We start from the raw sequence: 461,373 nt of genomic DNA on the forward strand, positions 1-461,373 counted from the left end.
ACGCTAAAATGGGCAAAATCTTTTTGAACTTTAGTTGGATAATTTTCTTTTTCTATACCCCAATGGAAATATACTGTTACTAAGTCGGTCTCTTTTTTAAGTTCTTTTATATCATTTTTAATGCCTTCTAAATATTTATCATTGTAGTTAGAATCCCAGCCATTATAGGCAAGTAACCCAACTTTAATACCCTTTGATTCAATTATAGCCTTTTCTCCCATTCCTGCATATTTTATACCGTTACTATCTAGTACATTTTTAGTATCTTCTAACCCTTTTTCAAAATAATCTAAGGAATGGTTATTTGCAATACCTACAGCTTCTATATTCCCTTCTTTTAAAATATTTACATAAGTAGGATCTCCTTTAAATGCAAATTGTTTTTCGGTGTTACCAGATGTAGAAGTTGTCAATGGACCCTCTAAATTAACTATACTAATATCGTCGTTTTCAAATATTGATTTAACATTTTTAAAGAAATAAGAGTAGTCTTTATTTTGATTTATAAATTCTCTGTCAAATGTATATCCACCAGTGGAGCCCATATCATTACCCATTGTAACATCACCTACAAAACTCAAAGTAATGCTTGTTTGCTTCTTTTCCTGAACAACATCTTTTTCAATATTATCTTTTGAATTTTTGTTACAACCAACGAGTATCAATGAAAATATTGTAGCTAATAATAATAGTTTAATTCTTTTTTTAAACATCTCAAAATTCTCCTTATTTTTGTATGTATACAAAGTCATGATTATTATATACAAAAATATAAATTGTGTCGAATAAATAATTTTTTACTTGACATTGTAAAAAAATTATAAGTAAAATTAAAATAATTAGTGGATAACTGCCATAGTAGGATTATAACTAAAATTAGGATTACCATTTTTGATATTTTTATAGAGCTTCTTGAGAATGTTTGATTATAAAAAATAGAGTATTAGTAGATAGGAAAAATACTATTATACAAGATAATTTTAAAATAAAAAATAGTCCTTTAACTAATACTAATTTGAAGTTATAGGACTATTTTTTATATTAGTCAATAAGGTATATCCAATGAACGACACAAATACCTTCTGTGGCTTTTTGAAATTTGTGTGTCTCATGTGCTTTTATAAAAAACACATCTCCAGCAAAGAGTTGATATGTTTCATCTGAAACAGTAACAAATATAGAACCTTCAATTACAATTCCAACCTCATCGTAATGATGACCCCACGATAATTCTTCAGTATAATTATCTTCATTCATCGTCATACTTACAATTTTAACTTTTTGAGCAAGATTGAACAGTTGATGATAATTGAGGCCGGAATTTGTTTCATAAATTTTTGGACACTCATCTTTTCGTATAAGTCTAGTAGTTTTATCTGTTTTAATTTCTAACATCTCAGCCATTGAAATCTCTAACGCATTACAAATTCTTTGCAGATTTATTAAAGTAGGGCTGCTTAAATTATTCTCAAGTTTACTTAAATAAGAAATCGATAAATCTGTTTCTTCTGATAGCGTTTGCAGCGTAAGTTGTTTTTTCTTTCGAAGATTTTTCAAAATTGATCCAAAATCCAAGTCCTCATTCACCCTTTCAAAATAACATGTTTTTATAAAAATAGTCTATCATGAGTAAAAGATATTGTCTACAATTCTATTTTTGAAGGATTCAAGGCTATGGATTATATTTCCATTTATAAAAATAATTTTATAATTAGAAAAAAATCGTTGACTCGGAAATTTTCGTATGATAATATTTAAATGCGAAATGAAAACGTTGTTAAGAAATATCTGAAGCATGAAAAGGAGGAGCACGATAGAGTTAAGTAAGCAGAGTATATGCGGAAAGCTTCTATGTACTATTGCTATTGTAGAGGCAATCGACAGTAAATAAGTAGTTAATATCTAAACTATTAACATCAAAATAGCAATTATATTAATTTTATGGAGGACATCTTAATGTTAAAAATCTTAATGGGTACAGGTTTATTATTAGTGGTCTTATCACTTTTTACATTATTTAGTTATAAAGCACCTAAAGGAATGAAGGCTATGGGTGCATTGGCAAACGCTGCCTGTGCTAGTTTCTTAGTTGAAGCTTTTCATGCTTCGGTATTTGGTAACTTGATGAATATAAAGTTCTTAGGTGAGGTTGGAGCGGCAAACGGTTCATTAGGGGGAGTTGCAGCAGGGATATTGGTTCCTCTTGCACTAGGAGTATCTCCGGTATATGCAGTATTAACTGGTTTAGCTTGTTCTGGGTTTGGAATATTACCAGGTTTTATAGCTGGTTATTTAACATCATTTGTTGTTAAATTTTTAGAAAAGAAAGTTCCAGCTGGTCTTGATCTAATAGTAATAATACTAGTTGGTGCTCCTTTAGCAAGATTTATAGCTCAGTTTATGGATCCAGTAGTATCTGGCACTTTACTTCAAATAGGTCAAATATTAATAGAGGCAGCTACAACTTCACCCGTTATAATGGGGCTTATACTTGGTGGTGTTATAACTGTTGTAGCAACAGCTCCACTTAGTTCAATGGCATTGACTTCTATTATTGGATTAACTGGAACACCTATGGCAATCGGTGCTTTAGCTGTTTTTGGTTCATCATTCATGAACTATGTATTTTTCTCTAAGATGAAATTTGGATCTAAGAAAGATACTATATCTGTTGCTATAGAACCTTTAACACAATCAGATATAATTTCAGCTAATCCAATTCCAGTTTATATAACAAACTTTATTGGTGGGGCTATGTCTGGAGTAATTATAGCAATGATGGGCCTTACTGTCGATACACCTGGTATGGCAACTCCAATAGCAGGATTTGCTATAGCCTTAGCACAAAACGGTAAAAGTGCATTAATAGCCAGCGCAGGATGTATAGTAGTTAGTGTATTAGCTGCATATATAGGATATAGTATATTTAAAAATAAAAAGATAGTAACAGCTGATGAAATACGTGGAAATACAACAGAAGAATATTTAAATGAAGGTTTAGAACTTCAATTATAAAATATAATAATAGTAATATAGTAGCGTTATTAACTACTCGCTTAAAAGACCGTCAACTTATTAATAGTTGACGGCCTTTTTTATGTAATCTAATGTTAGATTTAAGAAAAGCTATGGGTTAACATATTTATTTATATCTCACAATAAATATAATAAGATATTTCTGTGATGAAATAGTGGTTATGAATAAAAAGTAGAAGTTGGTAAATCTGAAGATTTATATAATAATCCTAAAGATGTATATACAATACCTAGAAATAATCCTAGAGTATAGTATAGGGAATATGTTATATTTATATTGATGAATAAATTACAACAAAGAATTTAAAAAAGGAGATTAATATGGTTAGAACACGTAAATAAGCCTTCTGAAATTAACTATTTTATAGAAAATTATTATTAAATATTTAAAAAGATTTTAGGAGGCAAAAATGAAATTTAATTTAATTGATATTGAAAACTGGAAAAGAAAAGAACATTATAATCACATTTTAAACGCTTCTAATTGTACATTTAGTATTACATGCAATTTAGATATAACAGACATTTTAAAGTACACAAAATTTAATAATATAAAACTTTATCCAACAATTATTTATTCAATAACAGAAGCAGTTAACAAGTTTAGTGAATTTAGAACTTGTTTCGATAACGAAGGTAGGTTAGGTTACTGGGATGTAATAAACCCAAGCTTTACAATTTTTAATAAAGAAAATGAGACGTTTTCTAATATATGGATTAAATACGAGGATGATTTTAGTAAGTTTTATAACAATTATAAGACAGAAGTAGAGTTATATACAAATTCTAAAAAATTAAATCCTCAAACAAATATCCCAGATAATATTTTTCCTATTTCAAGTATACCATGGGTTAGTTTTACAGGGTTTAATCTAAATATTATATCAGATGGTACATATTTGTTACCAATATTTACACTAAGTAAGTATTTTGAACAAGATAATAGAGTATTATTACCTATATCAATACAAGTTCATCATGCTATTTGTGATGGATTTCATGTTAGTAGGTTTATAAATGAGTTACAAAATATTATTAAAAATAATCATTTATACATATTTAAACTTAATTAATTAGTAATGAGAAATGTTAAATATGTTTTAGAGATATGATAAAGTTAGACCTTCAACTTCAATATAGTTGAAGGTCTAACGTTTTTTATACTCTAATAAATACTAGTCTAATCAATTTCTACATATAGTATCATTTTTGTTAATTGAAGAAGACTCTTTATATAATGCCATTAATAATATCATAATTATGATACAAATAGTACCTAACCATTGAAATCTACCGAAAGATTCTTTGAGCCAAAAAACTGTGGTCAAAACAGCGGCTAAAGGTTCCAAAGTTCCTAGACAACTAGTTTCTTTAGGCGTTAGGTACTGCAAACTTTCAATATAAAACCAGAATGCAATCATAGTTCCAAATATAATAACAAATAATAAATATAGACTTGATTCAAAAGTAAAGTTGCTAGTATTAATTACCCAAGGTGGATTTATAAAGCTAAATAAAAAACCACCAATAATCATAGCCCACCCAACTACTACAAGAGAATCATATTTTTCTAATAATGAAACCGCATATAAAGTGTAAAAAGCTAATGAAATACCTGCTAGAACTCCCCAAAATATTGCTGGTTTTGGGACTGAAAGTTTAGAAATAGAACCATTAGTAAGTAATAAAAAACAACCTATTATAGCAAGTGTGACAGTCATAACATCTTTTCGTGTTAAAGCTGATTTCTTAAGTAATAATGAATAAAAAATTATAAAAACTGGTGCTAAATATTGTAATAATGTAGCAACTGCAGCGTTACCATGTTTGATAGATGCCATGTATGTATATTGTACAGCTAGCATTCCTAAAAGACCAAATACTACTAATTTGATTGACATATTTTTATTTTTCCAAATATCTAGTATTTGTCGCCTATCTCTAGTAAAAAATTGCACTGTTAAAAGTAGAATCCCAGATATAAGTAATCGTACAGTCACAAGCCATCCAACTTCAATAAAGTATTGCTGGAATAGTTTTTGTGAAACAGTTCCTCCTACACCCCAAAATATTGCTCCTATTATTACATAAAATAAACCTCTTGTCTTTTTGATGTATCCATATTGATTACTCCTTTTAAATATAATAATATTATTATAATAGCTTATAAAAACATTTAAATATACTAAATTTGAACTAATAAATATAAATCTAGATCAGGACAATTAAGTAGATCAGAATGTTGCAGATATTTTAAAAGGTTTTTAAGTATATCTCCATTAAACTATGTTATAAATTACAGGATTGAAAAGAGTCTATTCTTTCTCCAACAATCAGATACTAATATAACTGAAGTCGCTTATATGGTTGGATTTAACAGTACAAGTTACTATAAATAAATTTCGTAAATCAATGGGTATGACTCCGTTAGAGTATAAAAAACAGAAAGCGGAGAATCACTTCTTTTAATAAGATAACGAAAATTGAGTGTATCAAAATCTTCCTATACTTAATAGACAAACTATATTAATTAAAAGACCTTTAGGCGAATCGCATAAAGGTCTTTGATAAACTTAAGTTTAATTTAATTTTATATATTCATTTCAATTTTATTCAAAATAAAGTTCAACATCTTGAAGTATATTGTAAAATTCCTTATAATATGATTCCCAATACTTATCAGGTGGAACTGTTATCCAATAATAATCTTCATATGGCAACCTGTAAAGAGTGATAGATTTTTCTCCATTTGATACGGCGTTATTTATAGTTTCTATCCTAGTATTTTCTGCAATACCTACATCTATAAATATACTTGAATAAAAAATACATATCATAGTTAAAATTCCCATCATAGTAAAACTAAACGATTGCAGTTTAATATCTGAGTTATTAAGTAAATACACAAGTAATTGTAGAGTAGATATAATGAAAAATATGTACGATGCAAATATACAACGAGCCCCTATTGGATTTGCAATAATTAAAGGCATTGCAACTGCAAAACCGGATCCATAGATCATAAATATTTTCATTTTAAGACCTTTATAATCAATATACATAAGTATAACTGTTATTACGCATACAAAGAATAGTAATGAATACAGTGAATTGAAATATGAAGTCTTATCAGCATTAGTAAATATATTCCACGCTGGGTATACCTTATGGCAAATACTATATGCTATGTAAGTAGATAAAATAAATACTTGAAATTTCCCAATTATAGACTTTACTATACTTTTTTTGTTAGAATCTATACTTTTTTGAATTATAATTATACATATTATAGCAAGTACACTGTTTAACAACCAGTTATTTAAAAATAAGTAATTAGATATCTGCTTGACGTATAAATCAACGATACTTATTACAGAGTAGGAAATTTGTTTATACCCATCAGTATTATTAGCTGCATTAGTATAAGAACTATTTGAAAACATTATAAAGGCACCTACTATTGTAGAGATTAAATATACTATATGAAGACTTGAAAATTTCTTATATTTAATAAATGTATAAAAAACTACAAACGCTGCTAAAAAGACAGTATATACTGTTGTATGTTCACTGAAAAGTTGTGTTGATATACCTAACGGCACCATTAAAATAGTTGCCCATAATGGATATTTTATAGTATGAAGTGTATTAACTTTGTTGTCGAAAACATCGTTTATAATAATCAAGTAAAATATTATTAGTATAACTGGCGGTATAAAATTAATAAACGCTGCGATCCAAGAGTATGTTTCCCTAAATATTTCTCTTGGCATAGCTAAACACAAAATAGAAGCCAATAAAAATAATGCGGTTTTATCTTTAGGTTTAGCTTCGTGGACTACAAGCTTATAGATTGATAATATAATCAATATCATACCTAAAGTAAGAGCAATATTTTTTGCTAAGACATTTCTTGTTATAAGTATTTCTAATAAATTTCCAAGATATCTTCCATTGTAATTCTTAAAACCATCAAGCATTAAAGACCATTTCACTTGACTACCCCATTGCCAATCGTCATGACTATATGGAACTTGAATAGCAAAGAACAAGAAAAATAAAATCAATACTATTGAAAAATAGAATCTCGGATTTTTTAATAACTTACTTTTCATTTTGTTTCCTCCTGATTAAAATGAATAAAGTTAAATTTAATCTTTATTTTCTTTAAAAATTATTAGCTTACTAAATACATAATTTAATATAACTACTATAATCTGAGTAAAAATCTTTGCATACATACTACCGACTATAAAGATATCTACAAGTATAAACAATGTTATCATTTCTATAGCTCCTGATAATAGTCTACAGTTCACAAATGTTAGCATCTCTTTTAATATAGATTTTATCCCTTTAGTCTTGCTTTCAAATACCCATATACGATTAGTTACGTATGCAAAACCTACAGCAAATATCCAAGATATCACATTGCTAATAAGATAGTGTATTTTAAATATCTCGCTAGAAAAATAAAAACTAACAAAACTTACTATGGTTGTTAGAACTCCGAAAAATAAATATAATAGAACTTCTTTATATTTATAAAATAGATGTAATAATTTATTCATATATAATTCCTTTTTATTGAAAAATTTTATTTACCTACTTGGTATATGTAAAAAATGAATAGCTAAATGTAATTTGATTTAATGTTTATAGTTTTTATTTTCAGAAACAATATATCTTGGACGATTTTTAGTTTCTTCATATATTTTTGCTATATAATATCCTACAATCCCTAAACTTAGCATAATAACACTTCCTATAATTAATAATAGGAGTATAACTGTTGTAAATCCTTCTAGGGATTGTCCTGTAAAATTTTTATATAGCGATTGAATACCCAAAATAATTGAGAATAATAAAAATAATATTCCTGTAAAAGTAACTAACTGCATAGGTGCAGTAGAGAATGATGTAATATTTGTTATAGCATATTTTACGAGAGACGAAGTAGTCCATTTTGAATCTCCAGCATTTCTTTCTTGTACGTCAAATTCAACTGAAGTAGTTTTAAACCCAACCCAAGATGATAAAGCTCTGAAAAATATGTGCTTTTCAGGCATAGATCTAAGTATATTTACTGCTTTTCTATCTAACAATTTGAAATCAGAAGCTCTGGACATATCAATTTTAGTTGCTGAGCTAATAAAAGAATAAAAACGTTTTGCCGCGATTTTATGTAAAAAGGATTCTTTACCTCTTGAGGCCTTCACACCCTCTACAACTTCATATCCTTCTTGCCATTTCTTATACATCTCCAATAATATTTCAGGTGGATGCTGAAGATCACAGTCTATTACAGCACAACAATCTCCATTTGCATACGAAAGACCAGCGAATATAGCCGATTCTTTACCAAAGTTTCGAGAAAAGTTAAAGCCCTTAATATTTTGATTTTCATTGCATACATGTAGAATTTTTTCCCAGGTGTCATCCTTTGACCCGTCATTTACAAAAATTAATTCATAAGGAATATTTTTGCTTTCTAAAAGAGATGATATTATCTTTGAGATATTAAATATCATCTTCTCTTCATTATACGCAGGTATAATTACTGATAATTTTCCCATACAATTTCTCCTTTTATTTTTGAGCAGAATAAATTTCGAATATTTTATACTAAATGTATCAAGAAAATACTTGAATTTATTTTGTTAATAAAATATCCCCAATATTTTACAGTATATCATAAATAAAAATAAATTAATACTGATCTGAACACTGAAGAATAGAGTATATTTAAAACTACGTGGAGAAATAGTATGATAATATCATAGATTATCTAAAGACATAAAATAAGCTTTGCACAATGCTGCAAAGCTTATTTTTATATTATTTCGTAAGAGTCTTTACATCTTCATAGCATTTTAAATCTATATAAAGCTCTGACTTATATGGATTACGTTTTGTTTTTTTAACTTTATATACCATATAGATAAATACTGCAATATTTGCAAGTAATGCAATTAAACTTACAATAAATAACGCAGTTGGATCTTGTGTTGATTTAACAGCAAATTGTGACTCATCAATAAATGCAGGGAATGTCATTGCAAACATACACCAAAGTGCAAGTGTCTGAGCTCGATGTTGTAGCCATGCGCCTTTTTTTAGTACAAAAGCTGTCACTGTTGGAGCAACAAGTAATGCTATACCGCAGTACCAAGCATGATTACCAAGACAGTTATAAGTATATGCAAAGTTCCATAAATCGTAAGCTATAATCCAGAACCAGCACATATCTGGCCATAACATATCTTTACTTTTATCTTTGCTAATACAGATTCCCATCCAACCTGTTATAGTAATAATATTTAAAATACCAGCAATACCATTTAAATAGTTCCAAGATCCACTATAAACCATCATTCCTTCAAATACTTCTCTTGTAAGTCCTAATGAACCAATTTGGAAATCACGTGCTACTGCTTCAATAATATTAATTGCCAAAATTAATGGTGGAAAACATAAGACCCATTTGTGATTAGCCACACCCTTTACGTGGCGTATAATCCAAAAGCCTATACATCCAGCCAAAGCTGAATAAACTTTAGCATAGTGGAACCAATCATTTACACTTGTGCCTGCAGTAGTTTTAGGCCATACAAATATAGTGAGGACAACTGGTAGTATCATTAGTAATGTGATACCCCCCCATTTATAACGACGTCCAATTTCATTTAGAACAATTAAAACAATAAATACTAAGAGCAGCATTAGCCAATTGGCTATTGGTTGGGCTTCAAATAAGAACATAATTTTACCTCCGTAATTTAAATTATAATATTGAATCACGAATATTGTTGAACTCCATTTCGTATGATTCAACAAGAAGGCCAAATAACAAGAGGAATTAGTGCGGTCTTAATTTAATATATTAGTATAGATTTAATGTTAGAACAATAACGATACAGCTTTTTACATTAACATTAAATTTAAATTTTTTATTCTAAAATTATAAACATGGTAGGAGTGATTAAATGGATACGTATAAGATACTTGAGATTAAGCAAAGTGTATTTGCAGATAATGACAAACAAGCAGATTTGTTAAGAGAAGAATTAAAGAGAGATAAGACCTTCTTATTAAATCTTATGTCGTCACCTGGTTCTGGAAAGACAACGACAGTATTAAGAACTATTGAAGCTCTTAAAGATGAAATGAAAATAGGGGTTCTAGAAGCGGATATTGATTCAGATGTAGATGCAAATACGGTTTCTAAAACAGGTGCAAAAGTAATACAACTTCATACAGGTGGAATGTGTCATCTAGACTCTGATATGACGAGACAGGGCTTACAAGGATTAGGTACCAATAATATTGATTTTGCAATATTAGAAAACGTAGGTAATTTGGTATGCCCTGCAGAATTTGATACTGGATCATCTAAAAATGCAATGATATTAAGTATACCTGAGGGAGATGATAAACCATTAAAATATCCATTAATGTTTTCAATAGTTGATGTTTTATTGATAAATAAAATAGACGTGATAGATTGCTTTGATTTTAATTTGGAATCTGTTAAACAGCATGTTAAGAAATTAAATCCTAAAATCAAAATCATTCCTATATCAGCAAGAACTGGAGAGGGAATTGATGAATGGGCAGATTGGATACGTACAGAGGTAAGGGACTGGAATACAAATTAAAAAATAATTATAGGAGAGTTCAAATATGTCGAGAAAGGACAAGGTTTTAGAATTTGCTAATAAGGTAAGTGGAAAAAAGGTGGGTTCAAAATCTGGTATTAAAACAACTGATCCAGAATATATGATTTTGGAACCAGTAGTTACAGATGAAATGGCAGAAGTAGCTCTTTGTTTAAAGATGCGTAAACCTATGAGTGCAAAAGAAGTAGCATCTCAATGTGGTAAATCTATAGAAGAAACAACTAATTTGTTATGGGATTTAGCTGTTGCGGGTGTATGTTTTGTCAATGAAATCGATGGAGTTGATAAATATTGGTATGAGACTTGGGTTCCAGGAATTATGGAAATGATGGTAAACAACAAAGAAAATGTAAAAAAATACCCTCAAATTGCTGAATCCTTTGAAGCTTACGGAAGAGTTAGAGGGCCAAAGACAGCAGGCAATTTTCCTGTAGGTATAGGTTTAATGCGTGTTATTCCAATAGAACAAGCAATCGAAGGTGAAACAAGAAGAGCCTCATATGAGGAAGTATCTAAATATCTAAACGATAATGATATTTTTACAGTATCTGATTGTTCTTGCCGTACTGCTAGAGAAGTAATGGGAGAAGGATGTGGCCATTTGAAAGAGGACATGTGTATTCAAATGGGCCATGCAGCAGAATATTATATACGTACAGGAAGGGGTAGGAAGATAACTCGTGAAGAAGCATTTGAAATTATAAAAAGAGCAGAAGAGAATGGTCTTGTTCATCAGATACCGAATCTAGATGGTTCTGGAAAAACTCACGCAATATGTAACTGTTGTGGATGCTCTTGCTTATCCTTAAGGACAGCTGAAATGTTTTTGAATCCCGATATGGTACGTTCAAACTATGTTTCACACATAGATAAAGAAAAATGCGTTGCATGCGGTGAATGTGTTGAAAATTGTCAAGTTAATGCATTAAAGTTAGGACAGAAGTTATGTTCAAAAACACCTGCATCTGAAAACAAAAGAGACCTACCACACAATACTGAGTGGGGACCAGATAAATGGAATCCTGAATATCGTTATAATAGACAAGATGTAGTTGATAGCGGAACAAGTCCTTGTAAAACAGAATGTCCAGCTCATATAGGAATTCAAGGATATATAAAATTAGCATCTCAGGGAAGATATAGAGAAGCTCTTGAGCTTATAAAATATGAGAACCCTTTTCCAGCTGTATGTGGACGCATTTGCCCAAGAAAATGCGAATCCGCTTGTACTAGAGGAGATATAGATGATCCAATTGCTATAGACGAAATAAAAAAATTCATTGCTGATCAAGATTTAAACTTAAAATATAGATATATTCCAAAAACAAAAAACCAATATAAAAACAAAATTGCAGTTATTGGTGCAGGGCCGGGTGGACTATCTTGTGCTTATTATCTAGCTGTAGACGGATATAAAGTAACTGTTTTTGAAAAACAAAATGCTCTTGGTGGCATGCTAACTTTAGGTATACCTTCATTTAGATTAGATAAAGAAGTAGTCAAAGCTGAAATTGATATTTTGAAGGAAATAGGAGTTGAATTTAAAACAGGTGTTGAAGTTGGTAAGGATATAAGCATAAATGATTTACGAAACCAAGGGTTTGAAGCTTTCTATATTGCAATTGGCGCTGCTGCTGGTAGAGGATTAGGTATAGAAGGTGAAGAAACAAATGGCGTAATGTCAGGTGTGGATTTTGTTAAAAATGTAAATCTAAAAGAAAATATAGAACTAGGTAAAGATATAGTTGTAATTGGTGGTGGAAATGTTGCAATAGATGTTGCACGAAATGCCACAAGGGTTGGTACTTCAGAAATTAATATGTTTTGTCTTGAAAGTCGTAAAGAAATGCCAGCACTTGATGAAGAAGTGGAAGAAGCAATATTAGAAGGTATAAAAATAAATAATTCGTGGGGTCCTAAGCGTATAGTAAGTGAAGATAACAAAGTTATAGGTGTAGAATTTAAAAAATGTATATCTGTATTTGATAAAAATGGAAAATTTAATCCTGAGTATGATGAAAATGATGTAATGTTTATTAAAGCGGATAATGTATTGGTATCGGTTGGTCAAGTAATTGAATGGGGGAATTTAATTAAGAACAGTAATGTAGTGTTAAATCCAAATAATACTATAAAAGCTGATCCACTTACGTATCAAACTGGAGAACCAGATATATTTGCTGGTGGTGATGTATTTACGGGTCCTAAATTTGCGATAGATGCAATAGCTGCAGGAAAGCAAGGTGCAATTTCAATTCATAGATACGTACAGCCAGGGCAAAGCTTAACTATAGGGAGAAGTAAAAGAGAATACCATTCTTTAGATAAAACAGAACTTGATCTTGATAGTTATGATCGTCTTCCTAGACAAGAAATTAGCCATGTCGACCCTAATAAATCAAAAGATACTTTTGAGGATTTAAGAGAGACTTTTTCAGAGGAACAAGTTAAGAAAGAAACCGAACGATGCTTAAGCTGTGGTGCTACAGAAGTTGATGAGTTTTTATGTGTTGGTTGTGGTGTTTGTGCAACAAAATGCAAATTTGATGCTATCACACTTGTAAGGAAATATGATGGAGAGGGTGCTGCATACGAAGACCTTAAGCCAATAGTATTAAAACACATGGTTAAACGTAAAGGCAAAATAGCAGTTAAGAAAGTTAAAAATCTCCTTACATCACAAGATTAGTTCAAAAAAGTTAAGAATAAATAAGGAGGAGATGTTATTTGCATGAACTTGGTGTTGTAATAGAGGTTGTAAAAACTGTAGAAAAAATTGCTAAAGATCATGAATTATCAAAGGTCGATACGTTAGTTTTACAAATTGGAGAACTTTCATCAATGATACCAAAATATATAGAATTGTGCTATCCAGCTGCAGTATTTAATACAATTTTAGAAGATACTAAATTAAAAATAGAAATACTACCGGGTAATGGTATATGTAAAAAATGTAACAAGGTCTTTAATCTACTTGAAAATAAGCGTGAATGTCCGAATTGTCGAAGTGCTGAATGGGAGCTACTATGTGGAAATGAATTTATGATCAAAGAAATAATAGCATGCTAAATTTAATTTAGATTTTTAATAGATATCTTGATACTGTTAACTTACACATTGCTATTGAATTGCATGTTACACTTTAGATGTTCAGAAATGAACATCTATTTTTTATTATATTTAGTATATCCAAAATTGTGCTATACTTTATCTAATAAATTAAATATAAAAATAAAACCTATTGAAATTAAATTTTAAATAATGTATCAGTAAAGGAGTGTTGATAAAGTTGATAAAAAATAATGATTTTGATGAATCTTTGATTAAGCAAATTAAAAGTATTAGTTCAGAGATTGAAACAGATATTATCAATATCAGAAGAATAATTCATAAATTTCCAGAACTTGGTAATAAAGAATTCAATACTAGCAAGGTAATTGTTGATAAACTTAAAAAAATAGGATATACAGATATAGAAGTAATTGATAATACGGGAGTATTAGCAATTTTACACGGTGAGTCTAAAACCAATGAAATACATAAAACCGTAATGTTTAGGTCAGATATAGATGCATTACCTATTAAAGAAGAAACAAATTGTGAATTTAGTTCTTTAAATGAGAATATGCATGCTTGTGGTCATGATGCTCACATAGCGTGGGGGTTAGGTATAGCAGAAGTTTTGTTTAGACTTAAGCATTTGGTAAATGGTCAAGTAAAGTTCGTTTTTCAACCAGCCGAGGAAACAGGTGGGGCTAAGAAACTTATTGATTTAGGAGTACTAGAAAATCCTAATGCAGATATTGTAGTTGGAGGTCATGTTTGGCCTGAAATTGAGGTTGGAAATATAGGTATAGCAAGAAATGTAGCTATGTCATCAGGATCATCTTTTAAACTTACAGTAATTGGTAAGGGAGGTCATGGGGCAGAACCTTTTAACTGTATTGATCCAATTGCAATAGGTTCTGAGATTTATTCATCTATTCAAAAACTACAATATAAAATAAATAATCCAAAAGAGCCTGCGATTATATCAATTTGCTCGTTTCATTCGGGGTTTTCAAGAAATATAATTCCAGATATATGTAAAATAGAAGGAACTGTAAGAGCTGTAAATAGAGATTTAGTTGTCGATATTCTAGATAAAATTGAGGATATTGCACATAATTTCACTAAATCTTATAAAGCTAGCTATAAATTTGATAGAAGCAGTATTTGTTCTCCTGTTGTAAATGATATAAATTTGGTCAATATTATGTATAATTCTGCAAATAAATTTATTGAAACAGACTCAGAACATATTAAAATAATCGATTATCCAGCGATGACATCAGATGATTTTTCAGCCTATACAGATAAAATACCAGGACTTTATGTATATATTGGATCATCTTCGAAGGATAGTGGTTTAAGTGAAAAATTGCACAGTAATAAATTTGATTTAGACGAAAAATTATTGAGAAAGGCAGTAAATGTATTTTCTGGATTTATAATAGATTATTTAAATAATAGTAATATATAATATAAAAAGGTGCATAATCTAATGCACCTTTTTATATTATCTTCTATTAAGATATAATTTTTCAATAATACTAACTGCAGCATACATCGCCCATGCACATATGGCTAATACAATAACGCCCATCATAACAAGATCAAGTTTAAATACCTGACTTCCGTATACAATCAAATATCCAATACCGTATCTAGAAACTAAGAATTCACCGACAATAACTCCGACCCATGCCATACCAATATTTATCTTAGTTAAATTAATTAGATTTGCTGTGTTAGCTGGCAAAATTAATTTAAATAGAATTTGCATTTTAGTTGCACCGAAACTTCTTAGCATCTTAACTTTTTCCTCTTCTACATTTATAAAGTAGTTGTAAGCTGAAAGAATTGTTACAACTATAGATATTGCAACTGCTGTTACAATAATTCCTTCGACACCTGCACCTACCCACACTATAATTATCGGCGCTAATGCCGTTTTAGGTAGAGCATTTAATACAACTAAAAAAGGATCTAGTATCTTAGATAATTTTTTAGACCACCATAGCATAATGGCTATAATTATACCAAAAAAAGTACCTATTGCTAATCCAACTATAGTTTCGTATACAGACACTCCGATATGTTTGAACAACTGACCATTAGTAGCGTATTGTAAAAATAAGTTATAAATATCGCTTGGTTTACTAAATAGAAAAGTATCTATTATTTTCATATTCGCTAAGAATTCCCATAACAATGTAAAAACGACTAAAATTAATATTTGATAAAACAGTATCTTTTTCTTTTCCAGTTTTTCTTTTTTTAAATAACTTATATATCCATCAGATTCTTTACTAAATCTCATAAGTGTCAAGCTCCTTCCATAATAAATCAAAATATGTCTGGAATTCTGGAACTTTACGTGTTTTGATTGGAACTTTTTCACCTTCTACTTTTATATCTATATCATAGATATTTTTTATAGTAGCTGGTCTTCTAGATAAAACAGCTACCTTATCTGATATACTGATAGCTTCTCCTATGTCGTGTGTAACTAAAATAGTTGATTTATTTTCATTTTTAATAATCTTATATACATCATCACAAACTATTAGTCTAGTCTGATAATCAAGAGCAGAAAATGGTTCATCTAAAAGCAATATATCTGGATCTACTGACAAAGTCCTAATTAAAGCAACCCTTTGTTTCATACCTCCAGATAGTTGTTTGGGATACATATTTCTAAAATCCCATAAATCGTATGTTTTAAGAAGTTTTTCAATTCTTTCAAGAGATTCTTTATCATTTTTCTTACCTTGAATTTCTAGACCGATAGTTATATTGTCCATTATATTACGCCACTCAAGTAAATTATCTCTTTGAAACATATATCCGATATTCCCATTTATATTTATATCACCACTTGTTGGTTTTAATAGTTTGGTCAATATGTTTAATAAAGTAGACTTCCCACTTCCAGATGGTCCAACTAGTGTCAAGACATCACCTTCTTTAAGACTAAAGTTAATATCATCAAGAACTTTTAGTTCGCCTTCTTTATTGTAGAAGCTCTTGCATAAATTTCGTACTTCTACTATGTTGTTATCCATTGTGACACCTCCTGTAGCATTTAGCTCGTATACTAGTATGGTATTAAAATTAGGGTAAATTCGTACCTATTTTTATGAATATATGAAAATAATAGGAAAATTACAGATATTTATACTATAATATACAGTGTTATACAATCATTGACATGATGAATAACAAAACCTACATATCTATTAAATAAACATATAATAGTATATAATAAAATAAACTGGTTTAGTAGAGGAGGAGAGCATATGGAAAAAAAGAAGTATGAGTGCCCAAAATGTGGATCACATTCATATGATCACGATCAATTTCAAGCAACAGGTGGAAATTTTTCAAAAGTATTTAATGTGCAAAATAAGAAATTTATTACTATAAGTTGTAAAAAATGTGGTTACACTGAACTTTATAAGTCCGACACATCTACAGGATGGAATATCTTAGATTTTTTAATGAATTAACATTTCAATATAATGAAATAATATTAATTCTATAATTTAATAAGAATAAAAGGGTATACAAACTTTTTAATAGTTTGTATACCCTTTTAATTTAAAAGTTCATTTGATTTAATTATTGTAGAGAGTTTTGCTACCAAAATATAAAGAACAAAATACTACAAAACAAGTAACCGAACATTGAGCAATTATTATTGCTATTTGATACATTATAGCTGTAGTTGGTAATGTTCCTGATAAAATTTGACCTGTCATCATCCCAGGTAAAGAGATTATTCCCATTCCTATCATTGAATTTAAAGTAGGTAAAATAGCTGTTTCAAGTGCTTGATTTGCAAAAGGGGAGAGTATTCTATCAGGAGTAACCCCTATGTTTATCAGTGTATCGATTTTATTTTTCTGGATTTTTATATTCTCATTAAACGTTTTAAGTCCTAGACTTACACCGGTCATTGCATTACCAAAGATCATTCCACTTATTGGTATTATGTACTGTTGATTGAAAATATTTACGCCTATAATAACGGTGATAAAGAAAAATATGACTGATAAACCAATAATAGAAAGAGATAAGCCCACAACTATTTTAAATTTCTTGTTAATATCATGGTTTCTAGATAATACTGTATATATTGAAAATACAGTCATAGAGGCTATGTACAATATTGTAAATACTGGATGAGGATTCTTAAAAATATATGTAAGTATAAATCCGGACAAAGCCAATTGGATACTCATTCTCATACTTGCAACAATTAGTAGTCTGCTTTTATCTATGTTACACCTTTTCATTATAAAAAGTATTATTAATAACAAAAAATATATAAGAGAAAATTGCAGTATATTAAGTTCTACAATTGAGTTCATTATATTTCCTCCCTAGATAAATTTATTAAACGATCTGCATATTTATTTGCTAAGGCTTTATTGTGAGAAATTACAATCAAGGAAAGATCATTTACTTTACAAAATTCGATAATATTACTCATTATTTGATTTGAATTATGCTCATCTAATGCACTTGTAGGTTCATCAAGCATTATCGTTTTTGGAAGAAGTGATAAGCAAATTGCTATATAAACTCTTTGTCTTTCTCCTCCAGACATTGTGGTACATAAGGTTTCTAAATCTATATCAATACAGCAAACTGTTAGATATTTTATTATATCACTGTCTGCAGGTTTTGGTAGAGATCTATATTCATAGTATGTATAAAAGTTTTGCTTTATAGTTGAATCAAATAAAAATACTGTCTGTCCAACAAGTATTACTTCTTTTCTAAATTCTATGGAATTAGAATATTCTAAAGGTTTATTTAAGTATCTAATCATCCCACTATCGGGACTTATTACACCATTTAATAGCCTTAGCATCGTACTTTTTCCTGTACCGCTTTCACCACAAATAAATGTTACTTCTTTCGATTCAATTTTAATATGGGGATATTTTATATTTTTATAGCTTATATTTTCTAGTAAGAATAATGACATACAACCTCCTAAATAAATTCTCATTTCTAAATTACATATCTTATTATATAGAGCTTTTGTATAAATATCAATGTAAATGATTTTTAAAACCAAATGTTAATAATTTTCATACTTTGTATTTAAGTTATTTATGTGATAATAAATAATAAAAGTAAAGCAAAATAGATATAGAATGAACACATATCATTCTATATCTATCTATATCATTTATTTTTTTATTTATAAAATAATACTAAACGAACATGTACTTTCTAAATAATAAATTCCCCAGCTTTTTCAAAAATTTTATTTATATCCTCATGATTATTTATGTACTCACTTCTAGATTTTTCATCAACAAAATACATGCAAGACTTATATATCTTTTTTTTACCTGAATTTAAACATTCAAGTTTATATTTAATACCCTCATTTGTTTTTACATGAGTTTCACTAGTTATTATTAAGTTATACATTGTTAGTATACTATATAAAGGTATTTTAGTCTTAAGAATTTCAACTTCGGTATCTTCAAAAGTTTTAAAAATAAATTTATCATTATTAAAAATTTCGTCAATGTCCAATTCCTTACTTACCGTCATACTTAGTTTATTTATTTCTATATATTCTTTAAACGGTTTTTTTTCAATTAAACATTTATATAGGATTTCGGTATTATAGATATCATCTGGTAATACTTCTTCCTTAGGTTTAATTTTTGTATTTATTAATTTAGATACTTTATTTAATTTTTCATAAAAATTAATTACATAATCTAATGAATCAATGTCTATAGGGAACTGAAAATCATCCAGAACTTCATCAATAGGTTTACCATTTACGTTTAAAGTTTTATCTGCAAAGGCTCTTAATAATTTTAAATTATTTAAAGCGTTATTTACAGATTTGCATTGTTCAAAATTAACTTTTACCTTAAAGCTGGATTTTGAGTTTTCTCGATTTATTTTAAATGCAATCTCTAAATCTTGATAGTTAATCCTTTTAAATATAATTATATTTAAGTCTTTTGAAGGCTGTCTTTTAATGGTAACTGTCTTATGAACTCCATTACCTTCAATTTCAACATCAAATTCTTTAAATTTAGGGGGTGATATAGTAAATTTAATCTCAGGTTCTTCATCGTTTAAAGTATGCCTTAATATATTTTTAGTTTCGAAAGGTCGAATATTGACTTCTACTTTTTCTTTGATTTTTAATTTCTCTTGTGAATTATAAGAGTATGCTAAAATCTGATTAATACTTTTTCCAACTAAATTTTTGGGAAGTTCAAAAGAATTTTCGTTAATAAAGTTTTTTATACTTTCCAAAGATAATACAAATGCATCTTCATAACTAATATATTCGAATTCATTTGGTAACAATTCATTATCAAGTTGATCAATTATTGTTTTGGCAATAATAGCATTATCTTTCTTGAAAGCATTATTAAATCTAGCGCACATAATTTATATGTCCCTCCTTATAATATCCAATGTTATTATTTTTGAAATTAAAATATATTTTTCCATATCATTTATATCAAGATCTATTATAAAAATTATAAGCTCATTTCGATCATTATTATCTTTCACAAAAATATACTTTATATCATCATATGTAAATTTAAGCCATAGATCTTGATATTCATAAATAGCATCAGAATACCTCTTATATGCATTAACATTCATAAAAGATTTATAAGACAAAACTTCAGGCAGATCACATTCAGTTTCAATATTTGGAACATACCTCCATTCTCTCTCATCATGAAAGTTTTTATCCTTGTATTCTCCTTCTACTAACATTTTTCCTTCAATTGGTTTTATAAATAAAACATGTTCTAATAGATAATCTTTATATGGTTCTAATATGCATTCATTTTCAACATCATCATCAACTACAAATAATTTTTCAAGTTCTTTAACAAGTCTTGAATTTTCATTTATGTAATGAATAGGCTGTATACCATTTTTAATTCCCCAATTTTTATCCATTCCCAAACCCATAAAACCATAGAAATCACAGTGATAATGTATTTTTTGAATATTTATATCACAAAAACATGTCATAGGAAAGGCAATTTTTTCAAAATTATCTAAATTTAAATAAGGTATTAACTCTTCATAATATCTAGGTATAAAGGCCTTGTCTTTTATGATTTGTTTTAAATAATCTAATTTCGTCATAAATTTAAATAAGGAGTTTGCACTTTGTATAAATTCTTTTGTAATTTTAAACTCAATGTACTTTGCATCAATATTACAACTCATAATTCCCTCCATAAACTTCATTTATACTATTATATTAATTAAGTAAAAAAAACAATTACAAAATAGTTTATTATCAAATTTATTTTTTATAATATAATAAATATATAAATTTAATAAGGAGAGTATAGATGGGATGGATTTTATAATAGCTAAAACTATTGTTAATAAAGTTAAAAATTCAGGTTGGTTCGGAATTGACTATAACATGAACATATATAAAGGATGTTGCCATGGCTGCATATACTGTGATAGTAGAAGTAGGTGCTATCAAATTGAAAATTTCGATACTGTAAGAGCAAAAATAGACTCAGCAGAGATAATTAATAGAGAGTTAAAAGGTAAAATAAAAAAGGGGGTAGTAGGAACAGGCGCTATGTCTGATCCGTATAATCCGTACGAAAAAAAATACGAATTGACGAGAGAGGCTTTAAAACTTGTAGATAAATATGGATATGGAATAGCTATAGATACAAAAAGTAACCTTATAACTAGAGATATAGATATACTAAAATCTATAAAAGTACATTCTCCTATAATTACTAAAATAACTATTACAACTTGTAATGATAAACTTAGTAAAATTGTTGAGCCAAATGTATCAAGCTCTTCTGAAAGATTCGATAGCATTAGAAGGTTATCTGAATCAGGAATATATGCAGGTATATTAATGGGGCCAATTCTTCCATTTATTGAAGATAATGAAGAGAATATAAGAGGGATTATTGATTTGGCACACGATAGCGGGGCAAAGTTTATCAATTTTCACCCAGGAGTTACACTTAGAGACAATCAAAGAGAATGGTACTACGATAAACTAGACGAAAGTTTTCCAAATCTGAAATATAAATATATGCAAACCTATGGATATAAATATAATTGCCTATCTCCTAAATATAAAAATTTATTGCATATATTCAAAGAAGAGTGCGATAAAAAAAATATAATATACAACATGGAAGATATAATTGAAGACTATAAAAATAAATATAAGACTACACAAATATCTTTATTCGATTAATAGACAATATTTTATAAAAATCCATAAATTTTCATTTATCTATCATTTTTTAGAAACTAGCTACGTATAGATTATATATAAATAATTTATAAGGTGGGGATAAATATGAGTAATATTATTGTCAACTTCGTAGGCTCGATACTTACTAATCCTATAACTATAGCATTTTTAATATTCATAACGATATTTGCTGTTACCAAAATATTGGACAACAGTAGGCTGTATTCATATATTGAAATAAAGCTTAACGAAGTAAATACTAACTATGAGACTAGCGCATTCTACAACGAGGTAAAGATAAAATTTGAAGAATACAGTAAGAACCACAAGTATTCGGATGTAAATATAACTTCCTTTATAGAAGAGGTTATATCTGGGCTTAATTACAATAACAGATTGCTTTTAGATAAGATTAACAGTATCAAAAACGCATCTTCAATATGTATATTATTCGGAGTACTAGGGACATTTGTAGGGCTTTCTACAATGCTGTTATCTGTAAATACAAATGATATTGTAAATTCATTGCCAGCTACTATTAGTAGTATGCAAACAGCCTTTTTAACAAGTATTTTTGGTATTGTTTTTTCTATAGTCATAACATCAATTATTAGGACTAAAGATTGCGAACATTTATTAGTTAGATTAATGTTGAAAACAGAAAACATACTTACTTCGCAAGTAACTCATAAAAAATCAGAGTATACGGACAGTAAAATCGAGGAAGTAAAAAATACAATAAAACATATAAGTAAGTCTATTGAGTCAATCGAGAAATTCGATAAAATATCACAAGATCTAACCGAGTTCAATGAAGAGTTTATTAACGGAATCAAAAACCTAAAAACACTACTTGAAGGTTCTGAAAGCTCAATTAAAACATTTGATCAGAGTATTAGAAAGCTAGATAAACAGTTCAGTATACTGAATGTAAAATTTAATAAGTTATTTGATAAATATGATAGACAAGACGACATTAGTAGAGAAATGCTATTCGACCTAAAGGAATCATCAAAGAATATTACAAATGCTACTGAGAGTCAGTATAAAATTAAAGATTACATAAAAAATATCAACGCTGGATTTGCAATATATGAAAAAAGTGCCCAAGATATGTTGTCTAAACTTATTAAACATGAGAATCAGATGAATGAAACGCAAAGAAATTTACTAGAAGAAAAAGTTACACTGGATTATACAGTCAACTCTTTAGCAGATGTAATCGCAGATTTCTCAGAAGATATACAAGACAAACTTGATAAAGTATTTGATAAATCTTTGGATATACAAGATAAACTTAATATGACTTTTGATACTGCTGTTATGGAAGAATATAATCTGATTGATTATAAAGACTTTGTAGACAGATTAGTTGATAAAATTGATATAAATGAGGAAAGTTTAAAAGATAAATACAGCCTAAAACTAGCAGATTTTAATGATGCTTTAAATATTGAATCAGCTACAGAAATAATAGATAAATCAAATAAGCTAAAAAATATCGATGTAAAAGATATAATAGGTGAGGATGAGATAAATGATAAATAAATACAGAAGAACTGTTAACAGAGAATTTGAAAAGAGTAGTTTTTGGCCTACTTTTACAGATCTACTTTCAACTGTTCTTATGGTTGTCATTCTAACTCTATTTAGCACTCAAAGCATATCTGGATCTGTTAAACAAGATTTGGCGCAGAATATAAATGCTTCAGTAGAAGAAACATTGAATAATGATAACATTCCAGTTAAAGTAGATAAAGATAGTGGTCAAGTAACATTTGGCGAGAGTACGATGTTTGATATCGATAGTGATGAGCTTAAGCCAGAAGCAAAAGAAATGCTGAAAAAATTCGTTCCTAAGTATGTAGGAACAGTATATAAAGACTATGGCAACAATATATCAAAAATAGTAGTTGAGGGTCATACAGATGATATTGGGAGCTATTTGTACAATTTAGATTTATCACAAAGGAGAGCTTATAGTGTAACAAAATTTATGGTAAGTGACGAAATAGGAAATTATAAATATAAAAATGAATTTACAAAAGATATAATAGCTGTTGGAAGATCAAAGGCTGATTTAATAAAATTCAATAATGGAACAGTAAACAGAGATGCTTCTAGAAGAGTAGAGTTAAAATATGAAATAAATATAGAATAATTATTTATCTTATTTTAATAAGACAATTTAAATAAATTCTTCTAATAATAGCAAATTTCACTAAAAAACGATAAAATGGTATAATAGTTGTAATTGTTATTATTATGGAGGACATAAAATGAAGTATATTGACAAAAATAATATTAAGAAAAATACTATTAAAATTAAATCTTTGCTGATACTTTTAGTATTTTCAGTATCGGTTTTTTTAACAGCATGTGATCAATTAGATATTATAAAAGAAGTAGTAAATGATACTACAACTGATCAGAGTACTGAGGCTATTAATACTAGTGATAATAAAGTAAAAATTCACTTTATAGATACCGGAAATAGTGATGCCATTCTTATACAAGATAATGGTGTTTTCACATTGATCGATGGCGGAGATAACGATGATGAAAAACTAATGGTTGACTATCTTAATAAATGTGGTGTAAAATCTATTAAATACTTAATATCGACACATGCCCACGCTGATCATTTGGGCGGTTTAGATGCTGTGGTTAAAAATTTCGAAGTAGAGAATGCTCTTGTTTCTAATGGATCAGCAAATACTAAAAGCTACAGAGATTTTATTAATGCTATGGCAGATAAAGGTTTGTCACCAGGAGTTCCACTTGAAAACAACAAATTCTACTTAAATAATTCCTACTTTGAAGTCTTAAACACTAATGGTGGAAATACAACTAACGACCAATCACTAGTTTTAGTTTACACAAACGGAAATGATAAAGTTCTATTTACAGGCGATATAGAAAAAGAAACAGAAAAAGAGATTTTAGGTAAGTTAAATAACGTTGATTTGTTAAAAGTAGCACATCATGGTTCTAGAAGTAGCTCTACACAAGCATTTTTAGATATAGTAAATCCAGAGTATGCTGTTATACTTGCAGCTAAAGATAATTCATATGGCCATCCACATAAGGAGACAATGAAGAGACTTGAAAAAAAGAATATAAAAATACATAGAAGTGATGAATGTGGTGATATAATTTTTGAATCTACAGGAGATGGACTTATTTCGGATTGCAAGATAGAGGGGAGTTATGTTGACGGTAGAAGCAAAGCCAATTAGATGTTAAGTGTTAATATTAACGCAAGAGGTGGTACTATGGTTAGACATGTTGTATTTTGGAATTTCGACGAAAAAGCTTCAACAGAAGAAAAATTTATTAGTTCTAAAAAGATAAAAGTGGATCTTGAAAATCTTGGCAAAATTGTGAATGGTGTAATAGAAATTAAAGTTAGTATAAATCCTTTGAGTTCTAGCAATGTAGATATTATGCTTGATAGCTTATTTGAAAGTGAAGAAGATCTTATCAACTACCAAAATCATCCTGAGCACAAAAAGATCGGTGAATACGTTAAAAGTTTGATGTGTAGTAGAAAATGCTTTGATAGTAAAGAATAAAGAAAAATGATTATAGTATAATAACAATAGACATAAAAATTAATAGTAATATAAAAAAGATATCTTAATAAACCAAGATATCTTTTTTATATAAAACTTTGTATTTAAGTTAATTAATTATTTAAGTACTCTGAATACTCCAGTTACAATACCTATTATTTCAACTTCAAAGTCATTTAATATGATTGCCTCCATAAATTCATTTTCAGGTTGAAGTCTAATGAAATTTTCCTCTTTGAAAAATCTCTTTACTGTAGCAGATTCTCCGTTTACAAGTGCTACAACAATCTGTGAATTTTCTGCAGAGCTATTTTTATCTACAATTACATAGTCTCCGTCTAAAATACCTGCATTTATCATACTTTCGCCCTTTACTTTAAGGACAAAGTTATCTTTTCCCTTTATTAGGTTAGTAGGAAGTGGTATGTACTCTTGGATATTTTGATGAGCAAGTATTGGTTCACCAGCAGTAATTTCTCCAACTAATGGTAAATTGATTATCTCTTGGTTAAAACCAGTAACATCGCCGTCCTTGTTTCTGTCCAATACTTCTATTGCTCTAGGTTTGGTAGGATCTTTTCTTATATATCCAAGCTTTTCAAGTTTGTTTAAATGCGAATGTACTGTAGAAGTAGATCTAAGTCCAACTGCATTACATATTTCTCTAACTGCAGGCGGGTATCCCTTAGCAACAAGCTCTGATTTTATAAATTCTAAAATTAAAGCTTGTTTTTCTGTTAAATCTAAATACATAATTATCTCACTCATTTCTGGGTTATTTTTTAAAATTTATCTATATTATACATTGTAGCATAATAATATCTTCAACTCAAACATTTGTTCCGTAATTTGTTTATTTTTCGTCATCAATCCATTCAAAGTTATTTACAATGTCACGCTTTACATTCTTTTTGTGAGCTGCATAAAGTTGAGTTGTTGTTACGTTATCATGATCTAGTAAGTTTTGAACATCGTAAATAGAAAAACCATTTTGAATAAGGGAAGTAGCCGCTGTAGCTCTCAATTTATGTGGACTATAGCCTTTGTCCCTTGAAGTATCCATCGAAATAGAAGTATATTTCTTTACTAAAGATCTTATTGCTTTCGCAGTAATTCTCTTATTTTGTAGAGATAAAAACAGAGCATCTCTATATTCTTCTGATAGTAACTCACTGTTTGGTCTCTCATTTTCTATATATTCTTTTACAACAGTTTCACATGTATTGTTTATAGGCATTAAGACCTCTTTCCCTCTTTTCCTATAAATCATAAATTCACCTCTAGAAAAATTAAAGGATGAAATATTTAATTCCCTTAACTCATTAAGTCTTAGGCCATATGTAACGAATAAAGCTAGTATTGCTTTGTCTCTTAATCTTGTTTTTTCCCAATAAACCTTTTCTTTATCTGTAAGGCCTTGTCCAGTATCAACAGCATCTAACATTTTTGCTACTTCATCTATCTCTAGACGTTTTATAGCATCTGGCTGGGGCTTAGGAAGCTTTATTGGATTTAATCCATCTGTAATATTACTGTCTATTTGTTCATTTCTATACAAAAATTTAAATAAAGTAGATATAGATGATTTCTTTCTAGCTAGAGCCCTATTATTGTTTTCATATAAGATAGTATTTTTTCCGTTTTCTTTATAATACCTTCCACAATAATCTCCTAAAAACAAATTAAGATCCCTAGCCTTAATATCGTTAAAATCTTCTAGAGTTATATCAGCTACATCAGTGGCATCTGTAAGGTCGTTTGTTTCTACTAAATATTCACAAAAGAAATGTATATCTTCTAAATAGGCTAGTCTAGTAGTGACAGCCACTGAACCTTTTAAATAAATAAAGTAATCTTTCATAAAGTTAGGCAACTTATTTTGAACACTTATACATCTATCTATAAGTTTATTATCTCTAATCACAATATTGTCGGGTTTATCCGATTTATTATTTATTCTAACTGCTTTAGTTTCAGACATATTTATAACCTCCTAAAACGATGAAACATTAAATATACTATTACATTAATAAGATAAATTATATATTAAAAATGATTATGATTCAAATCTAGTATGAATTCTTAAGAATACTTAATTTTTATTAAATAAATAGAAATATGTGTAAATGTGGAGATATAATAGAAATATTATTAATAATTTAAAGATATATAGAGGTGAGATGATACTATGAAAGTGAAACTAAATACAAACATTTTTATAATTGCACTATTATTAATCCCTTTTATGTTTCATTTAAATGTATATAGCTATACTAAAAAGGAAAAAAGTAAAGTAAGTGTTAATTATAGTATTAAAAAGTTTAATAATACAAATAAAATTTCTATAAATCATTTAAAAGAGAGTGTTGTATTTTACCCTCAACACCAAGACGATGAAGTGTTATGGGCGGGAAGTGCCATTGTCAATGCTATAGATAAATGTGGTGCAGATCACGTTTATATAGTTTTGGTTTCAGATGGATCTGGCGCTAACATTTTAAAATTAAATCCAGCATTTCTTGGTTTAAACAGAAGACAAAAACAATATTTGCGAGACAATGAGTTTAAGAGTGCATTAAAATCTTTAGGTGTAAAAACTGAAAATATTATAATACTTCCTAACGAAGCTAGTAAAGAGGGGACCCATTATGAACTAATGAAAAAGACTATTTTAGATTTTGAACATAAGTTTAAAGGTAATGTCACTCATATTGCTCATCACTACAGGTATGACGATCACATAATGCATAGAATGAATGGTCAGGTATTAAAGGGGCTTGCGGACAAAAAACAAGTTAAACATGCAATGTATTTTATAAAACCTTGGTATTCAGAAAAAATACTTGAGAAAGATAAAATTAACTTTGTAGTAAATAATGATAAAGAGTATAATATTCTAAAAAATTCTTGTATGCAGTATAAACGAGTAGATAAAAAACATAATAGATATGGAATTGGCTATAAATCAGCTCCAAACTATTTTAAAAATCTTTTAAAAGATCCAAAATTTAAATCAATAATCATTATCAACTAGATTATTGATTTATAAAAATAAAAAAATTTATGTAAATAAAATTTATAAAAATAACTTTAGTATAAATTATTAGGATTTCTCCTTTTTCTTTTAATTTAATATATTTAAAACTTTATAAAATAAATTATTTTTAATTTTCACAATTTGTGATAATATAGATATATGTTAAATATAAGTTAAAAATTCATCTATTTGTTACTAATATTTAACATATTATTGTTCTTAGTTTTAAAAAAAGTAAGAATATATAATAATTTTAAAGGGGGTTTCCTATTAAATTAGCATATCATTTAGACGATGAAGTAACTGGTATAAAAGTCGACATTTCATCAAACACTTTAAGTCCAGAGGTTAAAGAGTTATTGACTTATATTGAAAAATTTAATGGAACTGAAAATGTAGTTCCTGTAAAATCAGGGGATTCAATATATATATTGCCAGTAAAAGACATCGAATTAATAGAAGTAATGTGTGGAGAAATTACCGTAACCTCTAATTCAAAACAATACATTACAAAAGGCAGGTTATATAAATTTTTAGAAAAAAATAATCATGAAAATTTTATTCAAGTTTCTAAATCATGTGTTATAAATATAAAACATCTTGTCAAATTAGAAACATCTTTTTCTGGTAACATGATAGCATTTATGAAAAGCGGAAAAACTGTTATTGTATCTAGAGGATTTTTATCTAAATTAAAACAAAAAGTAAATATCTGAATAAATAAATATATCTATATATTTATTTTTTAAAAATACATTTCTTAAAAAACATGAACTAATAGAAATACTTATGACATTTTAAAGGTATAAATACTTGCATAAAAAAATAAAAGCGCTTAGAGTGGCATTTAAGAGGTCGGATATTAGAGTATAAAATTCATTAATTAAATATTAGAAGAAAGTTATGTAATCGTAAATATCTATATTAAGATCCAAAAGCTTATAAAGGATGTAAAAGTAAATATAAAGTCATAAAAATAGTTAATCTAAAAATTGTTTAACGATTTATTAAATAAGTTGTTTGCAACTATAATTTTAATTAAGTTTTTCAAGTAAAAGTACTTATATTATAATTTAAATCTATAAGAATATGAGTAGAAGAATTAAGAATTTAAAAACTAAAAGATTTTATTAGTTATAAATAAATTGTATATTTGACTTATTTTAGTATAAAATTACTCTTTTGATTATTTATATATATAACTATTCCCTAAATATACATTTAAAGACTAGTTATATAAAACCTCTATTTTAAGAGAGGTATATATAACTAGTCTTAAATTTAAATTATTTTATTTTTTATAGTATAACATTTAAATAAATTTTAAATTTACATAGACTTAATTTTAAGTTCAAAAAATAAACATTATATCTAATATATTAAATAAATAAAATTGTACCCAATAAACTATATAGTTATATTGTCATTTGATGATTGATCTTAACTAAACTTCCTTATAATTTATAAGAATAGTCATCATTAAACTATCCTTATTTGTAGTAATAATTTTAACTCCATGATATTTATCCACCGATTTTTTATACCTTAATTTCAAATCCATATAAAAAATTATGTTAATCAGTAACTATTTTGTATCCTTTTCATTTATCTTAATTACTATATAGTATTTTAAACTATATTTTGAATATCATCTACCTACTATTACGCTTAAAATAAAGGATATAAACAAAGTTATCATAGAAAAGAATAAACCAAGCATCATTAGCAAAATAACTATTATATTATATTCAACAATCATATCTACTACCCTGCTCTCTCCAGCTCCTATTAAAAACGAAAAAATAGAACCTATAAATACTATCCCAATAAGTACTCCTAGGCCTGAGATACTGTTTTTAAAGTCGGAATAACTCAAAGACATATGGCTAGATATCGAATACATCAAGAACACAAAGATTACAAACCTCAAAGATATAATATTATTACCTTGAAATACATATGTAAAGAACAAATAAATATCCTTCAATATTGAATTTATAAATCCTACAAAGTCAAGATCTTCTAAACTGATAATATAGGTTTTTATACTAACTATATTGGTAATAGCGTCAAAACTATCTGGAAGAAAAAGTCTAAATATAAGTATTATTGATAAAGTCCCTCCTATTAAAGGTGCTATTCCAATAAAAAAATTGCCTAAATTTTGATATATACTGCTTTTCTTATATGTATGGCTAACATAGCCCAATACACCATTGTATTCACTTTCAATTGGTCTAAAAAGCCTAACATCCTTTATTTTGTGCCTAAATATTAGACACATTATTAAATGACTTAATTCATGAACGATAGTTCCAATTGCACCAGTGATTATAATCCCACTTCTTCCAAATGAAGAATATATAAGCTTGTTATTATTTTTTTCAACTATACTAAATACAAATCCAAATAGTAAAAAAGTCATTATTAAAAATACTACATTTACTATGCTTGATTTTAACATATATACAAGAGCCATAGATATAAGCTCCTTTCGATTTAGTCTAAATTTATATTTTAATTTTAATATAATCTAAATTATAACATAATTATTTAAAGATATAATAATACATGCATCTTTAATATATATTCTTTTTGTTAAGTGAATAAATTCTTATCTCATTAATTAAGTAATTAAACTATATTAAAAATTAAAAAGTGCAAAGAGTAAATCTTTACACAAATATAAATAAACAACTAAATAATTATCAAAATAAAAAATATTAATTCTATCTAGGTTCGATAGATAGTTTTATTGCAGTCTTCTTAACCCCTTCGATTTCTATTTCTGTAAAAGCTGGTATACATACTAAATCTATACCACTTGGAGCTAGGAATCCTCTTGCAATTGCTATTGCTTTTATTGCTTGATTTAGAGCTCCTGCTCCTATTGATTGTACTTCCGCCCCTCCGTCTTTTCTTAGTACACTTGCCAAGGCCCCTGCAAGAGAATTAGGATTTGATTTTGTTGAAACTTTTAGTATTTCCACTTTAATACAACCCCTTTTCAGAAAATTTCATTAATTATTACGTATTATATATATTCGATTTTCAAAATCCAATTCCTTGAAGAACACTCTCATTTTCGATAGACATATTATGATATTATTGAATAAATTTTTTTATTTTCAATAATATCTCTTTCTAATTGTTTAAATATAAAGTGTAAGTATAATATTTAATAGAGAAAATATTATAAATAAAAAACAAGAAGCTCACCCAAAATATTTAATGAGTTAGCTCCTATATTATTTATATACATTTACCAATATTCCTAAATTTATTGTACCTAATAGATGCTATTTGTTCTTTAGGTATTTCTTTATAATAATCTAGTCTATCTAATATATACTTCTTGATTTCTTTTGAAACAGCTTTGACATCTTTTTGAGCACCGCCAAGAGGTTCTTTAATAATTTTATCAATTATATTTAAATCATATAAATCTTTACTTGTAAGTTTCATAACGTCACATGCTTCTTTTGCTCTTGAAGAATCTTTAAACAATATACTAGATAATCCTTCAGGAGATATTACAGAATAGACAGCATGTTCAAGCATACAGATATCATTTCCAACGCCTATACCTAATGCCCCTCCGCTACCCCCTTCTCCAATTACAAATGTTATTACTGGTACAGATAGTTTACTCATCTCAAGCAAGTTTCTCGCTATAGCTTCACCTTGCCCTCTCTCTTCTGCTTCTAATCCACAGAATGCTCCGGATGTATCGACAAATGTTATTATAGGTCTATTAAACTTTTCTGCTTGTTTCATTAATCTAAGTGCTTTTCTATAACCTTCAGGATGTGGCATGCCGAAGTTTCTTCTTATTTTTTCTTTAGTATCATGTCCTTTTTGATGTCCTATTATAGTAACATTATAATTTCCTACTTTACCTATTCCACCAACAATCGATGGATCATCCTTATATAATCGATCTCCATGAAATTCAATAAAATTTGAACAGATATTGTCTACATAATCTTGTGTAGTGGGTCTATTTTTGTCTCTACTTAGAACCACTTTATCATGAGGTGTCAAAGATGTAAAAGCCTCATATTTTAATTTATTAAGCTTGTCTTTTAATGCATTTATTTTATCACTTAAGTCTATGCTACTTGATTTAGAAATTGTCTCCAATTGTTTAATATCATTTTCAATCGTAATCATTTTCTCTTTTATGTTATCAGTCAAAATATACCTCCCTTATGCAATTGTTATCTATGCATATTAAGAATTTCGTATAACACTTCCTTCATTTTTCTTCTGTCTACAATCATGTCGATAAAACCATGTTCTAGTAAAAATTCAGAAGTTTGGAATCCTTCAGGAAGTTTTTGTTTTATAGTCTGCTCTATTACTCTTGGACCAGCAAATCCGATTAGTGTGTTGGGTTCAGAAATTATTATATCTCCAAGCATCGCAAAGCTTGCTGTGACACCACCGGTTGTTGGATCTGTTAATATTGATATATATGGTAGAGCCTTTTCTTCAAGTTTAGCAAGTGCTTGAGAGGTTTTTGCCATCTGCATTAATGATAGCATTCCTTCTTGCATTCTAGCACCACCTGAAGCAGAGCATATTATCACTGGTAGATTATTTTCAACAGCATACTCTATCGCATAAGTAATTTTATCACCTACAACAGATCCCATGCTGCCCATCATAAATTCTGGATTCATTACACAAAGCACAGTTTTTATTCCGTTTAATCTACCGTAACCAGTTATAACTCCCTCTGATTCTCCTGTTTTCTCTTTATACGTATCGAATTTTGATTTATAATTAGGAAATTTTAGAGGATCTTGAAATCCAACATCTTCATTTAACTCTACAAATGTTCCCCTATCTATAAGGAGTTTCACCCTATTTCTAGCTTTTAAACTATAGTGTCTGCCACAATTAGGACATACATATAAATTTTCCTCAATATCTTTTCTAAATACTCGCTCATTGCAACCCTTACAGTACAACCAAAATTTTTCATTTATACTATTTTCTTTAAAATTTTTATCCAAAGAGATTGTTACATACTTGGATCCCTTTGATGGTAAGAATTTCTTTATCATTTTTTATTACTCCCTTACATTGAAGTACACTCTATCATAAAATCATTTTCTATGAATTTAGTGTGGTGTGTATCATTTCTAAATGCATCGCAAGTTATGAGTGTTTTTTGGAATTCTATATTAGTATAAATTCCTTCTATAATAATTTCATCTAGAGCTCTATACATTCTTTCAATACACTCTTCTCTTGTATCAGCCCAACAGATAAGTTTACCTATCATTGAATCGTACAATGGTGGTATAGAGTATCCTGGATACACAAATGTATCAAATCTGACTCCAAAACCGCCTGGCAAGTTAAGCGACTCTATTTTACCAGGTGATGGAGCAAAGTTCATCATTGCGTTTTCAGCATTGATTCTACATTCGATAGCATGTCCTCTAAAAACAATATCTTCTTGTTTATATGGAATTTCTTTTCCAGAAGCTACTAATATTTGAAGTCTTATTAGGTCTATATTAGTAATCATTTCAGTTACAGGATGTTCGACTTGTATTCTAGTATTCATTTCGATAAAGTAGAAGTTTTTATCTTTATCAAATATAAATTCTATTGTTCCTGCTCCTATATAGCCTATTCCTTTAATGATATCTACAGCTGTTTCGAAAAGTTTTGCTCTTTCATCATCTGATATATATGGACTAAGAGACTCTTCTATAACTTTTTGATTTCTTCTCTGCATAGAACAGTCTCTATCTCCAAAGTGAACAGCATTTGAATGCTTATCTCCAAATACTTGTACCTCTATATGTCTCGGGTTTTCAATAAATTTTTCCATGTATAAATCGCTGCTTCCAAATGATGATAAGGCTTCTGAACTTGCGATATCAAATAAAGAAGGTAACTCATTCTCTTCAAATACTATCCTCATTCCCTTTCCTCCGCCTCCATTTGAAGCTTTGATCATAACTGGGTAACCAATTTCGGAAGCTACTTTAAGGGCATCCTCTTTTGATTTAAGAACAGTTTTTGAACCTGGTACTATTGGTACACCTAACTTCATCATAGTTTCTCTGGCTCTTGATTTATCACCCATAAGTTCCATTTGTTCTTTTGTAGGACCTATAAATATAATTCCGTTTTCTTCACATCTGCTTACAAATTCAGTATTCTCAGATAAAAATCCAAAACCAGGATGTATAGCATCACATTTTAATTTATTTGCTAAATATATTATGTTTTCAATATTATTGTAGCTTTTGCTTACATTATTAGGGCCTATACAGATAGACTCATCTGCTAAGTATCTATGTAGGCAATCTTTATCTGCTTCTGAGTAAATCGCTACAGTTTCTATTCCAAGTTCTTTACAAGTTCTTAATATTCTTACTGCAATATCTCCTCTATTTGCAACTAGTATTTTATTAATTGACATCAGCTACCTCCTATTTACATTGGTTTAATCTTAAATAAAGGTTGATTGTACTCTACTAGTTCTTCATTTTTAACCAATATTTCAATTATTTCACCATTAACTTCGCTATTTATTTCATTCATAAGTTTCATAGCTTCAAGAATGCAAAGAGTTTGTCCCTCTTCTACTATGTCCCCTACATTAACAAAACTCTCTAAATCAGGATTTGGAGATCCATAGAAAGTTCCCATAAGTGGTGCCGTTATTATATATAAATTATCATCATTTACTGTATTAATTTCTTCATTGTCTCTGATATCATCTTTTTCAACAGTTACTTCTTGAAAATCTGAAACTAATGTATTTTTTTGTACTTGGTTACTATGATTACTTCTATGTGAACTATTATTTCTGCATACTTCTAATTTCAAAGAACCATCTTCAAGCTTTACATAGTCTAAATCTGTTGAATCTATCAGCTTTATTAATTCTTTTATCTCATTGATATTCATTTTTTACCCCCTTGTATTATTACCTGGTGCTAATATTATATCATAAAAGCTAAAATTGTAAAAGAAAAAGTGTCGACGTTAAATCGACACTATTATATATGTATATTAATTTATATATGATTAGTAATTTTAAAATTTCAAACAATTTGCAAAGAGTCTTTCATATCCATCTTCAGTTGATAACTCACAGTAATTTATGTCCCTTGCTATTCTCTCCATATCTTTTCGAATATCTTTAGAAAGAAGAGTCATTATTGCACCTGTTTTAGATGAATTACCTATATATCTGACATTTTCTTTTAATTCTTTAGGTATAATGCCAACACCTACTAAACTATCTACACTTAGATGCTTTCCAAATTGTCCAGCAATTATAACTTCATCTAACTCTTTTATATCTATATTCATAGTATTAAGCAGAGCATAAAAACCTGATAATATAGCTCCTTTTGCCAACTGCACTTGTCTTATATCTTCTTGTGTTATTGATATATTAGGGTTTTGAGGATCTAACATAAATCTTCTTTTCTTATTTTCATCTACTATATGTTCACTTAAATGCTTTAATTTATCATCAGTTTCTACTTCCGATTTCTTAACTATCCTACCAGTTTTACCTATAAGTTTTAATCTCGCCATCTCGCTTATTGCATCTATAATTCCGCTGCCACATAAGCCTTTACCCTCTTTATTTCCTATAACTTTTGTTTCTATTGTTTTACCAATTTTTATATTCTCAATTGCACCATCTCCTGCCCTCATTCCGCAACTTATATTCATACCTTCTAAAGCTGGTCCAGCTGCACAAGAGCAAGAAGATAACTTTGACCTTTTTGACAAGACAATTTCTCCATTTGTACCTATATCTATAAATAAAATATTCTTATTAGTTCCTGATAAATCGCTTACACAAACTCCAGCAACAATATCTGCGCCTATGTAGCTTGATACTCCTGGTAATAAATAAACTCGACCAAACATAGCAATTTCTATACCTAAATCTAAAGCCTTTATACTCTTCCCACTAGTAAATACTGGTGAGTAGGGGGACTTTCCTATCGAATTAGGGCTAACTTTAAGCAAAGTATGCATCATTGTGGTATTTGCAGCAATTGCTATTTCATATATCTCATCTTTATTTATCTTATTATTTTTGCATAACTCAATAATTAAGTTGTTTATGCAATCTATAATACTTCTATTTAAATTTTCTAAACCTTCTTTATTAGACTTGGAATAGTGTATTCTAGATAAAACATCTAATCCATATTCCTTTTGAGGATTAATATCGCTTTCACAGTCGATCTCGCATTGTTTGTTTATATCTATAAGAGATGCAACTACAGTAGTTGTTCCTATATCTAAAGCTATTCCATATAATTTTTCGCTAGTATCTTCACTTTCCAAACCTATAACTTCATCACCTAAATATACAACTGTACAGTAATCTTTCTCAAAAATACTAGGAATAGATTTTAAAATATTAAAATCATCATTTAATATTATACCCTCTTGTTTCAAATTATCTTCTAATGATAAATTGTGCTGTAGTGTAGGTTTATTTATTTTATGTACCTTTTTCGAAATCATCGGAGATTTGTTAAAATTAGGTATATATCCTTCTGTTAATATCTTATGTACATTGTTATCATTATTAATGAATTCTACACTTAAATCTCCTTTAGGATAAACTAAGCAACTTAGTCTTACATTATTTTTTATTTCTTCATCTGTCAAAAACTTTAATTCATCATCAGTTAGATCATTTACATTTCCATTAATTATTTTTAATTTACATTTACCACAAGTTCCATTTCCACCACAAGGACTTTCCAGTCCTAATTTATTTTTTTGTATTAAATCTAAAAGGTTTATTCCGATGTTAAATTCGTATTTGTCATTATTTATATATAAGTAGTTCATATAATACCTCTTTTATTAGCTGTTATATTGTTTTGCACATTCTACCAAAATTTTTATATTATCAAGTTTACTTTTTACACCTATTCCACATGCGGGAGATAATATATCTACGCCACTCTTTAAACATGCATTAGAAATATTCTTTAAACTTTCTTTAGTTCCATTTTCGATAGCAAAAGTACTAACATTTCCCATAATAATCTTTCCTTGAACATTCTCAACAACTTGTTTAACATTAGTTATAGAATCAAAACTAACTGCATCACTATGTAAATTATTTAATTCATTATATATTGTTTTTAATTTACCGCATATATGTATAATAGTTCCTCCAGGAGCATATTCTTTTAATTGATCTATTATCTTATTTAGATATGGTGTTGCAAATTCACTAAAAATTTTAGCACCTAGTATTTCTCCTGTACCGCTTGGATCAGATATAGTTAAAACATCTGCTCCGGCCTCTAATTGAGCTTTTCCAAAAATCACAAGATTCTCAGTTACAAATTCCATAAATTCAGAAGCTTTTTCTTTATTTCTTCTTAATTCCTTATAGTATGTTGTTGGCTCCATAAGTGAAGATGCTAAACTGACAGGCCCTATTAAATTTGCTACTATTGGAACATCATTATTTTTTTCTTTTAATATCTTAATGGCATCAATAACAACTTTTGCTCTACCTTTAGACACATCTATTTTTTTTAATTGATTCCACTGAGAAACCGATTCAATAGGATATTTTACAACTCTTGGCTCTGTAGTCTTTGTCCCCATATATACTTCTGCTCCCATGCATTCCGCTTCGACCGTCATACAATATGGTACTCCAAAGTTTTCAAATCCATTATTTTTATACATACCTTGTGTTAAATCAGCCATCATATTAGAATCACTATGAGCCATTGGCCAAAAAACACCTTCAATATCCATTATATCTTCTACTATCATGTTCATCATCCCGCCAGGGCAAATACAAGGTTTTCTATCTACAACTTCCCCATTTAATACTTTATATAACCTTTCTTTTGGAGTCATTATACCACCTCTTTGTATTTTTTCTTGTTTATTAGCTCTTTAGCTAGTTTGGCAGCTTTTGATGCTTCATGTGCGTATCCATCTGCACCGATTTCATTTGCGAAGCTTTGTGATATAGGGCCACCACCTACCATAACAACAAATTTTTCACGAATGTCTTCTTTATTTAATAGATTAATTACTAGTTCCATATTTTCCATAGTAGTTGTCATAAGAGTAGATAATCCTATTAAGTCAGCATCTATCTCTTTTGCTTTGTTTATAAAATCTATACAAGGGACATCTCTGCCTAAATCGTACACTTCAAATCCAGAAGTTTCTAACATAATTTTAAATAAGTTTTTCCCTATATCATGTGTATCTCCCTCTACAACTCCTACAACTGCTTTATAGCTTTCTTTAGTTGAATCTTTTATTATGTGCGGTTTTAATATATCAATACCTTCATACATAGCATCTGAACATAATAAAAGATCAGGTATAAAATACTCTTCTTCTTCGTATAATCTCCCTGCATCTTCCATTCCGAACGCTAGACCTTTAGCTATTCCTTCATAAGCTTCAAATCCATTATCTATATATTCATTAGCTATATCTCTTACAGTTTCATCTTCCATTTCTACAACACAATCTGCTAACTTTTTTAATAAATCTTCTTTTAAGTTTGACATAATAATCTCCTTTTTATAATTCATTAATATTTATATTTCTAGATCCGAATATTCTTGCAGCATCCATTAAAGCTACTATTTTTTCAGGATCTGTTCCAATAGGAACATCACAACCAGTACTTAATACAAACCCTTTCTTGCTATCTTGACCTTTAACTATACATTCCTTTGCTTCCATATATATGTCTTCTATAGTCCCTCTCATAATTATTTCAACAGGGTCTACATTTCCGATTAGACATACTTTATCTCCGTATGCCTCTTTTAATTCACCTAAATCTTCTATATTATCTAAACTTAAGTTTGCTATTCCTATATCAACCATATGACCCCATACTTTTTTAGTTTTTCCACATATATGAAGTGTTGATCCTCCACCAGTCCTTTCAATAATCCTATCCATACATTTTTTTAAGTATGGCTTTGCAAATTCTTCGAAGTTTTTTCCACTTATCATAGTACAAGATGCAATTGGTTCAGCTAGACTAGGAGTTAATCCAATATCACAAGCTGCATCAATATAATTTATAACACTTTGAGTTGTTATTTCTAAAAGATCATGTGCCTTTTCTTTATTTTTTGTTAAATCTCTTAAAAAATTATCTGTACCTCTTATAAAGGCTGCTGCTGTAAAAGGACCACCTACAGAAGTGCCAACCCCTACTTCTTTGCTTAATTTATCATTAGTAATTTTAAGAGCTTCTAAAAAGTAACGTATTCTTCCATCTTTATATGGATCTATAGGTCTTAATTTCCCTATTTCACTATAATCATTTATAGCGGGTTTGTTAATAAAAGGCGTATTGTTTAATGGGAATGAAACTTCACTACCCATAGCCTCTGGTATTCCTTGAAGCCCAGGACCAAATCCAATGCTATCTGGACGAAACTTTTCAAAACTTTTAACTGCTACATCTACAAGGACATCTATAGAATGATTATAATCAAATATTGTATATCCAAAAGATGGTGCAACACTTTCTCCTAAAAATGGTGAACATGGTATTCTATCAATTTCTTTACCTGCTCCAAAAGCCTGCATTCTTTCTTTTGGAGTCATTTGATCTTTATTAATTTTATAATTCATAATTCGTCCTCCTTTTTAAGTTATAAATTTATCAATTCTGAGATTACTTTACAACATTAATCATAAATAAACAAATTGTTAAAATCTATTTATTTCTTTATTGACATAACTATTATCTATAGTTTTAAATTTTCTATCTTTACAGTATTATTTGAGTAATCAGATTTTATAATATAAATACTTTTACTTAACTAAATTAGTAAAAGAAAAAAGTGTCGATGTAAAATCGACACTTTAGTTTAAGTAAATTCTTTACTGTTTTCATGTGGTTTTATTTCTATTGTTTGATCTAATTCCAAATTCTCATCTATAATTTCTGATATATCCTCAGAGACATTTGTAAAATTTTCTTCCGTATTATCAATGGAAGTATCTATTTCTTCATTATTTTCATCACTTTTAATAAATTTATGGCTGTACTGATTAAACAGTATTAGTAAAGCTGGTAATATAAAGAAGTGTCTACTTCCAATAATACCAAGTAAAACTGTAAGTATTGATATTTTATTATTTAGATATAAAAATGAAAAACCAAATAATTCCTTTTTACATATCTCTGCTGTATAAGATCGAATAAGAGCAAGAATTAAAGTAAGTATACAAAAAGGCAATAGTGTGTAACTAGATATGACTCCAAGTATACCTATAGATTCTATATATTTACTAGGATCATTTATAAAAACAAACATATAACCGTGTAAATACCCAAACATACAAGAAAGTATCCCTATTGATGATCCAATGGCTTGCGTATACCAGTTTAAATATCTAAATTGCATATTATCTCCTCCCTATAAACTGCATACTTATTAATATGAATTAAACGAAAGAAATATTTCTAAGTACACGTTTATAGGCTTAAATATATAATAAAAAAAACTAGCCGTGTTAAATAGCCAGTTTTTTATAAGATACATTAATTATTTAAAATTTTATTTTACATTAACATTTACTATTGCATCTTCAGAGTTTTGCTCTTTATTTATCTCTACTTTAATTTGAGATTTGCCAACTTTATTACCTGTTATTATCATATTATCTATCTTAAGAACATCATTATTTACAGTTGTTATTAGATTTAGATCTTTTGGAAGTTCATCAGTTACCTCCCAATGTTTATAATAATTATCAATATTTTTAGATAAAACATTTCTTAAATCAAATCTTTCTCCTACCTTTATTACTATAGATGGGTGTTTTGTATCCAATTTATATTGATTTTCCACATCATTTATAAAATTTAAATCGCTATTTACATCGACCCCATTTGATTTTAACTCATTTATAACTTTATTTTCTGTTATATAATTATTTGCTAAATTTATATAATCTAGATCATTTAGATTATTAATTTCGTTTGGTAATTCTTTAATATTATTATTCCAAAAAATAAATTCATCAATATTTTCTAAATAAGATATTCCTTCTAAATTAGTTATTTTTTCTCCCGAAGCATAAAACTCCCCATCTAAAGATTTTATCCTGCTTATAGTAAGTTCATCTGGATGTATATATCTCTTTATTACAGTTCTAAGATTTGCATCTGGAAAAATTTCTTTTAATTGTGATTCTGTCAAAACATTATCTGTACTATTTAATGGAGATAACGCTGTAACCGAAATAAACAATGGTAAAAAAGTATTTAAAATCATAAATAATCCTCCTGTAAAGTTACATTTTATTTTTATAAATTTCTTCTAGATAATGATTTCTATGTGAATGATTAGTATCCTTGCGATATATGAAGACTTTCGTTCACTTTATTATTGGAAATAAATATAAAATTCTACGATTATGGATATTATATTTTAAATAAGTTATATAATAATTATCACTTCTAATCAATTTAACAAATTATGACACTTAATTTTGATTTAAATAAAAAAAACCCCTACTCTTGAAGTATTCTAACAAAAGTATGGGTTATATTTGTATAAACATATCTAAAAACATTATAAAATAAAACTATATATATTAAATAAAATTTATTTAGGTCTGACAACCTAATGCTATTATAAAAAGCAATAAATAAACATCCGTCAAAATCGAAAATATAATAAGCATAAAAAAATCCTATTCTAATAAAAATTAGAATAGGATTAACTATATTAATGTATATTAATTTCCACAACCTGAACAACCTGAGCATCCGCCCGTTCCATCAAAATTTTCAGGTATTACTCTAAATCCGTATCCACTATCTTCTATAACAATATCGCCGTATTCTTGGTAATCGGCCATATTCATAATAAAGTTTAGTCCACCGGTTTCGTAAGCAAAATCATCTTTCTTTTGTTCATCTAGAGCAAGTCCAAAAGACGGTCCACTACATCCTACACCTTCAAAATAAACTCTTATATTATTTGGTTTATCTTTATTATCAGCTAAAATATTTTTTAGAGTTTCTGCTGCAGTTTCTGGTAATGTTACCTTCATATAATCAATTCCTTTCAGATTTATTTATTGATTTTTTTATCTCTTTCACATAATATTATACCATATTTAACATAATAAGATGTAAAATGATATATTAATTAAGAATTATTTTTATTCTGTAAATTATTGTTAAAATAGCTTTTAAAAATATGCTTTTACTGTTATAATATCATATTGGAGCCAATGAGGAGGTGATACTATGGAAAAGCGTAAATTGCCTATTTTAGTAGAGATGACAGGTTTAGTTTTGGGGTGCATTTCAATGAGTATTGGTATAAATGCATTTTTAAAACCCCATACAATAGCTCCTGGTGGTCTTAGTGGTCTTTCTTTATTATTAAACAAAATTACAGGTCTTCCTGTATCTGTTGTAATGATGCTTATAGGAGTTCCACTAGTAATGCTTGCTTTTAGAATACTCGGTCTTAAGAATTCATTAAAAACATTATTTGGTACGGTATTATTTTCTGCAATAGTACAATTAACAGATCCGCTTTCAAGAATGAATTTTACTGAAGATTTTCTTCTTTCAGCGATTTCTGGTGGATTGCTAGTTGGTATAGGCCTAGGGATTATGTTTAAATCTGATGCTTCTACTGGGGGTACTGACTTAATCGCTTTAATACTTAGCAAAAAGTTCCCAGGTATTAAAGTCACAAATTTTATGAGTTGTCTAGATGGTATGATTGTTATAGCATCAGGTGTTGTAAATAGAAGCATTGAAACGGCATTGTATTCTGGTATGGCATTGCTTGTTATAGTAAAGGTAGCTGATATCATAGTAGAAGGAGTCAATTCTTCCAGAGCATTTTATATTATATCAGAAGAGCCTGAAAAAGTTAGAAAAGCTATAACTGGAGTGTTAAACAGAGGTCTAACTATACTGGATGGTAAAGGCGGATATACAAAGAACAGCAAAGAAATCTTATTTGTAGTTGTATCGAAAAAACAAGAGTTGTTCTTAAATAGATTAGTTAAAGATGTAGACCCTGAGGCCTTTGTGATAGTTTCTGATGTCAAGGAGGTCTATGGTAAAGGATTTAAAGTTTTAGGATAAATATAAATAGTAAATAGGTCTTACAACGAATTTAGATGTTTATTAAAAAAGATCAGTTAAATTCATTAAGACCTATTTTTATTTGAATATTTATTTAAATCAAACTTACTTTTGATAAAAAGTATATTATTTATCCTATATATTAAGGTAGAAAATTTTAAAAATTGTAATCGTGTCTAATGTTATTTTATTAGTTCATACCTATAACACAAAGTCTCATTCTTTACATTGTAATTTGACTTCAAGTGCTTTTTAATCATATTTTGTTTTGAAAAATCTTTGCTTACAGTCTCAAAATATTTAAATCCTAATTTTATAAGTGGTTTTTTAGAGTTTACATTATCTTTATATGTCTCAGCAACAATTCTTTTTAAACTTAACTCGTAGAATCCATATTTTATCATAATATATGCAATTTCAGTTGCATAACCATACCCCCAATATGCAGGATTAATACAAATACCGATCTCGGCTTCTTCAGCATCTACTTCTATATTATTAAATCCCATATTGCCTATAACTTTATTATCTTTTTTAGAAATAATAGCATAGTGACCAACTCTTCCTTTTTCATAATTATCTATAAAAAAAGATTTAATAAATTTTCTAGTCTTGCTTACACTAGTATGTCTGTCTATAGGTAGATATTTAACTACTATATCATGCTTATAGTAATCATACATGGCTTTTGCATCTTCCATTCTAACTTCACGTAGTATACAATTTTTACTTTCTAAAGGCTTCATTTGAGAATATTTATGCATCATTATATCCTCTCCTTATTTTAATAATGCTCTCTTTATTAGATTATAAAAATTTTGTATAAAATGTTCACTATATAAGAAAATTATTTTTATATGCTATATTATTTATAATGGATATGATGTAACTCATAGTTTTTATTATTTATATATTTCGTAAAAATATAACATACTCTTATTATTATTCTTGTCATAGGCAGGATATACAAAGAAATTATTATTAATATCTAAAGATGGTATAAAACCTTTAATATTATCTATCTCGAAAAATTTATATACATCTATATTACTTCCAGAAAATTTAATATTAAATAGCCTTATTTCGCTATCCGTTTCACTTCTGTTGTATATATTTATCAATTTATCTCTACCTTGATTTAGATATATTTTGTACAATTTACTTGTTTCAATAATTTTTTCTGATTTATTATTTATATTTAACAAATATAGTTTATCTTTTCCATTCTTAGTATCAAGTATTATTAAATTGTTTTCATCTATTACATCAACATGAATTATCCATGAATTGTCCGAACTATCAGTTTCCCTTAAAACCTCAGCTTTATTTTTATCTTTGTCATATGATATTATCATATATTTAAATTTTTTACCTTTACTCTCACTACATAACATAAAAACTTTTGTAGCATCACTTGAATATATCAATGAATATATATCTTTATTATCATCGAGTTTTAGAATTACAGAACTTTTTCTAGATTCAATATCATATTCAATTACATTATTATTTTTATCCATAGCAATAAATCCACTGCTGTCAGGTTTCCAATTTAATAACATTAGATTGGTACCAACAATAAATGTTTTATTATTTTTTAAATCATGAAGATAGTAATCTGCTAAGTCCTTCTTCTGATCTGTTACTCCATATATCAATATATTTTTAGATGGTGATAAAGAAGTGAAATAGTGTATAAGATTTTGATCAAGGTTAAATCTCGCAATATTTCTAATAGTATTTTTCTTATAATCAATTAATTTAATTCCACATTCATTGTTTGATTTATTTTTATATGTTGCTAGAGCACCGTAATCTAACATTTTAACATCTGTGACGATTCCATTAAATGAACGAGAGTCTATAAGTCTTATATTACCTTCTTTGGAATGGAATATATTTTTCTCATAATTGTACTCCTCAAATTCATATTCAAAATTTTTTACATAGCCTTTTTCATATTTTATACCTATATAAATTAAAACTGAAAGTATAATTACAGATAAAAGCAACATTATAAATTCAATACTAAATTTATTATTTTTAAAAAATGACTTATTCATGTGAACTCTCCCATTCGATAGTTGGAATTTTAATTAACACTTCAGTTCCTATTCCAACTTTGCTTATTATGAATATTTCACCATTATAATCTTCTACAATAGACTTTACTATCGCTAAACCTAGACCAGTACTTCCAAGCTCTCTACAATCTAATTTAGAAATTCTATAAAAAGGAGATAAAATTTTTTCTAATTCATTTTCTGCAATTCCTTCTCCACTATCTCTAACCACTATATTTGCAAATCCACTGTCTTTCCACACATTTATAAATATAATAGAATCAATTTTTCCGTATTTTATTGAATTATCTATTATATTTATTATCATCTCCTTAATTTTATCTTCATTAGCAATAATATTTATATTTTCTTCAATATTAGGATCTAATCTAATATTGAACTTTCTTGCTTTGTGAACCATATCATCACACATATTTATAAGTATGTTAGATAAATCTATTTTTTTAAGATCATAATCAAAATCATCCTTAGAATTCTTTGAAATTTCAATAAGTTGTACAATCATTCTATTTAGTCTAGTAGCTTCAGAAATTATTCTATTTATACCTTTATTAAAAAACTTTATATCAGTAAATTGATTATCCTTTAATACCTCACTATATCCGATGATAGATGTCATAGGAGTTTTTAGCTCATGAGTGACATTATCAAAGAATTTCTTTTGCTTTTCTGATAATTTTTTTATATTGTCTCTATCATTTTTTATGATATTTATCTGAAATTGAATTTTCTCTACCATCGTTTTAAAGTCTTTACTTAGTTTGCCTAATTCATCATCCGAGTTAATATCTATATCGATATCAAAGTTTCCCATAGCTATTTCTCTAGTCTTTTTTGATAACTCTACTAATGGCTTAGTCAATTGATTAGATATAAAATATGCAATTATTATACTTAAAATAAATATAAATATAGAAAATACAACTACCTGTTGTAGAAAATCATTGCTTCTTCTATATAACTTAGAATAATCATTTTCAAATCTTATGATTCCTATTATTTTACTATTATTAATTATTGGATAAGATACATACACTCTAGTATTAGATCTATGATGCTTTATTGTGTAAGATAACTTACCTTTTTGAGCTTTTTTCATACTTATATCGTCGTTGGGCTCATTTATTTTTTGATCGTATGGATACATAAGCTTACCTTTAGCACTATATATGAAAACCGTATTCTCTAAACGATAACTCAAATCTTTAGATATATTCATTGCTTCAACAGCAAATGACGCATTATTGAGTTGAAGATCTTTTAATTTTATATATTGCTCAATATATATATTTATACTTTTAGCTGTTGCATTAACTTCATTTTTTATAATAAGTTCATTGTTTTTTTGTAAAATTGCTTCGTTAAAAGTAACTATAGAAAATATTACGAAAAATATTATTCCTAAAAAAAATATCATTATGCGATTAGCAATCGATGTTTTCATATGTTTACATCCTTATCACATAATTTATAACCTGTTCCGATAACAGTTTGGATTCTATCATAATCTCCCAATTTTTTTCTTAATCTTTGAATATGAATATCTACAGTTCTAGATTCACATTCAAAATCAATGCCCCATACTCCTTTCAACAGCTGAGATCTTGAAAGAACCCTATTCTTATTGTCAATAAAATACATAATTAGCTCATACTCTTTATTAGTTAAATTTATTAACTCATCTTTATACTTTACGTATCTTTGATTTTTATCAATTAGGAGTCCGCTTTCTAACCTTACAATATCATGTTTTTTATCTAAAGTAGTCGATAATAACTCAATTCTTCTAAATATTGATTTAACCCTAGCAATAACCTCTCTGATGTTAAACGGTTTTGTTATATAATCGTCTGCACCTAATTCAAACCCTAATATTTTATCTACTGTATCCGATTTAGCTGTCAACATAATTATTGGGATTGAACTCTTTGTATTTACTTCTTTACAAATGTCAAGTCCACTAATATCAGGCAACATTAAGTCTAGAATTATCAAATTGGGACTGTAGGAATCAATAATTTGAAAAGCTGCTTTACCATTTGATGCTACTCTAACGTCATATCCTTCTTTGCTTAAAGAATAGTCTAACAAATCTGAAATGTTTTCTTCATCTTCTATTATTAATACTTTTTTCAAAATTCCTCCTCATTTCTATGTTCAATATTTTTCACTTTCAATCTAGTAAAATTTTATATCCTCTATTTTTTCTCAAAATGACTTTTACTTACTATTCCTATAGTTATTTTCTCCGTAGTGTTATAATTAATTCTTCAATGTATTTATTATTTTTATTGTAAAATAATGAGAAAAAAGTTCAAGATTATACCTATACCTTTCCTTTATAATACCAAATCATTACTTACTAAAGTATAATTTATCGATGTAACATCAATGTAACATTAATATAATACCTCTGTAATTTTTTTGTTACAAGGAATATCAATGGTTTGCAAAATAAATATACATATTTTATGTTTTATTTTTTAAATCGATTTTTTTCTTTGTATATCAATATTTAAAAGTTATTAAATTATTAATGTCAGTAATTTTTCAGTTAAATTTTGTTTTTTCATCCTGCAATGCTATAATATAAATAGCCCTAATAGGAGGTGACAGATTATGGGAAGTGTATTTATTCGTAAACGAAGTAAAAACTATATAGTATACTTAGAATACAAAGAATCAAATTCGGGTAAAAGAAAACAAAAAAATATGGGTTCCTTTGAAAAGAAAAAAGACGCTACCAAAAGAATGATTGAATTAAAAAGTAGCATATTAAACGATGAGCTTATTGTAAATGATATGATTATTAATGAGTTAATGTTGAAGTATTTGTCAGAAAGAAAACAAGACCTATCCCCTTCTTCATATAACTATTACATAAGGATTTTTGAGAAATACATTAATCCGTTGTTAGGAAATATAAAAATCAACAAATTAAAACAGGAAGACATACTTGAATATATGGATAAACTAAGGAGTTCACTGAGTACGAATACATTAAATTTACATTTGAACATTTTAAAGCTATCTTTGGATTTTGCTGTTGATCACGGTTTATTAAATAAAAATGTTGCTAAATTTATAAGAATAAATAATAAGGAATCTAAAAATATAACTAAAAGAAGTTTCAATAAAAATGATATAAAGGAACTACTTGTAAGTTCAAAAGATAATTTATTAGAAATACCTTTATATTTAGCAAGTGGAGTTGGCCTTAAACTCTCCGAAATCCTAGGGCTTACTTGGAACAACGTTGACTTCAATAATAGTACTATTAAAATTGATAAAGTTTCAGTTAGAGAAAACGGCACTGTTGTTTTAAAAGAGCCAAGATCAAGAAATATAGTTAGAACAATTAGTGTACCATTCGAAATCATGGATAAATTAGGAAAACTAAAAGAAGATGCAAATAAGAAAAATGTAAAAAATTCATTAGGCATTAGACAAAAACTCCTCTTTTACGATGATAAAGCTAATCCTATTGCCGAAGACGTTATCAGTAGAAAATTAAAGAGTTTTATCAAAGAAAACAAATTGACAGAAGTAACTTTTCAAGAATTAAGACATTTTCATGTATCTATATTAATAGAAGCCGGAATTTCTGGAAACGTTATTTCTACAAGAATCGGACATTCTAGTGTTTCGACTACATTAAGTATGTATGCAGACCTTTTCGAAAATTATAATGATAATATTGAATTAAGAATATCTCAAAGTATATTTGCATATTAATTTTGACAGGATAATTATATAAATTAAAAAAACTAGCCATTAATTGGCTAGTTTTTCGATTAAGTTTATTATTACTTTAAGTTAATAGATCGTTTTTTCTTAGTACACTATTTTCTTTTCTACTATAATTGCATTAGCATAATTTAACAATAATTCTTCTGCTTTGTCTATATATGAATTTAATTCACTATCACCATTAAAAGAAATTATATTCATAAGTATACTAACAGTATTATCATTAATCATAGCTTTTGTAGAATCTGATGTTGTGCTGCCAAACTTCCCTTCTTCATCCATGAATACAGGGAGATTTTCTATATTTACTGATCCTTTTCCTATTCCTTTATAACTTTCTCCTTCACCGCCAACAGTAAAAGTTATCGTTCCAACTATTTTATCTAAATCATATGTACCAACAGAGTAAGCGCTTTTTAATGATATCAAGTTATTTATATCTACTATATTGTTGATTTTATAAAGTCCATCACCTTTACAAACTCTCCTGTATAATGCTTCTGAAGAAAGTCTATACCTTGAAGGATCTTTTCCGATACTTTTATAAGCGAATCTAGAATCATTAATGTTTTGAATTGATGAAACATCTTTAGTTTCATATTTTTCTTCAATTTTTTTACACTCAACATCAATTAATTCTAGTAGTTCATTATTAGATTCACTAACTTTTATTCTAGCCTCTATGCTACCGATACATGTATTAGGACATATATCTTTTAGCTTTGAATCAATTTTTAAATTCATTTTTATACACTCCTTAATTATCTTTATTTTAATTATAAATCAAATTTCAAATAAATTCATATTTATTAAATATTTTTTATTATTATACTATAATATTATTATGTTAACAAAGCATTGTTATTCTTTACTATTGTTTTGCATTTGAAAAGATTTACTTATTTCCATAATATATTTAAAAAACTTATTTGCTTCATCCAAATAATCCTTATTAACAATGTTTTCTTCCACCTTCTGAATTACTACTTTCTCTCTATCTTCATAATATACAGGTAAATTATTTTCCTTTTTGTATCTAGCAACTTTTGAAACTACCTCTAGTCTTTTTTCAAATAAACCAACTAACTCTTTGTCGATTTTATCTATTTCTTTTCTATATACATTTAATTTGTCCATTTATCTGCTCCCTTTAAATAAATCATATATTCCTATTGCAGCGACAGCTTCAATTACAGGCAATGCTCTTTGTACTATACAAGGATCATGTCTTCCTTCTATAGATATTTTTTCATTTGTATTATCTTTGAAATTAACTGTATTTTGAGTTTTGGCAATAGAAGGAGTCGGTTTAATTGCTACTTTAAATACTAATGGCATTCCATTTGTAATACCTCCCAAAATGCCGCCATTATTATTAGTTTTAGTTTTTATAACTTTTTTATTAATGTAAAATTCATCATTACATTCTGATCCAAGCATATCAGCTACTCCAAATCCAACACCAAATTCTACACCTTTAACTGCAGGAATTGAAAACATAAGATGAGATAACACAGATTCTACAGAATCAAAAAATGGATCACCTATTCCAGGTTTTATACCAATAGCGGCACATTCTACTATTCCACCGACAGAATCACTTGATATTCTTGCTTCAGTGATAACCTTTTGCATTTCTTCCTTTTTTGTTATATCAATTAGAGGTAGCTCTAAGTTCTTTAATTCGTCGAGCTCCTTTTTTGTTATATTCGTAAAGTCAAAACTAACATCTTCGACACTGTTTATTTTTTTTATATGAGATCCAATAAATATTCCTTTTCTTTTTAAGATTTGTTTACATATTGCACCACAAAAAACTAAAGGAGCTGTTAATCTCCCAGAAAAATGTCCCCCACCTCTATAATCATTAAATGAATTATATTTTATATATCCTGTATAATCAGCATGTCCGGGTCTAGCTAAATCTTTAATTTTACTATAATCTTTTGACTTTTTATCTTCATTATTTATTATTGCACATAAAGGTGTTCCAGTAGTTTTACCTTCAAAATAGCCACTTACAATATCCGGCATATCTGATTCTTTTCTTATTGATGAAAGATGGCTTTTTCCAGGAGACCTTCTAGACATTTCTGTATATATTTCACTTAAATCCAGTTCTATACCTGGATCTAGACCATCAATATTAATTCCTATTGCATTTCCATGCGACTCTCCAAATATTGATATTTTTATGTTATTTCCCCATGTTCCACTCATATAATTTTCCTCCTAATTCAGCGAAATCCTTGTAAAAGTTTGGGTAAGATTTAGACGTACATTCACTATCTAATAAGATTATAGCTTTCTTACAAAAACAAGACGCTATCGAAAGCATCATTGCAATACGATGATCATTATGACTCCAAACATCTACTCCTCCACGAAGTTCATCTACTCCATTTATAACCAGACTGTCTTCAGTAGATTTAATATTAGCTCCTAATTTAAGAAGCTCTAATCTAGTTGCTTCAAGTCTATCACATTCTTTAATTTTTAACCGATGTGCGTTTAGTATTTTAGTTTCACCTTTTCTAAGAGCTGCAACAAGTGAAACTATCGGAATAATATCAGGGCATTGGGATGCATCTATTTTAATTTCTTCAATTTGTTTTGTATTATTATAGATTTTATCTTCATTTATTTCAGTTGAAGTGCCCATTCTTTCTAATATACTTATTATCTCTTTATCACCCTGTAGACTATCCTTTTTTAATCCTTTGATAGATATATCTGCTCCAAGGGCATTTGCACAAAGGAAATATGCTGCTTGTGAATAATCACCCTCTACAGTATAATTGCAACATTTATACTGCTGTTTTCCTTTTATAATAAATTCTCTGTAGTCATTATTTACGATATCTATTCCGAATACTTTTAACACAGATAAAGTTAAATCTAAATAAGGTTTCGACTCAAATTCAGTAGTTATAATAATTTTAGAATCGGCGGAAAGAATAGGTAATGCAAACAATAGTCCCGATATAAACTGTGAGCTAACATTACCCTCAACATAAAAATCACCTGGTTTTAGTTTATCTAAAACAGTTAAATCGAGCTCATCTTTTTTATATTTATATCTAATATGTTGTTCATTAAATATATTATAGTAAATGCTTAGCGGTCTCTTACCTAGATTTCCTCTTCCGATATATCTAGCAGGCTGTGATAATGCCGAAAAAATCGGAACAATAAACCTTAAAGTGGACCCTGATTCGCTACAATCTACTGTTTCAATATTATTTTTATATAATACATCATTAGGGTTTGAACAATCATTAAAATGATCATTTGTAGTACATTTCTCTAATTTATGATCGAATAATGTTCCTTTTATTCGATTTGTCATAAGACCTTGTATATAAAGACAATCCCCTTTAGCAGTAATCTCAGCACCAAGTTTTTTCATAGCTCCTATTGTAGACATAATATCATCTGAAAAATCTATATTTTCAATCTTACTTATTCCACTTGTAAGTGATGCACATATAATCGCTCTATGTGAAATACTTTTAGACGGTGGAATTACTATTTCTCCTGCTAAACTCGAAGGATATAACCTTATGTTTGTCATTAAATTTCCTCCTCAAAGAAGTCAAGCGTAGTATCGTATATAAAGCTATCACCTATATCTTTAAGCAATACTACCTTAAGTGTTGATCCAATATTTTTCTTGTCATTTTTTATATATTCCATTATAAACTTTAAACTTACATCCATTTCATATGGTAAGCCTTGTTCTGCTAGGATCTCTCTAATTTTATTTGAAGTTCCTTTTTTAGTAAGGCCTTTCTTTTCACCTAGTAATGCCATATTATACATGCCAATCGCAACCGCTTCTCCATGTGTATATTTTTCAAAATTGTAGTATTTTTCTATCGCATGTCCAAGAGTATGTCCAAAATTTAGAATCATTCTCTCTTTTAAATCTCTTTCGTCTACTTCTACCATATTTTTTTTAATAGTACAGCAGTGATAAATTATTTCATTTATATTTTCCATAATATCATATCTATTTTTTAATGCTTTTAACATATAAAAAAACTCTTTATCTTTAATGCATCCGTATTTTATGACTTCTGCCATCCCGTCCTTAAGATACTCATCTGATAATGTGTTTAGAACTATTGGATCTATAAAAACAGCTTTTGGATTATAAAAACTTCCTACTAAATTTTTACCTCTATCTAAATTAACACCAACTTTACCACCTACAGAGCTATCTACTTGAGCTAATAGCGATGTAGGTATTTGTACAAATGGTATGCCTCTTAAAAAAGATGAAGCAACAAATCCGCATAAATCTCCGACAACACCACCACCCAAGGCAATAAGAATATCATCTCTAGTTACTTCAAAATCTATCAATCTATTGTATATTTTTGGTAAACTATCCAATGATTTAGACATCTCTCCTGGTTTAATAACAATCGTATTTACATCATAATCATGTCTAATAAGAGAACTTTCTATTTTATTTGTATAATAATTATTTACATTTTCATCTGTAATAATCACTGCTTTTCTACATGAATGAATTTTTTTTAATTTTTCTCCTATTGTATCTAATATACCTTCTTCAATTCTTATAAAATATGCGTTATTTGCTAAACCTACATATACTTCTTTCTTCATTTATATCATTCCTTAATTAAATTCATTTATTAATATTTCCTGTCATAATCGTATCATATTTTATTGATTACTACAATTTCAGCGCACTAATTTAGATAATTTAAAAGAGCTAGAACATCTAGCTCCTACTAGTTGCAAATAAAAAAGGAGAATTCGTTTGAATTCTCCTTTTGAAATAATTTTCATTATTTAACTTTAGTTATCCATCCTTCTGGAGCTTTTACATCGCCCATTTGGATTCCATAAAGTGTATCGTATAATTTTTTAACTACAGGACCAACTTCTGTATCACTGTAGAATACATGCATTTTTCCTTCATGCTCGATTCCGCCGATAGGAGTTATAACTGCAGCAGTACCACAAGCTCCTGCTTCTGCATAATCGTCAAGTTTGTCAATGTAAACTGCCTCTTGAGCTGTTTCCATTCCTAAGTATTCTTTTGCAACATGTAATAAAGATAATTTTGTTATACTTGGTAGTATTGAAGAAGATTCTGGAGTAACAAATCTGTTATCTTTTGTTACAGCAAAGAAGTTAGCTGCTCCAACTTCGTCTATTTTTGTATGAGTTGCTGGATCTAGGTATATACAGTCAGCAAAACCTTTTTTAACTGCTTCTTCATGAGCAAGTAAACTAGCTGCATAGTTACCGCCTACTTTATCTTTACCAGTACCATGAGCTGCAGCTCTATCAAAGTTAGTAGTCATGTAGTTTACTGGAGACATTCCACCTTTGTAGTATGGTCCAACTGGCATACAGAATATACCGAATATGTACTCTTTAGCAGGTCTAACACCTATATTTTCTCCAACACCTATAACGTATGGTCTTAGGTATAAAGTTGCACCTGTTCCGTATGGTGGAACATATGCTTCGTTAGCTTTAACAAGCTCTATACAAGCATTTACAAATTTATCTACTGGAACTTCTGGCATTAAAAGTCTTTTACAACTTCTTTGCATTCTCAAAGCGTTTTCCTCAGGTCTAAATAATTGGATTCCACCTTCTTTATTAGTGTAAGCTTTTAAACCTTCGAAACATTGTTGTCCATAGTGTAAACAAGTAGAACCTTGGTTGATTGTTACTGTATCACCATCTACTAGTGAACCATCATCCCAACTACCATCTTTCCAATAAGAAACATAACTTTTGTCTGTTTTCATGTAGTCAAAACCTAATTCTGACCATTCAATATCTTTCTTTTGCATGTTGTTTCCTCCTTATTATTTATATAATTACACGTTTAATTATATAACATTGATATATAATTTTCAACAAAATAAAATTATTAAACATATAATAATCTCTTATAGGTTAAGTTTCGACAAAATTTAGACAATCAATTTTTTATTCTTTACAAAAATTTTTTTATCTTGAATATAATAACGCCAATAATAACTATAGAAAACATCATAAGCAATATAAATGGATACCCATATATCCAAGATAGTTCAGGCATATGTTTAAAGTTCATACCATATATACCTGTTATGATTGTAAGTGGTGCGGAAATCGCTGTCACAAGTGTCAATTTTGTTATTAAATTGTTAGTTTTTTCACCTACTTTTGATGAATAAATATCTAGCAATTTATCTGCAAGTTCTCTGGTAGATATAGCAAAGTTATATAATCTGTCTACTCCTAAATCACTTCTCTGCATATTCTCAGCACAGAAGTTCTTTACTTCTGGATACTTTAAGTATCTTGCATTCTCCTTAATAGCTCTATCTCCAATATATAAAAGTGGTCTAATAGTTTTGACTATATCTCTTGCAAGGCCTCTTACATAGTTAATTCTATCAGAAAAGGAGTCATTTATTTTATCAGATAGATCATCCTCAATTTTTAGTATCATATCTTCAACAGCTTCTAAAGATTCAAAACCACTGATAATTATCTCTTTAAATATAAAGTAATTTAACTGAAAAATATCTACTTGAGGATTTTCTTCTAACATTGAACTTTGGAACATTATATTTTTTATTAGTTTAAATATAAAATGTTCTTCAGTAACAACCACTAAAATAAAATTATCTGCAAGGTATATATTAACTTCCTCGATTATAGTTTGTTTCTCTTTAATTTCAAATGTATTTAAACTTAAATAATCGTATTCATCGTACAAAAGTAGTTTTGTTACATCATCATATCTAAGAGAGTCTCTATAAGTAGTTTCATCTATAGTTAATATATCTTTAAAAAAAGTTAGATTTTCTGGAGTACAAAGAATCGCATATGAACTTTCTTTACAATAAAAATTTTCGTCTATATTTTCAATTACTTTTTTTGTGTTTAAATTTAGTACATACATATCTATTCTCCTAAAATTATATCTTATGATTATTATATATTATTAGTAGTAAATTATTAGATTTTTATCTGTTCACCCATAATTTAACTATATATACATAATTATACATTAACTTTACTACTTTTAAATAAATTTAAAAGACACTATTAAAAAATAGATTGAAGCAAGCCTATTTCAACCTCTTACTTCAATCTATAAATATTTAACTATAAAATTGTCTATTTAACTCTCTTTATTTAGATCTATATCAACTACTTCTTCAGTTTGTCCATTCAAAATATCCATAAATTCTTCACCAGTTATTGTCTCTTTTTCAAGAAGATATGCAGCTAATTCATGAAGTTTATCTATATTGTCTTTTAGAATTTGAATAGCATCTTGATGACAAGTTTTTATCAGCTTTAATACTTCTTCATCTATTTTGGCTGAAGTATCAGGTGAGCATGCTAGCGAAGAATCTCCTCCAAGATATTGATTGTTAACAGTCTCAAGAGCCATCATATCAAACTCTTCACTCATACCTAATCTTGTTATCATTGATCTTGCAATTTTAGTTGCTTGTTCTATATCATTTGAAGCACCAGAAGTACTTAGATTAAAAATTACTTCTTCTGCCGCTCTTCCACCTGTAAGAGTTCTAATTTTCTCAATTGCTTCTTCCTTGCTCATTAGTACATTTTCTTGCTCTGCAACCTGCATTGTGTATCCAAGTGCCCCTGAAGTACGAGGTATTATAGTTATTTTGTGTACGGGAGCTGAATTTTTACCTACAGCAGCTACTAAAGCATGACCAATTTCATGGTATGCTATTATGCGTTTTTCTTTATCTGATATAACTGCACCTTTACGTTGATATCCTGCAATTACAGTTTCAACAGATTCCTCTAAGTCTTCCTGTAAAACTATATCTCTATCACATTTAATAGCTCTAAGTGCAGCTTCGTTTACTATATTTGCAAGTTCAGCTCCAGACGCTCCAGATGTCGCCCTAGCAATAGCGTTGAAATCAATGCCATCAGATACTTTAATTTTCTTTGAGTGGACTTTTAGTATTGATTCTCTACCTGCTAAATCAGGAAGTTCTACTGGTATTCTTCTGTCAAATCTACCAGGTCTAAGCAAGGCTTTATCAAGGCTTTCTGGTCTATTTGTGGCTGCTAGTATTACAACACCAGATCCTCCGTCAAAACCATCCATCTCACTTAGAAGCTGGTTTAAAGTTTGCTCACGCTCATCATTTCCACCTAACCCTGATCCACTATCTCTTTTTTTACCAATAGTATCTATCTCATCAATAAACACTATACATGGTGCTTTTTCTTTTGCCTGCTTAAATAAATCTCTTACTCTAGATGCTCCCATACCGACAAACATCTCCACAAATTCAGAACCTGATATAGAGAAAAATGGTACACCAGCTTCACCAGCGACAGCCTGAGCAAGTAGTGTTTTACCAGTACCTGGGGGCCCGACTAAGAGAGCTCCTTTAGGCATTTCTGCTCCAATTTTTTTATATTTCACTGGATTATTTAAGAAATCTACAATCTCTGTTAAGGCTTCTTTCGCTTCATCTTGACCAGCTACATCTACAAATGTCTTTCCACTTTTAGCTGAAACGTATACTTTTGCATTGCTCTTTCCAAACTGCATAGAGTTTCCACCCATTTTTTTCTGCATTGATTTCATAATCATATTTCCAACAAACATAAAAATTGCCATTGGAATTATCCAGCTAATTAAAAAATTTACTAGAGGGGAATTTTCACGAGGTATTTCACTTGAAAATTTAACATCTGATTTCTCTAATTTTTTTACTAGATCTGGATCATTATTCATTTTGCCAGTAATATAGATTTTTTTATCCTCTTTATCCTTAGGTTTTATTACTATCTTATTATTCTGGATTTGTACTTCTTCTACTTCTCCTTTTTCTACTCTCTGAATAAATGTTCCATAATCTATTTCTACTGTTTTTCTTTCATTTAAGAGTGGCGATATAATAATGTTAAACAGCATAACAACAATTAATGTAACCGCATAGTAATAGAAAATAGGTATTTTAGGATTTTTATTTTCATTCATATTGTGATCTCTCCCTTATTAAGGTTTAAATTTTTCTAATATATCAATATGCCTACTTACAATCAATACAAGAAAGTAATTCATCAAGTTTTTCTAAACCACTTACTATATCTTCCATATCTTTTAGTTTATCTTCAGTTATATTCTCAAAATAATTATCGAATACACTTGATTCCAATTTCGACTGTATGTTCATGAATTTTTCAGCAAGTACTACTTTTACAATTCTTTGGTCTTCATTATCTCTTATGCGACTGATAAATCCGTTTTTTTCTAACCTTTGACATATAACAGAGACGTTACTATTAGTCATATTAAGGTTTTTGCTTAAATCACTTATCTTTACCTCTCCATTTTCATAGAGATCTAGTAATATAACAGCTTGAACTGATGTTATACCAAAAGGTTTATAATGTTCATTTAACATATTTGTAAACTTATTATGTATATTTCTATGATATTCCATAAGCTTTTGTTTAAATATTGCTTCATCCATAAATAACATCTCCTAATCTTATCGTATTTAGTAGTTATGATATACAATGTTTATTTATAAAAACTATCGTCGTGAATATTTAATACGATAATATTTAATACGTTAAATATTAACTTATTATAACTATTAAGTCAACAAAAAATTATTTCATCAGAGTAATTATATAAAATCATATAAATATGTACATAATATGAACAACTCTATTTTTGTATAAACATTATACCCAATTAATTTATAATAAAAACAATATATTTTAACAAAAAAGAGAGTGGTTACCCCTAACACTCTCTTTTTATATCTTACCTTAACAACTTTATTAATAAGGAGGCTATTAATTAGTGGTTAAATCAAATAATTTTCTATCCAATTTTTAAACAAAAGCTCTGAGTGTTCCTTCCATCTTATTACCGGATCATTAGAAGGATCATCGTCAGGATAATAGTTTATCGGTATTTCAATTTTTATATTTTTTTCTACATCTCTTTTATATTCTTTATCTAGTGTATCTTTTGCATACTCACTGTGCCCCATTACGTATATATCTCTAGTATTAGTGATTATATAAGCTCCAGCTTCATCAGAATAACTGACTAGATTTAATTCGGAGTTATTTTTTATATCATTAATATCTATAGTAGTATGTCTTGAATGAGGAGCGTAAAAAACCCCGTCAAAGTTATTTACTATTTTGCTATTTTTATTTATCTTATGTTCAAATACACCAAAGCATTTTTTATTAAGTGGATACTTTTCAATATTATAATCTTTATAAAGTCCTGCTTGAGCCGCCCAACATATATATAAAGTAGATTTTGAATTAACTTTACTATAATCTATAATATCCTTTAATTCCTCCCAATAATCAACTTCTTCAAATTCCATTTGTTCGACCGGAGCCCCTGTTATTATTAACCCATCATAATTAGTTTCTATTATATCATTTAGTGTTTTATAGAATTTTGATGTGTACTCATTGCAAGTTCTTCTACTTTTTCTAGTAGAAATAATTATAAAGTCTATCAGTAAATCTACCCCCGATTTATGCAGTCTTTTTAATAAATCCAACTCTGTATCTATCTTAATAGGCATAAGATTTAGAATTGCAATTTTTTTATACTTATTTTTATATTTGTAATCCTCCGTACAGATTACATCAATTCCCTCTTCAATCAATTTGTCTATAACTGGCAATCCTCTCGTTAGTATTAATGACATAACTCAACTTCCTTTACTTCACAAATTTATTCTATATAAAAGTTTAAAAACACTACCCTAATTTTTCTTTATTATATCGATATAAAAGCTATAGTCTATACAAACTTAAAAATTCAGAGCTTGATCTAAATCAGCTATAAGATCATCTACATTCTCAATACCAACTGATAATCTTATTAGTGATGGATGTATGCCAACATCAATTTGTTTTTTTTCTGATAATTGTCTATGAGTAGTAGATGCTGGATGTATAACTGAAGTTCTTACATCTGCAACGTGAGTGACTAAAGCGGCGACTTTTAATTTACCTACAAATTTTTTAGCATTTTCAATTCCGCCTTTGACATTAAATGACAATACTCCACTCGCACCTTTTGGAAGGTATTTTTTAGCATTCTCATAGTATTTATTACCCTCTAATCCTGGATAATTTACAGAATTAATATTTTTATGCTCTTGTAAAAATTTTGCAATTGAAAGTGCATTAGCAGAATGTCTTTCCATTCTTAAATGCAGTGTTTCAATGTTTTGATTTGTCAAAAAAGCATTGAATGGACTTTGACAGTTCCCATGATCTCTAATAAGCTGTACTCTTGCCTTTGTTATAAAAGCTGCTTGCTCAAAAGTTTCAGTATAGCTAAGACCATGGTAAGAAGGGTCTGGATCAACTAATTCCTTAAATTTTCCATTATCCCAGTTAAAATTACCTCCATCTACAACTATACCGCCCATGGCTGCAGCATGACCATCTAAGTATTTTGTAGTTGAGTGTGTAACTATGTTAACCCCGTACTCAATTGGGTTACAAAGATATGGTGAGGCTAATGTATTATCTATAATTACTGGAACATCTATCGTTTTACCTATAGATACTATTTTTTCTAAGTCTAGCACTTCTAATGTAGGATTTGCCAATGTTTCGCCAAATATAGCTTTTGTGTTTTCATCTGCTAAAGCTATTATTTTTTCAGCCTCGTCGTCTAAATCAAATCTTTTAATTTCTATACCTAATTTTTTAAATGTATGGCCAAATAAGTTTATACTTCCTCCATATACTTTCGAAGAGCATAAGAAGTTATCTCCGGCTTGACATATATTTAGTATTGCAAGTAAATTTGCCGCTTGCCCTGATGATGCAGCTAATGCACCAACACCACCCTCTAGTAAGTTAATTTTCTCCTCAAGTGCTTGAACTGTTGGATTGCTAAGTCTAGAATAAAAATGTCCCGAAGCTTTTAAATCAAATAAATCTGCAAGTTGATCCAATTCATCGTATTTAAAAGTAGTGCTTTGATGTATTGGTACTACTCTTGCTTCTCCACTCCCTGGTTTATAATTTCCTTGAACACATATTGTTTCTTTTTTTGACATTTTGTTGTCCCCCTTTGATTTTATTTAAAATTAAATAAATCGGCGATGAGCTCTAAATATAAATAAGAGCCTAAGTATATACTCAGGCTCTATAATAAGCTTTACTATACTCATCTTTCAGCTTCTCACGCTGCAGGATTTAGCACCAATGTATAATTAATATATACTGGTTGCCGGGTTTCATAGGGCCAGTCCCTCCACCACTCTGGATAAGATTTAATTTAATTTTGTGTTGTACCCATGATATATTTTTCCAGAAACTTTGTCAACTCTTTTTTAGGAAATATTTTAAATAACTTTATTTTAAATATTTTTATTTAATTCATCCTTAAAGTCACTTATCCATAAATAAAGTGATTTAAAGATGTTAGATTGTTGTTTAATTATAGATTTATTTATAAAATCCAATTTATTACTATTATTTATTTTGCAGTCATTATCTATAGATTTAATATCCTTTAGTTCATCACTATTTATTTCTCTGTCTTTTATCAAAGTTTTTTCTAGATACATCATACTCTTTTCTATATTGTTTCTAATAGAGCTTGTCAGATCGTTTGCATCCTCTTTAGATAGATTTTTTATATTTGTAATAACAGCATTGAATTCTAGCATTACATCTATGTGATTGCTTGCAGCCTTTTTCATCAAATCCATGTAATAGATTTCTCCGAATTTAGTTATAGAATAAATTGTTTTTTCTGGCATTCTACCCTCTTTTATTATTTCACTCGATAAATAACCTTTTTTCTCTAATTGAATTGTCTTTTTATAAATAGATGGCGTACTTATTTTTACCCATTTTGATATCCCAGTTAACTCTATACTCTTTTGAATTTCGTAGGCACTTTTAGGCTCTTTATAAATATCTCCTAAAATCGCCAAATCGACCGTAGACATATTATCTAATCACCTTCCTATCATTTTCATTTATACAAATAACCAAATATTATCGGCTTATCTATGCTTAAATTATTGGTTTTCATAGCTATATTAAATACTACTATATTATACACTAGTCGACAATATACGTATTTATTTTTTTAATTTTGATAAGATTTATATACTTTTTATTAAGTCTAAATCGCCACTACATAGTATGTCTAAATTTTCAAATATTTTTTTAGATGACCAATTCCACCACTTAATTTTTAATAAGTAATCAATAAATTCATCATCAAATCTCTTTCTAATAACTTTTATTGGATTTCCTCCTGCTATACAATATGGGCCTATATCTTTTGTAACGACAGAGTTAGCTGCTACTATAGCACCATCTCCTATATGTACGCCTGGCATTACAGTGACATTTTGACCTATCCATACATCATTTCCTATTACAGTGTCTCCTTTAAGAGGAAGATCTTCAAGTGTAGGTATAGACTTTTCCCAACCATGCACCATTATATTAAATGGATAAGTTGTTACAGAATCCATTCTATGATTAGCTCCATTCATAACAAACTCTATACCTTTTGCAATTGCACAAAATTTACCTATTATTAGTTTATCTCCTATAAATTCGTAGTGATGAGTTACTCTATCCTCAAATTTCTCAGCACCGTTTATATCGTCATAATAAGTATAATCTCCTATAATTATATTAGGTCTTTTTATTACATTTTTAATGTAACATATTGACTTTATATTTTCATTTGGATAAATTTCATTCGGATTTGGTCCAAACATATTATACACCTCCAAATTTATATTGAATAAGATTCTTTAACTAGTATACTATAAAACTAGTCCGTATAACATAAATTTACAACACTTACTTTAAATAGAATAATAAAAGAATTAACAAAAATAAATATAAAAATGCTGTACAATATAGGCTAATAAAGTCTAACTGTACAGCATTATTTTATATTATTTCAATCTTTTAACATTATATGAATAAACTTGCTATTAATAATTCTACAAATCCCACAGCCCATACAATTGTACTAGCTATAGAGTAACCTCTGATCTGCTCTTTTGCTTCAGTAACACCAAGAGTTCTGTTTACAACCCAGAAGTATGAGTCATTGAAATGTGAGAACACTAGTGAACCTATACAAGCAGATAAAACTGCAAGCTCTGGACTAAGTCCAAGTGTAGCCATCATTGGAGCAGTAACTGATGCTGCTGTAGTCATAGCAACAGTACCACTTCCTTGTATAAGTCTTATTATAGAAGATATAGCGAATGGTATTACTACTGCAGGAAGCGCTGTTTGAGCTATCAAACCAGCTATATAATCTCCAGCTCCACTGTCTCTTATTATCATTCCTAAAGCACCACCAGCACCTGTAACAAGCATTATAACACCTGCTGACTTTATTCCTTTTTCCATTGCGCCTATGATCTCTTTTCTCTCATACTTAGCGCCTAATCCGTATATAGCAACAATAAGACCTATCCCAACAGCTATGATTGGAGATCCTAAGAAATTTATAACTTCAGACATTCCACCTTCATACTTAAATAAAGATGAAACTGTACTTATAAGTATTAAAACTATAGGTACTATTATAGGCATAAATGACATAAATGTAGATGGAAAAACTTCTGATTCATCACCTAAAGCATTTTCATTAGATGGTGCAGTATATTCTGTTAAATAAGTCTCTCCATCTTCAGAAGGTATTCTGTACATTTTATTTCCTATATACTTTGCATACATAAGTCCTGCAATTGTCATAGGTATTGCACATATAATACCAAGTAGTAATACTGTTCCGACATTAGCTCCATATATTCCAGCAACACCGACTGGTCCTGGAGTAGGAGGTACTAAAGAGTGAGTTATTACAAGTCCAACTGCTAAAGATAATCCAAGTGAAATAACTGATTTCCCAGTATTTCTAGATATAGATTTAGCAAGTGGTGATAGTACTACGAACCCTGAATCACAAAATATAGGAATAGATACTAAGAATCCTGTTATAGCTAGAGCTAATTCTTCTCTACCTTTCCCTAGTTTCTTAACGAACACTTGAGCCATTTTTTTAGCGGCTCCAGAAATTTCGAATATCTCTCCCATCATAACACCAAAACCTATTATGATACCTATACTACCAAGAGTATTACCAAACCCTTTTGTTATACTCCCTACTACGTCTGCTGCTCCCATTCCACCAACAAGTCCAGTGACAGATGCAGCGATAATCATAGCTAAAAACGGATGTATTTTTGTTTTTAGCATCATGAAAATTAACAGTGTAATACCTAAACCAAGTCCTAATAGAAGTTGAGGACCTGATGATACTAATGTTGTCGCTTCCATATTATTATTCTCCCTTAAAAATTATTGTATTATGTCATATATTTATATATAAAACTAAAATTTAGTTTTATCATATTGAAAATCCATTGTTTATTATAATTGGATAATAAAACCTATTTTCCAAAATTTGGAGCATATTCTGCAGCCAATCTAATAGCTTCAACTAAACTTATTTCATCAGCTATATTCTTACCAGCAATATCAAATGCTGTTCCATGATCAACTGATGTTCTTAAAAATGGCATGTTATTAGTTATAGATATCGTCTTATGGAAGTCCACTGTCTTAGTAGCTATATGACCTTGATCATGATATAAAGATAAAACTGCATCATATTTTCCTTGAAGTCCGAAGTAGAATACTGAGTCTGCACCTATAGGTCCAATTACATCTATTCCATCTGCTTTTGCTTTTTCTATTGCCTTCTCTATATGTCTTTCCTCATTACCAAATAAACCATGTTCACCACAGTGAGGATTTAGGCCAGCTACTGCTAATTTACCATTTTTTATACCTAGTTCATCTAATGATTGCTTTGATCTAACTATAAAATCGTACATATTTTCTTCTGTTACTAAGTCACAAGCTTTTCTAAGTGAAACATGTCTACTTAAGAAAAATACTCTTAAATTACGAACTTGAAACATTGTAAGAGGATTATGAGTGTTAGTTAATGCTTCTAAAACTTCAGTATGACCTATATAAGGTACATTACCAGCTTTAAACGATTCTTTATTTATAGAAGTAGTTGCAATTGCATCAATTTTTTTGTCAAGAGCAAATTCTATAGATTTCGCTATATATTCAAATGATGCTTTACCACACATTCCACTTACTTTACCAAATTCAAATTTATCCATATCTATATTGCCTAAATCTATTAGATTAAGAGTTTTATTATTGTAAGTTCCATCTTTAACATCTTCAATAACTTTTACTACTAAATCTAAATTACATATCTTAATTGCATTTTCAATTATTTTCTTATCCCCGAAAATAACTGTATTTGCATAACTATTTGTATCTTCTCTAGCTATTGATTTTACTACTATCTCAGGACCAATTCCCGCTGGATCTCCTATTGACACACCTATATATGGTTTTTGCATATACTTACCTCCTGTTTATTTCTAATATGTCTTATATTTTTATTTTACATAGTATTGTGTTGATATTTTAGTCAATAAATAATCTACACAAACTAGAAGCGTTTTTTCATCTCCTATTAATCCACCTTTTGTAATTGCTGGCATATTATCGTACTTACCGCCGATAAATCTACCATAAACAGCTAGTGGTATTACCTCATCCTTTATATCAATACCTTCTACTTCAAGTATTTTCATAACTTCCATAGTGACATCACCGCCACTAGTATAAAGAGCTCCTATAGCTGAGTGTGATATAGCTAATGCCTTTTCAGTTATTTTAGCTAACCCTTTATTTATCTTTACAGAAATGGCTTCTTCGTCTAATTTCATCTCTTGTGATAAAGCTGTTAGATCCAAAACTTCCTCTTCTCTAGTTGTAGTAGAAACCCCTAATATATTAGAATTATTTGCTTCTATTTTTTCACTAATCAACGTTATTACTCGATCAATCTCCTGGTCTTTTTTTGTATCATCTATCAGTTTTAGAGGATCTACTTTTACTAAATCCGGATTTTTACTTACTAATAAATGTTTGATTTGGCCGATCGTAGTCTTAGATACACTTCCAATTGTTAAAAAAACTTTTTTGCCTTGTTCTACTGTTGAAGAACCACATTTTTCATTTAGATAGCTTCTCGTAAATGGTCCTGGATCAACGGTTACTACATTCAGATCACTTAATTTAGCTGCTTTAGCAATTGTATCTATATCATCGTTAGTAACAGCATCTATAACAATTATTCTATTTCCTGTGTTAGATAGGTCCTTTATTCTTTCAGATAAACTATCGTATCCCTTTAATACTTCATTAACCCCAATATCTCCAACATTGTACTTTGTTTGCAACTTAATGATTTCGCTTATTTTAGAATTTGTAACAGGGCATTTTGGATCTTTAGCTACTAGAGTCTTTTCAAGAGGAATTGAATTTACTAGAAGAAAACCTCCTATTGATATTCTTGACGAATCTGGATATGAAGCTACTACTATTGCTACACTATCTATCACATTGTCTAGTACTGCATCTATTTCAGAACCAATGTTACCTCTTAGAGTACTGTCAATTCTTTTAGCATAAGTTGGGGCCAAGTGTTTTACTCTATTCACTTCCCTTGCGACTTTATCGTACGCTTCATTAGATTTGATTCCTCTACTGTCTGTACTCACAGCTACAACATCGTAACTCTGCATATTACTTTCATTTAGCAGCTCAGAATCTATAAAGCTAGAGCATTTATATCCTTCTTTTGCTAATAATACACTAGTTGCATTTGCACCTGTTAGATCATCTGCTATTATGTATAGCTTCATTGTTTTTACCTCCTAATTACACTAGTTGTAAACTAACTCCATTTTCTATGAGAGTTTCTTTTAAACTGTCTTTTATCTCTTTATTTGTAATTACTAAATTAAAATCTGTAAGTTCGCATATTTTAGCAAAACTACTCTTTTCAAATTTCGTATCATCTGCAACAAGTATTCTGTACTCTGATGATTTTAACATAGCTTGTTTTATAAGAACTTTATCCATTGTAAATGTAGATACATCTAATGAATTGTTTATAGCACTTGCGCCTAAAAAACAGATATCTGCATTTATTTTACTTATATAATCTACTGCCATATGATCTATACAGCAACCTATATCTGTCTGAACTCGTCCACCTGTGCAATAAACTTCTATATTTTTAAATTTCATAAGATATGCTGCAATAAGTATATCTGTAGTTATGACTTTTAAGTTTGATTTATCTATAAGATTTCTAGCTATTTCCATACATGTAGTACCTGAGTCAAGTAGCACTATCGAATTGTCAGAAACTAATTTAGAAGCTTCAGACGCTATCGAAATCTTTTCATTAATAGACGCTTTTTCTTTTTCTTCATAAGCGATTTCTTTAACTATATTTGATCCAATTACAGCACCACCAAACACTCTAGTAATTAGGCCATCGCTTTCCATCTTGTCAAGATCTCTTCTGATAGTCATAGGCGCTACATCACAAATCTCAGCTAATTCATTTACAGTAGCATTATTTTTATCTAACAGATAGTTGTATATTTTTTTATGTCTATTTATTTGAAACATATCTTAACCATCCTTAATTTATTATTTTTATTGTTTCCTATTTGTTGTTTATTGTTTTTTTGTGTTTGATTATGTTTGTTTATAAATATATATTTACATATTTCATTAGTAAATGTCAATATTTTATATAGAATATGTTCGTTTATTTTATAACTAATAATATATATCTAATTTTAAAAATTTATACATAAAAAAATGCACCTAGATTACGATGCATTAAATAATTTATACAAAGATAGATTTAAGTTCTTCAATATCTATCTCCAGATCTAAAGAATCTTTTTTAACACAGGATATAACCTTGATTCCTGTTAATTTTTCAATCTTTTCTTTATTGTCTTGATGTAAAAAGTTATCCTCTTCATAATTATTTAAAATTATTCCCGATATCCCAATATTGAGGCTTCTAGCATACTCAATAGTTAATACAGTTGTGTTAATTGTTCCAAGTCCTGATGAAGCCACAATAACGATATTTATGTTCATCATCTTTATTATGTCAGTCAGCATAATTAATTCATTATCCATATTTAAAGGACATATTATGCCTCCACAACCCTCTACTACTAAAAACTCAAATTTATCTTTTAATTTTAAATAATGATCTAATATATTTTCTTTATCTATTTGTACGTTATTTATTTTGGCAGCTAAATGAGGAGAAACTGCTGTTTCAAAAACATAGCTTACAAGTTCTTCATATTTATTGTCTAATCCTGATATACTACATACATAATCTACATCACCTGGAATTAGTTTTCCTTTATCTAATAAAGCACCACTTAAAGCTGGCTTATAATAACCTGCATCTACGTCATTTTCACGTAATTTTTTTACAATTAAAGCTGAAATGAAAGTTTTTCCTATATCTGTCCCAGTTGCAGTTATAAATACTTTCTTACTCAAGTCTATTTACCTCGAATCCTATACTTTTTATCATACTCATATCATCACTTATACTAATCCCTGATGTTGTAAGCATATCTCCAGAAATAGCAGCATTTGCACCAGACAGAAAAATACTTTTTCCCTTATCTTTAAATAAACCCCTTCCCCCTGCAAGTCTTAGTGCTGAGTTAGGTAGAATAAATCTAAATATAGATACAACTCTTTCAACTTCTTCTTGTTCAAGAATATTTAGGTTTCCGAACGGTGTTCCTTTTATTGGGTTTAAGATATTGATTGGTATAGATTTAATACCTAAATCTCTTAACTCAAGGGCCATGTCTATCCTATCTTCCATAGTTTCACCCAATCCAAGTATTCCTCCGCTACATAATTCAAGCCCTGCCTTTTGTGCATTTTTTAAAGCTTCGATCTTATCATCATAGGTATGAGTAGTACAAATGTTTTTAAAGTTTCTACGTGAAGTTTCAAGGTTATTGTGATATCTTTGTACGCCAGATGATTTTAGCCTTAAAAACTGATCATATGTCAATAGGCCATGTGACGCACAAAGGGATATTTTGCATTTATCATTTATATTTTTATAGCAATCGCACATAATTTTTAATTCGCTATCGGATAAATCTCTTCCAGATGTTACCACAGAATACCTTAAAATTCCTCTATCATTGTTGTAGGCAGCTTCATCTAATATATTCTTACTATTTAAAAGTTCGTACTCATCTATATCAACTTTGTAATGAGAAGACTGAGCACAGTATTTGCAGTCTTCTGTACATTTTCCACTCTTCCCGTTAGTAATAGTACATATATCAAATGAATTACCACAGAAATACAATCTAATGTCGTTTGCTGCTTTTCTAAGTTCATCTAAGTCCGATCCAATTAAACTTAACGCATCATCTTTTGTAATTCTATAACCAGATAATATTTTGTTTTTTAAATTATTAATTACCATCTTATTTTCTCCTTTTTTAGAATGCGACATAATTGATTTGCAAGGCCAGACCCAACAATACACAGAATCATATCCCCTGGTATATCAAGCGGGAATGCAGATAATATTATAATTAAAATTGGGGTTGCTTCATTCATATATAAATTAAGTATTAAGTACTTATAAATAAATCCAATTAAATATGTAAAGAACATCCCTGAAAATGAGGCGATAAGATAATGCTTGTATGATGGTTTATCTATTTTTTCACATATATAACCTGATATAAATGCAGAAAATATAAATCCTATTAGATAACCGAAACTAGGCTTTAATATATATTGTATTCCACCACCCGCAGCAAATATTGGAAAACCGATTAGGCCTAATAATACATATGTTGCCACTGAAATAGCTCCAAGCCTTGATCCAAGAATCATACCTGCTAAAATAACAAACAGAAATTGCAAGGTGAAGTAATCCATAAAAGGCACAGGAATTCTAATAAATGCTCCTATTGCTATCAACGCTGTAAAAAGTGAACACAATACTAACTCTCGTGTACTTACAAATTTTTTATTTTTCATAATGAACTCCTAATATTTATTATTACTATCTAGATAATAATTCAAGAGGCGTCTCTATTCGACCTTGTTATTATACTATGTAAAAAAAATCATGTAAACAAAAATTGACTCTGATATGGGCATATTTCAGTTTTCTCACTATAATAACAAATTCAAAATCATTAATTATATATGAACGTTTAAAGTAAATAAAATATTAGGTATAGATTAGTAAGTTATTTTTGATATTTTAGTAAAATAATTAAAAAATTTTATTTTTTAAGTTTTTGTATCATTTTTCCCAGGTAAAACTTAATTTTTTAAATTGAAATTTGATTGTATAACTTAAAAATGCAAAATTAAAGGGATATCTCAATTTTCATATTGAGATATCCCTTATTTATATATCTATTCTTCTATTTGAAAAATAACGTTTATCCAAATATCATATATACTATAACACCAACTAAAATTGCTGGAATTGTTGTGATAATCATCGACCAGAAAGCGGCTTTTTTATCCATCGCTAGTATTGGGAATAGGGCATCGCCATCTTGTGATATTGCATTAGCAATTAATGCGCCTAACGGAATATGTCCTTTTAAATAAAATGACATTAAAACTATTTGAACTCCACAACCTGGTATTAATCCAAGAGCTGCCCCTATAAATACGCTTACTATACCTGTTGCAAGTACTAAATTTACTAGGTACTGATCGCCACCAAGCAATAGTATTAGAATATCGTAAATAAAATATGCTACAAATATCCACGTAATGACAAAGGATATCTCACCCACTGTGTGAATAAGCATTTCTCTTAATGATAATTTTTTATTTTCAGCTTCATGTGGGTTTTCATTTTTAAAAACCTTTTTAAAGCACCACATATAAACAATTGATAATATTATACCTAAAACAGATATAAGTTCCTCTAAAGTATGGACTACGTCTTTAAATGGCAAATTTAAACCAGAATGTGAAACAATCATAAACACGAAACCTACTATTAGTAGAGTTATATATATTTTATATCCTATTCCATGTGTAATGACAAACGCAAAGTTGTTAACCGTTCCATGTTCCGCAGACAATGTATCCATAACCGATCCATCACTATCATTTTTATGACTATGCGTATGACTGTGATTATGAATATGTGCATTATTGGAACCGCTTAATTTCACTTCTTTTCTTTTTTCGTTATATATGCCTAAACCAAGTCTTTGTCCTAGTTTAAAACCATCTACTATGTAACCCGTTATTATACCGGTTATAGTTGTTAGTATGGTAACAAATATAAATAATTTAAAGTTAGCTGAAATTAATACAAAAGCTGCGTCTCCTAAGCTAGCTATTAAACTCGCAATTATTGTACCAAAACTTAGATTTCCACTTATATAAAGCGGTACAATAGCTAAGGTACCACCACAACCAGGTATAGCCCCTATCAGAGCTCCAAATACTGGCTGATATTTCTTATTATTCGATATAGCGCTAGTGAATTTACCACTTGTTTTGTGGTTTATATATTCAAAAAGCAATATGAAAAATCCAATCATTGAACCTACATGTAGAAAAGATTCTTCAGACGCAGATATTATAAGCTCCATAATATCATCTCCTATTTTTAAATTAACTAATAAAATTCTAACCACATAGATCAATTAGTATACATTTACAATAATTATAGGGATTTTAAGTAATCTATTACATCTTCTATAATCCAATCTGGAGTAGAAGCTCCAGCTGTAATTCCAACTTCACTGTATTTTAAAATTTCATCCTTATCTATTTCTTCCTTAGTTTCTATTGCAAAAGTAGGAACATATTCCTCACAAACTTTTACTAATTTTTGTGTGTTAGAACTGTGTTTCCCACCAATAACTATCATACATTCTACTTCTTTAGATAAATCTCTAGCAGCTTGTTGTCTAGTTTTTGTAGCAGAGCAAATTGTATCATTGAAAACTACGTCATTTAAATTTGCCTTTAAGACATCCTTAATTTCGTTGTATAATACCGAGTTTATTGTAGTTTGAGCCACTACACAGTATCTTAAAGAATTATCTAATTTTATATTGTTTAATTCTTCTATGCTATTAATAACTATAGCAGAATCGTTACACCATCCATTTATACCTATTACCTCAGGATGTTTTGCATCTCCAATAACAATTATTTTATAACCATTAATATAGTATTCATTTGCTATATCATGTATTTTTTTAACAAATGGGCACGTTGTATCAATAATGTTTATGTCTTTTTTTAAAGAATCCTTATATACTTTTTCTGCAACTCCATGTGATCTAATTATCATATTCTTATTATATGGTACATCACTTACTTCCGCTACAGTTTTAAGGCCTTTTTCTTCGTACTTAGCAACGGCTTGTTTGTTATGAATAAGCGGACCAAGAGCATATATATCATTTTCACCACTCACAACTTCATCCCATGCCATTTTCATAGCTCTTTTTACGCCAAAGCAAAAACCAGCGTTTTTTGATATTTTTATATTCATATTTTTACTCCCTATTTAGAATATTTATAATAATTATCTTTGATTACATCTAAAATATCCTGTGAGATCTTTTCGTACTCATCATTATTTAGTTTTTTACCATAGTATTGCTCAAGTGATATTGGTTCACCCATATATACTACAGTTTTCTTAAAAATTTTATAACTTGAAATTATAGTTACTGGTACTACATCAGCTTTACTCTTTACTGCAAATAAAGCAAGCCCTGCTTTGGCATCTCCAAATTCTTCTCCTTTAACCCTTCTTCCCTCTGGGAATATACCTAGTACATACCCATTCTTAACTGCTTTTAAAATTTTTTTAACAGTTGATACGTCTGGTTTATCTCTATTTATAGGTATAACATTTAATTTTTTAAGTATAAATCCTAATATTTTTATATCAAATAATTCCTTTTTCGCTACTGCAGCAATTTCTCTGTTTAATATTGATGCTGCCAAAAATACAGGGTCTAAATTAGATTTATGATTTGAAGCAATTACTAAATTGCCTTCATTAGGTATATTTTCAGCTCCTATTATTTCATATCTATAAAACACCTTGCAAAAACCTCTAAACAGATATATGACAAATTTATAGAAATTCAATTTTATCTCTCCCAACTTACTTATTATTATTTTTATAGACTTTGATCTTTGATACAACCTCATCAACTACATCATCTATAGTTTTGCCTGTTGTATCAATTTCAAGAGCATCCTTTGCTTTTACAAGTGGTGCAAATTTTCTATTCATATCCATCTTATCTCTATCAACTATATCTTTAATTATTTCGTCAAGGTTTACATCATAACCTTTTTTTCTCATCTCTTTGAATCTTCTGCAACCTCTTTCTTCTGGTGTTGCTATAAGATAAAATTTATAATCTGCATTTGGAAACACTACTGATCCAATATCTCTACCATCTAATATTACAGAACTTTTAGAGCCTATATTCCTTTGAACATCCACGAGCAATTTTCTCACTTCTTTGATCTTTGACACTTTAGATACGTTATTGCTTACATCAACAGTTCTTATCTCATCGTTCACAATTTTTTTATCTAAATAAATATTATTGTCTTTGAAATCTATCTCAGTACTCTTAGCTAACGCTACTACTTCCTCTGCATTTTCAACATCTATATTATTCTTTAAGCACTTATATGTTATAGCTCTATACATTGCCCCAGTGTCTATATAATTTATATTTAGCTTATTCGCAATTATCTTAGCTATAGTACTTTTCCCCGCACCAGCAGGCCCATCAACAGCAATTACCAAATTGTTCATACTTAAACACCTCTATTTATAATATTTACACGTTTAATCCAGCTAAATATCCAGTAGAAAACGCAATCTGTAAATTATAACCACCCGTCTCAGCATCTACATCGATTACTTCACCTGTTAAATACAGGTTGTCCAACTTCTTAGATTTCATAGTAGATGATTCTATATCTTTTACAGAAACCCCTCCACTAGTTACCATTGCAGTATTTAGTCCAGTGGTTCCGTTGCAAACTAACTTCATACTTTTTAACTCTTCAATTAAACTTAGTTCTTCTGCTTTTGTAAGATCTAATGATTTTTTTTCAGATAAATTTAATTTATTGACTATTTCTTTAGAAAAATTTTGTGGTAAAATTTCTTTTAAATTATTTACTATATTCCTACTAGGATATTTTTTAATTGTATTGATTAAATCATCATTTGAGATATTCGGTAAGAAATCTATAAAAAGTTCTATATCACTACCTTCTAGCATTTTATTAATATATGAAGATACTTTTAAAATACATGGGCCAGTAATTCCAAAATGTGTAAATAACATATCTCCATATATGTGAAATTTCTTCTTCTTAACCTTCCACATAACATCTACACTTTTTAGCGAGACTCCTTGCAAATTATTAATCCACTTATCTTTAATTTTAAGAGGAACTAATGCTGGATATGTTTTTTTTATGTCATGACCGTATTTTTCTAATATACAATACATTGATCCATCAGATCCTGTGTGAGCGTAACTCATACCTCCTGTAGAAACAATAACTTTATCTGCATAAATTTTTTCTCCAGATTCAAGTACTACCCCAATAACTTTATTTATATTGCTATTCTCTACTAAAAGGTCCTCTACTTTTTTATTGTACATAATTTTTACTTTATTATTTATTAGTATCTTATTTAAAGTTTCTATAAGCTCTAGTGATTTATCATTTTTTGTATACACTTTAAAGTCATTATCTTCTTCTACTTTATATTCAAGGTTGTTTTCTTCAAAAAATGAAATTAAATCTTTATTTGTAAATGTGTAAAAACTACTGTATAAAAACTTTTTATTTGTAACGACTTTATCAAAAAAATCTTCAATTTCTCTGTAGTTTGTAAAATTACATCTTCCTCCACCTGTTACCCTAAGCTTTCTTCCTAACTCTCCATTTCTTTCTATTAAAATAACCTCATTGCCATTTTTTGCAGCAGTTATGGCAGACATAATACCAGATGGCCCGCCTCCTACAACCAATATATTAGACATAAACTTCTCCTAAATCTTTTTTATATTTAATTTTATTCTAAAGCTGAATTGCTTATTTTTTCATCTTTTATTAAATGTCTAGTATCATTCATTTTTTCAACAACTGGTCCATATTCTTTGAATTCTACTATATTTAGAGCTGTATTATCTTGTTTAATTCTGTATATATTCTCCATCCCAGAGTTTAGGAAAGACAATAGCATTACACGAAGAGTTATAGAATGAGTTACTAATACAATATTCTTATTATCATATTTTTCATTAATTTCCTCAATAAATTTATCTACTCTTTGTTTTATTATATGAAGTGTTTCTCCACCAGGTATATTTACCATATGTGGTTCGTCCCTCCATGTTTTGTATGTATCTGCGTAATCTTTTTGAATCTCCTTTATAAGAAGGCCTTCCCAAACGCCAAATCCCATTTCTCTAAGTCCTTCAGTCATTTCGACTTTTAGTCCTAATTTATTGCCAATTAACTCTGCAGTTTGAACTGCTCTACCTAAATCACTAGAATAAATATAATCTATATTTCGATTAACAAGGCTTTCTGCTAATTGTTTTGCTTGACTTTCTCCACTTTCAGTTAAATCAGAATTTCCGTGACCTTGAGTTTTACCTTGTATATTCCAATTAGTTTGTCCATGCCTTACTATATAAAATGTATTTCCCATAGTTTCCTCCTATTATGTAAATCATAAATATTATTATTCTTCAATGTTTTATTATACCATAAAAGTAAATTCTAAAAAATTTTCTGTCTAAATTTAATTATAGTCAGTATATTTAGTTATTAGATAAATAAGTCAATAAGATTTCAAATATATATTACTAAATCTAAACTAATATATAATTATATCATATAACAATTTTTAATTTTGACTTTTTCATGGAATATTTGTTATAGATATTATATAATATATATATAACAAATATTTGGAGGTGATAATATGATTTTAGAATTGGACTTTAATAGCGATACGTCTATTTATTTACAAATAAAAGATAAAATTGTTATAGCCATTGCTTCTGGAGAACTAAAAGTCAATGAATCTCTGCCCTCGGTAAGAGTTATGGCAGAAAATATAGGGGTTAATCTTCATACAGTTAATAAATCATACAATGAACTGAAGAATGAAGGCTATTTAAATATTGACAGAAGAAAAGGTGCTATCGTTGCAGATCTTCCACTTAAACAAGAAAATCCAGCTATGGATAATAACAAAGTAAATCTTGAACTTTTGATAGCGAAATCTTATCTATCAGGTATAAGCAAAGAAGAGTTTCTATCTTTATCTGAAAAATTGTATGATAAATGCGAGGTGAAAAGGTATGAATAATGGATATGATTTAGGTTTTATATTATTTAATCTTACTTTAATGTACTTGCTGTTTTATTTTATGCCAAAACTTACATCTAAAAAGCAATTTTACGGTGTAATGTTAGATCAAAAGTATAAAGATTTACAAGAGCTTAAAACCTTAGATAAAGACTTTAAAAAATTAATTACTTTAAACTATCTATTTGTCATTGCTCTCTCATTTGTTCTGTTTATGAAGATGAAAAACGTCAACATAGTTCCAGCAATTTCAATTATTATATTCATAATCTTTGAAGTTGTAATATATGTAAAAACTCATAAATCTGTAAAAAAAATAAAAAGTAACTTAAAAAATTTAAGTACATCAAAAACAGTAGCAATAGTAGACACGAGTATTTTTATTGAAAGAGAAAAAATAATAAACAAATTTAAGTTATTATTTGGACTTAATTTTGTAGTTGTTCTATTCTTTTCTATTTACTCAATATTCAACTATAATCCTACTTTTAAATTAATACCTATACATTGGAATTATTATGGTATTGCTGATAATTTTGTAGAAAATACATTTGTTAACTTTATAACTCAAATTGGTCTTTTAATGTTTGTTGTAGTAATTATTACAGTATTTGCTATCTCAACAATGAAATCTAGAGTTAAAGTAGATACAGAAAATATAGCTGGCAGTAAAGATATTACCTTGAAGTTCTTAAGAAATTTAGGATATACATTCTTTGGACTAATAATATCTTTAACTATACTATATATAAATACAATTTTTTCTATAATAAATGGAACAAACTTAAATTATTATTTTAATATTTTAAGCCTGGCTTTAATGATTATATCAAGTGTTTTATTAATAATTATAGTTATTAAGTCTTCAAATCTTAAATCTACTTCGTCATACACACCTGATGATGAGGAGGATAATTGGATATTAGGTCTTATATACTATAATAAAAACGACCCTTCTTTTATGATTCCTAAAAAATTTGGAATCGGTTGGACTGTCAACGCAGCACATCCCGTTGGTAAAATACTTTATATAGCGATAGTATTTCTATTAATATATCTTGTATACGATATTTTAAAGGGTTTTATATTTTAAATTATGAATCTAATATTTTTAATATTTTTCAGATTAAGTAATTTTATAAAAATAACCATATAAAAAGCAGGCCGATAGTATAAACTATAGCCTGCTTTATTATTTAACTTTGTTTATTAGCATTTTACCTTCTTCAAAAATATACTCTACTCTATTATTTTCATATAAATGCGTAATATAGGATCTTATTGTGCTTCCAAGTAATACATATTGATTTGCATCTAACTTAGTAAAATAAATTTTACATAGTTGTTCCAACACCCCGTCAATAGTTTGTGGGTTTATACATATGTTTTCTATATTGATTAGTATTTCATTCATTTTATCTCTATTAATTTTTATAAGATCCTTTATGTCTTCCATATGAATAGAATGACTTGGAACGTAATAAGTTGCTTCTAATATCTGTAGTTTATCAAGAGTTTTAAATTGAGCTTCAATATCCAATAAATAAAACAAATGGTATTTTTCTATTATATTTTGAGGCATTAAACTGTCACCTATAAATATTACATCATCAGGAGTTTTGATTCCTATCATTTCAAAATAATGCCCCGGCAGAGAAATTGCTTCAAGTTCTGTATTCAAAATCTTGCCGTCAGCTTCTATTATATGATCAACTTTGCTTTCTTTTGCAAATAAAAATTTATTCTTTAGTGCTTTACTCGGGTTTCCTCCATATAAAAATGAAGATTCAAGAATAGGGCTTTCTGTAAAATAAGACTCCAATTTAGTAGTTGCAATTTCACACTTAGTTTGATTTTTTAGATAAGCATTCCCACCTATGTGATCTGCATTAGAATGGGTATTAATTATTAATTTTACATTGAGATTATATTCTTCCAGAAGTCTGAGAATTTTTCTAGAAGTATCTTTATTATTTCCACTATCTATTAAAATTGCATTATTATCTTCTATATAGACTCCTACAATAGTAGGAAGTGGAATATAATATGTATTTCCTTTTATATGTTCTAAAGTTAAATTAGCCATAATATCACCTCTAATTTTGATATTTTATACTGAATTACTATTATATCCCATTTTAAATTTAAATACCACCAGTTATCAGAAAATTGATACAAATAAACCTTTTTACTTAATGTATTTAAAATTAAATAATGTAAACCATATTATAATATAAACAAAGGAGTGATTTTATGAAAAAAGATAGAATAACCTTTTTAGAAATTTTAATATTAATAGTTGGGTGTTTTTTGATGGCCGCATCACTTAATTTATTTTTTAACCCTCATTCAATTGCACCCGGTGGACTTACAGGTCTTGCTGTGGTTATAAATACTGTTTCTCCTATACCATTATGGGTCGTTAACTTAGTATTAAATGTGCCTTTATTTGTTCTAGCTTTTAAGATTTTAAGTAGAAAAGACTGTGTTAAAACTATACTTGGTATTTTACTACTTACTATAGCTCTAAAAGTAACAGAAAATTTATCGATGATTGATGTTACAAATGATATTATTCTCGCAATAGTATCTGGATCTATCCTAATGGGTTTTGGACATGGTCTTATATTTAGAATAAATGGAACAACTGGTGGAACTGATCTTATAGGATTATTATTAAACAAATATATCCCTAGTTTAAGTGTTCCAGTTTTAATGGGAGCTGTAGATTGCATTGTTGTCGCTCTGTCAGGTATTGTTACTGGTAAAATTGAAATAGCTCTATACTCTACTCTTGCACTTTACATTATAGTAAAAATGAGTGACTTAATGATAGAGGGATTCGACTATTCAAAATCATTTATGATTATCTCAGATAAATACAAAGATATTAACAAAATCATTATGGAAGATCTTGAAAGAGGAGCTACTATTTTAAACGGAGAAGGAGCTTACACAGGATCCGATAAAAAAGTTATATTAGTTGTAGTTGCAAAAAAAGAGGTAGTTAAATTAAAGAAATTAGTTAAAGAAGTGGATCCGAATTCATTTATAATAATCACTGATATTCATGAAGCTGTTGGTAATGGATTTAAAATGAGCGATATTTAAAATGTAGATAAAACCTCCCAATTGTTATCCTACAACCAGGAGGTTTTTTAATAGTTTTTTAATAGCTGATATATTAACCTTTTACTCTTATAGATATGTTTTTATCTTTACCATCGACTAAAATTGTACATCCATTGTATAATTCACCTGATATTAGTTTTTTAGCTATTGTAGTTTCTAAAACATTTCCTATATATCTTTTTAATGGTCTTGCACCATATACTGGATCATATCCTTCTTCAACCATTGTTTCTTTTGCAGTATCTGTTACTTCTATTGAAATATTCTTTTCACATAATCTATTTTTCAAATCTTTCATAAATATATCTATAATTTTTTTGATGTTTTCTTTATCTAAAGGTTTGAACATAATAATGTCATCTACTCTATTTAAAAACTCTGGTTTGAATCTCATTTTCATTTCTCTCATTACCATGTCATTTGCTTCTTCAGTTATATTTCCACCAGTTTCTAATAAATAGCTACTACCTATGTTTGATGTCATTATAATCAACGTATTCTTGAAATCTACTGTTTTACCTTTATTGTCAGTAAGTCTACCATCGTCTAAAATTTGTAGGAACATATTAAATACGTCTTCATGAGCTTTCTCAATTTCATCAAATAGAATTACTGAATATGGTGCTCTTCTTACTGATTCAGTAAGCTGTCCACCTTCTTCATATCCTACATACCCTGGAGGTGGCCCAACTAGCCTTGAAACAGCGTGTTTTTCCATATATTCTGACATATCAATTCTGATTATGCTATCTTCATCGTCAAATAAATTTCTAGCCAATGTCTTAGCTAACTCTGTTTTACCTACACCAGTAGGACCTAAGAAAATAAATGAACCGATCGGCTTTCTCTCATCTTTTAGACCAGCTCGAGCACGTATAACTGCATTAGACACAGCCATTACAGCTTCATCCTGTCCTATAACTCTCTTATGAAGTTCATCCTCTAATTTTAATAATTTTTGTCGCTCACTCTCTACTAATCTTGTTACAGGTATACCAGTCCATTTAGAAACTATATTAGAAATTTCTTCTTCGGTTACCTCCTCTTTAAGTAGTGCATTTTCTGAGCTTTCTTGCATTTTCTCTTCATACTCTTTTATCTTTTGCTCTAACTCTGGAATTTCTCCATACTTAACTTCCGCAGCTTTATTAAAGTCATATTCTCTTTCATATCTTTCAACTTTACCTTTTGCATCGTCAAGTTGTGATTTTAAATTTTTAATCTCTAGTATATTTCCTTTTTCTTTTTCGTATTTGGCTGTCATTTCATCATTTTTAGATTTAAGCTCTGCAATTTCTTTTTGTATATCATCAAGTCTTTGTTTACTATTTTCATCATTTTCTTTAAGAAGTGCCTCTCTCTCTGTCTCAAGTGTAAATAATTTTCTTCTTACTACATCTAACTCTGTAGGAAGAGAGTCTATTTCACTGCGTATCATAGCTCCAGCTTCATCTATTAAGTCAATTGCTTTATCTGGTAAAAATCTATCCTGGATATATCTATCGGACAATTTAGCCGCCGCAACTATCGCACTATCATGTATTCTCACACCATGATGTATTTCAAATCTCTCTTTAAGTCCTCTTAATATAGAAATAGTATCTTCTACAGTAGGTTCCGAAACTACTACTGGTTGGAATCGTCTTTCTAATGCTTTGTCCTTTTCGATATATTTTCTGTATTCATCGAAAGTAGTTGCTCCAATACAGTTAAGTTCACCTCTTGCAAGCATTGGTTTAATAAGGTTACCAGCATCCATAGAACCTTCTGTTTTACCAGCTCCTACAATTGTATGAATTTCATCTATAAATAATATTATTCTACCTTCAGAGCTTTGAACTTCCTTCAAAACTGCTTTCAATCTTTCTTCAAATTCACCTCTGTATTTAGCACCTGCTATAAGTGATCCCATATCAAGAGAAAATACTATTTTATCTTTTAAACCTTCTGGAATATCTCCTCTAACAATTCTTTCAGCTAAACCTTCAACTATAGCAGTTTTCCCTACACCTGGTTCACCTATTAATACAGGATTGTTTTTTGTCTTTCTCGAAAGAATTCTTACTACTCTTCTTATCTCCTCGTCTCTGCCTATAACTGGATCTAGTTTGTGTTTTTTAGCTAAATCAACTAAGTTGATTCCGTATTTTGCAAGTGCATCATACGTTCCCTCTGGATCCTGCGTATCGACCCTCTGATTTCCTCTAACTTGATTTAATATTTTTAAAAATTCACCTTTCGTTATATTATATTGTTTCAATATCTTTCCAACTACATTATTTGCCTCAATATCTATAATTGCTAGCATTACATGCTCTACGCTTATATACTCATCTTTGAATTCTTTTGAGATACTCTCTGCTTTTATGAGAACTTCATTTATTCGTCTAGTAGCAGTTACTCCTTGTGAATCTGCACCTTCTCCGTATACTTTAGGAAGTTTGTCCATTTCAAAATTTATTGCATTTTTAAGCGCATTAACAGATACATCCATTTTTTCAATTATATTTGGAATTAATCCATCTTCTTGATTTATAAGCGCTGAGAAAAGATGGATTACATCTACTTGTTGATTATGATTTTTAACTGCCTCATTGAATGCTTCATTTAAACTTTTTTGTACTCTAACTGTCATTTTTTCTACGTCCATTGAATTCACTCCTTCTTCAATTTGTTTTCATATTAGATATCTAGCTTTATTTGTATAGCAGAATTTATCTTATAAACTTTTAAAGTTTACAGAAAACTTTAGTAATTAAATTACTCTATTAAAGCCTGCTATATTTATATTTTTTCATTTATTATTATTGATTTTCTAAGATCTAAAAGACTGTCTAAAAGATTTTCATCGTCATAAGAATCAAATTTAAGAGTAAGTATAAAACTCTTATCTTTATTAAAGAAATTAATACAGTTTGCCTTATTCGCATTTACATACAAATTCTCACTTAGTAATCTATTTTCCCCAATTATTAAATTTCTACATTTATCTAAAAAACTGTTATTGTAATCAATTACATATATATTTTCAATATAATCATACTTATATTCAGCTACATTATCAAAAACTCTGAGTACATTAGTATTTAAAAAATTGTAAATTTGACTATTGTTGTATATCGATATTTGTTCATATATATATTCTCTAAACAGTGGATGGACATTTTGTCTTAACTTGATTATATAATCATTAGGTAGTTCAAAATACAATTTCCAATAGTTCGTATTACTTTTCTCTAATGTAAAAGCAGCATTATTTTTATTATGAACATTGTCTTGGTAGTAATTACTCAGGAAATTGTGTTGTCTAAGTGTTGTTGCTTCCTCTTCAAAGAAACGATCAAACCATTGTAGTATATTTCTATCAACTTTTAAACTCATCTTATAACCCTTCTTCCCTCGTCATCTTTTTAACATTATCTTTTTTTACCTTCAAACTATTGTATTCATCTAATAGTTTTCTCCTATCCATTTTACTACCACTATAAGAAATAGAAGGATTTATCATATACTCCCCATTTTTTACTCTTTGCAAAAAATCTCTTTTTTTAAGATCTGAAAAATTCGATGAAAGAGTCGTCTTAGGATAATCAAATTCTTTTGATAGTTCTTCGAGAGTCATAAAAATTTTATTATTCTTATCCATTAGGTTTAAAAGCATTAATGGAATTAAATTCTTCTTTGTATATGAATTTTCTACAACCTTTAGATAATTTTTCAACGATATATTAGAATATTTATTTTTCTCTAAGGTAATATTTCTGCTCTCCGTATAATGATCCTCTAAATCTTTTTTTGCTATTTTATTTGAATTAAAAATATCCTCACCCTCTTTATCTTTTTATATCTAAAGTAAATATATTACAAAAAATTATACATGTCAAAGCTTAAAATCGAAAAAGTTCAGCTAATAGATAAACTTTTATTTATCTATTAGCTGAACTTCTCTTCTTTTAAGAATTGTGTAATTTCAATTATTTAATATTAATTTACTATATTTTTTTATGTTTTTTAAATTTTTTTTATTTAATTTCCTACTAGGTATATATTTGTATATAAACCTTAATTTAATTTGTATTAACATTAAATTTGAATTTGTTTTTCTGTTATAGTTGAGACCATAACAGCTTTAATTGTATGCATTCTGTTCTCCGCCTGATCAAAAACTTTTGAATAATTAGAACTAAACACTTCATCTGTAACTTCTAGTTCTTTATATCCATATTTCTCATGTATCCTATTTCCTATTTCTGTATTTAAATCATGAAATGCAGGCAAACAATGTAAAAATATAACCTTTGGATTTTCCGTCTTTTTTATCATATCCATATCTACTTGATAATCCTTTAGAAGATTTATTCTATATTCTAATAATTCTTCTTCTCCCATAGAAACCCATACATCAGTATAGATTACATCTGCACCTTTAATATTATTTAGATCTTCTGTCAAAGTTATTTTTCCATGAGATTTTTTACATAACTCTTCCATTTCATTAAATAAGTTTTCATCTGGCCATAGTTCCATGGGAGCAAGTGCAACAAAATGAATGCCCATCTTGGCACATCCAATCATCAATGAGTTTCCCATATTATTTCTAGCATCTCCTACATAAACAAGCTTTATCTTATCTAGATCTTTGTCTACATTTTCAGTAATAGTCAGAAAATCAGCTAATATTTGAGTTGGATGATATTCATCTGTTAAACCATTCCAAACTGGAACCCCTGAAAATTCAGCTAAGGTTTCTACTGTCTCCTGTTTAAACCCTCTAAATTCTATACCATCATAATATCTACCCAAGACTTTAGCTGTATCTGCAACGGACTCTTTTTTACCCATATGACAATCAGTGGGTGATAGATATGTAGTAAAAGCTCCTTCATCGTGAGCAGCAACTTCAAAAGAGCATCTGGTTCTTGTAGATATTTTTTCAAATAACAATGCTATATTTTTATCTTCCAGTAGATCGCCTTTAATACCGACCTTTTTTTTAGTCTTTAGATAGCTTGAAAGAGTTAATAAATACTTTATTTCCTCTCTTGTATAGTCTTTTAATGTTAAAAAATTTCTTCCCTTTAAACTAATATTATTCATATACTGTACATCCTTTCACCTTATTTAAGCAGCCCTTTAATATAATAAGTCCTCCTCGTCCTCCTCTTTAATTGTATTTGCTTCAATATTTACTTCCACTCCTATCATCAATCCATCCCTCCTTATATCAACAATTTTGCCATTGTTTAAATCCCATAAAAAATCTTTTATATAATCTCCCTATTTCTTTGTGACTTATAAGTCGTCAGTAATTTTATAAGCTCAAACCCTATGTATCCTGTAGACCATATAATTCCTACTTTTATTTTTCCCATAAAACTATCACTCCCTAGTTTTTTAATTTATTTTAAAACTAAAAAACCCCTTAGCAATAAATGCTAAGAGGCGAATATCCGCGGTACCACTCTTCTTGGTAAAACTAATCTTAAAAAATAAGTGTAAAACAATAAAATATACTATCTAACGTAAGCTAAATTTTAATTAAACTAATATTAAAATATTAATTAAATTAAAAAAGTCCCTCAGCCAAAGACCAAGAGACGAATATACACCCGCGTTACCACACTTATTGATAAGAAACTTACCCACTCAATCTCTTAAGGCGAGAAAACCTATTGCAATACTATACTTCGTGCAATATCCTCAAAAGTTCTATTCACAAAAACATCACTATCGAGCTTCCACCATCCTCGACTCTCTATTAATTAGTCAATTGATACTTCTCTTTATCTCAGGATTAACTTTTTATTATTTCTATTTATCTTAATTTATTTTAAATTATATGTCAATAATAAATTTCAAATTTTTTAAATATATAAATAATTTTATATTTTTTTATGGTAGTCACTAAATAAGGAAATAAATATTTCCTTAAAGACTAATTTAATTTTACTTTTAAATAAACTAAAAGCTAACTAAAAAATTAGCTAGCTTTTTTATAATTTTATTATTAACTTTAAGATATTTTAAAGTCATTTTATAGATTTTTATATATAATAATTCATGCATTTTGTAAATAATATAATTTTATAATTAATTTTATTCGTATACAGAGTACTTCTTCCATATTTGCTCTAAATCATCAAAGTGTTGTTTAATATCATCTTTCTTTTTCATACCAACAGAAATAGCAAGTGCATTTGCTACACTTAGTGGCGGTACTAATGAATCGACAAAAGATGCCATATTGCTTTTCACTAGAAGTGTATTATCTGATAGAGAAGCAACTGGTGCAAATAAACTATCTGTGATAGATATTACATGTGCTCCTTTTTCTTTCGCATAACTTACTATTTGATAAGATTTCTTTGAATATCTTGGGAAACTTATACTTATAACTACATCTTCATCAGACATCCTTACAACTTGTTCAAAAGCATCACCCATGTCCATTCTAATTACATGAACATTGTCCAATATTACATCAAGATAAAATCCTAAATACTGAGCAATGACAAACGAGCTCCTAGCGCCTAAAATGTAAATTTTTCTAGCCTTTAGTAGCTTATTTGAAGCTTCCTCAAAAGCCTTCTCATCTATTTCTTCAAGCGTATCTCTTATATTGTCTATATCGCTTTTTAACACTTTATTTAGTATTGCAAAATCACTAGAGTATTCATTGGCCATATCTACTCTTTGAACTGTAGTAAGTTTATTTTTAATTAGCTCTTGTAACGCTGCTTGTAATTTTGGATAACCATTGTATCCAAGTGCATTTGCAAATCTTACTACAGTAGATTCACTAACTCCAACTGTCTCGCCCAATTTGCACGCAGTCATAAAAGCAACCTTATCGTAATTGTTCAAAATATACTGTGCTATAAGTTTTTGTCCTTTGCTTAATCTTGTGTACTGCGACTGAATAGTTGATATTAGGTGTTTTCCATCCTTCATATCTTTTATATCATCCATTTTTATCTTCCTTTCGTATATAAAATCATTTCTAATACCTTAATTTTTTAACTAAGTTTGTAGAAAAGATTATGATGTTCATATTTAAATTTTTTCAATTAATTTCACAAATTTTCTGTAACTTCTGTTCGAATAATATCGACCTATTCTGTATATCAAATTTTAAATCTATGTATTAAATATACACCCTTACAATTAATATGATATATATTAATTTACTAATGTCAAGTTTTTCTTAAACTGCATTTACTTTTTCTTCTCTATCATTATAAGTTGAGGTGGATTATTTATTTGATTTAAAAATTTGCATTCAAGTACATTATATTCTTCTTGTGAAAGATTTTTTGCAAATGTGTAAATTGCATTTCTTTCTTCTAAACCTCCAGTATGACCTGTATAAATAGCTATGCACGCTACACCATTTGGTTTTAATAATTGTAAACTTCCTTCTAACGCTTTTACAGTTGTCTCTGGCTTAGTTATTATATCATGATTTGCTCTCGGTAAGTACCCTAAATTAAATAAAACACAAGAAATTTCCTCTGAAACATAGTTTAATATATTTTCATGACCATCGTATACTAGCTTTACATTCTTATCTAAATTCGTTTTTTCTAATAATTTTCTAGTGGATTCTATCGCGCTCTTCTGTATGTCAAATGAATAAACATATCCATTTGGGCCGACTGCCTCCGCTAAATATTTAGTGTCATGACCATTACCCATAGTTGCATCGACTACAGTATCTCCACTATTTATAATATTTTCTAAATAAATCTTATTAATGTCAGTTATTTTGGTTAAATATTTAGCTTTCTTCATTTGTTTCTCCTCTAATATAAAGTTGTTATTTTATCATTTAACTATTTTATATATTTTAAATTTAAAGATCTTTATTTAATGTATTTAAAATAATTTATTACTCTAATTTAAAATAATTTATTACTCTATTTAATATTCTTTAAATAATTTACTTCTTGACTCGTTAAATGTCTGTACTCTCCCTCATTTAGGTTTTTAAGTCCTATTTCACCCATGTTTACCCTTTTTAATTTAAGTACTGGATGATTTATTGCTCTACACATTTTTCTTACTTGTCTATTTCTACCTTCGTGTATTCTTATTTCACATTCAGTGTAACCTTTATCTTTAAATGATTTGAGTACTTTAATTTTAGCTGGAGCTGTAATATAATCTTCTATCTCAAGACCTCTTTCAAAATTCTTTATTTCAGTATCATTCGGTATACCTTTTAGTTTTGCCCTATAAACTTTATCTACATTATGCTTTGGATGTGTCAGCTTGAAAGTCAGATCACCATCATTTGTAAGTAATAACAGTCCACTAGTTTCGTAATCTAGTCTACCTACAGGGTAAAGTCTTTCTTCTATATCTTTTATTAAGTCCAAAACATTTGGTCTACCAAATTGATCTTTAACTGTAGTTATATAGCCCTCTGGTTTATAAAGCGCAATATAGACATTTTTATTGCTTAAAGATATTAATTTACCATCAACCTCCACTTTATCTTTTAATTCATCAATTTGGTGTGATAGTTCATTTATTATCACACCATTTACTTTTACTCTACTTGAATTTATAAGTTCTTCGGCTTTTCTTCTTGATGAAACTCCGCAACTTGCAATATATTTATTTATTCTCATATTTTCTCCTTTTATTTCTAATCACAACTATTTTATCTTGTTATTAATTATATTCTACTATAACCCTGTATAAAAATAAAATTATTAAAGATTAATTTTTCATTATTTGTAATTAATTCAAGATTTGTTGTAATACTATATATTAGGTTTTAAATCAAATAAATTTATGGGAGGTCACATGTTTACAAAAGAAAACATAAAAAATTACATAATAATTATTTCAATATCTCTTTTGATATATAAAATTATTGACAACCCGAGAATCTTTATATCAGGAATTGGAAGCCTTGCTAGATTTTTTAGTCCATTTCTAATAGGTATATTGTTGGCGTTACTAATAGATCCATTAGTAAAGTTTTTTGAAAATAAATTTAATACACATAGATTAATAAACATATTATTATCATATATAATTATATCAATACTAATCTTTATTATTTTTAAATTACTTATTCCCGCTACTATAAACACACTAAATAGCATTATAAAGGAAATTCCAAAATATATTGACTTTTTAAATTCTTCTTTAGAAAAAAAGATCTCTAGGCAAGAATTTTTTGAGGCTACTCTACCTCACTTTCAACAAAATCTAAATAGTATACTAAGTCGAGGTGTAAATGCTCTTACGGATTTATCAACTAATTTAATTGTGTATATTTTCAGTATAACCTCTTTAATATTTAATATTATTATGGGAGTTATTTTATCAATTTATATGCTGTATGATAAGGAAAAAATAGCTCGAGGATTTAAAAGACTTTTGTATGCATCTCTCAATAAAGACCGTACTGATAAGATTATTGAATTTTGTAAAATGGCACATGAGATTTTCTATCACTACCTAGTCGGTACATTTATAGAGTCATTAATTGTAGGTATAATCGTATTTTTAGGATTTCAATTTATATTCAGAATAGAGAATTCCTTTTTCTTTGCTTTCATTATATTTTTAACCAATATGATACCTTATTTCGGACCATTCATAGGTGCATTCTTACCAGTAAGTATGACACTTATCTACAGTCCTTTAAAAGCTATTTGGATCTCTGTATTTATATTTGTAGTTCAACAATTAGATGGCAATTTCATCGGTCCAAAGGTTGTTGGAAACAAAGTTGGACTAAGTCCACTTTGGATTATAAGTGCTGTCCTTATTGGAGGCGAGATGTTCGGTTTAGTGGGTCTATTTATATCGATTCCGATAGCAGCTATAATGAATGTGTTAATCTGTGATTATATAAAAAAAAGATTATAATTAATTCGATATTTTCAGTTAAAAAGATATTTTATTAAATATTTATATTATTTTTTATAATATAAAAAAAACAAACCTACCCGAATAATATTGCTTGAGTAGGTTTGTTCTTTATTTAAATTAATTTGTAATTATATTCTACTCACTTGGGGAGACATTTTCTCCACTTTCACCTTGGCCATTCCCAGATTCTGTGGAACCATTTGATCCACCTGATTCAGGTGAACCCCCTGTATTAGACTCAGATGGCCCTCCTGAGTTTGTGTCTCTCGAATCTGACGATTCATTTGAACTTAGTTCGCCATTTGAATTATTATGGTTTTTGTTTTTATTCTCTTTAACTCTTATACCGTACTGTGCGTTCGCTGCATCATGTTCAACTCTGCTTATATCATCTTTTGCGCTGTTTTTAGCATTATCTTTTCTACTCTCTTTATCGTTCTTTTCATCTTCTACAATTTTTTTAAATTTCTTATTCATCTTAGCAGCTTCACTTTTTATTGTAGGAGATCCATTTTTTATTTTAGCTATAAATCCAAGTTGCTTTATTGCGCTTTGATAATTTTCTTCTTTTTCAAATTTAAGAGCTTTAGACATCCTCATTGCTTGTAGATACATTGCTTTAGCACTTTGATTAGTGTCATCATCATCTAGAACGGTTGAAAAACTACTCATAGCTTCTTTATACTTATGATCTTCTAATTGTTGTGTACCTAGTTCAAAGTAGTCTACTTCTTTATTATTAAATGAGCATCCTACAAAAAGCAAGGATGCTAATGTAATTAACAGTATTATCTTTGTCCTCATCTAAACCCCCCTCACTATATAGTATAAATTCTATCACAATTGGATTTATTTTGAAATAGTGAAAAGTAAGTTAAATTATCAAATCATGTAATACAATTACAATTTTTGTTCTATATTGTCTCTTATACTTAATAAAACATAGAATATTATCAAATATGTTTTAAATTCTATCTAACTTCTAAAGAAAGTAATTCTTCATAACTTTCTCTTTTACATATCAATTTATCATTACCATCAAACACTGTAACTACTGCAGATCTAGGTATTTTATTGTAATTTGATGCCATAGAATATCCATATGCCCCTGTTGAAGTAGTTATTAAGACGTCTCCACTTTCTATGTGCATTATGTCAGTATCAGCAATCAATATGTCTCCACTCTCACAACACTTTCCTGCTATTGTAACTTTATTTACAGTTTCGTTATTTATTTTATTTACTATACTACATTCATATCCAGCATGGTATAGCGAAGGTCTAACATTGTCTGTCATTCCTCCATCTACGCTAACGTACACTCTAACATCTTTTATATCTTTTATTGACCCTACAGTGTAAAGAGTACTCCCAGCATTTGCAACAATAGATCTTCCTGGTTCAACTACCAATGTAGGAACATCAATCTCTAAGCTTTTGCATGTTTCATCAGCCCTAGTTACTATAGCGTTACAGAAATCTCTTATTTCTATTGGTGAATCTTCCTTTGTATAATAAACTCCCATTCCACCACCTAAATCAACTTCTGTAAGCTCTACACCAAACTTCTCTTTGACTTCTTTTACTAGTTTCATCATTATATCTACTTCATCAAGGTAAGGCTCTATATCAAATATTTGAGATCCTATATGAGCATGAAGACCAACCAACTCTATAAAAGAATAGTTTTGAAGCTTTTCAATAGCTCTGTCAAGGTCTCCATTGATAAGGGCAAATCCAAACTTAGAGTCGATTTGACCAGTCTTGATGTATTCATGTGTATGGGCCTCTATGCCTGGTGTTATTCTAAAGTATATCTCTTGTTTTTTATCTTTTTCTTTACATAGCTGTTCAATTAAATCTAATTCATAAAAGTTATCTACTACAAATCTACCAACGCCATACTCAATACCCATACTTATTTCTTCTTTAGTTTTATTGTTCCCATGAAATAGTACTTTTTCCATTGGAAAGCCCGCTTTATAAGCAGTATACAACTCTCCACCAGAAACAACATCAAGGTTCATTCCTTCTTCATCTATAATCTTACACATATAGGTAGGTAAAAAAGACTTTCCAGCATAAGCTACTTTATTTTTTCCCTCTTTCACTCTAAAATTATCTATATACTCTCTACAGTTTTGTCTTATTAGTTTTTCATCCATTACATATAGAGGTGTTGAGTATTTCTGCGCAAGTTCTGTGCAAGGTACTCCCCCGATGCTAAGTTCATTTCCTGTAATCTGCATACTCCCGTGTAGTCTCATGTCTACCTCCTAATTATAAATTAAATTCGTCTGCTACTTTGTTTATTGCTACCATTTTGTCTTTAGAATCGATAGCACATGTTATACGTATATCTGATGTAGTTATAAGTTTAACTACAATATTATTTTCTTTAAATATCTTAAATACTTTAGATGCAACTCCAGAAGTATCTTTCATTCCTAGACCAACTAGTGAAAACTTTGTAATTTCATCATTCACAAGCATACTTTCTGAGTAAGAATAAGTCTGCACTATTTCTTTGCATAAATTTACTTCTTCCTTTGGTACGGTAAATGATACATTTATATGGCCTTTTATTGGTGCTGTTTGACTAATCATATCAACACTTATCCCTTTGTTTGCTATATCTTCAAACAACCCTGCAACATCCTCTACCTTGAAATCTTTTATTGTTATCGCACTATCGTCATCACTTGCTGCTACCCCTGTTATAAGCTTACTTTCTAAATTCATTTCAACTTTCCCCCTTATGTATGTCCCTTTTTCTTTTCCACATGTACGTCCAACGTAAATTTCAACTCCGTATTTTTGAGCTAACTCTATGCTCCTTGAATGCATAACTTGAGCGCCAAGACTTGCCAGTTCTAACATTTCTTCGTATTCAATTTCATCAAGCTTTTTAGCTTTATTATATTTTCTAGGGTCTACTGAGTATACCCCATCTACATCAGTGTATATTTCACACTTTGCGTTTAATTTTACAGCTAAGGCGACTGCTGATGTATCAGACCCTCCTCTTCCTAATGTTGTAACATCTCCATCTCCATTTATACCTTGGAATCCCGTTACAATAACTATATTGTTATCTTCTAGTTTGCCCTGTATTTTTTCGACATTAATATCATTTATAAGTGATTTTCCGTGTAAACCGCTCGTTTGAATATCTAATTGATAGGCATTATAGCTCACTGCCTTATGTCCTAGTTCGTTTAAACTCATCGCTAAAAGTGATGCAGAAATCATCTCTCCAGTTGACATTAATACATCCAACTCTCGTTTATCCGGTTTATTGCTTAACTCTTTTGCAAGCTTTATATATTCATCTGTAGTTTTCCCCATAGCAGATACTACTACTACTATTTTTGTGTCTTCATCTTTTCTAGATATTATATTTTCAGCAATAGCTTTTATTTTTTCAGTACTAGCGACTGAGCTTCCACCGTATTTTTGAACAATAATCCCCATAATATGCCTCTCTTTCAAAAGAAAAATATATAACAAAAAACGCCCAAAGGTATACTTTGGACGTAAAAAATTACATAAACCAAGTAACCTTGTAGCTCACCACTATAGAAAGTGACAGCCTCATACATGTTATGTATAAGTCCAGGAGACCTATTTGCCAATAGATCAACTTCGGCTGTAGCTCCTTTCCTCAACCATCAACATCCGCCGACTACGATTGAGTACTGATAAATACAGCGCCTCTACCTCAGGTACATTTTTATTAATTTGATATATTTAATTTAATCACATATGTTAAAATATTGCAACAAGTATTTTTTTATATAACGAAATTTAGACTATTTTGTCTTATAAATTTTTAAATATATTTAAATAGTTTATTGAGATTTAGATCTACAAAATCTATATTTAAAAAATCTCTATTGAAGTATTTTTCAGATAAATCACAAATTTTATTTGATGATATAACAATAATTTTAGGTATTTCAAAAAATGGTATTGTAGATTTCACTATTTGATTATTTACATTTCTGTATTTTAAAAGATCTATATCATCACACTCTACATCGTCAATATATATATCACACAATAACTGTTTTAACTCATCAGATCTATCTGTATAGAGTATATATATATCGTAAGTTTTATCATCAATATTAGTATTTCTATAAAATCTATTTATTTTATATCCAGCATTTTTTAACTTAATTAAAAGCTCAGTTCCTAAAAGTGCTTTATAAAGATCCTTTCCTTCAAATATCCCACCACCATTTAAAAAATAAACATAGGTATCTCTATATAAAGAATCTTCAATATCACAATAAAATTTTTTAAGTGTATATTCATTGCACATCCTTCTTAATGTTTTTTTTATGTTTTTTCTGGAGTATGCTTTTTTGGAAATAAAAACTTTCTTTATCTGAGCTTCCGTTACACATCTAACCCTGCTAATTAAAAGTAATATGTCTTTTTCTATATTTGTCATTGCTTTTAATCTCCTTGAAGTCTTTTAAAATTTCAAAGTTGTACTTTTATTATATTAAATACACATGATTAAATTTACTAAAAAAACAATAAGAATATCTGACATAATATGATGTTTAAATTAAAAAGTCTGTCTAAGAGTATAATTAACGCTACATAGACAGACTTATAATATATTATTTTATTTAAAAATTAATTACAATTAACTAACTATTCTTTAGTTTTTTGCGATCCTCCAATACTATGATTGTCAAACCTAGTCATATCAGCAATTCCATCTTCAGCCTTTTCGTAACTTATACTAACCTTGTCTCCCACTTGAGTAAGAGGTAATTGGTTTGATAGCTTTGACGTCTCTTTGAATATAACATCGGTTTTTGAATCTATAGTTATAAAGTAAGATGTATTTCCACTTCTTACGTCCGGACTTATTCTAGTAACAGTTCCCTCAACATTATTGTCCTTTATTCCGTCTGCACTGTTATCTATAACAAGGTCGTTGCCCTTAGACTCTAAAGCTTCTTTGTAATTTCTTAGAGCTTCGTTTTTATTTTCTCCAATTCCAAGTACATTGTAGTCCTCAACTGATATAAACGCTACTCTTTTTACTAAACCAGCCTTATCCTTTAAAGAAGATACATATGTAGGATTACCTAATATATTGTACATAATCGGATAAGTTGCTTCGTAATTTTTTTCTTGTACATTTCCTTCTGCTGATTTCATTGCTGCAAGCTCAGTTGCTCCGGGTTGTTTGTAAAGCCTTGCTTCTTTGGTTCTAGAGTCGATTAACATAAATCCAATAGTAGATTCATCTCCCCCAGAGGATGTAATTCCAGTATACCAATAAGATTTATTGTCTTCTCCATAAACTAATGATATACCTTCAGTTGGAACTAAAACTCCTTTTTCAGAAACAACAGAATTAATAAATCCATTTACATAACGACCCCAATCAGCAATCTGTGATGTCACAAATTCACTAGGTTGGATCCTATCTACCCACTTTGGAGTATTTTCAACTGTGTAAGTCTTAATCTCACCAGTGGCAGCATCCACTATAGCTGTTCCTACAGCGTTAGATCCACCAAATCCAATTTTATTTTTGTATAAACTTACAACCCAATATGGAATACCTTCATCATTTATCTCAAGTGTAAAATCTGACATTCCGACATTCATTACACCATGGATGTACAGATGTCTTTGAAGATCTTGTAGTAGATATGCTTCAGGCTGGTATACTATTCTTATATCTCTATTTCCAACTTTTTGTACAAGTTGTACATCTTGCGGATTGCTGGCTGAAACTTTTACATACCCACTAGTTCCGCTTAAAGATGTGGCCCACTTTATAATATCTCTATGTACAAGTGGTGCTACCCAATAAAGTTCTCCATTAACATTTTGTACATGGAACTTACCTAATTTTGAGACACTACCTATAGCTGGTACTTCACCAAGTTTTTTGTCTCCTAATTTTCTCGCCATATCCTCATCTACTAAACGAATATCGTTTACACTTACAGGGCTAATATCTTCTGTGAAATCGCTTTCTTTTACCTCTCCAATTAAATTCCTATAGGCTTTCGCATGTAGAATTGGCGTTGTAGTTATAAACGGGATGACAAACATAATAACTGCTAAACCAATAGCTATAGTAAAATTATACTTAGCTGTTTTTGATGTAGTTTCCTCTTTGTCTAGCATCATGTCGATAACACCTGCTACAACAAAAAATATAACTCCTACTGATAATGTAGATGTAAAGTTAAAGCTTATCACAGGTAATTTTACAAATGCATATATCGCAACAACTAAAAATGCTACTCCATATATTTTTATATATCTCTTCATTCAATACCCCTTTCCTGTTTATAGTATCGATTAATACTTATTATATCCATATTCTTACAAAAAACAAATAATAATTTACAATTTGAAAATCGCAAATTATTATTTATGACAGTTATTTTATTTTATTAGTAATTTAATAATTCTGGTATTGTAACTTTCACTCTTCTATTGTACTTAGATATTAGTCCTTCATACTCTAAATTGAGAACATCAAGATCATAGTAATCATCTGGCTTAACATTACAAGGTTTCTTATCTAAAATATTTATATTACTTCTATATAACATAGTAGCAACAAAGTTTGAGCATACGTATTTATATGGACGTTGTTTGTTTAAATTTAGCGGTATAAATAAAAGTGCACGTCTGTCGTAATCGTACTTATCTCTATTCTTCTTTATTCTATTTATATTTCTCTCTAACTCAGAATACTGAAATTTAGAAATTTCTAATGAATAAACTCTACATACAGTTCCTTTTTTTATAGCATAGAGTCCCTCATCTATATTTTCTTCAACAAATCCAGCAAATATTGGATTCGTTGGAATTAATCTCCCAAATGAATACATTGGACTTAAATCTTCATTAAGTGCAATTGATACATGTGAATACTGCTTACCACTTGTATTCCTTATAATATATGATAATACCGTTCCTGTATATGTCGTAACAATATAAATTTTTTTCATGTTTCCCCCCCTTACATTTGCTATATATTCTCTTTGCGAGTTCAATATAACAACTATATAAGCAACATATATAAATTTTATGCATATTCTCTACTCTAATATTCAAAAATGTATAATAACCTTTTAATTTTACCATAAAAATAGAACTCTTACAATTGGATATACTTATAAAAAAAGTGACTTAACAAAAAGTATTATAAACACCTTTAGTTTAGCCACCCCTATTTCTATCTTCCATTATTTAAAAAGTCTAACACACTGCCAACTTCTAATTCTAAATCCAAGTTTAATTTATTGTCTTTTACTGTAACATCGTTAAGCTTAGCTGGATAAAGGTAGCTTTTGTCTAAGATAATTTTGTTATCTTCCATTCTAAATTCTTTATTTTCGTACATATAATCAAGGGATTTTCTAAATAGACTATTGCTTATTGGTAGTTTCCCAACGTGTATGTTGTTTATTTCGAATACAAGATTTTCGTCCTGAATTTCTGGTAGCAAGTCAAAATCAACTTGAGTATCTAAAAATCCCATAATTTTATAAGGTGCTTTTACTCTAATCGAATCATCTACAATCTGTACTTCACTGTGCATCAATTCTTCAACTCCAGATTTAGTTAACACTGTATAAACTATATCTTTAAAATCTTGATTTGAAACATTTATCTCTCCTTTTAGCCTTGTAGGATTCCTTAGTATTTCCATGCTTCCTATATCAGACTTCTTAACTATATCTTCAATTGTAACAGTTTTTATATTACTCTGATCAATTTTGGCTTTTTCAGAAGGCGATAATAGAAAGATCAATATACCCCCAAGCAGTAAAAATGTAACTAATATATATGACATTCCCTTAATTAACTTTCTCATAATATTCTCCTTAACTTAACAAAATATGTAAATATATATCATTTCAAAATTTATAATCTACATTTTTAACATTATATACATTATGCTTCTTATTTTCAATACAAAATCTCTAAATTGATAGTATACATTATGCATAATCTTGAATTAATAATTAAATACCTTCACCCAAATAAACAGTTATTTTAGTATAAAAAAGCATTTTTAGCTGAATACTTTAATTATATCTTTATTTTTTTCCGATATTGATTTAGAATTAATAATATGGAATGATATGTAATAATTTATTATATTACAATTTTTAAGGAGGGTATTATAATATGTCAAATGAAACAACATCGTCTAACTTTATAAAAAATATAATTATAGATGACTTAGATACTGGAAAGCACAAAAGTATTATAACTCGTTTTCCTCCAGAGCCAAATGGTTATTTACATATAGGACATGCAAAAAGTATATGTCTAAACTTTGGCCTTGCTGAGGAATTTAAAGGAAAAGTAAATTTAAGATTTGATGATACTAATCCTGTAAAAGAGGATATAGAGTATATAAACTCAATACAAGAGGATATTAAATGGTTAGGTTTTGAGTGGGATCAACTTCTGTTTGCCTCTAACTACTTTGATGAAATGTATAAAAGAGCTTTAGTTCTAATCAATAACGGAAAGGCGTATGTGGATGATTTAACTGCAGACGAAATAAGAGAATATCGTGGTACTCTTATAGAACCAGGTAAAAATAGTCCTTATAGAGACAGAACCGTAGAAGAAAATCTCGATCTATTCACAAGGATGAGAGATGGAGAATTTGAAAACGGTCAAAAAGTTTTAAGAGCAAAAATAGATATGTCATCTCCTAATATAAACTTTAGAGACCCTGTTATATACAGAATATCTCACGTATCTCATCACAATACTGAAGATAAATGGTGTATATACCCAATGTATTCTTTTGCACATCCTTTAGAGGACGCAATAGAAGGGATAACTCACTCTTTATGCTCACTAGAATTTGAAGACCAAAGACCTCTTTATGATTGGTTTGTAAAAGAATGCCAAATGGAAGAAGTCCCAAGACAGATTGAATTTGCAAGACTTAATATGAACAACACTGTCATGAGTAAGAGAAAATTAAAACTATTAGTTGACAATGATGTTGTAGATGGTTGGGATGATCCAAGAATACCTACTATATCTGGACTAAGAAGAAGAGGTTATACTCCTGAGTCTATACGTAATTTCTGCGAAGAAATTGGTGTATCTAAGGTTAACTCTCAAGTTGATAGTCAGCTACTTGATTACTTCTTAAGGGAAGACTTACAAACTAAAGCTCCTCTTGCTATGGGTATAGTTAAACCACTAAAATTAATTATTACTAACTACCCTGAAGATAAAGTTGAAATGTTAGAAATTGAAAATAATTCCAAAGATGAAACTCAAGGAAAGAGACTTGTTCCTTTTTCTAGAGAACTTTATATAGAACGTGACGATTTTATGGAAGAACCTATAAAAAAATATTTTAGGCTATTTCCAGGAAATGAAGTTAGATTAAAGGGTGCCTACTTCGTTAAGTGTAATGATTTTATAAAGGATGACAGTGGCAATATTGTTGAAATACACTGTACTTATGATCCTGAGACAAAGAGTGGTTCTGGTTTTACTGGCCGTAAAGTGAAGTCTACAATTCATTGGGTAGATGCTAAGGAATCCAAACCTTGTGAATTTAGACTATTTGAACCACTTATTTTGGATGATGCGCCAGAAAATGAAGGGAAACATTTTTTAGAACAGATAAATCCTAAATCAATAGAAATACTTCAAGGATTCGTTGAATCTGTACAAATAAAGAATGCTAAACCTTTTGATAAATTCCAATTTGTTAGAAATGGTTTTTTCAGTGTAGATAATAAATACACAACTGGTGATAAACTGGTTTTTAATAGAGTCGTTCCACTTAAGAGCTCATTTAAAATAGGTTAAGCATCGCCATAAAATCAAAGTAAAAAAGGGTATTCCTCTAGTTAGAGAGATACCCTTTTTATTAATTCAAAGTTGTGCCCTAATATTTATTGTATTTTTATCTTATCTTAAATTAAATGATTATTTACTTAATATATCTTTCAGAGCTCTTATAAACTTTCTATTTTGATCCATAGTTCCTACGGTAATTCTTGCATGCGTCTTACTAGGTCTTATAACAAAGCCTTTTCTCTTTAAATTTTCAAATAGTTTATCTATATCTGTTTTCATATCTACATATAAGAAGTTTGCCTGAGAATCAACTACATCAAACCCCATTTTTATAAATTCTTCTTTTAAATATTTTTTACCGATTCTGTTTACTTTGTAGGTACTATCTATGAATTCTTCATCATCTAAGGCCGCTACTGCCCCACTTATCGCTATTCTATTTGCAGCAAATGTCTCTCTAACCATAAAAATGGTTTTAATTATTTCTGGATTTGAGATTGCATAACCTACTCTTAGCCCCGCTAGTCCATATATCTTAGAGAAAGTTCTAACTACAATTACGTTCTTATTATCTTTTACATAATCCACAGAATCCTTGTAATTTTTATCCTCTATAAACTCTATGTACGCTTCATCTATAACCGTTATAACATCCTCAGGTACTTTTTTAATAAATTTATCTAACTCTTTATCATCTAATAAAGTTCCCGTAGGGTTATTTGGGTTACAGATAAATATTGCTTTTGTTTTTGAATTAATTTTTTGTAATATTCCATCTAAATCGTACTTATAATCAACTGTAAGTGGGAGTTCAACAGGTACTCCTTCATTTTTTATGATTGCAGTTCTATAAGATGGAAAAGTTGGATTACAATATATTACCTCATCATTTTGATTTACAAATGCTTCACCTAAAAGTGTAATTATATTATCTGCACCATTTGCTATTATAAAATTATCTTGATTAAGGTTTAGTCTATCAGCTAACTTTCTTCTGAGATCATTAGCTTCTGGATCTGGATATAATTGTGCTATATCTAACATTTCTTTCATAGCCTCTATAGCCTTTGGTGATGCTCCTAGTGGATTTTCATTTGAAGCTAATTTTATTATCTCGTTTACCCCGTACTTCTCCTTTACTTTTTCTATAGGCTCTCCAGGAATATACTGGTTCAAATATCTTACTGTGTTTCTAGTCAATTTTTCAATCATACTAATCCTCCAATTTATGTTTTAAATAGTTTTTAAATCTAAATTTATTCTTTAAAGTTATTCACTAAATAAATATGTGATTAGTACAATGTATAAATTTACTTCAGCTTTTATGCCTTATTTATAAATATATATATTTATTTTAATATGACATAGGATGTCATATTTCTATGTTATGATGGAAATAAATAAATTATTAGGAGGATTAATATGAATATACAATTTTTAGGATATTTAATATGACTATAATTGATATAACTAAAGAAAATGTTGAAAAAGAACATATCTGCTGTGCTATTTCTGAAAAAAAAGGAGATACATGTATATCTTCAAAAAAATCTTGGATGAAGAATCTGTTTAAAGATGGATTAGTTTTTAAAAAATTGGACGTAAGGGGTAAAGTTTTAATTGAATACTTACCCGCCGAAAATGCTTGGTGTCCTATTGATGCAAAAAACTATATGCATATTAACTGTTTTTGGGTTTCAGGTAAGTTTAAAGGACATGGTTATGCAAATAAACTTTTAGAAGAATGTATCCTAGATGCAAAATCTAAAGGAAAAATTGGTCTAACTGTTATTTCATCGAAGAAAAAAATACCATTTTTATCTGATCCAAAGTTTCTAAAGTATAAAGGTTTTGTTGTTTGCGATTACGCGGATTCATATTTTGAACTGCTATATCTTCCGTTTGAAAAAAATGTGGAAGTCCCTAAATTTAAGGATTGTGTAAGCGACAGCATAGATTTAGAAGACGGCTTTGTTTTGTACTATTCAAATCAATGTCCACATACTGATAAATATGCTCCTATTATTAAAGATATTGCAGACAATAAAAATATAAAATTTACACTTATTAAATATGAAACCACAGAACAAGCACAGAACGCTCCATCACCATTTACTACTTACAGTTTATATTTCAATGGCAAATTTATTACAAATGAAATACTTAGTGAAAAAAAATTCAACAAAATCTTAGAGGTACACAAATTGAAATAAGGCGGCCTTAATCAAAGGCCACCTTTAGAATTATTTCTTTAATATAACTTACCATATTCCGAACATAATGATATTACTATAATAAGTGTTAGATTTTCTTAACAAATATTAGATATTAATACTTAACTCATTTGAATTTATTGAAGTTTTGTAAAAAACTTAATATATGCTTTTCTTAAAACTGTATCAACAGAAATAATCTTATTTAAATCTTAATATCCATATTCTTCGTTAAGGAATATAACATGTATTCTTCCTTTTGATCTCTGCATTTTTATTGTCGTATACTCACAACAAATTCTACCTTCGCTTGAACAGTCTATACATTGCCCTGTAATCTCACATGGGGTTTTTGGACTAAGTCGTTTAGTATTTGCTGGAGCAGCTATATTTTTCACCCTATTAATTGCTTCTTCTTCATCTTTAACTATTTTATTTACACCTACAACTAGTATTACTTTATCTGGACCGTATAGCATAGCTGCCACTCTATTACCATTTCCGTCCACATTATATAATTCGCCATTTTCAGTTATTGCATTTGTGCTTGCAAAATAAGCATCTGCTAATAGAGACTGTCTAAAGATATTTTTCATATCTGCTCCTGTAAGTCCTTCTTTATATCTGTCCAATAAATTGTATCTATCTGTTCTTAGATAATCAATCAACCCTGTTTCGAATAAGGTCATAGATCCTCCTATACCTACAGTAGCCCCTGGTTTTACAAGCTCTTCTATTTTTCGTATTAATTCTTCTTGGTCTTTAACAAGATAACCATGCATATTCTTTTTTTCTAAAGCTTTGATTGTTCTCTCTATTTTTTTTTCATTTACAAAATTAAGATTTTTATCCATATAATCTCCCCCAAATTATTAATTATTTATAAATATTACATATTTATTTAAACTATTCCTTACCTTTAGTAAATTTCATATGTACTATTATTTTACCATATTTTATATTTTAAAATGTTAATTATATTTTGTATATAAAAAAGTATTCTTGTTATTTCTATGACGAAATAAAGTGTATACTGACAAAATTAATTAAAGGATTATTAATTATTTTAAAGAATACTTTTTACCATTTTTCATAACGAACAATTTTATCTAAAGATTTACGAGGACGCTGTTTTGGATTTTCATCTGCATAACCAACAGTTAAAACGCAAACTACAAATTTATCATTAGGTATATTAAGAATAGGCCTTACTTCTGCTTGTTTGAACCATGCCGTCCAGCAAGTTCCTAATCCTAAATTCTCCGCTTGTAAAACTATATGTTCAATTGCAATAGCAGTGTCTCGAATAATTTGTTTCAACTCAAATTCAGGTGATTCTTCATTTAAGTAGATCTCTGCTGTATCCTTTATTCTACTGTTGATATCTGCAACGCATACAATCATCACTGGTGCTTTAGCTAACCACTGTTGATTGTTATTGACTTTAGCAAGTTTTTCCTTTGTTTCTTTAGATGTAACCACAATAAAATTCCACGGTTGCGTATTTGAACCAGAAGGAGCAAACATTGCACTTTTTAATATTTTTTGCAATTTATCTTTCTCGACCATTTGATCTTTATACTTACGTATACTTCTACGTTTTTCTATTTCTATCATATTTAAACAAGCCCTTTCGTTATTATTTGATTATTTTATACTCTATATCATATACTCATATCAAATTTTTATTACATTTTCATATCAAATTCCCTTCTTATTGATATACTTAGTATATAGTGGTAGTATATAAAAATAAATACTGTCATTTTAGATAGTTAGTATTTTATGGAGGAAAATATGAGAAAAACATTTAAACAAATGGCTCTATGTAATTGTGCTACAGCAAATACTTTGGCATTAATTGGAGGTAAATGGAAAATTTTAATTTTATACCATTTACTCAATAATCCTTTAAGATTTAATGAATTAGAGCGAAAATTAGGAACAATTACGCCGCATACACTCAGTAAAGAACTTAAAGAATTACAAGAAGATGATCTAGTTAATAAAGAAATTTTTGCTGTCATACCACCTAAAACAGTTTATTCACTTACTAATAAAGGATCTGAGTTGGAACCAGTTTTAAGAGAGATTCATAACTTCGGAAAAAAGTATCCTATATCAAAATAAATAAAATTATGTATAAAATTTTCCTCTTTATTATTAATTGGAGGATATAAAGTTGTATCTTTATAAGTTTTTTAGGTGCCAATATTAAGATTTTTTTAAATATAAAAGCACAGTGCATTATAATTATAATCACTGTGCTTTTCATGTAATTTAATATCTAGATATTTTAATATATATAACTCCTTTTAAACATGTTTTATTCTACACCTGTTTTTTCAGCTAGAAGGGCTACTCTTTTTTGCCCACCTTTAACACATGTAATAATAGTTAAACAATCTTCATCAGTATTATCTAAAACTTCCATTTGTGTCGCTTCGATTACTTCCTTCTTTATCACTTTATAATTAATTTTTCCATGCAAGGTTTGAATCTCAATTAAATCACCTATTTCAATTTCATCAACTCTATTAAAGAATTCCCCGTATGTATACTGTCTATGGCCTGCTATTGCAGAATTCCCATTTTCCCAAGGCATTGGTGTATCCTTAAAATGTCCAACTGAATGTCTAAGGGTCTTCATATCAGTTCCTTCTTTGATAATTACTTTTAGATCTATTTTAGGAATATTTAATATTCCTATACCATCTTCTAAATTTGTACTTTTATCTAATACATGAGTATTTTTTAAACTTTTGTTTTTATTTTCTATAATTCTTTCAAAATTATCTATAGCTTTTGAATTCTCATTATTGGTATCCCATCTTGCATAAAAAGATAAACCTATTAAAGCTAATCCTACAGCAATTATTATAATTCCTAAAATCCTTTTTATATACATATCTGTTCTCGCTAATGCTTTTCTTTTAAATAAATTTATGCGATATTCCTTTCTATATATTATATTATTTTAAGATTAACACTTATATGCGATTTTGTAAAATTTTTACCTCCATAATTATATTTTATATCCTCCGGTCTTTATAGGTAATTCTATGATGAATGTTTTTGCAGCATCTTGTTTTTTGTATCTATATCTAATTCGATTCCATTTAATGGACCTTACCCTACAGGAATTATAAATTTTAATATGATAGCTTATCAATTTCTTTAAAATTGACTTAAAAGGAAGTAAGTATTTCCTCTAATTTCTCAATAAATATCTCCGAAAGTACTTTATTGCCTTCACTAGTCAAGTGTATTCCGTCTATATAGTACTCATTTTTTCTTTTAAGAAATTTTTTTGTTGCAAAATAACTGTAACAATCAATCATGTTTATTTTATAAATATCACTAAACTTTCGAATATTATTACAATACTCTTCTAGAAGCGGACCTATATTGTTCTTTCTATTTATCTGGCACCATGAATCTGGAACTAACTCTACATGAATAGGTATTGGTGTTGATATTATCGGATAAATTCCTTCAGATAATAAATTTTCTACAATTAGCGTTATATTATTTATTGCACCTATTATATCTCCAGTGAACAACACATCATTAGTTCCACCCATAATATGAACTATATTAGGTTTCTCAGTTAACACATCACTTTTTAACCTATCCATCATCTGTGATGTAGTGTCACCATTAACGCCTCTATTTACAACTTCAATGCCTGTTTCGTTTTCTACTATATTACACCATGTATGAGACCTTCTAACTCCATATCCGAAGGTTAAACTATCCCCTAAACATACTAACTTCATGAATATCTCCTCCTTTTATATAAAATCACTAAAATTAATGACTTATTTAATGCATAGACAAGTGATTTTTATACAACTAAAATAACCTTACGTAAACATTTTATTTTTAACGTAAGGTTATTTATTGTAAAAATCTACTAATAAATCAATTATCTAACTAAATTTTTTTCCATTATATAGATATACTCCACCTACCACTAAAAATAATCCTACAAATAAAGTACCTGTATTCCCTAATATTCCGCCTGTTTGAGGAAGCTTCCCTGATTTTATTGGATTTTTTAATGATATATTATTTGCATTATTTGAATTTTTTTCATTATTTGAACTTCCTGAGTTATTACTATTATTTCCTTCATTTTCATGATTTGGTGGATATACACCATTTTTATAATTGATTGATTTTACAACCGTCAACTCTCCTGGCTTAACTATGACTTCTAATTTTTCATCGTCTAGTCTGTATCCTTCTGGTACATTCGACTTAACAAATAAATACTTACCAGGTTTAATATTCTTCAAAGTTATCTTTCCATTTCTGTCAGTTACTAATCCTTCGTTTATAGTATTTTCTTTACGGTCCAATAGTTTATATTCAACACCAGTCATATTATAATCAGATTCATAATCTACAGCCACTAACATAACACTCCCTAAATATGGTTTGATTAAATCTTCTTTGTCGTTTTCTTTAATTAAAATCACAGGTATAAGCTGTATACTTTTTATTTCAAATCTTTTAGGTTCTGAATTTAATACATAGCCATGTGGTGCTTTGGTTTCAACAAAATAGTAATTTCCTGATTCTAAATTTTTTACTATTACTTTCCCCTCAGTATCTGTACTTAATCCTTCTTTAACAATATTTCCTGCGCTATCATATAAATCAAATATTGCTCCATCCAACTTACTTTTATCTTTAGAATCTATTAATGTAAGAACTACTTCACCTTTTCCAGTTTTAAGATCTAAGGTTTTATCTACACTTTTATCGTTTGTACCTAATTGTTGTCCATCATTTATAACATTAATTTCATATTTATCAGAACCAATCCCAAAGTCAATATTATAAGTTCCTTCTATGATATTTGTGTTAAAAGTAGTTTTAATTGTTAATATACCTTTAGCATTTTTATTATTTTCGATATAATTACTTTCATCAGTAATATTTACTGTGACTTTACCTTCTGTGGTTACTTTTACAGTTCCTAAGTTAATTTCATCTGATGTAGTTAAGTTAGAATTTATCTCTTTCTCTATCTTAAGTTCAATTGGCAAATTAAAGGTTTCTGCATAGCCTTTTCCAAAATTTTTAATTGACCATTCATATACTAAATTTACAGGTTCTGATAATTTCCATTCACGATTTTCAGTTCCATCATTATGAATTAATTTTGCCGAGTTAAGAATGCTATTATTCTCTTCTGCGTTTACAGGATTTAAAATTGTGATAAAATTGCTGAATACTAAGCAGAGAGTTAAGATAAAAGTCCAAAGTTTCTTCATACTATCCCTCCTAATTTTTACATTAATGTTATATAAATCCAGTATAACATAAATGAAGTCGACTTTAAAAATTAATGTCTCTTTCATGTAACTTTTATAAATTAATTTCTGATTCTTTTCTAATTTATTCTTTAATTAAATTGTCATATTACTCATCCTCAGTCTTAATCACCAGTAATGCTACTCCTTTTTTCCACTTTTATGCAAATAATAATTGAAAGGCAATCTTATTTTTTATTGAGTATTTGAAAAATTAAAGAAATACATTAATTTTTTTGCATTAAAAAATACCTTCTTTTATAATTTTTTAAAAAAGAATGTTATCTAACATCTTTTCTCTTATATTACATAAAAAGGTATTTTATCATTTTATTTATATGTTATATTTCAATTATTTTTTTGCATCTCCATACATCTCTTTTAACTGTTTCTGAATATCATCACTATCAAGATACTCGTCGAAATCCATCTTTCTGTCCATAAGGCCACTTGGAGTGATTTCAATTATTCTAGAAGCAAGAGTTGAAATAAATTGATGGTCGTGAGAAGTAAATAGCAATACTCCTGGGAACTTCTCAAGCCCTTTATTAACTGAAGTTATACTCTCAAGATCTAAATGGTTAGTTGGATCATCAAGAACTAGTACATTAGCGTTAGAAAGCATTAACTTAGAAAGCATACATCTTACCTTTTCTCCTCCTGATAAAACTTGAGCTTCTTTTAAAGCTTCTTCGCCAGAGAAAAGCATTCTTCCTAAAAATCCTCTTATAAAGCTTTCACTCTTTTCTTCAGAGAACTGTCTTAACCAGTCTACAAGTGAGTAACTTACACCATCAAAGAACTTATTGTGGTTCTTTGGTAAGTAGTCTTGAGTAGTAGTGACTCCCCATTTGAAACTTCCACTATCTGGTTCCATATCACCCATAAGTATATTAAATAAAGCAGTAGTAGCTAATTCGTCACCTAAGAATACAACTTTATCATCGTTATCTAGTCTAAATGAAACATCATCTAATACTTTAACTCCGTCAATTGTCTTAGTTAAATTGTGAACCTCTAAAACTTCATTACCAATATCTCTAGCTGGAGTAAATCCAACATAAGGATATCTCCTTCTAGATGGCTGTATATCTTCGAGCTCTAATTTATCTAATTGTTTCTTTCTTGAAGTAGCTTGCTTAGCTTTAGAAGCATTTGAACTAAATCTTGCGATGAACTCTTTTAATTGAGCTATTTTTTCTTCAGTCTTTTTATTTTGATCTTTCGAAAGTTGCAGCGCTAATTGACTTGATTCGTACCAGAAGTCGTAGTTACCTACGTACATTTGGATTTTACCAAAGTCTACATCAACTATGTTTGTACATATCTTGTTTAAGAAGTGTCTATCATGAGAAACTATGATTACTATTGAATCTTCTAAATCCATGATAAAATTATTTAACCAACTGATTGATTTAAAATCCAAGTGGTTAGTCGGCTCGTCCATTAGTAGTATTTCTGGTTTACCAAATAATGATTGAGCTAGTAACACCTTAACTTTTTCTCCACCAGTTAATTCCTTCATTTGTTTATAATGCATATCTTTGTCTATTCCTAGACCCATTAGTATTTTTTCTGCATTAGTCTCTGCATCCCATCCATCTAGTTCAGCAAATTCTCCTTCTAATTCTGCAGCTTTTATACCATCTTCTTCACTAAAATCTTCTTTCATGTATAGAGCATCTTTTTCGCTCATTATATTCCAAAGTCTTTCATGACCTCTAATTACCACATTTATAACTGTTTCTTCTTCGTATTCGAAGTGGTCCTGTTTAAGAACAGACATTCTCTCTTTATCTGTTATTGATACGTTACCTGTATTAGGCTCAATCTCCCCAGATAATATTTTTAAGAACGTAGATTTACCAGCGCCATTTGCCCCGATTATCCCGTAACAGTTACCTTTAGTAAATTTTAAATTAACATCTTTGAATAATTCTTTATCGCCGAATCTTAGACCTACATCCGTAACTTGTAACATTAATGATATTTCCTTTCTTCTTTTTATATTTAAGCAACATTATCATCTTATAATAAATATAGAATTAAGTCAAGGCGCAAGCCTTATTATAACTATATTTTAGCGAAGTTACACGCTGGATAAGTACACACTTCACAGTTCATACATAAACCACCATGGCCATAGGCTGCTATATCTCTTTTTGTAAGTTTTTCATCTATTAGTAGTCTTGGTAAAACTACATCAAAAACTGTTATTTTACTATACATTCCACATCCAGGTATTCCTACAATGGGAACATCACCATAATACGCAAGTAAGAACATCGCTCCTGGAAGTATTGGTGAGCCATATGTCACAAGATCTGCTCCTGTATCTTTTATTGATGTAGGAGTTACATCATCTGGGTCAACGCTCATTCCACCAGTACAGCATACGAGCTCTGCACCTTGTTCTATAAAATCTTTTATTGCTTTTGTAATTACTTCTTTATCATCTGGACAGATAGTTTGCCCTATTACTTCACAGCCAAAATCTTTTACTTTTTTATCGATAACAGGACCAAATTTATCTTTTATTCTCTCATAGTAAACTTCATTACCAGTAGTTACTATACCAACTTTTTTAGGTTTAAATGGGACTACATTTACTATTTTTCTATTACCAACTGCTTCTTTTGCTTCTTTAAGTTTATCTTCGTGAATTAACAGAGGAATAACTCTAGTACCCGCAACTTTAAGTCCTTTTTTAACAACAAAATTATCATGAAGCGTTGCCATCATTACTTCATCTACATAATTAAGATCAAATAAAGCCTCTTTATCTATCTTTAATAATCCATCACATGCTGCAAAGAAATCAACTTTTCCTTCTTTTAATTCAGAGAATTCTAAGTTTTGACCAGCAGTAAGCTCTTTTAAAAATATTGCTCCATCGTTTTCGTGTACCATTCCCTCTTCTTTTTCCCACACATAAAGATGATCTTTACCAAGTGATAGAAGTACTGGTATGTCTTCTTCAGTTACAACATGTCCCTTTTTAAACTTTCTTCCTTTAAACTCTCCAGGAATTATCTGAGTTATATCATGCAATAATACTTGCCCAACTGCATCAACTGTATTAATTAATTTCATCTATACTTCCTCCTAATTTTTCGTATTCTTCTCTTGTATCAATATCAAGGAGCATCTTTTTTGGAACTTCTACGTATTTTATTTTGGATGACTGAGCGATTACCTTTTTTCCTTTTTCATCATTGTTTAGTTTTAGTAAATCACTTTTTTTGCTACATGGAAAAATAACAGGATTTCCCGTTTTCTCACCATTTCTCGGTATTACTATATATACGGGATCTTTTTTAAATTCCTCAACTAATTTGTTTAAGTAATTGGTATCAATAAAAGGCTGATCGGCTACAAAAAACATATAACCTCTATTATCTTTAGCATTATTTAATCCTAATTTTATAGACTCACTCTGACCTACTTCAGCGTTTTTATTGATTATATTCTTAAATCCATATTCTTCACTTAGTCTTATGATCTCCTCATAATGAGTAACTACTATCACTTCATTGAAATTCATGTCTTTAACAGATTTAAAAACCCTCTCAGCTAAAATGGACCCTTTGTATTTTAATAGTAGTTTATTTTCACCCATTCTCCTGGACAATCCAGAAGCCATTATAATTGCACTTATCATATTATATCATCCTCATAATTCTACATAATTATATTAAAATACATTGTAGTATATATTTCAACTATATTTCTGTAATTACATATAGATTATTTTTATCAAATAATAATATTATTGATTCAAAATTGTAAATAACGTATTTTAAAAGATAAATATATTATACATTAACTAAATATAAAAATAAATTAATACTATAAACATGTTTCTCTTAAATGTTTACACATAAAATTGATCAATAAAAAACGACAGTTTATTAAAAACTGTCGTTAAATAATTCTACTTATACTCTAGAATAGCTTCTATCTCTACTGTTGCATCTAAAGGAAGTTGATTTGTTCCTACTGCAGTACGTGCATGTCTGCCGGGTTCTCCAAAGATTTCATACAACAGTTCAGATGCTGCATTTACTACTATATGTTGCTCAGTAAATCCAACTTCACTACTTACAAATGCCTGCAATTTTATAACATTTACTATTTTATCTAAATCTCCTATATAATCCTTTACTGCTGCAAGCAAATTTATTATACAAATTTTTGCTGCATCCTGTGCCTCTTCTAAAGTTCTTTCTTTTCCCACTTTACCAGTATATTTTAATTTGCCATCTACAAAAGGAACTTGTCCAGCTACGTATAGTGCATTTCCTAAATGCTTAACAGGTACATACATCCCGCCTGGTTTAGAGTTTTCAGGTAAATTAATTCCAATTGCTTTGATTCTTTCTTCTATCTTCATTATATTTCCTCCTAGTTGTAGATAAGATATAAGTTTATTCTGGAAAAATTTCTGCTATAGAGTACAATGAAGCATGACCGCTTATAGATACTCTATCACCTTTATTTTTACAATATAAAGTGCCCCCTCTTTTTGAAAGTTGTCTTGCCACCATTTCATCTTTTCCTAAGCGTTTTGCCCAGTAAGGAATAAAATTACTGTGAGCTGATCCACATACAGGATCCTCTGGAACTTTAATTTTCGGGAAAAAAGTTCTAGATACAAAATCATATTTATTCCCTTTTGCTGTTATAAGAACACCCATTCCATCTGGTAAATGCTCCAATTTTGATAGATTGGGTTCAAAATTTTGCACCATTTCTTCGTTTTCTAATACAAAAACCAAATCTCTATTCAAATATGTCTCTAATGGTTTTACTCCTAGCGCTTCAACCATTTGGTCAGTAAGTGGAAACTCTTTTGGCATTATACTTGGAAAATCCATTTCAAATAAATCTCCATTTTTTGTTACAGTTAAATCTCCACTCATTGAATGAAATAAAATTTTATCTGCGTTAGTATCCACAAATTTTGTAATAATAAATGCCGTTGCTAAAGTTGCGTGTCCACATAAGTCTACTTCACCACCGGGCGTATACCACCTTAGATCGTATCCATCACTTACTTTTACTGCGAATGCTGTTTCAGAAAGATTGTTTTCAATAGCAATTTTCTGCATTAAATCTTCTGATAGCGGTCTATCTAGAACACAAACTCCAGCTGGGTTACCTTCAAATACCTTTTCTGCAAATGCATCTGCAACGTAGTACTTCATAATAAAATCCTCCTTTTGTATACAATATGAATTTAATAAAAGTATATCATTGTAAAATAATGCATACAATGACATAATTGTAGTGCATACAATTTTATAGGAGGTTAATATGCCAGTAAATTCTTTTGAAAATTATCCAATGTCGTGGAAACCCAAAAAAGAAAAATTAACATCACCATTTTATCTCTCTATAGCTAATTTATTAGAACAAGATATCATAAATGGTAGCCTTGCACCTAATGTTAAATTACCACCTCAAAGGGAGTTGGCTGATTACTTAGATTTAAACCTTAGTACGATTACAAGAGCTTTTAAAATCTGCGAGTTGAAAGGTTTAATTTATGCAGTAGTTGGGAGAGGAACTTTTGTTTCGCCAAATGCTAGCTGTGATATATCAATAACTGATAACAAAATAGAAAAAAATTATATTGAATTAGGTGTTATTAGGCCACTGGACCAAACCAACTCAATTGTTTCTAATGTAACAAAAGAAGTATTATCAAAAAGTTATATAGAAAATTTATTAGATTATGGAAATCCATCTGGACTTAAACATCATAAGTTATCAGCTCAAAGTTGGTTACAAAGATATAACTTAAATGCAAAATTAGATAATATAGCTATAACTTCTGGTTCTCAAAATTCAATTACACTTTCTCTGATTTCTCTATTTAAACCAGGGGATAAAATAGCAATTGATATGTACACGTACCCAAATGTTATTGAATTGGCAAATATGCTTAATATTCAGTTGATTCCAATAGAGGGTGATATGTATGGTATGAATCCTGATGCATTAAAATTACAGTGTATATTAAACAATATAAAGGGAGTGTACTTAATCCCATCTTGTAGTAATCCTACTGCTATATTGATGAATATGGAACGTAGAAAAGAGATTGCAAATGTTATAAGAGAATATAATCTTATCTTAATTGAAGATGATATATATTCTTTCCTTGTACCACAAAATTTTATACCCATTACTTGTTTAGTTCCAGAAAATTCTATATATATATGTAGTACATCAAAGTCTCTATGTTCAGGACTTCGTGTTGCGTTTATAGTTTATCCCAGTAAATTTTTATCAACAATAGAAAGGGTAATATATAACGTTAATATAAAAACATCTGCATTAAATGTTGAGATTATTTCTGAAATGATTAATACAGGTGTTGCGGATAAAATTATTGAAGAAAAAAAATCCATAATAAAGCATAGAAATAACATTTATAAAAAATATTTTGATATTTATAATCCGAATGAAAATCCTTTTAGCTTTTTTAGATGGCTGCCTTTAAAACCTCACTTAAATTCTTTCGAGATCAAAAAAGAAGCTACGGAAAACGGTCTGCGTATTTATCATTCTAAACGTTTTTTAGTTGGAAATTATAATGAAAAACAGTTTTTGCGTATCTCATTATCATCTACATCCAATGCTAGTGAATTAGATAATGGACTTAAAATTTTAAAAAATATAATATCTAAATAGTAATAATTATATTTTCTATTGAATAGTTGAATACTAATTACAATATTTATACAAAAATAAACGTGCTCTATAGTTGATAAATCATTACTATACGCACGTTTATTTAATTATAAATAATACAGATTATATGTATTGTTTATTATAATTTTGCTTTACACTGCCATAATAAAATTTAATACTGCTATCTTTGGTTCTAATAATCTTTATAAGTTCTTTTGCAGTATCTTCAAGGTTTTTATTTTCCACTTTATTTATAAATAATACTTTCTCGCCAACTGAATTTTTGAATAAACCATCTTTGCTTAATACAATTTTAGCTAAATCTTGTATATCGACTTCTTTATTTAATTTTTTATATTTATTGTGTTTATATCCAATGGTTTCTATAAACTTATCAAGCCTATGTATATTTTCTTCGTTTATCTTCATTTTATTAGAAGTTATATCTAAAATACCAATTGTCTTTGTTGTTTTCTCATATACGACTGGCTCATTATCATTCCAACCCTTAAGTTTTTTACGCTTAGAACCATCGCCTTCGATTAAAATTAAATCAAATTTGTCTTCTAGCAATTTAAAATCTTCAAAATCAAGGCCAACTATTTTTTTATCTTTATTTATGAATTTACCGCAAACTGTTATTCCAACTTCAAAGTCAATATTTAATAGGTCATCTCTATCAATTTTATCTAGCATCATGATTTTTTCATAAGAACCATCATGTGGTACAAATATTTTAGTAGTTGTAGTTAACAGAACTCTACGCTCATTTCTATATAACTGAGCTACATAATTAATAAATGATGTCTTCCCCCCTGCACCTACAACTGTTATTACTTCTTTTCTATTTATATTAGGATTCAAGTAAATTAAATTTTTAAAACTCATAGCCTATACCTCATTTTCCTAGTATTTCTATACTATTATTAAGATTATATAGTTATAAATATCTTTAAGATTATCCTCTAATTTCTCCATTAAAAGGCCTACCTTATGGAATAACACTAACTATTTAACTCAAACATAAAGTTTAACAATCTACCAGCATAGGAAGGTGAATTAGTCTCATCTTCTATCACTCTGTTTAAAAGTTCCATATTATCAGTTATAATCCCATCTACATTTAAAAAAATCATATTGTTAATTACTTCTTCAGAATTAACCGTCCATACAAAAACTTTTTTACCAAGCTTGTGGGCTTTATTTACAAACCTATCACTAATAGTAGTATACTCTACAGTAAAAAAATCTACATTAATTCGTGGCATTCCAATTAAATTAAATGGAAGTATATAGCCTACTTCTAACTCTGGGCATTTTAATTTCAACTGGTGAACAACGCTATAATCTAGTGATTGAATTTTATGATTATTTGTCAAAACCTCATCTTTATATCTTTTTATAAATAATTCTGCAACTTCGTCACTTGTATACTTATTAGTTTTAATTTCGATTAAAAGTTTCTGATTTTTTGATTTAGCAGCTTTTAAATATTCATTAAAGCTAGGTATCTTTTCTTCATATCCATTTTCTCTGATTGTTATATCCTCTAATTCTTTTAATGTTAACTCAGAAGTATCTACATCGATATCAGCAAGCTTTCTAAGTGTATTATCATGCATAACGACAAATTGATGATCCTTTGTTTCCTGAATATCCATTTCCACATAATCAGGCTTATATTCCTCAATAGTATTTAGAGATCCTAATGTGTTTTGGACACCATTCCCCTGGCTTACACCTCTATGAGATATCGTCATTGGTTTAGATGTTAAAAGACCTTGCATATATGCTAGATTAAAAAATAATACGCATATTATACCAATAAATAGCATAATTCTAAATAGAATAATTCTAGCATTTAATTTTTTATTTTCTGATTTGTTACCTTTAAAACTATATTTTGATTTGCCTTTTATAGTCTTGCTATTAATTAATATATCAAGTAAAATCTCAAAAAAATAAACTGTTATATATGCTGTTATTACTATTGAAGTGAATTGTATCAACAGTAAGCATACTACAGCACTATAAAGAGCTAACTCAGAGAGTATATTATCAAATAAGACTTGTATTTCATATACACATAAATAGATTAATATTCCTACAATTATCGATATAATCACTACAGTTACGAATCTCATGATAATTTTTAGTACTTTCCCTCTGGTTATATTCCAACTCTTAGATACTGCCGATTTAATTGAACCACCTTTTAATATTAATATTGGCAAAACTAATACTAACCTTATTGCTAGATAAAATATAAGAATATATCCAAATAAAAGTAGTACTATATAGGTAACTTTTCCCTCTAGTATGTAATCTATGATAAAATTTGGTACAATAGCTTTTGATAATAACGGTGTTGTATATCCAAAACCACTAAAAGGAACTATTAACATAAAATAAAGTATAAAAAATCCAAAAGATCCAGGAGAAACCTTCCGTATTTGATCAAAAGTCAACGCTAACAGTTTCGATACAGTCATATCGCTATTTAACCGAATATTGTAAACACTCAAAAGTAAAAAAGTAAACTCTAAAAACGCTGATATTATAATAATTGAAAATAAAGCTATTAATCCTGCTAATGCTACTGGATGGCCAAACACTATATCAATAATATTGGTATATGAAATATACGATATTCCACTTACATTTAGTATAAATGTAGTAATTATTGAAAGTGCAGGAATTAAGATTAATACTATTATCAAACTCGGAATAAATACTATCTCAAGATATTTAATAAAATTCTTAAAAAATAATTTTAAATTTATCATTATAAAAAACCTTTCATTCAAAAAACATCTTCTCTAAAGAAAATCTAGTGCAACCTTCTCCTGGCGTCGAACTAAATTTTTCAATTTCGTATATTGTTTCTTTTATTCTTCTACTGTTCGCCTTCAATTAAAATCCCTCTCTTTTTTAATAAGATCTTTGACACTGGATACTCTATCATTATTGAAAATATCTAATTCTCAAAAAGCTCTTTAAATTATACTACTACATAATATTATAAAAATAAATAGAACCCCTGTAACTATTTAATACAAGGGTTCATATTCGTCTAATATTATTTACACAGTTGCTTTTTCGTACTTTAGTTTTCTACCAAGCGCTTTTGGTTTACATACTGATATACATTGGCCACAATATCTACATTACTTAACAAATATACTAACTATTATATCATAAAACAATTGCCTTAAAGTAAATTATAAATTAATTATGAATCAAACAAATTTTCAATATATTCTCATCATATTCTTCTAAGTTAAGAGAAAATATTATATCGTAATTACCATCTTTTATTTCAGATATATGATCAGTAAGCTTTTTAACATCATCCAAATTTGTTTTTCCTTCAATTAATAAAATACCTTTCTTCTTTAAAAATTCACTTCCTACTAACCTCATATCACTAATAACTTTATTTGCAACATCAGAATAATTCTCATTTTTGTTAAATTCTATATAAGAATATCCTATACCTTTTTCATTTGCTATAACTTCCTTTAAATCAGTTGTATCTAAATAAAGTAGAGTTTCTTCTGAAATTGATTTAACTAATAGATTCATTATATTTGTAAAGTCTTTTATTTCATCGACATTTAAATAAAATTCTCTATTTAAACCTAAATCTTCTTTTTCATCATCATCTGAGCTATTTATTCCTATAGATAGTACCCTTCTTTCTAAAGACATATATGATATTGCCTTAACTATATCACTTGTTCTTTTATCTTTTGAGGAATAAATTAAAAACAGTACATCTACACCATCAAATATGCTCCTGATATATTCCATATCTACATCTTGATTGATAGTTAGTTTTTCAATGCTCATATTGCATAATATATCATCTTTTATATAGTTTAAGTTGTTTATTCCTTCATCGCCTATTGCTATTATTTTTGAATTCTTTTCTATTTGATCCATATTAATTCTCCTAACTTTTTTCTTTTACTTATTATACTTTTATTTTACACTATTTTTCTAAATTTTAAAATTTAAATAAAACTTAATATATTTCTTACTTTTTAGATTAATTAACTCAAAAACTAAATATAGCCCGACTTAAAACTAATAGTTTTAAGTCAAGCTATCATATTATTTTGTTTGAAAATTTCAAAATATAGTTTTATAAAACCTTTATTTTTAAGTTACATATTAAGTATTATACTTTTAGTTAAAAGCATTTTTAACTAAAGGTCCATATTTTCCTTCAAGAGCTTTGAAAAGTGGAATACCAGCTATTGTTATAACAACAAATTCACCAAATCCAACTTGAGCCATGGATAAGAATAATGGTAGCCCTGCAAATTTATTTAACATCCAGCCAATTATAAATGCATTTACAATTGCTGGCCAAAGAGATGCAAGTACAATGGATCCAGTATTTTTGCCAAGTAGTTTTCCAGTTTTATATACCATACAAGCGCTAATAAATGTAGCAAGAGTTCCAAATATAGTATCCGGAATACCATAAACTCCTAATATGTTTGCCAGAAAACATCCCAATGTAAGCCCTGGTATATAATCTTTGTCTACAAATGCTAATAGTATCATAATCTCTGCAACTCTAAATTGGATATTAGAATAACTCATAAATCCAAGAGAAATTGTAAGAACTGCGTATACTGATGCAATTAGAGCTGTAACAGCTATTTTTTTAGTTTTTCCTTTCATTTTTTCCTCCTAATATTTTAAATATTAAGCCTAGGATACGTAAATCTTTGTAATCAAAATAAAACCATAGAGTTAGTCTACGGTTTTTGACACAAAATAATACATCTATAATAATAAATGCATATAATTCACCGTAGTTTTATTTAGAGACAGGAGGCTCACGAACTGTCTTATCTATTTCAATATACATTATATACTATTATTAAATAAGATTCATCTATTAATTTTTATATGGTGATTATATAGGAATAATAAAAAGCATCAAAACTTAACATTAGTTAAGCTTTGATGCCAATATTAATTAATCTTTATTAATTCTTTTATTTCATTTATATTTAGTACACTAAAAGGTTCTTTAAGTACATCTTTATATTCTAGAATTCTTTTTCTATATATCTCTACCATAGGAACTCTAGAATCCATTTTAAACCCTTCTTCTTTAATTATATCTTTATAAAGTCCTAAATCCTCAATTATAAATTTTGCATAAGTGTAATAATTAATTTCTTCTAAAACGTCATAACCTCTAAATATAATATCGTATTTATTTATTCTAGTTTTGTCTATTCGACTTAGATCATTATAAGACCTTATGAGCATTCTGTGCAATTCAAATACATCAAATACAAACTTTGAAACATTTTCTTCTGTACCATCTTTATTGATACCTTCTATTAAATCAATGTAGTTGTATTTAAAACCCTTTCTGATGATCTCTTGGTATCCCAAATAGGTTTTAACATTATCCTTATCCAAATGTTTAAGTATCTCGTATTGATTAAATAGAAATAATCTTTCCTTTGAACTAAGTTCCATAATAGACCCCTCCTAATTAAACAATATTAGAAGTACATACAAGCTTTTAGTGATAAAAAGAAAACGTATAAATTTATTATAAACTATGTTTGTCTTCTTACTTCTATTATACTACATATCAGTCACTTTTGATAACAAATTAACAAATATAAATTATTTTTCTATACATTCATATGGTGACTTATCTTCTCTAATGGATTTTAATACCGGTTGTCTAAGTAAATCTTTTTCGTTTGGCATATATTCAACTGTACACACTAAATTTGGCGTAATCCAAATTGCATTTTCATGCCCATCTGGAACTCCACCAAGATCCGGCTTATCTATTACGTCGTATTTATATTGATTAAGCTTTTTAAGACTTACACCTAGTGTAACATGCCCTTTATATACTAATGCATCTTTTTTATACTTTCCTATAATCAAACTAACAAATCCTTTTTCTTTCAATAAGTACCCACATATTATAAAGTCATCATCCTTTAAAAATTTTATTTTTATCCAATTTTTAGTTCTGCTGTCCATATAATACTTACTATTTTTTTCTTTAGCTACTATTCCTTCTAGATTTTGTTGTTTAGCTAATTCATATAAAGTAATTCCTTTATTTTCAATATATCTTGATACAGCTATCCTATCTGACTCTACAACTATATCAGCCAACATCTTTTTCCGCTCTAATAAAGTTAAATCCGTAATTAATTTACCATCTAAATATAAAATATCGTATGCAATAAATGATGCAGGATATTTCTTTCCTGCAAGTTGAATCTTAAATGGATCAGACATAAGAGATCTCCTTTGGATTTCAAAAAAATCAGGAACCCCATTTTTTGTAACAATTAATTCACCATCTAAAATACACTTAGATTTTATATTTTTATGGATATCCGAAAGCTCTGGAACTTTTGATAGTAACTTAAAGTCTCTTTTATTCCTTATATCCGTAGAATCTTTATCTAAATACGCTATACACCTAATTCCATCGAGTTTGAGTTCATATATATAGTCTGGAGAATCAAAAGCCTCATTAGCTTCATTAATTAGCATAGGCTTTATACCTTTTTCATCAAATATATCCATCACTTAGTTCCTGTCTTCAAATCGCCATGTTCAGCCATATCAACCGATTTTTTAAGTGCTTCCATTAAATCAATTACATTACTTTGTTTGTTTGTATCTATATCTACAATTTCTTGACCGCTTATTTTCTTTTCTATTGCTTCTCTCAATCTTTCTTGATATTCATCACTATATGCTGATATATCAAATTCTTGAGTCATTGACGTTATTAGATTATTTGCCATATCTACTTCTGCTTTTTCAATATTAACTTTTCCCTTTGATTTAGGTATCTCTTGTATTTCCTCTTCATAAAACAGAGTTTTTGCGATGATACCATCTTTCATAGGATAAAGTATAATAAGAGTCTCATTTGTTCCAAGTACAGTTTTTGCGATTGCTACTTTTTTTTGTTTTAGCATAGCTTGTCTTATAAGCTCAAATGCCTTTTCGCCACCAGTATCTGGAACTACATAGTAGTTTTTATCGTAGTAAATATTGTCTATCTCTGACATTTTTGCAAAATGTATTATATGAATTGTCTTATCTTTTTTAGTTTTTATTTTATCTAATTCTTCATTAGTTATAGTAACATATTTATCCTTTTCAAATTCATAACCCTTCACTAAATCTTTAGTCGTAATTTCTTTATCACAAGAGCCACAGTATTTTTTATATTTTACTCTTTGGTTTGTGTCTTTACAAAGTTGGTTAAAACTGATACTTATATCTCTAGTAGTCTTATATAACCCACAAGGAATATAAATCATACCTACTGAAATAGCACTTTTATGCGCCACAGCCATTTAAATCACTCCCTATTAAATTCTTTATTATAGTATGTCACAGAATTATTGTTTTAATTACGACTTTAGCCATATAAATTTATTTATTAAAAAAGCTTGAATCAATAAAATTTAAAATAATATTGAGTCAAGCACATTATAATTTTTGAATAGCATTCTTTCAGTTATTCTATTAGTTTCTAATTCCGTCCATAATAATATTTACATGCACATCGAATAATATATTAGCTTCTTCTATTGATATTTTTTCTAGCTGACTTATATTTAAATTAAATCCTATAAACGAACTCCATATAGAAAAAGCAGTATAATCAATGTCAGCAACTATTAACTCTCCATTTTTAACACCTAATTCCAAGAACTTTTTTAGTACATCTAGATAAGAGTAGTCTATAGATGCACCCCTTTTGTGCCTATAAAGTGTTACTAAATTATATTTCATAGGTTCATTTAATGCGATCAACATCATATTATGAAATACTTCTCTTAGGTTAAATTCAAAACCTTTTTCAGCACATACTTTTTCTCTTATAATCTTCCTAATCTCATCAGACTGCCTTTTCTGTATCTCATCAACTATTTCTTGTTTGTCCTTGAAATAATAGTATATTACCCCTGTCGTATACTTCATTTTTTTACTTATCTTTCTCATCGATAAGGCCTCGAAGCCATCAGAAATAGCTAGATCTAAGGCAACATCCAGAATATCTTCCTTAATTTTTTTACTTCGTTGTTTTTGATTTTCTCTTGACATAGACACCCCTTTATTCCATTATTTCCCCTCTTACATTCATTATATTGAATGTATTTGAATAAAAACAAGACCCTTAAATGATTAGATGCATAAAAGAGTCTTCTTTATTATATATTACTTATTTAATTTCATAAACACTTTTTCTGGAGTTATAGGTAAATTATTAACTCTAACACCTACAGCATTGAACACAGAATCTTGTATAGCGGCTAGAGGAGTATTTATTACGACCTCTCCTATAGATTTTGCTCCAAAAGGCCCTGTTGGCTCATATGTTTCAACAAACTCTACTTTTATATTCCCAACATCTACTCTTGATGGTATCTTGTACTGCATAAAAGTGTTAGTATCCATATAACCATTGTCAGTGTGTCTAACTTCCTCAAACATAGCCATTCCTATCCCTTGTACTATTCCACCTTCGACCTGAATTTTTGCAAGGTTTTCGTTGATAACTGTACCACAATCAGCAATCGCTACGTAGTTTATAAGCTCAACTTTTCCAGTTTCTTTATCAACTTCAGTTTCTGCAAATCCCGCCATAAAAGGTGGCGGTGAAACATTGCTTCCATAAGAAGAAAATCCTATAAGTTGTTCCCATTTTGTTCCTATAGTAGTATTTACAGATATATCAAATACAGATAATTCTTTTCCGTGTTCAACTGAAAATACTTTTTCACCATCAAATTCTAGATCTTCTATATTAATCTCTAATTGTCTAGAAGCTGATTTTACTATTTTGTCTCTAAGGTCCTCTGCAGCTTTTACTACTGCCATACCAGTAACATAAGTTGTACTAGATGCATATGAACCTGGATCGTAAGGAACCATGTCAGTATCAGATGCTATAACAGTTATCTTGTTCATATCAGTCATTAGGATTTCGGCTGCCATTTGAGCAAGTATAGTATCACTACCTGTTCCCATATCAGTAGAACCTACCATAAGCACATAATTTCCATAATCATCTAGCCTAACTTCAACAGAAGACTTATCAAGATTTGCTATACCAGAGCCTTGCATAGTAAGTGACATTCCCACTGATCTAACTTTTCCATTTTCAAGTTCTATTGATGGGTATTTTTCATCCCAACCAATTAATTCTTTTCCTCTATCTATACATCTTTCTAAGTCTGCACTTTGGATATGCTTACCATATGCAAATGTAGTCTCACCTTCAGTTACAACATTCTTCTTTCTCAGATCTGTCGGATCCATATTAAGTCTGTTTGCAAGCATATTTACTGTAGACTCAACTGCAAAATTACCTTGAGTTGCACCATAACCTCTTAAAGCTCCGCCTGGCATTTTGTTAGTATATACTACATCACCAGCAAATCTAGCCGCTTCTAGTTTGTTGTAAAGAGGTAAAGTTTTTTCACCAATTAAACCAAAAGTTGTAGATGCATGCTCACCAAATGCTCCAGTATCAGATAATCCTTCTATATCTATCGCTTTTATGATTCCATCTTTTGTAGCACCAAGTTTTACTTTAACCCTAGTAGCATGTCTACTTGTCGTTGAGTTGAAAGTTTCTGTTCTGTCATATATTATCTTAGCAGGTTTACCTGTTTTTAATGTTACAATTGCAGAGAAAATTTCCGTACACGCAGTTTGCTTACCACCAAAACCGCCACCAATTCTAGGCTTAATAACTCTAATTTTACTAGCTGGTATATTTAAAGCTCTAGATAAATGCCTTCTTACGTGGAAAGGTATTTGAGTAGAACTAATTACTACTAATCTACCTGCATGATCTAAATAATTATATGATCTATAAGTCTCCATCATCGCATGCGCTTGAGCTTGAGTATAGTAAGTTTCTTCTAAAACTATGTCACAGTCTTCAAAAACCTTTTCTAAATCTCCTTTAACATACTCTTGCTTTGATGCTATATTTCTTTTTGAATCAAAACCTATATCAAAATTACATTTAACTTCTTCCTCGTGAACTTTAACGTTACTTTCTATTGCTTTTTCAAAGTCTAAAATAGCTTCTAGTACTTCATAATCAACTTTAATCATATTCATTGCCTTTATTGCAGTTTTTTCATCAACTGCTGCGACAATTGCAACTTCATCACCCACATATCTTACAACATCTTCAAGTATAAGTCTGTCATAAGGTGATGGTTCTGGATAGGTTTGTCCAGCAAGTGTAAATCTCACGTCTGGTACATCTTTATACGTAAGTACACACTCTACACCTTCTAATTTTTCTGCTCTACTAACATCTATATTTTTTATCTTGGCGTAAGCATGAGGACTTCTAAGGACTTTAACTACTAATGCATCTTTAGAAGATAAGTCATCTGTGTATACAGCTTTACCTGTTGTTATAGACATTGCATCAATTTTTTTTATTCCTTTTCCGACTATTCTCATATTACTCACCCCCTAGATAAGTTTTTATCGCTCTAAGTTGACCCATGTATCCTGTACATCTGCATAGGTTACCTGTTAGATAGTGTTTTATTTCTTCATCAGTTGGATTTTGAAGTTCTTCTTTCATAGCTATAACAGTTAGTATAAATCCTGGTGAACAGAATCCACACTGCTCAGCTCCTTGACTTGCAAGTATATCAGCAAACTTTGCTACTTCCTCTTGCATACCTTCAATAGTTACTATCTCACCTCCAACAGCTCTTATAGTAAGCATTGCACATGAAAGTACCGGTTTTTTATTTATTAAGACCGAACATAATCCGCAGTTTCCAGTATTACAACCTCTTTTCACACTTAAATTACCAAGATTTCTAAGAGTATCAACTAGACATTCATCAGGCTGTATATCTACCTTTTTTATCTTCCCATTTATCTTTAATTCTACTAACATTAAATAACCTCCGTAATAGCTCTTTTTACAAGAACCTTGCTAACAGCTTCTCTATACTCTTTAGTTCCTCTCATATTAGTTCCAAAACTAACATCTTCAGTTATCAAGTTAAGAGCTTTATCTATATTTTCATTATTTACTTCATTGCTTGATAAAAAGTCACTAGCTTTTCTTGCAACAACAGCTCTTTGAGGTCTAGCCCCTATACATATTTTAAAATCATCATTATCCCTAGATACTGACACATTTAATATAGGATAATCACTCTTTGCATTTCTAAGTGATTTATATACTGCTTTTTTATTACTCTTTTTAATATATATCCTAGTAAGTAAATCTTTTTTATAATCTTTCACTAAAAAATCATCTAATTTTATTCTTCCAATATTTAAAAGTTCCACCTCTGTATCGAGTGATAGAAGTGCAACTATTAAATCAGAAAATCCATATCTTGAAAAGACTGTGCCCCCTACTGTTACAACATTTCTAAATTGTACACCAATAATATCCCTTAATGAATCACTAATAATCTCTCCAAAAGACTCCTGTAATATAGTACTAGTTTCTAATGTTCTTAAAGTTGTCATAGCCCCTATCTCTATATAGCTATCATCTTCTTTAATATAGTCTAAATTTAATTTAGATAGTTCTACTCCTGTCCCTATTCTTTTTCTTCCCATTCTCAAGAAAGCACTTCCACCTATAACTTGATTGTTCTTTCTTTTAGTCAGTATAGAATAGGCTTCTTGCTCAGTGGTAGGCTGTTCTATATCCATAACAGTAAACACACCATCATCCTCCTAAAGTCTCTAAATTTAATATAAATATAAAAAGTATTATAAAACAAAGTTTTTTCAAATTTACGCCTAAAATGTAAAAATCCCTTATACCACATGCCATATAAAACGTTAATGTTCGTATATGATATTTACAAGGGAATCTTACAAATAGTATCTGTATTTTATTTTTAATGATTTTTATTTGTTTCTACAAAATTCTTTCTACTTATACATTATAACAAATTTATTGCATTTATCAAACAAAAAATCTATTATATTAGCTTTAAGATGGTAAATTTCTTTTCTTGTCTTTAAGTCTATCACCCAATATATCGCCTATTTTTTTGCTTTCCGTTAATTCTTTAGAAAATTCAAATTTCTCTTTATCAACTGTTTTAGATTTTTTTATATTATTAATACTTCTAACTTCTTTTTTCATATACACTTCTCCAGTAATTTTTATATTTACTTTTATTATTGTATATATTGTTATTAATATTCATATTTCTAATATACGATAAAGTTCGTATTTTACATATTATACTGAAAAATTCTAATACTAATTTTTATCTAGTCCATAAAAAGTAGCGAGAAAATGCTATAAATTTAGTTAAAGTTTCCAACTAATTTAAAATAAAACAGAGGTGATAGTCTTTAATTACTATCACCTCTGTTTTATTTTAAATTTTACAGATGTCTTAATATATTCACGCCTTTAATTTTTAGCCACTTCCATAAAACAATATCTACAATAATGGTAATAATTATAGCAAATAACATAAATAAATTTAAGTTATTAAAATTTACGACCAGGTTAATAACGAAAAGAACTCCCATATAGATACTAATTGATATCCATGTCATAAGCATACTTGCACTCCTCTTAACAACAGCAACTTCATTTTTCCATTCAAGATTAGGAAAAAGTAAATTTGATACCAAACCGATAATAGCCACTAATATAGAGAAAAATATAATTCCAATTATTGATATAAAACTATAAGCTAAATTAAATTTAAAATAAATAGCTAAGATAATAAAACTTATTAATGATATAGGGACAGTAATTATTGTATTCATAAATATCTTGCTCTTAAATATGTCTTTTTCCTCTATTGGATTAGATTTTAAAATCCAAAGATTATTACCCTCTAGAGAAATTGAACAATAAGTTGTACAGCTTAATATTATAACAATGAGAATAAAAATTAATATTTGAACTTGTATTGTGTTTAAAATAATTTCTATATTAATAAATTCACCAACTTTATTAACTCCAAATAAAATTAAAGATACTGATGCTACAATTAATAAAACTAGGCCAACAGAAGTATTTATTACATAACTATAAATCCCAAAATATCTTCTAAACTCTCTAATAACTAATGCTTTGACAGGTGAAGAGGATTTTATTTTATCTAAACTATATTTAGATGAAACACTTCTACCTTTCATATTTGAGTTTATCTTTCTAAAGGATCTAGAAAATATAAATACAAACGCTGCAAAAGGTACTATAGAACATATCAAAAACAATATAATTGAAGAAATACTTATATTCACAAGCGAATCTAGAAAATAATACGAAAGGGGATATACTCTCTTAACTAATGTTATAACTGACGCCACATTTTTTAGAAAATATTCTGATGAGTTTTGTATTTTCATCATAAAAAGCATATAAACTACAAGTAAAAACATACTTCCTAATATCAATACTATATTCTTGTACTTTATCTTAGATGATAAACCACCAAGAAAATAAGATATAATTGCTGATATTGTAATTGGTAATAGAGGTGTCGCTATAAAAAGCAAAACTATAACTAATCCGAACAATGGATTACCTCCTATTTTTATATAGTAGGCCATCGAAGGAATAATCATAAGAAAGAATGAAAAAAAGTAATTCGTATACAACATACTGACTATTTTACTAGTAAGTATCACTGAATCCTTTATAGGTAAACTTGTAAGTATATCAAAATCCCTTAACTGAAATAAATAAGATGGTGCCCTATAAATTGAAGTTAAAAGTGTAGTTAAAATAGAAAATAAAAAACCTGCGAAAAGTAAAATTTCCGGCCCCATAATTGGATTATTATCTTTAACTAATATATCAAGAATACCTACAGACATTTTGTAATCATAAAAACCTATAAAACCAATTAGAATCATGCTTAAAACTACCAATGGTATAAATTTTTTGTTACTATCCTTATTTGATGCCAGATCGTTTAGTTTCAATGAATTTATTAAGTCTATTTTTATAAGTAAACCTAGATTTTCCATTTTATCACTCCATTTCATATCTATCTTCTAGTCTATTTGTTATATATAATATATAACAAATAACTTCAAAATACAATCATTTTATTAAGTCTTATTATATAAATTTTTCGTAGTCTATGACTATAATTAATTTAAAATCAAAATTTTAATAGTAATAAATGACTGCTTTAAAGTCATAGATTTAATAATAATATCAATTAATAATAGCTGGTAATTTATATAATTGTATTAACCAAAAGGAGGAATAAATTTGATTTTAAAATTTGATACTGCTCAAACACTAACCCTTGCAATAGTGTTTTTTATGATTGGAAATTTTTTAAAAAATAAGATAAAACTTTTAAATAGACTTTGCATTCCCTCTCCTATTATAGGGGGAATTTTATTTTCACTTCTAAATTTAATTTTTAATAATTTAGGAATATTAAAGATTTCAATTAGTGCACATTATACTACAATGTTTATTTATCTATTCTTTACAACTATCGGCCTTGGCATCAGCACGAAGGTAATCAAAACTGGAGGAAATATACTGATCAAGTATTGGATTTTATGTGCTGTACTTGCATTTTCTCAAAATATATTAGTTTTATTTGTTTCAAAGTTTATAAATATCGACCCTTTATTGGGATTAATGTGTGGTAGTATTTCTATGGAAGGCGGTCATGGATATGCTGCAGCATTTGGGCAAACAATTGAAAACTTAGGAATTGAACATGCCGTCAGTTTTGGAATCACTGCTGCTACATTAGGATTAATATTTGGTGGTGTATTAGGTGGACCCGTCGCAAAATTCTTAATAGAAAAGTATAGACTAAAACCTAATTTATCATCTAATTTAAATATAAATCACCAATTAAGTACTCAACTACATATTAATCAACATAAAGAAAACCATACAAATAAAAATAATCACCCAAATTTAGATAAATCCTTTGGATTAAACCCATTGCATTTTATGGAACAGCTACTAATAATTCTTATATGCATTAATGTTGGCGAAATAATAAGTAAAATAGCATTTAAGTTCAATGGATTTGTTTTACCTGTTGTGGTTACTTGTATGTTTGTTGCAGTTATTTTTAGAAATTTTAACGATAAATTTAAATTTGCAAAAATAGATTTTAAAATTACAAACTTCATAGGAGAAATATCACTAGGATTATTTTTGACAATTTCTCTTATGAATATAGATTTATACAAACTCTCTTCTTTACTTCCTTTAATCTTATTTATGGTAGTATGCCAAGTAGTATTTATTATTTTATATGGAATATTCGTATGCTTTAGAGTTTTAGGAAAATCATATGACGCTGCTGTAATTATAAGCGGATTGATAGGACATGGAATTGGCGCTACACCAAATGCAATGGCAAATATGTCTACTGTAACAGAAAAATATGGGCCTTCACCTAAAGCAATTTTAGTTGTACCACTCGTAAGTTCTTTCTTATTAGATATAGTAAGTGTTCCTTGCATTTTATTTTTTATAAATTTATTTAGTTAATATCTTATAAATAGAATATATATAGTATTTTTCTAAAAAATAAAGGGTGCAGAATCATCTGCACCCCTTGTAATTTGTTTAGTGACACCCTTTAGCTTTATCGCAACCTGAACAACCGCCGCTGCAACCTGTGCCATTTTTTGATGATCTATATGTATTATATGCTACAAGTCCAATACATATAAATACTATTCCACCAATAATTATTGTAGCCATATAGTTTTCACCACTTTTCTATTTAAATCATTATTTAATTATTTACTTGTGGAATTCCCTTTTTTACATTTTCTTCTGGAGAATAAGTTTTCTTAAACAGAAGATAAATAAATGCAATTACTATTAATATTGCCACAGCAGTTCCTATACCAAATCCATTGCCAGTAAAGAACATTCCTAATTGATATATTGATAATGATACTACGTATGCAAATCCTGTTTGATAAATTATTGCAAACCAAGTCCATTTTGCTGACATCATTTCTCTTCTAACTGCACCTATAGCAGCGAAACAAGGAGCGCAAAGTAAGTTGAATACCAAGAAACTATAAGCTGCAAGTTGAGTGTACTCTGCTCTTAATGTTCCCCAATACTCCAAACCATTTTCAGCAACTTCCGCATACCCATAAAGTACACCAAAAGTTCCTACAACATTCTCTTTAGCTATTAATCCAGTAATTGACGCAACCGCCGCTTTCCAATTACCCCATCCAAGTGGAGCAAATAATGGTGCGATTAACTTTCCTAGTGAAGCTAATATAGAATGATCTGTTTCAACCATTTGTAAAGACCAGTTAAATGTACTTAAGAACCATATTATAACACTTGCTAGGAATATAATTGTTCCCGCCTTTTTAACAAAAGCTTTACCACGATCCCACATATGTATTAAAACACCTTTAGCACTTGGTAAGTGATATGCAGGTAGCTCTAAAACAAAAGGTGCAGGATTACCAGCAAATGGTTTAGTTTTCTTTAATATAATACCTGAAACAATTATAGCTGCAATACCAATAAAGTATGCTGAAGGTGCAACCCATGCTGAACCAGGGAATAAAGCTCCTGCAATTAATGCGATAATTGGTAGTTTTGCGCCACACGGAATAAATGTAGTAGTAATTATTGTCATTCGACGATCACTTTCATTCTCAATGGTTCTAGATGCCATTATCCCAGGAACACCACAACCAGTGCCTATAAGTATAGGTATAAACGATTTACCAGATAAACCGAATTTTTTAAAAACTCTATCCATAATAAATGCTATTCTTGCCATATATCCACAGTCTTCCAATATTGATAAACAAAAGAATAATGTAAGCATTTGAGGTAAGAATCCTAGTACAGCTCCGACTCCGGCAACGATACCATCAAGTATCAGTGAATTTAACCATTCTGCTGTTCCTACGCTTTCTAAGAAACTAGCTATAGCTGCTGGTATCATACTATCGCCAAACAAACTGTCATTTACCCAATCAGTCATCCAAGTTCCGACAGTTGAAATAGAAATATAATAAACAAGGAACATTATAGCTGCAAATATTGGTAATCCTAATATCCTATTTGTAACTATCTTATCTATTTTATCTGATGTAGTTTCTTTATTCCTATTTTTATGAGTAACACACTTCTTAGTTATATCAGTAATATATGTATAGCGCTCATCTGTAATTATACTTTCACTATCGTCATCAAAATCCATTTCTAGTTGCTCTATTATATTTTCTATTTCACGTTTAGCAGTAACATCTAGTTTTATTTGTTTCATAATTTCGTTATCTCGTTCAAAAACTTTTATTGAATACCAACGTAAATTTTCACCTTCTAATCCATCTTTGATTAAATCTGAAATTTGATCTATAGCAGATTCAACCTTCTTAGAAAAAATACGTTTTTGTCCAAATTTAGAGCCTTTTTTCGAAGCTGATATTGCTTTATCTACCACTTCTTTAGAACCGACTCCTTTAAGTGCTGAAGTTTCAACTACTTCGCAACCGAGAAGTTCACTCAATTTTTGTGTATTAATTTTGTCTCCATTTTTTTTGACTAAGTCCATCATGTTTAATGCTATAACTACAGGCAATCCAATTTCTATCAATTGAGTAGTTAAAAACAAGTTTCTTTCTATATTTGTACTATCTACAATATTTATAATAGCATCTGGTTTATCATTAATTAAATAATTCCTAGTTACAACTTCTTCAAGTGTATACGGTGACAATGAATATATACCCGGCAAATCTTGTATTATAACATCTTTCTGCCCCTTAAACTTACCCTCTTTTTTCTCTACAGTTACACCTGGCCAGTTTCCCACATACTGTGAACTACCAGTCAAGTCATTAAACATCGTTGTTTTTCCACAATTGGGATTTCCAGCTAATGCAATCTTTAATGACATTTAATCTCCTCCTTAAAATATTTACTCAACTTCTATAATTTCTGCATCATCTTTACGTATACTTAGCTCGTAACCTCTAACATTTATTTCAACAGGATCACCTAAAGGCGCAACTTTTCTCACCAATACCTCTGTTCCTTTAGTTATACCCATATTCATAATGCGTCGTTTAATATCACTTTGCCCGTGTATCTTTATTACACGTACTGTTTCACCATTATTAACATTTCTTAGTGTCTTCATCAGCATTCATCCCCTTATATTTATATCATAATTCTCTTTGCCATTGATTTATTTATCGCAATTCGAGAACCCTTAACATTTAAGATTATTCCTCCAGCATTTTCAGAGACAACAGTTACCTCTGTTCCAACCGTAAATCCTAAATTTTCTAAATGATGCTTAACATCATCTTTTCCATTAATTTTTTTAACACAAAACGTTTCTCCTGAACGTATCATTGTTAGTGGCATCATATATTCTTCACCATCCTCAATCTCTATAAAATATCTATCAGATACCTTTTAAGGTATTAATAATTCTTTAACTATTGCCATTATAACACCGACAATATAAAATTACAATAACGAAATTCATTCTCATGTGTAAATTTTTCTAATTTTATAATTCACCTCAGTTATAAGTAAGTTTATATTAAAAATATTGATAAAATCACATTAGGTAATTGATAATATGGAGGATAATTTATAAAATTATGATATTGGAAAATGAAAAATTATATTTAAGAGAAATAGAAAAATCAGATTACACATATTTTGTTATTATAAAAGATTCGGATGAGATGATAGGACAGAGTGAACTTATTGACGTAGAATTGTATTAAAAATAGTATAACTATTCCAATGCATAATGGATATGCTACAGAGACTTCTACTATACAATATAATCTCTACAATTCATACTTCTATTCCATTCACATCTGCCACATATTTGTTCAAAAAAATCATTGTTCATATTCTTATACACAATTTTTTCTAGCTCTTTATATGAATATATTCCTTCTTCTAAATCAAATATTTCTATGACTTTTTTATCTATATTATTTATGTTTTCTTGACTATTACATACAGTTCCTAAGTTATTTGGGCAAAAATTGCAAAGTGAATCTATTCCAAATACGAGTTCTACTTTTGTGTCTTTGTCTATATCTGGATCTATATTGTAAAATTTATTATATAAGTTTATTTCGATTATAGTTTTTTTCATATTTTTATTAAATTCATCACTATATCCGTTTCCCTGATATGCCCTCATGCATAAAATATGGTGTGGTCTTATTTTTATCATTTATAAATCCTTCCGTCATTATTTATGTAGTTAAAATTTTTAATTTACATAAAAGTAATTAAACAAATTAATCTCCCTCCTTATAATTATCAATTAAAAATAATTTACTTAAACTCCTCAGTAATGTCTTGCCAATTTATCAAATCCGGAATTACTTTATTCAAGTAGTCCTTAAATAAAGTAAATATACTATCTAAATCAGTCTCTGAAAAACCAAAACTCTTTTTATAGTGTTTAAAATCATCTTCTGAATTTGAAAGATAAAGTCTCGTTTCAACTTCTAATAATTCGTCTTTTTTTGATGGAGCCATTTGTAAATAACGGCTTCCAGAAATTGGTTCACTAGGTGCTATTACCAGAAATTCTTCACCATATGGTCTAAATTTATAAATATGCTTCTTAATTGGTGCTATATCTATTTCCTCTTCACTTCCATTATATTCTTTATATAGCGTCCTTACTTTAAAATAAAACCCATCTTTATTCATGATTTCTCTCCCCAACTCAATATAATTTTTAATTAATATTTTATAGTTTATAACTATAATTGTTTTCTTTTTTCATTAAATAAGCTTTGTAAGCTTAATTTTTTAATTTAAGAATATTAATTCTAAAAATAATAGAGATCCTATTATAAGAATCTCTATCTCTATAAGTACATCTAATATATTAATTTAAACTTTATTTAAATACAACCTTTTAGATAATGTTGTGCCTAATATAGTTACAAAAACAACCTTTACTAAGTCAAGTGGAATAAATGGTATTACGCAATATGCTAATGCTTGCATTAATGTCATCTTAGTTATAAGAATAAACATTGTAGTTCCAAGTGAATAGTCTATTAATAATCCTAAAATCATACCAAATATAATTGCAATCTGTGAGTCGAACTTATCCTTAAAATAACCTACAACAAATGCCATAATCGGAAATCCTAGTATATATCCTCCTGTAGGCCCTAACACAATTCCCATTCCTCCAGTCATTTGGGCAAATACTGGAAGACCAACCGCTCCTACCAAAACATATATCAGTTGAGAAGTAAAACCTCTTTTTGCACCTAAAATTACACCAGTTAAGCCTACTGCGAAAGTCTGCATTGTAAGCGGAACCGTCGTAAAAGGCAGTGGAATAGATATCTGAGATAATATAGCAGTTATGCTAGCGAATATACCACATAAAATCAAATCTCTTGTAGTTAGTTTCATATTTTAACTCCTTTTCACAAATTTATAATTAAATATTTATAATTATCTTAATTAATTATTTACATTTAATATTTTAATTATTAATTGTAAACTTGTCAAATATCATATAAAAACTTTATTTTGTAAAGAAGCCTATATATCCATAATATATAAATAAAATAAATTAGATGTGACTTTATACTTTCTACTTTGGTGTTAAATCTAAAATCATACCCATTTAATTATATTATTAATAATTTTATTAAATTATATCCCAATAATTAAAAACTTCTCTATAATATAGTGAAGCCCTCTAACTCCTATAAAAATAAACATATGGAATATTAAATTAATCCTTTATATTTTATCAGTAAATTATGTATTTAAATTATCTATTAATTATTTTATATTAAATGTAAAGAAATAGCAGAAACAATAATTCCAGATATTGCATTTCCTACAAAAACTCCAAATAATACATCCCTTATCCTCATTTTAAGTATTGAAGCTATAGCTGAAGCTGTCCAGGTACCTGTCGTTGGAAGAGGTATGCCAACAAAAATAATAATTCCGATTATAGTAGCACTCTTTAACTTCTTCATTCTTGAGTCTATTTTTCTATCTATTTTTTCTACTATTTTAACAAAAAGTTTTTTTCTTTTTAAAAACTCCATTATCTGTCTAAAGGTCAAAACAAGCGGTATTGAAACTAAAGTTGATCCAATTACACTTAGTATATATACTCCAAATGGATTTAGCCCCATTGCTATTCCTATAGGTATAGCACCTCTTAATTCAGTAACAGGAACCATCGATAGAATCATAATTTGTAAGTATTTCAAAATTACCTCCTAAATATTCTTATTTGAATTTCACACTTTTACAGCACTATCTCATATTATAGTTTAATTTTAAGAGTTTGTGTTATCTTTATTCAAATTTTAATTAAATTCTAATTTCGTAATATTTGTTAAATAATATAACAAATTTAACAAATATTATAAATTGTCATAACCTATTTTTAACATTTTCTTAACTTTGAGTTAACAGTATATTAATTTAAAACTTTGCCAAATTTGTTATTCTATATTTATGATATATTTTTTTTGTGTAAAATAAAAATATAAAAATAAATATTTTAGGAGGAAACAAGTGAATATAGCAATTAGCCTTATGGGCGGACTTGGTCTGTTTCTTTACGGAATGAACCTTATGGGTGAAGGACTACAAAAATCTGCCGGAAATAAGTTAAAGAAGATAATCGAAATGCTGACTAGCAATGTCGTTATGGGTGTACTAGTCGGTGCTGTTGTAACAGGGATTATTCAAAGTTCAAGCGCTACTACCGTTATGGTTGTAGGATTCGTAAATGCTGGCATAATGAATTTAAGTCAGGCAATAGGTATTATAATGGGAGCTAATATTGGTACTACTGTAACAGCACAACTAGTATCATTTGATCTAAATGCGCTGGCTCCAGTCACACTTGGTGTAGGTATTATATTTTATTTATTTGCAACTAGCGACAAGGTAAAACATGCTGCTGAAATTCTTATAGGATTCGGTATACTTTTTACTGGTATGGAGTTTATGAAAAATGCAGTTGAACCACTAGCACAGTATAAGTCATTTACTGATGCCCTTTTATATTTTGGTAAAAATCCTATTCTAGGAGTTTTAGCTGGTTTTATGATCACTGGTATTATCCAAAGTTCAAGTGCATCAATGGGTATGCTTATAGCTTTAGCATCTCAAGGGTTACTTCCACTATCATCTGCACTACCAATACTTTATGGAGATAATATAGGAACATGTGTTACATCTCTTATATCAAGTGTTGGTGCCAGTAGAAATGCTAGAAGAGCAGCTATTATGCATTTATCTTTTAATGTTATTGGCACAATAATCTTTATGCTTATATTGAACAAGCCTATATCTGCAGTTGTAACTTATATGGATCCAGGAAACACTGCCAGACAACTTGCAAATGCACATACATTGTTTAATCTAACAAATGTTGTAATTCTGCTTCCTTTCTCTAAATACATAGTAAAACTATCTACTAAGATTATACCTATTAGAGAAAATGAAGATGAAATATCTAGCAATACTAAGTACCTTGACGAAAGAATGTTTGAAACTCCTTCAATAGCTCTTGCTAACTCGATACAAGAGGTTATTAGAATGGGGAATAAATCTACAAATACTTTAAAATATTCAATGAGCGCTTTAATTGATAAAGATGATACTCTTCTCAAAAAAGCATTTGAATCCGAAAAGACAGTTAACAAATTACAGAAAGATTTATTAAATTATCTTTTAAAGCTTTCTAAAGAACCACTAAGAGATGATGAACGCTTTATGATAGATTCTCTCTACCACACAGTAAATGATATAGAGAGGGTCTCTGATCATGCTGAGAATATAGCTGAATTGGGTTCTGTAATGATAGATAATAACATTACTTTCTCAGAAACAGCTATAATTGAAATAAACGAGATCTATGGAAAAGCACTACAGAATTTAGAGCACTCTATGACTGCTTTAAATAATATGGATTTTGATTTGGCAAATGAAGTTTTAAAAATAGAAGAAGAAGTAAATTATTTAGAAAAAACATATAGAAAAGCCCATATAGCTCGATTAAATGAGGGTGCATGTACAATTGATGCGGGTGTAATATTCTTAGATTTACTTACAAATATTGAGAGAATCTCAGACCATTGTAAAAATATATCTAAAATGGTTTTAGATTTTCAATAGGTTATTAAACTATCTAACTTTTAGAACAAAACAATAGATGTGAACTAAAAATCACTTTCAACATATTAGATTTAACATAAATTTAAATCTATAATTGGAAGTGATTTTTAGTTTAAATACTCAAATGTATTACCGTTAGCCTATAAACACTTTTATTATATCCTTGTTTTTTCTCTCAAAAGTCACTATTTCGCCAGTAAGATCGTAATCAAAAGCACTTATAATCATATCAGTAATTCTTTTACCATCTATAACTCCTTCATTTTCCTCAAAGAAGTCTAAAGCATTATCTTGGATCATTTGCTTAGAAAACTCTATCGGTAACTTTATATTAACTTTGTCACCAGTGTGTGATAGAACTCTAATTCGCAAAAATTTTTCATCCGAATTTCTCGGCATACCTTTAGACGCCATAAAATCACCACCCATTTACATTATCTGAATACTAAAGTGTATTCTGATAACATATACTTTATGAGCGTTTATTAAAAATAATAAAATAAAAAACGGTATCGTACTACTCGAATACCGTTTAATCTTAATATAATAACATTGTCAATTTCTCAACGCAAAATTGAAACTAAAGAACCGTAATTTCATCTCCTACTTTTAAAGTTCCTCCAACTATCACTTTAACAAAAATGCCCTCTCTAGGCATTATACAATCACCTGTAATCTGTTTTATTTCACAACCACTGTGACATTTCTTACCTATTTGGGTTACTTCAACTTCACATTCACCCATTTTTAGTTTTGTCCCTACAGGAAGAGTAAATACCTCTATACCTGATGTAGTAATATTTTCAGCGAAATCACCAGATTTCAAATCTTCCTTCGCATATCTCATCTTTTCAATACTTTCATCACCAAGTAAGCTTATCTGTCTGTGCCAATTTCCAGCATGGGCATCCCCTACTATACCATGATCTACTCTAAGCTCAGCACTCTTAACAGGAACTTTTATTACTCCCTTTTTATCACTTATGTTAATTGATACTACCTTAGCCATAATCTTCCTACCTTATCTTAAAATTTAAAGTCTCCTGATTTACCACCAGTCTTCTCTATTAGATGGATATCACTTATTACCATCTTTTTGTCAATCGCTTTACACATATCGTAAATAGTTAAAGCAGCAATTGAGCATGCATTTAATGCTTCCATCTCAACTCCAGTTTTCCCCATAGACTTACATGTAGCATATATCTTTATACTAGATTTTTCTTCATCTATCTCGAAATCCAAATCACAACCTACTAGATTTATCTGGTGGCACATTGGAATATTGTTGGAAGTATTTTTCGCTCCCATAATACCAGCCACCTGAGCTACTGATAAGACATCCCCTTTTTTTATTTGTCCTTTTCTAACTTTTTGTAGAGCTTCTCTGCTCAAAGTTATTGTAGATGTTGCGATTGCTACTCTCTTAGTATCATCTTTGTCACTTATATCTACCATCTTCGCATAACCTTTTTCATTTATATGAGTTAACATTCTAACCTCCAATTTCGTACATACATCTATCAGTATCCGTAGTTTTGTTTTCTATTAAATGATGTCTTTCTGGTTTAGATTTTATAATGTCTTTCATCTCAGCTTTAAACAGCAAAGGCTTATTTATAAAAGGTTTTATATCTATCTCTTCTTTAGAATGTAGACATGTTTTTATAAACCCACTCGAAGTAAGTCTAAGTCTACTACATGTATCACAGAAAGAACAACTTAAAGGTGTTATAATACCGATCTTACCTTTTGAATTTTTAAATCTATAATAATCAGCTGTACTGTTTTCTGTATCTTCAACCTTCTCTAAACCTTCAACCGTATTTATCATTTCTTTAACATTTATATATCCTTTTTTGTATATTTTTCTAGCTTCTCCTAATGGCATTAATTCTATAAATCTAACATCAACTGGTTTTTTAATGGTTATTTTCATAAGATCCAAGAGTTCATCATCATTGAACCCTTTAATTGCAACACAGTTTATCTTTACTTTTATACCAAGTTCGATGCACTTATCTATTGCTAAAATAACTTCTTTCAAATCCCCACCTTGAGTTATTGATTTATATCGATACTCCTTTAAAGAATCTAAACTGATATTTACTTTAGTTAGTCCATATTGTTTTAAAGTTCGAAGTCTTCCTGATAGACCTATAGCATTGGTAGTCATACAAACATCATCTATACCAGAATCTTTTGTATACTTAATAAGCTCTTCTAATCTTGGATACAAAAGAGGCTCTCCACCTGTGAATCTTACTTTGTTAATACCTAATTCAGACATAGAATTTATAATAAATTTAAAATCATCAAAACTCAAAAAATCATTAATATATTCATCATTAAACTCTACTCCATTAGGCATGCAATATGCACACTTTAAATTGCACTTATCAGTAAGTGATATTCGGAGATAGTTTATCTCTCTTCCATAATTATCTACCATATTGAATCTACCTCTTTGCTAATTATTTTTTGTCATTAGTGGCACATTCTATAGCTTCTCCCTTTAATATCTCAATACCGTGAGGCAACACATCTATAATAAACTCCAAGTTTTCTACAGCACCTTTAGGGCTTCCTGGCAAGTTTACTATTATTGTGTTTTTTCTTATACCACTAACTCCTCTGCTTAAAATAGCTCGTTTTGTTATTTCTATTGATTTCATCCTCATGTACTCACTAAGCCCAGGTATCTCTTTTTCAATCACTGCCTTAGTCGCCTCTGGGGTATTATCCCTTTTTGAAAACCCTGTACCTCCATTGGTTAGAATTAAATCAACCTCATTACTATCACATAAATTGATCAAAGTCTTTTTTAATTCATCACAATCATCACTTTGCAACGAATATTTAACAACTCTATATAAATTCTTACCCTCAACAAACTCCGTTAATCTCTTAGCAGTAATGTCTTCTCTTTCACCACGAGATCCCTTATCACTAAGAGTAATAATTGCTACTTTAAACATATTTCCTCCTAAAAACAAACTAAATCTTCGTTTTAATTAATACATTCACTTTTATTCTAATAATTACTAAAAAAAAAAATTAAAGTCTACATATTCATTATATAATATAAATCTACATATTCATACTTAATCTACATAAAAAAAGAAATCATCTAAAAAATTTAATGATTTCTTTCAGTTTAATTTAAATTATAATATACTTTTCCAAAACGAACTCTTAATTTAGTGTAAAATCATAGTTAACCTATTTTAAAACTTACGCTACTCCGTCTTTATATCTCTTTAAGACCTTTATAAAGATCTGACTCATATTCTATATTCAATTTAAGCTCTTTTGCTTTTTTTATTATTGATACATTAAAGCTTCCATCTTCAAACCACATATTTTTTATATCTAACAATTCCATCTCATCAAAAATAGATTCTATCATAGTGTATTTTTCAATGATTGCAACAATATCAACATTATATGGTACATCTTTAAGGCTTTCATACACCTCTACTCCATCTATAGGTTTTAAATTTTCGTCTATAGCTACTACCTTAAATTCTTTATCCTGTAATTCTTTAATTATTGAAAAAGCTTTGCTGTCTATACTACACTCAGCAGTTACAACAGCCCATGAATTGTATCTATTAAGATTCATCTATATCTCCTTCCATACTTAAGCGTATCCGATAAATTTATCATACTACTATATTCTATCTATGTTTTCTAACTCTTCTATAGTATAGATGTTTTCAAAATATTTCTCGCTTAGGTTAAAGTATACTTGTTTTTTATATATTCTGTCCACTAGATTTCTAAGCTTCAAACTACTCTTGCTTATGCATAATTTCACTTCATTTAGTATCTCTTTTTTTATAACCGGAGTATAATGGCTGTATTTTTCCATAGTATATTGAGACTACACTTCTATCATACATCTCATTTGCAATCTTTTCAACCACTTTGCTATTTACAAAAGTTATGTCAGATGTTTAAGATACATATCACGTTTTGAAACCATAAGGACAGTACATAATCATACCATCTTTTGCAAATTTATTTATGCACTAACTATAAATTTATTCAAATATCTGAGTTATTTTATCCTTAAATAAAGATAATAGATCATCTTTACCACTTAAATATTCCTCATAAGTATCAAACTCTCTACAAACAACTCCTGCAATTTCACTACAGTTAAATGCTATCTTTTCTAAGTTGTAGTTGTAAAGTATTTCCACACTATCTATTTCAGTTATACTTTCTGCAACACATCTATATATATCTCGTATAATCTCATCTGTATCTTCTTTATAGTAGCTTTTAAGCTGTTCCTTTACCTCTTGACTCAGAATATTGTCTTTTATAAACATCACAAAGTCTTCGAAATCTGTTTTATTATCGCACTGCTCTATTTCAAATAGAATCCTAAAAAATAAATTCCACGGAAATTCTGTGTTTAGTCTACTTCTAAAATGCTCACCAACAGTTTTGCAAAACTCGTCTTCAAAATTTGGCTCATTTATAAAAACTAACTCTTCATTAAAATCTATTTCTTTGTTTACAATCTCGCCTAATCGTAGAAATTCCTCAAGCATAAACTCACCTAAATCATCTTCTTCAATATCTTTTTTGCTAAAAGAATAATTTAATATAGTTTCACATGGCTTTTTAAAATCGACCACAAAACCTATACTACTATGCATTTTATCATAAAATACATCATATACAAGCTTTGCAAATAGTTTTTCCATTTCCATTTTACTGGTGTTCATATTGAATTTTTTATTTGAATTAAAGTTTTTATACAAACTTAAAAGTTGAGTATCTATCATAGTTAAATTACTTCTAATAGAAGCCATCATATCTTTTATAAATTTATCTGCTAGTAAATATGTATTATTCTTGTATATTATTTTATGCTCAATTTCACTCCAAAACACATTAACTAGAGACTTTATCTGTAGCTCAAAATTTACTTCTTTATTTAAATAATCATATATACCATCTATTTTATATATTTCAAAACCATTTTTCTGTTTATTAGGTTGTTTTTCCGATAATTTTAACTTTATACTTTTATTGTCTTTGTTGTAGTAATATATTTTATCGTCTGTCTTATTGAAGTGTCTACGAAATAATCTATAAATTTTTGCTTCATCTTCTATAAATCTACACTCTATTCTTATTCCAATTATATCTGACATATTGTCAATTAAGTCTCCAGCTTCAGTGTACTTTTTGATATATCTATTTCTAATAATTTTTTCTCTCAAACTAGCCTCTGATTTAATTCTAGAGGTAAGGTTTATATACTCCTGATTCTTTTCTCTTAATATTTCTTCAAAATAATCCTTTATTTCATCTGAGATGCTCTCTAAAGCAGGACTCATTGTCCTCAACATTTCTATAGATTCTTCAATAAAATCAAATTCTTTTAATCCCATATTTAGCTCTCCTGTAATTCCCGTTAGTCTATCTTTATTTTTTGCTTCTTGTCTATTCTATCATTTTTTTTTAATTGTTTGAGTTTTAGTCTATAAAATTCATATATAATTCAAACAGACTTTAAAAATACTATATCTTATACCAATAAAAAATCATAATGAGATTTCATCTGATACTCCTTTTTTATTACGCAATTTCCCAGGCAATATCAACAGTTTAAGCCTTGTTGACGTTTTTTTTGCCTTTTTTATAATCAATGCAATATTCGCCTTTAAAATGCTGTTTAAATATATATTTTTATATATAAAATCTATTTAGTAACAAAACGTGCTTTTAAAATAAAAAGATTTGCAGCATTATACATATAATTACATTTTTGAATTCGTTTCTTCGAGCAATTTATCCAATAAAATAGCTCTTATAGTTTCATACTTAATATTATCTGGGAGCTTTCTTTTTAAAATGTTAAGATTTTTGTCTCCATATTTATCAATCATACTTAGCACTATTTCCCTATCTTCTTCATTATAATAAGAAGTTATATCTAAATCAAAGGTCATTATATTACCCTCATACAAATAAGAATGAACATATCCTAATATTGTTGATTGAGAAGTCTCTAAATACTCTCCTACTTCTTTAACACTTTGTCCTTGATTTAATAAATCAAGAGCAATTTCATTTTTCTTTCTACTTTCTCCATCTAGTACTAATGTCTTTTTCTTCTTTTCTATCCATGAAACCAATATTGTTTTTTGGTTCACGTATTCTTCTACAAAACTGATTATTTGATCTCCATATTTTTTGATTTTTATAGGGCCTATCCCCGCTATATCACTTAACTGCTCTATATTTATTGGATATCTACCACTAATTTCCTTAATAGTGTCTTTTGCCAAGACCATATACGGTAAACTTTTTTCTTTTTCAGCACATTCTCTTCTATAATTATCTAGTATATCGTATAACTCTTTATCAGTATCTACTCTAAAAAATTCATCTTCAACTTTAAGTTTTTTTGATATACCTTTATTTTTTGAGTTAATCTTTTTTTTATTATCTAATAAATTATCGACACCTTCATTATTTTCATTTTCATTACTTAAATTTTTTTCAATACCGTTTTGGTCCATATAATATTTTATTGCATCTTCAAATTGTTGTCCATATTTTTCATACTTAATCTGTCCAACTCCTGATATACTTAACATTTGACTTTCATTTGTAGGCATCTTTGTAGACATACTTTTTAATGTACCATCACCAAATACCATATATGGCGCGATTCTCTGTGATACAGAAATTTGCTTTCTTAGATCCCTAAGACTTTCGTAAAGCTCATCTTTTACCTCAATGACTTCTGATACGACGTCTTCCTTAAATTCGACCTTTACATAACCCTTTAGTATATCCATAGATAATTCGTTTAGTCTAATAGTTGGAAAACTTCCTTTTCCACCAGTACCAAGACTTTCAACCATATCTAAATAGCCGTGAGAAACCAATGTATTAATGAATGTCTTAAGATCTTCAGTAGAATAATCTTTCATTATATTGTATGTAGACAATTTATCAAAACCAAATTGGAGCACTCTTTTGTTTTTTGATCCTCTAAGTACATCGACTATAGTAGTAATCCCATAAGATCTTTTCATTCTGTACACACATGAAATGACCTTCTGTGCATCTACTGTCTTATCAACAATCTGTCCAATATTTAAACAATTACTACAATTACCGCAGTCCTCTTTCAATTCTTCACCGAAATATGATAGTATAGATTTTCTATAACAAGAATTAGTATATACAAACTCGACCATCTGTTGTAACTTTTTATGTTGATGTAGCTTACGATCTGGATTTTCAATCCCATAATCTATCAAATACTTTTGAACTTGAATATCACCTGGTGTAAACAATAAAATACATTCACTTTTTTCTCCATCTCTCCCAGCTCTGCCTATTTCTTGATAATAATTTTCTATGCTCTGTGGCATGTTGTAATGTATAACCCATCGTATATTAGGCTTGTCTATACCCATGCCAAATGCGTTGGTAGCAACCATAATATCGATATCGTCCTTTATAAATTCAATTTGATTTTCTGTTCTTACTTTATTACTTAAACCCGCATGGTACTTTGATACAGTTAATCCGATCGAACTTAAAATTTCATAAATTTTTTCAACTTCTTTTCTTGTAGCCGCATAAACTATACCCGATTCAAATTTATGGTTTTGTATATAATTTAAGAGATATTTTTTCTTATTTGAATTTTTCACTATATTAATAGTCAAGTTCTCTCTATTAAATCCAGTTATAAAACAATCTGGATCCTCTAATAAAAGTAGCCTTTCTATATCTTCTCTTACTTCATTAGAGGCAGTAGCCGTAAAAGCAGTTACTACTGGTTTGCTTTTTAATATTTTAATAAACTTAGAAATCTCTCTGTAACTAAGTCTAAAGTCGTGCCCCCATTGTGAAACGCAGTGAGCTTCATCTATTGCTATCTGACTTATATTTTTATCCCAAACTAAGTTAATAAATTCATCACTAATCAATCTCTCTGGCGCAATATATATTAACTTTAATTCGTCATTTCTAATGTCTTCTAATACTTTTCCAAATTCTTTTGTAGAAAGAGAACTGTTTATAAAACCAGCCTTAACCCCTATTTCATTAAGAGCATCTACTTGATCTTTCATCAAAGAGATTAAAGGGGATATAACTATAGTGATACCTTCAAAAATAAGCGCCGGAATTTGATAACATATGGACTTTCCACCTCCGGTTGGCATAATAGCTATTACATCCTTTTTATCTATAATAGAATTTATTATTTCTTCTTGTCCTCTTCTAAAGCTCTTGTACCCGTAAAATTTGGATAGTATGCCCAAAGGTTTAGCGTTCATATATCCACTCTCCTGTATTTAATAATTACTAGTTTATTATATCACAATAAAATAGAGACATATAAAAAGCAGCAGTATTGTTGCTCTTATACGTCTCTATTATTTATTAAAATAAGGTAAAAACTTACTGTATAATTATTTTATATATTTTTCTCCCCATGCCACTCAGAAACATTTTGAAGCTCTGGTATATCATCTACTGTAAATACAGGATTTTTTATTCCAGCCTTTTTCTGCTTCGTATAATCATTAAGTGCTATAAATGCATATTTCCCTAAAAAAAGAATTGCAATAATATTTATAATTGCCATAAGGGCCATAAATAAATCAGCTAAATTCCATACTACCTCTACTTGTGTTATAGAACCGAAACATACCATCGCTACAACAAAAACTCTAAATATATTTAATTTGACTTTACTGCCACTCATAAACTCTATATTTGATTCGCCATAATAGTAGTTACCTACAATAGAGCTAAATGCAAATAAGAATATACATACTGCTACAAAGATAGCACCTAATCCTCCAATATGAGAAGTTAAAGCTTCCTGTGCAAGTTCTATACCAGTAGCACTACTACTTGAGTAGCCTGAGTAAAGAAGTACCATAAAAGCAGTACAACTACATATTATTATTGTATCAGTAAAAACGCCTAGTGATTGTATTAGCCCTTGAACAGCTGGATGTTTTACATCAGCTGTAGCAGCTGCATTGGGAGCACTACCCATACCTGCCTCATTGGAGAAAAGACCTCTCTTTACTCCTGTCATCACTGTTCCAATAAATCCACCAGTAGCCATACTCTTAAAGTCAAATGCACTGCTTACAATTAATTTTATTATTCCTGGTATTTCTGTAATATTAATTATAACTATAACTATAGCAACAACTATGTAAAGTCCTGCAAATATTGGAACTATAACTTCAGACACCTTTGCAATTCTGTGAACTCCACCAAAAATTACAATTGCAGTTAATATGCCAAGACCTATAGCCATAGTAACTTTACTAATTCCAAATGCATTGTTAAAAGCCAACGATACAGTATTTGCCTGAACTGCATTAAATACAAAGCCATAACAAATTGAGATCAGTATTGAAAAAACAACACCCATCCATTTTTTATTTAGACCTTGCTCCATGTAATATGCTGGTCCGCCCCTAAACGCTTTACCATCTCTAATTTTATAGATTTGAGCGAGAGTACTCTCGACAAAACTTGAAGCTGAACCTATTAAAGCAATTATCCACATCCAAAATACTGACCCTGGTCCTCCTACAGCTACAGCTATAGCTATACCCGCTATATTTCCTGTTCCAACTCTTGATGATGTACTAATACAAAACGCTTGAAATGAAGAAATACTTCCTGATTTTTTAACATCCTTGTCAGAAAATCCATCACCTAGTAATCTAAACATTTCAATAAAATATCTAAACTGTACAAAGTTCGTTTTGAATGAAAAATAAATTCCTGTAGCCACTAACATGATAATAAGTATATAAGACCATAAATAATCATTTACTACTACAACGTTCTCATTGATAAACGATATAATATTGTTCGAAATTTCCATAACTCAATTCCCTTCTTTATTCTAATAATTAACAAATTCAAAATAAACAATAAAATAAACAAAATGAATTATTTATTTTGAAAAATTTCATTAATACAATTATAATATTATAAAAAGCAATTATCAAGTGAAATATTGCATAATTTTTTTATAATTATTCATTTTATAATTTAGTTATCAAATTTATAGATGATTAAATCATTAAAATATTGAATTTTTATACTATTTAAGAGTCATTATGTTATAATTTTATCAAAACCAATTGCTATAAATACCTCTTTATTGTTAATAAGAATTTAATTTTGTTAAAACTACGTTAAAAAAACTACTTTCAAACTACCATTGAATTCTTTAGCAAAAAGTACTAATATTAATATGTCTTACGAGAATAATATAATAACGGAGGTATTATTTATGACAGTACAACAAATTATAACACTTGGTATTTTCTTATTAGTAATGGCTGCCATTATAACAGAAAAAATAAACAGAACAGTTGCATCACTTGGCGGCGCTTTGCTTATGATTTTATTCAACATACTGACCTTTGAAAAGGGATTAAGCCACATAGATTTTAATACAATCGGAGTATTAGTCGGAATGATGCTCTTTGTCGCAGTAGTCAAAAACTCAGGGCTTTTTGAATATATTGCAATTTGGACAGCAAAAAAGACAAAAGGTGATCCATGGAAGATTATGGTGTACTTTATAATTATCACTGCTGTATTATCAGCTCTTTTAGATAATGTTACAACAGTTTTACTTATAGGTCCTATGACAATCACGATAACTCAAATCCTGGGATTGAACCCAGTACCATTTCTACTATCACAAATATTAGCTTCTAATATAGGTGGTACAGCTACACTTATTGGTGATCCACCAAATATTATGATTGGTAGTGCTGCAAATTTAAGTTTTATGGACTTCGTAGTCAATCTTTCACCAGTAATTATAGTTATACTTATAGCTATGATCATATGCTGTAAATTTTTATACAGTAAAAAATTAGTTGTAGACGATGAAGCAAGACAGAGAATAATGAATTTTGATGAGACAAAATCAATAAAAGACAGAACGCTTATGATAAAAAGTATTGTAGTTATGTTTTTTATTTTACTAGGATTCGCTTTTCACAGTACTCTAAAAATCGAGTCTTGTATAGTAGCATTAACTGGAGCAGTTGTAATGCTCCTAATTGGTAAACAAGATGTAGATGAGATACTGCTTGACGTAGAATGGTCTACTATATTCTTTTTTATGGGTCTATTTATAGTTGTTGGAGGACTTGTAGAAGTTGGTCTAATAAATAATTTAGCTGAGGTAATAATCGGCGCTACTTCAGGCCACATGATTCTTACAATGCTAATAATTTTATGGTTATCTGCAATTGTATCTTCATTCCTAGATAACATACCATTTGTAGCAACGATAATACCGCTTATCCTGACTATGCAGGCTCAAGGTATAGATGTTACTCCACTATGGTGGGCAACTTCTTTAGGGGCATGCCTAGGCGGAAATGGTACTTTAATAGGTGCATCTGCCAACGTAGTTTTAGCAGGGGTGAGTCAACGACATGGTTATCCTATAACTTTTAAAGAATTCTTTAAAGTTGGATTCCCTATAATGCTTATGTCAGTAGCTATTTCAACAGTATATTTGGTAATTAAATTTATTTAAAATATAATAAAGGGGATGTTTTAATGAACGAAAACACAGCAATTGGAGACTCAATTGAAGTTATACTTAGACAACTAGGTGCTACTAAAATACGCAAAATAAGAAGTTATCTATACTTTATTGAATTTCAATTAAGTGAAGATTGGAAGGTAACTTACTCATACAACATTAACACAAAGGATGAGTATTTCCTTCAAAGAATAAAGCCTTATCCTATTCCACAAGGAGTATTCTCTGATGAATATGAAGTAGTATCTTTTATAACTAAGGATTTAAAGAAGTTTGTTAACGCTGAAAACAGCAGTAATTTCCCTACATTTGTAGAAGTAACAAGAAAAGTTAATTCGATAAATGATGAAATGGAAAAATTATTTCTAAACTACAATGTAGAAACAAACGATTTAGAGAATTTAAATAGTAAATTAGATAATATATTAAAGAATATAGAAGATGCTAGAAATAATTCAAAGCAATTGTAATTAATAAATTATAAAAGACAAAAACCAGGATCAGTATCCTGGTTTTTATTTTTATTATTATTCAATATAATTAAGTTGATTATTTTTTGGGATTTTTATTATAATAACTAAAATGAAAATAATCAAAACAAAAGTCAGGAAATTAAATCCTGACTTTTTTACAAAATTATTTAATAATTAGCAAATATTCTACAAGCATAATTTACTTATTTTTTAGTTTCAACTTATCTAAGTATGATACAGCACTTAGAGCAGCTATTTGCCCTTGACCAGCGGCTTTAATGTATGAATAAGGTCTACCTACACAGTCACCAGCAGCAAAGCATCCTGCAATGTTTGTATTCATCATAGCATCTACTTTGATATGTCTGTCTTCAATATCTATTCCTGGAACAAGCGCAGATGGTGATGTACTGTCTTTAATAACAAATACACCATCTATTGCTAACTCCTCGATATTTTTAAATTGAATATTGTTTACTAGATTATCACCGTTTATTTCAACTGGTCTATCATTTATAACTTCAATTGATTCTTCTAATATATTTGAATTTGAACCTCTCATTAGTGTTTCACTCTTATACATAGGTATAAAGTAAGTTTTAGATGTAAGTTCATTTAAAAAATTAGCTTCTTCCTGTGATTCATCATTGTATCCTATAACAGCAACATTCTTGTCTCTGTAAAGTGGTGCATCACAAGTAGCACAATAACTTACTCCTTTTCCTAAAAATTCTTCTTCACCCTTAATCGGTTTAGTATATTCAACACCAGTTGCAAGTATAATAGTTGTAGCTTCAAACATTTCGCTACCGCACAGCAAAGTAAAATACTCTCCCATTGCGTATATATTGTTAATTCTTTTATTCGTGATAGATATTTCCATCTTATCAATATGTTCTATAAATTTATCTTTTAAGTCTTCACCTGTTATTTCATGAAATCCTAAGTAATTATCTATCGACGCAGCTTTTGTAAGCTTAGTACTTAAATTTTCATTTCCAAATAGTATAAAGCTCTTATTTCTTATCTTAGCATTTATTGCAGCTGATAAGCCAGCAGGGCCACTGCCAATTATTGCTATATCATAACGCATATTATTTCACCTATTCTATAAATGAGATTTTACTTTTAATTCTATCTTATCTTTTGGCATAAATCCTACCATAGTATCAACTGCTTTACCATCTTTGAAAACCATCATAGTTGGAACAGTTGAAACGTTGAATTGTTGAGCAATTTCTAAACTTTGATCTATATCTAATTTTAAAAACTTAGCTTCTTCTTTCATTTCTTCACCTAATTCTTCAAATACTGGTCCTAACATGTTACAAGGCCCACACCATGTAGCGAAAAAGTCTACGACTACTACTCCCTTACCATCTTCTACTTGATTTCTAAATTCTGATGTATTAATAACTTTTGCCATTATAAATTACCTCCTACTAAATTGTTGTATATTTATATATTATAATATGTTTAGTATTAAAAAATTTGACAGATTAAATTTTCTAATATTTTTATATGATAATATTATACCCATTGTTGATTGTAAAAAACAAATTTTTATATATTATAGATTATTGTATGGGACAAGTAACTCAAACTCAGTTCCCTCTCCCAATTTAGATCTAACATTTATCTTAATTGATAAGTTTTTACTTATCATTTTTGCAATTGATAAACCAATTCCTGAACCATCTACATCCTTATCTCTTACATTTTCACTTCTAAAGAATCTGTCATATATATATGGTAATTCACTTTCCTTAATACCACATCCTGTATCTTTAATTAAAATACTCACTCCGCCTTTAGCAAAGCTCTCTTTTAACTCTATCGATATACTATCTCCTATTGTTGTATACTTAAATGCATTGTCAATTAAAATAAGTATACATTCTCTAAGCTTTTCTCTATCTGTCTGTATTGATAACTCTTCAAAATCGGATAAAATCTCAAATTTCTTATCCTGAATTTTAGCTATATCTAAATAATCATTTGATATCTCATTTATAAGAGAAACCAAATCGACTTCCTTTAAATGTATATTTATTATAGTATCTTCTTTACTTAAACTCAATAAATCATTAATCATTTTTTTGATTTTTCTGGTTTCTTTCATTACTACTGCTATTTTTTCTACTTCATCGTTTACAGTATTTTCTGGATGCTTTAACATACTTTCTAATTTAGAAGAGACTATAGTAATAGGCGTTCTAAGTTCATGAGATGCATCTTGTATAAACTTAGCTTGATTCTTCCAAACATTTTCAATTGGAATCAATGCCTTACGAGTTAAATAAACCGCTACAAAATAAGTTATTACTATAAATACCAATATTGCAATCAAAAGACCCGATGTTATTTGTCTCCTAGAATTTAATTCTGAATCAATATTTCTTATAATTTGTATTTTGTATTTTCCTTCTACCACACTTAAAGCTCTAAAAGTATGTCCATTTTTAGTATATTTGTAAAATCCATTTATTTTTTCGCTCTCTATATTAGGAAGTATTTCGTCAAAATACTCGTTTTGTGTATAGTATCTAATTCTATCATTTTCATACACATATACCATATCCTTTGGATCTTCAAGTCTAATTGGATCAAAAAAAGATGTACTTTTCAGCTGTATTATTATGTTATTGAATTCACTTTTAATCTCATTGTCTACACCGCTATATGTCATAGCCGTAAAATATATGAAAATAAAAAATGAAAAAATTATCATAAAGCTACCGACAACCAATATGTACATCTTAATTAAATGATTTTTAGTTTCAGAAAATATATTTTTATTTATCATCAAACATATAACCTACCTTGCGTTTAGTTTTTATATATTTGTCGTAATTGAATTTGCTAAGCTTTTTTCTAAGGTTACTAACATAAACTTCAACAATCTCGATTGTAGCATCTGAATCAATACCCCATATTCTGTCATATATTTGCTCTTTAAGCAATATTGAACCTTTGTTCAATAAAAAGTATTCTAAAAGATTGAACTGTTTATTTTGAAGCTCTATCTCCTCGTTATTAATAAAAACTTTTCTATTATTTATATCCATATACAAATCTTTAAATTTAAGAGAATTTTCATCTTTTATTTTTCCATTTGTCCTCAAAATTGCGTATACTCTAGCTACAAGTTCTTCCATATAAAAAGGCTTTGTTAGATAGTCATTTGCTCCAATTTTAAACGCCTCAACTTTATCTCCTAATTCCTCTTTAGCTGTAAGTATCAAAACAGGAATATCTATATTGACATCTCTCATCGATTTAAGAATTTCCATGCCACCCAAATTTGGAAGCATTAAATCTAGAACAATTAAATCGTATATGTTTTGATTTATCATATATAGCGCTTCTTCTCCATCTCTACACACTTCAGTTTCAAAGTAGTTATCGAGTTCATTTGAGATTGTTTCTAAGAGTTCTTTATTATCTTCAACAATTAAAATTTTCACTGTTTCCTCCAATAATAATCGACATTTCACTATACTTTTATACTTATAATATAATAAGTACCCTTATCAATACTAGTCCACTATAGCTCTATGTGAATTAAAATCAATATCTACATTTATGTTTTGATCCGTATCATTATATATATAACCAACTACTTTTAATTTTCTTGCGTCTATAGAGCTAATAACATCTATTTCTGTCTCTTCAGATGCTTTTAATACGCTATTGTATGCAATATGTTCCAAATTAATATAATCACCATTTTCATTTAATTCCGCTACTTTTAATATTAAATTACCTAAATCTTTTGAAGATGAGTTTTTAACTTTCAATCTATAGGTATTACCATCTTCTGCATCATTAAGTTTCTTAAAATCTGATAAAACTAATGTCTCATATGACTTACTGTTTTCTGTAATTACTGATGCCTTTTTAATATCTATTTTGTCATTTTTAAGGTTTACATTAACTCTTTTTCCTTCTGCAGTATATGAATATGAAGTTATTTCAATAATATTTGCAAACTCTTTGTGTTCAAGTTCGACATATGCAGTATCCCCTGGCAATAATGTTATACCTAAAAAAGCGTTAGAATCAGAAGATATAAGGTTCCCATTTTTGTCATACTCACTGTAAACAAGCTTTATATTTGAGGTATTGAAAATAGATTTATTTTCTATCTTTGTTTTAGTTAATTTTTTTTGAGCTAAATCTTTGTCTACATTATCAAATTTAACCTTTTCTATATCAATAGCTTCTGCATTATTATTATCAATTTTAATATTATCTTCTTCATCTTGTTTAATTTCTATTTTCTTTGAAGTATCTGAACTTTGCCTGCAGGCACTTACCGAAAAAGTGACTACAACCAAAGATAATACTACACAAACAATTCTCGATGTTTTCATTGTCTTAGCACCTCTTGTGGATATTTTTTATAGCAAATCCTTATTTTCTTTCATAAAATTCTTTAATGCTTGTGTTAAAATAACAGATTTGCTATATTTAGAATTACTACATAGTCTTTCAAACTCGCTCCATGTATCCATGTCTACCCTTATTGTTGTGGATTTAACCTCTTCAATTTTTTCATCCTCTACGAATACATCTTTTTCAACTGTTTTTTTATTTTTCTTTAAATTTTCATTAGCGTAATCTTTTACTTGAAGATACCAATCATAAACTTCACATAACTTATCTAGATCCTCTTGAGTTATATTTATTTTTTTGTTTGTCCTTTTTTGTGTATCCTTTTTATCTATATCTTCTTTTTTATTCACTTTTTTTGAAGTTTGTTTTTTTGTCGTTTGTTGTAAAGTATCTTTTTTATTAGATGAACTTGATGTACTTTTCTTAGTAGACCTCTTTACAGAATCATTAGAGGCTGTGCCTTTATTTTCTATTTGTTCAATTACAGATTTATTTGATTTATTATTATTTTTAACTTCATTCTTTATATTATTCTTAGTATTTTTTTTTGCTGAACTAACAGAACTAACACTAGATGCATTAGTGAAGTCAAGTTGTTCTACATTTTGTTCTGTTTTTTTGCTATTTTTGCTATTTTGCTTATCTTCAACTTTGTCATTTAAATCGTTTTTTAATATATATTTGCCTTTTATGGACTTATATCCTCTTTTATTTAGAAAAGTTCTTAAAGTACTTTGACTTATTCCTAATTCCTTCGATATATCAGCAAACTTTAGATTTTTTTCTTGAAGTTTTAAAAAGTTATCGATTCTTTCGTTACCGTCCATTTAAGACCTCCATAATTTCTTAATTTCTATTTTTTCTCTTCATATTTTTTATTATATTCTTTTTTTCAATATCTACGCGGTTTGATTCAATGATTTTTTGTAAAGCCTTATTGTATGTAAAATTATCTAAATCATTACTAATTAAATATTTCAATGTTTCTTGTTCAAATTTTACATAACACATAGAAATTAGCCACGCTACCGCCATCTGAACATAATATTCATTAGAATCTAAATCATCACAAAAATAAAATATATCTTTTAGATAATCTTCTTCTATATAGTATTCTAAAAGCATAACAATAGCAAATCTAACCTGCCATAAGCAATCTGTGTAGAGATATTTTTTAACAAGTTCATATACTATCTCTTTATTCGATATAGTTATTTTTAAGCCCGAACAAAATGAGTCACATATTGACCAATTTCTTATTTTTGGTACAAACCCAACTATATACTCTTCTAATTCAGTAAATTCACATTTAATACTTGATATAATAATAGCTTGTATTAAAAGTTCTTCGTGATAGGTATATCTACAAACATCTAGAAATTGTCTCCAATTTCCATATGTAATTTCTTTAGATAGTTTTCTTAGGATAGGCATTCTGATTCCTATTATATGCTCCTCACCAGGGATAAGTTTTTTATTAAATTCCCTATAACCAATATCTTGGAATTCTTTAATATGTTTTAAGAAAGCCTCATAAGAATTTTGATCCCAATTTGCTCTATTTAATATCAATTTTTACACTCCTAATTTTCTCTTTCTAATCATTGTAACATAAAATGTACTTCTAAAAAAAGGCAATCAAACAAGATATATCATTTTTTTCGATTCTACTACTTATTTCTACATTTTAAACTCCTTAAACGTGTATAAATATGATATAATACCCATATACACGAATTTAATCTGATATATTTTTAGAAATGTACAGTTTTTAATATAATTAATAATGTAAGGAGTGTAATATGATTAAAATATTAAAAGGAAATATAGTTTATACTGAAACTTCGACAGAATTTAAAGTATACGAAAAAAGTTATATAGTTGTAGAGGATGGTAAAACAAAAGCTATATATAAAGAACTCCCAAATGAATATTCAAATAGCGATATAATAGATTACTCTGATAAACTTATAATACCTGGTATGAATGATTTACACTGTCATGCTCCACAGTTTAGAAACTTAGGTATGGCTATGGACAAAGAGTTACTACCTTGGCTAAACAGCTATACGTTCCCAGAAGAATCAAAGTACGAAGATATATCATATGCTAAAAAAATGTACTCAAAATTTATTAAAGAAATGTGGAGAGCTGGTACTACAAGAGCATCAATATTTGCTACAGTTCATAAAAATTCTACAAGAGAACTAATGAACTTATTTGAGGCGTCAGGACTTGGAGCTTTTGTCGGAAAAGTTAATATGAATATGAATTGCCCTGATTCTCTACTTGAAGATACTAAAAAATCTATAGAGGATACTAAAGATTTACTAGAGGCATACGGTGGAAAAGATTCTATTGTAAAGCCTATAGTTACGCCTAGGTTTATCCCTAGCTGCACTAGTGACTTACTAAAAGGCCTTGGTGATTTATGTATAAAATTCGATACACCTAGTCAATCACACCTTTCAGAAAACTTAGGGGAAATTGAATGGGTAAAAGAATTGGAACCTGAGTCGAAATTCTACGGTGATGCATATAATCATTATAATTTATTTGGTCAAACACCTACACTTATGGCTCATTGTGTTTACTCATCAGATGAAGAAATAAAATTGATGAGAAATAATAATGTAATGGCGGTTCACTGTCCTGCATCAAATTTTAATGTAGGTAGCGGGATATCTCCAGTTAGGAAATTAATAAATAACGGTGTAAAAGTATCACTTGGGTCTGATATAAGTGGAGGTCATTCACTATCTATTTTTGACGCCATAGTTTCAGCAATTCAAGTATCTAAACTTTGGTGGGTTAATTCAAATAAAGAATATGACTTTTTAACATTACCTGAGGCTTTTTATATGGCAACAAAAAGCGGAGGAAGTTTCTTTGGTAAAGTTGGAAGTTTCGAGGAAGATTACGACTTCGATGCTTTAATTATAGACGACAGCAACTTAAATCACGACAATTACTCAGTAATAGAAAGGCTTGAAAGATTCATCTACGTTGGAGATGATAGAAATATAGTTGATAGATATGTACAAGGAAAACTTATAAAAGAGCCTATATTTAATTAAAATTAAATATGCTAACACAAAACTAATGGAGCAATTAAGTATTTACGAATATAAATTATTGTCGTAAAAATACTCAATCGCTCCATTAACTTTGTTATTTCTCGTTAATTTTCTATTTGTTTCCAAGTAAGTATAGGTTTTTTTACTGCTCTTGCTTCATCAATTCTTCCTACTGTAGTATTGTGAGGTGCATTTTTTAAAATCTCTGGATTTTCAAGAGCTTCTTTAGCTATGCTCTTCATCGCAATTATAAATTCATCTATAGTCTCAATACTCTCCGTCTCAGTGGGTTCTATCATAAGTGCTTCTTTTATAATAAGAGGAAAATATATTGTAGGAGGATGATATCCATAATCAAGAAGTCTCTTGGCAATATCCAACGTCTTAATATTCGCTTCACCTTTAGGTAAACCACCTAATACAAACTCGTGCTTACAAATTCTATCTATTGGTAGTATATAATCATCTTTTAAGCTTTCTTTAATATAATTAGCGTTTAGTACTGCCATTGTACTAGCTTCTTTAAGTCCATCGCTACCCATAGTTAGTATGTATGTATAAGCTCTTACCAAAACTCCAAAGTTTCCATAGAAGTTTTTTATCTTGCCTATTGATTTTTCTTTCTCGTAGTTTAATTCATATCTTCCATCTACTCTTTCTATTACAGGTACGGGTAAAAACGGAATCAGTTCTTTTTTGACTCCTACAGGTCCACTTCCAGGTCCTCCACCACCATGAGGAGTTGAGAAAGTCTTATGTATGTTTAAATGGACAACATCAAATCCCATATCTCCTGGTCTAGTTATACCCATTATAGCGTTCATATTAGCTCCATCATAGTAAAGTAAACCACCTGCTTCATGAACAATATCAGCTATTTCTTTTATATTCTCTTCAAACAATCCGAGTGTACTTGGATTAGTAAGCATTAGAGCTGCAACTTCATCATTTAAAATTGATTTTAACTCTTCCATGTTTACTGAACCATCTTTATTAGAGTTTATTTGTATTACATCGAAATCTGCCATTGCTGCACTAGCAGGATTTGTACCGTGCGCGGCATCAGGTATTATTACCTTTGTTCTTTTAGTATCTCCTCTATTCAAATGATATTCCTTTATAAGCATTAGACCTGTAAGCTCTCCATGAGAGCCAGCAGATGGTTGAAGCGTTACATCATCCATTCCTGTGATTTCACACAACGTTTGAGATAAATTGTACATAAGTTCAAGTGATCCTTGAACAGTGTCTACAGGCTGATATGGATGTATCTCTGTAAAATTTGGATTACTAGCCATATCTTCGTTGATCTTTGGGTTATACTTCATTGTACAAGAACCTAGCGGGTAGAATCCTGTATCCACACCAAAATTTTTATTTGATAGGTTTGTATAGTGTCTAATTAGATCTACCTCACTTATTTCTGGTAATCTAAGTTCAGTTTCTTTTAATAAATCAGCATCTACCATATCTGTCAAAAGTATATCCTCTATATCTAGTTTAGGAAGTGAATAGGCTTTTCTACCTTTTTTAGAAATATCTATAAGTAAATTATCGTAATTCTTCATTATATTCCCTCCATTATATCAACTAATTTATGAATCTCGTCCTTGCTACGCTTTTCAGTAACACAAATCAGAGAAGAATTTTTTAGATTCTTAAAATCTTTCTCTAAATCGTAACCGCCAAGTATATTACCTTCTAAAAGCTTTTGATTTATATCCTCCACACTATTAGCACTTGATACCGCAAACTCCTTAAAAAATTGACCTTTAAATAATGGTTTATATTTACCTTTTTCAATTAGCTTATTAAATGTATAGTGCGCTTTTTTCATAGATTGAATAGCAACATCTCTCAAACCTTCTTTACCCATAGTGGCCATATAGACAGAAGCTGCTAACGCATTGAGAGCTTGGTTAGAACAAATATTTGAAGTAGCTTTTTCACGTCTTATATGTTGTTCTCTTGTTTGTAAAGTTAAAACATAAGCTGGTTTACCTTTACTATCTACGCTTTGGCCAACAATTCTTCCAGGCATTTTTCTAACGTATTTAGATTTGCTTGCCATAAATCCTACATACGGACCTCCGAAATTCATTGAATTTCCTAATGATTGTGCCTCTCCCACTACTATATCGGCGCCAAATTCTCCTGGACTCTTTAGAACTCCTAAAGAAATTGGATCTGCACCTACAACTAACATCGCTTTATTGTCATGTGTTATTTTTTCGATGTTTTTTAAATCCTCTATTATCCCAAAGAAATTTGGTGTTTGTACAAAGACACATGCAGTTTTATCATCTACAGCAACTCTAAGTTTATCTAAATCAGTTGAACCGTATTCATCAGTAAAATCTACTTCAACAATTTCACAATCTTTAAATCTTAAATATGTATGAAGAACTTCAAGTGTCTCAGGATGAGCACTTTTTGCTACTACTATTTTATCTTTTTTGGTCTGTGACATAGCCATTATACAACCCTCAACTGCTGCAGTTGCACCGTCGTACATAGAGGCATTAGCTATTTCCATGCCAGTTATTTCAGCGATCATTGACTGAAATTCGAAAATAACCTGTAAAGTACCTTGACTTATTTCCGCTTGGTAAGGTGTATACGAAGTATAAAATTCTGATCTACCTGTTACATGCTTAACTACTGATGGTATGTAGTGATCGTATGATCCAGCTCCCATAAAACAAACTAAGTCTTCAATATTAACATTTTCATCTGCAATCCCTTTGACAATCTTTGTCACTTCTAGCTCAGATTTTGCTTTATCCAAATTTAGGTCTCTTAAAAGCCTTACTTCTTTAGGTACATCTGAAAAAAGTTCTTCTGTTGATTTTAACCCCACTACACTAAGCATTTTATCTTTATCTTCTGAAGTAGCTGGTATATATTTAAACTTATTTGTTTTATCTACCCCCATACTATCATTCCTTTTCTCTGAGACATTTTTATCATTATCCTTTTTATATTGTTTCTTATAAAAAGGTTTTTCTACTATTACAGCAGGTACTACTCTTTTTCTTATAGCTATTTCTATCTCCTTGCCAATCTCAGCATACTTCGCATCTACTAGCCCAAGCCCTAATATTTTACCAGTAGTTGGAGAAGCGCAACCTGTAGTAACAAATCCCACAATCTCATCGCCTATTTTTATATCAAACCCACTTCTTGGCATACCCTTTCCTATCATTTCAAACCCAACGATTTTTCTTTTAGCGCCGTCTTTTTTCTCTTGTGCTAAAACTTCTTTACCTATGTAATTTGGTTTATCGACTTTGACGAAGAAACCTATGCCTCCTTCTACAGGCGATATATGTTCGCTTATCTCATGACCGTATAGAGGTAGTGCCGCTTCAAATCTAAGAGTGTCTCTTGCCCCTAAACCGGCTGGCGCTATATTTACTCCTCCTGTTTTTAGCAGTCCGTCCCATATTGTCTTTAAATCTTTATTTTTACAGTACACTTCAAATCCATCTTCACCTGTATATCCTGTTCTAGATACTAAGCAAGATCTACCACATACGCTAACGTTCTTAGAAAACTTATAAAATTTTATAGGTTCTAAATCAATATCAGTAGCTTTTTGAAGTATTTCTTGTGCTTTAGGACCTTGTATAGCTACTAAAGAAATTTCATTAGAACAATCCTTTATATCAACATTAAAATTAGTACTATGTTTTTCAATCCATTCAACGTCTTTATCTATATTGGATGCGTTTATTACGAGCATGTAATGTTTATCAGCTAATTTATAAACTAATAAATCGTCTACAACACCTCCATTTTCATAACACATCGGAGTATATGAAATAGAGTTCTCCTTTAACTTACTTAAATCATTAGTAAGTAAAAACTGTAAAAACTCTTCAGAGTTTTCTCCTTTTACTTCTACTTCGCCCATATGTGATACATCAAATAAACCGGCACTGTTCCTAACTATTTCATGTTCTTTATTGATTCCCTCATACTCTAAAGGCATTTCCCAACCAGCAAAGTCAACTAATTTAGCGCTCAAATTTTTATGAGTATCATAAAGTGAAGTTCTTTTTAGCTCTTCCATTATAGTACCCCCTTATAGTTTTTAGGTTTTTCGTACAATAAATTTTGACTTACATTATTTAGTGCCTATAAAATAATTACAAGTATATACAAAAAAAGATATATGAAGTTAGCAATTATATTCCATATATCGTATACTTTAAACTTTAGATGTAAAATTTTTCATGATTTATTGTAAAAAATTTTATGTCAACAAATTGTTTAAATCAATATTTATCACACACTTTGTATATAAATTGTATGAATTTTTAAGCTAAATGTCAACTCAGTTATTTTTATATCAATCGTCAAGATAGTTTATTTTATTTAGTTTTATTTCTAAAAACATTCAGTTTCTTAATTATATTAACTAGTTATTATATGAATTAGTAAAATCAATAATAGTATAGATTATATCTATATGTATAATATTGACAATAAATTACGCCTAATATATACTCAATCTTGACATGTATGAAATTTGCTTGAAGGAGGTTATTATATGGAAGAAAAAGAAGTTTTAGATCAATTTTTAAAAGGATTTGACTGTGCACAAATTGTCCTAAGCGATGTATCAAAAAGTTTAGATATAGACAAAAAAACTGCAAATAAAGTAGCTGCTTGTTTTGGTGCAGGTATGTTCGAAGGCGAAACTTGTGGTGCTGTAACGGGAGCTCTTATGGCAATCGGTTTGAAATACGGGCATTATTTGCCAGATGACGGTGAATCTAAAGGCTTAAATATTCAAAAACAAATGGAATTTAAATATAAATTTCTAGAAAAATACGATTCTGTTATATGTAAAAATTTATTGGGATACGATATAAGCAATCCTGTGGATGCTGAGAAAATTCATGAAAATAATTTACTAAATACTTTCTGCCCTAAAGTGGTTTCAGAAACAACAAAAATATTAGATGAAATATTATAAAATTCGAATAATACATAAAAAATTAACAGTTTAACCCTTAAAGTAAATGTCTACCTTAGTAGTATAAAACTAGCTTCTAGGGTTTTTTTATTATAAATAAAAAATTCATTCATTTTATTTCAATATTATAAAAACCTTCATATTGAGAATATTGATAATTCAATTATAATTTAATAATTAACTTACCAACTAAATTTTCTTATTTAATTTAATGATTATTTATACATTTCCTTAACGCACACCTTCGAAAAAACGTTTTTTTATTAATTATATTAATTTCCTATAATCATTATATGATTTTCCTATAGTTAAAAAAACAACAATATTGTTGTAAATAGTAATCTTATGTAATATACTGTGCATGTAGTTCCCGGGAAAATAGTTTTGTTAATGTACAAATTTAAAAGGAGACCATAATTATGCAAGAACCAAATAAAGAAGTAGGTACAGAAATAAATAAGGGCAATGCAATTGCATTGGCTCCAATTGCAGTCTTTTTATTACTATTTATGGGTTGCGGTATCGCAACAGGCGACTTTTATAAGATGCCAGCCTTAATAGCTTTTATCGTAGCTGCAGCAGTTGCCTTTATGATAAATCCAAAAGGTAAAAAAGATTCTTTTGACACTAAAATGGACGTTTTTTGTAAAGGTGCTGGAGATAGTAATATAGTTATCATGTTAGTTATATTTTTATTAGCAGGAGCTTTCGGTAGCGTTGCAGAAGCTATGGGAGCAGTAGATTCTACAGTAAATATGAGTTTGTCAGTTCTTCCACCAAATTTACTGGTAGCTGGACTTTTTCTAGTTGTTTGTTTTATATCAATATCTATGGGAACATCAGTTGGTACTGTTTCCGCATTAACACCAATAGGTATAGGAATAGCTCATAAAACGGGAATACCACTAGAGTTCTTAGTTGCTATTATAGTAGGTGGAGCTATGGTAGGTGATAACTTATCAATGATCTCAGATACCACTATAGCTGCAGCAAGTACTCAGGGTTGCCAAATGAAGGATAAAGTTGTAAAAAATTTCTTTATCGTATTTCCTGCCGCCCTTATGAGTCTTATAATAATTCTTGTTATGACTTCAGGTGTTCAAAGTGTTCCAGGAGAAAACCATCCTTTCCAAATTGTTAAGGTTCTGCCTTATCTTGGTGTACTAGTTGGAGCACTATCTGGTTTAAATGTGTTTATGTTACTTGCTGGAGGAGTGATATTTGCTGGTGCAATCGGTTTCTTTACTAATTCACTTGGAATGTGGGAATTTATTGAAGCAATATCTAAAGGTATGGCAGGTATGCAGGAATTATGTCTTCTAGTTTTAGTAGTCGGAGGAGTTATCGGATTAATTAAACACAATGGAGGTATGGATTTTATTCTTAATTACGTTACTAGTAAAATTAAGAGTAAGAGAGGTGCAAAGTTTGGTATCGCTATTCTAGCTAGCGTAATTGATCTATGTACTGCAAATAATACAATTACAATAATTACAGCAGGACCTTTAGCTAAAGATATAGGTAAAGAATACGACTTAGATCCTAGAAAAATAGCTAGTATGCTGGATATATTTGCTTCTTGTTGGCAATGTATGATTCCATATGGGGCCCAAATATTGACAGCTGTAGGTATAGCAGGAGTTTCTTCTGTAGCCGTTATTAAATACTTGCACTACCCAATTTTCCTACTTATTTTTGGTATAATCTCAATAACTATAGATTTTCCAGAATTATTAGCTAAAAGAAAATCTCAAAAACAAGAAACTGCAAAGTAATAAAAATACTATGGAGAGTTTAATAATAATTTAATGTATTTATAAAGATTATACTTAATTTAAATCTTTAGATTCATTAAATTCTATTCATAAAAAAATGTGGAGTATATAAAAAGATGTACAATTCTAGAAATATATCTAGGTGTACATCTTTTCTTTAATCTAACCATATTTATTTTATAAATATTATATAAGTTATATTTAGTTAAGCGGTTGCTCCGCCACAGCTAGAACCACTTCCCGCTGTACATGCATAACAATGATTTCCTACACAAATTTTTCTATTAGTAATCTTTTTTCCCTTTAGGTTACTAATGTGATTTATGCCCTCTGTAGTCAAACCTAATGTTTGATTAAAATCACAATCGTATATTTTACCATCATAAGCAATAGAAATCTGATCTCTACACATCATACTTTCAACAGTTCCTGGATTGAAGCTATCTGATAGTCTCTGCATATATCCTTGAATATTATTTGTTCTTTTTAAAAACATTCCAAATCTTCCAATAGGATTGTTAGTTATTGAAAATAGATTATTAAATTTTATACCCCAATCTCTTTCCAATTTAATTTTATATTCTCTCTCTATAGCTTCTTGTGCTGGAGGCAAGAAAGCTCCTCCAGGATTATATACAAGATTTAAGCTAAGGTTGTCTTTAATTCCATACCCTAGGACATTTAACTTCTTGAGAACATCTATAGACTCTTCATACACACCCTCTCCTCTTTGTCTGTTAGTATCGTTTTTAGTATAGTAAGGAAGAGAACAGACTATCTCTACATTATTGTCAGCAAAATAATTCATTAAATCCGAGTAATTAGGATCATTTAATATTACTAAATTAGAGCGTATCATTATTTTTTTATCCAATTCATTTGCAGTTTCTATAAGATACTTCAAGTTTGGATTCATTTCAGGGGCTCCTCCTGTAATATCTAAAACCGAAAAATTATTGTCTCTAAAAACTTCCATACAATCTTTCATAGTATCTAATGTCATGATCTCAGTCCTATTAGGTCCAGCCTCAACATGACAGTGTTTACAAGCCAAGTTACAAAGCTTACCTACATTTATCTGCATAGTAGATATACTTTCCTTAGTATAAAGTAATTCTTTATCTTCAACCCTATCGTAAAAATTTTGTATGTAATCCAAATTTTCAACAAAATTATTTATACTCATTAAAATTTCCCTCTCTTTATTTAACTTTTATTTTTATAATTCTAACCCTTTGGCTACATTTTTCATTTGTACTCCATGTACTAAAGTGGCTCCTCCTTTTATTGCAGCAGCTACATGAATTGCTTCAACCATCTGTTCTTGATTTACTCCATGCTCTAAACAAGATTGAGTATATGAGTCAATACAGTAAGGGCACTGAACAGTTGTTGCAACAGCTAAACCTATTAATGCTTTTTCTCTAGATGTTAATTCACCCTCTTCAAATACTTGACCGTAATAAGACATAAACTTTTCCCAAAGTTCTGGAGCGTTCTCTCCCATTGTTCCAAATTTTCCTAAATCTTCTTTATTATAATAAGTACTCATAGCTATTCTCCTAATCTTCGTATAGTTTTATAATAAGTAATGTTATACAAAACAAAAATAATTCAAATATTGTTTAATATAACAAAGCTATCTGATATCTTTGTATATTGAAGCTATCTTGTCTATATCTTCTCCATTTCTAAACATCCACTGAAATTTTTGCATACTCCACATGGTTTTAACAATTCCTTTATCTATAAATCTTCTACTAGATGTTATAATGTAGGATTTAGTCTGACCTATCGAATAATATTTTTTTGCTTCCATAGAAAATTTATAGTCTTCCATAATAGGAATATCTGTAAACCCTCCTAATTTATAAAAGTCCTCTCTAAAAATAAACATACCTTGATCTCCAAAAACTAATTGTCTGTACTTTACTCTGACATTGGACATAAACCCACAACATTTCATAAGAGGTTTATTGCAATCAAACTTAACTCTAAAACAACCTACCTTATGGCCTTTACCTAAAACCTGCTCTATATCTTCTAAAGCACCCTCTGGAAGTATACTGTCACAGTGAAGGAACAATAGAACCTCACCTATACTTTCACGAACACCGTAATTCATCTGTTTTGCCCTACCCCTGTCAGAGGTAACCACTTTATATCTATCGCCTATAAAGTTTACAGTATTATCACTACTTCCTCCGTCTACAAACAAAACTTCAAAGTCGCCTTTAATCTTCTCTATATTATTTATTATAGACTCTATATTTTTTTCTTCATTTAAAACAGGAATTATTATAGAAAACCTCATTTCAGTACACCTCTAACTATTTTTTCTTTGATAAATTATTCGGAGTAATCTTTTTAGCCAAATAAAGAGATCCTAAAGTCAACATTACTAAAAGTAATATTGATATTAAAAATGCTGGATCTTTTATGTCAATAGCCTTGTCTCCAATATTTAAAAATACTAAAGTCCCTGGGAGTATACCTATCAGTGTTGCTATCATATAATTGTTAAAGTTTATCGACGTAAGCCCAGCTCCGTAATTAATTACATTATATGGTGCAAGTGGTATTAACCTTAATACAAATACTACCAAAAAACCTCTTTTAGAATCTGCATCTTCAAATAGATCCCACCATTTTTCTGGTAATTTGCCTTTTAAAAATTCTACTACTATATCCTTCGCAATAAACTTTGCCATATAAAACATTATTGCACTATTTAGCCCTGCACCGATAATTGTATAAATTGTTCCTCTCCACAGTCCAAAAGCCAAGCCACCTGCTAATGCTAAAACTGGTACTGGAAAAAATGCAATTGGAAGAAAAGTGAACAGTGCTATGTATATAATAGGCGCATAAATGCCATAAGAATCTACGTACCTTCTTATGTCTTCTGCTCTAACATCTCTAAAAAATGCAAAATATACAACTACAAACACAGCTATCAAAACTGCAATTATAAACTTTTTATTTTTATTTGTCATAAAATCATCCCTTCAAATGACTACTCTTGAGTACTATCTTGTACTTTTTTCTTGTCGTTAAAAATCTTTTTAATCATAAAAATAAGTACTGAAACTGCAAACAAAATAAGAAGACCCATTACAAATTTTTTAGCCCCTCCTGTAAGCATTCCACCTACATATGAGTAAATAAGCGTTGCTGGTAACTGACCTATACCTGTAGCTACAATGAAAGACATAAAGGACATGGAAGTAAGACCTGCTGCATAACTGACAATATCAAACGACATAAACGGTAGAAGCCTGCATATTAATATTGTGTGTTTACCATATTTCTCAAAAAAAACATCTATACTTTCTAAAGCTGTTTTACTAGTAAGTTTTTCTGCAACATCTCTACCAAGTATATTTGCTATGAAAAAACATAGTGCTGCTCCCGCCATCGCACTTGTCCATGATAAAATTGCCCCTTGCCACCAACCAAATATAGCTGCATTTGCAAATGTAATCAAAAATGCAGGTATAGGCGCAGCGATTGATTGAAAAATCATAAGTGAAAATGAAATTACTACAGCCCAAGCACCAAAGGATCTTATGTATTCAATAACTCCATCTAAATTCATACTGGATAAAATATATACTACCTCATTAATTTGATTTTTAACTGATGGAACAAATAAGTAAATCAATAACAATATCAATATAATACCAACTATAATCAATTTAGCTTTATTCTTTTTTTTCATATTATTCCCTCTTTCTACGCCTCAATATTTGTATTTGGTTATTAAAATAATATTTTTCTATACTTTTTCCCTAATCTGCAAAATACTCATCTTCAATATCCATTAAAAATTGTAGGTCTAAATAACTCTCAATTTTTTTGTAGGTAAATTCATTTTTAATCAATTTATTAGGATCTTGGTATTCAATCCATGCCATTGAACACCATGTAATCCCCCTTAAACAAGTCATCGTAATATATTTATCGAGTTTTAGCCATATATTTTCAGTATCGAATCTGTTATTTACCTTTTCTATATATACATTTACAAATTCCTCTATTTCCTTTCTAGAGAGAACTATATCAGTCTTCCAAAATGTAGTAGTAGGAGCTAAAAAGTGCCCAAGATCTTGCTCCACTTCGCCAAGTAATGGTTTTTCCCAATCTACGATATAGTTATTATTTCCTTTCCCATTAATAAGAAAATTTCCTGAGTTTAACTCGGTATTTATAATATGTAAGTTTAAATTTTTATCTTTCATATTGTTCTTTCCATTTACAATAAATTCAGATTTTTTTATAAGCCTATTTATAATTTCTTTTACTTCATCATTTCCGAGTTCTGAATTTAAATACTTATAAGACATCTCTTTACATTCGTTTAATACAGCTTTTAATGGATCTTCTGGTGAAATTAGATGATTTTCTTTAGGAATTTCTACGCTGTGAATATCTGCCAAACATTCGGCTGCTATTTCCAAATCAGTTCTGTAGTCAAGAGGTGACCCTGGAAGAAATTCCATAACTAATATCCCGTATGGTAGTCTTCTACATCTTGGGTCAAGATAGATTGGTTTCGGAGTTCTTCCGCACTTTTCCAGCAATTTTAAAGCTTCAAATTCATAGGAAATTTGATCCTCTAAATGCATCTGACTAGCTGTATTTAGTCTAATAACCAACTTTTGGTTTGAATCAGGATTTGTAAATAAATAGTTTATATTATACTCACCTTGACCCAATATAGATAAATCTATAAAATCATTTGAATTTATATTCAATGATTTTTTAAATTCAAAACTATTGATATATTCTTTTATGTCCTCAATTTTCATAATATCATCCTTTATTAGACAGCCAATGAATATCTTTTAGATAATTCATAGTATGTCTACAATAGTATTTTATATTTCTTCTATGTTCCCAAAGATATATTAAATCTTCCTTTTCATCTATATCTATACAATTTTCTAATAAGGAGTAACTTAAATCTAATTTGTTTAAATTTTGTATAGTATTTTCAATAACTCTACTATGTCCATATGATTGGTGTATAAAAACGTCTATATTGCTCTTTTTCATTCCAATTAAACAGTACCCACCATCAAATGTAGGTTTTAAAACAATATCATTTTTTATCAATTCATCAAAGGCATTGATAATGTCATTAACTTTAATTGTAGGTATATCAGTACCAATAAGTACACAAGATTCATATCCTTGGCTTAGTACATTATCTATGGCATTTGCCATTCTATACCCTATATCGTCTCCAATTTGCTGGTAGTATTTAAAGCTATCTCCAAATACTTCTCTTAAAATTTCAACACCTTCATTTGGTGTATAGAATACAAATATATCTCTTTGTGTAGATTTACATGCATTATAAATATCTTTGATAAAATTTTTATGCAAATTAGCACATTGGTTCGGTGTAAGACATTTCTGAAGTCTAGTTTTCGTTCTACCAGGAATAGGAATCCTTGTAAATATTATAATTGCTTCTTTCAAAATAACTTTTATCCTCTCATTTTTCTATCGATTTTTTTGTCAAAATACCATGTACAATAAAACTATAAGCAATAATTAATTTAAAGTCAATTAATAAGAGATCAAATAGCGCACTATATAAATTATCTATATTTGCACAGTGTGTAATTTGTTTTTTCTATATAAAAAAGGTATTAAGCCAAATACTTTTGACCTAATACCTTGATAATTCTTTCAATGTTAAACTTTATTGATTATCAACAACATATTTTAAAATAACATACATATGTGCTTAAAAGATAATGTAATAATAACTAGGATTTAATCTTTGGTTTTTCTCTTACTAAAAATACATCCCAAAGTTACTAAAAGTAAAAACAAACCAATAACGATTAAAATTATTTTATTTATTTTCATACAGAATCACCTCAATCTCAATATTATATAATATAACAAGACTATATAACTTATAATATCAAATTTTTTCAGAAAATTCTACAAAATATTTAAAATATACTCTATCAATTCATTTTTATTTTCTAGGATCTCCTACTTGTACTGGTAGAGATTTATCTTTTTCCCAAGTATACCATCCACCATCAAAGACAGTTACATCTTTCCATCCTTGTGTTTCTGTTAATATCCAAGGCACTGCTGCTCTCCATCCAGTTCCACAATAGAAACTGATTTCATTTCCTTTTTTAATATCCCATTCAGCCCACATATTTTCTATTTCAGGAAAACTTCTAAATGTGTTGTCTACATCAAGGTAATCGCTCATACTAGTATTGTCTTCCCCGGCATGACCCCAAACAGCTCCTTTAGGTTCACCTGCACCTTTTATGTAGCTATAACCACTAGTTTTTCCTATAAATTCATCCCAAGACCTTATACTTACCAGTCTAAAGTTAGGATCTTTTTGTTTTTCTAATATGTCTTTTGGTAATGGTATTTGGTATTCTGGATGATTTGGTATCTTAACTCCAAAATCTTCTACTGCAGTTGGTTTATTATCCTTTTTCTCAGCTTCATACCCTGCATCTTTCCATGCTGTCATTCCACCATTTAAAATTCTAACATCCTCTACTCCTGCCCATTTAAGAGCTAAGTAAACTCTTCCTGCAGCAGCTACATCATCAGAATACACTACCACTGTTTTATCATAACTTATTCCATTTTCCTCAAATTTTTTCTTCATATTATCAACTGGACCTAAATTCCATTGATTATCTTCAGATTCTACGTTGTCTGTATTAAAGTGAATTGAACCTGGAATATGCCCAGCTTTATAAGCATCTGATTCTGGTCCCCAAGATGCTTCTAATATAGCGTACTTATCATTAACATAAGTTTCTGGCTTCTTTCCGTTTACAAGATCGTTTACCCATTCAGGTGAAACTATCATATTGTAGTTTGGTGCTGATTCCATAGGCTTTTCCTTATCTTCTGCCCATTTTGCTAAATCATTAAAAACAAATACATTATTGTAATTTAATTCTTTCATTTGGTTTGCTAAATCATTTGACTCATCATTTTTGTTACTGTATAAAACAATATTTTTATTTGGATCTATCTCTTTATCTTTTAACAATTTCTCTAAAGTCGTATCAGCTTCTTTTAGTTTATCTAACCAAGTATAAGTAAATTGTTTAGCATTTTTTATATGCCCACCTCTACTTATTCCTCCAACCTTATACCCAAGATACGCATCATCTTGTCTAAGATCTACAACTTGGTAGTCCTTATTGTCCAGATTTTTAGATAAATCTTCAATGCTAATAGTCTGAGCCTTCTCTACCTTTTTATCTTCTTTCTTTTCTTCGCCTACATTGTTTTTTGAACATGCAGTAAGGGCCATCGCTCCTGTCAATAATGCCACTGTTAAAAGCAGTAGTTTTTTGTTCTTTTTCACGGAATTTTCCTCCATTCAGAATATAATAATGTAATTATTTTATAAAAATCATTTAAATTATATATATTCTGTCTATATACGTCAAATTCATATTATCTATAATCAACAAGTTATATATAGATGAAACCTATGCATATTGACTAAGTTATTCAAATTTTATATGATTAATCTAGAAAATTGGAAAGTAGGTTAAACTTTATGAAAAAAATTATCAATTATCTCTTCACATTTTTACAGTTCGCACTTATAGTTTACTGTATAGCCGTTCAATATTTCACTGAGAATAGGATGGGAATGGTTAGACATGTTATGTATAAAAATAGAGAATGGGCTACAAATTACCCTGTAGACAGTTTATTAAATATTTTTAGTATTGTTTTAGTTTTGCTTATAATAATATCAATAATATTAATAGTTAGAAATAAAGCTAAAATTAGTTCATTAGTATTAATAATATTCTCGGTGTTCTCTCTATTTTTTATAAAAATATACAATGTTGAAAGTTACACAAGCTATTATTTTACTGTGTTAGGATTAGTTGTTATTGTTATAGTACAAATTATAATGGTCTTAATAAATATAAGTGAGAAAAATAATAATAATAAAATTAGATCAAATTAATAAAAAAATCCTTTTATTACAATGATAGATATTTTCTTTAATATAAAACAAATATTGCGTGGACATTATATGATTTAAGTGTCCACGCTTAAATTTTAGTATTCCAAACTTAGCTATCTAATTGAAACACCCTTTATTTAATTTGTATACCTAAAATTTAGAAAAGAAGTTGTCAAATAAGCTATCTTGCTCTGGTTTATGTACTACAAATCCGATAGCTACCTGGTTATTTGTAAGATCGATAATCTTTTGAGCTTCACTTTCTCCAAAAGCTCCACAAAGTTCTATTGCCCCTACTCCATCTTTTTGTAAATCTACTACCTTTTTATAAGCCTCTTCAAAATTTCTAACTGTGCAGATATATGTAACCTGCTTACCTGTTTCAAAATAAGCGCAGTGCTCATCTGGATTATAATGAGGACCCATCAATAAAAATGCATATTTATTTTTCATAAAATCACTCCTATATAATTTAATTTTTTATTTAAATATTTATTTTGCTTACTATAATAACTATAACATGTATCCAATATAACTTATCCCTCTCTTTGCTATATTATTAATATTACTAATAAAATTTTAAATAAAAAAAATCCAAATCTATTAATAGATTTGGATTTCTATAATTGGTGCGGATGAAGGGAGTCGAACCCCCACGCCAAAGGCGCTAGATCCTAAGTCTAGTGCGTCTGCCAATTCCGCCACATCCGCGTATGTTATTTTTACCACTTTTATAGTGTACTATTTTTTGCGGAATTTTGCAAGTTTTTTTTATAATTTTTTTCGTTTTATTAAAATAGGTAAATTAAAATAAGTAAATAAAAATAGGTGGGTAGTAATTTGCTACCCACCTTTTATCTACATGTATGTTATTTTTAATTTTTAACTATGACATATTTTTAAAGCTAAACTTGTACACTATCTGCTTCTGCTGAATCTTCAACTTCATCATCAGTGTCTACTCTCTTACCAAAAATTTGAATACCGGCAAAAATTGCTATAATTGAAATCGGTAGAACAATATATACAGATAGTCCAAGTCCTACAGGAATATATCCAAATACAACTGCTATTACTGCTGTAAATAAAGCATAAGGCATTTGTGTTTTAACATGTTCGATATGGTTGCAACCAGCCCCCATCGATGAAAGTATAGTCGTATCAGATATCGGAGAGCAGTGATCTCCAAATATTGCACCTGTTAGTACTGCACTAGTACTAGCAAGTATATAAGACATTTCTGGATTCATTGAATAAGATAAAGGTATCGCTAACGGCATAAGTATTCCCATTGTTCCATATGCTGTTCCTGTCGCAAATGATATTATCGCACCAAGTATAAATATAAGCGATGGCAATAGGAAATTTGGAAGCGATCCTGATAATAATTTTATAAGAAATTTTGCTGTACCAAGTTCTTTAATTATTGAACTTAAAGACCAAGCTAGTATAAGTATTACACCAGTTATTACTAAGGTCTTCATACCGTCTACCCATACATCTATTGCCTCTGATACATTAAATATTTTTTTGGACACAGACATGACTATAGCTACAATACTTGCAACAAAAGCAGATTGGAATAAAGATAAAGATGCATTTGAAGCACTAAAAGTCTCTTTTATAGCTGAAAATGAAAACGGCGAATTATTAAGTAAATTTATAAGTGACGAATCATTTGAGGCCATTATTTCTGTGTAGCCACTGTAATAAAATGATATTAATGCTACAACAACTAAAGTCCCTATAGGTATTATTGCGTTCCATATACTAAGTTTGATTCCTTCTTTAGGAGCTAAGTCATCTTCCTCTTTGCTTGTCAATAAATCATCATTTGATTTGTCAGATCTTCTTGCTCTAATTTCAGCATCTCTCATTGGCCCAAATTCTTTAAGCAGAATAGCAGAAATAACTATAAATACAAGCACCAATATATTGTAAAACCTAAATGGAATAGTTTGTATAAACACTCCAAATGCATCTACTTTAACACCAATACTGTTAAATGCATCGTTTATTAGTCCTACTTCAAGACCTATCCAAGTAGAGATTATTGCAAGACCTGCAACAGGTGCAGCAGTTGAATCTATAATAAATGCCAATTTTTCTCTTGAAATTTTCATTTTGTCAGATACTGGTCTCATTATTGGGCCGACTATAAGTGAATTTGCATAATCGTCAAAGAATACTAATAACCCTAAAAACCATGTTATAAGCTGAGTTCCTCTAGCAGTCTTAGCTTTGTTTGCAAGCAATTCCGCGATTGCTCTCGCTCCTCCCATCTTTGCAACGAGATTTATGACTCCACCAATTGCAAGAACTTGAAGTATTATACCAGCATTCCAAGGGTCAGATAGTGATTCCACTGCTCTATTTACTAGATCTAAAAATGCTTTGATAAATGCTATTAAAACATTGTTTCCACTAATTTGAAGTATAAAGCTTCCAGACATTATACCTATCATCAGTGAAATAACTACGTTTTTAGTAATAAATGCTAATACAATAGCAACTAACGGTGGTATAAGTGTAAAAACTCCAAATTTCTGTGAATTAATAAGTGCGACATCGATTTCTTCCGCAAAACCTACAACAGTAAACATTGTAAATATAAATATCGTAGTCAAAATCGTATAAAGTTTTTGATTTCTCATAATTTAACTCCTCTTCTTATATTTTATGAATACAGACGCGGAATTTTGAGAACTAAAAAAGCCTTAGGCTATGACACCTAAGGCATTATATACATATTTCGACTATGAGTATAAAAGTATAATTCCTCAAATGATAGCTCATCACAAAAAATATGTGACAGTTATGCATATATTCTATACATCCCCAGACTAATAACCTTAAAGCTTCGGTTAATGTCTTCGGCAATATCTCCTTTTATGGCAAATCAACGTGCTTAACTCCTTGCCACTACTGATAGATACTGCTCCTCTATCTAGTATTCATTTATAAATTTATTGATATATTAAAATAGTTAACATTATTAACATGCCTTTAACATCATGTTTCAGTATATCTTATAACCAACATTTTTACAAGTGGGTTTAGTTTTTTTAATGATTAAAAGTATATTGTATCTATAACAAAAAAGCCCATTAAAAATAGCCTGGAAAAATCCAAGCTATTTTATAAAACTTATTAATTCATTTTTATTCAGTTACAGTTTCATCAATTAATATTTCATCCTCTATATTTACTCTCTTACCTAAAACTTGTATTCCAATAAAAATCATTATTAAAGATAACGGAAGTGCTAAATATATTGGTAGACCAAGCCCAACTGGAATATATCCAAATACTATTGTAATAACACCTGTAAATAAAGCGTAAGGCATCTGTGTTTTAACGTGATCTAAGTGATTACAACCAGCTCCCATTGATGAAAGTATTGTAGTATCAGATATAGGAGAGCAGTGATCTCCAAATATCGCACCTGAAAGCACAGCACTTGTGCTAGCAATTATATATCCCATGTCTGGATTCATAGAATGAGCAAGAGGTATGGCAAGTGGCATTAATATACCCATAGTACCATAAGATGTACCTGTTGCAAAAGATATAATAGAACCAAGTACAAATATAAGTGAAGGTAATAAAAACTCTGGCAGTGATCCAGACAATAACTGTATTAGGTACGCAGCAGTTCCAAGTTCGTTTATTATAGAACTTAGAGACCAAGCTAGTATAAGTATTACACCTGTTATTACCAAAGTCTTCATCCCATCAACCCACACATCTATAGCTTCTGACACTTTAAATATTTTTTTAACTGATGCCATAATAATCCCAACAATACTCGCTACAAATGCCGATTGGAATAATGCTAATGATGCATCCGATGCACTAAAAGCTTCTTTTATCGCTGTGAAAGAAAAAGGTGTTTCTTTAAATAACGTTGATAGAGTAGCATCTTGTGAAGCTTGAATTGCACTATATCCACTGTAATAAAAAGATATTAACGCCACTACTATAAGTGTTCCTATTGGTATTATTGCATTCCAAACACTTAACTTAACCCCTTCTTTAGGTGCTAAATCATCTTCAACTTTTCCTGAAGAATCATAAGTCGATAACTTCTCACCTCTTCTTGCTTTTATTTCTGCATCTCTCATAGGACCAAAATCTTTCATAAGTACTGCTGAAATAACTATAAATGCAAGAATTAATATATTGTAAAATCTAAACGGTATAGTTTGTAAAAATACTCCAAAAGCATCTACACTAACACCTATACTATTAAATGCATCCTTTATCAATCCGACTTCAAGTCCTATCCATGTGGAAATAATTGCAAGTCCTGCTACTGGAGCAGCAGTTGAATCTATTATAAAAGATAATTTCTCTCTTGATATTTTCATTTTGTCTGATACTGGTCTCATTATCGGACCAACTATAAGTGAATTTGCATAATCATCAAAGAAAACTAGAAGCCCTAAAAACCACGTTATCAACTGTGTACCTTTTGCAGATTTTGCTTTTTTAGCAAGTACTTCAGCTATTGCTTGGGCGCCACCCATTTTTGCAACGAGATTTATAACTCCTCCTATCGCAAGCACTTGAAGTATTATTCCCGCATTCCAAGGATCTGAAAGAGATTCTATTGATCTATTTACTAGATCCATAATTGACGAAATCAATGCTATAATGACATTATTGCCACTTACTTGCATTACAAAACTCCCAGCAACTACACCTAGCATAAGGGATATTACAACATTTTTAGTTACAAAAGCTAGTACTATGGCAACCAATGGCGGTATCAATGTAAGAACACCATATTTTTGAGCGTTCAATGTTGATACATCAGTCTCTTCTGCAAAACCTATAATAGTAAACATTAAAAAAATAATAATTGTCGTAAGAATAATATATAATTTTTTATTCCTCATAAAGTTAACCTTCCCTTCTATTCTGTGAATAAATTAGATTGAGAACTGGGAATGGAAACTAAAAAAGCCTCAGGCTTAAACACCTAAGGCATAATTAACATACTAAATCTTTACGTATTATATATAATTCCTCAAATGATAGCTCACCACAAAATAATATGTGACAGTAATGCATATATTTTATGCATTCCCAGCCTAATAACCTTAAAGCTTCAGTCATTGACTTCGGCAATCTCCCCTTTCATAGTAAATCATCGCGCTTTAACTCCTCACTAATACTAATGGATACTGCTCCTCTACCTAAATATTCATCTATTCAATTTTCACTTGCTTTAGTATAGCTTAAAAGCAGGTATATTTCAAGCTTTTATAGATGAACACATTGTTAAACTTTACTTAACAATTGCAATTTATTATCCATTCTTTTTTTATCTGCCAAAGAGCCGCTTGAACAACTTTTACACCAATATAGTCACCTGATTTAATTTTGTTGTGATGTTCAAACAATTTTGACCAACTATCTGTAATTTTCTTCTTTAGTTGAGGGTAGAAATTAGTCAACATTATGTCGCTATCATGCTTTATACCATACTGCTTTAATAGATTTTTAAATTCTTTATCGTCACCATCATCTTTTGCTATATACTCTAAACTCAGGACTTTGTTCCAATCATACATATCAAATAATACAACTTCATCTACAGGAACTTCTAGCTCTAAAATACTTGTATTTGGAAACCTCTCCAAATTAGATAAATCTTTAAAAACCCAGTATGGAAACTCTGCATCTTCTGGTTTTTCAACAAGTTTACTAGCCTCTCTCGAAAACCAACTGTATGCTGTAATAAATATATTTGAACTCTCTTCGTACTTATTTTTAATAAATTCCTTTTTTGAAAAACAAGTTCCATCTCTATCTATAATCTCAATGACAGAATCATTTAATGAAGCGTACAATTTTATAGTGCTACATTTACTATCCATTCTCTTTTAACCTCCCATATTATTCCATACTTTTCTACATTTTTATCAATGATAACAGAGTCATCAAATAAAAGATCCCAGCTATCTACGATTTCGTTCTTTACTTCTGGATAAAACTGTGACATATACGCCTGAGCATCATTAGTTCTGTATAATTTTAAAAGCTCTTTGTGCCTTTTTTCATCCTGATCATCTTTTGGAATATAAGAATAGTTAAGCATAGTTCCCCATTTATTAATATTTACAAGAATAATGTCTTTGAGATTGAGTTCTAATTCTAGAATAACAGTGTTATCACTAGGTAACATAGTTGCTTCTTTTGAAAAAGAAACCCAAATTGGATAGTCAGCTTCTTCCGGTTTTTTATTCATTTTATCAGCTTTTCTGATAAACCAATCGTACACCTCAAGTACTAATTCTGCATGTTCTTGTAAATCTTTTTTTATATACTCTTTTTTTGCTTTGTATTTACCAGTTTCCTGAAGTTCATTTAAAACATTAATGTGTTGTTTCGAATAAACAATAATTTTATCCATTTTAAACTTCATCCTTTTTATTTTAAATTAATTATAGTGATACAAAGAATTGTAATTTATTAGATTTGCATAAGATCGCTACCATTATTATACAATAATTTCTCTAAACTTTTAATTGTAATTTTTTTAATTTTTCATAAATAATTGATTGTATAAATTAGATTACGTTATCTTATCTAACACATACGTGCTATAATGTTTTATAATCAAAATATTAATTTAAAGGGGATTACTATGTTACTAATATATAATGATACAACAACACCTTATTTTAACTTAGCTATGGAAGAGTATCTACTAAAAAATTTTGATGAAGAGTTATTTATACTATGGAGAAATGAACCCTCTATAATAGTTGGAAAAAATCAAAATACTTTATCAGAAATCAATTTAGATTACATAGAAGAGCATTCAATACCTGTTGTTAGAAGACAATCTGGCGGAGGTGCTGTATTCCATGACTTAGGAAATATTAATTTCACTTTCGTATCAAATGACAACAGTTTTAGTGACTTCAGCAGATTTACACAACCTATAATAGACTTATTAAAAACAATGGATGTGAACGCTGATTTTTCTGGTAGAAATGACCTTTTAATAGATGGAAAAAAATTCTCTGGTAATGCCCAATATAAATACAAAAATAAAACTATGCATCATGGAACATTAATGTTTTCATCTAAAATAAACGTCCTTTCAAAAGCTCTAAAAGTTAAGCCAATAAAACTAGAAGGAAAAGGAATTAAATCTGTTAAATCAAGAGTTACGAATATAAGCGAACATCTAAATTGTAATATGGATATTTTAAAGTTTAAAGATTTGATCATGGGCTACTTAGCCAAAAGTAATCCTGAAAACGAACAATATACTTTAAACGAAACCGATATTAAAAATATACAAAATCTAGTTGATGAAAAATATAGCACGTGGGATTGGAATTTCGGTAAATCCCCTAAATATACCCTCCGTCATGAACTTAAGTACCCGGGAGGTAATGTGGAGTTCAATCTTAACGTTGATAAAGGCGTAATAACTGAAGTTAAATTCTACGGAGACTTCTTTGGTAGCAGGGATGTTTCTTTTGTAGAGAATGCCTTGGCTGGTGAAAAACATGAAGAAAGTGCTATCAGACAAATTCTGGATAGTTTTAATATAGACGAATACTTTTTGGGAGCTAATACTGATGTATTAGTGAAAGGACTTTTTGGGAGGAATATATGATAAAAAGTCTAAGATCATCCTTAGACTTTTCTCGATCATATATATTTTAAAAATTATATTTTTCGATTTAATATATAATATAGTCAGAAGTTCAACCATTTTATCTACGTATAATTCAGTTATTCAATGTTAATCATTGCAATTTTTAAGTCAATAATTACCAATTATACTTTTACATAAGGATATTTCCTATAAAAAGACCGAAGTAGTTTCCAACTATATATCCAAGAGTGCCTACAATAAGTATTGGACCTACTAATTTTGTCCAACCTTTTGATATAGCCATTGCAGCTGCTGTTGTTGGCCCTCCTATATTTGCATTCGAAGCAAGAATAGCTTCCTCAAGTGTAAATTTAAATAACTTTGCTCCAATAAATGTTATCATCATGTTTATAACAACCATTACTACACAGTAAAGTAAAAGCAATGGAGATTTTTGAATTATTAATCCTATAGATGCTGGCACACCTATAACTACAAAGAATAAGTATATTAAAAATGTACCAATTTCTTGTGCTCCTTTAATTTCTCCAAAGAATTTAGGAATAAATGTAGCAAGTAGCATTGTTATAGTTGTTATTATAAGGTATTGATTACCGAATAAAGTATTTAACATTGAAAGTAACGGATTTGAAGTAGGTATAGTTGCTGCAAATAATCCTGCTAGCTGTACAGAAGCAGCTACTATTATAAATGCACTTGCAAAAGCAAATGCTATATCTTTAAGCGATATATCTTTACCACTCCAATAGCTTGATGCAGTTGTCTCTCCTGATTTGACCTCCATATTTTCAAACTCATCTACATGTGGATGTTTAAAATGTTTTCTAAAGAATGTTATTGAAGGTATAGATATCAGTACAAAGAAATATAATGCCATCAGTAAATTATCGGCTACAACTGCCGCTGAAACTAAATCTCCTGGAACTTCAAATGCTCCTGACATAGCAGCGAAGTTAACTCCACCACCTATATAAGAAGCAGACATCATCGCTGCAACCATATATAAATTAGGAATCAATTTATGAAGAGCTAGAAATCCTACGGTTGCCCCAAGCATAGTTCCCACAGAACTTATTAAAAATATAATAAGTAGTCTTCCACTCTCTTTCCATATCTTCTTAATATTACATTGGAATAAAAGCAATGCTATTGCTAAAGGTACAACGTACCCCCAAACTTGATCGTAAACTGGTGATTCAGTTGGAATAATTTTTAAATTAGATAATACCATAGCACCAACTAAAGCTATTATTGCGCCCGATACCTTTGATGCCCAATTATACTTTTGCTCTAGATATATACTGAAAGCTGCCCATCCAGTTATAATTGCCCACAATACCCATATATTATCAGCACTTATCAAACTTGTCATACTATCCCTCCTTACTTATTTTTTTAATATTCTTACAATATCTATTCTTTATTATATTATATAATAATGCTTTTGCACAACTAATATAGCATTGAGCCGTAGGCTAAAATTGTTATATGGTATCAAATCTTATTTAAATTTACTCTATAATATGTTAATGTAATTAATATTATTAATAAAATTTTAAGTACAATATAAGCTAATTTTTTGGATTACTGTACCATATTTTGAAAATCTAGATTCTAATAGTGAGACTCATGATATATCAACAAAAATCAAAAAGGCAATCAATGCTATAGTATAAAACTTAATCAATACTTTTTAGTATCTTTGATTGTCTCTATTCTTTATGCTCTTGCTGTATTTGTTTCTTTACTTAACTCACCATTTTGAATAATGTTTTTCAAAACTTCTTCTGTACCTTTCATTCCATCCAATTTGCTTAAAGCGAATCCCTTATCATGAGCTACTTTTGCTAGTTCTCCGTGTTTTAAGGTAAATGGATTACTAGACATAGATAACATGCCTTCATCCATAAATGAATCTCCTATGGTATAAAAATTATCTACTCCAATTTTATCAGACAAATATTTAACTGCATTCTCTTTCGTTATACCTTTTGGTAAAAAATATATTTTTCTACCACTAAAATATACTTTCCATCCTAAAGAATCAAGTTCCTCAATAAATCCTTCTATCATGTAAAATTTAAAAATATCGAGATCTACTACTAAATAGAAAAATAATTCTTCAGCCTTCCTTAATTTTAAAATTCCAGGATTATTTTCATACTTTTTGAATCTCTCTATTACTTTATCAATAGGTTTAGATTTTAATAAGATTTCATCAACTTTCTTTTTCCAGCTCCCGAGTACCTCACCATCTTTTAATATAATTCCGCCATTTGCAGCAATTACCCATTGGAATTCTATATTAAACTCTGAAAATCCTATCCTGTCAAATTGGTCTACAGTTCTGGTTGTTGTTGGAATAAATACACCATTTTTTTGTATTTCTCTTATCATATCTATCGTAAATTTCGAAATGTAAGATATCTCTTTTCCTTCGTATACCTCAATATTTGTATAGTCAATATCAGTATCTATAAATTTATTTGAGAATATTATACTTCTATCTAAATCAGAAAAAACTAGCATGAACTACTCCTTTAATTTTTAATCAGAATGTATAGTCAATGTATGCAATTAGTCCTACTAGGATTTTTTTATACATCCTTCATATTTTTAATTATTCCGCAACATCTATAAGCCTTTAAATTAACCTCTTCGACTTCTACATTTTTCTCTTTTGCTAAAATAAATATGTGCTCTAAGGTTTGGTCTTTCAGATCTTTCACTAAAACTTTACGAGGAACCCTTCTTAGTAGAACCCTTGTAGTCTCTCCTACTCCTGGCTTGATAAAGTTGACATCTTCAATTCTATATTTATTTTTTATCATTGATACGTCTTTATCTCCATCCTTAGTTACTATATCTCCATTCCAATTCTCATTATCGCGATCTATATTTTCATATTGGTTTTCAAAACAACTTTCAATCGCCTGAATATAGTTTATAGATTCATCTTTATCTGTTAGGTGATCGTAAAACTTAGCTCCATGGAAGTCATTTTCTCCAATTAGATCACTTCTCAAAACAGTTCTACTTACAAGACCTGAAACTGTAGAATTAAGACATGCACTTGGAATTAAAAAGTCTTCTCTAATTCCATAGAGACTTGAGTAACCGGCTGGATCTGCTAAAACTGCAAGAGTAGAATCAAATGAATCACCGAATTTATTTTCTAAAACTCTACAAGCTTTATCTAATTCACACGAAATCGTCCCTTTTCCTGTCCACCCATCTATAAATTGAATCTTAGACCCTCTATGGTTATTTATTATATAAGACATAGCATTTAAATCTATACCCCTATCTCTGATTATAGATATAGTGTAGTGATTTAGATTTAAATCATACCTATTTTTCAAATACCTCTTAGCAAGTATACCGATTGGTGTGCCAGCTCTTGCCAAAGACACAAGTACTACATCTTTGCCATTTTTCTTTACTATTTTTTCACACATCATTCCAATAGAATATGCTAATTTTTCCTTTGTCTCGTCTAGCTTCTCATGGTATAACTTTAAATAATCTTCGCTTACTTCGTATTCAATAGGAATCATCTCAGAATAATGAGTACCGCCCTGTATTTTTAATTCACGCTCTCTATTTCCTTGTTCTTTGATATCACTTGATATATCTTTTAGTAAAAATATTACATCGTCTTGCGAATAAGTACCAAATTTTTTCAATTTATCATCCCCCTCTGTAAGTATCATTCGTCATTATTTATGTTATTTACGATTATAGATATAACTGTAAATAATTTAATCCATTACATTTATAGCTAGTTAGCGCACACCATTTAAAGTCACAATTGTAAGTTTTTCGATACTTGTATTTTTTATTACTTCAATAAAATCATTAAAATCTTGTTTACTTTTATGCAACTCTACAAATAAAAAGCACTCTGAAAAATTATTAATATCAATATTATAAATAAAATTATCTATACTTTGATTATAGTAACTATTTATTAATTTCTTTGTTTTTATTGGATAGTTCTCATCATCTATTGCAATAATAGGACTTCTAGTAGTTGAATGATAGTATATATCTACACTAGCTTCATATTCCTTTGCGAACAACATAGGAATATACATAAACTCTTCTGTACCTAAAAATAATACTCTTTTGTTAATATATCTATTTCTTTCTAGTCCACATTCTGACTCTAGATTTTCGGTTTCGAGTTTAACTATTTCTTTTAACCTTTTTTGATCCTCTTTGTTTATCCCAAATCTTCCGGTGTATTTTACATATTCTTTCGAAGTCAAATATTTATACATATTTAAACTTAAATACTCAACTTTTAAACTTTCATTTGGATCTTGCACATTTAAATTTATGTTATTAATATAATTTACATCTGTATTCATAGTTTCCAAAGTAGTGGCAACTTCAAGTTCTTCATAATTTTCTAATTCCATGATTTTTTCATCATCTAAGTCAAACTCAAATTTTCCTTTAAATAAATAAACAAAATCAATTTTGCACCCTAGTTCATTTTCTAGTTTCTCTACTTTTTCTAGATTTTTTCCTTCTACCCAATTTAAAATTGAGCAAATAGTATATCTCTTTTTAGGGTATATTAATTGAATTTTTTTAATAATATTTAAACATGTATTTGCAGTAGTAATTTCATCATCAACTAAAATTATTTCTTCCCCTGATTTAAACTTGACCAAATTTTCATAGTACAAATTTTGGTCTGTAGCATGTGAATGCTCTTCTAAAAATTCAAGTTTTTTAAAATCACTTACAACTTCTCTTGTTGTATGTATAAACTCATAATCGCCATTTAAATAATCGAAAAAACTATGCCCTAGTCCCGTGCCTGTCTCAGCAAATGCAATAACAGTACCGCAACTAGCTTGTACTCTGTTATTGTAAGTTTGTACAAGTAACTTTCCCAACTCATCCATCTTACTAGGTTTTACCGCTAGGTGTTTGCCTAGATTCTTAGAAATAAATAAAAACCTTCTTTTTTTATTATTTCTTACTCCTATATCTAAAAAATCATCGATACAAAGATCCATAGGATTTTCAATTATTTCTATTGTGCAGTTAAAATTTAAGTAATTCTTCATATGTAACTCCTTCATTTAATACCCCATAGATTTTTGATAACATCACTGTCTTTTTTGCCCAAATTAAATGAGGGTTAGTTTCATTCATCCTCTTTCCAGAAGCACTCTTACTTACTCCAAATTTTCCCCCAAAGCTTTCTATAATGCTAATGGCATCTGTATAATCCTCAAAGCTCACTGAACTAAGTGCCTGAACAATTTGTATTTGCTTAGGATGTATCACAGTTTTTCCTACTAAGCTATGAAACTTATCTAACTCTATTTCTTTTATATATTTATTTTTTATTTCTTTATCATTCATATCAAAAAATTCTGACACTCCACCGGATATAGGTATATCTATCTCTGGTCTATTTAAATAAGTTACCATATCACTTATAAATGAGGAACATATATTATTTTCATATATAGAAAATTTTTCGCTTCTTCTAATCTCAAACAACCCCAGTATATCCGTAAGACCTATTCTCAGACTCAATATTCTATCTCTATTTTTTAATACAGTATTATAAAGATCTGAAAAACTTTTTTCTTTCATTTCTCTGTATACAAACTCACTAGTCTCTATAATAGGCATAATGTATATATCTTTTATGTCGTTTGAATTCATAAGCTCAATATAAGACTCAATAATATGAGCGTTAGCCTTAGGTATAAGTACTCCTGTTATTATAGATTGGTTTTTAAATACAATATCTTTTATTTTTTGAAATTGATTGAGGTTTTTTATTCTTAAAAATATAATTGGAAGATCAGATGTGCCTTCACTGTTGTTATTTCTTACTTCGTTTAATATAGCCTCTACATTTTTAATTGCTTCTTTTTCTCCACTAGCACCTATTGCATCTTCTAAACAAATTGCCAGTGGTTTTTCGCCATTTATCTCACTTGTAATGTTTTTTTGTATCATATCGTATTGAGTAGCAGGCATGTATAAAAAAGCACCTAAAGCGTACTTTAATACATCTTTTTCTGTTTTTTTACTGAATTCGATAGGTTTTTTATAGAATAATCTTTCAAGAATATCCTCATTTAGATAGTCAAAATATCTCAAAATTTCCACCTCTAATATCTTTAAGGGCTGACTTAAAATCAACCCTTATCATACTATTTACCATAAACAATGCTAGTATTTAATTCTTCTAATCTCTTAGTATTGTCTTTAATTGCAACTCTACTATTTTCTTCAATTCTCATAGTCTCTTCAATTCCAGATTTTATAGTATTGTGCATTTTCTCAAGAGTTTCTATTTGTATTGAACTTGTTCCAGCCATTCTAGCTATTTGAGCACTTTGTTGAGTTACATTTTGTGCATTTTTTAATAAAAGCTCATTTGTTTTATCATCTAATGCTTTAAGAGATTGTGCTTGAAGCTCTTGTTTCTTAAGTAATATAGCCTGTGATAAACACTGTTTAAACACTGGTAGTGTAACTACAAATGCGCTATTTATCTTTCTTACTAGATTGTAGTTATTGTACTGCATTCCCTTTAACATCGGAATAGTTTGTATAGCTATGTTTTCTGCTATTCTAAGATCATAAACTCTTTGATTCAACATATCGTATATTTTAAGTAAGTCTTGATAGTTTACTAAGTCCATTTGATCTCCACTTGTCTCTGATAAAGTCTTGAAATGCGGAAGTATTTCATTGTCCATCTCTTCAACGGCCATCTCTCCAGCCACTATATACTTTTGAAGTTCGTTATAGAAATTAAAATTTTCGTTTAACATAGCTCCTAATTGTTTATTTGACATTCCTATTTCTCTCTCATACTTTTCTAACTCTATTTGAATTTTTTCTACTTCTCCACCAAGAGTTTCGTACTTTTGGAACATCATTTCTAAAGCATTATTTGCCTTTTTAAATATTTTTTGTATAAAGTTTGGTTCTTTTGTATCCTGGAAGTCATCAATATCAAACTTATCCATGATCTTCGCCAAGTGCTGTAACATCTTAGAGTTTTCTTCGTTTTTATTAATTCTAATAGTATTAAGTAGATTGTCTGAAACTTTTGCTACACCTTCAGATGCTTCACGTCCAAATTTAAGTATAGAATCAGGGTTTTCAACTTCTATAAGAGATGTAAGAGCTTCAACTTCTTTAGACTTTCTAAGTTCATTCTTTTTACTATCTGTATATTCAACTATGTCAAAATTTTCTTCTACAATTGGTGCTACATTTGCAACTACTTCTGGTTGCTGTTGATTGTTATCCTTTGATAATCCATTTATATTAATTGCCATTAATATTTTCTCCTTTTCCCAAATAACTTTTTAAATAAAGGTACATCATCATTTAAATCATTTAATCTTAAATCATACTCCATCCTATCAAGTCTGTGATGATCAATTAGTTTGTTATTTATAATATTTTCTATTGTATTCTCCCCTCCAGGTGATAGTACAACAATATCAAAACCTATCTTACTTAACAACAACATTAAAAAACATATCTCTTTGCTAAGTAAATAGCTTTTCCCCATGTATAAAACCAATTTTGGATTTACATTTGAATAATCAAATTCGTTTATCATTCTTATAAACTGCTTGTCCATATGAAGAACTGTGTATAGCCCCCTAATCTTATCCTCCACATTTAGACCTTCCATAAACATATTTCCTTCAAATAGTTCTTCTACTTTTTCTAATATCATTATTTGTTTCTGAATACTAAGTGTTGAAATTGTATAATCTGGATTATTTATAATAGGCTTTTTGTCTAGTTTTACATCTGTAGACAATAAAAAAGAAAGGCTGAATGCATTTTTAATAAATTCTCTTGCAAATACATTTGTATAGCCGCTATACTCAAGGAAATACGTATATCTTGAATTTCTAAGTTTTTCTATAAACTCAATATACTCAATTCTATCGCTGTAGATCCCATCTATTTTCGCAAATAATACAGGCATTTCAACTATATTTGCATCAAACTTAAATCCTGGTTTAAGCTTAGCAGGTTCATCCCAGTAAATCGAAATTTCGTCTACTGTAGTATTTAAAAGTAAATTTTTAATCAATCTATCTTGAAGTTGCCATGGCTTTATAAAACCAGATTCATTAAGTAGCTCTTCACTTATTCTTTTTGATGCTTCTGCTCCGACAGTATAGGCTTTTTTTATAGAGCCTTTCTCTATTTTTTCACCCATTATAACCCTGTCTTCAAAAGAAACTAGTTCATCTACAAAATCGTTCTCTATTTTTTCTATTTTATGTCTATCTAATTTCAAAACACTTGTATCAACTTTATCATTTGGATTTAAGTAAAGAACATCAAATCCTGATAGATAAAGTACTAACATAAAAAGAAACTCATGTTTTTTAGCATCTCCATAAAAAACTATTTTTGGAGCTTCATTTTTATCTATTGTAAGATTTGATATATACACTTTTATCCAAGACAATATTTTTACAATAAAGTTCTGCTTAACTCTATCATTAGAAAACTCTCCCTCTCCCTCTGTCAATACCAAATCAAGAGCTCTTTTTATTTTCAGATCAATTTCCTCATTATTTACTATCTCTAGATCTAACTCTTCTAAACTATTTTTGTAATTTTTAAGTCCGCTTTTAAAATAGTTTATGAGATCAAAGTCATTCGGATTTGGGATTGATTCTGTAAACAGTACCAAGTCCTTTTGGTTTTCTATACTGTAATTTGTCTTGTATATCTCTAGATTGTATAGATTTTCTTCACCAACACCAAAGTATAAAATAAAGTAACATAAGTAACCTTTTGAAGGAGTGTAATTACCTCTGTCTGATTGACTGGAAAAAAACTTTCCAAATACCGCTGAATCATTCAATTTTTACCCTCCTGTCACTCAAAAATTATGAAAAATGCCTCAAAGATTACCTAATTAAATTTAGAAAAGCTCTCTTTGAGGCAACTTATAATATAATATTACTATTAATTTATAATTTTAGCTATATTATATTATTAATTATTTAATTAAATTTATATTCTAAAAGATTTCAACGACTAATCTTTATAATCTATGCCTCTTCTTTTACATTTACTATTCTAACACAGAATTTAGCTAGTTCATTAACTACGATTACTAAAGATGCGATACCTATAACTTTTAGCCATGTTACTATATCCATTGCAACTGAGTTAAAGAAATCTTGGAATATTTGCGTAAATATTACTTGAGCTATTCCAGTAATTAGTATTATCTGTATCGCTAATTTATTTTTCATAAAGTTTGGTATTATACTGTCAGAACCAAATTCTCTACAGTTAAATGCATTAAATAATGCACAGAATGCAAATAAGGCAAATAAGACTGTACCTTTATGAGCTTCATCTACACCTAAGAAATTAAATGTAGATTGAGCTACAATCAGAGTTGTTATAAGCAGTGCATTTGATAAAATAGAGTACATCATTTTTTTAGAAATTATATTTGCATTTCTATTTACTGGTTTTCTGTTAAGAACATGATTTCTAACAGGCTCAAGACCTAGAGCTAGCGCTGGTGGTCCATCCATTATTATATTAACCCATAGTAACTGAATAGTTGTAAAAGGCATATCTTGACCCATTACTTGAGAAACTATGGCTACTAGGAACGCAATTATATTAACTGTGAGCTGGAACTGTACGAATCTCTGGAAGTTATCATATATTCCTCTACCCCATTTAATACCTTGTACAATTGTACTGAAACTATCGTCAGTAAGTATGATATCTGCAGCATTTTTAGAAACTTCAGTACCACTTATACCCATGGCTATACCGACATCTGCTTTAGAAAGTGCAGGCGCATCGTTTATACCATCTCCTGTTACAGCTACAACTTCACCTGATTTTTGAAGTGCTGTAACTATTCTCATCTTACTTTCTGGTTTACTTCTTGCTACTATAGCAATATCTTTTATTTCTTCTCTTAATTCTTCATCTGTTAAAGTGTCTATATAAGAAGCCTCAACAGCTCTCATGTTGTCTTTTAAAAGTCCTAAATCTTCACCTATAGCCTTTGCTGTTATAATATTGTCTCCTGTAAGCATTTTTACAGATACACCAGCATGGCTTGCCAAGTTTACAGATTCAACAACATCCTTTCTAAGCGGATCTCTTATTCCTACAAATCCACCAAATATTAAGTTTTCCTCTAGCATATCGACATTAACAAAATTATCTTCTGTTGTTATAGCTGCTTCTTCATCTGCTACAGAAACTTCTTTATATGCAAAGCCTAAACTTCTCATTGATTTTACTTGAAGTTTCTTGATTTCTTCTAGAACTTCATTTTTTATCTCATGTGTTATAGGTACTATGTTCGCCCCTCTTTGAACGTGAGAACATAGGTCAAGAATAATTTCTGGCGCACCTTTTGAAAGCAATACGTAATTACCATTATCTTTATATAGAGAAGTCATTCTCTTTGTTTCAGATGAGAATGGACTTTGTGCTGCTATCTCAGAATAATTTCTCATACCTCTGTAATCTTTATCGTCATTGTAAAGTAAAAGAGCACACTCAGTAGCACTTCCTAAGTACTTAACTTCACCATCAATTTTTTCTATATCTGCTGTTGAGTTTAAAATACAGTTTTCTATAAAGTAACTGTTAGATTTAGTTATGCTTCCGTCGATATATTCTCCATCAACGTTAACTACTTCAACAGTCATTCTGTTTTCTGTTAGTGTACCAGTCTTATCTGAGCAGATAACTGATACTGATCCAATAGTTTCACATGCCTCTTTTTTAGTAATGAGAGCATTGATTTTAGCCATCTTTTGCATAGTGATTGCAAGAGTCATATTAATCATTGTTGGTAATCCCTCAGGAACAGCCGCAACTATAAGAGCAACACATACTGTGAACGCTGTTTTAGCAGGTTCTATTGATTCCAAAAATGGCATAAACCCAGAAGTATCAACATTAAGTATTCCTTTGCTAACTGATTGGAATATCATAAATATAAATAATAAAGATGCTACAGCACTAGATACCTTAGCAATCATTCCACCTAAGTTACCAAGTTTTATTTGTAGAGGTGTTTCTTCATCTGGATCTGAAAGATGTTGGGCTATTTTACCCATCTCACTTTCATCACCTATAGAAGTTACAACCATTATTCCTCTACCATATGCTATAAGTGTTCCACCAAATACCATATTGATTTGCTTTGCTGGTATAGGATCTTGTATTATTATATTACCTTTAGATTCTATCTCCTCCATAGGCACTACTACTTCACATCTCTTAGATACATCATCTGATTCACCTGTAAGCATATCTTCTCTAGCCTTGATATTTACACATTCAATAAGTCTTCCATCTGCAGGAATCATATCTCCTGTTTCAATGTAAACAATATCTCCTGGTACTAACTCATTTTTTGATACTTGATGTATTTTTCCATTTCTCATTGCCTTTACTTCAATATTTTCGGTCATTTTTGAAAGTGCATCAGCGGCTTTTTTAGAACGACCTTCTGTAATCATACCTATTGCAATACCTATAGATATAGCACCTATAATCCCAATAGCGTCATGCGTCTCTCCAATTAACGCACTTACTATAGCTGCTACTATAAGTATCATTATCATAGGTTCAGTTAAAGCATCTTTTAAATTTTGCCAAAAACTAACTTCAGCTTTTGGAGTAAACTCATTTAAACCATATTTTTCCCTTCTGATTTTTACTTCTTCATCTGATAGACCTTTTTCCCAGTCAACTGATAATTCTTCAAGGACTTCAAGTCCTGTTTGATTAAAATACTTCATTTGATCTTTGTTATTTTCCATACTCTTAGATTCCATAGCCTCTCTCAATTTTGTCTAGATTTTTTAAAACTTCAGTAAGACTTGCATCTTTAGTTCCCTCACCTATTGCTTCGAATTGCCAACTACCATCTTTTCTATATATACATCCAACTATTAAAGTTGTCTTATCAGCATAATTATCAGTTAAGTTGTACTTTACTATCTCATTGCGAGTAGTTTGGTCTACGACTCTTATAAAAGCATTTTTAATCATACCAAAGTGCTGATTCCTACGAGCACAATCGTATATATTAACAACAAATAATAGTTTATGTATTTTACTTGGTAGTTTATCAAGTTCAACTAATATTTGCTCGTCATCTCCATCTCCATCTCCTGTAAGATTGTCTCCAGTGTGTATAACTGATCTACATTTACTTTTTAAATTTCCAAAGTAAATTAAATCTTTTACATTGTCAAGTTTATCTTTATTATCTAGCATAAAGACAGACGCATCGCAATCTATATTAACTTTACTCGCACCCATGAGAGATTTAAAAAAACCTCCCCCACCTTCAGATACTGGATCCCATCCAAGGCCTACCGTGATCTTACTAAGACCCGGGCTTGATTTTTTTAAATCTATTTTGTCCCCTTTTTTTAAGTTAATTGACATACTAAACCTCCAAATTAAATACTCTTCTCTTAATACACCCTACTATCAATGTCCTCATATTGTCATAGTTATCAGATAAATAATAATAAGCCATTTATTTATCTGTTGTCTGATCTACTACTCTTATGAATGTATTTTTTATCATACCGAAATTTGTTTTTTCGAAAAAGTTAAAGATATCTACTACAAATAAAAACTTATCTATTCGAGCATAAACATTTCACACTCCAATGTTGATGAATTACACACTTAAACCGTAGTTTCTGCAAAGTGCCTCAAGTCCACCTTCAAATCCTGCTCCAACAGCGCTAAACTTCCATTCACCGTTATATCTATAGATTTCACATACAGTTATTGCTGTTTCTATACTGAACTCCTCACCAAGATCGTATCTAAGTATTTCTTCTTCATTATCAGTGTTTAAAACTCTAACGTATGAATTAGAAACTTGTCCAAAATTTTGTCTTCTTTGCTCAGCATCATATATTGTTACAGTTACTGCTACTTTCTCTATATGATCAGGGATTTTAGGTAGATCCATTATGATTTCCTCGTCATCTCCATCTCCTTCACCAGTTCTGTTATCTCCTAAATGTTCTACTGAACCAGAACTGTGCTTTAAGTTGTTGTAGAATATAAAATCTTCGTCTCTCTCAACTCTATTAGATTTACCTACCATAAAAACACTGACATCTAGGTCGTAATCATAGCCACTGTCAAATGAATTTGTATCCCAACCTAAACCTAATTTTATTTTTTTTAGACCTGGATTTCCTTTTGTCAGATCTATTTTTTGTCCTTTTTTCAATACTATTGCCATAAAAATCCCCCCGTCAGTTATATTTTTAAATTTATATATGTACTGTATAATTATATATTTATATTAATAGTTATATATTTATACCAAAATTTCCACAAAGCGCAGAAAGACCACCTTCAAATCCTGCTCCTAAAGCATTAAACTTCCACTCACCATTGTGTCTGTATATCTCTGCTACAACTACTGCTGTCTCTATACTAAAATCTTCACCAAGCTCATACTTAATAAGTTCTTCATTTGAATCTTTATTTACTATCCTTATATAAGAATTGCTTACTTGCCCAAAATTTTGTCTTCTTTCCAAAGCATCATGAATAGTAACTGTAAATGAAATTTTATCTATTTCATTTGGCACTTTCGATAAATCTACAAGTATTTCTTCATCATCTCCATCACCTTCACCAGTTCTATTGTCACCTAAATGTTCTACTGAACCAGAGCTATGCTTTAGGTTATTGTAGAAAATAAAATCTCCATCATTAGTAACGCTTCCGTTAGATCCAGTTAAAAAAACGGCTGAATCTAAGTCAAAATCAAATCCACCATCATATTTATTAGTATCCCAACCCAATCCAACTAAAATATTATTAAGCCCTGGATTAGTTTTTGTCAAATCTACTTTTTGTCCTTTTGCTAATGTTATACCCATAGTTTTACTCTCCTTACTTATGTTATTATTAAATTTTTTCTTCATTATTAATAGTATTATATCATTTTTTATATAATTATGTCCTCTAAATTACTGCTATTCTAATAAGATTCTAATGATTTAACCTAATTTTTAAAATTTTAAAAAGAAATTTATTGAAGATATACCATTTAATTTTTTAATAGTTTTAAATAACAAAGGTATACTATGTAATGAGGTGATTTTAATGAAGAAAAAATTTTTAGTTACTTTAGTTTTATCATTTATATTTACAATTTCAGCATTAACTAACTCAATTGCCTTAACAGCTAATACTACTGGTTTTAAGGTTAAACCATTACCTTATGCATATGATGCATTAGAGCCATATATCGATAAAGAAACTATGACTTTACATCATGATAAACACTACAAAACTTATGTAGATAACCTAAACAAAAGCCTAGAAAAATATCCAGAGTTATATAAATACTCTTTAGAAGATCTCCTAAAGAATATTAGTTCTCTACCAAAAGATATTCAAAAATCTGTGCTAAATAATGGTGGTGGTGCTTATAACCATGAGTTTTTCTTTGATATTATGACTCCAGAGAAGACTGAGCCATCTGAAGATCTAAGAGTTTCTATTGAAAAAGATTTTGGATCTTATGAAAACTTTAAAGAACAGTTTAAAGAAGCTGCATTAAGTGTATTTGGATCTGGTTGGGCTTGGCTGGTAAAGGATTCTAACGGTAACCTTTCTATAGTTACTACACCAAATCAAAACAGTCCAATCTCTGATAATCTAACACCTATAATAGGATTAGATGTATGGGAGCATGCATATTATTTGAAATATAAAAATGTCAGAGCAAATTATATTGATAACTGGTTTAATGTGGTAAATTGGAATAAAGCTCTAGAAAACTTAAATAGTAAATAAAATGGAAAGAAGAAGACACACACAGTAATAGCCTATTTTTCAAGCTGTTGTGTTGCGTGTCTTCTTCATATTTTTATTTATAATACTTCTTTTTATATTTTGTAACCTTTTATATTATATGTTCTTTTGCTACTTCTTGAGTTGAAGCTTCTTGGCTAAGAAGTCTCATTATTTTTACTGTTGAACTCATGTCGTTTATTAATATTGCACCTACTAATTTGTCATCCTTCATAAATAGTTTTTTATAAATTTTATTTTTTGAATCTTTTAAGTATAATTCTCCATCGTAATCTCGAATATTTCCAAGAGTGAACACTTTAGATTCCATAGCATCTAATGATACTGGATAGCTTTCGTTCATAAACTCAATTTTGTCTCCACATGCATTTGCACCAGCAATTCTTCCCATTTCTATTGATGTTGGCCAGATTGCGAGTACTTTATTTTCTATTTGTGCAACATCCCCACATGCAAAGATATTATCTACTGATGTTTTCATGTTCCTATCTACTACGATTCCTCTTTCAACTTTTATTGACGTATCTTTTGCTATATCTGTGTTAGATCTTACTCCTATAGAGAATACTACCATATCACAGTAAACTTTGCTCCCATCTTTAAAAACTACACTTGTAGTGCCTTCTGATTCTTCTATAGAATCAACAGCTACACCTGTCATAACTTTTACCTTAGCATCTTCCTCTATACATCTTCTTAGCATTTTACTTCCTTCTGAGTCAAGTTGTCTACAAAGTATATTATCCATAGCTTCTACTACAACAACTTCTAATCCTTTTAGCTTAAATTCCCATGCTGCTTCTAACCCAAGAAGACCTCCACCAATAACAACAACTTTTTTTGCTTTATCAGTAGCAACTTTTATAGTTTCTAAATGCTTTTTATTCCTTAGTGTGTAAACATTATCTAAATCATGACCAGAAATAGGAGGAATTAAATTACTGCTACCTGTAGCTATTATTAATTTGTCATATTTCAATGATTCATTCCCAATAAGAATCGTAGATTCTTTATCATTTATCCTATCCACTCTAGTATCGAGTAAGACTTTTATATTATTATCTTCATACCATTTTTTATCTGCTACATAAAAATCTTTTCCCAAAGACTCATTTAATCCATCTGAAAGTGCTGGTCTGTAATATGTCAACTCACTTTCATCACTAATCATAGTTATATCACAAGTATTATTTCTCTTTCTAATAGCATCTGCTGCATAGAATCCGGCTCCACCGTTACCTACAATTACATAATGCTCATTAGTATCTTTGTGAAAGATAATTTCTTCTTCATATACTTCTATAAATTGATCTTCTTTTGCACCACATGCTGGACATACTTGTGGCGGTTCATCTCCATCAAATATTTCATTACATATCACACATTTAAATCTCTTCTTACCCTTTTTCTTAGAGAATATATGATTTAATTTTTCTAAAAATTTATCGGCATATTGGTTGATGTATCCGATTTCCACATGAGATGGTTTAAAATTAACTGCAAGAGGTTCAATTGTAGCCATTCTGAGCTGTTTTAATCTCTCCATCAAGTTATCAGTACCTTCACCACTCCATCCGTATGAACCAAATACTGATGCAACCTTTCCACCGTGAATTACTGGATTAAGCGACATTAAAATATTCCATATCGGAGGAAGTGCATCACCTAATATAGTGGGAGTTCCAAGTAATAAACCTTGAGATTTTATAACAGTAGGCATTACTTCTTCTGGTTTACTTTCTACTAAATCAAATGTATTAACTTTATAATCGCTATTTTTTTCTATATATTCCTTTACAGTTTCAGCTAAAGTCTTAGTGTAACCGTAAGCTGAAACATAACATATGGTTACTTCTTTTTCTAAAACTAATTGTTCCTCAGAGCTCCACTTATAGTATAAATCCACTATTCTTCTAGGGTTTTCAGTGAGAACTGGACCGTGCCCAGGGCATATGATGTCAATATCCAAATCTCTTATTTTATCTACTGCAGTTACAACAAAAGGCTTAAATGGTCCCATTATATTGTCATAATAATATCTCAATGCTTCCAGATAATTTTTTTCTTCTTCTTCATTTAATGTATTTACTATTTTGTCATTGCTATAATGGCTTCCAAATGAATCACAAGTAACCAATGTTTTATCTTCTTTGATATAAGTGTAAATTGTATCTGGCCAATGTAGCATAGGTACAGAATAAAATTCTAATGTTTTATCTCCTATTGAAAGAGTGTCTCCATCCTCAACAGTTATATATTCAAAATCTCTGTTAACGATTTCCTTAAGAAAAGTAAGAGCTCTTTCTGATGCAACTATCTTAGCATTTGGTGCTAAATCTAACATCTTTTCAACACTACCTGCATGGTCAGGTTCTGTATGACTTACAACTATATAATCGACTGTATTTAGGTCAATTTCTAAATGTTCTAGTCTTTCAATGTATTGCTCAAATGTCCTGTCTTTCACAGTTTCAAATAATACTGTTTTCTCACTGCCTTTTAGTACATATGAATTATACGTAGTACCATATGGAGTATACATTATAATATCAAACACTCTAAGATTTGGATCAAGTGCTCCTACCCAGTATAAATTTTTTTTAATTTCTAAAGATTTCAACGACATAATTTTCCCCTCCCAATTATATTGTTATATTTATACCACACTTAGTTAATTACTAAACAAATTTTTATAAATTATTATTTTTTCATATGAATTTTAATTAAACTTTCAATAGAAAATATGCTTTTTAATGTATTTATTCTTAGAAAAGTTTATTTATAAAATAAAGCTGCATTCAAAAACTTCTTAATTAGTTTTTGAATGCAGCTTTTTTAAGTAAAAATTCTAAGCATGGCATATCACATACCATTTAATTTAAATAGTTAATCTCTTTCTACTTCTAAAACTTTAGAGTTTTTTGCATCTACTTTAACTTTATACTCAGTTTTGTCCTCAATTATTTTTATAGTGTAATAAGTTGATCCTTTTTCATTTTTTAAAGACCACTCTTTTACAATACCGCTATGTTCTTTATGTGCTATATCCATTGCTTTATCTGGCGCAATCACTTCATCAAAATTTATCTTTCTTTCTCTTAGCGCCCCGTTTTTTTCATTATCGTCTAACATCTCCGTTTTATCTTTTACAATTTCAGAAGTGTTTGCATCTATAGTAAATTTATATTCATTTTCATCATCAACACCCTCTATATCATAAAGATAATTATTGTGATTTTTATCAAGTTCTATTTCTATGATATCTACATTTTTGTGCTTCTCGTTAAATTTATCTATAGCATCTTTATGAGACAATTTGAAATTTTTTCCTATTAAGGTATCTTCATTAGTTACTTTATCTGTTTCTTTATTATTTTCATACAGTTCATCTTTTACATCACTTGTTGTACTTTGCTTATCAGATTTGTCTCTTTCTTTATCGTTATTCATACCACAAGCTGTTAAAGAAGATACTAAAACTAGCATTGTAAGTAACGCACTTAATTTTTTCATTATAATAACCTCCTTATTTTAGTATTATTATTTACATATAAGTTGATTATTATTACCCTATTATTTAACTATGCAATCTATATCTCTTTTCTCTCTTATAAACTTAACACTCCTAAATATTACAAAGTAGGCTATAAATAATACAACATATTTTTTTATATCAAATGCTAAAAGATCATCTTGCATTGTTATAAATCCAACATGAGGATTAGATTTTGCATAATGCATACTTATAACTGATATCGTATTGTTTATGAAATGTAAAAGCATTGGTACAAAAATTGATCCCGACTTGTATAACGAATAAGAAAAAATTAATCCAAGTATCGTAGTTGGTATTATTCTAATAAAGTTCATATGCATAATACCAAATAATAATGAACTAACTAAAATAGCAAATACAACTGGTTTTTTGCTATTTTTATTATTAGTTTGAATGTTTTTAAGAGAGGAATATATAAATCCTCTAAATAGTAACTCCTCACATATAGCTGGAGTTCCCGCAATAATTATTATATTTAATAAAATATTATCTTTTATATATAGTGCATCATTCAAAGCTTCGACAACTTCCATATTTTCTGGTAGTAACTTCAAAATTAAATTTGTAATAAATATTACAACCATAAATCCAAGTATATATAGAATTAGAGACCTTATTACAGCTAATATTTTTGGTTTTCTTAAGCTAAAAACCTCGATTGGGTTAGCTTTTATATAGAAAGCAAATGCAAATACAATAAGTAAAAACATTGCTTGAGTCATGATAATCCCATACATACCGTATTTCATCTGTACGTAACTTCCTACATATATTAATAAGACTAAAGCAACTACATACGCTGCAAACCCATCACTTGGCTTAGGCATTGTACCCTTTTTAATGTTAGATCGCTTCTCTAAAAAAGAAAATCCTCTACCATCTCCAAACAATATTTCTTCAGAATTAAACAACTTTGAAAGCACTAATAGAGATATTATTACAAATATAATATTTGATAAAAGTACTAAACCAATAAGAGTAAAGTTGCTATCAAATGATAGTACACTCTTTATAAGCAAAGAAATATTTACTACTGGAATCATAGCGTTGGCTCCATTTAACTCCATATTAGGAATCATTGAAACATACGAAGGTAACATAACTATGAGCATAAGTGGAGTAATATAGTTTTGCGCCTCCTTAAAGCTTTTAGCAAGAGAACACACACACATACTGACTGCTGATATCACCATAGCAAATATACATATACATATTAGTGTAATAAGTATTGGCATTGTTAAACTGCTAAAGCTTGAAAATGATATCCCTATATCTCCAAGATCACCTGAACTGTTAATTAACAGAGCCATTGTAAGTCCCATTGACAATATATTAAATGCAGCTGAAAGTACTGCAACCAAAGATACCGATAAATACTTTCCAATTACCAATTCTAAATTTGATATTGGTAGTGTAAACAATGTCTCTAGAGTACCTCTCTCTTTTTCCCCCGCCATTACATCTATAGCTGGGTAAATAGCTCCCATAAGTATTCCTATAACTAGTATAAATGGAAGTATTCTTCCTAAAAGATTCCCTGCTACTTCCTCACTACTAGCCACATCAATTTCCTTATATGTTATAGGGTTAAGCACTTTGTAGGGACTTAATCCGCTCTTTTCTATGTTTTTATTTACTAAGTTATCTTTATATTCGTTTAAAGTATCTTCAATTCTACTAGATACTACAGAAGCTTTATTAGCAGATGAATCTATGTAGACACTATACTCTTTTTCACCTTCTTTATTTTGAATGGCTATATACGCATCCAACTTTCCTTCTGAAATAGCTCTTTTATAGTCATCTGTTTTAACAATATTTATCTTTGGTGGTTTTTCACCGTTGTTATTTATAGGTTTTGGCTTTGGATTATTTAATACATCAATAAGCTCTTTTTCTGGATTAGAACTAAAAGCGATATTTATTTCCTGATTATTTAAATCTTTCATAGACATCATCATTATCTGTGACGTCCCTACCATAATAAGAGGATATAAAATTATAGGAAGGACTACCATCATAAACAGCGTTTTTTTATCTCTCAGTATATCTATTATTTCTTTTTTGAACACTTGCTTTACTATATTAAACCTCATAAAACTCACCTCTTATCTTAACAAGCTCAATAAATACATCTCTCAAATTATTTTTAGTAGTCTTTTTCTTTAACTCTTCTGAAGTACCTTGAGCTATTATTCTACCCTGGTGAATCATTATAATTTTATCACATAGAGTCTCTGCTTCTTCCATATAGTGTGTTGAGTATAAAACTGTTTTTCCCCTCTGCTTTTCCATTTTCATAAACTCAATGATTGATGAACTGCTTAATACATCTAATCCTAGAGTAGGTTCATCAAATATGTATACTTGTGGCGAGTGAATCAAACAGCGAGCTATAGATGTACGTTGAGTTTGACCAGTAGATAGATTTTCTATTCTATTATCAATAAATTCATCCATATCCATTACACTTATTATTTCATCTATATTTCTATCTATTTCATGTTTATCCATCTCGTATAAATTTCCAAAGATTTTTAATAACTCCCTTGGAGATAGTCTTCCATAAAGTTTTGTATTACCAGATAAATATCCTATTTCTTTTTTAGCTGTATTCTTATCTATTGAATAATTGTGCCCCCTAACTGTTATATCTCCTGATGTTGGTGTAAGAATTCCACCAAGCATCCTTAAAAGAGTAGTCTTACCTGCACCATTTGGACCCAGTATTCCTACTATTTCACCTTTATTTGCTTCAAAGCTTACATTATTAACTGCTAAAAACTCCTCTTTTTTAGTTCTAAATCCTTTTTTTTTGTTGTTATTGTCTTTTACTTCTTTTGTAAACATTTTACTAAGATTATTTACTTTTATCATATATATCACATCCCCTCTACATCTCTATTACTAATAATACCAATTACATCAAAAAATTTCCATCATAAAAGGTAATAAAAAAAAGTGACATAAGTCACTTTTAGTTATATAATTATATGCTTAACTTAACCTAGATATCCATTTTTGAGTTTGGCTATAAATATCATCTGCTTTAAGAATTGAGGATATCACTGAATATCCACTGCTCTTCAATGGAAACAGTTGTTCCACATTATCTAAATTTATTCCTCCAATAAGAACAAAGGGGATATCTACATTGTCTCGAATTTCATCTACAATATCAAATGTAGATGACTCTGCATCCTTTTTCGTATCTGTAGCAAACATTGATCCAATTCCAATATAATCTGCATCATCACTTAAGGCCCTTTTTGCTTCTTCTGTAGTTTTAGCAGATACACCTAATATCTTTTCATCTCCAATTAACTTTCTAACACTTTTAGCGTCAATGTCACTTTGACCTACATGAACTCCATCAGCATCACACAAAAGAGCTATATCCACTCTATCATTAATAATAAGCTTTACGCCATATTTTCTAGTTAGTTCTCTAAGTTTCAACGCTCTATCTAAAAAATCTTTTCCAGATGCATTTTTTTCCCTGTGTTGCAATATTGTTACCCCACCTTTTAAAGCATCTTCGATACATTTATAAAAATTTCTCTCTTTTATCATATCGTAATCGGTAATTAAATACAGTTTAAGTTCTTGTTTTAACTTTTCTCTATCAACCATCAAATATAACCTCCGTATTATGATTTGCTTTATACAAGCTCAATCTTAGCAAATGACTTTAATTTATCTACACTTAAACTATTTAAATTGTCCATTAGTTTAACTCTGAATGTTCCTATATTAGGCTTATTTGCACCTGCAAGTTCACCACTAAGTGACATAGACAAAATCCCCATAGTAGATGCTTCTAACGCATTATCTGTAGCTCCTAAAAATGATCCGACTAAGCTTGTACACATACAACCTGTACCTGTTATACTCTGTAAGTTTTCATCCCCATTTAAAATTTTGTAGGTTTTTTTACCATCGCTTATGGCATCTATTTTCCCTGTTGCAGCGGCTATGCAATTATATCTCTTTGCCAACGTTATAGCAACTTCAGTTGGATCGTCTTCATCAAAACAATCTACACCTCTACCATTAAATTCGAACCCAGCCAAAAACTTCATTTCAGATATATTGCCTTTAATAACTGTAAAATTAACCTCTTTTAATAGTATTTCAATTAATTCCCTTCTTTTTTTAGATGCAAAAGCTGCAACAGGATCTAATACTATTGGTATCTGGTACTTATTTGCAGTTTTAGCTGCTTTAATAAATAGATCGCTTGATTCCATATCCCCGATATTTATAACTACAGAACTTGCTGAACTTACCATGTCGTCTACTTCTTCAACTGATGCACTCATAATAGGACTTGCACCCACAGCTAAAGTTACATTTGCGCAGTCGTTGATAGTGACTCTATTGGTATATTGCACAACTAGAGGTTTAGCTAGCCTAACTTCATCAACTAAATTAAATAACGCTTTCATAAAATCCCCTCCCAATCACATTTATCTTCATTATAACTAATATTATTTATAAATTTGAAATTCCTTTAAATCCAAAACTACTCAAACTTATAGAAATGATGCACCGGTCCTACTCCTTTACCTATATCAAAACTATGTTCAATTGCTTCAGATATGTAAATTTTACTTAATCTCACTGCTTCTTTGATATCATATCCTAAGGCAAGATGCGATGCTATTGAAGAAGAAAGCGTACAACCTGTCCCATGTGTATTTTTTCTATCGAATCTCTTACCTGAGTATATTTCAAGTAAATTTTCTCCCATAAGCACATCGACAGCATCTCCATCTAAGTGTCCGCCTTTTATAAGGACATTCTTAGCACCCATTTTTAATATCATTTCTCCTGCTTTTTTCATGTCATCTATAGTTTCTATTTTTATTCCAGTTATCTCTTCTGCCTCTGGCACATTCGGTGTCAAAATATAAGAAAGCGGTATTAGTTTTTTTATTAAATTTTCTACAGCATCTGGTTTTAAAAGAGGACAATTACTCTTTGAAATCATAACTGGATCAAGCACAACATATTCTGGCTTATATTTTACTAACCCCTCTGTTACCTTTTGAATAATTTCACTGTTGTACACCATACCAATTTTCACTGCTTTGGGAAATATATCTGTAAACACTGCATCTATCTGTTTTTCAATTATATCTGTACTAAGCGCTTCAATACCGTATACACCTTCTGTATTTTGAGCAGTTATAGCAACTATTACACTCATACCATAAGTTCCTAGTGCACTGAATGCTTTTAAATCTGCTTGTATTCCAGCTCCACCAGATGAATCTGATGTAGCTATTGTTAATGTTGGTACTCTATATTTTTTCATATCTATACCTCCTAAGATAATACTTAATAATATACATAAAAAAAGCTACACCCAATCGGGCATAGCTTTTAAATTATAAATAATTATTTCTAATATCAAAATCTAAGTATAGCTTGCCTACGCTGGAATTACCCAGATCAGGTCAAAAGGGTCGGAATATCCTCTCAGCAAAATTGCGCCCCTAGCTTTTTCTATTTAATTATATCTAAATATAATTATAATACACTGTTTATTTATGTCAAGCTGATATACAATCAATTTTATGCTATATATCACTTAAATCACAAATTGTATATTCTAAGGTACTATCTAAATACTTTTCTAATATCTTCGGATCATCAATCACAAGTAGCTTCTTATTTCTATCAAGTTTCTTTATAGAATATTCAAGTTTCATTGCCATACTTTTGCTAGAAGTTAGAAACAATGCCTTTAGTTCAGAAAAGCCTCTCGCTCTTGTATATTTTGAATTAATACCTTTTTTATGCTCCTCTATCCTTCTTTTTATATCAGTCGTATATCCAGTATAGAGACTACCATCCTTACATCCAATGATATAAGTATAAAACAATTAATCACCACCTAATAAATGCTGTTGTATAAATATTATTTTATCTTAACATCAATAAATTTTCTATGCTTACAACAATTTATTGAGCGTAGTATTTTATATTTAATTTGCTGATTGCTTAGCTTCTTTAGATTTTTTGATTTTATAAATTATTGCAAGTGCTATAAACCAAACTGGTGTTACAAATAAAGCAAATCTAGTATCATCTGCCAATGCAAGAACTACTAAAACGAATGCTAAGAACGCCAATATTATATAATTTGACACTGGATAAAGAGGCATTTTAAATTTATTCTTAGCTGCTAACTCAGGTCTAGTTTTTCTATATTTTAAGTGACAAATTATAGTTATCCCCCAGATATAGATAAAGCAAACTGTTGAAACACTAGTAATAATTGTAAATACAGTTGCTGCACTTGGTATTGTGTAATTAAGTACAACAGATACTGCAACAACTAAAGCAGAGAAGAATATTGCGTTCGCTGGCACTTTGTGTTTTGTTAATTTTCTGAAAGATTTAGGTGCATCTCCCTCTTTAGCTAGTGAGAATACCATACGGCTTGTACTAAATACCCCACTATTACAAGCTGATGCTGCTGAAGTTAAAACTACAAAGTTTACAATGCTTGCAGCTCCCGTTATCCCAATTACTGAAAATACCTTAACAAATGGACTTGCAGTTGGATCAACCTGATTCCATGGGTAAATACTCATTATAACTGCTAAAGCTCCAATATAGAATATAAGTATACGTATAGGTATATTATTTATAGCACTTGGTATAACTTTTTCTGGATTTTCTGTTTCACCAGCTGTAAGACCAACAAGCTCTATTCCAACGAATGCGAATACTACCATTTGGAATGATAGAATAAATCCATTTATTCCATTTGCAAAGAATCCATGATTCCACAAGTTTGAGAAGCTTGCTTTCGTTCCATCGGCCTCTACCCCTTTGAAAATTAAGACTATTCCGACAATTATTAATGCTAATATAGCTATAATTTTTATCAGAGCAAACCAGAACTCCATTTCACCAAATAGTTTAACTGTAGCTAAGTTCATAATTATTAATATCACTAAACAAATTAAACCTGGTACCCACTGTTGTACGCTTGGGAACCAAAACTGAATGTACATTCCTACTGCGGTTAAGTCAGCCATTGCTATACATACCCAACAGAACCAATAAGTCCATCCAGTAACGAATGCAAAAGCATCACCTAAATAATCCCCAACGAAATCTACAAACGAATGGTAATTTAAGTTTGAAATAAGTAACTCTCCCAAAGCTCTCATAATTAAGAAACAAATACCACCAGTAATTAAGTACGCTAACAGGATCGATGGCCCTGCTAAGTGTATCGACTTACCAGATCCTAAGAATAGCCCTGTTCCTATGGCACCTCCAATTGCTATTAACTGCACATGTCGGTTCTTCAAACCTCTTTCCAGTTGTTCAGACTCCATAGTAAATTCCCCTCCCAATATAAATCATTCAAGTAAAAATAAAGAGTTCTATAGTTAAAGAAAAGCTATGGAAACGTTTCCATTATTTGATAATTACAATGCTTGTTCTCACTGTAGAAACCTTTTCTTTATTTTCTAATATAATAATCTTCTTTTTTATCACGGTCAAGTAAAGCCTACGTTAAGAAATGTTAAGGGAATTTAACAAAATGCTATAAGCTATTGCAAAAACTAGTCTTAATTTTCACAATAGCTTTAATATTTACTTTATTATTTTTTAAATTATTTTATCTTTTTCAATATTTTGTTTATTTGCTATTTTTGCAGGTATACCAACTACTGTAACCCCGTCAGGAACATCTTTGAGTACTACAGCATTTGCTCCAACTTTAGAGTTCGAACCTATATTTATAGGTCCTAAAACCTTGGCACCAGCTCCAATTAGTACATTGTCCCCTACAGTAGGATGCCTTTTTCCAGTATCTTTACCAGTCCCTCCCAAAGTACTCCCGTGAAATATCGTTACTCGGTTTCCTACTATAGCAGTCTCCCCTATAACGACACCCATTCCATGGTCTATAAATATACTTTCACCTATTTGGGCACCTGGATGTATTTCTATTCCCGTAAAGAATCTAGATAATTGGGATAAAAGCCTTGCTAAAAAAAATCTCTTCTTTTTGTATAAAAAATGTGATCCTCTATGCATGATCATAGCGTGTACTGAAGGATATAGTAAAAATACTTCAATCTTTGATTTTGACGCCGGATCATTTTCCATAATATATTCTAAATCTTTGTTTATCCTTCTAAACAAATAACCCAACTCCCTTAAACTAAAAATAATTAATCAAATATTCCCATAGACATATATTTATCTATTCCATCTGGCGCTATCGTAACTATCTTTTTTCCTGGGTATTTTTTTGCAATCTCTAAAGCTCCAAAAACATTGGCTCCAGCAGAAACCCCAACCAAAAGCCCTTCTTTTTCAGCCAAAATTCTTACCATTTCAAAAGCATCATCATCATCAACTGTTATAACTTCATCTACTAAAGTTTTGTCGTAGTTCGCTGGAATAAAGTTAGCTCCTATTCCTTGTATCTTATGAGGACCAGACTTTCCTTCTGAAATTGCGGGAGACTTAGTAGGCTCTATAGCAACAATTTTAACATCCGGCTTTCTTTCTTTTAAATACCTTGCAACACCTGTTAAAGTTCCTGAAGTTCCAACCCCTGTAATAAATATATCTATATCCTCTAAATCATTATATATTTCTACTGCAGTAGTTCTGTAATGAATATCAGGATTATCTTCATTTTCAAACTGCTTTAGCGATTTGTAATTAGGATTATTATTTAAAAGTTCCTGAGCTTTATTTAAAGCTCCTGCCATCCCTTCTTTACCATCAGTTAATATTAATCTAGCTCCATATGCTTTCATTAGGCTTCTTCTTTCTATACTCATTGTCTCTGGCATTACTATTACTACTTCATATCCTTTTACTCTTCCTACCATTGAGAGAGCAATCCCGGTATTTCCACTAGTTGCCTCTACAAGAACATCACTTTTATTTAACTCTCCTCTTTTTTCTAGTCCCTCTATCATTCCTAATACTGCTCTATCTTTAACACTACCTGCTGGATTTGACTTTTCTATTTTTACGTATATATCAGTTAATTTGTCATTCATCTCCAAATTATTAAGTCTAAACATAGGCGTATTTCCAATTAAATCTAAAATATTTTCGTATATCATAATACTTCCTCCTAAATATTAACTTTACTATCAAAATGATAATTATAAATATATTATAGTATTATCATATTGATAATTCAACCCCTTTTTTAAATATTTAATTTTTTAGAAAAATCAGTCACATTTTTTTTTAAAATTTCTATAAATAATTTATAAATACTTAGTATAAGTAAACAAATAAAAAATTAATATAAACTTTATGGTTATTTATACTAAACCTTGAATCAACTAATAAAAACTTTTTTCTTTTTTAAATGCTATAAGTATTGAAAATACTGTATTATAAATATTTTAATTTTCACCTAATTTTTTTCTATAAAAGTATTGATTTATTTTTAAAAAACCTGTATAATATTTAGTTTTCAAAAATCGCATATACAAAACTTTTTTTATAGCATATAATATATATAAATTAAAGAAGGGAAGGTTTTTTATGATAAGCCGGACGAACATGGAAAGGATACTATTGATATTTATAGGTTCTTCCATACTAGCATTTGGAGTTTACAATTTTTATTATTTAAACAATATTACGGAAGGTGGAGTGTTAGGACTTTTACTACTGTTAAAAAATTTATTTGACATAGATCCTTCAATTGCAAATGTGGTAATTGATATTGCTCTGTTATTAGTAGGATACAAATTCTTTGGTAAGAAGTTCTTTATTTACTCTATAATAGCATCTGTAAGTTTCTCTGTTCTATATTACTGTTTTGAAATTATTGGTCCTATTGTACCTAAATTTGACAGTATGCTACTATCCACTATATTTGCTGGTACTACAGTTGGTATAGGAGTAGGACTAATTGTAAAAGCAGGATGTGCTGCTGGAGGAGACGATGCACTTGCATTAGTAATTTCTAAGACTACATCTTTTGGACTAGGAAAAATATATCTTATTGCAGATATTTCTATACTTTTATTGTCTCTTTTATATTTATCAGCTTTTAGCGTATTTTATTCAGTAATCGCTGTAACTATAAGCAGTAAGATAATAGATCTGATTTATTATCACGGAAAAAATTTAGAAATAGATTTAAAAGTAAGTTAATAAAAATACAATAAAGCCAGGAAGTTAATCTCCTGGCTTTATTACTTTTAACCCTTTCTGATTTAAATTTTAGAAAAGATCTTTTAGCAATTTTGCTTTATTAAATAATTATGAGATAGGAAGTGATACTATAAATTCAGTACCAACATCGACCTTACTCTTCAAACAAATTTTACCGCCATGCATATTTACCATTGATTTGACTAGTGAAAGTCCTATTCCACTTCCCCTAGGCTTACACAAACCGCCGATATTAACTTTCTCAAATCTATCAAATATTTTATCTATTTTTTCTTTAGGAATTCCTATACCATTGTCCTCAACTGCAATATGAAAATAACCATTTTGTGCAGATAAACGTATTTTTATAATACCATTAATCTCTTTATTGTATTTAATCGAATTACTCAATAAATTGATTAAAATTCTCTCCATCTTATCTTTATCAAAACTTATAAATAACTCGCCTATATCTGATTCAAATATTAATTCTATATTTTTTTCAGAAGCAAACTCAACAACAGATAGACAAGTAATCTCAATAAATTTTACTATATCATTAGTCTCAGGATTAAAATCATTATATCCTGTTCTAAGCTTTGTAAAATCAATTATATTGTCAACAAGTTTAATTACTCTAATAGCATTTAACTTCATTATATTCACATTTCTTCTTATTGCTTGATTATCATCTAAAAAGTTTTCGCCAGTTTTTTCAATAACTTGTAGAGATGAATATATCATATTTATTGGTGTTATAAGTTCGTGAACTATATTTGTAAAATCACTCATCTTATTTAAATACATACCTTCCTCTAAATCTTCTCTTAACATATCCATTTCATTTATAAATGTTAAAAATAACTCCATTGTATCTTTATATCTATCTGCATTTTTATCTATAGTATTAATATATTCTAAAAATTTTTCTATATTATCCGATATAAAATAATAAAAATCATCACTACTTTCAAAACCATCCTTTAATAGCTCGCAATTAAAAGTAATTTCTGTTAAATAAAATATTGTTTCGGATTCACTAAATTCTTGTTTTTCTATACAAAACCACTTTCCTAACTCAGATATATATCTATAGACTTTATTACCTTTAGATGAATTTTTTGTACTAATATTTAGTGGTTGTTTATTTAAATTAAATAATTCTGAAAAATCAACATCTTCATTAATTATATTATTTTCGATAATATTTAGCAAACTATAGTTAACACACTTAATTTTAAAAATCTCTCTATTTTCAATCAGTTCTTTATAACAGAATATTGCAGGTATTGGCATTTTTTTTAAATAATCTAAGAATCCTTCAAAATTCCCCATATTATTGATTCTCCTTTATTTAGATTAATGTGAATATAATATATATCAATATATATTATTTTAATTATAACATAATTTATAACATATTTTTACAAATTATGCGCTTTTTATCATTAAATTCATCTATTTTTACACTCTATTACTTATTTTACATATATATAGTATACACTATATATATGTAAATAAAAAAAGTGATAATGATGCAAATAGCATCTGTATCACTTTTTTTATTATTTATCAATATTTAATTATATTATCTATAATTATTTATCTTCTCTGTTCCTATTTGTAAGTATAGAATTTCTCCTATAGTAAAGTCTGATGTTCAATTCATATCCTAAAGTAATAACCCAACTACTAAAATAAATCCAAGTAATGAGAACTATTATTTCAGCTATACTACCATAGATTACTTCATAATTTGCCCAATGGTTTGTATAATAAGAATACAAATACGATACAATGAACCACGAAAATGTAGCAAAAACTGAACCCGGAACAACCTCCCTAAAGTTTATCTTTTTATTTGGTGTATACTTGTAAAGAATTGTAAATGCAACTATGATCGTAATAATTGTTACACTGTACCTAAGAATATTCCAGAGATTCAAAAATACAGCATCAAGACCTACAAAAGTAAATAGAAATAGCCCTATTTTCTCACCATAAACTAAAAATATAATAGATACAAATATTAACATTAATAATATAAATGTAAAAAAGAAAGATATAAACATTATTTTTAAAAAGGATCTCGTCTCCCTAACACGATACGACTTATTCATGCCTTTTATTAATGCCTTAACAGCTCTAGACGTAGTCCACATTGTTAAAATAAAACTCATGAATAGAAATCTTAAATTTCTATTATTTATTGCTGACACGATTATAGATGATAAAACATTGAAAACACTTGCGGGCATTATACTAGCAAATAACCCAGAATATTTATTCATATGAAATTCTGGAATATATGCTACTCCACTTATAAAGCATAATAAAAACGGAAAAATAGACAATAAAATAAAGAATGATAGCTCTGCAGTTCTAGAACTTAGTTCACTGTAGTTAGATCTATTTACTAATTCTCTTAATTTATTATAAATAGTAAACATAAACCTCTCCCTTAAATCTCTTAACTAATAATGTTCTTATATTTAATGTGTTTGAGATATTTTATATATTTATTTAATTTTAACATATTGAATACTTTTATTTTACTACTTTATTTATTTTATATTCTATTGATATTAACATCAAAAAATAATACAGAGGCGCTTACCTCTGCATTAATTCTAAGTTGATAATACTTATTATACCAATACTTAATACGTATTATTATTTGTGTTACCGAATTTTTCACAATCCATATTGCTTAAGATAAAATTGGAAATACAATCAATTGTTTTTTCATTAATTAAATTGTCCAATTTACTTGGTATAATCATGTTTTTATATTCTATTTTTAATTTTTCTAAGGCCTCTTTTTTATCCATTTAAACGCCTACTTTTCAACTTTAAATTTTAATTTTTTAAGTGCTGTATAAAGTCTAGTTTTTACTGTATTTATATTTTCATCCAATATTTCAGCTACCTCATCAATTTTTAAATCTTCAAAAAATCTTAATAGCAGTATAGATTTATATTCAATAGGAAGCTCTTCCAAGGCTTTTATCAAATCGATATCTGAATATTTATCGTATACTCTATCTTGATCAACAGATAGTTCTGTTGAAATTAAATTTGTATAGCGAGCATTCTTCCTAATATTATCGATACTAGTCCTAATAAGTATTTTATAAAACCATGTTTTTATACAGTTTATATCTTGAATAGTGTCAATTGAACAAAGAGCTTTATATATTGAATCCTGTACTACATCAAGTGCATCTTCTTCATTTTTTGTGTAACTATATGCAATTCTATAAAACGAATTCTTATTTTCTATTATATAAGACTCAGCTTTTTTTCTATTATCACTCTTAGACATCCTGTAAATCCCCTCTCGATTACAGGCTAGGACGATTTTCTGAGATTTAATTTTTAACTATTTTTTTATATCAGCATTTTTTTCCAATGAATTTAGATGAATTAGGAATTTTTCATCTATAATTTTATTTCTAATCATACTTCTACTGTCTTCGAAACTTAACTGTTTGTTTTTCTTATCGTTAACTCTCACAATATGGTATCCATAGCTTGTTTCAAATACATTAGAAGTTTTTCCTTTTTCTAGATTAAAAACATGTTTTGTAAACTCGGCATTTTTACTATCTTTAGTAAAATAACCAAGACCACCACCGTTTTTACCAGTAGCTTTATCATCAGAGTACCTTTTTGCTAACTCTTCAAAGTCTGCACCATTTTCTAATTCAGTAAATACCTTATCAGCCTTTTCTTTTAATGTTTTATTTTCAGCATCGTTTACTGGCTTCTTCTCTTTGTCTAAAGTCGATATCAATATATGTGAAGCATCGACTTCAGGAATACTAAATTCATTTTTATTGTTTTTATAGTAGTCTTGAATTTCTTGTTCACTTATGTTCAACTTGTCTACAAAATCTTTTCTGTATTTTTCAATCGTTAAATCTCTAGATATTTCTTTTAATAAGTAATCTTTATCAACACCTGCTTTATCCAATTCTTTCTTATAGCTTGGGTTTGATGTTATCTCCTCACTTAATTCTTCGTATTTAGAATTAATTTCAGCTTCGCTTGGAGAAAATCCTTTATCCTTAGCCTTTTGATATAAAAGTTCATTATCTATCATAAACGATAATAACATATTTTCCAAATCTTTTTTACCCTTTTTATCTAAAGACTTGTTCATATCATCGAAAGTTTTTCCATTTAAATAGTCATTTGTTACAGACAGTATTGTCGTAGTCTTTTTATATTGTTCCTTTGTTATATCAACATCATTTACAGTCGCTATACTTTTTCCACTACAAGCTGTAAGTGAAATAGATATCAGACCTATTATCCCTAAGTAGAATATTTTTTTCAATATTATGCACCTCGTCAATTCTTATTAATTAATTCGTATATAATCACTTTATTTTAAGTTATTAAGCCAATAATTATGTGGAGTTTGGTTTTGTTCTATAGGTTGAAACTCATAACCTTCATTAGCCAAATAAGTAAGCATTGGATCTAATGCATCCAAGCTCTGTTGTTTCTCATGTATAAGGATGATTAATTTATCATTTGATGGATTGTGATTTTTTACACTGTCTACTATCTGAGTAGAGTTTGCTTTCCAGTCCATAGTGTCTAAATCCCAGTCCCAAATTTTATATCCAGATGAAACCATAGCATCATAAGAAGCCTGTGGTGTATAAGGTTTACTACCATAAGGTATTCTTATTACCTTTGAACGTTTACCTGTTATATCATAGAAAGTTTTAGCACATTGATCAAATTCTTCTTTTGCAGATGTTGGCGTTGTATATAATTTATGAATATCGTGAGTAACACTGTGGAATCCTCCAGTATTCCCACTATTAACTATATTTTTCACCTGCTCTGGATATGCCTTCATATTTCCGTCGATCATAAAGAATGTACCCTTTGCATTATGCTTGTCCAAAACTTTAATAAGCTGATCTGTAAATTTTGATGGTCCATCATCTATAGTTATGTAAGCTACCTTACCAGCACTCCTTGTTGGGCCCTTATTAATTTCTTCTGATGCGTTGCTAACTATACTTGTTATAGTACTGTTTGCAAGTTTAGAATCTCTAACCGACTCTTCTTCGCTAGTATTACCTTTGAATTTTATAATACCGAATACAGCTGCTACAACTACAATCACTCCTCCTATTACTACAGTAACTTTCTTAGTGTTAATTCTCTTTTGTTTCTTTCTAGTGTATATATTCTTTTTCCTCATTGCAATTCCTCCAAATTTTGCTATTTACGTTGATATACCCCCGCATATTAAAAAACGCCCTAATATATAGACGTTCTATTTCAACAAAAAGTTTTATTTTTTTAAAATAAATATCAAATCTTATATATTTTTGTATAAATACATTATAACAAAAAGAAAGCCCTAGTTAAACTAGGACTTTTCTATATAAGATATTTTATTCTTAATTTTGTTTACTTAACTTCTTTTTGTTTACTTTTTAAAACTAGATAATATACTGGTAAACCTAATCCTGTTATAAGTAAACTAACAACTGCTCTAAGTCTAGGACCTCCACCAGAGAACAACAGTAAGTTTATTAAAACAAATGACCCACTTATTATAGCTATTAAAGGCACTATTGGATATAGTGGAACTTTATAACTTCTTGGAGCATCTGGCATACGCTTTCTAAGCATAATTACCCCTATAAAAGTAAGAACATAGAATAACCAACTTGAGAATACAGCTAAGTCAGTTAACAGGTTAAATTGATTAGTTAAAGCGTAGATTCCTGAAAGTGTTGCCACAAATATAATAGCGTTTGCTGGAACTTGTGCACTGTTTAATTTAGCTAATTTATCAGAGAATGGAAGAGTTTTATCCTCTGCTAATTTATATACAACTCTTGGTCCTGTTAAAAGGTAGCCATTTAAAGTACCAAACACTGATATAAGTATACCAATAGATATTATTGTACCACCAACATCACCAAATACTGCTCTTGCAACAGCTGAAGCTGGTGATGTTTCAACTGCTAATTGACTAGCTGGTAAAACCCATAAGTAAGCTAAGTTTATAATGAAGTATACTGCAGTACATATTGTAAGACCACCTATTATAGCTTTAGGTAAATCTTTTCCTGGATTTTTCATTTCTCCAGCTATTGCACCAACATTAAGCCAGCCATCATATGCGAATAGTATAGCTATAAGAACTTGACCTATTACACTTCCTAGTCCTACGCCTTCTCCTACAAGCGGCGAAAATACTGGATTTCCTCCACCACCTTTTACGAAACCAAAGACCATTATTACTATTAGAGGTATTAATTTACAAACTGTAGAAACCGTTTGTATCGTACCGCCAGTTTTAGATCCCATTGTGTTTAAAAATGCTACTAACATTATTAAACCAATTGCTATAGGTAATTGAAATTGCGGAGTTCCTGTCATATCTGTTAGCTGTTGTGCGAATATAACTGCAAGTGCCGCTGATAAACCTGGGAAAAATAACACTATTTGCATCCACCCTGCTAAAAATCCTAATTTTTCTCCATAAATTTCTTTAATATAAACCATCATTCCACCAGTTTTAGGTATTAAAACTGCTACTTCTGCTACTGTTAACCCAGCTGCTATGGTCATAATTCCGGCTAATAACCAAGCTATCATTCCAAGACCAGGTTCTCCGCCTGTCATTTCATAAACAGCTTGAGGTTTAAAGAACACTCCAGAACCGATTACAGATCCGATAACTGTAGACATTGCTGCAGACAGTCCAAGCGTCTTTTTTAGTTCATTACTCATAATAATTCCCTCCAATTTTCAATTTTACTGATACAAATATTTTATATACTTTAATAAGTATAATATAAATTTCTAAAAATTCAAATATATTTTAAAAATTTTACAAACTTTTAAAATTAATATTTAACACAGAATTTTTCACTCAATAACTTCTTTTTTAAATAAAATATTACAAATAGATACATATATTAAGAAGATTTTACTTTAAAAATTCGCATTGAAAATTTTTTAACCATTTTCCATATACACATAATTCATAATAATTGTTTCATTTTTTAATCTTAAAAACCTTTTTAATCTTGCTTATTTATAAAATAAAAATAAATTTTTCTTAATAAACTATACATATATAAATAAAATAAGAAATCTTGTATAAAAAACTGTTTAATTGTAAAAGCTTTAATTAAAGTTAAATAAAATTTCCTTAAATATAGTATAATATAATTAATTAAATGTAAAGGGATGATTTTATGTATAGATATGATGATTATGTAAATTTAACTGATGATCCTGAATTACCATCTGAAATCAGAAACAAATGTTTAAGAATTATTAGTATTTCAGATAACTTAGAAGATATAATAGTTGTACATGATTTAAAGCTTTACACAATTAAAGAAAAACATATTATTGGTCCTTGTTATTGTAGATAACTATATTATCTTGTATTTTTAGATTGTTAAAAATTTTGCCTATATTAGTAATATTCAATATAGGTTTTTGTTATCCAAAAATTAAAGCTTAATTACTATAATATAAAATTTTAAAGTTTCATTATGCCTTATACTATATTTATTGACTATATAGAATTCATAATGATATTATCTATATGAGAACTAAAAATTTAATAATATATTTATGCTAAATTAGCATTAGGAGGTTTAATATAATGGATTACAAAGCACTTATATCAAATCGTAAATCAGTAAGAGATTTTAAAGGTACTCCAATCAGAGAAGAACTTCTGGTTGAATTAGAAACGTTTTCAACTTCTTGTAAAAAACTAGTTTCTAATATTGGTGTTGAGGTAAAGCTATTTGACAATGTTAGGGATAAAGTATCTGAAAAGCTCCAAGACATCGCTGGTTATAAAGGAAATATGATAGGAGCACCAAACTACATATTTATTCTTTCTGAAGTTGCTGACAACTATATAGAGAATGCTGGGTACATTGGAGAAAGCATTGTTTTAAAAGCAACAGAATTAGATATAGATTCTTGTTGGATAACTTTTGAAGACAGTTACAAAATACTTAGTAAATTAGAAATAGATTCTGACAAAGAGATTGTAGCAATAATAGCATTAGGTTACGAATCTGTAAATAGCAAGAAAAAGGTAGTTAACCAAACTAAAACTGGAGAAAGTTATTCATTATCTGATATGGAAATAATTGACAATGATACTTCTACAAGATTAGGTGTTGAGGAAATTGTTTACATAGATGAATGGGGCAAAAATATAGATGCTGAAACACTTGCTGAAAGAGCTTTACTTGATGCATTTAATTACGCTAGAATGGCCCCATCCACTTTAAATAGGCAACCTTGGAGATTTATAGTAGACGGTGGCAAAGTCATACTTGCTGTAAGAAATGATGAGTATACTAATACTTATGAATCAAAAATAGACGCCGGTATTGTAATGCTTTTCTTTGAGCTAATTGTAAGAACAACTCTATTTGATACTAGTTGGACATTAGAAAAAACAGATAAAAAATATAGTATCCCTACTGACTACAAATATATTGGATACTGTAATATATAGATTAAAACACCAAAATAATACAAAACCAGCTTTAATTTGACCTATTATTCAATTGAAGTTGGTTTTTTAAATTTCAAACGCTTTAAATTAGATATTTATAACTTGATTAATGAACTTTATATATTATAATTAATTTTATTAATAACTTTTATGACGTCACCACATATTAATTATATAAAATTTAAAAACTAAAATTATGTTTAAGGAAGGTAAATATGTTTTACAATAAAATAGAATTATATTTAAATGAGGTTCTCCCTTTTTATCGTTCACTACCTGATGAAGATAAAAATAATATTCTCGCTATAAGCACATTTCAACATTTTAAGGCTTATGAGCTAATACAGAATAATTCAAATATGTGTGCTGGATTGATAATAGTATTGGATGGACAACTTAGAAGTTTCATGCACTCTTTTACTGGAAAGGAAATAACTCTGTTTAGACTCCTGAGCAGAGATATATGTATTTTATCAGCTTCATGCATATTTAAAAATTTAAATTACGAAATAAATATCGAAGCTGAAAAAGATTCTTCTGTAATAATTCTAGATGGAAATGGATTAAAAAGTATCTCGGATTCAAATATAAGTATTCAAAAGTATTTATTTGAATTGAGTCAAAATAAGCTATCAGATATTTTGTGGACTTTTGATCAAGCCTTATTTTCAAGTCTTGAATCTAGGGTGGCAAACTTCTTAATTGATCAGTCAAACTTAGATGAATCCGATATTTTAAATTTAACGCATAATAAAATAGCAAATCATTTAGGAACTGCTCGAGAAGTTGTAAGCAGGACACTAAAAAAATTCGAAATAAATGGGCTAATTAAATTATCTAGATCTAGTGTTGAAATACTTGATTCTAATAAATTAAAAGATATATAGTGTAAAAAAATAAACTTATATATTAAATAGTTATAACTATAATATATAAGTTTTTATTTTTTTCTAGAATTTCAAGCCATCAATTACTTCATCTATTTTATCGTAGGCAGTCTGTATTGTACTTTGTCTTTCTTCTTCTGTTGTCCCTGTTCCATCTACTAGTAATTCCTCAAACTTCTTAATACCTATAAACTTCATAATACTTTCAACATAATTCAAACCTTTATTTAGAATAGGTTTCATAATCCAAGGGATTTTAGCTCCAGATGATTGTACATAAACTAAACTTCTATCAAAATCATTCAACAATCCGTCAGGTTTTTCATCTTGATCAAATGTAATCGTCTTCCCATCTTGGACAATACAATCAATATATGCTTTTAACTGTGATGGAAATGATAAGCTCCACATTGGAGAAGCAATAACATAAACTCTTGCTTCAACAAATTGATCGCATAACTCATTGATCCTATTTATATCCCTTTTATCTTGTTCACTCAAATTTGTTAGTTCATCTTCTTTTATAAGTGAATTTCTTTTTTCATAGTATTGATATTCTAATTTAGGTATATAATTTTTATACAAATCTATCTCTTCTAGAATAAAGTCTGTATTTCTTTCTAAGAATCTATCAATAAATTTTCTAGCAACTGTTTTGCTAGTAGATAGATTCTCAGGTTTTGAATTCACACTAATATAAAGTAGCTTTTTTTTCAATATATCTTCCTCCTTTTGCTCTTTATATTAGTATTCCTATTGAAAATCCTTTTATACAACCATAAATAAAGAAAATCACTAAGTACAATAAAATATAAAAAATACCTAAAAGCTGAATTAACTTTTAGGTAACATTTTATTTAATAATAATTTTGATATCAATCTATTACTTTATTTGATTAATAAGTTTCTTGATAATATATAAATTAATTATATTATCTTTTTATACTAATATTTTTTTCTCCATTTCGCATTTCTACCTCTAGCTATAACTTCAATCTTATCATCTCTTCTTAGATTATTAAATACTCTATTTATAGTAGGGCCTGGTATATCCGGGCATAGATCTTTTATATCTTGTTTTGTAAAGTATCCAAGAGTTGAATTAATGTAAGTTTCGATTCTAAGTGTTTTAGTAACTTTATTTATATCTGTAATTTTTAAACTGCCATTTAACTTTTGATAACCGATAAGTATACTTTCCAGAAAATATTCTAACCATGTATTTATATCGTACTCACCCCTACTAAGACACGACCTTAAGTTTTTTATTCTTTCAAAATATTCTAGTGAACTTTCATCGAATACTTTACCTAAACTAACATATCTTCCTACTTCATAACCATTCTTATTTAAAGTAAGAAGCATAAGCACTCTCGCCATTTTTATATTTCCTTTATTAAAAGGTCTAAGTAGTATAAACTCTAGTACTATGGTAGCAATAAGAATTAGAACATCTACCTCATCATCCTCCAGAAAGTTGTGATAAGAATCGCATAGATTTTCAACTTCAGTACTTAGATTATCTCTAAAGAATCCTCCTCGTTGATTTGAATATTTGTACAGATAACCATGTAACTCTGCTATTAATAGTGAATTTAAATACATCGTATTGTAAGCACTATTTATAGTTTTTACTAAATCTCTGTATTCTACTACGCTCCATTCATCTTCAGTAGAAGGAATCTTCTCACCATTTACTAATTTTTCAATATCCATTTCCTTTTTTCTAGTACTCTTACCTATATGTGTAGATAAAGCGCATTCAACTAAAGATGTCTCACTTAGATTTTCTAATATATCTTTATTTTGTTTTTTGTATACTATTTGTCTACCCTTATATTCATTTATTTTAGAAAGAGTTTTTACAACCTTCATACTAACCCTTGCATTTAACAAGACTTCTTTGTCCATAAAATTCATTTAATCACTCCATAACATCTAATTTCATTTTTCTTAAAGTGATTTTATTTTAGCATAAATACATAATTTTTACAATTTTTTGAAAAAAGAAATTTATTATATAATATTTTTTTAATCTTCAAGGGAGACTGTTTGATCCAACATCAATTGTTTTTGACGTTTTATTTCCTTAAGTACCACAAATCCAGTTAAAACTACTGCAATTAAATCTGATAAAGGTTGAGCCATCCAGACCCCTTTTAATCCCATAAATCTTGGAAGTATTATTATAAAAGGTATTAAAAGTATGACCTGTCTAAGTAAACTTAATATCATAGACATTTTCGCCTTACCAATTGATTGAATAAATACTCCACCGATAATTGATATCCCAATTATTGGCAACATGAACAGATATACTCTTAACCCATTTACTGATATAGCCATAAGCTCAGGATCCTTATTAAATATTCCTACAATTGAGTATGGAAATAGTTGAACAGCGAAAAATCCTAGAGTAAGTATGACAGTTGCGGCACCAAGTGATCCTAAAAATGCCTTTCTTACACGATCGTATTTTTTAGCACCATAGTTAAAACCAACTATTGGCTGTGCACCTTGATTTATTCCAAAGACAGGCATTAAAAAGAACATTGAAATAGAAGAAACTGTAGCCATGGCTCCTATAGCTAAATCTCCACCATATGACTTAAGAGCGTGATTTGATACAACTTGTACTAAACTAGCCGCAAGCTGCATCGCAAATGATGACATACCTATTGCGAAAATAGATTTTACAAGGCGTGATTCTAATCTTAAACTCTTTTTTTCAAACTTTAAATTCGATTTACCACTTACATAATAATAAATTGTAATAATAGCTGTTAAGGCCTGTGATGTAACTGTTGCAATAGCCGCACCCTTTATTCCCATTCCGACTATAAATATTAAAACATAATCTAAAATTATATTTGTTACACATCCAACTATCATTATTCCTGCAGATATTGCAGGAGCACCGTCTCCTCTTATTGAGTGGTTTAAAGAAAAAGCAAGTAAATTTACGACAGTACCCATTAAAATGATATTAATATATTCCTTTGCGTAGAATATCGTTTTATCACTAGCACCAAACAAAACTAGTATTTGATCTTGAAAGATAAGTCCTATTATAGTTAAAATAATTCCTACTACTACAGAAAGTGTCATAGCATTTCCAATAAGTTTTTGCGCATCTTCTACCTTACCTTCACCCAATTTTAAAGATATAGTTGCTGTCGTACCAATACCAATCAACATTCCAAAAGCTAATATTATAGTCATTATGGGCATTGTTACACCGAGACCTGTTATAGCCAAAGATCCAACGCCCTTGATATTCCCAATAAAAATTCTATCTACTACATTGTATAAACTATTTACCAACATACCTATTATGGCTGGAATAGAATATTTAATCAGAAGCTTACTAATACGCTCTGTTCCAAGTATTTGTTGACTAACCATATGTTGTCCTCCTTATTATTAAATTTTTAAACATGATTCAAGGGAAGCAAGGCGCTCCCCTCTAATTTGATTAACTGATTTCTATCATAACTATAATTATTATATACTATTTAATTTAAAAATCCAATGGATAAACCCATTAGATTTTCATTTTCAATTACAAAAAAGCTACCATATATAGTGGCAGCTTTTTTATTGTAACAAATTCACATTATTATAATAAATGTATCAATACTGGTGTTTCATCTAAATCAAATAATACAGTTTTAATATCATTCAATCCAATCGCTCCTTTATAGTATACCTAGACTCTACATCCATCCATATTCCATCACATCAACAGTTTTTAATACTGCTTCTTTTCCTAAAAGTTTTTCTATAACATATAGAGACATATCTATACCTGCTGAAATGCCTCCAGACAATATTATTTTTCCATTATCAACATATCTGTCTTTCACTATCTTTGTTTTTGGGGCGATTTCCTTTAATAAATCTACGGATGAATGATGTGTCGTTGCAACCATATCTTCTAACAATCTACATTTTGCAATTATTAATGCTCCCGTACATACTGTAAGTAATAATTCTAAGTTAGAATAACTAAGTTCTATCCAATCTAAAATGGCTTTGTTATCCATCTCTTTCCGAGAACCTTGTCCACCTGGAACTATCAATACATCAAGTTTGGGACAATTATAAATTGTATATTTCGGATTTATACTTAAATTTTTTCTTGCATATACAGGCCCTTCTTTTTCAGCTACTGTAAAAACATTAAACGGATTATTAGGATTCATTTCATTCGTAACTGAGAATACTTCAAATGGTCCACAGAAATCCATTACTTCAACATCATCGAATAATAGAATTCCAACATTTCTTGTTTTTTGCATCACTTTTCCACCTCTTATATTAAACTATTACTTTTGAATATTTAAAATTACCCTACAAAATTCTTCAGGATTATCAAACATTGGATAATCTCATGAGTTTTCTATAAGTACAGAATACATACCGTGTAATCAAATAATCCTTCATTGAAGGTCGCCTGTTCAAGCGGTACAAATGAATCGTCCAGTCCTGCAAATAACCTTTCACAACATGCATTTGATACATTCTACTGACGTCACATTAATTCAAATACTATTAAATTTTTAAAATCATCTCGTATTGGCCATCAATATGTTCAAATCCCAATTTAATCAGGAAATCTGTTGTACATTTAGATTGGCCATCTACGTTAATAACACTGATTTTATGTGATTCCGTATTTTCAATTAAATTAGTAATGATGCTTCTGGCAATTCCTTTACCTCTATAATGTTTATTTACTGCGATTTGAGGGATATCTCCTGTTCTTTTATTAATAATGCCATATCCAACAATTGTATTATCAAAATGTACAATAGAATATAGAAATTCCTCTGATGCAGCATTAATTGAGTCGATTGAATTTTGCCATGAAGGCTCAAAATCCCAGAACTCTATTAATTGTTCCCATGCCATTCTATTAGTGTGCTCAACTTTATAGGCTTTCAAAGGAACATAATGCTTTTTATCTAATTCAAAGCATGGAAAATTCCTTTCAACCTTGAATCCTTCTTTCTTGTAAAATTGAATTGCAGATGTATTCGTTTGAATAACCTCAAGCAAATACTGCTCTACTTGCTTTTGTTTAAGTATTTCTTTGACATCCAAAAGCATGCTACTAGTGATGCCTTGTCTTCTGTAATCAAAGATAACGCCTGTCCCTATATCATACACAGTTGTTTTTCCATTCCAACTTCTAAGTCCATTTAGAATAAAACCAACCAATAGATCATTTTTAAACGCACCTATGGATATTTCTGGAAGATATCCTCTTCTTTGAAGCGTTTGTTTAAGCCTTTTAATGGACATATCCATTTCAATCTGATAATCAGAAAATGCATCTAGAAATGCTCTATGAAGTGTTTCTATACTTGTTTTATTTAAAGTTTTATATTCTAACATTAGTCCTCCTCCTTCTATCTAATGTTTTAACAATCACAATTGAATTCCGACTTTTTTGCTTTTATGATTAAAAATGTAGGCTTAATAAATTCTTTCGTCAAATCCGGCTTTTCCTTCAATATCCATGGCTCGGGTATAGGCTCCTACCACATCTTTCCTGGTGGCTTTGTTTTCATATAAATTCAAGAATGACCAAATTATTTATTCAATGTATTACAAAAAAGCTGAGGCTATGTTTTTCATTCATCGAAAGGTATAGCCTTTTTTTGTTGTCTGAAACATAATTACATTTACAGATTGGAGAAAAGCATAATGGAAAATGAAATTATGCGTATCTTTTTCCATCTTAACATCATCACCTATTCCCACAAAAAGAACCGATACTTTGAAAACGACTGCGTCCTTGTAGTATATCTTGATGAAGGTCACCTGAAATATAGATGCATAACCTGTATCCGTCAGTAGAAATCCACGATGGCGATAGATGCATCATATTTTACGAATGTTACCCATAGTTACTGTTCTTTTATTTAATTTCTATAATACTAATTTTGGTAGACGAAGTTTAATCAATTCAGCAAAATATTCCGCTCCGATTTTTAATATATTATCATTAAAATCATAGCATGAATTATGAAGTGGAATATTACCTACCTCATCAGATTCATCTCCATTTCCAATAAATACAAGGCAACCTGGAATATTTTGTAGGAATACACCGAAATCTTCAGAGACCATACATGCTTGACAATTTCCATTTACATTCTCTTCACCAACAACATTTATTGCTGCTTTTACTGCATTATTAATACATTTTTCTGAATTTACTGTTGGTGCAAATTCATGAGTATATTCAAATTGACACTCTGCTCCATTTATTTGACATATTCCTTCACTAATAGTTCTCATTCTTTCTTCTAGTAGTTTTTGTACTTCTGGAGTATAACTTCTGGTATCTCCTTTGATCACTACGTTTGTAGGTATTGCATTATGAATTCCATCAGTAATAAATTCAGTGCATGAAATTACAGCGGGAACATTTGGGTCCATATTACGAGATATAATAGTTTGTAGCGCAAGAACAATTTCTGATGCAATAACTATTGGGTCTTTACCCATGTGAGGACTTGAAGCATGTGAGCCTTGCCCTTTAATGCGGATAACAAAGTTATCCTCACTTCCCATGATACCACCTACACGAGTAGAAATTGATCCTGTCGACATACCTGGTTTATTGTGTATTCCATAAATTTCATTCATTGGGAATTTTTCAAAAAGTCCATCTTCTATCATTTTATAAGCACCCTTACCAGGTTCTTCTGCTGGTTGAAAAATAAATCTAACTATACCATTAAAGTTTTTTCTTTCTGATAATAATTTTGCTGCACCTAGTATCATAGACATATGACCGTCATGTCCACATCCATGCATTTTACCTTTATTTAAAGAAGTATAAGGATGTTCACCAAGTTCTGTTAAGTTAAGAGCATCAATATCTGTTCTAATACCTATAATCTCTTCACCATCACCTACTTTAAGATTAGCAACTATTCCAGTACCACCAATGTTTCTATGAACCTCTAAGCCCATATCTTCAAGTAATTTAGCAAGATAACTAGATGTGTTTGTTTCTTCAAATGCAGTTTCTGGGTGCATATGAAAATGATGTCTCCATTCAATAAGTTGTTTTTCAAAATCTTTGTTATTCATATTTCAATTTCTCCTTTAACCATTATATAGATGTTTATAATCCATCCCATATTATTTTTCTATAATTGTCGGGTTTAGTATATCCTTCTGTACTTATAATAAGTATTTTTGATCTTTATTTATATCTAGCTTTTCTGCTTAGCTGATTTATATATACAAGCCGCTTCGCTTGGTTCAACTATTATAGTTGTTGGTCTATCTTTGCCAAAAACATGAGTTAAATATCCCTGTATAGCACCAGCAAAAGAACCAACTCCTGCTTTAAGAAATATATGCGTAGTCATATTTTCACCTTTATCTACTACTGATTTTTGACCAATTTGACTTGCAACCCAAGCAATCCCTCGTCCATGGTTTCCATCAGTTGCAGTCACAAATGTAATATCTCCAAGTCTTTCTCTTATTTACTTCGGAACTTTTCAAAAGAAAGTTCTGAAATGTCAATGCCCAACTTTTCTGAAATGTACTTCCCAACAGCATAAGATCCACCTAATTATTTAAAAGCATTAAGTCCAAATCGATAAGATTCATCCTTTATCCATATATCACTAACACTGAATTCTTTATAACTATATTCGTTGGTTTACCTTTCTCTTTAAGTATAATTATATTGATTAAATAAAAATAAATATACAATTATATCGCCAATAAATATAATTCTATTGACTAAGCAAGAATTAATATATAATAATGAACTATATTGCATTTGTGTCTAACGATATAGATGGAATAACATATCATTTGATGATAAAAGGGGGAGCAATATGCAAATACACAATATAATTATAGATAAAAATAAAAAAGAAGCAACTAAACACGGTTCATTTGAATTTCCTCTTGTAATTTATACAACTCAAATTAGTAAAAATGTATTAGGTTTTATTGACTGGCATTGGCATGAAGAATTACAGTTTTGCATTGTTACAAAGGGGACTGTAAATTTTAATATTGAGGGAGACTCAATAATTTTATCGGAGGGAGAGGGGTTATTTATTAATGCAGAACAACTACATAATGCAAAAAACTATGAGAATATTGATAGCTCTTTTATATGTTTAGACTTTCACCCTGATATTATATATGGTTTTGTAGGAAGTATAATAAATACAAAATATATTCAACCTTATATAATCAACTCTATGATCAGATATTGTGTTTTAAAAAAGGATGTTGAATGGCAATCCGTTATTTTAGAAAAACTTTTGAACATTCATCAAGAATATAATCAGAGAAGACTTACATTTGAATTGCAAATACTTATTTCTCTATTAGAAATTTGGCAAACTTTAATTAAATTTTATTTTACATCATTTCCTAATAGTAAATTTGATAATGATACTTTGCGTTTAAAAAATATTATCAACTATATCCATAATCATTATATGGAAAAAATTAAGTTAAAAGAAGTAGCAGATGAAGTTAATTTATCAAGGAGTGCATGTTGCCGAGAATTTAAGAAACATATGAATTGTACTATTTTTGAATATATTATAAATTATAGGTTAGTAATAAGTGCAAACCTGCTAATTACAACCAATGATTCTATTGCTGATATAGCTTACCAGTGTGGCTTTTCAAGTTCTAGCTATTTTATTGAAAAATTTAAAAGGAGAACTGGAGTATCACCTTTTATTTATAGAAAAGAAAAAATAAATAATATTTAAATAGATATAATACATATAAATAAGATAACAATATTGTTAACACGATAGCATTACAATTCCTTAAAGAGTTTTAAAAAATATATTTTTAATAAAAAATCAATGTGACTTTGTCACATTATTTTTTTTTACCAATTAGTATAATAACATAATCAATAAGAGGAGGAATTGAAATCGTGAAGAACTTATATAAAAAGTATGGATATTTAATTTTTTTATTTTTCGTAATACTACCTTTATTTGACATGAGATTTGCAACTGTGGCAATTATTTGCATGTTCGCACCAGTAATACTAGCAATAACTGGGAAGGGTAGATATTGGTGTGGTAACTACTGTCCGAGAGGTAATTTTTATGATAATGTAATATCAAAAATTTCACCTAACAAAAAAGTTCCGAAATTTTTAAAAAGCACAGGGTTTAGAGTTTTTATGATTTTCTTTATCATTACTAACTTTAGCATAGGGCTATATAATAATTGGGGAAATTTATATGGAATAGGATTTGTATTCTATAAAATAATTGTTATAACTACTATAGTAGGAATAGTATTAGGATTATTTAGTAATTCTCGAATTTGGTGTAATTTTTGCCCAATGGGAACTCTATCTTACTTTGTAGCAAAGGTTAAAGGAAGAAAAGTAGATTTAGCAGTAGATAGTAGCTGTGTTGGGTGTGGAATATGTAACAAGGCTTGTCCTATGGGGATTACACCAAAAGAATACAAAAATGATCTTATTGAAAATCCAGATTGTATATTCTGCGAAAAATGTGCATATAAATGTCCTAAAAAATCAATAAAGGTTAAAACAAAATAAATTAATGTATAGACAAGGATGGGGGGATGTCTCAAAATAAAAAATTGAGTCATCCCTTTTTTGTACAAAAATTAGAAAAGGGATTCCTAAGAACCCCTAAACTATGTGATCATTGTTCTGTGAAAATCCGAAAGCCACACTACGATTATAGCAAGTACGGCTCTATAAACAAGTGGTATTCCAATTAGACATCGAAACAATTATACCCGAGAATGTTTATTTACTAATATTAACGAAATAAATAAAAAATGATCTATATTAGATCAAAAAAGGAGCTAATCTCAAAATTTGATTAAAATCTTATCAATTTTGAGACAGCTCCTTTGAACTATAATTTTAAGTAACTAAAAATAACAACAGTTTTTTAGGCATTTTTATTTAAAACAGTTTCTTTTAAATATTCATCTATAGATGCTGCTGCTTTTCTACCAGCGCCCATTGCAGATATAACTGTAGCAGCTCCTGTAACAATATCTCCACCTGCATATACACCATCAATTGACGTATGTCCAGATTCATCTGCAATTATACATTTTCTCTTGTTGATGTCTAATCCTTTAGTAGTAGAAGATATAAGTGGGTTTGGACTTGTACCAAGAGACATTATTACTGTATCTGCTTCAATTTCAAATTCAGATCCTTCTATCTCTATAGGTCTTCTTCTCCCAGAATCATCTGGCTCTCCTAATTCCATCTTAACAAGCACCATTCCTTTAACATTACCAGTTTCATCAACTAATATTTCTTTAGGATTAGTAAGAGTATGGAAAACTACTCCCTCTTCTTTAGCGTGATGAACTTCTTCTATTCTAGCTGGAAGTTCTTTTTCACTTCTTCTGTACACTATATAAGATTCAGATCCTAGTCTTAGTGCAGTTCTAGCTGCATCCATTGCAACGTTACCTCCACCTACAACTACAACTCTTTCCCCTGATCTTATAGGTGTATCGTAATCATCTTTATAAGCTTTCATTAGATTTACTCTAGTTAAATACTCATTAGCTGAAAATACTCCGTTTGCATTCTCACCTGGTATTCCCATAAATGAAGGTAGCCCTGCTCCAGATCCTATAAATATAGCATTGTAGCCTTCATCTTGTAATTCTTCTATCGTTATAGTTCTACCAACTATTACATTTGTCTCTAATTCAACGCCAAGTTTTTTGATGTTTTCTATTTCAGGTTGTACAACTCCGTTCTTTGGAAGTCTGAATTCAGGTATCCCGTATGTTAAAACTCCTCCTGGCTCATGCATCGCTTCAAATATCTTGACAGTGTATCCTTTTTTTGCTAAGTCTCCGGCACAAGCGAGACCAGCTGGGCCACTACCAATTACAGCTACTTTGGCGTCTTTTTTAGGCTCTGTTTCAGAAAGGTTTACATTATTTTCTCTCGACCAATCTGCTACAAATCTCTCTAATTTACCAATTGACACCGGTTCATTTTTTATTCCAACTACACAAACACCTTCACATTGTGACTCCTGTGGACAAACTCTACCACAAACTGCAGGTAATGAACTATTTTTTGCAATAGCCTTTGCAGCACCTTCGATATCTTTTTCTTTAACCTTTTGAATAAACCCTGGGATATCAACGCTAACTGGACATCCTTCTACACATCTAGGTTTTTTACAACCAAGACATCTTTGTGCCTCTTCAACGGCTTCTTCCATGTTGTATCCTAAGCAAACTTCATCAAAATTTGTAGCTCTAACCTTAGGATCCTGTTCTCTAACCGGTACTCTAACTTTTGCACTCATTACTTGTCACCTCCACACTCACAATTAGCATGGTGGCTGTTTCCACCATCTTCAGCTTTCAATGTTGCTTTTCCTTCTTGAGTCTTGTACATTTGTTGTCTTCTCATAGCTTCGTCAAAGTTAACTAAATGTCCATCAAACTCCGGTCCGTCTACACAAGCGAATTTGATTTCATCACCGATTCTAACTCTACATGCTCCACACATACCAGTTCCGTCTACCATTATTGTATTTAAACTTACTGTTGTTGGTATATTTAACTCTTTAGTTAATAAACATACAAACTTCATCATTATCATTGGCCCAATTGCTATTATATGATCGTATTTTTTCCCTTGATTTTCGACTAAATCTCTAATTAAATCTGGAATTCTACCATTAAATCCATAGCTTCCATCATCTGTTGCAACGTATACATTTTTAGCAACATTTTTCATATCGTCTTCTAATATAACTAAGTCTTTAGTTCTAGAACCTATTATAACGTCAACATCAAGTCCATTTTCTTTAAACCATTTAGCCTGTGGATATACTGGGGCTGAACCAACTCCTCCTGCTACAAATAGTATGTTTTGTTTCTTTAACTCATCTATATCTTCATGAACAAATTCACTTGGTTGACCTAATGGCCCTACAAAGTCCATAACATATTCATTTTCTTTATATTGAGCTAATTTTTTAGTTGATGATCCTACACTTTGGAAAACTATAGTTACAGTTCCTTTTTCACTGTCGTAATCAGCTATAGTAAGGGGAACTCTTTCACCTTTCTCATCAGTCTTGATTATGATAAATTGCCCGGGCTTAGCAGATTTTGCAACTCTTGGAGCTTCAATATCCATTAAGTAAATGTTGTCCGTTAGTTCTCTTTTGCTAACTATCTTGTAACTCATCTCTCAACTCTCCATTCTAAACTATATTTTTTAACTCACATCATAATAAATAACTTAAACAAAAAAATATAAATTAAGACATAAAGCTGTTAAGACTTTTTCAAATTAACTGTAGTGATCTCATAAGACTGATAAAATAAGTTAATTCTAGTTTTATGTCATGATCTTGTTTAATTAGAAATTTAACTATATACTCAACTATGATTATACTATATTTTTTTGTTTTTGTAATATAAAAATATATATTTACTTGGGACAAATTTTATACTAACATAGTTGTTAAGAAGGCTTTTGTCAAAAAGATTCTACTAAAATTGGAGGCGGTTATTTTGAAAAATATAATATCAGCTAAAAATCTAATCGACATTTTAGACAAAGATAACAATTTAGTTGTTATAGACTGTAGATTTGATTTAATAAATAGGACTTATGGAATTGACGCATACAAAAAAGGTCATATTCCAGGCAGTTTTATACTCGATCTTGATAAAGACTTGTCAAGACCAGCCCAGAAACATGGTGGCAAAAATCCTCTTCAAGACCCTTATATCTTAAAAGAAAAACTAGAAAAATTAGGTATAGATAACAATACCACAGTAGTTACATATGACGATGGCGATTTAAATGGAGCTTCTAGGCTTTTTTTTCAATTAAAACACCTAGGTCTTGAAAAAGTGTATGTTTTAGATGGAGGAGTTACAGCTTATGTTAAAAGTGGTGGTATATTAGAAACCAAGATAAATGAACCAAAGGACACTGGAAAAACTTTACAAATAAATGTTGAGGACAACTTAGTTGTACCTATGGAATATGTAAAATCTAAACTTTACAGCGATGAAACAGTTATCATAGATTGCCGCTCAAATGAAAGATATCAAGGTATTACAGAACCTGCATACGAAAAAGCGGGCCACATACCTAGTGCTAAAAACTATTTCTGCAAAAACCTCTTAAATGATAATTTAGAAAATGGATCACTTAAAGATATAAACTTCTTAAAAAAACATTTTGAAGAATTAAATAAATATAATGAGGTTATCCTGTCATGTGGTTCTGGAATATCTGCGTGTGTTGATAGTCTTGCCCTTAGAGAGTTAGGTATTCCACATAAAATCTATATAGGAAGCTTTAGCGACTGGATAAGTTATGAAGGAAACACAATAATGGTGGGCGAAGAATAGAGATTAAATTGTAATATTTAAAATAAAATAGCGGGATTTATACTGAAAATTTAACTACAACAACATGAAAATAAGGCTGTAATGTAGTTTACATTGACATTTAAATCCCGCTATTTATTACTATATAGATACCTAATTAAATTAATACACCGATACACATCCATCACATCTTGACTCTGTCCCGCACGCATAAGTTCCATGTTCTGTTTTAATTATTATCTGCCCTCTTCCCATATCTAAATTATCATGGATAACTTTTATATCATGACCTTTTTTCGCTAGATTGTTTACTGAATGTAACTCCATGTCGTGTTCAATTTCTATTTTTTTATCTTTTATCCACTGCCATCTAGGTGCATCTAGAGCGTCCTGAGGGTTTAATCTGAAATCTATCATATTACTTAATATCTGTATATGACCTTGAGGTTGCATAAATTTTCCCATTACACCAAATGCACCTATAGCCTCTGAATCCTTACTTAAAAAACCAGGAATTATAGTATGATATGGTTTTTTAAATGGCGCGACTACATTGTGATGTTTTGGGTTCAGACTAAAATTATTTCCTCTGTTGTGAAGCGCAATTCCTGTTCCTGGAATAACTATTCCAGAACCAAAATCCATATAGTTACTCTGTATATAAGAAACCATGTTTCCATCTTTATCTGCACTACATAGATAAACAGTGCCTCCACAAAAAGGATCTCCGAACTCAGGTTCTATAGCTCTATCAGTTATAGTTTCTCTTCTCTTATCAGCATATTTCTGATTTAATAAAACCTCAACATCTACTTTCATGTGGTTTATGTCAGTTACATAGTTTTTAACATCAGAAAACGCAAGTTTTAAACTTTCAATAGTTTTATGTAAATTTTCGCTATCTTCCCTATCGCCAACTAAATCAAAACCTTTTAATATATTAAGTGCCATCAAAACAGTTAGACCATGTCCATTTGGAGGTATTTCATGAACAGTATAGCCTCTATATTCAGTAGAAATAGGCTCAACCCATTCTGGATAAAACTTTTCTAAGTCTGTTTTTCTTAAAAAACCGTCGAACTTTTTAGAAAAAGTATCAATTTTATCGGCTATATCCCCTCTATAAAAACTTTCGGCATTTGTGTTTGCTATTTCTTCTAGTGTTCTAGCTTGGTCTTCACATTTGAAGACTTCACCTGCTACGGGTGCTCTTTTATCTATTGTGAATGTATCAAACCAAGGATCAAATTCTTCACCTTTAAATTCTTCTTTATATAATAAATAATCTTTTTGCCATATTTTTGCTACAGTAGGTGATACTACAAAACCATGTCTCGCATAATCAATCGCTGGTTTTAAACATTCCATCAAAGTTAGGTTTCCAAATTTCATATTTAATTGAACCCAAGCTGCCGGAACTCCTGGAACTGTAACTGGTTTTAATCCATACTTAGGCATCTCTGCTAAACCTTCAAAGCTCTCCAAGGTCATCATCTCTGGTGCAAAACCGCTGGAGTTAAGACCATATAGTCTTTTCTCTTTTTCTATCCAAACGAGAGCGTAAGCATCCCCTCCAATGCCATTATTTACAGGCTCAACTACTGCAGAGGCCGCTGCCGTTGCCACTGCTGCATCCACTGCATTTCCACCTTTTTTTAGTATTTCTAATCCTACTTGCGATGATAATGGTACTGAAGTGGCTACAGCGCCATTTTTACCAAAGACAACATTTCTTTTAGATTTGTACACATGATTATCTACACTAAACTTCATCAAACTATCCTCCCATTTATTTTAAATATATTAAGCTTAAATCAATTATATACTAAAAGAGAAGGGTTGTCTCTGATGCTATATCAGGCCCTTCTCTTAAAAATTAATCTTATTATATTTTAAAATCTTTTGTTTATGATACTTTCACTTAACAAGAAGCAATATCCTATTCGATAATTAATTTTTTAGCATATTTCAATGTTGCTAAATAGTACATCAAATAACCTAAGTAGTATACCAAAAGTGTTATTCCTACTGGTACTATTATAGAACTTGACACTATTTTTTGGGTTATTGTCATAGCAAATAGATTGTGTACAGTACCTATAATTAAAGGAAGTAAGAATATAATTCTTAACTGTTTAGCCAGTATTTTTTCAATATCTTTATCATTTGCCCCAATTTTTTTAAGCATTATATATCTCTCTTTATCATCATATATATCAGACAACTGTTTTAAGAAAATTATACTTCCAGTACAAAGCATAAATACTACTGCTAAGAATAAACCTATAAATACAGTTAATCCTAATGAATTATACATACCAATATATGCACCGTAGTATGATGAAAAATTAAAAGGAAAATCAGAAGTATAGCTTCCATCTACTAAATTATTTAGTTCAGTGGTTAATTTTTCTGAATCTGTTTGATTTTCTACATCTACAAGTCTTATATATCTTGCATCACCATCTTTTTCAAGTTTCTTAAACACACTATCTTTAACTACGGTCAAATATTCTGTTGTATTTTGATTTATCTTATTATCTTGAATTTCATCTAATATTTTAAATTTTAGTACTTTACTATTTTTTTCATTTAAAGATTTTAATTCAAAATCTTCTCCTTTTGCATTTTCATAAAACTTTTCAACAAAACTATTAGTTATAATTATTACTTGATCCTCTGAATTTAAACCTTTAAAATCATCTTGTTTATAATTCATAATAGCTCTAAAATCACTTTCTCTAATTACTTCAGAACTTCCTTCACTAACACTTGTCTCATTTTTATTTTTTCTTGTTTGTGTGTATTTTTGATTAAAGGTTAATAATTTAATCTTCTTATCGAAAATTACTTTGTTTTTATCTTCATGTTTTTGTAATATTTTATTTATTTTAGAATCTAGGTCTTCTTTAGTCACATTCATAACAAAACTATATTTATAATCTTCTTTCAAACTAGTGCTTATATTATAATATATAGAAGCAGTAAGTCCAAAAACGGTAGCGCTTACTGCAATTAGAATTGCAATTGTTGCTAGTATTCTGCTATTTTTTTGAACCTTATATCTTAGTTCTGAATACGCAACAAGATTTCTACCTTTATAGAAGTAGTTTTTGTTTTTGTTTATTATATTTATCAATAAGCTTACAGCTGAAGAAAAGAATAAAAATGTTCCTGGTATTACTGGTATTAGGATTAAAAACACTTGATTAAAATGTTCCTCAATAAATCTTCCAGTAGCCATATAATAAGCAATAATTATTAATATTATACCAGCTAGTCCCTTTATAGTTATCAGCTTACTATTTGATACTTTTTCTGGTTCCTTTTTAAAAAGATCAATAAGCTTTTTATTACGGATAACCAAGAAATTCCTTATGCCAATAATAATAAAAATAGCCAAAAAAACAACTATAGTTTGCAGCAATGCTTTAACACTAAAAGACATTTTTACAACAACCAACTGTTTCATAAGTTTTAGCAAAATCATTGTTATAAGTTTTGAAAATAAAAATCCAAAAACTACACCAATTGCTGTTGCAACAAATCCCATAATGATTGTTTCAAGTAAAAATATTTGTCCAATTTTATTTTTACGCATCCCCAGTAAACTGTAAGTTCCAATTTCTTGTGTTCTTCTGTTTATAAAAAATGAATTTGAATAATATATAAACAAAAATACAAATCCTGCTATAACTATGGATCCCGTATTCACTGCTACTGAGACCTTTACACCTGCACTATTTAACGCTTCATTATACTGTATTGATTTAAAACTAAAAAATATAAATACACAAAATACTATGGATACAAAGTACATTGTATAGTTTGAAATACTATTTTTTAAGTTTTTCAAAGATATATTATAAAGTTTCATTTTTATCTACCCCCACTAGTAACGCTGATGTATCCATAATTTTATGATAAAATTCATTTGTGCTATCACCTTTTACAAGTTCAGTAAATATAATACCATCTTTTATGAAAAGTATTCTATCACAGTAACTTGCACTTACAGGGTCGTGAGTTACCATCAGTATGGTAGTTTTATTTGTTTTATTTAAATTTGAAAATGATTGTAAAAGCTCTTTTGCAGACTTAGAGTCTAAAGCTCCTGTAGGTTCATCAGCAAGTATTAGCGAAGGTTTACCTGCTATAGCTCTGCACACAGCTCCTCTCTGTTTCTGGCCTCCTGAAACCTCACTAGGATATTTATTTAAGGTATCTTCAATATTAAGTGCTTTTGATACCTCTTTTACCCTGTTTTCCATTGTATTTACTTTTTCGTTTTGTAGAGCTAAAGGAAGCATAATGTTTTCTTTTATCGTAAGAGTCTCTAGTAAATTTGAATCTTGAAATACAAAACCTAGATGATCTCTTCTAAAATCCGCAATTTCGTTGCCGTTCATAGTATTTATATCTACGCCATCAATATAAACCTTGCCTGCTGTAGGTATATCTATAGTCGAAATTATATTTAATAAAGTTGACTTACCTGCGCCAGAGGCACCCATTATTCCAATAAATTCTCCCTCTTTAACAGTAAAACTTACTCCTTTTAGTGCTTCATATTTAGCACCTCTTTTTCCATATCCTTTTTTTATATCTTCTACAACTAAAATATCTCTCATAAATTCTTCCTCCAAAGTTAATTATAATAATATTATATATACCTATATAAAAATTAACCATTTATCTTTCTTAAAGTAATGTTACAATTATGTAAGATAGATAACATCATTCTAATATAAAAAATATTATTTGAAGTTTTTTTAATGAAAATTATATATGACACAACACTTCAAATAATTTTGGTTACAATAAAATTCGGAGGTAACAATGTTTAAAATAATGATAATAGAAGACGACTTAAAACTAAAAAGTAAAGTTGCAGAATCTTTAACTAAGTGGGGATACGAAGTATATCCGATCAATGACCTAGAAAATATTATAGATGAGTTTAAATCATTTGATCCCCACCTTGTACTACTAGACATTAATTTACCATTCTATGATGGTTTCCATTGGTGTAATGAAATTAGAAAATTTTCTAAAACACCAATTATATTTATATCTTCAAGGGATTCAAATATGGATATTATTATGGGCGTAAATCTAGGTGCAGATGATTATATACAAAAGCCTTTTTCAATAGATATACTTATAGCAAAAGTAAATGCACTTCTTAGAAGAACTTATAACTTTACTGATACTGATTCAAACAAAATAGTTCATAACGGTGCAACTCTAGATTTATCGACTGCTACTTTAGAGTACAAAGGTGGCACCATCGAACTTACAAAAAATGAGGTAAAAATACTTCATGAACTTATGAAATCAAAGGGGAAAATCGTCAGTAGAGATAAACTAATGAAAAAACTCTGGGATAGTGAGTGGTTTGTAGATGATAACACACTTACAGTAAACGTAAATAGAATTAGATCAAAATTAAAAGATATCGGTCTAGAAGAGTTTATAGAAACCAAGAGAGGTCTTGGCTACATTATAATGTAGAAAAATGTGGTGATAAAATGAATATATTAAACTTTTTGAAAGATAATTACAGTTTTTTTATCTACAATTTAGTGTTTATGTTTTTGATTGCACTTACACTAGTATTCTCGCCTATCGAGTACGCATTTTCAGACACTATAATGTATATTTTTATAATGGACGTAGCTCTGACTTTTACCTATTTATCTATTAGATATTTAAGAAAAAAAGTCTTTATTGATAAGTTAAATGATGGTATAGACAATAACAACTTTAGTGAACTTACGTTATTTAAAGCTAATGAAGAAGAAAAAGTCTATATAAATATGCTAAAAGATTATCATGAAAAGTGTGAAGATGTTCTTACTAGAAGTAATAAGGACTTAGATGAAAACAAAGATATGATCAATTTATGGGTTCACGATGTTAAGATACCGATATCTATTATAAAGCTGATTATAGAAGAAAATGAAGACGATCAATTTGAAGATGTACTAAACGATATAAATACAGAGGTTTTTAGAATAGAAAACGCGCTAGAGAGAGTATTGTATTTTTCTAGGTTAGATAGCTTCCATAAGGATTTTTTTATCCAGGATGTGAATATAGAGAGAGTTGTTAAAGATGTTATAAAAAAATATTCGACATATTTTATAAGAAAAAAAGTTATTCTAAAACTTGAAAACCTTGATTATACAGTCCTTTCAGATAAAAAGTGGCTTACTTTTATACTAGAACAAATTGTAGGAAATTCACTAAAGTATATTTCTTTAAGTAATGAGATATCTATTACTTGCAAAAAAACAAAAAATTATTTACAATTAAAGGTGGAAGATCATGGCTGTGGCATAAAAAAAGAGGATTTGTGTAGAATCTTTGACAAAGGTTTTACAGGTAACAACGGTAGATACAATGCCAAGTCTACAGGTCTTGGATTATATTTGGTAAAAGAATTATGTGAAAAATTAAAACACGATATTAAAGTCGAATCTGAGTATGGAAAATATACTAGATTTACTATTGAATTCAACGTCAACGTGTAATTCAACAAGTGTGGCTGGTAAATATTAAGGAGGAAAAAATGTCGTTTTTAAAAAAATTTAAAAATAGAAGATTGCAAATTTACCTAGGAATCGCAATTATTATTTGTATTTGCCTTGGAGTATTATCTTTTATTGATAAGAAAAAAAATGTTTCGGATATTCAAGAAAATATTACCGAAACTTACACTATTCCTGAGAGTGAAAAAATCTTTATAAATGGTTCAGTAGTTCCAAAGCAGTCAAAAGACTTTGATGTACCTGCTGGTGCAGAACTAAGTAGTGTAAGTGTACAAGATGGGCAAGAGGTTAGTAAAGGAGCTTTACTTTTCACAAGTAAAAATGAGTCTATTGTAACTCAGATAGATGGTTTAAAAAGTCAGGTAGAACAACTTAAAAAACAAAAGAAAAGTTTACCTAATACACCTGAAAATAGTGAAACAATTAAATCTTTAGACAGCGACATAAGCAGACTTAACAAAGAAATGTCTAGTCTAAATAGTAAAGCGTACATAAAAACTACAGCACCATTTGATGGTAAAGTTTATATAAATGACTCAGAATCTCAGACACAAGACTTAGAACAACCTATATCAGCTTCGTTTATGTCTTTAGAAAGCACTGAGTTATTTATGAAGGGACAAACTAGCGAACAAGATTTTCCTAAGCTACAAGTTGATCAGACTGTAGACATACTTGTCTTTTCTACTAATGAGACTCTATCTGGTAGAATAAGTGCTATCTCTGATAGACCTTCTACATCTGCAGGCGGCGTAAATTCACAACAAAGTTCTTCTTCTCTATCATATTACGATGTAAATATACAATTTGATAGTCAAGAAAAACTTGTCAATGGATTCCATCTTCAAGCATCAATAAAAGTTGAGAATTCTAGCTTTAAAATACCTGCATCTGCAGTACAAGAAGATAAAAAAGGAAATAAATATGTATTTAAAGATATTGACGGAATACTTAAAAAGCAAATAGTAGATGTGTCGACTCAAACTGAGGACTCTGCTGTTGTTAGAAGTGGACTTCAAGAAAATGATATTATTATTAAACTCCCTACAGAAGATATGAAAGAAGGCGATCCTATTCCAGGATTAGATGGAGCATCTGGAAATACTAAAGATGACGGTGAAATCAATAATCCATTTGAGGATCAACCAGTTCCTGATTCTGAAGAAGATTCTCAATCTGTAGGTTAGACAATGCTAATTTCATTAGAAAATATTCAAAAGTATTATAAAGTAGGGAAAGAAGAAATTCATGTATTAAAATCATTAAACTTACAAATAAAATCAGGTGAATTCGTAGTGATAATGGGAAAATCGGGTAGTGGTAAAACTACCCTTCTAAATATTCTAGGTTTTTTAGACAGATTTAATGAAGGACGTTATTTATTTGATGGTAAGGATGTCTCAAACTTAAATGAGAATCAACGTTCTGACTTCAGAAATAATAATATAGGTTTTATATTCCAGCAGTTCAATTTAATAGAAACCTTAAATATATATCAAAATGTGGAGTTACCTCTTACATACAAATCAGGTCTTAAAAAGGCTGATCGTGAAGCTATTGTGGAGGATAAATTAAGAGCGGTCGGACTCTTAGACAAAATAAAAATGAAACCACTCCAATTATCCGGTGGACAACAACAGCGTATTGCGATTGCTCGTTCACTAGTTAATGATCCACAAATAATATTCGCAGATGAACCTACAGGAGCGTTAGATAGTGAAACTAGTTCTGATATTATGGAACTTCTAAAAACACTAAACAAAAGAGGTAAAACTGTAATAATGGTTACACACGATCAAGATATGATTAAGTATGCTTCAAAAGTTATACGACTTAAAGATGGTGTTTTCATTTCAGAATCGGAGGTGTAATCGTGAATTTAATAAAGAACACACTTGCAAACTTGAAAGGGCATAAACTCCGTGTTGCTGTAGCTCTTTTATTTATTATAATAGGTGTCACATCTGTAATTGTTGTAAGTTCAGTTGGAAATGGTTTCGAAAAAGAAATAACTGATTCTGTAAATCTTGCAAACACTAAACAGACTGTAATTTATTTTGAACCAAATGACCAAAATATGGAGGATTTAACCGCTTTTTTAAAACCTTTTACGACTAGAGATTTAGAAGAGCTTTCATTTGTAGAGGGTGTTGAAAAACTATCACCTAGTAAAGGAATGTTTGATACTGGAGCATACTATAATGAAGCTACATTTGATAGGAAAACAACATCCATTGAAGTAAGTGCTATTAAAAAGGACACAAAAATAGATTTAGTAGCTGGAAGAAAAATAACTTTAGATGACGAAAGTAGAAAAGTTGTTCTAATAACACTTCAAAATGCAAATGATCTATTCGGAGACCCAGAGAGTGCTATAGGATCTGGAATTTCTATAGGCGGATCTATATTTGAGGTTATAGGTGTTATAGATGATAGCTCTAATCCAACAGAACAGAATCAACCAGTTGGATTTATGGGAGATATGCAATACCCAACAGCCATTACTCCTAAAAAGGCTTTTAATGATCTGATGAATGATGAAAACAACTTTAATTCAGATATTCAAATGGTAGATTTGAAGGTTACAGATGGGTATGATGTATTTGAAGTTGCAAATACAATAATTGAAAGATTATATGAATTACACCCAGATGTAAACGGATCTTATACTACTCCAGATCCAACAGAGCAAATGCAGGCATTAGAAAGTATTACTTCAAGTACTAACAAAATTGTGTCTTTCATAACAGTTGCCGCGATGTCTGTAGGTGGTATAGGTGTAATGAATATCATGTATGTTTCTGTAATGGAGAGACAGCGAGAAATTGGTATCAGAAGAGCTATTGGGGCAAAACCAAGATCTATTCTACTTCAATTTTTAACAGAAGCTATATTTATTACAGTAGTTGGAGGAATCTTAGGAATAATTACCGGCCTCATAGCTACAAAATATGTATCACCACGAATTGGCTTTGAGGTCATCCCAAGTTTCAATAGTATCATGTATGCTACACTGGCTACAATAATAACAGGGATTGTCTTTGGTATGATTCCAGCATATAAAGCATCAAAACTTGATCCAATTAAAGCTATTTACAAATAATTATAGTTAATGTAGTAACTTAAACAACTAAATGAATATATAAAATAAAAAGAAGTACATAAAGATTAAAATCTTATCTTTATGTACTTCTTTCTATTTATTTTCGTAAACTATTTTACCATTACATATCGTATACTCAACTTTTCCTTTTAAATTCCAATCAATAAAAGGAGTATTGCGAGCCTTCGATGCGAAATCACCAACTAGCCATTCTCTAGATGGATTAAAGATCACAATATCAGCTTTTTTACCTATCTCAATAGAACCGACTTCTAAATTATATAATTTTGCAGGATTTATAGTCATTTTTTGTAATAATTCCATAAGAGAAAGATGTCCTTCCTCTACTAGACTAGTTATTCCAAGTGAAAGAGATGTCTCAAGACCTATAATACCACTTGGAGCATCGATAAAGTCTCCTTCTTTTTCTTCTTTAGTATGAGGAGCATGATCTGTTGCTATGATTTCTATAGTACCATCTTTTAATCCTTCGATTATTTTTCTCCTGTCTTCTTTTGTTCTAAGTGGAGGATTCATCTTAGCATTAGTACCATATTTTATAACGCTCTCCTCTGTTAATGTAAAATGATGTGGCGTAGCTTCCGCAACCACATTTGCACCTAATTTTTTGGCCATTCTAACTGATTCTACTGATGCTCCAGAGCTTATATGTTGTATATTGACTTTTGCTCCTGTATAAAGTGCTAGCATACAATCTCTAGCTACCATTACATCTTCAGCAACTCTTGGAGCTCCTATGATTCCTAATTCTTCACCTACTACTCCACGGTTTATTCCTGTATTTTCAATTAATGAAGGATCTTCCTCATGAAAGCTTAATAGCACATCAAACTCCTTAGCCATATACATCGCATCCATTACTACTTTGCTATCCATAAGTGGAAGACCATCATCTGTAAAGCCTACTGCCCCTAAATTTTTAAGTTTTTTCATATCTACAAGATGTCTGCCAGAGAATGATTTAGTTATAGAGGCTGATTGTAAAACATTTATAGGTAGTGTTTTAGCTTTATATAATATATATTTAAGAGTCTCCTCATTGTCTACTATTGGCTTCGTATTTGCCATGCAAACTACTGTTGTAAATCCTCCTCTTGCAGCGGATTTAGCACCAGTTTGTAAATCCTCTTTACATGTATACCCTGGATCCCTAAAATGAACATGAACATCTATAAGTCCTGGTGCAACTACACATTCTTTTGCATTAATAATATTTTCGAATTCGCTCTCATCAAAAGATCCTATTTTATATATTTTATCATCTTTAATAATTATATCTAAATTAGCATCTACATTAGTTTTAGGGTCTATAAGTCTTCCATTTTTAATTAAAATCACACTGCATCCTCCTTGTCGTAAGTTCATTTTATTTTATTATACCATTTTTATAATCATACAATAAATATCTATAATTAAAAAAGCAGTATCTCCTGTAAAAAACAGGCGATACTGCAACTTAATCTAACTTAATTCTTCTTACTTTTCAAAATGTCTGTTTAGTAATCCTAAGAATGCTTTACCATGTCTAGCTTCATCTTTACACATTTCATGAACTGTATCATGTATAGCATCTAAACCTAACTCTTTAGCTCTCTTAGCTAATTTTAATTTTCCATCAGTAGCACCGTACTCAGCATCTACTCTAACTCTTAAGTTTTCTTTAGTATCAGCAACTACAACTTCTCCTAATAACTCTGCAAATTTAGCAGCATGCTCAGCTTCTTCAAAAGCTATTCTTTTGTAAGCTTCAGCTACTTCTGGATATCCTTCTCTATCCGCTTGTCTGCTCATAGCTAAGTACATACCAACTTCAGTACACTCTCCTGTAAAGTTAGCTCTTAATCCTTCAACTATTTCTTCGTCAACACCTTGAGCTACACCTATTCTGTGTTCGTCAGCCCAAACCATTTCACCTTTCATTTCTTCGAACTTATCAGCTCCTACTTTACATACTGGACATTGCTCTGGTGGAGTATCTCCTTCATGTATATAACCACAAACTGTACAAACCCATTTTTTCATGTTTATTTCCTCCTAAGATTAATCTTATATTTTTAAATTTTTATTAATTAAATATTTCTACATCATTATTAATACCCGAGATACAATATATTAAACATAAAAATTCAAAAATTTTAAATTTCTACCCTAAATTTAATTTTATTACAAAAATTACTATTTAGCAACTTCTATCGGAACTTCTTCTTCTTCTTCCAATAATTCAGTTTTTCCGATTTTCTTAATGAAGGATAATTTTGTTTCAGCGACGATTATAGCTATAAAAATAAGCACACTTCCAATTATTAATTTTGTTGTAAGAGCTTCGTGTAATACTATAACTGAGAATATTGTGCCAAACACAGCTTCAGTAGATAAAATTATAGCCGCCTTTGTTCCATCAACAACTTTTTGGCAAATAGTCTGCATAAAGAAACATATACTAGTACTAAATACAGCCAAAAATAAAACTCCCATATAGCCCTTAGGCTCTGCTGCAAATCCCCATTGGCCTGATCCTAATTGCACTACAGCAGATAGCGCAAACGCAACTGTAAATTGTATTGATGTAAGTACTATAGGACTACTGTACTTTACAAATTCACTAGTAAAGAAAATATGGAATGCAAATCCAAATGCGCATAACAAAGTAAGCATATCTCCAAAATTTAAAGTTAAATTAGACTCAAGTGAAAGTATACCAATTCCTACAAGCGCTATAAAACTACTTATTATACCGAACTTATCTAGTTTCCTTCTATATATTAAAAATCCTATAAATGGTACTATCACTACGTTCGCAGATGTAATAAACGCATTTTTAGATGGTGTTGTATGCATAAGACCTATAGTTTGTAAAGTAAATGCTACAAATAAAAATATACCTAACATAATTCCTGACTTCAATGCTTTCTTATCTATATTAGCTTTAATATGTTTAAAGAATATTACATTGATAAATAGTGCTGCTAAGAAAAATCTCATAGTTATAATTTGAAGTGGTGTAAGCCCACCATCAAGACCAAATTGAGTGGCTACATACCCGCACCCCCATACAATTGAAACTAATATTAATCCTAATTCTCCATAATATTTTTTCATATAGAATACCTCCTTTTTTATCGTTTTTTTGCAAAATTAAAACCCCCTAAAAATACAGAGAGTTTTTCTATAAGCATCGTGACACAACAAAAATTATGTTGCGACGAATTTTTTATTAATATTTATCTATAATAATACATTAATATATTAATTGATTTTTGTAAACACCTTTACGAAATATTTTTTAAATCTTTGCTTAAAAATTAGATTATATTATGTTTTTTTCAAAAATATCACATTTTATTTAATAACGCTAACAATATATTTCAATTAAACATATAATAAAAGACGTTCAAAATGAACGTCCTTTTATCGAATCTTTTTATTTAATAACTATTTTTATGAATTTTTTCTTTCCTATTTGTATTACAAGTTCTGATTCATTTTGTATATTATTCAGGTCAGCTATCTTTACTCCATTTATTTTAACTCCACCTTGATTTACTAGTCTTCTAACTTCACTTTTACTTTGAACTAGTCCATTTTCAACTATAATAGATGTAATATCAAGTCCGTCTTTATTTACATCTACTGTTAGAATATCTGCAGGTATCTGTCCTTTTTGGAATACGCTCTTAAATCTTTCCTCAGCTTGAATAGCAGCTTCTGTTCCATGATATAAAGTAACTATTTCTCTTGCAAGTTGCATTTTTATATCTCTTGGATTTACTTCATCATTCTCTAATTTAGATTTAATATCTGCTATTTCATCAGGGTGAACATCTGTAACCAGATTGTAGTATTTTATTATAAGCTCGTCTGGTATCTCCATAGCTTTTTGGTACATAAGACCTGCTTCTTCGTCTATTCCAATGTAGTTTCCTAAGCTCTTACTCATTTTTTCTACTCCATCTAAACCTTCAAGTAGAGGCATCATAATAACTATTTGAGACTCCATATCAAACTCTTTTTGTAAAGATCTTCCCATAAGAAGGTTAAATCTTTGATCAGTACCACCAAGCTCTATATCTGCTTTTATCGCTATTGAATCATATGCTTGCATTAGAGGATAGAAAAACTCATGTACTGATATAGGCATTTGACCTTCATATCTTTTCTTAAAGTCTTCTCTCTCTAGCATTCTTGCAACTGTTATTGTAGAAGCAAGATTGATTACGTCTTCAAAATTTAATTTCGCTAACCACTCACTGTTAAATCTAACAATTGTTTTATCTTTATCTAAAACTTTAAATATTTGCTCTTCATAAGTTTTAGCATTGGCAAGTACTTGCTCTGTTGAAAGTGCCTTTCTTGCTTTAGATTTTCCTGTAGGATCACCTATTCTACCTGTAAAATCACCTATTATTATAACTATTTGGTGACCTAGATCCTGAAGTTGTCTCATCTTTCTTAAAACTACAGTGTGCCCTAAATGTATATCCGGAGCACTAGGGTCTAAACCTAATTTTACTACTAGGGGCTTCCCTTCCTTTTCAGATCTAATTAATTTTTCTTTAAGGTCTTTTTCATCTATTAAATCGTCTACACCCTTCATAATTATTTTCATTTTGTCGTCTAAATTATTCATAAAACTCCTCCTTTTTATTATTAAATTTACATAATTATATAATTTCACTTTTAAAATAAAAAAACTCTCATCCTATAAAAGGACGAGAGTGTTACTCACGTGTTACCACCTAATTTCACTAAAGCTTTACAGCAATAGTCTCAATAAGTATTCATAAAGACATACTCAAGTACTATAACGTGTACTAAACGATATACTCCTACTAATATTTTCAGAGATACTGCTCTGGGAGGTATTCAAATTAAATCGATTTATTCCATTTCACCAAACTGGAACTCTCTATAAAACCAAGTCTAAATCTACTTATTCCCATCATAGCTTTAATATTTTATTTATATTTAATTATAATATATTAGGATTTCTTAATTTTGTCAACCTTTTTCTATATTATAAACAAATGATCGATTTATATGCTAACTTTTTTCATTTTATTACTTTATTTTTTATTTCTTTGTATTATTATATAAAATAATCCTTAAATTAAAAAGGTATTTATTCTTTTCTTTAATCGAAAACCGTAACGAAATGGCGCTTATCTACATAGTCTAAAATAGAAAGATTTGCTCAATCTAAATCCAATTATAATAAGGAGGTGTCACTATGCAAAAACTCAGCGATATAAAAGAAAGCAGCACAGTAAAAGTTGAGACCCTTCTATCAAGCGGAAATTTAAGAGAAAGAATGCTCGCTTTAGGTTTGACTAGAGGAGCTTCTATAGATGTTATTAGAAAAGGCCCAAAGAACAATTTAACTGTTTATAAAGTAAGAGGAACAAAAATTGCTCTAAGAGAAGAGGAAAGTAATCTTATCTTGGTTTCTAATAAATAAATACATCAACAGGAGGATTATTAAATGGGTTTGACACATAGCTCAACAAAGATAAATTCTTTAAAGGATATGTTTAATATCGAAAAAAAAGAAAGTGAGACTATGATTGCTCTCGCAGGTAATCCCAACACTGGTAAGAGTACTGTGTTCAATTACCTGACTGGATTAAAACAGCACACTGGTAACTGGCCTGGAAAAACTGTGGCCACTGCGAGAGGTAGTTTTAAATACAACGATAACGACTTTATTTTAGTTGATCTACCAGGAACATACTCGCTTTTTGCTCTTTCACAAGAGGAAATTGTTGCAAGAGATTTTATATGTTTTGGAAACCCTGATGCTGTGGTAGTCGTTTGTGATGCAACATGCCTTGAAAGAAATTTAAATTTGTTGTTTCAAGTAATGGAACTTACAGACAAAGTAGTATTATGTATTAACCTTGTAGACGAAGCAAGAAAAAAGGGAATGATAGTAGATAAGGATTTTTTGGAAGATGAACTCGGTATACCTATAGTATTAACAGCTGCTAGAAATGGTGAAGGAATGAACGAATTGCTTTCTAATATTAATGCGATATCGACTAATGAATTCACTAAAAGATCAAAAAATATTTATTATAGCGAAAAAATAGAAGAATTAGTAAATACAATCGAACCAGAAATAAAGGAAATTATTCCAGATATTAACTCAAGATGGCTAAGCCTTAGGTTAATAGATCAAGACGAAAGTATATTTGAATCTATGAATAACTATTTAACTTCTGAAACTATTGAAAGTATTAATAAACTAAAAGAAAAGATACCTAAAGAATTAAACAAACAAGATATAAGAGATGAATTTACAAAGATAAACTATGACTATGCGCAAAAATTAAGTAAACAAGCAATTTCTATAAATAAAATAAATTCTATAGATAAAGAAGAAAAAATTGATAAAGTTCTTACATCTAAGGTATTTGGGCTTCCTATAATGCTATTGTTATTAGGAATGATTCTCTGGATTACTATACAGGGATCAAATTATCCGTCAGAATTTCTTGCAAATGTATTATTTAGTGCAGAACCACATTTATCTAGTTTTCTAACAAGTTTAAATGCCCCAGAGTGGATAAATAATATGCTTGTTGAAGGATTATACAGAACCTTAGCCTGGGTCGTATCCGTAATGCTTCCTCCAATGGCAATATTTTTTCCCATATTTACACTACTTGAGGACCTTGGTTATTTACCAAGAGTCGCATTTAATTTAGATCACTTATTCAAAAAAGCTTGTGCACATGGTAAGCAGTGTTTGACTATGTGTATGGGATTTGGGTGTAATGCTGCTGGAGTTATTGGCTGTAGGATTATAGATTCTCCAAGAGAAAGGCTTATCGCAATCCTAACAAATAACTTTGTACCATGTAATGGTCGATTTCCTACTTTAATAGCTATATCTACAATATTTTTCAGCTCTGTAGTGACAAATTCTTTTACTTCGAGTTTAGTAACCGCACTTTCAGTGACTGCAATTATGATATTAGGAGTAGTAACTACTCTTTTAGTATCTTACACACTCTCAAAAACTCTATTAAAAGGTGTTCCGTCAACATTTACACTGGAACTTCCTCCATACAGAGTTCCTAAAGTAGGAAGAATAATTTATACTTCAATTATCGATAGAACAATATTTGTTTTAGGTAGAGCTGTAATAGTTGCAATTCCTGCTGGAATAGTAACTTGGATTCTAGCTAATTTATATATAGGCGATGTAAGTGTATTATCACATATTGGTTCATTTTTAGATCCAATAGCCAAACTTATTGGTTTAGATGGATTTATACTTCTAGCTTTCATACTTGGCTTCCCTGCCAATGAGATTGTTATACCTATACTTATGATGTGCTATTTAGCTACTGGATCTATGATAGAATTAGACTCTTTTGACGCACTTGGTAAGGTGTTGCTAGATAATGACTGGACTTATTTAACAGCATTAAATGTTATGTTGTTTAGTTTACTTCACTGGCCATGTGCTACAACTTTACTCACAATTAGAAAAGAAACAAAAAGCAATAAATGGACTTTAGTAGGATTTTTACTTCCAACAGCCATAGCGTTTGCAGTTTGTTTCTTAACAACACAAATTTACAATTTAATTATATGATATTAATAAATGTGCTGGTTTTAAATCTAATCATTATAAAAGGCACTGCATTCATTTTATACAAACCAGCACATTATATTTATGTCTATATGTTTAAAATTAAATTCAAATTAATCATTTAATACTGAACTAGAACCAATTCTAGATGCACCTGCCTTTATAAGTTCTTCAGCAAATGCTCTTGTTCTTATTCCACCGGAAGCTTTTATTTTGATACAACCTTCAGAATGCTCCGACAAAAGTTTTATATCATCTAAAGTGGCACCAGATGTACCATATCCAGTTGAAGTCTTTACAAAATCAGCTCCTGAAGATTTTATAATTTCACACATTTTTATCTTTTCAGACTTATCTAGATAACATGTCTCTATTATAACTTTTAAAATTTTTTCTCCAACAACATCTTTTATTCTCTTTATTTCATCTTCGATTTTATCATATTCTCCATTTTTTATATCAGTCAAATTAACTACCATGTCAATCTCACTAGCACCATCTTTTAAAGCACCTTTAGTTTCAAAAACTTTAGTATCAGTTGTTTGATAACCTAGAGGGAATCCGATTACTGTACATACTTTAAAATTATGATTTAAATATTCATTAGATCTCTTTACATACACTGGAGGAATACAAACTGAAAAAGCTCTGTATTTTTTTGCTTCATCACATAACAGCCTTATATCTTCCCACTTAGAAGTAGCTTTTAAAAGTGTTAAATCTACCTTACTCATTACATCTATCATTTTTTATCTCCTTAGTAAAAATTCTCAAGCTGCTTTAATTTACTTGGATGTCTTAGTTTCCTCAAGGCTTTTGCCTCTATCTGTCTTATTCTCTCCCTCGTTACACCAAACATTTTTCCAATTTCCTCAAGGGTCTTAGGCTCATATTCTCCTAAACCAAACCTGCTTCGTAAAACCTCCGCTTCCTGATCCGTTAGGAATGAAAGTACTTCGTCTATTTTCTCTGATAAATTATGCCTTTCTACTTCATCTAATACAGTATCGTTCATATTATCATCAGAAGGAATAAATTCTACTAGACTTCCATCTTCATCATCCTTGATTGGCCCGTCAAGCGAAATTACATTTTTATTGTTTGTAAACAACTCCGTTACTTTCTCTGTTTCCATATTACAGTATTCTGCTAGTTCCTCTACCGTTGGCTCTTTTAAATAAATATTAATAAACTCTTGTTTTTTTCTTTTTAAAACACTAAGTTTTTGTTGTAGATGAACTGGTAGTCTAATAGTGTATTCACAGTCATCAATATATCTAGTTATACTTTGTTTGATCCACCATGTAGCATAAGTACTAAATTTAAACCCCTTTTTATAATCGTATTTATCCACCGCTTTTATAAGACCAATATTTCCAGCTTGAATTAAATCTAGCATTTCTATATTATCTCTCTTATATTTTTTAGCAATACTTACAACCAAACGATAATTTGAATTTATAAATGTTTCTTTTGCGGTGATAGATGAATTGACAATCTGTTTTGCAAGATCTACTTCTTCATTAGCTGTAAGCATCTTATAATTTTCTATATCGTTCAGATACATTCTCATAGAATTTGAAACACTATCACGTGAATTATTATTAAATCCTGATGTTTTTTCTAGAACGTTCATAAGCACACCCCTTTATCAAACTAACATTTAATTTTACTCACTATAAACTATACTTAACTCATTAATTCGTTATGTGTATTTTAGAAATGTTATAATGATAAAAAACTATATAAATATATTCTTCTTTTATATCTATTTTCCTCCCTATATTATGTAAATTTCTACATTTTCAATAAATAATTTTCAATATATGTCAAATTTAAGTGGGAATACACAACTTCACTATGATATATTAAAAAATATTTAGTATTATCGTATTGATATAAGTATATAAAGTAACTAAATTGAAAAGAATTAAGCCAGAAAACATTCCTAGTTTTCTGGCTTAATTCCATTAATAAAATTATGTAAACTAGATTTATTCTAATTTATAATTTTTTCTATTGATGATCATGGTCACAGCAGTCACAATTCTCATGATCATGACCATGCTCTTTTTCAAGCTCTAGAGCCAATTTTTCTGATTCCTTAAACTCTTTTACCATAGTCTCGTAATTTGGAAGGGCTGATTCTGTATCGTATTCTTCACCTTTCCAGTCAGCGTACATCATTTCATCCCCATTAGTAAGAACAAGTCTTCCTGATGTAGTTATATTGTCAACTTCTTCCAGGAAATCTATTTGTTTCTCTAGTATATCTCCTTCTAATGGAATATCTTCATCTAAACACTGACAAATCAACACTGGTACGTAGAAATCATCTTCATCAACTACATTTACAACTATATCTATTATTCCCTCTGCTCCCTCTTCAAACTCTGATAATTCAACGTTAGTATCTATCATTTCATGAGGTACTAATAAATCCTCTATAAAGTATTTTATTACTCTATCTTTTACTAATTCTTTAGACATTTTTTCTCCTTTCACACTAAAAGTTACAAATTTTACTACATTTAATATAGTATAATAAATGTAGTAATTTTTCAATTGATTGAATAAAATAGTGTAAATTCACATTTGTTAAAATTTATATAATACATTAATTATATTTGACATATCTTCAATCTTTTATTACAATCTTGTAATCGCATTAGTTTTAATTTTAGTTTATATTAAATATAACTTTAATATACACTTAAATGCAAATTAACTAAATTAGTTTTAGCAAAAACAATTAATATAAATTTAGTTTACTGGGAGGTTTATTATGAAATTTAAAAAAATGGCGAGTTCAATAATCGTATCTGCAATGGTTATTTTAGGAAGCTTCAACATAGCTTATGCAGATGGATCTAACGTCGTTACTCTTGGTGTAAACTTAACACCTACGCAAAAGCAACAAATGTTAGATTATTTTGGTGTTAATAAAGATGAAGTATTGACTTTAGATGTAACAAACGCTGAAGAGAGAAAGTATCTACAAGGAGTAGCAAGTGAGGCTCAATTAGGTAAAGCAACTATCTCTTGTTCATATGTTGAACCTACTTCAAATGGTGGTATAAACGTTAAAACGGCTAATTTAACATGGGTAACTAGTTCTATGATAGCAACTACACTTTCTACTGCAGGTCTTGACAATGCCAACGTAATAGCAGCTGCTCCATATAAAGTAAGTGGAACAGGAGCTCTAACTGGTATTATGAAGGCTTTCGAAGATGCTTCAGGTGAAAAACTGAATGAGACCAAAAAAGAATTAGCTTCAGAGGAGCTCGTGGTGACTGGTAACTTAGGAGAAGAAGTTGGACAAGAAAAAGCTACTGGAGTTATGAATGATATTAAATCAGAAATAATAAAAAATGGAACATCTGATGTCATTCAAATCGCCGATACAATAAACAATATAACAAATAACTATAATATCACACTTACACCAGAACAGAAAAAACAAATAGAAGATATAATGACTAAAATATCTAAACAAGATTACGACTATAGTAGTATGAAAAACACGCTTGAAAATGTTAAAGATAATGTAAATCAAGAGTTAAACAATATAGGCGAAGGAAACAACGAAGGTTTCTTCACAAAAATAAAAGACTGGTTTGCAGGAATATTCTCTGGGGGAAGTAAAAATCTTGGAATACTAAACAACACTAATGATAATGCATTAGGATCTGGTGCAGTAATAGATGCTACGGATAAAGATGTGTTAAATACTTCTAATAATTCATCAGATAATACCGACAACAGTGCAAGCAATAGCTCTAGCGATAACAACTCAAATCAATCTGGAGATAAAAATTCAGAAAATCAAAATAATGACTTAGAAAATAACTCCAATGATCAATCAACTGAGAATCAAGATGATGGATTCTTAACAAAGATTATAAACTGGGTAAAAGGGTTATTCTAGACATATATAATTGATAAAACAAACCATCTCCTTTAAGGAGATGGTTTGTTTTATTAATTTATTAAGTTTTATTTCTTTACTCTTGCTCACTTTCTTCTTCTTTAAATGGATTTGGTATACTAACGACCAATATCTTAACTAATTTATTAGTATAATTTGCCCAATTATGCTTATTTTTTTCGCTGTTATAATGTATAGAGTCTCCTGGATACATATCTATTTGTTCATCACCTAAAAATACAGTTAAAACTCCCTCTAATACATATACAAATTCCTCACCCTCATGTATGTAACTACAAATTTCCTCTTCAGTCTTATTTGGAAGAATCTCTATTAGCCTTGGAAGAAGTTGCTTGTCTTTTAAACTTGCTGATAGATGGTAGTGTATAAACATTGAGTTTGAAATATCAAAAACTTCTTTTTCATAACTTCTAAGAACTCTTCTTTTTCTCTCCTTCGGTCTCATAAAAAAGTATGTAAGCTCTACTTCTAAAACATCAGCTATTTTAGCTAAAGAATCAGTAGCTACACTAGTCAATCCTCTTTCAAGTTGAGATAAAAAACCTATAGATAAATTTGTCTGCTCACTCATGTATTTTAGAGTCATTTGTTTTTGTGTTCTAAGTTGTTTTATTTTAGCACCTATATCTTTATTCAAAATTGCCACCTCAAATATTCTGTTCCATATTTTATATGTAACTGTATTTTCTTAACATCATTAATTTAAATATAATTTATTAAATGCAATTTGTCTATGTTTTGATTACAATTTATAATATAAAAAAACTATAATGAAATAAATTTAACCTTCTTTGTAGATGTCAAAAAATTCAATTTCGAATTTTTCAATGTTGTTATCGTATTCTCTTATATCAGATATTTCTTCTATAACTTCTTTTATCGGGAACGTAACTGTAACTTCTGTACCCTCGTCTAACTTACTAGAAATATCTATACTTCCACCTTGTATTTCAACCAGAGATTTAGTTAAGCAAAGTCCTATTCCACTTCCAAATTCATTTGAAATTCCGCTATTTTCAATTTGCTTAAATCTTTTAAATATATCCTGAAGCTTTTCAGATTCTATACCTACACCACTATCCTTAACAACTATTTGTACCTCGTCTTCTTTTCTATAAATACCAACTAAAATTTCGCCACCACTATGAGTAAATTTAATAGCGTTGGAAATCAAGTTTAATATAATCCTTTCAATAGACTCTGGATCTAGTCCTACCATAATCACTTCTTCATTAGTATCAAATACTACATCTATCTCTTTTGATTTAGAATAGCTACTTATTGATGTTACTATACCCTCAGTAATCTCTATAATATCAAAGTTTACAGCTTTTACTTTATATATCTCAGATTTTACCTGAGATATGTTTATAATATTGTCTATTAATCTCATAAGTCTAAACATATTTTGTTTTGTAACTTTTAAATGTTCTCCTAAAACAGATTGTGTTTCTTGAATTTTTCCTTTTTCGAATAATTTTTCAATTAATTGAGATGAACTATATATATTATTTAATGGCGTCTTAAGCTCATGTGAAATATTTGCGTAAAACTCCATTTTCATTTTATCGTACTGTCTCTGTTTAATCAGTGCGTCCTTTAATCTTTCTGACTCTCTTTGAACACTTAGATCTCTTATTATTCTTACTCTACTTTCTTTTTGTCCAAAATAAAGTTTTCTTGATATCATCTCAACCTCTTTTATCTGGTTTTTTTCATTTACTAAATGTATACTCTTGTTTTTGTCTCCATTTTTTAGATTATTTATATATTTTTTTACTAGTATATTTCTATACTTTTGCGTATTTACACCCAAGACATCATCTTCTATGCCAAATAATTTATTAAATGCTATGTTAGTATATATAACACGTGATGTAGAAATATTTTCTAAAAATAATGCTTCTGGTATTGCGTCTAGCAATTTCTCATACACTATTTTTTGGTCATTTGTATCTTTTAAGATCTTAATTTCTTTTGTAATATTTCTGTAGGTAAGTAATTTATACAATTTATTATCTGAATAGTAATCTCCTACTCTAACTTCTTCAACTCGTTCTTTACCAAATCTATCTTTCAATGCAAAATTTACTATGCAGCTAGATGCCGAACCATAATTTATTATATCCTCCCTTTCATCTATATTTAGCCCTAATCTTTTAAAATTTCTATTGTCAAATAAATCGATATCAAATTTAGATATGTATTTATCTAATTTCATATGTCTAAACTCTTTTGCTGAAACTCCAAAGCTATTTTCAAAGCTTTTATTTATACTTACAATAGTATTATCACCACTAGGCGCATCCGTCGTTCTAACCATTATTGGACATGGTATATTTAAAATTATCTTTTCATAATCTTCATTAAGATCTCTAATCTTCTTATCCATTATAGATTCTTGTGTTATGTCGTTTAAACTAACCAAATAATTATCTTCTTCCATATTGTAATTTATACTCAATAGAAAGGCTTTATCAAGTAAAGAAATTCTTTTATCATTAAAATTAAATGTCTCATCTCTACTGTCAAAAACCTTTTTCTCATTTCTTATTATTTCTAAGAGTTTTTTTAAATATCGTTTTTTACTCATAAACTCTTTGTTGAATTTAAAGTTTCCGTAAACGATATTCAAATCCTGATTGATTATAGCCCAGGCATCAGGCATATTATTTAAAGCTTGTATTAATAGTTCCTTTCTATGTACAATGTGATTTTTTAAAGTTTCCTGTATACGTATATCTTTTTCTATAGCTGAATTCAGTTTATCGAGTCGATTTCTATTTATGTTCAGTTTTTCATTGCTATAATGGAGCTCTGAATGTGGAACTATAACTTTCTGTCTTACATTAAATATATAAGATATATATATAACAAAACAAAGTATAAATTGAGATAAACTTGCAAACTTCATTTTATCTAAAGTAGCCACATTTTTTACTGAAAGTAAACATGCTATTGTTGAAATTACCATTAAAATGGATAAAAAATTTAACAATCTATTATCACTATATTCACTATATTCACTATTAGCTCTATTAGCTCTATTAAATTGAATTGCAGCAAAACTGAATATACTAACATATAAGTTTATATATATTATCCATATATTCACATTAATATCATAAAAAAACTTCCTTGATATAAATTCTAAAGCTATTATAATTAAATATGAAATTAGTAGTTTCCTTTCACTAATCCTAAATTTTTCAATCAATACTTTATAAGCAAATATAGAGAAATTGTTCAAAGACAGTGTAAGCAATAAAAACCTAGTGTACTCTTCGATGTCAACACTTACACCTAATATCCCTACTATAATTGATATTGTACAGGTGATTTTAAGATTATTCATAAATACATCCTGTCTTGTACCCATTGAATATACTATTGAATAAGCATATATACAAAGTAAAGTTACTCTAAAAATGTTGATAAAAAACATATACATATCGATATTGTAAAATAATATAATAGTAAGTAGAATCATTAAAACAATAAACATCTTATTTTCTTGTAAAGCTGATTTAAATCTCATAACATGCCTCTCTTTATATATTTTTTGTCTCATATATGAATATACTATCACGATTTAAGAGAAAATTTTGTCAGTTTCTGAATAATAAAAAAAGTAAGTAAAAAATTTTACTTACTTTCTCTAAAAATATTATTCAAAAGCTGGTATTATACTTCCTTGATACTTTTCTTCTAAAAAAGCTTTAATTTCTTTGCTATTTAATGCTTCGGACAATACTTTTATCTTTTCACTGTCTTTATTATTTTCTCTACAAGCTAATATATTAGCATATGGTGAATCTTTAGATTCTAATGCAAGAGCATCTTTTAAAGGATTTAATTTTGCATTTAATGCATAGTTTGTGTTTATTACTGCACCATCTACATCTTTTAGAACTGTAGGTAATTGTTCTGCATTCATCTCTTTAATCTTTATATTTTTAAGATTTTCTGTTATGTCGTTTTTAGTTATTAATTCCGCATCTTTTACTTTTATTACTCCATTGTCAGAAAGTAGTTTGAGTGCTCTAGTTCCATTTGTTGGGTCATTTGGAACTGCAATAGTTGCTCCATCTGATATATCTTTTATATCATTAAGCTTATCTGAATAAAATCCCATTGGCTCTATATGAACCTTCGCTGTATGTGTAAGCTTATAACCCTTCTCTTTAACAGTTTCCTCAAGATAAGGTATATGTTGGAAGAAGTTTGCATCTAAAGATCCTTCCTCAAGTGCAGTATTTGGCAAGACATAGTCGTTAAATACTTTTATATTTAAATCATATCCTTTTTCTTTAAGTAGCGGTTTAACCTCTTCTAAAATTTCAGCATGTGGATTAGCTGTTGCACCAATTGTTATTACCTTATCTTCCTTTGATGCAGTGTTTGTACCCTCTTTTTCTTCATCTTTATTTGGTGAACATCCTATCATTGATGCTGTAACCAATACTGATAGTGTAAGCGTTAAAAACTTTTTAATTTTCATATTAATACCCCCTGTATTTTAAATTGTATTTTCATAGTAAATATATAATTTCAAAACTTATATATTTATGTACATATTAATTAATGTTTATCTAAGTTTCTTATAAAGAAGATTTCCTAAACCTTGTATAATTTGAACTAAAATTATCAGAGCTATAACAGTGTAAACTATTACTGCTGTATCAAACTGTTGATGACCGTACACTAAAGCTACATTACCCAACCCACCAGCGCCAACAACTCCTGCCATAGCTGTATAACCAAGTATAGATATTACTGATAAAGTTATGCCTGAAATTATAGAAGGCATAGCTTCTTTTATCATAACTTTAGATATTATCTGTCTCTTTGTAGCCCCAAATGATTTTGCTGCCTCTATGAGACCTTTGTCTACTTCATTTAGAGCACTCTCTATAACTCTAGCAATAAATGGAGCTGCCCCGATTGTTATTGGAACAATCGCTGCTGTTTCTCCTATAGAAGAACCGACTATTAATCTTGTAAATGGTATTAGTGCAACGATAAGTATCATAAAGGGGAAACTTCTAAATACATTTACTATAAACCCCAATATGCTGTATATAGTATTATTTGGCTTTAGCCCGTTTGGCGCTGTAACTACTAATATGATTGCAAGTATAAATCCTAATATTGTAGCAGCTAATGTTGGTACAATTATCATATATAACGTCTGTAATAGTGCCTCTATAAAAATATTACTTAAAAAATCACTCAATGCCATCGGTTAAATCCTCCCATCTTATGTCTTCGCTGTTTAAAAACGCTTTTACTTTTTTACCATTTTCAGATGGAACATTTATTATTAAGGATCCAAGTATATCATCCTTAAACTGTTCAAGTTTTCCAAAAATAATGGATACATCTATATCCAATTTTCTTGCCATTGTAGTAATAATAGCATCATTTGAAATATCTTTTGGAAATAGTATTTTTATATTAGTCCCTTCTGGTAGTATCATACTCTCTTCCCCAATAAGTTTTCTAAGACTCTTGTTATTATGTAAGAATATATCTTCTGTATCACCTATTTCAAGGACCTTCCCACCTTCCATAATTGCAAGCCTAGAACATATTTGTTTTATAACTTCCATCTGGTGAGTAACCATAATTATGGTTATCCCTAAAGTTCTATTAATATCTTCCAATAGAGAAAGTATAGACTTTGTAGTATTTGGATCTAGTGCTGAAGTTGCCTCATCACAAAGTAATACCTTTGGGTTTAATGCTAATGCTCTTGCTATTGCAACTCTCTGCTTTTGCCCACCACTTAAATTTCTAGGCTTTTCATCTTTCTTTTCAGAAATACCAACTAAGTCTAATAACTCTGTCACCCTTTTATTTACTTCCTGTTTAGTGTACCCAAAACATTCGAGAGGTAATGCTATATTATCAAATACAGTCTTTCTTTCCAAAAGAGAAAAGTGTTGAAATATCATACCTAAATCTTTTCTCAAGTTCCTAATTTCTTTTTCGTTAAGTAAATTTACCTCATTCCCATCAACTTTAATACTTCCCTCTTGATATTCTTCAAGACCATTTATACATCTTAAAAGTGTAGATTTACCTGCACCACTGTGTCCGATAATCCCAAAAATCTCACCGGATTCTATATTTATGCTTATATTTTCTAAAACTTGTGTATCCCCATAATACTTGTTGACTTTATTTATGGTAATCATTTAAGAACCCCCTTCTAATGCTAAAACTACTCCAATACTATGCAACTAACAAATGACTTTTATCCAAAAGATTTTTATTTTAAAAATTAAATAAGGCCTGAGTATAAACTCAGGCCTAAAAGACTCTATTTATACTCATCTATCAACTATATTAGTTGCAGGATTTAGCACCAATGTATATAAAATATACTGGTTGCCGGGTTTCATAGGGCCAGTCCCTCCACCTCTCTTGATAAGACGTACAATTATTAATTTTTTCTTTTTAGTTTTTCGCTGTTTCGTTTTGTTGTTAAATACATGATATATTGATTAAATACAATTGTCAATAACTTTTTTAATCTTTTTATAAAAAAAAGTTAAAATACTTAATATAATTAGGAGTATTATCTAGTTATTCCAAGTCTTTTATTCATATCATTGATCATGTTATTAAATCCATTTTGTACATCATTTCCTGTATGAGTTATTCCATGAACTAAAGTAATAAATCCATTTTGATCTCTTTTCATATCTTCATCTGAAATTTCATCTAGTCTTTTGATTCTAGAATCCATTTCTTTTATTGTTCTTTCACCTTCAGCTATAAGCTTTTCGTGCATATCACCAAGCTCTTTATCGTCAGTTTTATTATCTTTTTTTAGAGAATCTACAAATTCTTGAGTTTTATCTCTAGAATCTTTGTAAGCAGCTTTTACTTCTTGAAGATACTTTTCATTACCAGGGTATTCTTTTGTCTCATATACTTTGTTTACATCTGCTACGGTATTATACATAGAATATTTATCCATCCCTGTTGAATACTTGTTGTAAGCTGAAGAATAGTAATTTGTATAATCACCGACTTTTTCTTCAACATTATTATTAGCATTATTTACATCTTCTCCAACTTTTTCTTGAGTCTTTTTAGTACAAGCTACAACACTAAGTGATAATAGCAAAGATAAACCTAATAACGATATTTTTTTTAATTTCATACTTATATTACCTCCTAAATTTTATAATTAGCTATTTTTACGCTGTATTAGTAGTATTTCAATATTCACGTATTTTATTTACATATATATAAAATTTTGGAGTTTTATTATATTTTTTTAAATTTTTATTTTTTATACTGATCGATAACTCTTTCTTTACTAACTTTTATATCATCTCTATTTACTAAGTTTATGCCTTCAAACCCTATTTTATTATTAAAAATTCTTGTACTCTGAACCCTTATTAATATATCAACAAAAGCCTCTGCAATTCTGCTATTTTTAAGTCCTATCAAATCACTAAAATATAAGTCTTCAATAGTTTTTTCAAGGATGCATTCAATTCCTTTTTCAAGTACAAAACCACTGTCTTTTATTAAATTTAGAGTTAAATTATATAGCTCATGTGGTCCTCTATTCCCAAATTTTAAAAGTATTGGAAATATAGAGTTTTGAGATTTGTATTCAGTTAAATTTTTATCATAATTTTCAGATTCATCTATTAAAGCCACTATTATTTTTTTACCGTTTTCTTCAATAAATTTATAAATATATTGTAAAATTTCTTTATTACTACTATCTTCAAAAAATTTATTAACTCTATCTATTATAAGTATTTTTCCTAAATGCCTATTTAGTAATTCATACACACTTTCTCCACTATGATAAAAGCTTATTATTTCTGAACTATCTAGAGTTACAGGCTTTTTATAATCTATAAACCCAAGTGAATAGTACATTTTAGATAACAATTTCAATGCTGGTTTTTTACCTGTACCTTGCTCTCCAACTAAGATGATATTTTGGTATATTCTAGAATCCCTATATAGACCATACTTCTTTCTTTTATTTTGAATTTTAATAAATTTGTATTGTTCTCTAAAAAAATTCTCAATATTATCGTTAAAAGTTAGTCGACTTAAATTATCTTCTAAATTAAACTCGCTGTCTGTATTTATTATATTACTTTTATCTATATCAGTAGATATAATCAAATTCATATCATATATATTAGACTCGCTTTCAGCAACTCTTATACTCTGATTTCTAATTATATCCTCTACATAATTTTTTACTAAACGCCCATTCCTTGACTGTTCCTCTATGCTATCACTTACAAAAATAAAGCTATTTTTTAATGCTTTGAATCCTGAATTAGATATTCTAAATCCTTTTGATTCTATAAGTCTAGTTGCCATTTCAAATAATTCATTTGGCTCGTAATCTTCAAAGACAGTCCACTGAGGAAATTTTGATTGTAGTCCACTATTTGTCTCAAAAAATTCCTTCATTTTATCTTCATGCCCAGACAATATTACAATGACATCATCAGAATAATTTTTTATTAGATTCAGTAAAGTATCAAATGCAAGTCGTCCAGTATGATCACTGCAAAGTGAATAAGCTTCATCAATATAAAGAATTCCGCCTATTGCCTCTTTGAACTTATTTTTAGTTTTTTTAGGAGTTTCAACTACAGTTTCAGCAACAAAGCTAGATCTGTTTGTCTCTATAAGTTGGCCTAGTTTCAGTACACCCATACTGTTTAACATCTCGGCTACTATTCTAGCTACACTAGTTTTACCAGTTCCTGAATTTCCTATAAAAACCATATTTAAATTCTGTTCAACTTTAGTATTAATACCCGCAGCTCTTCGTTTTTCTTGAGCAATAATAAGCTTATACTGACTTCTTAGTAAATCTTTTACTTGTGGTAAACCTATAAGATCCTTTAACTTTTTTTCTAAATCAAATTTTGTATTAACTTTGAAGTTAAAGTTATCTTTTTCTAGTAAATCAATCTCTTTATCTCTGTTTGTTAAATACTTTTTAGATGCATCCATTATTGCATTCTCAACAATGTTTCTAACAAATCTAGCGTTACCGAGATCATTTTTACCCGCAAACTGATTTCTTTCAAATAGATCTATTAATCCAGGTTTAACATCATCTGCTATCCTATATCCTTTGGAATCTGCTATATTAACTGCAATATCATACATTTCCCTAGGATTATAATCTTCAAAATGAATCCAGTTTGGAAATCTTGACTTAAGTCCTTGATTAAAACTTAAAAATCTCTCCATGTCTTCTTCATATCCAGCTAATATTACTACTAAATCGTCTCTGTTATCCTCTATTCCTTTTAAAAGTGCATCTACTATCTCTTTTCCTACCTTATCTTCTTCGCTTTCACAAAGTGAATACGCTTCATCGACGAACAAAACTCCTCCGATAGCAGAATTAATTATATCATTTGTTCTTTTAGCTACATCTGCAGTATTCTCCGTAACAAAATCTGCTTTACTAACTTCTTTAAACACCCCCTTAGATAACACACCAAGGGCATTTAAATATTCAAAAGTAATCCTAGCTACATTTGTTTTACCTGTCCCCGCATTTCCTGCAAATATCATATTAAGTGATATGTTAGACGCTTGTAGCCCAAGTCTATGTCTTATTTTTTGAACCTTAAAATTAGTCCTCACATTATCTATAAAATCCTTAAGATCTTTTATACCTATAATAGAGTTTAATTTGTATTTAGCTTCTTGTAATGTTGGCGTAGAATAATCATTTAAATTATAACTTTCACCTTGTATCTTACAGAATATATCATCATTTTCAACATATATTGCGACAGTGTTAATTCCCTCATTTACATATCTATACATCAAGTTCGTTATTGGTTTTGTAAATATATAAGAAACATATTCTGATACACCAAAATTACTATCTCTTTTGTAATTCTTTTGAATAAATTTATATAGTTTAGTATATTCATCAGTGTCGCCTTTTTGAGCCACAATATCTACTTTAAATTGATTTTCTATCGTCTTAATAGCATTTATTACTTCTCTTTCAAGAAGCTGACTCTTCTCTTCTTTATTCAATTGCTTTGTATATAGAAGAGAATCTACTTTTTTTATAAATTCCTGTCCCATAGTTTTTTCTATGTTAAATGAGATATTATTAGCTGTAAATACTAAAAATTTTTCTTTACAATCTAAACTCTTAATGGTGTCTTTGTCTTCATCAGCTGCTTTTACCATAAATTTATTTTTTACTACGTACTCATCATCTAAATCTATATGACTGTTAGGGTGTATCTTTGAGAGTATTCTGATAGTATCTTCATCAGCTTTATCCGCATGCTTAAATAGTATACACTCTACTTCACTATTTAGTGCTTCATATAAATCTGTTAAGAACGCATAATAACCAAAATTAAAATTATAAGAAGACAAGTCTAGCTCTACTATTTTTTTATTAATTTTACTTGAGCTTTCAAGATTTAAATTTCCAAGTGCTTCAAAGATTTTCCTAACACTAGTTTTCTTTCCAGTCTCTTCATCTCCAATTAAAAATAACATCCCACATTCATTATTTTTAAACTTTTCGTAAAAAAAGCAACATAAGTCTGAAATAAATTTATCTTGTCCAATCAATCTATCAGTTAGTTCTTTTTCAATTTTATTTAACTTCTCTTTTATCCTATCATAATTATATTCCATTTCTTAATCACCTCTATGTAAAGTATTATAGGTGCATCCTTTAGAATGCACCTATATTTTATATACTATTATACATATTGTGCCAAGCTATGTACAATTTTATTCTTAGTTATATCAAAGTTTTTGTATGTTTTCACTATGTAAATTACATTAAAATTAATTTTTATCATTATATAATTTAATCTTTAATTGTAAATGCTATATTTCTGGCTAATTCTAAAAATTAAATCTATAATTACATAAAATTTACAAAAGTAAATAAATATGATAATAATGTAAAAACTATTATATAAGTAGAAAAGAATCATTTATATTTAGAATTTTCCTTCCTTATATTATCTCATAAACACCTTACTATACTTATGTAAAGAATATAAATAAAGTGGTACAAATATAAGGTTCTCTCACTCTAAAATAAGTATAAACTTAAGAACTTATATTTTCATAGATAATAAAGATTCTAGAAAATGGCAAATATATTTGACTCTTTAGTAAAATAGGATATAATATTCTTTGTCACTGAAATGCTACTTATGGGGGCAATTCGGTGGCAAATACTTATTTTTAGGACTTTTAAATTTATTAAATTTTTAGAAATATTAGTATTTCAACTTTATTTTAATTTTCACTTTACTTGATGCAAGAAAAGGAATATAATCTAGAGTTGATTACAAAAATATATTTACAACATAAATGAAGGAGGTGAGATTTTTGAAGAATATTCTTGAAATTTTTAAAGGTGATTTAAAAGACATCAAGGGAAATTATACAGTACTCGTTATAGTAATAGGTTTAGCACTTCTACCATCGCTTTATGCATGGTTTAATATAGAAGCCTCGTGGGATCCATATGGAAATACTAAAAATATGAAGGTTGCCATCACCAATAAAGATAAGGGTACAGAAATCTCAAACCAAAAGATTAATGTCGGTGATCAGTTGATGGAAAAACTTCACGAAAACGACAGCTTAGGTTGGCAATTTGTAGATGAAAAAACGGCTCTCAAAGGTGTAAAAACTGGTGAATACTACGCTTCAGTCGTTATTCCTGGAGATTTTTCAAAAGATTTAACTTCTTTAATAACATCGGATGTGAAAAAAGGGACAATCATCTACACTGTAAACGAAAAGATTAATGCAATTGCTCCAAAAATAACCGAAAAAGGAGCTTCAACTATCCAGCTTCAAGTTAATCAAACAGTTGTTAAAACTGTCAGTGAAATTATATTAGGATTCTCAAACGAAATTGGAGTAGGATTAGAAAAAGAACTTCCAAAATTATCAAAGGTAGAAAATTCACTTAAAGATCTGCAAGGAAAATTCTCAAACATTGATAAAACAATGAATACTGCGTCTAAAGCGACATCCAAATTAAATGACACAGTAAATGGTGTGAAAAATGATTTACCTACTATAAAAAACACAATCAATGATACTAAAAATCTTTCTAATGATATTAAAGGATTTTTGCAAGATACTAATAACAATGTAAATAGAATTGCTCCACTTATTAAGTCTGATCTGAATTTAATAGTAGATATATCATCATCTGCTTCTACTCTAACATCTGATTTAGTAAATGCAGTTAATAATGGGAGTGAAGACGCAAATAAAATACTAGATAATATAAACAATAAGCTCTCTAGTACAAAATCTTTAAATCAAACTCTACTTGATTTTGTAAGAAAACTTGACGAACTATCCAGCTTACATTCGTTTACAAATGTAATAAATAAATTGGAAAATATGAATTCAAAAGTCGACAGTGCAATAAGCACAGTAAATGAAATTAAAGGACAAATAGCAAGTGGTCAAAAACCTTCTGTAGATTCTTTAAATAACCTTAAAAAGATATGTGATGATATAGGCTCTCTAGGAACAGATTTACTAAACAATTTCGATAGAGATATTTTAAATCCTATAAACAGTATATTTGAAGGTGGAGTTAAAGTAGCAAATGACATAATCGATGTACTAAATAAGGCTGAGAATAAACTTCCAAAAGTAGAAGAAATACTTACTCTTTGTTTAGATATATCTAACGATGCAAATGACACTGTAAAACTGGTACAGGATAAACTTCCTGTAGCAAAGGGAATGGTTGATGAAATCATAGGAGTACTAGATAAAATAAATAATAGTGAAGATATGCAAAAACTAGTAGAACTCTTAGAAAGTGATATTTTATCAAAATCTGAATTTTTAAAAGAACCAGTAAAAGTTGATACTAAAAAGCTTTATCCTATAGATAACTACGGAGCGGCTATGACTCCTTTCTATAGTGTTTTATCAACTTGGGTTGGAATATTACTATTATCTGCCTTATTGACTACAAGTGTTAAAGGAGACTATAAGCCTTATGAAGCATACTTTGGTAGAGCTCTTACATTCTTAAGTATAGCTCTTGTACAAGGTTTTATAATCGGAGTTGGAGATATACTTCTCCTTGGAGTAAAAATGGTACACCCAATACTATTTGTATTACTTTTAATGTTTACTAGTATGGTATTTAACTTTATAGTTTACTCATTGGTTTCAGTATTCGGAAATATCGGAAAGGCTATGGCGATTATATTATTGGTACTTCAAATCGCTGCTGCTGGGGGAACTTTCCCTATACAAGTAACGCCTAAATTTTTCCAAGTTCTAAATCCATTGCTACCATTTACTTACGCTATATCGGCTTCTAGAGAAGCTTTGGGTGGAATTTATATGCCTAACTTGATCAAAGATCTGATTGCTATGGTAATATTTATGTTACTTGCAATTGGAGTAAATGTATTCTTAAAAGGTCCGATTAATAAATTTGGTGCTCCACTTAAAGAAAAATTTGGTCAAAGTAGACTTACAGGTCATTAAAAACAAACTTAAGATTCTTTTTAAATATATAATAAAAAAGATCTATAAAAAATTAATTATTTTTATAGATCTTTTTTTATTAGTATTTAATACTTTTTCGAGTTTAGTAGAAATTTTTAATTTTATTTCACTGTACTATCATTTTTCTTATTATCCATTTTGTTTTCTACCTTATTTTCAACTTTAGCTTTCTCATCATTTTTAGCTTTTATATGGTAGTTATGCCCTTTGTTATCGCCTTGATGATTGTGATGATGATCTTTATGATCTTGATATCCACTACTTACTTTATGAGAATTATTAAATTCATTAACTTTTTTCTTTAATTCATTATAATCATTGTTATGTTGTCTGTGGCAATTACCATAATGAGTACCATAATTATAATCAAAATCATTATATCCATAATCATCATCAAATGACATATTCATTTGATTTTGTTGGCTATTATTTCTTATTGCTTTATAAGATGCATATGCACCTACGCCAGCTAATGTAGCACCAGTTATCATCATTGAAGTCTTCATCATTGATCTTTTTTTTGGCATTATTGCATCTGCCATCATTGATTTTTTTGACATATTAAACATATATATTCTCCTCTCTATTTATTATATTACTTGTAATTAGTATCTGTATTATTTAAATAAAAATTATGTTTTAAGTAAAATACATTATTTACAACTAGATACAAAATATATAAATTTTATATTCAATTAACCAATTTTTTATTTTTTTGAGATAATTTTTTTTTAAAATTTTATTAAATTAACTTAATTCTACTATGCAGACGCAGTTCTGCTCACTGTCATTTTAACAACTTTAAATAAGAACAATCCAGCCACCAAGTTTAAAACTGTTGCAGGAAGCACTGCTACTACAAATAATGCCGTAAATGAACCTGGTAGACCTACAATTAGTTTTGCTGAGAGTAAAAAAGAAGTTCCACTAATTAAAGTTCCTATTGGTAATAATAAAGTTGTAACTACAGTATCTTTTTTCTTCTCAGTTAATTTTTTTATTAAAGGTAATCTATAAACAATATACATAAATACGAACATTATATTTACAGTTATAGTTTTATCAACTATATTTGGTATTTGTCCTGCTGGGAATTTTGTTGTTAGAGCTGTAAAGACTCCTGTTATAATCCCTGCTACAAGGCAAGTCTTATAGTCATCTTTATTAAGAACCATTATTACAAACAACATTGCTAGTGCCATATCAGGCTGTATTGGTAATCCTAGGGCTGGTGTTAATTGGTGCAACAGTAAACCTATCGCCAGTAGTATTGAGTTTAAAACTAATTTTCTTGTATTTGTTTTCATATTCTTTCCTCCATGATATAAATTTATTTTTATTTTTAGCAAAATAGTCTATATGATAATTTTCATTCACTGTTCACAACATGACTTCACCTCCCTAGACGAAATTTTTAAATTCTATACATTTTTTGAAAATAAAAAAACTCCGTCCTAAATCAATAGGACGGAGATTATCCGCGTTGCCACCTAAATTATATAGCGACTTCTAATCTCATTTTAAAAACCACTATACATCTCATTTCAAGTACTATCATACTCTATCCGCTATAACGTGCGTCATCCCGATAAAGCCTAGTATTGTTTGCACAATTTCAGCCAATTCCTCAGAGGCCCATTCACCAAATTATTTCTTGTTGAGATTCCACCATCCTCAACTCTCTATTTTGAACCTAAATTTGATTACTCTTCCTCATCAAAGGATTATATATTTTATTTAATCTGTTTATATTATCATATTCAAATTTTTTAAAAATGTCAATAACTTTATTTATATTTTATTTATCTTTAATGAGATAGTACTTCATAACCTGCTTCTGTTACTAATACCATAATTTCCCATTGAACTGAAGGTTTTTTATCTGATGTATAAATCGTCCATCCATTTTCTTCGTCTAAATAAACTTCTTCTGATCCCAAATTAATCATTGGCTCAATTGTAAAAACCATGCCTGGAACTAACAACATTTCAGTCCCTTTTTTTGAAACATAGCTTACAAAAGGATCTTCGTGGAATTCTTTGCCTATACCATGTCCTCCTACTTCCTCTACTACAGTATATCTATGTTTTAATGCATGGTTATAAACGGCCTCTCCCATATCCCCAAGAAATCCCCATGGCTTCACTTGTTCCAGCCCTTTTTGGACACATTCCTTACAAACTTGTACAAGATCTTTATATTCTTTTTTTACGTTACCTATACAATACATTCTAGAAGAATCAGAGAAGTATCCTTTATATATTGTCGAAACATCAACATTGATAATATCACCGTCTTTTAACATTATATCTTCTGATGGTATTCCATGGCATACTTGATTATTTATAGAAGTACAGCAACTCTTTGGATATCCTTCATAACCTAAGGTCGCTGGAATGCCTCCCTGCTTTGTAGTTACATCATTTACCCAATCATCTATCTGCTGTGTTGTGATTCCTTCTTTTATATGCTCACCTATATAGTCAAGAACACTTATATTTATTTTTGCACTAGACTTTAAGCCTTCAATATCTTCTGGTAACTTTAATAAATCATGTGATGGAACAATATGTCCTTTTGATCTATATTTTTCTATTTTTTGATCAAATGCTTCATGACATGTTTTATATTTCTGTCCACTGCCACACCAACATTTATCATTTCTACCTATCTTCATATAACCACCTCTATTATTCTGTCATACACATTTTATAAATTGTAACTTTATTATACAGTATAATTTAAGTACCTATATATTTACAATAACAGTTTTTAAAATGTTTTAATTGGATTTAAGTCAACTTCACTTTGAACTACTTTTAAATCAACCTTTTCATCCAAGAATTCCTTCATTATATCTTTAAATATATACTCACTTTCAAAATGCCCGCAATCTATAATATTCATTCCAATGTCTGACGCATCTTGAGCCTCATGATATTTAAGATCTCCTGTTATTAATACTTGTGCACCTGATTTTTTTGCATCTTTTACATAACTACTTCCAGATCCTGTTACAACAGCAATTTTTGTAATATCCGAATTTAAATCCCCAACTACTCTAATATAATTCATATTTAGTTTCTCTTTAACTAATTGAGCTAGTTCTTCCAGATTCATTTTTTTATCTAATTTCGCTATTCTACCAAGACCGAAAACTTCGCCTTTATTTTCTATTTTATATAAGTCATATGCAACTTCTTCATACGGATGTGATTTTAGCATTTCATTTAGAACAGAATTTAGAACTTTTTTTGGAACAACAGTTTCAACTTTTATCTCTTCTACTGTCTCTAACGAATTTATTGCTCCTATAAACGGATTTGTACCCTCTTTAGGCATAAAAGTACCTTTGCCATCAATGTTAAAGCTACAATGGCTATAATTTCCTATAAAACCAGCTCCCGCCTCACACATTTTAAGTCTAACCGTATCGGCATAATCTTTAGGTACATAAACAGCCAATTTGTAGAGTTGTTCTGAATATGTCACGTCTAATATTTCGCTTTTTTCAATACCTAAGAGACTCATGAAATAATCATTAAGGCCTTCATTTGCTATATCAAAATTGGTATGCATACTGTAGATTGCTATATCATTTTTGATTAATTTATGTATAAGCTTGCCTTTTAATTCCGAAGTTGTAATTCTTTTTATCTTACTAAAAATAAATGGATGGTGAGTAACTATTAAATCAATATCATTCTCTATTGCTTCTTCTATAAGTTTTTCATTAGCTTCAATGCTTACTAAAACCTTATTTATTTCACTATCCCAATCGCCAACTAATAAACCAACATTATCCCAATCATAGGCTAAATTAGTCGGATACTTTTCTTCAATTACTTTTATTAAATCACGTAATCTCATTTGATCACTCCTCAATAGTTTTTCTAATTTCTATAAGTTTAGCTATCTTGGCTCTAGTTTCATTTTTCTTTTGTTCTATTGATTCACTATCAATATTTTCTAAATGGTCAAGTACATCATTATAAGACTTCAGCTTTTTATCTACAAAATCCTTTAAAAGAGGATCTCTTTTTTGTACAAGCTTTTCGCCTACTTCAAAGTATATTTCGTTTTCTACCTCAGAGTATTTACCCGTATACTTAGCCACAATTATTTCATAAATCCTAAAATCCTCTCTTACAAGTACCTCATCTATAATCTCATAACCATTTTCAAGCAAATACATTCTCAATTTGTTTTGTGCTTGCATTGGTTGAAGTATTAACTTTTTAAGGCGGTGAGCTACTTCTTTTTTATTTTCTAATATATCTGAAATAAGAATTCCACCCATTCCTGCTATAATTACCTCATCTACTTCACCTTGATTTAATACGTCAATTCCTGAACCTAATCTGAAATCTACTTTATCTAATAAATTGTTCCATTTTACAAATCTTTTACCATTATCAAGAGGCCCCTTATTTATATCCGCCAATATTGCAAAAGGTACTATATTATTTTTTAGTAAATGTACTGGAATGTAACCATGATCTGTACCAATATCAGCGACTTTGCTGCCTTTTGTTACTAGGGACGCTATTGTTTCTAACCTGCTAGTCAATTTAATATTCAATTTATAGCTTCCTCCTTATAAAATATATCTGTTAAAAATATAAAAGAGCTGTTAATTATCAGCTCTTTTATATTAATCTAAGTAATCTCTAAGTTTTTTTGATCTACTCGGATGTCTCAATTTTCTTAAAGCTTTAGCTTCTATCTGTCTAATTCTCTCTCTTGTCACATCAAATTCTTTTCCGACTTCTTCAAGAGTTCTAGCTCTTCCATCTTTAAGTCCAAATCTCAACTTTAAGACTTTTTGCTCTCTCTCATTTAGAGAATCCAAAACATCTTCTATTTGCTCTTTAAGTAGAGAATAAGCTGCTGCTTCTGCAGGAGCTGGCGCATCATCATCAGGTATAAAATCACCTAAGTGGCTATCTTCTTCCTCACCTATTGGTGTTTCTAAAGAAACTGGATCTTGAGCAATCTTCATGATTTCCCTAACTTTTTCTTCTGTCATATCCATTTCTTTTGCTATTTCTTCTGGCTTAGGATCTCTACCTAGCTCTTGTAGTAACTGTCTCGATACTCTTATAAGTTTATTGATCGTTTCAACCATGTGCACCGGTATTCTTATTGTTCTAGCTTGATCTGCTATTGCACGAGTTATTGCTTGTCTGATCCACCATGTTGCATAAGTACTAAATTTATAACCTTTTGTATAGTCAAATTTCTCAACTGCCTTTATTAGACCTAAGTTTCCTTCTTGGATCAAATCAAGGAACAACATGCCCCTTCCAACATATCTTTTTGCTATGCTGACAACTAGCCTAAGGTTGGCTTCAACCAGTCTTTGCTTTGCTATCTCGTCTCCGTCGTTCATCCTCTTTGCATACTCAACTTCTTCATGCGGTTTAAGTAGAGGTATTTTTCCTATTTCTTTTAAGTACATTCTAACTGGATCGTCTATACTTATACCTTTAGGTAAAGACAAATCAACTTTTTCCAAATCTGCAGTAGACGTTTCATCAGCGATATCTTCATCAACCTTATGTTCATCCAGTACGGCTACATCTAGGTCATCGTCTTTAGATGAAAAGTTTACTGATGCATTTCCTTCTTTTGTATCAATAACTTCTATTCCAAAGTTACCAAATGTTTCATAAAGACTCTCTATTTTATCCTTATCTATCTCAGTATCTGAAAGTGCTTCTACAATTTCTTGTAGCGTAAGAGATCCTTGTTTTTTTCCTTTTTCAATTAAATTCTTTGCTGCTATTTTACTTGATTCTTTAATAGATTTATTCTCCACACTTAAACCTCCTTTCACTACAAACTCTTTAACATTTTATTTATCTCAACAATTTTCAAAGCTATTTCCATAATTTTACCATCTACCTCTTTCGCATCATGATTATTCTCTAATTCTTTTTGCTCTATTAATAATTTCTCTATCTTTGCTTCAAGTGTATTTCTTTTGACTGTATTTAAAATTTCATCTATCTCTTTTGTGTTTTCGAAATCAATATTTTTTAAGCTCATAGAACTAATATCTTCAAAATATTCTTCGTCTATACAAAAACTTTCACTTTTGTCAATAGTTATTTTATCCATTTCTCTATTTTTAATAATAAAATTCGCAATTTTTTTGTTTTTTTCAATAAAAAAGTCGTCTCTACTTATCTTTAGTAGTATTAATTCCCTTAACTTTTTACTTTCTAACATTATTTTTAATAATAATTTTTCGGAAATAATTTTGCCATCAGTTCTAACTTGAATTTTTTCAATAGGTTTTTCCTTTATTTTATTATTAAACTTACGGTTATATGATTTATTATAGTTATTTCCGTAAACTTCTCTTTTTACAGAGTCTATACTAATACCCATAGATTGGCTTAAATAGTTTATATAATAATCCATATCTATAGGGCTTTTTAATGTCTTAATTATATTACAAGCTTCCTTTATATACTTTACTTTATCATCATCTTTGTTTAGATCGTATTTTCCTCTAAGATTATCTATTTTGTACTTTATATAGTGAGTTGCATTTTCAATTTCTTTCTTATATTCATCAAATCCATATTTTCTGATAAATTCGTCGGGATCTTTGCTATCTCTTAAATTAAGTACTTTGGCATTAATACCTGCTTTAACAAGTATATCAATTGCCCTCAGTGTAGCTTGTACTCCCGCTGAATCCGAGTCGTACGAAATGATTACATTATCCGCGTATCTCTTTATAAGAGAACTTTGCTGATCTGTAAGTGCAGTTCCAAGAGTTGCAGATACATTCTCTACTCCGTATTGGACTAATGAAATTAAGTCCATATACCCTTCAACCAGTATAATTGTTCTATTGTCGATCTTCTTTCTAGCAAAGTTCAAACCATATAAGTTCTCCCTCTTATTAAATATCAATGTTTCAGGTGAATTTAGATATTTCGGAATTGAATTGTCTAAAGTCCGACCACCAAAAGCTATTATATTTCCCCTATAATCAAAAATAGGAAACATAACCCTGTTCCTAAATCTATCATAGGTATTACTTCCGCCCTTGTTCTCTAATATTAATCCACATTCAAGTAATTCCTCTTCACTATATCCCTTTGTAACTAAAAAATCTTTGAGATTGCTCCAAGAATCTTTAGAAAAACCTAGGCCAAACTTTTTTATAATTTTGTCACTTAAGCCTCTTTTTCTCAAATAATCGTAACCTTTATTTCTTCCTTCTGTTAGATTCGAAAAGTAAAATCTAGCGGCTTCGGTGTATACATCTTGAAACTTTTTGGATTTCTCTATTTTTATCCTAGTATCATTACTTATATTGGTATTTATTTCTAATCCACATTTACTAGCTAATAGCTTTACAGAATCCATAAAGTCTAAGTTTTCCATTTTCATTACAAAGTTTATTACATCTCCACCTTCACCACATCCAAAACATTTGTATATTTGTTTAGATGTATTTATATGAAATGAAGGTGTCTTTTCACCATGAAAAGGACATAATCCTTTATAATTTGAGCCAGACTGCTTAATTGCCATATACTCTGAAATTATACTTGATATTTCACATCTAGATTTAATTTCATCTATAATGTCTTTCATATCATTCATATTATCACCTTCTGGTGTGATTATTTTTTATGTTAACATTTCCATTTTACACGATATTGTAAATTTGTCAATCACTCTTGTACATAATTCGACTTTTTATGTTGATATCCTTCTTAAAAATAAAATTTTTTTATTTAATTTGAATTATTTTAATCAAATTTGACTTTTTATGTTTTTATTAATCTTTAATAAAAAAGTGGATTAGTTATCTCCTTTATTAAAGATTAATTACAATATCTATATCTCTAATATAAGGTTAATTTATAAACCTACAGACTTTATTAAATTTTCAAATTGCTTAAAATTAAGAGATTGTGCTCCATCTGAAAGTGCATTTTCGGGATCAGGATGAACTTCTATCATCAATCCATTAGCACCACAAGCTAATGCAGCCTTTGACATTGGTTCAATTAAATATCTAATACCTGTGGAATGACTAGGATCAACTACTACAGGAAAACCGGTCTCCTTGTGTATAATTGGCACTGCTGCTAAATCTAAAGTATTTCTTGTGTAGTCATTAAATGTTCTTATACCTCTTTCACACATAATTATTTTATGGTTTCCTTCACTTGTAATATACTCAGATGCTCCGATCCACTCACTAATTGTTGCAGACATTCCCCTTTTTAGCAAAACAGGTTTATCTTGCTTTCCAACTTCACTAAGTAGTGTAAAGTTCTGCATATTTCTAGAGCCAATTTGGATTATATCAGCAACATCGTAAAGATATTCTAAGTCTCTAACATCCATAAGCTCTGTTATAACTGGCAACTGTATCTCATTTTTCACTGATTTTAGTATATCTAATCCTTCTCTTCCTAATCCTTGAAAAGAGTCTGGAGATGTTCTTGGCTTATATGCACCTCCACGAAGTACATTTACTCCCGTTTTCTTGACAAATTTTGCAGTTTCTAATAACTGCTCATAGCTTTCAATTGCACAAGGACCAGCAATCATCAGTTTGTCTTTTTTTAAATCTATGATACTTTCATATGATCTAATAATTATATTCTCATTGCAATTTAATGTATTATCTTTCATTAATTAAAACTCCTTTATCCTTTACCCCTTCAATATCCACCCCAGGAAGAAGATCTAAATAATGTCTAAGTTTTTTCCCCTTAAGCATTATATCTTCATCTAAATCCAGTAGTGGTATAATAACAAAAGCTCTCTGCTTTATCCTCGGATGTGGTAATATTAGCTCCTCATCATCAGAGACAAAATCATTATAAAACAATATATCTACATCTATGGTCCTAGGACCCCATCTAATAATTCTTTTTCTGTGAAGTCTCTGCTCGACCTCCTGACAAATTTGAAGTACTTCATGCTTATCAATATCTGTTTCAACTTCTAGACACATATTTAAAAAGTCATCTTGGTCAGTATATCCCCAAGCTTTGGTCTCATAAACTTTAGACAGCTTCACTATTCTTATACCCTCAAATGACTCTAAATACTCAACTGCTCTTTTTAGATTTAATAGTCTATCTCCCATATTGGTACCTAAACCCAAATAAACTTTATTCATACCTGCATCTCCTTATCTCAACGCCAAAGTAATCATAAATGCCATTAACTGGTGCCTCAGGTTTTTTAACTCTAACTAAAACTTCATTTATAAGTACAAATTTCTCCAAAATTTCTATTGCAATATTTTCAGCAACTGCTTCAATAAGTTTATATCTTCTATCTTCTACTATATTTTTAACTAAATTGTATACATCAGCATAACTAACCGATTTATTTATATTATCACTAACACCTGCTTCATGAGTATCTAAGTACAATTCAATATCTAAAAAAAATTTTTGTCCTAATATATTTTCCTCAGCTAAAACACCATGATAACCATAAAAACCTAAATTATTTAGAAGTATTTTATCCATATTATCCACCTTATCTTATAATTGCATCAGCCATTTTTGCTGCACGAGAATTTTCGAGAACGTCATGTACTCTAACTATATCTACTCCATCTTTTATACCTAAAACTGTAGTGGCCACTGTACCTTCTACTCTGTCTTTTGGTTCTGTATTTAAAACATTTGCTATAACCCTTTTTCTAGAAGTACCCAAAAGTATAGGATAACCTAGTTCCTTCAGTTCAGCCATTCTCTTTAATACCTCTATATTTTGCTCAAATGTTTTTCCAAATCCTATTCCTGGATCTAGTACAATTTTTTCTTTTTTTATACCTGAATTTAAAGCAATCTCTATACTTTTATTTAAAAAAGATTTAATTGAACACATAATATCACCTTCATATTCCGTACCATCTTGATTGTGCATTATGCAAACTTCTGCATCGTATTTAGCTATTGCCGAAGCCATAAGTTCATCTTTTTGAAGACCCCAAATATCGTTGATCATATCAGCTCCAAGTTTTAAAGCAGCTTCAGCTACATCAACCTTATAAGTATCTACGGATACAGGAATATCAAGTTCACTTTTTATTCTTTTTATTACTGGTGTTATTCTCTCTATTTCTTCTTCAGATGTTATCACTGTATGTCCAGGTCTAGTAGATTCTCCGCCTAAATCTATTATATCTGCACCCTGATTAACCATTTCTTTCGCATGTTTAATTGCTTTATCGAGTTTATTGAAATAACCACCATCAGAAAAGCTATCCGGTGTCACATTTAAAATTCCCATTATATAAGTTTTTTTACCGTATTTAAACAAAAATTCTCCCCTCCTACTTAGCTTCTCATTGTCAGTAAGCTCATAGCCTCTGATCTAACCGCCAAGTCCTTTTCAAACACACCTCTGACTGCGGATGTAATGGTTTTTGATCCTGGTTTTTTAACTCCTCTCATAGTCATACACATATGTTCAGCCTCTATTACTACTATAACTCCATAAGGGTTTAATTCATTCATTATAATATCTGCTACTTCTTTAGTAATTCTTTCTTGCAATTGAGGTCTTTTAGCTAAAGTTTCTACTACTCTAGCAATCTTAGATAATCCTGTAAGTCTACCTGCCTTTGGTATATATCCTATATGAGCTTTTCCAAAAAACGGTACTAGATGATGTTCGCAACATGAATAAAAAGGAATATCTTTTACAATAACAAGCTCTTCATGATCCTCGTCGTGAAACACTACTTTTAAGTGTTCCCTTGCATCCTCATTTAACCCAGAAAAAATTTCTTCATACATTCTAACCACTCTATCTGGAGTATCTGCAAGTCCTTCTCTTGTTGGATCTTCTCCAATAGCTTCTAATATATCCCTTACGGCATTTCTTATTTTATCTTTGTTTTCTTGGTTCATATAATGTCACCCCATTTTTAGTAAATTAACTTTATAAACTTCTCTCTGTCATCATCCTTAAACACATATAAATAAATTTTTTTTAACTCTTCATAACCTTTAATTTTATATGCATTCTCAATTAATTTATATAATTCTATATCTTCTTTATTTAACGCCTTAATTAATTTTTTTTCTTTAGGCAACCATTTATCATTTATACTAAAGTACCCAATTATTATATCTTTTAAAAATAAATTCGTCAAAAATTCATATTCTAATTCACCCATATTGTCTTTATTTTTTAACTTATTAAGAGTAGAATTGAGTTCATACTTAATAAAGTATTTTTCACTATTTTGAAGCTTTACAGGTCCTTTATCGTATGTTTGTTCACAAATTTTTATTAAACATTGTGAAAATCCTCCATTGTCGTATTCAACTTTAGCATCCCTAACCTCATTTATAAAGAATTTCTCTCTATTTTTAACCATTTCTTTACAATTTTCTATAGAAAAGTAATTTATATCAAAGCTTATTCCATTAACTTCTTTAATAATCCGTATTTGACTTTCAATATTATCGCAAATGACAAATAAATCTATATCATTTATTAATTTAGCATCTTTTTTAAAATCTTTATCCTTACTTGATCCAACTAAAAAAATAGCGTTAACCCCGCTATTTTGTTTAATTTTATTCATTTCCTCTTTGTAAATTTTAATTAAATCATTCCTCATATTAACACCCCAATACTATAGCTACTTTCGATTATCTAATCAATAAGGTCTGATACAGTAGTAAATTTGTACCCTTCTTTTTTCATCTTTGGTATTAAAATATTTAATGCCTCAACAGTGTTATCTGTACCATAGTCATGAAGTAAAATTATATCTCCGTTTTTTACATTCTTGTATATAGTATCAGCTATTTTCTCTGCTGATGGATTCTTCCAATCTTTTGCATCAAATCCAGTCCATAGAACAATCTTATATCCATTTTTTTCAGCTATATCTACTAAATTATTTTTTCTATAGCTTCCAAAAGGGGGTCTGAATAATTTTGTTTTCTTCCCTGTAACAGATTTTATTGCCTCTTCACACTTCATAATCTCTTCTTCTAATTGACTGCTATTAAGTGTACTTATGTCGTAATGATTAAAAGTGTGATTACCGATCTCATGCCCTTCTTTACTAGCCCTAATAAGAGGTTCTTTGTACCACTGAGCATGTTTTCCCGCAATAAAAAAAGTCCCTTTAACATCATATTTTTTTAGTACATCAAGTACTTGATCTGTCTCTTTAGGATGCGGTCCATCATCAAATGTAAGAGCTACAACTTTTTTTCCCCTTGAACCGTGCTTAATAACTATATTGTCTGCTTCTTCCATTTTAGAAGTCTCATTAGCTTGATTTTTATTACAAGCGAATAGGCTAAATGAAAATAAAATTACTAAAGTTGTTAAGGCAACAATCTGGAATGAAAGATTTAATGGCTTTACAAAAATTCTAAACTTTTTCATGATTTTAAAGTCCCTTCAAAATATTTTGCTATCTATAGAAGTTTTGGCCATAGTACATATTATAACTTCCACCAAATTCTACTCCAACTCCTATATATTTATAATCCCCCAAAATATTTTTTCTATGTCCTTTTGAATTCATCCATGCTTCATGAGCATATATAGCATTAAATTGACCAGCTGCAATATTTTCTCCTGCTAATGTAAATTTAATTCCTTCAGCTTTCATTCTATCCCCGGGACCTTTCCCTTTTTTATTTACGTGATCAAAAAATTTATTAATCTTCATATCTTCACAGTGTTTCCTAGTGCTAATAGTAGCTTGTTGACTATAGTTAAGTTTATTTAAATTTCTCTGTTGTCTAACACTATTTACCATATCAATGACTTGAAGCTCATATGATTTTCTAAGTTGTTCGCTTTCTTTTGGAAATAATGCTATTTTGTCTTCAGCTTCTTTGTTAACAACTAAATAAGATGTTATCGTATTATTTTCATAGATATCATAGAATACAGTAATATACTTATCATCAACTTCAAGAATGTCATATTGTTCATTTGAATTTATAGCATAGTTGATATTACCTTTTCTAATTTGTTTTAATGGTGTATAAACTTCTTTTATTAAATTTCTATTTCCATTTATTTTTATATTTCTTAGTTCATCTGAATTAATACTATTACTGTATAACGCAACAACTTTCTCTTTATCAACACCAACCATACAGAATTTTTTTCCGTATTGATTGTAAACATACCAATTAAAACTGTATTCGCTATTATCTACTCTTGCAGGATCTCCTATTTTATTAATTAATGTACTTTCATTATCTCCAATTTTTAAATTATAAAAATTATCTATACTTGTTCCATTTTTTTGAATACCTTCATTATTTTCAGTACTTTCGGCTATATTATTTTCTTGCTTTACACTTTCATTATTGTCTAGATCTATTAATTGATCTACTAATTCTTGATCATAAAAAGCAATCAAGATAATAACTATAAATACTGTAATCAGCTTTTTCAATATAACACTCCTCCAAAAACACAACCTTGGTTTACAATCTTAAAGAAAAAATTTCATCTAGACTTTTATCGAATATAGATGGCTTGTCAAATTTCCATGTTCCATCATACACAAGCTCATCGTTTAAATAGAATATCCCTTTTCCGTGCTTTTTACCCTGAAAAAACTCACCTTCATATCTTTTTCCATTTCCCCAATTGTAAACACCTAGACCATCGATTAAGTTATTTTTCCATTCTCCATTATAAATTATTTCTCCTAAATCATTATAACAAATACCTTGACCGTCCATTTTTCCATCTTTAAAATCTCCAGCATAGACATAGTTATCACTCCAGATATATATTCCAAAATCGTTTTTTTTACCATTATCCCAATTCCCAATATATACATCACTGCTATTATAAATAATTTGACCTATACCATTCATAGTGTCTTCATCAAAAGACCCTGTATATACATTACCATTTTCAAATTTAAATTCTCCACAACCACACTTTTTACCTTCTTTAAATTCACCGGAGTATGTAGTGTAGTTTTCTTCTCCTTTTACATGAAAAAACTCATAGCAACCTTTTCCATGCATATTTCGTCCTTCAACTTCTCCAATATATAAATCTCCATTAGAAAATTTATATATCTTATTTTTTACTTTTTTTGATTTATTTTCTTCTTCTAATTCTTTTTTTCCTTCTAACTCAAATATCTCTTCTTCATTAGCAAAGAGTTCTTTTTTAATCGAATGCCTTTTCATATTTGCAACACTTTTGACTAATTTATTTACATTATGTATATGTTTAAGATACTCTTTATAAGTATCCATATGTTCATTAGATAAATTCATTAATTATTCCCCCAATGTCAGTAAAGTAAATCTTAGTATAATTATATATCAATGATAAGAAATTTCCTATATATATTGACCAAAAGTATTATAACTCAATGTCAAATTTTTGATATATTTTAAAATTAAATTAAACAAAAATAGATTGTGCTAATTTGAATAAAATCACTTGAGCACAATCCATCATGTTTTATATAAAATATTTGTATATCTATTTATAAATCTTTTGCTTTAAATCCTCTTCCTTTAACTTCATTTACATCATTAACAGATATAAATGCCTTTTTATCATACTTAAGGGCAATTCTTTTTATTTTCGGAATTTCACACGAAGATACTACTGTGTAAATTATCTTTTTATTTTCGTGAGTATATGCACCCTCTGCTTTTAAAAAGGTAACTCCCCTAACTAATGTCTTCATTATTTCCTCTGCTATTTGATCATTTTCTTTAGATATCACCATTACCGATTTTTGGTAATTTAGTGCATCTTTAATGTAGGACATTGTATAGGCATTTAAAAATAAACCTATTAATGTGTATAGTGCTAAATCTAACCCAAACAAAAAGCTTCCCACAAGTACAATAACCGCATTTATTGCAAATCCTGTATCTTTCATTTCAATATTTCTTTTTATCTTTAAAATAGCTGCTATAATATCTGTACCCCCTTGGGAAGATTTAGTTCTAAGAACCATACCCACACCCAACCCAGATAGAATACCACCATAAACACTTTGAAGTAAAATATCATTTATAGGTATATATTGACTTATATCTTGTGTCAATCCAAGTAGTACTGAAAATATAATCATATTTATCATACTTATTATACAAAACTCTTTTTCTAGATAAATAAATCCCAAAATAAAAATTGGTATATTTATTATAAATGTTAACAATCCTACGTTTATATTTGTCAGATAATTTAGTGATGTAGAAATACCAGTAGCTCCACCACTTAGCAAGTGTGCAGGCCTTAGAAAACCATTTATACCTATCGCAGATACTACCATACCCAACATCATAAAAAGAAATCTTAACCATTGACGCTCTTGTAGGACGTCTCTTACCTCACTCATTTTATTCTCCCTTCAGGATTTAATCCTCAATCACTTTTGTTTCTAATAGTAAATTATACGAAATTAAAAATATACTCAATCTCTTTATTACATGTATATTATATTCTCTTTATTTTATATGTCCAGAGTCTAATTTTAGTTATTTGACAAATAAATTATACTATTGAACAGCATAACTTATATCCGCCAAATTCTGATAATATGGCCTTTATTCTTGCAATCGTATATATTTATTTGTATTTATAGTTTTTGTCTATGAACATTTTATATTCATACTATTAGACACCAACTTATGTAATATTTCAGGTTTTTAATCTATAAAAATGCAATTTAAAATTCATATTATGCATAAAATGATTTTACGGTATATATACCTTCATTTTTAAAGGGAAATTTTTTTTTATTTTTTTATGAAAATTTATTAACAAGATGTTGTTTTTATAAAATAAGCATATAATTTTAGCTTTCTTTAAGTATTTCTTTTACCTTCGAATTATTGTACATACTGTTTGGCACTTCGCTTTTTAAACTGTAAAAAGTCTTTTTCGCATTTTTTAAATCACCATTTTCATAATACAACATACCAAGTTCATAATATGAATCATCATAGTATGTATCATCTTTTGAATATGTATTTATATATTTTTTATAGTATTTTATAGCTTCATCATTATTTTTTATTTTAGAGTTTAGAACAGCAAGTTGATACATAGACTCTGATATGTACTTCTTCCTATTTCCCCTATCAACTATTTTCTCAAAGTAATTTATAGCACCTTTATAGTCTTCAACTTTTCTAAGTTTTAAAGCATTTTCAAAATAATCATTTTCTTCTTTATTTGTTAGTTTTTTAATTTCTTTTTTTTCTTCAGATTTCTCATTTTTTGACTTATCATTGTTATTATCGTCTTTATTTTTATTTATTTTATCCTCTAGCATATTAAGTTTCTGTTCTTTTTTATTTAATTTTTTATTTAGATCATTTATTTTATTATTATTATTGTAGACAAATACTATAGCAAGTATTGCTACAATTGATATTCCAATCACCAACTTAAAAGACTCTACCTTTTTGCTTTCTACATTACTTCCGTTTTTATGTTTTGATACTGCATTTATTTTTTGTTCTTCCTCTTCCTCTAATTCCAAACTTCTTTTTTGTACTACATCATTATCCCTATCCACAAATTTAAGTTTATCTAAAACTAAATTGCTTTTAGACTGCTTTTCTATTTTGTTAAAAATAAGTGAAAGCATAACATAAGGATTTATAAATTCCGGCTCTTCTTCAATAATATTTTCTAATATCTCAATAGCTTCGTAATTTAAACCTTCATTTATAAATCTAACTGCGTGATTATACCTCTCCAAGAAAACTTCAAAATCTTCTGTTTTAAACATATCTATGTATTTTTTTGACAACATGTCATCCTTAGCAAAACTTATATAAAAACTATTAAAAGCCTGTGAAAAGTCACATTTTAATAATTTTATTATCCCTCTTAGATTTAATATATCTACATCTCTTTTGTAAATATTATAAGCTTTATCTATAAGCTTTTCAGCACCAGTTATATAATTTACAGCAGCTAAACTTAAAGCATTATTGTATAATTCATAAGATTTAATTATTTTTTCATCACTTATCTCTTTTATATCATCACTTGCTGTAAATTCTAGTGAATCAAGAGTTTCTTTTTTAATGTTTTCTGTAATTAGACTTTCTAACAATATTTTTGATATTTTATCTTCTTCTTCGTTTTTTACTTTAAAAAAAGTTAAATCATTTCTTTCAATCAAATTTACATCTAATTCTTTTACCTTCATGCTTTTTATATCTTCTATAAAATCTATACCTAAAATGTTAATCACTACCTTTCTCTTTTAGTATAACTTTAAATATTTGAATTTCATTATAACATTTGATCTAAATAAATCAAAATTCTTCTTATTTAAAAATAATTATACTTCTCTTATATTATTAAAAGTGGTTAAATAACTTTTTTATGAGTTTATATGCTCTTTCAGTATATGGTGGGTACTTAAACTTAATATCAATAAAAGAATTTGATCTCATTATACTCTTTTTGTGTGAAAAAGAGTCAAAGCTCTTTTTACCATGATATGATCCTATTCCACTATTTCCAATTCCGCCAAAAGGTAAATTATAATTTGTAATATGCATTATTGTATCGTTAATACAGCCACCACCAAAAGAAATATTCTCAACTAATCTATCTATAAAATCTTTTTCTTTAGAAAAAATGTACAATGCCAATGGATTTTTGTTAGCTTCTATAATTTTTACTATGTCATTAAAATTACCATATTCTATTATAGGTATCAATGGTCCAAATATTTCTTCTTGCATAATTCTATCTTCTAACAATACATTTTCTAATATTGTAGGCTCTATTTTAAGCTGTTTTTTATTATACTTACCACCAAAAACAACTTTAGATGTATCAATTAATTCTACTAATCGGTGAAAGTGCTTTTCATTTATAATACTTACATAATCATCACAATTTAAAATATTACTTGTATAAAATTTTTCTATATAGAAAATCATTTCTTTTATAAGTTGTTCTTTTATATCATGATGTGCAACTATATAATCAGGGGCAATACAGGTCTGGCCAGCATTGATAAGTTTGCCCCATATTATCTTTTTAGCACTTAGAGCTATATCTGCTGATCTATCCACTATACATGGACTTTTCCCACCTAATTCCAAAGTAAAAGGAGTCAAATTGTTGCTTGCTTTACTTGCTACTATCTTTCCAATCTTAGGGCTACCCGTAAAGAAAATATAATCAAAATCTTGATCAAGAAGATATCCATTCACATCTACACCGCCTTCGACTACATCTATATAGCCTCTTTCAAAGCACTCTTCTAATATAAATTTTATAACTCCAGAAGTGCTTTGAGATAATTCAGAAGGTTTTAATACATTGCAATTTCCTGCAGCTATACTTCCTATAAGTGGTGATATAGCCAATTGGAAAGGATAGTTCCAAGGAGATATTATCAGACAGCTTCCGTAAGGCTGATTGTATATAAAGCCCTTTGATCCTAAATTAATAATAGGTGTTTTTACTTTGATGGGTCTTCTCCACTTCCGTACATTATTAATTGCGTAGTTTATTTCAGAAATAATTATTCCTACTTCAGTTTCATAAGCTTCAAATTTGCTTTTATTTAGATCATTTTTCAATGCTTCAAGTATTAGGTCCTCATGCTTAATAATCGTGCCTTTAAGTGCTTTTAATTGTCTCAAAATAAACTCTGCATCTCTAGTCTTCCCTGTATTTAAAAATTTTTTTTGATTGTGAAGAATCTTATCTATATTATCAATATAACTCATACTACACCTCTATCTTTAAATTTCATATTAATTTCCGTATAATTATAGTATAATCAACTTTTTAACTCTTTAAAGCATATTTCATTAAAATTAGTACTAATTGATATTTTTTAGCATTTTACATATATATATATTTACTGTTGTTGTAACAAATTAAATCAATAAATAAAAGATTGCCCAAAACCATTGGGCAATCTCATGTCGTTAGATTAATTATTTAAATTATACTTTTTAACTTTCCTATAAAGTGTAGCAATACCTATATTTAAAACGTCAGCTATTTGTTTCATAGCTTCAGTATTGGTACCGTATTTCTTTATCGCTTTTTCTATAACTTCTTTTTCCACATCAGACATAGTTTTTATTTCTTGATCGTACATTTCATCCAATTTAAATGAAATCAAATCAGACATGCTCTTTATAAACTCAGTGAGATCTTTATCTTTTGAAAGTATATTATTTTTTTGTTCTTCACTAAATGCTGCTACACCCAAAATACCAAGTATTTGATCCTCAAGCATTACAGGTGTGCAGATATCTGCTAGTTCTTTACAATTTTTTCTGTTTGAACAATTATTGCATTTTTCATCCAACTCTTTGACTATGACGTACGATTCGCCTGTCTGCAAGACCATAGAGTACGCAGACTTTTCAGAGATTGTTTCTCCTATTTTCTCTTTGAATATTCCTGTTCCTGCTATTCTAGTTAAATCGTTAGTAACTAGGGTTACATCTACATCGAGTACATTAGAAATATTCTCACAAATACTCTGAATATAATTCGTTATGTTATTCAAATTCAAAGTAATCCCTCCTAATGTGGCAAAATTTATATCTATTGTCCTTCAACTGGTGTCTCTGGAGTACTTCCTCCACCAGATCCTCCAGATTCTGATCCACCTGTACTTGCTTCTCCTCCAGATCCTGATCCACTTGTACTTCCTGATCCGCCTGAACTTGATTCTCCTCCAGCTGGTGAATTTGGTTGATTAGTATTTTCATTATTAGTATCATTGTCATCTTTTTCAGGAACTTTTGCTGTACCTACAAGGATAACTCCTTCTTTTTTAGGATAGTAAGAAGATGCAACTTTTTCTTTCTTTATTACTTTCCCATCTTTATCCTTGAATATTCTATATGTAGAAACTGAATATGCATTTCTTCCATTTTTTTCTATCTTTTCTTTCCCCTCAGGCATACTTGGATCATCCACTCTCTTATATCCAGTAGAAGAAACTCCATCAACGCTTGTTGTTATTTCAATATTTTTAATATCTGCCTCGTTTCCATAAATTGCAGTATAAAGTATATTTCCATCTACATGGCTCTTTAAGAAAATTGGATGCTCATTATTGTTTTTAAATAAAAAATCTATACCACTATCTGCTACAGTAGCATCTCTTCCTTTAATAACATAACTTGAAGGTATAGTATGGTTTTTAACATGAACTAATTCAAGTCCTGATAAAAGTACTGAATTATAAAGTGTAGAAGATACTTGGCAAACTCCTCCTCCATAATCAAGTTGCATCTCACCATTTTCTATAACAGGAGCGCTTTTATAACCATTTGCTTTAATTCTCTTGCCTGTTGCTTTATTAAATGAGAATTCTTCACCTGGTTTTATCATTACATTATTTAAACTCTTTGATGCAACAGCTATATTAAAGCTTCTATTAACTTGACTTGTAGAGAATCTTGTTGAATAAGTACCTAACGTAGCGTTTATATCTTTTAAATCTTCTTTTTTAACCTTTGCTTTTTCTTCATTTACTGTTAATTGATCCTCAAACTTTCCTTTACCCACTTGTAATTTAAGTGTTTTTATACTCTTATGAATATCAAGTTTTCTCCCAGTCTTCTCTGGAACAACAACTACTTGTTCATTTTCAATTTTTATAGTTGCATTCTCAACGTTTCTGTCAATTTCCTTAGAAATAACATTCATTTCATGTTTAAGTTTTACTTCATCGTAGTTTGTTACTGCTAATACATTATTCTTAGTCCCAAAATTGTATGATATCGTATTTTTTAGATTGTTGAAAAATCCATCGTTTCTATTTGAATTATATGCATTTTCAACTGTCTTATTTAAATCGTAATGTATATCGACTTGACTAGGTTCAATGTCCCATTCTTTCCCATCAAATTTCAATTTGATATCCTTAAATTTATAATTATTATTAATTTCTTGTTTTGCTTGTTCTTTAGTTAACCCACCTACTTCTACATTCCCAATATAAGTGTTTTTAACAACTTTATCGCCACTAATTTGTAATGACATAACGACTACAAAAGCTAATAATAAAACCCCTATGATAGCAGCCGTTATTGCTGCTATTTTTTTCTTACCTTCTAACATTACATAATATCTCCTTACCCCAAATTATTTTATATCTATATTTAAAATACATATATTTAACAACTTTGAAATTATTAATTAGTAATTACTTAGCTTACCATTTGACACATAATGAATCTGTTTTGTATAAATATTAATTGCATATACTTCTTTCTTCTTAAAGAATCCCTTGTTAACTACAGCAAGGTAGTAAATATTCTGTTTATCCCCTAAAATACTTTCTATAGTTTTATCGCTGTCAATATATCTATTGGCTTTATTTTGATCTACAATCTCTACTTTTTTGTATTCATTTTGCTTTGCATCTAACCTATTTTTTAACATCATGATTGCATCGCCTTCTGAAATACTGAACTTAAACTCACCTGTATCATTGATCATAAAATATCCTTTTCCATAAGAAATTTTATAATCCTTCTTACCATATTTATATGAATAGAGATTTTTAGTTTCGGCACTTATTAAGGCCTCGTTGATCAGTGAATTCCCCTCGTATACTTCTACATAGTAATATTTATTATCATTGATCATTTGAGGAAGAGAAGTTATAGATAACTTATTTTTCTCTATATTACTTTCTTTTGAAACTATATTTAATATATCCTCATTAGTTAAGGTATACAATGATAAATTCTTTTGGTAATCTTTTTCTAATTTTTGTACTTCTGAATCATCAGCATAATACGTCTTTAGATATTCTATATTTTCAAGAGCACTTTCGTAGTCCCCTGATATATTAGCCTCTTTTGATTTTTTTATATAATAATCATACATTTCATCAATACAGACGTCCTTAGCTTTTTGAGCTAAATCATAAGTCTTTTTATCTTCTTTTAAGACTTTGTCATATTCTTCAATCGCTTCTACATAATTGTACGTCTTTTGGTTTTCTACACCTTTTTTGTACACTTCTCTAGACTCGTGAAAAGTCTCTATATTCTGTTTGTATTTATCAATTTCTTTACCCACATTATTTAAAATTGAAACAGAATTTATGTACGACATCGCCACTTCATAATCAACTTTTTCCTTCTCGTACACATCGCTAACTCGGTTTGCTTGGTCTATTATATCATCTAGTCTAATTTCAACTTTATCTAATGAATTCATCGTGTTTACAATATTGATAAACTGTTCTTTAGATATCTGTCCTTGTATGTATTTATCGCCACTAGTTATAAGTAGTTTGTTTATCTTTTTCGAAACAACTTTATTAAATCTATTCATCTTAGATTTAGAAAACTTTTTCTCCGTATTGTCGTAATATTCTAGTGCAATTGAATACTGTCTCTTTTCAATGTTATCGACTAATATAGTAGCTTCATTTCTCACACCAGAATTATTATTAAGTAGTAACACGATGAGTAAAACTATAAGTCCTAATATAGATACTGAAATTCTAACTATTGATTTACTGTGGGTTTCAATAAAATCAACAGTCTTTTCAAATAACTCTTTCAAGTTCATTATTTAACCTCTCCGCTTACAAATATTTATTCTATACTCAAATTATCCCTATTTTTTATTATAGCATACATAATATTGGAAAAAAAATAAAAACACATTAACATTGTGTTTTTACTTTATCTTTATAATGTCACACCACACTAAAGTGTATACATAGATTATGATATTTTTCTTCTTGCCACTCTCGCTGTGCTTCTTTGAGGTGATGCAGCTGGTCTACTTTTTCTAACAACCTTCTTGTGTTTTGCAAAGATTTTTCTTGAGTTACATAAAACTGTTCCTAAAGATAAACACATTGTAAATACGCAAGCAGCCAAGAAATAGTAATCTAGGCTAATATGTACCCCCATTATTGAGTTAATTAATATAAGAGCGAAAGTCACGGAAAAACATATTAATGCTGACATAACAAATATTTTTGATATTTTTTTCAACCTAATCCCCCCATGCTTTTCATAATTCTGACATTTATCGTTATACATAACTATACCAAAAATGTTGTAAAATAGCAATTCTTATTCCAAATTATCTAAAAAAAAGTATATATTCCCAAACTTCTAAATTAATATACGGTAACATTAATAAATTTTCATTAATACAATAAGGTAGACGATATATATAAGGGGGGATTTACATGCCAAATCTGCCAAATCTAGGGTCCAAAGCACCTGACTTCACGGCTAATTCTACTGACGGCCCTATTAGGCTATCCGACTTTAAAGGAAAATGGGTTGTACTATTTTCTCATCCAGGCGATTTTTCACCAGTTTGTACAACAGAGTTTTTAGAGTTCACAAAGTACCACAAAGAATTTACAGAAAGAAATACTGAGTTGCTTGCTATTAATAATGATAGTAACAATGCGCACTTAGCATGGATGTACAATATTTTTATGATTACGGGTGTAGAAATTCCGTTTCCAATTGTTGAAGATAGGGATCTTAGAATTTCTAGAACTTATGGTATGATCTCTAAACCTACAGAAACATACTCTGTTAGATCTGTATTTATAATTGACTGTGACCAAGTTCTAAGAACCATACTTTACTATCCTGTCACAACAGGAAGAAATATTCCAGAGATTCTTAGAATCGTAGATTCTCTACAAACTACAGATAAAAACGAAGTCCTTACTCCTGCAAATTGGTTACCAGGTATGACGTGAGTACAATAATACTCACTCATTATTTTAGTGTAGGTGGATACTATTGCTAAATAAATTGGTTACAAATTAAGTATAAGAATATTAAAGATGAGTTTATACAGGAAATAAAGGGAGTATTAAATAAAGTTGAGATAACAATATCTTGTATTCTCTTAATAGATATAACCATTTATAAATGAAAAAGAGCCAATGTATCAATTTACATGGCTCTTTTTTTCACTTCATCTAACTAAGACATAATTAAAAACATCTAAGAATATCATTATATTTTATTTTTCAATTGAAATGGTAATATATAAGCAATAATCAATATTTTACTAGATGAATTTAATATGTATAAATCCGCTGTACATTTCTTTATTTTAGATTAAGTTAAAAACACTATTTAATAGCATCTTCATAAACATTTTTAGTATTCTCTTCCATTTGCTGTAATCTAGCCTTAATACTATTTAATTCAGATTTAGCTTTTTCTGATTCTGATTTGTACTGATCCCTCTCGGCATTTGCTTTGCTTACTTCATTAGCCTTTTCATTGATCTCTTTTACCTTCTCATTTATCTCATTAATTTTCTGATTTATCTCATTTTGTTTATCAGACAATTGCTGCCTTAAACTTTTAATCTCTTGTTCTGATGACTGATTCCCCTGTTTCAATGAGTTCAATTCATTTTCTAATTGTTGTTTTTGAGATTCTAACGTTGTCTTTTCAGATATCAATTGCTCTTTATTTTTTAGTAATTCATTTGCTTTATTCTCTAGCGTAACATTATCGGTTTTACTTCGCTTTAAACGACCAGCTAGATCATTCACTCTGCTTTCAGTATTAGCTATAATCGAATTCCAATCTATTGAAGATTGAAATGCCAAAACTGTTCCTCCAGAGAAGATAATAGCGGATACTAAAAGACTTATACCTAATTTACTAAATTTTTTCATTTCATACTCCTTGTCGTATAATAGAATTTTAATTTACAAGTTTCTAGCATGCTAATTAGTTTTTGTAAATACATTTAATAAAAATATAGAGTGATCACCTACCCTCTTATATATACACAATAATTTTCTTCTTAATCACAAAACAATTATTATTTATATATTACTAAGGGTTATTACTTATAAACTTAATTACATTCTATGTAAACCACATTGCCATGATTCCTTTTTCTTCGAATATATTCATATAATCGCCTCTTTAAACAGCAGGACACTTAGTATTCTGTATCTCATGTAAACCCCAAGATAATCTTTAATCTTACCCCTATTCTTAAAACCTATAATGTGTAAAATCGGTACGTATCTATCGTTTAATCTAGGTATGCTCTTGCATGCTACCCTAATCCTAATACATGCTCAAATTTATAAATCCTATCAGAATGCTCGTATATTCTGCACTCTTTTATATCGAGTATGTTTTCAAATAAATCTTCATTCATATATCAATCTCTAATCATTTGTTTAGTTTATATTGAAATAAAAAAGCACCTACTATTTGTAGATGCTTAGAAAATTAATTCTTATATCTAACTTTTTTAATTTAAAATAGCTATTATTTATTTCTAATAAAAGTTTTTATTAATAAAAATACTGACATTAAAAAACCTATAATTACAATTGGCATTAACTTTAAACCTGGTTCTAAAACTGTTCCATCATCTTTTATTATTACTCCAAATTTCACTGCAAAAATTCCAATTATTAGAGAAATTATAAAAATCAGCATTGATAAATAATATTTTTTCATAATATTTCTCCTAACATTAATGAGTTATTCTAAATCTTGTAAATTCATTTTGTCTAATTCATTATTCCTCTCTATTTCTTTACGACCAAGATAATATATCACTAATAGAACTATTGACGGTATATTAAACATTATAAATATAAATATAAATCTAAATATATCTGTAAAGCTAAAATTAATAATTGAGATAGTCATAAATGCAAGTATAATAGATCCTATAAAAGTAATTAAAGGAAATATCAATCCTAAAAATTTATTTGATTTAGACGAAAGTATACTTTGAAAATAAGCAACTCCAAATATTAAAATGATTCCTAAAATAATAGTCATAATTTTCATAATTTAAACCTCCTGTTTTGTTTTTTTATACTCTTTTATTAAAAGTTTTGCAGTTTCAAAATCGATTTTATCTTCTATTGCAAGACTTTTAATTATTGCTACATACGGTTCTGTATCGATATCTTGACTTAAATTAATTTTTTGTATTAATCTATCTAATCTTAAGCGAACAGTTGGATAGCTAACATCATAAATTTTTGCAACTTCTTTTAAAGATCCTGATGAAGTTATAAATATTTTGATAAAATTTATATCTTCATCATCAAGATTTTCTAACCATTTTGGAAGATTTCTCACACAAATGCCCCCTTTTTAATTTATTTATAAAATCTAAAGAGTTTTTCTATAATTGGTATTTTTATAATAAGTGTTATAAATACAAATAATTATCCTCCAAAGATTCTTATTGATTTCTTCGATATATTTATAATAAACTTTAATATTGTTAAAGTCAATATTAATTTTATTAAATATTTTATTTATTATTTTTTAAATAAAATTAATATTAAAGTAATGTTTTTTATATGATTATTTATTTTTACTCATTAACTTTTGCATTAAAAAAGAACCCTATATAGTAGAGTTCTTTTTATACTTATTTTTTTCTATAACGCTGGCGATCGCTCTTCATTTCACAATATAATTAACCCGTTTAATTATTATTGAAACAGGCAATAAAAATACAATTGATTTTACTATTATTCTAATTGTTTTAAATGTGTAACAGTTCTTTCATACTTATAACCATTATACACATTTATAACTTCTTCTTTCTCAATACTAAATTTATCATTGTCTCCAGAAACAATTGTAGCTACATTATCTTTATACTCAGACTTACTAATATTTACATCTATCCCAATATCATTTATATTACCGTATAAATAACATACAGGTTTATTATCTTTTATAAATACCATTTGTGTCATGTCTGAGCCTTCAGTTTCAGTTATACTTCTCCATTTGTAACCAACTTTTTTATATATGATTTCTCTTGGTGTTTCTGGAGCAAATACATATGCCTTATCCCATTTAAATGGTGTTATTTCTGATAAACTGGCCTCTTTAACTTTATCTTCAATCTCATATAACGCCATCGACAACAATCCAAAGTTTTCTTCTTCTTTTTCTAAATCACTTAAATCAAATATTGTTAAATCACTAGTTTTATTAACAACATTCCACTCATTATTTTTCTTTTCTAATTTAAAGTTTATTTTAGATATACACTCACCATGTTTACCCGGTTGTGTAACTATAACATTTTCGCCAGACTTATTTTTATAATTATGTTGAGTAATTTGCTTATGCGTATGACCTGCAACTATAGCATCTATTCCTTCTACCTCATGTGCTAAATCTTGTATTCTATTACCTGGATTTCTTGGTTTCTTAGGTTTTTCACCTGAATGAACAACTGCTACTATGATATCAGCCTTATCCTCTTTCATTTTACCAACCCATTTGTTTGCATCTTTTACTAAATCATTCATATATAATTTTCCTTCATACTCTGGCTGGTCTTTTAATTCCCTAGATTTTAAATCAACAAGTTTTCCATCCCGAGTACCATCATCTACTCTAGTTTGCCTTTCACCAACTTCCTTTATTGTAAGTCCTAGAATGCCTAACTTTACTGTCCCACTTGATGTTGGAATATCTTTAATTATATAAGGATCAGTATAACTCTCACCATCTTTTTTATATGTATTTGCTGATAATACTTTCATACCATGTTTTTCAAAGTCAGAAATAATATTATCTAATTGAAGTTTATTTAATATAAACTCATGATTTCCAAGTACTACTGAATCATATCCCAATTCTTTCATGTCTTTTACAATAGGTGCTTGTCTGTATTCATATGGATTTTCGATACTTTTTTCAAAATATTTAGCCATGTCTTCATTGCTTCCAGAATCAAAAAAATCACCGGCATCAACTAAGGTTAAATTTTTATCTTTTTTAAACTCATTCTTTACATATGAAGATAGCTTGTAAGGTATCTCTCCATGTAAATCAGTAGTGGCTAATATATTTATTTCTTCTTTGTCAGTACTACAACCTGTTATTAGAAAAACTGTTAATACTACCAAATATGTCATTAATATTTTTCTCATTTTCTAAAACCTCCTGATTAGTATTTACATAATTTGACACATTTTATAGTATATCAGAAAATTTATTGTAATTCGGATTATTTTGTTATAAAAATATCTATCAAAAAGATATTATTGTAAATTCTACTTTTAATATTTTCACCCTCATAATGCAATTGAATAGAAGGTACTTAACGTACCTTCTATAGTAGCTAACTTTGTTTTTTATTTCGAATATCATTCTCTGATTTATTATTTTCATTAGATAGTTCCTCATATTTTTTTCTTTGATCTAAGTTAATTTCACGCTCTACCTTTCTTCCCAAGTTATATACTATTATAAGACACACAACGCCTACTGTTAAATAGATAGATAAAGTTATTATATTATTCATAGTTCCACCCTCCAATTCCCCTCTAAGCATTTTTAATAGTTTTAAAAATTTTCATTTTATCTATTTTATGCAATACGTATTAGTGTATGTCTATACCGTTTATCTTCTAGTAAATATGTCTTTACTAATTTTTACTTTCATTTCATATCAACATAATTTAGATCATTCATCCTAAATCACTTGTTAATTAATATCGGTTAAGCTCCTAACTTGTCCTATTTATTTGTAAAGAAGTGCTTAAATAGCACATCTTATTAATATCTACAATCTACATAACACTTTCTCTTTCTGCCATGCCTTTTAATATTTGAATATGCACTCTCTTTATCTCTTCAAGTACAGCATCATTTTCTTCTTTAGAGTGTCTTGCAAATTTAACATAAACCTTTGTGTTTCCAACTGTATTAACTTTGTCATACTCATGTCCATGCCATAACTTTTCTGTTTTATTATCCAAGAAACCACCCCCTAATATGGTTTATGCTTTTCAAAATTTGTCCTATTCTAATTAATCATTGATATTTGTGGATCTTGCTCTTTTAGTAATTTCTTTAATATACAAGCATAAGTGATAATAGAATATTCATATCAATATAATTACTATAGAGAAGTCTTAAGGGGGTTTACTTATGAATGTAGCTATTTACCTGCGTAAGTCTCGTGCTGACTTAGAAGCTGAGAAAAACGGTGAATTTGAAACTTTAAATAGACATAAAACAACTCTTCTAAAAGTGGCTAGAGAAAATAATCTAAATATAATCGAAATAAAAGAAGAGATTGTTTCTGGAGAATCTATTATACATAGACCGAAAATGATAGAACTCTTAAAAGAGGTTGAAGCTAAAAAATACGATGCTGTACTAGTAATGGATATTGACCGTCTTGGACGTGGAGATATGAAAGATCAAGGAGTTATATTAGAAACATTCAAAGATAGCAGTACTAAAATAATAACTCCAAGAAAAGTTTATGACCTTACAAACGAATTTGATGAAGAATACTCTGAATTCGAAGCTTTTATGGCTCGTAAAGAGTTAAAATTAATTACTAGAAGGATGCAAAGAGGTAGAATAAAAAGTCTCGAAGAAGGTAATTACATTTCTACTGATGCCCCTTTTGGTTATGATATAGTTAATCCAAATAAAAAAGAAAGAACATTAAGTCCTAACGAGCACGCTGATACAGTGAAACTTATTTATGATTTGTACATCAATGGCGATATGGGTTATACCAAAATTGCTAGCTATTTAAATAAAAGACATATACCCGCTTACAAAAGTGATAAATGGTCCGTATCTTCTATAAGAAATATCATACAAAATAGAACTTATACTGGTGTATTAGAGTGGCAAAAAATAAAAACTACAAAACAGATGAATGAAAATGGTAATTCTGTTCGAATAAGAAATGATGAAGAAAATGTAATTGTAGCTAATGGAAAACATCCTGCAATAATTACAGAAGAAATTTGGGAAAAAGCTAGAAAAATAAGAGAATCGTATACTCATACAAATCACTCTAATAAACTAAGTAATCCGCTTGCTGGAGTTCTAAAATGTAAATTATGTGGTAAAGTAATGTATGCACATCATGGTCGTGGAACAAAACATGTAACATGTAGAAGTAAATGTGGGAATAAAGGTTCTCGTTTCGAATATGTCGAAAAAGCACTAAATGATACTTTGGAAAAGTATTTAAATATATATGAAATAAAAACAGTTAAATCAGATATCAAATCAGTAAAAACATACTCTGAAAAAGAAATAAATGAAAAAGCACTAAATGAGCTAGAAAACGAACTTGAAGAATTAGGAAAACAAAAAAATAAACTCTTTGAATTACTTGAAAGAGGTATTTATGATGATGATACTTTTCTAGAAAGAACTCAAATTATACAAAATAAAACTGATACTCTAAATAATAGTATCGAAGACATAAAAACAAAAATGAAAACAGTTATGAAAGATGATAAGCAAATTGCAGTAGGAATTAGAAAAGTATTAGAATTATATCCAATTACTGATTCAGCAAAAGAGAAAAATAATTTAATAAAATCAATTGTGAAAGAAGCAATTTATTATAAAAGGCAAGATCAAAGAAAAGATGAATTTGAGCTATACGTTGAATTAAAAGTCCTTGAGGATTAATACTTATTCGTTGTCATGTTGTGCCTGCAAATTGGTTCCCTGGTCAGCCAGTTATTTTACCGCACCCGAAAAAGTATAAAGATTTAAAGAACAGTTTGAAAAATTGTAGTAAAAAGTATTCTACTATGGATTGGTACTTGTGTTTTGTTCCTCATGAGAGCGACAAAGCTTCTTCCTATAAAAATAACTTCTTCGAAAATAAAACTTCGGAAGAACAACTAAAATGTGAATTAAAATCCGATAAGAAAACTCATGAAGAACAACTGAAATGTGAATCAAAATCCGATAAGAAAACTCATGAAAAACCAATAAAAAGTGAATCAAAATTTGATAAGAAACTTTCGGAAAAGCCAACAAAAACTGAATCAAAACCGGATAAAGAAGATCTAGATATGGAAAAAGAAATATCTGATTTTTATAATAAAAGTTATTTGAATCACGACTATAAAGAAAATAAAAATATAAAAGACATAGCAAAAGAAACTATAAATAATTACAGTAGTAAAAAAAATAACAATAGACCTCAAATTTCTGATTTATATAATGTAATAAACGAAGAGCTAGATTGTCCTGAACTTGATAGGATAGTTGCAACGTATGTATTTGGTAATCCTACTAATCTAGATGCTCAACTAGTTGATGCCGCTATATACGCGTTTGTTGAAATTAACCCTAATGGAACTCTTATGGTTCCAACTCCTAATTATCTTAGACAAATGGTAAATCTAAAAGCAGAAAAACCAAGTCTAAAGGTAATTGCTGCAATAGGTGGATGGGGAGCCGAAGGCTTTTCCGATGCTGCACTTACACCTACTTCTAGATACAATTTTGCTAGAGAAGTAAATGCTCTAATAAATGAATATAATCTAGATGGCGTTGATATTGATTGGGAGTACCCTGGTACTAGTGCTGCTGGAATAGTATCCAGACCTGTAGATAGAGAGAACTTTACGTTACTTCTTACAGCTATTAGAGATGTTATAGGTGATGATAAATAGTTACAATCATTGTTACTGTATAGGAAAAAACATACTTTATCCTTTTTCCATCGTTAAAGTATGTTACATATCCAAACAATATAAATATAGGCTATACTAAGAGACATGCACATTTCAAAATAGTATAATACACTTTATTACGCAAGTGAATAACAAGCATAGCGTTCAGGATAATGTATTATAAACTATCAGAGATTATTTGAATAGTCCTTCTGAAATCGACTACACCATATCCTTGAGAATCATTAGGATATTCATACAATTCATTTCTTGTTGCACCAATCATTAAATATGTTTTTAAAACTTGCGAATATAATAATAGTTTTGGATATCTACTTTGTCGACTTAGATACTCCATTATTAGTGCTAACATACCTGATGTTACAGAACTGCTAATACCTGTACCTGTACCTGTTCTATAACTATCATTGCCGTAAGTTGATACAATATTAACACCAGGAGCTACTAAATCAGGTTTCGTAGAAACCCCTCTAGTAGGGCCTCTTGAAGAACCAATCCATATACTATCATATCTATTGTCATAAGCACCTACTGTAATTATATTCTCGCCAGTTCCAAATAAAGTTATAGTTGAAAAAGAACTTGTATCTATAAAACCATCATCATAACCTAAAAGATTACTGTTTGGTAGATAAACATGGTATTCTCCATTTAGGAATACATCTGGCCTAACTCTAAGTGTCCACGCTCCAGGCTTCATATTTCTGAGGTTTATCTCAATTAATTGTGATCCTGTAGGTGTCCAAGGATAGAAGTATCTAATTCTATATGTTGTGTTTTCTAAATTGAAAACTCCTGTGTACTCATAGTAATCTGGCGCATAAGGTGCTGTATAACTAACTTCTCCTGATGGCGAAATGATAGTTGCAATTATTCTATCCAAATCTCTCCCCTCAAGATAAATATCTAAATTTTGACCATCACCATATTCAATAATAATATCATTTACATCCATCTGATTTCTAAATCTACCAGCATAATGAATATATGTATTTCTTTGATTGCCTGCACCACTTACTACAACAATTCCTGGGTATTCTAATTCTGTAAATGTATTTAAAGCTGTTATATATCCCAATGAGGATCTCTCCCCAACAGTTAAATTTATTATGAGGGATTTTTCCTCCCTAAGTGCAATGTCTATAGCATATGAAAACGCAGCTAAAAAATCGGATGTTGTATAATTACGCTTTTCTACATAATACCTTCCGGGATATGATTTTAATTTTACAACAATTAAATCAGATCCTTCTGTTATTCCTTTGTAGTTAGAGTTTATCCTTCCGCTACCGACTGTAATTCCAGCAGCCATTGTACCTGTTCCTACATCATCTCTACTTAAACTTCCATCATTTCTAGCTATGGCAGCATTTAATTCTTCTCTTGAAAATTCACTTCCAAACAAATATCCTTCTGGAGGGGGATTTATAGTCCCTTCTTGATCCCATAACTTTAATATTTTGCTTGATCCGTCATCTCTAATTAAATCAGGATGTAAATAATCGACTCCTGAATCTATTATTGCAATAAGAACTCCTCTCCCTGTTATATCATTGTAAACATTATTATAAATATAATTCACTCCAGAAACACTTCTTGCTCCATCTCCAACTTCAACATAGTTTGTTAAATCTATCATAGAACTCATTGGGGCAGATTCATCGTACCAAGAGACTTCATATATACTTCTTAATATATTTGAGTTGAAATCTAATGGTGTGTATAGGACAGCAAGTCTTTCATTTAATATAATAAAGTTATTTAAACCTCTCTCTCTAAGGGCAGATCCTATGTCTGAACCCTCTTGATAAACTATATAAAATGATTTTTCCATATTTACCTCCTATCTAAAAAAATCAAACATTCTTCTTACGTTTAAAACTCCATATCCATAACTATAATTTGGATAAACTATATTTGTAGCTCGATCTGCACCCAATTTTATAAATGTTTTAAAATTAGATAGATATGCTTGATTATAGTAGTTTCCATCCACAAATGTATACTGAAAATACAATGCTGCTGCCCCTGAAACATGTGCTGCTGATGCTCCTGTCCCTGTTATAGTACCATACGTATTGCCAGGATAAGGAGCGATAATATTTACACCTGGAGCAATGATATCTGGTTTTGCCCAATTTTGTATAGTAGGCCCTCTTGAAGAACTACTCCATAAACTCCTGTTGAATGAATTATAGGCACCAACAGTTATATTTTCTTCTATAACTGCTGGGTAATTTATGGTATAAGATGGGTCGGGATTTCTAAATCTTGTTCCACTTTTTAAGAATATTCTATTTGGCAAGTATATATTATATCTCCCATTGATTATATTAATTCCAGTTATTCTTATCGTCCAAACACCACGTACTACATTTCGCAGATATATTTGTATAAATTGTTGACCTGAAACGGTTGTAGGATATCTTGAAGTTATTCTATAATAAGTACCCTCTAAATCAAGTAGTCCGCTAACTTCTAGATAGTTAGTGTACGCACTTACCCCCCTGGTACTTTCACCTGAAGGAGTAACTAGTTCCATTTCTATTAAATCAGGCCTTTGTACCCACAGGTCTAATGTTAGTTCTTCTTCATCTTCACTAAGCTCAAACTCCACATTGGCTGTATCTCCATTAAGCTGTAGTCTTCCTGTTGTATGTGTTTGTGTATCACCCTCATCTCCTGCTCCAACAACCTCGCAATATCCCCTATTGTAGTATCTTGACGTATTCGTGTTAGTTAACCCCAAGAGATTGTTACTTCCATAAGATATATTTATTACTACAGGCATATTTAGTTGTCGGGCTTTTCCATATGCATACTCTATTGACGCAAACAACATTGCATTATTATAATATCCTTCTATAGTTCCAAGTTTTACAATAATCAATTCGGCTTCATATGCAACACCTGCATATTCGGGATTCACATTACCCATACCAGCACATATACCACTAATCATTGTTCCTCTTCCTATTTCATCTTGAGATAAACTAGAGTCATTGTTCTGTATAGCTATATTAATATCTTCCCTTGTATACTCTGTACCAAAATAAAATCCTTCTGGAGGTATACCATCTTTTGTCTGGTCCCATAAATAAAGTATTTTAGATGTACCATCGGGGTATATAAAATCAGGATGTAAATAATCTATACCACTATCTGCAACTGCTATTATTACACCTCTACCCGTTATAGATATATTGGGGTTGTTTTTGAAGTAGTTAACACCTATTTCTTCAGTTGCCACGATACCATTTTCAACCCCTTGACTGACTTGAGATAGTGGAGCCATTCTTATAGTTCTTTCGACATTAATGACTGATCGCAACATTAATATATCTTCAAGCCCTTGTGAATATGTTTCTTCACTTAATCGCAGAATTCCTAAATCATTAGTTAATCTTATGAAATCATACGGATAACCAGCCGATTCAAACTCATTAAAAAAATTAGGTGTAAATGTTACATTTAAATCAAAAATAATATTATTTCCATTCATAACAACAACTCCTTATCTTATTGTAGTTATTTTTAGTCTTTTATATTAAATCTATTATCATTATATTTTCAGCTTAGACAGTGTATTCACTAATTGAAAGAAAACATAGATATATACAATACATCAATGTAAAATATGTTATGAAAGAAACAGTATAATTACATATTGAGAATCTACTCGGCTCCCTACTGCTAGAGGAAATTCTAATTAAGGATTAAATAAAGGTAGACTCGAATATGGAGAAGAAATTATAAATAAAAAGAAATAGATTTTAAATTAATTTGAAATATAGTGTAAAATTCTTATAACTAGAGACAAAAAAATAAAGAGTAGAGAAAACTCTACTCTTTATAAAGTAAATTATTGCATTAATTGTAATATGCTTTGTGGTTGTTGGTTAGCTTGAGCTAACATTGATTGAGATGCTTGAGCTAATATGTTTAATTTAGATAATTGAACCATTTCGCTTGCAACATCTGTATCTCTTATTCTTGATTCAGCAGCTGTTATATTTTCTACAGTATTAGATAAATTAGCTGAAGTTGATTCAAGTCTATTTTGTTGCGCACCTAATGTTGATCTTGCAGAGTTTACTTTAGCAAGAGCAGCGTCTATGTTTGACATCATAGTTCTTGCAGCAGTAGTTCCATCTGAAGTTCCTGCTTTCATAGAAGATATATTAGCTGAAGTTATTCCAGCATCAGTCATTATTTTAGAAGTGTTTACTAAGTCAACGTTGATTTGGTTATTAGATGAACCATCAGAACCTACTTGTAGACTTAATTGAGTATTAGAGCCGTCTAATAACTGTTTACCATTGAACTCAGTAGTTTTAGACATTCTAGTTAATTCGTCATTTAATTGTGTTAACTCGTTTGCTATTTTCTCTCTTTCATCCTTTGTATTTGTTTCATTAGCTGATTGAACAGATAATTGAGACATTCTTTTTAGAATATTACCTGTTTCTTCTAATGCACCCTCAGCAGTTTGAACAACAGAAATACCATCTTGTACGTTTAATCCAGCTTGGTTTAATCCTTTAATTTGATTTCTCATTTTTTCAGATATAGCTAGTCCAGCTGAATCGTCTGCCGCTCTTTTGATTCTTAATCCTGAAGATAATTTCTCCATTGATCTACTTTGTAAAGCTGTATTTTTGTTCATTTGGTTGTTTGCTATTAAAGCATTTACATTGTTGTTAATTCTCATCTTATTACTCTCCTTAGTCTATATAGGCATCCTTGCCAAAATTTGTAAGTAAATTAACTTACAATATAATAATCGTCCTATATTACAAAAACATTAACATATATTTAAAAATAACTGATAAAGGGTAAAAAAGTGATATTGCCATATCTAATTATATTATCTCTATCTGTCGGAATATACACTGGATGCTCTAGTTGGAAACTTTGGTATGATTTTAAAATCTCTCTTATTTCTTAAATCCGTATTATCTTTATTTGATTATGCAATGCATTCTCATGGTTTCAGTATAGTCAAACACAAATAATTTTAAGCTACATTTATATAAATGTATCCAAAATATTATTTAACACATATATCTATAGTAAAACATTTAGGAGGTTTATTATGTATCAAAATATTTATCCAAATCCTCTTCAATTGCAAAATTCAATAAATTTGATACAGGATACAATAAACGCTATGGAGCAAGATTTTCTTTTATATAATTGGTTAAATGGTAAACTACCTATTTCAGAACTTCTAACTTTACCCTCACCTAATCTTGAAGAGATATATGATATTCTAGAAATAATTGAAACACTAAAAAACGATAGCATTAAGAATAGCACTTTATTGAAAGAAATATATTTTCAACTGACAGGTACTCATGCCAATATCGAACAGGGTTTTTATTTCGTTCCGCCGAGAGATTTATTTACAGGTATATACGATGCCATTGTAAAATCTACTGGGTATGTAAAGCAATTAAGACTTATAATGTTTGGATTACCAAATTTTTATTATAGAGATGCACTTTTCAGTATAATATCTGATGAATTAAATCATGGGACTTTAGTTAATTATGTGCATTCAAAATTAATACGTATTCAAAATGAGCGAAATCTTAATATCCCCATACTATAAAATTCAAATTATCTATTGTATAAGTTCTATGGGTTTTATTTAAGAGCTATCTTTCCTAAGTATAGCGTATAGTGAGGTTAACATGCCATCTTATTAAACATATTAGGTGGTATGTTCTTTTTTATATTTCAATCTTTAATTACAATGATCTAATAACTTACAATTCATTTTTTAACCTCCTGATTGTCCAATTTATTTTTAAAGAAGTGCTATAAAAGCACATCCAGTATTTATCATCAAAGTTGTATACCTCTTTTTGCATATTCATAAATATACTTACAATTTAAATCGATAACATGTTGTCGTCTCTTTTTATTTATTTCATCTGGGATATCTGCAAATTTTACATATACTTCGCAAACATCAGTTACATTTAATGCATCTGCTTCGAATCCTGATATATCATTTATGAATTTACCTCTTTGAACTTTTTCCATTAGATCTCCCCCTTTTTCTATAGGTATGTTTGAATAGATTTGTCCTATTCAAAACAACATTCTTATCTAATTTCAAATAATTCTTTAAAATCTACTTAAACAATTCCGCTAACTTTTTAGCTAACTTATGTCCTACAATGAGTGATATTAAAATATTGATATCAATATAATTAATATAGACGAGTTTTGAGGGGGGATTACATATGAATGTAGCAATCTATTTACGTAAGTCACGTGCAGATTTAGAAGCAGAAAAGAATGGTGAATTTGAGACGTTAGATAGGCACAAAACAACCTTGCTAGAACTTGCAAATGACATGGATCTAAATGTTCTTGAAATAAAAGAAGAAATTGTATCAGGAGAATCTTTAGTAAGTAGACCTAAGATGTTGGAACTCTTAAAGGAAGTTGAATTAAAAAAATATGATGCAGTTTTAGTAATGGATATTGACCGTCTTGGACGTGGTGGTATGCAAGATCAAGGTGTTATATTAGATACATTTAGAATTAGCAAAACAAAAATTATTACACCTAGAAAAATGTATGATCTGACAGATGAATTTGACGAAGAATACAGTGAATTCGAGGCATTTATGGCACGGAAGGAGTTAAAAATAATTAAAAGACGTATGATGAGAGGTAGATATAAAAGTGCTAAAAACGGCAGTTATGCCTACGCCAATGCACCTTTTGGGTACGATATAAAAAAAGTAAACAGTGACTATATATTAATTCCGAATAAAGACGCAGATACTGTAAAGTTAATATACAATTTATATGTAAACTACGGTTTAGGATTTAATAAAATAGCTTCCAGTCTAGACGAATCCGGCGTTAAAACAATGAATGGTGGCAAATGGAATCCTTCTACCATATCAGGGATAATAGACAATATAGCATATATAGGCTTTGTAACATGGCAAAACAATAATAAAAATGAAGAAACTCAAACATTTAAAGGATTACACGAAGCTATAATCGATGAAGAAATATTCAATCAAGCAAAGGAAATTAGAAAAGCACGACATATTGCCCCTAGAACTAAAGAACTAAAAAATCCTCTAGCCGGATTATTAGAGTGCGGTGTCTGCGGTAAAAAAATGATAATGAAAAAAATAGGATCAAACAATAACCCTTACTCTGCCCTATGTAGATATAAATGCGGAAACAGATCCAGTCTTTTTGAAGATGTGGAAATTTCTTTGATACATGCCCTTAATAATATTTTAAGTCAAGATGTATATGAAATTAACGATAAAGATGTATATGATGATTCAGAAAAAGATGATTTCTTGAGAAAAAATCTAAAAAACTTAAAATTCGAACTATCTGAACTGGAAAAACAGCAAAGCACAGCTTATGATATGTTGGAAAGACATATATACACAGAAGATATTTTTCTTGAACGAATGAATAATATAAAAAATAGAATTTTTGAAACTAATGAAGCTATAAAAAATATAAAAAATAATTTGAAAAAAAATAGTAATGGAACCGAGGAAAAAATAGATATAATAAATAAGGTTAGAAATGTCATTGAGTTATATAATAAGTTGGAAGATGTACAAGAAAAAAATGAATTATTAAAATCTATTATTGATTCTATAAAATACTATAAAAATAATAGTGAAGATACAATAAAATTGGATGTAACTCTAAGACTAAATGAATCTTAGTAATATCAACCTTTACAGCTTTTTTTTATTTTTAATGTAACAATGATTGTAATAATAAATGGTTAAGCGTTGCAGGAACTGGTGATAGTGCATATGTAAACAACAGTGCAGAAATTGATAAAATAGCACCTATAATTGACTACTTTAATCTTATGAGTTACGATTTTACAGCTGGTGAATCTGGCGCTAATGCAAAAAAACATCATGCAAACTTATTTCCTTCAGATTTGTCTTTAGCCGGATACAGTGTCGATGCAATGGTAAATAATCTTATAAATGCCGGAATGCCTCCTGAAAAGATACTATTAGGAATACCTTTTTACGGTAGATTAGGATCAGCTATCACTAGATCATATGATCAGCTTAGAAGGGATTATATAAATAAAAATGGATATCAATATAGATTTGATCAAGAAGCTCTAGTTCCATACTTAACTCGAGAGGGAGAATTTGCTATGTCATTTGAGGATTCACTATCTATATTCTTAAAAACTCAGTATGTTCTTTCAAGATGTCTCGGTGGAATATTCTCTTGGACTTCTACTTATGATCAAGCAAATATACTTGCAAATACAATGTACCAAGGTATTAATGATCCTGAGAGATTAAGAGAAGAGCTTGAAGGTGTTTACGGTATTTTTACTTAAACTTAAGTTTAAAATTAACTAAAATATAAGCCTCATTATGAAATAATCATAATGAGGCATTTGTCTTATAAATCTATCGATTGTTTAGCGAGCCTATCAGCTTCATCATTAAACTTATTACCGCTATGTGCTTTTACTTTTACAAATTTTACATTTAAACTATCTTTGATTCTGTCATAGTATCTTTTATAATTGATAGTGCCTTCTTTATTTGTCTTCCAAGCGCCAGTACACCATTTTTCTATTCCCTCATAATCAAAGTATAAAATTAGATTTTTTATCTCATTTTCTAAACAATAATTCATAGCTAATTTAGAAGCCTCTATTTCTCCAGCCACATTTCTCATATCAACTAGATCTTTATCATTCCCTTTTACGCTTAATGTTTTTATTACTTCTCCACCTTTAAGTATAACTACTCCTGATCCGTAAAGTTTAATAGAGTGTTCATAACTTCCATCTACGTAAGCTTCTACTGTATTATCATCTATTTCAAAATTTTTATTATTAGTCCCATTTATGTAATCTTTAGCTTCTTCTATTGTCTTAAAACTTTTATATTCAGCACCTTTATAACCACTAACTTGTTCTTTGCACTCATCCCAAGAACTAAAAATCCCTGTTTTCCTGCCGCTTCTAACAGCATAAACCTTTTTATTTGACAAGAATACGACCTCCAAAATTTATTATAGTTACTTATCTCCTAAAAAAATTATAGTTTAAGTTCATCCAAATGTAAAATTATTTTTAAAGCATCCTATGAATAATTTTAGCTATAATAATCAAAACTATAATAGAATAAATACGTAGAATTTTTACAAGAGGTGATTTTATGAAGTATATAAACAATAAGAAATATATTTTTCTTGGACTTTTTGGACTTATTATTTGTGGAGTAGTTCTATTCGATTCAAGTTTTTTAAGTAAAACTAAAACTCAGATATCCGATCTAAGTACTACTGAGTACAACTGGTATTTTAACCCGAGAGAAGACGGTAAACAGCCAACTCCAATTAAAGAAGCTGATTTTTTTAGAAAATACGATTCGTATTATGTAGGTGATAAAAATAAAAAAGACATCTATCTATCTTTTGATGCTGGATATGAAAGCGGAAATACCGAAAATATTCTAGATACATTAAAAAAACATAATGCAAAAGCCCAATTTTTCGTAGTGGAAAGTTATATTACAAAAAATCCAGATTTAATTAAAAGAATGGAAAAAGAGGGACATCTAGTTTGTAATCATTCAAAAACCCATCCATCTATGGCTGGAATAACAGATTTCGAAAAATTTAAAGAAGAGATTAAAAGTGTAGAAAAAGCATATAAAAAAGTTACGGGCAAAGACATGCCAAAATACTTTAGACCTCCTATGGGTAAATTTAGCGAGCGTTCACTAAAATATACTAAAGATCTTGGATATAAATCTATTTTTTGGAGCTTTGCTTATGTAGACTGGTATGAAGATAATCAACCAACACATGAATTTGCAAAAGAAAAAATATACTCGAGAACTCATCCAGGTGCAATTGTATTGCTTCATCCCAATTCCAAAACCAACACTGAAATACTAGATGAAGTTATAACTCACTGGAAAAAAGAAGGGTATAAGCTTAAAACTTTAGATGAATTGCCTAAAAACTAATGATTTAAATTTGATTGTTCTGATTCAAAAAGGTTAAATAGTTATACTAATATACTATTTAGCCTTTTTTAATGGGAACTTGTATTTCTGTTATAAACTCCTCTATCTCTCCTGTTTCATGAATATCTATTTTATATATTTCTATTGCGTTATCTATTATTTTATAGTTACTCTCTTCTAAAAATTTGTATATTTTTTCTATACATTCTTTATTGTTGATATAGTTCCCAGTATAGTTAAGTGCAGCGTAATCTCCTTCTTGAAAAACTATATCGTATACTTTTTCAGTATCTTCTAAGAAGCATATTACAGATTTAAATTCATTGTATATATTATTTTTTATAGACTCCTCAGAAAATACTGCTCCTAATTTATTGTTTCCTATAATATCAAATTTTCCCTCATGTTCTTTTTGTAGGCGTTGTATCAATATATCAAAGTCCTCATCTTTTTTTATACTTGCATTTAGTATAAAAGCTTTTCTACATTTTATATGCTTAACTACTACTTCATCTGTTACTACATTCTTTAGCGCATATTCAATAGAAGATAATCTTTTTATTATATTTTTTTTGTGTCTTATTAACTCTTCTATTTTTTTATCTATTATACCTAGCTCTTCATTTAGAATTTGTTTCGTAGATTCAATAGTCCTGTCATCCATATAATCTTTTATTGTCTTCATTGGAAATTCCAAAATTCTAAATTCTTTTATCATGTTTAGTTTCCATATATCTGATAAACTGTACATTCTATAACCATTAGTATCTCTTAATGGCTTTAGTATACCTATTTCTTCATAATACATGAGTGAGTCTCTACCAATATTGTATATTTTTGAAATTTCTCCGATTTTATAATAATCTTTCATCTTTCCTCCTTTTATATATTTTTTAAAAAGTTGTTTATGTTATAATTTAACAAAATAAATTTAAAAATTTATTTAAAATTCCATTGACCTTGGTATTATACCATAGTTTATTATCAATTATAGATAAAGATGTATTATCAAATTTTTACTTTAATAATTGCATAAGGAGCGATAATATGGATACTAATATTTTATCTAATGAAAATATTAGTCTAAAGAAAAAATTTATAAGGTATCTAGGACCTTCTGTGGTGGCTATGTGGGTGTTTTCACTCTATACAATGGTTGATGGTATCTTCGTTAGTAAAGGAGTTGGAGAGCTAGCGTTGGCATCTGTAAATATATCTATGCCTTTTATAAACTTTATATTTGCAGTTTCTCTACTCTTTTCTACAGGGGCTTCTACTGTTATAGCAGTTCTTCTAGGAAAAAAAGATATAAAATCTGCAAATGAAATATTTACTTTTAATATTGTATCTATAATAGCTTTATCCGTAATTATTTTTCTATTGGCCTTTTTTAACTTAGATAGACTTGCTTTGTTTCTAGGAGCTACAGACTCTACTATAGGTATGGTAAAAGATTACCTTGGAATTATTATGTTTTTCAATGGATTCTTTATAGTTTCATACTCGTTAGAAGTTATTGTTAAAACTGATGGATTCCCAATTCTAGCTACCGTAGGAGTTGTAATTTCAGCACTTACAAATATTATTTTGGATTATTTCTTTGTTATTGAATTTGGATGGGGAGTAAAAGGAGCTGCCTATGCAACTGGACTATCTCAAGTTTTATCAACAGTATTCTTTTTAATACACTTTTTTAAAAAGAATTCAACATTAAACTTTTCAAAATTTAAAGTGGATTTTAAAACTTTAGGTAAAATTACTGCAATTGGTTTCCCTGATGCCTTAACTGAATTAAGTGCAGGAATTGTAATTCTTCTATTTAACTTAAGTATTCAAAAATATATAGGTGAAACTGGTATAATCTACTATAGTGTTATAAACTACATAAGTATACTTGTACTTATGACTATGATAGGTATTGCTCAAGGTATGCAGCCACTTTCTAGCTACTACTTTGGAGCTAAAGACTTTAAAAAAGTACAAGCACTGTTTAAGATGGGATCAAAATCTATAATCACAGCATCAATAGTAGTATTTATAGTTTGTATAGTTTTCAGTGATCCCATAGTCTCTTTATTTATCCATAGAAGTGAAACTACTCTATTTATCGAGGCGATAAGAGTGTTTAAGATATATTCAATATCATTTTTATTCTTAGGTGTAAATGTAATTGTATCTGCATTCTTTGTTTCAGTAGAGAATCCAATAGTTTCAACAATTATATCACTTGGTAGAGGCTTTGTAATAGTTACAATATCCCTATTCACAATGATATTTCTATTTGGTGGAGAGGGGATCTGGTATACTACCATCGTTTCAGAGCTAATATGTATGCTAATATCTTTAATACTTTTAAAGAGAAATTATAAATTGATAACAGAACCTAAAAACTAACTTATATTATAATAAAAAAGACTTTGAATATTAGCATATATTATGCTATATCCTAAGTCTTTTTTATTGTGATATATCTTATTTTATATTTTTAATTAATTTTTTACTCTATGGTTAAATTCCCATATCCATTTTCAAGAGAGATTTCTCCAATGCTCAGTTCTATTCTTGTTTTAAAAATAGGCCCATCCACTACTACTGTATGATATTCACCATTTTCACCACAACAATCGCATCCAGTGTTTTTTATTTTTGCTAAAATATCCTTTGTTAATTCTTTACCTAAAAAACTTTCATCCAAGTACTCTAAATTAACTTTTTTAATAATTGCAGTAAATCCCGAATCGATAAAATCATTTACAATAGACTCTCTTTCTTCATTCCAAAGCGGAAAAACTGGATTTAAGCCGACAGCCTTACATCTATCTTCATCCCATTTTCTATGTTCAGATATATCAATATCACCGAATACACACATAGTCGCTCCCAGGTTTTTTGCCCTATTTAACGATTTCTCAAAATTAATTTCGTAATCCTCCACCCCACACTCAGAATATAGGATTTTTATATCTAAACTTTTACTTATTCTATGTAATATACTATCTTGCAAACTATGTGTCCATGAATTTCCATTATTTTTGTTTACTGTAGTAAGAAGTGCAACAGGTTTATTTCCTTCCCTAATCATTCTATAAAGTGCTAGTATACTATCTTTACCTCCACTAAAAGATAAAACAAACTTATTTTTATCCAATTTAATTCCTCCTAAAACTTTTATAAAATAAGTATACCAAATCCTGCACTATCCTGTCCTAAAAAATATCAGCATTTTAATTTAGTATAAAGAATGCTCCAATACCCATCAGTACTATTCCTATGTATTTATAAAGATGCATAGTTACATTTCCTACTAATGCAGAATCAATAAAGAAACCAAGTAAAATTTGAGAAACCAATATAATCACAAGTGTATTAGATACTCCAAGTGCTGGGATGGCCATAATTGTAAAGTAAATTATTAGTCCGCCAAATATTCCTCCAAGAAAAAATTTAGGATTTACATCTTTAATGAACATTAATTCTTTTGCATCTCCAGCTAAAACTATACTTATTAGAAAAAATACAGCTCCAACAAGTAAACTAAAAAATGTCGCTACAAGTGCAGTAGTGTTTTTTCCAAGTTCACCATTTATAAAAGCTTCTAGCGCAGTCGAACCTCCTGCTAGTAAAGCAAATATCACAGAAGCAAATTTGTACACGAAATTACCTCCTATAGTTTGTTTATGTATAATATTAATTCTATGATTTAAAATATATATAATTACAAATCTAGTATTTAGAAAATTTCATTTATTGTTAAAGGTAAATATGTCAATTTATTTTTAATATGCTATTTGTACGCTATGGCGATTTGTGATAACATATCTGTGTTAGATTTTTAATATAACTTATACTGAAAAAGGTGAATAATTTGAAAAAATTTGAATACGCATTCGATAATAAAAGATACCACACATGGAATTATTACCTTAAAAAAACTTTTGGTGAAAAAGTCTTTAAGGTATCTATAAATGCAGGTTTTACATGTCCAAATATAGATGGAACTATAAGTCACGGAGGTTGTACATATTGTAGCAAAGAAGGATCTGGAGATTTTGCTGGAAATCCTAATGACGACCTTATAGATCAATTTTACAAAATAAAAGAAATGATGCATAAAAAATGGCATAATGCTAAATATATTGGCTATTTTCAAGCATTTACAAACACTTATGCAGAACTAAACGTTTTAAAGGAAAAATACGAAACTATCCTTGCACTCGAAGATGTCATTGGTCTCTCTATATCCACTAGACCAGATTGTTTACCAGACGATGTAGTCGAGTATCTTGGAGAGTTGAATAAAAGAACTAACCTTTGGGTTGAGCTAGGTTTACAGACTATACATGATAGTACATCAAAAATAATAAATAGAGGTCATGACTACAAAACTTTTCTTGAAGGAGTAAATAAGTTAAAGGCAAAGAACATTAAAGTTGTTGTCCACATTATAAATGGTCTGCCGGGTGAAGACTATAATATGATGATGGAGACCGCAAGAGCAGTTGGTAAAATGGGTGTTGATGGAGTTAAGATCCACCTTTTACATGTAATAAAGGATACCCCTATGGAAAAAATGCTGGAAAATGGATTGCTAAAACTTATGGAGAAGGACGAATATATAAATCTTGTGTGTGATCAACTGGAAATTTTGCCCAAAGAGATGATTATACATAGGTTGACTGGAGACGGAAAAAGAGACGAACTTGTCGGACCGCTTTGGAGTCTAAAAAAATGGGAAGTTCTAAATGATATAGACGATACACTAAAGAGTAGAGACTCTTACCAAGGAATCAAATTAGAAAATATGCAAAATTAATTTATGGTATTCTGGCAACAGTAATAAAATATATTGATTAAGATTACTAATGACTAAATGGCTAATTATCAATAATTTAACGTGTATTTACACTATTTTCATATTGTAAAAACAATTATTAACTGGTATTATTGAAAGAGTTGAGAGTTTTATGGTTAAACTTTTATAATTATAGCCATACTATATACTGTATGCATAAAAAATCTAACGAAATCAAGGGGTGTAACTATGTTAATGAATACCCATTTTACTATAGCAAGATCAATACTAGAAAATATGGACGATAATAAGAGCTTTTTTTTAAGTGATAAAAATTTTATTTACGGAAATATAAAACCAGATGCTTTTTCTAAATATAAATTAAAAAAGCATTACATGGAAGAATCTCTAGATATGGTAATTGAAAAAATAAAAAACCTTAGTTCACTTACACTGGACTATATGACAAAATATTTCTCAATAAGCAGACTTAGCCAAGAGCTAGGGGTTATATGTCACTTTCTGTGCGACTTTTTCTGTATAGCACACAATGAACGTTGGGAATTTAAACACAGTATGAATAGACATGTAGTTTACGAAAAAGAATTGGCTTCTTTTGCCAAAGAGATAGACTTTTCTAAGTTTAAACCTATGACTGTAAAAAACAATTTTGAATCATTTTTCAATGAGCTCTATAAAGAATATGAATCTAATAAAAACTATTACAACGATTTGAGATTTTCTGCTTATGTATGTAAAAGTGTAGTAAATTACATATTAGATAATATACTATCTAATACTGTAGCATCTTATGGGATTGAAAATTGCGGTTAAATTAAATAAAAAGGAAAAGAGATTTAAATTCGAATTAAATAATCGATTTAAATCTCTTTTTTTGAAAACACCAACCATTATTTATTAATCTAATCTACAAACTATATTGAATACTCTTTTCTTATAATATCAATAGCCTCAGCTACACTAGAAGCAGTGTATCTTGCATGTTTTATTACGTCTTGCCTTGCAGATGACATAGCAAAGCTATTCTTGAATCCATCTAACATACAAATATCATTTGGTGAATCTCCTATAGTTACAATTTCGTCTAAGTCAACATTTGTCTGTTTACATACATACTCTATTGCTGCTCTCTTAGAAACTTTCTTGGGTACTAAATTAAGCGTTATATCACTAGATAAATATATATCTAGCAATTCGCCAAACTCACTAGTTAGATAAAGTTCTATCCTTACAAGCTCTTCAGAATTTTTTGATGCAATCCCGATATTGCCAACCATATTATCGTAGCTATCTCTGTTTATAAAATCTGGATCTACAGTAAAATTAGTTGAAAAATACTTAAAATCTGAATCTTCATCTAGTACCACTGCTTTTCCTTTGTACTTAAAATACATATCAGCATCTTTTGATTCGAACCTTTTTATAACCTTTTTTACTAATTTGTCATCTATTGTTCCCTTAAATATCAATTCTTCTTCACTATTGTATATAAAAGATCCATTTTCACAAATAAAATATCCTTCTATATCTACGTTATCTTTAACAATCTTTCTAGCCTGACTAAACATTCTGCCTGTAGCTACGTTAAAAATAATTCCCTTCTCTTCTATTTCTTTGATAGCTTTTATATCCTCTTGACTTATCTTTTCATCGTTGTATAGAGTGCCATCTAAGTCACAAAAAATTTGTTTTATCATAACCTGCCCCCCTAAATATATTATTTAACCTAATTTTAAAAGCTCTATTCTCAAATTGTTTAGTATATCTCTTGTTACTCTAGTTCTGATTTTTTGTCTATCGCCGCTGTATATATCCTTATATACTTTAGTCTTGCCCTTAATGGTAATTGCTGTATATACTAGACCAACTGGCTTTTCTTCTGATCCTCCACCAGGCCCGGCTATTCCTGTTGTTGAAATCCCTATATCAGCATTAAGCCCCTTAGCTACTCCTTCTGCCATCTCTATTGCTGTTTCTTCACTTACAGCTCCAAATTTGTCTAGAGTTTCCTCTTTTACACCTAATCTCTTCATTTTTGCTTCATTTGAATAAGTTACACACCCTTCAACAAATACAGATGAAATTCCCGGATAATCAATTAGTACGGATGATACCATACCTCCTGTACAAGACTCTGCAACAGCTATTTTTAAATCCTTCTCTACTAAAAGCTTTGCAGCAACCCCTTCAAGTACATTTTTACTTTCCCCTGTATATATATCATCATTAGTGTATACGAATTGTCCTACTCTTTCTCTTATCTTATCTTCTACTGGTTTTATTAATCTTACAGCTTCTTCTTCATCTTTTTCTTTAGCAGTAATTCTTATAGTTACTTCCATTTCTTTTGCGTATAATGCAACTGTAGGATTAGATTGTTCATTTATTATATCTAATATCTCTAACTCTAAATCTGACTCGCCAATTCCATAAAGTCTTAGAGTTTTTGAGATCAGTTTATCCTCAGTAAATTGTTTTAAATAAGGCATAACACTTTCATTAAACATAGCGACCATCTCTCTAGGTGGTCCAGGTAGTACTATTATTGCCTTACTATCTTGTTTAAGTACCGCACCTGGTGCAGTACCATTATTGTTTTTAAGAACTATTGCACTTTCTGGAAAATACGCCTGTTTTTTATTGTTTGGGGCAACTTTTTTACCTCTACTCTCTATAAGGGATTTTATATATTCCCAAGAAGGCTCGTGAAGTTTAAGCTCTTGTCCAAAATATTTTGCAGCTACTTCTTTTGTCAAATCATCAGTTGTAGGCCCTAGGCCTCCAGTGGTGATGACAACATCGCTTCTTTCTAGACTCTCTTTTAAACATTCATATAGCCTGTCTACATTGTCTCCTACAGTGCTTTGATGATAAACTTCTATACCAATCGATGCTAACTCTTTCGCTATGTACTGAGAATTTGTATTAACTATATCCCCTAGTAAAAGCTCTGTTCCAACACTTATTATTTCTGCTTTCACATTCAACACTCCTTTTTGCCCAACACATATATGCTGCGTAATTTGTATACTTTAGATTCTAGCAAAAATAAACTTACATATCAATTGAGCGAATACTCAATAAATCTATTTTTAGCTTTTTCTCCTAATTAATATACCTTAAATATATTTAAATTAAACCACTGCTATCTAAAACTTGCAGCTGAGTGGTACTTTCAAACAAATCAATAAAACCATATACTCTATTAAGAAGATTAAAAAAGACATTAATTTAAAAATAAATGGAGGTATATTATGAAAATAGCAGTGATAATGGGTGGAATTTCTTCTGAGAGAGAAGTTTCTCTAAATTCAGGAAATGAAGTTTATAATAATTTAAATAGAGATAAATACGATGTTGTAAAAATAATCATAGACGATAAGAAAGATGTTTTTACAAAAATAACGGATGATATAGATTTTGCACTTTTAGCACTTCATGGGAAATTTGGTGAAGATGGATGCGTCCAACATATTTTAGAAACTATGGATATACCATATTCAGGATGTGGATCACTTTGTAGCGGTATGTGTATGGACAAAAACGTGACTAAAAAAATGCTTAGAGATTCAAATTTACCAACTGCTCCTTGGACAGTAGTAAAATCAATTGAAGAAATAGATTATGATATAATAGATAATATGGGATATCCAGTGTTTATAAAACCAAATTCTGGTGGATCAAGCGTTGCTACGTTTTTTATTAAACACAAGGATGATGTTGAAAATGCTGTAAGAGAAGGTCTTAAAGTAGATGAATTTGTAATGATCGAAAAATACATCCCTGGAGGAGAATTTACTTCATTCGTATTAAGTGGAGAGGTATTCCCTACTATATCAATAAAATCAGACTCTGAATTTTTCGACTACGAATCAAAATACTCTCTAGAAAATGGAGCTACTGAAGAAGTTGTATACTTAAAAGACGATCTACAACAAAAATTAAATACAATCTCAAAAGAATGCTGGAAAATATTTAATTGTAAAGCATATGTAAGAATAGATGTTATTATTGATGGAGGCGATATATATGTTTTAGAGCTTAATACACTTCCAGGAATGACTAAAACAAGTTTAATACCAAGAAGTGCTGCTGCGAGAGGTATGAGCTATTCAGAACTTTTAGATAAGATTATAGAGTACTCTATGTAATAATCTTATAAATTAAAAGATTTGAAAATTATCTGTATTAATAGTAATATTAATTCTAAAGTAAATTAATTAGAGGTGATCATTTGTTATTTTCAAATCTTAAATTAAATGAAGATGAACCTGTTTATATACAGATTAAAACATATATAAAAGACATGATATCAAAAGGTCTTATTCCCAACAACAGCAAGCTCCCTTCGACAAGGGAGCTAAGCTTGTTCTTGAATGTCAGTAGAAATTCTATTATAGCTACATATGATGAATTAAAAGCAGAGGGGTTAATTTATTCAGTATCTGGAAAAGGAACTTTTGTTAACTCTGAAAATTTTATATCTTCTACTCCATGGTCAATAGATTGGAATTGTTTAGAAAATGAATATTCAAAATCTGCTAATAATCTTGATATTGTAAAAAGTGAAATTCCGTGGAGTTCAGATGTTATATCATTTAAAAGTATTTCACCTGACGGTGAGCTTTTTGATATAGAAGAATTAAAAAAATCCTTTTTAAATAGAATTTCACTTGAAAGCCATAAGCTTTTGAACTATGGTTATGCTAAAGGATACAAACCTCTTATAGACTACTTGCTTGACTACATGAAAGAAAAAGGCGTTGATACAACAAATAAAGATATCCTTATAACTAATGGATTTACTGAAGGCTTTGATATGATTCTATCTTCATTTACTAAACCTGGCGATACTATTATTTGTGAAAACCCTACTCATAATACCTCTATTAAACTTATGAAAACTCATAAGTTAAACATGTTAGGAGTAGACATAGACGATAACGGTCTAAATTTTGATATGCTAGAAACAAAAATATCAGAAGACAGAGATGGCATAAAATTTTCATACATAACGCCATCATACCACAACCCAACCGGAACGGTTATGATGCCTGAAGATAGGTATACTTATTATAAGATTATGAGAAAGCATAATATTGCTATTGTTGAAGATGGTTTTAATGAGGAACTTCTCTACAATAGCTCACATATATTCCCAATATGTTCGCTAGATAATAAAAACAATGCTGTGATATATATTGGAAGTTTTTCAAAGATACTCTTCCCCGGTCTTAGAATAGGATGGATATTTGCAGATAAAAATGTGATAGATAAACTGGAAAGCGTTAAAAGATGCAGGAGTATCCATACATCGTTTTTAGATCAAGCAATATTATTTGACTATCTAAATAATGACACTTTCGAAAAATATATAAAAAAAATAAGAAAAGTTTATGGAGATAAATTTAATTTAGCTTACGAATGCGCTAAAGAAAATATTCCTCATGAATACATCCTTGGAGACGGCGGTCTTCACCTATTTATAAAACTTAAAAACATAAATTCCAGAAAACTATTAAAAAAATGTTATGAAAAAAAAGTTATATTTATGCCAGGAGATCTTTTCTTTGTAGATGGAAATGGAAATAATACTCTTAGACTCGGCTTTTCAAGATTAACACATGAAGAAATTGAAAAAGGAATAAAGATTATAGGAGAAACAATTAGAGAAATGAACTAAGCTAGTAAAACTGTTAGCCTAGTTCGTTTTTTTGAGTTATAATATAAATAGTTTAAAAGTAATAATCAAGGGAGTTAAAAATGGCTAAAAATAATAAAAAACGAAAAAAAATTAATAAACTAAAATTAATATTTACACTATTAGTGTTATTCGCAATATTATCTGGTTTAGTATTTGCAGGATTTAAAATATATTCAAAAATAAAACCAAAAGAAAGTAACAAATCGAAGGAAATTGCAATTCTAAGCGACAATATAAAAAATACAAAAGAAAAACCTAAACAAGATCAGACTGCTGAAGATAAAAACGAGGAGAATAATAACGGTGAGAATACTGGTTCTGAAGCTAAACCTGAAGAAGCTAAAAAAGATGAAGAGCCTAAGCAAGAAGAAAAAGTTGACGTTATATTTACTCATTCTGAAATACCATACGAAGTAAGGCTTAGGATGAGAGGGAAATCTATGCCTATGGAAGACAGCTTAATAAAGTTTAGCGATCTGTCTTATTTAAAACTTACTTTCTATGGATTTGACAATAAAATTCACAATGGAGAAATGGTAGTAAATAAAAAAATTGCTCCAGAAGTTGTAGATATATTTAAAGAACTTTATGAAAAAAAATATCCTATAGAAAAAATGAAGCTTATAGATGATTACGACGGAGATGATGAAGCATCAATGCAAGATAATAATACCTCAGCTTTTTGTTACAGAGTAATAGCGGGATCAGATACTCTTTCGAATCATGCAAAAGGTCTTGCGATAGATATAAACCCGAAACAAAATCCTCATGTAACAGCGGCTGCAGTAATGCCAAAAGGATCTGAAATGTACGCAAATAGGGATGATATAAAAAAAGGTATGATTAGAAAATACGACCTTTGTTATAAAGCTTTCACAGATATAGGTTGGTCTTGGGGTGGCCACTGGAAAAATCCTGACTACCAACATTTTGAAAAATTATTATAATGTTTGTATTTTTAGAATTGATAAAAGCTTTTTTACTACACCATTTTAAGATTCAATAATAATATTTAACGTGAATCTATTTGAAAAATCACATTAAATATGTATTCTCTATCAGTAAATAAGTTAACGTAGATACCATAAAATAAAATTTAAAGGTGAAATTTATGAATTTAATGACTTTAGAAAATATAAGCAAAAATTACTCAGAAAAACCACTGCTTAAAAACATCTCACTTGGAATTAATTCAGGTGAGAAAATCGGTTTAATTGGAGTTAATGGAACAGGTAAATCTACCCTACTCAAAATAATAGTAGGTGACGAGGTCAGTGATTCTGGGACAATAATTAAAACAAATGGATTAAGAATAAAATATTTGCCACAAAATCCAGACTATGATGAAAACTCTAATGTGCTAGAACAAGTATTTAATAGTTCTTCTAAGGAGCTCCAACTAATTGGTGAATACAATGATTTACTAGAAAAATCAAATAAAATAACAATTGAAAAACAAGATGAATTAAATAAAAAAATATTATATGTCCAAGAAAATATTGATTCATTAAATCTTTGGGATTTAGAGAGTGAAGCAAAATCAATACTTACTAAATTAGGAATAAATGACTTTTCTCAAAAAATCGGTGCTCTATCTGGTGGTCAGAAAAAGAGAGTCTTTTTAGCATCTGCATTGATTACTCCTTGTGATTTATTAGTTTTAGATGAACCTACAAACCATCTAGACAACGACACTATCGATTGGCTAGAAGAGTATCTTAACTCTAGAAAAGGTTCTTTATTAATGATCACACACGATAGATATTTCTTAGATGCTGTTACAAATAGAATTATAGAATTAGATAAAGGAATACTATTCAGCTATGATGGTAACTACTCTACTTTTCTAGAGCGCAAATCAGAGCGACTAGCTATGGAAGCTAGCATGGAAGACAAAAGACAAAACCTTATAAGGACTGAGTTAAAATGGGTGAAACGTGGTGCATTAGCTCGTAGTACTAAGCAAAAAGCTAGACTCCAGAGATTTGACGAATTGGTAAATAACAACCCTATCAATCATGATGAAAAAATAGATATTTCAGTATCTTCGAGTAGACTTGGTAAAAAAATAATTGAAATTAAAAACGTTACTAAATCATTTGGTGACAAAAAGGTTATCGATAACTTTGAGTATGCTGTTGCCCGTAATGACAGAATAGGTGTAATAGGTAAAAACGGTTTAGGAAAATCTACTCTTATAAATTTAATTAATAAAACTATTGAACCAGACTTTGGAACTATAGATATTGGAGAAACGGTAAAAATCGGTTACTTTTCACAAGACGACAGCCATATGGACTCAGATCAAAGAGCAATTGACTATGTAAAAGAAGCAAGTGATTACATAGAAACTGCTGATGGTACAAAAATTACTGCTTCGCAAATGTGTGAAAAATTTTTATTTAATTCTACTATGCAGTACACTGAGATAAATAGGTTATCTGGAGGAGAAAGAAGAAGACTACATCTGCTTAGAGTATTAATGAGTGCTCCTAATGTTCTTTTATTAGATGAGCCAACCAATGACCTAGACATTGCTACTCTAAACATTCTAGAGGACTATTTAGATGGTTTTGATGGTGTCATAATAACTGTGTCTCATGATAGATACTTCTTAAATAGAGTATGTAAAAAAATATTTGCATACGAAGGAAATGGAAAAATCTATATCTATACTGGTAACTATACTGACTATACTATTTACAGGGAAATACAAAATATTAAATTTGAAGAAGAAAATAAATTAAAATCTTCTTCTGAGAAAAATACAGAGAAACAAAAGACTGAAAAACCAAAGGAAAAGAAAAAAGTAAAGCTTTCATATAACGAGCAAAGAGAATATGAAAATATAGACCAAGATATAGAAAACTTAGAAAATAAAATCGAAGCCCTTGAAAACAGTACATCTAAGTTTGCAACAGATTTTACAAAGCTTCAAGAGATACTAGATGAAAAATCAGAACTAGAAAGCGAATTGGAGCATAAATACGAAAGATGGGAATACCTAAACAACCTTGTAGAAGAAATAAATGAGAGAAAATAATATTAAATAACGCTAATAGCTAGCGAATCAAAAAGGCATCTAGGTGCCTTTTTGTTTTAAAACATTTTACTCATTATTATCTTTTTAATGTCACTATTTAATGTCACTATAAAATTGCAGGCAAATAAAATACGGCGCTATGGGGTCTAAGAGGTTAGTTGGCACAATTACAGACTTTTTCCCAATTTGTGGTGCCAACAATTTTCTTAGAACACATTTCGCCGTATTTTATTTGCCAACAATATTACATAGGAAGTGCTCTTTTATTCACTTTACCAATAGGCGTTACTGGTATTTTATCAATTCTAACTATTATCTTAGGTATCATATAAGCAGGAAGCTGATTTTCCAAGAAATATCTTATAGTTCTAGAATTTACTTCATCATAGTCATGATCATCTACAACATAGTATGCAATTAAATATTTTTCTCCATCTTCGTCCTCTCTAGAAACGCAAACTGAACTTTTTATTTCTTTGATACTGTTGATTGTATTCTCTATCTCATATAAATCAATTCTAAACTCACCTATTTTAACCTGATTGTCAAGTCTTCCAATATAGTCCAAATTTCCATTTTCAAGCCATCTTACAAGATCTCCAGTCCTATACATCTTCTCTGTATATTCATCTCTCTTAAATGGATTTGGTACAAAACTTTTCTTTGTTAACTCTACATCACGCAAGTATCCCCTAGAAATTTGTATTCCAGATAGACATAATTCTCCTGGTACTCCTATTGGACATACTTTATCGTTTTTATCTAAGACATAGGCATAAGTATTGTATATTGGCCTACCAATTGGGATTCTGTCATACTCCCTATCTACAAAAAATGAAGTCGATATAACTGTAAACTCCGCGGGACCATACTCATTGTAAAGTTTATAGTTTCTATTTTTATACCCCTTAAGTCGCTCTCCTCCTGTTTGAAGTACTCTTAAGGAGAAGTTATTACATTTTTTTATAAATAACTTAGCAATAGCTGTTGGAAGCGCCAATACTGATATATCTTCTTCCTCACAGTATTCATTTACTGTGTATTCGTTGAATTTAGATTCTTCTGGCATTATGTCTACAGACGCTCCCGCCAGTAAGTAAGGAAATATCTGTTTCATTACAGCATCAAAGCTAAAACTCAAATATACTCCACATATGTCTTCCTCGGATATTTCTATCGATTCGATACTATAGTAACACATATTTATTAAGCTTCTGTGCTCAATGGTCATTGTTTTTGGTCTACCAGTAGATCCAGATGTAGATATAGTGTATGCACCATTATTAGGACTTAATTTTTCTGTAAGTTTGTAAACTTTTTCATAATATTCCTTACTATCTATATCAACAATGATTGTATTTATTGATCTAACCTTGTACTTAAGCTCGTCATTAGTTATAACAACCTTTGCATTGCTATCTTCGAGCAAATATTCTAGTCTTTCCTTGGGGTTGTTTATATCTATCGGAAAGAAGGTTGCTCCAGATTTCATTATTGAAATAGCAGCGACAACTATATTTAAACTTCTAGGAAGCATCACTGCTACAATATCTTCTAAATGAACTCCTAAATAATTTAGATATCCTCCTAGTCTATCTGTCAATTTATCTAATTCACGATAACTTATACAGTTATGCTCATCTCTTACAGCTATATTATCCGGATGTTTAGCTACACACTCTCTAAAAATTGATATATAATCTCTATCAAAAGGTATGTCTCTTTTTGTGTTATTAAAGTCGTATAAAACTCTTTCTTTTTCTGATTTTGATATGAACTCAATATCCTCTACTGTTATATTTTCATCCTCCAGAATTTGCTCTATTACATCTCCAAACTCACCAAGTACCCTGTCTATTGTATCCGATTTATATACTGTATCATTGTATCCTATTTTAATCTTCATAGTATCCTTGACAGAGAGTACTACAAATAAATCGTAGAATTTATTAAATTTTTCTATACAATCTTTTAAATCCATTTCTTTATAAAAAAATACTGTGTTTATTAGTTTATCTTTTAGAATACTTTCATTTTCTATATAAACAAACGGATTGTTTGCGTACTCTAGTGATCTAATCCATTGATGTTGAACCCTCTGTAATAATTTTTTAAAACTGCAACTAGTTTTATTGTATATTCTCAAAGGGACAAAATCTAATGTCTTGCCAAAGACGACATCTTCTTCATAAGTATATTTCTGGAGTATAAGACCATATATAGTCTCGATTATTATTTCAATTGATATTCCATTTTTTGTTGAATAATCTATAAGCTTTAGATAAACACTATCGTCAAGAATAATTGATTTATATGATATCTTTTCAACGTATTCTTTATTGAAATAATCATGTGGTATTTTTGCTACATTAGTATATCCATCTAGCAAATCATTCCAGTACTTCGTTGCAAGGTTTAAATTAAACTCATACACTCTTTGTCCCCTCCTTTCAAACTAAATTTATCATTTTATGTATTTTATCGCTAAATATTTATGTACATTACCAGCCTCTATATTATAAAATATATTGCTTTATCTACAAAAGTTCCTATAAATAATATTTTATTTTTTAGAAATGAAATTATTCGTATTTAATATAATTTTATCTAAAAACTTCCAGTATATTTATATAAGACGATAGCTGATAAAAAATCAAACTACCGTCTTATATAAACTAATTCTATAGTATTTTAGTAATCGTATTTATTGGTTGCTTCACACATCACAACCCTTATTTTTTTATCAAACATCTTTTTATATGCCAATAAAAATTCATTTAATTCTGAATCCATAAGATTTATTTTTTTGTCACTACACAACATGATTTTTTCTTGATCTACAATAATTTCAATGTCGTTTGTATCATTTTTAATTGTAGTAAATATACAACTCTTTGGCTCAATTTTACTACCATATCTCTCATAAAAACCAAGACTATTATTTAGAGCTTCTATATTTTCTTCTGTGAAATTGTTGCTATCTCCTTTGATCCCTATGTTTGTTGGATCAATCCCAAAGTTTTTTAGCTGAGTCTCAATTTCATTAGTATCCATTCCATATCTTTCCATAAACTGTTTTTGGATATTCATAAACTTCTTCTCTGATATATTATTGTCTTTCATATAATCTATAATTTTATTCGAAAACTCCGCCATAGTAATATTTCCATCCATTACTGAGAAATATAGGTTATATATATATTGTTCGAATTTATCTACATCGCTATCTTTAACTTTATTTTTCAATTCATTAAAATCAATAATTCTATCGTCAGACATATTAATTCCTCCTAGCCATAAAATCTACTTTGTAAAGATTATAACATATTTTTTCGTCATAATTAGAAAAACATTGACTTTTTCGGTTATATATTGGCATAAATACTTTTTCTACCTTAATATTTTAACTGTCTTGTCTACTGCATCTAAAATACACTTTTCACCCAAAGGTATTGTTATCATAGGCATGCAGTGTCCAGATTTGAAATTAAAAATTGATGGCTTTTTAGTATCTTTTAAGAATTCTTTCATTAGATTGTATACTTCTTCCTCGTCTGCACAATCTTTAAAGTCCCCGAAAATTACACCGCTACAATCTTCTAGTTTTGCACACATTTTTAGTTGAGTCATCATTCGGTCCAATTTGTAAAGCGGCTCTCCAATATCCTCTATAAAAAGTATTTTACCCTTAGTATCAATTTCATATTCTGTTCCAAGTGTAGATACGATAAGCGCTAAGTTTCCTCCGACTATAATCCCTTCAGCGCTCCCACCATAAACTGTATGTATTTTTTGTTGTTTAGGATTTTTTAAATTTAACTCTCCTTTAAAGGTTAACGCATTTACCAGAGATTTATAAGAAAATTTATCCCATCTAGGTGAACTCGCTCCCATTATTCCATGAAAAGTCTTAAGACCGCATTTTTTATAGAATGCTAAATGTAATGCTGTAATATCTGAAAAACCAATAAAAATTTTAGGGTTAGCTCTAATAATATCGTAGTCAATTAAATCAAGAATTCTAGTAGCACCATATCCTCCTCTGAGGCACATGATTATTTCTACTTCATCGTCTAAAAACATTTCCTCCAAATCCCTGCATCTGATAAAATCATCACCTGCTAAATATCCTTTATGATTTAGATAACAGCTTCTACTAAATTTAACCTTATATCCAAATCTTTCTATACTTTTCTTTATATCATTTAAGTCTCCATTCCTTAAAGGACCTGATGGAGCCAATATTCCAATCATAATATCACCTCAAAATTATAAGTATCTTCCCAGTTACAAGATATGATACTTAAGATATTTTTATAATACATAAAACAATAAATAATATGGTTAACAATTTATGTTTGTTTAATATACATTTTAGTATAGGTAGATAAAATAATATACTATTAGAAAGGAAAAGCTATGTTAAATCTATATGATATGTGTACAGAAATTGAGAAATGGTTGATTGATGTTAGAAGGGATATACACATGACTCCAGAACTAGGTCTAGAAGAATTTGTTACTAAAAGAAAGATTATAAAATACTTGGACGAAATAGGTATAGATTACAATATGTACACTGAGCACACCGGAATAACCGCTTTCATTAACTTAAACAAAGAAAAAACTGTTGCTATAAGAGCTGATATAGATGCTCTTCCTATATCAGAAGATTTAAACCTTCCTTACAGCTCTGTGAATTATGGAAAAATGCATGCCTGTGGTCACGATGCTCACACATCTATACTACTGGGAACTTGTAAAATTCTTTACAATTTAAGAGAAGAATTAGACGTAAATGTAAAATTCTTTTTTCAACCAGCTGAGGAAACTATCGGTGGGGCTAAACTTATGATAAAAGATGGATGTATGGATAATCCGCATGCAGACTGTATTTTTGGCCTTCATGTAGATCCAAGACTTGAAATAGGAACGCTTGAATTAAAATACAATACTCTCAATGCCTCTACCGATACAGTAGACATTACCGTAACTGGTGATGGTTGCCATGCCGCATATCCTCATTTAGGAACAGATGCTATAGTTATCGCTGCAAATGTAATAACTTCTTTACAGACTATATCCAGCAGAAATGTTGATCCTTTAGATTCTATCGCACTTTCTTTGGGTATAATAAATGGAGGGATAAAAGAGAATATAGTATGTGACAAAGTAAATATAAGAGGTACACTTAGAACGTTAAATGAGGAAGTAAGGGCTCTATCTAAAAAAAGAATTGTAGAAATTGCAAAGTATTCATCAAAGAGCCTAGGTGGAAATGCTTATATAAATATAGAAAAAGGCTATCCTGTCCTAAAAAATTCCAACAATGTTATAAATTATGTTAAAAAAAACGCAACAGAATTGATTGGACATGATAGAATAATGATGAGGGAAAGTGGCTGTCTAGGTGCAGAAGACTTTTCTTATTACTTAGAGAGATGTGAGGGGGCATTTTATCATATAGGATGCAAAAATAAACTTAAAAATATAGATTCTCCTCTACACTCTTCTACTTTCAATATCGATGAAGACTGCTTAAAGTACGGCGTTATGATACATGTTATAAACGTCTTAAACTTTACAAAAGAATAGGGGGCTTTTTATGAAAATATACTTGAGTGCGGATATAGAAGGCACATGTGGTATTGTTGATTGGTCTGAAACAATACTAGAAAATGAACTTTCAAATCAAATTAGAAGTCAAATGACTAAAGAAGTATCAGAGGCATGCACTGCAGCAGGCGAGGTTGGCGCAAATGAAGTATTAGTGAAAGATGCGCATGATAGCGCTAGAAACATAGATCCTACTATGCTTCCAGAATGTGCAAAGATATTTAGAGGTTGGTCAAAAGATCCACAAGTAATGGTATCTGGACTTGATAGTAGCTTTGATGCATGTCTATTTACTGGATATCATTCTGCTGCATTTACAGATGGCAATCCGTTAGCTCATACGATGGATCTAGATTTTAGCTACATCAAAATAAACGATAAAATAGCATCAGAATTTACTTTTAACGCTTACGCTTGCGCATATCACAAAGTACCTGTTGCCTTTTTAAGTGGTGACGAAGAACTTTGTGAAGCAGCAAAAGAATTAAATCCTAATATAATTACAGTACCAGTACTAAAGGGTTATGGAAATGGATCTATCTCGATACATCCTAATCTTGCATTAGAAAAAATTAATACTGGAGTTAAAGATGCTCTTCAAGGCGATTTATCAAGACATTTGATTAAACTACCGAATCACTTTAAAGTTGAAATTAGATATAAAGAGCACTACAAAGCTTTTAAAGCATCATTTTATCCTAACATGAAAAAACTCGATGCACATACAGTGTTATTTGAAACTGATGACTACTTTGAAGTACTTAGAATGCTATTATTTATATAGTCAAATGCAAATCTTATTGTAAAGGGGTGTTTAAAATAGACAGTAAAAGAAAAATTCCTTTTTCAGACTTTATTTACTTAATTGCAGTATTAGCTATTTTCTTCGGACTGTCATTTGTTGTATTCACATTTGTTGGAATAGGATTTCTATCATTCCTAGGTTTTGAATATGAATCAGTTTATTCTGTGATAATATTCTTTTTGATATACTTCTGTATTACAGGCCCTATAGATTTTGCATGCACTACATTTTTAGATGTATTTAGATATGCAAATAGACTCCCATATTGGTTATATAAACTTAGTGATTTCGTCCTCGATTTTACACTTACATTTTTAACTATGAATATACTAGATGAAATAATGACTTCAATTACTATTCCACTTAGAACAGAGGTATTATTTGCTTTACTATCACATCTACTATCAGAATGTAGCCAATATTTTAATAAAAATGGTAAGAAAAAGAAGAAAAAGAATTTCGATGAAAATAACCTACAATAAAATAAATACATTTAATAAATTTAAGTAAAGGTAGGTATAATTATGGAAAATGAAAAAAATAAAACAGATAAGTTTAAAAAAAATATATTAGTAGAAACATTAGGAAATAAAAAAAGCAATAAAAATAAGAAATCATCCAATAATAAATCTAAAAAAACTTACACTGATTATTTTAAAGAAGTATTTGATAAAAAGGAAAAGTAAATTATATATAAAAAGTTTGAGATTTAAAACTCAGTCTTTTTTATTGAAGTTATATATGACATTTTTCGTTAAAATATTCTGTGATATAACAAAAATATTGAGTCCATCTTTAATTAACAAAAGAATTTATCTAGGTTTTCATAAAATTAATGCTAAGAACCTAGACAGATAAATTATTACATTATACAATGGAAATAAGCGCACTTTTATAAAGCAATTTTCAGGTGTTAAATTACTAAACAAGGAGGATGTTATGGATAACAACTATACCATGCCAATATACCAAAAAATAGCTTTGGATATTGCAAATAAGATATACACTGGTGAGATTAAAGAAGATACTATACTATATGGTCGTTCTATTCTCGCTGGAAAATACAACGTCTCTCCTGAAACTATCAGAAGGGCAGTAAAAATATTAGAGGATATCGACGTTGTCAAAAGCGTTAAAGGAAAAGGTGTAATAGTTTTATCTTCTGATAAGGCTTACTCGTTTATAAAAAAATATCAAGACATAACTAATATTTCTTCATACAAGTCTACTCTTCGCGATCTAATTGATGCAAAAGCTGAGATGGATGTTAGGATTATAGATACTATTGGAAAGATCATAGATTATTCCAACAGACTCGAAATAATTAACCCATTAGTTCCTGTTCAATTTGAAATTAGGAGTGATTGTAAATATATAGGCGATACTGCAGCAAACACAAATTTCTGGCAGAATACAGGAGCTACTATAGTAGCAATTAAGAGAGGTGAAGAACTTATAATCTCACCAGGACCTTACATAGAGTTCTTGGAGGGAGATATAATTCTCGCCGTTGGAGATCAACACATTTACAATTCGGTTCCTATGTTTTTATATGACAAAAAATAGTCATGTGCTGGAGGGTGTACGAGTTTATTGATAGATAGACAGTAGTCTATATGTCACTCAATCTATTCGTATGCTCTCCAGCTTTTTATATATAAATATATCAAATAAAATAATTTATATTATTTAATAATATCTTTAATTTACTGAACGTTATATTTATATTATCTAAAACTATTTCTGAATATCTATCCTAATGACCTAGAAATAGCTTTTTTCCATCCTTCGTATTTTTCCTGTCTTACGCCTTCAATCATATCTGGTTCAAACTCTTTGTCAATCTTCCACTGTGAAGCAATCTCATCTTTATCTTTATAAAATCCTACTGCAAGACCTGCCAGATAAGCTGCTCCAAGAGCTGTTGTCTCTACAATTTCTGGCCTAAAGATTTTTACATCTAGGATATCTGACTGAAACTTCATTAAAAAATTGTTATTACTAGCCCCACCATCGACTTTTAGAGATTTAAGATCGATACCCGAGTCTTCTTGCATAGCTTGTAGTACATCTTTGGTTTGGTAAGCAATAGACTCTAGTGTAGCTCTTATTATATGGTCTTTACTAGAGCCTCTAGTCAATCCACATATAGTTCCTCTCGCATACATATCCCAATATGGAGCCCCTAACCCAGTAAAAGCTGGCACTACGTAAACACCATCAGTATCCTCTACTCTATTAGCATACATTTCACTCTCTTCTGCGGAGTTGATCAAATTTAATTCGTCCCTTAGCCACTGAATGGATGCTCCTGCGACAAATATACTCCCTTCAAGAGCATAGTTGACCTTACCGTCAATTCCCCATGCTATTGTCGTCAGAAGACCATTTTTAGATCTTACAGGTTTTTCACCAGTATTCATAAGAAGGAAACATCCTGTACCATATGTGTTTTTTGCAGTTCCTTCATCAAAACAAGTTTGTCCAAACAGTGCCGCTTGTTGATCCCCCGCACACCCAGATATTGGTATTTCAGCACCAGCAAGCATATGATCATCAGTGTATCCATAAAGGCAGCTTGAAGGCTTTACTTCTGGTAACATACACTTTGGTATATCTAGCTCATTTAAAATTTCTTCATCCCACTTCAATGTATTTATATTAAACATCATTGTTCTACTCGCATTTGAGTAATCAGTCACATGGACTTTTCCACGAGTCAAATTCCATATAAGCCAAGTGTCTATAGTACCAAAAAGTAGATCGCCATTTCGCGCTCTGTCTCTAGATCCTTCTACATTGTCTAAAATCCATTTTAATTTAGTTGCGGAAAAATATGCATCAATTAAAAGGCCTGTCTTTTCCTTGAATTCATCTTCAAGACCTCTTTGTTTCAAATCATCACATAACTCTGAAGTTCTCCTACACTGCCAAACTATCGCGTTGTATATCGGCTTTCCAGTATGCTTGTCCCAAACTACTGTAGTCTCCCTTTGATTTGTTATACCTATTGAAGCTATTTCATCAGGTCTGATACCTGCGGTTTCTATTACTTCTCTCAAAACACCACTTTGTGATCCCCATATCTCCATTGCATCGTGTTCTACCCAACCTGCCCTTGGAAAAATTTGAGAAAACTCTTTCTGAGCGACCCTCACAATTTCTCCTTCCTTATTAAAAATTATAGCTCTAGAGCTTGTAGTTCCCTGATCAAGTGCCATGATATATTTTTTTTCCATAAAAACTCTCCTTTACATAACTTAGAAAACTTTATTATAAGATTATTTTACACTAATTCAATATAAAAATAAAAAAATCATCTGATATTAAACTCTCAGATAATTTTTTACATTTCTATATTTATTTTCTTGTATTCGTTACATAGATAAATAAATTAATTGACCGCTGAAACTTTAGAACTATTCGCAAGTGCTAAAATAAGCCCAAGTGCTATTGATGCAAATGCTGACGCTATAACTCTATACTCCGCCGGAAATAAAAATACTATAGTATGACATGGTATCCAGAAAAATGGTATTGTCTTAAATAGGCTAAAGTTTACATAAGTAAACCAATCTATTTTATCAACAATATCCTTAAGAGTAATCTTGTTATCCCTTATTGTATATTTTGTATCTATATATGTATCCGTAAACTTATGGAACATAAATATTACTGGTGATAGTACAATATTCATCACCATACTTGTAAATAGAGCTTTAAAAAATATATTCCCATCTAAAGGCAACATGCCTTTTCCTTGCGCAAATGCCACCCCAGCCGGAAATATCGAAAGCGCTAAAGTAGTAACAACTCCTATAAATCCCCATACAGCTACCCTTTGTACGAAACCTTCTGGTTTTTTATAGTGTCCTGATGAAACCCTAGCCCCTAACAAATCTCCCATTGTAGCTAAAACAGCAAACTTGAAAAAACCTCCAATGTAAGGATGTGCTTCAGTTACATCAATAAACACTATTCGAGAGCTTGGAAATGCTAATACTGCTATAAATATAAACAATACCCCAATCCAAATAAAATCCCCTTTTCTTAACAATACATCACTTCTCCTTCTGATTTACTAAATTGTTAGTTAATTCAAAACCAAGTAATTCGATTGTTCTATAAAATACATTATTTGAATACAGTCTGCTATACCTATGTTGTCTCTTAGTATATCTGTATAAAAAAACTGATTACCATTTAGTTACAAGCCTTTTTATATACCATATATACATTATATCTTAATTAAATTTATAAAGATATAATGTTTTTCCTTAATATTCTGACAAATTTTTCGCTAGTAAAAGCGTATTCGAATGCATACATTATTTTCTTTATCATACGCTGTGTAAATGCAAGATAACTATTCACAACATAAAAATAGCCTTTTACAACATTATAGCCACTATTTTGCTAAATATATATTAAAATAAATTAGCTATATCGAAAAATTAAGGAGGTGCTAATAAATGAATTGAAATTTATTTATTAAATATATCAAAAACTAAGGAGGTTTAGCATATGAATTAAGATTGGTAAATATAAATTATACAAAAATTAAGGAGGTTTAACATACAAATTGAAATGGAAATATAAAAAAACATTAAGTTTATTCATTGTAATATCAGTATTTGTAAGCAATACACCGACATTAAACGCACATACACTAAATAATAATGTAGCAGTAGAAGGCATAAATACAAAGGAAACCGTCATAAACATACAAGACCCCGAATTAGAAAAGGCCTTAATTAAAAATAATATAGAAAAACCTATAACTATAGAAAAATTAAGTGAAAGAGAATCACTTGATTTAACTAATAATAATATTACAAATATCCAAGAGTTACAATATTGTACATCATTAAAACATTTATTTCTAGGTAATAACAAAGTAAGTGATATAAGTCCATTGAAAGGATTAAAATCTTTAGAATCTCTAAATTTAGAATCAAATGAAATAAGTAATATTAGTCCATTAGAAGATCTAACATCTTTAACTTATTTGTATTTAAATAATAATCAAATAAGTGATGATATTAATTCATTGAAAGATTTAGAATCTTTAACTACTTTGTATTTAAATAATAATCAAATAAGTGATATTACAGCATTAGAAGGTCTAACTTCATTAAGTTATTTGTATTTAAATAATAATCAAATTGACGATATTAGTTCATTGAAAAATTTAACTTCTTTGATAAATTTAAATTTAGATTCTAATAAAATTAGCAATCTTTCACCATTGGAAGATTTGAAATCTTTATCGTATTTATTTTTAGATTCTAATAAAATTAGTAAAATTGATCCTTTAGAAAATTTAACATCTTTAATATCTTTAAATCTAAATAATAATGACATAAGTGATATTAATTCATTAGGCGGATTAATATCACTTTCAACTCTATATTTAAGTAATAACAAATTAAGTGAAATTAGTTCATTGGAAAATTTAACTTCTTTAACTTCACTAGTTTTACATAATAACGGAATTACTTATATTACCCCATTGAAGGGATTAACATCTCTAACAACTTTAGATTTATCATCTAACAATATAAGTAATATAACACCTTTAGAAAAATTGACATCTATAAATACTCTAAGTTTAGATTCAAATAAAATAAGTGATATTAATCCATTGAAAAGCGTAACTTCTCTTTCATATTTATATTTAGATTCTAATAAAATTAGTGATATTAGTCCACTAGAAAATCTATTATCTTTAGATTACTCTAGTGTAACTGATCAAATAATTGATCTGTCCTCAGTTACTCTAAAATCCAATGAATATCAAACTGAAACGCCTATAAATTTATCAAGCGGTGATAAGTTAACTTTAAATGAAGTTTATAATATTACTCCTACTGGTAATTATGATGGAAACGGAAATATATCATGGAAAAACTTAAATGAAACTGGAACATTTAAATATAATTTTAAGCACGATGAGACTAAAATAATCTATAATGGATTAATAAAACAAGATTATACTGTAAAAACATCTGGTGGAGGTAATGGTGGGGGTTCAGTAGATCCTGATCCAGATCCTAAACCACCGATTCCACCTCAGACAGTAATACTGGCAAGCGGAGATAAATATTCTGACGTACTTACGGCATCAGTATTAGCAAATGAAAAGCAAGCTCCAATACTATTGTCTCAAAAAGATAGTATAGATGAAAAAACTTTATCTGAGATTAAAAGATTAAATACAGGAGAAATAATAATTACAGGTGGTACAGATTCTGTATCAGATAAAGTAGTAGGGCAATTAAAGGACTATGCAGTTACAAGAATAGCTGGTCAAGATAGATATAAAACTGCTGAATTAATAGGAAATGAGATTAGAAAAATAACAGGTAAAAAGTCAGAAATTATGCTAGTTGATGGAACAAACTTCCCAGATGCCATTACAATATCAACTCTTGCTTCTCAAAAAAGACTACCAATACTTCTAACTGAACCAAATATACTTACAAAATCAACTAAAGATACGATAAAAACCTGGGGTATAAATGATGTAACTATAGGTGGAGGATATAATTCTGTATCAAATAATATAGAAGATAATTTAGGAGTAAATAAAATTAGTAGATTAGCTGGATCTGATAGATATGAAACTGCAGAATTAATTGGTAATGAATTTAGAAAAGTTGCTGGAAATGCAGAATATATTATTTTAGCAGATGGAACAAATTTTCCAGATGCTTTAACAGTAAATACTCTTTCTTCAAAATTCAAAGCTCCAATAATGTTAACTGAGCCAACCAAATTAAATAGCATTACATCTAATAAGATAGGTGAATGGTCTATTAAAAGTTTATTAATTAGTGGAGGATATGATTCTGTATCTAAAGAAATAGAGGATAATCTAAAAGTAGATAATAAAGAGCGAATTGCTGGAGTAGATAGATATGAGACTGCAGTTAAAATTTCTAAAAAATTAACTATATTTAATCCTTAATCAAAATTAAAACTATTTTATAAAAAAGGCTGATTACCATCTAGTTATCAGCCTTTTTTAATACTATATATTCTTATTTCCAAATTGGAACGAAAAACCAACCATAATTTTCTTTAACTCCGTTTACCATGTTATACGCATTAATACTATAGTTAGTATAATCTTGGTCAAAGTTTTCAAACACTTTATATTGCACTTCTTTTAAATTTGGATTTTGATTATAAAGAAACTCTAATGCCTCATCGAAAGAGTTCATATCGTATCTAATTAATTCATAACCATTGCCAGTAAATGCATACTGATACGCGCACATTTCTGATTTATCACTCTTATTTATACAAAGATATTTTTGACCTAGCACGTCATTGCCCTCATCTATACCTGTAAATGCATAATACTCCTTGCCTTGATCTTTTATAGTAATACTTTCTTTGATTATATATGGATCAAAAAGTCCATTTACATAATCATCTTTTACCACATCTGTTGCAAAAAATATCTTAGCCATTTCGGTAGCTTCGGCAAGGCTAATAACTTTTCCATTACCTACTTCCCCAATACCATTCGTTATATTTATACATTCATCTATGGTTACACTGTCTATCCCACCTAAAGCTGTTACTTCAGAAGCATATTTTAATATACTTTTATCAGATCCTTGCGCAACTAATACTATAGGTTTAATCTTTGCCACAGTAGAGCCAGACAATGCATCTACAAGATTGTAAGCCTTTGATATGTAAAATTTATCAGTTCCTGAGTAAAACTTCTCTATTATCTTTTTGTTTGTATCAAATCTATCTAAACCACCGATTCTAGTGGCTTTTACTTTATTGACTAAACTATCACTGATAGATGAGCTTCCACCTATTGCGAAAGTTTCTTTGCCATCTGTATTATATGTAACACTTTTTCCGTCTGTAAGTATTATTGGAGTAATATCTCTTACAGAAACCGAAGCAATACTCATGGCATCTGCTTCTCCTTTAAAACCATTAGTAAGTATCACTTTATCAATTTTTTTAATCTTACCTACCTCATTAGCCACATTGTAGCTAGTTGAAAGCCTGTCAATACCACTTATTCGTACCACTACAATATGTTGATTATTTAACTCCTTTTCAATCAACTTATCAATAGAATTTTCACCACCAACTAAATATATCTTTTTTACACCATTTAATCTTTTAGCCGTCGAATTTGGAATGGTACTCTTTTTTGTAAGTAATATAGGGGCATTTGCTGCACCTGCTAAACTGCTTGCACTTAAACCATCTGCTAAACTGTTATCTGAATTTACAAGAATTGCAGTGCTGTAACTCTGCATATCTGCTATTTTTCCTGCAGTTTCGTATCTGTCTTTACCCTTTATCTCTGAAACTGACTCTAAAGCATCACTTTGAGGTATATTAACTAAAAAGAAGATAGTTGATAAACCTAATGCTGTTATTGCCTTCAATTTTTTATTCATTAAAACTCCTCCCCTCCAAAAAGTTATCATTTCCATTATACACTTTAAAGGGAGATTGTTAAAATATGTAAGTAGTTATAGTTTATAGTAAATCTGGATCCTCAAGACCTAATTTTTTATAAATTAAGGGTTTATACTTTTTACCAGATCTCCTGCCACTAAGTATATCTGTCAAATAGTTTTCGCTAACGCCTATGTCCTTTGCTAGTTGTCTTTGTGTCATTCTCATATCAATTAGTCTCTTTTTCACGTTTATTCCAAACATCGGGATATCTTTTTTTCTATCCGCCAATTTTAAGACCTCCTTAAATACGATTCCCATAAAAAGTTTGATTAAGATTTTAACAGTATTTACTAAAAAGCTTTTGTATGTATTTTCAGTACTGTATATTTATAAAGCATTAGTAAATATTATAAAAAGACATCAAAATAAAACAGTTTCCAATTTAACTCAAATATATGCTAAAATTATGATATGAATTCGTATCAATAATTATATTATAATGTCAATTTGACTAAAAGTCAATGTTTTTTTAGTCAATTAGACTTTATTTTATATTAAATACTATATTCTAAAAATATATAAAGTCATTTTGACTTTCGAAAAGGGGGTTACTATGGATACATTAGGAAAAAGAATTGCTAAATTGAGAAAAGATCACAACTTAACACAAGATAAATTGATGAAGACTTTGAACTTTGACAATCTAAGTAAATATGAAAAGGATTTAAGAGAACCTAATTACACAATTCTAAAATCTATTGCTAAGTATTTTGACGTAACTACTGACTATCTATTGTGTTTAGATTTAAATCCGAAAAGAGTTAATGTTATTAAAGAGGATTCTGAAGATTACCCTAATTTTAAGATCTCTAAAGACGAGGAAAACATCATAAAATTATTTAGACAACTTACAGAAAAAGACAAAATAAAGATTGAAGGCATGATTGAACTTAAAATTTTTGAAAATCAAAAACTTGAAAACACTATAACCGAAGATATTTGTGATAATGAGACTGCCTGTGATAATAGCAATAACTCAAGCAAGGATGAAAGCTAAGTTTAATCTTATTTTTCGCCTAATGTGATACGATTTTACATCAAAATCGACTGTACATAGATTTTTATTATCATTAATTATAAATATAAAGTTTGATACAATGTTCAATTAAACATACAAAAATTGTATATTCGACTCCTAGAATATTATTTATTGATAGAATAAGTATTTTAAATTATATATTTGCTCTACGGTCATTTTCTTTTCTGCAAATATATGTTAAAATATCTATTATGTTTTGCTTTATATCGATATAGTTTTGAGTGTATTTACATATAAAAAGTACATGCATTCTAAGCCACAATATCGTCATTATAACTAAATTATTATTATTGGATTAGGAGGATTGAAATGGGCTTAAAGGACAAATTCGCACAGTCATTTGCAAGATCTAAGACTATGAGCGGCCCTGAGAAAAAGGCTAACGAAATTATCGGGAAATTACTTATGAAAAAAGCTATTATCCCAATTGTTTTAATGTTTATAGTGCTATTAGGAGGTAATTTCCTTAAGATCAATGGATGGATATTACTTGGAGTTAATATCTTAGTAGCTGTTGGAGCTTTCTTCTACATAAGAAGCTCAAGTAAGAAGTACCAAAACTTCAAACCATACGCTGGTAATTTGATAAGTCTTGATAAAAAAGGCAAAAAAGATTATGTTGCGATAATAAAACAAGGTAAACTTCCTGTTAAATTACAAATAGCTTACGGCGGTGAAGATCTTCAAAACCTTAAGAAGAATCAAATCGTTCAAATAAGCTACAACCCAGACGCTAAAATAGCTATTTTAGTTAGTAAAATGTAAACAAAGAGCTGTAATCAAACGAGTAATCGGTTTTGATACAGCTCTTTATTATTTTGATTTTAAATATCATGTTGTTTAAATTATTATATTTTGAATTTTTACTCTATTCTAGAATTAATATAAATTTCTAGTCGCATCTTTATTTGAACTTCTGTGTTCTTCTAGTCTTGCAAGAGCATAAACTGTGTCTGAAAGTCTGTTTATATATTTTACAACTTCTGGTCTTACATCTTCTGTTCTCTTTAATTTTACAACACATCTTTCAGCCCTTCTAACTATTGTTCTAGCAACGTGTAGAGCTGATGAAGAAAGATTTACTCCAGGAATTACAAAATTAGTCTGAGCTCCTACTATTTCTGTACATTCGTCAACTATTTTTTCTAAGATCTCTACATCTTCTTCAGTCACCTTATCTTTTAGCATCCTTAAACCTTTATCATCACTCGCAAGCTCTGCCCCAACGCTAAAAATTCTTCTCTGAATTATATCTAAATATTCTTTAGTTTTTTCATCTGTAATTTGAGAGTACGCAAGACCTAACATAGAGTTTGCTTCGTCTAACGTTCCGTAACTCTCTACTCTTAAACTATCCTTTTTTACTCTGTTGCCACCAAATAAACTTGTCTGCCCCTTATCCCCTGTTTTAGTATATAAATTAGCCATTGCTATCACTCCAATCTTTATTACTTAATTTTTTCTGCTAATTTAATTATACCCATCAAATATCATTTAATCTACAGTACTTTTTTGGTTATAAATTATACTAGAAATAAAATCTTGAAATTTCAACGTTATTTAATATATATAACTATTGCGAAATAATTTTATTTGATAATATTTATCATTTAATGTTGACTTAAAATATTTTTTCTAGTAAAATAGTTTCCAGGAAACAATATTGAGGTGATTAGTATCAATACTGAAAAAGTTTTAGCTAGCCTTTTTAAATTCCTTAGAGAAAGAGAAACAACTAGGGAAGAAACAAAAAAAGCTATACAAGTAATTTCAAAAAAAATTGATTTAGAAAATAACTTAACATTATCTGAAATCCAATCTGTTTACCATATAGGAGTAAACAAAGGAATCAATCAAAGTGAGTTATCAGATATAATGCTAATGACTAGAGGTGCTACATCAAAGATTTGTAAAAAGCTACAATCAAAGGATTTGATCTCGCTAAATTGTAAACGAGAAAATCTAAAAGAATTTGAACTTGAACTAACCTGCAAAGGTGAAAACCTTTTCAAACTCGCTGCTAAAAGGCATGAAGATGAGGTTCGCAGACAGACTCAACTCTTTGAAAAGTACAATGATGAAGAGCTTGAATTTATATACAAGCTATTTGAAGATTTAGCAGATAATTATTAAATTTTAATATGAGAGGATGTAAACATTATGGCAAAATTATTATATGTAACTGTAAGTCCGCTAACAAGCGAGAAATCAAAATCAATAAACGTTGGAGAGCATTTCTTAAATGAATACAAAGCTAACCATCCAAACGATACTATAGAGACTTTAGATTTATTCAAAGACGAGATACCATTTTTAAATCAAGATATATTTGACGCTTGGTCTGTTCTAAAAAGTGGTGAGTCTATAGAAACTTTATCAAAAGAAGATCAAGAGAAAGTTAGAAGAAATGACGAATTATTAAATCAATTTATAGGGGCAGATAAAATAGTATTTGTAAATCCAATGTGGAATCTATTCTTCCCTCCAGTGTTAAAAGCTTATATAGATATACTATGTGTAGCTAGAAAAATATTTATGTACACTGCTGAAGGCCCTGTAGGTCTACTTAAAGATAAGAAAGTACTTCATATCCAATCAAGTGGCGGAGTTTACGACCGTTCTGAAGGTGCTCCTATAGTAGATTTTGGAGATGCGTATTTAAAACATATGATGGGATTCTTCGGTATATTTGATTATGAGGCTATCCATATTGATGGAATCGATGCAGCACCTGATAAGAAAGTTGAGATTATGGGTGAAGCTAAGGATAAGGCTTCTAAGTTAGCTAGGGAGTTTTAGTTTTAAATAGTAAAAAGACCAAATCGTGATATGATTTGGTCTTTTTTAATTTAAATAAAAATAAAACTCTACTTAGTATAGCCCTCTCCTGTTATTTCCTTATATTCTGTTTCTGTTATCTTGTTTAATTCTACTGCTAGTTTAACTTGATCTATCGTCCATAACTTATTGTTATAGAAGTAATTTATATTAAAATACCAATTCATTAGTTAGTACCTCCTTGTAGTTGCATGAAATATAAATCTGCGACTTGTTTTTTAAGAATCTCTATTTCGTCTTCTTCTGATTTTGGAATGTCTTCGTATTCATAGAATGATTCTTTTGTAACTAAATCTATATATAATACTGCTACCTTACCATCTTGTTGAGTTGGTTCTGGTAGCTTGTCTACTAATATACCATTACTTGTATCTTGTAATAGTTCTGGTTTATAGTGTATTAAACCAACTTTGTATTTATTATCTTTTATTTGTTCTAAATTTCCTAAAAATTTCATTTTGTTACCTCTCTTTCTTTTAATACTGCTACTTTTTCTAACACATAATTATCTCTGAGTTTTACTAATGTTCCACCTTGAGCTATTAATAAAGTATAATACCCCTTCTCATTAGATACTAGAGTAGAAGTAGGGATACTCCTTTTTAAGGTCCAAATTAAATCGCGATGTTTATTTATCTTTAAAATACTACTAGTTTCATTTGTAGCATATATGTTTTCCTCTAGATCAACATATAAAACATCTGGATTATATCCCATAGTATAACTCCATAATTTTTTACCTAGGTTATCAACTTTATAAATATAATGCCCCTCTTTTTGTGTAGTAAAATAAATTTCTCCATTTGGCATGGCATAATAGCTTCTATACCCATATATTGAGACATTCCATAAAGTTTCACCATCAAACTTTAACCTGTAAATTACTTTAGAATAAGTACTACTACTAGAATATGAATAATAATACAAATATTCTAAATGATTATCTATAAATAAAAAAGTAGTGTTAGATCCACCTTGTTTCCAAAGTAACTCTCCTTCTAAACTAAATTTTTGTACTCCTCCTTCATACCTACTAGTTGCATAAATACCTCCATATTTATCTAAATTAACAGAATCCATATAATAGTTTGTCAATTTCCATAAAGTTTCACCTTCAGGATTTAATTTATATAATGAAGGTCGAGAAGAGGAGGTTTCCCTTACGATAATATTTCCCATGCTATCTAATCTTATAGGATTAATAAGATTACCATAATCATTTTTCCATAACAATTCAAGATTAGGATTTAATTTTATAATAGATCTGCTATAATTATTATTAATATCAGTAATTAATACGTTATCATTTTTATCTACTACAATGCTACCTATTGGATTAGTAAAATTAGTAGTATATTCAATAACTTGATCCGAACCAACTAAAATTTTTAATACTTTATTTGATGTAGAAGTCCCTAAATATACTTTCTCATTGTAGTAGTAGTACTTACCAACTAATTCAACCTCAATTTCCCATAAAATATCGTTTCCTATTGTTAATAACGCTAAACGAGAATTAGTACTAGTATCATATTTTATAAGTATATTACCACTTTCATATACATTCAAAATAACTAAAGATGATCCAAACGAATTTTCCCAGACAACCTTGGTTCTTGTACTAGCTTCTCCATAACTTTGTAGAGCATCATACCTAATAACTCCATATACATTACCCTCAGAATCCTCAGTAACTCCAACATCATCCTCCAAAATCGGCAACTTAGTCTTAATACTATCTATATTATCCGCCATATGTTGAAACGAATCGCTACCATTTGTAGGAACACCTCTACCAGTAGTGGCGGTAGCGATTAACTGTTTTCCACTACTTACAGATTGCTTTAAATCATCAATCTTTCCATTTAATTCTGATTTATTATTGTTGATTGCAATTTCTAAACTATTGTCCGAATCCGCTAATTCCTTTAAAGCTCCCTCTACATCTGTACTAGCAAAATTATTCTTTACATCCTCAATACTAACCTTAGTTCCCGTTAGCTCTATACTATCTAAATCACTTCTAACTTCATCGATCTTCGTATTTAACTCTGTCTTTGTCGCATCTACTTTAGCATTTAACTCTTTCCTTAAATCATCTAAATTCTTCATACTTGCAAGTATTACAGTAGGATCTATTTTTAGAGCAACACTAGATGTATTTACTACCATTAGGATTACTCTAACAAACAAATCCTTAACACAACCGTCATCGGCAACAGGTTTATAAGTCTCTGGGTACTTACCAATAGCCAGAAGTTCACCCTCATCGTCAAAAATGCCGACTTCTCTGACAGTCCAACCTCCTGCATTTCCTGGTATTGCAGTTTCAACTACTATCCAGTTTGGGTTATTTTCGTCTACTTTTACATTGCTGATACTGCCTTCCCAGACTTTATTTTTTAATGCTGTTTGTTTTTCATGTGGCTCATATTGGCTGCCACCGCCATCTCCTAATTGCATCTTAGAAAATTGTACTTTTTCATTTAGTACGGTTGCATTTGCTATTTTACTCTTTCCTACCTCTGTAAGAATTGTGTAGTATTTTTGCTGTGCCATTAAATCACCTCTCTCGGATATATTGTTGTGTTGTCTACACTTATATTGTTAGACACTCCAATTTTTATATCAGTACTTAATTCTATATCACTTGGAAACCAAGGATATATCGTTGTGTCATCTCCACTATTGCATATGATAGCAATATAACTGTTGTCTTCACTCTGTAATATCATGTTAAATCTGTGTTTTAAGTGACAAGGCTTTATCTTTTCAATAAATTTATCTAACTCTAATAAAGTATTATAATCTGTGTTGTTTACTATAAGGTCAAGCATAATTATGAATTCATTAGGATGCTGTCTAACTATTGCATCATTCTTTATATAAGCTTCACAAATATTCTTCAACACTCCACTAGTCGTAGTTCCTCTACCTCTCATCTTAGCTTTGATATTACTTCTTCTAACTTCATAACTTATTCTCGTATCCGTCTTTATTGAGAGTATATCCTCCCAATAATCTAACCCCCATGTTGCCGTATCTACAAATAGTTGGTCAAATGTCTCTTGTTTTACATTCGATAGTATCTCTAATTCTTTATCAAAAGAACCCTGTATCTCATAACCTACAGGGTTGTGTTCAAACGATGGTAGTTTATCTATTAACTTCATTAAACCACCTCTTTAAATTCTATCTCATTAATTTTTGGTATCCTATCTTCAGATACAGGTATGTTCTCTGTACTTCCATTAATACTAAGATTGGTAAAATCTTTTACCCCTTCAGTAATTCCAAGTATTGCACTTACTTTTGTAAAAACAATTTCTTCTCTTACGTTTCTAAGATAGTCACTTATACTTTCTAAAAATAGCGTCTTTATAGTTTCTAGTGTATAACCCATCTCAACCTCGATAGAAGCACTTACGTTTATATCTAGATTGCTCGGAGTAAATACTGTAAGTGAAACCCCTACAGGCATCTCTTCTTCAATATGACCTCTTACTCTTTGAACAATTTCTTCGTCTACTGCTACATTGTCACTCCCTAATACCATGACCTTTACACTGCCGGGACCGTCCCATCTAGGGTATACTTTTACATCGTATACACCCTCGACTTCTAATGCCCACTGCTCGTAATGAGCTACATTACCTGATGTCGCCGGATCTCTTTGAATTCTATAAAATCTTTCTCTTAATTCGTCGTCGTCTTCAATCTCAGTTCCGCCTGTAAATTCCTTAGCATTAATTATTTTTTCTATATCTCTAATTTCTTCTTCAAGCTTAAACTCTGTACCAGCAGGGATATTATATTCAATGCCAATTTGTAATGCTTGTACTGGAGAAATATTTCCCTCATCTGATCCTATAACTACATCTTTAATTACCACATACATAAGATCATTATAAGAGATTATTGTACCATTGCTTAATTGAGTACCTTCCTTACCTATAAACTCAACTTCTCCAGTTGCTTCTGTGCCCATTTTTCTGTAAATACCAAATTCATTTACTCTTGCATCAAGGAAGGTGTCAAATGTCTCCTGTATAAAAGCCATCTTATGTATATTGGACAATTCTATATACATTTTAGCTAGCTCTGTGCTTGTCCCTGATACCATATTATTTAAAAAAGAACCCTCTCCTTTATACAGATCTAAGTCTATATTGGATAGCGCTCTATTTTTGATGACTTCATATGTCTGTTTACTATACATTTACTTCCACCTCCCCGTAAATAGTTGTGACTTTTACGTTGGCACTCAAAACATCACCTTCTAATTTACTGTCCACTGTCTCTACATTTAGTATATATGGATTAACTTCAAGTGCCTCTTTTATATACCTTGTAGCCTCACTTTCTGTAAGCCCCTTAGTATACCTTTGACCTATTAAATCTGATAGCTCTGTTCCGTAATCCCAACTGTAAACCTCATGCTCGTATCTATTTGTCTTAATACATTTGTATATCCAAACCTTTAGGGCTTCTTTTCCTTCTATTATCTTAAATTTATTGTTCTCAATAATAGGCTCATCTTTTTCAAAATCCCATGCTACTTCTTTAAACTTTTCTAACTTCTTATTGCTAGGTGGTTTGAAATCTTCTGGAATGGTTATAAATGGAAATAATTCACTCATAGATTCACAACCTTATTTGTTATAATATATTTTTCTCCTGACTTAATCATAACTACCTTGTCGCCCTCTTGTAAGTTGTCATTTATATTATGTGTTATATTATCTTGACTAGATGATATTTCTATACTGTTTCTATCGAACAACCATTTATCTACTAGCAAGTTTCTTGTGCTTAGTTCAACTTTACCAGCTTTGACCAATATATCTGGATAACCTTTGGTCACTACCCCAATTAGAAATGGATTTTCATAGTTTATATTTCCTTCCTCTCTCATAATTCCTATAAGATCGTTAATTGCATCTGCCATAAATATCACCTCCTACACATATCTTCTTACACTGTAGAAATCTCGTCTTGAACTTAGTTTACTAATTTTTACTACATCGCCAGTCTGTGGTGCATGTAGAAATTCTCCATTTCCAACATATATACCTACATGATGAACTGGGTTTTTACCTTTTTTAAAGAAAACCAAATCACCAGGATTCATAGCACTTTTGCTAATTGATTTACCGCTTGCAGCTTGTGCTCTTGCTACTCTAGGAATTTTAATTCCTATCTGTTTGTGAGACCATTGAGTAAGGCCAGAGCAGTCGAAAGTATTAGGTCCCGTTGCTCCCCATACGTATCTTTTACCTCTTTTAGACATCGCCACTCTTAACAAGTCCGCTGCCTTACCAGTAGCATTATAACCACCGATACTGCCTTTTGAGTATCCAGTACCGTCTCCTAAGATGGCACCACCATTTTTTCTTCCCCAACGATTGCATTCAGATGCAGAGCTCATAAGTAAGTCAAATTGGTAAACACCATTTCTGATTTTTATAGCTCCACCTCTATCGTTTACGGTATATACTTCGCCATCCCTCGAAGTACCAGTACCCTGAACTTGTATCTTAGTTCCAAGAGGCACACTTTTTGGGGCTGCACAAGTTTTTTTAGAAGGGTTTAATCTATTTCCTTGGCAATCGTAATATCCACCTTCCATCTTACTGTTATGAGGGTAATACGCTGTGAACAACGCCTTTACTTTACTGCCATTTAAAGTTGTTCCACCTTCAAATTCTTCATTTTCTTCAACTTCATCTTTTCCAGCTTCATGTTCATCCATAATATTTTGGAAATTTAACTTGAGATCTATAGAATACTCTCCCTTTTTCCAGTTATGCTTATCACTGTCTACATAGAAAAGTCCAACTAATCCTGTATATGTATCTTTGACCTCTACTCCATAACCAGTGATACAACTTGTATCTCCGTAACCACTTAAACTACAACTCTTCTCGATATCTTTGAACTTCTTTTCTGCTTGTTTCTTTGTATCCTCGCCATCTTTAGCTTGTAGTATATCTTGAAACGTTCCATAAAGAGGTATATTATCTTTTTTATATTCTGCAACTTTATTTCCACTTTCATCAACAACTAAAACCTTATTCACTATGTCCTCAATGCTCTCAGAATAGTCAGTTGACTTGATGTTTACTCCCTCTTCAAAGGCTATTTTTAATTTTGTCGTACCTTTTTCCTCTACATATAATTTATCTTGTTTGAAAAAACACATGTATTTCTTCTTATTTTCTTTTGACGCTATAGTATACGAAGACATTATGATTTCGTAAAGGTTTACGTCCATAAATATCTTTGTTACATTTATTTTTGTTCCTACTACATTTCCTATAGTAAATTTATAGTCTTCAGCTATTTTACTTACTATTTTTTCAGCAGGCGTATCTGTAAAATTATATGCTCCCTTATTTTTAAGTAAATAAATACCTCTGTCATATGCAAGATAATCAATGCTTTGCTCAGAGGAATCTTTACTTCTCGTAAATATCGTGCCTCTAAATATCTCTTTTTTATCTTCATAGAAAACTACAATACTCCCAAGAGTTATATCTACATTTGCCACGTTTATATCAGCACTGCTCGCCATCAACGAAAACTCCAATTTTCTTGCACTCTGCTTGTAATCACCACTCCATGTGATTTTTTCAACTAATGGAGATATATCAAACTTATCTCCATTAGTCTTTATAATAATTACTTCTATCACAATATCACCTTATGGAATAATCAATATATCGCCATCATAAATCAAATCCGGGATTTTGATTTTGTCACGATTAGCTTCAAATATTTTCATATACAAATTACCCTTGCCATAATACTTTCTTGCAAGTGAATACAAACAATCTCCAGGTACAACTTTATGTGTTTTCTGTTTATTTTCTTTATTGTTAGCAGTGTCGTTTTTATTTGGCCTAGTAGTTTCTTGTTGGTTAGTTTCTTTTGACTTCTCTTCAATTTTATTTATCTTAAATCTCTTGTATTCTTTTAACTGAAGAGTAAAATATACATCTCTTGTTCCATCTTTTTCTCCGTATTTAAAGCTGTCTATAATTACTTCCAGGTTTATATTTGTCTCTGTTATAGTAAATCTAAGAATAAACCCTTCGTTCATCCATCTTTCTATTTTATTTACACAATCGTATGGTTTTGGGAAATCCTTGTACTCACAGAAGGTATATTGTTTGTTTGGAAACATACTACTAATCTCTATTGATTTAAGTGAAGTTCCCCCAAATATATTAAGTTCACCAATCTTTACTATACTTGTATTATCAATAATCGCTTTTCCGTCTAGGTTAAATGATGGGGGAAACACTGGAAATCTAAATTTATCTTCATTCTGTCTAAGCCACATTTCCATTAAAAAGCACCTCCGTACGCAATTCTATTCTCATTTAGCTTTTGAACTAATTTAGATGTTATTTTATCTATATCTGCATCTTCACGTATTACTATTGTATCCGCTAGTTTTCCTATATTCATATTAGCTCCATTTTTACCTCTGTACTTATTAGCCTCTTGTTTAGTAAGTACCATCTCACCTTCGTGAAGACGAGTTACGTAATCGTTATATGGAACATAGTTTAAACCGAATGCATGGTTTTTTTTAGGGTTAAATACCCCACCGATAAAATCTCCAACTTTTGTAAAAATAGTTTTTACTGTACCTACTATAGGATTTTTAGAGAGCTTCTCTTTTAATTCACTCCATTTATTGCTAAATGATACCAGCTTTCCAGCAGCCATACCTATTAAATCCACTATCAATCCTAGTATAGGAAAAATTATAGCCCATGCAGTCTGCAGTATTGGACCTATTAGTGACCAGACTGCTGACCATATAACACCTAACGCGGATATTATATTGTTTATCGATTGACTGTGTTCTGCAATAAAAGAAAGGATGCTTTGTATAATAGGTGCAACTGCCTCTATCACTGGACCCATCATTTCAAAAGCTGTTGTAATTACTGTTCCAAGTATGCTCATTAAACCTGACGCTACTCCAGACTTATTATTAACGTCATCTAAAAACCATGTAATTAGGTCAAACACAGGTTGAAAAACTTCAAGTATTGCTTCAAAGTCAATATTTTCAGTTAACATAGTCATCATATTTGATACTGCTTCTGGGATACTTCCTATGATTGTTGCAAGTTGATTTATCATAGGATTACCTTCAATTAATTCTCCACCATTTATTACGGTAGCTATTTTACCGGAAAATTCAATAAATTTCGGACCAACACTACTCATTATAGACATAATACCATCCATAGCATTTACTATTACACCTTTAAATGGCTCAACCGCTGCAATCATTCCTGATAGCATATTATGTTTTAATGTAGCAAACTTTCCTTGAATAGTCTCTGAATAATCTTTGAGAAGTCCACCTTGTTTTTCTTCTATTCCTTTCATCGCTTCTTCAAAGCTAGAATAGTCTTCACCTAAAATATTATTTAAACTACTTAGATCTCCAGATTTAGCACTTGTAAATGCCTCTGCTATCTCAACTGAAGTTCTTTGACTTCCTCCAAATGCTTGCACTGTAGCCATATTTTCAGTTAATTGTTTTGCTTTACCAGTATCTCCTTTGGACAACATCAAACTTCTTGTGCTAAGTAGACCCATATCATCTCGACTTAACTGTGTTAAAGATCCTAATTTCTGCATATCACTATCATATAAAGTTGCTTTTTTCTTTGATTTAGCTTTTTCTACTCCGCTATTTTCAATAATTCTTCCCATAGTTACGTTTCTTACTTGATTTTGACCTAGACCTTGTACACCGGCTTTTAAACCAATTGTTATACCTTGAGAAAGCTTTGAAAGTTTCCCAGATAACCCTCCTAATACCTTTGTTGCAAGATCCTTTGCTTTTATTGTTATATTCCAAACTTTTTTGGTTGCTCCCTTAAGTTTATTAAATGCTCTATTTGCTACTGGGGATATTACATCTTTCGCTGTTAAAATAGCTTGCCATGCTCGCCCTATAAAAGTTCCACTAAGCCTAGTTTTTATTCTAGTTACACCTTGAGATACATTATCCTTAATATTTGCAATAGTCATGACAGACCTTATACTTCTCATCCTATTCTTTATTCTTTCTACTGCATTTGAAACCCCATCTTTTAAACTAATTGCTATTTTTATGATCCTGTATTCCTTCAACCTATTTAATAGTTGTCTTAATCTTTCGACTCGCTCTTGACCAATGATATTATTTATTATTAGTCGTACTCTTTGTGTTGCATTCTGTTTAAAGCTAACTAAGCTACTTCTTATACGTTCTATCCCTCTACTTGCTGTATCTTTAATACTAATTGCCATTTGAATAGGTTTTCTTATATTCTCTATTAGTTCTGAAAATCGGTCTCTGAGGGTTTTAACATTATCGGAATTATTATTAATATCAGAATTACTACTTCTACTTGAATTTGAAATTCGTGAGAAAGTAGACTCAGCTGCAGAGTTTAAATTATAGAGACTATTTGTTACAGCATCAATCGAAGATGCCATAGTTTCTAAAGATTGGCTAAATCTCTCTGTAATTTGAATTATACTTTGCATTTTTGAGGTGTAATTGTCTATAAGTTCTAACCTAGTATTTATAATTTCTTCATCAATCATATCTATTCACCTCCTATAAATGGACAAAAGCCGTAGCCGTTTTTCATCTTTTCTATTTCTTCTTCTAATTCCATAGTAAAAAATGCCTCTATTAGCTTAAATTCACCCTTGTCCATCCTATAGAAAAAGGACGGCATAATACCCTTTTTCTTCCAATAATAGTACATTATTGAGGTTTTATTATCCGTCCTTACTAGTTTTTTACTTCTTCTACTACAGTTCCCTTACCATAGCCCATTGTATCCTGGATTACTTTGTACAGATTACTCTGTTCCCCTGGTAAGAGTATTTTTCTTATTAATTCTTTTGGAGTTGGTGCTCCAAACTTGTCCATAAGCTCTTTGTTTTTAAATAGAGGCTTACCTTGTAAATCACACACTCCCTCGATAAGTGTAAGTACTTGCATTTCAGATATATCAATATCTGTCCTCATACCCTCATCAAAACTTATACACATATCTGATATCTCTGCATCTTTGGCTGGAGTTAGTGCAACACATTTAACTTTAAATTCTGACCCAAATATACCTGATAATCTTTTGATTTCTACTATTTTACTTGGTCTTTCTAACTCAATTAAATCCACGTTTAAAAGTAAATCTACTATATTTTGATTTTTTGATAATGTACTCATTTATTTTCTCCTTCTATGCCTATACTAAATCTATAAAATCGTAATCAGTAAATGTAAACGGAGCTTCTACTTCTCCCTTTACCCCTACTTCCCAATCTGCTAGTGTCAAGTCGTCAAAACTTATATTTTTAACTGCAATTCTCTCTGAACCAAATGCGTCTGGATCATTTAGTTTACTTATTGCAGTAAATCTAGGATCTTCCCCAGCTTTAAGTTTTTCACCTATTAATTTAGCCATCCTTGAACTAACTTTGTACAGTGTAATAGATCCTTTTCCTTTGTACCCCATATACTTTGTATCGGTACCCATTTGACCTGCTATTACGATATCTTCTTTTGTTAACTCTAGTTTTGCTTGAAATTTCTTAACCTCTGCAACTTTATCTCCATCTAACCAAAGTTCACCACTTGTACCACTCATAACATTTCTAGCTTCTAATCTTCCTATTGAACTCATTAATACGCACCCCCTATATTTCTATCGCTAATTCTACGTCTTCCATTGCATCAAGAGCTTTTATCTTAGCTTTTAGGAATACGTTAGAACCAGTATTTGCTTCTTTAATTTCTTGATCTGACATATTAGATATATTTATATCCTTAGATTTTAGATAGGCTTTTTGTGCTTCCATATCTATATCTACTATTGAAGAAGGCATTAAAAGTTGCTCTTTTTCTAATTCTTCTAAGTACTCTTTTATAGCTACAACTAATAAACACTTATTGTCGTAGTTGTTTGTTACTCTCCCTATATATTCGTCTATTATAACTTTCTTTATATCGTTATGTATTATGTCTAATGTATCAACTATCTTAATCTTTTGAAAAATTTCACCTTTATTAGGAGTAGTACTCTTTAAAGAGTTTACTCCTCTTGCTATTCTTATAGCTCCAGCTTCTTTTATAAGTATTAATTCACCAGAGTCTATTTTCATCTCTGCTTCTTGTCTAGTCATTTTAGGCATATCTACCACTTCATCAAGTTTTGTATAAGTTATAGATTGAGATAGAGGCGTACCTGCTATTAGACCTGCAACTCTAGCTGTAAATGCACCTGTATCAAAACTTTCGCCTTCCAATTTTATGCTGTCTGTCGTAAAGTTAACTACACCTTCATAATCAGCATTCATATTTGCTAAAACAGCCTTTACCTTAACTCTATCTTCTTCTCTAAGTTTGTTTATCCATGCTTTTATAATATCTTTTTCTTCTACTGTTGCAGCAGGCATACAAATGTAATTAAACTCTTTAGTTTCTAAGTAGTCTAATGCCGATTGTATGTCACTGTTTTCGTTTACTGTCTCACCAGCTTCATTTAACACGTATATCATAACTTTATTTGGTGCATTAATGTTACCTATAAGTGCTAAGTTTACAAGTTTTTTGTTGGCTTCTGATAAGTCTTGAGGTAAATCAGTAGCTTCATTTATTTCTGTAAAACCTAAGGCAGCTTTATCTCTTAGTACTAATGAAACAATTCCCCTCGCTGAACGTTCTTTAGCTGTTAAAGCCAATTCTTTAAAAGATATATTAATATTTGGTAATCCCATTATTATATGTCACTCTCCCAACTTTAAATTTATGCTTTGCATAATCTCGTTATTTTCCTCATTTTGTTGTACATCGTCGTAGAAGCTTATAAAAGTTGAATAGTAAAGTGTATATCCACCCTTTTCGTCATCTTGCTTCTTTATCTCTGCCTCGGATTTAGTAAACTCTAGTGTCCTACTATCGATTTTTATATTTCGACATAATAGTTTTTCAAGTTTATCAAGTATTTCATACATATATATTTTTTCTATATTATATTTTTGAAAATACTTTATTGATATAGATATACTTTTTGCATTTGTCCTAAAAGTTGAAGCAGTAGTACTCGATGTAGAAATCTGTACTGAAAAATGATCTTCAGCCAAACCTTGATCTTGTTCATTGTCTCCATTGATACATACCTTATCTATAAAGTTTTCTGATATAATATCCAAATACTTTTTTAAAATCATCTGGTTTGTAAGCAATTGATCACCTCTTAATTCTAAAAGGACATATTTTATCATCAGTATTTTTATATGAAACTATGTCCTCATAGAATATTATAAATTTATATTTATCTAGTTCTCTTTCAATTGTATCTATTTTGTTTTTTAAAACACAATTTTCAGTTTCCACTCTAAAACGCTTGTTAGCTTCTCTCTGTAATCTCTTTTTTATTATTTCGTCTAACTCTTCTTGAGTAAAAACTTTTTTCTTATTCAGTTTTTTCATGTATACCTCCAAGTTTTAAGTCTTTGTAGACTTTTTCCATGAACATTTTAATGCCATAACAAGTATTGGGCAAAAGTGTTACTTGTGTAAGATATCTTTATTAAAATTTATATAAATTTCTATAATAACAGTATATCAAGTGAAAATTGTAAAATTTCTCCTATATGTAGCAAAAGTGTATCAAAACTGTTCTCATTATTAACTTATTTCGTAATTAGGATAAATCATTTTAGTAAATTTACTTACTACCTTCTCCCTTACTCTATAACACTGACTTCTGTCTATGTACATTTTCTGAGAAATAGATACAAAGCTAGGTTTTCTCTCTGGTATATAAAAGTAATTAAAAAACTCTTTCTCTTGTTCATCTAAAGTTTCAAAAGCATTAGTTATCTTCTTGCTCTCAATCTCTTTTTTTCTCTTTGTGTATTCTAGATATCCTATTTTTCTCTCTTTAATTAAAACTTCGTTTTCAACACTAGAAGACTTAGTTGATGAACCACAAACTTTATCTGTATATATAACAGACTGACAACCTCTGTACTCATTTTTAACATCTTCAATTTCAAGCTCCAAAGCTTTTATCTCGTTGTAAATGTTTTTATAATTGAATAGCTTGCCCTCAACATTTTTAAATAATTCTTTTTTATCCACAAAAATTCCCCCTATAATAATTCTTTTAGAACACTTGTTCGTTTTGTAACTATAGTTTACAATATGAGAAGAATTGCGTCAACCAAAAAATAGATATCTAATCGTACATTTCGTAGAATTAAACCTTTTAAATAGGGTTTTACAATTTCATCCATTGTATGATAATCTTATATATAATCATTTTAATTAACAAAACGAGTGTATATTATGGACTTTAAATCTATGGGGCTTGAATTGATTTATATAATTTTAGTAAATTTAAGAGAATCTTGTAGACTTATTTTTTAACGGTATTGCAAATATTTTGTTATAATAATATTAATTACATAAAATAAACTATTGTTATAATTAATATTATTACATAGAAAGGCCCTTATAATGAAAGAATCAAAATTCCTAGATAATTATTTTAAAATATTGTCCCTAGCATTTTGGCCGATAATCTGGTACAAATGGATAGTAATTTCAAATGAAACTATTGAGATAACTTTAGTTACAATCTACTCCGTTCTTTGCATAATCTATGTTACTTATTTTATATACTTGAAATTTAGATCTAACTACGAAATAGATAAAATCGAAATCTACTACAACTTTAGTACAATACTAGCTTTCATCAGTACGTTATACAGCTTTTTAATATTCCCAAAAAACCTTACAATCTTATATTTAAAAATAGTTCTTATCATAGCTTATTTTTATTTTTCTGTAGTTAAGTCAATTAGATATAAGAGAGAAGAAGGTATTGTAGGTATAATGGGATCACTACTTTTAGCTGTTATTACTCTATTTTATTAATAAATCAAATCATTTGATGGATTTTTATGTTAGACAGAAGTAGACTTTTCTGATATTATTTTAGTTAGTGGTTTGACACAATACAAGATAATAAAGGAGTAAACAATTATGGAAAAAAAAGTACTTGCAACAGTTGGAGAAAAAGAAATTACTAATTTAGATATCGACAGTGCTCTTAGAACAATGGATCAGTACCAAGCTATGCATTTCGGAACTGAAGAAGGAAAAAAACAATTGCTAGAAGACTTAATAAATCAAGAACTATTCTATTTAGAAGCGGTAGAAGATGAATTAGATAAAGAAGAAGCTTTCTTAGTTGAACTTGAAAAAGTTAAAGTTAATTTATTAAAGCAAATTGCAATAAGCAAAGTATTATCTGGAGTTAAACTAACTCAAGATGAAAAATTAGCTTTCTTCGAGGAAAATAAAAACAATTTCGCAAAACCTGAAACTGCATCAGCTAAACATATATTAGTTGATTCAGAAGACAAAGCTAATGAAATACTTTCTCAAATAAAATCAGGTGATGTATCTTTTGAAGATGCTGCTAAACAACACTCTACTTGTCCTTCAAACGAAGCTGGAGGAGATCTAGGATCTTTCTCAAGAGGACAAATGGTTCCAGAATTTGAAGAAGTTGTGTTCACTATGAATAAAGGTGAAGTAAGTGAACCTGTTAAGACACAATTTGGATACCACTTAATACAATTAGATGATGTTCAACCTGGTGGAGAGTCTACTTTCGAAGAGGTTGAAGGAGAAATAGAAAAGAACTTAATGTATCAAAAACAAAATCAAGTTTACGGTGAAAAATTAGCTTCTTTAAAAGCTAAATATGGAAATCTTGTAAGCCATAAAGAGTAATTTTATACATAATTAAAAAACATCAAAATGCTTTTGCATTTTGATGTTTTCTTTATATACGCTTGTTTCTTTATATTCTTTTTTAATTATACAATTATATTTGATTTTTTACACTACTTATCGATTTTTATCTAATTATCCATACATATAAAATTGTAAACTATTGATCTATTACAATTTCTTCACTAAGAGACATTCTTTCAAAGCAATATCCAATTATATCTCTTCTTTTAATTATACCGATAAAGATATTTTGATCATCAATTACTGGAACAAAATTTTGGTTGAGAGATTTTATTACTAAATCTTCTATTTTTGCATTTATTGATACTGGAGAATTATCTTTTTTTCTTTTAATATCTGTAACTGGCATTTTTTCGAATTCTTTAAGATTAAGAGTATCTCTATTTTTCAATGACCACAAGAAGTCGCCTTCTGTTATCGTCCCTACATACTCGCCATCTCTATTGATTATTGGAATTGATGAATATCTATGATACTCCATCTTTTCTATAGCTTGTTTTATAGTGTAGTCTTCGTATATATATGCTACCTCGCTCTTCGGAGTGAGAAAAAACAATATATTCATTACACTATACACCCCCAAACTTTTTATAATACTTAAATTTATTATTAAAACCTAAGCTTGTTACCATTCAACTTAATTTTAACATATTTAAAGAAGAATTAATGCTATTATTAATATTTTAAATAAAAATTTTTTTCAAAAAATAGAAAAAACCGCTAAAAAGCGGTTAATCTCTCATATTACTAGAACTCTAATATATATGAACTTTTAATTATAATCTAACAACATTAGCAGCTTGAGGTCCTTTTGCACCATCAACTACTTCAAATTCAACGCTTTGTCCTTCTTCTAATGACTTGTAACCGTCACCTTGTATAGCTGAGAAGTGTACGAATACATCGTCTTCACCTTCTACAGATATGAATCCAAAACCTTTTTCATTGTTAAACCATTTAACTACACCAGTTTTCATTAATAAATCCTCCTAAAAACAAACAAATTTAGCTACTTTCTCTGTAACCTTAGTTCTACTTTATCATATTGATCAACCTTTGTCAATTATTATTAAACTTTACATTGCCAAATTCTTTAATAATTTAATAATTTACTTTAATAATATGAAATTTTATATCTTTATCGCTCCAGCCCAAATCCCACGGTACCAAGAGCCTATCAGTATTATGACATGTAACTAAGGGATAACCCTTTGAATCAAGACCGGTTACTGTCGAAACATGGGTAATTCTACCACCTTTTTCATAACCAACAATATCACCAGGTCTTAAAAAATATGCCTCTTTAAAGACCTCCTGATAGCTTCCTTTAGTTAAAAGCGATCCACGCCCACTGTAAAGTAAATAATTTTTGAACGCTTGTGCATTTACCCACGCTTTTGTACCTGCACTTTCACTGTAATTCCAAGTCGCATTCTTTTCAAAACGACCACTTTCAAACATAATCTGTGATGCAAAGTTTGCACAATCCCCACCTTCAGGGTTATAATCTCTGTAGTTTTCGTTGAACTTTAGCCCATCTTCTTCATCAGCTGCAGATCCAGCATATTTATGGGCGTAAGCAACTCCTTTTTTCTGTTCTGGTGTCAAATTAAGTTCAACAGCTTGCTTTGAATCTATAAAGTTTCTTATATCATCAGATTTTATATTCTCTAAGTTTAAAGAATCTGCAAAAGGGTCTGTATACCATTCTTTTGTGATTATATACTTGTCTTTGACCTCTTTTACATGAAGATAATGCTCTGTACCAATTCTAAATGTATTAGTCTTTTCTTTTTGATTTGCATAAGAATACTTGTATTCAGTAGATACTGAACAGATGACTCCGTAAAGATTTTTCTCTCTTTCTCGAACTTTTTTCACCTTCACTTTTGTTTTTATATTATTAAACTTTACACCTTGTTTGCTAGACCAATTTTCAAGATATTTCATTTTTTTAATTTCGTGTTCGTATGCCCAAAGTCCAAACTTTTTATCTATATCAAATATTCCTTTTAATATATTTTCATTTTTATTTAATATAGCCTTGTTTCTATAATCAAATAGATCTTCAAGTAAAGCTTGATATTTTTCTCTTTCCACCCTAGCCTTTTTTTCTTCTCTTGTTTCATTTTTTTCTTTATTATTGTTATCTTCTTTTACTTCTTTTTCTTTACCGTCTTTTGTATCAATAACCTTTATTGATTCCAAACTCTTCTCTGGTATATGATTTAAAGCATAAAAACCTGATCCAAAGAAAACTACTAAAAGTACAAGTCCAACTACACTTTTGATGTACTTATTTTTTAATTTAAGCCTTATCAAAACTACACCTCCAAACAGTACATCTTTTTAAAATTTTGCGTTCATATATTTTATTATGTCCAGATTTAACAATAAATTGTATCAAAACACTTAATTTTTTAGATAATTTTCCTTAATAAACTACTATTTTTTTAGTATTAGTAGTAATATAGTTATATTAGTATATATGTTTATTTTTAAGTAGACTTATCAATTTATAGCAATGGAGGGAATATTATGCAAAAAAAAGTTGCTGCTATACACGATATTTCAGGTGTAGGAAAATGTTCATTGACAGTAGCTTTGCCTGTTCTTTCGGCACTAAAAGTACAATGCTGTCCATTTCCAACAGCAGTCTTATCTAACCAAGTTGGATATCTAGAGTACTCTTTTTTAGATTTAACAGATGAAATGTCAAGATACACAAAAGTTTGGGATAAGATGGGTTTTGTGTTTGACTCTATCTACACTGGCTTTTTGGGTTCAAAGCAACAAGTAGATATTGTATCAAATTTTATAGAAAAGCACTCTGACTCTTTTGTAGTAGTAGACCCTGTTATGGGTGACAATGGAGAGATGTATTCTTGTTTTGATGAAGATATGAGAATTGAGTTGAAAAAATTAGTATGTCATTCGCATTTAACAACTCCAAATCTAACAGAAGCATGCTATCTAGCCGGTGAAGACTATTCAAAACTAGACTATACAGATGAGGAAATTGTGAAAATTGCCCATGAAGTATCTGAACTAGGTCCAGAAAAAGTTGTTATCACTGGTATAGTTAGAGACGGAAATGTTCTAAACTTTGCTTACGACAGAATTAAAGACGAAATATTTTTTACTTATTCTAAATACAACAACAGATCTTACAGTGGCACTGGAGATATATTTGCTTCGATTTTATGTGGTATGCTGACAAATGATTATGACTTCAAAGTTGCAGTTAATACTGCAAATGAATTTATATATAAAACAATTACATATACTTCTAAATTTAATACTGATAGAAATGAAGGCGTAATGTTTGAAAATTTCTTAAGAGATCTAACTTCTTTAGATCATTCAAAGAAATAATACAATTATAACTATGAAAATGGGAGTTCTGTAGAGTAGTTAAGCTACTCTACAGAACTCCCATTTTATAATATTAAATTTGTCTTATTTAAAATGAATAAAAACTATGCATTAAATATCCTTATACTGACATCTATAGCTAATACTATAGTAGCAATCGTAGCCCCTAATGTTAATATAATATCATTTGTCTTTTCTTCTCTAAGCATAAAACGTAAACTTTTATATATAACTATTCCAAGTATTCCGCCTAAAAGATTTAATATAACGTCATTTATATCTGAGACTCCTATTGAAAAAATATATTGAAATACTTCTAAGAATAAGCTAATTAAAAAAATTATAGTCGTATTTTTGATAAAAATTATTTTTGCATCCACTTTTAAGGCATATTTTTGAGTAAACATAGTTATATAAATACCCAAAGGAACAAATAGAGCAATATTTCCTACTATACTAGTTATATTGAATCTAGCTGAAACATTTTTCATCCAAATCCCTTCGAAAGGAATTAGATTTACCGACCTAATCATACTTCTGTATGGATTTAATAGATCTATAGGAGATGATAAATTCTTAAATACAATAATACTGAGTAGTATATAAGTATATACCGCTATAGTACAATAGAGAATAACTTTTCTATACGATCTAGATTTCTCTTTTGTATATGTAACCACTAAAATTTCCTCCTTAACTAATTGTGAATTCTCACTCAGATAAATTATATTTACTTATTTTTTATAATATCCAACATTCGCTTTGACATTATACTGTACTTCTAATTTCTCTAATGCTTTATTTACTATTCCATCTATATCAATTTTTTCCTCTTGTATCTCATCTCCATTTTCATCATACTCAATGAAATCAGGATTTTTTATATTATTCTTTTGATCGGAATGTATGTTGTAATTAAATTTGTATTTTTCTGTAGGCAAACTTAAGTCTAATAGAGAATTTTTCGCCTCAATATTTAAATTTTTTGCGATTGGCACTTTCGAATTTATATAGACTTCTCCTGTCTGTCTTTCACCAAGATCAGATTCCATTATTGTAAGGTTCTCTGGCAATTTAGATTCTATATCATCAATAACAAACTCATCGTCATTTGAAGTAATATTGACTGAAGGGGATGATAGTCTTACGTTCTTAATCCCTATAATATCTGTTACATTAAATGATATATAATTACTTGACATTAAATTTAAATTTTGTAAGTTTTGAATTTCTTTTGAAAAAGAAAATCCTCCAATATCATTTGTTGAAATTAATGTAAACTCATTTAAAAATATATCATCTTTAATTTCTACTCTGCCGTATCCAGTGACTAATTTCAAATCCACTCTATTAGGTAAATACACAACTATTGAATGATCTTGCATTGTAAAAATCTCATCTAAAAATGACTTTAGCATTGAATCGATATTTTTAAAGTTTCTGCTGTTATTATTGCTTTGCTCCTCTTCAATAAGCAGAGTTTTATCATTTTGCGATATCTTGTAATCTAAGTTATCTGTCATTCCTTTTCTCGCAATTAAAACAGTATTTTTATTATGATGTTTTATCTCTATATCTGCTACGTCCGAATTAATCTCAAGGTTATTTATATCTGCTCTTTCTTCAAAGATATTGTATTCCTGGTTAGCTTGTTTTCTTTTCTCATTTGCATAATCATTTATACTCGGTGTGGCGTAAAGTAAAGACCATGTTGTACCTATTATACCTACTACTAGCATAACTATTGCAACTATCGATATTTTTTTATTCATGATCTTCTCCTCCTTTACTTAAATCTACAGTCTTATACTGTATTTCTTTTTTCTTTGAAGCTCTTATGTATATACCTCTCGTCTTTATCCAGTGAATATACTTTTTAATTAAATCTCTAACAAATTTTACTACAAAGAATATAATCTGCCATGCAATAATTTGAAATCCTATAAATGCTACATATGTAAATATAAATGCCAACCAAGTTTCAGGTATTATTCCTATAAACTTAAATACAAACGGTAGCATAATAACCGATGTAAAAGCAGAAGTTACTAATCCTGTAAGTGTTACAAAAATAAAACCTACAACACTTCCAAAAGGTATTAGCATAAATAATGATAATATAACTAACGCACTTAATACTAATCCTCTACTAATGCTACCTGTAAATCTTCTGCCATCCTTCTCTATATTTAGTGTAAGAAGTTCAGTAAGTTTTTCAGGAGCTTTTTTAAAGAAATCACTTAGTTTTTTCCAAAGATTTTTTATACCTCTTCCAGTTTTTCTTTTTGCATCATTAATTTTGCTATTTAGAACTCGTTTATTTACTATTTGTTCTTCATCTGCTTCATTTACGTCTCCCTTTATCTGAGATACAAATTCCTCGGCAATTGTCTTTGGCGATCCAAGTTGAGATATTATCTCCATATCGCTCTTTCCTTCTATTATTCCATCGACGAAATATTCTTCGTAGTCCCTTATTATGTCGTTTACTTCATCATTAGAAAAATCTTTTTTTAAATAATCATGTAAAATCTCTAAAAATTCTTGCTTACTCAAAACCACTACCCCCTTCATTAGTACTTATAAGAACATCAACTGCTTTTATAAATGCTCTCCACTCTTCTAACATCTCTTTTAAATTATTTTTTCCAATATCAGTGATCCTGTAGTACTTTCTAGCAGGACCTTCTGAAGACTCTAAAATATATGTATCAAAGTATGAATCTTTTGTAAGCCTTCTAAGTATCGGGTATATTGTACCTTCATTTACATCAATAACCTTGGATATATTTTGCACTATTTCGTATCCATACATATCGCTTTTATCTATTAGTGCCAATACGCAAATCTCGAGTACTCCCTTTTTAAATTGTGTATTCATACGTTTCCTCCTCACTATCAAAATTATCATACATAGTAGTATGCAATACACAGTAGTATATTAAAAAATTTTTGCAATATAATATATATGCATGTTGTCTATGTATTTATAATAACACAGTACTGTGTAACACACAATAGATAATTGTTTTTTTATTTTTATAAACGTTGAATAAAAACTCTCTTAAATGTATAATTACACTAACATCTTTAATTTACGGAGGTGCCTAAAATTGAAAGATAACATCAAGACCATACTTATTTTGACTGCCCAATTTGGTGCTGGACATACGAGTGCTGCTAATGCAATTAAAGATTATTTACTTGATGAAAACCCAGATTACAATATTATTATTAGAAACTTTATCACCATCAGCATACCTCAAATGAATAAACCAATGGTTACATTTTATGAAAACAATACTAAGTATACGCCCGTGTTGTACAATTCATACTACTACTTTAGGAAATCAGTAGATACAAAACACGATATATCGCATAGATTGTATGCTCCAAAAGTTTCAGAATACATAAACAAAATAAAACCGGATATTATAGTGTCTACGTTTCCGATTGCTTGTGGATGTGTAAACGAATTTAAACTTAAAAATCCAGGTATAGACATGCCAAGTGTAACTGTTGTAACTGATGTTGTAGATAGCAATGAGTGGATTTACGAAAAAACTGATATGTACTTTGTACCAACTAGCGAAATTAAAAACAGATTTGTCCATAAAGGAATTTCACCAGAATCTATAAAAGTTACTGGTGTCCCTGTAGATAAAAGATTCAACTTAGAAGAAAAAACTGAATCCAACTATAGATATAGACTTCTACTTATGGGTGGAGGAAGGGGTTTATTTGAATTTGATGACGACTTTATTTACTGGATCGACAATTTTGTTTCTAAATATCAGGACCTTTTGAAAGTTACTATAGTTACTGGTAAAAATCATAAGTTGTATAAAACCCTTACAGAAAAATATCCTCTTAAAAATATTGAGGTTCTCGGATTTGTTGACAACATGTACGAATTGATACTAGATCACGACCTAATGTTTACTAAGCCAGGTGGAGCTACATTATTTGAAGCAATTAATTCAAAGACGCCTGTAATTATTAAATATCCAAAAGTTGGACAAGAAATTGAAAATGCTAAATTTATTATAGACAAAGGTATAGGAGTTGTTTATAAAACTGATAAAGAATTTCAAAACTTACTTGAAAAACTTGTACAAGGCAAATTAGATTCTTTTATAGAGTATACTAAAGAAAATCTCGAAGATTTTAAGGAATTAATACATCCAGAAAATATTCCTGAATATATCGAAGAATTTTTTAAATAAAAAGATCGATTGTTGAGAGTATTATTGATTGAACTCTCACAATCGATCTCTATTTTTTAATATATATTTTTCTTATATACTAAATAACGTTCTTGAATTTCATCTATTTTATCCTTAAGCTCTAGCTGTAGATTAGAAGCATTTTCGTAGTCTTTTTCAATTATTGCCTCTTTGATCTTTGTAAACAATGATTTTCTTGTTAATGTGTCTTTCATTATATCAAATTTTAAATCTGATATTGCTGTCCAATTTACTTCGTCAATAGCATCCATATTATCGTTTGTATATCTTTTTTCTATTCCCCTTATAATTTTTACATCATTTCTAATTATTCTAGAGGTAAGTTGCTTTTGCCACTTATCTAACGCTCCTACTTTAAAAGAGTTTATAATTACATCTGTAAAAACTCCACCTTGTTTTAGTGCCTCAAGTTTATCCTTGTGTAAATCTAGATTTCTCATATTTTCAAATACAGTTCTAGGTGGAACTCCAAATCTATTTACTCTTTCTTCTTCTGTATAATAACTAAATATGTTATTTTCATCTCTATAAGCTCTATCTTTTTCTAAGTAGAAACTATCTTCTCCTACATCTTTAGATATTTCTTTTTCAAGTGCTTTAGTGTCAAGTCTACTCTTTGCTACTGCCTTGATACCTTCAAGCATAGTTTGGTAACATCCAGCTGCTACAAGATATGTGTTTGAAAGAGGACTTGGAGATCTAAGCTCAAATCTCATATTTCTAGGACTCTTTAAATCTCTAATTACGCCTATTAACACTGATCTATTTCTAGATGGAATTTCATATGCATGACCAAGTGTAGCAACAGTACAAACTGGAGCTTCAAATCCCGGCACTAATCTATTGAATTCATCACTTGTTGAAGTAACGATTGGGCTTAGTACTTCGTAATTTTTAAGAATTCCCATAAGTGCACCGTAACCAATTTCACTAAGGTAATCATCTTCTAGCTTTTTAGGTGCAAGCAAGTTTACACTTCTTCCGTCTTTTAGATTTGCACTTACTCCTAAATGTGTGTGTCCACCACTACCTGCAACTTTTTCGATAGGCTTAGCTTTAAATGTAACCTCAAGACCATTTGATGAAAATACATCATCAATTACATTTCTTACTAAAAGTTCGTTATCACAAGCTTGCAAAGGGCAAGCAAACTTCCATGAAATCTCTAATTGTTCCATTGCGTGATTAATTTTTCCATCTATACTTATTGAACTAGGAATTCCTCCAACTTCTTTGTGAGCTAATTCAGGTTCTATTCCTAATCTTTGAAGCTCAGTTAGAGTCTTTTCTAAACAAGTTCTTATTATTCCATGAGTTCTCTTCCAATACTGTTCTTTTAAACTTTGTGAAACATAGAGTTTTTCAAGATTTGCTTTATCTTCTGGTGTGTTTACCCAAAATTCCAACTCTGTTGCTGTAGTTAAGACTATTTCTTCAATGTCATCTACAGAACCTATTCCCAAGTTATTTATTAAGTGAGGATACTCTCTGAAAGTGTCTATTAGAGATTTCTTAAAATATTCATCAGCGTTTTCTAGAATTCCTCTGGAGCATACTTTTTTATTGTCATGTATTAGATATGCTGGAATAATCAATGTACCAACTGGAAGACCAGTTTCATAATCTATATACTCCTTATTGTAATCAATATACCATCTTGCTACTGAGTCAGGCATAAGGTCTACTTTTGCGTTATTTAAAGTAGCAATTTCATATAACTCAACACTCGATCCATCAGTCTGAATAGCTGATGATAAAAACTTGTTAATATCTTTTAAAAACAAATTTATTGGAATTTTTACATCTGTTGCATTTCCCCCAAGGTCAACACCCATAAGCGATACAAATTTAATATTTGAATTCTCACTTAATACAGTTTTGAGCTCTTCATCGGTATAGTTTTCTTTTTCAATAAAATACAGTAAATCCTTCATGCGTTATCTCTCCCATTTTGTAAATTTATTCGCTTACTATATATACGATAGTACTTATTTTAACAAACATTGAACATTTTTTTTCGACTAATATTCGTGTTTTGTTTCTTTATTATTAATTATTATATAATAGTTTACGCAAATTCTCAATATTTTTATTATTAAAAGAACACTATAAAAAATTGCATTATTTTAGAACAAGTTCAACAGGGCAATGGTCAGATCCTAATACCTCTGTATGAATATCTACACTTACAAGTCTATCCTCTAATTTTTTAGATACGCAGAAGTAGTCAATTCTCCAACCAGCGTTGTTCTTTCTTGCATTAAATCTATATGACCACCAAGAATAAACGCCCTCTGTATCTGGGTTAAAGTATCTGTAACTGTCTATAAAACCTCTTTCAAGTAAGTTAGAAAACTTTCCTCTTTCATCATCTGTAAATCCTGGATTTTTTCTATTGTTTTTAGGGTTTTTTAAGTCTATTTCTTGATGAGCTACATTTAGATCGCCACATACTACTACTGGTTTTTTGTTATCAAGCTCTACTAGATATTCTGTAAAATCCTCTTCCCACTTCATTCTGTACTCAAGTCTCTTTAACTCACTTTGTGAATTTGGTGTATATACTGTTACCATGTAAAAATCTTCAAATTCTAAAGTGATAATTCTACCTTCTTTATCATGTTCTTCTATTCCCAATCCATAAGATACATCTAATGGCTCTTGTTTAGTAAAAATTGCTGTTCCAGAGTAACCTTTCTTTTCAGCGTAATTCCAATATTGATAATAGCCTTCTAAATCTAAGTCTATCTGTCCTTCTTGTAATTTACTTTCTTGTATACAAAATATATCAGCATCTACATCCTTGAAAAAATCCAAAAATCCTTTGCCGACACAAGCTCTTATTCCATTTACATTCCACGATATTAATTTCATTTTGCCCTCCTAATTACATTTGTTTTTTTTCTTTAACTTAAGTCCCTTAAACATTTTTAGTTATTTAATCTTAAAAACCTATATCATTAATGCAGATGCCAATTCTTCTGCATCAATAGATGATACATGTACATCTGCTCCCAACTCAAAACCTCCGAAATTAAATCTTCTAGGGATTATATGTATATGTGAATTATAATAATCCATTGAATCTATATTTTTAGGATGTGTATGAAAACATAAGTTAAACGGCATATAGCCATTTATTTCATATATATTCTTAAATAGTTTATTAAACGTTGTAGAAATCTCTTTTAAATCTGCATCCGTCAAATTTTCAAATTTAACGCCGTCTTTAAATATTACTCTTATTTCACCACTATATTTTGTCGCATATGGCACTATCACTATAAATGAACTCCCATTGTATATAACCCTACTCTTGTGTTCAAGTTCTTCTTTAATGATGTCACTGTAAAGAGATCTTGCATTTTCTTTATAGTATTTTAGACCTATATTTAATTCATTTTGAACCTCAGGTGGTACTAAGGACATAGACATAATTTGAGAATGGGGATGCATTAGTGATGCCCCAGCTTTTCTCAGGAAATTTTTAAATATATTCACATATTCAACTTTTTCTTCCTGTATTAATGATTTATACCTATTTTTGTACATGATAAACATATCTTCAAACTCTTCTTCTGTCATATCGTAAAAGCTACCATTATGCCTATAAGTGTCTACCATAACCTCATGCTTTCCAAATATTTGAGTCGATGATTCATCTATAATCGGGAACTTATTATACACTGATCTTACAAACCAATCTGAATCCCTTCTAATTTCATAAATTGGATCTGTAGTATATTTTTCATTACCTCTACAAAACGGACACCACTCACTGTATACCTCGGTTTCTTCTTGTTCTTCTATTTGATGTGAACTTTTGTCTAGCGGTCTTTTCATTCTATCCGCTGCAAAAATTATTAAATCATCCGTTATTTTGTCTATCCTTAACTCTTTCATAAATACACCTCGTAAATTAAATTCTTTTCAATTATAAGTCTATTATATGTTATTTGTCATATTGATTAAATAGATATAATATATTTTACAATATTGACAATTCCTAATTTTCTGTTTTTTCGACCTCAATTTGTATTAATTATCTGACAAATATAAAATTATATTTTAATTTATGCTGATTTTTAAATTATTCTGTGATATTATTAAGTTGTATATAAATATTTTTACGTTAGATACATAGAAAGACTTAATTACATTTTACTATTTTATTGGGAGGTATTTATTATGAAGTATTCTAAAAGATTAACATCTATGCAATCTTCTCCAATCAGAAGACTTGCACCTTATGCTAAAGCTGCTAAGGATAAAGGAACAAAGGTATATCACCTTAACATAGGACAACCCGATATCAAAACTCCTCAAGGATTTTTTGATGCAGTAAAAGAATTTAAAAGTGAAGTTCTAGAGTATGCTGGATCTGAAGGTATTCCAGAGTTAATAGAAGCTTTACAAGATTACTACAAGACATATAATATTGAATTCGATAAAGATGAAATACTAGTAACAAATGGAGGAAGTGAAGCTTTACTATTCACTATGATGGCAGTTTGTGATCCTGGTGATAACATCTTAGTTCCAGAGCCATTCTATACTAACTACAATGGATTTAGCCAATGTGTTAATGTCGAAATGAATCCAGTTACTACTACTGCAGAAAACGGATTCCACTTACCAGCAAAAGCAGATATCGTAGCTAGATTAAATGATAATACCAGAGCAATACTAATATCTAACCCAGGCAACCCTACAGGTGCTATATATACAAAAGATGAACTTCAAATGTTAGCCGATATAGCTAAAGAAAATGATCTATGGTTAATAGCTGATGAGGTATACAGAGAGTTCGTTTACGATGGACTTGATTATACAAGCTGCGGTAACCTAACAGATATTCAAGATAGAGTTATAATAGTAGACAGTGTTTCTAAAAGATACAGTGCCTGTGGAGCAAGAATTGGTTCTGTAGCTTCTAAAAACAAAGGGCTTATAGCTGAAATATTAAAATTATGCCAAGGAAGACTTTGTGTGCCTACATTAGATCAAATAGGTGCTGTTGCACTTTACAAAACTCCTGCTTCATACTTCAAAGAAGTTAACGAAGAGTACAGAAAGAGAAGAGATGTTTTATACAATGAATTAATAAAAGTTGACGGAGTAATATGTGAAAAACCAACTGGTGCTTTCTACATAGTTGCTAAACTTCCAGTTGAAAACGCTGAAGACTTCGCTATCTGGATGTTAAAAGAATTCAGTAAAGACAAGGCTACAGTAATGTTTACACCAGCTGAAGGATTTTACGCTACTCCAGGTTTAGGTAAAAACGAGATAAGACTTGCTTACATCCTTAACCAAACTGATTTACAAAATGCAGCTACACTTCTTAAAGAAGGCTTAGAGCAATATGTTGCATTAAATACTAAAGCTTAATAAAATTAAATAATATATAAAGGAATACCTTAATAGGTATTCCTTTTGGTTTATTTAGATAATTACTATTTTCCTAAATAAAATAATGGCTATTAAAAAACAAGTTTTAGTAGCCATTATTTTATATATTTATCTTTCTATCTCGTTTTAATAAAAATAACTATACACGTAAGTCAACATCCACTTTATCAAGTTGATCTTCATAGTCTTTTAAAGCAGGATCTACTACTTCTTTAATGAAATCATCTACTTGTTCACTGGCTCTTCCAGTAAAGTTCTTTGGATCCATTATTGATAATATTTCTTCTTTACTCATTTTAAATGAATCATTCTCAATTATTAATGATATAAGATTATTTTCTAAACCTTCATGTTTAACTCTGTAAGCAGCTTTCATTGAATATTCTCTTATAATCTCATGAAGCTCTTGTCTATCGCCACCTCTTTTAACAGCTTCCATAAGAATTGTCTCTGTAGCCATAAAAGGTAATTCTTCATTAACGTGCTTGTTTATCATATTTTCGTAAACTACTATGCCGTCTGTAACGTTTATTCCTATTTCAAGTATTGCATCAGCGGCCATAAACGCTTGTGGTATAGATAATCTCTTATTCGCTGAATCATCTAATGTTCTCTCTAGCCATTGAGTTGATTGCACCATAGCAGGGCTTAAAGATTCAGAAATTATATATTTGCTAAGTGAAGATATTCTTTCACTTCTCATTGGATTTCTCTTATATGCCATAGCAGATGAACCTATTTGATTTTTCTCAAATGGCTCTTCAAGTTCTTTAAGGTGTTGTAAAAGCCTTATATCGTTAGTCATCTTGTGCATGCTCTGTGCAATTCCTGATAGTATACTAATCACTTGATAGTCAAGTTTTCTAGTATAAGTTTGTCCACTAACTGCGTATGATGATTCATATCCCATCTTAGTACATACTATTTTATCTAATTCTTTAACTCTATCGTGATCTCCATCAAATAAACTTAAGAAACTAGCTTGAGTCCCAGTAGTACCTTTAACTCCTCTAAGCTTCATATTATCGAGTCTATAATTCATATCCTCTAAATCAAGTATAAGATCTTGTGCCCATAGACAAGCTCTCTTTCCTACAGTAGTTAATTGTGCTGCTTGGAAATGTGTAAATCCAAGAGTGGGAACATCCTTGTATTTTAGAGAAAATTTCTTTAAATTATTTATCAAATTAGCTAATTTAATTCTTAATAGCTTTAAAGCCTCTGTCATTTGTATTACATCAGTATTGTCACCAACATACGCAGAGGTAGCTCCCAAATGTATTATACCTTTAGCTTTTGGACACTGTAATCCATATGCTTTTACATGTGACATAACATCATGTCTAACTTCTTTTTCTATTTTTCTAGCTTCATCAAAATTTATATTATCTATATTTCCTCTAAGCTCTTCAAGTTGCTCTTCAGTAATATTTAATCCTAGCTCATGCTCTCCTTCTGCTAGTGCAACCCATAATTTTCTCCATGTTGAGAATTTAAATTGAGGTGAAAATATATAACTCATATCTTTACTACAATATCTATCTGTCAATGGATTTGAATAAGTAGTATATTTATTGTCTACCATTAATAAGTCCTCCTAATATATTTAATTAATTATATCAACATAATAATTATATGAAATTTCACGAACAATAACAAGTATTTTTAGCTTTTTATTCATATTTTCTAATTATTAAATATCTATAATCTATTTTTCTCCATCTATAATGTAATTAGCCTTTCCATCAGACATAAAATTTAAAACATATTTATACCTTTGGGCATAGTGTTTATCACTCCAACCAAGTTTGTTTTTTAACTCTTCTTCATCAAGCCCAAACATCAGACTAATAGCTGCATAAGAGTGTCTAAAATCTCTAGCAGAATACTGTGGCAGCTCTGCCATATCAAGAGCTTTCCTTACAATAATTCTTACATTTCTATCAGTAATAAAGTCGCTTTTTTGAGTTGTAAAAATAAAGCTATCACAGTTATCAATCTTTTCACCTAAGCCTAAAGAAGCTCTATATTCTTCAAGCAAAAATAAAAGATATGGATGTATTAACATTGATCTTTCTTTTCTTCCCTTACCTAATTTTATATATATTTCACCATCAGAGCCTTTATATATATCTTTCCATTTTAGATTTACAAGCTCATTTAACAAACAACCTGTAGTAATTAAACAAACTATAATAGCCCCATCCCTAAACTTTAACTTTGGAACTATGCTTAGAAGTTTATTTATCTCATCTATACTTAACACATCATCTTTATTTTTAATCCTAGTAACAGTAGGTTTTTCAACATTTCTAAAAGGATTAATTCTTATATATTTCTCTTTTTTTAGGTAGTTAAAATAACTATGTAGATAACTGTATACTTTCTCAGAAGTAGATTTAGCATAATTTTCTTTGATAAATTCCATAAACTTCTCACAATCATACTTATCTACATCTATAAAATTTTTTTCGCCTACAAATTTTTTAAACTGTGCAAGTTTTAAAAAATAATCATACTTTGTATTGGGACTCATCTTCACAGAAAAATTATTAAAAACTTCATACTCAAAATCTTCTAATACTTTTACATTGTTCATATAATCACCTTCTACCATTACTTTCATCTTATACACTTACTATACCATAACTTAATTATACTTAAAATGAAATTTACTACTATTGTTTACTTATCAATGCTATGATATTATAAATTAGTAAACTTAGCATATAATGACTATTAAGAAAAGATTAGAATTAAGTATTGGGGGTAGAAAATTTGGAAGGATTCAGTATAATAGAAATACTTAAAGCAGTTGTTTTAGGTATCGTTCAGGGAATCACAGAGTGGTTACCAGTTAGCAGTACAGGGCATATGATATTGGTTGATGAGTTTATTAAACTAAACTTCTCTACTACTTTTATAAATACATTTTTAGTAGTAATACAATTTGGTTCAATTCTTGCCGTATTATTGATTTTCTTTAAAAAATTAAATCCTTTTGATAAGGAGAAGACACCTGCACAGAAAAATGAAACCATAGACTTATGGATAAAAGTAATAATAGCTATAATTCCATCAGGAATAATAGGAGTATTATTTGAAGACAAAATAGATGCATTATTCTTTAACTCTACCGTTGTAGCAATTGCGCTGATAGTGTACGGTATAATTATGATAATGTTGGAAAGTAGAAATAAAAAACCTAAGTACAACAACTTTAAAGACGTTACATATAAATTGGCTTTTGCAATAGGTATATTTCAGTGTTTAGCACTTATACCAGGAACATCAAGATCTGGATCTACTATAATAGGAGCTGTCTTACTTGGGACTTCAAGATTTGTAGCCGCTGAGTTTTCATTCTTTATGGCAATACCGACGATGTTAGGTGCCAGTGCATTAAAGCTTTTGAAAACTGGATTTGCTTTTACAGGATTTGAATGGCTTATACTACTAATCGGATCAGTAGTAGCATTCTTAGTTTCTGTAGTGGTAATAAAACTTTTTATGGATTATATCAAAAAACACGACTTCAAACCATTTGGTTATTACCGTATCGTATTAGGTATAATCGTATTGGCTTATTTCTTTATTTTTTAAGAACTGGTTATAAAGAGACAGGTGATGTAGTAATTCGTAACGTCGATATAAATATAATGTAATCTAGCAATCGTACCTTGCTTGTTATTAAATTATATTTATATCGACGCTACGCTCGACTATTTCACCTGTCCCTTTTTCTTTTTGAAAGTTAAAAGGGCTATCTTTATTTCATGGAAGTTAAAAGGGCTGTTGTTTGGCATAATGTTGAATTTGATTTGTGGTAGATGTCTGGCGCGGTTCGATAGCCAGCCTACCTCAAATCATGTATCAATGTTATGACAATCAACAGCCCTTTTAACAACATCCCTCTACTTAGAATCAACAATCAATTTTATCAAATCGCTACCTTCTTCGTTAAATGTCGTTACAATTTTTAAACAGTTTGAAGCTCTACTTAAAGCTAAGTAAATCTTGTTTAAATCTCCTACAAAGTCATTGATTTGATATTCTTGGTCATTTTCGTTTATAGTTTGGTTATAAAGCATCTCCAACTCACAAACGATTGCTGCTTTATACTCTAGACTCTTAATAGTATAAATATTAGATAGAGTAACCCCCATCTTTTTACTTAAGTTAGTCAAATTTTCATCTGCATATATATACGGTATACCCGATGCCTCAAATGCTTTTTTCAACATATACTGAAAGTATATTGTATTTCCATTTTTCAGTTTTTTCTTATTATATGGATATATTACAGCTATTTCTTCGTGTTTTATACCAAGCTTTGTTGTAAGGTACTCAATTTCCCAAATAACGGAGCTTATTTGGTCATCGAGGTCACTAACCTTAATTATATCCACCGAGCTATCCAAAGTCCTTATAGCATCCATTTTGTAGAAGATATCATGATTTATATTTTTCTTTAAATTTCTTATAAATTTGTTTGAGTTATCTGCAAACTTATTTATAAATTCTGCTATATCTTTTGTGTGTCTATAGTTAAATGTTAAAAATAACTTTTCATTAAATTCTATGTTTTCATATGGAGTTTTAAATATATTAAGATTATTTGAGATATTTAAAGAACCACATGAATAAATGTTGAATATATATTTAGTTTTATACAAAAATTCTTGTATAAATTTTATATCATCATCTGCAAAACACTCTGCTTCATCTATAAATATTCCTTTGAACATATTTTTATTTTTTATTATATTTTCAGCTTGTTTGACTAAATTTTTAAATGTTTTCTCATAATCATTTTTTAACATAGTATAGTCAAGTATTAGACTATATTTTTTAGTTAGTTTAAATATAAATGACCCAAATGTATGAACTTCTAAGTTGTGGTTGTCCTTATATAGTATCTCAAGTAGTTCTCTTAATTCATTGCATGACTGCTTATTGTGAGTAAATATTAGAAAATTATGATGTGGATACACTTTTGCTAATTTTATGGCTCTAGAAACCATTATTGATGTTTTACCAGTACCCGAAGCTCCTTCTATTAAAGAGTCGCCATAGTTTATAGATATAGCATCTTTAATTTGACTCTCTTCCATCATAGTAGCTGTATACTCATAGTCATCATTATAAAAAGAAATTTTTTTGAATTTTTCATTTAGATGCAAAGAATCATTTATTAGATAGTACTCTGAGCAAACTTCTAATAAATATAAATTTAAGCTCACTTCATTGTTCTCTTTTGGTAAGTATTCATCTAAAGATTCCTCTTCATTTATCAATTGTAAAAACTTAATTTTATCTATAACATGATTTTTAACAAAATCATCAAACCCAAAACTATCGTGAATTTCTACATAAGGCATGACGAATACATAATTATAACTTATATTTCTAAAATTGAGGTTCATTTTATTTTTCAAAAGATCAAATTCCTCGTCCATAACTTCTATCAGTTCTTCTTCCAATATTGAGAATATATCTTCAGTAGTTTCTACAAATTTTATGAATAAAGGTTTATTGTCTTTTATATACAATAAATCAGTATTTATCCCTTTAAAAGGAGTAACCTTTGGAATAATCTTAGAATTTTTATCTAACTCTAATATTTCAAAAAAACTTTTTTCAATTTCTTTAATCTTTAGGGCATCTAATTGGGATCTTATATCTACATATTGAATCACTTATAACTACCTCCTTATGTTATAAATAATTATAACATTAAAACTAAGCTTTTATATAAAAAACCACAATAAATAGAATGATATCTATAAATTGTGGTCTTTACTTCTAATTATTTAGCATATTCTATTGCTCTAGTTTCCCTTATTATGCTTACTTTTATTTGTCCAGGATACTCAAGTTCCTCTTCAATTTTCTTAGTCATATCTCTTGCTAATAAGTGTAATTCTTCATCGTTAACATCTTCTGGTTTAACCATGATTCTGATTTCTCTACCAGCTTGTATAGCATACGATTTTTCTACACCGTCATATGAGCTAGCTATTTCTTCTAACTTTTCTAGTCTCTTAATATAAGCTTCTAAAGTCTCTCTTCTGGCTCCTGGTCTGGCCGCAGATATTGCATCTGCCGCTGTTACTAAAACAGCTTCTACTGATTGAGGTTCGTAGTCACCATGATGTGTACTCATAGCATGTATTACCTCTTTAGATTCCTTGTATCTTCTAAGTAAATCCATACCTATTTCTACATGAGTACCTTCCATTTCGTGGTCAACAGCCTTGCCTATATCGTGTACTAACCCAGCTCTTTTAGCAAGTCTTACATCAGCACCTATTTCAGCTGCCATTATACCTGCTAAATGAGCAACTTCTATTGAATGTTTAAGTACATTTTGTCCGTAACTTGTTCTGTAGTTAAGTCTTCCAAGGAGTCTGATAATTTCTGGATGAAGCCCGTGAACACCTGTTTCAAATGCAGCTTGCTCACCGTATTCTTTGATAATATTGTCGACTTCTTTTTTAGCCTTCTCTACCATTTCCTCTATTCTAGCAGGGTGGATTCTTCCATCTGCTATAAGTTTTTCAAGAGCAATTCTTGCAATTTCTCTTCTAATTGGGTCAAATCCTGATAAAATTACTGCTTCTGGAGTATCATCTATTATAAGATCTATACCAGTTAGAGTCTCTAAGGTTCTTATATTTCTACCTTCTCTACCAATTATTCTACCTTTCATCTCGTCATTCGGAAGATTTACTACTGTTACAGTAGTCTCTGCCACATGATCAGCAGCACATTTTTGAATAGCATATCCAATAATCTCTCTCGACTTTTTATCTGCTTCTTCTTTTGCCTGCGTTTCAACTTCTTTAATCATCATAGACATTTCACGTCTAACATCTCTTTCTGCATTGCTTAAGATTATCTCTTTAGCTCTGTCAGATGTTATACCTGATATGCCTTCTAACTTAGATAGTTGCTGTGCTTTGATCTCTTCTACTTCATTTTCTTTTTCTTGTGCTAATTTTAGCTTATCTGCTAAATTAGATTCTTTGGTTTCTAAGTTCTGTAATTTCTTATCTAAAACTTCTTCTTTTTGTATTACTCTTTTTTCATATCTTTGTACTTCGTTTCTTCTTTCTTTATTCTCTCTTTCAGCTTCTGATCTCCATTTGTGGATCTCTTCTTTCGCTTCTAATAATTTTTCCTTTTGTACCGTTTCGGAGTCTCGATGTGCTTTATCTATTATTTCTTTAGCTAAGTTTTCGGCTTGGCCAACTTTTGCTTCAGATACGTTCTTTCTAACAATATATCCTGCTAAAATACCAATAATTGCACATATAATACCTATTACAATCTCTATGACATCCACCTCCTTTTCATTAGTTATTAAACTAAAACGTCATTTAGTAAACCAAAACGTCGTAAATTTGATAAAAATATCCTCATTAATTATAGTAAAACAATGCTCTTAAATTAAATTTATATATTTTACCCTCATTTAATTTTATAATCTTTTCTATATTGTGTCAAGCTAATCAGGAGTGTGGAATGCCTTTTATTACCTATTAATTTCATATAATCTTCTTAAGTCTATTTCTCAATTTATACTTGCTCAACATCTACCTTTTTATTTTCTTCTTTATCATCTGCTTCACCAGTAGAATCTAACTCATAGAACGCTCTGACTTTTGCATTTATTTCATCAGCTAAATCTTGGTTGTCGTCTAAGAATTTTTTAACATTTTCTCTACCTTGTCCAAGTTTTGTATCTTCATAGTTATACCATGAACCAGATTTTTTAACTATATCTATGTTAGCTGCTATATCAAGTAGATCTCCTACCTTAGAGATACCTTCTCCGTACATTATATCGAACTCAGCTTGTTTAAATGGAGGGGCAACTTTATTTTTAACAACTTTTACTCTAGTTCTGTTTCCTATTATTTTATCTCCTTGCTTGATACTGTCGATTCTTCTAACATCAAGTCTAACTGATGAATAGAACTTAAGAGCACGTCCTCCAGTTGTTGTCTCAGGATTTCCAAACATAATTCCAACTTTTTCTCTAAGTTGGTTTATAAATATTGCTACACAGTTAGATTTTTTGATAGAACCAGTTAATTTTCTAAGAGCTTGAGACATAAGTCTAGCTTGAAGGCCCACATGAGAATCTCCCATATCCCCATCTATCTCTGCCTTTGGAACAAGAGCCGCAACTGAGTCTACTACTATAATATCTATAGCACCACTTCTTATAAGCGCCTCAGCTATCTCTAGTGCTTGCTCTCCAGTGTCAGGTTGTGAAATTATAAGGTTGTCTACATCAACACCAAGTGCCTTTGCGTAAACTGGATCAAGTGCATGCTCTGCATCTATGAAAGCTGCGATCCCGCCATTTTTTTGTGCTTCTGCAACACTATGAAGTGCTACAGTCGTTTTACCTGATGATTCTGGTCCATATATTTCAACTATTCTTCCTCTTGGAAGTCCACCGATACCTACAGCTATATCAAGCCCTAAAGCTCCTGTAGGTATAACATCTATAGACATTGAAGTGGCTTCTCCAAGTTTCATTACAGATCCTTTACCAAAGTCTTTTTCAATTTTCCCCAACGCCTCATTTAAGGCTTTTAATTTTTCTTGATCAACGCTCATCTCAATACCATCCCTTCATATATATAAAATCAAACATTTGTTCTTTGTCGTATATTAATTATATATCATAATATTAATAGAGTCAATTTAAAAAATGCATTACTCCTAATTTTTTATTTTTACATTCCATATCTTATTTATTAACATTTTTGCCTCTCGCTAAACATGTAATTTCTATCAATAAAAATAAATTTTATTAGATTATTAAACGAACGCAATATTCATAAAATAGAAAATAGGCATGAGGTTAGAAAACCATTACATGCCCATTTAAATAACTTATTTTTTTTATTATTAAATATAATTGCTAGTCTATTATCTAGTGTAATTACATTTTTAATTGTAATCTATTTGCTATCCATAAATAATCCCCTATTCTTGTACAAATACTCTCCTCCAGAATATAGAGTAAGCAATGTTGCTATTAGTATAAGAACATCACCAAATTTAAGTAGATATATATTATAGAAGTGAGCTCCTAAAAGCAGAATTGCTATAGAAACCATTTGAGTTATAGTTTTAAGTTTTCCACTTGATCCCGCAGCTATTACTTTTCCGTCAGCCGCAGCTATAGCTCTTAGAATACTAACAGTAAGCTCTCTTGCAACTATTATTATAACCATCCAACTTCTAACAAGACCTACTTCAACCATACATATAAGTACTGATATAACTAATAACTTGTCAGCAAGAGGGTCCATAAATTTTCCAAAGTCGGTAATTAAATTGTCTCTTCTAGCTATATATCCATCTAGCGCATCTGTAACCGATGCAATTATAAATATAACGCACGAAATAAGAAATCCATTTGGAATATTTAGTAACATAAGTAATACTAATATTGGTATCAGCAATATTCTAAATAGAGTTAACTTATTGGGTAAGTTCATACAAACATCTCCTCAATTTACAATAATATCTTAATTTTCTTTTTGATTAATAAGTAATCGATTGTAGTAATCTAAAACCTTATCTAAGGCTTTAGTCTCATCATCAAAACTTACAACCTCATCGTATTCATATTTTTCTATTGAATGCATATAAAGTGGATCGTAATATTCTATTAAGTACCTCTCCACTACCTCTTCGTACTTTTTAGTGTCTAAAAGTTCAAGATATTCATCGATAACTTTGTTGCTAAGTCTCTTCCTAAACTTATTTATACATTCTTTAAGATCATCTATATTTTCCTCATTTTTAGAATAAATATAATCTCTGCACAATCTTTCTACTCTATTTTTCAGATTAACTTCTAGTATTATATGGTAACAATCACCGACCATAGATTCATATATCTCGTTTGGAACGGAATTATGACCAACTCGTTTACTTTCACTTTCAACAAATATTAAATCTTCTTTTGAAAAATAAAATTTTTCAAATATTTCCGTCTCAAACATTTTTTGAGACGGAGATTTAACATCAAAAGTTATAAAGCCAAATATTGATCCACTGTTTTTAGCTAAACCTTCAAGATCTAATACGTCTATACCTTTATCTTCTAACATATGAAGTAAATCTGTTTTTCCTACACCCGTAAGTCCGTGTACGGATATTAGTTTCTTTTTATCCATGGCTATCTTAAAATAATCTAGCACAAAGTTTCTGTACGATTTGTATCCACCCTCTAATTGGTAAACATTTATACCCAGTGATGAGATAACATTTGTAATACTTCCACTCCTCATTCCGCCTCTTGCACAGTATACGACCATATTGTCATATTCATTTGCAAGCTTAGAAAGCTCTAAATACATATCTTTAAGTTTATAAGATACGTAATCAAAACCTTTCTGAATGGCTTCATGCTTTCCCAGCATCTTGTATATAGTTCCGACTTCTTTATGCTCATCATTCATAAATAATGGCATATTTATAGCATTTAATATATGATCCTCTTCGTACTCACTCTCTGTTCTAACATCTATAAAAATTACCTTTTCTAAGTTTAGAGCTTCTTCAATCTCTACTGTCATTTAATTTTCACCTTCTAAATCCTCTTTACTTATTAATACTTTTCTAGGTTTGCTTCCTTCACTTTGACCGACTATGCCTCTTTCTTGCATTGAGTCTATAAGTCTAGCTGCTCTGTTAAATCCTATTTTAAACCTTCTTTGTAACATAGATGCTGATGCTTGACCGCTATCTACAACAAGCTCGATAGCCTCATGTAGAAATTCATCTTCATCATCCGTTTTAGAAGTAGTGACCTTAGAAATTGTTTCTATTATTTCTTCTTCATACTGAACTTCGTCTTTTACTTGATCTTTCACGAAGTCTATAACTCTTTCTGACTCTCCTTCAGAAATAAAAGCCCCTTGAAGTCTAACTGGCTTTGAAGCACCTAAAGGGTAGAATAACATATCTCCCTTTCCAAGAAGTTTCTCAGCTCCTCCGGTATCTAGTATAGTTCTTGAATCTGTTTGAGAAGAAACAGCAAAAGCTATTCTAGATGGAATATTTGCTTTAATAACACCAGTAATTACGTCCACTGATGGTCTTTGTGTTGCAACAATTAAGTGCATTCCAGCTGCCCTTGCCATTTGAGCTAATCTACAGATATAATCTTCAACATCATTTGCACTCGCCATCATTAAATCTGCAAGCTCGTCTATTATTATTACTATCTTAGGTAGTTTATCATCAGTTATTTTTTCATTGTATCCACTTATATCTTTTACTTGGTTTTCAGCAAATAATTTATATCTTCTATTCATTTCTACAACTGCCCAATTAAGTGCATTTGCCGCTTTCTTAGGATCTGTAACAACAGGTATTAGCAAATGTGGTATACCGTTGTAGTTGGCAAGCTCAACAACTTTTGGATCTATTAGAAGTAATTTAACTTCATCAGGATTGGCTTTATAAAGTATACTACTTATTAGCGTATTTACACACACACTTTTACCTGATCCAGTAGATCCTGCTATTAAAAGGTGAGGCATCTTGCCTATATCCCCTATTATTATATTACCAGCTACGTCTTTGCCTAGTCCCATCGCTAACGGAGAGTTAAAGTTATTAAACTCATCACTTTCTAATATTTCTCTAGCAGTTACCATTTGAGCCTCTTCATTAGGAACCTCTATCCCTATTGCGCTCTTACCTGGTATAGGAGCTTCAATCCTTATACTCTTTGCAGCTAAACTTAGAGCTATATCATCAGTTAGATTAACTATTTTACTAACTTTTACTCCTGGACTTGGCTGTATCTCATATCTAGTTATTGTAGGTCCAACAGTAACTTGATTAATTTTAGCTTCAACTCCGAAATCAGCAAGAGTCTTTTCTAAAAGAGCTGCGTTTTTTAATACTCTCTTTTTACCATTTTCATCAGCTTTCTTAGGAGCCTTGTTTAGTAGGTCTATGCTAGGTTTTTTATAGTTATCATAGTTAGTTTTAGCAATACCCATAGGTTGAGTAGCATCTAAGATATTGATATCAGCTGCATTAGTCTTTTTATTGTTTGAATTCGTAGTAAACGCATTAGTTTTTTCATCAGTGCTCTGAGGTTTGTCTCCAGCCTTTTGTAGCTCTTTAAGCACATCTAACTCCGGCATACTAGAAGTACCTTCTAATATTTCAAGGTATTCGTCTTCAGCCTTATTAAATCCAACTATTTTTATAGTTTTATCATCTACATCATCTAAGCCATCTGAATCTGTTACATTACTATCATTTATAATTGGCTCATCTTTATCCTTGTTTTTAGAGAACATCTTCTTGAAAAATCCTGTTTTTTCAGGCATTGTAGCTTCGTCAACTTCATCTGTCATAATATTTACAGCAGATTTTTTCATATTTGACATCTTTTCCTTAAAACTCATTTTGCTAGCTTCTGGATCCTTTGACATTATCTTTAGTCCATTTATCATATCTTTTATTGATATATTAAAAATAAATAATGCTGATATTATCAGCGCAAATAAACTTATAAGCCATGCTCCAAATACTCCAAATACTTTAGTCATATAAAAGGATATTGTAGTTGAAATAAGCCCACAACCAGTACCCTTTACTCCCATATCCATAACATCACTTATCATATTAGCTTTTAGCGGGCTATCCACTGGTAGACTACGGACATTTAATAAACCATAAAATACAAATATAAACAGTATTGCTATATAGTATAATTTCGTCTTTCTAAATCTGTATATGTATTCGTTACCATCAAAAAATCCTAAAATCCCAGTCAGGATAAATAAAAATGGAATAACTATAGAAAGTCCACCAAATAGACCTTTAAATAAACCCTGCATCACTGATGGAAGCCATCCATTTGTATTAGAATTTAAACTATATAAAAGAAAAATCCCTATAAATATTGTAATTAGATTATGGTATTCAGAGTTAAAGCCTAACTTACTGCCCTTCTTTTTTTTCTTTTTCTTCTTTTTAGTGTTAGTGGCCATAAAAAATCACTCCCCATTTTACATGTTAAAGGCTTAAAAACAAAAAGTGCTAATGTCTAAACACTAACACCTCTGTTTTGCTTACATAATTATAGCATAAAGTATCTAAAATAAACAAACTTATTTGATTTCGTAACAATTTAGTAATCTTTATCCTCATCTTCTTCAATCAACTCTCTTAGTTTATTTATAGCATCTTTAAGTCCTCCAACTTCATTGATAAGACCGTACTCAACTGCCTCTTTACCGATAAGTACACTACCAACATCACTTACTAACTCATCTCTAGAATGCATTAATTTTTCTACATCCTTTTTCTTAATACTTGAGGTTCTAGTGATAAACTGTGTAATCCTCTCTTGCATCTTTTTAAAATATTCAAATGTTTCATTAACGCCAATTACCAATCCTGTAGTTCTTACTGGGTGAATTACCATAGTTGCTGTTGGAGCTATAAAAGAATAATCTCCTGCAGTCGCCAATGGTACCCCAATACTATGACTTCCTCCCAGCACTAAAGATACGACTTTTTTTGATAGACTGTTAATTAATTCCGCAAGTGCAAGTCCTGCCTCAATATCTCCACCCATTGTATTTAAAATTACAAGAACTCCTTTTGTATCTTGACTTTCTTCAATTGCGTAAAGAAGTGGTATTAGATGTTCATATTTCGTCGCCTTTTTTTGAGGATTATTCATATAGTGCCCTTCTATCTCACCGATAATTGTAATGCATTCAATATCTTTACTAGTTTCTGGCAAATCATTTGGCCTCCCAAGTTCTTTTACATTATCCAAACTTTCATCTACTGAAGTATCTCCGGATTCATCTTCGTTAAAATTATTTTTATAATTCTCCATAACAAATGCTCCTATCAAATAAATATTTTAACTTAGTTTTACCAAAATCGTTAAATATATCTACTTATAGGAGCATTTTGTTTATTTTATATAAAACTCATGGTGAATAGCGTGTACTGCCCTTTTCATATCATCTCTATGCACCAAACATGAAATTGTCATATGTGAATCAGATGTCTGAAGTAATGAAATTCCATCTTTTGATAAACCTCTTACTATTTTAGACATTATACCAGGTACTGCAACTATCTTAGATCCTATAAGAGTTACTTTAGCGCAATCTCTTAAAATCTTATAATCAAGATCAAAACTATCTAGTACAACTTTTAATTCTTCTATATTTACTTCATCAATAACAAAAGTCTTCTCCTTTATAAAGAAATTTATCATATCAATACTTATATTTTTATTTACAATCTCATCCATAACTTCTGTAAATTTTTCTTCTTCAGTCTTTATCTTTACTTGTGCTATATTGTCTTTATGAGCAACAGCTACTTTAAGTTCATTCTCTTCTTCATAAGCATCCACATCAGAAGTGTAGCTAACCATATATCCAATCTTAGTACCTTTGTATGTTGGATTCATTGCGTTTTTTATTGCTAATGTTATATTACCACTCTTCGCCAGCTGAACTGCTCTTGGATGTATTACTTTAGCACCTTTGTCCGCCATTTGGAATACTTCTTCATAATCTATAAAATCTAATATCTTAGCTTCTGGCTCTATTCTAGGATCTGCAGTCATTATACCATCCACATCTGTGTAAATTTCTACTGTATCACATTCTAATGCTTTTCCTATTGCAACCGCTGATGTATCACTTCCACCTCTACCAAGTGTAGTAATTTCACCTTCATCCGTCACACCTTGGAATCCTGCTATAACAACAACTTTATTTTGTTTTAGAGCTTGTTTTATCCTACTAGGATTAATGTATTTTATTCTAGCATCTGAATAAATATCTGTAGTCAAAATACCGGCCTGTTGTCCAGTTAAAAACTCAGCATTTATTCCCTTGCCAATAAGCATATTTACAAGTATTGTACCAGATATCATTTCGCCACAAGACATTATAATATCCATTTCTCTTTTTGAAGGGTTTGGATTAATCTCATTACAAAGACTTATAAGTGTATCAGTTGCATATGGAGCACCTTTTCTCCCCATAGCTGATACAACTAGTACCAAATCAAGCCCTTTATCTTTTTGTGTTTTTACTATATCGCAAATCTTTGCCATTTTTTCATACGATTCAACTGATGTCCCACCAAATTTCTGCACCAAAATTCCCATATTGTCCTCCTAAATATGACCTTCGTGTTCTATAATAATCATGTCGTTTCCGATTTTTTTAACATTTCTCCACGGCACTTCAAGAAATAAGTCATTTCTTCTTCTACTAAAAAATCCTCTTTCTTGAGGTATTAATAGAGCTAAAATGCTCCCTGTTGTCTCATCTAAAATCAGATCACACTCTCCTATTATACCTAATCTCTCTCCAGTTACCAAGTTAACTATCTCTTTACCTGCTATTTCAGATAAGTTCATAAATACCCCTCCACAGATTATCTTTAAATTTCATCTAAGCAGTCAATCTCTTCCACATCTCTTCCAACTAAACAAATTCCTTTGTTTGCTACGTCAAAGACTCTATCTATGACATTTTTGACTGTAGTTAAGTTGACTCTATTAATACTATCTAGTATTTCATCTGTAGTTTTTACTTTTTTATTAAGGAGCATAGATCTCCCTATCATCATCATTCGACTACTTGTACTCTCTAAATCCAATATATAGCTTCCCTTCAGCTGTTCTTTGCTGAATTCAAGTTCTTCTTCAGTGATATAATTTGTTTTTAAATCCTCAATTTCTGCCAGTATAAGTTTGTATACTTCACCCACATTTTCTTTACTCATGCTTGAAAAAATTCCTAATTCCCCACACCTTCTGTAAAGAGTTTGAGATGAATAGATTGAATAAACTAACCCTCTATCTTCTCTAATCTTCTGAAAAAGTCTCGAACTAATGCTTGAGCCAAATATATTGTTTACAACTGATATTGCATAACTGCCTTCATCATCTTCCATCGGAATTCCTTTTAAGCAAAGAGAAAGATTTACTTGCTCCGTATCTTTATTCTTTGTAACAAAACAAGGATTAAAATGAGCTTTAGTAAATTCTATCTCTAAATCCTTTTTTTCCCAATCAATAAATTTTTCTTGTATATCTAAAACAATCTTATCAAAATCAAAGTTACCAGATATAGAAATTACAGTATTATTTGGCACATAGTATTTATTGAAGTACTCAAGTATTGATTCTCGTGTCATGTTATTTAAAGAATCTTCAGTACCTATTATATTCATTCCTAAACTATGATCTTTGTATATATTTTCGATTAACAGATCGTAGGATAAATCATCAGGTGAATCTTCATACATTTTGAGTTCTTCAATAATTATAGATCTTTCTTTTTTAATTTCTTCTTTGTCAAAAGTAGAATTTAATATCATGTCACTTAAAATATCTAGACCTAGGTCTATATGTTCATCTAGTAGTTTTACATAGAAACATGTACACTCCTTACTGGTAAAGGCGTTAATTTGCCCACCTATATTATCTATTTCGCTAACCAGCTCTTTTGCTGTTCTATTTTTTGTTCCCTTAAATAATATATGTTCTATAAAATGAGATGTCCCACTGGTCGAAGAACTTTCCATACGAGATCCCACATTAACCCATACTCCCATACTAACAGATCTCAAATATGGTATTTCCTCTCCTATTATTGTTAGCCCATTTTTTAATGTCTTTACTTTATACACTACATTCCTCCAAAATTTATAATCTAGCCAAAAAATACATAGAGTTTTATAAATATCACTTCGCTGTAAATTTTCTTAGTTTTATTTTATTTAAGACTCAATTTTAAAAACATCACTAAGTCTTCCCGGTTTAAGTCCTTTATCTTTAACTATTTTAATTATATCACCTATACATTCAGTAGTCGCCTTTGTTGGATGCATAAGTATTATACTTCCATCTTTGAGATCCTTACCTTTTATTCTATCTACTATTATATCTGGTTGTTCTCTATACTTCCAGTCAATTGTGTCCGCATCCCACTTAAAAGGTATATAACCTAGCTTTTTAGCCGCTTTTACGGTATCATCTCCAAAAGAACCTGCTGGTGCTTGGAAAAACTTAGTTTTTTCACCTATAATATCCTCTATAATTTTTTTAGAAGTGCTTATTTGCTTCAGATTATTATCATACGATAATGTAGAGTAATTTAAATGTTCATATCCATGATTTCCTATCTCATGTCCAGCTTTTTTAATTTTAAGGAGCTCATCTTTATTTTTTTCCGCCCACTTTCCTGTAACATTAAAAGTAATCTTTACATCTTCTTTTTTAAGAGCCTCCATTATACCTTCTATGTACTCAGTCTCCCAACCTAAGTCTATATTGCACGTAAGTGCAACATATCCACTATCTTTCTTATTCCCCCTTTCATATGGTGTATTTGGATCTAAAAGTCTAAAAACAGATTTCCCGTCTTTGTTAAACAAAAAAACAACACCTGATATGGCCAAAATCACTACTAAGATAATTGCTAAAATTTTTTTTAGCTTCTTCTTTGTGAGCACTACCATCATCATAAATACTCCTCCTATCTATGGACAAATTTATTTCCTATTTAATACTATTAATAGACAAGTGTTTTTATGATATGATTTGCTACATTGACTAATTATAAAATGCATACAAACATAAATATTTTATATTGTAAAAAACTCAGAAAACATATCCAATACAAATGCATACTTTATTTGTATCTTTAGACATGCTATCCGAGCTTTTATTGTTTCACAGCTTGTTTCTGCGATTAACGCTTTATTTTTTCTTTTGTATCCCGCTCACATACAAATGCATAATGCTTATTTGTATTATATTATTTTATATTTGAATTGTAAATAATGTAAAAACTGTAATAATCAATGCCAGAGAATCCTTACTCTCTGGCGTTGATTATTACAGTTATTTATCGAGTCTTATTATGCTTTATTCTAAAAATTTATTGAAAAAATTATTGCCTTCATATACTATTTGCTACAGAAACAAAGTCTATCCAATCCAAGTATTTCAGATGCGCCTGCAATTGTAGTTCCATAAAAATAAACTGGTTTTTCTAAAAATAAAAAATTTACGATAGAGTGGTTACATAATGTGCTACCCGTACAAATTATCACATCTGCCCATTCTACAACATCTTTATAGTCTTTTATTCCATCCTCAAATTTTAACATCATATTGTATAGTCCCCACAAAGTCTGGGTTTAAATCCAACACCCTTGTCTTGAAAAAATTCTTCATATTGTCAATTATAGCTGGCTGATATCCAACTATAGCTACTCTAGGATTTTCAAATTTACTTTTTATAAAGATTGGGAAATTCTTTGCACATTCTTCAGGTTCATTGTTTTTACAGTGAATAGTTCTATCTGTTTTATCTAAATGCCTCATAACAGCATTTAGAGATGCTATAAAAAGGCTTAGGTTATAAGGATTTTCATTTAGATCAAAAGAAAGTACTTCTTTTAAAGAACCTTCAAACATCGTAGGTGTCGAAGTAAATGCTTGTCCTTTTGCACCTTTGAAATCTGCTTCTAGCATTATTTCTTTACCTATTAGTATTGGATAATCTTTTCGCCATGTATCTCCTATTGCTTCTGTTGGAGACAATGATTTAGATACTATGCTTACCTTGTCTAGGTCTAAATTATGCTCCTCAGATTCTTTGCTGAGATAATCTTTAAGTGTATCAAATATATTCATAAAAAAATGCCTCCCCCTTCTGTTTGATATCATCGTCTATTTTAAATACATTCTCTATTTTTCCATTTTTCATTATGCCAATACTATCAGCAAAATATATAGCTTCAGATATATCGTGGGTCACATGAATTACTATTGGTTTGTACTCTGTATATAATTTTTTAAGTATAATACTTACATGTTTTTTAGTAATATAATCTAGAGAGCTCATTGGTTCATCTAGTAAAAGAATATCTGGTTCAAATATTAATGCCCTTGCAAATGCAACCCGCTGTTTCTCACCACCACTTAAGTTTTTGATGCTTCTTTTTCTAAGGTCTGAGATTTTTAGTAAATCTAATAATTTACTTACTTTTTCATTCTGAGTATTTTCTTTTATATTTCTAAGTTTAAGTGGAAACTTTATATTCTCTTCAACGCTTAAATTAGGAAATAGTTCAAAGTTTTGATATACAAATCCTATATTTCTATTCTCGGGCTCTAAGTTAGTAACATTTAAATTATTGTAAATAATTTTTCCTTTTGAGTTTTTGTATCTTCCTGCTAAACTTTCTAGAAAAAGAGTTTTCCCCGATCCACTAGACCCTAAAAGCACAAAATATTCATGGTCTTCAATACTTAAATTAATATTATCAAGCTTAAATAAAGGGAGATTCAGTGACAAATTTTCAATTTTTAACATTTTTCTTCAACCCCCCTATTAAATAATACTTCAAAAACTGTCATACAACTTAGAGATATAATAATCAGAATAACTGCAATTCCAACTGCTAAATCAACATCTCCAGTTGACATATTTAGATAAATAGATGTCGGGATAATTTCAGTTTTCATACGCGTTGATCCAGCAATCATAGCAACTGCTCCAAATTCACCAAGAGCTCTAGACCAAGTCATTACTGTTGCAGATATTACTCCCATTCTCAAGTTAGGAAGAGTTATGTATTTAAATGCCTGCCAGCTATTACATCCCAAAGTGCGAGCTACAAACACCATTTTATCATTACTCTCACAAAGCGCGGTATTTAAAATTTTTACTGTTAGAGGTAAATTAACAAATACTTGAGCTAGAATTATCCCTTGTTTGGTAAATATAAAGTCTAGCTTAAATAGTTTATAAATTTCATTTCCTATTCCCATTTTTCCAAATAGCAATAATAAAGCTATACCAGAAACCAAGTGCGGAAGCGACATAGGTAAATTTATGATCTGAACTATTAACTTTTTAAATGGAATATCTTTAATATGTAAAAAATACGATGTTGGCAATGCTAACATTAAACAAATTAATGTAGATATAAAAGAAGTTTTCATACTCAAAACTATTGCAAACTGTACTTCCTCTGACTTTAAACATACTGGTACATAACTTAAACCTCTTATTATAAGCATTGCTAGTGGTGATACAATAAATAATAAAACTATTATAAAAAATCCAGTTAAAATTATATTAAAAAATTTATTCTTCAAAATTTACTCACTACTTAACTGGTTCGAAACCATATTTTTTGAAAATTTGTTTGCCTTCATTAGAAGCTATATAATCGATAAGTTTCTGAGCTAAGTCTTTCTTCTCACTGTATGTAACTGTTCCGCCTGAGATAATTTGGTCAATGTTTTTATTAGGATCTATTTCTATTACTTCAACATCTTCATTTCCGAATACTGAATCTTTTGTTGCTACAGTAGCATCAACATTCAATTTTCACATTATTTTCCTTCCCAAATTTTTGGGCTATTTCATCCATTGGCTTTTTAAGCCCTGCTCCAGAATATACAAAAAGTGTCTCTTGCTTTTCATTATCTTTTGCATCAGCATCTTTTTGAATAAATGAATCAGTTTTTTGCTTGTCACTTTCATTATTCTTATTTGAACTACATGCAGTAGCTCCCACAGATAAAAATACAGATAAAGCTATTGCTGTAATCTTTTTTAACATATTAAATCCCCCTTAAATTTGATATAAATGCATTTTTAGTATACCATAATGTGAAAACGATGTCTAAGTTTTTCGTCATGTTTTGTTATGTTTTATTATATTTTGTTATATTTTACTCGTTTTGAACTTTTTAAAAAAAGCCCTATATAATAGATAAATAGTATTCTATCTATTATATAGGGTATTTGTATTAACTAATCGAATATATAAGTATTCATAAATTAATTTTGAATATTTTATTCAGAGAATCTCACTCTATCTATCAAACTCTGCTTTTTAAAATTTCTACTGATGGCATATGTAAGCATAAATTGTATTAGTATTACAGTTATTATAAGTATTAATGTAGGAATCAAAGGATAATTATAAATTTTTATATTAAGAATATGATTTTCTTTTGCATATAAAAACATTGCATAACCTGCAATATTACCTAGACCCAATGTAATTACCAAAGTTCCAACTGTATAAAACATACCTTCCATCTGAAACATTTTTAAAAGTTGTTTATCTGAAAGACCAATAGCTTGCATTATTCCAAGCTCACGTCTTCTAGTATACACACTGTTAATCATAGTATTAATCAGATTCATTACACCTACACCAGCAATTATAATCATAAACGCATAACATACTTTTGACATAATTGCTATTGTATTTTCCCATAATTCTACTTTTTCATTATATCCAGTGTATCTTAGCACCTCTTGATCTTTAACCAAAGATTTTAATCTATTTTCGATAGATTTACTCTTACCTTTTTCAGCTATAATCTCATAACTATTTGTAATATTATTATCAGCCATATTATCTATAACTGAACTCGGAATTACAATGCTTCCAGGATAAGCAAATGATAAATCAACTAACGAGCCAACTTTAAAAGCTTTCTTTACTTTTTTTCCATCTATAGAGACTGTAAGGTTTAGCATATCTCCAACTTTAATATCCGGAAACCATTTTGTTAACCGATTTGACAGCATTATAGTATCGCCATTTTTTAGATCTTCATATTTAATCTTACCTTCAACTTGATTCTTTTCAAATTGTTTCGCAAAACTATCTTCGTACCCTACTACAGAAACTTGATAATTCTTTCCATCTTCTTTAAAATCATCCAGTGTCGCATCTAACGATTTTGTCTTTTTTATCTCTTTAACACCATCTATATCTAGAATTTGTTTTTCGAATTCTTCATTTAGCGGATTATTTTTTTGTATATTATCCCAACTTAACTCTGGTCGCATTTTATCGTTATTTGAAGATTCTATTTGTATACTGTGATCAAACAAAATCTCTTCTCTCGCCATTTGCTTTGGATTCGCACAAGATAACACAGTCATTACTACCATGAAAAGTATCCCGGTTGCTCCTAATGTAAATACAGTTATAATAGTTCTCTTTTTGTTTCGTGATAAATTTGCTTTGGTCAAACTACCTATAGTTATTTCTTTTGTACCTTTTCTTATCTTAGCTTTTGTCTTTTCATCGCCACCATACCTCATAGCCTCTACTGGAGATATCTTTCCTGCTGTAATCATAGGTTTTATAAGTGATATATATACAGTTATAAAAGTTACAATTACTGTTAACAGCAATATATATATATTGAATAGAGATATCGATCCATCATTTATAATCTTAATCATAATTTTGCTTAGAGCATTCTCTGTACTTACTGAAGTAACAAAGTATTTAAAAAACACATTACTTATTATATAACCGACTATCAGACCAATAGGTACAGCAAAACACGTAACTAAGAGTCCTTCTTTCAGTATTATATTTTTAATCTGTTTTTTTGTAGCTCCTAAAGCTTTAAGCTTGCCAAACTCCTGTATCTTTTGAATATTAGATACATAATGGATGCTATATATAGTTAAAATACCAGCAGCTACAATAACTAAAGTTATTATTGCTATACCAGAGTACATTGCGGGATCTACATAGTTTGCCCAAAGATACTCAGAGTTTATAACTACATCTCCATCTTTAACCCCAAAATTCCCTGCTATCTCCTTTGCAAGTGTTTCGATGTTTTCTGTTGTCATTTTATCTGCATCTGCTATCCTAAACATAACCCTATAATTTCGCTGATTTAGTGGTATATTCTCTTTAACAAAGGCATCCGATGTATAAGCTACAAACATTTTCTCATCTGTTTTTTCATTTTCATTTTTTTCTATTCCTGATATTTTAAACTTACCTTGTTTCTCAAGTCCAAGACCGTCTTTTTCATATACTTGATAAGGAATAGATACTGTATCCCCAACGTTTACATTATTACCTAATTTTTTTATTAGCCCCTCAGTAACAACAATTTCATTTTTATCTGTTGGCATTTTACCAGATTTAAGCTTTACTTTATTTAACGTCTCAGTGTTTTTATCTATATTTAGAAATATAACATTACTGTCTTTTAAAAAGACTTCTCCAACATCTATTCTTTTACCTAAGGTTTCTATGTTAACATGATTTTTTAATGTATCCACTTTGTGCTCTGGCATATCTCTGTACATTATATGCCATGTTGGATATAACTTATTTACTGCTGCTGCTTGAAGTCTAACCATGCCAAGTCCAAACGTCATAGTCGAAAGCAAAAGAATTGTTGTAAGTGCTATAGCAATTCCAGAAAGTATATTACGTCCTTTATTCTGCTTTAAATTAGCAAGCGCTGTTTTAGTTACTGTCTTCATGCACTCACCACCTTACCATCTTCTATCACTACAATCCTATCTGACATCTGAGCTATGCTCTCATCATGAGTAATAAGTACTAAAGTTTGGCCATACTTAGTAACACAAGATTTTAAGAGTGTTATAACTTCCATTTCAGTCTTAGAATCTAGATTACCTGTAGGTTCATCTGCAAGTATTATAGCTGGTTTAGAAGCCAAAGCTCTGGCAATTGCTACTCTTTGCTGCTGACCACCAGATAAAGTATTTGGAAGTGCTTTTAGTTTATCTTCCATACCGACACTTCTTATGATCTCCATCACAAAATTTTCATCGACTTTATTTCCATCAAGACCAATCGGAAGAACAATATTCTCCCAAACATTAAGCGATGGTATTAGGTTATAACTTTGAAAAATAAAACCTATCCCTCTTCTTCTAAACACTGCAAGTTTTTCATCTTTTAATTTATAAATATCTTCTCCTGCGATAAATACCTTACCTGTATCTGGTCTATCGAGTCCTCCAATCATATGAAGAAGTGTACTTTTCCCAGATCCAGATCTACCAACAATAGCTATAAATTCACCTTCTTTCACTATTAGGTTTGTGCCATCTATAGCTTTTACTAAACTCTCACCAGATCCATAATGTTTTGCTAAATCTCTTGCTTCTAATATACCACCCATATATATTCCCCCTTCAGTCCTTTTATATATTTTAGTTTACTAAGGAATTCTTACAGGAGGCTTTCAGTAAGTCTACAGTTTTGTAAGATTTCTTTTTTCGCTTTATAAATTAATTACTAATGCTGTTATCTAATAAATTTATTTTTAGTATCCTATTCTAATTGCTCTTTAGGTAAAATCATCTGAAATACACTACCGCCAGAAAGTGATTCTTTAACCCTGATACTCCCACCTTGTTCTTCTAATATCCTTCTCGTTAAATACAGACCTACACCAGAACCTTCTGCATTTAAAATTTCTTTTGATTTACCCCTATAGAATCTTTTAAATATATTAGTAAACTCGGACTTATTTATTCCCATACCTTCGTCTTCAATTTCAATATTTAGATAAGTTACTAAAGCTTGTACTCTAATTTTGATACTTGTACCACTTGTTGAGTACTTTACGGCATTGTCTAAAATATTAATAAACGCCTCTCTCGTCCATTTTGGATCATGCTGAATCTCTATATCTTCAAATTCTTCAGTGATAATTTCAATATTTTTATCGAAAGCTTTCATGAACATTGTACTTACTGAATCAATAAGAGTCGATTTTATGCTTGCTGATACTGGTTTTATATCTATCATATTTGCTTCTAGCCTAGATACATTAATAAGAGCATCTAACAGACCTTCTAATTTTTTTACTTCATCAAATCCTTTTAATAAAAATCCATTTCTTTCATCTTCAGAAAAACTTTTTATATCTGCTATTTCGTAACTCATTTTTAGAGACGCAAGCGGATTTTTTAATTGATGTGAAATATCTGTAACCATCTCTTTGGTATCTTGTTCTTCCGATATCATTTGTTCTCTTAATATATTCAATTTACTACCAAGTTCAGTCAGTTCTTTTTTTATTTTAGTATAATATTGATCATATTCAGTCTTATCTTCTTGATCTCTAAATTTATATATGTATTTATTATCTTTATAATTTTTTATACACTTTATAATCTCTTCGTTATTTACAATTTTTTTTCGATTTTCTCTTCCATGAATATATTTATCTAATATAATTGCAATTGTCCCCAAAATCACAATGATTGTTGCCATAAACCCAATGTAAGTTTTTATAAGCTCTGTGCTTTTTCTATTCTTAATTGTATAACCATATTTATTTTCTAAATCTTTACCGGATTTTATATCATTTTGATTTGTATAAGCACTTTTACCCTCGAATGTCTCAATTAAGTCTTTTTCAATCTCTGGATGTTTTTTAATTAAAACCCCAATTCTTCTGTTATCTTCTGTTTGAATTACGCTATTTAATTTATATAATATCAAACAATTAAATAATAAAACTATAAATAATAGTAATATGATTATACCTACTCTTTTGTACTTCCCTTTACCCATATATAACCCATTCCTCTCACGTTTTGAATGTTGTCAGCTCCTATTTTATTTCTAAGCCTACTTATATTTACAGAAACAGTGTTGTCGTCTACATATAGACCTTCATTATCCCAAACATGTGATAAAATTAGTTCTTTTGAAACTATCTGTTTTGCATTTTCCATAAGGTAAATAAGAAGCTGTAGTTCAGTCTTGCTTAGTTGTATTTCATCATCATTTCTGAAAACTTTCATATCTTTGTATGATACTCTTATATCCTCCGAAACTATGTTTAACTTCTCTGGTGAATCTATTCTCCTCATAAGTGCATTTACTTTAGACATTAATACCATTAAACTAAACGGTTTTGTAATATAATCGTCTCCACCAATGTCGTACCCATTTACTATGTCTATCTCTTGATTTAAGGCAGTTAAAAAAATTATATAAACATCGCTCTGCTTTCTGATATCTCTACAAAAATCTATTCCATTTCCATCTCCCAATGTTATATCGCTTATTATCAAATCAATATCTTGACTATTAAAACACTCAATTGCTTCTCTGACTCCAAAATTAGAGTGAACTTTGTAACCTTCCTTTTCTAATCTCAAGCTAATTCCTCTATTTAAATTTTCATCATCTTCTAGTAGTAATATAGATTTCAAACTGATTACCTCCTTGTTTAACACTCATGTATATTATATCTTAATTAATATCTGTTTTAGATTAAATATTTTTATCAAAATAAAAAATAACTAAAAATCTAGTTACTCTTTTATATTTATAAATACATTTTAAAAGTACTTTTATAAGCCACAATAATATTTAAGAAAAAAGGCATAAAAAATAGCTGAATCATGTATTGTAACTGACTAAAAATAATTTTAGCCAGTTGCAAATACTAATCAGCTTTTTTATGCCTAAACTTTAAATCTATTTTTAAATTTTAAAATTATTATTTTTGAGGTTTAGGTAATAATACTTTTCTAGATAAATTTACTCTTCCTTTTTCATCTATTTCAGTAACCTTAACTTCTACTTCGTCACCAATATTTAACACATCTTCAACTTTAGCGACTCTTTCGTGAGATATATGAGATATATGAAGTAATCCTTCTTTTCCAGGAAGTATCTCTATAAATGCACCAAAATTCATAATTCTACTCACTTTTCCTTTATAAACTTCTCCAACCTCAGGCTCAACAACTATATCATTGATTAAACCTTGAGCTTTTGCAATCATTTGAGGATCTGTGCCAGAAATAAATACTTCACCAGTTTGCTCTATATCTATTTTAACTCCAGTTTCATCTATTATCTTAGTAATAACTTTTCCACCAGGTCCTATTACATCTCTAATCTTATCTGGATCAATCATCATTTTAACTATCTTAGGAGCATAAGGAGATAATTCTGGTCTTGGAGATGATATTGTCTTTCTCATTTCGTTTAGTATATGAATTCTACCTTCTTTAGCTTGTTTTAAAGCTCTTTTTAGTATGTCTTCATCTATACCATCGATTTTTATATCCATTTGTATTGCAGTAACACCATGCTCTGTACCTGCAACCTTAAAGTCCATATCACCTAAGTGGTCTTCCATACCTTGTATATCAGAAAGTACTGCTATTTTTCCATCTTGCTCTATAAGACCCATAGCTATACCAGCAACCATATCTTTTATAGGTACACCAGCGTCAAGAAGTGATAAAGTAGATCCACAAACACTTGCTTGAGAAGTAGATCCATTTGAACTAAGTACCTCTGATACTAGTCTTATAGCATATGGGAACTCTTCTTTAGAAGGAATAACTGGAACTAATGCTCTTTCTGCTAAAGCACCATGGCCAATTTCTCTTCTACCTGGACCTCTTGAAGGTCTAGCTTCACCTACACTGTAAGCTGGGAAATTGTAGTGATGCATATATCTTTTGTTCTCTTCTTCATCAAGTCCATCAAGTTTTTGAACATCACCTAATGCACCTAGGGTAGCTATATTAAGTACTTGAGTTTGTCCTCTTGTAAATATAGCTGAACCATGAGTTCTTGGAACCATTCCAATTTCTGACCATATCGGTCTTATCTCATCAGGTTTTCTGTTGTCTGGTCTAATATTATCATGTACTATAGACTTTCTTACTTCTTCTTTTATAATTTTTTGTAATACTTCTTCTATGTCGCTTTGAACATCTTCAAAGTCTTCTATTATTTCAGCAAAATGACCTAGAGTTTCTTCTTTAACTGAATCCATATTTTCTTGTCTTTCCATCTTCTCAACTGTTTTGACTGCTGAACTCATCTTATCAGTTGCAAAGTTTCTTACAAGTTTATCTATGTCTTCATTTACACAATGTAATTCTATGTCTAGTTTTTCTTTCCCAACTTCTTCTACTATACCTTCTATAAACTCAACAACTTTTTTAATCTCAGTGTGTGCAAATAGTATAGCTTCTAACATCACATCGTCTGGAACTTCATCAGCACCAGCTTCAACCATCATTATTGCGTCTTTTGTACCAGATACAACTAAGTGTAGACTGCTTTTTTCTCTTTGCTCTACATTAGGATTAACTACAAAAGCTCCATCAACAAGCCCTATACAAACCGATCCTGTAGGACCATTAAATGGTATCTCAGAGATTGATAGTGATATTGATGAACCTATCATGGCCATTATATCAGGTGTACAATCTTGATCCACAGATAAAACTGTAGCTACTACTTGTACGTCGTTTCTAAACCCATCTGGGAATAACGGTCTTATCGGTCTATCTATCAATCTAGATGTAAGTATAGCTTTTTCAGAAGGCTTCCCTTCTCTCTTTAAGAATCCTCCTGGTATTTTACCTACAGAGTATAATTTCTCTTCGAAATCCACACTTAATGGGAAAAAGTCTATACCAGCTCTTGGTTTTTGTGATTTGCTGGCATTAACCATAACCATACTGTCACCATATCTAACGATACAGTTACCGCTAGCCAATTCACATATCTTACCTATTTCTACAGAAAGTTCTCTTCCTGCGAAATCCATTTTAAAAATCTTATGTTCAAACATTAATGCTTGTCCTCCTCTTATATAAAAAACACGTTCATAGTCCTAAGTAATATATTATCAAAAATAGTATAATTAAACAATATAAATATACTTGTGTATCAATTAAACACTTAATTAGAGCAACTTATCGCAAGTATATCAGGACCAGTATGAGAACAAATTGCAACTCCACCTCTTGTAAACAAAAGTCTTCTACATTTTATTCTCGTTTTTATTTCTTCCTCTAGTTTTGCTAGGTCATCTATATTATCTCCACAACCTATGGTAAATATCATATCTTCTATATTTTTTCCTTCAGTTAATTCCAATATCATATCTACAAGTTTTGTTACCATGTGTTTTGTTCCTCTAACTTTATTTATAAGTTTAGCATCCCCATCATCAAATAAAAATATAGGTTTTATATTTAACATATTTCCGACTATGGCCGTTGTCATTGGAACTCTACCACTCTGTTTTAAGAAGTTCAGAGTATAAGGCATAAATATTAGTCTTACACTGCTATATAAATTATCAAGCTCTGACATTATGTCATTTACTTCCATCCCACTCTCTATTAGTTCGCAAGCTTTAATTACGTATTGACCACTCCCAAGTGATAAATTTCTAGTATCAAAAATATGAATTTTGTCCTGATCAGTATCGTTCTTTGCTAGTGTAGCACTTTGAAATGTTCCTGAAGATTTTGCTGCACCTGTTAGACATATAATTTCATATCCTTCTTGTACGTACTTGTCAAAAACTTCTTTAAATTCCATATACGTTGCTTGAGATGTCTTAGGTATAACATTTATTCTCTTAACTAAATCGTAAAATTCCTGTTTATTTATATCAACGCCTTCTCTATACTCTTTGTCATCAACTATTATAGTAAGCGGAACTATTTCAATGTATTCTTTATCCATGATTTCCTGTGGTATATCACACAAACTGTCGCAAACTAATTTTATCTTCAAAATAATCTCCTCCTTCATATAATAAATTTCTATATAAATTTTGTCTTTCCTCTTTAAATTTGAATATGTACTTAATTTTTCGAAATTATTCGTTAATAATTAAAATATACACTATTTTTTCGAGTTTAAAACTTAATTTAAAAATTAATATGTAATAATGCCAGTATTTGTCAAGTTATTCTAGAGTTTTATGTAAAATTAAATATCCTGTTACAATAAAAAATTACAAAAAAGCAGGTATCTGAATACCTGCTTTATTATAGAAATAAATTACTTTCTTAATCCTAATTTTGCTATTAATGCTCTGTATCCCTCAAGATCTTTTTCTTTTAGATACGCTAATAGGTTTCTTCTTCTACCAACCATTTTAAGAAGTCCTCTTCTTGAGTGGTGATCTTTTTTGTGAATCTTTAAATGCTCATTTAATTCGTTGATTCTAGCTGTTAATAACGCTATTTGTACTTCTGGAGATCCAGTATCTCCTTCTTTTCTTGCATATTCTTTTATTACTGTTTCTTTGTTCATTTGTAAACCCTCCATTTATTTATTAATCGCCAAATACTAAGCATCGATTGGAGTATTCAAATGCTGAGTAATGGTTATTTTCCTAAACTATTCTAACATAATTTATTTTATTTTGCAAACATAGTTTCTTTTAACGTAATCTACGTCTTTAGTAAGTTGTTTTTTGAGACCATCTAAATCATCAAACTTTATTTCATCTCTTATCTTTTCCAAAAATTCAACTTCAATTATTTTTCCGTATATTTCTTTGTCAAAATTTATTATATTGGACTCAATTGATAAACTTTGTCCGTTAACAGTAGGATTAAACCCTACATTAGTTGCACCAAAGTACAACTCATCCTCTATCTTTACTTTAGAAGCATAAATACCAATCTTTGGTGAGAGCATTGCTTTATCAAATCTAATATTTGCCGTCGGAAATCCAATAGTTCTTCCTAGCTTTTTTGAGTGTATAACTTCTCCACTCATTTTGTAGTTTCTGCCAAGATACTCTTTGATTTCATCTACTCGACCGCTTGATACAAGACCTCTGATAAATGTACTGCTTATTCTTTTGTCTCTAATCATAACAGGCTCGACAATCTCTACATCAAATTTGTATTTATTCTGTACACTCTGTAAAAACTTAGAGTTTCCCATTTTTTCTTTTGCGAAACTAAAGTCATGTCCTATGATTATAAACTTTGCGTGAAGCTTGTCTACTAAAATATCCTCTACAAATGTAGTGGGATCGACTGTAGTCATATATTGGTCAAAGGGTACTATTACAGCTACATCTACCCCCATAGACTCAAAAACTTCGAGTTTATCCTCATTGCTTATTATATTCTTTACGGTACCTGGCTTAAAAAAGTTTACTGGATGATTTTCAAAAGTAAAAACAACACTCTTTATACCGTTTTCTTCAGCTGCTTTTACAGTTTTATTGATCAAAACCTGATGTCCTTTATGTACTCCATCAAAATTTCCAATAGTTATAGCACTGTGTGTAATATCTTTAATTTTATCTAATGATTTAATTATTTCCATATAAATTTCCTCGTCAAAAATATAGTCTACACAAACATTTTAACACTTTTAACTGTAGTTATGTTATTACTTCTAGTTAATTTTCCAATTCCTAAAAAACCATCTTTGCCATAAACCCTTACAAATTCATCTTCTTTGCTGTAATCAGATTTTAAAAAACGTCTCTCATCAATGGCTCCACCATTTGTGTAGTACTTTAAAGCATTGTCGTTTAAAAGAATATATTTATACTCTCTAAGAACAAAATCTATATCTCCATTATTTAAATGTTCTTCTAACGTTCCATCATTATATCTGGAATCTAATTCTTCAAGCGTAATAGAATCTTCTAATTTAAACATTCCAGAAGAAGTCCTAATAAGTAGCGACATATGAGCTCCACAACCTAGTTCTTCACCTATATCATGGCATATACTTCTAACATACGTTCCCTTAGAACATTCAACTTTAAATACAACTTTGTTCTTTTCAAATCTAAGTATATCTAAATTTTTTATATTTACTTTTCTAGATTTTAATACAATTTCATCTTCCCTACCACTTCTTACTAAGTCACACATTCTCTTGCCATTAACCTTTAAAGCCGAATAAACTGGGGGAAATTGCTCAATTTCACCCCTCTGTTTATCGAAGGCTTTTTCAATATCATCTATATCAAAATATATATCTTTAGATCTATTTAAAATTGTTCCAGATGAATCATAGGTATCTGTACTTATTCCTAAAGTCATCTCGCATAGGTATTCTTTGTCTTTATTTAGTATAAATTCACTTACCTTAGTTGCTTTACCCACGCATATAGGAAGTACACCTGATGCGTCTGGATCTAATGTTCCCGTATGGCCAACCTTTTTGGTGTTTAGAATTTTTCTAACTGCACTTACGACATCATGTGATGTCATACCAGTTGGTTTTAGTATATTAATAACTTTATCCATTAGTCTCACCTTGTAATGTATTTAAAACTACGTCTAGTACTTTCTTTTTGGCGTTTTCTATAGTATCTAGTATTGTACACCCTGCAGCTTTGGTATGTCCGCCACCGCCAAATACTTGAGCAATTTTACTAACATCAGTATCATTTTTAGATCTTAAACTTACTTTAACTTCATATTCATTTCTCTGTTTAAATAAAATGCCTATATTAATTCCATCTATATCCCTTGTGTAAGTAGTTATTCCATCAACATCATTGTAGCTGATTTCATTTCTATCTAGCATTTCATTAGTTAGAGTTATACAAGCAACTTGTGATTCAAAAACTTCTAATGTATTTAAAGCTTCTCCTAGTAACTTATAGTAACTAAAAGAATTGCTTTGATATACATTTATTATTATTTCATCTTTTTGTGCACCCATCATTATTAGATTTCTAGCTATCTCAAAACTATCCTCATCAGCATTTGTGTAAGAGAAGTTACCTGTATCAGTAACTAACCCTGTATAAAGTGATGTAGCTATTTTTTGATCTATAAGGTTAATACCATTTAACTTTTTATATCTATTCAAAAGTCTATAAACAAGCTCACAAGTTGATGAGGCTTCTGTATCTATAAAATTTATATCGCCATATCCTTTATTGCTTGCGTGATGATCTATTGTAATAAGTACTTTTGCACCTTCTATTAAAGTCTCTTCTATACATATCCTATTTTTATCTCCACAGTCTAAAGATACTACTACATAATCAGTTTGCTTAAAATCCTGTGAAGAAAGTTTTTCTACTCCATCAACCAAAAAATTCATATTTAGCGGAATAGTATCGTCAAGCACATAAAATACTTTTTTGCCTAGTCTTTTCAGAGCGAAATAGGTAGCTAGTGTTGATCCCAAATTATCACCATCTGGGCTGATGTGTGATGTTACAAGAAAAACTTCATTTTCCTCTATGCATTTAAGTATATTGTCTACACTATTTATCATCATTTTCTACCTCTGGGTTTTTTGGTCCTTTTTTGTTCACACTTTTTATAAGCTCTTCCATATACATTCCTCTCTCTAAAGAGTCATCTATTTTAAATATTATTTCAGGAATGTATCTTAGTTTTATATTTTTTCCTACTTCTCTTCTTGTAAATCCACCTGCGCTTTTTAATCCTTGAAGAGATGATTCTTGATCTCCCCCTAATATACTAACATAAACGTATGCATATCTTAGGTCATTTGTAACTTCTACGTCTGTTACACTTACCATAGAATTTATACGTGGATCTTTTATTCCACTTATCAACATTGTGCTTACTACTTTTTTTATTTCTTCAGCTATTCTAGCTGTTCTATTGTATGATGCCATGCTATTCAACCTTCTTTATAAAAAATTTGGCCTATAACTAGGTATATTTTATATTATAATTTTCTTTGTATTTCTTTAGTTATATATGCCTCTATTATATCGCCTTCTTTAAGATCATTATAGTTTACAATACTTATACCACATTCGTATCCTGTGTTAACTTCTTTAACATCATCTTTAAATCTCTTAAGTGCGGCGATCTCACCTTCATGGATTATTATACTATCTCTTACTATTCTTACTTTACAGTTTCTAAATATTTTACCATCAATTACATAACATCCACATACTGTTCCAACTCCAGATATTTTGTATATTTCTCTTATCTCAGCTTTTCCAGTATCTTCATCAACGTATTCAGGATCTAACATTCCAGTCATAGCTTGCTTAATGTCATCTATAGCCTTATAGATTATTGTGTAAGTCCTTACATCAACATTTTCTTTTTTAGCTAATGACTCTGCTCCTGGAACTGGTCTTACATTAAATCCAATTATTATCGCGTTTGACGCAGCTGCTAGTAATACATCAGACTCTGTAACTGCTCCTGCTCCACTGTGTATTACTCTTACTTGTACTTCTTCGTTAGAAAGTTTTTCAAGTGATTGCTTAACTGCTTGTACAGAACCTTGTACGTCTGCTTTTATAACTATATTAAGATCTTTTACATTTCCTTCATTCATTTGCTCAAATAGTGCATCAAGAGACAATCTTTGAGTAGCTTTCATTTGTTCATCTCTCTGCATTTGTTTTCTTCTATCTGCAACACTTCTAGCTATTTTGTCAGTTGGAACTTCAACAAACTGATCTCCACCTTGTGGAACTTCAGATAAACCTAATATCTCAACAGCTGTAGATGGCCCAGCTACTTTTACTCTCTTACCTTTAGAGTTAATCATGGCTCTTACTTTACCACTTGTAGCACCTGCAACTATAGGATCTCCTACACGAAGAGTTCCACCTTGTACAAGCACAGTGGCAACTGGTCCTCTACCTTTGTCTAACTCGGCTTCAATTACTGTACCAACTGCTCTCTTGTCAGGATTAGCTCTTAATTCTTCAACTTCAGCAACTAAAAGAACCATTTCCAATAGAGTATCTATTCCTTCTCTCTTCTTAGCTGATACTGGTACAGATATTACATCTCCACCCCAGTCTTCAACTAATAGTCCTTGATCTGCCAGTTCTTGTTTAACTTTATCAGGATTTGCTTCTGGTTTATCAATTTTGTTTATGGCTACTATTAGAGGAACACCTGCTGCCTTTGTATGGTTTATTGCTTCTATAGTTTGAGGCATTATACCATCATCAGCTGCGACAACTAGTATAGCTATATCTGTAACTTGAGCACCTCTAGCTCTCATTGAAGTAAAGGCCTCATGTCCTGGTGTATCTAAGAAAACAATCTTCTGTTCTTTTACCATAACTTCAGAAGCACCTATATGTTGAGTTATACCACCTGCTTCAGCTGAAATAACATTTGACTCTCTTATAGCATCAAGGAGAGAAGTTTTACCATGGTCAACGTGACCCATAACAGTCACTACTGGTGGTCTAGGTTTTAAATCCTCTTCTTTATCTTCTTCGATTTGCATTAATTCTTCAATTTCCAGAGCTTCTTTCTCATCACTTTCTGATTGAACTAATTCAAATCCGTATTCATTCACAATTAAAGATGCTATTTCAAAACTTAGCTCTTGATTTATTGTTGCCATTGTTCCCATTTTCATAAGCTTCATTATTATTTCTGAAGCAGGTTTATCTAATCTTTCAGTTAAATCCTTAACTGTAATTTCACCTTCTACTACTATTTTATTTCCATTATCTTCTTCTAAATCAGATAATTCCATTGCGATCTCTAGATTTTCACCTTCTAGAACATCGTCTTTTGCTACGTTTATATCTAACTCAGCAAGTTTTTCTATTAAACTCTCTGTAGATATATTTAAATTCTCTGCTACCTGGTATACTCTTGTTTTTGACACAAGATCACCCCCTATTATATTTTAAACTTCCATTAATCGCTTGATACTTTCTGCAAAACCATCATCTTTTATTCCAATCACAGCTCTAGGAGATTTCCCCATTGCTAAGCCCATATCATTTTTAGTTGAGCAGATTATATATGGTATTTTTCTATATGATGACTTATCTTTGAATAGTTTTTGTGTATTATTTGATGCATCTTCTGCTATAAGTACAAGTTTAACTCTACCCTTTTTAAGTTCTAACAAAGTAGAATCATCTCCAGATACAACTTTTCCAGCTCTCATAGCAAGACCTATCAATGAAAAAACCTTTTTTATTTTATCTTCATTATTTATCATCGCTATCTAACTCCGATAATATACTGTTGTAAACTTCATCTGGAATCTCCATTTTAAACGCTTTGTTTAAAGCTTTGCTTTTAATAGCTTTTTTTATACATTCTTCACTTTTACAAATGTACGCTCCCCTACCATTAGCTTTCATAGTTTTATCCACAAAGATTTCTCCTTCTTTGTTTTTGACTATTCTCATCAGCTCTTTCTTAGAATCTCGATCTTGACATGAGATACATTTTCTCTGAGGCACTTTCTTTACCTTTTTCAAAAATAACCCCTCCTTATTATCTCTAATAGCCTAAATTATTATCATTTATTTTATTCTTAATGATTATAATTCGTCAGACTCTTCTATAGTATTTGTATCTTCAACTTCTACTACTTCTTCTAAATTGTTTTCATCTTCATAATCAGCTGATTCGCCTAAGTTGTCTATATCAACATCGTTAGATAACTCATCTTCTTTAGAATTTGCAGCTGCTAACATATCTGCTTCTGCTTGAGACTCGCTCTTGATGTCTATCTTCCAGTTAGTAAGTTTTGCTGCTAATCTTGCATTTTGCCCTTCTTTACCTATAGCTAATGACAATTGGTAATCCGGAACAACTACTAAAGCAGACTTTTCTTCTTCATTTACATCGACCTTAACAACTTTAGATGGGCTAAGTGACGCTGATATAAATGCTGCTGGATCTTCATCGTACTTAATTATATCTATTTTTTCGTCCCCAAGTTCGTCTACTATATTTTTTACTCTTAGACCTTTAGGACCGACACATGCTCCTATTGGATCTATCTTATCATCTATAGATTTAACTGCCATTTTTGTTCTTGAACCAGCTTCTCTAGCTACAGATTTTATTTGAACAATTCCTTCATATATTTCTGGAACTTCTTCTTCAAATAATCTCTTAACCAGTCCTGGATGACTTCTAGATACTACTATTTGAGGTCCTTTATTTGTTTTCTTAACTTCTAATATATAGAACTTCATCTTCTGTCCAGCTTTATAAAACTCTTGAGGTATTTGCTCTGTTTGAGTCATTATACCCTCTATTCTTCCTAAGTTAACGTGAACTACATTTTTGTTTGCTCTAGCAACTTCTCCAGATACTATTTCATTTTCTTTTTCTATAAATTCTTTATAAACTATTTCTCTTTCAGCTTCTCTTATTCTTTGTACTACAACTTGCTTTGCAGTCTGAGCAGCGATTCTTCCAAAATCTTTTGGAGTTACTTCATTTTCAATTATATCCCCTAGTTCATAGTTAGGATTTATTTTTCTAGCATCCTCTATATCGATCTCTAAAAAAGCATCGTATAAATCAGATTCATCCACTACTGTTCTCTGAGAAAAAACTCTTATACCATTTTCTTTATCAAACTCTACTCTTACATTTTGAGCTGATCCAAAGTTCTTCTTATATGCAGTTAAAACTGCCTGTTCAATAGTGTCAATTAATATATCTCTGTCTACTCCTCTGTCAACTACTAATTCATCCAATGCTTCCATAAACTCGTGATTCATTTTCCCATATCCTCCATAGTTTTATTATACCTTTAAAACTTAATCGCCAACCTAATAATTGCGACATCTTTTCTATCAAAATCAACAGTATCTCCATTTACATCAAGTTTTATAATATTCTCTGGTGTCAATTCTATAAGTGTTCCTTCATACTGTTTACTTCCATTTAGAGGTTTATATAGTTTTAGTTCTACATCTCTACCTTTATATCTAACGAAGTCTTTTTCTTTTTTAAGTGGTCTATCAAGACCTGGTGAAGAAACTTCTAAGAAATAATTTTCCTGTATGGGGTCTTTTTCATCAAGAATTGGACTCAGCTCTCTACTTATCGTTTCACATTCAGAAAGTGAGATTCCATCTGGTTTATCTATATATATTCTCAGGTAATATTCACCTGACTCTTTTACGTACTCTACATCAACTAATTCAAATCCATGACTGTCAGTAACTTCAGTTACTATGCTTTCTACTAAAGCTTCTAAATTTTTCTTCATCTTTTTAACCTCCTTATTCAATTGTAATAAATCTAACATATCATAAAACAAAAGAGTGAGAACTGACGCCCCACTCTTATTTTTGACCAAGTATGTTGTTTTAATTACATAATATCACACATTTTCTAGATTTGCAAATTTTTAAAATAATGAAAGCTGATTTTTATCGCTCATTTGCTCTAGTGAGCCATGATTTGTAAGTACTTCTATTACAGGTTTCGAAACTTTTGCTCTCTTTCTAAGGTCTTCTTTAGATATGAATTCACCCAACTCACGCTCTTTTTGAATATTTATAGCGGCATTTTCTCCAAGACCCTGTAACGATGTCATAGGAGGAAGTATAGTCTTTCCACCTACCACTTTGAACTCTTTGGCATCGGATTTGTATATATCTACAGGCAAAATTTTTATACCTCTTGCATACATCTCAAGAGCAACTTCTAAAACCGTGTACATACTTTTTTCTTTAGTTGTTGCATCGTTTCCTAAAGCTTCTATTTCATGCATCTTACCCTTAATTGCATCCATCCCTTTAACAACTAAATCAGAATCAAAGTCCTCAACCTTAGTTGTAAAGTAGGTTGCATAAAACGCCTCTGGATAATAAACTTTACAATATGCTAGTCTAAAAGATGTCATAACGTATGCAACTGCATGTGCCTTTGGGAACATATACTTGATTTTTTTGCATGACTGTATATACCAATCTGGTACGTTATTTTTAACCATCTCTTCTACGTGCTCTGGCTTTAGACCTTTTCCTTTTCTAACACTCTCCATTATTGTGAAACTCATCTTCGGAGGCAAACCCTGAAATATAAGGTAGTTCATTATATCATCACGCGTAGATATAACTTCTTTTAGCCCAACTATGTCTTCCCTGACCAAATCTTGAGCATTGTTTACCCATACATCAGTACCATGAGAAAGGCCTGAGATTCTAACTAGTTCTGCAAATGTAGTCGGCTTTGTATCAAGTAGCATCTGTCTAACAAACTTTGTCCCAAACTCTGGAATTGCTAAACATCCAATAGGACAACCTATATCTTCTGGGATAACCCCTAAAGCTTCTGTAGAAGTAAACAGAGACATAGTCTTCTTATCATCTAAAGGTATATCTAAAATATTGATACCTGTTATATCTTCAATCATTCTTATAAGGGTCGGACCATCGTGTCCTAGTATGTCAAGTTTAAGTATCCTACCACTTATTGAATGGTAGTCAAAGTGAGTTGTTATAACTCCAGATTCCTTATCATTTGCCGGATATTGAATCGGTGTGAAATCATATACATCTTTATAATCTGGTATAACCATTACTCCACCAGGATGTTGACCTGATGTACGTTTTACACCTGTACATCCATTAGAAAGTCGTAAAACTTCAGCATTTGGTACTGTAATATTATTTTCTTCTACGAATTTTCTAGCATAACCGAAGGCAGTCTTATCTGCAACTGTACCTATTGTCCCGGCTCTATATACATATCCCTCACCGAAAAGTTCTTCAGTATATTTATGTATTGTAGGTTGGTAATTTCCTGAGAAGTTAAGATCTATATCAGGCTCCTTGTCTCCTTCAAATCCTAAGAAGACTTCAAAAGGTATATCATGTCCATTTTTTGTGAGCGGTCTTCCACATTTGGGGCAATCTTTATCAGGTAAATCTACTCCAGATCCCCATTCTCCTACTTCATAAAAATAAGAATACTTACAGTCTTCATTTTCACATATATAATGTGCTGGTAAAGGGTTAACCTCTGTTATATCGCTCATTGTAGCTGCAAATGAAGATCCAACTGATCCCCTAGATCCAACTAAATATCCATCTTCCATAGATTTTGCAACAAGTTTTTGGGCTATTATATACATGACCGCATAACCATTACTTATTATAGAATTCAACTCTCTATCTAACCTTTTTTTAACTACATCAGGAAGTGGATCTCCGTAAATCCTTATAGCCTTTTTGTAGCACATCTCTCTAAGCTCGACATCAGATCCTTCGATTACTGGAGGATACGTTTCATCTGGGATAGGTTTTACATCTTCCACCATATCCGCAATTTTATTAGTATTTTCTACAACTACTTCGTAAGCCAGTTCTTCCCCTAAGTAGCTAAACTCCTCTAGCATTTCATCTGTAGTTCTAAAATGTAAATAAGTCTCTTCCTCATCATTTTTAAAGCCTTGAGAATACTTCAAAACTGTTCTAAGTACGGCCTCGTGTTTATCTAAAAAGTGCACATCTCCCGTGGCAACAGGTATTTTTCCAAATTTTTTTGCTATCTCAACGAGTCTTCTATTGATATTTCTTAGCTCATCCTTATCTCTGACTTCTCCTTTATCAATCATAAACTGATTATTATCAGTAGGCATTATTTCAATATAATCGTAAAGTTCCAGAATTTTTCCTAGATCTTCTTCAGGCGTATTTTTTTTAACTGCTTGATATACTATACCAGCCTCACATGCAGAACCTACAATTATTCCTTCCTTCAATTCATTTAATACACTTCTCATAATCCGTGGCGCTCTGTAAAAATGATTTATATGTGCATCAGAAACTATTTTATACAAATTTTTAATACCAGTTTGGTTTTTGGCTATAAGAGTTATATGATTTGTATTTAATTTGGTATAATCTATTTTTCCTAAGACATCATTCACTTCACTTAGAGTATTTGCACCCTTTTCTTTTAACATATTTAAAAATTTAATAAAAATATTTGCCGTAGCCTCAGCATCATCTACCGCCCTATGGTGGTTTAGCAGAGGAATGCCTAGTGCCTTCGCTACAACATTAAGCCTATGTCTCTTTAAGTCAGGTAAAAGCACCTTAGCTAGCATCAATGTATCGACACTTTTACTATTGTACTCAATTCCCATTTGTCTGCATTTTTCTGCTATAAACCCTGTGTCAAATTCAGCATTATGGGCCACTAACACGCTATTATCTATAAAATCCATAAATTTAGGTAGTACCTCTTCAATTGTTGGTTTATCTTTAACTAAATCATTTGTAATTCCGGTAAGTTCTTGAATTTTATACGATATATCTTTTTCAGGATTAACGAGTTCACTAAATCTATCTACTACCTTATAATCTTTAATTTTAACTGCACCTATCTCAGTGATTTTATCATTTGTATTAGAAAAACCTGTCGTCTCTATATCAAATACTACAAATGATTGAGAAAGTTCTAGATCATTTGCATCCTCTATTATCTTAAAATCATCTTCTACTAAGTAACCCTCAACGCCGTAAAGAACTTTTATATCGTTTGCTTTAGCTGCAGACATCGCGTCTGGAAATCCCTGAACAACACCGTGATCAGTAATAGCAATAGCACTGTGGCCCCAAGCAGCAGCTCTTGACACAAGATCTTTAACAGAACAAATGGCATCCATAGAAGACATCTGAGTATGTGCATGTAGCTCAACTCTTTTTTTCTCAGATCTATCAAATCTCTGTGGTCTCTCTTCTTCTCTTATACCGCTAATAGTCATACTTATTTCTCTTTGGTAAGTATCATAAATTACATCGCCTTTAATCTTTAAATAAGTTCCTTTTTTAACTCGATCGAGAACTCTATCTTTATTTGTGTCAGTTAAGAACAACTTACATGCAATTGAACTTGTATAATCAGTTATCAGTGCTATCATCAATATTTTCCCGTTTCTTAATTCTTTAATTTCCACGTCGAAAATATCACCAGTTATACCTACTGTACCTGAGTTTTCATTTATGCTTTTAATAGTATCTACAGGAGCATTTACATTGTCCCCGAATATCATATTTTCATCAATTTCATCGTTTAATACAGCACATCCTTCTTCAGGTTCCTGATCTATTTCAGATTCTTTCAGTTCAAGTGCTTTTATCTTTTCTTCTAATTCACTATCGCTATTTTTAATTATCCGTTCTATATCCACTTCACCATCTACAGCCTTTTCAAGTGTAATATTGAGATCTAAGCCCAATTCTTCTGTAAAAACACTCTTTAAGACATATATTGCATTTTTACTCATAAGTCTATCGTAAAAAATAGACTTTGGTAATTTTATCTTTAGATCATCGTCTAAACACATATACTCAATCTGCTTTTGCCAGCCAGCTAATGCTGGACAAAGCATCTTTAGTATATAAAGGATGTTGGTCCAATATTTTTTTATAATATCCTTGTTTTTAGCTCTATCTAAACCAGTGAATTTAATCTTTATCTTTATATCTCTAAAATATCCAAGCTTATTAGATAACTCTTCTCTAAGCATATCTAAAAAGTCGTGTAGAACTATATCTTTAGAAGTAAGGTAAAAATATACAATTTTATCTTCTTTAAAGTATACTACACGCTGAATATATACTTCTTTTAATTGCTTATCGAGAATACTATTATTTATATCAAGTTTGTCCAAATATTCCTTTACACTATCCACTTAATCATCCCTTCCCAAAAGGACTATCTTAAATTCAAATCAATAAGCCGATTCCTTTTTATTCATTTACTCTTCATAGATTATATCATATAAATTTGATTCAAAATAAATAAAGGCTATAGAAATTTCTGTAATCCCTATAACCTTATACACTATTTAATTTTGATACAAGATAAAAATTTTTAGCCTGCATCGGTATCTATATTTATTTTGTAATAATACGTACTCTATATAAAATTCTTTCTTAATTATGTATGTTCACAACTTATTTACAATACTGAGGTATTTCAAATTCCAGTACTGCATTAGGATCATATATATTTATAAGACCGTTCATTACACCTGAGATTCCATTAGCCCAGTTTACATCAGTTGCATACTGATGCCAAGTTACATCGTAATTCCATCTCATCTTATATACACTATTCTGTTTGTATTTACTATTAGGGTAATTCTCTGAAATCCATTTAGCTGAACCATCAATTGTAGCGTCTACAGTAGTCCACCCATTTGTATAAGCCGCTTCTGCTCCTGAAAGATTTGCAGTTCCGTCTACAGCTCCGATTCCAAAGAAGTTGTATACCATAACTGGTGTTTCTAATTTCTCACCTTTATATGTTGTTAAAAGTTGCCCTTTAGCTAATGTAGAATTCCCGTATCCAGTTTCCCACATAGAGTGAGCTACAAAATATACTGGGTCAATATTGTATTTTTTCGCTGCATCTTTAAAAGCTTGTCCTTTATTTTTAAATACATCAGAAGTTTTAGAATTTAAATAAGAATTTAATCTATCAACTGATACTTCTCTGTATGTATTAGTTGTTAAAAACTGCATCATTCCTCTTTCAGTATTCGTAAAGTTGTAAGGATTTAGATAGTATTCTAAGTCACTTTTATCTGCACTTACATATGATCTAGATAATTGTTTCATCATATAAGTAGTCATCAATTCACTACTTCTTGATGCATTCTTGTTTACTAAGTTTGTACCTTGAGCAAGCTGTTTATCTACATGATTGGATAGCGAATAAACTAATGGATTTTTGTTTACAATCGCTCCATTTATATCTATTATTTCACCATCATCTGGCTCTTCTGTGTTTTCACTTCCAGAGTTAAGTATTCTGTCACTTATTTTTCCAGCTTCTATCATATTAGAATAAACATTACTCCATTTAGAACTTGTCGTACTTTTTGCTGTTTTATTAGCATTATTATCTAAAACCGCTTGATTCCCAGTAGCATTGGCACTAATAGCTGTCATCTGTAAGACTATAAGCGTAGTTATAAAAGTCTTTTTATTCACTCAATATCCCACCTTTTTCTTTTTTTGTAATAATTTTGTAACTATTTCTTATTTATTATACGACAATTATTTTAAAAGGTAAATACAGAACACACGTTGCCTGTATAAATTGAGTTGTAAAAAACCTAATCATATAGCTTTAAGCAAAAATAATCTCATCTAATTGGACCATTAAATTTACATTATTAATAACTCTCCACTTGTTTTATATCTAGTTTGGTATAATATAAATAGTGTCAAATGTAATATGGAATGAAGAAAGGAGTTAATTATGTATAAAGATAAAACAGAAGAAATAGATGAATTAAAAAAACTAATAGAAAAATCTAATAACATAGTATTTTTTGGAGGAGCAGGAGTCTCCACAGAGTCTAATATTCCCGACTTTAGAAGTTCATCTGGTTTATTTAATCAAAAATTAAACAAAAACTTTTCTCCCGAAGAATTAGTATCGCACTCATTTTTTGTAATGCATCCAGATGAATTTTATAAATTCTACAAAGATAAACTTATATATAAAGATGCTGAGCCAAACTACGCCCACAAAGCACTTGCAAAGTTAGAAGAAGTAGGAAAGTTAAAAGCTGTAATAACACAAAATATAGATGGATTACACCAAATCGCTGGTAGTAAAACTGTTTATGAATTGCATGGTTGTGTTCACAGAAATTACTGCACTGGATGTAATAAATTCTATAATTTAGATGAAATGTTAGACATAGGAGGTAATATCCCTTATTGCAATGAATGTGGATCAATTGTGAAACCTGATGTAGTCTTATATGAAGAAGCTTTGGATGAAGAAGTAATAAATAATTCAATAAAAGCTATAGAAAAAGCTGATCTTTTAATTATAGGTGGAACTTCTCTTGTAGTTTATCCCGCAGCTAGTTTTGTTTCTTACTATAGAGGCAAAGATACTGTTCTAATAAATAAAAGTAAAACTGGATATGATGGGAATGCACAATTAATAATAAATGACTCAATCGGTAATGTATTGTACCGAACAATTTTAGAATAAATATATATGAAATTTGAAATCGTTGAATATATTTAGTATAATGTTTTAAGGATTTTTATACGAAATAAATGAGTAAAACTGAAAGGAGATAGTTATGAAATTAAAAACAATTTCACTACCAGAGCTTAACAATTTAAGCCCAACTCTAGAATCTACATTCATAAAAATGGGAGAAGAGCAAGGTGAGTTAGCTGAGTGTATTGGTAAATACAGAAATTTAAGTGGAGAAAATAACTCTCTAGATGAAATAGAAATAATAGAGAAAACCGCAAAAGAATTAATGGATGTAGCTCAGACTTGTATAACTATGATGTTTAAACTTGAAGAACAGTACGGTATAAATATTGAGGAAATAAGAAAAGACCACATAGAAAAACTGGAAAAAAGAGGGTATATAAAGAAAATAGATTAAAATATTTACGACATTTAAAAATAAAGACAAATATAGACCCACATAATAAACTTATGAAGAGTAAAATTTAAAAAATCTTTAAAAAAACTTAAGTTTTACATACTATATATGTGTAGTATTTAATATTAATAAAGTCCAGCAAAATTTTTGCTGGACTTTATTTCATAATATATTAAATCTACTCACTAAATTTATAATATGTAAAAATTATTCTTTTAATAGGAATATAAACTCAACTAAAAACTGAATTTTATATATTTCGGCTTATCTTCAAACTAAGCACAATAAAAATCAAAACTAATCAAAAAACTTCCCCTTATAAAAATTCTCATTGTCAAGTTTCTTTGCCGTCAGCCTGAACATGACGCAGCCATCTGGGCATACAATGTCCTTGCTATATTTTCCATTGCCGCCAATGTTCTCTAAATCTCCGCCACTTCTGACCGACTCCATGGTTGGGAACATAATCATCATGACCTTGGAACAGATACCCTGTCCATCCGCATTTATGGGACAGCCATAGGTGCAGGTATACTTATCCCCGACTTCCTCGCCGTTTCGGCAGTATCGCTCTGTATGGTCACTACGAAGAAACCCAGTTACCTCGATTTCAAATTCGTACTCCTCATCATACCATTTTTTCATGATTAACCTCCAAATTCTAATTTATGAAGAATAATTTAGTGAAATTGTAACTTAATTTATATATTTAATTGTACCATAATTTTCACGATTTATAATTGTTTATATATCTCAGCATAATTAACTTTGAGTTATTCTTTAAGTTCTTTATTTTCTTCTTCAAGTCTTTCAATTTTCTTTTTAGCTATAATAGCATCTTTACTGCTTAGTAGCTAACCCGTATTCTTATGTAAATATTTATTTTTTAATAACTATTTTATCTAATTAAGTATATTATATATTAAATTCCTTTTATCTGAATATATATATATATATATATATAAATTTAGTCACGTGAGGGAGGATAGTTCAGATGTTTGATATCATCCATTTTTCAAACAACCATCTCGTAGTTATATTTTTGTTTGCTATATTTTTACTTATTTGTCCTAAGTTAATAAAAAACATACTCCCATACAGCTATTTAGTAGAAAAAATACTCACTTTTTTAATTATTTTTAATGTGGTATTTGACCAAATGATTAAATATTTTTCTAGGGAGTACAATGTATGTATTTCAATGCCTATTGGTATAAGTTTTATAGTTATGTATTTAGCTATAGCTATATTTGTCTTTAAAAAATATCATTTGTTCAATGTATTTTTTTCGTGGAGCATAGTATCCACGATTGGTGATCTTTGGTTTTTCAGAGATCCAAATACTACTTTTTTGAGTATAGAATCTACTGTATTTTTATTATCAAAATGTTTAATAATATACTGCTTAATATATTTGATGGAGGTAAGAAAATTTAAAATTAGTGATTCAGCGGTTAAAGATAATTTATTAGCATGTTTACTGTATTTTCCCTTTATACTTGCACTAAATGTACTTACTAGTGCAAATTATCCATACGCATTCTTTAACTACAACATAATTAGTGCTTTAATTTTCACTATAATATCCAGTTTTATTTATATCCCGGTTGCTATAAGCGATGAATTAGACCTTAAAGGGAGATAAATTCTTATATATTATTTACAAATTTTTAGAATCAAAAATAGAGCGATTGATTATAATAATGATTTTTTAGTTACATATATTCATCTAAATCGATAATCATTATATTTAATCAACCGCTCTTTAAAGATATATTATATTTATTTAAAATTTCTTTTTGTTTTTATACTTCTTACCTTTCTTATCACAATCTTTTTTATTATTTTTAGACATATTTTGTATTTTCTCTAAAACCTTTGGAGTTATATTCAATATATTATCCACTAAGTTTACACTACTATCCATACTCATTAACCTAGTCTCACCATCTTCTACTACAACAAATGCAACTGGTTGAATAGAAATCGCACCAGCACTGGCACCTGCAAAATTTGTGTCATTTCTTTCTTCGTTATCATTGAGATCTATTTCTATTTTTTTATTTTTTTCGTAACCCTTTGAATATTCTCCCCCTCCAATTCCAAATCCTATAGTCACTTTTGATATAGGAACAACTACTGTGCTTTCTGTTTGAATAGGATCTCCTACAATTGTATTTGCGTCTATAGACCCTTTAATTGTTTCAACAGTTGTCTCCATAAGATTTTTTATCGACCCTGTCGCTCTCATCTTTATCACCATCCCTAAATTCACCTTTGTTTTTCTTGTATATAACGTAAAGTGTTTTCGCTAAAAAAATTAAATCCTTAATTTTGAGTTTTAAATGTACTTTAATATTACCAACTAAATAACTTTTCAAATAGTCTGGCCTAACATTTAGATATATTTTTTTTGGTTTAATTAGATTTATAATATTTCCGTATATAGTGTTTATAAATATAAACACAAATGAAGTAAATTGTATATTTGTACTCCCGAATTCTATATTAGAGTAAAATTCTTCTACTTTTACCCTGCTTAATAAATAGTAAAAACTTATAATGTCGTCAGCCAGTAATATGTTTTTATCTTTATACTGTGCTTTTCCCCTCTCTCTATTTTCTTTGTTATCGGCTGGGTAAATCTGTCTATTTATATTTATTAAATTAAATAGAAACTTTACATTTAAATTTATAACTACATCGTCATTTCTAATCTTTGAGTAAACTATTGCGTTTAAAGTTGAAATAGAAATTATAAATATAAATATAAAAGCTAAAGTTATTGATAAAGTTACGCCGCTGACGCCTAATATTTCAAAAATTTTCATATATATAGTATCATCAAATAAACTAATAACTATACTTAATTCATTAAAATAGTACTGAATTAAGTATAATTATTCAATTTTAAAAAAGGCTCAAATATAATATAAATTATACTTGAGCCTTTATTTGAAAATCTAAACAAATAAAAAATATATTTTTTTTGTTTTTTATTTCAATCCTTGAAACTTATCTAATGCAGGAAGATCCTCTAGTTTTTCTAGCTCTAATGATTTTAAAAACTCATCAGTAGTTTTGTATATAATTGGTCTCCCTATTTTTTCAAGCCTTCCTGCTTCTACAATTAAATTATTATCGCACAAAGTACTTATAGCTTTATCGCATTTTACTCCTCTAATATTTTCAATTTCAAGTTTGGTAATAGGTTGCTTATAGGCTATTATTGTAAGAGTCTCTAATGTAGCCTGACTTAAACTTTTCTTTTTTTGAGGTTCTACAATCTTGTTTATAAAATTTGCATATTTAGTATTTGTACACATTTGATACTTATCTTCTAACTTTATGATTTGAAGGCCTCTTTCTTCTTCTTGATACTCATTTATTAAATCATTTAGCATGATTTCAATCTCTTTAGATGATAATTCGTCATTGATTATGGTATTTAAATCATTAATACCAATTGGATCTCCATAAGCAAACATAACCGCTTCTATTATATATTTTATCTCTTCACGTTTCATAATCTAACTCTCCAGCTTTTTCTTTATTAAAATATCATTGAATAAAATATCTTGTTCCACTACTACTTCTTTGACCTTTATAAGCTCGAGCAATGATAAAAATGTTGCTACAATTTCATTAATATCGTATCCATCAACAATTTTAGAAAACTTAGCTTCATCAGTTTTTAGTAAAATTTCTCTTATATATGTAGTTTTTTCTTCAATAGGAACAACTCTTTCGTTTATAAGTTTATCTAGTTTTTCATCTATTTCTTCAGAATCTTTTTCTTTTTTAGAATTTAAAATATTAGGTAAAATGCTAAGCAAATCTTGTAATGTTATATCTTCAAATGAAATCGACTCATCGGATACTAATTCTTGCTGATTTCTATAATATCTATCCTTTATATATCTCATATTTTTGCTAATTTCTTGCGACGCTTCTTTGAATTTTTTATATTCCTCTAATTGCTCCATAAAATCTAATCTTGGATCTTCTTCGTCTTCTTTTTTGTTGTAAAGTAAGAACTTGGACTTTATTTCTAGAAGTTTTGAAGCCATAGCTATAAAATCACTTGTTACTTCTAAATCCATCTTATCCATCATCCTTAAATATTCGATATATTGATTAGTAATATCTACTATAGATATATCTTTTATCTCTATTTTATGTTTTGTTATTAAATCATATAATAGATCCAAAGGACCTTCGTATACTTGTAATTGAAAATTATACTCCATTTTAGTACCTCTAATCTATATTACAAAAAACTGTATTATATTTAATATAACATTGTAAATAGGATTTAATATAATTCCATATACTCCAGTAAACAGAGCTAACAAAAGTATAAAGAATCCATATCTTTCGTACTGATATAAATAACCGCTATATCTATTGGGAATAAATGACGTTAATACACCCCAACCATCAAGTGGAGGAATAGGAAGTAAATTAAAAGCAGCTAATCCCAAACAGTAAGCTACTGTCCAGTCCATAACAGTATAAACAGAATATATGTGTACATACTTCATTATATACAAACAAATTATAGCTGTTATTATGTTAAATATAACACCTGCCATAGATACTATAAAATTTCCTACTCTATAATTTTTATAATTGTTTGGATTTACTGGTACTGGTTTAGCCCAACCAAACTTAAATATAAACAACATTATAATACCAATTGGATCAACGTGATTCATTGGATTTAAAGACATTCTCCCTTCATCCTTTGCTGTATCATCACCAAGCAGATGAGCTGCAAAAGCATGCCCAAATTCGTGAACTGAAATTGCTATTGCTATTGCTACTACTGAAGCCAGTACAGTACTTATATCAAAATTTCCAAATCCCATATATATCTCTCCTAATTTTTTATACTCCTCATTATAACAATTTATTGTAATTTTATCAAAATTAATATTGATTCAGAGTCAAATTTAAACTAAATTAAAAAAGAAGCCTTTAGACTTCTTTTTTAATTTAGCAATTATTTTATTATATCATATTTTCTATAACTCTTTGGAGCATTTGAAGATAACTTGCTCTCTTAATATCTTTTGTATTTATAAGATCAACTTCACCAATAACTTTATTGTCCTTCATTATCTGAACTTTACCTAAGACAGTTCCCTTTTTAATTGGAAGCTTTGGATTTTCATCAAGTTTAATTACTTTTTTGAAATCTTTAGATTCACCTTTTTTAACTAAAGCAGTTAAATCATCTTTTACAACTAAATCCACCTTATTTTCATCAGCTTTGTCTAAGTTAAGTTTACCAACTTTATCATTTTTATTTGCAATTTTAACACTTTCATAATTTGCAAAACCGTAATTTAATAGGTTAGAAGCATCGCTAAATCTCTCTGGAGAAGTTTCAGCACCAAGTGTTACCGCTACTAAATGCGTATTTCCCCTTTTTGCAGACGCAGATAAGCAATATTTTGCTTCTTTTGTAAATCCAGTCTTAACACCAGTTGCTCCATTATAATGTTTTATAAGTTTATTTGTATTTGCAAGTCCAACTTCTACTTTTTTCTTACCTACAACGACCTTATCCATCCAAGTAGTAAGGTATTTACTTATCATATCATGTTTTAATAATTCTCTTGACATAATAGCAATATCATTTGCTGAAGTATAATGATTATCAACAGGTAGGCCATTTGTATTAACAAAATTAGTATCTTTCATCTTTAAGTCTTTAGCTCTTGAATTCATCTTATTCACAAATTCTTCTACACTACCAGATATATGCTCCGCCATGGCTACACACGCATCGTTAGCAGATGCAACCGCAATCCCTTTTAGAAGAGTGTCTACAGTTTGAGTATCACCTGGCTCTAAGAATATTTGGCTACCACCCATACTAGACGCATTTTCACTTACTTGAACATTATCAGTTAGCTTTATTTTTCCCTCATCGATTGCTTCTACTATAAGTAACATGGTCATAACTTTAGTTACACTAGCAGGAGGAAGCTTTTCGTGGGAATTTTTTTCAAAAAGTACCTTACCTGTTCCAACATCCATAAGGATAGCTGATTTTGAAGCAAGTTCAGTATTTTTTTTCTCACTATCATTATTGTTAGCATACGAAAATCGAATAGGGGTAAGTGCAATCATTATTGCCAATAACATACTAGTTATTTTTTTCAATTTTTCTCACCTCTTTATATATATTTACATTTATTTTCTCTCTTTTAATTTTTTTTATTCTCCATGCTTCGAGTTAGTTTTTTTATGACCTTCAACAGATGGAATGTTTTTAAAATATCCTTGTAAAACTCCACCTGTTGATGCATTCTCTATTGCATCAAATACAAAATCTCTGTCCACACCATATTCACTAGCCATCTCTATCCTTAGTTGTTTTAAAGCTTTTCTTGCATTATTATCTATACTTTTTCTCTCCAAATAAAACACCTCCAAAACTATTTGTTATCTATTCATAGTTTTGGCAATTTTTTAAAACCTAGTAAGGTAATTTCTGCTAGTAATATTTTTTTATAATTAAAAGAATAATAAAGGGGCATTAAAAAGATTTTAATGATTAAAAAAGATGCCAAAATTATTTTGACATCTAAATAACATAATTTTAATTATCTTTTATATTTAATGAATATTCCTTTCACTAAGATTAAATTTTAGAATCTAATTACTTAAATTCAAATTATTGTTATATTATATTATAAAAGTACAAAAAAGAAGGGCCTAATTAAGCCCTCCTTTTTTTATACTTCCATGATTATAGGTAATATCATAGGATTTCTCTTTGTTTTTTGATATAAATAATCTTTTAAATTCTCTTTTATATTATTTTTTAGGTAAGCCCATTCTTTAATGTTTTTCTCTTCACATTCTAGAAGTACATTTTTGATTACTTCTTTAGCTCCACCTATAAGATCTTCTGATTCTCTAACATATACAAACCCTCTAGAGATTATATCTGGTCCAGCTAGAACTTTTCCTTCGTCTTTGGATATAGTTACGACTACAATCATTAAACCGTCTTCAGATAGGTGTTTTCTATCTCTTAAAACTATATTTCCAACATCTCCAACACCTAATCCATCAACTAAGACGTTTCCTGTTTGAATTCTACCTTCTACTTTAGCTGATTCTTTATCTAGCTCAAGGATATCTCCAGTTTGCATTATAAATATATTATCTTCACTCATGCCAAGCTGATTAGATAAATTTGCGTGTGCTTTTAGCATTCTATATTCACCATGTGCTGGCATAAAATATTTTGGCTTAACAAGTGTATGGATAAGTTTTAACTCTTCTTGACAAGCATGTCCAGATACATGTATATCTGCTACATCGCTGTGTACAACATTTGCACCTTTTTCTAGCAGTAGGTTTATCACTTTTGAAATCAGTTTTTCATTACCTGGTATTGGATGAGCTGACATTACTACTACGTCTCCATCTTTGATTTCAACTTTTTTATGTTCAGAATAAGCCATTCTTGCAAGGGCAGACATTGGCTCTCCTTGAGATCCAGTAGTTATTATTACCAATTCTTTGTCTTCGTATTTAGATATATCATTTAAGTCAATCATCATATCTTCAGATACATCTAAATATCCTAAATCTTGGGCTACTGCAAAAACATTTACCATAGATCTTCCTGACATAGCAACTTTTCTACCAAACTTTTGTGCTGCATTTATTATCTGTTGTAATCTGTGTATATTTGAAGCAAAAGTCGCAACTATTATCCTACTATCTTTTGATTTTGTAAACACATCGTCTAAACCAACACCTACTGATTTTTCCGACATAGTAAATCCTGGTTTTTCTACATTGGTACTATCCGCCAACATTAAAAGAACTCCTTCGCTTCCTAACTCACAGAGTCTGTGTAGATCCATAACATCACCATCCATTGGAGTAAAATCAACCTTGAAATCTCCAGTATGGTATATTATCCCTTGATCTGTGTGCACCGCTATGGAGTATGCATCTGGTATACTATGATTATTTTTTATAAACTCTACATCCATACTACCTACTTTTATTATCTCTCTCGGAGCTACAGTCAATATTTTGATATTATTAAGTTTATGTTCTTTAAGCTTGACTTGAATCAACCCTACACTTAATCTAGAACCATATACAGGTACGTTTATCTTCTTAAGTATATAAGGAAGAGCTCCTATATGATCCTCATGACCATGTGTAATAAATATCCCTTTTACTTTTTCCCTGTTCCTCACAAGGTAAGTGATATCTGGGATCACGATATCTACTCCTAACATTTCATCTTCTGGGAAACTAAGTCCCGCATCGATCACTATTATTTCATCTTTATACTCAATCGCAGTCATATTTTTACCGATCTCATTGAGTCCGCCTAAGGCCATAACTTTAATCTTATTGGCATTTTTTTTGATCAATTGCATCATCTCCTTCTGTCTATTTAGTTTTAAAATTACTATTAATATCAAATAACACGCTCTTTACCAGTTACTTACATTGTAACATAGTTTGTATTTTATTTTAAGCCATATTTAAAATACATATACCGTACTATTTTGACAAAATTATCTAATTCTGATATTCTCTAGATACTATAAAGTTACTAATTAGGAGGGTTTATGCGAGGTAAATCACACGGTGCTGTTGGCATACTAACTGCTATACAGACATCCTTAATATTTAAAATACCTATTTCGATAGTGGGTATATTGGTCGCAGCTATTTTTTCAATTTTACCTGATTTAGACCAACCTAATTCTTCAATATCGCAGTTTATATTTAAAAACGACATATCTAAATATATATATAAAATTTTTATATATTTGGTGAATGTTATTATTTTCTTTATTTCTATTAATATAAATGAAAATTTTTATATTAGTGCAATAGTAACATTTATAGCTATCATAATAATTGAAGCAAAGATAACACATTCACTTATTAGAAAAGTATTTTTATCACTTATATTTATATTGTTGGCTATTTCATTATATTTTATAAACGTTCCGATATATTTTGTTATGTTTGCATTAATTTTTGCGGTTTTCCCATGGCTAAAGCATAGAAGTTTTTCTCACAGTATATTCGCCGTAATTATGATTTACTTTATACTAAAGCAAATTGAATTAGTCTCAGGATTAGAATATTTATCTGTATACGGTACTATAGCATATGGAAGCCATATATTTTTGGGAGACTTGTTTACGAAACAAGGTGTCCCACTATTTTATCCAATTAGCGATAAAAAAATATCTCTTGGCTTTTTAAAAGTCGGTGGTAAATTTAGTAACTTCGCTGAGTATCTGTTTATACTGGCTCTTTTACTTATCGTACTATTTTCAATATACAAACTTTAACATCGATAATTATTAATATAATAAAAATAGAGGATATCTTGTATTGGCTAGAATTCAAAGTAAAATCTGAGCAAATACAGCATATCCTCTATTTTTAAATTACTCTTTACAAGACTCACATAAACCGTAAAATTTAACTTCATGGTCTACAATTTTAAATTTATATAATTCCTGAATTTCCTTTTCAATACTATCCAGTAAATCTTCTTTAACTTCTATTATTTTTCCACAACTTTTACATATAAGATGATGATGATTATGAGAGTCTTCCTCATGTAAATTAATTTCGTATCTTATACAGCCATCGTCTAAATTAAGTTTTGAAATCACACCAATTTCATCTAAAAGTTGCATTGTTCTGTAAACAGTTGCAAGACCTATTTCTGGACAATCTTTTCTAACTAGATCGTAAATTTCTTCACTGCTCAGGTGTGAACAATCGTTTTTTATTAAAACTTCAATTATCGCTCTTCTTTGAGGAGTAATTTTAAATCCAGTTTCTTTCAACCTATCTTTTAATACTTCGAATGTATTCAACATAATATCGCCTCGTTTTCAGTTGATAATCTTTATTACTTATTATTTTAGATTATTAAGCAATATTTGTCAATACCTCTACTGTTCGTCGTCGAAGTTTAAACCTTCTTCTTCCATTAGAGTATCGTATACTGCTACTACTGTTTCATATTCTTCGTCACTCTCAATTGGCAACAATATGTCACCTTGATCATCTTGATCTATTCTAAAGATTAGAGCTTCTTCAGTCTCTTCATCATCTATAGGCATAAGAATTGCATATTCCTTCCCTTCTGCCTCAAGAGTCAATATTATTTCAAATTGGCTAGTTTCGCCGTCTTCATCAATTAAACTTATTATGTTATCTTCCATGATCTCACCTCATATAAATATTATTGTTTCTATTATATATCATTAGAATACAATTTTACAGTCATTTAGTTAATTTCTTTTATAATCTAAAAATCCTTGTAATATAATCACTGCCGCCAGCATATCAACTACTTTTTTTCTTTTCTTTCTACTTACATCAGCTTCTAACAGAGATCTTTCTGCAGCAACTGTCGATAATCTCTCATCCCAAAATTCGATTTCAAGCCCTGTTTCTTCTTTTAATAACTTACAGAACTTCATTACCTTCTCTCCTTGGGGACCTATATCTCCAGTCATATTCTTTGGAAGCCCAGAGACTATCAAATTAATTTGTCTTTCGGAAATTATTTTCTTTAGCTCTTCAATATCTTTATTTTTGCCAACCCTATTTATTGTCTTAATTCCTTGTGCAGTTAATCCCATTAGATCACTTACAGCAACTCCAATGGTCTTATCTCCAATATCGAGACCCATAATTCTTCCATCTAACATTATTATACTTCTCCTAATAACTTATACCCTTATACTGTTATATGCTAACAGTATAAGTTTTACCAATTTTAAATTTTTTATTATTATTAAAATAAATTAGCCAGGGCATAAGCCCCGACTAACCCAAAACTACATCTTACTTATATTCTCTTTATTAAATATTATCATATTTATGCTAATAATAACAATAGGTATTAGTATATAAATAGAGGCTGTCGCTGCTGCTACTATTCCCGAATCATTTACTAATAATGTTATTATACATCCAACCATAGATGATACAAAACCTTTAAATATAATCGGGTAATCTTTCATAACTTTTCTGAAGTGTTTAGATGGTTTAAATATAAGCACTGCTATTATGCCTATTCCAGCAAGCAGAATATTTACCCATACACTAGTCTGAGCAAGTTTTACGTTCATCTGTATCTTTCTAACAAACGTCTGAATTATCTCACCAGGTCCATTTATCATTATCTGATGAACAAATCCTCCTAAGTGTGAGCCTGACCCTGTCTTAAGATCTAAGAAGGCAAAAACAGCTACCACAACCACTGCTGAAAGTCCTAACAGTAAAACTTTTTTAAGATCTATCCTTATATCGTATATCAACAGTATAAACAGTAAGTATGCAACACATTCTGATATTGCACCACCTACATTTGCGCCCATTGATGGATATGCACTAGTTATTAAGATAATTAAACTTATTACTATAACTGTCCACTTTGGAATCTTTTTGTAGTTCATAAGTACTGATAATGCAAATATTGCACTAGCGATAGTTACACCTTCATACTCATTTCCAACACCGTAATATCTCGCCCCGACTATCGCATCGTAACTCATAATATTATTCTTCATCATAAATGTTCCAAATACTGAGTCTATAACAATAAGGGCTATTGTTAAACCTGCAAAGAATCCCATATGTTTTAGATCATCTTTTATAAATAATCTGCCTATAATATACAAGACAACTGCTACTGCGAAAATACCAAGCAGTATACCCATTGGGGTTTTAAAGTTCAATAAAGGAGCAATCATAAATGAAAGCGGCATTATTATACCTAATTTTATGAATTCCTTTAACACATTAAATACTTTCTCTTTGTGTTTAAATCTATTTCTGAACAATATTGCAACTGCAGCTATAACCCAAGAAATAGATACTACACTTACAAAAATATTAATAATTGTACCTCTTATATTAGATATAGATACTATCTTTTCATACTCTCCAAGTAAGTATTCTATATTTTCTTCCTTATCGTTTGTACTTAAAGATCTTCCAACCATAGTCTCGCTTTTTAAACCAAACTCGTTAAGTATATCTACGCCAATATCTAAATTTGCAACTATACCGTTTTGTCTTGTTGTAGATGAAGTTAGTAGCCCTTTTCCAGCGCCTTCAAACTTAACAACTGGTGAAAGTCTTCTCTTGTTTTTATAATCTAAATTGCTTGGAAATCCACTTACGACATATACGACATCATTTTCACCAACCATGTTGAAAACTTCTTTTAAATACTTGTCAATTTTTTTGTCTACGTTGTCTCTCATAGATTCATAAGTTTCTTCATTTAAGCTTCCTTTATATGCATCTAACCTATAAGCATCTCCAAGGTCTACAAACAATGCATCACTCTTAGAATAGTAATCTTTTGTCTCTTTTAATAACTTATCATAATCAGTAGATATTCCATATGGCATACTTGTATCTTTTTTATTTATATTGTCGACATTACCCATATCGATTCTACCGTACTGATCCATCGCTAGAAGACAGAGATCTCTATTAACAACTACCTCACCGTTTTCAATAGTATCTGAGTTTCCGATAACTGCAGTCTTCAAATTGTTGTCAGATAAAGTCTGACCCATATTTCCTAAAGTTGATCCAAATTCTCCATTTTCAAAATTATCATTTATAGATCTATTTACATTCAAGTAGTTTATACCTTTGGCTTTTTTTCCAGTGGCAGCTTCAAATATTTTTGCGTTTTCTTCGTTAACATTACCAAAGTTAATTACATCATCATCTTTAGTTACATTTGCCCTACCACCCGCACCCATGCTGGCATATGATCTCCTATCATTAGTACCCTTATCTCCTCTAATATTCATAAGCGCAATGTATCCTCTGTTGTCTAATTCTTTCTTTAGAGTTGGTACTTTACGCATACTCACAAGGTTGGTCCTATTCATATTTATAAATACAACCTTCCCCTTCTCTTCAGCAAATCCATATTGAGTAGCTGTGACAAACAGTATCATAACTACAGCCATCAGAGATACAATCTTCTTTTTCATTGTTTTACCTACTTTCTGTTCAAAAAGTGCTCATTCTTAGAGTATACATCACTTTCATTGTACTATCATCACTGAATTTCACTAGTATTACTCTCATTAAATATAATCATGTTTATACTTATTATCACCACAGGTATAAAGATATAAATTGATGCTGTTGCTGCAGCTACTATTCCAGAATCATTTACCAACAAAGCAACTATACATCCTACTACTGATGAAACAAGTCCTTTAAATATAATAGGATACTCTATCATAACCCTTTTAAAGTGTTTCGATGGCTTAAATATTAATACTGCCATTATACCTATTCCTGCAAGTAAAATATTTACCCAAACACTCGTCTGTGCTATTTTTATATTCATTTCAATTTTTCTAGTGAACGTCTGAATTATCTGCCCTGGACCCTTAAGCATAATTTGTTGAACAAAACCACTTAAGTGTGATTCAGCACCAGAAACAATGTCTAAATATGCAAAAACTGCTACTACAACTACTGCAGAAAATCCTAATATCAATATTCTCTTCAAATCAATTTTCATGTTGAATATTAGGAATATAAATAACAGATAAGCAACACATTCAGATATTGCACCGCCAACACTTGCACCCATTGAAGGGTATGCACATGTTATCAATATCACCAAACTTGCCAATATTACAGTCCATTTTGGAATCTCTTTATAGTTCATAAGTACAGAAATAGCAAATATACTACTCCCAATAATTACTCCACCATACTCATTACCAATTCCATAGTATCTAGCACCAACTATAGCATCGTAACTCATGATATTATTCTTCATCATGTACGTACCTAAAATTGAATCTAGTACAATTAACAGTATCGTAGCTCCCGAGAAAAATCCCATATGTTTTAAATCATCTTTAAATAAAACTCTTCCCAGTAAATATAAAATAGAAGCAACCACGAAAATTCCAAATAAAATTCCTATCTGTGATTTAAAGTTAAAAAGAGTAGCTATCATAAAAGATAAAGGCATCAATATTCCTAATTTAATTAATTCCTTTAAAATATTAAATACTTTTTCTTTATTTGGTATGCGATTTCTAATTAATATCAAAGCAGTGGCTATAATCCACGAAATAGATATTACACTTACAAATATATTAATAATCGTCGCTCGTACATTTGAAATAGATACGATTTTTCCATATTCACCTAATAAATACTCTACATTATTATTTTTATCAATTAAATTAAATGGTTTTCCTACCATTAATTTATTTTTTAGGCCGAATTCATTTAACATATCTACCCCCACATCTAGATTCGCTGTAATACCATCTCGTCTAGTTGTGGCAGATGAAATTAAACCCTTACCTTCTCCTTTAAATTTAATAATAGGAGTTAATCTTCTCTTATTCTTGAAATCAATGTCACTTGGAAATCCACTAGCTATATAAATAATATCATTTTTTCCTGCCATTTTAAAAACTTGTGTTAAGTATTCATCTATCTTATTTTCAATATTATCCCTCATTTTATTAAAGGAATTATCATTTAAACTATTTCTATAGAGATCTAGTCTATAAGTATCTCCCAAATCTACATAAACAACATCGCTTAGAGAATGGTATTTCTTTGTTTCACTCAGAAGTTTATCATAATCGGTTGAGATACCAAATGGCATACTTAAATCTTTTTTATTAATGTCATCAATATTTCCCATGTCTATCCTACCATATTGATCCATAGCCATTAAACACAGATCTCTATTTTCTAATAGTTTTCCATTATCTACTATATCTGAGTTGCCTATTACGGCAGTCTTTAAATTGTTATCTGACAAAGTTTGACCTAATACCCCTAAGCTAGATCCAAACTCTCCATTTTCATAATTTTCATTTATAGATCTATTAACGTTTAAATAATTTATTTCTTTAGCTTTTTTTCCTGTAACATACTTAAATTTTTCAGCATCCTCTTTATTCGTGTTATTAAATATAATAGGATCTTCAATTTTAGTTACATTAGCTCTCCCACCTGCACCCATGCTGGCATATGATCTTCTGTCATTAGTACCCTTATCTCCCCTAATGTTCATATACGCTAAATAACCTCTTCTATCTAATTCATCTTTCAAGATAGGTATTTTTCGCATATTTATAAGATTAGTTCTATTCATATTTATAAATATAACTTTTCCTTTTTCCTCAGCATATCCATACTGAGTAGCGTTGATTATTAATACCATAACTACTGCCATCAAAGACACAATTTTTTTCATAAACGACCTACTTTCTATTTAAATAGTACATTATGACTTCTTCAAGTATTTCATCTCGCTCAAATTGCTTTATTACTGTTCTAGCATTTTTATAACTTGTTATATAACTTGAATCACCAGAGAGTAAATAACCTATGATCTGATTCACAGGATTATAACCTTTTTCAACCAAAGCTTTGTGTACAAAGTCTATAGATTCACTAACGGTCATCTTTTCATCATTCAATCCTTCAAACTTCATTGTATAGTCTAAATCTTTTTCCAAAATTAAAACCTCCTTAAAGTGAATTGCGGTTATTTAATTTGACCTTTAACAACATCACTTGCGCTAATTAAGGCCTCGTCTACCTTTGTTACATCATTAGCACCAGCTTGTGCCATATTTGGTCTACCTCCACCTTTACCGCCAGCTATTTTTGAAACTTCCTTAACTATATTACCTGAATGTATTCCTTTATCTATAACGTCTTTAGTAGCTGTTACGACGAAGTTTACTTTATCATCAGCAATATTCGCTAGAACAACAACTCCAGATCTTAATTTATCTCTTAAATTATCAGCTGTCTCTCTAAGTGTTTCCATATCAATATTCTCAAATTTATGAGTTATTAGATTAACACCATCAATTTCAACCTTTGATTCTAGTATAGAATCTGCTGATTGTAAACTAATCTTAGATTTGACTTCGTGAAGCTCTTTAGCTAAGTTCTTATTCTCTTCTAATATAGCTCCTACTCTTTGAGATAGATTCTCTTCTTTTGTCTTTAAAAGATTACAGATATTTTGGATATCATTGTCTTTTTCTAACATATAATTGTAAACCGATCTACCAGTTATAGCTTCAATTCTTCTAACGCCTGCAGCTACACCACCTTCAGATAATATCTTAAATAGCCCTATTTGTGAAGTATTTTTTAAGTGAGTTCCACCGCATAACTCTGATGAATAATCACCTATAGAAACTACCCTAACTTCATTATCGTACTTTTCGCCAAATAATGCCATAGCTCCTTTTTCTTTTGCTGATTTAATATCCATAATATCACATTTTACATCTAATGACGATAAAATTGCATCATTTACTTCTTGTTCTATTTTTAACAGTTCTTCTTTTGATATAGGTTCAAAATGAGTAATATCAAATCTTAATCTATCGGGCGTAACAAGTGAACCGGCTTGGTTAACATGATCTCCAAGAGTATCTTTTAATGCTTTGTGAAGTAAGTGTGTAGCACTGTGGTTTCTTGCAGAAGCCATTCTTGTTCCCTTATCTACATAAGTATTGACCTTATCACCTTTTTTGATTTCTCCCTCTAAAACTTTTCCTATATGCTTTATACTGTTGTTTGCACCTTTTTTAGTGTCTTTAACCTCTATAACTAATCCATTAGCTTTAATATAGCCTTTATCACCGACTTGTCCACCACCTTCTGGATAGAATGTAGTCTTATCAAGTACAACGATTACATTGTCTCCTTCCGATGCAAAATCAACTAGCTCCCCTTCCTTGACAAGAACTTCTATATTTGCATCCGTACTTAGAGTATTATATCCATTAAATTCACTATCTATAGTCTCATCTAATTTTGAAATAGGATCTTCTTTCCATCCTTCACCTTCCATATTTCCTCTAGCTGATCTTGCTCTCTCTTTTTGTTCTTCCATTTCTCTGTTAAACTCATCTTCATCTAAAGTTAAGTTTTCTTCAGCAAGTATTTCTTTTGTCAAGTCTACTGGGAATCCGTAAGTATCATATAGTTTAAAAGCATTTTCTCCGCTTAATACATTGTTTCCATATTTCTTAAGCTCTTCAACATAAGAAGAAAGTATTTCTGTACCTTGATCTATAGTTTCACTGAATTTCTCTTCTTCTATTCTTATAACTTTTTTAATGTAATTTTCTTTTTCAGCCAAATTTGTATAAGCTTTGCCACTAACTTTTATAACTGAATCTACTAACTTACATAAAAATGAATCTGTTACACCTAAAAGTTTACCATGACGAGCAGCTCTTCTAAGTAGTCTCCTAAGAACATATCCTCTTCCTTCATTAGATGGTAAAACTCCATCACTTATCATAAAGCTTACAGCTCTAATATGATCTGTTATTATTCTTATTGAGATATCTGACTTTGGATTTTCTCCATATTTAGCGCCAGTAAGGTTTTCTACATTTTCAAGAATATGTCTTATAGTATCTACGTCAAATATTGTATCAACTTCTTGCATGATACAAGCCATACGCTCAAGTCCCATACCGGTATCTATGTTTTTGTTTTCAAGTAAGTTATAGTTACCTTCTTCGTCTTTATCAAATTGTGTAAAAACGTGATTCCAAAATTCTAAATATCTATCACAATCGCATCCTGGCTTACAATCAGGGTTATCGCATCCATATGCTTCACCTCTATCAAAGTAAATCTCAGAACAAGGTCCACATGGCCCTACTCCTATCTCCCAGAAGTTGTCATCTTTACCTAATCTAACTATTCTCTCTTTTGGGAAGTTCATTTCCTTTTCCCATATTTCAAAAGCTTCATCATCTTCCTCATAAACTGTAACCCAGATTTTTTCTTGAGGTATATTTAAATGTTCAGTTACAAATTCCCATCCCCATTTAATAGACTCTCTTTTAAAGTAATCTCCAAATGAAAAATTACCCATCATTTCAAAGAATGTACCATGTCTAGCAGTTATACCTACATTTTCTATATCACCAGTTCTTATACATTTTTGACATGTACTCATTCTCTTACTTGGAGGTACTTCAACTCCAGAGAAGTAATTTTTTAACGGTGCCATACCCGCATTTATAAGCAACAAACTCTTATCATTATTTGGTACTAATGGATAACTCTCTACTACATAATGATCCTTCGATTCGAAGAACTTTAAAAATCTACTTCTTATTTCGTTCAAACCTAATTTTTCCATAATCTTTCCTCCTAAATATTTTTTATTTTTATTTATACTACTTATCAATAAAAGAATTTCAACTTTCAAATTGATTTAAATAATTTAAAAAGTATATTATAAATAAAATATCGCCCCTATAATTAAATAATTATAGGGGCGACTATATCGCGGTACCACCCTAATTACTGCAATATACGCAGTATCTTCGGAAAACCTCAGCTATATCGTGACTACCGACAAATTCTACTGTTAGTTCAAATTTGTAGCTCGGAGGCTGCTTCAATTGATACATTCTAAGGGGTTCCAGCTAATCCCTCTCTCTGTCAGAACTTAAATAATCTACTACTCCTCGTCAAAGCCAGTTTTAAATTTTAATTAGTATACTATTACACTAATATACTAAATTTTATGAAATTAATCAATACTAAAACTAAGTAAAACTTTATTTTTTTACTCTAAGCGTTATTCGTTGGTTATTATTCCTCCACCGACAACTATATCTCCATTATACATAACTATTGATTGTCCATTAGTTATCGCTCTCTGAGGTTCGTCAAAGACAACTCTTATTTTACCGCCTTCATGATTATAGACCGTCGCAGGAGATGGCTTCGCACTGTATCTTATCTTAGCCTCAACTCTCATAGGTTCTTCTATTTTGTCAACAGATATAAGGTTTACATCTTTTGCTAATAGTTCAGTTTTAAATAAATCTCCATTATCCCCCAAAATTACTGTATTATTTTTAGGGTTTATATCTACTACAAACATCGGTTTACCAAAAGCAATTCCCAGCCCTTTTCTCTGCCCTATAGTGTAATGTATAATCCCTTGATGTTTTCCTAGTATATTTCCTTTAGTATCTACAAAATATCCATCTTCGATACACTTATCTGTATGTTTTTTTACATAATTCACGTAGTCATTGTCTTTTACAAAACAGATTTCTTGACTGTCTGGCTTATTATAAACTAGAAGCCCCATCTCTTTTGCTATCTCTCTAACTCTATCCTTCTCATAGTCGCCAATAGGCAGTAATGTGTGCTCTAATTGCTCAGAAGTCAAATTGTATAGAGCGTATGTTTGATCTTTTTTATCGGTTACAGATTTTTTAAGTAAAAATTTTCCAGTTTTATCATCTTTCTCAATTTTTGCATAATGTCCTGTAGCTACATAATCACAGCCTATTTGTATAGCTTTTTTATAAAATTCATCAAACTTTATATATTTATTACAAGCTATACACGGATTTGGAGTTTTTCCTTCTAAATACTCGTCAACAAAATAATCAATAACTTTATCTTTAAATACATCTTTAAAATTTAATACGTAAAACGGTATACCTATTTTATTAGCAACACGTCTAGCATCTTCAACTGCTGAAAGGGAACAACATCCTCCTTCAAGCTCTATCTCTTCGTCATCATCCTGCCATAATTTCATAGTTACACCAACAACATCATATCCTTGTTCTTTAAGTAGATATGCGGCAACAGAGCTATCTACTCCACCACTCATACCTATCATTACTTTTTTCTTCATAAGTTCACCTCTCAATAGCAGTATAACAAAAACTTCTTTACAGATCAAAACCGTAAAGGCTGAAATTATTTTAACTGAAATTAACAAGAGCTCTTGTATTAATTAAAATAAGATGTTTCAGCCTTTACGGTTATATTAATAATATTTTTAGTCTTCTTCTGGTACTTCATGATCATGAGCATCGTCAATCACATATCCATCAAGTTCTGGTATATCTATATTATTTTTCTTAGCATAATCGATTAATGCCGCTTTTACCGCTTGCTCTGCTAGCACTGAACAGTGCATTTTTACTGGTGGTAAGCCATCTAAAGCTTCTGCAACTGCCTTATTTGTAAGCTCAAGAGCTTCTTTTATTTTTTTACCTTTTATCATCTCTGTTGCCATTGATGAACTTGCTATAGCAGACCCACACCCAAATGTTTTAAACTTAACATCTTTTATTGTGTCTCCATCTATATCAAGAAATACCTTCATTATATCACCACATGTAGGGTTACCAACTTGACCTACACCACTTGCATCATCTATTTCACCCATATTTCTTGGATTTAAGAAATGGTCCATAACTTTATCACTGTATTGTTGCATAGCTATTCCTCCTCGTATGTTAGCCTATATAATTAATTTGTCCTATTTGCTATTTAACTCTTCCTGCTTTTTTAGCATCATCGTAAAGTGGAGACATGCTTCTTAGTCTCTCTATAACATTTGGAAGATTTTCTATGATGTAATCTATATCATCATCAGTTGTAAAATCACCTACTGTAAGTCTTAGTGATCCATGAGCTATTTCATGTGGAAGACCTATTGCCAAAAGTACATGCGATGGATCTAAAGACCCTGAAGTACAAGCAGATCCACTTGAAGCAGCTATTCCTAACATATCTAATAGTAGAAGTATTCCCTCTCCCTCTATAAATTCAAACGCAAAGTTAACATTTCCAGGTAATCTTTCTTCTAAGCTTCCGTTAACTCTCGTAAAAGGTATCTTTTCTAAAATTCCATCTATAAGTTTCTTTCTAAGTCTTGTTAGAGTCTCAACATGGTTAGGTAGATTTTGCATAGCTAGTTCAGCTGCTTTACCATATCCAACTATTGCTGGTATATTTTCAGTACCTGCCCTCTTGCCTTTTTCTTGAGCTCCACCATGAACTAAATTGTGAAGTTTTACACCTCTTTTTATATATAAAGACCCTACACCTTTTGGTCCATAAATCTTGTGAGATGACATACTCATTAGGTCAATATCAAGATCTTGAACATCTACTGGAATATTACCAGCTGCTTGAACCGCATCAGTGTGGAATAATATGCCGTGTTTTTTAGCTATTGCACAAGCCTCTTTGATTGGCTCTATTGTCCCAATTTCATTGTTGGCAAACATTATACTGATAAGTACAGTCGTATCTTTTATAGCATCTTCTAGTTCTTTTAAATCTATTTTTCCTTCGCTATCTACATCAAGATAAGTTATTTCAAATCCATGATGTTTAGCTAGATATTCACATGTATGAAGTATAGCATGATGTTCTATTTTTGTAGTGATTATATGATTACCTTTATCTATATTAGCATAAGCTACACCTTCTAAAGCCCAGTTATCACTTTCACTACCACCAGCTGTGAAATAAATTTCACCTGGTTTTGCATTAATTAGATCAGCAACTTGCTCTCTAGCCTTATCCAAAACTTCCTTTGCCTCTCTACCAAATGTGTGGAAACTAGATGCGTTACCAAAGTACTCTGTAAAATAAGGAAGCATCGCGTCCACAACCTCTTGTTTGACAGGAGTAGTAGCTGAGTAATCCATATATAATCTTCTTTTTTCCATCAAATTCATCTCCAAATCTATTAAAATTTTATTAATTGTATTCTATATATGATCTTGTTCATTTTTTACGTTGTCGTCAATCATATCTTGAAGTGTTATAGAGTATGTAACGTCTTCTATCCCCTTCTTAATCCTTTCCCAGACCCCTTTAGTTACACAAGTATCTGAGTTTGCACATATATCCTCATCTAAAATACAATCCGATAGCGATACTGGACCTTCTAAGACATTCAGTACATCACCTACTGTTATTTCTTTTGCGTCTTTAGATAATAAATATCCTCCCTGTGCCCCTCTAACACTACTTACTAAATCAGCCTTTTTTAGTGCAGAAAATATTTGCTCTAGATACTGCATAGATATATTCTGCCTGTTAGCTATTAGCTTTAGAGGTACAGGTCCTTTGTCTTGCTTAAGTGCCAACACAAACATAGCCTTTAGACCATATCTACCCTTTGTCGATAGCTTCATATTTCATCACCTCTGTATTATGAAAACTAATTCATACTAAAATGGTATGATTTGAATTCATCTTTATTCTATTATATCCTAGTAACTTTGTCAACATTAAAAGTCTCAATTTTTATTCAAAAAATCTAAATAGTTTTTTATTGATTTCTCAGTTTTATTTTCCTGTGGTATATAGTAAATACTATCTTTAATATTATCTGGTAAATACTGCTGCTTCACATACTGATTTTTGTAGTCATGTGGGTATTTATACGTCTCTCCTTCATTTTTCAAATACTTACCTGATCCTTTCAGGTATGGTGGAATATCACCAACATAGTCATTGTCTAATTCTTGTAGGGCTTTATTAATTGACATATAACCCGAGTTTGATTTCGGTGATGTAGCAAGAAGTACAGTAGCCTGCGCCAGAGGTATTCTTGCCTCTGGAAATCCAAGTTGCATTGCAGAATCAACACATGCCTTAACAACTACTATAGCGTTTGGATAAGCTAGTCCTATATCCTCACAGGCAATAACTAAAAGTCTTCTGCAAATACTTACAAGATCTCCACCTTTGACTAGTCTAGCTAGATAGTGAACAGATGCTTGTGGATCACTACCCCTAATTGATTTCTGAAATGCACTTAAAATATCGTAATGACTATCTCCATCTCTATCATAGTTTAAACTTTTGTTTAAACTAGATTTTTTTACTGCCTCTAAGTCAACTTTTACAATATTATCATTATTTGGTTTTGTTGAATAAACGGTAACTTCTAAAGTATTTAATGCTATTCTCATATCTCCATCGCATATATCTGATATACTCTCCAAAGCTTCATCAGTGTATTCTATTTTCATATAACTCTCATCTTTTAGTATCTGAGTTGCCCTTTTTAGTCCTCTCTGTATTTCTTCCTTTTCTATAGGTTTAAATTCAAATACTGTTGATCTACTTATTAAAGCTTTATACACATAATGATATGGATTCTCCGTTGTGCTTGCAATAAGGGTTATTTGGCCATTTTCGATAAACTCTAATATAGATTGCTGTTGTTTTTTATTAAAACTTTGTATCTCGTCTATATAAAGTAAAATGCCATTTGTATTTTCTATCTCATCTAACTTAGATATTATCTTCTTAATATCTTCAAGTGAGGAGTTTGTAGCGTTAATCTTATAAAACCCCTTATTGCTTTTTTTTGCAATAATTTCAGACACTGTAGTTTTACCAACTCCAGGAGGTCCATAAAAAATCATATTAGGTAAAAATCCGGACTCTAAAATTTTAGTCAGTACTTTTCCTTCTCCAATTATATGTCTTTGACCTACTACTTCATCCAATGTATTCGGTCTAATTTTATCGGCTAAAGGCATAAATACCATCTCCTCTACTTAAAATTTATTTATTGTAATTGTACTTATATAATACATTATATTATATATATTTGTTTCAATTATATTAAAAAAGGTATCTATTATATAGATACCTTTTTAATGTTTATAATTATTGTTCATTTTTTAGCTTTTTAAGTTCTTCTATAAGCTTATCATTAAGAACCTTAATGTGAGTACCTTTCATACCTAGAGATCTTGATTCTATCACTCCAGCACTCTCAAATTTTCTTAGCGCATTTACTATTACCGATCTAGTTATTCCAACTCTATCTGCAATTTTGCTTGCTACTAATAATCCTTCTCTTCCATCTAACTCTTCGAATATATGCTCAACGGCTTCTAATTCTGAGTATGACAACGTTCCTATAGCCATTTGAACTACTGCTTTCTTTCTCATTTCTTCTTCTAGCTCTTCACCGATCGCTCTAAGAATCTCTAGTCCTACAACAGTTGCACTGTATTCTGATACAACTAAATCGTCATCGTTGTATAACTCATTGTATCTTGAAAGAACTAACGTACCTAATCTTTGACCACTTCCTAGTATTGGTACTACAGTAGAGTATTTGTGTACTCTATTATGTTCTAACGGGAAAATCTTTAATAAAACATCACCTGTTATGTTTTCTTGAGTTTCTGTTACAGACAACAAGTTTTCAGTATACTCATCTGGGAATTTTTTTTGTTTAGTTGCTTCATCTTCGATTACTGAGCTATCCTCAGCATCGTTAAGATAAAGACCAAGCACCTTCCCTTTCGCACTTACCACGTAAACATTTGAGCTAAGCACCTCTCCTAATGCTCTTGAAAGTAAATCGAAAGATACACTGCTACCGCCACTTGTCTGTAAAATTTTATTAATCTTTCTCGTCTTTTGTAGAACCTCACTTGCCATCTAATCATCTCCTCATGAAATCTAGACCATTTATTTACCTTTATTATTTTCATATTTTAAGCTGAAATTCAGCATTTTATCTGTACACTTGAAAGATTATCATATATTATATATTTTTTCAAGCAAAATTTTTCATTTTTTAAAATTTTCAATCTTTTACATCACTTTATTATTTTTCATCTTCTGAAACTATCTTTTCAGCTTTACATTCTTTATTAGAACATACTATCTTTGTCTCAGATTTTGTAACCTTTTCAACCATATATGATCCACATACCTCACATATATCTCCTGTAGGTTTGTTCCAAGAAACAAAGTCACAATCTGGATATCCAGTACAACCATAAAACGCTTTACCTTTTCTCGATTTTCTAAGAATTATATCTCCATCCTTACATTTTGGACATTTAACCCCTATTTTGTTAACAAGAGGTCTTGAAGTTTTACACTCTGGATAATTTTTACACGCAATAAATTTACCAAATCTCCCATATTTTATAACCATGTTTGAACCACAGTTTTCACATATTTCATCTGTTTCTTCGTCCATATTAACCTTTTCTATATTTTCGATAGCCTCTTCGATAGCTTCTTTAAGTGGAGCATATGATTCAGAAACAACTTCTCTCCATTCAGTTTTACCTTCTTCTATAATATCTAGCTTGCTTTCCATGTCTGCAGTATAATCTACATCGATAAATTTTTGGAAATTATTTTCCAATATATCAGTTACTATTATGCCTAACTCAGTAGGATGTAAGCTAGTACCTTGTTTCTCAACGTATTCTCTGTTGAGTATAGTTGCTATTGTAGGTGCATAAGTACTTGGTCTACCTATTCCTTGCTCCTCAAGTGTCTTAACAAGGCTCGCCTCTGTATATCTTGCAGGAGGTTGTGTGAAATGTTGCTCTGGTAACACTTCATCTACGCTTAGCTTTTCACCTTCACTGATACTTGGAAGAATTCTATCTTCTCTGTCAGAGAAATTGTATATTTTAGTGTAACCGTCAAACTTCATTTTTGAGCCAGTAGCTTTAAACACTATATTGTCTATTTTACATTCAACATTTAAGATGTCAAAAACAGAATCTTCCATTTGGCTAGCTACGAATCTTCTCCATATTAGATTGTAAAGTTTATATTGATCCTTAGTAAGTGAATCTTTTACACTGTCAGGTGTTCTTTCTACAGATGTAGGTCTGATTGCCTCATGAGCATCTTGAACCTTCTTGCCTTCTTTTGAATCTTTAGATTTTTCTATTTTTTTATAATAGTTTTCACCTAAATTGTCAAGTATATAGTCCATTGCTTTACCTTTAGCTTCATCAGAGACTCTCTTGGAATCAGTTCTGATGTATGATATAAGACCTACAGTTCCTTCGCCCTTTATATCAATACCTTCGTAAAGCTCCTGTGCTATCATCATTGTCTTTTTAGTTGTAAAGGAAAGCTTATTTACACCTTCTTGTTGCAACATACTTGTTGTAAATGGCTTTGGTGCAGATTTACGTCTAGACTTTGATTCTATACTAGAAACTTCAAGCTCTTTATTTTCTATAGCCTTTAAAATTTCATTTACTACTTCTTCATTTTCAAGATCCAGCTTTTCGCCTTCTTTTCCGTAGAACTTAAAGGTTATATCTTCTCCATTTTTTGTTTTTGCATTTAGTTCAATTGTCCAATATTCTTTTGGAATAAACGCTTTTATGTCTTTTTCCCTGTCACAAATAAGCTTTGTTGTAACAGACTGTACTCTACCCGCACTTAGACCTTTTCTTACTTTCTGCCAAAGAATCGGACTTATTTGATATCCAAGCAATCTATCAAGCACCCTTCTAGCCTGTTGCGCATCTACTAGGTCTAAATCAATACTTCTAGGGTTTTTAATTGCCTTTTTTATTGCATCTTTTGTTATTTCATTAAACTCTATTCTACATTTATCTTCTTCATCTAAATTAAGTATATAAGCTAAATGCCAAGAAATAGCTTCTCCCTCTCTGTCGGGGTCAGTTGCAAGATAAACTTTTTTTGCTTTCTTTGCTTCTTTTTTTAATTCTTTTATTACATCTCCTTTTCCCCTGATATTGATATAACCAGGTTCAAAGTTATTTTCTATATCTACTCCTAATTTACTTTTAGGTAAGTCTCTAACATGTCCTACCGATGCTTTTACTGTGTAATGGCTTTTTCCTAAAAATTTTTCTATAGTCTTTGCTTTTGCAGGTGACTCAACTATAACTAGTGATTTAGCCACAAACAAACACCCCCATCCATCTATTAAAATCATACATTCATACTGTATGTCTTATTATTCATTTCAATAATTATATCTTCAAGTAGTAACTTGTTTAAAATTATATTTACTGTCTTTATATCTATACCAGTATAATCACAAATTTTATCTATATGCAAGTTTCCTTCTTTTTTTATTAAAGATATAATACGTTTACTATCCGCATCAAAACTAAAGTTATCTATGTCAAATAAATTTTTTTGTTTAGTGTTTATTACTTCACAAGTATTATTAGTTATGTCTATATTGTACTCTTCTAAAATATCTTCTGTACTCTCTATTAACTTTGCACCTTCTTTAATGATTTTATTACAACCCTTGCTGAGATCAGAATTTATATTACCAGGGATTGCAAATACATTTTTACCTTGTTCAAGCGCAAACTCTACAGTTATAAGCGATCCACTTTTCTTAGCAGCTTCTACAACTACTACTCCATCGCTTAGACCGCTTACAATTCTATTGCGGCAATAAAAGTTGCTCGATTTAACATATGAATCTACATTGTACTCTGACAATAGTAGTCCACCACTTTCTATAATTTTATTCGCTAATCCAATATTTTTCTTTGGAAGTGGGTTATCTATTCCAGAACCCAAAACTGCTATAGTTTTAGATTTTCCTTCCATACATCCTAAGTGTGAATACGAGTCAATTCCCATAGCCAAGCCGCTGACAATATTTATACCTACGTCAGACAATTGTCTACTTATCTTTTGCGCACAGATTGTACCATAGTAAGTTGGTTTTCTAGAACCTACCATGGCTATACTCATATTATTATCTATATTCTCAATATTCCCTTTATAAAACAATACTTTTGGATTATTGTATATGTCTTTTAACTTTTTTGGATATAGTTCGTCTTTACAACATATAAAATCAACTTGTTTTTTATATAAGTTTTCCTTAAGTTGTTCTAAATATGCTCGACTTCTATATTTTACTATATTTTTTTTAATATTCAAGTTTAAATTTTCTAAATCGTATATTTCATTATCCGATAAGTCGAATAAAACTTCCAAATCTCCTAATTTATTTTCGATCTTTTCAATAGCTATATTGCCTACACATGCTATAGATTTTAACATTAGATACATATCTCTTTTTTCCATTTTTCACCTCATAAAATTATTATTTAAAATAATTATAAAAGGCTTTCCTAAACGAAAAAGCCTCTATTACATTATCTTGACTAATGTTTTCTCTACTTTCTAAATCAGCAATAGTCCTAGACATCTTTAATAATTTAGTATAACTCCTATTACTCAAATTGTATTTTTTAAAAATAGACTTAATTACGACTTCGGCATCTCTATCCAATTTACAGTATTTATTTAAAAGTGATGATTTGATTTCACTGTTAGTTTTTAATTCAGTGCCTCTAAATCGAATTTCTTGAATTTTTCTGGCTTTATTTACTCTAACTTTAATATCATCTGAACTTTCAGATTTTCTAATGTCACTAAAATCTTCAAAGGAAACTTGGTTTACCTCAGCAAAAATATCAAACCTATCTAAAAGAGGGCCAGAAACTCTTGAATGATATCTATCAACCTCGTATTTTCTGCATCTGCATTCTGTATTTGACATATAGTAACCACAAGGACAAGGATTCATTGCTGCTACTAAAAGCACATTACAAGGATATCTAACGTTGTTTTTAAGTCTAGATATATTTATGTATTTGTCTTCTATGGGCTGCCTTAAAGTCTCTAATATCCTCTTGTCAAATTCGGCTAATTCATCAAGAAATAGAACTCCTCTATGCGCCAATGTAACTTCTCCTGGCCTTGCATCGTTTCCACCGCCCACCAATGCTTGTTTTGTTGCTGTGTGATGAGGAGATCTAAATGGCCTTTTATCTACTATTCCTTTATCTTGATCTATCATACCTAGGACACTGTAAATTTTGCTCACTTCTATCATTTCATCCTTTGTAATGTCAGGCAATATCGTCCTTATTCTTTTTGCTAGCATTGTTTTTCCAGAGCCAGGTGGGCCTATCATAAGCATATTATGATTTCCAGAAGCACATATTTCTGCACATCTCTTAATAAAGTGATTTCCTTTTATATCCGAGAAATCTTCTTCATACGTATTCTTATTTTGATGTGGTATCGTTGGATAGTCTGACCAACTTGTTTTTCGTTTCTTGCTTCTATGTAAATTGTTTAATACCTCTACACACTCGTTTAGGTCATTTACAGGGATAATATTAATACCATCAATAAAAGTACTTTCTCTATAATTTCCTGCGGGGATAAAAACCCTTTTAATACAGTATTTTCTCATTCCAAGTATCATAGGCAGTATCCCTCTTACTTTTTTTATACTCCCATCTAATGATATTTCTCCCACAAATAAACTTTCCTCTATATCATTACTCGTTATGTGTATTTCTCTTCTAAGTATACCAATGCATATTGATAGATCTAAAAACACACCTTCTTTCTTTAGATCAGCCGGTGACAGATTTACGACTATTCTAGAACTCGGAAACTTATAGCCGCTATTTATAATGGCTGACTTTACCCTCTCTCTAGATTCTTTTATTTCTGTACTTGGAAGACCAACAATATGAAAACTTGGAATTCCATTGCTTATATCAACCTCTACCTTTACTAAAAAGCTCTCTATCCCAATCAAATTACTCGAATTTACAATACTTAACATAGGCATCTCCTCATAATTATTAAAATTAAAATGCATTAATTATATGTCTTAGCTTAGTTTCAATTAAAAAGACTTCAATTACATCAAATCTAACTGGTACATCGGAAAGATTTTTAATTTTAATATAGAATTGAGCTAATTGTATGATCCTTCTTCTTTTTTTTAAATCGACTGACTCTGACGGGTAACCGAATTTTAGACTAGTCCTAGATTTAACCTCGACAAAGACCAACTGACCATCAATCTTTGCAATTATATCTATCTCCCCGAATTTATTTGAAAAGTTTTTTTCAAGTATATCTGCACCATTATTAATTAGATATTCATTTGCAACATCCTCTCCAAAGTTACCTTTCTCTTTGTTTAAAGCTCTACTTTTCACTCTACTCATCTCCGATTCATAATATTTTTACTTTAATTATCGTCATCACTTGTAGTAAGTATTCAGCTTCACTTAAGAGATTTATATTTATTTATAGACCTAAGGCAATATTGCTGTAATCTTCTGGCTTTGCCCTGCAGTTTTACTATTTGTTGATGCTTATCAAATGAATTTTCACAAATTGCAATTGTAGTTGATAGATACGGAGAATATAAAGGTAGTTTAGAAAAATATTAGATATTCAAGATATTATATTTAGTCTAGACCAAAAAAGAAGCAATTAGCCTTTTATAGGAAAATAACTTGGATATTTTGTAAGAAATTAAATTATATCTAAATAATAAGAATTTAGTATATAATAAATCAAAAGCGTAAACCGAATCATAAAGATTCTGTTTACGCTTTTTTATGTCTAATCTTGTTTATTAAAGTAATTTCTATACAAATTATGTCTATACATCGTTAGTCATTTATTTTTGAACTTAGTTCTTCAGCTAATTCTTTAGCCTGGGATAATTGTTTTTCAATAACATCGGCTAATTCCTGCTGCCATTCGACGCATTTGTCTTTGTACTCTAAAGGCAATGATCTATCAACAATATATCTGTCAATACAATCTTCTGCCTTTATTACCATCTCTTTCCTATCTGTTACAAAAGTCTTTAATTCGTTTAAGGCTTCTTTATAAGATTTTTCATTCATACAAATACCTCCTCAAAAATAACAACTAAAATATATTAGTTATAATACTATTATACTAAATAATATTATTTTGTTCTACTTGTATATTACTTTTCCGTCTATATCTTCAATTGTTTGACAACCTGTAAGTATCATAGCGTTGTTTAGCTCTGATTTTAAGTTATTCACATAAGTCTCTACACCCTCAGTAGCTCCACCTAGTGATACTGTTGTAAAAGGTCTTCCTATTAACACTGCATCCGCTCCAAGACCAATCATCTTCAAAACATCTACACCTGTTCTAACTCCACCATCAACTAATATTTTTACTTTTCCTTTTACAGCTTCGGCTATTTGGGGAAGCACTTCTGCAGTGCCTGGTGTGCAATCTAATACTCTCCCACCATGATTAGAAACTACTATAGCATCTACTCCTGCTTCTACAGCCATTAAAGCGTCTTCTACTGTCATTATTCCTTTAAGTATAAATGGTAATGTTGTAGAGTTTACTAATTCTTTAATCTCATCTATTGTCTTTGCTGTTACACTTTTACCGTATAGAGATAATGTAACTAGACCACATGCATCTATATCAACTCCAACGGCAAATGCACCAGCTTCTTCTGCTAATCTTATCTTGCTTATAATGTTTTCATTATCCCAAGGTTTTATAAACACTATACCACTTCCATCGTGTTTTTTAAGAGTCTCAAGATTTTCTAATAAAAACTCATCAACCGCTGTATCGCCTACCATCGCATAGATTCCTGTATTTTTGCATCCTTTTACAACAGCATTTATATACTCTTCTTCTGTCACTTTTCCACCCATATTTATAGTTGTACCTGTTACAGGAGCTGCAAATAAAGGCATGTCCATTTTCTTCCCAAAAAGATTTACAGATGTATCTGGTTTAGTTACATTGTGTATTACTCTCATATTAATCTTTACATTTTCTAAGCTTTTTCGATTTTCTATAAAAGAAGATCCACTACCTTTTCCACCCATTCCAGGAACTTCACCAGCACAAACTACTCCATTACAGTCTTTACAGACTCTACAAGTTCCATCAAAATTCTCTCTTGCAGTCATTAATACCTCTTTGTAATCCATGTCATAACCCCCCAATAATTATAATTGCTATTTTAATACTAATATAAAATTCTAACTATTTAAAGTACTTTTTCAAAAAGCTCTTTCTATGTATTGGAGTAATACCGTGTTCATCTATAGCCTCATAATGTTCTTTAGTACCATAACCTTTATGTGATTTAAATCCAAACTCTGGATACATCCTGTCATATTGATACATTATGTTATCTCTAGTAACTTTTGCAATAATACTTGCTGCAGCTATTGAAATAGACTTAGAGTCACCTTTTATAATAGAGTTTTGATCTATGTTGATTCCTGGTATGTGTGCAGCATCTACTAAAAGATAATCAGGTGTTTTCTTTAAACAATTTATAGCTTTTTTCATTGCCTGATATGTTGCGTTTAATATATTGATCTCATCTATTTCCTCATTGTCAACTATTCCTATTCCATAATCTAGTGCCTTATCTTTTATTATATCAAATAGCTCTTCTCTTTTTTGCTCACTAAGTTTTTTGGAATCATCGATTCCAACTATTTTGGTATCTTCTTCAAATACTACTACAGAAGCAACGACAGGTCCTGCAAGAGGACCTCTCCCAGCTTCATCTATACCGCCTATAAAAAGATAGCCTTTACTATATCCTTCATTTTCATATGAATTTATTTTTTCAAGCCTCTCATCTTCAGCTCTAATTTTATCGAGTCTTTTTGCTAGCTTTAGTGCTAAATTTTGTACTGATTTTCTCTCATCAGATCTCAAGAAATCTATATACTCCATATATCTATTCACTTCTATGTTTTCTATTTCTTCCTTAATTTCTTTTACACTTTTTTTATCCATGACATCTCCTTATATGAAGTTTGCCTGTTTTCTTAAGTATAACAGCTAGCAAAATATAATATATTTAATTTAACTACAAGCACTATACCCACATTTTAGACAAATACTACATCCACCTGTGTTAGCTATTATCTCATTTCCACATTCAGGGCAAACAAATTTCTCACTTTGACCTAATTTTTCATTTACAAAGTCTACCTTGTCTTCTTCTACTGTTACTGCTAATTCTTCTTCAACATTGTTATTTTCATTTTTATCTTTAGAATCCTTATCTGGCTTTTCGTTTATAAGTATTCCACTTCTTTTACATCCATCTCTAAATATAGTAACTCCTTTAAGGCCGGCCTCCCAAGCATCCATGTATATATTGAATACATCTTCTACTGTAGTTTCAAAAGGAATATTAATTGTTGATGATATAGATGCATCGACATATTTTTGCCATACTTGTTGCATGTTTATTCTTCCATTATAATCTATATTCATTGCCGTTACAAAGAAATCCGGTAAATCTTCTTCATCTGTAATGCCTTTTATATCCATAAATTCTTTTACTATAGGAGTATAAACTTTGTAATAAACATCTTCGTCATGTAAACTTTCTGTTTTTCTAATATATGATAGATTAAACATTGGCTCAATTCCTCCACTTATTCCAATCATAGTTGATATTGAACCTGTTGGTGGAATTGTAAGTAGCTGTGAGTTTCTAAGGCCGTATTTTTCAACCAGCTCTTTAGCTTCATCATCTAAGTTTTCTATATAGAATTTAGATTTAGATATTTTCTCATATTTATACTCACTAAATGGGCCATACTCTTTTGCTATTAAAGCGGATTGTTTAACTGACTCATTTAGTATCGTCTTTGCTATTATTTCACATAGTTCTAAAGACTCATCAGAACCGTATTTAATGCTCATTTTTATTAGCATATCTGCAATTCCCATTACACCCAAACCTATTTGTCTATATTTTCCAACGCTGTCTCTTTGTTCTTCAAGCGGATGTAAGTTTAATCCTTCGTCAAGAACATCATTTAAAGCTACAACAGACTCTCTTACACAAGATTTAAGTTTGTTTATATCAAAAGTAGCATGTTCTCCGAAAGGTTGAATTACGAACTCACAAAGATTTATTGATCCTAAAAGACAACTTCCCCCACTTGGAAGAGGCTCCTCTGCACAAGGATTCACACCTGCAAAAGAGAATGTATCATCTTCGCTCATAAAATTATGATTTTCTATTCTATCCCAGAAAAGTATTCCTGGCTCTGCATAATCCCAGTTATTTTTAACAAGCTTGTTGAATAATTTATAAGCATCTACAGTTTTTACTATTGTTTCTCCTGTTGTCTCTACATAGAATTTGCAGTCAAAAGATTTTCTTTCTTTAACTGCTCTCATAAATTCATCTGATATTTTAACTGATATATTTGCTTTTGTAACTTTTTCTAGGTCCGTTTTTACATCTATAAATTCTTCTATCTCAGGATGATTTACATCCATAGATATCATAAGAGCTCCTCTTCTACCTCTTTGACCTATAAGTCCTGTTGTTAAACTATAAAGATCCATAAATGATACAGCTCCTGTAGTATGTTTGGCTGCATTGTTAACCAAAGCTCCTTTTGGTCTTAATTTTGATATATCAATTCCAACTCCTCCACCGTAGCTAAATGTTCTAGCAAGCTTTTTAGCAGTATCGAAAATCCCTTCAATACTATCATGAGGTGGCTCTATTACATAGCAGTTAGAGTATGTAACTTTTTTACCAGCTTTATAAAGGCCTCTATTAGCTAAAATTCTACCCGCAAATAAAAATCTTTTCTGTCTAATTAGTTTAGCTATTCTAGGATTTTTATTTGATATTCTATTTATCCACTGATCAAAGTTTTCACTATTGAATCTATACTTGTTCTTCCAAATTGAACTTTGTAATTCATCTAATTCCCAAGATTTCTTTCTTATTTCAGATCTTTTCTCTCTATATAATATGTAATGTTTTGCGATGTCTTTTCTATCTGTCTCCATTAACAAAACTTCTACTAAATCTTGTATTTCTTCAACTGATGGATTTTGACCTTCTTGAGCGTACTTTTTATCTATTTTATCAGCGATTTCAATAGCAATCTCTCTATCAGCACCTTTTTCACTATTTAAACTCGCTTTATAAACTGCATCTTCTATTTTACTTTTACTGAATATTTCTGTTGTGCCGTCTCTTTTTATTATCTGTATCATAAGTTCCCTCCAATAAATTTGTACATATAATTAATAACCTAATTAGTTAATCTAAAACATTTTTGTATAAATTTTTACATAACTTATTTTTAAATTATGTAATAAATCATTAAAATCCTTATATATATTATACTCTTTAATTTTTTATAAAAAAGGTCTAGCTTTTTGTGAAATAAAATAAAAATCGCTGGCACTTAGCTGTGCCAACGATTTTTAATAAATAATATTTTTTTATCTAATTGTGTAATTTTCAGAATTTTTTTATTTGCTAACAGCAGAGCTTTTAGAAGGTACAAAATACCCTATTATCCCTGCAATTACTACAGGAACTACCCAGTTAAATCCAAACTGATGTAGAGGCAAACTGTTTACAATAGGAACATTAATATCGTAACTTGTAGCTAGAGTAAGAACGCTTATTAATAAAGCCATGTATGTTGCAAATTTAAATACATTATCATTATTAATTTTATCAGTAAATAATGATAAAATAATCATTGTAACTGCAGCTGGGTATACTATGCTAAGTATTGGACTTGCAAAGTTTATTATTGTGCTTACACCAAAGTTAGATATTACAGCAGAGAATACACATACAAATACAACTACATATTCATATTTTAATTTTCCTTTAGTAAGATCGTGGAAGTATTGTCCGGCAGCTGAAGCAAGACCTATAGCAGTTGTCAGACAAGCTAGTGCTACTATTAGTCCAAGAAGTACTTTTCCTCCATCTCCTAAAAGAGCAGCAGTTATTTTAACAACAAGATCTGTCTGTGCTATATCAGCGCCATATTGCTTAGATACTGTAGCACCTAAATATGCAAGACCACCATAAACTAAGAATAAACCTACAGCTGCTACAATTCCAGATCCTATAGTCATCTTGAATTTTTCTTTTTCTCCAGTGTAACCTTTGCCTATTACAGATAAAATTATTACTGAAGAGAATATAATCGCGGCTAAAGCATCCATAGTTTGATATCCCTGAGTGATACCTTCTGCAAAAGCAGCATCAATAAGAGAATTAGGTCTTATGTCTCCAAGCGGAGTCATTATTCCTTTAATTATTAGCACTGCAAGTGCAACTAAAAGAGCCGGAGTTAGGTATTGACCAACTATATCGACAACTTTTGATGGTCTTATTGATAAAACTAAGGTAATCGCAAAGAATATTACAGAGAATAATATCGGATTAAATCCTGATCCTATTGTTGGTAATATTCCAATTTCATAAGTAGAAGCCGCTGTTCTAGGTATAGCTACTAGAGGCCCTATACAGATTACTATTGCACTACCCATTATAATACCTAATTTTTTTCCACATCTTGATAACATTTCCTCTGCGTTACCATTATACTTAATTAGTGCTATTACTGCTAAAAGTGCAAGACCTACATCTGCAAACACAAATCCTGAGAAAGATACCCACCACTGTGGACCAGTCAAAACACCTAGATATGGTGGAAATATTAGATTCCCCGCACCAAAGAACATTGCAAATAGTGCAAATCCGACTACCATCATATCTTTAACTTGTTTACCACCCATAAATTTTCCTCCTTATAAGTTCTAATTTTATAATTAATACCACAACCCCAACAATGAGTATTGAGAAGTATTAAATAACGATAAGAATAATTATAATCTAATAAAAAAATTACTTTTTTCGCCTTTTTTCGAATAAAACATTTCTTTTTTTATAGTTTTGTGTAAATTCAATAAATTAAATATATTATAAAAAAATACCATATAAATGCTAATGGTCTTCTAAATTAGAATCAACTAATATGTTGATGTTTTTATATAAAACATATCTATTTCGACATGTATACTCGCTATTTATCTAGCTTTTATTAGTTTTATAATTTTTATTTTAAATTAACATATAGATACTTCATCTATATCTTAGCAATATTATAGCATTTTTTAATTGAAGATTATTGTAGTATAGCGTTAATTATCTGTTAAATAGGTTAAATTTTCGTTATATTAGTTTATTCGTTCAATAAATAAGTATAGACTCAAATCAATAAATTATTCATATATCAGAATATATATAATAATTTTTATTTAATCAATATAAATAATTATCAATTTATATTGATTTAATCGAATATATTTTATACAATTGTATAAATAGTAATTTATAATAAATAAAAAAATCGTCGATACAATTGCATCGACGATCAAATTAAACTATTTTTATACTATTTTTCTTTTACTATTTTATATCTTTTTTTCTTTTTTAATATTTTATGACCTTACTGAACTTACTACCGTTTTTTCACTTTTATCAGGAACAAAATGACCAATTATTCCTGCAATTATAACTGGCACAACCCAGTTAAACCCTATTGGTGCAAACGGTAATCTGTCTACTATTGGTACCTCAGCAAGTGTAAGCACACTTATTAATAAAGCCATATATGTAGCAAATTTAAATACGTTATCATTTTTGATTTTTTCTGTAAATAATGAAAGTATTATCATTGTAACCGCAGCAGGATAAACTAAGCTTAGTATTGGGCTTGCAAGTTTTATTATTGTACTAACCCCGAAATTAGATACAACTGCAGAGAATACACATATAAATATTACTACATACTCGTATTTTAATTTTCCTTTAGTAAGGTCATCAAAATATTGTCCTGCTGATGAAGCAAGTCCTATAGCAGTCGTTAGACATGCAAGACCTACTACGAGACCTAAAAGCATCTTACCACCATTACCTAATAATGCAGAAGTTATCTTAACTACTAGATCTGTTTGAGCTATATCAGCACCATATTGTTTTGAAACTGTAGCTCCAAGATATGCAAGTCCACCATAAACTAAAAATAGTCCTACAGCTGCTACGATACCAGATCCTATAGTCATTTTAAACTTTTGTTTTTCTTCAGTATACCCTTTGTCTATTACAGACAAAATTATTACAGAAGAGAATATAATTGCTCCCAGTGCATCCATAGTCTGGTACCCCTGAGTTATACCCTCTGCAAACGTTGCATCAATTAGAGAATCAGGTCTTATATCTCCAAGTGGTGTTAATACACCTTTAATTATCAGTACCGCAAGTGCAATTAATAGTGCTGGAGTAAGATATTGACCAACAATATCTACGACCTTTGAAGGTCTTATTGCTAGAACTAGCGTAATCGCAAAGAATATTATTGAGAACACTATTGGATTTAGTCCAGGTCCTATCGTTGGTAGTATTCCGATTTCATATGTAGAAGCCGCTGTTCTAGGTATAGCTACTAGAGGCCCTATACATATAACTATTGCTGTTCCCATTATGATACCTAATTTTTTTCCACATCTTGATAACATTCGTTCAGCATTACCATTGTACTTGATAAGCGCTATTACTGCTAATAAAGCTAGTCCAACATCGGCAAATACGAATCCTGAAAACGATATCCACCACTGTGGACCAGTCAAAACGCCTAGATATGGTGGGAATATAAGATTTCCTGCTCCGAAGAACATCGCAAATAGTGCAAATCCTACTACCATCATGTCTTTTACTTGTTTACCACCCATACAAAATTTCCTCCCTATTACTTACTTAGTTTTATTTAATAATACTATACTCTCAAAATTTTCAGAATTTTCAAAAGCATAAGTAGTATTACAGAATTATGATAAACTAATACTGCAAATTAGCACTGTATCTTTTTATTAAATTTTATGACTTATTTCCTGTTTTTTCTTACCAATAATATTATATCATGTAATTTTACGCGAGTATTGTCGTATTCAGTTAATATTGTGTTAATTTGTTAATTTTTTGTTAATTAATTTAACTTCTCGTTATATATGTTTATATTCACATGTTTTAGGTGTAATATAAAGTTATATAAGTAAAAAAATCGCCAATACTAGAAGGTATCGACGATTATATAAATTATATTATTACTTATTATTATATTGTTTTAGAAACAGTGCTCTTTGATGGTATAAAATTACCTATTATCCCTGCAACTAAAACAGGTAGTACCCAGTTAAATCCTAGTTCATGTAAAGGAAGACTATTAACTATCGGTACTTTAATACCATAGCTTGTAGCGACTGTAAGTACACTTACTAATAACGCAACATATGTAGCACATTTAAATACATTGTCGTTTTTAACTTTATCGCCAAATAAAGATAATATTATCAAAGTAAGTGTCGCTGGGTATACTATACTTAGTATTGGAGCTGCAAATTTAATTATTGTGCTTACTCCGAAATTTGATACTATAGCAGAAAATACACAAACAAATATCACGATATGTTCGTATTTTAACTTTCCTTTAGTAATATCTGAGAAATACTGTCCTGCTGCAGATGATAATCCTATGGCCGTTGTTAGACAAGCTAGAGCGACTATTAAACCTAACAGTATTTTACCTGTATTACCAAGTAAAGATGCTGTTATACTAACGATTAATTCAGTCTGAGCTATATCTTGACCATATACCTTGGAAACGGTTGCCCCAAGATATGCAAGCCCACCATATACTAGGGCTAAACCTATCGCTGCAACAACTCCAGACCCTATAGTCATTTTTAGTTTATCTTTCTCTTCAGTATAACCTTTACCAACAACAGAAAGTATTATAACTGTAGAAAATACTATCGCTGCAAGCGTATCCATAGTTTGGTAACCTTGTGCTATACCTTCAGCAAATACTCCATCTATTAAGGTACTGTCTCTTATTTCCCCAAGTGGAGCCATTATACCTTTTATTATAAGTATAGCCAAAGCTATAAGTAAGGCTGGTGTAAGGTACTGTCCAACGATATCTACAACTTTTGAAGGTCTGATAGCCAAGAAAAGTGTTATAGCAAAGAATATTACTGAGAATAAAATAGGACTAAATCCACTTCCAAATATAGGTACTATTCCCATTTCATACGTTGTAGCTGCTGTTCTAGGAATAGCTAGAAGCGGACCTATACATATTACTATCGCACAACCTAGTAAAATTCCTAAACTTTTTCCTGCTCTCTTAAACATTTCTTCAGTGTTTCCATTGAATCTTGTTGCTGCTAAAACTGCTAATAATGCTAGTCCTACGTCTGCAAAAACGAATCCTAAAAATGCAACCCACCATTGCGTACCAGATAGAACTCCTAGATATGGAGGGAATATTAGATTTCCTGCACCGAAAAACATAGCGAACAGTGCAAACCCTACTACCGTCATATCTTTTACTCGTTTACCACCCATAAAATTCCTCCTTATTGCTTGATTTAGTTTTATAAATAATACCACGATCCCCAAGTAACAACTTAAGGATCATGTGTAATATTATAATATTTCGACAAAGTATTTGTCAATGAATTTATGCAGCTTAAGTTTCTTTTGTGAAATTTTTCGCACAATTCTTTAAAATATCTATAATTAAAAATATTACATTAAATTAACATATTTTGTCATAAAATGTTTATTTTTGTATATAAATTATTAAAGTAAGTAATTATTTTTTTATTTTATAAACACTTTAAAATATTATTTTATTATAAATTAATGTGCCCGCTCTTAATCTTTCTGTGTATTGTAGAAGGATCTATACCTATTTTTTCAGAAGCCTTTGTAATAGAGCCATACCTATCAATTGCTCTAGGTATAATTATTTGATCTACTATCTTATAAGCATCGTTTAAATTTACTATACCATTTATTACGATAGGAGATGTCAAATCGTTTTCCTCCGACAAATTATCCAAATTTATAAGCATATTAAATTCATCTTCTCCAATAGTATTTTTTACTGAAAGAACTATAAATCTTTCTATAATATTCTTAAGTTCCCTTATATTACCGGGCCAAGAGTGTTCATTTAGCAGATTAAATACTTCAGGTGATATACTTACTCCTCTATTGTATTTATCATTATATAACTTCAAAAAATGCTCAACTAAAGGAACAATATCTTCCTTTCTTTCTCTCAATGGAGGTATTTTTATCGGAATCACACTCAGTCTATAGTACAAATCCTGTCTAAATTTCAAATTATCGTGTAGATCTTCATTAGAGATATTAGTGGCACTTACATATCTAACATCAATTTTTATTGGTTTACTTCCACCGACTCTGGTTATCGTATTTTCTTGTATTACCCTAAGTAATTTTTTCTGCATTTGAAGTGGTAATTCACCTATCTCATCTAAAAATATTGTCCCACCATTAGCTTGCTCAAAAAGACCTTTTTTACCAGTTTTCTTAGCACCAGTGAACGATCCTTCTTCATATCCAAAAAACTCCGATTCTAACAACTCATTTGGAATAGCACCACAGTTAATAGCTATAAATGGTTTTTCCCTTCTAGGGCTATATCTACAAATCTCTCTAGCTATTATTTCTTTACCTACACCAGATTCACCAGTTATAAAAATAGATGAATCAGAGGCTGCTGCTCTTTTGACAACGTTTTTAATATTTTCCATAACTCTGCTTTTACTTATGTAATCGGAATTCAATACTACCCCATGGTGCTTAGCATGGGATTCTAAATTTATAACTCTCGAAATATCTCTACCTGTAAGGACTCCGCCTTTTACATTACCCTTATTATCACAAATAGGAACTGCAGTATATGCTATTACCTTTCCTCCAGGATAGACTATATTTTTGTAGGTTTTTTTCTTAAGTTCTAACATATTTAGTATTATAGGTTCTTCCACTAAGCCCATATAAACTAGCTTGTCAATATTTCTTCCTAAAACTTCTTTCCTTTTAAAAGGCAATATCTCATCACATAGACTATTCATCTTCTCGATAACGCCATCTTTATTGAATATAACTACTACTTCATCAATATGCTCAATAATATCCTCTACGACATTATCTGTTATCATAGATTTTTCAAATAGATATATATATTGTATGTCATTTCTGTAATCTCTGATAGAGTATACATCTACAAACATATTTAAATCCCTTAGTTTAACATTTTTTCTATTATTCGAAAAATAATCATTGTTACTAAAGGTATCGTCCAAATCAGCTATACTCGATGGCTCGTCCATGTCTACGAAATTAAAAATCTTTTTCATTTGTGCATTAAACTCTAGTATCTCTCCAGTTTCTCTGCATAAAATTGCTGGATTTTCTAAATGATTAATAAAGCCTCTAAAATCATTGTACACTTTATTCAGCCCTTCCTTATATAGTAAATTAAATCCGCTGTTGAAATATAAATAAAACAAACTTTTCTACTCTAACAATATTATATCATTTAAAATGTTTAAATTTACGATAATTGTTAATTTTTTATAAAATTTGTCTTTTTGTCGAATTTACTATATTTTATTTTGTTTTTTATATAATTAATATTAAATATTTGGTTTATATTATATTAAATATAACTTGGATGCTGAATCAAATAATCCTTGTATATAATGAATAATGTTCTTATACACAAGGATTATTTGGGTTAGGCTTACTATAAAGTATAAATTCTATTTAAATATTTTTAATCCATCTGAATTTATGCATTTACTAATTCTATCAAATCATCTACACTGTCAAGTTTTTCAATAAGTAGCGGTACTATTTCTTTAACGTCGCCTACTATTCCATAGTCTGCTACATCTAGTATTGGGGCTACTTCGTTTTTATTTATAGCAATAATATAATCAGAAGACTGCATACCTGCTAAATGTTGTATAGCTCCAGAAATACCACAAGCTATATAAAGATTTGGTTTAACAGTAGTTCCTGTTTGTCCAACTTGGTGAGAATGATCTATCCATCCAGCATCTACTGCTGCACGAGATGCGCCAACTACTCCACCTAATTTGTCAGCTAATTGTTTTAACATATCAAATCCTTCTGGCCCACCTATTCCAAGACCACCAGATACTATGATATTTGCATCAGTTAAAGACACTAGATCTTTTTTTGTCTTTACAGTTTCAACTACTTCTACTCTTATATCATCTTTATTTAGATTAAATGTTATTGGAACTATTTTTCCATTTTTAGAAGTATCTTTTTCTGCTTTATCCATAACTCCTGGTCTAACTGTAGACATTTGAGGTCTTGTGTTAGGACATATAATTGTAGCCATTATATTACCACCAAAAGCTGGACGAGTTTGTTTTAGTTTTTTATCTTCTGGATCTATTTCAAGTTTAGTACAATCTGCAGTAAGTCCAGTGCTCACTCTTGACGCTATTCTTGGAGCTAAATCTCTTCCTATATGTGTAGCACCATAAAGTACTATTTCTGGCTTTAATTCATTTATTGCATCAGTTATAACTTTTGTATACCCATCTGTTGTAAAACTTTCTAATAGAGCATCATCAGCAGTATAAACTGTATCTGCTCCATAAGCAACTAATTCTTTTGCCATAGAATCTACATCTTTACCAAGCAGTATAGCGCAAAGATCTACTCCTATTTCATCAGCTAATTTTCTACCCTCACCAAGTAATTCTACTACAACCGGTGTAATTACACCTTCTCTTTGTTCTGCAAATACCCAAACATTTTTGTATGAGCTAAAGTCTTTTATAGTTTCATTCATTTTTGTATCCATTTTAACCTCCAACTTATATAATGTGCTTTTGTTTTAGTCCTACTAGTACCGTATTCACAATATCTTCTGGATTGCCTTTAAGTATTTCACCCTTACCTCTTGGATCTGGTGTAAATGATCTAAATACTTTTGTTGGTGAAGCTTTAAGTCCAACTTCTTCCTTTTCTACATCTAAATCATCTATTGTCCATACCTTTACTTCTGTTTTAAATGCTTTTACTATTTTATCAACAGACATATGTCTTGGCTCGTTTAATTCTTTAACTGCTGTTAATAGAACAGGTTTTTTTACTTTTATTACTTCATATCCATCTTCTAATTGTCTCTGTACTGTTACTGTATCTCCATCTATTGAGAAATCTTGCACATAAGTAACTTGAGGTATATCAAGTTTTTCAGCTATTTGTGGTCCAACTTGAGCAGTATCTCCATCTATTGCTTGTCTTCCAGCAAATACTATATCATAATCTCCAACTTTTTTGATTCCTGCTGCAATTGTATTTGAAGTTGCCCAAGTATCAGCTCCTCCAAATGCTCTATCACTAAGAAGTATAGCTTCATCAGCACCCATAGCTAAACATTCTCTAAGCATAAAATCTGCTTGAGGAGGTCCCATTGTAATTACTGTTACAGTTGAACCTTCATGTCCATCTTTTAATTTTAGAGCTTCTTCTAACGCATTTGCATCGTCAGGATTTAAGATACTTGGAACACCATCCCTAATAAGTGTCCCTGTCTCTTTGTTTATTCTAACTTCATTAGTATCTGGAACTTGTTTTACGCAAACTAATATTTTCAAAGTCTTTACCTCCATTTAACTAGTATAAATTATTTTAAAATGATGAGTTTATTTTAAAATATTTGAAGAGATTACCATTTTTTGAACTTCTGATGTACCTTCGTATATAGACATTATTCTTGCATCTCTGTATATTCTTTCGATTGGATAGTCTTTTATAAATCCGTATCCTCCGTGTAGTTGTAGTGCTTTGTATGCAACTTCATTTGCAGTTTCTGCTGCATAGTATTTAGCCATAGCAGATTCTTTAGTCATATTCACGCCGGCATCTTTCTTCACAGCTGCATCATAAACTAATCCTCTTGCAGCATTTACCTTTGTCTCCATATCAGCTAAAGTAAACTGAGTATTTTGGAATTTAGAAAGTGATTTACCAAACTGAACTCTCTCTTTAGTGTATTTAATAGCTTCGTCAAGAGCACCTTGAGCAATTCCTAGAGCTTGAGCTGCAACCCCTATTCTACCTGCATCAAGAGTGTTCATAGCTATTTTAAATCCTATACCTTCTTTTCCTAAAAGATTTTCTTTTGGTACTTTAACATTTTCAAATATTAAGTCTGAAGTTTGAGTTCCTCTGATACCCATTTTATCTTCATGAGCTCCGTGAGAAAATCCTTCCAAATTACTCTCTACTATAAATGCTGTTGTTCCTTTTAAACCTTTTGATCTATCTGTAACAGCTATTACTATAGCGAAGTCACATATAGGTGCATTAGTTATAAAAGTTTTTCTTCCATTTAATATATAATAATCTCCATCAAGTTCTGCTGTTGTTTGTTGTGCTGAAGCGTCAGATCCTGCTCCTGGTTCTGTAAGACCGAATGCTCCTATCATTTCACCTGATGCAATACCTCTCAAATATTTTTGTTTATGTTCTTCTGTTCCATAGTTAAGTATTGGTAGAGATACTAAAGTTGCTGCTGCAGTTGCATATGTTCCAGTTGATGCGCATCTTCTACTAAGCTCTTCCATTATTATTGCATATGACACATAGTCGGCACCTGCTCCCCCATATTCCCCAGGTACAGTAACACTTGTGTATTTCGCTTGCGCCATTTTGTCCAATAACTCTCTCGGCATCTCACCAGTTTTGTCAATTTCTTCTGGTAGTGTTGACAATTCTCTGCTTACAAAGTCTCTTACGGCTTTTCTTAAAAGTTCTTGCTCTTTATTAAATAACATATTCTCCTCCATTTTTATATTCTATTATTTTTGATATGAGGTATTATAAAAACGAAATCTCTATAAATAATAGCTATTTCATATTTGCATATAAATTTACGTCTTTAGTTTATTAAGTATAGAGATCTCGATTGTTACTAATATAAATTTAGGCTAAGCTAAGCATCTCAGAGAAGGCTTGAACACGAGTTCTAACTTGCTCATTATTTGATGTCTGTTGATCTACTTCTATAAATAATGTAGGAATGTTTTTAGACTCTATATCCTTTTTAACCACTGGATAGTCGTATTCCTCTGGATCACAGAATTTCATCATACAGAATACAACCCCATCTGCATCTTTAGCTTTTGCTTCATCAGCTATCATAGATCCACGTTTTTTATCTGGATCGTAAGCTAATGAACATCCTTCTATGTTTGACCACTGTCTTGCTAGTCTTTCTAAAGCATCTTTTCCTTCTGGTACTAGAGTTCTAAATTGTCTAGATTCTTGAGCTAAATCATCTGCTACAACAGTCATATTGTTCTCTTCTAATATTTCTAATATATCTTTTGAATCAAGAGAAATACCTGTAAGCACCACTTTACTTCCAATACATTCTTCAGTTGGTTTTTTGTTTAATTCTGAAATAAGATTTTTCACTAAATCAGTGTGCTCCTCTTTTTTCATAAAGAATCCACTTTTAATAACTAAATTTCTAACTGAAGGTTTTATTGTTTTTGAATATTTTGGAGATAACTCTACAAATTCTTGCATTACTTTTCTATGTTCATTGTATATATCTATACTTTCTTGTAGTTTTTCTTCTGTTATCTCGTGTCCACATATCTTTTCTAACTCTGCCTTGATGTTTTTATATTCATTAATAAGGTATTTTACACCAGACTCTAACTTTCTATTTTGTGGATAAACTAATGCTATATAAGGAACTTGAGGTACAGCTGACTTCCAGTTTTGTCCTAAACAAATTAGTGTATCACACATCCCAGGTATTATTGCAGCTGAAAGTTCATTGTAAGCCCCTTTAAGTCCAAATTCTAAAGATGATTGCATGATTGAGCATGCAAATGCTGGGAAGTATTGTTTAGCTAAATCTAATTCAGTATGCCCACCCCATATTCCAACAGGAAACATCCCTGCTGCATGAATTATCTCTTCTGGACAGTAAACTGGGAAACATCCTATAGCTTTATTTCCAGTATCCTTCTTAAATTTTTTGATTACTTCGTTTGGGTTATCAACCACTTCTTGCATTCTAGACAAAATAGCTTCCATTATATTTCACCTCTATTAAGATTTTTTCTCTCATCCATAACTTCAACTAGACCTTGTATTCTTGTTTCGAATTGTGCCTTAGTAAATGCTCTAGGATCGGCTTGGTCACCATCAAATCCTGCTGAAGGTATACCAGTGATTTCTTCAGTTTTTCTTTGCATTTCGTACTGAATCAAACTCATAAGTTTACAGCTTCTATTCATATGATAAAAAGCTCCATCACATTTGCCATCTTTTAAAGAGTTAACTCTAAAATCTGTCATTTTATCTAGGTTAACGTTGTTAAACATTCCACTGTAAGCTCTTGCCATACCATCCAGATCATTAACTTCATATTGAAGTGCCCATGCGTGTGGATAAACACTACCTGTCATATTTACTCCGTATTTTGCTAGTGTTTTCATTTTAAAACCTATAGTAGGCCAGCAAGGTATTCCCTCCATCATGATTCTGTACTTTTCTTCACCTCTAAATGAAGACACTTTAGTTTTCTTATTTTCCTCTAATTCATCTATTAATATTTTAAACGCTTCTGTAGTCTCTTTTTTTCCTCTTGCACATACGATAACAGCCATATAAGTAAATAAGTCAAATCCGTTCATTGGAGATGGATCAGACCCTTCTGGTAAACTCATTGAATACTTCCAAAGTCTACCGTTTTCAGCTGATATCTTCATTACTTCTTCAAATTTTTTAGGATCAAATTTCTTGCCTGATATTTTTTCTAGTCCTTTTATAGCTTCTTCAAATTGTGCCTTGATGTATTCAACTCTCTCTTCTGTAACGTGATCTTCGTTATTAAAAGGTACATCTACCATTATCATAGGAATTTTTAATTCTTTTGAAATGTTTTCATACCACTTTATAACTTGATCACAAATATTGTTACAACATAGCAAGAAGTCTGGTGTAGGCATATTTAAAGTATCACTTTTTCCTTTGTCTAAAAAACCAAAATTTGTTCTAGCATAAGCACATAGATCTATTGAATAGCCATCTGCTTCTGCTCTTTCACATAACTCTAATGATTCTTTTTTTGCTGCAACACCAGCAGCATGATTCTCTGGATAGCATAAGTTTAAGTCGAATACTTCTGCTAATTCTTGAGGAAATACTGAAGTTGCCCAACCAACTGGTCTACCTTCCTCTTTTGCTTTAAAAGCATTTGCATACTGCTCAGCTAAGAGCTCATTGATTACTGTTTTAGCATCTTTTTTTTCAGACATTTTCATCCCTCTTTACTTTTATTTTTTTGTTTCATTATAAGCATATATAGCTGCTCCTAAGGCACCTGTAAGTTGAGGTATTTCTGGAACTATTATCTTTGTGCCTAGCTCTCTTTCCATTGCTTTAACAACACCTGGGTTTTTTGCTACTCCCCCAACCATTACTACATCTTCTTTCACGCCAATTCTTTTTACCAAACTGGCAACCCTTTTTGCAACTGAAGTATGAATTCCTGCAACTATATCTTCTATAGCTATATCATTTGATAAATGTGATATAACTTCTGATTCAGCAAAAACTGTACAAGTATTACTTATAGATACTTCCTTTTGAGATTTTATTGAAATATCTCCAAGATCCGATACATCTACTTCAACAATTTTAGCCATAACATCTAAGAATCTACCCGTACCTGCTGCACATTTATCATTCATCAAAAAGTTTAGCATTACCCCATTTTCATCTAACTTAAGTGCTTTAGCATCTTGACCTCCGATGTCTATTACTGTTCTAACTGTAGGTATTAAAAACTTTACACCTTTTGTGTGACAGCTTAACTCACTAATTTGTTTATGAGTATCTGCATACTTCATACGTCCATAACCAGTTACTACAGTATTTTCAATATCATCTTCAGTTATATTAAGTTTTTTATACAAATCTTCAAGAACTCTCGCTGGTCCGCTAGTACCTGTTCCTGAAGGAATTGTAGAGTAGGCTGCTATTTCTTTTCCATCTTTTAAAATCAGCCCCTTAGATGCAGTCGATCCTATATCTAATCCCATTGTGTACATTTTTTGAGTCGCTCCTTTATAAATCTAGACTAGTTCTTTTGCAGCATCCACTTTTATAGCTTGAGAATTAGCCATAGCCATTATTTCATCATCAGTGTATCCTAATTCCTTAAGAACTTCTTCTGTGTGTTCACCAATTCTAGGCGCTGGCGTGTATTCTTTTATTCCCATAGTTTTAAATTTAACAGGTCCATTTACAAGTACTCCTTCATTTCCATTTGCATAAGTAGTCTTAAATAAGAAATCGTTTGCCCATGCTTGCTCATCAGTAAGTAGATCTTCACAACTTTGAACTTTTTCAAATGGTAAATCTGCTTTTTCTAAAAGTACTGACCACTCATCTAATGTTTTTTCAAGCATTGCTTTTTCTACTATTTCTACCATTTCTTCAACATGTAATGGCATAACACTTATGTCGTTAAATCTATCATCTTCCATAATTTCCGGTCTGTTAATAACATCACAGAATCTTGGAAGCCATTTATTGTATTGTATTAAAGCAAGTTGTATCCATTTATCATCTTTACATTTATAAGTAGTCATAAGTGGACTGTTTGGCTCTGCTCTTGATATAGGCATTTCGTTTCCATATTGAGATGTTGTAACCATCATTCCCATTCCGTATAGTGCAGTGTGGAATAGACTTACTGTTACTCTATCTCCTTCTCCAGTAACTTGTTTTTTGTATAGAGCCGCCATGACTCCAGCTGCAAGAGATATACCTGCGTAGTGATCACCAAATCCTGCTGCTGTGTTACATGGTGAAGTTCCTTTTTCCATTAATGAGTGGCTAACTCCACCTCTAGCAAAGTATGCAGTATAGTCAAATCCTGGTTTATCTTTTAATGGACCTTCTT

Annotated in this window: 429 protein-coding genes, 1 tRNA gene, 2 pseudogenes, 6 riboswitches and 4 other annotated features (1 of these 442 only partly in view); of the genes and pseudogenes, 85 read left to right on the forward strand and 347 right to left on the reverse strand. The window is 29.8% G+C overall.

All coding sequences use genetic code 11. The features are described from left to right. Together KQI18_RS00005 and KQI18_RS00010 are read right to left on the reverse strand one after the other, a co-directional pair. On the reverse strand, positions 1–713 hold a 713-nt coding region (locus KQI18_RS00005; RefSeq protein WP_216465447.1), incomplete at its 3' end, for a CapA family protein. Positions 714–1,041: 328 nt separating this feature from the next. Continuing rightward, positions 1,042–1,587 (reverse strand): helix-turn-helix domain-containing protein, encoded by a 546-nt coding sequence (locus tag KQI18_RS00010; RefSeq protein ID WP_216465448.1) that lies wholly within the window; start codon positions 1,585–1,587, stop codon positions 1,042–1,044. A 369-nt stretch (positions 1,588–1,956) separates the two neighbouring features. On the opposite strand from KQI18_RS00010, the gene KQI18_RS00015 reads away from it, so the two are divergent. Together KQI18_RS00015 and catA are read left to right on the forward strand one after the other, a co-directional pair. Further along, positions 1,957–3,015, forward strand: a complete 1,059-nt coding sequence (locus tag KQI18_RS00015; protein ID WP_216465449.1) for a PTS sugar transporter subunit IIC — start codon at positions 1,957–1,959, stop codon at positions 3,013–3,015. 431 nt (positions 3,016–3,446) lie between these two features. After that, positions 3,447–4,109 (forward strand): type A chloramphenicol O-acetyltransferase, encoded by a 663-nt coding sequence (catA, locus tag KQI18_RS00020; RefSeq protein ID WP_216465450.1) that lies wholly within the window; start codon positions 3,447–3,449, stop codon positions 4,107–4,109. A gap of 111 nt (positions 4,110–4,220) precedes the next feature. Here catA and KQI18_RS14265 read toward each other — a convergent pair whose 3' ends face one another. Further along, positions 4,221–5,243, reverse strand: a complete 1,023-nt coding sequence (locus tag KQI18_RS14265; RefSeq protein WP_330654349.1) for a DMT family transporter — start codon at positions 5,241–5,243, stop codon at positions 4,221–4,223. A gap of 27 nt (positions 5,244–5,270) precedes the next feature. Here KQI18_RS14265 and KQI18_RS14525 point away from each other — a divergent pair. Continuing rightward, positions 5,271–5,435 (forward strand): annotated as a pseudogene (locus KQI18_RS14525) (helix-turn-helix domain-containing protein); the annotation flags it as partial. A gap of 210 nt (positions 5,436–5,645) precedes the next feature. Here KQI18_RS14525 and KQI18_RS00035 read toward each other — a convergent pair. The 4 genes from KQI18_RS00035 to KQI18_RS00050 all read right to left on the reverse strand — a co-directional run bounded on the left by KQI18_RS00035 (position 5,646) and on the right by KQI18_RS00050 (position 9,798). After that, the gene (locus KQI18_RS00035) at positions 5,646–7,151 is read right to left on the reverse strand and encodes a DUF6056 family protein (protein ID WP_216465452.1); all 1,506 of its coding nucleotides are present in this window, start codon (positions 7,149–7,151) and stop codon (positions 5,646–5,648) included. Between the two features lie 36 nt (positions 7,152–7,187). Continuing rightward, positions 7,188–7,607 carry a GtrA family protein gene (locus tag KQI18_RS00040; protein ID WP_216465453.1) on the reverse strand — a complete coding sequence of 140 codons (420 nt, stop codon included), beginning with the start codon at positions 7,605–7,607 and terminating at the stop codon, positions 7,188–7,190. A 78-nt stretch (positions 7,608–7,685) separates the two neighbouring features. After that, the gene (locus tag KQI18_RS00045) at positions 7,686–8,612 is read right to left on the reverse strand and encodes a glycosyltransferase family 2 protein (protein WP_216465454.1); all 927 of its coding nucleotides are present in this window, start codon (positions 8,610–8,612) and stop codon (positions 7,686–7,688) included. 262 nt (positions 8,613–8,874) lie between these two features. Then, positions 8,875–9,798, reverse strand: a complete 924-nt coding sequence (locus tag KQI18_RS00050) for a DUF5692 family protein (protein ID WP_216465455.1) — start codon at positions 9,796–9,798, stop codon at positions 8,875–8,877. Positions 9,799–10,022: 224 nt separating this feature from the next. Here KQI18_RS00050 and hypB point away from each other — a divergent pair, with 224 nt between their 5' ends. The 4 genes from hypB to KQI18_RS00070 all read left to right on the forward strand — a co-directional run bounded on the left by hypB (position 10,023) and on the right by KQI18_RS00070 (position 15,237). Then, on the forward strand, positions 10,023–10,694 hold the full coding sequence (hypB, locus tag KQI18_RS00055; RefSeq protein ID WP_216465456.1) for a hydrogenase nickel incorporation protein HypB: 672 nt from the start codon (positions 10,023–10,025) through the stop codon (positions 10,692–10,694). Between the two features lie 25 nt (positions 10,695–10,719). Beyond that, the gene (locus KQI18_RS00060) at positions 10,720–13,404 is read left to right on the forward strand and encodes an FAD-dependent oxidoreductase (RefSeq protein WP_216465457.1); all 2,685 of its coding nucleotides are present in this window, start codon (positions 10,720–10,722) and stop codon (positions 13,402–13,404) included. 38 nt (positions 13,405–13,442) lie between these two features. After that, positions 13,443–13,784, forward strand: coding sequence for a hydrogenase maturation nickel metallochaperone HypA (locus KQI18_RS00065; RefSeq protein ID WP_216465458.1), 342 nt, complete (start codon positions 13,443–13,445; stop codon positions 13,782–13,784). Positions 13,785–14,004: 220 nt separating this feature from the next. Continuing rightward, on the forward strand, positions 14,005–15,237 hold the full coding sequence (locus KQI18_RS00070) for a M20 metallopeptidase family protein (protein ID WP_216465459.1): 1,233 nt from the start codon (positions 14,005–14,007) through the stop codon (positions 15,235–15,237). Between the two features lie 36 nt (positions 15,238–15,273). Here KQI18_RS00070 and KQI18_RS00075 read toward each other — a convergent pair whose 3' ends face one another. Further along, the gene (locus KQI18_RS00075; protein WP_216465460.1) at positions 15,274–16,077 is read right to left on the reverse strand and encodes an ABC transporter permease; all 804 of its coding nucleotides are present in this window, start codon (positions 16,075–16,077) and stop codon (positions 15,274–15,276) included. Beyond that, on the reverse strand, positions 16,067–16,822 hold the full coding sequence (locus KQI18_RS00080) for an ABC transporter ATP-binding protein (RefSeq protein ID WP_216465461.1): 756 nt from the start codon (positions 16,820–16,822) through the stop codon (positions 16,067–16,069). The genes KQI18_RS00075 and KQI18_RS00080 overlap by 11 nt, the downstream gene beginning before the upstream one ends. 234 nt (positions 16,823–17,056) lie before the next feature. Here KQI18_RS00080 and KQI18_RS00085 point away from each other — a divergent pair, with 234 nt between their 5' ends. After that, a complete protein-coding gene (locus KQI18_RS00085) occupies positions 17,057–17,266 on the forward strand; it encodes a zinc ribbon domain-containing protein (RefSeq protein ID WP_216465462.1) in 210 nt (69 codons plus the stop codon). Positions 17,267–17,374: 108 nt separating this feature from the next. Here KQI18_RS00085 and KQI18_RS00090 read toward each other — a convergent pair whose 3' ends face one another. The 4 genes from KQI18_RS00090 to KQI18_RS00105 all read right to left on the reverse strand — a co-directional run bounded on the left by KQI18_RS00090 (position 17,375) and on the right by KQI18_RS00105 (position 21,002). Beyond that, positions 17,375–18,130: an ABC transporter permease gene (locus KQI18_RS00090; RefSeq protein WP_216465463.1), complete on the reverse strand. Its 756-nt coding sequence runs from the start codon at positions 18,128–18,130 to the stop codon at positions 17,375–17,377. Then, positions 18,130–18,753 carry an ABC transporter ATP-binding protein gene (locus KQI18_RS00095; RefSeq protein WP_216465464.1) on the reverse strand — a complete coding sequence of 208 codons (624 nt, stop codon included), beginning with the start codon at positions 18,751–18,753 and terminating at the stop codon, positions 18,130–18,132. The genes KQI18_RS00090 and KQI18_RS00095 overlap by 1 nt, the downstream gene beginning before the upstream one ends. Before the next feature lie 251 nt (positions 18,754–19,004). Then, positions 19,005–20,195, reverse strand: coding sequence for an abortive infection system toxin AbiGii family protein (locus tag KQI18_RS00100; protein WP_216465465.1), 1,191 nt, complete (start codon positions 20,193–20,195; stop codon positions 19,005–19,007). A 3-nt stretch (positions 20,196–20,198) separates the two neighbouring features. Further along, positions 20,199–21,002: an abortive infection system antitoxin AbiGi family protein gene (locus KQI18_RS00105; RefSeq protein ID WP_216465466.1), complete on the reverse strand. Its 804-nt coding sequence runs from the start codon at positions 21,000–21,002 to the stop codon at positions 20,199–20,201. A 133-nt stretch (positions 21,003–21,135) separates the two neighbouring features. On the opposite strand from KQI18_RS00105, the gene KQI18_RS00110 reads away from it, so the two are divergent. The 5 genes from KQI18_RS00110 (at position 21,136) to KQI18_RS00130 (ending at position 25,595) form a co-directional block, all read left to right on the forward strand. Beyond that, positions 21,136–22,020 carry an SPL family radical SAM protein gene (locus KQI18_RS00110; RefSeq protein ID WP_216465467.1) on the forward strand — a complete coding sequence of 295 codons (885 nt, stop codon included), beginning with the start codon at positions 21,136–21,138 and terminating at the stop codon, positions 22,018–22,020. 105 nt (positions 22,021–22,125) lie between these two features. Continuing rightward, positions 22,126–23,568, forward strand: a complete 1,443-nt coding sequence (locus KQI18_RS00115) for a MotA/TolQ/ExbB proton channel family protein (protein WP_216465468.1) — start codon at positions 22,126–22,128, stop codon at positions 23,566–23,568. Then, positions 23,558–24,181 (forward strand): OmpA family protein, encoded by a 624-nt coding sequence (locus KQI18_RS00120; RefSeq protein ID WP_216465469.1) that lies wholly within the window; start codon positions 23,558–23,560, stop codon positions 24,179–24,181. Before KQI18_RS00115 ends, KQI18_RS00120 begins: the two co-directional genes overlap by 11 nt. 118 nt (positions 24,182–24,299) lie before the next feature. Beyond that, positions 24,300–25,259 carry a ComEC/Rec2 family competence protein gene (locus tag KQI18_RS00125; protein ID WP_216465470.1) on the forward strand — a complete coding sequence of 320 codons (960 nt, stop codon included), beginning with the start codon at positions 24,300–24,302 and terminating at the stop codon, positions 25,257–25,259. 36 nt (positions 25,260–25,295) lie between these two features. Continuing rightward, positions 25,296–25,595: a Dabb family protein gene (locus tag KQI18_RS00130; protein WP_216465471.1), complete on the forward strand. Its 300-nt coding sequence runs from the start codon at positions 25,296–25,298 to the stop codon at positions 25,593–25,595. Positions 25,596–25,712: 117 nt separating this feature from the next. Here the strand turns inward: KQI18_RS00130 and lexA are convergent, their stop codons facing one another. Together lexA and KQI18_RS00140 are read right to left on the reverse strand one after the other, a co-directional pair. After that, positions 25,713–26,363, reverse strand: a complete 651-nt coding sequence (gene lexA, locus KQI18_RS00135) for a transcriptional repressor LexA (RefSeq protein WP_330647981.1) — start codon at positions 26,361–26,363, stop codon at positions 25,713–25,715. A gap of 85 nt (positions 26,364–26,448) precedes the next feature. Then, entirely contained in the window at positions 26,449–27,576 is a 1,128-nt protein-coding gene (locus tag KQI18_RS00140) for a tyrosine-type recombinase/integrase (protein ID WP_216465473.1), read from the reverse strand. 207 nt (positions 27,577–27,783) lie between these two features. On the opposite strand from KQI18_RS00140, the gene KQI18_RS00145 reads away from it, so the two are divergent. Further along, entirely contained in the window at positions 27,784–28,629 is an 846-nt protein-coding gene (locus KQI18_RS00145) for a PIG-L family deacetylase (protein ID WP_216465474.1), read from the forward strand. A gap of 362 nt (positions 28,630–28,991) precedes the next feature. Beyond that, positions 28,992–29,348, forward strand: a complete 357-nt coding sequence (locus KQI18_RS00150) for a LytTR family DNA-binding domain-containing protein (protein ID WP_216465475.1) — start codon at positions 28,992–28,994, stop codon at positions 29,346–29,348. A 932-nt stretch (positions 29,349–30,280) separates the two neighbouring features. Here KQI18_RS00150 and KQI18_RS00155 read toward each other — a convergent pair. The 13 genes from KQI18_RS00155 to KQI18_RS00215 form a co-directional block, all read right to left on the reverse strand. Next, the gene (locus tag KQI18_RS00155) at positions 30,281–31,111 is read right to left on the reverse strand and encodes a hypothetical protein (protein ID WP_216465476.1); all 831 of its coding nucleotides are present in this window, start codon (positions 31,109–31,111) and stop codon (positions 30,281–30,283) included. A gap of 250 nt (positions 31,112–31,361) precedes the next feature. Then, entirely contained in the window at positions 31,362–31,622 is a 261-nt protein-coding gene (locus KQI18_RS00160; RefSeq protein ID WP_216465477.1) for a stage V sporulation protein S, read from the reverse strand. Positions 31,623–31,884: 262 nt separating this feature from the next. Continuing rightward, entirely contained in the window at positions 31,885–32,805 is a 921-nt protein-coding gene (locus KQI18_RS00165; RefSeq protein ID WP_420372061.1) for an acetyl-CoA carboxylase carboxyltransferase subunit alpha, read from the reverse strand. A 47-nt stretch (positions 32,806–32,852) separates the two neighbouring features. After that, complete coding sequence (accD, locus tag KQI18_RS00170) at positions 32,853–33,704, reverse strand: acetyl-CoA carboxylase, carboxyltransferase subunit beta (protein ID WP_216465479.1); 852 nt, start codon at positions 33,702–33,704, stop codon at positions 32,853–32,855. A 14-nt stretch (positions 33,705–33,718) separates the two neighbouring features. Continuing rightward, positions 33,719–35,080, reverse strand: a complete 1,362-nt coding sequence (gene accC, locus KQI18_RS00175; RefSeq protein ID WP_216465480.1) for an acetyl-CoA carboxylase biotin carboxylase subunit — start codon at positions 35,078–35,080, stop codon at positions 33,719–33,721. A gap of 14 nt (positions 35,081–35,094) precedes the next feature. Next, a complete protein-coding gene (accB, locus tag KQI18_RS00180) occupies positions 35,095–35,571 on the reverse strand; it encodes an acetyl-CoA carboxylase biotin carboxyl carrier protein (protein ID WP_216465481.1) in 477 nt (158 codons plus the stop codon). Between the two features lie 129 nt (positions 35,572–35,700). Continuing rightward, positions 35,701–37,494, reverse strand: a complete 1,794-nt coding sequence (locus KQI18_RS00185) for an ASKHA domain-containing protein (RefSeq protein WP_216465482.1) — start codon at positions 37,492–37,494, stop codon at positions 35,701–35,703. A gap of 15 nt (positions 37,495–37,509) precedes the next feature. Beyond that, positions 37,510–38,529, reverse strand: coding sequence for a methylcobamide:CoM methyltransferase MtbA (locus KQI18_RS00190; RefSeq protein ID WP_236887573.1), 1,020 nt, complete (start codon positions 38,527–38,529; stop codon positions 37,510–37,512). After that, positions 38,529–39,200 (reverse strand): corrinoid protein, encoded by a 672-nt coding sequence (locus tag KQI18_RS00195; protein ID WP_216465483.1) that lies wholly within the window; start codon positions 39,198–39,200, stop codon positions 38,529–38,531. The genes KQI18_RS00190 and KQI18_RS00195 overlap by 1 nt, the downstream gene beginning before the upstream one ends. A gap of 13 nt (positions 39,201–39,213) precedes the next feature. Then, positions 39,214–40,287, reverse strand: coding sequence for a uroporphyrinogen decarboxylase family protein (locus tag KQI18_RS00200; RefSeq protein ID WP_236887574.1), 1,074 nt, complete (start codon positions 40,285–40,287; stop codon positions 39,214–39,216). 239 nt (positions 40,288–40,526) lie between these two features. Continuing rightward, entirely contained in the window at positions 40,527–41,066 is a 540-nt protein-coding gene (locus tag KQI18_RS00205; protein WP_216465484.1) for a hypothetical protein, read from the reverse strand. Positions 41,067–41,219: 153 nt separating this feature from the next. Beyond that, positions 41,220–41,939, reverse strand: a complete 720-nt coding sequence (locus KQI18_RS00210) for a hypothetical protein (protein WP_216465485.1) — start codon at positions 41,937–41,939, stop codon at positions 41,220–41,222. A gap of 466 nt (positions 41,940–42,405) precedes the next feature. Then, a complete protein-coding gene (locus KQI18_RS00215) occupies positions 42,406–42,723 on the reverse strand; it encodes a Fe-S cluster assembly protein HesB (protein ID WP_216465486.1) in 318 nt (105 codons plus the stop codon). A gap of 199 nt (positions 42,724–42,922) precedes the next feature. Here KQI18_RS00215 and KQI18_RS00220 point away from each other — a divergent pair, with 199 nt between their 5' ends. After that, positions 42,923–43,780 carry a YitT family protein gene (locus tag KQI18_RS00220; protein WP_216465487.1) on the forward strand — a complete coding sequence of 286 codons (858 nt, stop codon included), beginning with the start codon at positions 42,923–42,925 and terminating at the stop codon, positions 43,778–43,780. Positions 43,781–43,962: 182 nt separating this feature from the next. Here the strand turns inward: KQI18_RS00220 and KQI18_RS00225 are convergent, their stop codons facing one another. The 4 genes from KQI18_RS00225 to KQI18_RS00240 all read right to left on the reverse strand — a co-directional run bounded on the left by KQI18_RS00225 (position 43,963) and on the right by KQI18_RS00240 (position 48,000). Next, positions 43,963–44,547, reverse strand: coding sequence for a GNAT family N-acetyltransferase (locus KQI18_RS00225; RefSeq protein ID WP_236887575.1), 585 nt, complete (start codon positions 44,545–44,547; stop codon positions 43,963–43,965). Positions 44,548–44,682: 135 nt separating this feature from the next. Continuing rightward, a complete protein-coding gene (locus KQI18_RS00230) occupies positions 44,683–45,843 on the reverse strand; it encodes a hypothetical protein (RefSeq protein ID WP_216465488.1) in 1,161 nt (386 codons plus the stop codon). Further along, positions 45,836–47,308 carry a sensor histidine kinase gene (locus KQI18_RS00235; protein WP_216465489.1) on the reverse strand — a complete coding sequence of 491 codons (1,473 nt, stop codon included), beginning with the start codon at positions 47,306–47,308 and terminating at the stop codon, positions 45,836–45,838. Before KQI18_RS00235 ends, KQI18_RS00230 begins: the two co-directional genes overlap by 8 nt. Beyond that, positions 47,305–48,000 carry a response regulator transcription factor gene (locus KQI18_RS00240; protein ID WP_236887576.1) on the reverse strand — a complete coding sequence of 232 codons (696 nt, stop codon included), beginning with the start codon at positions 47,998–48,000 and terminating at the stop codon, positions 47,305–47,307. Before KQI18_RS00240 ends, KQI18_RS00235 begins: the two co-directional genes overlap by 4 nt. Positions 48,001–48,483: 483 nt before the next feature. On the opposite strand from KQI18_RS00240, the gene KQI18_RS00245 reads away from it, so the two are divergent. Beyond that, complete coding sequence (locus KQI18_RS00245; RefSeq protein ID WP_216465490.1) at positions 48,484–49,599, forward strand: tyrosine-type recombinase/integrase; 1,116 nt, start codon at positions 48,484–48,486, stop codon at positions 49,597–49,599. Positions 49,600–49,698: 99 nt separating this feature from the next. Here KQI18_RS00245 and KQI18_RS00250 read toward each other — a convergent pair whose 3' ends face one another. From KQI18_RS00250 to KQI18_RS00375, 26 genes are all read right to left on the reverse strand, one after another. Beyond that, positions 49,699–50,358: a B3/4 domain-containing protein gene (locus KQI18_RS00250; protein ID WP_216465491.1), complete on the reverse strand. Its 660-nt coding sequence runs from the start codon at positions 50,356–50,358 to the stop codon at positions 49,699–49,701. 117 nt (positions 50,359–50,475) lie between these two features. Then, positions 50,476–50,751 (reverse strand): chorismate mutase, encoded by a 276-nt coding sequence (locus tag KQI18_RS00255; RefSeq protein WP_216465492.1) that lies wholly within the window; start codon positions 50,749–50,751, stop codon positions 50,476–50,478. After that, entirely contained in the window at positions 50,752–51,834 is a 1,083-nt protein-coding gene (aroC, locus tag KQI18_RS00260) for a chorismate synthase (protein WP_216465493.1), read from the reverse strand. Further along, positions 51,812–53,188, reverse strand: a complete 1,377-nt coding sequence (gene aroA / locus KQI18_RS00265) for a 3-phosphoshikimate 1-carboxyvinyltransferase (RefSeq protein ID WP_216465494.1) — start codon at positions 53,186–53,188, stop codon at positions 51,812–51,814. The genes aroC and aroA overlap by 23 nt, the downstream gene beginning before the upstream one ends. Next, a complete protein-coding gene (gene aroB / locus KQI18_RS00270) occupies positions 53,188–54,249 on the reverse strand; it encodes a 3-dehydroquinate synthase (protein ID WP_216465495.1) in 1,062 nt (353 codons plus the stop codon). Before aroB ends, aroA begins: the two co-directional genes overlap by 1 nt. A 185-nt stretch (positions 54,250–54,434) precedes the next feature. Further along, positions 54,435–55,457, reverse strand: a complete 1,023-nt coding sequence (locus KQI18_RS00275) for a branched-chain amino acid aminotransferase (RefSeq protein ID WP_216465496.1) — start codon at positions 55,455–55,457, stop codon at positions 54,435–54,437. Between the two features lie 146 nt (positions 55,458–55,603). Further along, positions 55,604–56,560, reverse strand: coding sequence for a CorA family divalent cation transporter (locus KQI18_RS00280; RefSeq protein ID WP_216465497.1), 957 nt, complete (start codon positions 56,558–56,560; stop codon positions 55,604–55,606). Between the two features lie 222 nt (positions 56,561–56,782). Then, positions 56,783–58,642 carry an ATP-dependent zinc metalloprotease FtsH gene (ftsH, locus tag KQI18_RS00285; protein ID WP_216465498.1) on the reverse strand — a complete coding sequence of 620 codons (1,860 nt, stop codon included), beginning with the start codon at positions 58,640–58,642 and terminating at the stop codon, positions 56,783–56,785. Positions 58,643–58,694: 52 nt separating this feature from the next. Continuing rightward, positions 58,695–59,138, reverse strand: a complete 444-nt coding sequence (locus KQI18_RS00290) for a MarR family winged helix-turn-helix transcriptional regulator (RefSeq protein ID WP_216465499.1) — start codon at positions 59,136–59,138, stop codon at positions 58,695–58,697. Positions 59,139–59,480: 342 nt separating this feature from the next. Next, complete coding sequence (locus tag KQI18_RS00295; protein ID WP_216465500.1) at positions 59,481–60,353, reverse strand: homoserine O-succinyltransferase; 873 nt, start codon at positions 60,351–60,353, stop codon at positions 59,481–59,483. 105 nt (positions 60,354–60,458) lie between these two features. Further along, positions 60,459–61,724 carry an O-acetylhomoserine aminocarboxypropyltransferase/cysteine synthase family protein gene (locus KQI18_RS00300; RefSeq protein ID WP_216465501.1) on the reverse strand — a complete coding sequence of 422 codons (1,266 nt, stop codon included), beginning with the start codon at positions 61,722–61,724 and terminating at the stop codon, positions 60,459–60,461. A gap of 107 nt (positions 61,725–61,831) precedes the next feature. Beyond that, positions 61,832–61,940: riboswitch (SAM riboswitch) on the reverse strand. Positions 61,941–62,027: 87 nt separating this feature from the next. Then, positions 62,028–62,624 carry a PadR family transcriptional regulator gene (locus KQI18_RS00305; RefSeq protein WP_216465502.1) on the reverse strand — a complete coding sequence of 199 codons (597 nt, stop codon included), beginning with the start codon at positions 62,622–62,624 and terminating at the stop codon, positions 62,028–62,030. 159 nt (positions 62,625–62,783) lie between these two features. After that, on the reverse strand, positions 62,784–63,413 hold the full coding sequence (locus KQI18_RS00310; RefSeq protein ID WP_216465503.1) for a Vat family streptogramin A O-acetyltransferase: 630 nt from the start codon (positions 63,411–63,413) through the stop codon (positions 62,784–62,786). 202 nt (positions 63,414–63,615) lie between these two features. Further along, positions 63,616–64,995: a GntP family permease gene (locus tag KQI18_RS00315; protein WP_216465504.1), complete on the reverse strand. Its 1,380-nt coding sequence runs from the start codon at positions 64,993–64,995 to the stop codon at positions 63,616–63,618. Between the two features lie 113 nt (positions 64,996–65,108). Then, complete coding sequence (pdxA, locus tag KQI18_RS00320) at positions 65,109–66,104, reverse strand: 4-hydroxythreonine-4-phosphate dehydrogenase PdxA (protein ID WP_216465505.1); 996 nt, start codon at positions 66,102–66,104, stop codon at positions 65,109–65,111. 39 nt (positions 66,105–66,143) lie between these two features. After that, entirely contained in the window at positions 66,144–67,457 is a 1,314-nt protein-coding gene (locus KQI18_RS00325; protein WP_216465506.1) for a four-carbon acid sugar kinase family protein, read from the reverse strand. A gap of 16 nt (positions 67,458–67,473) precedes the next feature. Continuing rightward, positions 67,474–68,235: a DeoR/GlpR family DNA-binding transcription regulator gene (locus KQI18_RS00330; protein ID WP_216465507.1), complete on the reverse strand. Its 762-nt coding sequence runs from the start codon at positions 68,233–68,235 to the stop codon at positions 67,474–67,476. A 225-nt stretch (positions 68,236–68,460) separates the two neighbouring features. Beyond that, complete coding sequence (gene bioD / locus KQI18_RS00335; protein ID WP_216465508.1) at positions 68,461–69,141, reverse strand: dethiobiotin synthase; 681 nt, start codon at positions 69,139–69,141, stop codon at positions 68,461–68,463. Continuing rightward, positions 69,134–70,099: a biotin synthase BioB gene (gene bioB, locus KQI18_RS00340; protein WP_216465509.1), complete on the reverse strand. Its 966-nt coding sequence runs from the start codon at positions 70,097–70,099 to the stop codon at positions 69,134–69,136. Before bioB ends, bioD begins: the two co-directional genes overlap by 8 nt. Beyond that, complete coding sequence (locus tag KQI18_RS00345; protein ID WP_216465510.1) at positions 70,093–70,665, reverse strand: biotin transporter BioY; 573 nt, start codon at positions 70,663–70,665, stop codon at positions 70,093–70,095. Before KQI18_RS00345 ends, bioB begins: the two co-directional genes overlap by 7 nt. A gap of 413 nt (positions 70,666–71,078) precedes the next feature. Continuing rightward, a complete protein-coding gene (locus tag KQI18_RS00350; RefSeq protein ID WP_216465511.1) occupies positions 71,079–72,257 on the reverse strand; it encodes a putative manganese transporter in 1,179 nt (392 codons plus the stop codon). Positions 72,258–72,331: 74 nt separating this feature from the next. Then, entirely contained in the window at positions 72,332–73,171 is an 840-nt protein-coding gene (locus KQI18_RS00355) for a 4-hydroxy-3-methylbut-2-enyl diphosphate reductase (protein ID WP_216465512.1), read from the reverse strand. 11 nt (positions 73,172–73,182) lie between these two features. Next, the gene (locus KQI18_RS00360; protein WP_216465513.1) at positions 73,183–73,779 is read right to left on the reverse strand and encodes a lysophospholipid acyltransferase family protein; all 597 of its coding nucleotides are present in this window, start codon (positions 73,777–73,779) and stop codon (positions 73,183–73,185) included. Between the two features lie 16 nt (positions 73,780–73,795). Then, positions 73,796–74,464, reverse strand: coding sequence for a (d)CMP kinase (cmk, locus tag KQI18_RS00365; RefSeq protein ID WP_216465514.1), 669 nt, complete (start codon positions 74,462–74,464; stop codon positions 73,796–73,798). 25 nt (positions 74,465–74,489) lie between these two features. Then, entirely contained in the window at positions 74,490–75,713 is a 1,224-nt protein-coding gene (locus tag KQI18_RS00370; protein WP_216465515.1) for an NAD(P)/FAD-dependent oxidoreductase, read from the reverse strand. A 32-nt stretch (positions 75,714–75,745) separates the two neighbouring features. Further along, on the reverse strand, positions 75,746–76,387 hold the full coding sequence (locus tag KQI18_RS00375; RefSeq protein WP_216465516.1) for a histidine phosphatase family protein: 642 nt from the start codon (positions 76,385–76,387) through the stop codon (positions 75,746–75,748). Positions 76,388–76,663: 276 nt separating this feature from the next. On the opposite strand from KQI18_RS00375, the gene KQI18_RS00380 reads away from it, so the two are divergent. After that, on the forward strand, positions 76,664–77,053 hold the full coding sequence (locus tag KQI18_RS00380; RefSeq protein WP_216465517.1) for a GntR family transcriptional regulator: 390 nt from the start codon (positions 76,664–76,666) through the stop codon (positions 77,051–77,053). Beyond that, positions 77,046–78,146 (forward strand): DUF5808 domain-containing protein, encoded by a 1,101-nt coding sequence (locus KQI18_RS00385; RefSeq protein ID WP_216465518.1) that lies wholly within the window; start codon positions 77,046–77,048, stop codon positions 78,144–78,146. The genes KQI18_RS00380 and KQI18_RS00385 overlap by 8 nt, the downstream gene beginning before the upstream one ends. A 99-nt stretch (positions 78,147–78,245) precedes the next feature. Here the strand turns inward: KQI18_RS00385 and KQI18_RS00390 are convergent, their stop codons facing one another. After that, positions 78,246–79,139, reverse strand: a complete 894-nt coding sequence (locus KQI18_RS00390; protein ID WP_216465519.1) for an MBL fold metallo-hydrolase — start codon at positions 79,137–79,139, stop codon at positions 78,246–78,248. A 167-nt stretch (positions 79,140–79,306) separates the two neighbouring features. Here KQI18_RS00390 and KQI18_RS00395 point away from each other — a divergent pair, with 167 nt between their 5' ends. Further along, the gene (locus KQI18_RS00395; RefSeq protein ID WP_216465520.1) at positions 79,307–80,164 is read left to right on the forward strand and encodes a YitT family protein; all 858 of its coding nucleotides are present in this window, start codon (positions 79,307–79,309) and stop codon (positions 80,162–80,164) included. A 73-nt stretch (positions 80,165–80,237) separates the two neighbouring features. Here KQI18_RS00395 and clpB read toward each other — a convergent pair whose 3' ends face one another. The 7 genes from clpB to KQI18_RS00430 all read right to left on the reverse strand — a co-directional run bounded on the left by clpB (position 80,238) and on the right by KQI18_RS00430 (position 88,818). Further along, complete coding sequence (clpB, locus tag KQI18_RS00400) at positions 80,238–82,835, reverse strand: ATP-dependent chaperone ClpB (RefSeq protein WP_216465521.1); 2,598 nt, start codon at positions 82,833–82,835, stop codon at positions 80,238–80,240. A 134-nt stretch (positions 82,836–82,969) separates the two neighbouring features. Further along, positions 82,970–83,566 (reverse strand): hypothetical protein, encoded by a 597-nt coding sequence (locus tag KQI18_RS00405; RefSeq protein ID WP_216465522.1) that lies wholly within the window; start codon positions 83,564–83,566, stop codon positions 82,970–82,972. A gap of 1 nt (position 83,567) precedes the next feature. Next, positions 83,568–83,906: a replication/maintenance protein RepL gene (locus KQI18_RS14065; protein WP_257432582.1), complete on the reverse strand. Its 339-nt coding sequence runs from the start codon at positions 83,904–83,906 to the stop codon at positions 83,568–83,570. 362 nt (positions 83,907–84,268) lie between these two features. After that, a complete protein-coding gene (gene argF / locus KQI18_RS00415) occupies positions 84,269–85,282 on the reverse strand; it encodes an ornithine carbamoyltransferase (RefSeq protein WP_216465523.1) in 1,014 nt (337 codons plus the stop codon). A gap of 493 nt (positions 85,283–85,775) precedes the next feature. After that, positions 85,776–85,984, reverse strand: a binding site (T-box leader). Between the two features lie 297 nt (positions 85,985–86,281). After that, complete coding sequence (locus tag KQI18_RS00420; RefSeq protein ID WP_216465524.1) at positions 86,282–87,154, reverse strand: MurR/RpiR family transcriptional regulator; 873 nt, start codon at positions 87,152–87,154, stop codon at positions 86,282–86,284. 246 nt (positions 87,155–87,400) lie between these two features. Then, positions 87,401–87,976, reverse strand: a complete 576-nt coding sequence (locus KQI18_RS00425) for a class I SAM-dependent methyltransferase (protein WP_216465525.1) — start codon at positions 87,974–87,976, stop codon at positions 87,401–87,403. A 125-nt stretch (positions 87,977–88,101) separates the two neighbouring features. Then, positions 88,102–88,818 (reverse strand): pseudouridine synthase, encoded by a 717-nt coding sequence (locus KQI18_RS00430; RefSeq protein WP_216465526.1) that lies wholly within the window; start codon positions 88,816–88,818, stop codon positions 88,102–88,104. 178 nt (positions 88,819–88,996) lie between these two features. Between KQI18_RS00430 and KQI18_RS00435 the strand changes: the two genes are divergently transcribed. After that, on the forward strand, positions 88,997–90,073 hold the full coding sequence (locus KQI18_RS00435; protein ID WP_216465527.1) for an AI-2E family transporter: 1,077 nt from the start codon (positions 88,997–88,999) through the stop codon (positions 90,071–90,073). A 138-nt stretch (positions 90,074–90,211) separates the two neighbouring features. On the opposite strand, the gene KQI18_RS00440 is transcribed toward KQI18_RS00435, so the two are convergent. From KQI18_RS00440 to KQI18_RS00470, 7 genes are all read right to left on the reverse strand, one after another. After that, on the reverse strand, positions 90,212–90,880 hold the full coding sequence (locus tag KQI18_RS00440; RefSeq protein WP_216465528.1) for a hypothetical protein: 669 nt from the start codon (positions 90,878–90,880) through the stop codon (positions 90,212–90,214). A 167-nt stretch (positions 90,881–91,047) separates the two neighbouring features. Then, positions 91,048–92,343 carry a diaminopimelate decarboxylase gene (gene lysA, locus KQI18_RS00445; protein WP_216465529.1) on the reverse strand — a complete coding sequence of 432 codons (1,296 nt, stop codon included), beginning with the start codon at positions 92,341–92,343 and terminating at the stop codon, positions 91,048–91,050. A gap of 13 nt (positions 92,344–92,356) precedes the next feature. Beyond that, positions 92,357–93,550: an aspartate kinase gene (locus KQI18_RS00450; RefSeq protein WP_216465530.1), complete on the reverse strand. Its 1,194-nt coding sequence runs from the start codon at positions 93,548–93,550 to the stop codon at positions 92,357–92,359. An 84-nt stretch (positions 93,551–93,634) separates the two neighbouring features. Further along, a riboswitch (Lysine riboswitch) is annotated at positions 93,635–93,803 on the reverse strand. 105 nt (positions 93,804–93,908) lie between these two features. After that, entirely contained in the window at positions 93,909–94,535 is a 627-nt protein-coding gene (locus tag KQI18_RS00455) for a hypothetical protein (protein ID WP_216465531.1), read from the reverse strand. A 209-nt stretch (positions 94,536–94,744) separates the two neighbouring features. Then, the gene (locus tag KQI18_RS00460) at positions 94,745–96,391 is read right to left on the reverse strand and encodes a hypothetical protein (protein ID WP_216465532.1); all 1,647 of its coding nucleotides are present in this window, start codon (positions 96,389–96,391) and stop codon (positions 94,745–94,747) included. A gap of 125 nt (positions 96,392–96,516) precedes the next feature. Then, a complete protein-coding gene (locus KQI18_RS00465) occupies positions 96,517–97,080 on the reverse strand; it encodes a hypothetical protein (protein WP_216465533.1) in 564 nt (187 codons plus the stop codon). Positions 97,081–97,307: 227 nt separating this feature from the next. After that, positions 97,308–97,949: a hypothetical protein gene (locus KQI18_RS00470; RefSeq protein ID WP_216465534.1), complete on the reverse strand. Its 642-nt coding sequence runs from the start codon at positions 97,947–97,949 to the stop codon at positions 97,308–97,310. Between the two features lie 317 nt (positions 97,950–98,266). Between KQI18_RS00470 and KQI18_RS00475 the strand changes: the two genes are divergently transcribed. Further along, a complete protein-coding gene (locus KQI18_RS00475) occupies positions 98,267–99,928 on the forward strand; it encodes a glutamine--tRNA ligase/YqeY domain fusion protein (RefSeq protein WP_216465535.1) in 1,662 nt (553 codons plus the stop codon). Positions 99,929–100,048: 120 nt separating this feature from the next. Here KQI18_RS00475 and hisC read toward each other — a convergent pair whose 3' ends face one another. After that, positions 100,049–101,131, reverse strand: coding sequence for a histidinol-phosphate transaminase (hisC, locus tag KQI18_RS00480; protein ID WP_216465536.1), 1,083 nt, complete (start codon positions 101,129–101,131; stop codon positions 100,049–100,051). 239 nt (positions 101,132–101,370) lie between these two features. Here hisC and KQI18_RS00485 point away from each other — a divergent pair, with 239 nt between their 5' ends. Then, positions 101,371–102,132 carry a GNAT family N-acetyltransferase gene (locus KQI18_RS00485; RefSeq protein ID WP_216465537.1) on the forward strand — a complete coding sequence of 254 codons (762 nt, stop codon included), beginning with the start codon at positions 101,371–101,373 and terminating at the stop codon, positions 102,130–102,132. Between the two features lie 212 nt (positions 102,133–102,344). Here the strand turns inward: KQI18_RS00485 and KQI18_RS00490 are convergent, their stop codons facing one another. Both KQI18_RS00490 and KQI18_RS00495 read right to left on the reverse strand, forming a co-directional pair. Then, positions 102,345–102,986 carry a lactate utilization protein gene (locus KQI18_RS00490; protein WP_216465538.1) on the reverse strand — a complete coding sequence of 214 codons (642 nt, stop codon included), beginning with the start codon at positions 102,984–102,986 and terminating at the stop codon, positions 102,345–102,347. 226 nt (positions 102,987–103,212) lie between these two features. Continuing rightward, on the reverse strand, positions 103,213–103,749 hold the full coding sequence (locus tag KQI18_RS00495; RefSeq protein WP_216465539.1) for a nitroreductase family protein: 537 nt from the start codon (positions 103,747–103,749) through the stop codon (positions 103,213–103,215). Positions 103,750–103,929: 180 nt separating this feature from the next. Here KQI18_RS00495 and KQI18_RS00500 point away from each other — a divergent pair, with 180 nt between their 5' ends. Next, positions 103,930–104,262: a winged helix-turn-helix transcriptional regulator gene (locus KQI18_RS00500; protein ID WP_216465540.1), complete on the forward strand. Its 333-nt coding sequence runs from the start codon at positions 103,930–103,932 to the stop codon at positions 104,260–104,262. A gap of 196 nt (positions 104,263–104,458) precedes the next feature. Here KQI18_RS00500 and KQI18_RS00505 read toward each other — a convergent pair whose 3' ends face one another. From KQI18_RS00505 to KQI18_RS00540, 8 genes are all read right to left on the reverse strand, one after another. Next, positions 104,459–105,040, reverse strand: coding sequence for a class D sortase (locus KQI18_RS00505; RefSeq protein WP_216465541.1), 582 nt, complete (start codon positions 105,038–105,040; stop codon positions 104,459–104,461). Between the two features lie 280 nt (positions 105,041–105,320). Further along, complete coding sequence (locus tag KQI18_RS00510) at positions 105,321–105,911, reverse strand: GDSL-type esterase/lipase family protein (protein WP_216465542.1); 591 nt, start codon at positions 105,909–105,911, stop codon at positions 105,321–105,323. A gap of 153 nt (positions 105,912–106,064) precedes the next feature. Then, positions 106,065–107,417 carry an LPXTG cell wall anchor domain-containing protein gene (locus KQI18_RS00515; RefSeq protein ID WP_216465543.1) on the reverse strand — a complete coding sequence of 451 codons (1,353 nt, stop codon included), beginning with the start codon at positions 107,415–107,417 and terminating at the stop codon, positions 106,065–106,067. A gap of 391 nt (positions 107,418–107,808) precedes the next feature. Continuing rightward, positions 107,809–109,437 (reverse strand): ABC-F family ATP-binding cassette domain-containing protein, encoded by a 1,629-nt coding sequence (locus tag KQI18_RS00520; protein WP_216465544.1) that lies wholly within the window; start codon positions 109,435–109,437, stop codon positions 107,809–107,811. Between the two features lie 92 nt (positions 109,438–109,529). Then, positions 109,530–110,549 (reverse strand): molybdopterin-binding protein, encoded by a 1,020-nt coding sequence (locus tag KQI18_RS00525; protein WP_216465545.1) that lies wholly within the window; start codon positions 110,547–110,549, stop codon positions 109,530–109,532. Beyond that, on the reverse strand, positions 110,536–111,117 hold the full coding sequence (mocA, locus tag KQI18_RS00530) for a molybdenum cofactor cytidylyltransferase (protein ID WP_216465546.1): 582 nt from the start codon (positions 111,115–111,117) through the stop codon (positions 110,536–110,538). Before mocA ends, KQI18_RS00525 begins: the two co-directional genes overlap by 14 nt. A gap of 273 nt (positions 111,118–111,390) precedes the next feature. Then, positions 111,391–111,849, reverse strand: a complete 459-nt coding sequence (locus tag KQI18_RS00535; protein ID WP_216465547.1) for a RidA family protein — start codon at positions 111,847–111,849, stop codon at positions 111,391–111,393. A gap of 34 nt (positions 111,850–111,883) precedes the next feature. Further along, on the reverse strand, positions 111,884–112,663 hold the full coding sequence (locus KQI18_RS00540; protein WP_216465548.1) for a PhzF family phenazine biosynthesis protein: 780 nt from the start codon (positions 112,661–112,663) through the stop codon (positions 111,884–111,886). Between the two features lie 109 nt (positions 112,664–112,772). Between KQI18_RS00540 and KQI18_RS00545 the strand changes: the two genes are divergently transcribed. Continuing rightward, complete coding sequence (locus KQI18_RS00545) at positions 112,773–114,155, forward strand: PLP-dependent aminotransferase family protein (protein ID WP_216465549.1); 1,383 nt, start codon at positions 112,773–112,775, stop codon at positions 114,153–114,155. Positions 114,156–114,278: 123 nt separating this feature from the next. On the opposite strand, the gene yqeC is transcribed toward KQI18_RS00545, so the two are convergent. From yqeC to KQI18_RS00610, 13 genes are all read right to left on the reverse strand, one after another. Then, complete coding sequence (yqeC, locus tag KQI18_RS00550; RefSeq protein WP_236887578.1) at positions 114,279–115,043, reverse strand: selenium cofactor biosynthesis protein YqeC; 765 nt, start codon at positions 115,041–115,043, stop codon at positions 114,279–114,281. Between the two features lie 116 nt (positions 115,044–115,159). Continuing rightward, positions 115,160–116,941 (reverse strand): glycerophosphoryl diester phosphodiesterase membrane domain-containing protein, encoded by a 1,782-nt coding sequence (locus KQI18_RS00555; protein WP_216465550.1) that lies wholly within the window; start codon positions 116,939–116,941, stop codon positions 115,160–115,162. 442 nt (positions 116,942–117,383) lie between these two features. Beyond that, the gene (locus tag KQI18_RS00560) at positions 117,384–118,100 is read right to left on the reverse strand and encodes a cell division protein (protein ID WP_216465551.1); all 717 of its coding nucleotides are present in this window, start codon (positions 118,098–118,100) and stop codon (positions 117,384–117,386) included. 246 nt (positions 118,101–118,346) lie between these two features. Next, the gene (locus KQI18_RS00565) at positions 118,347–118,850 is read right to left on the reverse strand and encodes a QueT transporter family protein (RefSeq protein WP_216465552.1); all 504 of its coding nucleotides are present in this window, start codon (positions 118,848–118,850) and stop codon (positions 118,347–118,349) included. A 297-nt stretch (positions 118,851–119,147) separates the two neighbouring features. Then, on the reverse strand, positions 119,148–119,666 hold the full coding sequence (locus KQI18_RS00570) for a YfbU family protein (RefSeq protein WP_216465553.1): 519 nt from the start codon (positions 119,664–119,666) through the stop codon (positions 119,148–119,150). A 153-nt stretch (positions 119,667–119,819) separates the two neighbouring features. Continuing rightward, positions 119,820–120,749 carry an RNA ligase family protein gene (locus KQI18_RS00575; protein WP_216465554.1) on the reverse strand — a complete coding sequence of 310 codons (930 nt, stop codon included), beginning with the start codon at positions 120,747–120,749 and terminating at the stop codon, positions 119,820–119,822. After that, positions 120,749–121,534 (reverse strand): Ku protein, encoded by a 786-nt coding sequence (locus KQI18_RS00580; protein WP_216465555.1) that lies wholly within the window; start codon positions 121,532–121,534, stop codon positions 120,749–120,751. Before KQI18_RS00580 ends, KQI18_RS00575 begins: the two co-directional genes overlap by 1 nt. 172 nt (positions 121,535–121,706) lie before the next feature. After that, positions 121,707–122,288 (reverse strand): TetR/AcrR family transcriptional regulator, encoded by a 582-nt coding sequence (locus KQI18_RS00585; RefSeq protein WP_216465556.1) that lies wholly within the window; start codon positions 122,286–122,288, stop codon positions 121,707–121,709. 114 nt (positions 122,289–122,402) lie between these two features. Next, entirely contained in the window at positions 122,403–124,673 is a 2,271-nt protein-coding gene (locus KQI18_RS00590) for a xanthine dehydrogenase family protein molybdopterin-binding subunit (protein ID WP_216465557.1), read from the reverse strand. Between the two features lies 1 nt (position 124,674). After that, positions 124,675–125,124, reverse strand: a complete 450-nt coding sequence (locus tag KQI18_RS00595; RefSeq protein WP_216465558.1) for a (2Fe-2S)-binding protein — start codon at positions 125,122–125,124, stop codon at positions 124,675–124,677. Continuing rightward, the gene (locus tag KQI18_RS00600; protein WP_216465559.1) at positions 125,124–125,912 is read right to left on the reverse strand and encodes an FAD binding domain-containing protein; all 789 of its coding nucleotides are present in this window, start codon (positions 125,910–125,912) and stop codon (positions 125,124–125,126) included. Before KQI18_RS00600 ends, KQI18_RS00595 begins: the two co-directional genes overlap by 1 nt. 274 nt (positions 125,913–126,186) lie before the next feature. Continuing rightward, positions 126,187–126,342, reverse strand: coding sequence for a hypothetical protein (locus KQI18_RS00605; protein WP_216465560.1), 156 nt, complete (start codon positions 126,340–126,342; stop codon positions 126,187–126,189). 248 nt (positions 126,343–126,590) lie between these two features. Next, a complete protein-coding gene (locus KQI18_RS00610) occupies positions 126,591–128,213 on the reverse strand; it encodes an ABC transporter permease (protein WP_216465561.1) in 1,623 nt (540 codons plus the stop codon). Positions 128,214–128,445: 232 nt separating this feature from the next. Here KQI18_RS00610 and KQI18_RS00615 point away from each other — a divergent pair, with 232 nt between their 5' ends. Further along, positions 128,446–129,702 (forward strand): sodium/glutamate symporter, encoded by a 1,257-nt coding sequence (locus KQI18_RS00615; protein WP_236887579.1) that lies wholly within the window; start codon positions 128,446–128,448, stop codon positions 129,700–129,702. A 78-nt stretch (positions 129,703–129,780) separates the two neighbouring features. Here KQI18_RS00615 and KQI18_RS00620 read toward each other — a convergent pair whose 3' ends face one another. The 4 genes from KQI18_RS00620 to KQI18_RS00635 are packed head-to-tail and all read right to left on the reverse strand — an operon-like array spanning position 129,781 to position 132,576. Further along, on the reverse strand, positions 129,781–129,918 hold the full coding sequence (locus KQI18_RS00620; RefSeq protein WP_216465562.1) for a FeoB-associated Cys-rich membrane protein: 138 nt from the start codon (positions 129,916–129,918) through the stop codon (positions 129,781–129,783). Between the two features lie 34 nt (positions 129,919–129,952). Beyond that, positions 129,953–132,100 (reverse strand): ferrous iron transport protein B, encoded by a 2,148-nt coding sequence (gene feoB / locus KQI18_RS00625; protein ID WP_216465563.1) that lies wholly within the window; start codon positions 132,098–132,100, stop codon positions 129,953–129,955. A gap of 21 nt (positions 132,101–132,121) precedes the next feature. Continuing rightward, a complete protein-coding gene (locus tag KQI18_RS00630) occupies positions 132,122–132,343 on the reverse strand; it encodes a FeoA family protein (RefSeq protein ID WP_216465564.1) in 222 nt (73 codons plus the stop codon). A 20-nt stretch (positions 132,344–132,363) separates the two neighbouring features. Beyond that, positions 132,364–132,576, reverse strand: a complete 213-nt coding sequence (locus tag KQI18_RS00635) for a FeoA family protein (protein ID WP_216465565.1) — start codon at positions 132,574–132,576, stop codon at positions 132,364–132,366. 239 nt (positions 132,577–132,815) lie between these two features. Between KQI18_RS00635 and KQI18_RS14270 the strand changes: the two genes are divergently transcribed. Next, positions 132,816–132,944 carry a hypothetical protein gene (locus tag KQI18_RS14270; RefSeq protein WP_257431410.1) on the forward strand — a complete coding sequence of 43 codons (129 nt, stop codon included), beginning with the start codon at positions 132,816–132,818 and terminating at the stop codon, positions 132,942–132,944. A gap of 50 nt (positions 132,945–132,994) precedes the next feature. On the opposite strand, the gene KQI18_RS00640 is transcribed toward KQI18_RS14270, so the two are convergent. From KQI18_RS00640 to KQI18_RS00655, 4 genes are all read right to left on the reverse strand, one after another. Continuing rightward, on the reverse strand, positions 132,995–133,408 hold the full coding sequence (locus KQI18_RS00640; RefSeq protein WP_216465566.1) for a DUF1284 domain-containing protein: 414 nt from the start codon (positions 133,406–133,408) through the stop codon (positions 132,995–132,997). A gap of 104 nt (positions 133,409–133,512) precedes the next feature. After that, on the reverse strand, positions 133,513–133,896 hold the full coding sequence (locus KQI18_RS00645; RefSeq protein WP_216465567.1) for a hypothetical protein: 384 nt from the start codon (positions 133,894–133,896) through the stop codon (positions 133,513–133,515). Positions 133,897–134,082: 186 nt separating this feature from the next. Further along, the gene (locus KQI18_RS00650) at positions 134,083–134,619 is read right to left on the reverse strand and encodes a biotin transporter BioY (protein WP_216465568.1); all 537 of its coding nucleotides are present in this window, start codon (positions 134,617–134,619) and stop codon (positions 134,083–134,085) included. 383 nt (positions 134,620–135,002) lie between these two features. Beyond that, positions 135,003–135,440, reverse strand: a complete 438-nt coding sequence (locus tag KQI18_RS00655) for a COG2426 family protein (protein ID WP_216465569.1) — start codon at positions 135,438–135,440, stop codon at positions 135,003–135,005. A gap of 310 nt (positions 135,441–135,750) precedes the next feature. Here KQI18_RS00655 and KQI18_RS00660 point away from each other — a divergent pair, with 310 nt between their 5' ends. Beyond that, on the forward strand, positions 135,751–137,361 hold the full coding sequence (locus KQI18_RS00660) for a Na/Pi cotransporter family protein (RefSeq protein ID WP_216465570.1): 1,611 nt from the start codon (positions 135,751–135,753) through the stop codon (positions 137,359–137,361). Between the two features lie 135 nt (positions 137,362–137,496). On the opposite strand, the gene KQI18_RS00665 is transcribed toward KQI18_RS00660, so the two are convergent. The 10 genes from KQI18_RS00665 to KQI18_RS00710 form a co-directional block, all read right to left on the reverse strand. Then, on the reverse strand, positions 137,497–137,775 hold the full coding sequence (locus tag KQI18_RS00665) for a hypothetical protein (protein ID WP_216465571.1): 279 nt from the start codon (positions 137,773–137,775) through the stop codon (positions 137,497–137,499). Positions 137,776–137,941: 166 nt separating this feature from the next. Continuing rightward, positions 137,942–138,370 (reverse strand): MOSC domain-containing protein, encoded by a 429-nt coding sequence (locus KQI18_RS00670; RefSeq protein ID WP_216465572.1) that lies wholly within the window; start codon positions 138,368–138,370, stop codon positions 137,942–137,944. A 17-nt stretch (positions 138,371–138,387) separates the two neighbouring features. Then, a complete protein-coding gene (gene moaC / locus KQI18_RS00675; RefSeq protein WP_216465573.1) occupies positions 138,388–138,855 on the reverse strand; it encodes a cyclic pyranopterin monophosphate synthase MoaC in 468 nt (155 codons plus the stop codon). 1 nt (position 138,856) lies between these two features. Beyond that, positions 138,857–139,813: a GTP 3',8-cyclase MoaA gene (gene moaA / locus KQI18_RS00680; protein WP_216465574.1), complete on the reverse strand. Its 957-nt coding sequence runs from the start codon at positions 139,811–139,813 to the stop codon at positions 138,857–138,859. A gap of 22 nt (positions 139,814–139,835) precedes the next feature. After that, complete coding sequence (locus KQI18_RS00685) at positions 139,836–140,339, reverse strand: MogA/MoaB family molybdenum cofactor biosynthesis protein (protein ID WP_216465575.1); 504 nt, start codon at positions 140,337–140,339, stop codon at positions 139,836–139,838. 272 nt (positions 140,340–140,611) lie between these two features. Next, on the reverse strand, positions 140,612–140,986 hold the full coding sequence (locus tag KQI18_RS00690) for a CoA-binding protein (protein WP_216465576.1): 375 nt from the start codon (positions 140,984–140,986) through the stop codon (positions 140,612–140,614). A 48-nt stretch (positions 140,987–141,034) separates the two neighbouring features. Beyond that, the gene (locus tag KQI18_RS00695; protein ID WP_216465577.1) at positions 141,035–141,235 is read right to left on the reverse strand and encodes a hypothetical protein; all 201 of its coding nucleotides are present in this window, start codon (positions 141,233–141,235) and stop codon (positions 141,035–141,037) included. A gap of 172 nt (positions 141,236–141,407) precedes the next feature. Then, positions 141,408–142,775, reverse strand: coding sequence for a GTP pyrophosphokinase (locus KQI18_RS00700; protein WP_216465578.1), 1,368 nt, complete (start codon positions 142,773–142,775; stop codon positions 141,408–141,410). A 369-nt stretch (positions 142,776–143,144) separates the two neighbouring features. Beyond that, complete coding sequence (gene recQ / locus KQI18_RS00705; protein ID WP_216465579.1) at positions 143,145–145,688, reverse strand: DNA helicase RecQ; 2,544 nt, start codon at positions 145,686–145,688, stop codon at positions 143,145–143,147. Between the two features lie 140 nt (positions 145,689–145,828). Beyond that, positions 145,829–147,268 carry an alanine/glycine:cation symporter family protein gene (locus KQI18_RS00710; protein WP_216465580.1) on the reverse strand — a complete coding sequence of 480 codons (1,440 nt, stop codon included), beginning with the start codon at positions 147,266–147,268 and terminating at the stop codon, positions 145,829–145,831. Between the two features lie 414 nt (positions 147,269–147,682). On the opposite strand from KQI18_RS00710, the gene KQI18_RS00715 reads away from it, so the two are divergent. Together KQI18_RS00715 and KQI18_RS00720 are read left to right on the forward strand one after the other, a co-directional pair. Then, complete coding sequence (locus KQI18_RS00715; RefSeq protein WP_216465581.1) at positions 147,683–148,951, forward strand: SLC13 family permease; 1,269 nt, start codon at positions 147,683–147,685, stop codon at positions 148,949–148,951. Positions 148,952–148,974: 23 nt separating this feature from the next. Further along, on the forward strand, positions 148,975–149,430 hold the full coding sequence (locus tag KQI18_RS00720; RefSeq protein ID WP_216465582.1) for a hypothetical protein: 456 nt from the start codon (positions 148,975–148,977) through the stop codon (positions 149,428–149,430). A 202-nt stretch (positions 149,431–149,632) separates the two neighbouring features. Here KQI18_RS00720 and KQI18_RS00725 read toward each other — a convergent pair whose 3' ends face one another. The 7 genes from KQI18_RS00725 to KQI18_RS00755 form a co-directional block, all read right to left on the reverse strand. Beyond that, positions 149,633–150,526, reverse strand: a complete 894-nt coding sequence (locus KQI18_RS00725) for an NAD(P)/FAD-dependent oxidoreductase (protein ID WP_216465583.1) — start codon at positions 150,524–150,526, stop codon at positions 149,633–149,635. A 15-nt stretch (positions 150,527–150,541) separates the two neighbouring features. Continuing rightward, a complete protein-coding gene (gene trxA / locus KQI18_RS00730; protein WP_216465584.1) occupies positions 150,542–150,859 on the reverse strand; it encodes a thioredoxin in 318 nt (105 codons plus the stop codon). A gap of 144 nt (positions 150,860–151,003) precedes the next feature. After that, entirely contained in the window at positions 151,004–152,239 is a 1,236-nt protein-coding gene (locus tag KQI18_RS00735; protein WP_216466226.1) for a sensor histidine kinase, read from the reverse strand. Continuing rightward, complete coding sequence (locus KQI18_RS00740) at positions 152,229–152,900, reverse strand: response regulator transcription factor (protein WP_216465585.1); 672 nt, start codon at positions 152,898–152,900, stop codon at positions 152,229–152,231. Before KQI18_RS00740 ends, KQI18_RS00735 begins: the two co-directional genes overlap by 11 nt. A 72-nt stretch (positions 152,901–152,972) precedes the next feature. After that, entirely contained in the window at positions 152,973–153,809 is an 837-nt protein-coding gene (locus KQI18_RS00745) for a hypothetical protein (RefSeq protein WP_216465586.1), read from the reverse strand. Positions 153,810–153,836: 27 nt separating this feature from the next. After that, positions 153,837–154,658: a DNA-binding protein gene (locus KQI18_RS00750; protein ID WP_216465587.1), complete on the reverse strand. Its 822-nt coding sequence runs from the start codon at positions 154,656–154,658 to the stop codon at positions 153,837–153,839. Between the two features lie 19 nt (positions 154,659–154,677). Continuing rightward, positions 154,678–155,403, reverse strand: coding sequence for a DNA alkylation repair protein (locus tag KQI18_RS00755; RefSeq protein ID WP_216465588.1), 726 nt, complete (start codon positions 155,401–155,403; stop codon positions 154,678–154,680). Between the two features lie 230 nt (positions 155,404–155,633). On the opposite strand from KQI18_RS00755, the gene KQI18_RS00760 reads away from it, so the two are divergent. Then, the gene (locus KQI18_RS00760) at positions 155,634–156,908 is read left to right on the forward strand and encodes an amidohydrolase family protein (protein ID WP_216465589.1); all 1,275 of its coding nucleotides are present in this window, start codon (positions 155,634–155,636) and stop codon (positions 156,906–156,908) included. Positions 156,909–157,012: 104 nt separating this feature from the next. Here KQI18_RS00760 and gcvPB read toward each other — a convergent pair whose 3' ends face one another. Together gcvPB and gcvPA are read right to left on the reverse strand one after the other, a co-directional pair. Then, positions 157,013–158,476 (reverse strand): aminomethyl-transferring glycine dehydrogenase subunit GcvPB, encoded by a 1,464-nt coding sequence (gene gcvPB, locus KQI18_RS00765; RefSeq protein ID WP_216465590.1) that lies wholly within the window; start codon positions 158,474–158,476, stop codon positions 157,013–157,015. Further along, entirely contained in the window at positions 158,476–160,983 is a 2,508-nt protein-coding gene (gcvPA, locus tag KQI18_RS14395) for an aminomethyl-transferring glycine dehydrogenase subunit GcvPA (RefSeq protein WP_216465591.1), read from the reverse strand. Before gcvPA ends, gcvPB begins: the two co-directional genes overlap by 1 nt. Positions 160,984–161,463: 480 nt before the next feature. Here gcvPA and KQI18_RS00775 point away from each other — a divergent pair, with 480 nt between their 5' ends. Continuing rightward, complete coding sequence (locus KQI18_RS00775) at positions 161,464–161,892, forward strand: C-GCAxxG-C-C family protein (protein WP_216465592.1); 429 nt, start codon at positions 161,464–161,466, stop codon at positions 161,890–161,892. A 419-nt stretch (positions 161,893–162,311) separates the two neighbouring features. After that, on the forward strand, positions 162,312–163,667 hold the full coding sequence (locus KQI18_RS00780; protein WP_216465593.1) for a Na+/H+ antiporter NhaC family protein: 1,356 nt from the start codon (positions 162,312–162,314) through the stop codon (positions 163,665–163,667). Positions 163,668–163,872: 205 nt separating this feature from the next. On the opposite strand, the gene arsS is transcribed toward KQI18_RS00780, so the two are convergent. The 8 genes from arsS to KQI18_RS00820 form a co-directional block, all read right to left on the reverse strand. After that, positions 163,873–164,853 (reverse strand): arsenosugar biosynthesis radical SAM (seleno)protein ArsS, encoded by a 981-nt coding sequence (gene arsS, locus KQI18_RS00785; protein ID WP_216465594.1) that lies wholly within the window; start codon positions 164,851–164,853, stop codon positions 163,873–163,875. 33 nt (positions 164,854–164,886) lie between these two features. After that, on the reverse strand, positions 164,887–165,219 hold the full coding sequence (locus tag KQI18_RS00790; protein ID WP_216465595.1) for an arsenosugar biosynthesis-associated peroxidase-like protein: 333 nt from the start codon (positions 165,217–165,219) through the stop codon (positions 164,887–164,889). Between the two features lie 87 nt (positions 165,220–165,306). Continuing rightward, complete coding sequence (locus tag KQI18_RS00795; RefSeq protein WP_216465596.1) at positions 165,307–165,981, reverse strand: TIGR04283 family arsenosugar biosynthesis glycosyltransferase; 675 nt, start codon at positions 165,979–165,981, stop codon at positions 165,307–165,309. A 16-nt stretch (positions 165,982–165,997) separates the two neighbouring features. Beyond that, positions 165,998–166,663 carry a TVP38/TMEM64 family protein gene (locus KQI18_RS00800; RefSeq protein ID WP_216465597.1) on the reverse strand — a complete coding sequence of 222 codons (666 nt, stop codon included), beginning with the start codon at positions 166,661–166,663 and terminating at the stop codon, positions 165,998–166,000. Positions 166,664–166,683: 20 nt separating this feature from the next. Next, the gene (locus KQI18_RS00805) at positions 166,684–167,388 is read right to left on the reverse strand and encodes a TVP38/TMEM64 family protein (RefSeq protein ID WP_216465598.1); all 705 of its coding nucleotides are present in this window, start codon (positions 167,386–167,388) and stop codon (positions 166,684–166,686) included. 70 nt (positions 167,389–167,458) lie between these two features. Beyond that, complete coding sequence (locus KQI18_RS00810) at positions 167,459–168,478, reverse strand: aminoglycoside phosphotransferase family protein (RefSeq protein ID WP_236887581.1); 1,020 nt, start codon at positions 168,476–168,478, stop codon at positions 167,459–167,461. A gap of 4 nt (positions 168,479–168,482) precedes the next feature. After that, positions 168,483–169,154, reverse strand: coding sequence for a TIGR04282 family arsenosugar biosynthesis glycosyltransferase (locus tag KQI18_RS00815; protein WP_216465599.1), 672 nt, complete (start codon positions 169,152–169,154; stop codon positions 168,483–168,485). 511 nt (positions 169,155–169,665) lie between these two features. Beyond that, positions 169,666–171,045 carry a rhodanese-like domain-containing protein gene (locus tag KQI18_RS00820; RefSeq protein WP_216465600.1) on the reverse strand — a complete coding sequence of 460 codons (1,380 nt, stop codon included), beginning with the start codon at positions 171,043–171,045 and terminating at the stop codon, positions 169,666–169,668. A 198-nt stretch (positions 171,046–171,243) separates the two neighbouring features. On the opposite strand from KQI18_RS00820, the gene KQI18_RS00825 reads away from it, so the two are divergent. Further along, complete coding sequence (locus tag KQI18_RS00825; protein WP_216465601.1) at positions 171,244–171,666, forward strand: hypothetical protein; 423 nt, start codon at positions 171,244–171,246, stop codon at positions 171,664–171,666. Between the two features lie 150 nt (positions 171,667–171,816). Here KQI18_RS00825 and KQI18_RS00830 read toward each other — a convergent pair whose 3' ends face one another. The 6 genes from KQI18_RS00830 to KQI18_RS00855 form a co-directional block, all read right to left on the reverse strand. Then, positions 171,817–172,119 carry a DUF6506 family protein gene (locus KQI18_RS00830; RefSeq protein WP_216465602.1) on the reverse strand — a complete coding sequence of 101 codons (303 nt, stop codon included), beginning with the start codon at positions 172,117–172,119 and terminating at the stop codon, positions 171,817–171,819. A gap of 174 nt (positions 172,120–172,293) precedes the next feature. Then, positions 172,294–172,377, reverse strand: a tRNA-Leu gene (locus KQI18_RS00835). A gap of 194 nt (positions 172,378–172,571) precedes the next feature. Next, positions 172,572–174,320, reverse strand: a complete 1,749-nt coding sequence (locus tag KQI18_RS00840; RefSeq protein WP_216465603.1) for a Na+/H+ antiporter NhaC family protein — start codon at positions 174,318–174,320, stop codon at positions 172,572–172,574. 126 nt (positions 174,321–174,446) lie between these two features. Next, positions 174,447–174,620: riboswitch (Lysine riboswitch) on the reverse strand. Between the two features lie 207 nt (positions 174,621–174,827). Further along, entirely contained in the window at positions 174,828–176,567 is a 1,740-nt protein-coding gene (locus KQI18_RS00845) for a Na+/H+ antiporter NhaC family protein (protein ID WP_216465604.1), read from the reverse strand. A 131-nt stretch (positions 176,568–176,698) separates the two neighbouring features. Continuing rightward, positions 176,699–176,874, reverse strand: a riboswitch (Lysine riboswitch). An 89-nt stretch (positions 176,875–176,963) separates the two neighbouring features. After that, positions 176,964–177,551: a DUF3841 domain-containing protein gene (locus tag KQI18_RS00850; RefSeq protein ID WP_216465605.1), complete on the reverse strand. Its 588-nt coding sequence runs from the start codon at positions 177,549–177,551 to the stop codon at positions 176,964–176,966. Further along, positions 177,527–178,087 (reverse strand): DUF3841 domain-containing protein, encoded by a 561-nt coding sequence (locus KQI18_RS00855; protein WP_216465606.1) that lies wholly within the window; start codon positions 178,085–178,087, stop codon positions 177,527–177,529. Before KQI18_RS00855 ends, KQI18_RS00850 begins: the two co-directional genes overlap by 25 nt. A gap of 234 nt (positions 178,088–178,321) precedes the next feature. On the opposite strand from KQI18_RS00855, the gene KQI18_RS00860 reads away from it, so the two are divergent. Then, positions 178,322–179,308 carry a lipoate--protein ligase gene (locus tag KQI18_RS00860; RefSeq protein WP_216465607.1) on the forward strand — a complete coding sequence of 329 codons (987 nt, stop codon included), beginning with the start codon at positions 178,322–178,324 and terminating at the stop codon, positions 179,306–179,308. Between the two features lie 172 nt (positions 179,309–179,480). On the opposite strand, the gene KQI18_RS00865 is transcribed toward KQI18_RS00860, so the two are convergent. The 12 genes from KQI18_RS00865 to KQI18_RS00920 all read right to left on the reverse strand — a co-directional run bounded on the left by KQI18_RS00865 (position 179,481) and on the right by KQI18_RS00920 (position 193,260). Beyond that, positions 179,481–180,683 carry a DUF819 domain-containing protein gene (locus tag KQI18_RS00865; RefSeq protein ID WP_216465608.1) on the reverse strand — a complete coding sequence of 401 codons (1,203 nt, stop codon included), beginning with the start codon at positions 180,681–180,683 and terminating at the stop codon, positions 179,481–179,483. A gap of 347 nt (positions 180,684–181,030) precedes the next feature. Then, positions 181,031–181,840 carry an HAD hydrolase family protein gene (locus KQI18_RS00870; protein WP_216465609.1) on the reverse strand — a complete coding sequence of 270 codons (810 nt, stop codon included), beginning with the start codon at positions 181,838–181,840 and terminating at the stop codon, positions 181,031–181,033. 68 nt (positions 181,841–181,908) lie between these two features. Continuing rightward, on the reverse strand, positions 181,909–182,997 hold the full coding sequence (locus tag KQI18_RS00875) for a cysteine protease StiP family protein (RefSeq protein ID WP_216465610.1): 1,089 nt from the start codon (positions 182,995–182,997) through the stop codon (positions 181,909–181,911). 99 nt (positions 182,998–183,096) lie between these two features. Beyond that, positions 183,097–184,395, reverse strand: coding sequence for a phosphoribosyltransferase family protein (locus KQI18_RS00880; protein WP_216465611.1), 1,299 nt, complete (start codon positions 184,393–184,395; stop codon positions 183,097–183,099). After that, a complete protein-coding gene (locus tag KQI18_RS00885) occupies positions 184,373–185,449 on the reverse strand; it encodes an HpcH/HpaI aldolase/citrate lyase family protein (RefSeq protein ID WP_216465612.1) in 1,077 nt (358 codons plus the stop codon). The genes KQI18_RS00880 and KQI18_RS00885 overlap by 23 nt, the downstream gene beginning before the upstream one ends. A 53-nt stretch (positions 185,450–185,502) precedes the next feature. Continuing rightward, positions 185,503–186,642 (reverse strand): toxic anion resistance protein, encoded by a 1,140-nt coding sequence (locus KQI18_RS00890; protein ID WP_216465613.1) that lies wholly within the window; start codon positions 186,640–186,642, stop codon positions 185,503–185,505. Continuing rightward, the gene (locus KQI18_RS00895; protein ID WP_216465614.1) at positions 186,642–188,204 is read right to left on the reverse strand and encodes a YceG family protein; all 1,563 of its coding nucleotides are present in this window, start codon (positions 188,202–188,204) and stop codon (positions 186,642–186,644) included. The genes KQI18_RS00890 and KQI18_RS00895 overlap by 1 nt, the downstream gene beginning before the upstream one ends. A gap of 190 nt (positions 188,205–188,394) precedes the next feature. Next, the gene (locus tag KQI18_RS00900) at positions 188,395–191,157 is read right to left on the reverse strand and encodes a calcium-translocating P-type ATPase, PMCA-type (protein WP_334299387.1); all 2,763 of its coding nucleotides are present in this window, start codon (positions 191,155–191,157) and stop codon (positions 188,395–188,397) included. 4 nt (positions 191,158–191,161) lie between these two features. Beyond that, on the reverse strand, positions 191,162–191,791 hold the full coding sequence (locus KQI18_RS00905; protein WP_216465615.1) for a TerD family protein: 630 nt from the start codon (positions 191,789–191,791) through the stop codon (positions 191,162–191,164). A gap of 94 nt (positions 191,792–191,885) precedes the next feature. Next, positions 191,886–191,996, reverse strand: a complete 111-nt coding sequence (locus KQI18_RS14530; RefSeq protein ID WP_216466229.1) for a TerD family protein — start codon at positions 191,994–191,996, stop codon at positions 191,886–191,888. A gap of 36 nt (positions 191,997–192,032) precedes the next feature. Beyond that, positions 192,033–192,611, reverse strand: a complete 579-nt coding sequence (locus KQI18_RS00915; protein WP_216465616.1) for a TerD family protein — start codon at positions 192,609–192,611, stop codon at positions 192,033–192,035. A gap of 70 nt (positions 192,612–192,681) precedes the next feature. Next, on the reverse strand, positions 192,682–193,260 hold the full coding sequence (locus KQI18_RS00920; RefSeq protein ID WP_216465617.1) for a TerD family protein: 579 nt from the start codon (positions 193,258–193,260) through the stop codon (positions 192,682–192,684). A 226-nt stretch (positions 193,261–193,486) separates the two neighbouring features. Between KQI18_RS00920 and KQI18_RS00925 the strand changes: the two genes are divergently transcribed. Beyond that, entirely contained in the window at positions 193,487–194,182 is a 696-nt protein-coding gene (locus KQI18_RS00925; RefSeq protein ID WP_216465618.1) for a superoxide dismutase, read from the forward strand. A gap of 109 nt (positions 194,183–194,291) precedes the next feature. Here KQI18_RS00925 and KQI18_RS00930 read toward each other — a convergent pair whose 3' ends face one another. From KQI18_RS00930 to cysK, 11 genes are all read right to left on the reverse strand, one after another. Further along, positions 194,292–196,826 (reverse strand): FAD-dependent oxidoreductase, encoded by a 2,535-nt coding sequence (locus KQI18_RS00930; RefSeq protein ID WP_216465619.1) that lies wholly within the window; start codon positions 196,824–196,826, stop codon positions 194,292–194,294. 260 nt (positions 196,827–197,086) lie between these two features. Continuing rightward, entirely contained in the window at positions 197,087–197,713 is a 627-nt protein-coding gene (locus KQI18_RS00935) for a PepSY domain-containing protein (RefSeq protein WP_216465620.1), read from the reverse strand. Positions 197,714–197,773: 60 nt separating this feature from the next. Further along, on the reverse strand, positions 197,774–199,852 hold the full coding sequence (locus KQI18_RS00940) for an ABC transporter permease subunit/CPBP intramembrane protease (RefSeq protein WP_216465621.1): 2,079 nt from the start codon (positions 199,850–199,852) through the stop codon (positions 197,774–197,776). After that, entirely contained in the window at positions 199,842–200,633 is a 792-nt protein-coding gene (locus KQI18_RS00945; protein WP_216465622.1) for an ABC transporter ATP-binding protein, read from the reverse strand. Before KQI18_RS00945 ends, KQI18_RS00940 begins: the two co-directional genes overlap by 11 nt. Before the next feature lie 120 nt (positions 200,634–200,753). Continuing rightward, a complete protein-coding gene (gene thiE, locus KQI18_RS00950; protein WP_216465623.1) occupies positions 200,754–201,389 on the reverse strand; it encodes a thiamine phosphate synthase in 636 nt (211 codons plus the stop codon). A gap of 29 nt (positions 201,390–201,418) precedes the next feature. Continuing rightward, positions 201,419–202,204, reverse strand: coding sequence for a hydroxyethylthiazole kinase (thiM, locus tag KQI18_RS00955; protein WP_216465624.1), 786 nt, complete (start codon positions 202,202–202,204; stop codon positions 201,419–201,421). A gap of 77 nt (positions 202,205–202,281) precedes the next feature. After that, a complete protein-coding gene (gene thiD / locus KQI18_RS00960; RefSeq protein ID WP_216465625.1) occupies positions 202,282–203,076 on the reverse strand; it encodes a bifunctional hydroxymethylpyrimidine kinase/phosphomethylpyrimidine kinase in 795 nt (264 codons plus the stop codon). Between the two features lie 97 nt (positions 203,077–203,173). Next, positions 203,174–203,269, reverse strand: a riboswitch (TPP riboswitch). Positions 203,270–203,341: 72 nt separating this feature from the next. After that, the gene (locus KQI18_RS00965) at positions 203,342–203,647 is read right to left on the reverse strand and encodes a GIY-YIG nuclease family protein (RefSeq protein ID WP_216465626.1); all 306 of its coding nucleotides are present in this window, start codon (positions 203,645–203,647) and stop codon (positions 203,342–203,344) included. 102 nt (positions 203,648–203,749) lie between these two features. Next, positions 203,750–205,117 carry an amino acid permease gene (locus tag KQI18_RS00970; protein WP_216465627.1) on the reverse strand — a complete coding sequence of 456 codons (1,368 nt, stop codon included), beginning with the start codon at positions 205,115–205,117 and terminating at the stop codon, positions 203,750–203,752. A gap of 277 nt (positions 205,118–205,394) precedes the next feature. Further along, the gene (epsC, locus tag KQI18_RS00975; RefSeq protein WP_216465628.1) at positions 205,395–205,934 is read right to left on the reverse strand and encodes a serine O-acetyltransferase EpsC; all 540 of its coding nucleotides are present in this window, start codon (positions 205,932–205,934) and stop codon (positions 205,395–205,397) included. Between the two features lie 29 nt (positions 205,935–205,963). Beyond that, positions 205,964–206,875, reverse strand: a complete 912-nt coding sequence (gene cysK / locus KQI18_RS00980) for a cysteine synthase A (protein ID WP_216465629.1) — start codon at positions 206,873–206,875, stop codon at positions 205,964–205,966. A gap of 433 nt (positions 206,876–207,308) precedes the next feature. Here cysK and KQI18_RS00985 point away from each other — a divergent pair, with 433 nt between their 5' ends. Beyond that, positions 207,309–207,926 carry a YitT family protein gene (locus KQI18_RS00985; RefSeq protein ID WP_216465630.1) on the forward strand — a complete coding sequence of 206 codons (618 nt, stop codon included), beginning with the start codon at positions 207,309–207,311 and terminating at the stop codon, positions 207,924–207,926. 108 nt (positions 207,927–208,034) lie between these two features. Here the strand turns inward: KQI18_RS00985 and KQI18_RS00990 are convergent, their stop codons facing one another. The 7 genes from KQI18_RS00990 to KQI18_RS01020 form a co-directional block, all read right to left on the reverse strand. Further along, positions 208,035–209,261: a sensor histidine kinase gene (locus tag KQI18_RS00990; RefSeq protein ID WP_216465631.1), complete on the reverse strand. Its 1,227-nt coding sequence runs from the start codon at positions 209,259–209,261 to the stop codon at positions 208,035–208,037. Positions 209,262–209,524: 263 nt separating this feature from the next. Further along, positions 209,525–210,376 carry a YihY/virulence factor BrkB family protein gene (locus tag KQI18_RS00995; RefSeq protein ID WP_216465632.1) on the reverse strand — a complete coding sequence of 284 codons (852 nt, stop codon included), beginning with the start codon at positions 210,374–210,376 and terminating at the stop codon, positions 209,525–209,527. Between the two features lie 210 nt (positions 210,377–210,586). Continuing rightward, positions 210,587–210,757 (reverse strand): hypothetical protein, encoded by a 171-nt coding sequence (locus KQI18_RS01000; protein WP_216465633.1) that lies wholly within the window; start codon positions 210,755–210,757, stop codon positions 210,587–210,589. An 8-nt stretch (positions 210,758–210,765) separates the two neighbouring features. After that, complete coding sequence (locus KQI18_RS01005; RefSeq protein ID WP_216465634.1) at positions 210,766–211,251, reverse strand: RNA polymerase sigma factor; 486 nt, start codon at positions 211,249–211,251, stop codon at positions 210,766–210,768. Between the two features lie 57 nt (positions 211,252–211,308). After that, positions 211,309–212,268, reverse strand: coding sequence for a peptidylprolyl isomerase (locus KQI18_RS01010; protein ID WP_216465635.1), 960 nt, complete (start codon positions 212,266–212,268; stop codon positions 211,309–211,311). 48 nt (positions 212,269–212,316) lie between these two features. Then, complete coding sequence (locus KQI18_RS01015) at positions 212,317–213,153, reverse strand: polysaccharide deacetylase family protein (RefSeq protein ID WP_216465636.1); 837 nt, start codon at positions 213,151–213,153, stop codon at positions 212,317–212,319. Positions 213,154–213,365: 212 nt separating this feature from the next. Next, on the reverse strand, positions 213,366–214,700 hold the full coding sequence (locus KQI18_RS01020; RefSeq protein ID WP_236887582.1) for an APC family permease: 1,335 nt from the start codon (positions 214,698–214,700) through the stop codon (positions 213,366–213,368). Positions 214,701–215,170: 470 nt separating this feature from the next. Between KQI18_RS01020 and KQI18_RS01025 the strand changes: the two genes are divergently transcribed. The 3 genes from KQI18_RS01025 to KQI18_RS01035 all read left to right on the forward strand — a co-directional run bounded on the left by KQI18_RS01025 (position 215,171) and on the right by KQI18_RS01035 (position 217,352). After that, positions 215,171–215,353 carry a hypothetical protein gene (locus tag KQI18_RS01025; protein WP_216465637.1) on the forward strand — a complete coding sequence of 61 codons (183 nt, stop codon included), beginning with the start codon at positions 215,171–215,173 and terminating at the stop codon, positions 215,351–215,353. Between the two features lie 236 nt (positions 215,354–215,589). After that, complete coding sequence (locus tag KQI18_RS01030) at positions 215,590–216,465, forward strand: nitroreductase family protein (protein ID WP_216465638.1); 876 nt, start codon at positions 215,590–215,592, stop codon at positions 216,463–216,465. Between the two features lie 215 nt (positions 216,466–216,680). Continuing rightward, positions 216,681–217,352 (forward strand): Crp/Fnr family transcriptional regulator, encoded by a 672-nt coding sequence (locus KQI18_RS01035; protein WP_216465639.1) that lies wholly within the window; start codon positions 216,681–216,683, stop codon positions 217,350–217,352. A gap of 63 nt (positions 217,353–217,415) precedes the next feature. Here KQI18_RS01035 and KQI18_RS01040 read toward each other — a convergent pair whose 3' ends face one another. From KQI18_RS01040 to KQI18_RS14400, 7 genes are all read right to left on the reverse strand, one after another. Further along, positions 217,416–218,069: an FMN-dependent NADH-azoreductase gene (locus KQI18_RS01040; RefSeq protein WP_216465640.1), complete on the reverse strand. Its 654-nt coding sequence runs from the start codon at positions 218,067–218,069 to the stop codon at positions 217,416–217,418. A gap of 228 nt (positions 218,070–218,297) precedes the next feature. After that, positions 218,298–219,272, reverse strand: a complete 975-nt coding sequence (locus KQI18_RS01045) for a Fic family protein (RefSeq protein ID WP_216465641.1) — start codon at positions 219,270–219,272, stop codon at positions 218,298–218,300. A gap of 111 nt (positions 219,273–219,383) precedes the next feature. Further along, positions 219,384–220,757: an MATE family efflux transporter gene (locus KQI18_RS01050; protein WP_216465642.1), complete on the reverse strand. Its 1,374-nt coding sequence runs from the start codon at positions 220,755–220,757 to the stop codon at positions 219,384–219,386. Positions 220,758–221,068: 311 nt separating this feature from the next. Further along, a complete protein-coding gene (locus KQI18_RS01055) occupies positions 221,069–221,653 on the reverse strand; it encodes a DJ-1/PfpI family protein (protein ID WP_216465643.1) in 585 nt (194 codons plus the stop codon). A 253-nt stretch (positions 221,654–221,906) separates the two neighbouring features. Then, positions 221,907–222,752, reverse strand: coding sequence for a GNAT family N-acetyltransferase (locus KQI18_RS01060; protein WP_216465644.1), 846 nt, complete (start codon positions 222,750–222,752; stop codon positions 221,907–221,909). Between the two features lie 537 nt (positions 222,753–223,289). After that, complete coding sequence (locus KQI18_RS01065) at positions 223,290–224,462, reverse strand: M20 aminoacylase family protein (RefSeq protein WP_216465645.1); 1,173 nt, start codon at positions 224,460–224,462, stop codon at positions 223,290–223,292. A gap of 125 nt (positions 224,463–224,587) precedes the next feature. Beyond that, positions 224,588–224,836, reverse strand: coding sequence for a hypothetical protein (locus KQI18_RS14400; RefSeq protein WP_216465646.1), 249 nt, complete (start codon positions 224,834–224,836; stop codon positions 224,588–224,590). A gap of 390 nt (positions 224,837–225,226) precedes the next feature. On the opposite strand from KQI18_RS14400, the gene KQI18_RS01075 reads away from it, so the two are divergent. Both KQI18_RS01075 and KQI18_RS01080 read left to right on the forward strand, forming a co-directional pair. Continuing rightward, positions 225,227–226,126, forward strand: a complete 900-nt coding sequence (locus KQI18_RS01075; protein WP_216465647.1) for an AraC family transcriptional regulator — start codon at positions 225,227–225,229, stop codon at positions 226,124–226,126. 173 nt (positions 226,127–226,299) lie between these two features. Beyond that, the gene (locus KQI18_RS01080) at positions 226,300–226,941 is read left to right on the forward strand and encodes a 4Fe-4S binding protein (protein ID WP_330654341.1); all 642 of its coding nucleotides are present in this window, start codon (positions 226,300–226,302) and stop codon (positions 226,939–226,941) included. 364 nt (positions 226,942–227,305) lie between these two features. Here the strand turns inward: KQI18_RS01080 and gltA are convergent, their stop codons facing one another. Then, positions 227,306–228,703, reverse strand: coding sequence for an NADPH-dependent glutamate synthase (gltA, locus tag KQI18_RS01085; protein WP_216465648.1), 1,398 nt, complete (start codon positions 228,701–228,703; stop codon positions 227,306–227,308). Then, on the reverse strand, positions 228,703–229,596 hold the full coding sequence (locus KQI18_RS01090; protein ID WP_216465649.1) for a sulfide/dihydroorotate dehydrogenase-like FAD/NAD-binding protein: 894 nt from the start codon (positions 229,594–229,596) through the stop codon (positions 228,703–228,705). Before KQI18_RS01090 ends, gltA begins: the two co-directional genes overlap by 1 nt. A gap of 329 nt (positions 229,597–229,925) precedes the next feature. Between KQI18_RS01090 and KQI18_RS01095 the strand changes: the two genes are divergently transcribed. Continuing rightward, positions 229,926–230,777, forward strand: coding sequence for a sulfurtransferase (locus tag KQI18_RS01095; protein ID WP_216465650.1), 852 nt, complete (start codon positions 229,926–229,928; stop codon positions 230,775–230,777). A gap of 141 nt (positions 230,778–230,918) precedes the next feature. Here the strand turns inward: KQI18_RS01095 and KQI18_RS01100 are convergent, their stop codons facing one another. From KQI18_RS01100 to KQI18_RS01110, 3 genes are all read right to left on the reverse strand, one after another. Continuing rightward, complete coding sequence (locus KQI18_RS01100; protein ID WP_216465651.1) at positions 230,919–232,529, reverse strand: gamma-glutamyltransferase family protein; 1,611 nt, start codon at positions 232,527–232,529, stop codon at positions 230,919–230,921. A 166-nt stretch (positions 232,530–232,695) separates the two neighbouring features. Next, the gene (locus KQI18_RS01105; RefSeq protein WP_216465652.1) at positions 232,696–234,633 is read right to left on the reverse strand and encodes an ABC transporter permease; all 1,938 of its coding nucleotides are present in this window, start codon (positions 234,631–234,633) and stop codon (positions 232,696–232,698) included. Beyond that, positions 234,620–235,387: an ABC transporter ATP-binding protein gene (locus tag KQI18_RS01110; protein WP_216465653.1), complete on the reverse strand. Its 768-nt coding sequence runs from the start codon at positions 235,385–235,387 to the stop codon at positions 234,620–234,622. The genes KQI18_RS01105 and KQI18_RS01110 overlap by 14 nt, the downstream gene beginning before the upstream one ends. Positions 235,388–235,595: 208 nt before the next feature. Between KQI18_RS01110 and KQI18_RS01115 the strand changes: the two genes are divergently transcribed. From KQI18_RS01115 to KQI18_RS01135, 5 genes are read left to right on the forward strand one after another with little or no spacing between them, the layout of a single operon-like run. Further along, positions 235,596–236,270 (forward strand): response regulator transcription factor, encoded by a 675-nt coding sequence (locus tag KQI18_RS01115; RefSeq protein ID WP_216465654.1) that lies wholly within the window; start codon positions 235,596–235,598, stop codon positions 236,268–236,270. A 17-nt stretch (positions 236,271–236,287) separates the two neighbouring features. Further along, positions 236,288–237,292, forward strand: coding sequence for an ATP-binding protein (locus KQI18_RS01120; protein ID WP_216465655.1), 1,005 nt, complete (start codon positions 236,288–236,290; stop codon positions 237,290–237,292). 38 nt (positions 237,293–237,330) lie between these two features. Continuing rightward, the gene (locus KQI18_RS01125; RefSeq protein ID WP_216465656.1) at positions 237,331–238,497 is read left to right on the forward strand and encodes an efflux RND transporter periplasmic adaptor subunit; all 1,167 of its coding nucleotides are present in this window, start codon (positions 237,331–237,333) and stop codon (positions 238,495–238,497) included. Between the two features lie 3 nt (positions 238,498–238,500). Continuing rightward, positions 238,501–239,181, forward strand: a complete 681-nt coding sequence (locus tag KQI18_RS01130; RefSeq protein ID WP_216465657.1) for an ABC transporter ATP-binding protein — start codon at positions 238,501–238,503, stop codon at positions 239,179–239,181. 2 nt (positions 239,182–239,183) lie between these two features. Next, positions 239,184–240,413, forward strand: coding sequence for an ABC transporter permease (locus KQI18_RS01135; protein WP_216465658.1), 1,230 nt, complete (start codon positions 239,184–239,186; stop codon positions 240,411–240,413). A gap of 93 nt (positions 240,414–240,506) precedes the next feature. Here the strand turns inward: KQI18_RS01135 and KQI18_RS01140 are convergent, their stop codons facing one another. The 4 genes from KQI18_RS01140 to tyrS all read right to left on the reverse strand — a co-directional run bounded on the left by KQI18_RS01140 (position 240,507) and on the right by tyrS (position 245,061). Further along, complete coding sequence (locus KQI18_RS01140; protein ID WP_216465659.1) at positions 240,507–241,772, reverse strand: dihydroorotase; 1,266 nt, start codon at positions 241,770–241,772, stop codon at positions 240,507–240,509. 138 nt (positions 241,773–241,910) lie between these two features. Beyond that, positions 241,911–242,456, reverse strand: coding sequence for an NADH peroxidase (locus tag KQI18_RS01145; RefSeq protein WP_216465660.1), 546 nt, complete (start codon positions 242,454–242,456; stop codon positions 241,911–241,913). A 153-nt stretch (positions 242,457–242,609) separates the two neighbouring features. Next, the gene (locus KQI18_RS01150; protein WP_216465661.1) at positions 242,610–243,533 is read right to left on the reverse strand and encodes a DMT family transporter; all 924 of its coding nucleotides are present in this window, start codon (positions 243,531–243,533) and stop codon (positions 242,610–242,612) included. 322 nt (positions 243,534–243,855) lie between these two features. Continuing rightward, a complete protein-coding gene (gene tyrS / locus KQI18_RS01155) occupies positions 243,856–245,061 on the reverse strand; it encodes a tyrosine--tRNA ligase (protein WP_216465662.1) in 1,206 nt (401 codons plus the stop codon). A 75-nt stretch (positions 245,062–245,136) separates the two neighbouring features. Then, positions 245,137–245,386 (reverse strand) — a binding site (T-box leader). A 275-nt stretch (positions 245,387–245,661) separates the two neighbouring features. On the opposite strand from tyrS, the gene KQI18_RS01160 reads away from it, so the two are divergent. Then, positions 245,662–245,889 carry a FeoA family protein gene (locus KQI18_RS01160; protein WP_216465663.1) on the forward strand — a complete coding sequence of 76 codons (228 nt, stop codon included), beginning with the start codon at positions 245,662–245,664 and terminating at the stop codon, positions 245,887–245,889. A gap of 24 nt (positions 245,890–245,913) precedes the next feature. Beyond that, positions 245,914–248,034: a ferrous iron transport protein B gene (gene feoB, locus KQI18_RS01165; protein WP_216465664.1), complete on the forward strand. Its 2,121-nt coding sequence runs from the start codon at positions 245,914–245,916 to the stop codon at positions 248,032–248,034. 110 nt (positions 248,035–248,144) lie between these two features. On the opposite strand, the gene deoC is transcribed toward feoB (KQI18_RS01165), so the two are convergent. The 3 genes from deoC to KQI18_RS01180 form a co-directional block, all read right to left on the reverse strand. Then, a complete protein-coding gene (gene deoC, locus KQI18_RS01170; protein ID WP_216465665.1) occupies positions 248,145–248,777 on the reverse strand; it encodes a deoxyribose-phosphate aldolase in 633 nt (210 codons plus the stop codon). Between the two features lie 11 nt (positions 248,778–248,788). Continuing rightward, positions 248,789–249,667 carry a sigma-70 family RNA polymerase sigma factor gene (locus tag KQI18_RS01175; RefSeq protein WP_216465666.1) on the reverse strand — a complete coding sequence of 293 codons (879 nt, stop codon included), beginning with the start codon at positions 249,665–249,667 and terminating at the stop codon, positions 248,789–248,791. A 380-nt stretch (positions 249,668–250,047) separates the two neighbouring features. Next, a complete protein-coding gene (locus KQI18_RS01180) occupies positions 250,048–250,521 on the reverse strand; it encodes a hypothetical protein (protein ID WP_216465667.1) in 474 nt (157 codons plus the stop codon). A gap of 295 nt (positions 250,522–250,816) precedes the next feature. On the opposite strand from KQI18_RS01180, the gene KQI18_RS01185 reads away from it, so the two are divergent. Next, a complete protein-coding gene (locus KQI18_RS01185) occupies positions 250,817–251,962 on the forward strand; it encodes a DUF1002 domain-containing protein (protein ID WP_216465668.1) in 1,146 nt (381 codons plus the stop codon). Positions 251,963–252,038: 76 nt separating this feature from the next. Here KQI18_RS01185 and KQI18_RS01190 read toward each other — a convergent pair whose 3' ends face one another. The 7 genes from KQI18_RS01190 to KQI18_RS01220 all read right to left on the reverse strand — a co-directional run bounded on the left by KQI18_RS01190 (position 252,039) and on the right by KQI18_RS01220 (position 262,672). Then, positions 252,039–252,629: an XRE family transcriptional regulator gene (locus KQI18_RS01190; RefSeq protein WP_334299382.1), complete on the reverse strand. Its 591-nt coding sequence runs from the start codon at positions 252,627–252,629 to the stop codon at positions 252,039–252,041. A 135-nt stretch (positions 252,630–252,764) separates the two neighbouring features. Continuing rightward, the gene (locus KQI18_RS01195; protein WP_216465670.1) at positions 252,765–255,521 is read right to left on the reverse strand and encodes a sensor histidine kinase; all 2,757 of its coding nucleotides are present in this window, start codon (positions 255,519–255,521) and stop codon (positions 252,765–252,767) included. A 129-nt stretch (positions 255,522–255,650) separates the two neighbouring features. Next, complete coding sequence (locus KQI18_RS01200; protein ID WP_216465671.1) at positions 255,651–256,484, reverse strand: MetQ/NlpA family ABC transporter substrate-binding protein; 834 nt, start codon at positions 256,482–256,484, stop codon at positions 255,651–255,653. Positions 256,485–256,571: 87 nt separating this feature from the next. Then, the gene (locus KQI18_RS01205) at positions 256,572–257,225 is read right to left on the reverse strand and encodes a methionine ABC transporter permease (RefSeq protein ID WP_216465672.1); all 654 of its coding nucleotides are present in this window, start codon (positions 257,223–257,225) and stop codon (positions 256,572–256,574) included. Continuing rightward, positions 257,212–258,183 carry a methionine ABC transporter ATP-binding protein gene (locus KQI18_RS01210; RefSeq protein ID WP_216465673.1) on the reverse strand — a complete coding sequence of 324 codons (972 nt, stop codon included), beginning with the start codon at positions 258,181–258,183 and terminating at the stop codon, positions 257,212–257,214. The genes KQI18_RS01205 and KQI18_RS01210 overlap by 14 nt, the downstream gene beginning before the upstream one ends. A 132-nt stretch (positions 258,184–258,315) precedes the next feature. Next, positions 258,316–258,422: riboswitch (SAM riboswitch) on the reverse strand. A gap of 144 nt (positions 258,423–258,566) precedes the next feature. Beyond that, positions 258,567–259,157: a hypothetical protein gene (locus tag KQI18_RS01215; RefSeq protein ID WP_216465674.1), complete on the reverse strand. Its 591-nt coding sequence runs from the start codon at positions 259,155–259,157 to the stop codon at positions 258,567–258,569. A 125-nt stretch (positions 259,158–259,282) separates the two neighbouring features. Next, complete coding sequence (locus KQI18_RS01220) at positions 259,283–262,672, reverse strand: AAA family ATPase (RefSeq protein WP_216465675.1); 3,390 nt, start codon at positions 262,670–262,672, stop codon at positions 259,283–259,285. A gap of 702 nt (positions 262,673–263,374) precedes the next feature. On the opposite strand from KQI18_RS01220, the gene KQI18_RS01225 reads away from it, so the two are divergent. Then, on the forward strand, positions 263,375–265,531 hold the full coding sequence (locus KQI18_RS01225; RefSeq protein WP_334299383.1) for a YhgE/Pip domain-containing protein: 2,157 nt from the start codon (positions 263,375–263,377) through the stop codon (positions 265,529–265,531). Between the two features lie 122 nt (positions 265,532–265,653). Here KQI18_RS01225 and KQI18_RS01230 read toward each other — a convergent pair whose 3' ends face one another. The 23 genes from KQI18_RS01230 to KQI18_RS01340 all read right to left on the reverse strand — a co-directional run bounded on the left by KQI18_RS01230 (position 265,654) and on the right by KQI18_RS01340 (position 288,559). Then, positions 265,654–266,121, reverse strand: coding sequence for a hypothetical protein (locus KQI18_RS01230; protein WP_216465677.1), 468 nt, complete (start codon positions 266,119–266,121; stop codon positions 265,654–265,656). 192 nt (positions 266,122–266,313) lie between these two features. After that, on the reverse strand, positions 266,314–266,859 hold the full coding sequence (locus tag KQI18_RS01235) for a tryptophan transporter (protein ID WP_216465678.1): 546 nt from the start codon (positions 266,857–266,859) through the stop codon (positions 266,314–266,316). 153 nt (positions 266,860–267,012) lie between these two features. Then, positions 267,013–267,281, reverse strand: a binding site (T-box leader). Positions 267,282–267,360: 79 nt separating this feature from the next. After that, positions 267,361–268,230, reverse strand: coding sequence for a methionyl aminopeptidase (locus KQI18_RS01240; protein WP_216465679.1), 870 nt, complete (start codon positions 268,228–268,230; stop codon positions 267,361–267,363). 95 nt (positions 268,231–268,325) lie between these two features. Then, positions 268,326–269,423: a Nif3-like dinuclear metal center hexameric protein gene (locus KQI18_RS01245; protein ID WP_216465680.1), complete on the reverse strand. Its 1,098-nt coding sequence runs from the start codon at positions 269,421–269,423 to the stop codon at positions 268,326–268,328. 4 nt (positions 269,424–269,427) lie between these two features. After that, positions 269,428–270,135: a tRNA (adenine(22)-N(1))-methyltransferase gene (locus KQI18_RS01250; protein ID WP_236887585.1), complete on the reverse strand. Its 708-nt coding sequence runs from the start codon at positions 270,133–270,135 to the stop codon at positions 269,428–269,430. 72 nt (positions 270,136–270,207) lie between these two features. Further along, the gene (gene rpoD, locus KQI18_RS01255; protein WP_216465681.1) at positions 270,208–271,374 is read right to left on the reverse strand and encodes an RNA polymerase sigma factor RpoD; all 1,167 of its coding nucleotides are present in this window, start codon (positions 271,372–271,374) and stop codon (positions 270,208–270,210) included. A 17-nt stretch (positions 271,375–271,391) separates the two neighbouring features. Further along, positions 271,392–273,182, reverse strand: coding sequence for a DNA primase (dnaG, locus tag KQI18_RS01260; RefSeq protein ID WP_216465682.1), 1,791 nt, complete (start codon positions 273,180–273,182; stop codon positions 271,392–271,394). A 261-nt stretch (positions 273,183–273,443) separates the two neighbouring features. Continuing rightward, positions 273,444–274,226: a 3-deoxy-7-phosphoheptulonate synthase gene (gene aroF / locus KQI18_RS01265; protein ID WP_216465683.1), complete on the reverse strand. Its 783-nt coding sequence runs from the start codon at positions 274,224–274,226 to the stop codon at positions 273,444–273,446. Continuing rightward, positions 274,216–274,719: a 2-amino-4-hydroxy-6-hydroxymethyldihydropteridine diphosphokinase gene (gene folK, locus KQI18_RS01270; RefSeq protein ID WP_216465684.1), complete on the reverse strand. Its 504-nt coding sequence runs from the start codon at positions 274,717–274,719 to the stop codon at positions 274,216–274,218. The genes aroF and folK overlap by 11 nt, the downstream gene beginning before the upstream one ends. Next, the gene (gene folB, locus KQI18_RS01275) at positions 274,712–275,077 is read right to left on the reverse strand and encodes a dihydroneopterin aldolase (RefSeq protein ID WP_216465685.1); all 366 of its coding nucleotides are present in this window, start codon (positions 275,075–275,077) and stop codon (positions 274,712–274,714) included. The genes folK and folB overlap by 8 nt, the downstream gene beginning before the upstream one ends. A 10-nt stretch (positions 275,078–275,087) precedes the next feature. Continuing rightward, on the reverse strand, positions 275,088–275,876 hold the full coding sequence (gene folP / locus KQI18_RS01280) for a dihydropteroate synthase (RefSeq protein ID WP_236887586.1): 789 nt from the start codon (positions 275,874–275,876) through the stop codon (positions 275,088–275,090). A 17-nt stretch (positions 275,877–275,893) separates the two neighbouring features. After that, positions 275,894–276,469, reverse strand: a complete 576-nt coding sequence (gene folE / locus KQI18_RS01285; RefSeq protein ID WP_216465686.1) for a GTP cyclohydrolase I FolE — start codon at positions 276,467–276,469, stop codon at positions 275,894–275,896. A gap of 17 nt (positions 276,470–276,486) precedes the next feature. Continuing rightward, a complete protein-coding gene (locus KQI18_RS01290) occupies positions 276,487–277,188 on the reverse strand; it encodes a hypothetical protein (protein ID WP_216465687.1) in 702 nt (233 codons plus the stop codon). Between the two features lie 35 nt (positions 277,189–277,223). Then, entirely contained in the window at positions 277,224–277,970 is a 747-nt protein-coding gene (locus KQI18_RS01295; protein ID WP_236887587.1) for a polysaccharide deacetylase family protein, read from the reverse strand. A 28-nt stretch (positions 277,971–277,998) separates the two neighbouring features. Further along, entirely contained in the window at positions 277,999–279,000 is a 1,002-nt protein-coding gene (locus KQI18_RS01300; protein WP_216465688.1) for a CAP-associated domain-containing protein, read from the reverse strand. Positions 279,001–279,031: 31 nt separating this feature from the next. After that, positions 279,032–279,844, reverse strand: a complete 813-nt coding sequence (locus KQI18_RS01305; RefSeq protein ID WP_216465689.1) for an MORN repeat-containing protein — start codon at positions 279,842–279,844, stop codon at positions 279,032–279,034. A gap of 215 nt (positions 279,845–280,059) precedes the next feature. After that, the gene (locus tag KQI18_RS01310) at positions 280,060–280,926 is read right to left on the reverse strand and encodes a YitT family protein (RefSeq protein WP_216465690.1); all 867 of its coding nucleotides are present in this window, start codon (positions 280,924–280,926) and stop codon (positions 280,060–280,062) included. A 459-nt stretch (positions 280,927–281,385) separates the two neighbouring features. Beyond that, a complete protein-coding gene (locus tag KQI18_RS01315) occupies positions 281,386–282,798 on the reverse strand; it encodes a tetratricopeptide repeat protein (protein WP_330654342.1) in 1,413 nt (470 codons plus the stop codon). A gap of 109 nt (positions 282,799–282,907) precedes the next feature. Beyond that, positions 282,908–284,296, reverse strand: coding sequence for an aldehyde dehydrogenase (locus KQI18_RS01320; RefSeq protein ID WP_236887588.1), 1,389 nt, complete (start codon positions 284,294–284,296; stop codon positions 282,908–282,910). A gap of 209 nt (positions 284,297–284,505) precedes the next feature. Next, positions 284,506–285,099, reverse strand: coding sequence for a GAF domain-containing protein (locus tag KQI18_RS01325; RefSeq protein WP_216465691.1), 594 nt, complete (start codon positions 285,097–285,099; stop codon positions 284,506–284,508). A gap of 32 nt (positions 285,100–285,131) precedes the next feature. Continuing rightward, positions 285,132–286,658: a VanW family protein gene (locus tag KQI18_RS01330; RefSeq protein WP_216465692.1), complete on the reverse strand. Its 1,527-nt coding sequence runs from the start codon at positions 286,656–286,658 to the stop codon at positions 285,132–285,134. A gap of 78 nt (positions 286,659–286,736) precedes the next feature. Next, complete coding sequence (locus tag KQI18_RS01335; protein WP_216465693.1) at positions 286,737–288,125, reverse strand: UbiD family decarboxylase; 1,389 nt, start codon at positions 288,123–288,125, stop codon at positions 286,737–286,739. A gap of 158 nt (positions 288,126–288,283) precedes the next feature. Further along, positions 288,284–288,559, reverse strand: a complete 276-nt coding sequence (locus KQI18_RS01340; RefSeq protein ID WP_216466256.1) for a hypothetical protein — start codon at positions 288,557–288,559, stop codon at positions 288,284–288,286. Positions 288,560–288,759: 200 nt separating this feature from the next. Between KQI18_RS01340 and KQI18_RS01345 the strand changes: the two genes are divergently transcribed. Beyond that, positions 288,760–289,290, forward strand: coding sequence for a peroxiredoxin (locus KQI18_RS01345; protein WP_216465694.1), 531 nt, complete (start codon positions 288,760–288,762; stop codon positions 289,288–289,290). A gap of 381 nt (positions 289,291–289,671) precedes the next feature. Here the strand turns inward: KQI18_RS01345 and KQI18_RS01350 are convergent, their stop codons facing one another. The 7 genes from KQI18_RS01350 to KQI18_RS01380 form a co-directional block, all read right to left on the reverse strand. Beyond that, positions 289,672–290,160: a hypothetical protein gene (locus KQI18_RS01350; RefSeq protein WP_216465695.1), complete on the reverse strand. Its 489-nt coding sequence runs from the start codon at positions 290,158–290,160 to the stop codon at positions 289,672–289,674. Between the two features lie 679 nt (positions 290,161–290,839). Beyond that, the gene (locus KQI18_RS01355) at positions 290,840–291,034 is read right to left on the reverse strand and encodes a hypothetical protein (RefSeq protein ID WP_216465696.1); all 195 of its coding nucleotides are present in this window, start codon (positions 291,032–291,034) and stop codon (positions 290,840–290,842) included. A gap of 24 nt (positions 291,035–291,058) precedes the next feature. Beyond that, complete coding sequence (locus KQI18_RS01360; protein ID WP_216465697.1) at positions 291,059–291,373, reverse strand: hypothetical protein; 315 nt, start codon at positions 291,371–291,373, stop codon at positions 291,059–291,061. Positions 291,374–291,376: 3 nt separating this feature from the next. Beyond that, the gene (locus KQI18_RS01365; RefSeq protein ID WP_330654343.1) at positions 291,377–291,670 is read right to left on the reverse strand and encodes a DUF2089 family protein; all 294 of its coding nucleotides are present in this window, start codon (positions 291,668–291,670) and stop codon (positions 291,377–291,379) included. Positions 291,671–292,071: 401 nt separating this feature from the next. After that, positions 292,072–293,493 carry a metallophosphoesterase gene (locus KQI18_RS01370; RefSeq protein ID WP_216465698.1) on the reverse strand — a complete coding sequence of 474 codons (1,422 nt, stop codon included), beginning with the start codon at positions 293,491–293,493 and terminating at the stop codon, positions 292,072–292,074. 191 nt (positions 293,494–293,684) lie between these two features. After that, entirely contained in the window at positions 293,685–293,867 is a 183-nt protein-coding gene (locus KQI18_RS01375) for a hypothetical protein (RefSeq protein WP_216465699.1), read from the reverse strand. A 268-nt stretch (positions 293,868–294,135) separates the two neighbouring features. Further along, positions 294,136–294,324, reverse strand: a complete 189-nt coding sequence (locus KQI18_RS01380) for a hypothetical protein (RefSeq protein ID WP_216465700.1) — start codon at positions 294,322–294,324, stop codon at positions 294,136–294,138. Between the two features lie 172 nt (positions 294,325–294,496). On the opposite strand from KQI18_RS01380, the gene KQI18_RS01385 reads away from it, so the two are divergent. Then, positions 294,497–296,014 carry a recombinase family protein gene (locus KQI18_RS01385; RefSeq protein WP_216465701.1) on the forward strand — a complete coding sequence of 506 codons (1,518 nt, stop codon included), beginning with the start codon at positions 294,497–294,499 and terminating at the stop codon, positions 296,012–296,014. 20 nt (positions 296,015–296,034) lie between these two features. Further along, positions 296,035–297,012 carry a glycosyl hydrolase family 18 protein gene (locus KQI18_RS14405; RefSeq protein WP_330654344.1) on the forward strand — a complete coding sequence of 326 codons (978 nt, stop codon included), beginning with the start codon at positions 296,035–296,037 and terminating at the stop codon, positions 297,010–297,012. 178 nt (positions 297,013–297,190) lie between these two features. Here KQI18_RS14405 and cspC read toward each other — a convergent pair whose 3' ends face one another. The 3 genes from cspC to KQI18_RS01405 all read right to left on the reverse strand — a co-directional run bounded on the left by cspC (position 297,191) and on the right by KQI18_RS01405 (position 301,744). Next, positions 297,191–298,867 (reverse strand): bile acid germinant receptor pseudoprotease CspC, encoded by a 1,677-nt coding sequence (gene cspC / locus KQI18_RS01395; protein ID WP_216465702.1) that lies wholly within the window; start codon positions 298,865–298,867, stop codon positions 297,191–297,193. 9 nt (positions 298,868–298,876) lie between these two features. Beyond that, positions 298,877–300,535 carry a S8 family peptidase gene (locus KQI18_RS01400; protein WP_216465703.1) on the reverse strand — a complete coding sequence of 553 codons (1,659 nt, stop codon included), beginning with the start codon at positions 300,533–300,535 and terminating at the stop codon, positions 298,877–298,879. 360 nt (positions 300,536–300,895) lie between these two features. Next, positions 300,896–301,744, reverse strand: a complete 849-nt coding sequence (locus KQI18_RS01405; RefSeq protein WP_216465704.1) for a flagellin — start codon at positions 301,742–301,744, stop codon at positions 300,896–300,898. Between the two features lie 384 nt (positions 301,745–302,128). On the opposite strand from KQI18_RS01405, the gene KQI18_RS01410 reads away from it, so the two are divergent. Beyond that, positions 302,129–302,647 (forward strand): hypothetical protein, encoded by a 519-nt coding sequence (locus tag KQI18_RS01410; RefSeq protein ID WP_216465705.1) that lies wholly within the window; start codon positions 302,129–302,131, stop codon positions 302,645–302,647. A 236-nt stretch (positions 302,648–302,883) separates the two neighbouring features. On the opposite strand, the gene KQI18_RS01415 is transcribed toward KQI18_RS01410, so the two are convergent. Then, positions 302,884–303,084 carry a hypothetical protein gene (locus KQI18_RS01415; RefSeq protein WP_216465706.1) on the reverse strand — a complete coding sequence of 67 codons (201 nt, stop codon included), beginning with the start codon at positions 303,082–303,084 and terminating at the stop codon, positions 302,884–302,886. 203 nt (positions 303,085–303,287) lie between these two features. Between KQI18_RS01415 and KQI18_RS01420 the strand changes: the two genes are divergently transcribed. Together KQI18_RS01420 and KQI18_RS01425 are read left to right on the forward strand one after the other, a co-directional pair. Further along, positions 303,288–304,760 (forward strand): recombinase family protein, encoded by a 1,473-nt coding sequence (locus tag KQI18_RS01420; protein ID WP_216465707.1) that lies wholly within the window; start codon positions 303,288–303,290, stop codon positions 304,758–304,760. Positions 304,761–304,825: 65 nt separating this feature from the next. Further along, positions 304,826–305,407: pseudogene (locus KQI18_RS01425) on the forward strand (glycosyl hydrolase family 18 protein); the annotation flags it as partial. 65 nt (positions 305,408–305,472) lie between these two features. Here KQI18_RS01425 and KQI18_RS01430 read toward each other — a convergent pair. After that, positions 305,473–306,072, reverse strand: coding sequence for a viroplasmin family protein (locus tag KQI18_RS01430; RefSeq protein ID WP_216465708.1), 600 nt, complete (start codon positions 306,070–306,072; stop codon positions 305,473–305,475). Between the two features lie 167 nt (positions 306,073–306,239). Between KQI18_RS01430 and pdaA the strand changes: the two genes are divergently transcribed. Continuing rightward, complete coding sequence (gene pdaA / locus KQI18_RS01435; RefSeq protein ID WP_216465709.1) at positions 306,240–307,055, forward strand: delta-lactam-biosynthetic de-N-acetylase; 816 nt, start codon at positions 306,240–306,242, stop codon at positions 307,053–307,055. 58 nt (positions 307,056–307,113) lie between these two features. On the opposite strand, the gene KQI18_RS01440 is transcribed toward pdaA, so the two are convergent. Beyond that, on the reverse strand, positions 307,114–307,926 hold the full coding sequence (locus KQI18_RS01440; RefSeq protein ID WP_216465710.1) for a MerR family transcriptional regulator: 813 nt from the start codon (positions 307,924–307,926) through the stop codon (positions 307,114–307,116). Between the two features lie 176 nt (positions 307,927–308,102). On the opposite strand from KQI18_RS01440, the gene KQI18_RS01445 reads away from it, so the two are divergent. Continuing rightward, positions 308,103–309,449 carry an MATE family efflux transporter gene (locus tag KQI18_RS01445; protein WP_216465711.1) on the forward strand — a complete coding sequence of 449 codons (1,347 nt, stop codon included), beginning with the start codon at positions 308,103–308,105 and terminating at the stop codon, positions 309,447–309,449. Positions 309,450–309,552: 103 nt separating this feature from the next. On the opposite strand, the gene KQI18_RS01450 is transcribed toward KQI18_RS01445, so the two are convergent. Beyond that, on the reverse strand, positions 309,553–310,203 hold the full coding sequence (locus KQI18_RS01450; protein ID WP_216465712.1) for a diphthine--ammonia ligase: 651 nt from the start codon (positions 310,201–310,203) through the stop codon (positions 309,553–309,555). Between the two features lie 76 nt (positions 310,204–310,279). Further along, positions 310,280–310,708: a DMT family transporter gene (locus tag KQI18_RS01455; protein ID WP_216465713.1), complete on the reverse strand. Its 429-nt coding sequence runs from the start codon at positions 310,706–310,708 to the stop codon at positions 310,280–310,282. Positions 310,709–310,920: 212 nt separating this feature from the next. Here KQI18_RS01455 and KQI18_RS01460 point away from each other — a divergent pair, with 212 nt between their 5' ends. Beyond that, the gene (locus KQI18_RS01460) at positions 310,921–311,868 is read left to right on the forward strand and encodes a TIGR01212 family radical SAM protein (protein WP_216465714.1); all 948 of its coding nucleotides are present in this window, start codon (positions 310,921–310,923) and stop codon (positions 311,866–311,868) included. 228 nt (positions 311,869–312,096) lie between these two features. Next, the gene (locus KQI18_RS01465) at positions 312,097–312,681 is read left to right on the forward strand and encodes a zinc dependent phospholipase C family protein (RefSeq protein WP_216465715.1); all 585 of its coding nucleotides are present in this window, start codon (positions 312,097–312,099) and stop codon (positions 312,679–312,681) included. Positions 312,682–312,782: 101 nt separating this feature from the next. On the opposite strand, the gene KQI18_RS01470 is transcribed toward KQI18_RS01465, so the two are convergent. Together KQI18_RS01470 and KQI18_RS01475 are read right to left on the reverse strand one after the other, a co-directional pair. Further along, positions 312,783–313,565 (reverse strand): HAD family hydrolase, encoded by a 783-nt coding sequence (locus tag KQI18_RS01470; RefSeq protein WP_216465716.1) that lies wholly within the window; start codon positions 313,563–313,565, stop codon positions 312,783–312,785. 24 nt (positions 313,566–313,589) lie between these two features. Then, complete coding sequence (locus KQI18_RS01475) at positions 313,590–314,849, reverse strand: competence/damage-inducible protein A (protein ID WP_216465717.1); 1,260 nt, start codon at positions 314,847–314,849, stop codon at positions 313,590–313,592. Positions 314,850–315,122: 273 nt separating this feature from the next. Here KQI18_RS01475 and KQI18_RS01480 point away from each other — a divergent pair, with 273 nt between their 5' ends. From KQI18_RS01480 to KQI18_RS01495, 4 genes are all read left to right on the forward strand, one after another. Beyond that, positions 315,123–316,019, forward strand: a complete 897-nt coding sequence (locus KQI18_RS01480; protein ID WP_216465718.1) for a D-alanine--D-alanine ligase — start codon at positions 315,123–315,125, stop codon at positions 316,017–316,019. An 83-nt stretch (positions 316,020–316,102) separates the two neighbouring features. Then, positions 316,103–317,551: a PLP-dependent aminotransferase family protein gene (locus KQI18_RS01485; RefSeq protein WP_216465719.1), complete on the forward strand. Its 1,449-nt coding sequence runs from the start codon at positions 316,103–316,105 to the stop codon at positions 317,549–317,551. 80 nt (positions 317,552–317,631) lie between these two features. Then, positions 317,632–318,519: a M15 family metallopeptidase gene (locus KQI18_RS01490; RefSeq protein WP_216465720.1), complete on the forward strand. Its 888-nt coding sequence runs from the start codon at positions 317,632–317,634 to the stop codon at positions 318,517–318,519. Positions 318,520–318,683: 164 nt separating this feature from the next. Then, the gene (locus KQI18_RS01495) at positions 318,684–320,615 is read left to right on the forward strand and encodes an ABC-F family ATP-binding cassette domain-containing protein (protein ID WP_216465721.1); all 1,932 of its coding nucleotides are present in this window, start codon (positions 318,684–318,686) and stop codon (positions 320,613–320,615) included. 244 nt (positions 320,616–320,859) lie between these two features. Here KQI18_RS01495 and KQI18_RS01500 read toward each other — a convergent pair whose 3' ends face one another. The 3 genes from KQI18_RS01500 to KQI18_RS01510 all read right to left on the reverse strand — a co-directional run bounded on the left by KQI18_RS01500 (position 320,860) and on the right by KQI18_RS01510 (position 324,869). Beyond that, entirely contained in the window at positions 320,860–323,049 is a 2,190-nt protein-coding gene (locus tag KQI18_RS01500) for an amino acid adenylation domain-containing protein (RefSeq protein ID WP_216465722.1), read from the reverse strand. Between the two features lie 257 nt (positions 323,050–323,306). Next, the gene (locus KQI18_RS01505) at positions 323,307–323,894 is read right to left on the reverse strand and encodes a DUF3867 domain-containing protein (protein WP_216465723.1); all 588 of its coding nucleotides are present in this window, start codon (positions 323,892–323,894) and stop codon (positions 323,307–323,309) included. A gap of 111 nt (positions 323,895–324,005) precedes the next feature. Next, positions 324,006–324,869: a S66 peptidase family protein gene (locus KQI18_RS01510; protein WP_216465724.1), complete on the reverse strand. Its 864-nt coding sequence runs from the start codon at positions 324,867–324,869 to the stop codon at positions 324,006–324,008. Between the two features lie 165 nt (positions 324,870–325,034). Between KQI18_RS01510 and KQI18_RS01515 the strand changes: the two genes are divergently transcribed. The 5 genes from KQI18_RS01515 (at position 325,035) to KQI18_RS01535 (ending at position 328,602) form a co-directional block, all read left to right on the forward strand. Next, the gene (locus KQI18_RS01515; RefSeq protein ID WP_216465725.1) at positions 325,035–326,210 is read left to right on the forward strand and encodes a M20 metallopeptidase family protein; all 1,176 of its coding nucleotides are present in this window, start codon (positions 325,035–325,037) and stop codon (positions 326,208–326,210) included. 10 nt (positions 326,211–326,220) lie between these two features. Continuing rightward, on the forward strand, positions 326,221–327,015 hold the full coding sequence (locus KQI18_RS01520) for a M55 family metallopeptidase (RefSeq protein WP_216465726.1): 795 nt from the start codon (positions 326,221–326,223) through the stop codon (positions 327,013–327,015). 26 nt (positions 327,016–327,041) lie between these two features. After that, positions 327,042–327,518, forward strand: a complete 477-nt coding sequence (locus KQI18_RS01525; protein WP_216465727.1) for a regulatory YrvL family protein — start codon at positions 327,042–327,044, stop codon at positions 327,516–327,518. A 42-nt stretch (positions 327,519–327,560) separates the two neighbouring features. After that, positions 327,561–327,722, forward strand: a complete 162-nt coding sequence (locus KQI18_RS01530; protein WP_216465728.1) for a hypothetical protein — start codon at positions 327,561–327,563, stop codon at positions 327,720–327,722. A 253-nt stretch (positions 327,723–327,975) separates the two neighbouring features. Then, a complete protein-coding gene (locus tag KQI18_RS01535; RefSeq protein WP_216465729.1) occupies positions 327,976–328,602 on the forward strand; it encodes a TrkA C-terminal domain-containing protein in 627 nt (208 codons plus the stop codon). 185 nt (positions 328,603–328,787) lie between these two features. Here the strand turns inward: KQI18_RS01535 and glpK are convergent, their stop codons facing one another. Further along, complete coding sequence (gene glpK / locus KQI18_RS01540) at positions 328,788–330,275, reverse strand: glycerol kinase GlpK (protein ID WP_216465730.1); 1,488 nt, start codon at positions 330,273–330,275, stop codon at positions 328,788–328,790. A gap of 155 nt (positions 330,276–330,430) precedes the next feature. Further along, a complete protein-coding gene (locus KQI18_RS01545; protein ID WP_216465731.1) occupies positions 330,431–331,093 on the reverse strand; it encodes a hypothetical protein in 663 nt (220 codons plus the stop codon). Positions 331,094–331,618: 525 nt separating this feature from the next. Between KQI18_RS01545 and KQI18_RS01550 the strand changes: the two genes are divergently transcribed. Next, positions 331,619–334,006, forward strand: a complete 2,388-nt coding sequence (locus tag KQI18_RS01550; protein WP_216465732.1) for a leucine-rich repeat domain-containing protein — start codon at positions 331,619–331,621, stop codon at positions 334,004–334,006. 73 nt (positions 334,007–334,079) lie between these two features. Here KQI18_RS01550 and KQI18_RS01555 read toward each other — a convergent pair whose 3' ends face one another. Then, positions 334,080–335,477, reverse strand: a complete 1,398-nt coding sequence (locus KQI18_RS01555) for a cell wall-binding repeat-containing protein (RefSeq protein ID WP_216465733.1) — start codon at positions 335,475–335,477, stop codon at positions 334,080–334,082. Positions 335,478–335,559: 82 nt separating this feature from the next. Beyond that, complete coding sequence (locus tag KQI18_RS01560) at positions 335,560–335,769, reverse strand: helix-turn-helix domain-containing protein (protein ID WP_216465734.1); 210 nt, start codon at positions 335,767–335,769, stop codon at positions 335,560–335,562. A gap of 325 nt (positions 335,770–336,094) precedes the next feature. Between KQI18_RS01560 and KQI18_RS01565 the strand changes: the two genes are divergently transcribed. Both KQI18_RS01565 and KQI18_RS01570 read left to right on the forward strand, forming a co-directional pair. Continuing rightward, positions 336,095–336,538, forward strand: coding sequence for a helix-turn-helix domain-containing protein (locus KQI18_RS01565; RefSeq protein ID WP_216465735.1), 444 nt, complete (start codon positions 336,095–336,097; stop codon positions 336,536–336,538). Between the two features lie 351 nt (positions 336,539–336,889). Then, positions 336,890–337,345: a hypothetical protein gene (locus tag KQI18_RS01570; RefSeq protein ID WP_216465736.1), complete on the forward strand. Its 456-nt coding sequence runs from the start codon at positions 336,890–336,892 to the stop codon at positions 337,343–337,345. Positions 337,346–337,459: 114 nt separating this feature from the next. On the opposite strand, the gene KQI18_RS01575 is transcribed toward KQI18_RS01570, so the two are convergent. Next, positions 337,460–338,008: a cob(I)yrinic acid a,c-diamide adenosyltransferase gene (locus KQI18_RS01575; protein WP_216465737.1), complete on the reverse strand. Its 549-nt coding sequence runs from the start codon at positions 338,006–338,008 to the stop codon at positions 337,460–337,462. Between the two features lie 240 nt (positions 338,009–338,248). Here KQI18_RS01575 and KQI18_RS01580 point away from each other — a divergent pair, with 240 nt between their 5' ends. Together KQI18_RS01580 and KQI18_RS01585 are read left to right on the forward strand one after the other, a co-directional pair. Further along, positions 338,249–338,713, forward strand: coding sequence for a MarR family winged helix-turn-helix transcriptional regulator (locus KQI18_RS01580; RefSeq protein WP_216465738.1), 465 nt, complete (start codon positions 338,249–338,251; stop codon positions 338,711–338,713). 27 nt (positions 338,714–338,740) lie between these two features. Further along, on the forward strand, positions 338,741–339,379 hold the full coding sequence (locus tag KQI18_RS01585; protein WP_216465739.1) for an NAD(P)H-dependent oxidoreductase: 639 nt from the start codon (positions 338,741–338,743) through the stop codon (positions 339,377–339,379). 68 nt (positions 339,380–339,447) lie between these two features. Here KQI18_RS01585 and KQI18_RS01590 read toward each other — a convergent pair whose 3' ends face one another. The 17 genes from KQI18_RS01590 to KQI18_RS01665 form a co-directional block, all read right to left on the reverse strand. Then, a complete protein-coding gene (locus KQI18_RS01590; protein WP_216465740.1) occupies positions 339,448–339,585 on the reverse strand; it encodes an XkdX family protein in 138 nt (45 codons plus the stop codon). Next, on the reverse strand, positions 339,585–339,875 hold the full coding sequence (locus KQI18_RS01595) for a hypothetical protein (protein ID WP_216465741.1): 291 nt from the start codon (positions 339,873–339,875) through the stop codon (positions 339,585–339,587). The genes KQI18_RS01590 and KQI18_RS01595 overlap by 1 nt, the downstream gene beginning before the upstream one ends. Continuing rightward, complete coding sequence (locus tag KQI18_RS01600; RefSeq protein WP_216465742.1) at positions 339,872–341,977, reverse strand: phage tail protein; 2,106 nt, start codon at positions 341,975–341,977, stop codon at positions 339,872–339,874. Before KQI18_RS01600 ends, KQI18_RS01595 begins: the two co-directional genes overlap by 4 nt. Then, on the reverse strand, positions 341,977–342,591 hold the full coding sequence (locus KQI18_RS01605; protein WP_216465743.1) for a putative phage tail protein: 615 nt from the start codon (positions 342,589–342,591) through the stop codon (positions 341,977–341,979). The genes KQI18_RS01600 and KQI18_RS01605 overlap by 1 nt, the downstream gene beginning before the upstream one ends. Then, positions 342,591–343,637 (reverse strand): baseplate J/gp47 family protein, encoded by a 1,047-nt coding sequence (locus KQI18_RS01610; RefSeq protein WP_216465744.1) that lies wholly within the window; start codon positions 343,635–343,637, stop codon positions 342,591–342,593. The genes KQI18_RS01605 and KQI18_RS01610 overlap by 1 nt, the downstream gene beginning before the upstream one ends. After that, on the reverse strand, positions 343,630–344,058 hold the full coding sequence (locus tag KQI18_RS01615; protein WP_216465745.1) for a DUF2634 domain-containing protein: 429 nt from the start codon (positions 344,056–344,058) through the stop codon (positions 343,630–343,632). Before KQI18_RS01615 ends, KQI18_RS01610 begins: the two co-directional genes overlap by 8 nt. Continuing rightward, positions 344,055–344,366: a DUF2577 family protein gene (locus KQI18_RS01620; RefSeq protein ID WP_216465746.1), complete on the reverse strand. Its 312-nt coding sequence runs from the start codon at positions 344,364–344,366 to the stop codon at positions 344,055–344,057. The genes KQI18_RS01615 and KQI18_RS01620 overlap by 4 nt, the downstream gene beginning before the upstream one ends. 12 nt (positions 344,367–344,378) lie before the next feature. Further along, a complete protein-coding gene (locus KQI18_RS01625) occupies positions 344,379–346,112 on the reverse strand; it encodes an XkdQ/YqbQ family protein (protein ID WP_330654345.1) in 1,734 nt (577 codons plus the stop codon). Between the two features lie 9 nt (positions 346,113–346,121). After that, positions 346,122–346,769 carry a LysM peptidoglycan-binding domain-containing protein gene (locus KQI18_RS01630; RefSeq protein ID WP_216465747.1) on the reverse strand — a complete coding sequence of 216 codons (648 nt, stop codon included), beginning with the start codon at positions 346,767–346,769 and terminating at the stop codon, positions 346,122–346,124. Beyond that, positions 346,769–349,042 (reverse strand): phage tail protein, encoded by a 2,274-nt coding sequence (locus KQI18_RS01635; RefSeq protein WP_216465748.1) that lies wholly within the window; start codon positions 349,040–349,042, stop codon positions 346,769–346,771. The genes KQI18_RS01630 and KQI18_RS01635 overlap by 1 nt, the downstream gene beginning before the upstream one ends. 2 nt (positions 349,043–349,044) lie before the next feature. Further along, complete coding sequence (locus KQI18_RS14275) at positions 349,045–349,179, reverse strand: hypothetical protein (protein ID WP_272876203.1); 135 nt, start codon at positions 349,177–349,179, stop codon at positions 349,045–349,047. 56 nt (positions 349,180–349,235) lie between these two features. Then, the gene (locus tag KQI18_RS01640; RefSeq protein WP_216465749.1) at positions 349,236–349,676 is read right to left on the reverse strand and encodes a phage tail assembly chaperone; all 441 of its coding nucleotides are present in this window, start codon (positions 349,674–349,676) and stop codon (positions 349,236–349,238) included. Between the two features lie 19 nt (positions 349,677–349,695). Continuing rightward, positions 349,696–350,133, reverse strand: a complete 438-nt coding sequence (locus KQI18_RS01645; protein ID WP_236887590.1) for a phage tail tube protein — start codon at positions 350,131–350,133, stop codon at positions 349,696–349,698. Between the two features lie 13 nt (positions 350,134–350,146). After that, the gene (locus KQI18_RS01650; protein WP_236887591.1) at positions 350,147–351,226 is read right to left on the reverse strand and encodes a phage tail sheath subtilisin-like domain-containing protein; all 1,080 of its coding nucleotides are present in this window, start codon (positions 351,224–351,226) and stop codon (positions 350,147–350,149) included. 9 nt (positions 351,227–351,235) lie between these two features. Beyond that, positions 351,236–351,694 (reverse strand): phage tail terminator family protein, encoded by a 459-nt coding sequence (locus tag KQI18_RS01655; protein ID WP_216465750.1) that lies wholly within the window; start codon positions 351,692–351,694, stop codon positions 351,236–351,238. 4 nt (positions 351,695–351,698) lie between these two features. Further along, complete coding sequence (locus KQI18_RS01660) at positions 351,699–351,941, reverse strand: hypothetical protein (RefSeq protein WP_216465751.1); 243 nt, start codon at positions 351,939–351,941, stop codon at positions 351,699–351,701. Between the two features lie 198 nt (positions 351,942–352,139). After that, entirely contained in the window at positions 352,140–352,595 is a 456-nt protein-coding gene (locus KQI18_RS01665) for a hypothetical protein (protein ID WP_216465752.1), read from the reverse strand. Positions 352,596–353,501: 906 nt separating this feature from the next. Between KQI18_RS01665 and KQI18_RS01670 the strand changes: the two genes are divergently transcribed. Beyond that, positions 353,502–354,257, forward strand: a complete 756-nt coding sequence (locus KQI18_RS01670) for a peptidylprolyl isomerase (protein ID WP_216465753.1) — start codon at positions 353,502–353,504, stop codon at positions 354,255–354,257. Positions 354,258–354,417: 160 nt separating this feature from the next. Here KQI18_RS01670 and KQI18_RS01675 read toward each other — a convergent pair whose 3' ends face one another. From KQI18_RS01675 to KQI18_RS01685, 3 genes are all read right to left on the reverse strand, one after another. Continuing rightward, complete coding sequence (locus KQI18_RS01675; protein WP_216465754.1) at positions 354,418–354,846, reverse strand: CBS domain-containing protein; 429 nt, start codon at positions 354,844–354,846, stop codon at positions 354,418–354,420. A 211-nt stretch (positions 354,847–355,057) separates the two neighbouring features. After that, a complete protein-coding gene (locus KQI18_RS01680) occupies positions 355,058–355,258 on the reverse strand; it encodes a cold-shock protein (protein WP_024620614.1) in 201 nt (66 codons plus the stop codon). 124 nt (positions 355,259–355,382) lie between these two features. Then, a complete protein-coding gene (locus KQI18_RS01685; protein WP_216465755.1) occupies positions 355,383–356,603 on the reverse strand; it encodes an amidase domain-containing protein in 1,221 nt (406 codons plus the stop codon). Positions 356,604–356,819: 216 nt separating this feature from the next. On the opposite strand from KQI18_RS01685, the gene KQI18_RS01690 reads away from it, so the two are divergent. Beyond that, on the forward strand, positions 356,820–357,656 hold the full coding sequence (locus KQI18_RS01690) for a pyridoxamine kinase (protein ID WP_216465756.1): 837 nt from the start codon (positions 356,820–356,822) through the stop codon (positions 357,654–357,656). A gap of 104 nt (positions 357,657–357,760) precedes the next feature. Here KQI18_RS01690 and KQI18_RS01695 read toward each other — a convergent pair whose 3' ends face one another. Genes KQI18_RS01695 through KQI18_RS01710 form a run of 4 tightly spaced genes read right to left on the reverse strand, consistent with a single transcriptional unit; the run spans position 357,761 to position 360,537 of the window. Then, positions 357,761–358,336, reverse strand: a complete 576-nt coding sequence (locus KQI18_RS01695; RefSeq protein ID WP_216465757.1) for a VanZ family protein — start codon at positions 358,334–358,336, stop codon at positions 357,761–357,763. A gap of 54 nt (positions 358,337–358,390) precedes the next feature. Then, the gene (locus KQI18_RS01700; protein ID WP_216465758.1) at positions 358,391–359,428 is read right to left on the reverse strand and encodes a DUF4097 family beta strand repeat-containing protein; all 1,038 of its coding nucleotides are present in this window, start codon (positions 359,426–359,428) and stop codon (positions 358,391–358,393) included. Continuing rightward, positions 359,421–360,212, reverse strand: a complete 792-nt coding sequence (locus tag KQI18_RS01705; protein ID WP_216465759.1) for a DUF1700 domain-containing protein — start codon at positions 360,210–360,212, stop codon at positions 359,421–359,423. The genes KQI18_RS01700 and KQI18_RS01705 overlap by 8 nt, the downstream gene beginning before the upstream one ends. Next, positions 360,205–360,537 (reverse strand): PadR family transcriptional regulator, encoded by a 333-nt coding sequence (locus KQI18_RS01710; protein WP_216465762.1) that lies wholly within the window; start codon positions 360,535–360,537, stop codon positions 360,205–360,207. The genes KQI18_RS01705 and KQI18_RS01710 overlap by 8 nt, the downstream gene beginning before the upstream one ends. 187 nt (positions 360,538–360,724) lie before the next feature. Between KQI18_RS01710 and KQI18_RS01715 the strand changes: the two genes are divergently transcribed. Further along, positions 360,725–361,882, forward strand: coding sequence for an MGDG synthase family glycosyltransferase (locus KQI18_RS01715; protein ID WP_216465764.1), 1,158 nt, complete (start codon positions 360,725–360,727; stop codon positions 361,880–361,882). 56 nt (positions 361,883–361,938) lie between these two features. On the opposite strand, the gene KQI18_RS01720 is transcribed toward KQI18_RS01715, so the two are convergent. The 3 genes from KQI18_RS01720 to galT all read right to left on the reverse strand — a co-directional run bounded on the left by KQI18_RS01720 (position 361,939) and on the right by galT (position 365,806). Beyond that, positions 361,939–363,837, reverse strand: coding sequence for a glutamine synthetase (locus KQI18_RS01720; protein ID WP_216465766.1), 1,899 nt, complete (start codon positions 363,835–363,837; stop codon positions 361,939–361,941). Positions 363,838–364,024: 187 nt separating this feature from the next. Then, positions 364,025–364,777, reverse strand: coding sequence for an exodeoxyribonuclease III (locus KQI18_RS01725; RefSeq protein ID WP_216465768.1), 753 nt, complete (start codon positions 364,775–364,777; stop codon positions 364,025–364,027). Positions 364,778–364,855: 78 nt separating this feature from the next. Then, entirely contained in the window at positions 364,856–365,806 is a 951-nt protein-coding gene (gene galT, locus KQI18_RS01730) for a galactose-1-phosphate uridylyltransferase (protein ID WP_216465773.1), read from the reverse strand. Between the two features lie 285 nt (positions 365,807–366,091). On the opposite strand from galT, the gene KQI18_RS01735 reads away from it, so the two are divergent. Beyond that, positions 366,092–367,294 carry a pyridoxal phosphate-dependent aminotransferase gene (locus KQI18_RS01735; RefSeq protein WP_216465774.1) on the forward strand — a complete coding sequence of 401 codons (1,203 nt, stop codon included), beginning with the start codon at positions 366,092–366,094 and terminating at the stop codon, positions 367,292–367,294. 160 nt (positions 367,295–367,454) lie between these two features. On the opposite strand, the gene purB is transcribed toward KQI18_RS01735, so the two are convergent. After that, on the reverse strand, positions 367,455–368,900 hold the full coding sequence (gene purB / locus KQI18_RS01740) for an adenylosuccinate lyase (RefSeq protein WP_216465775.1): 1,446 nt from the start codon (positions 368,898–368,900) through the stop codon (positions 367,455–367,457). Between the two features lie 123 nt (positions 368,901–369,023). Next, positions 369,024–369,914: a tyrosine-type recombinase/integrase gene (locus KQI18_RS01745; protein WP_216465779.1), complete on the reverse strand. Its 891-nt coding sequence runs from the start codon at positions 369,912–369,914 to the stop codon at positions 369,024–369,026. A 179-nt stretch (positions 369,915–370,093) separates the two neighbouring features. Here KQI18_RS01745 and KQI18_RS01750 point away from each other — a divergent pair, with 179 nt between their 5' ends. Beyond that, positions 370,094–370,918 carry an undecaprenyl-diphosphate phosphatase gene (locus tag KQI18_RS01750; protein ID WP_216465780.1) on the forward strand — a complete coding sequence of 275 codons (825 nt, stop codon included), beginning with the start codon at positions 370,094–370,096 and terminating at the stop codon, positions 370,916–370,918. A gap of 311 nt (positions 370,919–371,229) precedes the next feature. Here KQI18_RS01750 and KQI18_RS01755 read toward each other — a convergent pair whose 3' ends face one another. The 35 genes from KQI18_RS01755 to KQI18_RS14415 all read right to left on the reverse strand — a co-directional run bounded on the left by KQI18_RS01755 (position 371,230) and on the right by KQI18_RS14415 (position 410,714). After that, positions 371,230–373,014 carry a UvrD-helicase domain-containing protein gene (locus KQI18_RS01755; protein WP_216465782.1) on the reverse strand — a complete coding sequence of 595 codons (1,785 nt, stop codon included), beginning with the start codon at positions 373,012–373,014 and terminating at the stop codon, positions 371,230–371,232. A 110-nt stretch (positions 373,015–373,124) separates the two neighbouring features. Beyond that, the gene (gene rny / locus KQI18_RS01760; RefSeq protein ID WP_216465789.1) at positions 373,125–374,663 is read right to left on the reverse strand and encodes a ribonuclease Y; all 1,539 of its coding nucleotides are present in this window, start codon (positions 374,661–374,663) and stop codon (positions 373,125–373,127) included. A 233-nt stretch (positions 374,664–374,896) separates the two neighbouring features. Continuing rightward, positions 374,897–375,949 (reverse strand): recombinase RecA, encoded by a 1,053-nt coding sequence (gene recA / locus KQI18_RS01765; RefSeq protein ID WP_216465795.1) that lies wholly within the window; start codon positions 375,947–375,949, stop codon positions 374,897–374,899. A gap of 347 nt (positions 375,950–376,296) precedes the next feature. Then, positions 376,297–376,839 (reverse strand): CDP-diacylglycerol--glycerol-3-phosphate 3-phosphatidyltransferase, encoded by a 543-nt coding sequence (gene pgsA, locus KQI18_RS01770; protein WP_216465797.1) that lies wholly within the window; start codon positions 376,837–376,839, stop codon positions 376,297–376,299. A gap of 30 nt (positions 376,840–376,869) precedes the next feature. Beyond that, a complete protein-coding gene (gene mnmH, locus KQI18_RS01775; RefSeq protein WP_216465799.1) occupies positions 376,870–377,925 on the reverse strand; it encodes a tRNA 2-selenouridine(34) synthase MnmH in 1,056 nt (351 codons plus the stop codon). Next, positions 377,926–380,364: an FtsK/SpoIIIE family DNA translocase gene (locus KQI18_RS01780; protein ID WP_216465801.1), complete on the reverse strand. Its 2,439-nt coding sequence runs from the start codon at positions 380,362–380,364 to the stop codon at positions 377,926–377,928. 140 nt (positions 380,365–380,504) lie between these two features. After that, the gene (locus KQI18_RS01785) at positions 380,505–381,224 is read right to left on the reverse strand and encodes a ClpP family protease (RefSeq protein ID WP_216465803.1); all 720 of its coding nucleotides are present in this window, start codon (positions 381,222–381,224) and stop codon (positions 380,505–380,507) included. 81 nt (positions 381,225–381,305) lie between these two features. Further along, positions 381,306–382,520 carry an aspartate kinase gene (gene dapG / locus KQI18_RS01790; protein WP_216465805.1) on the reverse strand — a complete coding sequence of 405 codons (1,215 nt, stop codon included), beginning with the start codon at positions 382,518–382,520 and terminating at the stop codon, positions 381,306–381,308. 9 nt (positions 382,521–382,529) lie between these two features. Next, positions 382,530–382,775 carry a YlmC/YmxH family sporulation protein gene (locus tag KQI18_RS01795; protein WP_216465809.1) on the reverse strand — a complete coding sequence of 82 codons (246 nt, stop codon included), beginning with the start codon at positions 382,773–382,775 and terminating at the stop codon, positions 382,530–382,532. A gap of 23 nt (positions 382,776–382,798) precedes the next feature. Continuing rightward, positions 382,799–384,052 (reverse strand): M16 family metallopeptidase, encoded by a 1,254-nt coding sequence (locus KQI18_RS14410; protein ID WP_216465811.1) that lies wholly within the window; start codon positions 384,050–384,052, stop codon positions 382,799–382,801. A gap of 90 nt (positions 384,053–384,142) precedes the next feature. Further along, positions 384,143–384,889 (reverse strand): polysaccharide deacetylase family protein, encoded by a 747-nt coding sequence (locus KQI18_RS01805; RefSeq protein WP_216465820.1) that lies wholly within the window; start codon positions 384,887–384,889, stop codon positions 384,143–384,145. A 444-nt stretch (positions 384,890–385,333) separates the two neighbouring features. Continuing rightward, positions 385,334–385,540 (reverse strand): hypothetical protein, encoded by a 207-nt coding sequence (locus KQI18_RS14085; protein WP_236887593.1) that lies wholly within the window; start codon positions 385,538–385,540, stop codon positions 385,334–385,336. Then, positions 385,524–386,066, reverse strand: coding sequence for a hypothetical protein (locus tag KQI18_RS01810; RefSeq protein ID WP_236887594.1), 543 nt, complete (start codon positions 386,064–386,066; stop codon positions 385,524–385,526). Before KQI18_RS01810 ends, KQI18_RS14085 begins: the two co-directional genes overlap by 17 nt. After that, positions 386,053–386,748, reverse strand: coding sequence for an ABC transporter ATP-binding protein (locus tag KQI18_RS01815; protein WP_216465825.1), 696 nt, complete (start codon positions 386,746–386,748; stop codon positions 386,053–386,055). The genes KQI18_RS01810 and KQI18_RS01815 overlap by 14 nt, the downstream gene beginning before the upstream one ends. Further along, entirely contained in the window at positions 386,742–387,536 is a 795-nt protein-coding gene (locus tag KQI18_RS01820; RefSeq protein WP_216465827.1) for an ABC transporter permease, read from the reverse strand. Before KQI18_RS01820 ends, KQI18_RS01815 begins: the two co-directional genes overlap by 7 nt. A 10-nt stretch (positions 387,537–387,546) precedes the next feature. Continuing rightward, positions 387,547–387,768: a substrate-binding domain-containing protein gene (locus KQI18_RS14090; RefSeq protein ID WP_236887595.1), complete on the reverse strand. Its 222-nt coding sequence runs from the start codon at positions 387,766–387,768 to the stop codon at positions 387,547–387,549. Next, positions 387,758–388,006 (reverse strand): hypothetical protein, encoded by a 249-nt coding sequence (locus KQI18_RS14095; protein WP_236887596.1) that lies wholly within the window; start codon positions 388,004–388,006, stop codon positions 387,758–387,760. Before KQI18_RS14095 ends, KQI18_RS14090 begins: the two co-directional genes overlap by 11 nt. A gap of 236 nt (positions 388,007–388,242) precedes the next feature. Continuing rightward, positions 388,243–390,705 carry an ABC transporter permease gene (locus KQI18_RS01830; RefSeq protein ID WP_216465833.1) on the reverse strand — a complete coding sequence of 821 codons (2,463 nt, stop codon included), beginning with the start codon at positions 390,703–390,705 and terminating at the stop codon, positions 388,243–388,245. Continuing rightward, positions 390,702–391,373 (reverse strand): ABC transporter ATP-binding protein, encoded by a 672-nt coding sequence (locus KQI18_RS01835; protein ID WP_216465835.1) that lies wholly within the window; start codon positions 391,371–391,373, stop codon positions 390,702–390,704. The genes KQI18_RS01830 and KQI18_RS01835 overlap by 4 nt, the downstream gene beginning before the upstream one ends. A 152-nt stretch (positions 391,374–391,525) precedes the next feature. After that, positions 391,526–392,776, reverse strand: a complete 1,251-nt coding sequence (locus KQI18_RS01840) for a sensor histidine kinase (RefSeq protein WP_216465836.1) — start codon at positions 392,774–392,776, stop codon at positions 391,526–391,528. Beyond that, positions 392,749–393,423, reverse strand: a complete 675-nt coding sequence (locus tag KQI18_RS01845; RefSeq protein WP_216465838.1) for a response regulator transcription factor — start codon at positions 393,421–393,423, stop codon at positions 392,749–392,751. The genes KQI18_RS01840 and KQI18_RS01845 overlap by 28 nt, the downstream gene beginning before the upstream one ends. Positions 393,424–393,713: 290 nt before the next feature. Continuing rightward, a complete protein-coding gene (gene pnp, locus KQI18_RS01850; protein WP_216465839.1) occupies positions 393,714–395,816 on the reverse strand; it encodes a polyribonucleotide nucleotidyltransferase in 2,103 nt (700 codons plus the stop codon). 110 nt (positions 395,817–395,926) lie between these two features. Then, entirely contained in the window at positions 395,927–396,772 is an 846-nt protein-coding gene (locus KQI18_RS01855) for a DegV family protein (RefSeq protein WP_216465840.1), read from the reverse strand. A gap of 270 nt (positions 396,773–397,042) precedes the next feature. Further along, positions 397,043–397,297 (reverse strand): 30S ribosomal protein S15, encoded by a 255-nt coding sequence (rpsO, locus tag KQI18_RS01860; protein WP_216465841.1) that lies wholly within the window; start codon positions 397,295–397,297, stop codon positions 397,043–397,045. Between the two features lie 102 nt (positions 397,298–397,399). After that, positions 397,400–398,329 (reverse strand): bifunctional riboflavin kinase/FAD synthetase, encoded by a 930-nt coding sequence (locus KQI18_RS01865; RefSeq protein ID WP_216465842.1) that lies wholly within the window; start codon positions 398,327–398,329, stop codon positions 397,400–397,402. A gap of 26 nt (positions 398,330–398,355) precedes the next feature. Continuing rightward, a complete protein-coding gene (gene truB / locus KQI18_RS01870) occupies positions 398,356–399,267 on the reverse strand; it encodes a tRNA pseudouridine(55) synthase TruB (RefSeq protein ID WP_216465843.1) in 912 nt (303 codons plus the stop codon). After that, the gene (locus KQI18_RS01875; RefSeq protein WP_306819683.1) at positions 399,260–400,255 is read right to left on the reverse strand and encodes a DHH family phosphoesterase; all 996 of its coding nucleotides are present in this window, start codon (positions 400,253–400,255) and stop codon (positions 399,260–399,262) included. Before KQI18_RS01875 ends, truB begins: the two co-directional genes overlap by 8 nt. After that, on the reverse strand, positions 400,242–400,622 hold the full coding sequence (rbfA, locus tag KQI18_RS01880) for a 30S ribosome-binding factor RbfA (protein WP_216465844.1): 381 nt from the start codon (positions 400,620–400,622) through the stop codon (positions 400,242–400,244). Before rbfA ends, KQI18_RS01875 begins: the two co-directional genes overlap by 14 nt. Before the next feature lie 53 nt (positions 400,623–400,675). After that, positions 400,676–402,607 (reverse strand): translation initiation factor IF-2, encoded by a 1,932-nt coding sequence (gene infB / locus KQI18_RS01885; protein WP_216465845.1) that lies wholly within the window; start codon positions 402,605–402,607, stop codon positions 400,676–400,678. 21 nt (positions 402,608–402,628) lie between these two features. Then, complete coding sequence (locus tag KQI18_RS01890) at positions 402,629–402,949, reverse strand: L7Ae/L30e/S12e/Gadd45 family ribosomal protein (protein ID WP_216465846.1); 321 nt, start codon at positions 402,947–402,949, stop codon at positions 402,629–402,631. Beyond that, positions 402,939–403,214: an RNase P modulator RnpM gene (rnpM, locus tag KQI18_RS01895; protein WP_216465847.1), complete on the reverse strand. Its 276-nt coding sequence runs from the start codon at positions 403,212–403,214 to the stop codon at positions 402,939–402,941. Before rnpM ends, KQI18_RS01890 begins: the two co-directional genes overlap by 11 nt. 63 nt (positions 403,215–403,277) lie before the next feature. After that, positions 403,278–404,474, reverse strand: coding sequence for a transcription termination factor NusA (gene nusA / locus KQI18_RS01900; protein WP_216465848.1), 1,197 nt, complete (start codon positions 404,472–404,474; stop codon positions 403,278–403,280). A gap of 32 nt (positions 404,475–404,506) precedes the next feature. After that, positions 404,507–404,968 carry a ribosome maturation factor RimP gene (rimP, locus tag KQI18_RS01905; protein ID WP_216465849.1) on the reverse strand — a complete coding sequence of 154 codons (462 nt, stop codon included), beginning with the start codon at positions 404,966–404,968 and terminating at the stop codon, positions 404,507–404,509. A 141-nt stretch (positions 404,969–405,109) separates the two neighbouring features. Further along, positions 405,110–409,408 carry a PolC-type DNA polymerase III gene (locus KQI18_RS01910; RefSeq protein ID WP_216465850.1) on the reverse strand — a complete coding sequence of 1,433 codons (4,299 nt, stop codon included), beginning with the start codon at positions 409,406–409,408 and terminating at the stop codon, positions 405,110–405,112. A gap of 265 nt (positions 409,409–409,673) precedes the next feature. After that, positions 409,674–410,714, reverse strand: coding sequence for an N-acetylglucosaminidase (locus tag KQI18_RS14415; protein ID WP_330647818.1), 1,041 nt, complete (start codon positions 410,712–410,714; stop codon positions 409,674–409,676). 271 nt (positions 410,715–410,985) lie between these two features. On the opposite strand from KQI18_RS14415, the gene KQI18_RS01920 reads away from it, so the two are divergent. Then, positions 410,986–411,735, forward strand: coding sequence for an NAD-dependent protein deacylase (locus tag KQI18_RS01920; RefSeq protein ID WP_216465851.1), 750 nt, complete (start codon positions 410,986–410,988; stop codon positions 411,733–411,735). A gap of 94 nt (positions 411,736–411,829) precedes the next feature. Continuing rightward, positions 411,830–412,147, forward strand: a complete 318-nt coding sequence (locus KQI18_RS01925) for a MazG-like family protein (RefSeq protein WP_216465852.1) — start codon at positions 411,830–411,832, stop codon at positions 412,145–412,147. 297 nt (positions 412,148–412,444) lie between these two features. Here KQI18_RS01925 and KQI18_RS01930 read toward each other — a convergent pair whose 3' ends face one another. Continuing rightward, entirely contained in the window at positions 412,445–412,792 is a 348-nt protein-coding gene (locus KQI18_RS01930) for a TIGR04076 family protein (protein WP_216465853.1), read from the reverse strand. Positions 412,793–413,141: 349 nt separating this feature from the next. Between KQI18_RS01930 and KQI18_RS01935 the strand changes: the two genes are divergently transcribed. Continuing rightward, a complete protein-coding gene (locus KQI18_RS01935) occupies positions 413,142–413,792 on the forward strand; it encodes a YwaF family protein (protein ID WP_216465854.1) in 651 nt (216 codons plus the stop codon). 141 nt (positions 413,793–413,933) lie between these two features. Here the strand turns inward: KQI18_RS01935 and KQI18_RS01940 are convergent, their stop codons facing one another. The 8 genes from KQI18_RS01940 to KQI18_RS01975 form a co-directional block, all read right to left on the reverse strand. Then, complete coding sequence (locus KQI18_RS01940) at positions 413,934–414,410, reverse strand: spore germination protein GerW family protein (protein WP_236887597.1); 477 nt, start codon at positions 414,408–414,410, stop codon at positions 413,934–413,936. Continuing rightward, entirely contained in the window at positions 414,352–414,978 is a 627-nt protein-coding gene (locus tag KQI18_RS01945) for a DUF2953 domain-containing protein (RefSeq protein ID WP_216465855.1), read from the reverse strand. The genes KQI18_RS01940 and KQI18_RS01945 overlap by 59 nt, the downstream gene beginning before the upstream one ends. 165 nt (positions 414,979–415,143) lie before the next feature. Continuing rightward, a complete protein-coding gene (gene scpB, locus KQI18_RS01950) occupies positions 415,144–415,674 on the reverse strand; it encodes an SMC-Scp complex subunit ScpB (protein WP_216465856.1) in 531 nt (176 codons plus the stop codon). A 3-nt stretch (positions 415,675–415,677) separates the two neighbouring features. Then, positions 415,678–416,397: a segregation and condensation protein A gene (locus KQI18_RS01955; RefSeq protein ID WP_216465857.1), complete on the reverse strand. Its 720-nt coding sequence runs from the start codon at positions 416,395–416,397 to the stop codon at positions 415,678–415,680. Positions 416,398–416,412: 15 nt separating this feature from the next. Next, positions 416,413–417,018: a site-2 protease family protein gene (locus KQI18_RS01960; RefSeq protein ID WP_216465858.1), complete on the reverse strand. Its 606-nt coding sequence runs from the start codon at positions 417,016–417,018 to the stop codon at positions 416,413–416,415. A gap of 142 nt (positions 417,019–417,160) precedes the next feature. After that, positions 417,161–418,321 carry a D-alanyl-D-alanine carboxypeptidase family protein gene (locus tag KQI18_RS01965; protein WP_216465859.1) on the reverse strand — a complete coding sequence of 387 codons (1,161 nt, stop codon included), beginning with the start codon at positions 418,319–418,321 and terminating at the stop codon, positions 417,161–417,163. Positions 418,322–418,375: 54 nt separating this feature from the next. After that, entirely contained in the window at positions 418,376–418,579 is a 204-nt protein-coding gene (locus KQI18_RS01970; protein ID WP_236887598.1) for a CD1290 family small acid-soluble spore protein, read from the reverse strand. A 317-nt stretch (positions 418,580–418,896) separates the two neighbouring features. Continuing rightward, positions 418,897–420,573, reverse strand: coding sequence for a ribonuclease J (locus KQI18_RS01975; protein WP_216465860.1), 1,677 nt, complete (start codon positions 420,571–420,573; stop codon positions 418,897–418,899). Positions 420,574–420,768: 195 nt separating this feature from the next. Here KQI18_RS01975 and KQI18_RS01980 point away from each other — a divergent pair, with 195 nt between their 5' ends. After that, positions 420,769–421,506: a metal-dependent hydrolase gene (locus KQI18_RS01980; RefSeq protein ID WP_216465861.1), complete on the forward strand. Its 738-nt coding sequence runs from the start codon at positions 420,769–420,771 to the stop codon at positions 421,504–421,506. A 99-nt stretch (positions 421,507–421,605) separates the two neighbouring features. Here the strand turns inward: KQI18_RS01980 and KQI18_RS01985 are convergent, their stop codons facing one another. The 32 genes from KQI18_RS01985 to KQI18_RS02140 form a co-directional block, all read right to left on the reverse strand. After that, positions 421,606–422,046, reverse strand: a complete 441-nt coding sequence (locus KQI18_RS01985; RefSeq protein ID WP_216465862.1) for a Fur family transcriptional regulator — start codon at positions 422,044–422,046, stop codon at positions 421,606–421,608. Positions 422,047–422,121: 75 nt separating this feature from the next. Further along, positions 422,122–422,394, reverse strand: a complete 273-nt coding sequence (locus KQI18_RS01990) for a DUF1292 domain-containing protein (RefSeq protein WP_216465863.1) — start codon at positions 422,392–422,394, stop codon at positions 422,122–422,124. 69 nt (positions 422,395–422,463) lie between these two features. Then, positions 422,464–422,886 carry a Holliday junction resolvase RuvX gene (ruvX, locus tag KQI18_RS01995; protein ID WP_216465872.1) on the reverse strand — a complete coding sequence of 141 codons (423 nt, stop codon included), beginning with the start codon at positions 422,884–422,886 and terminating at the stop codon, positions 422,464–422,466. Positions 422,887–423,015: 129 nt separating this feature from the next. Further along, positions 423,016–425,199, reverse strand: a complete 2,184-nt coding sequence (locus KQI18_RS02000) for a hypothetical protein (RefSeq protein WP_216465874.1) — start codon at positions 425,197–425,199, stop codon at positions 423,016–423,018. 68 nt (positions 425,200–425,267) lie between these two features. Further along, positions 425,268–427,451: a hypothetical protein gene (locus KQI18_RS02005; protein WP_216465881.1), complete on the reverse strand. Its 2,184-nt coding sequence runs from the start codon at positions 427,449–427,451 to the stop codon at positions 425,268–425,270. A 7-nt stretch (positions 427,452–427,458) separates the two neighbouring features. Next, positions 427,459–427,716 carry an IreB family regulatory phosphoprotein gene (locus KQI18_RS02010; protein ID WP_272876204.1) on the reverse strand — a complete coding sequence of 86 codons (258 nt, stop codon included), beginning with the start codon at positions 427,714–427,716 and terminating at the stop codon, positions 427,459–427,461. Between the two features lie 29 nt (positions 427,717–427,745). Beyond that, positions 427,746–430,385: an alanine--tRNA ligase gene (gene alaS, locus KQI18_RS02015; RefSeq protein WP_216465889.1), complete on the reverse strand. Its 2,640-nt coding sequence runs from the start codon at positions 430,383–430,385 to the stop codon at positions 427,746–427,748. Between the two features lie 131 nt (positions 430,386–430,516). Beyond that, positions 430,517–430,732 (reverse strand) — a binding site (T-box leader). 97 nt (positions 430,733–430,829) lie between these two features. Then, the gene (mnmA, locus tag KQI18_RS02020; RefSeq protein WP_216465908.1) at positions 430,830–431,909 is read right to left on the reverse strand and encodes a tRNA 2-thiouridine(34) synthase MnmA; all 1,080 of its coding nucleotides are present in this window, start codon (positions 431,907–431,909) and stop codon (positions 430,830–430,832) included. Between the two features lie 147 nt (positions 431,910–432,056). Next, positions 432,057–432,500, reverse strand: a complete 444-nt coding sequence (gene nifU, locus KQI18_RS02025) for a Fe-S cluster assembly scaffold protein NifU (protein ID WP_216465910.1) — start codon at positions 432,498–432,500, stop codon at positions 432,057–432,059. 49 nt (positions 432,501–432,549) lie between these two features. Beyond that, the gene (nifS, locus tag KQI18_RS02030; protein ID WP_216465923.1) at positions 432,550–433,743 is read right to left on the reverse strand and encodes a cysteine desulfurase NifS; all 1,194 of its coding nucleotides are present in this window, start codon (positions 433,741–433,743) and stop codon (positions 432,550–432,552) included. 42 nt (positions 433,744–433,785) lie between these two features. Beyond that, positions 433,786–434,214 carry an RrF2 family transcriptional regulator gene (locus tag KQI18_RS02035; RefSeq protein WP_216465926.1) on the reverse strand — a complete coding sequence of 143 codons (429 nt, stop codon included), beginning with the start codon at positions 434,212–434,214 and terminating at the stop codon, positions 433,786–433,788. Between the two features lie 105 nt (positions 434,215–434,319). Then, complete coding sequence (locus KQI18_RS02040) at positions 434,320–435,573, reverse strand: replication-associated recombination protein A (protein ID WP_216465928.1); 1,254 nt, start codon at positions 435,571–435,573, stop codon at positions 434,320–434,322. Positions 435,574–435,703: 130 nt separating this feature from the next. Further along, positions 435,704–436,489: a GTP-sensing pleiotropic transcriptional regulator CodY gene (codY, locus tag KQI18_RS02045; RefSeq protein WP_216465932.1), complete on the reverse strand. Its 786-nt coding sequence runs from the start codon at positions 436,487–436,489 to the stop codon at positions 435,704–435,706. Between the two features lie 169 nt (positions 436,490–436,658). Next, positions 436,659–438,743, reverse strand: a complete 2,085-nt coding sequence (gene topA, locus KQI18_RS02050; RefSeq protein ID WP_216465934.1) for a type I DNA topoisomerase — start codon at positions 438,741–438,743, stop codon at positions 436,659–436,661. Between the two features lie 29 nt (positions 438,744–438,772). Beyond that, the gene (gene dprA / locus KQI18_RS02055; RefSeq protein ID WP_216465942.1) at positions 438,773–439,897 is read right to left on the reverse strand and encodes a DNA-processing protein DprA; all 1,125 of its coding nucleotides are present in this window, start codon (positions 439,895–439,897) and stop codon (positions 438,773–438,775) included. 19 nt (positions 439,898–439,916) lie between these two features. Further along, complete coding sequence (locus KQI18_RS02060; protein ID WP_216465948.1) at positions 439,917–441,458, reverse strand: YifB family Mg chelatase-like AAA ATPase; 1,542 nt, start codon at positions 441,456–441,458, stop codon at positions 439,917–439,919. 25 nt (positions 441,459–441,483) lie between these two features. Next, entirely contained in the window at positions 441,484–441,840 is a 357-nt protein-coding gene (locus KQI18_RS02065) for a YraN family protein (RefSeq protein ID WP_330654346.1), read from the reverse strand. Positions 441,841–442,302: 462 nt separating this feature from the next. Beyond that, positions 442,303–442,542: a hypothetical protein gene (locus KQI18_RS02070; protein WP_216465952.1), complete on the reverse strand. Its 240-nt coding sequence runs from the start codon at positions 442,540–442,542 to the stop codon at positions 442,303–442,305. 75 nt (positions 442,543–442,617) lie between these two features. Beyond that, the gene (locus KQI18_RS02075) at positions 442,618–443,634 is read right to left on the reverse strand and encodes an alpha-hydroxy-acid oxidizing protein (protein ID WP_216465953.1); all 1,017 of its coding nucleotides are present in this window, start codon (positions 443,632–443,634) and stop codon (positions 442,618–442,620) included. A 55-nt stretch (positions 443,635–443,689) separates the two neighbouring features. After that, positions 443,690–444,460 (reverse strand): ribonuclease HII, encoded by a 771-nt coding sequence (locus KQI18_RS02080; protein ID WP_216465958.1) that lies wholly within the window; start codon positions 444,458–444,460, stop codon positions 443,690–443,692. Between the two features lie 69 nt (positions 444,461–444,529). Then, the gene (locus KQI18_RS02085) at positions 444,530–446,701 is read right to left on the reverse strand and encodes an adenosylcobalamin-dependent ribonucleoside-diphosphate reductase (protein WP_216465960.1); all 2,172 of its coding nucleotides are present in this window, start codon (positions 446,699–446,701) and stop codon (positions 444,530–444,532) included. 261 nt (positions 446,702–446,962) lie between these two features. Continuing rightward, positions 446,963–448,252, reverse strand: coding sequence for a branched-chain amino acid transport system II carrier protein (gene brnQ / locus KQI18_RS02090; protein WP_216465961.1), 1,290 nt, complete (start codon positions 448,250–448,252; stop codon positions 446,963–446,965). 705 nt (positions 448,253–448,957) lie between these two features. Further along, positions 448,958–450,247, reverse strand: coding sequence for a branched-chain amino acid transport system II carrier protein (brnQ, locus tag KQI18_RS02095; RefSeq protein WP_216465962.1), 1,290 nt, complete (start codon positions 450,245–450,247; stop codon positions 448,958–448,960). Between the two features lie 382 nt (positions 450,248–450,629). After that, positions 450,630–451,922: a branched-chain amino acid transport system II carrier protein gene (gene brnQ, locus KQI18_RS02100; RefSeq protein ID WP_216465963.1), complete on the reverse strand. Its 1,293-nt coding sequence runs from the start codon at positions 451,920–451,922 to the stop codon at positions 450,630–450,632. Between the two features lie 290 nt (positions 451,923–452,212). After that, a complete protein-coding gene (locus KQI18_RS02105) occupies positions 452,213–453,844 on the reverse strand; it encodes a sigma-54 interaction domain-containing protein (protein WP_216465964.1) in 1,632 nt (543 codons plus the stop codon). 341 nt (positions 453,845–454,185) lie between these two features. Further along, entirely contained in the window at positions 454,186–455,226 is a 1,041-nt protein-coding gene (locus KQI18_RS02110; protein ID WP_216466247.1) for an electron transfer flavoprotein subunit alpha/FixB family protein, read from the reverse strand. 25 nt (positions 455,227–455,251) lie between these two features. Further along, positions 455,252–456,037 (reverse strand): electron transfer flavoprotein subunit beta, encoded by a 786-nt coding sequence (etfB, locus tag KQI18_RS02115; RefSeq protein WP_216465965.1) that lies wholly within the window; start codon positions 456,035–456,037, stop codon positions 455,252–455,254. 48 nt (positions 456,038–456,085) lie between these two features. Next, a complete protein-coding gene (acdB, locus tag KQI18_RS02120) occupies positions 456,086–457,219 on the reverse strand; it encodes a putative isocaproyl-CoA dehydrogenase AcdB (RefSeq protein WP_216465966.1) in 1,134 nt (377 codons plus the stop codon). Between the two features lie 148 nt (positions 457,220–457,367). After that, positions 457,368–458,495, reverse strand: a complete 1,128-nt coding sequence (locus tag KQI18_RS02125) for a 2-hydroxyacyl-CoA dehydratase subunit D (RefSeq protein ID WP_216465967.1) — start codon at positions 458,493–458,495, stop codon at positions 457,368–457,370. Then, positions 458,495–459,721 carry a (R)-2-hydroxyisocaproyl-CoA dehydratase subunit HadB gene (gene hadB, locus KQI18_RS02130; RefSeq protein ID WP_216465968.1) on the reverse strand — a complete coding sequence of 409 codons (1,227 nt, stop codon included), beginning with the start codon at positions 459,719–459,721 and terminating at the stop codon, positions 458,495–458,497. Before hadB ends, KQI18_RS02125 begins: the two co-directional genes overlap by 1 nt. Before the next feature lie 18 nt (positions 459,722–459,739). Next, complete coding sequence (locus tag KQI18_RS02135) at positions 459,740–460,516, reverse strand: acyl-CoA dehydratase activase (RefSeq protein ID WP_216465969.1); 777 nt, start codon at positions 460,514–460,516, stop codon at positions 459,740–459,742. Between the two features lie 24 nt (positions 460,517–460,540). Next, positions 460,541–461,373: the 3' portion of a CaiB/BaiF CoA transferase family protein gene (locus tag KQI18_RS02140; protein WP_216465970.1), read on the reverse strand. 400 nt of this gene lie beyond the right edge of the window; the window shows 833 of its 1,233 coding nt (coding positions 401–1,233); its start codon lies off the right edge, out of view; the stop codon is at positions 460,541–460,543.

Source organism: Metaclostridioides mangenotii (assembly GCF_018917235.1).
In the GTDB taxonomy this organism is placed as follows: domain Bacteria; phylum Bacillota; class Clostridia; order Peptostreptococcales; family Peptostreptococcaceae; genus Metaclostridioides.

Bases quoted from the DNA above. Each gene is read 5' to 3' on its own strand.
- KQI18_RS00015 (WP_216465449.1), top strand. From the start codon at position 1,957: ATGTTAAAAATCTTAATGGGTACAGGTTTATTATTAGTGGTCTTATCA.
- catA (WP_216465450.1), top strand. From the start codon at position 3,447: ATGAAATTTAATTTAATTGATATTGAAAACTGGAAAAGAAAAGAACAT.
- KQI18_RS00035 (WP_216465452.1), bottom strand. From the start codon at position 7,151: ATGAAAAGTAAGTTATTAAAAAATCCGAGATTCTATTTTTCAATAGTA.
- KQI18_RS00040 (WP_216465453.1), bottom strand. From the start codon at position 7,607: ATGAATAAATTATTACATCTATTTTATAAATATAAAGAAGTTCTATTA.
- KQI18_RS00045 (WP_216465454.1), bottom strand. From the start codon at position 8,612: ATGGGAAAATTATCAGTAATTATACCTGCGTATAATGAAGAGAAGATG.
- KQI18_RS00050 (WP_216465455.1), bottom strand. From the start codon at position 9,798: ATGTTCTTATTTGAAGCCCAACCAATAGCCAATTGGCTAATGCTGCTC.
- hypB (WP_216465456.1), top strand. From the start codon at position 10,023: ATGGATACGTATAAGATACTTGAGATTAAGCAAAGTGTATTTGCAGAT.
- KQI18_RS00060 (WP_216465457.1), top strand. From the start codon at position 10,720: ATGTCGAGAAAGGACAAGGTTTTAGAATTTGCTAATAAGGTAAGTGGA.
- KQI18_RS00075 (WP_216465460.1), bottom strand. From the start codon at position 16,077: ATGAGATTTAGTAAAGAATCTGATGGATATATAAGTTATTTAAAAAAA.
- KQI18_RS00080 (WP_216465461.1), bottom strand. From the start codon at position 16,822: ATGGATAACAACATAGTAGAAGTACGAAATTTATGCAAGAGCTTCTAC.
- KQI18_RS00085 (WP_216465462.1), top strand. From the start codon at position 17,057: ATGGAAAAAAAGAAGTATGAGTGCCCAAAATGTGGATCACATTCATAT.
- KQI18_RS00090 (WP_216465463.1), bottom strand. From the start codon at position 18,130: ATGAACTCAATTGTAGAACTTAATATACTGCAATTTTCTCTTATATAT.
- KQI18_RS00095 (WP_216465464.1), bottom strand. From the start codon at position 18,753: ATGTCATTATTCTTACTAGAAAATATAAGCTATAAAAATATAAAATAT.
- KQI18_RS00100 (WP_216465465.1), bottom strand. From the start codon at position 20,195: ATGTGCGCTAGATTTAATAATGCTTTCAAGAAAGATAATGCTATTATT.
- KQI18_RS00105 (WP_216465466.1), bottom strand. From the start codon at position 21,002: ATGAGTTGTAATATTGATGCAAAGTACATTGAGTTTAAAATTACAAAA.
- KQI18_RS00110 (WP_216465467.1), top strand. From the start codon at position 21,136: ATGGATTTTATAATAGCTAAAACTATTGTTAATAAAGTTAAAAATTCA.
- KQI18_RS00115 (WP_216465468.1), top strand. From the start codon at position 22,126: ATGAGTAATATTATTGTCAACTTCGTAGGCTCGATACTTACTAATCCT.
- KQI18_RS00120 (WP_216465469.1), top strand. From the start codon at position 23,558: ATGATAAATAAATACAGAAGAACTGTTAACAGAGAATTTGAAAAGAGT.
- KQI18_RS00125 (WP_216465470.1), top strand. From the start codon at position 24,300: ATGAAGTATATTGACAAAAATAATATTAAGAAAAATACTATTAAAATT.
- KQI18_RS00130 (WP_216465471.1), top strand. From the start codon at position 25,296: ATGGTTAGACATGTTGTATTTTGGAATTTCGACGAAAAAGCTTCAACA.
- lexA (WP_330647981.1), bottom strand. From the start codon at position 26,363: ATGAGTGAGATAATTATGTATTTAGATTTAACAGAAAAACAAGCTTTA.
- KQI18_RS00140 (WP_216465473.1), bottom strand. From the start codon at position 27,576: ATGTCTGAAACTAAAGCAGTTAGAATAAATAATAAATCGGATAAACCC.
- KQI18_RS00145 (WP_216465474.1), top strand. From the start codon at position 27,784: ATGAAAGTGAAACTAAATACAAACATTTTTATAATTGCACTATTATTA.
- KQI18_RS00155 (WP_216465476.1), bottom strand. From the start codon at position 31,111: ATGGCTCTTGTATATATGTTAAAATCAAGCATAGTAAATGTAGTATTT.
- KQI18_RS00165 (WP_420372061.1), bottom strand. From the start codon at position 32,805: ATGATTACGATTGAAAATGATATTAAACAATTGGAGACAATTTCTAAA.
- accD (WP_216465479.1), bottom strand. From the start codon at position 33,704: ATGATAAAGAAATTCTTACCATCAAAGGGATCCAAGTATGTAACAATC.
- accC (WP_216465480.1), bottom strand. From the start codon at position 35,080: ATGTCAATTAATAAAATACTAGTTGCAAATAGAGGAGATATTGCAGTA.
- accB (WP_216465481.1), bottom strand. From the start codon at position 35,571: ATGAATATCAATGAGATAAAAGAATTAATAAAGCTGATAGATTCAACA.
- KQI18_RS00185 (WP_216465482.1), bottom strand. From the start codon at position 37,494: ATGAACTACTTATATATAAATAATGACAAATACGAATTTAACATCGGA.
- KQI18_RS00190 (WP_236887573.1), bottom strand. From the start codon at position 38,529: ATGACTCCAAAAGAAAGGTTATATAAAGTATTAAATGGGGAAGTTGTA.
- KQI18_RS00195 (WP_216465483.1), bottom strand. From the start codon at position 39,200: ATGTCAAACTTAAAAGAAGATTTATTAAAAAAGTTAGCAGATTGTGTT.
- KQI18_RS00200 (WP_236887574.1), bottom strand. From the start codon at position 40,287: ATGAATTATAAAATTAATAAAGATCAAATGACTCCAAAAGAAAGAATG.
- KQI18_RS00205 (WP_216465484.1), bottom strand. From the start codon at position 41,066: ATGCAATTTAGATATTTAAACTGGTATACGCAAGCCATTGGATCATCA.
- KQI18_RS00210 (WP_216465485.1), bottom strand. From the start codon at position 41,939: ATGATTTTAAATACTTTTTTACCATTGTTTATTTCGGTTACAGCGTTA.
- KQI18_RS00215 (WP_216465486.1), bottom strand. From the start codon at position 42,723: ATGAAGGTAACATTACCAGAAACTGCAGCAGAAACTCTAAAAAATATT.
- KQI18_RS00220 (WP_216465487.1), top strand. From the start codon at position 42,923: ATGGAAAAGCGTAAATTGCCTATTTTAGTAGAGATGACAGGTTTAGTT.
- KQI18_RS00225 (WP_236887575.1), bottom strand. From the start codon at position 44,547: ATGATGCATAAATATTCTCAAATGAAGCCTTTAGAAAGTAAAAATTGT.
- KQI18_RS00230 (WP_216465488.1), bottom strand. From the start codon at position 45,843: ATGAATAAGTCATTTTTTAAAAATAATAAATTTAGTATTGAATTTATA.
- KQI18_RS00235 (WP_216465489.1), bottom strand. From the start codon at position 47,308: ATGAAAACATCGATTGCTAATCGCATAATGATATTTTTTTTAGGAATA.
- KQI18_RS00245 (WP_216465490.1), top strand. From the start codon at position 48,484: ATGGGAAGTGTATTTATTCGTAAACGAAGTAAAAACTATATAGTATAC.
- KQI18_RS00250 (WP_216465491.1), bottom strand. From the start codon at position 50,358: ATGAATTTAAAAATTGATTCAAAGCTAAAAGATATATGTCCTAATACA.
- KQI18_RS00255 (WP_216465492.1), bottom strand. From the start codon at position 50,751: ATGGACAAATTAAATGTATATAGAAAAGAAATAGATAAAATCGACAAA.
- aroC (WP_216465493.1), bottom strand. From the start codon at position 51,834: ATGAGTGGAACATGGGGAAATAACATAAAAATATCAATATTTGGAGAG.
- aroA (WP_216465494.1), bottom strand. From the start codon at position 53,188: ATGACAAACATAAGGTTATATCCTTCGAGTTTAGCAGGAGAAATAGTA.
- aroB (WP_216465495.1), bottom strand. From the start codon at position 54,249: ATGAAGAAAGAAGTATATGTAGGTTTAGCAAATAACGCATATTTTATA.
- KQI18_RS00275 (WP_216465496.1), bottom strand. From the start codon at position 55,457: ATGCAAAAGAAAGATATTGAATGGTCAGAATTAGGTTTTGACTACATG.
- KQI18_RS00280 (WP_216465497.1), bottom strand. From the start codon at position 56,560: ATGTATGTACTAAATTTAAACACAAAAAAAGTAATTGAAAATATAGAC.
- ftsH (WP_216465498.1), bottom strand. From the start codon at position 58,642: ATGAATGAAAATAAAAATCCTAAAATACCTATTTTCTATTACTATGCG.
- KQI18_RS00290 (WP_216465499.1), bottom strand. From the start codon at position 59,138: ATGGATGAAGCAATATTTAAACAAAAGCTTATGGAATATCATAGAAAT.
- KQI18_RS00295 (WP_216465500.1), bottom strand. From the start codon at position 60,353: ATGTCATTAATACTAACGAGAGGATTGCCAGTTATAGACAAATTGATT.
- KQI18_RS00300 (WP_216465501.1), bottom strand. From the start codon at position 61,724: ATGTCAAAAAAAGAAACAATATGTGTTCAAGGAAATTATAAACCAGGG.
- KQI18_RS00305 (WP_216465502.1), bottom strand. From the start codon at position 62,624: ATGTCTACGGTCGATTTGGCGATTTTAGGAGATATTTATAAAGAGCCT.
- KQI18_RS00310 (WP_216465503.1), bottom strand. From the start codon at position 63,413: ATGTTTGGACCAAATCCGAATGAAATTTATCCAAATGAAAATATAAAG.
- KQI18_RS00315 (WP_216465504.1), bottom strand. From the start codon at position 64,995: ATGGAAGCGACAACATTAGTATCATCAGGTCCTCAACTTCTATTAGGA.
- pdxA (WP_216465505.1), bottom strand. From the start codon at position 66,104: ATGCAAAAACCATATATAGGTGTGTCAATAGGAGATCCAGCGGGAATT.
- KQI18_RS00325 (WP_216465506.1), bottom strand. From the start codon at position 67,457: ATGAAGCTATACATAATAGCAGATGATCTAACAGGTGCAAATGCAACT.
- KQI18_RS00330 (WP_216465507.1), bottom strand. From the start codon at position 68,235: ATGTTTCAAATAAATAGACATAAAAAAATATACAACTATCTGTTAGAT.
- bioB (WP_216465509.1), bottom strand. From the start codon at position 70,099: ATGGTAATTAATAATTTAAAAAACAAAATATTATCTGGTTATAGAATT.
- KQI18_RS00345 (WP_216465510.1), bottom strand. From the start codon at position 70,665: ATGAAAAATAAAAAATTTGTAAGTACACGAGAGTTAGTATTGTGTTCA.
- KQI18_RS00350 (WP_216465511.1), bottom strand. From the start codon at position 72,257: ATGGAGCTTATAATATCTGCGTCTGAAGAATCTTTTCTACATGTAGGT.
- KQI18_RS00355 (WP_216465512.1), bottom strand. From the start codon at position 73,171: ATGAATATAAAAATATCAAAAAACGCTGGTTTTTGCTTTGGCGTAAAA.
- cmk (WP_216465514.1), bottom strand. From the start codon at position 74,464: ATGAACAATTTGGTAATTGCTGTTGATGGGCCTGCTGGTGCGGGGAAA.
- KQI18_RS00370 (WP_216465515.1), bottom strand. From the start codon at position 75,713: ATGTCTAATATATTGGTTGTAGGAGGCGGGCCATCTGGTATTATGTCT.
- KQI18_RS00375 (WP_216465516.1), bottom strand. From the start codon at position 76,387: ATGGGAAATACATTTTATATAGTAAGGCATGGACAAACTAATTGGAAT.
- KQI18_RS00380 (WP_216465517.1), top strand. From the start codon at position 76,664: ATGATTTTAGAATTGGACTTTAATAGCGATACGTCTATTTATTTACAA.
- KQI18_RS00385 (WP_216465518.1), top strand. From the start codon at position 77,046: ATGAATAATGGATATGATTTAGGTTTTATATTATTTAATCTTACTTTA.
- KQI18_RS00390 (WP_216465519.1), bottom strand. From the start codon at position 79,139: ATGGCTAATTTAACTTTAGAACATATAAAAGGAAATACATATTATATT.
- KQI18_RS00395 (WP_216465520.1), top strand. From the start codon at position 79,307: ATGAAAAAAGATAGAATAACCTTTTTAGAAATTTTAATATTAATAGTT.
- clpB (WP_216465521.1), bottom strand. From the start codon at position 82,835: ATGGACGTAGAAAAAATGACAGTTAGAGTACAAAAAAGTTTAAATGAA.
- KQI18_RS00405 (WP_216465522.1), bottom strand. From the start codon at position 83,566: ATGAGTTTAAAAGTTGATAGAAATATACTACAATGGTTTGATCGTTTC.
- argF (WP_216465523.1), bottom strand. From the start codon at position 85,282: ATGAATAATATTAGTTTAAAGGGAAGAAATTTTTTAACATTAAAAGAC.
- KQI18_RS00420 (WP_216465524.1), bottom strand. From the start codon at position 87,154: ATGGATGATATAAAAGATATGAAGGATGGAAAACACCTAATATCAACT.
- KQI18_RS00425 (WP_216465525.1), bottom strand. From the start codon at position 87,976: ATGAAGAAAGCTAAATATTTAACCAAAATAACTGACATTAATAAGATT.
- KQI18_RS00430 (WP_216465526.1), bottom strand. From the start codon at position 88,818: ATGAGAATAAATAAATATATTGCAAGTTGCGGAGTTTCATCAAGAAGA.
- KQI18_RS00435 (WP_216465527.1), top strand. From the start codon at position 88,997: ATGTTTACAAAAGAAAACATAAAAAATTACATAATAATTATTTCAATA.
- KQI18_RS00440 (WP_216465528.1), bottom strand. From the start codon at position 90,880: ATGAGGACAAAGATAATACTGTTAATTACATTAGCATCCTTGCTTTTT.
- lysA (WP_216465529.1), bottom strand. From the start codon at position 92,343: ATGAGACTACACGGGAGTATGCAGATTACAGGAAATGAACTTAGCATC.
- KQI18_RS00450 (WP_216465530.1), bottom strand. From the start codon at position 93,550: ATGGGGATTATTGTTCAAAAATACGGTGGAAGCTCAGTCGCTAGTACT.
- KQI18_RS00455 (WP_216465531.1), bottom strand. From the start codon at position 94,535: ATGACAAATATAGAAAAAGACATATTACTTTTAATTAGCAGGGTTAGA.
- KQI18_RS00460 (WP_216465532.1), bottom strand. From the start codon at position 96,391: ATGAAGAGATATATAAAAATATATGGAGTAGCATTTTTAGTTGTTGCG.
- KQI18_RS00465 (WP_216465533.1), bottom strand. From the start codon at position 97,080: ATGAAAAAAATTTATATTGTTACGACATATACAGGAACGGTATTATCA.
- KQI18_RS00470 (WP_216465534.1), bottom strand. From the start codon at position 97,949: ATGAGAAAGTTAATTAAGGGAATGTCATATATATTAGTTACATTTTTA.
- KQI18_RS00475 (WP_216465535.1), top strand. From the start codon at position 98,267: ATGTCAAATGAAACAACATCGTCTAACTTTATAAAAAATATAATTATA.
- hisC (WP_216465536.1), bottom strand. From the start codon at position 101,131: ATGATTGAAAAATTGACTAGAAACACAGTAAGATATTTGAACCAGTAT.
- KQI18_RS00485 (WP_216465537.1), top strand. From the start codon at position 101,371: ATGACTATAATTGATATAACTAAAGAAAATGTTGAAAAAGAACATATC.
- KQI18_RS00490 (WP_216465538.1), bottom strand. From the start codon at position 102,986: ATGGATAAAAATCTTAATTTTGTAAATGAAAAAAAAATAGAGAGAACA.
- KQI18_RS00495 (WP_216465539.1), bottom strand. From the start codon at position 103,749: ATGATAGAAATAGAAAAACGTAGAAGTATACGTAAGTATAAAGATCAA.
- KQI18_RS00500 (WP_216465540.1), top strand. From the start codon at position 103,930: ATGAGAAAAACATTTAAACAAATGGCTCTATGTAATTGTGCTACAGCA.
- KQI18_RS00505 (WP_216465541.1), bottom strand. From the start codon at position 105,040: ATGTATATAAAAAGGATTTTAGGAATTATAATAATTGCTGTAGGATTA.
- KQI18_RS00510 (WP_216465542.1), bottom strand. From the start codon at position 105,911: ATGAAGTTAGTATGTTTAGGGGATAGTTTAACCTTCGGATATGGAGTT.
- KQI18_RS00515 (WP_216465543.1), bottom strand. From the start codon at position 107,417: ATGAAGAAACTTTGGACTTTTATCTTAACTCTCTGCTTAGTATTCAGC.
- KQI18_RS00520 (WP_216465544.1), bottom strand. From the start codon at position 109,437: ATGTTACAAGTTACGGATGTAGGTCTAAGATTCGGCGATAAAGAATTA.
- KQI18_RS00525 (WP_216465545.1), bottom strand. From the start codon at position 110,549: ATGAAATTAATTAATACAGTTGATGCAGTTGGGCAAGTATTATTGCAT.
- mocA (WP_216465546.1), bottom strand. From the start codon at position 111,117: ATGATAAGTGCAATTATAATGGCTTCTGGATTGTCCAGGAGAATGGGT.
- KQI18_RS00535 (WP_216465547.1), bottom strand. From the start codon at position 111,849: ATGAAGATAGAAGAAAGAATCAAAGCAATTGGAATTAATTTACCTGAA.
- KQI18_RS00540 (WP_216465548.1), bottom strand. From the start codon at position 112,663: ATGAAGTACTACGTTGCAGATGCATTTGCAGAAAAGGTATTTGAAGGT.
- KQI18_RS00545 (WP_216465549.1), top strand. From the start codon at position 112,773: ATGCCAGTAAATTCTTTTGAAAATTATCCAATGTCGTGGAAACCCAAA.
- yqeC (WP_236887578.1), bottom strand. From the start codon at position 115,043: ATGAGTTTTAAAAATTTAATTTACTTGAATCCTAATATAAATAGAAAA.
- KQI18_RS00555 (WP_216465550.1), bottom strand. From the start codon at position 116,941: ATGATAAATTTAAAATTATTTTTTAAGAATTTTATTAAATATCTTGAG.
- KQI18_RS00560 (WP_216465551.1), bottom strand. From the start codon at position 118,100: ATGGATCAAATAGAAAAGAATTCAAAAATAATAGCAATAGGCGATGAA.
- KQI18_RS00565 (WP_216465552.1), bottom strand. From the start codon at position 118,850: ATGAAAGGAAAAACTAAAAAAATAGCTGTTACAGCTCTAATTGCATCA.
- KQI18_RS00570 (WP_216465553.1), bottom strand. From the start codon at position 119,666: ATGGAACTTAGTTCAAAGGAAAGATTATTTCTATTTAATCAATACGAG.
- KQI18_RS00575 (WP_216465554.1), bottom strand. From the start codon at position 120,749: ATGGATATATTTGATGAAAAAGGTATAAAGCCTATGCTAATTAATGAA.
- KQI18_RS00580 (WP_216465555.1), bottom strand. From the start codon at position 121,534: ATGGCTGTGGCGCATAAAAGTGCTATTTCAGTAGGTATGATTTATATT.
- KQI18_RS00585 (WP_216465556.1), bottom strand. From the start codon at position 122,288: ATGTCAAGAGAAAATCAAAAACAACGAAGTAAAAAAATTAAGGAAGAT.
- KQI18_RS00590 (WP_216465557.1), bottom strand. From the start codon at position 124,673: ATGAGAATAGTCGGAAAAGGAATAAAAAAAATTGATGCAATGTCTATA.
- KQI18_RS00595 (WP_216465558.1), bottom strand. From the start codon at position 125,124: ATGTTAGTAGAATTAAAGATAAATGGGAAGATAAAAAAGGTAGATATA.
- KQI18_RS00605 (WP_216465560.1), bottom strand. From the start codon at position 126,342: ATGAAAAAAGAAGTTAGAAGTATTAATAATATAAAAAAATCTAAAACA.
- KQI18_RS00610 (WP_216465561.1), bottom strand. From the start codon at position 128,213: ATGAAATGGAGTGATAAAATGGAAAATCTAGGTTTACTTATAAAAATA.
- KQI18_RS00620 (WP_216465562.1), bottom strand. From the start codon at position 129,918: ATGGCTACAATAATTATTGGTGGAATAGTATTTATATGTATTGGACTT.
- feoB (WP_216465563.1), bottom strand. From the start codon at position 132,100: ATGTCATTAAAGATTGCATTAGCTGGAAATCCCAATTGTGGAAAAACA.
- KQI18_RS00630 (WP_216465564.1), bottom strand. From the start codon at position 132,343: ATGAAGACACTAAGAAATGTTAATAATGGTGAAACAGTACGTGTAATA.
- KQI18_RS00635 (WP_216465565.1), bottom strand. From the start codon at position 132,576: ATGATGCCACTAACAATGATACGTTCAGGAGAAACGTTTTGTGTTAAA.
- KQI18_RS14270 (WP_257431410.1), top strand. From the start codon at position 132,816: ATGATATTGGAAAATGAAAAATTATATTTAAGAGAAATAGAAAAATCA.
- KQI18_RS00640 (WP_216465566.1), bottom strand. From the start codon at position 133,408: ATGATAAAAATAAGACCACACCATATTTTATGCATGAGGGCATATCAG.
- KQI18_RS00645 (WP_216465567.1), bottom strand. From the start codon at position 133,896: ATGAATAAAGATGGGTTTTATTTTAAAGTAAGGACGCTATATAAAGAA.
- KQI18_RS00650 (WP_216465568.1), bottom strand. From the start codon at position 134,619: ATGAAACTAACTACAAGAGATTTGATTTTATGTGGTATATTCGCTAGC.
- KQI18_RS00665 (WP_216465571.1), bottom strand. From the start codon at position 137,775: ATGGCGTCTAAAGGTATGCCGAGAAATTCGGATGAAAAATTTTTGCGA.
- KQI18_RS00670 (WP_216465572.1), bottom strand. From the start codon at position 138,370: ATGGCTAAGGTAGTATCAATTAACATAAGTGATAAAAAGGGAGTAATA.
- moaC (WP_216465573.1), bottom strand. From the start codon at position 138,855: ATGTTAACTCATATAAATGAAAAAGGTTATGCGAAGATGGTAGATATA.
- moaA (WP_216465574.1), bottom strand. From the start codon at position 139,813: ATGGTAGATAATTATGGAAGAGAGATAAACTATCTCCGAATATCACTT.
- KQI18_RS00685 (WP_216465575.1), bottom strand. From the start codon at position 140,339: ATGTTTAAAGTAGCAATTATTACTCTTAGTGATAAGGGATCTCGTGGT.
- KQI18_RS00690 (WP_216465576.1), bottom strand. From the start codon at position 140,986: ATGAATCTTAATAGATACAATTCATGGGCTGTTGTAACTGCTGAGTGT.
- KQI18_RS00695 (WP_216465577.1), bottom strand. From the start codon at position 141,235: ATGGAAAAATACAGCCATTATACTCCGGTTATAAAAAAAGAGATACTA.
- KQI18_RS00700 (WP_216465578.1), bottom strand. From the start codon at position 142,775: ATGGGATTAAAAGAATTTGATTTTATTGAAGAATCTATAGAAATGTTG.
- recQ (WP_216465579.1), bottom strand. From the start codon at position 145,688: ATGAACGCTAAACCTTTGGGCATACTATCCAAATTTTACGGGTACAAG.
- KQI18_RS00710 (WP_216465580.1), bottom strand. From the start codon at position 147,268: ATGGAAATTTCGAACAATATTATATCGTTTATCAATGAGAACGTTGTA.
- KQI18_RS00715 (WP_216465581.1), top strand. From the start codon at position 147,683: ATGACAGTACAACAAATTATAACACTTGGTATTTTCTTATTAGTAATG.
- KQI18_RS00720 (WP_216465582.1), top strand. From the start codon at position 148,975: ATGAACGAAAACACAGCAATTGGAGACTCAATTGAAGTTATACTTAGA.
- KQI18_RS00725 (WP_216465583.1), bottom strand. From the start codon at position 150,526: ATGCGTTATGATATAGCAATAATTGGCAGTGGCCCTGCTGGCTTATCA.
- trxA (WP_216465584.1), bottom strand. From the start codon at position 150,859: ATGGCAAAAGTTATTAATACATCAGAATTTAGAAATCAAGTAGAAGAT.
- KQI18_RS00735 (WP_216466226.1), bottom strand. From the start codon at position 152,239: ATGATAAATAAAAATATATTTTCTGAAACTAAAAATCATTTAATTAAG.
- KQI18_RS00745 (WP_216465586.1), bottom strand. From the start codon at position 153,809: ATGAAAACATCGAGAATTGTTTGTGTAGTATTATCTTTGGTTGTAGTC.
- KQI18_RS00750 (WP_216465587.1), bottom strand. From the start codon at position 154,658: ATGGACGGTAACGAAAGAATCGATAACTTTTTAAAACTTCAAGAAAAA.
- KQI18_RS00760 (WP_216465589.1), top strand. From the start codon at position 155,634: ATGATTAAAATATTAAAAGGAAATATAGTTTATACTGAAACTTCGACA.
- gcvPB (WP_216465590.1), bottom strand. From the start codon at position 158,476: ATGAAGAATTACGATAATTTACTTATAGATATTTCTAAAAAAGGTAGA.
- gcvPA (WP_216465591.1), bottom strand. From the start codon at position 160,983: ATGGAAGAGCTAAAAAGAACTTCACTTTATGATACTCATAAAAATTTG.
- KQI18_RS00775 (WP_216465592.1), top strand. From the start codon at position 161,464: ATGGAAGAAAAAGAAGTTTTAGATCAATTTTTAAAAGGATTTGACTGT.
- KQI18_RS00780 (WP_216465593.1), top strand. From the start codon at position 162,312: ATGCAAGAACCAAATAAAGAAGTAGGTACAGAAATAAATAAGGGCAAT.
- arsS (WP_216465594.1), bottom strand. From the start codon at position 164,853: ATGAGTATAAATAATTTTGTTGAAAATTTGGATTACATACAAAATTTT.
- KQI18_RS00790 (WP_216465595.1), bottom strand. From the start codon at position 165,219: ATGAGTACTTATTATAATAAAGAAGATTTAGGAAAATTTGGAACAATG.
- KQI18_RS00795 (WP_216465596.1), bottom strand. From the start codon at position 165,981: ATGAGGTTTTCTATAATAATTCCTGTTTTAAATGAAGAAAAAAATATA.
- KQI18_RS00800 (WP_216465597.1), bottom strand. From the start codon at position 166,663: ATGACAAATAAAAATAAAAAGTTTATAATTGCAGTTTTGATAGCTGTG.
- KQI18_RS00805 (WP_216465598.1), bottom strand. From the start codon at position 167,388: ATGAAAAAAAAGAATAAAGCTAAATTGATTATAGTTGGTATTATATTG.
- KQI18_RS00810 (WP_236887581.1), bottom strand. From the start codon at position 168,478: ATGAAAATTGAGGACATAAAAGAATATATCAATAGTTTTGAATTTAAA.
- KQI18_RS00825 (WP_216465601.1), top strand. From the start codon at position 171,244: ATGAAAAAAATTATCAATTATCTCTTCACATTTTTACAGTTCGCACTT.
- KQI18_RS00830 (WP_216465602.1), bottom strand. From the start codon at position 172,119: ATGAAAAATAAATATGCATTTTTATTGATGGGTCCTCATTATAATCCA.
- KQI18_RS00840 (WP_216465603.1), bottom strand. From the start codon at position 174,320: ATGAGAAATCAAAAACTTTATACGATTTTGACTACGATATTTATATTT.
- KQI18_RS00845 (WP_216465604.1), bottom strand. From the start codon at position 176,567: ATGAGGAATAAAAAATTATATATTATTCTTACGACAATTATTATTTTT.
- KQI18_RS00850 (WP_216465605.1), bottom strand. From the start codon at position 177,551: ATGGATAGTAAATGTAGCACTATAAAATTGTACGCTTCATTAAATGAT.
- KQI18_RS00855 (WP_216465606.1), bottom strand. From the start codon at position 178,087: ATGGATAAAATTATTGTTTATTCGAAACAACACATTAATGTTTTAAAT.
- KQI18_RS00860 (WP_216465607.1), top strand. From the start codon at position 178,322: ATGTTACTAATATATAATGATACAACAACACCTTATTTTAACTTAGCT.
- KQI18_RS00865 (WP_216465608.1), bottom strand. From the start codon at position 180,683: ATGACAAGTTTGATAAGTGCTGATAATATATGGGTATTGTGGGCAATT.
- KQI18_RS00870 (WP_216465609.1), bottom strand. From the start codon at position 181,840: ATGCTAGTTTTTTCTGATTTAGATAGAAGTATAATATTCTCAAATAAA.
- KQI18_RS00880 (WP_216465611.1), bottom strand. From the start codon at position 184,395: ATGAAGAATTACTTAAATTTTAACTGCACAATAGAAATAATTGAAAAT.
- KQI18_RS00890 (WP_216465613.1), bottom strand. From the start codon at position 186,642: ATGGCAATTAATATAAATGGATTATCAAAGGATAACAATCAACAGCAA.
- KQI18_RS00900 (WP_334299387.1), bottom strand. From the start codon at position 191,157: ATGGAAAATAACAAAGATCAAATGAAGTATTTTAATCAAACAGGACTT.
- KQI18_RS00905 (WP_216465615.1), bottom strand. From the start codon at position 191,791: ATGTCAATTAACTTAAAAAAAGGGGACAAAATAGATTTAAAAAAATCA.
- KQI18_RS00915 (WP_216465616.1), bottom strand. From the start codon at position 192,611: ATGGCAATAGTATTGAAAAAAGGACAAAAAATAGATCTGACAAAAGGA.
- KQI18_RS00920 (WP_216465617.1), bottom strand. From the start codon at position 193,260: ATGGGTATAACATTAGCAAAAGGACAAAAAGTAGATTTGACAAAAACT.
- KQI18_RS00925 (WP_216465618.1), top strand. From the start codon at position 193,487: ATGAAGAAAAAATTTTTAGTTACTTTAGTTTTATCATTTATATTTACA.
- KQI18_RS00930 (WP_216465619.1), bottom strand. From the start codon at position 196,826: ATGTCGTTGAAATCTTTAGAAATTAAAAAAAATTTATACTGGGTAGGA.
- KQI18_RS00935 (WP_216465620.1), bottom strand. From the start codon at position 197,713: ATGAAAAAATTAAGTGCGTTACTTACAATGCTAGTTTTAGTATCTTCT.
- KQI18_RS00940 (WP_216465621.1), bottom strand. From the start codon at position 199,852: ATGAGGTTTAATATAGTAAAGCAAGTGTTCAAAAAAGAAATAATAGAT.
- KQI18_RS00945 (WP_216465622.1), bottom strand. From the start codon at position 200,633: ATGATAAAAGTAAATAATCTTAGTAAAATGTTTACAAAAGAAGTAAAA.
- thiE (WP_216465623.1), bottom strand. From the start codon at position 201,389: ATGGTTGATAGAGAAAAGTTAAAACAAGAACTTAAACTGTATTTAATT.
- thiM (WP_216465624.1), bottom strand. From the start codon at position 202,204: ATGAAAGCGTTATTTAATTTAGTTGATGAAGTTAGGCTAGCTAAACCT.
- thiD (WP_216465625.1), bottom strand. From the start codon at position 203,076: ATGAAAAAATATAGAGTACCAACATTAACAATAGCTACATCAGATTCA.
- KQI18_RS00970 (WP_216465627.1), bottom strand. From the start codon at position 205,117: ATGGAGTCTGAACAACTGGAAAGAGGTTTGAAGAACCGACATGTGCAG.
- cysK (WP_216465629.1), bottom strand. From the start codon at position 206,875: ATGATATACGAAAATATTTTAGATTTAATTGGAAATACGCCTATGTTT.
- KQI18_RS00985 (WP_216465630.1), top strand. From the start codon at position 207,309: ATGATAAGCCGGACGAACATGGAAAGGATACTATTGATATTTATAGGT.
- KQI18_RS00990 (WP_216465631.1), bottom strand. From the start codon at position 209,261: ATGGGGAATTTTGAAGGATTCTTAGATTATTTAAAAAAAATGCCAATA.
- KQI18_RS00995 (WP_216465632.1), bottom strand. From the start codon at position 210,376: ATGTTTACTATTTATAATAAATTAAGAGAATTAGTAAATAGATCTAAC.
- KQI18_RS01000 (WP_216465633.1), bottom strand. From the start codon at position 210,757: ATGGATAAAAAAGAGGCCTTAGAAAAATTAAAAATAGAATATAAAAAC.
- KQI18_RS01005 (WP_216465634.1), bottom strand. From the start codon at position 211,251: ATGTCTAAGAGTGATAATAGAAAAAAAGCTGAGTCTTATATAATAGAA.
- KQI18_RS01015 (WP_216465636.1), bottom strand. From the start codon at position 213,153: ATGAGGAAAAAGAATATATACACTAGAAAGAAACAAAAGAGAATTAAC.
- KQI18_RS01020 (WP_236887582.1), bottom strand. From the start codon at position 214,700: ATGAGTAATGAACTAAAAAAGACGCTTGGACTGTCTGCAGCAATGTCT.
- KQI18_RS01025 (WP_216465637.1), top strand. From the start codon at position 215,171: ATGTATAGATATGATGATTATGTAAATTTAACTGATGATCCTGAATTA.
- KQI18_RS01030 (WP_216465638.1), top strand. From the start codon at position 215,590: ATGGATTACAAAGCACTTATATCAAATCGTAAATCAGTAAGAGATTTT.
- KQI18_RS01035 (WP_216465639.1), top strand. From the start codon at position 216,681: ATGTTTTACAATAAAATAGAATTATATTTAAATGAGGTTCTCCCTTTT.
- KQI18_RS01045 (WP_216465641.1), bottom strand. From the start codon at position 219,272: ATGAATTTTATGGACAAAGAAGTCTTGTTAAATGCAAGGGTTAGTATG.
- KQI18_RS01050 (WP_216465642.1), bottom strand. From the start codon at position 220,757: ATGGTTAGTCAACAAATACTTGGAACAGAGCGTATTAGTAAGCTTCTG.
- KQI18_RS01055 (WP_216465643.1), bottom strand. From the start codon at position 221,653: ATGCAAAAAACAAGAAATGTTGGAATTCTATTATTCGATGATGTTGAA.
- KQI18_RS01060 (WP_216465644.1), bottom strand. From the start codon at position 222,752: ATGTTAGAATATAAAACTTTAAATAAAACAAGTATAGAAACACTTCAT.
- KQI18_RS01065 (WP_216465645.1), bottom strand. From the start codon at position 224,462: ATGAATAACAAAGATTTTGAAAAACAACTTATTGAATGGAGACATCAT.
- KQI18_RS01075 (WP_216465647.1), top strand. From the start codon at position 225,227: ATGCAAATACACAATATAATTATAGATAAAAATAAAAAAGAAGCAACT.
- gltA (WP_216465648.1), bottom strand. From the start codon at position 228,703: ATGAGTGCAAAAGTTAGAGTACCGGTTAGAGAACAGGATCCTAAGGTT.
- KQI18_RS01090 (WP_216465649.1), bottom strand. From the start codon at position 229,596: ATGAGTTACAAGATAGTTAGCAAAAGAGAACTAACGGACAACATTTAC.
- KQI18_RS01100 (WP_216465651.1), bottom strand. From the start codon at position 232,529: ATGAAGTTTAGTGTAGATAATCATGTGTACAAATCTAAAAGAAATGTT.
- KQI18_RS01105 (WP_216465652.1), bottom strand. From the start codon at position 234,633: ATGAAACTTTATAATATATCTTTGAAAAACTTAAAAAATAGTATTTCA.
- KQI18_RS01110 (WP_216465653.1), bottom strand. From the start codon at position 235,387: ATGAGAGATATTTTAGTTGTAGAAGATATAAAAAAAGGATATGGAAAA.
- KQI18_RS01115 (WP_216465654.1), top strand. From the start codon at position 235,596: ATGTTTAAAATAATGATAATAGAAGACGACTTAAAACTAAAAAGTAAA.
- KQI18_RS01120 (WP_216465655.1), top strand. From the start codon at position 236,288: ATGAATATATTAAACTTTTTGAAAGATAATTACAGTTTTTTTATCTAC.
- KQI18_RS01125 (WP_216465656.1), top strand. From the start codon at position 237,331: ATGTCGTTTTTAAAAAAATTTAAAAATAGAAGATTGCAAATTTACCTA.
- KQI18_RS01130 (WP_216465657.1), top strand. From the start codon at position 238,501: ATGCTAATTTCATTAGAAAATATTCAAAAGTATTATAAAGTAGGGAAA.
- KQI18_RS01145 (WP_216465660.1), bottom strand. From the start codon at position 242,456: ATGAAAAAATGGGTTTGTACAGTTTGTGGTTATATACATGAAGGAGAT.
- KQI18_RS01150 (WP_216465661.1), bottom strand. From the start codon at position 243,533: ATGAAAAAATATTATGGAGAATTAGGATTAATATTAGTTTCAATTGTA.
- tyrS (WP_216465662.1), bottom strand. From the start codon at position 245,061: ATGAATAATTTAGACGACAAAATGAAAATAATTATGAAGGGTGTAGAC.
- KQI18_RS01160 (WP_216465663.1), top strand. From the start codon at position 245,662: ATGCAAAAACTCAGCGATATAAAAGAAAGCAGCACAGTAAAAGTTGAG.
- feoB (WP_216465664.1), top strand. From the start codon at position 245,914: ATGGGTTTGACACATAGCTCAACAAAGATAAATTCTTTAAAGGATATG.
- deoC (WP_216465665.1), bottom strand. From the start codon at position 248,777: ATGATAGATGTAATGAGTAAGGTAGATTTAACACTTTTAAAAGCTACT.
- KQI18_RS01175 (WP_216465666.1), bottom strand. From the start codon at position 249,667: ATGAACGTTCTAGAAAAAACATCAGGATTTAATAATAATTCACGTGAT.
- KQI18_RS01180 (WP_216465667.1), bottom strand. From the start codon at position 250,521: ATGTCTAAAGAATTAGTAAAAGATAGAGTAATAAAATACTTTATAGAG.
- KQI18_RS01185 (WP_216465668.1), top strand. From the start codon at position 250,817: ATGAAATTTAAAAAAATGGCGAGTTCAATAATCGTATCTGCAATGGTT.
- KQI18_RS01195 (WP_216465670.1), bottom strand. From the start codon at position 255,521: ATGAGATTTAAATCAGCTTTACAAGAAAATAAGATGTTTATTGTTTTA.
- KQI18_RS01200 (WP_216465671.1), bottom strand. From the start codon at position 256,484: ATGAAAATTAAAAAGTTTTTAACGCTTACACTATCAGTATTGGTTACA.
- KQI18_RS01205 (WP_216465672.1), bottom strand. From the start codon at position 257,225: ATGGCATTGAGTGATTTTTTAAGTAATATTTTTATAGAGGCACTATTA.
- KQI18_RS01210 (WP_216465673.1), bottom strand. From the start codon at position 258,183: ATGATTACCATAAATAAAGTCAACAAGTATTATGGGGATACACAAGTT.
- KQI18_RS01215 (WP_216465674.1), bottom strand. From the start codon at position 259,157: ATGAAATTAAAAAAAATATCGTTATTAGGTTTATCTTTGCTATTATCA.
- KQI18_RS01220 (WP_216465675.1), bottom strand. From the start codon at position 262,672: ATGGAATATAATTATGATAGGATAAAAGAGAAGTTAAATAAAATTGAA.
- KQI18_RS01230 (WP_216465677.1), bottom strand. From the start codon at position 266,121: ATGTTTAATATGTCAAAAAAATCAATGATGGCAGATGCAATAATGCCA.
- KQI18_RS01235 (WP_216465678.1), bottom strand. From the start codon at position 266,859: ATGAAAACAAATACAAGAAAATTAGTTTTAAACTCAATACTACTGGCG.
- KQI18_RS01240 (WP_216465679.1), bottom strand. From the start codon at position 268,230: ATGAAGATAGGTAGAAATGATAAATGTTGGTGTGGCAGTGGACAGAAA.
- KQI18_RS01245 (WP_216465680.1), bottom strand. From the start codon at position 269,423: ATGAGATTACGTGATTTAATAAAAGTAATTGAAGAAAAGTATCCGACT.
- dnaG (WP_216465682.1), bottom strand. From the start codon at position 273,182: ATGAATGATATGAAAGACATTATAGATGAAATTAAATCTAGATGTGAA.
- aroF (WP_216465683.1), bottom strand. From the start codon at position 274,226: ATGAAAGATAATACATTAAATTGCAATGAGAATATAATTATTAGATCA.
- folK (WP_216465684.1), bottom strand. From the start codon at position 274,719: ATGAATAAAGTTTATTTGGGTTTAGGTACCAATATGGGAGATAGACTA.
- folB (WP_216465685.1), bottom strand. From the start codon at position 275,077: ATGGATAAAATACTTCTAAATAATTTAGGTTTTTATGGTTATCATGGT.
- folE (WP_216465686.1), bottom strand. From the start codon at position 276,469: ATGAACCAAGAAAACAAAGATAAAATAAGAAATGCCGTAAGGGATATA.
- KQI18_RS01290 (WP_216465687.1), bottom strand. From the start codon at position 277,188: ATGAGGAATGATTTAATTAAAATTTACAAAGAGGAAATGAATAAAATT.
- KQI18_RS01295 (WP_236887587.1), bottom strand. From the start codon at position 277,970: ATGAAAAAGTTTAGAATTTTTGTAAAGCCATTAAATCTTTCATTCCAG.
- KQI18_RS01305 (WP_216465689.1), bottom strand. From the start codon at position 279,844: ATGAATTTATCTAATGAACATATGGATACTTATAAAGAGTATCTTAAA.
- KQI18_RS01310 (WP_216465690.1), bottom strand. From the start codon at position 280,926: ATGAGTGAGGTAAGAGACGTCCTACAAGAGCGTCAATGGTTAAGATTT.
- KQI18_RS01320 (WP_236887588.1), bottom strand. From the start codon at position 284,296: ATGAGTTATATTGATAATATAGATAAGATTCTTCACAATCAAAAAAAA.
- KQI18_RS01330 (WP_216465692.1), bottom strand. From the start codon at position 286,658: ATGTTAGAAGGTAAGAAAAAAATAGCAGCAATAACGGCTGCTATCATA.
- KQI18_RS01335 (WP_216465693.1), bottom strand. From the start codon at position 288,125: ATGAACTTGAAAGAGTTATTTGAAAAGACTGTTGATTTTATTGAAACC.
- KQI18_RS01345 (WP_216465694.1), top strand. From the start codon at position 288,760: ATGCCAAATCTGCCAAATCTAGGGTCCAAAGCACCTGACTTCACGGCT.
- KQI18_RS01355 (WP_216465696.1), bottom strand. From the start codon at position 291,034: ATGAAAAAATATTATTTATCAATGCTGATTTTTATAATTTCTCTAATA.
- KQI18_RS01360 (WP_216465697.1), bottom strand. From the start codon at position 291,373: ATGAAAATTATGACTATTATTTTAGGAATCATTTTAATATTTGGAGTT.
- KQI18_RS01370 (WP_216465698.1), bottom strand. From the start codon at position 293,493: ATGAGAAAAATATTAATGACATATTTGGTAGTATTAACAGTTTTTCTA.
- KQI18_RS01375 (WP_216465699.1), bottom strand. From the start codon at position 293,867: ATGAATAATATAATAACTTTATCTATCTATTTAACAGTAGGCGTTGTG.
- KQI18_RS01385 (WP_216465701.1), top strand. From the start codon at position 294,497: ATGAATGTAGCTATTTACCTGCGTAAGTCTCGTGCTGACTTAGAAGCT.
- cspC (WP_216465702.1), bottom strand. From the start codon at position 298,867: ATGGAAAAATCATTTTATATAGTTTATCAAGAGGGTTCAGACATAGGA.
- KQI18_RS01400 (WP_216465703.1), bottom strand. From the start codon at position 300,535: ATGAATGGAAATAATATTATTTTTGATTTAAATGTAACATTTACACCT.
- KQI18_RS01405 (WP_216465704.1), bottom strand. From the start codon at position 301,744: ATGAGAATTAACAACAATGTAAATGCTTTAATAGCAAACAACCAAATG.
- KQI18_RS01410 (WP_216465705.1), top strand. From the start codon at position 302,129: ATGTATCAAAATATTTATCCAAATCCTCTTCAATTGCAAAATTCAATA.
- KQI18_RS01415 (WP_216465706.1), bottom strand. From the start codon at position 303,084: ATGGAAAAAGTTCAAAGAGGTAAATTCATAAATGATATATCAGGATTC.
- KQI18_RS01420 (WP_216465707.1), top strand. From the start codon at position 303,288: ATGAATGTAGCAATCTATTTACGTAAGTCACGTGCAGATTTAGAAGCA.
- pdaA (WP_216465709.1), top strand. From the start codon at position 306,240: ATGAAGTATATAAACAATAAGAAATATATTTTTCTTGGACTTTTTGGA.
- KQI18_RS01440 (WP_216465710.1), bottom strand. From the start codon at position 307,926: ATGAAAGATTATTATAAAATCGGAGAAATTTCAAAAATATACAATATT.
- KQI18_RS01445 (WP_216465711.1), top strand. From the start codon at position 308,103: ATGGATACTAATATTTTATCTAATGAAAATATTAGTCTAAAGAAAAAA.
- KQI18_RS01465 (WP_216465715.1), top strand. From the start codon at position 312,097: ATGTTAATGAATACCCATTTTACTATAGCAAGATCAATACTAGAAAAT.
- KQI18_RS01470 (WP_216465716.1), bottom strand. From the start codon at position 313,565: ATGATAAAACAAATTTTTTGTGACTTAGATGGCACTCTATACAACGAT.
- KQI18_RS01480 (WP_216465718.1), top strand. From the start codon at position 315,123: ATGAAAATAGCAGTGATAATGGGTGGAATTTCTTCTGAGAGAGAAGTT.
- KQI18_RS01490 (WP_216465720.1), top strand. From the start codon at position 317,632: ATGGCTAAAAATAATAAAAAACGAAAAAAAATTAATAAACTAAAATTA.
- KQI18_RS01495 (WP_216465721.1), top strand. From the start codon at position 318,684: ATGAATTTAATGACTTTAGAAAATATAAGCAAAAATTACTCAGAAAAA.
- KQI18_RS01505 (WP_216465723.1), bottom strand. From the start codon at position 323,894: ATGTCTGACGATAGAATTATTGATTTTAATGAATTGAAAAATAAAGTT.
- KQI18_RS01510 (WP_216465724.1), bottom strand. From the start codon at position 324,869: ATGATTGGAATATTGGCTCCATCAGGTCCTTTAAGGAATGGAGACTTA.
- KQI18_RS01515 (WP_216465725.1), top strand. From the start codon at position 325,035: ATGTTAAATCTATATGATATGTGTACAGAAATTGAGAAATGGTTGATT.
- KQI18_RS01520 (WP_216465726.1), top strand. From the start codon at position 326,221: ATGAAAATATACTTGAGTGCGGATATAGAAGGCACATGTGGTATTGTT.
- KQI18_RS01530 (WP_216465728.1), top strand. From the start codon at position 327,561: ATGGAAAATGAAAAAAATAAAACAGATAAGTTTAAAAAAAATATATTA.
- KQI18_RS01535 (WP_216465729.1), top strand. From the start codon at position 327,976: ATGGATAACAACTATACCATGCCAATATACCAAAAAATAGCTTTGGAT.
- glpK (WP_216465730.1), bottom strand. From the start codon at position 330,275: ATGGAAAAAAAATATATCATGGCACTTGATCAGGGAACTACAAGCTCT.
- KQI18_RS01555 (WP_216465733.1), bottom strand. From the start codon at position 335,477: ATGAATAAAAAATTGAAGGCAATAACAGCATTAGGTTTATCAACTATC.
- KQI18_RS01565 (WP_216465735.1), top strand. From the start codon at position 336,095: ATGGATACATTAGGAAAAAGAATTGCTAAATTGAGAAAAGATCACAAC.
- KQI18_RS01570 (WP_216465736.1), top strand. From the start codon at position 336,890: ATGGGCTTAAAGGACAAATTCGCACAGTCATTTGCAAGATCTAAGACT.
- KQI18_RS01575 (WP_216465737.1), bottom strand. From the start codon at position 338,008: ATGGCTAATTTATATACTAAAACAGGGGATAAGGGGCAGACAAGTTTA.
- KQI18_RS01585 (WP_216465739.1), top strand. From the start codon at position 338,741: ATGGCAAAATTATTATATGTAACTGTAAGTCCGCTAACAAGCGAGAAA.
- KQI18_RS01590 (WP_216465740.1), bottom strand. From the start codon at position 339,585: ATGAATTGGTATTTTAATATAAATTACTTCTATAACAATAAGTTATGG.
- KQI18_RS01595 (WP_216465741.1), bottom strand. From the start codon at position 339,875: ATGAAATTTTTAGGAAATTTAGAACAAATAAAAGATAATAAATACAAA.
- KQI18_RS01600 (WP_216465742.1), bottom strand. From the start codon at position 341,977: ATGGCACAGCAAAAATACTACACAATTCTTACAGAGGTAGGAAAGAGT.
- KQI18_RS01605 (WP_216465743.1), bottom strand. From the start codon at position 342,591: ATGAAGTTAATAGATAAACTACCATCGTTTGAACACAACCCTGTAGGT.
- KQI18_RS01610 (WP_216465744.1), bottom strand. From the start codon at position 343,637: ATGTATAGTAAACAGACATATGAAGTCATCAAAAATAGAGCGCTATCC.
- KQI18_RS01615 (WP_216465745.1), bottom strand. From the start codon at position 344,058: ATGAGTGAATTATTTCCATTTATAACCATTCCAGAAGATTTCAAACCA.
- KQI18_RS01620 (WP_216465746.1), bottom strand. From the start codon at position 344,366: ATGGCAGATGCAATTAACGATCTTATAGGAATTATGAGAGAGGAAGGA.
- KQI18_RS01630 (WP_216465747.1), bottom strand. From the start codon at position 346,769: ATGGAAATGTGGCTTAGACAGAATGAAGATAAATTTAGATTTCCAGTG.
- KQI18_RS01635 (WP_216465748.1), bottom strand. From the start codon at position 349,042: ATGATTGATGAAGAAATTATAAATACTAGGTTAGAACTTATAGACAAT.
- KQI18_RS14275 (WP_272876203.1), bottom strand. From the start codon at position 349,179: ATGCCGTCCTTTTTCTATAGGATGGACAAGGGTGAATTTAAGCTAATA.
- KQI18_RS01640 (WP_216465749.1), bottom strand. From the start codon at position 349,676: ATGAGTACATTATCAAAAAATCAAAATATAGTAGATTTACTTTTAAAC.
- KQI18_RS01645 (WP_236887590.1), bottom strand. From the start codon at position 350,133: ATGAGTTCAATAGGAAGATTAGAAGCTAGAAATGTTATGAGTGGTACA.
- KQI18_RS01650 (WP_236887591.1), bottom strand. From the start codon at position 351,226: ATGGGATTACCAAATATTAATATATCTTTTAAAGAATTGGCTTTAACA.
- KQI18_RS01660 (WP_216465751.1), bottom strand. From the start codon at position 351,941: ATGAAAAAACTGAATAAGAAAAAAGTTTTTACTCAAGAAGAGTTAGAC.
- KQI18_RS01670 (WP_216465753.1), top strand. From the start codon at position 353,502: ATGGAAAAAAAAGTACTTGCAACAGTTGGAGAAAAAGAAATTACTAAT.
- KQI18_RS01675 (WP_216465754.1), bottom strand. From the start codon at position 354,846: ATGAATATATTGTTTTTTCTCACTCCGAAGAGCGAGGTAGCATATATA.
- KQI18_RS01680 (WP_024620614.1), bottom strand. From the start codon at position 355,258: ATGAAAACTGGTGTAGTTAAATGGTTTAACAATGAAAAAGGTTTTGGA.
- KQI18_RS01690 (WP_216465756.1), top strand. From the start codon at position 356,820: ATGCAAAAAAAAGTTGCTGCTATACACGATATTTCAGGTGTAGGAAAA.
- KQI18_RS01700 (WP_216465758.1), bottom strand. From the start codon at position 359,428: ATGAATAAAAAAATATCGATAGTTGCAATAGTTATGCTAGTAGTAGGT.
- KQI18_RS01710 (WP_216465762.1), bottom strand. From the start codon at position 360,537: ATGAATACACAATTTAAAAAGGGAGTACTCGAGATTTGCGTATTGGCA.
- KQI18_RS01715 (WP_216465764.1), top strand. From the start codon at position 360,725: ATGTATAATTACACTAACATCTTTAATTTACGGAGGTGCCTAAAATTG.
- KQI18_RS01720 (WP_216465766.1), bottom strand. From the start codon at position 363,837: ATGAAGGATTTACTGTATTTTATTGAAAAAGAAAACTATACCGATGAA.
- KQI18_RS01725 (WP_216465768.1), bottom strand. From the start codon at position 364,777: ATGAAATTAATATCGTGGAATGTAAATGGAATAAGAGCTTGTGTCGGC.
- galT (WP_216465773.1), bottom strand. From the start codon at position 365,806: ATGAAAGAGTTAAGGATAGACAAAATAACGGATGATTTAATAATTTTT.
- KQI18_RS01735 (WP_216465774.1), top strand. From the start codon at position 366,092: ATGAAGTATTCTAAAAGATTAACATCTATGCAATCTTCTCCAATCAGA.
- purB (WP_216465775.1), bottom strand. From the start codon at position 368,900: ATGGTAGACAATAAATATACTACTTATTCAAATCCATTGACAGATAGA.
- KQI18_RS01745 (WP_216465779.1), bottom strand. From the start codon at position 369,914: ATGAACAATGTAAAAGTATTAGAAGATTTTGAGTATGAAGTTTTTAAT.
- recA (WP_216465795.1), bottom strand. From the start codon at position 375,949: ATGAGCGTTGATCAAGAAAAATTAAAAGCCTTAAATGAGGCGTTGGGG.
- pgsA (WP_216465797.1), bottom strand. From the start codon at position 376,839: ATGAACTTACCCAATAAGTTAACTCTATTTAGAATATTGCTGATACCA.
- mnmH (WP_216465799.1), bottom strand. From the start codon at position 377,925: ATGACAGTAGAGATTGAAGAAGCTCTAAACTTAGAAAAGGTAATTTTT.
- KQI18_RS01780 (WP_216465801.1), bottom strand. From the start codon at position 380,364: ATGGCCACTAACACTAAAAAGAAGAAAAAGAAAAAAAAGAAGGGCAGT.
- KQI18_RS01785 (WP_216465803.1), bottom strand. From the start codon at position 381,224: ATGGAGAATTATAAAAATAATTTTAACGAAGATGAATCCGGAGATACT.
- dapG (WP_216465805.1), bottom strand. From the start codon at position 382,520: ATGGGAATTTTGGTGCAGAAATTTGGTGGGACATCAGTTGAATCGTAT.
- KQI18_RS01795 (WP_216465809.1), bottom strand. From the start codon at position 382,775: ATGAACTTATCTGAAATAGCAGGTAAAGAGATAGTTAACTTGGTAACT.
- KQI18_RS01805 (WP_216465820.1), bottom strand. From the start codon at position 384,889: ATGATGATGGTAGTGCTCACAAAGAAGAAGCTAAAAAAAATTTTAGCA.
- KQI18_RS14085 (WP_236887593.1), bottom strand. From the start codon at position 385,540: ATGATGTTAAAATTTGAGGATGGAATAAAAGACTATAAAGATGTTGTA.
- KQI18_RS01810 (WP_236887594.1), bottom strand. From the start codon at position 386,066: ATGAATATATTTGATACACTTAAAGATTATCTCAGCAAAGAATCTGAG.
- KQI18_RS01815 (WP_216465825.1), bottom strand. From the start codon at position 386,748: ATGTTAAAAATTGAAAATTTGTCACTGAATCTCCCTTTATTTAAGCTT.
- KQI18_RS14095 (WP_236887596.1), bottom strand. From the start codon at position 388,006: ATGTTAAAAAAGATTACAGCAATAGCTTTATCTGTATTTTTATCTGTG.
- KQI18_RS01830 (WP_216465833.1), bottom strand. From the start codon at position 390,705: ATGAAGACAGTAACTAAAACAGCGCTTGCTAATTTAAAGCAGAATAAA.
- KQI18_RS01835 (WP_216465835.1), bottom strand. From the start codon at position 391,373: ATGGGTGGTATATTAGAAGCAAGAGATTTAGCAAAACATTATGGATCT.
- KQI18_RS01840 (WP_216465836.1), bottom strand. From the start codon at position 392,776: ATGGGTAAAGGGAAGTACAAAAGAGTAGGTATAATCATATTACTATTA.
- pnp (WP_216465839.1), bottom strand. From the start codon at position 395,816: ATGTTTGAACATAAGATTTTTAAAATGGATTTCGCAGGAAGAGAACTT.
- rpsO (WP_216465841.1), bottom strand. From the start codon at position 397,297: ATGAACAAAGAAACAGTAATAAAAGAATATGCAAGAAAAGAAGGAGAT.
- KQI18_RS01865 (WP_216465842.1), bottom strand. From the start codon at position 398,329: ATGGAAATAATTAAATCATTAGATAAAATTAAAGATATTACACACAGT.
- truB (WP_216465843.1), bottom strand. From the start codon at position 399,267: ATGGATAAAGTTATTAATATACTAAAACCAACTGGTATGACATCACAT.
- KQI18_RS01875 (WP_306819683.1), bottom strand. From the start codon at position 400,255: ATGATGATAAATAGTGTAGACAATATACTTAAATGCATAGAGGAAAAT.
- rbfA (WP_216465844.1), bottom strand. From the start codon at position 400,622: ATGGCATCATACAATAGAACAGCTAGAATAGCTGAAGAAATAAAAAAA.
- KQI18_RS01890 (WP_216465846.1), bottom strand. From the start codon at position 402,949: ATGATAAATAATGAAGATAAAATAAAAAAGGTTTTTTCATTGATAGGT.
- nusA (WP_216465848.1), bottom strand. From the start codon at position 404,474: ATGAATCACGAGTTTATGGAAGCATTGGATGAATTAGTAGTTGACAGA.
- rimP (WP_216465849.1), bottom strand. From the start codon at position 404,968: ATGAAGAAAAATTTAGAAGCTTTAGTAGAAAGCATAGTAACTGAAGTT.
- KQI18_RS01920 (WP_216465851.1), top strand. From the start codon at position 410,986: ATGTATAAAGATAAAACAGAAGAAATAGATGAATTAAAAAAACTAATA.
- KQI18_RS01925 (WP_216465852.1), top strand. From the start codon at position 411,830: ATGAAATTAAAAACAATTTCACTACCAGAGCTTAACAATTTAAGCCCA.
- KQI18_RS01930 (WP_216465853.1), bottom strand. From the start codon at position 412,792: ATGAAAAAATGGTATGATGAGGAGTACGAATTTGAAATCGAGGTAACT.
- KQI18_RS01935 (WP_216465854.1), top strand. From the start codon at position 413,142: ATGTTTGATATCATCCATTTTTCAAACAACCATCTCGTAGTTATATTT.
- KQI18_RS01940 (WP_236887597.1), bottom strand. From the start codon at position 414,410: ATGGTGATAAAGATGAGAGCGACAGGGTCGATAAAAAATCTTATGGAG.
- KQI18_RS01945 (WP_216465855.1), bottom strand. From the start codon at position 414,978: ATGAAAATTTTTGAAATATTAGGCGTCAGCGGCGTAACTTTATCAATA.
- scpB (WP_216465856.1), bottom strand. From the start codon at position 415,674: ATGAAACGTGAAGAGATAAAATATATAATAGAAGCGGTTATGTTTGCT.
- KQI18_RS01955 (WP_216465857.1), bottom strand. From the start codon at position 416,397: ATGGAGTATAATTTTCAATTACAAGTATACGAAGGTCCTTTGGATCTA.
- KQI18_RS01960 (WP_216465858.1), bottom strand. From the start codon at position 417,018: ATGGGATTTGGAAATTTTGATATAAGTACTGTACTGGCTTCAGTAGTA.
- KQI18_RS01975 (WP_216465860.1), bottom strand. From the start codon at position 420,573: ATGCAATTGATCAAAAAAAATGCCAATAAGATTAAAGTTATGGCCTTA.
- KQI18_RS01980 (WP_216465861.1), top strand. From the start codon at position 420,769: ATGCGAGGTAAATCACACGGTGCTGTTGGCATACTAACTGCTATACAG.
- KQI18_RS01985 (WP_216465862.1), bottom strand. From the start codon at position 422,046: ATGTTGAATACATTCGAAGTATTAAAAGATAGGTTGAAAGAAACTGGA.
- KQI18_RS01990 (WP_216465863.1), bottom strand. From the start codon at position 422,394: ATGGAAGATAACATAATAAGTTTAATTGATGAAGACGGCGAAACTAGC.
- ruvX (WP_216465872.1), bottom strand. From the start codon at position 422,886: ATGTTAGATGGAAGAATTATGGGTCTCGATATTGGAGATAAGACCATT.
- KQI18_RS02000 (WP_216465874.1), bottom strand. From the start codon at position 425,199: ATGAAAAAGAAGATTGTATCTCTGATGGCTGTAGTTATGATACTGTTT.
- KQI18_RS02005 (WP_216465881.1), bottom strand. From the start codon at position 427,451: ATGAAAAAAATTGTGTCTTTGATGGCAGTAGTTATGGTATTAATAATC.
- alaS (WP_216465889.1), bottom strand. From the start codon at position 430,385: ATGGAAAAATTAGGTTTGAACGAAATAAGAAGTAGATTTTTAAAGTTC.
- mnmA (WP_216465908.1), bottom strand. From the start codon at position 431,909: ATGAAGAAAAAAGTAATGATAGGTATGAGTGGTGGAGTAGATAGCTCT.
- nifU (WP_216465910.1), bottom strand. From the start codon at position 432,500: ATGCAACAATACAGTGATAAAGTTATGGACCATTTCTTAAATCCAAGA.
- nifS (WP_216465923.1), bottom strand. From the start codon at position 433,743: ATGGAAAAAAGAAGATTATATATGGATTACTCAGCTACTACTCCTGTC.
- KQI18_RS02035 (WP_216465926.1), bottom strand. From the start codon at position 434,214: ATGAAGCTATCGACAAAGGGTAGATATGGTCTAAAGGCTATGTTTGTG.
- KQI18_RS02040 (WP_216465928.1), bottom strand. From the start codon at position 435,573: ATGCCTTTAGCCGATAAAATTAGACCGAATACATTGGATGAAGTAGTA.
- codY (WP_216465932.1), bottom strand. From the start codon at position 436,489: ATGGCAAGTGAGGTTCTACAAAAGACGAGAAAGATTAATAAAATTTTA.
- dprA (WP_216465942.1), bottom strand. From the start codon at position 439,897: ATGGAAAAAAGAGATATGTATCTAATGTTAAAATCTATAGCATGTGTA.
- KQI18_RS02060 (WP_216465948.1), bottom strand. From the start codon at position 441,458: ATGTTAAGTATTGTAAATTCGAGTAATTTGATTGGGATAGAGAGCTTT.
- KQI18_RS02070 (WP_216465952.1), bottom strand. From the start codon at position 442,542: ATGAATGAAAAATCTTATAAAGAAGCCTTAAACGAATTAAAGACTTTT.
- KQI18_RS02075 (WP_216465953.1), bottom strand. From the start codon at position 443,634: ATGGATTACAAAGAGGTATTAATGACTGCAAGAGAGAATTTTGATGGA.
- KQI18_RS02080 (WP_216465958.1), bottom strand. From the start codon at position 444,460: ATGGATAAAAAAAGTGTAAAAGAAATTAAGGAAGAAATAGAAAACATA.
- KQI18_RS02085 (WP_216465960.1), bottom strand. From the start codon at position 446,701: ATGATACAGATAATAAAAAGAGACGGCACAACAGAAATATTCAGTAAA.
- brnQ (WP_216465961.1), bottom strand. From the start codon at position 448,252: ATGGGTGGTAAACAAGTTAAAGATATGATGGTAGTCGGATTTGCACTA.
- brnQ (WP_216465962.1), bottom strand. From the start codon at position 450,247: ATGGGTGGTAAACAAGTAAAAGACATGATGGTAGTAGGATTTGCACTA.
- brnQ (WP_216465963.1), bottom strand. From the start codon at position 451,922: ATGGGTGGTAAACGAGTAAAAGATATGACGGTAGTAGGGTTTGCACTG.
- KQI18_RS02110 (WP_216466247.1), bottom strand. From the start codon at position 455,226: ATGAATGAAACTATAAAAGACTTTAGCTCATACAAAAATGTTTGGGTA.
- acdB (WP_216465966.1), bottom strand. From the start codon at position 457,219: ATGTTATTTAATAAAGAGCAAGAACTTTTAAGAAAAGCCGTAAGAGAC.
- KQI18_RS02125 (WP_216465967.1), bottom strand. From the start codon at position 458,495: ATGGAAGCTATTTTGTCTAGAATGCAAGAAGTGGTTGATAACCCAAAC.
- hadB (WP_216465968.1), bottom strand. From the start codon at position 459,721: ATGTCTGAAAAAAAAGATGCTAAAACAGTAATCAATGAGCTCTTAGCT.
- KQI18_RS02135 (WP_216465969.1), bottom strand. From the start codon at position 460,516: ATGTACACAATGGGATTAGATATAGGATCGACTGCATCTAAGGGGCTG.